General features: G+C 58.5%; 432 protein-coding genes, 8 tRNA genes, 1 other RNA gene and 3 pseudogenes (2 of these 444 cut by a window edge). 240 read left to right on the top strand and 204 right to left on the bottom strand.

Features of this window, described 5'->3' with window-relative positions:
• The 13 genes from AC2FF8_RS06760 to trpS all read right to left on the bottom strand — a co-directional run.
• On the bottom strand, nt 1–348 hold the start of the coding sequence (locus AC2FF8_RS06760) for a sulfite exporter TauE/SafE family protein (RefSeq protein WP_170346386.1). Its footprint begins 573 nt before the window's first position; the window shows 348 of its 921 coding nt (coding positions 1–348); the start codon lies at nt 346–348; its stop codon lies beyond the left edge, outside the window.
• A gap of 91 nt (nt 349–439) precedes the next feature.
• Entirely contained in the window at nt 440–1,363 is a 924-nt protein-coding gene (locus tag AC2FF8_RS06755) for a sulfite exporter TauE/SafE family protein (protein WP_425078928.1), read from the bottom strand.
• Nucleotides 1,364–1,453: 90 nt separating this feature from the next.
• Complete coding sequence (locus AC2FF8_RS06750; RefSeq protein ID WP_170346388.1) at nt 1,454–2,422, bottom strand: ABC transporter permease; 969 nt, start codon at nt 2,420–2,422, stop codon at nt 1,454–1,456.
• Complete coding sequence (locus AC2FF8_RS06745; protein ID WP_152456858.1) at nt 2,422–3,516, bottom strand: ABC transporter permease; 1,095 nt, start codon at nt 3,514–3,516, stop codon at nt 2,422–2,424. The genes AC2FF8_RS06750 and AC2FF8_RS06745 overlap by 1 nt, the downstream gene beginning before the upstream one ends.
• Nucleotide 3,517: 1 nt before the next feature.
• Nucleotides 3,518–5,047 (bottom strand): ABC transporter ATP-binding protein, encoded by a 1,530-nt coding sequence (locus AC2FF8_RS06740; RefSeq protein ID WP_496879240.1) that lies wholly within the window; start codon nt 5,045–5,047, stop codon nt 3,518–3,520.
• Between the two features lie 95 nt (nt 5,048–5,142).
• The gene (locus tag AC2FF8_RS06735) at nt 5,143–6,141 is read right to left on the bottom strand and encodes a BMP family lipoprotein (RefSeq protein WP_170346390.1); all 999 of its coding nucleotides are present in this window, start codon (nt 6,139–6,141) and stop codon (nt 5,143–5,145) included.
• A gap of 139 nt (nt 6,142–6,280) precedes the next feature.
• Nucleotides 6,281–6,715, bottom strand: a complete 435-nt coding sequence (locus AC2FF8_RS06730) for a GNAT family N-acetyltransferase (RefSeq protein WP_170346391.1) — start codon at nt 6,713–6,715, stop codon at nt 6,281–6,283.
• Nucleotides 6,712–7,302: a tRNA (adenosine(37)-N6)-threonylcarbamoyltransferase complex dimerization subunit type 1 TsaB gene (tsaB, locus tag AC2FF8_RS06725; RefSeq protein WP_170346392.1), complete on the bottom strand. Its 591-nt coding sequence runs from the start codon at nt 7,300–7,302 to the stop codon at nt 6,712–6,714. Before tsaB ends, AC2FF8_RS06730 begins: the two co-directional genes overlap by 4 nt.
• Complete coding sequence (locus AC2FF8_RS06720; RefSeq protein WP_170346393.1) at nt 7,292–7,855, bottom strand: NifU family protein; 564 nt, start codon at nt 7,853–7,855, stop codon at nt 7,292–7,294. Before AC2FF8_RS06720 ends, tsaB begins: the two co-directional genes overlap by 11 nt.
• Nucleotides 7,856–7,924: 69 nt before the next feature.
• Complete coding sequence (locus AC2FF8_RS06715) at nt 7,925–8,518, bottom strand: 2-hydroxychromene-2-carboxylate isomerase (protein WP_496879239.1); 594 nt, start codon at nt 8,516–8,518, stop codon at nt 7,925–7,927.
• Between the two features lie 9 nt (nt 8,519–8,527).
• On the bottom strand, nt 8,528–8,983 hold the full coding sequence (locus tag AC2FF8_RS06710) for a universal stress protein (RefSeq protein WP_171634880.1): 456 nt from the start codon (nt 8,981–8,983) through the stop codon (nt 8,528–8,530).
• Nucleotides 8,984–9,060: 77 nt separating this feature from the next.
• Nucleotides 9,061–9,924, bottom strand: a complete 864-nt coding sequence (locus tag AC2FF8_RS06705; RefSeq protein WP_171616791.1) for a branched-chain amino acid aminotransferase — start codon at nt 9,922–9,924, stop codon at nt 9,061–9,063.
• Nucleotides 9,925–9,983: 59 nt separating this feature from the next.
• On the bottom strand, nt 9,984–11,012 hold the full coding sequence (trpS, locus tag AC2FF8_RS06700) for a tryptophan--tRNA ligase (RefSeq protein WP_170346397.1): 1,029 nt from the start codon (nt 11,010–11,012) through the stop codon (nt 9,984–9,986).
• 86 nt (nt 11,013–11,098) lie between these two features.
• On the opposite strand from trpS, the gene AC2FF8_RS06695 reads away from it, so the two are divergent.
• Entirely contained in the window at nt 11,099–11,785 is a 687-nt protein-coding gene (locus tag AC2FF8_RS06695; protein ID WP_496879238.1) for a rhomboid family intramembrane serine protease, read from the top strand.
• On the opposite strand, the gene murJ is transcribed toward AC2FF8_RS06695, so the two are convergent.
• Genes murJ through AC2FF8_RS06680 form a run of 3 tightly spaced genes read right to left on the bottom strand, consistent with a single transcriptional unit; the run spans nt 11,786 to nt 17,263 of the window.
• Nucleotides 11,786–13,327 (bottom strand): murein biosynthesis integral membrane protein MurJ, encoded by a 1,542-nt coding sequence (gene murJ, locus AC2FF8_RS06690; protein WP_496879237.1) that lies wholly within the window; start codon nt 13,325–13,327, stop codon nt 11,786–11,788.
• Nucleotides 13,324–16,143 carry a [protein-PII] uridylyltransferase gene (locus AC2FF8_RS06685; protein ID WP_496879236.1) on the bottom strand — a complete coding sequence of 940 codons (2,820 nt, stop codon included), beginning with the start codon at nt 16,141–16,143 and terminating at the stop codon, nt 13,324–13,326. The genes murJ and AC2FF8_RS06685 overlap by 4 nt, the downstream gene beginning before the upstream one ends.
• Nucleotides 16,103–17,263, bottom strand: a complete 1,161-nt coding sequence (locus tag AC2FF8_RS06680; RefSeq protein ID WP_170346400.1) for a penicillin-binding protein activator — start codon at nt 17,261–17,263, stop codon at nt 16,103–16,105. The genes AC2FF8_RS06685 and AC2FF8_RS06680 overlap by 41 nt, the downstream gene beginning before the upstream one ends.
• A gap of 88 nt (nt 17,264–17,351) precedes the next feature.
• Between AC2FF8_RS06680 and rsmI the strand changes: the two genes are divergently transcribed.
• From rsmI to gshB, 3 genes are all read left to right on the top strand, one after another.
• On the top strand, nt 17,352–18,209 hold the full coding sequence (gene rsmI, locus AC2FF8_RS06675; protein WP_170346401.1) for a 16S rRNA (cytidine(1402)-2'-O)-methyltransferase: 858 nt from the start codon (nt 17,352–17,354) through the stop codon (nt 18,207–18,209).
• A gap of 1 nt (nt 18,210) precedes the next feature.
• Nucleotides 18,211–18,582 (top strand): YraN family protein, encoded by a 372-nt coding sequence (locus AC2FF8_RS06670; RefSeq protein WP_170346402.1) that lies wholly within the window; start codon nt 18,211–18,213, stop codon nt 18,580–18,582.
• Nucleotides 18,583–18,643: 61 nt separating this feature from the next.
• On the top strand, nt 18,644–19,576 hold the full coding sequence (gshB, locus tag AC2FF8_RS06665; protein ID WP_496879235.1) for a glutathione synthase: 933 nt from the start codon (nt 18,644–18,646) through the stop codon (nt 19,574–19,576).
• On the opposite strand, the gene AC2FF8_RS06660 is transcribed toward gshB, so the two are convergent.
• From AC2FF8_RS06660 to cobU, 4 genes are read right to left on the bottom strand one after another with little or no spacing between them, the layout of a single operon-like run.
• Nucleotides 19,573–21,087, bottom strand: a complete 1,515-nt coding sequence (locus AC2FF8_RS06660; protein WP_496879234.1) for a YifB family Mg chelatase-like AAA ATPase — start codon at nt 21,085–21,087, stop codon at nt 19,573–19,575. The two genes, gshB and AC2FF8_RS06660, sit on opposite strands and share 4 nt — an antisense overlap.
• Before the next feature lie 47 nt (nt 21,088–21,134).
• The gene (locus tag AC2FF8_RS06655; protein ID WP_496879233.1) at nt 21,135–22,016 is read right to left on the bottom strand and encodes a glutathione S-transferase; all 882 of its coding nucleotides are present in this window, start codon (nt 22,014–22,016) and stop codon (nt 21,135–21,137) included.
• A 58-nt stretch (nt 22,017–22,074) separates the two neighbouring features.
• Nucleotides 22,075–22,653, bottom strand: coding sequence for a histidine phosphatase family protein (locus AC2FF8_RS06650; protein WP_425078916.1), 579 nt, complete (start codon nt 22,651–22,653; stop codon nt 22,075–22,077).
• Nucleotides 22,650–23,171 (bottom strand): bifunctional adenosylcobinamide kinase/adenosylcobinamide-phosphate guanylyltransferase, encoded by a 522-nt coding sequence (cobU, locus tag AC2FF8_RS06645; RefSeq protein ID WP_425078915.1) that lies wholly within the window; start codon nt 23,169–23,171, stop codon nt 22,650–22,652. The genes AC2FF8_RS06650 and cobU overlap by 4 nt, the downstream gene beginning before the upstream one ends.
• Nucleotides 23,172–23,270: 99 nt before the next feature.
• On the opposite strand from cobU, the gene AC2FF8_RS06640 reads away from it, so the two are divergent.
• The 6 genes from AC2FF8_RS06640 to AC2FF8_RS06615 all read left to right on the top strand — a co-directional run bounded on the left by AC2FF8_RS06640 (nt 23,271) and on the right by AC2FF8_RS06615 (nt 29,841).
• Nucleotides 23,271–24,149, top strand: a complete 879-nt coding sequence (locus AC2FF8_RS06640; RefSeq protein ID WP_170346408.1) for an RNA polymerase factor sigma-32 — start codon at nt 23,271–23,273, stop codon at nt 24,147–24,149.
• The gene (locus tag AC2FF8_RS06635) at nt 24,146–24,970 is read left to right on the top strand and encodes a ChaN family lipoprotein (protein ID WP_496879232.1); all 825 of its coding nucleotides are present in this window, start codon (nt 24,146–24,148) and stop codon (nt 24,968–24,970) included. Before AC2FF8_RS06640 ends, AC2FF8_RS06635 begins: the two co-directional genes overlap by 4 nt.
• Before the next feature lie 63 nt (nt 24,971–25,033).
• Nucleotides 25,034–26,230 carry a bifunctional phosphopantothenoylcysteine decarboxylase/phosphopantothenate--cysteine ligase CoaBC gene (gene coaBC, locus AC2FF8_RS06630; protein ID WP_496879231.1) on the top strand — a complete coding sequence of 399 codons (1,197 nt, stop codon included), beginning with the start codon at nt 25,034–25,036 and terminating at the stop codon, nt 26,228–26,230.
• 15 nt (nt 26,231–26,245) lie between these two features.
• Nucleotides 26,246–26,701, top strand: a complete 456-nt coding sequence (dut, locus tag AC2FF8_RS06625; protein ID WP_171641698.1) for a dUTP diphosphatase — start codon at nt 26,246–26,248, stop codon at nt 26,699–26,701.
• The gene (locus tag AC2FF8_RS06620) at nt 26,701–27,750 is read left to right on the top strand and encodes a HesA/MoeB/ThiF family protein (RefSeq protein ID WP_496879230.1); all 1,050 of its coding nucleotides are present in this window, start codon (nt 26,701–26,703) and stop codon (nt 27,748–27,750) included. Before dut ends, AC2FF8_RS06620 begins: the two co-directional genes overlap by 1 nt.
• Nucleotides 27,751–27,825: 75 nt before the next feature.
• Entirely contained in the window at nt 27,826–29,841 is a 2,016-nt protein-coding gene (locus tag AC2FF8_RS06615) for a M3 family metallopeptidase (protein WP_496879229.1), read from the top strand.
• 2 nt (nt 29,842–29,843) lie between these two features.
• Here the strand turns inward: AC2FF8_RS06615 and AC2FF8_RS06610 are convergent, their stop codons facing one another.
• Genes AC2FF8_RS06610 through AC2FF8_RS06585 form a run of 6 tightly spaced genes read right to left on the bottom strand, consistent with a single transcriptional unit; the run spans nt 29,844 to nt 36,410 of the window.
• A complete protein-coding gene (locus AC2FF8_RS06610) occupies nt 29,844–30,776 on the bottom strand; it encodes a 2-hydroxyacid dehydrogenase (RefSeq protein WP_496879228.1) in 933 nt (310 codons plus the stop codon).
• A 15-nt stretch (nt 30,777–30,791) separates the two neighbouring features.
• Complete coding sequence (gene rodA / locus AC2FF8_RS06605) at nt 30,792–31,931, bottom strand: rod shape-determining protein RodA (RefSeq protein ID WP_170346415.1); 1,140 nt, start codon at nt 31,929–31,931, stop codon at nt 30,792–30,794.
• Nucleotides 31,928–33,877, bottom strand: coding sequence for a penicillin-binding protein 2 (gene mrdA / locus AC2FF8_RS06600; protein WP_496879227.1), 1,950 nt, complete (start codon nt 33,875–33,877; stop codon nt 31,928–31,930). Before mrdA ends, rodA begins: the two co-directional genes overlap by 4 nt.
• The gene (locus tag AC2FF8_RS06595) at nt 33,874–34,410 is read right to left on the bottom strand and encodes a rod shape-determining protein MreD (protein WP_496879226.1); all 537 of its coding nucleotides are present in this window, start codon (nt 34,408–34,410) and stop codon (nt 33,874–33,876) included. Before AC2FF8_RS06595 ends, mrdA begins: the two co-directional genes overlap by 4 nt.
• Nucleotides 34,403–35,305 (bottom strand): rod shape-determining protein MreC, encoded by a 903-nt coding sequence (mreC, locus tag AC2FF8_RS06590; protein ID WP_170346418.1) that lies wholly within the window; start codon nt 35,303–35,305, stop codon nt 34,403–34,405. The genes AC2FF8_RS06595 and mreC overlap by 8 nt, the downstream gene beginning before the upstream one ends.
• 58 nt (nt 35,306–35,363) lie before the next feature.
• Nucleotides 35,364–36,410 (bottom strand): rod shape-determining protein, encoded by a 1,047-nt coding sequence (locus AC2FF8_RS06585; protein ID WP_039523195.1) that lies wholly within the window; start codon nt 36,408–36,410, stop codon nt 35,364–35,366.
• Between the two features lie 155 nt (nt 36,411–36,565).
• Between AC2FF8_RS06585 and AC2FF8_RS06580 the strand changes: the two genes are divergently transcribed.
• A complete protein-coding gene (locus AC2FF8_RS06580) occupies nt 36,566–37,351 on the top strand; it encodes a 23S rRNA (adenine(2030)-N(6))-methyltransferase RlmJ (protein WP_496879225.1) in 786 nt (261 codons plus the stop codon).
• Nucleotides 37,352–37,529: 178 nt separating this feature from the next.
• Here AC2FF8_RS06580 and AC2FF8_RS06575 read toward each other — a convergent pair whose 3' ends face one another.
• The gene (locus tag AC2FF8_RS06575; RefSeq protein WP_425078907.1) at nt 37,530–39,098 is read right to left on the bottom strand and encodes a 2-isopropylmalate synthase; all 1,569 of its coding nucleotides are present in this window, start codon (nt 39,096–39,098) and stop codon (nt 37,530–37,532) included.
• Nucleotides 39,099–39,386: 288 nt separating this feature from the next.
• On the opposite strand from AC2FF8_RS06575, the gene AC2FF8_RS06570 reads away from it, so the two are divergent.
• The gene (locus tag AC2FF8_RS06570; protein ID WP_480683598.1) at nt 39,387–40,052 is read left to right on the top strand and encodes an SDR family NAD(P)-dependent oxidoreductase; all 666 of its coding nucleotides are present in this window, start codon (nt 39,387–39,389) and stop codon (nt 40,050–40,052) included.
• A 4-nt stretch (nt 40,053–40,056) separates the two neighbouring features.
• Here the strand turns inward: AC2FF8_RS06570 and AC2FF8_RS06565 are convergent, their stop codons facing one another.
• A complete protein-coding gene (locus AC2FF8_RS06565) occupies nt 40,057–41,538 on the bottom strand; it encodes an MORN repeat-containing protein (protein WP_496879224.1) in 1,482 nt (493 codons plus the stop codon).
• A 153-nt stretch (nt 41,539–41,691) separates the two neighbouring features.
• Here AC2FF8_RS06565 and AC2FF8_RS06560 point away from each other — a divergent pair, with 153 nt between their 5' ends.
• The 3 genes from AC2FF8_RS06560 (at nt 41,692) to AC2FF8_RS06550 (ending at nt 45,357) form a co-directional block, all read left to right on the top strand.
• A complete protein-coding gene (locus AC2FF8_RS06560; protein ID WP_170346423.1) occupies nt 41,692–43,350 on the top strand; it encodes an NAD+ synthase in 1,659 nt (552 codons plus the stop codon).
• A 313-nt stretch (nt 43,351–43,663) separates the two neighbouring features.
• Nucleotides 43,664–43,888: a hypothetical protein gene (locus tag AC2FF8_RS06555; protein ID WP_496879223.1), complete on the top strand. Its 225-nt coding sequence runs from the start codon at nt 43,664–43,666 to the stop codon at nt 43,886–43,888.
• Nucleotides 43,889–44,025: 137 nt separating this feature from the next.
• Nucleotides 44,026–45,357 (top strand): NAD(P)/FAD-dependent oxidoreductase, encoded by a 1,332-nt coding sequence (locus AC2FF8_RS06550; RefSeq protein ID WP_496879222.1) that lies wholly within the window; start codon nt 44,026–44,028, stop codon nt 45,355–45,357.
• A 4-nt stretch (nt 45,358–45,361) separates the two neighbouring features.
• Here the strand turns inward: AC2FF8_RS06550 and AC2FF8_RS06545 are convergent, their stop codons facing one another.
• On the bottom strand, nt 45,362–46,294 hold the full coding sequence (locus AC2FF8_RS06545; RefSeq protein WP_496879221.1) for an MBL fold metallo-hydrolase: 933 nt from the start codon (nt 46,292–46,294) through the stop codon (nt 45,362–45,364).
• 116 nt (nt 46,295–46,410) lie between these two features.
• On the opposite strand from AC2FF8_RS06545, the gene AC2FF8_RS06540 reads away from it, so the two are divergent.
• Nucleotides 46,411–46,845, top strand: a complete 435-nt coding sequence (locus tag AC2FF8_RS06540; protein ID WP_425078902.1) for a DUF1801 domain-containing protein — start codon at nt 46,411–46,413, stop codon at nt 46,843–46,845.
• Nucleotides 46,846–46,920: 75 nt separating this feature from the next.
• Entirely contained in the window at nt 46,921–48,246 is a 1,326-nt protein-coding gene (gene gltX, locus AC2FF8_RS06535) for a glutamate--tRNA ligase (protein ID WP_496879220.1), read from the top strand.
• A 53-nt stretch (nt 48,247–48,299) separates the two neighbouring features.
• On the opposite strand, the gene AC2FF8_RS06530 is transcribed toward gltX, so the two are convergent.
• Nucleotides 48,300–48,869, bottom strand: a complete 570-nt coding sequence (locus AC2FF8_RS06530) for a gamma-glutamylcyclotransferase family protein (protein WP_496879219.1) — start codon at nt 48,867–48,869, stop codon at nt 48,300–48,302.
• 93 nt (nt 48,870–48,962) lie between these two features.
• Here AC2FF8_RS06530 and AC2FF8_RS06525 point away from each other — a divergent pair, with 93 nt between their 5' ends.
• Entirely contained in the window at nt 48,963–49,409 is a 447-nt protein-coding gene (locus tag AC2FF8_RS06525; protein WP_170346430.1) for an RrF2 family transcriptional regulator, read from the top strand.
• Nucleotides 49,410–49,411: 2 nt separating this feature from the next.
• On the opposite strand, the gene AC2FF8_RS06520 is transcribed toward AC2FF8_RS06525, so the two are convergent.
• Together AC2FF8_RS06520 and AC2FF8_RS06515 are read right to left on the bottom strand one after the other, a co-directional pair.
• Complete coding sequence (locus tag AC2FF8_RS06520) at nt 49,412–51,940, bottom strand: ABC transporter permease (protein WP_496879218.1); 2,529 nt, start codon at nt 51,938–51,940, stop codon at nt 49,412–49,414.
• Nucleotides 51,937–52,632 (bottom strand): ABC transporter ATP-binding protein, encoded by a 696-nt coding sequence (locus tag AC2FF8_RS06515; RefSeq protein ID WP_170346432.1) that lies wholly within the window; start codon nt 52,630–52,632, stop codon nt 51,937–51,939. The genes AC2FF8_RS06520 and AC2FF8_RS06515 overlap by 4 nt, the downstream gene beginning before the upstream one ends.
• A 66-nt stretch (nt 52,633–52,698) precedes the next feature.
• Here AC2FF8_RS06515 and AC2FF8_RS06510 point away from each other — a divergent pair, with 66 nt between their 5' ends.
• Nucleotides 52,699–53,325, top strand: coding sequence for an arylesterase (locus AC2FF8_RS06510; protein WP_170346433.1), 627 nt, complete (start codon nt 52,699–52,701; stop codon nt 53,323–53,325).
• 18 nt (nt 53,326–53,343) lie between these two features.
• Here AC2FF8_RS06510 and AC2FF8_RS06505 read toward each other — a convergent pair whose 3' ends face one another.
• The 3 genes from AC2FF8_RS06505 to AC2FF8_RS06495 all read right to left on the bottom strand — a co-directional run bounded on the left by AC2FF8_RS06505 (nt 53,344) and on the right by AC2FF8_RS06495 (nt 55,755).
• Nucleotides 53,344–53,898, bottom strand: a complete 555-nt coding sequence (locus tag AC2FF8_RS06505; RefSeq protein WP_170346434.1) for a L,D-transpeptidase — start codon at nt 53,896–53,898, stop codon at nt 53,344–53,346.
• Nucleotides 53,899–54,063: 165 nt separating this feature from the next.
• Nucleotides 54,064–54,270 carry a cold-shock protein gene (locus tag AC2FF8_RS06500; RefSeq protein WP_170346435.1) on the bottom strand — a complete coding sequence of 69 codons (207 nt, stop codon included), beginning with the start codon at nt 54,268–54,270 and terminating at the stop codon, nt 54,064–54,066.
• Between the two features lie 450 nt (nt 54,271–54,720).
• Complete coding sequence (locus AC2FF8_RS06495) at nt 54,721–55,755, bottom strand: fatty acid desaturase (protein WP_496879217.1); 1,035 nt, start codon at nt 55,753–55,755, stop codon at nt 54,721–54,723.
• A gap of 309 nt (nt 55,756–56,064) precedes the next feature.
• On the opposite strand from AC2FF8_RS06495, the gene rplO reads away from it, so the two are divergent.
• The 17 genes from rplO (at nt 56,065) to AC2FF8_RS06410 (ending at nt 72,293) form a co-directional block, all read left to right on the top strand.
• On the top strand, nt 56,065–56,538 hold the full coding sequence (gene rplO, locus AC2FF8_RS06490) for a 50S ribosomal protein L15 (RefSeq protein ID WP_496879216.1): 474 nt from the start codon (nt 56,065–56,067) through the stop codon (nt 56,536–56,538).
• Between the two features lie 109 nt (nt 56,539–56,647).
• Nucleotides 56,648–58,012, top strand: a complete 1,365-nt coding sequence (gene secY, locus AC2FF8_RS06485) for a preprotein translocase subunit SecY (protein WP_210093297.1) — start codon at nt 56,648–56,650, stop codon at nt 58,010–58,012.
• Entirely contained in the window at nt 58,009–58,653 is a 645-nt protein-coding gene (locus tag AC2FF8_RS06480; RefSeq protein WP_425078896.1) for an adenylate kinase, read from the top strand. The genes secY and AC2FF8_RS06480 overlap by 4 nt, the downstream gene beginning before the upstream one ends.
• A 200-nt stretch (nt 58,654–58,853) precedes the next feature.
• Nucleotides 58,854–59,222: a 30S ribosomal protein S13 gene (gene rpsM / locus AC2FF8_RS06475; protein ID WP_170346440.1), complete on the top strand. Its 369-nt coding sequence runs from the start codon at nt 58,854–58,856 to the stop codon at nt 59,220–59,222.
• Between the two features lie 15 nt (nt 59,223–59,237).
• A complete protein-coding gene (gene rpsK / locus AC2FF8_RS06470; RefSeq protein ID WP_093965380.1) occupies nt 59,238–59,627 on the top strand; it encodes a 30S ribosomal protein S11 in 390 nt (129 codons plus the stop codon).
• Nucleotides 59,628–59,741: 114 nt separating this feature from the next.
• Complete coding sequence (locus AC2FF8_RS06465; protein WP_117870179.1) at nt 59,742–60,758, top strand: DNA-directed RNA polymerase subunit alpha; 1,017 nt, start codon at nt 59,742–59,744, stop codon at nt 60,756–60,758.
• 118 nt (nt 60,759–60,876) lie between these two features.
• Nucleotides 60,877–61,299, top strand: a complete 423-nt coding sequence (gene rplQ / locus AC2FF8_RS06460) for a 50S ribosomal protein L17 (protein ID WP_170476977.1) — start codon at nt 60,877–60,879, stop codon at nt 61,297–61,299.
• Between the two features lie 159 nt (nt 61,300–61,458).
• Nucleotides 61,459–62,844 carry a trypsin-like peptidase domain-containing protein gene (locus AC2FF8_RS06455; protein WP_496879215.1) on the top strand — a complete coding sequence of 462 codons (1,386 nt, stop codon included), beginning with the start codon at nt 61,459–61,461 and terminating at the stop codon, nt 62,842–62,844.
• 3 nt (nt 62,845–62,847) lie between these two features.
• Nucleotides 62,848–64,158, top strand: a complete 1,311-nt coding sequence (locus AC2FF8_RS06450; protein ID WP_496879214.1) for a replication-associated recombination protein A — start codon at nt 62,848–62,850, stop codon at nt 64,156–64,158.
• A 98-nt stretch (nt 64,159–64,256) separates the two neighbouring features.
• Nucleotides 64,257–65,063 carry a crotonase/enoyl-CoA hydratase family protein gene (locus AC2FF8_RS06445; RefSeq protein WP_425078893.1) on the top strand — a complete coding sequence of 269 codons (807 nt, stop codon included), beginning with the start codon at nt 64,257–64,259 and terminating at the stop codon, nt 65,061–65,063.
• Between the two features lie 120 nt (nt 65,064–65,183).
• A complete protein-coding gene (locus AC2FF8_RS06440; RefSeq protein WP_257599996.1) occupies nt 65,184–66,227 on the top strand; it encodes an RluA family pseudouridine synthase in 1,044 nt (347 codons plus the stop codon).
• Entirely contained in the window at nt 66,224–66,895 is a 672-nt protein-coding gene (locus AC2FF8_RS06435; RefSeq protein ID WP_170346446.1) for an HAD-IA family hydrolase, read from the top strand. The genes AC2FF8_RS06440 and AC2FF8_RS06435 overlap by 4 nt, the downstream gene beginning before the upstream one ends.
• A gap of 3 nt (nt 66,896–66,898) precedes the next feature.
• Nucleotides 66,899–67,606, top strand: a complete 708-nt coding sequence (locus AC2FF8_RS06430; protein ID WP_496879213.1) for an ATP12 family chaperone protein — start codon at nt 66,899–66,901, stop codon at nt 67,604–67,606.
• A 205-nt stretch (nt 67,607–67,811) separates the two neighbouring features.
• The gene (locus AC2FF8_RS06425) at nt 67,812–68,828 is read left to right on the top strand and encodes an amino acid ABC transporter substrate-binding protein (RefSeq protein ID WP_170346448.1); all 1,017 of its coding nucleotides are present in this window, start codon (nt 67,812–67,814) and stop codon (nt 68,826–68,828) included.
• A 126-nt stretch (nt 68,829–68,954) separates the two neighbouring features.
• Nucleotides 68,955–70,187 carry an amino acid ABC transporter permease gene (locus AC2FF8_RS06420; RefSeq protein WP_480683611.1) on the top strand — a complete coding sequence of 411 codons (1,233 nt, stop codon included), beginning with the start codon at nt 68,955–68,957 and terminating at the stop codon, nt 70,185–70,187.
• A gap of 3 nt (nt 70,188–70,190) precedes the next feature.
• Nucleotides 70,191–71,489, top strand: coding sequence for an amino acid ABC transporter permease (locus AC2FF8_RS06415; RefSeq protein WP_170346450.1), 1,299 nt, complete (start codon nt 70,191–70,193; stop codon nt 71,487–71,489).
• A gap of 12 nt (nt 71,490–71,501) precedes the next feature.
• A complete protein-coding gene (locus AC2FF8_RS06410) occupies nt 71,502–72,293 on the top strand; it encodes an amino acid ABC transporter ATP-binding protein (protein ID WP_170346451.1) in 792 nt (263 codons plus the stop codon).
• Between the two features lie 47 nt (nt 72,294–72,340).
• Here the strand turns inward: AC2FF8_RS06410 and AC2FF8_RS06405 are convergent, their stop codons facing one another.
• From AC2FF8_RS06405 to rpmH, 12 genes are all read right to left on the bottom strand, one after another.
• On the bottom strand, nt 72,341–72,838 hold the full coding sequence (locus tag AC2FF8_RS06405; protein ID WP_480683612.1) for a SixA phosphatase family protein: 498 nt from the start codon (nt 72,836–72,838) through the stop codon (nt 72,341–72,343).
• Nucleotides 72,835–73,521, bottom strand: coding sequence for a ferredoxin (locus tag AC2FF8_RS06400; protein WP_496879212.1), 687 nt, complete (start codon nt 73,519–73,521; stop codon nt 72,835–72,837). Before AC2FF8_RS06400 ends, AC2FF8_RS06405 begins: the two co-directional genes overlap by 4 nt.
• 22 nt (nt 73,522–73,543) lie before the next feature.
• Nucleotides 73,544–74,407 carry an acetylglutamate kinase gene (argB, locus tag AC2FF8_RS06395; protein ID WP_425078887.1) on the bottom strand — a complete coding sequence of 288 codons (864 nt, stop codon included), beginning with the start codon at nt 74,405–74,407 and terminating at the stop codon, nt 73,544–73,546.
• A gap of 60 nt (nt 74,408–74,467) precedes the next feature.
• Nucleotides 74,468–75,121: a ribosome biogenesis GTP-binding protein YihA/YsxC gene (gene yihA, locus AC2FF8_RS06390; protein ID WP_496879211.1), complete on the bottom strand. Its 654-nt coding sequence runs from the start codon at nt 75,119–75,121 to the stop codon at nt 74,468–74,470.
• Nucleotides 75,118–75,855 (bottom strand): MOSC domain-containing protein, encoded by a 738-nt coding sequence (locus AC2FF8_RS06385; protein ID WP_480683613.1) that lies wholly within the window; start codon nt 75,853–75,855, stop codon nt 75,118–75,120. The genes yihA and AC2FF8_RS06385 overlap by 4 nt, the downstream gene beginning before the upstream one ends.
• Nucleotides 75,852–77,681, bottom strand: a complete 1,830-nt coding sequence (yidC, locus tag AC2FF8_RS06380; protein ID WP_425078885.1) for a membrane protein insertase YidC — start codon at nt 77,679–77,681, stop codon at nt 75,852–75,854. The genes AC2FF8_RS06385 and yidC overlap by 4 nt, the downstream gene beginning before the upstream one ends.
• Before the next feature lie 126 nt (nt 77,682–77,807).
• The gene (locus AC2FF8_RS06375; protein WP_496879210.1) at nt 77,808–79,340 is read right to left on the bottom strand and encodes a putative bifunctional diguanylate cyclase/phosphodiesterase; all 1,533 of its coding nucleotides are present in this window, start codon (nt 79,338–79,340) and stop codon (nt 77,808–77,810) included.
• 61 nt (nt 79,341–79,401) lie between these two features.
• Nucleotides 79,402–80,295 (bottom strand): tRNA 2-thiocytidine(32) synthetase TtcA, encoded by an 894-nt coding sequence (ttcA, locus tag AC2FF8_RS06370; RefSeq protein ID WP_480683615.1) that lies wholly within the window; start codon nt 80,293–80,295, stop codon nt 79,402–79,404.
• A 43-nt stretch (nt 80,296–80,338) separates the two neighbouring features.
• Complete coding sequence (locus AC2FF8_RS06365) at nt 80,339–81,958, bottom strand: acyl-CoA dehydrogenase family protein (RefSeq protein WP_496879209.1); 1,620 nt, start codon at nt 81,956–81,958, stop codon at nt 80,339–80,341.
• Nucleotides 81,959–82,022: 64 nt separating this feature from the next.
• Nucleotides 82,023–82,268 carry a membrane protein insertion efficiency factor YidD gene (yidD, locus tag AC2FF8_RS06360; RefSeq protein ID WP_152456928.1) on the bottom strand — a complete coding sequence of 82 codons (246 nt, stop codon included), beginning with the start codon at nt 82,266–82,268 and terminating at the stop codon, nt 82,023–82,025.
• Nucleotides 82,265–82,690 carry a ribonuclease P protein component gene (gene rnpA / locus AC2FF8_RS06355; protein ID WP_425078881.1) on the bottom strand — a complete coding sequence of 142 codons (426 nt, stop codon included), beginning with the start codon at nt 82,688–82,690 and terminating at the stop codon, nt 82,265–82,267. The genes yidD and rnpA overlap by 4 nt, the downstream gene beginning before the upstream one ends.
• Before the next feature lie 25 nt (nt 82,691–82,715).
• Nucleotides 82,716–82,850, bottom strand: a complete 135-nt coding sequence (gene rpmH, locus AC2FF8_RS06350) for a 50S ribosomal protein L34 (protein ID WP_005980833.1) — start codon at nt 82,848–82,850, stop codon at nt 82,716–82,718.
• A 295-nt stretch (nt 82,851–83,145) separates the two neighbouring features.
• On the opposite strand from rpmH, the gene AC2FF8_RS06345 reads away from it, so the two are divergent.
• The 4 genes from AC2FF8_RS06345 (at nt 83,146) to AC2FF8_RS06330 (ending at nt 86,841) form a co-directional block, all read left to right on the top strand.
• A complete protein-coding gene (locus tag AC2FF8_RS06345) occupies nt 83,146–83,877 on the top strand; it encodes a TVP38/TMEM64 family protein (RefSeq protein WP_170346473.1) in 732 nt (243 codons plus the stop codon).
• Between the two features lie 3 nt (nt 83,878–83,880).
• Entirely contained in the window at nt 83,881–85,299 is a 1,419-nt protein-coding gene (locus AC2FF8_RS06340) for a dihydrolipoyl dehydrogenase family protein (protein WP_496879208.1), read from the top strand.
• Nucleotides 85,300–85,317: 18 nt separating this feature from the next.
• Entirely contained in the window at nt 85,318–86,700 is a 1,383-nt protein-coding gene (locus tag AC2FF8_RS06335; protein ID WP_496879207.1) for an ATP-binding protein, read from the top strand.
• A gap of 64 nt (nt 86,701–86,764) precedes the next feature.
• Nucleotides 86,765–86,841 (top strand) — tRNA-Arg (locus AC2FF8_RS06330).
• Nucleotides 86,842–87,257: 416 nt separating this feature from the next.
• Here the strand turns inward: AC2FF8_RS06330 and AC2FF8_RS06325 are convergent.
• A complete protein-coding gene (locus tag AC2FF8_RS06325; RefSeq protein WP_425078879.1) occupies nt 87,258–87,875 on the bottom strand; it encodes a TetR/AcrR family transcriptional regulator in 618 nt (205 codons plus the stop codon).
• Nucleotides 87,876–87,976: 101 nt separating this feature from the next.
• Between AC2FF8_RS06325 and AC2FF8_RS06320 the strand changes: the two genes are divergently transcribed.
• The 12 genes from AC2FF8_RS06320 (at nt 87,977) to AC2FF8_RS06265 (ending at nt 103,242) form a co-directional block, all read left to right on the top strand.
• Nucleotides 87,977–89,125 (top strand): efflux RND transporter periplasmic adaptor subunit, encoded by a 1,149-nt coding sequence (locus AC2FF8_RS06320; RefSeq protein WP_496879206.1) that lies wholly within the window; start codon nt 87,977–87,979, stop codon nt 89,123–89,125.
• 3 nt (nt 89,126–89,128) lie between these two features.
• Nucleotides 89,129–92,257, top strand: coding sequence for an efflux RND transporter permease subunit (locus AC2FF8_RS06315; RefSeq protein WP_496879205.1), 3,129 nt, complete (start codon nt 89,129–89,131; stop codon nt 92,255–92,257).
• Nucleotides 92,254–92,673 carry a DUF2141 domain-containing protein gene (locus tag AC2FF8_RS06310; RefSeq protein WP_480683640.1) on the top strand — a complete coding sequence of 140 codons (420 nt, stop codon included), beginning with the start codon at nt 92,254–92,256 and terminating at the stop codon, nt 92,671–92,673. Before AC2FF8_RS06315 ends, AC2FF8_RS06310 begins: the two co-directional genes overlap by 4 nt.
• Before the next feature lie 6 nt (nt 92,674–92,679).
• The gene (locus tag AC2FF8_RS06305; protein ID WP_496879204.1) at nt 92,680–93,528 is read left to right on the top strand and encodes an ABC transporter six-transmembrane domain-containing protein; all 849 of its coding nucleotides are present in this window, start codon (nt 92,680–92,682) and stop codon (nt 93,526–93,528) included.
• Between the two features lie 293 nt (nt 93,529–93,821).
• Nucleotides 93,822–94,199, top strand: a complete 378-nt coding sequence (locus AC2FF8_RS06300) for a SnoaL-like domain-containing protein (RefSeq protein WP_480683642.1) — start codon at nt 93,822–93,824, stop codon at nt 94,197–94,199.
• A gap of 187 nt (nt 94,200–94,386) precedes the next feature.
• Nucleotides 94,387–96,180 carry a PHA/PHB synthase family protein gene (locus AC2FF8_RS06295; protein WP_496879203.1) on the top strand — a complete coding sequence of 598 codons (1,794 nt, stop codon included), beginning with the start codon at nt 94,387–94,389 and terminating at the stop codon, nt 96,178–96,180.
• A gap of 272 nt (nt 96,181–96,452) precedes the next feature.
• A complete protein-coding gene (locus tag AC2FF8_RS06290) occupies nt 96,453–97,439 on the top strand; it encodes a zinc-dependent alcohol dehydrogenase family protein (protein WP_496879202.1) in 987 nt (328 codons plus the stop codon).
• Nucleotides 97,440–98,018: 579 nt separating this feature from the next.
• Nucleotides 98,019–99,365 carry a substrate-binding protein gene (locus tag AC2FF8_RS06285; protein WP_170345997.1) on the top strand — a complete coding sequence of 449 codons (1,347 nt, stop codon included), beginning with the start codon at nt 98,019–98,021 and terminating at the stop codon, nt 99,363–99,365.
• A 105-nt stretch (nt 99,366–99,470) separates the two neighbouring features.
• Nucleotides 99,471–100,502, top strand: a complete 1,032-nt coding sequence (locus AC2FF8_RS06280) for a branched-chain amino acid ABC transporter permease (RefSeq protein ID WP_496879201.1) — start codon at nt 99,471–99,473, stop codon at nt 100,500–100,502.
• A 3-nt stretch (nt 100,503–100,505) separates the two neighbouring features.
• Nucleotides 100,506–101,711: a branched-chain amino acid ABC transporter permease gene (locus tag AC2FF8_RS06275; RefSeq protein WP_170345999.1), complete on the top strand. Its 1,206-nt coding sequence runs from the start codon at nt 100,506–100,508 to the stop codon at nt 101,709–101,711.
• Nucleotides 101,712–101,721: 10 nt separating this feature from the next.
• Nucleotides 101,722–102,477 carry an ABC transporter ATP-binding protein gene (locus tag AC2FF8_RS06270; protein ID WP_170346000.1) on the top strand — a complete coding sequence of 252 codons (756 nt, stop codon included), beginning with the start codon at nt 101,722–101,724 and terminating at the stop codon, nt 102,475–102,477.
• A 9-nt stretch (nt 102,478–102,486) separates the two neighbouring features.
• Nucleotides 102,487–103,242 (top strand): ABC transporter ATP-binding protein, encoded by a 756-nt coding sequence (locus tag AC2FF8_RS06265; protein WP_170346001.1) that lies wholly within the window; start codon nt 102,487–102,489, stop codon nt 103,240–103,242.
• 298 nt (nt 103,243–103,540) lie between these two features.
• Here the strand turns inward: AC2FF8_RS06265 and AC2FF8_RS06260 are convergent, their stop codons facing one another.
• Genes AC2FF8_RS06260 through AC2FF8_RS06245 form a run of 4 tightly spaced genes read right to left on the bottom strand, consistent with a single transcriptional unit; the run spans nt 103,541 to nt 106,701 of the window.
• Nucleotides 103,541–104,338 carry an ABC transporter permease gene (locus tag AC2FF8_RS06260; protein WP_170346002.1) on the bottom strand — a complete coding sequence of 266 codons (798 nt, stop codon included), beginning with the start codon at nt 104,336–104,338 and terminating at the stop codon, nt 103,541–103,543.
• Nucleotides 104,335–105,087 carry an ABC transporter permease gene (locus AC2FF8_RS06255; RefSeq protein WP_117872369.1) on the bottom strand — a complete coding sequence of 251 codons (753 nt, stop codon included), beginning with the start codon at nt 105,085–105,087 and terminating at the stop codon, nt 104,335–104,337. Before AC2FF8_RS06255 ends, AC2FF8_RS06260 begins: the two co-directional genes overlap by 4 nt.
• A gap of 9 nt (nt 105,088–105,096) precedes the next feature.
• The gene (locus AC2FF8_RS06250) at nt 105,097–105,861 is read right to left on the bottom strand and encodes a transporter substrate-binding domain-containing protein (RefSeq protein ID WP_170346003.1); all 765 of its coding nucleotides are present in this window, start codon (nt 105,859–105,861) and stop codon (nt 105,097–105,099) included.
• A gap of 42 nt (nt 105,862–105,903) precedes the next feature.
• A complete protein-coding gene (locus AC2FF8_RS06245) occupies nt 105,904–106,701 on the bottom strand; it encodes an ABC transporter ATP-binding protein (RefSeq protein ID WP_496879200.1) in 798 nt (265 codons plus the stop codon).
• 77 nt (nt 106,702–106,778) lie between these two features.
• On the opposite strand from AC2FF8_RS06245, the gene AC2FF8_RS06240 reads away from it, so the two are divergent.
• The 4 genes from AC2FF8_RS06240 to AC2FF8_RS06225 are packed head-to-tail and all read left to right on the top strand — an operon-like array spanning nt 106,779 to nt 111,003.
• Nucleotides 106,779–107,435: a TetR/AcrR family transcriptional regulator gene (locus AC2FF8_RS06240; protein ID WP_174818450.1), complete on the top strand. Its 657-nt coding sequence runs from the start codon at nt 106,779–106,781 to the stop codon at nt 107,433–107,435.
• Nucleotides 107,432–108,616 carry a pyridoxal phosphate-dependent aminotransferase gene (locus AC2FF8_RS06235; protein WP_496879199.1) on the top strand — a complete coding sequence of 395 codons (1,185 nt, stop codon included), beginning with the start codon at nt 107,432–107,434 and terminating at the stop codon, nt 108,614–108,616. Before AC2FF8_RS06240 ends, AC2FF8_RS06235 begins: the two co-directional genes overlap by 4 nt.
• The gene (locus tag AC2FF8_RS06230; protein ID WP_496879198.1) at nt 108,613–110,217 is read left to right on the top strand and encodes a 5-guanidino-2-oxopentanoate decarboxylase; all 1,605 of its coding nucleotides are present in this window, start codon (nt 108,613–108,615) and stop codon (nt 110,215–110,217) included. Before AC2FF8_RS06235 ends, AC2FF8_RS06230 begins: the two co-directional genes overlap by 4 nt.
• A gap of 3 nt (nt 110,218–110,220) precedes the next feature.
• A complete protein-coding gene (locus tag AC2FF8_RS06225) occupies nt 110,221–111,003 on the top strand; it encodes a dimethylarginine dimethylaminohydrolase family protein (RefSeq protein ID WP_425078868.1) in 783 nt (260 codons plus the stop codon).
• Nucleotides 111,004–111,342: 339 nt separating this feature from the next.
• Here AC2FF8_RS06225 and AC2FF8_RS06220 read toward each other — a convergent pair whose 3' ends face one another.
• From AC2FF8_RS06220 to AC2FF8_RS06190, 7 genes are all read right to left on the bottom strand, one after another.
• Nucleotides 111,343–111,777: a c-type cytochrome gene (locus AC2FF8_RS06220; protein ID WP_480683647.1), complete on the bottom strand. Its 435-nt coding sequence runs from the start codon at nt 111,775–111,777 to the stop codon at nt 111,343–111,345.
• Between the two features lie 11 nt (nt 111,778–111,788).
• A complete protein-coding gene (locus tag AC2FF8_RS06215) occupies nt 111,789–112,655 on the bottom strand; it encodes a CopD family protein (protein WP_480683648.1) in 867 nt (288 codons plus the stop codon).
• 2 nt (nt 112,656–112,657) lie between these two features.
• Nucleotides 112,658–112,999, bottom strand: a complete 342-nt coding sequence (locus AC2FF8_RS06210; RefSeq protein WP_496879197.1) for a copper resistance CopC family protein — start codon at nt 112,997–112,999, stop codon at nt 112,658–112,660.
• 10 nt (nt 113,000–113,009) lie between these two features.
• Complete coding sequence (locus tag AC2FF8_RS06205; RefSeq protein WP_480683650.1) at nt 113,010–113,441, bottom strand: c-type cytochrome; 432 nt, start codon at nt 113,439–113,441, stop codon at nt 113,010–113,012.
• Between the two features lie 1,480 nt (nt 113,442–114,921).
• Nucleotides 114,922–115,482 carry a recombinase family protein gene (locus tag AC2FF8_RS06200; RefSeq protein ID WP_496879196.1) on the bottom strand — a complete coding sequence of 187 codons (561 nt, stop codon included), beginning with the start codon at nt 115,480–115,482 and terminating at the stop codon, nt 114,922–114,924.
• Nucleotides 115,483–115,809: 327 nt separating this feature from the next.
• Nucleotides 115,810–115,885, bottom strand: a tRNA-Ala gene (locus AC2FF8_RS06195).
• 143 nt (nt 115,886–116,028) lie between these two features.
• Complete coding sequence (locus AC2FF8_RS06190) at nt 116,029–116,355, bottom strand: TIGR02300 family protein (RefSeq protein WP_496871436.1); 327 nt, start codon at nt 116,353–116,355, stop codon at nt 116,029–116,031.
• Nucleotides 116,356–116,455: 100 nt separating this feature from the next.
• Here AC2FF8_RS06190 and AC2FF8_RS06185 point away from each other — a divergent pair, with 100 nt between their 5' ends.
• The 3 genes from AC2FF8_RS06185 to AC2FF8_RS06175 all read left to right on the top strand — a co-directional run bounded on the left by AC2FF8_RS06185 (nt 116,456) and on the right by AC2FF8_RS06175 (nt 119,073).
• Nucleotides 116,456–117,151, top strand: a complete 696-nt coding sequence (locus AC2FF8_RS06185; RefSeq protein WP_496879195.1) for a M48 family metallopeptidase — start codon at nt 116,456–116,458, stop codon at nt 117,149–117,151.
• Nucleotides 117,152–117,181: 30 nt separating this feature from the next.
• A complete protein-coding gene (locus AC2FF8_RS06180; protein WP_170346010.1) occupies nt 117,182–117,829 on the top strand; it encodes a GntR family transcriptional regulator in 648 nt (215 codons plus the stop codon).
• A gap of 113 nt (nt 117,830–117,942) precedes the next feature.
• Nucleotides 117,943–119,073 (top strand): lytic murein transglycosylase, encoded by a 1,131-nt coding sequence (locus AC2FF8_RS06175; RefSeq protein WP_496871440.1) that lies wholly within the window; start codon nt 117,943–117,945, stop codon nt 119,071–119,073.
• Between the two features lie 3 nt (nt 119,074–119,076).
• Here the strand turns inward: AC2FF8_RS06175 and AC2FF8_RS06170 are convergent, their stop codons facing one another.
• Entirely contained in the window at nt 119,077–120,039 is a 963-nt protein-coding gene (locus tag AC2FF8_RS06170; RefSeq protein WP_496879194.1) for an acetyl-CoA carboxylase carboxyltransferase subunit alpha, read from the bottom strand.
• Nucleotides 120,040–120,142: 103 nt separating this feature from the next.
• Between AC2FF8_RS06170 and AC2FF8_RS06165 the strand changes: the two genes are divergently transcribed.
• The gene (locus AC2FF8_RS06165) at nt 120,143–120,295 is read left to right on the top strand and encodes a hypothetical protein (protein WP_170346013.1); all 153 of its coding nucleotides are present in this window, start codon (nt 120,143–120,145) and stop codon (nt 120,293–120,295) included.
• 4 nt (nt 120,296–120,299) lie between these two features.
• Here AC2FF8_RS06165 and AC2FF8_RS06160 read toward each other — a convergent pair whose 3' ends face one another.
• Nucleotides 120,300–120,896: a LysE family translocator gene (locus tag AC2FF8_RS06160; RefSeq protein ID WP_257599314.1), complete on the bottom strand. Its 597-nt coding sequence runs from the start codon at nt 120,894–120,896 to the stop codon at nt 120,300–120,302.
• A 73-nt stretch (nt 120,897–120,969) separates the two neighbouring features.
• Here AC2FF8_RS06160 and AC2FF8_RS06155 point away from each other — a divergent pair, with 73 nt between their 5' ends.
• Entirely contained in the window at nt 120,970–121,422 is a 453-nt protein-coding gene (locus tag AC2FF8_RS06155; protein WP_496759560.1) for an Lrp/AsnC family transcriptional regulator, read from the top strand.
• Between the two features lie 119 nt (nt 121,423–121,541).
• Nucleotides 121,542–122,120 carry a PA14 domain-containing protein gene (locus AC2FF8_RS06150; protein WP_170346016.1) on the top strand — a complete coding sequence of 193 codons (579 nt, stop codon included), beginning with the start codon at nt 121,542–121,544 and terminating at the stop codon, nt 122,118–122,120.
• A 45-nt stretch (nt 122,121–122,165) separates the two neighbouring features.
• On the opposite strand, the gene AC2FF8_RS06145 is transcribed toward AC2FF8_RS06150, so the two are convergent.
• Nucleotides 122,166–123,128, bottom strand: coding sequence for an L-malyl-CoA/beta-methylmalyl-CoA lyase (locus tag AC2FF8_RS06145; RefSeq protein WP_496879193.1), 963 nt, complete (start codon nt 123,126–123,128; stop codon nt 122,166–122,168).
• A 294-nt stretch (nt 123,129–123,422) separates the two neighbouring features.
• Here AC2FF8_RS06145 and dgcN point away from each other — a divergent pair, with 294 nt between their 5' ends.
• The 3 genes from dgcN (at nt 123,423) to AC2FF8_RS06130 (ending at nt 126,336) form a co-directional block, all read left to right on the top strand.
• Nucleotides 123,423–124,424: an N-acetyltransferase DgcN gene (gene dgcN, locus AC2FF8_RS06140; protein WP_496879192.1), complete on the top strand. Its 1,002-nt coding sequence runs from the start codon at nt 123,423–123,425 to the stop codon at nt 124,422–124,424.
• Between the two features lie 75 nt (nt 124,425–124,499).
• A complete protein-coding gene (gene dgcA / locus AC2FF8_RS06135) occupies nt 124,500–125,465 on the top strand; it encodes an N-acetyl-D-Glu racemase DgcA (RefSeq protein ID WP_496879191.1) in 966 nt (321 codons plus the stop codon).
• Between the two features lie 10 nt (nt 125,466–125,475).
• Complete coding sequence (locus AC2FF8_RS06130) at nt 125,476–126,336, top strand: D-amino-acid transaminase (RefSeq protein ID WP_171363942.1); 861 nt, start codon at nt 125,476–125,478, stop codon at nt 126,334–126,336.
• Between the two features lie 144 nt (nt 126,337–126,480).
• On the opposite strand, the gene AC2FF8_RS06125 is transcribed toward AC2FF8_RS06130, so the two are convergent.
• Nucleotides 126,481–127,383, bottom strand: a complete 903-nt coding sequence (locus AC2FF8_RS06125; protein WP_170346021.1) for a LysR substrate-binding domain-containing protein — start codon at nt 127,381–127,383, stop codon at nt 126,481–126,483.
• Between the two features lie 172 nt (nt 127,384–127,555).
• Here AC2FF8_RS06125 and ugpB point away from each other — a divergent pair, with 172 nt between their 5' ends.
• The 7 genes from ugpB (at nt 127,556) to rpsD (ending at nt 134,279) form a co-directional block, all read left to right on the top strand.
• Nucleotides 127,556–128,866 (top strand): sn-glycerol-3-phosphate ABC transporter substrate-binding protein UgpB, encoded by a 1,311-nt coding sequence (ugpB, locus tag AC2FF8_RS06120; protein ID WP_496879190.1) that lies wholly within the window; start codon nt 127,556–127,558, stop codon nt 128,864–128,866.
• 61 nt (nt 128,867–128,927) lie between these two features.
• A complete protein-coding gene (gene ugpA / locus AC2FF8_RS06115; RefSeq protein WP_152459032.1) occupies nt 128,928–129,809 on the top strand; it encodes a sn-glycerol-3-phosphate ABC transporter permease UgpA in 882 nt (293 codons plus the stop codon).
• A 20-nt stretch (nt 129,810–129,829) separates the two neighbouring features.
• Nucleotides 129,830–130,666 (top strand): sn-glycerol-3-phosphate ABC transporter permease UgpE, encoded by an 837-nt coding sequence (gene ugpE / locus AC2FF8_RS06110; protein WP_152459916.1) that lies wholly within the window; start codon nt 129,830–129,832, stop codon nt 130,664–130,666.
• 3 nt (nt 130,667–130,669) lie between these two features.
• Nucleotides 130,670–131,725 carry a sn-glycerol-3-phosphate import ATP-binding protein UgpC gene (locus AC2FF8_RS06105; protein WP_257599309.1) on the top strand — a complete coding sequence of 352 codons (1,056 nt, stop codon included), beginning with the start codon at nt 130,670–130,672 and terminating at the stop codon, nt 131,723–131,725.
• Nucleotides 131,725–132,672: a glycerophosphodiester phosphodiesterase family protein gene (locus tag AC2FF8_RS06100; RefSeq protein WP_425078857.1), complete on the top strand. Its 948-nt coding sequence runs from the start codon at nt 131,725–131,727 to the stop codon at nt 132,670–132,672. Before AC2FF8_RS06105 ends, AC2FF8_RS06100 begins: the two co-directional genes overlap by 1 nt.
• A gap of 424 nt (nt 132,673–133,096) precedes the next feature.
• A complete protein-coding gene (locus tag AC2FF8_RS06095) occupies nt 133,097–133,417 on the top strand; it encodes a hypothetical protein (protein ID WP_496879189.1) in 321 nt (106 codons plus the stop codon).
• Between the two features lie 241 nt (nt 133,418–133,658).
• Nucleotides 133,659–134,279, top strand: coding sequence for a 30S ribosomal protein S4 (gene rpsD / locus AC2FF8_RS06090; protein WP_496871453.1), 621 nt, complete (start codon nt 133,659–133,661; stop codon nt 134,277–134,279).
• Between the two features lie 126 nt (nt 134,280–134,405).
• Here rpsD and AC2FF8_RS06085 read toward each other — a convergent pair whose 3' ends face one another.
• Nucleotides 134,406–134,867, bottom strand: a complete 462-nt coding sequence (locus tag AC2FF8_RS06085) for an Lrp/AsnC family transcriptional regulator (protein WP_496879188.1) — start codon at nt 134,865–134,867, stop codon at nt 134,406–134,408.
• A 102-nt stretch (nt 134,868–134,969) separates the two neighbouring features.
• Between AC2FF8_RS06085 and AC2FF8_RS06080 the strand changes: the two genes are divergently transcribed.
• From AC2FF8_RS06080 to AC2FF8_RS06065, 4 genes are all read left to right on the top strand, one after another.
• Nucleotides 134,970–136,385: an aminotransferase class V-fold PLP-dependent enzyme gene (locus AC2FF8_RS06080; protein ID WP_496879187.1), complete on the top strand. Its 1,416-nt coding sequence runs from the start codon at nt 134,970–134,972 to the stop codon at nt 136,383–136,385.
• Between the two features lie 64 nt (nt 136,386–136,449).
• Nucleotides 136,450–137,535, top strand: coding sequence for a histidinol-phosphate transaminase (gene hisC / locus AC2FF8_RS06075; RefSeq protein WP_496879186.1), 1,086 nt, complete (start codon nt 136,450–136,452; stop codon nt 137,533–137,535).
• The gene (locus AC2FF8_RS06070; protein WP_170346029.1) at nt 137,532–138,452 is read left to right on the top strand and encodes a prephenate/arogenate dehydrogenase family protein; all 921 of its coding nucleotides are present in this window, start codon (nt 137,532–137,534) and stop codon (nt 138,450–138,452) included. The genes hisC and AC2FF8_RS06070 overlap by 4 nt, the downstream gene beginning before the upstream one ends.
• A complete protein-coding gene (locus AC2FF8_RS06065; RefSeq protein ID WP_496879185.1) occupies nt 138,449–139,282 on the top strand; it encodes an extensin-like domain-containing protein in 834 nt (277 codons plus the stop codon). Before AC2FF8_RS06070 ends, AC2FF8_RS06065 begins: the two co-directional genes overlap by 4 nt.
• Here the strand turns inward: AC2FF8_RS06065 and AC2FF8_RS06060 are convergent.
• Nucleotides 139,279–140,277: a DUF2125 domain-containing protein gene (locus tag AC2FF8_RS06060; protein WP_496879184.1), complete on the bottom strand. Its 999-nt coding sequence runs from the start codon at nt 140,275–140,277 to the stop codon at nt 139,279–139,281. The two genes, AC2FF8_RS06065 and AC2FF8_RS06060, sit on opposite strands and share 4 nt — an antisense overlap.
• Before the next feature lie 67 nt (nt 140,278–140,344).
• On the opposite strand from AC2FF8_RS06060, the gene AC2FF8_RS06055 reads away from it, so the two are divergent.
• The 3 genes from AC2FF8_RS06055 to AC2FF8_RS06045 all read left to right on the top strand — a co-directional run bounded on the left by AC2FF8_RS06055 (nt 140,345) and on the right by AC2FF8_RS06045 (nt 143,869).
• Nucleotides 140,345–140,875, top strand: a complete 531-nt coding sequence (locus tag AC2FF8_RS06055) for a gamma-glutamylcyclotransferase (protein ID WP_170346032.1) — start codon at nt 140,345–140,347, stop codon at nt 140,873–140,875.
• A gap of 69 nt (nt 140,876–140,944) precedes the next feature.
• Nucleotides 140,945–142,123 (top strand): biopolymer transporter ExbB, encoded by a 1,179-nt coding sequence (locus tag AC2FF8_RS06050; RefSeq protein ID WP_170346033.1) that lies wholly within the window; start codon nt 140,945–140,947, stop codon nt 142,121–142,123.
• A gap of 3 nt (nt 142,124–142,126) precedes the next feature.
• Nucleotides 142,127–143,869: a peptidoglycan -binding protein gene (locus tag AC2FF8_RS06045; RefSeq protein ID WP_496879183.1), complete on the top strand. Its 1,743-nt coding sequence runs from the start codon at nt 142,127–142,129 to the stop codon at nt 143,867–143,869.
• Between the two features lie 49 nt (nt 143,870–143,918).
• Here AC2FF8_RS06045 and AC2FF8_RS06040 read toward each other — a convergent pair whose 3' ends face one another.
• The 3 genes from AC2FF8_RS06040 to gloB all read right to left on the bottom strand — a co-directional run bounded on the left by AC2FF8_RS06040 (nt 143,919) and on the right by gloB (nt 148,233).
• A complete protein-coding gene (locus AC2FF8_RS06040; protein WP_496879182.1) occupies nt 143,919–144,806 on the bottom strand; it encodes a YHYH protein in 888 nt (295 codons plus the stop codon).
• A gap of 160 nt (nt 144,807–144,966) precedes the next feature.
• Nucleotides 144,967–147,291, bottom strand: a complete 2,325-nt coding sequence (gene clpA / locus AC2FF8_RS06035; protein ID WP_425078847.1) for an ATP-dependent Clp protease ATP-binding subunit ClpA — start codon at nt 147,289–147,291, stop codon at nt 144,967–144,969.
• A 174-nt stretch (nt 147,292–147,465) separates the two neighbouring features.
• Entirely contained in the window at nt 147,466–148,233 is a 768-nt protein-coding gene (gloB, locus tag AC2FF8_RS06030; RefSeq protein ID WP_480683669.1) for a hydroxyacylglutathione hydrolase, read from the bottom strand.
• Nucleotides 148,234–148,294: 61 nt separating this feature from the next.
• On the opposite strand from gloB, the gene AC2FF8_RS06025 reads away from it, so the two are divergent.
• From AC2FF8_RS06025 to AC2FF8_RS05995, 7 genes are all read left to right on the top strand, one after another.
• Entirely contained in the window at nt 148,295–149,029 is a 735-nt protein-coding gene (locus AC2FF8_RS06025) for a class I SAM-dependent methyltransferase (RefSeq protein WP_152459015.1), read from the top strand.
• Between the two features lie 302 nt (nt 149,030–149,331).
• Nucleotides 149,332–149,892: a F0F1 ATP synthase subunit delta gene (locus tag AC2FF8_RS06020; protein WP_170346038.1), complete on the top strand. Its 561-nt coding sequence runs from the start codon at nt 149,332–149,334 to the stop codon at nt 149,890–149,892.
• A complete protein-coding gene (gene atpA, locus AC2FF8_RS06015; RefSeq protein ID WP_170346039.1) occupies nt 149,893–151,431 on the top strand; it encodes a F0F1 ATP synthase subunit alpha in 1,539 nt (512 codons plus the stop codon).
• Nucleotides 151,432–151,443: 12 nt separating this feature from the next.
• A complete protein-coding gene (locus tag AC2FF8_RS06010) occupies nt 151,444–152,322 on the top strand; it encodes a F0F1 ATP synthase subunit gamma (RefSeq protein WP_170346040.1) in 879 nt (292 codons plus the stop codon).
• Nucleotides 152,323–152,340: 18 nt separating this feature from the next.
• Nucleotides 152,341–153,765, top strand: coding sequence for a F0F1 ATP synthase subunit beta (atpD, locus tag AC2FF8_RS06005; RefSeq protein WP_170346041.1), 1,425 nt, complete (start codon nt 152,341–152,343; stop codon nt 153,763–153,765).
• Nucleotides 153,766–153,777: 12 nt separating this feature from the next.
• Nucleotides 153,778–154,188: a F0F1 ATP synthase subunit epsilon gene (locus tag AC2FF8_RS06000; protein WP_170346042.1), complete on the top strand. Its 411-nt coding sequence runs from the start codon at nt 153,778–153,780 to the stop codon at nt 154,186–154,188.
• A gap of 114 nt (nt 154,189–154,302) precedes the next feature.
• Nucleotides 154,303–154,653 (top strand): H-type lectin domain-containing protein, encoded by a 351-nt coding sequence (locus tag AC2FF8_RS05995; protein WP_496879181.1) that lies wholly within the window; start codon nt 154,303–154,305, stop codon nt 154,651–154,653.
• Nucleotides 154,654–154,698: 45 nt separating this feature from the next.
• On the opposite strand, the gene rpiB is transcribed toward AC2FF8_RS05995, so the two are convergent.
• Both rpiB and AC2FF8_RS05985 read right to left on the bottom strand, forming a co-directional pair.
• Nucleotides 154,699–155,148: a ribose 5-phosphate isomerase B gene (gene rpiB, locus AC2FF8_RS05990; protein WP_170346044.1), complete on the bottom strand. Its 450-nt coding sequence runs from the start codon at nt 155,146–155,148 to the stop codon at nt 154,699–154,701.
• A gap of 105 nt (nt 155,149–155,253) precedes the next feature.
• Complete coding sequence (locus AC2FF8_RS05985) at nt 155,254–156,273, bottom strand: ribose-phosphate pyrophosphokinase (protein WP_152459007.1); 1,020 nt, start codon at nt 156,271–156,273, stop codon at nt 155,254–155,256.
• A 107-nt stretch (nt 156,274–156,380) separates the two neighbouring features.
• Between AC2FF8_RS05985 and AC2FF8_RS05980 the strand changes: the two genes are divergently transcribed.
• Nucleotides 156,381–156,983: a 2-hydroxychromene-2-carboxylate isomerase gene (locus AC2FF8_RS05980; protein WP_425078844.1), complete on the top strand. Its 603-nt coding sequence runs from the start codon at nt 156,381–156,383 to the stop codon at nt 156,981–156,983.
• Nucleotides 156,980–157,813: an alpha/beta fold hydrolase gene (locus tag AC2FF8_RS05975; protein ID WP_496879180.1), complete on the top strand. Its 834-nt coding sequence runs from the start codon at nt 156,980–156,982 to the stop codon at nt 157,811–157,813. The genes AC2FF8_RS05980 and AC2FF8_RS05975 overlap by 4 nt, the downstream gene beginning before the upstream one ends.
• Here the strand turns inward: AC2FF8_RS05975 and AC2FF8_RS05970 are convergent.
• The 3 genes from AC2FF8_RS05970 to AC2FF8_RS05960 are packed head-to-tail and all read right to left on the bottom strand — an operon-like array spanning nt 157,800 to nt 160,236.
• Nucleotides 157,800–158,834 carry a threonine aldolase family protein gene (locus tag AC2FF8_RS05970; RefSeq protein WP_496879179.1) on the bottom strand — a complete coding sequence of 345 codons (1,035 nt, stop codon included), beginning with the start codon at nt 158,832–158,834 and terminating at the stop codon, nt 157,800–157,802. The two genes, AC2FF8_RS05975 and AC2FF8_RS05970, sit on opposite strands and share 14 nt — an antisense overlap.
• Complete coding sequence (locus AC2FF8_RS05965; protein ID WP_496879178.1) at nt 158,834–159,307, bottom strand: YcgN family cysteine cluster protein; 474 nt, start codon at nt 159,305–159,307, stop codon at nt 158,834–158,836. Before AC2FF8_RS05965 ends, AC2FF8_RS05970 begins: the two co-directional genes overlap by 1 nt.
• Complete coding sequence (locus AC2FF8_RS05960; RefSeq protein ID WP_496879177.1) at nt 159,304–160,236, bottom strand: bifunctional riboflavin kinase/FAD synthetase; 933 nt, start codon at nt 160,234–160,236, stop codon at nt 159,304–159,306. The genes AC2FF8_RS05965 and AC2FF8_RS05960 overlap by 4 nt, the downstream gene beginning before the upstream one ends.
• Before the next feature lie 258 nt (nt 160,237–160,494).
• Between AC2FF8_RS05960 and AC2FF8_RS05955 the strand changes: the two genes are divergently transcribed.
• Both AC2FF8_RS05955 and AC2FF8_RS05950 read left to right on the top strand, forming a co-directional pair.
• Nucleotides 160,495–161,076 (top strand): methylenetetrahydrofolate reductase C-terminal domain-containing protein, encoded by a 582-nt coding sequence (locus tag AC2FF8_RS05955; RefSeq protein WP_496879176.1) that lies wholly within the window; start codon nt 160,495–160,497, stop codon nt 161,074–161,076.
• A complete protein-coding gene (locus tag AC2FF8_RS05950; RefSeq protein WP_496879175.1) occupies nt 161,073–162,062 on the top strand; it encodes a methylenetetrahydrofolate reductase in 990 nt (329 codons plus the stop codon). The genes AC2FF8_RS05955 and AC2FF8_RS05950 overlap by 4 nt, the downstream gene beginning before the upstream one ends.
• Nucleotides 162,063–162,137: 75 nt before the next feature.
• Here the strand turns inward: AC2FF8_RS05950 and AC2FF8_RS05945 are convergent, their stop codons facing one another.
• Together AC2FF8_RS05945 and AC2FF8_RS05940 are read right to left on the bottom strand one after the other, a co-directional pair.
• Nucleotides 162,138–162,581, bottom strand: a complete 444-nt coding sequence (locus AC2FF8_RS05945) for a MaoC family dehydratase (RefSeq protein ID WP_117872517.1) — start codon at nt 162,579–162,581, stop codon at nt 162,138–162,140.
• Nucleotides 162,582–162,682: 101 nt separating this feature from the next.
• Entirely contained in the window at nt 162,683–163,558 is an 876-nt protein-coding gene (locus AC2FF8_RS05940; RefSeq protein WP_171168937.1) for a TIGR01459 family HAD-type hydrolase, read from the bottom strand.
• Between the two features lie 156 nt (nt 163,559–163,714).
• Between AC2FF8_RS05940 and AC2FF8_RS05935 the strand changes: the two genes are divergently transcribed.
• A complete protein-coding gene (locus AC2FF8_RS05935) occupies nt 163,715–164,503 on the top strand; it encodes a hypothetical protein (protein ID WP_496879174.1) in 789 nt (262 codons plus the stop codon).
• A 45-nt stretch (nt 164,504–164,548) separates the two neighbouring features.
• Here the strand turns inward: AC2FF8_RS05935 and AC2FF8_RS05930 are convergent, their stop codons facing one another.
• Both AC2FF8_RS05930 and AC2FF8_RS05925 read right to left on the bottom strand, forming a co-directional pair.
• The gene (locus AC2FF8_RS05930) at nt 164,549–165,469 is read right to left on the bottom strand and encodes a manganese-dependent inorganic pyrophosphatase (RefSeq protein WP_257599288.1); all 921 of its coding nucleotides are present in this window, start codon (nt 165,467–165,469) and stop codon (nt 164,549–164,551) included.
• Between the two features lie 110 nt (nt 165,470–165,579).
• Nucleotides 165,580–166,560, bottom strand: a complete 981-nt coding sequence (locus AC2FF8_RS05925) for a TraB/GumN family protein (protein ID WP_496879173.1) — start codon at nt 166,558–166,560, stop codon at nt 165,580–165,582.
• A gap of 110 nt (nt 166,561–166,670) precedes the next feature.
• On the opposite strand from AC2FF8_RS05925, the gene AC2FF8_RS05920 reads away from it, so the two are divergent.
• From AC2FF8_RS05920 to AC2FF8_RS05895, 6 genes are all read left to right on the top strand, one after another.
• The gene (locus AC2FF8_RS05920; protein WP_496879172.1) at nt 166,671–167,345 is read left to right on the top strand and encodes a DUF2161 domain-containing phosphodiesterase; all 675 of its coding nucleotides are present in this window, start codon (nt 166,671–166,673) and stop codon (nt 167,343–167,345) included.
• 151 nt (nt 167,346–167,496) lie between these two features.
• Nucleotides 167,497–167,784 carry a co-chaperone GroES gene (gene groES, locus AC2FF8_RS05915; protein WP_152458994.1) on the top strand — a complete coding sequence of 96 codons (288 nt, stop codon included), beginning with the start codon at nt 167,497–167,499 and terminating at the stop codon, nt 167,782–167,784.
• Between the two features lie 55 nt (nt 167,785–167,839).
• A complete protein-coding gene (gene groL / locus AC2FF8_RS05910; protein WP_170346057.1) occupies nt 167,840–169,483 on the top strand; it encodes a chaperonin GroEL in 1,644 nt (547 codons plus the stop codon).
• A gap of 243 nt (nt 169,484–169,726) precedes the next feature.
• The gene (locus AC2FF8_RS05905; RefSeq protein ID WP_496879171.1) at nt 169,727–170,569 is read left to right on the top strand and encodes a DMT family transporter; all 843 of its coding nucleotides are present in this window, start codon (nt 169,727–169,729) and stop codon (nt 170,567–170,569) included.
• 38 nt (nt 170,570–170,607) lie between these two features.
• Nucleotides 170,608–171,381 carry an alpha/beta fold hydrolase gene (locus tag AC2FF8_RS05900; RefSeq protein ID WP_496879170.1) on the top strand — a complete coding sequence of 258 codons (774 nt, stop codon included), beginning with the start codon at nt 170,608–170,610 and terminating at the stop codon, nt 171,379–171,381.
• Nucleotides 171,378–172,529 carry an alpha-D-ribose 1-methylphosphonate 5-triphosphate diphosphatase gene (locus AC2FF8_RS05895; RefSeq protein WP_496879169.1) on the top strand — a complete coding sequence of 384 codons (1,152 nt, stop codon included), beginning with the start codon at nt 171,378–171,380 and terminating at the stop codon, nt 172,527–172,529. The genes AC2FF8_RS05900 and AC2FF8_RS05895 overlap by 4 nt, the downstream gene beginning before the upstream one ends.
• A 66-nt stretch (nt 172,530–172,595) precedes the next feature.
• Here the strand turns inward: AC2FF8_RS05895 and AC2FF8_RS05890 are convergent, their stop codons facing one another.
• From AC2FF8_RS05890 to AC2FF8_RS05875, 4 genes are all read right to left on the bottom strand, one after another.
• On the bottom strand, nt 172,596–173,663 hold the full coding sequence (locus AC2FF8_RS05890) for a 5-(carboxyamino)imidazole ribonucleotide synthase (protein ID WP_496879168.1): 1,068 nt from the start codon (nt 173,661–173,663) through the stop codon (nt 172,596–172,598).
• Nucleotides 173,664–173,665: 2 nt separating this feature from the next.
• Entirely contained in the window at nt 173,666–174,421 is a 756-nt protein-coding gene (locus tag AC2FF8_RS05885) for an NAD(P)-binding domain-containing protein (RefSeq protein WP_496879167.1), read from the bottom strand.
• Nucleotides 174,418–174,903, bottom strand: a complete 486-nt coding sequence (purE, locus tag AC2FF8_RS05880) for a 5-(carboxyamino)imidazole ribonucleotide mutase (RefSeq protein ID WP_117872985.1) — start codon at nt 174,901–174,903, stop codon at nt 174,418–174,420. Before purE ends, AC2FF8_RS05885 begins: the two co-directional genes overlap by 4 nt.
• 76 nt (nt 174,904–174,979) lie before the next feature.
• On the bottom strand, nt 174,980–175,204 hold the full coding sequence (locus AC2FF8_RS05875) for a YdcH family protein (RefSeq protein ID WP_152458986.1): 225 nt from the start codon (nt 175,202–175,204) through the stop codon (nt 174,980–174,982).
• Between the two features lie 163 nt (nt 175,205–175,367).
• On the opposite strand from AC2FF8_RS05875, the gene AC2FF8_RS05870 reads away from it, so the two are divergent.
• From AC2FF8_RS05870 to AC2FF8_RS05860, 3 genes are all read left to right on the top strand, one after another.
• Entirely contained in the window at nt 175,368–175,781 is a 414-nt protein-coding gene (locus AC2FF8_RS05870) for an Hsp20 family protein (protein ID WP_058275530.1), read from the top strand.
• A gap of 5 nt (nt 175,782–175,786) precedes the next feature.
• Nucleotides 175,787–176,011, top strand: a complete 225-nt coding sequence (locus AC2FF8_RS05865) for a DUF1150 family protein (RefSeq protein ID WP_117872546.1) — start codon at nt 175,787–175,789, stop codon at nt 176,009–176,011.
• A gap of 84 nt (nt 176,012–176,095) precedes the next feature.
• Nucleotides 176,096–176,986: a PhzF family phenazine biosynthesis protein gene (locus AC2FF8_RS05860; protein ID WP_496879166.1), complete on the top strand. Its 891-nt coding sequence runs from the start codon at nt 176,096–176,098 to the stop codon at nt 176,984–176,986.
• A gap of 396 nt (nt 176,987–177,382) precedes the next feature.
• Here the strand turns inward: AC2FF8_RS05860 and AC2FF8_RS05855 are convergent, their stop codons facing one another.
• The 3 genes from AC2FF8_RS05855 to trxB form a co-directional block, all read right to left on the bottom strand.
• A complete protein-coding gene (locus AC2FF8_RS05855) occupies nt 177,383–179,101 on the bottom strand; it encodes a bifunctional sulfate adenylyltransferase/adenylylsulfate kinase (RefSeq protein ID WP_257599278.1) in 1,719 nt (572 codons plus the stop codon).
• 196 nt (nt 179,102–179,297) lie between these two features.
• A complete protein-coding gene (locus tag AC2FF8_RS05850) occupies nt 179,298–180,989 on the bottom strand; it encodes an adenylate/guanylate cyclase domain-containing protein (RefSeq protein ID WP_170346066.1) in 1,692 nt (563 codons plus the stop codon).
• Nucleotides 180,990–181,205: 216 nt separating this feature from the next.
• A complete protein-coding gene (gene trxB, locus AC2FF8_RS05845) occupies nt 181,206–182,147 on the bottom strand; it encodes a thioredoxin-disulfide reductase (protein WP_170346067.1) in 942 nt (313 codons plus the stop codon).
• A gap of 227 nt (nt 182,148–182,374) precedes the next feature.
• Here trxB and AC2FF8_RS05840 point away from each other — a divergent pair, with 227 nt between their 5' ends.
• Nucleotides 182,375–182,875, top strand: coding sequence for an Lrp/AsnC family transcriptional regulator (locus AC2FF8_RS05840; protein WP_152458979.1), 501 nt, complete (start codon nt 182,375–182,377; stop codon nt 182,873–182,875).
• A 119-nt stretch (nt 182,876–182,994) separates the two neighbouring features.
• On the opposite strand, the gene AC2FF8_RS05835 is transcribed toward AC2FF8_RS05840, so the two are convergent.
• The 5 genes from AC2FF8_RS05835 to lgt form a co-directional block, all read right to left on the bottom strand.
• Nucleotides 182,995–183,777 carry a Hint domain-containing protein gene (locus AC2FF8_RS05835; RefSeq protein WP_170346068.1) on the bottom strand — a complete coding sequence of 261 codons (783 nt, stop codon included), beginning with the start codon at nt 183,775–183,777 and terminating at the stop codon, nt 182,995–182,997.
• A 334-nt stretch (nt 183,778–184,111) separates the two neighbouring features.
• Nucleotides 184,112–184,240 carry a hypothetical protein gene (locus AC2FF8_RS05830; protein ID WP_256367481.1) on the bottom strand — a complete coding sequence of 43 codons (129 nt, stop codon included), beginning with the start codon at nt 184,238–184,240 and terminating at the stop codon, nt 184,112–184,114.
• 267 nt (nt 184,241–184,507) lie between these two features.
• Nucleotides 184,508–185,266 carry a peptidoglycan editing factor PgeF gene (gene pgeF / locus AC2FF8_RS05825; RefSeq protein WP_170346069.1) on the bottom strand — a complete coding sequence of 253 codons (759 nt, stop codon included), beginning with the start codon at nt 185,264–185,266 and terminating at the stop codon, nt 184,508–184,510.
• A complete protein-coding gene (locus AC2FF8_RS05820) occupies nt 185,263–186,330 on the bottom strand; it encodes a class I SAM-dependent methyltransferase (protein ID WP_496879165.1) in 1,068 nt (355 codons plus the stop codon). The genes pgeF and AC2FF8_RS05820 overlap by 4 nt, the downstream gene beginning before the upstream one ends.
• Nucleotides 186,327–187,214: a prolipoprotein diacylglyceryl transferase gene (gene lgt, locus AC2FF8_RS05815; protein ID WP_496879164.1), complete on the bottom strand. Its 888-nt coding sequence runs from the start codon at nt 187,212–187,214 to the stop codon at nt 186,327–186,329. The genes AC2FF8_RS05820 and lgt overlap by 4 nt, the downstream gene beginning before the upstream one ends.
• A gap of 97 nt (nt 187,215–187,311) precedes the next feature.
• Here lgt and AC2FF8_RS05810 point away from each other — a divergent pair, with 97 nt between their 5' ends.
• From AC2FF8_RS05810 to AC2FF8_RS05790, 5 genes are all read left to right on the top strand, one after another.
• A complete protein-coding gene (locus tag AC2FF8_RS05810) occupies nt 187,312–187,560 on the top strand; it encodes an accessory factor UbiK family protein (protein WP_496879163.1) in 249 nt (82 codons plus the stop codon).
• A 321-nt stretch (nt 187,561–187,881) separates the two neighbouring features.
• Nucleotides 187,882–188,382, top strand: coding sequence for a type III secretion system chaperone family protein (locus AC2FF8_RS05805; RefSeq protein WP_117867906.1), 501 nt, complete (start codon nt 187,882–187,884; stop codon nt 188,380–188,382).
• Between the two features lie 39 nt (nt 188,383–188,421).
• Nucleotides 188,422–189,237, top strand: a complete 816-nt coding sequence (gene proC / locus AC2FF8_RS05800) for a pyrroline-5-carboxylate reductase (RefSeq protein ID WP_496879162.1) — start codon at nt 188,422–188,424, stop codon at nt 189,235–189,237.
• Complete coding sequence (locus AC2FF8_RS05795; RefSeq protein WP_117867910.1) at nt 189,230–189,568, top strand: tRNA-binding protein; 339 nt, start codon at nt 189,230–189,232, stop codon at nt 189,566–189,568. Before proC ends, AC2FF8_RS05795 begins: the two co-directional genes overlap by 8 nt.
• Nucleotides 189,568–190,518, top strand: coding sequence for a 2-hydroxyacid dehydrogenase (locus AC2FF8_RS05790; RefSeq protein ID WP_496879161.1), 951 nt, complete (start codon nt 189,568–189,570; stop codon nt 190,516–190,518). The genes AC2FF8_RS05795 and AC2FF8_RS05790 overlap by 1 nt, the downstream gene beginning before the upstream one ends.
• Here AC2FF8_RS05790 and AC2FF8_RS05785 read toward each other — a convergent pair.
• Nucleotides 190,515–191,093, bottom strand: a complete 579-nt coding sequence (locus AC2FF8_RS05785) for a thymidine kinase (RefSeq protein ID WP_480683695.1) — start codon at nt 191,091–191,093, stop codon at nt 190,515–190,517. The genes AC2FF8_RS05790 and AC2FF8_RS05785 overlap by 4 nt on opposite strands.
• A 354-nt stretch (nt 191,094–191,447) precedes the next feature.
• Here AC2FF8_RS05785 and AC2FF8_RS05780 point away from each other — a divergent pair, with 354 nt between their 5' ends.
• Nucleotides 191,448–191,909, top strand: a complete 462-nt coding sequence (locus AC2FF8_RS05780; protein ID WP_496879160.1) for a hypothetical protein — start codon at nt 191,448–191,450, stop codon at nt 191,907–191,909.
• 167 nt (nt 191,910–192,076) lie between these two features.
• Entirely contained in the window at nt 192,077–193,879 is a 1,803-nt protein-coding gene (locus tag AC2FF8_RS05775) for a hypothetical protein (RefSeq protein WP_496879159.1), read from the top strand.
• Nucleotides 193,880–193,897: 18 nt separating this feature from the next.
• On the opposite strand, the gene AC2FF8_RS05770 is transcribed toward AC2FF8_RS05775, so the two are convergent.
• A complete protein-coding gene (locus AC2FF8_RS05770; RefSeq protein ID WP_496879158.1) occupies nt 193,898–195,022 on the bottom strand; it encodes a beta-ketoacyl-ACP synthase III in 1,125 nt (374 codons plus the stop codon).
• Nucleotides 195,023–195,181: 159 nt separating this feature from the next.
• Between AC2FF8_RS05770 and AC2FF8_RS05765 the strand changes: the two genes are divergently transcribed.
• From AC2FF8_RS05765 to AC2FF8_RS05750, 4 genes are all read left to right on the top strand, one after another.
• Nucleotides 195,182–195,649: a MarR family winged helix-turn-helix transcriptional regulator gene (locus AC2FF8_RS05765; RefSeq protein ID WP_170346078.1), complete on the top strand. Its 468-nt coding sequence runs from the start codon at nt 195,182–195,184 to the stop codon at nt 195,647–195,649.
• On the top strand, nt 195,646–196,683 hold the full coding sequence (locus AC2FF8_RS05760; RefSeq protein ID WP_257599267.1) for an efflux RND transporter periplasmic adaptor subunit: 1,038 nt from the start codon (nt 195,646–195,648) through the stop codon (nt 196,681–196,683). Before AC2FF8_RS05765 ends, AC2FF8_RS05760 begins: the two co-directional genes overlap by 4 nt.
• 11 nt (nt 196,684–196,694) lie before the next feature.
• On the top strand, nt 196,695–199,736 hold the full coding sequence (locus AC2FF8_RS05755; RefSeq protein WP_496879157.1) for an efflux RND transporter permease subunit: 3,042 nt from the start codon (nt 196,695–196,697) through the stop codon (nt 199,734–199,736).
• 248 nt (nt 199,737–199,984) lie between these two features.
• Nucleotides 199,985–200,845: a hypothetical protein gene (locus AC2FF8_RS05750; protein WP_496879156.1), complete on the top strand. Its 861-nt coding sequence runs from the start codon at nt 199,985–199,987 to the stop codon at nt 200,843–200,845.
• Nucleotides 200,846–200,898: 53 nt separating this feature from the next.
• Here the strand turns inward: AC2FF8_RS05750 and carB are convergent, their stop codons facing one another.
• Nucleotides 200,899–204,243 carry a carbamoyl-phosphate synthase large subunit gene (carB, locus tag AC2FF8_RS05745; RefSeq protein ID WP_496879155.1) on the bottom strand — a complete coding sequence of 1,115 codons (3,345 nt, stop codon included), beginning with the start codon at nt 204,241–204,243 and terminating at the stop codon, nt 200,899–200,901.
• Between the two features lie 190 nt (nt 204,244–204,433).
• On the opposite strand from carB, the gene AC2FF8_RS05740 reads away from it, so the two are divergent.
• The 4 genes from AC2FF8_RS05740 to aspS all read left to right on the top strand — a co-directional run bounded on the left by AC2FF8_RS05740 (nt 204,434) and on the right by aspS (nt 208,687).
• The gene (locus AC2FF8_RS05740) at nt 204,434–205,561 is read left to right on the top strand and encodes an aminodeoxychorismate synthase component I (RefSeq protein ID WP_496879154.1); all 1,128 of its coding nucleotides are present in this window, start codon (nt 204,434–204,436) and stop codon (nt 205,559–205,561) included.
• On the top strand, nt 205,516–206,163 hold the full coding sequence (locus AC2FF8_RS05735) for an aminotransferase class IV family protein (RefSeq protein ID WP_496879153.1): 648 nt from the start codon (nt 205,516–205,518) through the stop codon (nt 206,161–206,163). The genes AC2FF8_RS05740 and AC2FF8_RS05735 overlap by 46 nt, the downstream gene beginning before the upstream one ends.
• Nucleotides 206,160–206,831: a CPBP family intramembrane glutamic endopeptidase gene (locus AC2FF8_RS05730; RefSeq protein WP_496879152.1), complete on the top strand. Its 672-nt coding sequence runs from the start codon at nt 206,160–206,162 to the stop codon at nt 206,829–206,831. The genes AC2FF8_RS05735 and AC2FF8_RS05730 overlap by 4 nt, the downstream gene beginning before the upstream one ends.
• A gap of 77 nt (nt 206,832–206,908) precedes the next feature.
• A complete protein-coding gene (gene aspS, locus AC2FF8_RS05725) occupies nt 206,909–208,687 on the top strand; it encodes an aspartate--tRNA ligase (RefSeq protein WP_496879151.1) in 1,779 nt (592 codons plus the stop codon).
• A gap of 172 nt (nt 208,688–208,859) precedes the next feature.
• On the opposite strand, the gene AC2FF8_RS05720 is transcribed toward aspS, so the two are convergent.
• Nucleotides 208,860–209,579: a response regulator gene (locus AC2FF8_RS05720; RefSeq protein ID WP_496879150.1), complete on the bottom strand. Its 720-nt coding sequence runs from the start codon at nt 209,577–209,579 to the stop codon at nt 208,860–208,862.
• Nucleotides 209,580–209,715: 136 nt separating this feature from the next.
• On the opposite strand from AC2FF8_RS05720, the gene mce reads away from it, so the two are divergent.
• Both mce and AC2FF8_RS05710 read left to right on the top strand, forming a co-directional pair.
• On the top strand, nt 209,716–210,120 hold the full coding sequence (gene mce, locus AC2FF8_RS05715) for a methylmalonyl-CoA epimerase (RefSeq protein WP_170346086.1): 405 nt from the start codon (nt 209,716–209,718) through the stop codon (nt 210,118–210,120).
• Between the two features lie 23 nt (nt 210,121–210,143).
• Nucleotides 210,144–210,416: a DUF1467 family protein gene (locus AC2FF8_RS05710; protein ID WP_117867937.1), complete on the top strand. Its 273-nt coding sequence runs from the start codon at nt 210,144–210,146 to the stop codon at nt 210,414–210,416.
• Between the two features lie 6 nt (nt 210,417–210,422).
• Here the strand turns inward: AC2FF8_RS05710 and AC2FF8_RS05705 are convergent, their stop codons facing one another.
• Both AC2FF8_RS05705 and AC2FF8_RS05700 read right to left on the bottom strand, forming a co-directional pair.
• Complete coding sequence (locus tag AC2FF8_RS05705) at nt 210,423–211,121, bottom strand: EI24 domain-containing protein (protein WP_496879149.1); 699 nt, start codon at nt 211,119–211,121, stop codon at nt 210,423–210,425.
• Complete coding sequence (locus AC2FF8_RS05700; protein WP_496879148.1) at nt 211,118–211,696, bottom strand: nitroreductase family protein; 579 nt, start codon at nt 211,694–211,696, stop codon at nt 211,118–211,120. Before AC2FF8_RS05700 ends, AC2FF8_RS05705 begins: the two co-directional genes overlap by 4 nt.
• Nucleotides 211,697–211,831: 135 nt before the next feature.
• Here AC2FF8_RS05700 and AC2FF8_RS05695 point away from each other — a divergent pair, with 135 nt between their 5' ends.
• Nucleotides 211,832–212,107: a DUF167 domain-containing protein gene (locus AC2FF8_RS05695; RefSeq protein WP_496879147.1), complete on the top strand. Its 276-nt coding sequence runs from the start codon at nt 211,832–211,834 to the stop codon at nt 212,105–212,107.
• Here the strand turns inward: AC2FF8_RS05695 and AC2FF8_RS05690 are convergent.
• On the bottom strand, nt 212,095–212,343 hold the full coding sequence (locus tag AC2FF8_RS05690) for a DUF8831 family protein (RefSeq protein WP_170346090.1): 249 nt from the start codon (nt 212,341–212,343) through the stop codon (nt 212,095–212,097). The two genes, AC2FF8_RS05695 and AC2FF8_RS05690, sit on opposite strands and share 13 nt — an antisense overlap.
• A 120-nt stretch (nt 212,344–212,463) precedes the next feature.
• Between AC2FF8_RS05690 and AC2FF8_RS05685 the strand changes: the two genes are divergently transcribed.
• The 5 genes from AC2FF8_RS05685 (at nt 212,464) to AC2FF8_RS05665 (ending at nt 214,401) form a co-directional block, all read left to right on the top strand.
• Nucleotides 212,464–213,171: a M48 family metallopeptidase gene (locus tag AC2FF8_RS05685; protein ID WP_496879146.1), complete on the top strand. Its 708-nt coding sequence runs from the start codon at nt 212,464–212,466 to the stop codon at nt 213,169–213,171.
• Nucleotides 213,168–213,536: a YigZ family protein gene (locus AC2FF8_RS05680; protein ID WP_170346092.1), complete on the top strand. Its 369-nt coding sequence runs from the start codon at nt 213,168–213,170 to the stop codon at nt 213,534–213,536. Before AC2FF8_RS05685 ends, AC2FF8_RS05680 begins: the two co-directional genes overlap by 4 nt.
• Before the next feature lie 69 nt (nt 213,537–213,605).
• Entirely contained in the window at nt 213,606–213,857 is a 252-nt protein-coding gene (locus AC2FF8_RS05675) for a DUF6455 family protein (protein WP_117867945.1), read from the top strand.
• Nucleotides 213,858–213,871: 14 nt separating this feature from the next.
• Nucleotides 213,872–214,141, top strand: a complete 270-nt coding sequence (locus AC2FF8_RS05670) for a DUF6455 family protein (RefSeq protein WP_496879145.1) — start codon at nt 213,872–213,874, stop codon at nt 214,139–214,141.
• Nucleotides 214,141–214,401: a DUF6455 family protein gene (locus AC2FF8_RS05665; RefSeq protein WP_496879144.1), complete on the top strand. Its 261-nt coding sequence runs from the start codon at nt 214,141–214,143 to the stop codon at nt 214,399–214,401. Before AC2FF8_RS05670 ends, AC2FF8_RS05665 begins: the two co-directional genes overlap by 1 nt.
• On the opposite strand, the gene AC2FF8_RS05660 is transcribed toward AC2FF8_RS05665, so the two are convergent.
• Nucleotides 214,402–214,644, bottom strand: coding sequence for a CDGSH iron-sulfur domain-containing protein (locus tag AC2FF8_RS05660; protein WP_170346095.1), 243 nt, complete (start codon nt 214,642–214,644; stop codon nt 214,402–214,404).
• A gap of 230 nt (nt 214,645–214,874) precedes the next feature.
• Here AC2FF8_RS05660 and AC2FF8_RS05655 point away from each other — a divergent pair, with 230 nt between their 5' ends.
• Nucleotides 214,875–215,063, top strand: a complete 189-nt coding sequence (locus tag AC2FF8_RS05655; RefSeq protein ID WP_170346096.1) for a hypothetical protein — start codon at nt 214,875–214,877, stop codon at nt 215,061–215,063.
• Nucleotides 215,064–215,196: 133 nt separating this feature from the next.
• Here AC2FF8_RS05655 and AC2FF8_RS05650 read toward each other — a convergent pair whose 3' ends face one another.
• Nucleotides 215,197–215,556 (bottom strand): hypothetical protein, encoded by a 360-nt coding sequence (locus AC2FF8_RS05650; RefSeq protein WP_496879143.1) that lies wholly within the window; start codon nt 215,554–215,556, stop codon nt 215,197–215,199.
• 113 nt (nt 215,557–215,669) lie between these two features.
• On the bottom strand, nt 215,670–217,058 hold the full coding sequence (rimO, locus tag AC2FF8_RS05645) for a 30S ribosomal protein S12 methylthiotransferase RimO (RefSeq protein WP_496879142.1): 1,389 nt from the start codon (nt 217,056–217,058) through the stop codon (nt 215,670–215,672).
• Between the two features lie 94 nt (nt 217,059–217,152).
• Here rimO and AC2FF8_RS05640 point away from each other — a divergent pair, with 94 nt between their 5' ends.
• Nucleotides 217,153–219,108 carry an AsmA family protein gene (locus AC2FF8_RS05640; RefSeq protein WP_496879141.1) on the top strand — a complete coding sequence of 652 codons (1,956 nt, stop codon included), beginning with the start codon at nt 217,153–217,155 and terminating at the stop codon, nt 219,106–219,108.
• Between the two features lie 47 nt (nt 219,109–219,155).
• Here the strand turns inward: AC2FF8_RS05640 and AC2FF8_RS05635 are convergent, their stop codons facing one another.
• From AC2FF8_RS05635 to AC2FF8_RS05620, 4 genes are read right to left on the bottom strand one after another with little or no spacing between them, the layout of a single operon-like run.
• Complete coding sequence (locus AC2FF8_RS05635) at nt 219,156–220,652, bottom strand: phosphomannomutase/phosphoglucomutase (RefSeq protein ID WP_257599252.1); 1,497 nt, start codon at nt 220,650–220,652, stop codon at nt 219,156–219,158.
• 15 nt (nt 220,653–220,667) lie between these two features.
• Nucleotides 220,668–221,501, bottom strand: a complete 834-nt coding sequence (gene kdsA, locus AC2FF8_RS05630) for a 3-deoxy-8-phosphooctulonate synthase (RefSeq protein ID WP_257599251.1) — start codon at nt 221,499–221,501, stop codon at nt 220,668–220,670.
• A 5-nt stretch (nt 221,502–221,506) separates the two neighbouring features.
• Nucleotides 221,507–223,084 (bottom strand): KpsE/RkpR family capsule polysaccharide export protein, encoded by a 1,578-nt coding sequence (locus AC2FF8_RS05625; protein ID WP_170346102.1) that lies wholly within the window; start codon nt 223,082–223,084, stop codon nt 221,507–221,509.
• Nucleotides 223,062–223,721: an ABC transporter ATP-binding protein gene (locus tag AC2FF8_RS05620; RefSeq protein ID WP_170346103.1), complete on the bottom strand. Its 660-nt coding sequence runs from the start codon at nt 223,719–223,721 to the stop codon at nt 223,062–223,064. The genes AC2FF8_RS05625 and AC2FF8_RS05620 overlap by 23 nt, the downstream gene beginning before the upstream one ends.
• 245 nt (nt 223,722–223,966) lie before the next feature.
• Between AC2FF8_RS05620 and AC2FF8_RS05615 the strand changes: the two genes are divergently transcribed.
• Both AC2FF8_RS05615 and AC2FF8_RS05610 read left to right on the top strand, forming a co-directional pair.
• On the top strand, nt 223,967–224,578 hold the full coding sequence (locus tag AC2FF8_RS05615; RefSeq protein ID WP_496879140.1) for a uracil-DNA glycosylase family protein: 612 nt from the start codon (nt 223,967–223,969) through the stop codon (nt 224,576–224,578).
• Complete coding sequence (locus AC2FF8_RS05610) at nt 224,571–225,359, top strand: SseB family protein (RefSeq protein ID WP_496879139.1); 789 nt, start codon at nt 224,571–224,573, stop codon at nt 225,357–225,359. The genes AC2FF8_RS05615 and AC2FF8_RS05610 overlap by 8 nt, the downstream gene beginning before the upstream one ends.
• A 59-nt stretch (nt 225,360–225,418) precedes the next feature.
• Here the strand turns inward: AC2FF8_RS05610 and yghU are convergent, their stop codons facing one another.
• The gene (gene yghU, locus AC2FF8_RS05605; RefSeq protein WP_496879138.1) at nt 225,419–226,297 is read right to left on the bottom strand and encodes a glutathione-dependent disulfide-bond oxidoreductase; all 879 of its coding nucleotides are present in this window, start codon (nt 226,295–226,297) and stop codon (nt 225,419–225,421) included.
• A gap of 234 nt (nt 226,298–226,531) precedes the next feature.
• On the opposite strand from yghU, the gene AC2FF8_RS05600 reads away from it, so the two are divergent.
• The gene (locus AC2FF8_RS05600; RefSeq protein ID WP_170346106.1) at nt 226,532–227,050 is read left to right on the top strand and encodes a YHS domain-containing (seleno)protein; all 519 of its coding nucleotides are present in this window, start codon (nt 226,532–226,534) and stop codon (nt 227,048–227,050) included.
• Nucleotides 227,051–227,099: 49 nt separating this feature from the next.
• Here AC2FF8_RS05600 and AC2FF8_RS05595 read toward each other — a convergent pair whose 3' ends face one another.
• Both AC2FF8_RS05595 and metF read right to left on the bottom strand, forming a co-directional pair.
• Nucleotides 227,100–227,765 carry a J domain-containing protein gene (locus AC2FF8_RS05595; protein ID WP_425078808.1) on the bottom strand — a complete coding sequence of 222 codons (666 nt, stop codon included), beginning with the start codon at nt 227,763–227,765 and terminating at the stop codon, nt 227,100–227,102.
• 230 nt (nt 227,766–227,995) lie between these two features.
• Nucleotides 227,996–228,862 (bottom strand): methylenetetrahydrofolate reductase [NAD(P)H], encoded by an 867-nt coding sequence (gene metF, locus AC2FF8_RS05590; RefSeq protein WP_257599246.1) that lies wholly within the window; start codon nt 228,860–228,862, stop codon nt 227,996–227,998.
• A gap of 94 nt (nt 228,863–228,956) precedes the next feature.
• Between metF and AC2FF8_RS05585 the strand changes: the two genes are divergently transcribed.
• Both AC2FF8_RS05585 and AC2FF8_RS05580 read left to right on the top strand, forming a co-directional pair.
• A complete protein-coding gene (locus tag AC2FF8_RS05585; protein WP_496879137.1) occupies nt 228,957–229,862 on the top strand; it encodes a LysR family transcriptional regulator in 906 nt (301 codons plus the stop codon).
• Nucleotides 229,863–229,960: 98 nt separating this feature from the next.
• Nucleotides 229,961–230,746, top strand: coding sequence for an inositol monophosphatase family protein (locus AC2FF8_RS05580; protein ID WP_170346110.1), 786 nt, complete (start codon nt 229,961–229,963; stop codon nt 230,744–230,746).
• Between the two features lie 17 nt (nt 230,747–230,763).
• Here the strand turns inward: AC2FF8_RS05580 and AC2FF8_RS05575 are convergent, their stop codons facing one another.
• Both AC2FF8_RS05575 and putA read right to left on the bottom strand, forming a co-directional pair.
• Nucleotides 230,764–231,507, bottom strand: a complete 744-nt coding sequence (locus AC2FF8_RS05575; protein WP_170346111.1) for a rhomboid family intramembrane serine protease — start codon at nt 231,505–231,507, stop codon at nt 230,764–230,766.
• 42 nt (nt 231,508–231,549) lie between these two features.
• Nucleotides 231,550–234,948 (bottom strand): bifunctional proline dehydrogenase/L-glutamate gamma-semialdehyde dehydrogenase PutA, encoded by a 3,399-nt coding sequence (gene putA, locus AC2FF8_RS05570; protein WP_496879136.1) that lies wholly within the window; start codon nt 234,946–234,948, stop codon nt 231,550–231,552.
• Nucleotides 234,949–235,056: 108 nt separating this feature from the next.
• Between putA and AC2FF8_RS05565 the strand changes: the two genes are divergently transcribed.
• Nucleotides 235,057–235,539, top strand: a complete 483-nt coding sequence (locus tag AC2FF8_RS05565) for an Lrp/AsnC family transcriptional regulator (protein ID WP_170346113.1) — start codon at nt 235,057–235,059, stop codon at nt 235,537–235,539.
• Nucleotides 235,540–235,572: 33 nt separating this feature from the next.
• Nucleotides 235,573–236,136: a tetratricopeptide repeat protein gene (locus AC2FF8_RS05560; protein WP_496871552.1), complete on the top strand. Its 564-nt coding sequence runs from the start codon at nt 235,573–235,575 to the stop codon at nt 236,134–236,136.
• A gap of 113 nt (nt 236,137–236,249) precedes the next feature.
• On the opposite strand, the gene AC2FF8_RS05555 is transcribed toward AC2FF8_RS05560, so the two are convergent.
• The gene (locus AC2FF8_RS05555; RefSeq protein ID WP_170346115.1) at nt 236,250–237,023 is read right to left on the bottom strand and encodes a FadR/GntR family transcriptional regulator; all 774 of its coding nucleotides are present in this window, start codon (nt 237,021–237,023) and stop codon (nt 236,250–236,252) included.
• Between the two features lie 335 nt (nt 237,024–237,358).
• Between AC2FF8_RS05555 and AC2FF8_RS05550 the strand changes: the two genes are divergently transcribed.
• The 4 genes from AC2FF8_RS05550 to dld all read left to right on the top strand — a co-directional run bounded on the left by AC2FF8_RS05550 (nt 237,359) and on the right by dld (nt 243,454).
• The gene (locus tag AC2FF8_RS05550) at nt 237,359–238,408 is read left to right on the top strand and encodes a TRAP transporter substrate-binding protein (protein WP_170346116.1); all 1,050 of its coding nucleotides are present in this window, start codon (nt 237,359–237,361) and stop codon (nt 238,406–238,408) included.
• A gap of 120 nt (nt 238,409–238,528) precedes the next feature.
• On the top strand, nt 238,529–240,592 hold the full coding sequence (locus AC2FF8_RS05545; RefSeq protein ID WP_496879135.1) for a TRAP transporter large permease subunit: 2,064 nt from the start codon (nt 238,529–238,531) through the stop codon (nt 240,590–240,592).
• 13 nt (nt 240,593–240,605) lie between these two features.
• A complete protein-coding gene (locus AC2FF8_RS05540) occupies nt 240,606–241,757 on the top strand; it encodes an alpha-hydroxy acid oxidase (protein WP_496879134.1) in 1,152 nt (383 codons plus the stop codon).
• A gap of 17 nt (nt 241,758–241,774) precedes the next feature.
• Nucleotides 241,775–243,454, top strand: a complete 1,680-nt coding sequence (gene dld / locus AC2FF8_RS05535; RefSeq protein ID WP_496879133.1) for a D-lactate dehydrogenase — start codon at nt 241,775–241,777, stop codon at nt 243,452–243,454.
• A 727-nt stretch (nt 243,455–244,181) separates the two neighbouring features.
• On the opposite strand, the gene gph is transcribed toward dld, so the two are convergent.
• Nucleotides 244,182–244,841, bottom strand: a complete 660-nt coding sequence (gene gph, locus AC2FF8_RS05530) for a phosphoglycolate phosphatase (protein ID WP_496879132.1) — start codon at nt 244,839–244,841, stop codon at nt 244,182–244,184.
• A 206-nt stretch (nt 244,842–245,047) separates the two neighbouring features.
• On the opposite strand from gph, the gene hemP reads away from it, so the two are divergent.
• Both hemP and AC2FF8_RS05520 read left to right on the top strand, forming a co-directional pair.
• Complete coding sequence (hemP, locus tag AC2FF8_RS05525; RefSeq protein ID WP_496718822.1) at nt 245,048–245,215, top strand: hemin uptake protein HemP; 168 nt, start codon at nt 245,048–245,050, stop codon at nt 245,213–245,215.
• Nucleotides 245,212–245,688, top strand: coding sequence for a hypothetical protein (locus AC2FF8_RS05520; protein WP_257599238.1), 477 nt, complete (start codon nt 245,212–245,214; stop codon nt 245,686–245,688). Before hemP ends, AC2FF8_RS05520 begins: the two co-directional genes overlap by 4 nt.
• A 50-nt stretch (nt 245,689–245,738) precedes the next feature.
• Here the strand turns inward: AC2FF8_RS05520 and AC2FF8_RS05515 are convergent, their stop codons facing one another.
• The 8 genes from AC2FF8_RS05515 to AC2FF8_RS05480 all read right to left on the bottom strand — a co-directional run bounded on the left by AC2FF8_RS05515 (nt 245,739) and on the right by AC2FF8_RS05480 (nt 256,719).
• Nucleotides 245,739–248,804 (bottom strand): aminotransferase class III-fold pyridoxal phosphate-dependent enzyme, encoded by a 3,066-nt coding sequence (locus AC2FF8_RS05515; protein WP_496879131.1) that lies wholly within the window; start codon nt 248,802–248,804, stop codon nt 245,739–245,741.
• Nucleotides 248,805–248,906: 102 nt separating this feature from the next.
• Nucleotides 248,907–249,779 (bottom strand): NAD(P)-dependent oxidoreductase, encoded by an 873-nt coding sequence (locus AC2FF8_RS05510; RefSeq protein WP_480683728.1) that lies wholly within the window; start codon nt 249,777–249,779, stop codon nt 248,907–248,909.
• 101 nt (nt 249,780–249,880) lie between these two features.
• Nucleotides 249,881–250,270, bottom strand: coding sequence for a Cu(I)-responsive transcriptional regulator (gene cueR / locus AC2FF8_RS05505; protein WP_170346124.1), 390 nt, complete (start codon nt 250,268–250,270; stop codon nt 249,881–249,883).
• A complete protein-coding gene (locus AC2FF8_RS05500; RefSeq protein ID WP_496879130.1) occupies nt 250,267–252,735 on the bottom strand; it encodes a heavy metal translocating P-type ATPase in 2,469 nt (822 codons plus the stop codon). Before AC2FF8_RS05500 ends, cueR begins: the two co-directional genes overlap by 4 nt.
• Before the next feature lie 78 nt (nt 252,736–252,813).
• Complete coding sequence (locus AC2FF8_RS05495) at nt 252,814–253,578, bottom strand: SDR family NAD(P)-dependent oxidoreductase (RefSeq protein ID WP_496879129.1); 765 nt, start codon at nt 253,576–253,578, stop codon at nt 252,814–252,816.
• A complete protein-coding gene (locus AC2FF8_RS05490; protein ID WP_496879128.1) occupies nt 253,575–254,507 on the bottom strand; it encodes an SDR family oxidoreductase in 933 nt (310 codons plus the stop codon). The genes AC2FF8_RS05495 and AC2FF8_RS05490 overlap by 4 nt, the downstream gene beginning before the upstream one ends.
• Nucleotides 254,504–255,406: a bile acid:sodium symporter family protein gene (locus AC2FF8_RS05485; RefSeq protein ID WP_170346128.1), complete on the bottom strand. Its 903-nt coding sequence runs from the start codon at nt 255,404–255,406 to the stop codon at nt 254,504–254,506. Before AC2FF8_RS05485 ends, AC2FF8_RS05490 begins: the two co-directional genes overlap by 4 nt.
• Entirely contained in the window at nt 255,403–256,719 is a 1,317-nt protein-coding gene (locus tag AC2FF8_RS05480; protein ID WP_496879127.1) for a flavin-containing monooxygenase, read from the bottom strand. Before AC2FF8_RS05480 ends, AC2FF8_RS05485 begins: the two co-directional genes overlap by 4 nt.
• 65 nt (nt 256,720–256,784) lie before the next feature.
• On the opposite strand from AC2FF8_RS05480, the gene AC2FF8_RS05475 reads away from it, so the two are divergent.
• Both AC2FF8_RS05475 and AC2FF8_RS05470 read left to right on the top strand, forming a co-directional pair.
• Nucleotides 256,785–257,447 carry a TetR/AcrR family transcriptional regulator gene (locus tag AC2FF8_RS05475; protein ID WP_496879126.1) on the top strand — a complete coding sequence of 221 codons (663 nt, stop codon included), beginning with the start codon at nt 256,785–256,787 and terminating at the stop codon, nt 257,445–257,447.
• A 257-nt stretch (nt 257,448–257,704) separates the two neighbouring features.
• Nucleotides 257,705–258,400 (top strand): THxN family PEP-CTERM protein, encoded by a 696-nt coding sequence (locus AC2FF8_RS05470; RefSeq protein ID WP_217355942.1) that lies wholly within the window; start codon nt 257,705–257,707, stop codon nt 258,398–258,400.
• A gap of 384 nt (nt 258,401–258,784) precedes the next feature.
• On the opposite strand, the gene AC2FF8_RS05465 is transcribed toward AC2FF8_RS05470, so the two are convergent.
• Both AC2FF8_RS05465 and AC2FF8_RS05460 read right to left on the bottom strand, forming a co-directional pair.
• Nucleotides 258,785–259,405, bottom strand: coding sequence for a pyridoxamine 5'-phosphate oxidase family protein (locus AC2FF8_RS05465; RefSeq protein WP_425078794.1), 621 nt, complete (start codon nt 259,403–259,405; stop codon nt 258,785–258,787).
• Nucleotides 259,406–259,415: 10 nt separating this feature from the next.
• A complete protein-coding gene (locus AC2FF8_RS05460; RefSeq protein ID WP_170346132.1) occupies nt 259,416–259,880 on the bottom strand; it encodes a nuclear transport factor 2 family protein in 465 nt (154 codons plus the stop codon).
• A gap of 292 nt (nt 259,881–260,172) precedes the next feature.
• On the opposite strand from AC2FF8_RS05460, the gene AC2FF8_RS05455 reads away from it, so the two are divergent.
• From AC2FF8_RS05455 to AC2FF8_RS05445, 3 genes are all read left to right on the top strand, one after another.
• Complete coding sequence (locus tag AC2FF8_RS05455) at nt 260,173–260,736, top strand: TetR/AcrR family transcriptional regulator (protein WP_496879125.1); 564 nt, start codon at nt 260,173–260,175, stop codon at nt 260,734–260,736.
• Between the two features lie 141 nt (nt 260,737–260,877).
• The gene (locus AC2FF8_RS05450) at nt 260,878–262,035 is read left to right on the top strand and encodes an acyl-CoA dehydrogenase family protein (protein ID WP_425078793.1); all 1,158 of its coding nucleotides are present in this window, start codon (nt 260,878–260,880) and stop codon (nt 262,033–262,035) included.
• Between the two features lie 191 nt (nt 262,036–262,226).
• Nucleotides 262,227–263,498 carry an NAD(P)/FAD-dependent oxidoreductase gene (locus tag AC2FF8_RS05445; RefSeq protein WP_496879124.1) on the top strand — a complete coding sequence of 424 codons (1,272 nt, stop codon included), beginning with the start codon at nt 262,227–262,229 and terminating at the stop codon, nt 263,496–263,498.
• A 2-nt stretch (nt 263,499–263,500) separates the two neighbouring features.
• Here the strand turns inward: AC2FF8_RS05445 and AC2FF8_RS05440 are convergent, their stop codons facing one another.
• Nucleotides 263,501–264,202, bottom strand: coding sequence for an SDR family oxidoreductase (locus AC2FF8_RS05440; RefSeq protein WP_171168829.1), 702 nt, complete (start codon nt 264,200–264,202; stop codon nt 263,501–263,503).
• A 104-nt stretch (nt 264,203–264,306) separates the two neighbouring features.
• On the opposite strand from AC2FF8_RS05440, the gene AC2FF8_RS05435 reads away from it, so the two are divergent.
• Nucleotides 264,307–265,158 carry a LysR substrate-binding domain-containing protein gene (locus AC2FF8_RS05435; RefSeq protein WP_496879123.1) on the top strand — a complete coding sequence of 284 codons (852 nt, stop codon included), beginning with the start codon at nt 264,307–264,309 and terminating at the stop codon, nt 265,156–265,158.
• Here the strand turns inward: AC2FF8_RS05435 and AC2FF8_RS05430 are convergent.
• Entirely contained in the window at nt 265,149–266,051 is a 903-nt protein-coding gene (locus AC2FF8_RS05430; RefSeq protein ID WP_496879122.1) for a LysR family transcriptional regulator, read from the bottom strand. The two genes, AC2FF8_RS05435 and AC2FF8_RS05430, sit on opposite strands and share 10 nt — an antisense overlap.
• A 75-nt stretch (nt 266,052–266,126) precedes the next feature.
• Here AC2FF8_RS05430 and AC2FF8_RS05425 point away from each other — a divergent pair, with 75 nt between their 5' ends.
• From AC2FF8_RS05425 to AC2FF8_RS05405, 5 genes are all read left to right on the top strand, one after another.
• Nucleotides 266,127–269,339, top strand: a complete 3,213-nt coding sequence (locus AC2FF8_RS05425; protein ID WP_496879121.1) for a reductive dehalogenase — start codon at nt 266,127–266,129, stop codon at nt 269,337–269,339.
• Between the two features lie 125 nt (nt 269,340–269,464).
• The gene (locus tag AC2FF8_RS05420) at nt 269,465–270,331 is read left to right on the top strand and encodes an FAD binding domain-containing protein (protein ID WP_171615619.1); all 867 of its coding nucleotides are present in this window, start codon (nt 269,465–269,467) and stop codon (nt 270,329–270,331) included.
• Nucleotides 270,328–270,807 carry a (2Fe-2S)-binding protein gene (locus tag AC2FF8_RS05415; protein ID WP_117868038.1) on the top strand — a complete coding sequence of 160 codons (480 nt, stop codon included), beginning with the start codon at nt 270,328–270,330 and terminating at the stop codon, nt 270,805–270,807. Before AC2FF8_RS05420 ends, AC2FF8_RS05415 begins: the two co-directional genes overlap by 4 nt.
• Nucleotides 270,807–273,062 carry a xanthine dehydrogenase family protein molybdopterin-binding subunit gene (locus AC2FF8_RS05410; RefSeq protein ID WP_496879120.1) on the top strand — a complete coding sequence of 752 codons (2,256 nt, stop codon included), beginning with the start codon at nt 270,807–270,809 and terminating at the stop codon, nt 273,060–273,062. Before AC2FF8_RS05415 ends, AC2FF8_RS05410 begins: the two co-directional genes overlap by 1 nt.
• Nucleotides 273,055–273,300, top strand: coding sequence for a MoaD/ThiS family protein (locus AC2FF8_RS05405; protein WP_170346142.1), 246 nt, complete (start codon nt 273,055–273,057; stop codon nt 273,298–273,300). The genes AC2FF8_RS05410 and AC2FF8_RS05405 overlap by 8 nt, the downstream gene beginning before the upstream one ends.
• Here AC2FF8_RS05405 and AC2FF8_RS05400 read toward each other — a convergent pair.
• On the bottom strand, nt 273,297–274,001 hold the full coding sequence (locus AC2FF8_RS05400; RefSeq protein WP_170346143.1) for a lysophospholipid acyltransferase family protein: 705 nt from the start codon (nt 273,999–274,001) through the stop codon (nt 273,297–273,299). The genes AC2FF8_RS05405 and AC2FF8_RS05400 overlap by 4 nt on opposite strands.
• Before the next feature lie 141 nt (nt 274,002–274,142).
• On the opposite strand from AC2FF8_RS05400, the gene AC2FF8_RS05395 reads away from it, so the two are divergent.
• Nucleotides 274,143–274,218, top strand: a tRNA-Trp gene (locus AC2FF8_RS05395).
• A 427-nt stretch (nt 274,219–274,645) separates the two neighbouring features.
• Here the strand turns inward: AC2FF8_RS05395 and AC2FF8_RS05390 are convergent.
• On the bottom strand, nt 274,646–275,572 hold the full coding sequence (locus AC2FF8_RS05390; RefSeq protein ID WP_496879119.1) for an alpha/beta fold hydrolase: 927 nt from the start codon (nt 275,570–275,572) through the stop codon (nt 274,646–274,648).
• A 218-nt stretch (nt 275,573–275,790) separates the two neighbouring features.
• Between AC2FF8_RS05390 and lptF the strand changes: the two genes are divergently transcribed.
• Nucleotides 275,791–276,930 (top strand): LPS export ABC transporter permease LptF, encoded by a 1,140-nt coding sequence (lptF, locus tag AC2FF8_RS05385; RefSeq protein ID WP_257599218.1) that lies wholly within the window; start codon nt 275,791–275,793, stop codon nt 276,928–276,930.
• Between the two features lie 3 nt (nt 276,931–276,933).
• On the opposite strand, the gene AC2FF8_RS05380 is transcribed toward lptF, so the two are convergent.
• Nucleotides 276,934–277,767, bottom strand: a complete 834-nt coding sequence (locus AC2FF8_RS05380; RefSeq protein WP_170346146.1) for a LysR family transcriptional regulator — start codon at nt 277,765–277,767, stop codon at nt 276,934–276,936.
• A 101-nt stretch (nt 277,768–277,868) separates the two neighbouring features.
• Between AC2FF8_RS05380 and AC2FF8_RS05375 the strand changes: the two genes are divergently transcribed.
• Nucleotides 277,869–278,471: an HD domain-containing protein gene (locus AC2FF8_RS05375; RefSeq protein ID WP_171206203.1), complete on the top strand. Its 603-nt coding sequence runs from the start codon at nt 277,869–277,871 to the stop codon at nt 278,469–278,471.
• Between the two features lie 39 nt (nt 278,472–278,510).
• Here the strand turns inward: AC2FF8_RS05375 and speB are convergent, their stop codons facing one another.
• From speB to AC2FF8_RS05325, 10 genes are all read right to left on the bottom strand, one after another.
• The gene (speB, locus tag AC2FF8_RS05370) at nt 278,511–279,353 is read right to left on the bottom strand and encodes an agmatinase (protein ID WP_496879118.1); all 843 of its coding nucleotides are present in this window, start codon (nt 279,351–279,353) and stop codon (nt 278,511–278,513) included.
• The gene (nspC, locus tag AC2FF8_RS05365) at nt 279,350–280,519 is read right to left on the bottom strand and encodes a carboxynorspermidine decarboxylase (protein ID WP_496879117.1); all 1,170 of its coding nucleotides are present in this window, start codon (nt 280,517–280,519) and stop codon (nt 279,350–279,352) included. The genes speB and nspC overlap by 4 nt, the downstream gene beginning before the upstream one ends.
• A gap of 84 nt (nt 280,520–280,603) precedes the next feature.
• Nucleotides 280,604–281,815 (bottom strand): saccharopine dehydrogenase family protein, encoded by a 1,212-nt coding sequence (locus AC2FF8_RS05360; protein WP_496879116.1) that lies wholly within the window; start codon nt 281,813–281,815, stop codon nt 280,604–280,606.
• A gap of 24 nt (nt 281,816–281,839) precedes the next feature.
• Nucleotides 281,840–283,729 carry a biosynthetic arginine decarboxylase gene (gene speA, locus AC2FF8_RS05355; RefSeq protein WP_496879115.1) on the bottom strand — a complete coding sequence of 630 codons (1,890 nt, stop codon included), beginning with the start codon at nt 283,727–283,729 and terminating at the stop codon, nt 281,840–281,842.
• Between the two features lie 101 nt (nt 283,730–283,830).
• The gene (locus AC2FF8_RS05350) at nt 283,831–284,916 is read right to left on the bottom strand and encodes a DUF1513 domain-containing protein (protein ID WP_496879114.1); all 1,086 of its coding nucleotides are present in this window, start codon (nt 284,914–284,916) and stop codon (nt 283,831–283,833) included.
• Between the two features lie 3 nt (nt 284,917–284,919).
• Nucleotides 284,920–285,930 carry an imelysin family protein gene (locus tag AC2FF8_RS05345; RefSeq protein ID WP_496879113.1) on the bottom strand — a complete coding sequence of 337 codons (1,011 nt, stop codon included), beginning with the start codon at nt 285,928–285,930 and terminating at the stop codon, nt 284,920–284,922.
• A 3-nt stretch (nt 285,931–285,933) separates the two neighbouring features.
• The gene (locus AC2FF8_RS05340) at nt 285,934–287,481 is read right to left on the bottom strand and encodes a di-heme oxidoreductase family protein (RefSeq protein ID WP_496879112.1); all 1,548 of its coding nucleotides are present in this window, start codon (nt 287,479–287,481) and stop codon (nt 285,934–285,936) included.
• Entirely contained in the window at nt 287,441–287,926 is a 486-nt protein-coding gene (gene bfr / locus AC2FF8_RS05335) for a bacterioferritin (protein ID WP_170346155.1), read from the bottom strand. The genes AC2FF8_RS05340 and bfr overlap by 41 nt, the downstream gene beginning before the upstream one ends.
• The gene (locus tag AC2FF8_RS05330; RefSeq protein ID WP_170346156.1) at nt 287,874–288,167 is read right to left on the bottom strand and encodes a (2Fe-2S)-binding protein; all 294 of its coding nucleotides are present in this window, start codon (nt 288,165–288,167) and stop codon (nt 287,874–287,876) included. Before AC2FF8_RS05330 ends, bfr begins: the two co-directional genes overlap by 53 nt.
• 85 nt (nt 288,168–288,252) lie before the next feature.
• Complete coding sequence (locus AC2FF8_RS05325; RefSeq protein ID WP_496871606.1) at nt 288,253–289,524, bottom strand: imelysin family protein; 1,272 nt, start codon at nt 289,522–289,524, stop codon at nt 288,253–288,255.
• A 249-nt stretch (nt 289,525–289,773) separates the two neighbouring features.
• Here AC2FF8_RS05325 and AC2FF8_RS05320 point away from each other — a divergent pair, with 249 nt between their 5' ends.
• Nucleotides 289,774–290,331, top strand: a complete 558-nt coding sequence (locus AC2FF8_RS05320; RefSeq protein ID WP_170346158.1) for a ZrgA family zinc uptake protein — start codon at nt 289,774–289,776, stop codon at nt 290,329–290,331.
• 487 nt (nt 290,332–290,818) lie between these two features.
• On the opposite strand, the gene AC2FF8_RS05315 is transcribed toward AC2FF8_RS05320, so the two are convergent.
• Complete coding sequence (locus AC2FF8_RS05315) at nt 290,819–291,769, bottom strand: GlxA family transcriptional regulator (protein WP_425078774.1); 951 nt, start codon at nt 291,767–291,769, stop codon at nt 290,819–290,821.
• A 168-nt stretch (nt 291,770–291,937) separates the two neighbouring features.
• Between AC2FF8_RS05315 and AC2FF8_RS05310 the strand changes: the two genes are divergently transcribed.
• Genes AC2FF8_RS05310 through AC2FF8_RS05295 form a run of 4 tightly spaced genes read left to right on the top strand, consistent with a single transcriptional unit; the run spans nt 291,938 to nt 296,412 of the window.
• A complete protein-coding gene (locus tag AC2FF8_RS05310; RefSeq protein WP_425078773.1) occupies nt 291,938–292,648 on the top strand; it encodes a GntR family transcriptional regulator in 711 nt (236 codons plus the stop codon).
• Nucleotides 292,649–292,655: 7 nt separating this feature from the next.
• Nucleotides 292,656–293,573: a dihydrodipicolinate synthase family protein gene (locus AC2FF8_RS05305; RefSeq protein ID WP_496879111.1), complete on the top strand. Its 918-nt coding sequence runs from the start codon at nt 292,656–292,658 to the stop codon at nt 293,571–293,573.
• Between the two features lie 5 nt (nt 293,574–293,578).
• Complete coding sequence (locus AC2FF8_RS05300) at nt 293,579–295,075, top strand: aldehyde dehydrogenase (RefSeq protein WP_496879110.1); 1,497 nt, start codon at nt 293,579–293,581, stop codon at nt 295,073–295,075.
• Nucleotides 295,072–296,412 carry an NAD(P)/FAD-dependent oxidoreductase gene (locus AC2FF8_RS05295; RefSeq protein WP_496879109.1) on the top strand — a complete coding sequence of 447 codons (1,341 nt, stop codon included), beginning with the start codon at nt 295,072–295,074 and terminating at the stop codon, nt 296,410–296,412. The genes AC2FF8_RS05300 and AC2FF8_RS05295 overlap by 4 nt, the downstream gene beginning before the upstream one ends.
• A 10-nt stretch (nt 296,413–296,422) precedes the next feature.
• Here the strand turns inward: AC2FF8_RS05295 and AC2FF8_RS05290 are convergent, their stop codons facing one another.
• The 4 genes from AC2FF8_RS05290 to AC2FF8_RS05275 form a co-directional block, all read right to left on the bottom strand.
• Nucleotides 296,423–297,157: an SDR family NAD(P)-dependent oxidoreductase gene (locus AC2FF8_RS05290; RefSeq protein WP_496879108.1), complete on the bottom strand. Its 735-nt coding sequence runs from the start codon at nt 297,155–297,157 to the stop codon at nt 296,423–296,425.
• The gene (locus tag AC2FF8_RS05285; RefSeq protein ID WP_170346165.1) at nt 297,154–297,885 is read right to left on the bottom strand and encodes an SDR family NAD(P)-dependent oxidoreductase; all 732 of its coding nucleotides are present in this window, start codon (nt 297,883–297,885) and stop codon (nt 297,154–297,156) included. The genes AC2FF8_RS05290 and AC2FF8_RS05285 overlap by 4 nt, the downstream gene beginning before the upstream one ends.
• A complete protein-coding gene (locus AC2FF8_RS05280; protein ID WP_496879107.1) occupies nt 297,882–298,205 on the bottom strand; it encodes a hypothetical protein in 324 nt (107 codons plus the stop codon). The genes AC2FF8_RS05285 and AC2FF8_RS05280 overlap by 4 nt, the downstream gene beginning before the upstream one ends.
• Before the next feature lie 71 nt (nt 298,206–298,276).
• Nucleotides 298,277–299,824, bottom strand: coding sequence for a trimethylamine methyltransferase family protein (locus AC2FF8_RS05275; protein ID WP_496879106.1), 1,548 nt, complete (start codon nt 299,822–299,824; stop codon nt 298,277–298,279).
• Between the two features lie 226 nt (nt 299,825–300,050).
• On the opposite strand from AC2FF8_RS05275, the gene AC2FF8_RS05270 reads away from it, so the two are divergent.
• From AC2FF8_RS05270 to AC2FF8_RS05260, 3 genes are all read left to right on the top strand, one after another.
• On the top strand, nt 300,051–301,523 hold the full coding sequence (locus tag AC2FF8_RS05270; RefSeq protein ID WP_496879105.1) for a flavin-containing monooxygenase: 1,473 nt from the start codon (nt 300,051–300,053) through the stop codon (nt 301,521–301,523).
• A complete protein-coding gene (locus AC2FF8_RS05265; RefSeq protein ID WP_496879104.1) occupies nt 301,524–302,510 on the top strand; it encodes an alpha/beta fold hydrolase in 987 nt (328 codons plus the stop codon). It begins immediately after the preceding gene.
• A gap of 72 nt (nt 302,511–302,582) precedes the next feature.
• Nucleotides 302,583–302,659 (top strand) — tRNA-Met (locus AC2FF8_RS05260).
• 188 nt (nt 302,660–302,847) lie between these two features.
• Here AC2FF8_RS05260 and AC2FF8_RS05255 read toward each other — a convergent pair.
• Together AC2FF8_RS05255 and AC2FF8_RS05250 are read right to left on the bottom strand one after the other, a co-directional pair.
• Nucleotides 302,848–303,336: an invasion associated locus B family protein gene (locus AC2FF8_RS05255; RefSeq protein WP_480683769.1), complete on the bottom strand. Its 489-nt coding sequence runs from the start codon at nt 303,334–303,336 to the stop codon at nt 302,848–302,850.
• 290 nt (nt 303,337–303,626) lie between these two features.
• Nucleotides 303,627–303,701, bottom strand: a tRNA-Thr gene (locus AC2FF8_RS05250).
• An 83-nt stretch (nt 303,702–303,784) separates the two neighbouring features.
• Between AC2FF8_RS05250 and AC2FF8_RS05245 the strand changes: the two genes are divergently transcribed.
• From AC2FF8_RS05245 to AC2FF8_RS05170, 16 genes are all read left to right on the top strand, one after another.
• Nucleotides 303,785–303,940, top strand: coding sequence for a hypothetical protein (locus AC2FF8_RS05245; RefSeq protein WP_170346170.1), 156 nt, complete (start codon nt 303,785–303,787; stop codon nt 303,938–303,940).
• 6 nt (nt 303,941–303,946) lie between these two features.
• Nucleotides 303,947–305,215 carry a UDP-N-acetylglucosamine 1-carboxyvinyltransferase gene (gene murA, locus AC2FF8_RS05240; protein ID WP_170346171.1) on the top strand — a complete coding sequence of 423 codons (1,269 nt, stop codon included), beginning with the start codon at nt 303,947–303,949 and terminating at the stop codon, nt 305,213–305,215.
• Nucleotides 305,212–305,688: a DUF2948 family protein gene (locus AC2FF8_RS05235; RefSeq protein ID WP_496879103.1), complete on the top strand. Its 477-nt coding sequence runs from the start codon at nt 305,212–305,214 to the stop codon at nt 305,686–305,688. The genes murA and AC2FF8_RS05235 overlap by 4 nt, the downstream gene beginning before the upstream one ends.
• Nucleotides 305,689–306,210 carry a GNAT family N-acetyltransferase gene (locus AC2FF8_RS05230; protein ID WP_496879102.1) on the top strand — a complete coding sequence of 174 codons (522 nt, stop codon included), beginning with the start codon at nt 305,689–305,691 and terminating at the stop codon, nt 306,208–306,210. It begins immediately after the preceding gene.
• A gap of 61 nt (nt 306,211–306,271) precedes the next feature.
• Nucleotides 306,272–307,573 carry a histidinol dehydrogenase gene (gene hisD, locus AC2FF8_RS05225; RefSeq protein ID WP_496879101.1) on the top strand — a complete coding sequence of 434 codons (1,302 nt, stop codon included), beginning with the start codon at nt 306,272–306,274 and terminating at the stop codon, nt 307,571–307,573.
• Between the two features lie 98 nt (nt 307,574–307,671).
• Nucleotides 307,672–308,151 carry a UPF0262 family protein gene (locus AC2FF8_RS05220; RefSeq protein ID WP_170346175.1) on the top strand — a complete coding sequence of 160 codons (480 nt, stop codon included), beginning with the start codon at nt 307,672–307,674 and terminating at the stop codon, nt 308,149–308,151.
• Nucleotides 308,152–308,154: 3 nt separating this feature from the next.
• Nucleotides 308,155–308,607, top strand: a complete 453-nt coding sequence (locus AC2FF8_RS05215; RefSeq protein ID WP_170346176.1) for an arsenate-mycothiol transferase ArsC — start codon at nt 308,155–308,157, stop codon at nt 308,605–308,607.
• Nucleotides 308,608–308,609: 2 nt separating this feature from the next.
• Nucleotides 308,610–309,008, top strand: coding sequence for a ketosteroid isomerase-related protein (locus AC2FF8_RS05210; protein WP_480683776.1), 399 nt, complete (start codon nt 308,610–308,612; stop codon nt 309,006–309,008).
• Nucleotides 309,001–309,594: a GNAT family N-acetyltransferase gene (locus tag AC2FF8_RS05205; RefSeq protein WP_496879100.1), complete on the top strand. Its 594-nt coding sequence runs from the start codon at nt 309,001–309,003 to the stop codon at nt 309,592–309,594. Before AC2FF8_RS05210 ends, AC2FF8_RS05205 begins: the two co-directional genes overlap by 8 nt.
• A 63-nt stretch (nt 309,595–309,657) precedes the next feature.
• Nucleotides 309,658–309,927, top strand: a complete 270-nt coding sequence (locus tag AC2FF8_RS05200) for a DUF4242 domain-containing protein (protein ID WP_152458857.1) — start codon at nt 309,658–309,660, stop codon at nt 309,925–309,927.
• Nucleotides 309,928–309,994: 67 nt separating this feature from the next.
• Nucleotides 309,995–310,870, top strand: a complete 876-nt coding sequence (locus AC2FF8_RS05195) for a carbon-nitrogen hydrolase family protein (RefSeq protein ID WP_496879099.1) — start codon at nt 309,995–309,997, stop codon at nt 310,868–310,870.
• 91 nt (nt 310,871–310,961) lie between these two features.
• A complete protein-coding gene (gene infA / locus AC2FF8_RS05190; protein WP_005978431.1) occupies nt 310,962–311,180 on the top strand; it encodes a translation initiation factor IF-1 in 219 nt (72 codons plus the stop codon).
• 11 nt (nt 311,181–311,191) lie between these two features.
• Nucleotides 311,192–311,770, top strand: coding sequence for a Maf family protein (locus AC2FF8_RS05185; RefSeq protein ID WP_425078757.1), 579 nt, complete (start codon nt 311,192–311,194; stop codon nt 311,768–311,770).
• Nucleotides 311,767–312,789: a ribonuclease E/G gene (locus tag AC2FF8_RS05180; protein ID WP_496879098.1), complete on the top strand. Its 1,023-nt coding sequence runs from the start codon at nt 311,767–311,769 to the stop codon at nt 312,787–312,789. Before AC2FF8_RS05185 ends, AC2FF8_RS05180 begins: the two co-directional genes overlap by 4 nt.
• Nucleotides 312,786–312,968 (top strand): DNA gyrase inhibitor YacG, encoded by a 183-nt coding sequence (locus AC2FF8_RS05175; RefSeq protein ID WP_496879097.1) that lies wholly within the window; start codon nt 312,786–312,788, stop codon nt 312,966–312,968. Before AC2FF8_RS05180 ends, AC2FF8_RS05175 begins: the two co-directional genes overlap by 4 nt.
• Before the next feature lie 79 nt (nt 312,969–313,047).
• Nucleotides 313,048–313,122 (top strand) — tRNA-Phe (locus tag AC2FF8_RS05170).
• A gap of 196 nt (nt 313,123–313,318) precedes the next feature.
• Here the strand turns inward: AC2FF8_RS05170 and AC2FF8_RS05165 are convergent.
• From AC2FF8_RS05165 to AC2FF8_RS05145, 5 genes are all read right to left on the bottom strand, one after another.
• Nucleotides 313,319–313,612: a helix-turn-helix transcriptional regulator gene (locus AC2FF8_RS05165; RefSeq protein ID WP_496879096.1), complete on the bottom strand. Its 294-nt coding sequence runs from the start codon at nt 313,610–313,612 to the stop codon at nt 313,319–313,321.
• A complete protein-coding gene (locus tag AC2FF8_RS05160) occupies nt 313,609–315,399 on the bottom strand; it encodes an AAA family ATPase (protein ID WP_496879095.1) in 1,791 nt (596 codons plus the stop codon). Before AC2FF8_RS05160 ends, AC2FF8_RS05165 begins: the two co-directional genes overlap by 4 nt.
• A complete protein-coding gene (locus tag AC2FF8_RS05155; protein WP_496879094.1) occupies nt 315,302–315,883 on the bottom strand; it encodes a hypothetical protein in 582 nt (193 codons plus the stop codon). Before AC2FF8_RS05155 ends, AC2FF8_RS05160 begins: the two co-directional genes overlap by 98 nt.
• A gap of 60 nt (nt 315,884–315,943) precedes the next feature.
• Nucleotides 315,944–316,912 carry a hypothetical protein gene (locus AC2FF8_RS05150; RefSeq protein ID WP_496879093.1) on the bottom strand — a complete coding sequence of 323 codons (969 nt, stop codon included), beginning with the start codon at nt 316,910–316,912 and terminating at the stop codon, nt 315,944–315,946.
• A gap of 144 nt (nt 316,913–317,056) precedes the next feature.
• Nucleotides 317,057–317,527, bottom strand: coding sequence for a hypothetical protein (locus AC2FF8_RS05145; RefSeq protein ID WP_496879092.1), 471 nt, complete (start codon nt 317,525–317,527; stop codon nt 317,057–317,059).
• 678 nt (nt 317,528–318,205) lie between these two features.
• On the opposite strand from AC2FF8_RS05145, the gene AC2FF8_RS05140 reads away from it, so the two are divergent.
• The 9 genes from AC2FF8_RS05140 (at nt 318,206) to rpsU (ending at nt 330,478) form a co-directional block, all read left to right on the top strand.
• Nucleotides 318,206–318,790, top strand: a complete 585-nt coding sequence (locus AC2FF8_RS05140) for an ANTAR domain-containing response regulator (protein ID WP_085823052.1) — start codon at nt 318,206–318,208, stop codon at nt 318,788–318,790.
• Complete coding sequence (locus AC2FF8_RS05135; protein WP_496879091.1) at nt 318,787–319,956, top strand: ABC transporter substrate-binding protein; 1,170 nt, start codon at nt 318,787–318,789, stop codon at nt 319,954–319,956. Before AC2FF8_RS05140 ends, AC2FF8_RS05135 begins: the two co-directional genes overlap by 4 nt.
• Nucleotides 319,957–320,226: 270 nt before the next feature.
• Entirely contained in the window at nt 320,227–321,591 is a 1,365-nt protein-coding gene (locus AC2FF8_RS05130) for a CmpA/NrtA family ABC transporter substrate-binding protein (RefSeq protein ID WP_496879090.1), read from the top strand.
• A gap of 73 nt (nt 321,592–321,664) precedes the next feature.
• Entirely contained in the window at nt 321,665–322,747 is a 1,083-nt protein-coding gene (locus tag AC2FF8_RS05125; RefSeq protein ID WP_496879089.1) for an ABC transporter permease, read from the top strand.
• A 5-nt stretch (nt 322,748–322,752) separates the two neighbouring features.
• The gene (locus tag AC2FF8_RS05120; RefSeq protein ID WP_496879088.1) at nt 322,753–324,432 is read left to right on the top strand and encodes an ABC transporter ATP-binding protein; all 1,680 of its coding nucleotides are present in this window, start codon (nt 322,753–322,755) and stop codon (nt 324,430–324,432) included.
• Between the two features lie 4 nt (nt 324,433–324,436).
• Nucleotides 324,437–326,872, top strand: a complete 2,436-nt coding sequence (nirB, locus tag AC2FF8_RS05115; RefSeq protein WP_496879087.1) for a nitrite reductase large subunit NirB — start codon at nt 324,437–324,439, stop codon at nt 326,870–326,872.
• Nucleotides 326,869–327,201: a nitrite reductase small subunit NirD gene (nirD, locus tag AC2FF8_RS05110; protein ID WP_496879086.1), complete on the top strand. Its 333-nt coding sequence runs from the start codon at nt 326,869–326,871 to the stop codon at nt 327,199–327,201. Before nirB ends, nirD begins: the two co-directional genes overlap by 4 nt.
• Nucleotides 327,201–329,861 (top strand): molybdopterin-dependent oxidoreductase, encoded by a 2,661-nt coding sequence (locus tag AC2FF8_RS05105; RefSeq protein ID WP_496879085.1) that lies wholly within the window; start codon nt 327,201–327,203, stop codon nt 329,859–329,861. Before nirD ends, AC2FF8_RS05105 begins: the two co-directional genes overlap by 1 nt.
• A 416-nt stretch (nt 329,862–330,277) precedes the next feature.
• Nucleotides 330,278–330,478 carry a 30S ribosomal protein S21 gene (rpsU, locus tag AC2FF8_RS05100; RefSeq protein ID WP_114869331.1) on the top strand — a complete coding sequence of 67 codons (201 nt, stop codon included), beginning with the start codon at nt 330,278–330,280 and terminating at the stop codon, nt 330,476–330,478.
• Between the two features lie 206 nt (nt 330,479–330,684).
• On the opposite strand, the gene AC2FF8_RS05095 is transcribed toward rpsU, so the two are convergent.
• Both AC2FF8_RS05095 and AC2FF8_RS05090 read right to left on the bottom strand, forming a co-directional pair.
• On the bottom strand, nt 330,685–331,338 hold the full coding sequence (locus tag AC2FF8_RS05095) for a DUF2461 domain-containing protein (RefSeq protein ID WP_496868154.1): 654 nt from the start codon (nt 331,336–331,338) through the stop codon (nt 330,685–330,687).
• A gap of 313 nt (nt 331,339–331,651) precedes the next feature.
• Nucleotides 331,652–332,164: a MarR family winged helix-turn-helix transcriptional regulator gene (locus tag AC2FF8_RS05090; RefSeq protein WP_425078720.1), complete on the bottom strand. Its 513-nt coding sequence runs from the start codon at nt 332,162–332,164 to the stop codon at nt 331,652–331,654.
• Nucleotides 332,165–332,284: 120 nt separating this feature from the next.
• Here AC2FF8_RS05090 and AC2FF8_RS05085 point away from each other — a divergent pair, with 120 nt between their 5' ends.
• From AC2FF8_RS05085 to AC2FF8_RS05065, 5 genes are read left to right on the top strand one after another with little or no spacing between them, the layout of a single operon-like run.
• Nucleotides 332,285–333,544, top strand: coding sequence for a ferredoxin reductase family protein (locus AC2FF8_RS05085; protein WP_425078719.1), 1,260 nt, complete (start codon nt 332,285–332,287; stop codon nt 333,542–333,544).
• Between the two features lie 25 nt (nt 333,545–333,569).
• The gene (locus tag AC2FF8_RS05080) at nt 333,570–334,061 is read left to right on the top strand and encodes an enoyl-CoA hydratase (protein WP_425078718.1); all 492 of its coding nucleotides are present in this window, start codon (nt 333,570–333,572) and stop codon (nt 334,059–334,061) included.
• A gap of 59 nt (nt 334,062–334,120) precedes the next feature.
• Nucleotides 334,121–335,467, top strand: coding sequence for an efflux RND transporter periplasmic adaptor subunit (locus tag AC2FF8_RS05075; RefSeq protein ID WP_496879084.1), 1,347 nt, complete (start codon nt 334,121–334,123; stop codon nt 335,465–335,467).
• On the top strand, nt 335,464–338,583 hold the full coding sequence (locus AC2FF8_RS05070; protein ID WP_496879083.1) for an efflux RND transporter permease subunit: 3,120 nt from the start codon (nt 335,464–335,466) through the stop codon (nt 338,581–338,583). The genes AC2FF8_RS05075 and AC2FF8_RS05070 overlap by 4 nt, the downstream gene beginning before the upstream one ends.
• Before the next feature lie 15 nt (nt 338,584–338,598).
• Nucleotides 338,599–338,934 (top strand): ion channel, encoded by a 336-nt coding sequence (locus AC2FF8_RS05065; protein ID WP_496879082.1) that lies wholly within the window; start codon nt 338,599–338,601, stop codon nt 338,932–338,934.
• 65 nt (nt 338,935–338,999) lie between these two features.
• Here AC2FF8_RS05065 and AC2FF8_RS05060 read toward each other — a convergent pair whose 3' ends face one another.
• Nucleotides 339,000–340,316, bottom strand: coding sequence for a tetratricopeptide repeat protein (locus tag AC2FF8_RS05060; RefSeq protein ID WP_496879081.1), 1,317 nt, complete (start codon nt 340,314–340,316; stop codon nt 339,000–339,002).
• A 139-nt stretch (nt 340,317–340,455) separates the two neighbouring features.
• Between AC2FF8_RS05060 and AC2FF8_RS05055 the strand changes: the two genes are divergently transcribed.
• From AC2FF8_RS05055 to AC2FF8_RS05035, 5 genes are all read left to right on the top strand, one after another.
• Complete coding sequence (locus AC2FF8_RS05055; protein WP_425078713.1) at nt 340,456–340,719, top strand: hypothetical protein; 264 nt, start codon at nt 340,456–340,458, stop codon at nt 340,717–340,719.
• Between the two features lie 16 nt (nt 340,720–340,735).
• The gene (locus tag AC2FF8_RS05050; RefSeq protein ID WP_496879080.1) at nt 340,736–342,403 is read left to right on the top strand and encodes a sulfatase-like hydrolase/transferase; all 1,668 of its coding nucleotides are present in this window, start codon (nt 340,736–340,738) and stop codon (nt 342,401–342,403) included.
• Between the two features lie 96 nt (nt 342,404–342,499).
• The gene (locus AC2FF8_RS05045) at nt 342,500–343,231 is read left to right on the top strand and encodes a hypothetical protein (protein WP_425078711.1); all 732 of its coding nucleotides are present in this window, start codon (nt 342,500–342,502) and stop codon (nt 343,229–343,231) included.
• Nucleotides 343,232–343,350: 119 nt separating this feature from the next.
• On the top strand, nt 343,351–344,460 hold the full coding sequence (locus AC2FF8_RS05040; protein ID WP_496879079.1) for an HlyD family secretion protein: 1,110 nt from the start codon (nt 343,351–343,353) through the stop codon (nt 344,458–344,460).
• Between the two features lie 83 nt (nt 344,461–344,543).
• A complete protein-coding gene (locus AC2FF8_RS05035) occupies nt 344,544–345,200 on the top strand; it encodes a lipid-binding SYLF domain-containing protein (protein ID WP_425078709.1) in 657 nt (218 codons plus the stop codon).
• Nucleotides 345,201–345,742: 542 nt separating this feature from the next.
• Here AC2FF8_RS05035 and AC2FF8_RS05030 read toward each other — a convergent pair.
• On the bottom strand, nt 345,743–347,077 hold the full coding sequence (locus AC2FF8_RS05030) for a tetratricopeptide repeat protein (RefSeq protein ID WP_496879078.1): 1,335 nt from the start codon (nt 347,075–347,077) through the stop codon (nt 345,743–345,745).
• A gap of 99 nt (nt 347,078–347,176) precedes the next feature.
• Between AC2FF8_RS05030 and AC2FF8_RS05025 the strand changes: the two genes are divergently transcribed.
• The 5 genes from AC2FF8_RS05025 to AC2FF8_RS05005 all read left to right on the top strand — a co-directional run bounded on the left by AC2FF8_RS05025 (nt 347,177) and on the right by AC2FF8_RS05005 (nt 352,156).
• Entirely contained in the window at nt 347,177–347,395 is a 219-nt protein-coding gene (locus AC2FF8_RS05025; RefSeq protein ID WP_170346907.1) for a hypothetical protein, read from the top strand.
• A gap of 25 nt (nt 347,396–347,420) precedes the next feature.
• Entirely contained in the window at nt 347,421–348,887 is a 1,467-nt protein-coding gene (gene gntH, locus AC2FF8_RS05020; RefSeq protein WP_496879077.1) for a guanitoxin biosynthesis MBL fold metallo-hydrolase GntH, read from the top strand.
• 14 nt (nt 348,888–348,901) lie between these two features.
• Nucleotides 348,902–349,882, top strand: coding sequence for a CobW family GTP-binding protein (locus AC2FF8_RS05015; RefSeq protein WP_496879076.1), 981 nt, complete (start codon nt 348,902–348,904; stop codon nt 349,880–349,882).
• A gap of 165 nt (nt 349,883–350,047) precedes the next feature.
• The gene (locus AC2FF8_RS05010) at nt 350,048–350,845 is read left to right on the top strand and encodes a transporter family protein (protein ID WP_496879075.1); all 798 of its coding nucleotides are present in this window, start codon (nt 350,048–350,050) and stop codon (nt 350,843–350,845) included.
• Between the two features lie 384 nt (nt 350,846–351,229).
• Nucleotides 351,230–352,156 carry a DMT family transporter gene (locus tag AC2FF8_RS05005; RefSeq protein ID WP_496879074.1) on the top strand — a complete coding sequence of 309 codons (927 nt, stop codon included), beginning with the start codon at nt 351,230–351,232 and terminating at the stop codon, nt 352,154–352,156.
• A gap of 93 nt (nt 352,157–352,249) precedes the next feature.
• Here AC2FF8_RS05005 and AC2FF8_RS05000 read toward each other — a convergent pair whose 3' ends face one another.
• On the bottom strand, nt 352,250–354,748 hold the full coding sequence (locus tag AC2FF8_RS05000; protein ID WP_496879073.1) for a tetratricopeptide repeat protein: 2,499 nt from the start codon (nt 354,746–354,748) through the stop codon (nt 352,250–352,252).
• Nucleotides 354,749–355,010: 262 nt separating this feature from the next.
• Nucleotides 355,011–356,669 (bottom strand): acetolactate synthase large subunit, encoded by a 1,659-nt coding sequence (locus AC2FF8_RS04995; protein WP_496879072.1) that lies wholly within the window; start codon nt 356,667–356,669, stop codon nt 355,011–355,013.
• A gap of 361 nt (nt 356,670–357,030) precedes the next feature.
• Here AC2FF8_RS04995 and AC2FF8_RS04990 point away from each other — a divergent pair, with 361 nt between their 5' ends.
• Entirely contained in the window at nt 357,031–357,648 is a 618-nt protein-coding gene (locus tag AC2FF8_RS04990) for a GNAT family N-acetyltransferase (protein WP_425078707.1), read from the top strand.
• Between the two features lie 164 nt (nt 357,649–357,812).
• Here the strand turns inward: AC2FF8_RS04990 and AC2FF8_RS04985 are convergent, their stop codons facing one another.
• The 4 genes and pseudogenes from AC2FF8_RS04985 to AC2FF8_RS04970 form a co-directional block, all read right to left on the bottom strand.
• The gene (locus tag AC2FF8_RS04985) at nt 357,813–359,936 is read right to left on the bottom strand and encodes an ankyrin repeat domain-containing protein (protein WP_496879071.1); all 2,124 of its coding nucleotides are present in this window, start codon (nt 359,934–359,936) and stop codon (nt 357,813–357,815) included.
• Nucleotides 359,933–360,145 (bottom strand): hypothetical protein, encoded by a 213-nt coding sequence (locus AC2FF8_RS04980; protein WP_496879070.1) that lies wholly within the window; start codon nt 360,143–360,145, stop codon nt 359,933–359,935. Before AC2FF8_RS04980 ends, AC2FF8_RS04985 begins: the two co-directional genes overlap by 4 nt.
• 64 nt (nt 360,146–360,209) lie before the next feature.
• Nucleotides 360,210–360,347: a hypothetical protein gene (locus tag AC2FF8_RS04975; RefSeq protein WP_496879069.1), complete on the bottom strand. Its 138-nt coding sequence runs from the start codon at nt 360,345–360,347 to the stop codon at nt 360,210–360,212.
• Between the two features lie 218 nt (nt 360,348–360,565).
• Nucleotides 360,566–360,859, bottom strand: a pseudogene (locus AC2FF8_RS04970) (integrase core domain-containing protein); the annotation flags it as partial.
• Nucleotides 360,860–360,996: 137 nt separating this feature from the next.
• On the opposite strand from AC2FF8_RS04970, the pseudogene AC2FF8_RS04965 reads away from it, so the two are divergent.
• A pseudogene (locus AC2FF8_RS04965) lies at nt 360,997–361,611 on the top strand (IS110 family transposase); the annotation flags it as partial.
• A gap of 41 nt (nt 361,612–361,652) precedes the next feature.
• Here the strand turns inward: AC2FF8_RS04965 and AC2FF8_RS04960 are convergent.
• Together AC2FF8_RS04960 and AC2FF8_RS04955 are read right to left on the bottom strand one after the other, a co-directional pair.
• Nucleotides 361,653–365,093, bottom strand: a complete 3,441-nt coding sequence (locus tag AC2FF8_RS04960; protein ID WP_496879068.1) for a phospholipase D family protein — start codon at nt 365,091–365,093, stop codon at nt 361,653–361,655.
• 56 nt (nt 365,094–365,149) lie between these two features.
• Nucleotides 365,150–367,756, bottom strand: coding sequence for a DUF3427 domain-containing protein (locus AC2FF8_RS04955; RefSeq protein ID WP_496879067.1), 2,607 nt, complete (start codon nt 367,754–367,756; stop codon nt 365,150–365,152).
• A gap of 878 nt (nt 367,757–368,634) precedes the next feature.
• Here AC2FF8_RS04955 and AC2FF8_RS04950 point away from each other — a divergent pair.
• Genes AC2FF8_RS04950 through AC2FF8_RS04940 form a run of 3 tightly spaced genes read left to right on the top strand, consistent with a single transcriptional unit; the run spans nt 368,635 to nt 370,068 of the window.
• Entirely contained in the window at nt 368,635–368,940 is a 306-nt protein-coding gene (locus tag AC2FF8_RS04950; RefSeq protein ID WP_496879066.1) for a hypothetical protein, read from the top strand.
• Entirely contained in the window at nt 368,937–369,809 is an 873-nt protein-coding gene (locus tag AC2FF8_RS04945; RefSeq protein ID WP_496879065.1) for a hypothetical protein, read from the top strand. Before AC2FF8_RS04950 ends, AC2FF8_RS04945 begins: the two co-directional genes overlap by 4 nt.
• Entirely contained in the window at nt 369,769–370,068 is a 300-nt protein-coding gene (locus AC2FF8_RS04940) for a hypothetical protein (RefSeq protein ID WP_496879064.1), read from the top strand. Before AC2FF8_RS04945 ends, AC2FF8_RS04940 begins: the two co-directional genes overlap by 41 nt.
• A 301-nt stretch (nt 370,069–370,369) precedes the next feature.
• Here AC2FF8_RS04940 and AC2FF8_RS04935 read toward each other — a convergent pair whose 3' ends face one another.
• The gene (locus AC2FF8_RS04935) at nt 370,370–371,767 is read right to left on the bottom strand and encodes a tyrosine-type recombinase/integrase (RefSeq protein WP_496879063.1); all 1,398 of its coding nucleotides are present in this window, start codon (nt 371,765–371,767) and stop codon (nt 370,370–370,372) included.
• 502 nt (nt 371,768–372,269) lie between these two features.
• Between AC2FF8_RS04935 and AC2FF8_RS04930 the strand changes: the two genes are divergently transcribed.
• The 4 genes from AC2FF8_RS04930 (at nt 372,270) to AC2FF8_RS04915 (ending at nt 376,909) form a co-directional block, all read left to right on the top strand.
• Nucleotides 372,270–375,116 (top strand): P-loop NTPase, encoded by a 2,847-nt coding sequence (locus tag AC2FF8_RS04930; protein WP_496879062.1) that lies wholly within the window; start codon nt 372,270–372,272, stop codon nt 375,114–375,116.
• 299 nt (nt 375,117–375,415) lie between these two features.
• Nucleotides 375,416–375,598: a hypothetical protein gene (locus tag AC2FF8_RS04925; protein WP_480683805.1), complete on the top strand. Its 183-nt coding sequence runs from the start codon at nt 375,416–375,418 to the stop codon at nt 375,596–375,598.
• 27 nt (nt 375,599–375,625) lie between these two features.
• Nucleotides 375,626–375,937: a helix-turn-helix transcriptional regulator gene (locus AC2FF8_RS04920; protein WP_480683806.1), complete on the top strand. Its 312-nt coding sequence runs from the start codon at nt 375,626–375,628 to the stop codon at nt 375,935–375,937.
• A 3-nt stretch (nt 375,938–375,940) separates the two neighbouring features.
• Nucleotides 375,941–376,909: a reverse transcriptase family protein gene (locus AC2FF8_RS04915; RefSeq protein WP_480683807.1), complete on the top strand. Its 969-nt coding sequence runs from the start codon at nt 375,941–375,943 to the stop codon at nt 376,907–376,909.
• Between the two features lie 32 nt (nt 376,910–376,941).
• On the opposite strand, the gene AC2FF8_RS04910 is transcribed toward AC2FF8_RS04915, so the two are convergent.
• Nucleotides 376,942–378,633 carry a glycosyl hydrolase 108 family protein gene (locus tag AC2FF8_RS04910; RefSeq protein ID WP_496879061.1) on the bottom strand — a complete coding sequence of 564 codons (1,692 nt, stop codon included), beginning with the start codon at nt 378,631–378,633 and terminating at the stop codon, nt 376,942–376,944.
• Nucleotides 378,634–378,897: 264 nt separating this feature from the next.
• Here AC2FF8_RS04910 and AC2FF8_RS04905 point away from each other — a divergent pair, with 264 nt between their 5' ends.
• The 6 genes from AC2FF8_RS04905 (at nt 378,898) to AC2FF8_RS04880 (ending at nt 389,972) form a co-directional block, all read left to right on the top strand.
• Nucleotides 378,898–380,088 carry a helix-turn-helix transcriptional regulator gene (locus AC2FF8_RS04905; RefSeq protein ID WP_480683809.1) on the top strand — a complete coding sequence of 397 codons (1,191 nt, stop codon included), beginning with the start codon at nt 378,898–378,900 and terminating at the stop codon, nt 380,086–380,088.
• Nucleotides 380,085–380,456 carry a DUF1304 family protein gene (locus tag AC2FF8_RS04900; RefSeq protein WP_480683810.1) on the top strand — a complete coding sequence of 124 codons (372 nt, stop codon included), beginning with the start codon at nt 380,085–380,087 and terminating at the stop codon, nt 380,454–380,456. Before AC2FF8_RS04905 ends, AC2FF8_RS04900 begins: the two co-directional genes overlap by 4 nt.
• A gap of 252 nt (nt 380,457–380,708) precedes the next feature.
• On the top strand, nt 380,709–382,169 hold the full coding sequence (locus tag AC2FF8_RS04895; RefSeq protein ID WP_496879060.1) for a patatin-like phospholipase family protein: 1,461 nt from the start codon (nt 380,709–380,711) through the stop codon (nt 382,167–382,169).
• Nucleotides 382,170–385,511: a hypothetical protein gene (locus AC2FF8_RS04890; RefSeq protein ID WP_496879059.1), complete on the top strand. Its 3,342-nt coding sequence runs from the start codon at nt 382,170–382,172 to the stop codon at nt 385,509–385,511.
• A gap of 427 nt (nt 385,512–385,938) precedes the next feature.
• The gene (locus tag AC2FF8_RS04885) at nt 385,939–389,463 is read left to right on the top strand and encodes a CHAT domain-containing protein (RefSeq protein WP_496879058.1); all 3,525 of its coding nucleotides are present in this window, start codon (nt 385,939–385,941) and stop codon (nt 389,461–389,463) included.
• Nucleotides 389,463–389,972, top strand: a complete 510-nt coding sequence (locus tag AC2FF8_RS04880; RefSeq protein WP_496879057.1) for a hypothetical protein — start codon at nt 389,463–389,465, stop codon at nt 389,970–389,972. The genes AC2FF8_RS04885 and AC2FF8_RS04880 overlap by 1 nt, the downstream gene beginning before the upstream one ends.
• A gap of 600 nt (nt 389,973–390,572) precedes the next feature.
• On the opposite strand, the gene AC2FF8_RS04875 is transcribed toward AC2FF8_RS04880, so the two are convergent.
• From AC2FF8_RS04875 to AC2FF8_RS04825, 11 genes and pseudogenes are all read right to left on the bottom strand, one after another.
• Nucleotides 390,573–391,490, bottom strand: a complete 918-nt coding sequence (locus tag AC2FF8_RS04875) for a TerB family tellurite resistance protein (protein ID WP_496879056.1) — start codon at nt 391,488–391,490, stop codon at nt 390,573–390,575.
• On the bottom strand, nt 391,490–391,972 hold the full coding sequence (locus AC2FF8_RS04870; RefSeq protein WP_496879055.1) for a hypothetical protein: 483 nt from the start codon (nt 391,970–391,972) through the stop codon (nt 391,490–391,492). Before AC2FF8_RS04870 ends, AC2FF8_RS04875 begins: the two co-directional genes overlap by 1 nt.
• 190 nt (nt 391,973–392,162) lie before the next feature.
• Nucleotides 392,163–392,291: a hypothetical protein gene (locus tag AC2FF8_RS04865; protein ID WP_496879054.1), complete on the bottom strand. Its 129-nt coding sequence runs from the start codon at nt 392,289–392,291 to the stop codon at nt 392,163–392,165.
• Nucleotides 392,288–392,704, bottom strand: coding sequence for a site-specific integrase (locus AC2FF8_RS04860; RefSeq protein ID WP_496879053.1), 417 nt, complete (start codon nt 392,702–392,704; stop codon nt 392,288–392,290). Before AC2FF8_RS04860 ends, AC2FF8_RS04865 begins: the two co-directional genes overlap by 4 nt.
• Before the next feature lie 536 nt (nt 392,705–393,240).
• Nucleotides 393,241–393,597, bottom strand: a complete 357-nt coding sequence (locus tag AC2FF8_RS04855) for a DUF6538 domain-containing protein (RefSeq protein WP_496879052.1) — start codon at nt 393,595–393,597, stop codon at nt 393,241–393,243.
• Between the two features lie 154 nt (nt 393,598–393,751).
• A pseudogene (gene tnpC / locus AC2FF8_RS04850) lies at nt 393,752–394,692 on the bottom strand (IS66 family transposase); the annotation flags it as partial.
• A gap of 70 nt (nt 394,693–394,762) precedes the next feature.
• Nucleotides 394,763–395,110, bottom strand: coding sequence for an IS66 family insertion sequence element accessory protein TnpB (tnpB, locus tag AC2FF8_RS04845; RefSeq protein WP_496879051.1), 348 nt, complete (start codon nt 395,108–395,110; stop codon nt 394,763–394,765).
• Nucleotides 395,107–395,487, bottom strand: coding sequence for an IS66-like element accessory protein TnpA (gene tnpA, locus AC2FF8_RS04840; protein ID WP_496879050.1), 381 nt, complete (start codon nt 395,485–395,487; stop codon nt 395,107–395,109). The genes tnpB and tnpA overlap by 4 nt, the downstream gene beginning before the upstream one ends.
• A gap of 462 nt (nt 395,488–395,949) precedes the next feature.
• Nucleotides 395,950–396,024, bottom strand: a tRNA-Gln gene (locus AC2FF8_RS04835).
• Between the two features lie 90 nt (nt 396,025–396,114).
• Nucleotides 396,115–397,104, bottom strand: a complete 990-nt coding sequence (locus AC2FF8_RS04830) for an NADPH:quinone reductase (RefSeq protein WP_496879049.1) — start codon at nt 397,102–397,104, stop codon at nt 396,115–396,117.
• A gap of 96 nt (nt 397,105–397,200) precedes the next feature.
• The gene (locus tag AC2FF8_RS04825; RefSeq protein WP_170344704.1) at nt 397,201–397,662 is read right to left on the bottom strand and encodes an SH3 domain-containing protein; all 462 of its coding nucleotides are present in this window, start codon (nt 397,660–397,662) and stop codon (nt 397,201–397,203) included.
• A gap of 198 nt (nt 397,663–397,860) precedes the next feature.
• Here AC2FF8_RS04825 and AC2FF8_RS04820 point away from each other — a divergent pair, with 198 nt between their 5' ends.
• From AC2FF8_RS04820 to AC2FF8_RS04795, 6 genes are all read left to right on the top strand, one after another.
• Nucleotides 397,861–398,847, top strand: a complete 987-nt coding sequence (locus tag AC2FF8_RS04820; protein ID WP_170343576.1) for a 2-hydroxyacid dehydrogenase — start codon at nt 397,861–397,863, stop codon at nt 398,845–398,847.
• A 20-nt stretch (nt 398,848–398,867) separates the two neighbouring features.
• Nucleotides 398,868–399,257, top strand: a complete 390-nt coding sequence (locus AC2FF8_RS04815; protein WP_170343577.1) for a GFA family protein — start codon at nt 398,868–398,870, stop codon at nt 399,255–399,257.
• Between the two features lie 110 nt (nt 399,258–399,367).
• A complete protein-coding gene (gene ggt / locus AC2FF8_RS04810; protein WP_496879048.1) occupies nt 399,368–401,155 on the top strand; it encodes a gamma-glutamyltransferase in 1,788 nt (595 codons plus the stop codon).
• Nucleotides 401,156–401,248: 93 nt separating this feature from the next.
• Entirely contained in the window at nt 401,249–402,658 is a 1,410-nt protein-coding gene (locus AC2FF8_RS04805; protein WP_496871676.1) for an FAD-binding oxidoreductase, read from the top strand.
• 86 nt (nt 402,659–402,744) lie between these two features.
• Nucleotides 402,745–403,023 carry a hypothetical protein gene (locus AC2FF8_RS04800; RefSeq protein ID WP_170343580.1) on the top strand — a complete coding sequence of 93 codons (279 nt, stop codon included), beginning with the start codon at nt 402,745–402,747 and terminating at the stop codon, nt 403,021–403,023.
• A gap of 142 nt (nt 403,024–403,165) precedes the next feature.
• Nucleotides 403,166–405,673 (top strand): GcvT family protein, encoded by a 2,508-nt coding sequence (locus tag AC2FF8_RS04795; protein WP_496879047.1) that lies wholly within the window; start codon nt 403,166–403,168, stop codon nt 405,671–405,673.
• A gap of 42 nt (nt 405,674–405,715) precedes the next feature.
• Here the strand turns inward: AC2FF8_RS04795 and AC2FF8_RS04790 are convergent, their stop codons facing one another.
• The 3 genes from AC2FF8_RS04790 to AC2FF8_RS04780 all read right to left on the bottom strand — a co-directional run bounded on the left by AC2FF8_RS04790 (nt 405,716) and on the right by AC2FF8_RS04780 (nt 407,847).
• Nucleotides 405,716–406,051, bottom strand: coding sequence for a carboxymuconolactone decarboxylase family protein (locus tag AC2FF8_RS04790; RefSeq protein ID WP_170343582.1), 336 nt, complete (start codon nt 406,049–406,051; stop codon nt 405,716–405,718).
• A 72-nt stretch (nt 406,052–406,123) separates the two neighbouring features.
• Nucleotides 406,124–406,777, bottom strand: a complete 654-nt coding sequence (locus AC2FF8_RS04785; protein WP_496879046.1) for a DUF938 domain-containing protein — start codon at nt 406,775–406,777, stop codon at nt 406,124–406,126.
• Nucleotides 406,774–407,847, bottom strand: a complete 1,074-nt coding sequence (locus tag AC2FF8_RS04780) for an NAD(P)/FAD-dependent oxidoreductase (RefSeq protein WP_496879045.1) — start codon at nt 407,845–407,847, stop codon at nt 406,774–406,776. The genes AC2FF8_RS04785 and AC2FF8_RS04780 overlap by 4 nt, the downstream gene beginning before the upstream one ends.
• Before the next feature lie 162 nt (nt 407,848–408,009).
• Here AC2FF8_RS04780 and AC2FF8_RS04775 point away from each other — a divergent pair, with 162 nt between their 5' ends.
• Together AC2FF8_RS04775 and AC2FF8_RS04770 are read left to right on the top strand one after the other, a co-directional pair.
• The gene (locus tag AC2FF8_RS04775; protein ID WP_257599167.1) at nt 408,010–408,438 is read left to right on the top strand and encodes a hypothetical protein; all 429 of its coding nucleotides are present in this window, start codon (nt 408,010–408,012) and stop codon (nt 408,436–408,438) included.
• Complete coding sequence (locus AC2FF8_RS04770; protein ID WP_170343585.1) at nt 408,435–409,667, top strand: HlyD family secretion protein; 1,233 nt, start codon at nt 408,435–408,437, stop codon at nt 409,665–409,667. Before AC2FF8_RS04775 ends, AC2FF8_RS04770 begins: the two co-directional genes overlap by 4 nt.
• Nucleotides 409,668–409,727: 60 nt before the next feature.
• Here AC2FF8_RS04770 and AC2FF8_RS04765 read toward each other — a convergent pair whose 3' ends face one another.
• The 7 genes from AC2FF8_RS04765 to AC2FF8_RS04735 all read right to left on the bottom strand — a co-directional run bounded on the left by AC2FF8_RS04765 (nt 409,728) and on the right by AC2FF8_RS04735 (nt 417,604).
• A complete protein-coding gene (locus tag AC2FF8_RS04765; RefSeq protein ID WP_496879044.1) occupies nt 409,728–410,873 on the bottom strand; it encodes an iron-containing alcohol dehydrogenase in 1,146 nt (381 codons plus the stop codon).
• A gap of 67 nt (nt 410,874–410,940) precedes the next feature.
• Nucleotides 410,941–412,323 (bottom strand): aldehyde dehydrogenase family protein, encoded by a 1,383-nt coding sequence (locus AC2FF8_RS04760; RefSeq protein WP_496879043.1) that lies wholly within the window; start codon nt 412,321–412,323, stop codon nt 410,941–410,943.
• 94 nt (nt 412,324–412,417) lie between these two features.
• Nucleotides 412,418–413,770: a glutamine synthetase family protein gene (locus tag AC2FF8_RS04755; RefSeq protein WP_496879042.1), complete on the bottom strand. Its 1,353-nt coding sequence runs from the start codon at nt 413,768–413,770 to the stop codon at nt 412,418–412,420.
• Nucleotides 413,771–413,859: 89 nt separating this feature from the next.
• Nucleotides 413,860–414,891, bottom strand: a complete 1,032-nt coding sequence (locus tag AC2FF8_RS04750) for a TRAP transporter substrate-binding protein (RefSeq protein ID WP_170343589.1) — start codon at nt 414,889–414,891, stop codon at nt 413,860–413,862.
• Nucleotides 414,892–414,958: 67 nt separating this feature from the next.
• The gene (locus tag AC2FF8_RS04745) at nt 414,959–416,284 is read right to left on the bottom strand and encodes a TRAP transporter large permease (protein ID WP_496879041.1); all 1,326 of its coding nucleotides are present in this window, start codon (nt 416,282–416,284) and stop codon (nt 414,959–414,961) included.
• A complete protein-coding gene (locus AC2FF8_RS04740; protein ID WP_170343591.1) occupies nt 416,284–416,802 on the bottom strand; it encodes a TRAP transporter small permease subunit in 519 nt (172 codons plus the stop codon). Before AC2FF8_RS04740 ends, AC2FF8_RS04745 begins: the two co-directional genes overlap by 1 nt.
• A gap of 16 nt (nt 416,803–416,818) precedes the next feature.
• Nucleotides 416,819–417,604, bottom strand: a complete 786-nt coding sequence (locus AC2FF8_RS04735) for an N-formylglutamate amidohydrolase (protein WP_496879040.1) — start codon at nt 417,602–417,604, stop codon at nt 416,819–416,821.
• A 103-nt stretch (nt 417,605–417,707) separates the two neighbouring features.
• On the opposite strand from AC2FF8_RS04735, the gene AC2FF8_RS04730 reads away from it, so the two are divergent.
• The 6 genes from AC2FF8_RS04730 to AC2FF8_RS04705 all read left to right on the top strand — a co-directional run bounded on the left by AC2FF8_RS04730 (nt 417,708) and on the right by AC2FF8_RS04705 (nt 424,597).
• Nucleotides 417,708–418,580, top strand: a complete 873-nt coding sequence (locus tag AC2FF8_RS04730) for a MurR/RpiR family transcriptional regulator (protein WP_170343593.1) — start codon at nt 417,708–417,710, stop codon at nt 418,578–418,580.
• Between the two features lie 104 nt (nt 418,581–418,684).
• A tRNA-Gly gene (locus AC2FF8_RS04725) sits at nt 418,685–418,758 on the top strand.
• A 129-nt stretch (nt 418,759–418,887) separates the two neighbouring features.
• Nucleotides 418,888–420,708, top strand: a complete 1,821-nt coding sequence (locus AC2FF8_RS04720) for an ABC transporter transmembrane domain-containing protein (RefSeq protein WP_496879039.1) — start codon at nt 418,888–418,890, stop codon at nt 420,706–420,708.
• A 160-nt stretch (nt 420,709–420,868) separates the two neighbouring features.
• Nucleotides 420,869–422,758 (top strand): acyl-CoA synthetase, encoded by a 1,890-nt coding sequence (locus tag AC2FF8_RS04715; protein WP_496879038.1) that lies wholly within the window; start codon nt 420,869–420,871, stop codon nt 422,756–422,758.
• Between the two features lie 12 nt (nt 422,759–422,770).
• A complete protein-coding gene (locus AC2FF8_RS04710) occupies nt 422,771–423,694 on the top strand; it encodes an alpha/beta hydrolase (protein ID WP_496879037.1) in 924 nt (307 codons plus the stop codon).
• Nucleotides 423,695–423,793: 99 nt separating this feature from the next.
• Nucleotides 423,794–424,597, top strand: a complete 804-nt coding sequence (locus tag AC2FF8_RS04705) for a class I SAM-dependent methyltransferase (protein ID WP_496879036.1) — start codon at nt 423,794–423,796, stop codon at nt 424,595–424,597.
• Nucleotides 424,598–424,620: 23 nt separating this feature from the next.
• On the opposite strand, the gene AC2FF8_RS04700 is transcribed toward AC2FF8_RS04705, so the two are convergent.
• From AC2FF8_RS04700 to AC2FF8_RS04630, 15 genes are all read right to left on the bottom strand, one after another.
• The gene (locus AC2FF8_RS04700; RefSeq protein WP_257599156.1) at nt 424,621–425,457 is read right to left on the bottom strand and encodes an alkaline phosphatase family protein; all 837 of its coding nucleotides are present in this window, start codon (nt 425,455–425,457) and stop codon (nt 424,621–424,623) included.
• Nucleotides 425,458–425,610: 153 nt separating this feature from the next.
• Entirely contained in the window at nt 425,611–427,248 is a 1,638-nt protein-coding gene (locus AC2FF8_RS04695) for an ABC transporter ATP-binding protein (protein ID WP_496879035.1), read from the bottom strand.
• Nucleotides 427,245–428,060: an ABC transporter permease gene (locus AC2FF8_RS04690; RefSeq protein ID WP_425078677.1), complete on the bottom strand. Its 816-nt coding sequence runs from the start codon at nt 428,058–428,060 to the stop codon at nt 427,245–427,247. The genes AC2FF8_RS04695 and AC2FF8_RS04690 overlap by 4 nt, the downstream gene beginning before the upstream one ends.
• A complete protein-coding gene (locus AC2FF8_RS04685) occupies nt 428,057–429,013 on the bottom strand; it encodes an ABC transporter permease (protein WP_170343601.1) in 957 nt (318 codons plus the stop codon). The genes AC2FF8_RS04690 and AC2FF8_RS04685 overlap by 4 nt, the downstream gene beginning before the upstream one ends.
• A gap of 15 nt (nt 429,014–429,028) precedes the next feature.
• On the bottom strand, nt 429,029–430,615 hold the full coding sequence (locus AC2FF8_RS04680) for an ABC transporter substrate-binding protein (protein WP_257599155.1): 1,587 nt from the start codon (nt 430,613–430,615) through the stop codon (nt 429,029–429,031).
• Nucleotides 430,616–430,854: 239 nt separating this feature from the next.
• Nucleotides 430,855–431,958 carry a DUF4147 domain-containing protein gene (locus tag AC2FF8_RS04675; RefSeq protein ID WP_496879034.1) on the bottom strand — a complete coding sequence of 368 codons (1,104 nt, stop codon included), beginning with the start codon at nt 431,956–431,958 and terminating at the stop codon, nt 430,855–430,857.
• On the bottom strand, nt 431,958–432,395 hold the full coding sequence (gene dtd / locus AC2FF8_RS04670; RefSeq protein WP_496871708.1) for a D-aminoacyl-tRNA deacylase: 438 nt from the start codon (nt 432,393–432,395) through the stop codon (nt 431,958–431,960). The genes AC2FF8_RS04675 and dtd overlap by 1 nt, the downstream gene beginning before the upstream one ends.
• A gap of 42 nt (nt 432,396–432,437) precedes the next feature.
• On the bottom strand, nt 432,438–433,106 hold the full coding sequence (locus tag AC2FF8_RS04665; RefSeq protein ID WP_496879033.1) for a nitroreductase: 669 nt from the start codon (nt 433,104–433,106) through the stop codon (nt 432,438–432,440).
• A 65-nt stretch (nt 433,107–433,171) separates the two neighbouring features.
• Nucleotides 433,172–434,287 (bottom strand): TFIIB-type zinc finger domain-containing protein, encoded by a 1,116-nt coding sequence (locus AC2FF8_RS04660; protein WP_496879032.1) that lies wholly within the window; start codon nt 434,285–434,287, stop codon nt 433,172–433,174.
• 7 nt (nt 434,288–434,294) lie between these two features.
• The gene (locus AC2FF8_RS04655) at nt 434,295–434,612 is read right to left on the bottom strand and encodes a CPCC family cysteine-rich protein (RefSeq protein ID WP_496879031.1); all 318 of its coding nucleotides are present in this window, start codon (nt 434,610–434,612) and stop codon (nt 434,295–434,297) included.
• Between the two features lie 9 nt (nt 434,613–434,621).
• Nucleotides 434,622–435,770, bottom strand: a complete 1,149-nt coding sequence (locus AC2FF8_RS04650; RefSeq protein WP_170343608.1) for an SPFH domain-containing protein — start codon at nt 435,768–435,770, stop codon at nt 434,622–434,624.
• A 22-nt stretch (nt 435,771–435,792) separates the two neighbouring features.
• Entirely contained in the window at nt 435,793–436,713 is a 921-nt protein-coding gene (locus AC2FF8_RS04645) for a DUF2927 domain-containing protein (RefSeq protein WP_170343609.1), read from the bottom strand.
• Nucleotides 436,714–436,762: 49 nt separating this feature from the next.
• Complete coding sequence (locus AC2FF8_RS04640; RefSeq protein ID WP_496879030.1) at nt 436,763–437,953, bottom strand: toxic anion resistance protein; 1,191 nt, start codon at nt 437,951–437,953, stop codon at nt 436,763–436,765.
• 29 nt (nt 437,954–437,982) lie between these two features.
• Complete coding sequence (locus tag AC2FF8_RS04635) at nt 437,983–438,897, bottom strand: 5-bromo-4-chloroindolyl phosphate hydrolysis family protein (protein WP_496879029.1); 915 nt, start codon at nt 438,895–438,897, stop codon at nt 437,983–437,985.
• Between the two features lie 175 nt (nt 438,898–439,072).
• Nucleotides 439,073–439,951: a pseudouridine synthase gene (locus AC2FF8_RS04630; protein WP_496879028.1), complete on the bottom strand. Its 879-nt coding sequence runs from the start codon at nt 439,949–439,951 to the stop codon at nt 439,073–439,075.
• Between AC2FF8_RS04630 and AC2FF8_RS04625 the strand changes: the two genes are divergently transcribed.
• Entirely contained in the window at nt 439,950–440,414 is a 465-nt protein-coding gene (locus AC2FF8_RS04625) for a nucleoside deaminase (protein ID WP_170343613.1), read from the top strand. The genes AC2FF8_RS04630 and AC2FF8_RS04625 overlap by 2 nt on opposite strands.
• Before the next feature lie 15 nt (nt 440,415–440,429).
• On the opposite strand, the gene AC2FF8_RS04620 is transcribed toward AC2FF8_RS04625, so the two are convergent.
• Nucleotides 440,430–441,122 (bottom strand): metal-dependent hydrolase, encoded by a 693-nt coding sequence (locus tag AC2FF8_RS04620; protein WP_170343614.1) that lies wholly within the window; start codon nt 441,120–441,122, stop codon nt 440,430–440,432.
• A gap of 60 nt (nt 441,123–441,182) precedes the next feature.
• Between AC2FF8_RS04620 and AC2FF8_RS04615 the strand changes: the two genes are divergently transcribed.
• Entirely contained in the window at nt 441,183–441,854 is a 672-nt protein-coding gene (locus AC2FF8_RS04615; RefSeq protein WP_480683846.1) for a ceramidase domain-containing protein, read from the top strand.
• Nucleotides 441,855–441,925: 71 nt separating this feature from the next.
• On the opposite strand, the gene AC2FF8_RS04610 is transcribed toward AC2FF8_RS04615, so the two are convergent.
• Together AC2FF8_RS04610 and AC2FF8_RS04605 are read right to left on the bottom strand one after the other, a co-directional pair.
• Entirely contained in the window at nt 441,926–442,489 is a 564-nt protein-coding gene (locus tag AC2FF8_RS04610; protein WP_496879027.1) for a DUF4202 domain-containing protein, read from the bottom strand.
• A 156-nt stretch (nt 442,490–442,645) separates the two neighbouring features.
• Nucleotides 442,646–442,804, bottom strand: coding sequence for a hypothetical protein (locus AC2FF8_RS04605; protein ID WP_170343617.1), 159 nt, complete (start codon nt 442,802–442,804; stop codon nt 442,646–442,648).
• 228 nt (nt 442,805–443,032) lie between these two features.
• On the opposite strand from AC2FF8_RS04605, the gene gatC reads away from it, so the two are divergent.
• From gatC to rnpB, 5 genes are all read left to right on the top strand, one after another.
• The gene (gene gatC / locus AC2FF8_RS04600) at nt 443,033–443,320 is read left to right on the top strand and encodes an Asp-tRNA(Asn)/Glu-tRNA(Gln) amidotransferase subunit GatC (protein WP_117868236.1); all 288 of its coding nucleotides are present in this window, start codon (nt 443,033–443,035) and stop codon (nt 443,318–443,320) included.
• A gap of 3 nt (nt 443,321–443,323) precedes the next feature.
• Entirely contained in the window at nt 443,324–444,811 is a 1,488-nt protein-coding gene (gene gatA, locus AC2FF8_RS04595) for an Asp-tRNA(Asn)/Glu-tRNA(Gln) amidotransferase subunit GatA (RefSeq protein WP_257599144.1), read from the top strand.
• 38 nt (nt 444,812–444,849) lie between these two features.
• Nucleotides 444,850–445,554, top strand: a complete 705-nt coding sequence (locus AC2FF8_RS04590; RefSeq protein WP_496879026.1) for a hypothetical protein — start codon at nt 444,850–444,852, stop codon at nt 445,552–445,554.
• Complete coding sequence (locus AC2FF8_RS04585; protein WP_254439950.1) at nt 445,505–446,215, top strand: N-acetylmuramoyl-L-alanine amidase; 711 nt, start codon at nt 445,505–445,507, stop codon at nt 446,213–446,215. Before AC2FF8_RS04590 ends, AC2FF8_RS04585 begins: the two co-directional genes overlap by 50 nt.
• A gap of 122 nt (nt 446,216–446,337) precedes the next feature.
• Nucleotides 446,338–446,737, top strand: an RNA gene (gene rnpB, locus AC2FF8_RS04580) — RNase P RNA component class A.
• Nucleotides 446,738–446,743: 6 nt separating this feature from the next.
• Here the strand turns inward: rnpB and AC2FF8_RS04575 are convergent.
• The 3 genes from AC2FF8_RS04575 to AC2FF8_RS04565 all read right to left on the bottom strand — a co-directional run bounded on the left by AC2FF8_RS04575 (nt 446,744) and on the right by AC2FF8_RS04565 (nt 448,635).
• Complete coding sequence (locus AC2FF8_RS04575; protein WP_152458759.1) at nt 446,744–447,076, bottom strand: GYD domain-containing protein; 333 nt, start codon at nt 447,074–447,076, stop codon at nt 446,744–446,746.
• Nucleotides 447,077–447,143: 67 nt separating this feature from the next.
• The gene (locus AC2FF8_RS04570; RefSeq protein ID WP_496879025.1) at nt 447,144–447,986 is read right to left on the bottom strand and encodes a DUF2182 domain-containing protein; all 843 of its coding nucleotides are present in this window, start codon (nt 447,984–447,986) and stop codon (nt 447,144–447,146) included.
• Nucleotides 447,987–447,999: 13 nt separating this feature from the next.
• Complete coding sequence (locus tag AC2FF8_RS04565) at nt 448,000–448,635, bottom strand: DUF1326 domain-containing protein (protein ID WP_496879024.1); 636 nt, start codon at nt 448,633–448,635, stop codon at nt 448,000–448,002.
• Between the two features lie 267 nt (nt 448,636–448,902).
• Here AC2FF8_RS04565 and AC2FF8_RS04560 point away from each other — a divergent pair, with 267 nt between their 5' ends.
• The 3 genes from AC2FF8_RS04560 (at nt 448,903) to AC2FF8_RS04550 (ending at nt 450,620) form a co-directional block, all read left to right on the top strand.
• Nucleotides 448,903–449,610 (top strand): DUF533 domain-containing protein, encoded by a 708-nt coding sequence (locus AC2FF8_RS04560; protein WP_496871727.1) that lies wholly within the window; start codon nt 448,903–448,905, stop codon nt 449,608–449,610.
• Nucleotides 449,611–449,737: 127 nt separating this feature from the next.
• The gene (gene rpmG / locus AC2FF8_RS04555) at nt 449,738–449,905 is read left to right on the top strand and encodes a 50S ribosomal protein L33 (RefSeq protein WP_037309480.1); all 168 of its coding nucleotides are present in this window, start codon (nt 449,738–449,740) and stop codon (nt 449,903–449,905) included.
• A gap of 208 nt (nt 449,906–450,113) precedes the next feature.
• Nucleotides 450,114–450,620 carry a hypothetical protein gene (locus AC2FF8_RS04550; RefSeq protein WP_257599141.1) on the top strand — a complete coding sequence of 169 codons (507 nt, stop codon included), beginning with the start codon at nt 450,114–450,116 and terminating at the stop codon, nt 450,618–450,620.
• A 136-nt stretch (nt 450,621–450,756) separates the two neighbouring features.
• Here AC2FF8_RS04550 and AC2FF8_RS04545 read toward each other — a convergent pair whose 3' ends face one another.
• Nucleotides 450,757–451,489, bottom strand: partial view of a Bax inhibitor-1/YccA family protein gene (locus AC2FF8_RS04545; RefSeq protein WP_170343624.1) — the 3' portion only. It continues 47 nt past the right edge of the window; the window shows 733 of its 780 coding nt (coding positions 48–780); the start codon falls outside the window, past its right edge; its stop codon occupies nt 450,757–450,759.

Genomic DNA, 451,489 nt, shown 5'->3' with positions numbered 1-451,489 from the left:
GAGTGTCACCAGCAGATCGACCTGACCCAGGCTTTTGAGATAGTTGAAGACAACCACGCCCAAAGCAGCCCCGACAAGCCCGCCAACCAGCAATACCGTTCCCATCTTGAGGTCGACGGTCTTTCGTCGGAAATGTGCCAGAACTCCGGAAAAGGATGATGCGACGATCTGATTGGCTTCGGTTGCAACTGCCACCGCCGGCGGAATACCGATGAAAAACAGCAGCGGGGTCATCAAAAAGCCGCCACCGACACCGAACATGCCGGACAGGATGCCGACCATGCCGCCCAACCCCAACAAGAGGAAGGCGTTTACTGAGACTTCTGCGATGGGAAGGTAAATGTGCATGGTACTGTTACTTTGCGTATGGTCGTGGCTTGCCTGTTATAGGTTGAGAATTCAAGTGTGGTAATTGTCATGTGCCGTGGGTCAAACAACATCAAATCCCCCCGGGTTCCGCCAAAGAAAAGATCTCTTCTTGCGGTAAAAAAAGGTCAAACCCGATCTTTCCGGCGACACCCATGACTAGAAGCGCCAAAAGGATACGCAACTGTTCGGCTTTCAGACGTGCACCAATCTGCGTTCCCAATTGCGCACCCAAAACACCGCCCAGCAACAAGAACAGGGCGAGGACAATGTCGACACTGTAGTTGGTCGAGGCATGTATCATCGTTGTGAACCCGGCGACGAAGATGATCTGGAACAGGGATGTCCCGATGACCACCTTTGTCGGGATACCAAGAACATAGATCATTGCGGGCACCATGATGAACCCGCCGCCGACTCCCATGATTGCCGACAGAACACCAACGCCGAATCCGACCAGCGCCGGAGGTATGACCGAGATGTAAAGTCCAGATGCCGGGAACCGTTTCTTGAACGGCAGGGCATGAATCCAGGTTCGCTGGCGTCGCTTGGGGGCAGGTTCATTGCCTGACTGTCTGGCCTTTCGGATGGCTGCCAGGCTTTCGATGAACATCAGGGTTCCGATGGCGCCCAAAAACGCCACATAGCAAAGCTGTACCGCCAGATCGACCTGCCCGAGATGCTTGAGGAAATTGAAAACCACCATCCCAAGGGCCGCACCGAACAACCCTCCGGCCAGCAGAACGCTTCCCATTTTCAGGTCCACGGTCTTGCGTCTGAGATGAGCCAACAAACCCGAAATGGACGAGGCAACAACCTGATTGGCGGATGTTGCCACAGCAACCGCAGGGGGTATTCCGATAATGAACAGCAACGGGGTGATCAAAAACCCGCCTCCGACCCCGAACATACCGGACAAAATGCCGACGGCCCCGCCGATCCCCAATAGCAGGAATGGGCTGACGGAAACTTCTGCTATGGGAAGGTATACGTGCATACCCTCTTAGAACGGTTGCGGCATGCAAAATCAACTCTGCATGCCGCTCCGCAGCGAACAGGACTGAAACTCAGTTCGGAACTGGCCTTATCAGCGCTCTTTGACGTAGGGTTCTCCGCCCGCCCGCGGTGGAATGGCTTTGCCGACGAACCCGGCAAGAATCACCACCGTCAGGATATAGGGCAGGGCGTCCATCACCTGCACGGGAATCACGACGCCACCCAGGTCGATATTTTGGAACCGCAGCGCGATCGCTTGCAGCAGACCGAACAGCAAGCAGGCCCACATGGCATGCCACGGGCGCCACTTGGCAAAGATCAGCGCGGCCAAGGCGATAAAGCCACGACCGGCGGTCATTTCCTTGACAAACCCTGCCTGCAAGGCCGTGGCCAGATAGGCGCCTGCAATACCGCACAGCACACCGCAGATGGCGACAGCGGCGAACCGCAGGCCAATCACTGAAACACCGGCAGTGTCCACTGCGGCAGGGTTCTCACCCACCGCCCGCAGGCGCAGACCGAACCGGGTGCGATACAGAATCCACCAGGTGGCCGGAACCATCAGGAACGCGACATAAACCAGGATCGAGTGGCCCGAGAGCAGTTCGGAATAGATGGGGCCGATAATCGGCACACCGCTGAGGGACTCGGCGAATGGGAAGTTGATCGGTTCGAACCGGCCGCCGCCAAACAGCGATGGTGTCCGCCCACCCTGCTGAAACCAGCTTTGGGCGACCAGAACAGTCAGACCCGAGGCCAGAAAGTTGATGGCCACACCCGATATCAGTTGGTTGCCCCGGAAGGTGATGGATGCCAGCCCATGCAGACCCGACAGCAACAACGAGGACGCAATACCAGCCAGCAAGCCCAGCCAAACCGACCCAGTAACAGCAGCGATGGCAGCCGAAAAGAACGCTGCCATCAACATCTTGCCTTCGAGGCCGATGTCAAAGATCCCGGCCCGTTCTGAAAACAGACCGGCCAGACAGGCAAGCAGCAGCGGCGTAGACAGGCGAATGGTCGAATCCAGAACCTGAATGAGGGTTACGAAGATTTCCATCACTCAGCCCTCTTCCGCATACCCAGGAACAGTTTTTCAAGCGGCATTCGGACCATGTTGTCCAATGCGCCGGTGAACAGGATGACCAGGGCCTGAATGACCACGATCAGTTCCCGCGGGATCGAAGCCCACAGCGCAAGCTCGGCGCCCCCCTGGTACAGAAACCCGAACAAGAGCGCGGCCAGAAACACACCGAACGGATGTGAACGCCCCATCAGAGCCACGGCGATGCCAATGAAACCCGCGCCCTCAGTCGAGTTCATAACAAGTCGCTCGGCTTCGCCCATGACATTGTTGATGGCCATCAGCCCCGCCAGCCCGCCGGAAATCAGCATCGCAACAATCGTGATGCGCACAGGTGAAATACCGGCATAGACAGCGCCGGTCTCGGAATGGCCATAAGCCCGGATTTCATAACCCAGACGCGTGCGCCAGATCAGTGCCCAGACTACGACGCAGGCAAGCAACGCGATGAAGAAGGTGATGTTCGCTGGGGCGCCTCGGAAAACAACGTTCTCTGCGGTCGAGAACATTTCCTGGAAAGAGGGCAGATGCACGCTTTCAGAGAACCGCGCGGTGGCCGGGTCCTGCGACCCTTGGGGGCGCATGACATTGACCAGCATGTAATTCAGGAAAGCAGCGGCGATGAAGTTGAACATGATCGTGGTGATCACGATATGGCTGCCGCGTTTTGCTTGCAGATAGGCCGGAATGGCCGCCCAGAGCGCGCCGAACAGCATCGATGCCGCGCAGGCGGCAAGCAAGGCAATGCTCCAATGCGGCCAGTCGACATACAGACAGACCATGGCCACGCCCAGCCCGCCCAGCATCGCCTGGCCTTCGCCCCCGATGTTGAACATACGGGCATGGAAGGCGACGGCCACCGCAAGACCGGTAAACATGAAGTTCGTCGCGTAATAGAGCGTATAGCCCCAGCCATAGGTCGATCCCAGCGCACCGGTGACCATCAATTTTACGGCTTCGACAGGGTTTTCGCCGATGGCGAGGATGACCAGCGCCGAAAGGATTGCGGCCAGTATCAGACTGATCAGCGGGATCAGAATGACATCGGCCCATTTAGGCATTTTTTCCATGTTACGCGGCCTCTCCCGCAACACCGGCCATCAGAAGGCCCAGTTCTTTTTCATCTGTCTCATGGGGCAGGCGTTCTCCCATGATATGTCCGTCAAACATCACCGCGATCCGGTCCGAGAGCGAGAAGATTTCTTCCAGCTCGACCGATACCAGCAGGATTGCCTTGCCCTGATCACGCAGCGCAACAATCTGTTTGTGAATGAACTCGATGGCGCCGATGTCCACGCCCCGCGTGGGTTGCCCGACCAGCAGCAGGTCAGGGTTGCGTTCAATCTCGCGCGCGACAACGATTTTCTGCTGGTTGCCGCCCGAGAAACTCTTGGCTGCCAACCAGGGATTGGGCGGGCGGACGTCGAATTTCTGGATCTTGGCTTCGGTATCGGCGCGCAACGCCGCGTTGTCCATGAAGATACCGCGTTTGTAGGCCGGGTCGCGGTGATATCCGAAGGCCACGTTTTCCCAGGCGTGGAAGTCCATGATCAGGCCTTCGCGCTGCCGGTCTTCGGGCACGTGGGCGATATGTTGCGCGCGGCGGGCCTGACCATCTGATCCGGCCCCACTCAGTGCCAGCGGTTCGCCGTTCAGCTTGATCGTGCCCTGTCCGGGACGCATTCCGCCAAGAGCTTCCAGCAGTTCGGATTGACCATTGCCGGCCACGCCGGCGATGCCGACGATCTCACCTGCGCGCACGGTCAGGTCGATATTTTTGACCCGTTCAACGCCAGCCGAATCAAAAACGCTGAGATTTTCGATCTCGAGGATGGGTTTGCCGGGCGTCGCGGGCACCTTGTCGACCTGTAGCAGAACCTTGCGGCCGACCATCAGTTCGGCCAGCTCCTCGGGACTGGTCTCGGATGTTTTGACAGTCGCCGTCATTTGCCCGCGCCGCATAACCGATACCGTGTCGGTGTTTTCCATGATTTCGCGCAGTTTGTGGGTGATCACGATGACCGTCTTGCCCTCGGACCGCAGCCGGTCGAGGATGCGGAACAGCTGATCGGCCTCGGCAGGGGTCAACACGCCGGTCGGTTCGTCCAGAATCAGAATTTCGGCCTTGCGGTACAGCGCCTTCAGGATCTCGACCCGCTGCTGCATCCCCACGCCGATCTCGTCGATACGCTTGTCGGGATCGACGAACAGCTCGTACTCTTCCTCGAGCTCTTTCAGCTCTTTGCGGGCTTTTGCCAGTGATGGCGCCAGCAGCCCGCCATCCTCGGCGCCCAGTACAATGTTTTCCAGAACGGTGAAATTTTCCACCAGCTTGAAATGCTGGAACACCATCCCGATGCCCGAGGCGATGGCCGCCTGGCTGTCCGGGATGTCGGTCTTGGTCCCATTGATCCAGATCTCACCTTTGTCGGCTTTGTAAAAGCCGAAGAGAATGCTCATCAACGTGGATTTGCCTGCGCCGTTTTCACCGATGATCCCATGGATCGTACCGGGTGCAACGCTGATCGAGATGTCTTTGTTGGCCTGAACTGGCCCAAAGGCCTTGGATATCCCTTTGAGCTCAATGGCTGGGACGGTCATGTCTTGCCCTCAACTGCCGAGAAAGCCATCCGGCTGTCCGCTCGGATGGCGAAGTGGGTGGCGAGGCGGAAGGCACTCTCCCGCCCCGCACGTTATCAGAACTGCAGTGCCGGGCAGCTGTCGTTCTCGTAATAGCTTACAACTTCGATGTCGCCGTTGATGATCGCCTTGCGGGCTTCGTCGACAGCGTCGCTCATGCGAACCGAAACAAGCTCTTTGTTGTTTTCATCCATGGCAACGCCGACCCCATCTTCGGCCAGACCCATGATGAAAACGCCGGTTTCGACGTTTTCGCCTGCTTTCATCGCTTCATAAACAGCAACGTCCACACGCTTCAGCATCGAAGTCAGCACCTTGCCTGGGTGCAGGTGGTTCTGGTTGCTGTCCACACCAATCGACAGGATGCCTTCGTCAGCCGCAGTTTGCAGAACGCCAACGCCGGTTCCGCCGGCCGCGGCGTAAATCACATCAGCACCCTGGCTGATCTGTGCTTTCGTCAACTCCGAACCTTTTACAGGATCGTTCCAGGCGGCAGGAGTCGTACCAGTCATGTTGGCGACAACATTGATGTCCGGGTTCACGGCCTTCGCGCCCTGGGCATAGCCGCAGCCGAAGTGGCGAATCAACGGGATGTCCATGCCTCCGATGAAACCAACGGTGCCGGTTTTCGACGCCATGGCGGCCATCATGCCGACCAGGTAAGAACCTTCGTGCTCGGCAAAGCCGATCTGGCGGATGTTTGGAGCGTCCAGCCAAGTCACGTCAACCGCGACGAATTTGGTGTCGGGGTAATCACTTGCAACAGCGGCCAGGGCGTCAGCGATTCCGAACCCCATGGTGATGATCGGATTTGCACCGGATTCCGCGAAACGGCGCAGGGCCTGTTCGCGCTGCGGTTCTGCCTGAATTTCGATTTCCAGATACTTGCCGCCGGTTTCATTCGCCCAGCGCTGCGCGCCGTTATAGGCGGCCTCGTTGAAGGACTTGTCGAACTTGCCGCCCAGGTCAAAGATCACCGCCGGCTCGGCCAGAACCGCTCCGGCTGACATTGCGACCGCAGCGGCAGCACCCATCAAGGATTTCATCAGGGTCATTTCAGTCTCCCAATATTATTTTGTTGGCACAGGGTCAGATTAGCCCCGTTCACCCACTTTTAGCGAGCATAACTGTTGTGATGGCGGGTATTAAGGGGGTTTGCAACCACCATGGTCAACTGAATTCTGACCAAATGGTCTAAGAAACGGGCGATTGCCGTTGGGGCAGGCAGCATTCCATTACAAGTGCATCAGTTTTTTGGCCCGTTTCGCGCGCATAGTACGCCTTGCGCAGCCCGCACTGCCGATATCCGCATCGATTGTACAGGGAAATGGCCGCAATGTTGTCGGCCGCGACATCCAGAAAGGCACGCGTTGCCTGCAAAACGATTGCCTGATCATGCCATTCCTGCATGAGTCGAAGTGCCAGGCCCTGCCGTTGAAACGAAGGGTGGGTCGCAATTGTCAGCAACTCGGCTTCGCCCGCTATCACCTGAAACAAGGCAAAACACCGGGAATCTCCGGCCGCATGAGTAAAGCGGTTTTCGAGAAGGTCGGCGAATTCATCTTCTGTCCAGCCGCGCGATTGCGAAAACGCAGCGGCATGAGTCGATGCCATCTCGTGCGGTGTCATTCGTTCAGCAGCACAGGGGGTGTATCACGGGACGGAGCCGCGTCGGCAGGCCTGACGTACAAAGGTGCCGGCGGCAAACTGGTACGATCCCAGCGCCGCGCGGCCACAAGGGCGATGGATTGTGCCAGCAAGGCAGGGTCAGAGCAGGAATACAACGGCCCGCCAAGTTCCGCTTGGGCCCGGGGCAAGAGACACGGATCGGCACCGGGCATTTTCACATAAACCTGGTCGCGCGGGGCGGGGATCGCCGGTATCTGCCCTTCTTTCGCCAATTCATGCAGGGAATCGAAGCCGGATACCCCGACCGCAGGGATTTCGAGCCCAAGTGCAAGACCCCGCGCGGCTGAGACCGAAATGCGAATGCCGGTGAAGTTGCCGGGCCCTATCCCAACGCCGATTGCGTCCAGACCAGCCCAGTCACATCCGGCTTCAGCCAGAACGTCTTCCAACAGCGGAATCAATCGTTCGGCCTGTCCGCGTGACATCGCTTCGGCATGGGACGTCACGATCTTGCCATCGCGCAATAAAGCGGCCGCGCAATGCGCGGCCGATGTGTCAAACGCCAGAATCGTAGGGTTAGACGGCAACAGGGCGAACCTCGGTCACTTCCGGAATGTAATGGCGCAGAAGGTTTTCGATACCCATCTTCAGGGTCAATGTCGAAGACGGGCAACCTGCGCAGGCCCCCTGCATGTGCAGATAGACCACGCCGCGATCAAATCCGTGGAACGTGATGTCACCCCCGTCCTGAGCCACAGCAGGGCGCACACGGCTGTCCAGCAAATCCTTGATCTGGTTGACGATATCAGCGTCCTCACCAGAGTGCTCGGCATGGCCCGAGGCCCCGGCGGAATCTGCTCCCATAACGGGCTGGCCGGATTGATAATGTTCCATCACCGCGCCAAGAATGGCCGGTTTGATGTGGTCCCACTGTACGTCTTCCGTTTTGGTGACGGTGACAAAATCATTGCCGAAGAACACGCCAGCCACACCGTTGACTGCAAATATGCGCTTGGCCAGCGGGGATTTTTCGCCCGCTTCCGCAGTTGGGAAATCCGCTGTTCCAGCTTCCAGCACCGTTTGGCCGGGCAGGAATTTCAACGTGGCCGGATTGGGGGTGGATTCGGTCTGGATGAACATGAGGGCGCTCCGTCTGATGTGCTTCTGATATGCGCGCAGGCGCACGGGAAGTCAAGATTTGGAACGATTCTAAATTGTCGAGGCGTATTCGAGCGCGTCATCCAGACGGTCATCGCCCCAGAACAACTCTTCCCCGGCCAGAAAACTTGGTGCACCAAACAGGCCAAGCGCCTTGGCGCGGGCAGATTGTTCGAACAGGGCCTCTTTTATGTCCTTGTCCCCTGCGCGGTTCATCACGCTGCCGCGCAACCCTGCCTCGTCGAGGCAGGAGGTCAGTACGCTGTCCTCTGAGATATTCTGCCCGGCGCCGAATTCGGCGCTGTAGACAGCCCGAACAAACGCCGCCCGTTCCCGATGATCCTCGATGGCCAGAACCAGACGCGCTGTCCTGAGCGAATTCTGCGGAAACGGATCAGGCTTTGCGAAAGGAAGCCCGCGCGCCTTGCACAGGCGTTCCATATCGCGCCACATGTACCGCCCTTTGGCCGGATACAGGTTGAAAGGTGAGGTGCGCCATCCTTGATCCGCGAAAACCGGACCCAATAGGAACGGGTGCCATTCAATGGCGACGCCCTTGTCTTGCGCGGCTGCTTCGATCCGCATCGCGCTGAGGTAGGAATAGGTCGAGGCGAATTCGAACCAGAACTGTATCGTCTTCGCCATCGCCGCTCCTCAGGTAATTTCTTCCAGTTTCTCTTTGCTCAGATTGCCTGGAACGATCGTGATCGGAATCGGCAGGCTCCCCGAGTTCTTTGTCAGTTGAGTCACCAACGGACCGGGACCTTTCTTGTCGGTCCCCGCCCCAAGAACAAGAACGCCAATCTCGGGATCGGACTGAACATGTTCGATGATCTCTGGCACGGGATCACCTTCGCGAATGGCCAGTTCAGGTTCCACGTTCTGTTTGTCCCGCATCCATTTGGCAAACACTTCGAAATGCGCGTGGATACGTTCGCGGGCCTCTTCACGCATGGTTTCGGCCACCCCGATCCAGTGATTGAATTCGTCAGGCGGGATGACAGAAAGGACCGTCACACCACCTCCGGTATGGGCGGCCCGCATCGCGGCAAACCGCATCGCGTTCAGGCATTCGCGGCTGTCATCCAGAACGACTAGGAACTTACGCATGGGTATCCTCTTTAGGTTTCCGGGATCATGCCCGACCGATCGCGCGCTGGCAACTCGGGCAAGCCTGGGGCATTGCGCTAGCGTTCACTTGCAGCCCAATCCCAATAGAGCGCGCGGGCACGGCGAGCAACAGGACCCACCTGAAATTGCGTGTCCTCCAGCGCAGTTACCGGTGTGACCTTGCTCATGTTGCCGGACATGAAGACCTCGTCGGCCTCGTGGAAATCCTCGAAGCTCAGAACCGTTTCGTGGACCTTTACACCATCCGCGCGCAGGTTTTTGATATGCCGTGCTCGGGTAATGCCGGCCAGGAAAGTTCCGTTCGGGATCGGTGTAAAGACTTCGCCGTCCTTCACCATGAAGATGTTGGCCGTCGCCGTTTCCGCCACATGCCCCATCGCATCGGCCACCAGGGCGTTGGAAAAGCCTTTCGAGCGCGCCTCTTGCAGCATGCGGGCGTTGTTGGGGTAAAGGCACCCGGCCTTGGCGTTTACGACCGCGCTTTCCAGAACCGGGCGGCGGAAGCGCGTGGTCGACAGAGTGACCGACGCGGTTTCGGGGGCCATTGGGATTTCTTCCAGGCAGATTGCAAAACCTGTGCTGTTTTCCTGCGGAACTATGGCCGTGCTGTCACCATCGATACCCCAATACATCGGGCGGATGTAAACGGCTGTGTCCGGGCTGTAGGCCTGCAACCCTTCGCGTACCAACTCGACCATCTGTTCGGTCGTCATGGTCGGCGTCAGCATCAAGGCTTCGGCTGAGCGGTTCACCCGCGCGCAATGGGCCTCCAGATCCGGGGCCACCCCGTCAAAATACCGCGCGCCGTCAAAGACCGAAGATCCCAGCCAGGCGCCATGATCCGCCGCGCGCATGATGGGGGCGTCCCCCTCATGCCATTGGCCTTGAAAATAGGTCCGGATGTTCGTGCCGGTTGCCATGACGCCCTCCTTTGATTCAGGCAAACCCTAGGAGGGCGTCAGGCGAAGGTCCAGCGCAATCAGCGTGATCCAGCGCCGACCATGCCCACGATTTCGTAGGTCTTTTGCAGGATCGGAGCCGCGATTTCACGTGCGCGCTCGGCACCGCGGGCCAGAATCCGGTCGATCTCGGCCTGATCCCCCATCAGACGTGACATTTCGGTCGAAATCGGGGCCAGTTTCGCCACTGCCAGATCGGCCAGCATCGGTTTGAAGTCACCGAACTGCTTGCCGCCAACATCGGCCAGAACCTGCTCGATGCTTTGATCGCTCAGGGCCGCGTAGATATTGACCAGGTTACGCGCCTCGGGGCGGTCCTCCAGCCCTTCGGCTTCTGACGGCAGAGCATCGGGGTCGGTCTTGGCTTTGCGGATTTTCTTGGCAATCGCTTCGGCGTCATCCGTCAGGTTGATCCGGCTCATATCCGATGGATCGGATTTCGACATCTTCTTGGATCCGTCCCTCAGGCTCATGACCCGTGTGGCCGCACCTTCGATCACCGGCTCGGTGACGGGGAAGAAATCGACGCCGAAATCATTGTTGAACTTGATGGCGATGTCGCGGGTCAACTCAAGATGCTGTTTCTGGTCTTCCCCGACTGGCACGTGGGTTGCGTGATAGATCAGAATGTCGGCTGCCATCAGGGCAGGATAGGCAAACAAGCCAAGCGAAGCGTTCTGCTGGTTCTTGCCCGCCTTGTCCTTCCACTGGGTCATGCGCTGCATCCAACCCATACGCGCAACACAGTTGAATATCCAAGCCAGTTGCGCGTGTTCCGGCACTTGGCTTTGATTGAACAAAATCGATTTTTCGGGGTTTAGTCCAGAAGCGATGTAACCGGCACAAAGCTCCCGCGTTGCATGCTGCAACTCGATTGGATCTTGCCAGACCGTGATTGCATGAAGATCGACCATGCAATAGATGGTTTCAAACTCCTCGCTTTGCATTCTAACCCAGTTCCGAAGCGCACCGAGATAATTGCCGAGGTGCAGGTTGCCCGAAGGCTGTGCGCCGGAAAACACTCGCGGCGTGAAATGGGTCTCGGTCATCAAAGGGAACTCCCATCTGGAAAAACTAGCCTCCGTCGCTTACCCATGAGGCAAAGGGACGTCAACAGCCGCGAAAGGCCAGCCCAATGAGCAGCGATCATTACACACCGCCTGTGAACCCCCTGCCACCGGTCGTGGTGGCGCTGGTTCTGTTCATCATCGGCATTGAGCTTGTCTTCACGTTGGGCGCGCGGGGGCTGGTCGGGGGGCCAGCGGCAGTCGGCTGGCGCCTGGACGCGATACAGCATTATGCCTTCTCGGCGGATATTTTCGACTGGATGGTGCTGAACGGGCGTTGGCCGTTCGACCAAGTGATCCGGTTCGTGACCTATCCCTTTGTCTCCGCCAATTTCACGCAGGCGGTTTTTGTCTGCGTCTTTGTGTTGGCGATGGGCAAGATGGTCGGAGAGGTATTCGGGGGCTTTCCCATGCTGCTGATCTTCGTCGTCTCGGGGATTGGCGGTGCGTTGACCTATGCCGTTCTCCTTGATCCTCGCTATCCCCTGATCGGAGGGTTCCCACCTGTTTACGGGCTGATCGGAGCATTCACGTGGTTGTTGTGGCGCAAACTGTCGCTTGTGGGGGCAAATCAGGCAAGGGCGTTCCAACTGATCGCCGTTCTGATGGGCATACAGTTCCTGTTTGGTCTGATCTTCGGCGGCAACGCGGAATGGGTTGCTGATCTGGGCGGGTTTGCCACCGGCTTTGGCATGTCATTTCTGGTGGCGCCGGGGGCCTGGGCCCGAATTGTCGGGCGCATCCGCCGTGATTGATCAGGACCGGCGCAAGGCGCGTTTGAACTCTGACAGTTTGAACGCGCCCAGGACATGACCCAGGCAGAAATACGAAACGGCGGCGACCACGATCAGGGTCAAAAGCGCAAGATAGCGCCAGCCGGGAATGTCCAGCGTCCAACCATAAAAGTGGGTCGCTGCAAACAAGACCGCGCCCATCCCGACCGAGGCCAGAACGATCCGGCCCGCACGTGCCCTGAAACGGTCATCGAAACGCGCTTCTTCGCCCATGCGACGTGCGCCGATCGCCAAAAGAACAACCATGGCCCAGCCGGCAGTTGACGCGGCAATCGCAGGGGCGATCCAGCCCACCAGCGGAAACAGGCCAAACGCCAGTGCCGCGTTCACCACCATTGCGACCACCGCATATCGGAACGGGGAACGCGTATCCTCGCGTGCAAAGAAAAGTGGTTGCAGCAATTTTTGCAGCATGAATGCAGGCAGACCGATGCCATAGATCGCGACCGCCAGCGCTGTCGCAGCGGTATCCTCGGGGCTGAACTGTCCCCGTTCGAACAGCACCGAAACCAGCGGGTTCGGGATGATCAGGAACGCCACGGTCGAGGGCAGCGTCAACAGCAGCATGAATTCCCCGGCGCGGGAAAACGCGTTGCGGGCTCCTTCCTTGTCGTCGGCGCGCAGACGGCGGGACAGGTCGGGCAGCAGGACAATGCCAATGGCGATTCCGACCACACCCAAAGGCAGTTGATACAGGCGATCCGCGGCAAACAGCCAACTCACGGCTTTTTCAGTTTTGGACGCCACCAATTGCCCCACCACCAGATTGACCTGAGTAACACCCATGGCCAAGGCGGCCGGAACCGCGATGCGGACCATCCGGCGCATCTCGGGCGTCAGGTGGGGCAGGCCGGGGCGTATGCGGATACCGGCACGCTCGGTCGCTACCCAGACCAGTACCAGCTGCGCGACGCCGGCGACCGGAATGACCGAGATCAGCCATCGTATCACCTCACCGCCCGAGAAGGCCCCGGCGATCAGCGCGGTGCAGGCAAAGATGTTCAGCAAAACAGGTGCCGCTGCGGCCGCGGCGAACCTGCCGGTTGCGTTCAATACGCCCGAGAACAGGGCCGCCAAGGACATGAAAAGGATATACGGGAACACGACATAGCCATAGTCCACGGCCAGATCGAACCGTTCATCGCCATAAAACCCTTCGGCTGTCAGCCACACTAGGCCGGGCATGAAGACCATGGCCAGCCCGACCAGCGCCAGAACGGCCACGGCCAGCAGGTTGAACGCATCCTGCGCGAAGCCCTGTGGATTCTCATCCGCTTCCAGCCGTTTCGAGAACATGGGCACAAAGGCTGCGTTAAACGCGCCTTCGGCAAAAAATCGGCGGAACATGTTCGGCAGGCGAAAGGCCGCCACGAAAGCATCCATCACCGGCCCGGGGCCGATGAAGGCGGTCAGCAGAATTTCCCGCAGAAACCCCAGTATTCGACTGGCCAGCGTCCAGAAACCGACCGTGAACAGGCCCGAGACCAAGCGTATTTGCTTCATGACGCTGCACGCTCGGCGCCTTCGGTGATTGCCTTGCGCAGCTTGGCCTCGAGCCCACGTTGCTTGCTTTCCGAATGGTACTTCAAGCCGAACATATCCTTGACGTAAAACGTATCGACCACCTGTTCGCCATAGGTCGCGATCACCGCATTGGCGATGTAAACATTGGCTGCGGCGAGGGTGCGGGTCAGATCAAACAGCAGGCCCGGCCGGTCGCGGGTGTCCACTTCGATGATCGTGTAAATTTCAGAACCGTCATTGTCGAAGGTAATATGCGTCGGGACGTTGAAGGCACGCTCGCGTTTCTTGATCTTGTCGCGGGATTTCAACGCCTCCTTCGCAACGACTTCGCCGCGCAGTGTCTTGTGGATCATCTGCGTCAGACGTGGCAGGCGCGAGGCTTCAAACGGGTGCCCTTCGGCGTCCTGAATCCAGAAGGCATCGGTGACATAGCCGTCTTTGGTGGTATAGCTGCGCGCATCCACGACATTCGCGCCGACCAGGGCCAGCGCGCCGGCAATGCGGGCAAAGATACCGGGGTGATCGCCCATCGCAAAACAGGCTCGGGTTGCGTCGCGATCCTCGTCCGGTTGCAGGCGGATCTCCATCGCGCCGGGGTCGCCGCTTTGTTCCAGCGCACGCAGCATGTTCGCAAACTCGACATGTGTAGCCAGATTGAGACCCTGCCAATACGGGTCGTAGTGGCGCCCTGTCTCGGATTTGAGGTCGGCCTTGGACCAGGCTGCCAACTCGGCGCGCAGGGCTTTTTTTGCCTCGGCCCCGCGATTGGCGCGGTTGAGGTCCTCCATCCCGGTTTCCAGCGCGCGCTTGGTTTCAGCGTGAAGGGCACGCAGCAGCGTGGCTTTCCAGTTGTTCCAGGTATTCGGCCCCACGCCGCGAATGTCGCAGACGGTCAGAACGGTCAACAGGTCCAGTCGTTTGACTGTTTGGACTGCTTTGGCAAAATCACGCACTGTGCGGGGGTCTGAAATGTCACGTTTCTGTGCCATGTCGGACATGAGCAGATGATAGCGCACCAGCCATTCCACCGTCTCCGAATCCGCTTTGTTCAGACCCAATCGTGGCGCGACCTTGCGTGCGATCTGTGCCCCAAGGATCGAGTGATCCTCGGGTCGTCCTTTGGCGATATCATGCAGCAACAGGGCGACATACAGCACCTTGCGATTGACCCCACCTTGCAGAATCGACGATGCAAGAGGCAGGGATTCAATCAACTCTCCGCGTTCGATCTGGGCCAGGTTCACGATGCACTGGATGGTATGCTCGTCCACCGTATAGCTGTGGTACATGTTGAACTGCATCATTGCCACGATGGGCTCGAACTCGGGCAGGAAGGCGGACAGCACACCCAGTTCGTTCATCCGCCGCAAAGCCCGTTCCGGATTTCCGTGTTTCAGCATCAAGTCCAGAAAGATGCGCCGCGCCTCTTTGTCGTTGCGCATTTCGTCGTCGATCAGATGCAGATTTGCCGCCACCAGACGCATGGCATCCGGATGGATCAGCATTCCTGTTCGCAAGCCTTCTTCGAACAGGCGCAGAAGGTTCACTTTGTCGGACAGAAATTTGTCAGGGTCTGCTACGTCCAGACGGCCGTGAACAACCTTGTATCCGGCTTTGACCCGCCGGCGTCTGCGGAAAATGCGCTCCAGCAATGGCGCGCCTTTCACGTGCAGCGCCTCAAGCTTTGTCAGAAAAATCCGCGTCAACTCGCCCACACGTGTGGCTTCGCGGAAATAGCGTTGCATGAATACTTCGACCGCACGGCGACCGGCTCGATCCTCATAGCCCATGCGCGCTGCGACCTCGACCTGCATGTCAAAGGTCAGCTGTTCGGTGGCGCGGCCTGTCACCAGATGCAAATGCGAACGAACGGCCCAAAGAAATTCTTCGGCCTGAACGAAGGTCTTGAACTCTTCCGGGGTGAACAGACCCAAAGGCACAAGTTCGGCCACGTCCTGAACGCCATAGATGTACTTTGCAATCCAGTAGAGGGATTGGAGGTCGCGCAACCCCCCTTTGCCTTCTTTCACGTTGGGTTCGACCTTGTATCGTTCCCCTTGTTTCAGGTGCCGTTCATCGCGTTCATTCAGCTTGGCTTCGATGAATTCCCGTTCGGTTCCCTTGAACAGCTCGGTTTTCAGCCGTCGCTCAAGCTCGTCGGCCAGCGCCTTGTCGCCCGCCAGATAGCGTTGTTCAAGCATTGCGGTACGGATCGTGAAATCCTCGGTGCCCAGCCGAAGGCAGTCTTTGATCGTGCGCGAGGAATGCCCGACCTTGAGCCTGAGATCCCAAAGGATATAAAGCATCGATTCGATGACGCTCTCGGCCCAGGCGGTGATTTTGTAGGGGGTCAGAAACAGCAGATCGACATCGGAGGACGGCGCCATTTCACCGCGCCCGTACCCGCCAACGGCCAGAACAGCGATCTTTTCACCCTGAGTTGGTGTCGCAATCGGATGCAGGCGCGTGCTGGAGACCAGCATCGCGGTTCCGACCAGCTGGTCCGTCAGGTAGGTATAGGAACGGGTCAGCGCGCGCGCGTCGAACGGACGCTCGCTGAAGGCATCGGCAATGGCTTTGCGACCCGCTTTCTGAGCGTCGCGCAGAATGCGCACTGTTTCAGAGCGCATTTTGCTGTTGTCAGAGCAGGTCTCGAACACCTCGGCCAGCGCATCATTGACGCTGACGCTGTCAAAGATGTTTTCGGCAGGGCAAATCAGCGCGCCATCCGGCGCCATGGTCTCGCCCGATCGCTCAGAAACCGGCACCAGAGAAGCTTTGCGGGGCAGGGTCAATCACAACCACCTGTTTATTCTGAATCGTCGCTACGGCAAGGCCGCGTTCGTTGGTGCCGTTTGGACGCAGGCGGAAGATACCGCCAACGCCCTGGAAACCGGCATTCTGAGTTAAGGCAGCACCGGTCAGGGCATTGGACTTGCCCTGACTGACCAAGGCACCGATCGCCGCTATGCCGTCATAGGCCAGACCGCTGATCGGGTGAGGCGCTTCGCCATACGTCGCGTTGTACCGTTGACGATAGGCTTGTGCTTTGGATGGGTCGGGCAGGGCAAACCACCCCCCCTGCACGCCCGGCAGTTCCAGCGTCTGCGGTGGGATATCCCAACGGGTCAGGCCGATGAATTGTGTCGTCGCGGGTGAAACGCCGGCCTCAGGCAGCAATTGCGAGAAAAGCGGCAAGGCACCCGCAGTCGTGGCCGTCATGAAAATCGAGTCCGCCCCTGTCGAATCGACGGTGGCCTTGATGGTGGGAACCGAGTTGATGACACCCTGTTGCGACCGGTCATATCCGACGGTTCCGGCATTGTTGACGCGGCTGTTTGCCAGAGCATTGGCGATGGCAGATTGTCCCACTTGCCCCGCAGCATCATTGCTGTGCACGATAACCATGTTTGCTTTGCCTTGCCGACCTGCGAAACTGACCAGCCGGTTGGCGGTGTTTTCAAAGGTCGGCCCAAGCACGAATACGTTGCCACCCGCAATGCTGGTGTTGTTCGAGAACGAAAGAACATTGACGTTTTTGTTCAGCACCGCCAGTCCGGCAGCGTTTGCCGCCTGGGCGTAGACAGGGCCGACGATGATCTTGGCCCCTTCGGCAACGGCCTGCTGGGCCACCGCCGTCGCCGTGGTTGGGTTTCCTGCGGTATCGTAAACACGCAGGTCGATTTTGACGTTGGGCAGATCGGACATCGCCATACGGGCCGCGTTCTCAAGGCTCTGCGCCAGCGCGGCGTCGCCCGAGCGGGGAACCAGCAAAGCAACCGGAACAGGGTTCGACGTGTCAATCGAAGGGCCACCCCCAACGCCGCCGGGTTCACAAGCGGCCAGAAATGCTGCTGTCGTCAGGGCAATGGCGGCTTTCGCCAGCTTGCTTACGGGCTTGCAAACGGTAAACATCTAAATGAAAACTCCCTGATCCGGCGGCTGTGATTGCTTCTGTTCTGTTGCGCCGCGATAATAAACGTCACGCTGTGAGGGTCCAGCTTTGAATTTCCAAAAGATCAGATTGGCTGCGGGCCTGTATTTTGTTGCCACTCCGATCGGAGCCGCGCGCGATATTACGCTCAGGGCGCTGGATGTTCTGGCATCGGCTGATGTGATAGCGGCGGAGGACACCCGGAGCCTGCGGCGGTTGATGGAAATCCATGGCATCCCGCTGGAGGGTCGGCATATCCAGGCCTACCATGATCACAGCGGCGCCGGGGCGCGTGGCAGACTTATGGATGCCCTGGCACAGGGGCAATCGGTCGCCTATGCATCCGAGGCGGGTATGCCACTGATCGCTGATCCGGGATATGATCTGGGCAAGCAGGCGGCCGAAGCCGGGCATATGGTGACCTGTGCGCCCGGGGCATCCGCCGCCATAACAGCGCTGACCCTGGCGGGTCTGCCTACGGATTCATTCTTTTTCGCAGGTTTCTTGCCCAATGCATCGGGCGCACGCCGGACCCGGATTGAGGCGTTGAAAAACATACCAGGCACCTTGGTGTTCTATGAATCCCCGAAACGCGTCTCGGCCAGTCTTGCAGATCTTGCCGAATGCCTGGGGGCAGACCGTCAGGCGGCTTTGTGTCGTGAACTGACGAAAAAGTTCGAAGAAATCCGCCGTGGAAGCCTTGCCGATCTGGCAACTGATATTCAGGAAAAACCGGTGAAGGGCGAGATTGTTCTGCTGGTAGACCGCAGCCATTCGCAAAGTGTTAACGAAGCCGACGTAGAAGAGGCTTTGAAGCGAGCTTTGGAAACCCACTCGGTTCGGGACGCAGCGGATCTTGTTTCAGAAATGTATGATCTGCCGCGCCGTCCGATCTACCAGAAAGCTCTGAAACTGGGAAAGGGATGACATGGGGCGGCGTGCAATTCAGGGCTTGGTTTCCCATCAGGCGGGGCAGTCGGCTGAACTTCGGGTCGCCACGGACTACGAGCGCCGGGGCTTTGCAATTGCGCATCGCCGGTGGCGGGGCGCCGGTGGCGAAATCGATCTGATTGCGCGGGACGGTGACGGGCTTGTGTTCATCGAGGTCAAGAAAAGCTCCAGTTTCGAAAAGGCTGCGGCCCGGATCAGTCAAAGACAAATTGACCGAATCTGTGCTTCAGCCGCGCAATATCTGGAAAACGAACCGGGTGGACAGCTGACAGATGTCCGTTTTGACGCGGCACTGGTCGATGGCACTGGCGCGGTTCAAATCATCGAAAACGCCTTCGGTCACGCCTAAGCCCCATTGAACCCTCAGGCCTGCTGGGCCATGTATCTTGCGTGAAACTGAGGGACACGCCATGAAAATCGCCTTTCAAATGGACCCGATCGGGGCCGTGGACATCAACGCCGACAGCTCATTCCGTCTGGCGGAAGAGGCGCAGGCGCGCGGTCATTCGTTGTTTTTCTATGGGCCGGATCAACTGGCCTATCAGGAAGGTCGTATCACGGCGCGTGGCCATGACATGACCGTACAGCGGGTCGCCGGCGATCCGGCGGTTCTGAGCCCCGAACGTGAAGTTGACCTGGCGGATTTCGACGTGGTCTGGCTGCGTCAGGATCCACCCTTTGACATGCATTACATCACGTCGACCCATCTGCTGGACCGCCTGAAAGGGCAAACGCTGGTGGTCAACGACCCGTTCTGGGTTCGGAACTATCCTGAAAAGCTGCTGGTTCTGGATTTTCCCGACCTGACCCCGCCGACAACGATTGCCCGTGACATAAAAACGATCAAGGCGTTCAAGGAAAAGCACGGCGACATCATCCTCAAGCCGCTTTATGGCAATGGCGGCGCGGGCGTGTTCCGACTGGATGCCAATGACCGCAACCTGACCTCTCTGCACGAGCTGTTCACGGGGTTCTCGCGCGAGCCTCTGATCGTGCAGAAATTCCTGCCGGATGTCAGCAATGGCGACAAGCGGGTGATCCTGGTGGATGGCGAACCTGTCGGCGCGATCAACCGGGTGCCGGCCGCGGGCGAAACGCGCTCAAACATGCATGTGGGCGGTCGCCCGGAAAAGATCGGTATGTCACAGCGTGATCTGGAGATCTGCGCCGCCATCGGGCCGCTGCTGAAAGAAAAAGGTCAGATTTTTGTCGGGATCGACATCATTGGCGACTACCTGACCGAGATCAACGTGACCTCGCCCACCGGTATTCAAGAGCTGGAACGGTTCGACGGCGTGAACATCGCCGAGAAGATCTGGCAGTCGATTGAAGCCAAGGTCTAAGCCATGACCCGGGCGCTGATGCGAAAGCTCAGCGCCTCTGCCACATGTGGTCTGCGGATGTCGGCTGAACCGTCCAGGTCGGCGATCGTCCGCGCCACCCTCAGGATGCGGTGAAAGGCACGTGCCGATAACCCGAACTGATCGGCTGCTTTCAGCAACACCGCTTTTCCTTCGGCGTCAGGTGTTGCGATCTGTTCCAGAACCTTGCCTTCGGCGTCGGAATTCTGGCGCAGGTTTGGCATTCCCCGAAACCGCTCTGCCTGAAGGGCGCGGGCGTTTTCAACCCGCGCGGCAACTGTCGCCGAGCTGTCGCCGGATGGGGGCAGATCAAGATCGGTGAAGCCCACAGGCGGAACTTCGATCCGCAGGTCGAACCTGTCCATCAGGGGCCCCGAGATACGGTTCAGATAGTCCTCGCCGCAGCCGGGTGCGCGAGAGCAAGCTCGTGAGGGATCCGTCAGGTAGCCGCATTTGCATGGGTTCGCAGCGGCCACCAGCATGAAACGGCAGGGGTATTTCACATGGGCATTGGCCCGCGCCACCATGACTTCGCCGGATTCAATTGGCTGGCGCAGGGTTTCCAGAACCGTACGCGGAAATTCGGGGAACTCATCCATGAACAGCACGCCGTTATGCGCCAGTGAGATTTCACCGGGCTTGGCGCCTTTGCCGCCGCCGACAATGGCTGCCATCGACGCCGTATGATGCGGTTCCCGAAAAGGACGGGTGCGGTTGATGCCGCCTTCGTCCAGCAACCCGCACAGGGACTGGATCATCGAAGTTTCCAACGCTTCGACCGCCGTGAGCGGAGGCAAGATGCCCGGAAGCCGTGCAGCCAGCATGGATTTGCCCGATCCCGGCGTACCGATCATGATCAGATGGTGACGTCCGGCTGCCGCGATTTCCAGGGCGCGCTTGGCACGTTCCTGTCCCTTTACATCGCGCAGATCCCGCATGCTGGGCGTCAGATTCACCTCGCCGGGTTGTGCCGCTGGCAAAGGGCACTGTCCCGAGAAATGGCGGACGACATCGCCCAGGGAACCCGCGCCGATAACCTGAGTGGCGTCGACCCATGCCGCTTCGGCGCTGGAGGCTTTGGGACATAGCAACATGCGATCCTCGGACGCTGCCGTCATGGCCGCGGGCAGGGCGCCGACAACAGGCACCAAAGAGCCATCAAGCGACAACTCTCCCAGTGCAACCGTTCCTTCGGCGGCATCGGCCGGGATGATTTCGAGCGCAGACAACAGCGCGACCGCGATGGGCAGGTCGAAGTGGCTGCCTTCCTTGGGCAGATCCGCAGGAGACAGGTTGATCGTAATTCGTTTCGAGGGCAGGGCGATGGCCATCGCACTCAGCGCGCTGCGGACACGGTCGCGGGCTTCGGATACGGCCTTGTCGGGAAGGCCCACGATGGAAAAGGCCGGCAAGCCGGGCGATACGGCACATTGAACCTCGACCGGGCGGGCTTCGACCCCTTGAAAGGCAACAGTGTGGGCGCGGGCAACCATGGCAGTCCTGTTCTTGGTTAACAGAACGTTGCTGCCATGGTTGTGGTTTAAGAGTCGTTAACGGTTGCGCGCAAGGCAGCGAATTTGGGCCACGCGTCGGGATCTGCAACGGTTTTGTCGCGGCAGAACGGATTGCAGAAGCCCCAGCATTTGCCGTCCAACTCCAGAAACTCCACGACGGGTTTGCCGGAATACGGGCAAACTTGGTTGATTGACGGGCCGGAGACCGGCTTGGCGGTTGAAACCCCTCCGATCGGCCAGGGCTTGGACGGCAAGTCCTGACGATAGGGAAAAGGGTCGTATCTGACGGTCAGGCCCATTGCGCGCCATTGTCTGACGGCGGGGTCTGACAACAGGTCCAGGCAATAGGTTCGGTTGGCCCTTGAAACTGGCAGTCCATATCCGATGATCCGCGCTGCGACAGGTGTGTAAAACACGTCCGCCAGCGAATACGCGCCAAACAACGGGCCTTGTTCCGCACCGGACACTGTGCGCGCACGGTCCCAGAGTGTTTCGATACGCGCCAGATCTGCCAGTGTTTCATCCGATGGGTCGAAACCCTGCCAGACATGCAGCAATTGCATCGGGCATTCGCCTCGTAGGGCACCGAACCCTGCCACCATCTCGGCGCACAGCCAGCGGGCGGTTGCCCGGGCGGCGGGATCTGATGGCCACAACCCGGCATCAGGGTGGTGCTCGGCCAGGGTTTCAGCCATGGCCAGGCTTTCGCCGACCACAGTTCCTTCCGGCAGGCGCAGGGCGGGCACAAGTCGAGCCGGAGCCAGGGGAGCCATATCCTGTGTCATGGTGCCCGAATACAGGCCAATCATGTGGCTTCTATGGGGCAGGTTGAATTTCTCAAGCATCAGCCAGCCACGCATTGACCAGCTGGAGAAGAGGCGGTCGCCGATATACAAATCATATGTCATACGCAGACGATGCCGCAGGTCCACAGCCCGGTAAAACAGTGATTTGTGCGGGGTCTGTTCACGGAAGGTGATTGATTGTACCGACGGACCACCTACCTGCGTCGATCAGGATATCCGTCACCGACAGGTTGTCGACTCGGTGTGAAAAAGTCTGTTGTCCATCCAGATCAAGGGCGCGCTGTACCTGGGTGAGGATAACGCCGAAATGCGCAACGATGACCAGATCGCGGCCTGAATGTGCTGAAACAAGCGTGTCGATCACCGCGTCGACCCGATTGCGGACCTCGTTCCAGCTTTCACCTTGCGGCGGGCGGACATCGCCGGGGTTGTCCCAATAGGCAAAGGCCAGTTCCGGGTCTTCTGCTTCGATTTCGGCAAATCCGCGCAACTCCCAGCGACCAAAATGGATTTCCCGCAAGCCCGGGTGATGAGGAAGACGTTGACGTTGGCCTTGGATGGCCGTTGCCGTGTCAACTGCCCGTGACAGATCGGACGAGATCACAAGCGCCTCGGGCGGCAAATGGTCGTGCAGCCGGTTCAGTGCGGCTGTATCGCTCAGGTCAGCGGGCAGGTCGGACCAGCCGACCATGGTTTTCGCATGTGTCGGCCCGTGTCGGACAAGGTGAAGACGCGTCACGGCAATTGTCCTTTCAGAACCAAAGGCAACCCGGCGGTGATCTGCACCACCAGATCGGCCTGCGCTGCAAGCGCGATGTTCAGCCGCCCCTGGGCTTCGCGAAACCGCCGGGCCAGGGCGTTGTCCGGGACAATACCGTGGCCAACTTCGTTCGAGACCATCACGATTTGCGCCGGGCATGCGCGCAATGCTTCAAGCAGGGCGGTTTGTGCGGCTTCCAGATCGGTTTCGGCCAACAGGTGGTTGCTCAGCCACATGGTGGCGCAGTCAATCAGGCAAATCTGATCGGGCGACAACGTGGCCAGAACCGGCCCCGGATCGAAGGGCTCTTCAATCGTGGTCCAACCGTCGCCGCGTTGCGCGAGATGGCGCTCGACCTTCTGGCGCATCTCGTCATCAAACACTTGTGATGTCGCAAGATAAACTTGGCTTTTCCCCCGAGAAACAACGAGTTCTTCGGCGAAAACCGACTTGCCCGACGCGGCCCCGCCCAGAACCAAGGTTAAATCCGGCGACACAATACTTACCTATAGTTGATCCGATTGGTGCTGTTTTGCGTAAAGGTCATAGGTCGGCAAGGCAAGTCTGACCAGTACCTGCAAACAGGGGAGAGGTTTATGGCACTGGATAATGCGACGGACTTTTCGATGTCCCGGCAAGCAATGAAGGCCGAGTTGCTGGATGCGGAAACTGAACTGAAACTGGCTTATGCCTGGCGTGATGAGCGTGATGAAAAGGCGTTGCACCGTCTGATCACCGCCTACATGCGTCTGGCGATTTCGATGGCGGCCAAGTTCAAGCGCTATGGCGCGCCGATGAATGATCTCATTCAGGAAGCGGGCCTTGGCCTTATGAAGGCCGCGGACAAGTTCGATCCGGATCGCGGCGTGCGTTTTTCGACCTATGCCGTTTGGTGGATCAAGGCAAGCATTCAGGATTACGTGATGCGGAACTGGTCGATGGTTCGGACCGGGTCAACCTCATCTCAGAAATCGCTGTTCTTCAACATGCGCCGTGTTCAGGCCCGGCTGGAACGGGAAGCCGCCACCGAAGGTCAGGAACTGGACCGTCATCAGTTGCATCAGATGATCGCCACGGAAATCGGCGTGCCGCTGCGCGACGTTGAGATGATGGAAGGCCGCCTGTCCGGCTCTGATTTTTCGCTGAATGCGGTTCAGTCCGCTGATGAGGATGGGCGCGAGTGGATCGATGCCCTGGAAGATGACCGCGAACAGGCAGCCGAGGCCGTTGAGCACAGCCATGATACCGAACAATTGCGCAAGTGGTTGTTGACGGCGATGAGTGCCTTGAATGATCGCGAGCGTTTCATTGTGCGCGAGCGCAAGCTGCGAGACCCCGCTCGAACCCTGGAAAGCCTTGGAACAGAGCTGGGCCTGTCCAAAGAACGTGTGCGACAGCTTGAGGCCGCAGCCTTTGCGAAGATGCGCAAGAACCTTGAAGCCCAGTCGCGCGAGGTGCAACACTTCCTCGCATGAAACAGTTTGCGATTCTTGCGTGTGTTCTTGGTCTTACGGTTGCGACAACGCGACCGGGACTGGCAGAAAGACTTGTTCCTGCTGATGCTATGTCCGTGATGCGGGATGCTGATGTCGTGATATTGGGAGAAGTTCACGACAACCCGACGCATCATCTGGTGCAGGCCGAAGCTCTCGAGGCTGTTTCACCCTCGGCCGTCGTCTGGGAGATGGTCACCGAAGAGGGCGCGCAAAGGCTCGCGCAGAAAGCTGTGTCCAACCCAGAGGAGCTGAGCCGCATTCTGAAATGGGCTGAAAGTGGCTGGCCTCCGCTCAGCATGTATTATCCGGTGTTCGAGGCGTCAGGCGCGCCGGTTTACGGGGCCATGGTTCCGCGTGCTGCCGCGCGTGCCGCGATGGAACGCGGGGCCGCCACGGCGTTGGGTGCAGACGCGGCGCGTTATGGCCTGACGGTGCCTCTCTCGCCCGAGGAACAGGCCGCGCGCGAGGCCGACCAGTTGGCGGCGCATTGCGATGCGCTTCCGGCTGAAATTCTGCCCCAGATGGTTGCGATCCAGCGCCTGCGCGATGCTGTGCTGGCCCGTGCGGTTGTGCGTGCGATGGACGAAACCGGGGGTCCGGTTGCCGTGATCACCGGAAACGGTCATGCGCGAAAGGATCGGGGCATACCGACCTATCTTTCGCGCCTCAAGCCAGGTTGGAAAGTCGTGGCCGTCGGACAATCCGAAGATGGAGCGATCGAAGGAGAATTCGATATCGTGATTGACAGCCCTACAGCCGAGCGCGAAGACCCCTGTGCGGCCTTTCAGGTTCAGAATTAATCGCTGGAACTACCTGCGGGCCTTGCCTAATGTCGGGGCCGACCGGGACAGGAAGGGCTGAACATGCTGTCATCCAAACGCATTCTGCTGATTATCGGTGGCGGAATCGCGGCCTACAAGTCGCTGGACCTGATCCGCAGGTTGCGCGAGCGTGGCGCGGACGTAACCCCTGTATTGACGCGCGCCGCGGAAGAGTTCGTGACGCCGCTGTCCGTATCGGCTCTGGCAGGTGAAAAAGGCTTTCGCGATCTGTTTGACCTCACCGATGAGGCCGAGATGGGGCATATTCAACTGTCCCGCTCTGCGGATCTGATCGTTGTGGCCCCCGCAACGGCGGATCTGATGGGCAAGATGGCCGCAGGGCTGGCCAACGATCTGGCCTCGACCCTTCTGATGGCCACGGACACGCCCGTTCTGTGTGCGCCCGCGATGAATGTGCGGATGTGGACCCACCCGGCAACACAGCGAAACCTGAAGCAGTTGCAAGCGGATGGCGTGCGCTTTGTGGGCCCGAACGAAGGCGACATGGCCTGTGGTGAATACGGCCCGGGGCGCATGTCCGAGCCGATGGAAATTGTTGCGGCAGTTGAGGCTCAGTTGTCTGCGGGGCCTTTGGCGGGCAGGCGAGTGCTGGTGACGTCCGGCCCGACGCATGAACCGATAGATCCGGTCCGGTATATAGCCAACCGGTCGTCCGGGGCTCAGGGTGCGGCCGTGGCTCGGGCGCTGGCGGAATTGGGGGCCGAGGTGATCTTTGTGACCGGCCCCGCAGATGTGCCACCCCCGGCGGGCGTGCGGGTCGTACCTGTCGAAACCGCGCAACAGATGTCTGATGCGGTTGATGCGGCTCTGCCCGTCGATGCCGGAATATTCGCGGCTGCGGTCGCGGATTGGCGTGTCGCCAGCGCGTCGGACAAGAAGCTGAAGAAAAGCCGCGATGGCCTGCCGGTACTGGAATTCGCCGAAAACCCGGACATTCTGAAACGTGTTTCCAGGATGGAAGCGAACCGTCCGCCGTTGGTTGTCGGTTTTGCGGCCGAGACCGACAATGTGGTCGAACACGCCACAGCCAAGCGCCTGCGCAAAGGCTGCGACTGGATCGTCGCCAACGATGTAAGCCCTGCAACAGGCATTATGGGCGGGTCAGAAAATGCGGTCATCCTGATTTCGGACAACGGGGCCGAGGAATGGCCCCGCATGGGCAAAGACGAAGTTGCCCGGCGTCTGGCGGCGAAAATTGCGGACGCGTTGGCAGGCTGAAGGAAAGGCAAGGGCATGGTTGCAATCCGGGTGATCCGCGAAGACGGGGCAGACCCCGCCGTGGCGCTTCCCTCTTACGAAACCTCGGGGGCGGCCGGCGCGGACGTGCGTGCCAATCTGCCCGGCGGCGCGCCGATTACGCTGGACCCCGGTCAGCGGGCGCTGGTGCCGACCGGCCTGCGCATTGAAATCCCGCAAGGGTATGAGGTTCAGGTTCGGCCCCGCTCGGGCCTTGCGTTGAAGCATGGGATTACACTGCCCAACACACCGGGCACCATCGACAGCGACTATCGTGGGCCGTTGGGCGTGATCGTGATGAATGCGGGCCAGGAACGGTTCGAGATCGCCCACGGAGATCGTATCGCGCAGCTTGTGGTCGCGCCGGTGGTGCAGGCCAGGTTTGAACTGGCTCAGGCGCTGGGCGAAACCGATCGCGGGGCTGGCGGTTTCGGCTCGACCGGGCGCGGCTGATGCTGTTGGTTTTCATCCTGGCTGCGGGGCTTTGGGGTGTCGGTTATATCGCCGGCACGTCGAAAAAAGCGCGCATGGTTTCCGTGAGTGTGTTGCTGGCCGGCGTCATACTGTCCCATCTGATCTTGCCGGATGGGCACCCTCTTCGCGAAGCAACCGGCGGGTCTGCGGCGCTGTGGCTGATCCTTGTGGGTTTCGTGGCGCTGGCTTTGCTGTATGGCAGAGTACTCAAAGCCTTGCGCAACCGTGCAGTTTCATCTGCGGACCCGGAGCCCAATATGCCCTCGGACCGATTTACCGAGACCGAGCTGGACCGCTATGCCCGCCACATCGTTTTGCGTGAACTGGGTGGACCTGGTCAGAAAAAGCTAAAGAAAGCCCGCGTTCTGGTGATCGGCGCTGGTGGTCTGGGTGCCCCTGCGCTGCAATATCTGGCGGCAGCAGGCGTCGGCACGATTGGTATCATCGACGATGACGTCGTCGAGAATGCCAACCTGCAACGACAGGTCATTCACCGCGATGCGGATATTGAAATGCCCAAGGTCTTCTCGGCCCAGCAGGCGATGCAGGCGCAGAACCCGAACGTCGTTGTTCTGCCCTATCACCGCCGTTTGAGCGAGGAAATCGCCACCGATCTGTTTGCAGATTTCGATCTGATCCTTGACGGGACCGACAATTTCGAGACCCGGTATCTGGCCAACCGAACCGCCGTCGCGCTGGGCAAACCGCTGATATCGGGGGCTTTGTCACAGTGGGAAGGTCAACTGAGTGTGTTTGACCCGGCCAATGGCAGCCCCTGCTATCAGTGTATCTTCCCAGAGGCCCCGGCCCCCGGTCTGGCCCCTTCCTGTTCCGAGGCCGGTGTGATCGGCCCGCTGCCGGGCGTGGTTGGGTCGATGATGGCGGTCGAGGCGATCAAGGTAATAACGGGCGCCGGCATGGCGCTGCGCGGCGAGATGCTGATCTATGATGCGCTGTATGGCGAAAGCCGCAAGATTGTTCTGACCCGCCGGGACGATTGCCCTGTTTGTGGCATGGCAAACGATTAACCTTTCTTCATATGGGTAGGGTGTTCTGGAACACCCGGCCATGGCGACATAGCTATGGGATCAAAGGAGATCCGCATGACCAACCCGATCCTGTCCAATTGGACCACACCGTTTGAAATCGCCCCTTTTTCCGATATCTCGGATGATGATTTCTCGCCCGCACTGGAGCAGGCGATGAAAGAGCATAACGCCGAGATTGATGCGATAGCTGCAAATCCGGATACCCCCACATTCGCCAACACGATCGAGGCGCTCGAGGCCGCGGGCGGGCAACTGGACAAGGTCCTGTCGGTCTTCTTTACGATTGCGGGCGCAGACAGCAACCCAAAGCGGGAAGAACTGCAACGCGCGTTTTCCCCCAGGCTTTCAGCGCATTTTTCGGGCATTTCTTCAAACAAATCGCTGTTCAAGCGTGTTGCCGACCTATGGGCACGGCGCGATGATCTTGACCTGACCGAGGAGCAGGCGCGTGTTCTGATGTTGACCCACCGGGGCTTTGTGCGTGCCGGCGCGGCCTTGGAGGGGGACGAAGACGCCCGTATGCAAGAGATCAAGTCGCACCTCGCGTCGCTGGGCACGGCGTTTACCCAGAACCTGCTGGCGGATGAGCGGGACTGGTTCATGGATCTGACCGAAGAGGATCTGAACGGCCTGCCGGATTTCGTCGTGGACGCGGCACGTGCCGCGGGGCAGGAGAAGAAAGCCAAGGGACCAGTGGTCACCTTGTCACGGTCGCTGATCGTGCCATTCCTACAGTTTTCGCCCCGCCGGGACCTGCGCGAAAAAGCCTATCGTGCCTGGGCCGCGCGCGGTGCCAATGGGGGCGAGACCGACAACCGAGACATCGCGGCCGAGATCCTGGCCTTGCGCGAAGAGCGCGCCAAGCTTCTAGGCTATGACACGTTCGCCGACTACAAGCTGGAAACCGAGATGGCGCGCACGCCGGATCGGGTGCGTGAGCTGTTGATGCAGGTTTGGGAACCGGCCAAGTCCCGCGCCGACGCCGACGCGGAAGTTCTGACGCAGATGATGCAGGAAGACGGCATCAATGGCCCGCTGGAAGCCTGGGATTGGCGGTACTACGCTGAAAAGCGGCGCAAGGCGGAACACGATCTGGATGAGGCCGCGTTGAAACCCTATCTGCAACTGGATCGCATGATCGAGGCTTCGTTTGCCTGCGCCAACCGGCTTTTCGGGCTGGAATTCAAACCGTTGGACGTACCCCTCTATCACCCGGATTGCCGGGCTTGGGACGTTACCCGCGACGGGCAGCATATTGCCGTGTTTATCGGAGACTTATTTGCACGAGGGTCCAAGCGGTCAGGTGCCTGGTGCAGCGCGATGAGGGCACAGGCCAAATTCCCAAAGAAGCAGACACCGGTTGTCATCAATGTCTGCAACTTCGCCAAGGGGGATCCCGCCTTGCTTTCCTATGATGACGCGCGGACCCTGTTTCATGAATTCGGCCATGCCCTGCACCAGATGCTGTCCAACGTGACATATGAAAGCATCTCGGGCACGTCCGTGGCGCGCGATTTCGTGGAATTGCCCAGCCAGCTTTACGAACATTGGCTGGAAGTGCCAGAGGTCCTTGCCGAATTTGCGACCCATGCGGAAACGGGCGAGCCGATGCCGCAGGAAATGCTGCAAAAGGTGCTGAAGGCGGCCAATTTCGATCAGGGATTCCAGACGGTGGAATATGTCGCCTCGGCCCTTGTCGATCTGGCCTTCCACGATGGCGAGGCACCGGCAGATCCGATGGCGAAACAGTCGGAAGTTCTGGCCGGGTTGGGGATGCCGAAGGCCATTGGAATGCGCCATGCCACTCCGCATTTCGCGCATGTCTTCGCAGGCGACGGCTACAGCTCGGGGTACTACAGCTATATGTGGTCCGAAGTGATGGATGCCGACGCCTTTGCCGCCTTTGAAGAGGCGGGTGGTGCCTTTGATCCGGAACGCGCCAAGGCGTTGGAGGACAACATCCTGTCCACTGGCGGTTCGCGCGAGGCAGAAGACCTGTATCTGGCGTTCCGGGGAAGATTGCCGGGGGTTGACGCCCTGTTGAAAGGCCGCGGTCTGATCGCGGCCTGAAATCAGTAGCCCAATGTGCGATCCACCAGGTGCACGAAGGGCTCTCCGGCCTCGCCACGCCGGATGTTTTCGCAAATGACCTGCGCGGCTGTGACCGGGCGGGTCTCGGACGCGATATGAGGGGTCACGGTCACGTTCGGATGTGACCAATACGGGTGGTCGGGGGGCAGGGGCTCGATCCGGAACACATCCAGCGTCGCGTGACCGACCTGACCCGAGTTCAAGGCATCCAGCAGCGCTTCGTCATCAATCAGGGGCCCGCGACCCGGGTTGATGATCCGCGCGCCTTTGGGCAGCAGGGCCAGCGTTTCAGCATTCAACGCGTTTTCCGTGGCAGCGGTGTCAGGCAGCAGCAGAACCAGTATCTCGGCCCGGGAAAGCGCATCACGCAGCCCGTCAGGACCGTGCAGACAGGTTACGCCGGGGATGTCCTTGGCGGTGCGGCTCCAGCCAGTGACCGTGAAATTCAGCGAGGCCAGGGCGCGGGCCGCGGCTTCACCCAACGCGCCGAGGCCCAGAATGCACAGGTTGCGCTGCTGCGCCAAAGGTGGGGCATCCGGGGCCCAGACGCCATCCTGGATGGTGATGTGGCGATCCATTCCCAGATGATAGCGCAGCACATGGCCCACCACCCACTCGGTCATTCCCTGCGTCAGCCCGTGATCCACCATCCGTGCCAATGGGACGCTCAGCGTGTCATTGTCCGCGATCTTTTCGACACCGGCCCAAAGGCTCAGAACCGCCTTCAGGCGCGAAAAGGGCGAAAAATCCAGTAACCCGCCATTCGGAGCGTAGACAACGTAATCAACCTGATCCGGGTCAAATTCCGTACTGATCTCCGCCTCTACGCCAGCTTCTGCAAGGTATCGAGTGAGCAGCGGTTCATACACGGGCCACAGGGCAGGGCGCGCGGAAAACAGAACGTTTACGGGCATCGGGGGCCTTTCAGATCAGCGGGGACGATGGATATGTGCGCTTTGGACGATGCCGAACGCGGCCATCAGCACCAGCATGGCCGATCCGCCATAGCTGACCATTGGCAGTGGGACGCCCACGACCGGTGCCATGCCCATCACCATCGACATGTTGACGGCAAAGAACAAGAAGAAGTTCAGCGCGATGCCCAGAGTAACCAGAGAGGAGAACCGATCCTTGGTGGCCAGCGCGGTCGCCATGCAGAACACAAGGATCAGGGCGTAGAGAACCAAGAGCGTGATGCCCCCGACAAAGCCGAACTCCTCGGCGAGGGTGGTGAAGATGAAATCGGTGTGTTTCTCGGGCAGGAAGTTCAGCCGGGATTGTGTACCCTGCATGAAACCGCGCCCGTTCCAGCCCCCCGATCCAAGGGCGATCTTGGATTGCGTGATGTGATACCCGGCACCCAGAGGATCGGTAGAGGGGTCAAGAAACGTGTCGATCCGGCGGAACTGATAATCCTTGAGCAACTGCCATTCGGTCCCGCGACTGTTGAACACGGCGGCGATCAGGCCCACGACGGCGGCAATGACGGCTGCAAAGTAAGCCCAGTGGACACCTGCAAGAAACATCAGCCCGCCACCGGCGGCCAACAGCAGGATCGACGTGCCGAGATCCGGTTGCTTCAGAACAAGCAAGGTGGGCAGAACAATCAGGGCCACGGGGATGAAGACCCACAGAGGGCGGGACGTCTTGTGCGATGGAAGCCAATCGTAATACGCCGCCAGAACCATGACCAGGGCCACCTTCATGACCTCTGAGGGCTGAAGGCGCATGAACCCAAGGTCGATCCAGCGCTGTGCGCCCATGCCGATGGTGCCGAACAATTCCACGAATACCAGCAATGCGACCGACCCGAGATAGGCCAGAACGGACATGTTGCGCCAGAACCAGATCGGAACCAGAGCAATGATGAACATCGCGATCAGGCCAAGCCCGAACCTCTCCATCTGTGGCTCGGCCCAGGGTGTCCACGACCCGCCTGCGACTGAATACAGCATCAGGAACCCAGCGCTGGCGGTGCTGATCAGCAGCAGGGTCAGCGGCCAGTTCATGTACAGGAACTTCCGAAACCCCGACGGCGTGGATTTCACGGCATATTCTAGATAGCTCATGCGCGGTCCTTTCCGTCTGGACGCGCTTTGGGGCGACGGTCGCCCTCGAGCCGTTTTTGCTGTTCCTTGATGCGCTCGCGGTCGGCAACCGGATATGCCTCAAGCGGCGGAGTACCGTTGTAGAGCGCCTGAAGCATGATATCGCGGGCCACCGGTGCCGCCGCCTTGGACCCGCCGCCGCCATGTTCAACGACCACGGCAACCGCGTATTTCGGATTGTCATAGGGCGCGAAGCAGACGAACAACGCGTGGTCGCGACGTTCCCATGGCAGGTCTTCGTTGCGGATCACGCCGGCGGCACGTTCGGCCTTGGTGATGTTTCGAACCTGACTGGTGCCGGTTTTGCCGGCCATGCGGAACTCGTCCGCGATGATGCGGCTGCGATAGGCAGTCCCCCGCCGGTCGTTCGAGACCGAATACATTGCCTTGCGCACCTGTTCCAGATTGTAGGAGTTGATGTCCAGCGGTTCCCCCGCGCCCGAAGTCTGTTCGATACCGTCGATCGAACGCACAAGCCGCGGTGTAACAGATCGGCCGGTGGCGATACGAGCCGTCATTACGGCCAGTTGCAACGGTGAGGCCAGCATGAACCCTTGCCCGATGGACGCGTTGGCCGTGTCGCCCACCAGCCAATCCTGACCGTGTGTCCGCTGCTTCCATTCCTGATTGGGGGCAAGTCCAGCGGCAACCGCCGACATCGGAATATCGTGCTTGACACCCAGCCCCAATGTACGGGCCATCTCGGATATCTTGTCGATGCCCACCCGCAAGGCCACGTCGTAGTAATAGACGTCGCAGCTGCGTTTCAGCGACAGGTTCAGATCAACCGTGCCATGCCCGCCGCGCTTCCAGCAGTGGAACCGGCGGCTGCCGACCTTCAGGTGCCCGGGGCAATACACTGTGTTGCCGGGGCCTATCACGCCAGCCTCCAGCGCGGCCAATGCAGTGACCATCTTGAACGTCGACCCCGGGGGATAAGTGCCTTGCACGGACTTGTTGGCCAGGGGGCGATACTTGTCCTGCGTCAGCGCCCGATAATCAGCGACCGAGATACCGCGCACAAACAGATTTGGATCGAAACTGGGTGTAGAGCTGACGGCGCGCAGATCCCCGGTTTCGCAATCCAGAACAATGGCAGCCGCGCTTTCACCTGCCAGCCGCGCTTGCGCGTATTGTTGCAGGTCGGCATCGATCGTCAATTGCAGGTCCGCACCCGGCTGACCTTCCTGCCGGTCCAGTTCGCGCATGACGCGCCCGGTGGCGTTGACTTCGACACGCTTTGCGCCGGCTTTGCCACGCAAGGCAGTTTCCTGTTTGGCCTCCAACCCGACCTTGCCGATCTGGAACCGGGGAATCCGCAAAACCGGCTCGGGGTCTTCGAGCTTGCTGAGATCATAGTCGCTGACCGGGCCGACATAGCCGACGATATGGGCGAAATCCTCATAGCGTGGGTATTGTCGCGTCAGGCCGACCTCGGGCGTCACACCCGGCAGGGCCGGGGCATTGACCGCGACTTTCGAGATGTCTTCCCAAGTGACCTGATCCGCCAGAGTCACTGGCAGGAACGGCGCTGATCGGCGCATTTCGGTCCGGGCGCGCTCGATCTCATCATCGTTCAGCGGGATGAGTTCCGACAATTTGGCAATCACCTTGTCGACGTCACCTGCGTCTTCACGCACGATGACGATGCGATAGGATGGTGAGTTCTGACCGATGATCTGCCCGTTGCGGTCATAGATACGTCCACGGGTTGGCGGGATCAGTCGAATGTTGATGCGGTTTTCTTCGGCCAGCAGGCGATATTCGTCGGCCTGATCCACCTGCATGAAACGCATCCGTGCGGCCAGCCCGCCGATAAAAGCCGCCTGCAAACCGCCCAGCAGCAGCGCCCGGCGTGGCAGACGTTTATAGGCAAGGCCCGGCGACTTGGGTTTGCGTTGCTTCATGCCCTGCCTCCTACGGCTCCGGCATCCGCAGCAGACAGGCGGTGGACGCCAAATACGCTTTGGGTCAGCAGCACGATGACCGGGTAGAAGGCGATTGTCAGCACAAGTTGAACCACCACTGGCCACAAGGCGGCCTGCTGCACCGACAAGATCGACAGGACGACTCGGTTCATCAAAAACACCATGGCAATCACCACACCGACAGACATCCATTCTCCGACAAATCCGGTGTCCTTCATACCCGGGGCGGCAGCGCGCAGATAGGCTGCGCCGAACACCACCAGCGCGGCCAGAAGGCCGGGCGGGCGTTGCAGCAGCAGATCCGCCATCAGCATGACAAACGCGACCAACAGGGTGGGCACATAATCGGGGCGCCGCAACACCCAGGCAAAGGTCAGCGCAATCAGCACATCGGGAAAGGGCCAGCGATCCGGTTGCGCATCAAGCGGCAGCAAATGCAGGAACAGCACGACAAAAGCCAGCGCTGCGTAAAGGCCGCGCATGGCCCAGTTGTATGAGGCGGGCCTATCCATCACTTACCTCATCCGGTACAAGCGCTGTTTCGGGTCGCGTTGGTCCGACGATCCCACCCGGATCCTGAATTGGGGGGGGCGAATGGAAGCGCAGAACACGAAGAAACTCGAGCCGTTCAAAATCCGCCGAAAGGCGAACGCGCAGGCGGCCGCCCGGATCCGCGGCGATCTGGCCGATCAGCAGACCTGCCGGAAAAACGCCACCGTCGCCGGATGTGATCACCCGATCACCGGGACGGACCAGCTCTCGGTTTTCCAGGAACTCGACCACTGGGGCCGGGGTGTTATCTCCTTTGATCAGTGCGGTCTGGCCAGAAGGCTGGATCGTTGCCGGAATGGCGCTGGTCGCGTCCGTCACCAGGATCACCCGAGCCGTGTCCGGCCCGACTCCGGAAATGCGGCCAACCAGCCCGATCCCGTCCATCGTGGCCCATCCATCGACGATCCCGTCGCGCTCCCCCACATTCAACAGGACGGACTGCCGGAAGGGTGACCCGCTGTCGGCCATCACGACACCCGTGATGTATGTCAGGCGCGGGTCGAGGCGGACATTGTTCAGATCCAACAGCCGTGCATTTTCCTGCTCCAATTGCAGTGCGGCCTCTTTCCAGGCACGCATCAGGCGCAGTTCACTGCGCAACTCGCGGTTCTGCTCGCTCAGGCGCTGGTAGCTTTGGAAATCGCGCACAAGGTTCACAGCGGCAGTCACGGGCACCATGGCCCAATCCATCGACGGTACGACCGCGTCCACCACCTGCGCGCGGAACCGCTCGACGCGGGGGCTGTCGATCCGCCAGACCAGAAAGATGCCCAGCAAGCACAGGATGACGATCCCCAGCAACAAGCGGCGCAGAGGGGTCGTGTAGTCATCGCGCTGTGATCGGTCTTTTGCCACAGGTTACCTTCCCGTGCTGCTCGTGCCGAATTAAGCCTGTCCCTAGAAGGTGCGCGCCTTAGCTTTCGTAGTCAATCGCGTGGCGCAGCTGTTTTTCGTATTCTAGCGCCTTGCCCGTGCCCAAAGCCACACAATTCAGGCTTTCGTCCGCAATGGACACGGCCAGGCCGGTCTGTTCGCGCAGGGCAAGATCAAGATCGCCCAGCAATGCTCCACCTCCGGTCAGCATGACGCCCCGGTCCACGATATCGGCGGCCAGATCGGGCGGAGTGGTTTCCAGAGCGGTCATCACAGCCTCGCAGATCTGCTGAACAGGTTCCGACAGCGCCTCGGCGACCTGGGCCTGGCTGATCTCGATTTCCTTGGGAACGCCGTTCAACAGGTCACGACCCCGGATATGCATAGACTGGCCGCGGCCATCATCGGGCATCCGCGCCGTGCCGATTGTCGTCTTGATCCGCTCGGCGGTGGATTCACCGACCAGCAGGTTCTGCTGACGACGCAGGTACGAGATAATGGCTTCATCCATGCGGTCACCACCGACGCGGACCGAGCGGGCATAGACGATGTCACCCAGCGACAGAACCGCCACTTCGGTTGTACCACCACCGATGTCGACGACCATGTTGCCGGTCGGGTCGGTGATCGGCATGCCCGCGCCAATCGCGGCGGCGATCGGTTCGGCGATCAGGCCGGCGCGGCGGGCGCCAGCGGACAGAACCGACTGACGGATCGCACGCTTTTCAACGGGTGTCGCGCCATGGGGGACGCAGACGATGATCTTGGGCTTCGAGAAAGTCGAACGCTTGTGCACCTTGCGGATGAAGTGCTTGATCATTTCTTCGGCTGTATCGAAGTCAGCAATCACGCCTTCGCGCATGGGGCGGATGGCTTCGATCGAACCGGGCGTTCGCCCCAGCATCAGCTTGGCATCTTCGCCGACAGCCAGAACTTTCTTCACGCCGTCCTTGACGTGATAGGCTACGACCGAAGGTTCAGACAGGATGACACCGCGCCCCTTGACGTAAACCAGCGTGTTCGCCGTTCCAAGGTCGATGGCCATGTCCGCTGTGAACAGGCCGCCCAGATTGCCAAAGATCCCCATGTTTCCCCTGATCCTGTATGTCGGTTTTTCTACTGCCCGCGACTCGACGGTTCCGGGACGGATGACTTATAGGGTGCCATCACGCCCGGTAAAAGGGCTGATTCCGCGACAATCAGCACCTTTCCGCCTTATTGAATGGGACTTTAGAAGGCAAAATGCTCTCTTATCAACACATTTACCACGCCGGGAATCTGGCTGATGTCCAAAAGCACGCATTGCTGGCCTGGGTGCTGGATTATTTGACGCGCAAGGACAAGCCGCTCAGCTATATCGAAACGCATTCCGGACGGGGGCTGTACCAGTTGGACGCAGACGAATCCATGCGGACGGGCGAGGCAGCGGCAGGGATCGCGCGCGCGAAACGAGAAGGGTGGTTCGGACCCGGACATCCGATGGCGCGGGTTCTGGAAAACGTACAGGCCCGGCACGGTGACGCGGCCTATCCGGGGTCACCGATGATTGCAGCAAGTCTGTTGAGGGATCGGGACAGTCTGCATTTTGCAGAGCTGCACCCCCAGGAACATGCCGCGCTGTCTTTGGCGATGTCGCCGTTCGGGGCGAGGGTGTATCAGCAGGACGGGTTTGAACTGGCGCAATCCCTGCTGCCTCCGACGCCGCGACGGGGAATGTTGCTGATTGACCCAAGCTATGAGGTGAAGACTGATTACGATCGACTGCCCGGCGTGATTGCCAAACTGCACCGGAAATGGAATGTCGGGGTGGTCGCGCTGTGGTACCCTGTTCTGACGGACAAACGCCACGCCCGGATGATCGCGACGCTTGAAGCGCAAAACTTCCCCAAGGCCATTTGTCATGAGGTGACATTCCCACCGGTGCGCGAGGGGCATCGGATGGTGGGATCAGGGATGTTCATTCTGAACGCACCATTCGGCATCGAGGAAGAAATGACACGTCTGTCGCAGCTATTCGCAGGTCTCTGAAGTCAGCCAAAAGAAATGCAACCGATGCTCCCGCCCTGTTTGCCCGCATCAGAGATGCCGTCAAACATGTTGGGCCCGGCAGCGCGCCGCAGGCGCGCTGCCGGGCCCAAAGCTGCAAGGGTGCTCGGCGCAGCCGGGCAACCGCAGGTGCGGGAGCCCCTCGCCGCGCCAATTTGGATCAGGTCAGGTCTTTGTAGCTGATTTCGCGGGCATCGGCGCCCGGGCCGGTCTTTTCCCGGCGCACGATCAGGCGGTTCAGCGCGTGGATATAGGCTTTGGCCGAAGCCACGACGGTATCCGTGTTCGCTGATTGACCCGTGGCGATCATGCCATCTTCTTCCAGCCTGACCGAAACCGTGGCCTGCGCATCGGTGCCTTCGGTCACCGCATGAACCTGATACAGCTGCAAGCGGGCCGTGTTGGGGTAAATCGCACGGATTGCCTTGAAGGTCGCGTCTACCGGCCCGTCACCGTGTTCAGTTGCGATGACGTCCTTGCCGTCGACTTCCAGCTCGACCGTTGATTCCGCCTGCCCGCCGGTGCCGCAGGTGACTTTCATCGACACCAGTTGCAGATAGTCATCCGCCTCATCCAGGGTCATCAGTGCAATGAGATCGTCGTCGAACACTTCTTTCTTGCGATCCGCCAAATCCTTGAACCGCACGAAAATGTCTTTGAGTTGATTGTCGCCAACTTCAAAGCCCAGCGTTTCCAGTTTGTCGCGCAGAGCCGCACGTCCCGAGTGTTTGCCCAGAGGCAGGGATGTGCCCGACAGGCCGATATCCTCGGGGCGCATGATCTCGAAATTATCGCGGTTCTTGAGCATGCCGTCCTGATGGATGCCGCTTTCGTGGGCAAAAGCGTTCTTGCCGACGATGGCCTTGTTGAACTGCACGTTGAAGCCCGACACCGTAGCGACCCGGCGCGAGATATGCATGATCTTGGTCGTGTCGATCCCGGTGTGGAAAGGCATGATGTCATTGCGCGTGCGCATTGCCATCACGACCTCTTCCAGGGCGGTGTTGCCGGCGCGTTCGCCCAGGCCGTTGATGGTGCATTCGATCTGGCGCGCACCACCGATGACCGCCGCCAGCGAATTCGCGGTCGCCATGCCGAGGTCGTTATGACAATGGGTGGCAAAGATCACCTCATCTGCGCCCGGAACCGTTTCGATCAGGCGTTTGATCAGGTCCGCGGATTCCAGCGGCGCAGTATATCCCACGGTGTCGGGGATGTTGATGGTGGTCGCCCCGGCCTTGATCGCGATTTCGATGACGCGGCACAGGTAATCCCATTCGGTCCGGGTCGCGTCCATCGGCGACCACTGCACGTTTTCGCACAGGTTGCGCGCGTGGCTGACCGTTTCGTGGATTTTGTCAGCCATCTCGTCCTGTGTCAGGTTCGGAATGGCGCGGTGCAGCGGAGAGGTGCCGATGAAGGTGTGAATGCGGTTCTGTTCCGCGTGTCTGACCGCCTCCCAGCAGCGATCGATATCGGCGAAATTGGCGCGGGCCAGACCACAGATACGGGCGTTCTTGGCGTTCTTGGCGATCTCGGATACCGCTTTGAAGTCACCTTCGGATGCGATCGGAAAACCGGCTTCGATGATGTCGACGCCCATGTCATCCAGCAGCTCGGCAATCTCGAGCTTTTCGTCATGGGTCATGGTCGCGCCTGGGCTCTGCTCGCCGTCGCGCAAAGTGGTATCGAAGATCAAGACACGGTCTTGGTCGGTCACGTTGGTCATGGGAATCTCTTTCTTGTCTGTCCTAAAGCCTGTTGGCGCGCTGGCGTCCTCCTCTGAGCGGGCGCGCCGGATGGCACGCTCAGAGGCGGATTAGGATCAGTAGGCCACGCAGAACCGCGCCGCGAGGGGCGGCTTTGGCAAAAGGGATATCTGCGCAGTTGATCATGGGTTTGAGGTTATACAGACGCCGCCGGGAATGAAAAGAACCAATTTTCGACAAGTTGCGGCGTAGGGGGGTCGAAATTCCCGCCCCTTGATTGATCCGTCCATGCCGCTAGCTGGTCGCAGATGGATACTGCTTTGATCATTGGTGCGTCCGGCGGGATCGGTGCGGCCGTACGCGAGCAATTGGAGGCACAGGGTGTTGCGGTGACGTGCCTTTCGCGCTCTGTCGAGGGGTTCGATCTGATGGAACCGGACCAAGCGAGTCGGATGCTTGATCGCCTGTCAGGCCCGTTCGATCTTGTTCTTGTCGCTTCCGGGGCGCTGGAAATTTCAGGCAATGCGCCCGAAAAGACCATTCGGTCTGTTTCGGCAAGGGCAATGATGGACCAGTTTGCTCTGAATGCCGTTGGTCCGGCGCTGGTACTAAGCCGGGCCCATCAGTTGTTGCCGCGACAGCGGCGTTCGGTATTTGCTGTTTTGTCCGCGCGGGTCGGTTCAATAGGAGATAACCGGATGGGCGGCTGGATCAGCTACCGCGCGGCCAAAGCAGCGGTTAATCAGATCGTCCATACTTCGGCAATTGAATTGGCCCGGACACATAAACAGGCGATATGTGTTGCGCTGCATCCGGGTACGGTCAAGACAGAATTCACCCGGAAATACCTGGACCGGCATCCCGCCGTTGAACCCGTGGAAGCCGCGCGCAATCTGTTGTCCGTGATCGGCGGTTTAAGCCCGGCAGATACCGGTGGGTTCTTTGACTGGGCCGGAAAACCTGTTCCCTGGTGAGCGATCATTCGCCAGACGGATCTGGTTGTACCGCGTCTGAATCCGGGTCTGTCTGCTGTGCCGGAGTGTCTGCGCCGCCCTGTTGATCCGGGGTTTGATTCGGCAGCACACCGTTTTCCCAGATACCGGTTTCTTCTTGCCCGTTGGCGTAACGCATGGTCCCGCTGCCCTGCCTCTTGTTGTCGACAAAGTTGCCCTCATAGACGTCGCCGTTCGAGTAGGTCGCTATGCCTTCGCCGTTGATTTTGCCCTCGGACCAGTCGCCGACATACTTGAACCCGGCAGGGGTCACGATTTCTCCTTTGCCGTGACGTTTTCCGTTCATGAAATCTCCGGTGTAAACGGTGCCGTCAGAGTAGGTCGCCTTGCCTTTTCCCTGACGGACCCCGTTGACCCAATCCCCGTCATAGATCGAACCGTCCGCGCGGGTCATCACACCCTTGCCGTGGCTTTGCGCGTTTTTGAACTGACCCTTGTAGATCATGCCGGTGGCATAGGTCGCCGTACCCTGGCCTTCGATGACGCCCGCGATCCACTCACCCTCGTAGGTGGAGCCGTCGGGATAGGTGATGCGGCCGTTTCCTTCCGCCAGATCGGCCACGAAATCGCCCACATAGACCGAACCGTCGGGATAGGTCAGCTCTCCCAGTCCTTCTATCTGACCCTGGTTCCAGTCGCCGGTGTACACAAAGCCATCGGTTCCGGTGAACGTGCCCTTGCCATGGCGGCGATCATCGACAAAGTCACCCTCGTAGACGTCCCCTGACGCGTGAGTTACTTTGCCCTTGCCCTGGCGGCGCCCTTCCACAAGCGCGCCTTCATACACATCGCCATTGGCATAGGTCAGACGACCCGTCCCGGTGATCTGGTCCTGTGTCCATTCGCCCTCGTATATCATTCCGTCAGGCATCGTCTGGGTGCCTGTGCCATCGCGCAAGCCGGCATTGACATCGCCTTCGTAGACGCTGCCATCGGCATAGGTGATCGTGGCCTTGCCTTGCCGCTGGCCGTCCACCCAATCGCCATCGTAGACATATCCGTCGGGAAAGGTCAGTTTGCCCTTGCCGTGCCGCTGTGCGTTCCTGAATTCACCCTCATAGCGCGAGCCATTGGCAAATTCAGCGACGCCCGTGCCGTTGATGGATCCGTTGGACCACTCACCGTCATAGCTGCTGCCATTGGCATAGACGATCTTGCCGCGCCCTTCCGGCTGACCTTTGGCGAACGCGCCTTCGTAAACCGATCCATCCGGGTACTTGGTGACGCCCTGACCCTGAATTTCGCCTTCCACCCACTGGCCGGTGTATTCGAACCCGTTGGGCAGCCGATACGTACCCGTCCCGTGGCGCAGGCCATTCTCATAAGTGCCCTCGTAGACGCCGCCCACTTCGTCATCCTTGACGATAACCGTACCGTCCTGCGCAAAAGCGGTCGCAGCTGCCAGGCTCATGGCCACAGCCCCAATTGAGTTTCGGATCACGTTCATTTTGGTCCTGCCTGCCGGATCATCGTTGGTTGCATCCCTGTGCGCAAAACTAGGGTACCGTCGAGGGCAGGGCAACGGGTTTTGCCGCATTGGCCTTTTACTCGCGCGGTGATCTGCTAAATGGCAGTAGGACTGACGAGGCAAGAGGGCAGCATGGCCGACCGTTTCCGCATCACTCTGGCGCAACTGAACCCGACCGTAGGGGATATCGACGGCAATGCGGCCAAGGTCGTTGCCGCATGGGAACAGGGCAAGGCGGCGGGGGCCGATCTGGTGGCGTTCCCCGAGATGTTCATCACCGGCTACAACACGCAGGATCTGGTGCTGAAGCCGGTGTTTCATCGCGCGGCCATGGATGCGGTCGAGTCTCTGGCCGAGAAATGCGCCGAAGGGCCCGCGATTGCCCTGGGTGGTCCGTGGGTCGATGACGGAAAGCTGTACAACGCCTATCTGATCCTGAAGGGGGGGCGGATCACCAGCAAGGTTCTGAAGCACCACCTGCCGAATGAGACTGTTTTCGACGAAGTGCGCCTGTATGATGCGGGTCCTCTGGGCGGTCCGTATTCGGTTGGCAACTTCCGGATCGGCAGCCCCATCTGCGAGGATGGCTGGCACCCGGACGTCGCCGAAACGCTTGAGGAATCCGGGGCCGAGTTTCTACTGATTCCCAATGGATCGCCCTATTTCCGGAACAAATACGATGTACGTCTGAACCATATGGTCGCGCGCGTGGTCGAAACGGGCCTGCCGCTGATCTATTTGAACATGGTTGGCGGGCAGGATGATCAGGTCTTTGACGGCGCCAGCTTCGGTCTCAACCCGGGCGGAGAACTGGCCTTCCGGATGCCGGTATTCGACGAAGTGATTGCGCAGGTGGATCTTGAGCGCGGCGATGATGGCTGGCGCATTGTGCCGGCTGAGATCGTGCCCCAGCCGGATGTGTGGGAGCAGGACTATCGCGCGATGGTGCAGTCCCTGCGGGACTATATGGGCAAGACCGGTTTCAAAAAAGCAGTGCTGGGATTGTCCGGAGGGATCGATTCCGCGTTGGTGGCAACTATCACGGTGGACGCTATCGGGGCCGACAACGTTCGCTGTGTGATGTTGCCGTCGGAATATACCAGCCAAGCGTCATTGGACGATGCCGAGGCCGTCGCCAAGGCGCTGGGTGTGCACTATGACCATGTGCCGATTTCTGAAAGCCGGGCTGCCGTCACCAACACACTCGCTCCGCTGTTTGCGGGGTTGGACGAAGGGTTGACCGAGGAAAACATCCAGTCCCGCCTGCGCGGGCTTTTGCTGATGGCGATCTCGAACAAGTTTGGTGAAATGCTGTTGACCACCGGCAACAAGTCCGAGGTCGCTGTGGGTTATGCCACGATCTATGGCGACATGAATGGCGGCTACAACCCGATCAAGGATCTGTACAAGACCCGCGTGTTCGAAACCTGCCGCTGGCGCAACGCCAATCATCGAGACTGGATGATGGGGCCTGACGGAGAGGTCATTCGCCCGTCCGTCATCGACAAACCCCCCAGCGCCGAACTGCGCGAGGATCAGAAGGACAGCGACAGCCTGCCGGACTATCCGGTACTGGATGGGATACTTGATATTCTGGTCGATCAGGACGGATCCATCGCGGATTGCGTCGCCGCCGGATTTGACGAGGCAGATGCGAGAAGGGTCGAACATCTGATCTATATCAGCGAGTACAAGCGGTTCCAGTCCGCTCCGGGCACGCGCTTGAGCAAGCGGGCATTCTGGCTGGACCGGCGGTACCCGATCGTGAATCGCTGGCGCGAACGTCGCTGAAATCGAAGCCAGTTCTGCAAGATCGGAAACAGTGACGTTTCCTTTACGCGCTTTGTTCCCAGATCGGGGGGTGTTGCCTGTTAAATGGGGCAAAAAAGGCCACCCCAGACTTGTTTGGATGACATTTTTCTGACACATTTTTGCTTGGAAGTTGCCCAATGTGGGGCGGATGCGACGTATTGTTTGTTGAAGTTGCAAAGCTGATTTTGGTGAACGCGGCGTATCCGGGGTTGAATGTCTGAGTGAATGGTTTGGTGTTAAAATGTACGAGGATTATGAAAGATCGCTTCATGCGCCTTTGAAGTGGCGTACGATGGAATCTCCGCCGCAAGAATTGGACGAAGAAAAGCTGGATGCAGCAATTGCCGATCTGTTGAATGAGCAGCGGCAGTCGGAAGATCAGAGAGTGGCGATGTTGCGGCCAGAGTTTCCGCAATTGCTGCCACAGGAAGATGTGTCTGCACAAGCGGCACTGAAAGAAAAACGGTTGTCCGCGATCTTGCGCCAGAAATGGGCGGAACTGTCCGGCGCAGCGTAACCTTCGGCCCGCATTCATAACCTCAGGCGTCTGGGTCACAGATGCCAAAATTCGCGTGGTCGCGGTGACGGTTTGTATTGCCTATGCTTTGTCTCTTGGTCTCCATAACGGTCCAAGCGACAGAGTAAGGCCTATCGATGACCGCGCCCAAACCGACTCCTGTAGAACCTGATCTTGCCCTGCCCAAAACCGTTGATGTCGTGGTCATCGGCGGCGGAATCATCGGCGTTTCAAGCGCGTTGGAACTGGCCGAGCGGGGTGCCTCGGTTCTTTTGTGCGAAAAAGGGCAGATTGCCGCCGAACAGAGTTCTCGCAATTGGGGGTGGGTCCGTCTTGGGATGCGGGACCCAAGGGAAATTCCCCTGATGCAGGAATCGTTGCGCATCTGGCAAACGCTCGATGACCGGCTGGACCGCAAGACAGGTTTCACCCGATCCGGTATTCTTTTTGGTGCATCGGGCAAGCGGGATGCGGGGAACATGGAGCGTTGGCTGTACCACGTGGAGGGTTTGCAGACCGGCGCGCGGATGGTTTCGGGCGGTGAGCTGGCAGACCTTTTGCGCGGCAACCAAACGGGCTTTGAAACAGCGCTGTACATGCCGCAGGATGGTCGTGCCGAACCTCAATGGACAGCCCCCGCCATTGCCGAAGCTGCGCGGGCTCGGGGCGCGGTGATCATGACGAATTGCGCCGTGCGCAGCGTGGACGTTCAGGCTGGACGTATCGCCGGTGTCTTCACCGAACGCGGCAGAGTTGCCAGCGGGCGCGTCGTTCTGGCCGGGGGCGCGTGGTCGCGCCTGTTTGCAGGCAATGCGGGGATCGAACTGCCGCAGCTGAAAGTTCTGAATACGGTCCTGCGCACATCTCCCATCGCAGAGGGGCCTGAGGCGGCGTTGTGGTCGGATGATTTTGCGATCCGAAAGCGGGCCGATGGCGGTTACACAATTGCGTCCGGTCATGAGAATACCGTTGACATCGTGCCGGACAGTTTTCGATTGGCGATGCAGTTCCTGCCGGCATTTGTGCAGGAATGGAAATCTCTGCGCTTTCGCCTGTCCAAACGCTGGACGATCGAAGCAAAACAGGACCGGAGATGGCTGCCAACCGATGTGACACCATTCGAAAAGTGCCGGATCCTGGACCCTGAGCCGTCGCAAAAAACGTTGCGACGCGCCTGGGCCAGTGCATGCAAGGGATATCCCGCTGTACAAAAAAGCGAGATCGTACAAAGCTGGGCAGGTATGATCGATGTGACGCCGGATGCCATTCCAGTCATCTCGGGTGTGGATGACCTGCCGGGAATGTACATCGCCACCGGGTTTTCAGGCCATGGTTTTGGGATCGGCCCCGGGGCGGGGCGGCTGATGGCTGATCTGGTTTCAGAAACAGTGCCTTGCGTGGACCCGGCTGCCTTTCGCCTGTCGCGGTTCAGCGACGGTTCAAAAGTGCGACCGGATCCGGGGTACTGACAGCCTAACCCATCATCTGGTAGCTGACCGGGACAAAGCGGAAGCCTTCTCCGCGTGCCTCAACATAGCCTGCACCGGGGAAAGGCATGTGATAGCCGACCATGGGCACTTTGTCGGCAGCCAGCATGCCAAGGACATTGCGGCGCGCGGCAGTTGCTGCGGCCTTGTCCATGTCAAACCGGACTTCCCATTCGGGATGAGCGAAAGACCAGACATAATGGTTGGCCAGATCCGCCGTCAGCACCAGACGTTGCCCGTTGCTTTCCAGATGATAGACCGTGTGGCCTGGTGTATGGCCATAAGCGGCAACCGCGGTAATGCCCGAGGCGACCTCGCCCCCGTCTTCGACAAAGGTCATTTTCTCGGCCAGTGGTGTGACTTTTTCGGCGACCAGATCGCCCACGCGATTGCCTGCGTCCTGCGCAGCCCAGAAATCATATTCCGGAGAAGCCGTCACGTAGCGCGCATTGGCGAAGGTGGGCGCGCCTTCGGTCGTCATGCCACCGATATGGTCAGGGTGCATATGCGTTATCACGACCACATCGATCTGATCCGGGGTTACACCCGCATCTGCCAGCGCGGCCTGTATGCCACCTTGCCCCAGACCGGTATCAAACAGAACCAGCTCTGAGCCTGTGTTGACCAGCGAGGGGGTAAAGAAAAACTGTGCGACGTCTGCGGGAATGAAGTTCTCAGCCGAAACCTTGGCGAATTCTTCGTCCGACGCTCCGCCCCCAAAAATCTCTTTGGCTCCGTCGCGTGGAAAGCTGCCATCCAGCAGGGTCGTGACCGTGAAGTCGCCAACATGAAATGACTTGGCGATGGTCGAGTTTGCTTTGGTTTCCGGGCTTGCGGCCAGAACCGGTGCGGCTGCGGTTGCAAACGGCAAGGCGGCGGCAGTTCCCAAAGCGGCGCGGCGCGTGAGTTTCATTGTCATCTTCGTTCTCCCTGTCACGACTTCATTGTTGCAGTTAGGGCGTCGAGAGTCTCTTGCCAGTTTATACGCCATTCAGATGGGGTGCATGGATGAATATTACGTGTTAATTTTTGTTCATGGCGCGATCAGACAACAAGACAGTTCCGACGGATCAAAGCGTCGAGCATTTCCTGACAACGGTTCAACCTGCGCGCCGTGCCGAAGACGCGCACCAGCTTGACAAGCTGTTCCGCGCCACCACCGGGTTTGAACCGCTGATGTGGGGGCCGTCGATCGTCGGGTATGGCCGCTACCACTATCGCTATAAATCGGGTCGGGAAGGGGACTTTCTGGCAACCGGTTTTTCGCCGCGCAAATCAGCTTTGGTGATTTACATCATGCCGGGTTACGCAGATTTTGCGGATCTCATGGCCAGATTGGGAAAGCACAAACTGGGCAAGTCCTGTCTTTACGTCAACAAACTGGCGGATATCGATACGGGCGTTTTGGGCGAACTCATTCGCGCCGGATTGGACGACCTCGACAGGGTGTGGCCGGTGAAACCATTCTGAATCACCTGATGGATCAAGCGGCGGCTGGACAAAAACGCCCCCATGTGACAAGAGCCGCGCCAACAGGAGACACCCATGACAACCACCCGTTTCGCCCCGTCGCCCACCGGTTACATCCATGTGGGCAACCTGCGCACCGCCCTGATGAACTATCTGATTGCCCGCAAGGCAGGCGGTACGTTCATCCTGCGCATCGATGATACCGACCCCGAACGGTCGAAAGAAGAATATGTCGATGCCATCAAGCAGGACCTGGAATGGCTGGGTTTGCATTGGGACCGGGTCGAGCGTCAGTCGGACCGTCTGGATCGCTATGCCGAAGCGGCCGACAAGCTGCGCGCGATGGGTCGTTTGTACGAGGCATTCGAAACGCCGACCGAACTGGATCTGAAACGCAAGAAGCAACTGAACATGGGCAAGCCGCCGGTCTATGACCGCGCTGCGCTGAACCTGTCGGAGGCCGAAAAAGAAGCCTTGCGCGCCGAACGTGGCAACGGCGTCTGGCGCTTCAAGCTGGATCATGAACGTATCGAATGGAATGACGGCATTCTTGGCGACATCTCGATTGATGCGGCTTCGGTTTCCGATCCGGTTCTGATCCGTGGCGATGGTCAGGTTCTCTATACGATTGCGTCGGTTGTGGATGATACTGAAATGGGCGTAACTGATGTCGTACGGGGTTCGGACCATGTGACCAACACGGCGACGCAGATCCAGATCATCGAGGCGCTGGGCGGGCGTTGTCCGCGTTTTGCCCACCATTCTCTGCTGACTGGTCCGCAGGGTGAGGCATTGTCGAAACGGCTGGGCACGCTGGCTTTGCGCGATCTTCGCGAACAGGGTGTGCAACCGATGGCGTTGCTGAGCCTGATGGCGCGTCTGGGCTCGTCTGATCCGGTTGAGCTGCGCTCGGAAATGGCCGCGCTGATCGACGGATTCGATGTGAACCGGTTTGGTGCCGCGCCGACCAAGTTCGATGTACAGGACCTGTTCCCGCTGACCGCCAGGTATTTGCAATCGCTGCCGCTGTCCGATGTGGCCGGTGCCGTTGCGGATGCCGGTGTTCCCGATGAATTGGCAGAACCTTTCTGGGCCATGGCCCGTGAAAACATCACCACCCTGGCCGATCTCAAGGGCTGGTGGGAACTGTGCCGTGACGGGGCAGATCCCCTGATCGCCGATGAAGATCAGGAATTCATTGCCCAGGCGATGGCTTTGCTGCCCGAAGGTCCGTTCGACGGCGAGACCTGGAGCACCTGGACCAAAGCCGTGAAAGAGGCAACCGGTCGCAAGGGCAAAGGTCTGTTCATGCCGCTGCGCAAAGCGCTGACCGGCAAGGAGCGCGGCCCGGAAATGGCAGCGCTGATGCCGTTGCTACAGGTGATCCGCGCGCGCGGCTAACGTGGTGGCACATCAGAGTTCTGGGCCACGTCTTCGGCGTGGCCCTTTTTTGTTTACGCTGGTTGCACAAATCGAACCGACAAACTGGTCAGGCGGTCATCGACAAAATCACGTTCGACAGGTTTGAGTTGCTGGTGGCGTGGATAACGCGGTTCGGCGCGATCATTCAGGATCGGGGCATCCCATCCGGTTGTCGTCTCAAAGAATCGATCCGCGCCGTCCTCGCCGAATGCCCGCAAGTAACCTTGCACGACAACGTCGATATAGCTGAGCAGCAATGGATGGTGATTGCTGGGCTCGTTGTGCCGATCCTGAGGGACGGCGTAGACAGCTATTTCGACATCGTGCGTCAGGGGATGTGAAACCGACTGCGTTGCAGGAATTCGGTCATACGCCCATTCCCGTTCATCCAGCGCGGCCCAGTCATTTTTTGGAACATGCGCAATCATGCCTTCGATCTCTGACTCCGGATCGGGCACGGCAGTCAGAAACGCCACGGGTCGCAGATCGGTATGCCGCCAGGCCCGCCGCCAACCTTTCAGTCGCGCGGGGCGCGGATCGGGGAAATCATGCGTCGCGAGGTTCACAAGGCTGCCATAGCCAAAGAAATAGGGGTCGGCCATCCGAGAAGTGTCCTTTGGGTCGATTGATGTATGTCAAACCGCTTTTTTCCCGGACATGCAATAAGGTTGCATCTTGATTTTAGGGAGGCCCTCATGCGGATTACCAAACGGACGAATATCGCTGTGCGCCTGTTGATGTATTGCGCAGCTCACCCGGACAGGCTGGTGACGAAATCCGAAATCGCCGAAGTGTGCAACATTTCCGAAAACCATCTGGCGCAGGTGATCAATCAGTTGAGCCAGCTGAACTATCTGAGCACGCAGCGCGGTCGTAACGGTGGCATGTCGCTGGCGCGCCCCGCGGATCAGATCCGCATCGGTGCGGTGTTCCGGCATGTTGAAGGGGCTTTGCCTATTGCCGAGTGTTTCGCCGACGCTGACAACACGTGCCCGCTCACGGATGCCTGCCGGCTGAGGCTTGCGCTTCAGGACGCGGCAGAGGTGTTTTATGCGTCTCTGGACGATGTTACCCTGGATGCGCTGGTATGTGACAATGATCCGCTGCTGAGGCTCTTGCAGCCTGTGGCCTGCGTGCGCTGATTTCAATCGCTTGCGCGCAATATGCGCGCCGGACGCACCGAAAGTGGACGCAGGGCAAAAACCAGCCCGGCACATAACGTGACGCCTATCCCGGCCAGAACGATGCCGAAGGCCGATGACCAGATGACCGTGAACTCTGTGTCGAAGATGTAGGTGGCAACGGCCCAGCCGCCCAGGATACCAACGAACAGCGCGACGTAACCCGCGGCGGCCCCAAGCAGAACAGATCGCAGGCCAAAGCTGCGCAGGATATGGCCGCGGTCTGCACCCAGTGTCCTGAGGATTGCTGCTTCGTACCTGCGGGCAGGTTCGCCCGCCGCCGCTGCACCGATCAGCACCAGAAATCCGGTCAGCAGGGATACTCCCGCGCCATACGAGGTTGCTGCGGCGATGCCTGCCAGCAGGCCCGAGACGCGATCAATGGCGTCGCGCACCCGGATGGCCGTGATATTGGGGAACTGGCCGGCAAGATCCCGCAGGATGGCTGCCTCGGCCTGTTCGTCGGCATAGACCGTCGCGATAAAGCTGTGCGGCGCACCCGCCAGCGCAGAGGGGTTCATCGACATGACAAAGCCCATTCCCGCGGTAGAGAAATCCACCTCGCGCAGGGACGTCAGTTCTGCCGTGATGTCACGCCCCAGGATATTGACGGTCAGTTGGTCGCCCAGGTTCAGGCCCATCTCTTCGGCTTCTTCCGCGGCGAAACTGACCTGAGGCGCACCTGCGTAATCTTCGGCCCACCATTCCCCTGCGGTCAGGCGTGTGTTCGGCGGAGGTTGAACCGAATAGGTCACGCCGCGATCCCCTTCCAGAACCCAGTGATCTCCGGCCACGTCCCGAGCGGGCCGGCCGTTGATCTGCGTGATGATCCCGCGCAACATCGGCGCGCTTTCAATGCGGCTGACCGCGGGGTCGCTTTGCAGGCGTTCGGTGAAGCCGGGCATTTGATCTTTCTGGATGTCTACAAAGAAGTACGACGGCGCCACATCCGGCAGGTTGCCCGAAATGGCGTTGCGCAGGGTGCCGTCGATCTGCCCGACCGCTGCCAGCACCGACAGGCCCAGCCCCAGTGACAGAACCACAGACCCTGCGCCCTCGCGTGGGTCCGAGATGGCCGACAACGCCCATCTGACGGTGGGCCGCCCGCGGGCCAACGAAGCCCCAGCCCGGGCCAGTTTGCGAATGGCATAAGCGGCGAGGGCCAACAGCGCCAGTGCACCGACAAGCCCGCCACCGGTCCAGACAGTAAGCCGCGTCGAGCCGCTGAACCATGACGCCAGGGCGATCAGCAACAACAGTCCGACACCCGTTGCCACGACGTAAATCAGACGTGGAAAGGGGCGGGCCGAGCTTAACGCGTCGCGAAACAACGTCGCGGCGCGCACATCCTCGGTGCGGGCCAGAGGCCAGAGTGTGAACAGGAACGCTGTGAGCAGACCGTATATTGCTGCCTCGATCAACGGCTGTGGATATAGGGAAAACACTGCGGGAACCGGCAATTGGCTTTCCAGCAGCGGGGCCAGAACAAGCGGCGCCAACCCACCCAGCGTCAGGCCAATCACAATCCCGAAGACGGACAGAACGCCAATTTGAATCATGTAGGTTTGAAAAATGGTGGCGCGATCGGCCCCCAAGGTGCGCAGCGTCGCAACGGTTTCCGTCTTCTGCGTCAGATAAGCACGCACGGCGGCAGACACGCCGATGCCGCCGACGGCAAGCCCCGACAGCCCGACAAGGACAAGAAAGGCACTCAGGCGATTGACGAACTCGGATATCCCGGGGGCACCGTTGCGCGCGTCCGTCCAACGCATCCCGGTGCCTTCGAATGCTGCATCAGCTTTTGCGGATACATCCGAAAGATCTGCGTTCCGGGGCAGGATCATCCTGTACTTGGTCGAAAACAGCGTTCCGGGTTCCAGCAGACCGGACGCCTGCAACGCCTTGGTTCGAACCAGAGTGCGCGGCCCAAGGCCAAACCCATCCGCCGCACTGTCGGGCTCGTCCAGCAAGGCAGCCGTCAGGATGAACTCTTGCGTCCCAAGTGAAAACCGATCACCGACGGACAACCCAAGCCGGTCCATCAGCACAGGTTCCATCACCGCCCCGGGCAAGCCGGAACTGCCGTTCAGGGCGTCTTCCAGCGGGATCTCGGGTTCCAGCAGTACCGAGCCGACAAGTGGGTACGCGGCGTCGACCGACTTGACCTGAGTCAGCGCTCGTTCCGGACCTGTCGCGCCGGGCACGACGGCCATCGAGCGGAAATCGACAATCTCGGAAACGCCCGCAGACGTCTGTTGCATCCACGCGCGTTCGGCCGGGTCGGCAAATCGATAGGTGAACTCAAGCTCGGCATCGCCCCCCAGCAGCGAGGCTCCTTCCTGAGCCAGTCCCGTCTGGATGGCTGTACGGACCGAACCGACGGCCGCGATGGCCGCGACCCCCAACGCCAAACAGGCCAGAAAGATCCGAAAACCACTCAGGCCTCCGCGTAGCTCGCGGCGGGCGAGCCGCCCGGCCATCCGCAGGCTCATTCAGCGGCCTCCTGCCGGGTCTCTTCGGCGATCCTGCCGTCACGCAACCGAACGACCCGATCACATCTTTCGGCCAATGAATGGCTGTGTGTCACCAAAACCAGGGTTGCGTCGTATTTCCGACGCAGACCAAACAGCAGATCAACAATTGCGGCCCCGTTGGTTTCGTCCAGGTTCCCGGTCGGTTCATCAGCCAACAGGATTTTGGGGCGCGGCGCAGATGCTCGTGCCAGGGCAACACGCTGTTGTTCTCCGCCCGACAGTTGCGCCGGGTAGTGGTCGCGACGGTGCGATAGGCCCACGGCGTCCAGCTCTTGCTCGGCCCGGTCGAACGCATCCTTGTGCCCCGCCAGTTCCAGTGGGGTTGCTACGTTTTCAAGCGCCGTCATTGTCGGGATCAGGTGGAAGTTCTGAAACACCACCCCCATACTGTCGCGCCGAAACCGGGCCAGTGCGTCCTCATCCATGTCGGTCAGGTCCTGACCCAGCGCCACGATTTGACCACGCGTGGCCTGTTCCAACCCGCCCATCAACATCAGCAGCGAAGACTTGCCCGAACCCGAAGGCCCGATAAGCCCCAGCGTCTCGCCCTTGTTCACGGTCAACGTAATGTCATGCAGAATATCGACCCGCCCGGCATTGCCATCCAGTGACAAAGCGGCATTTTGGAGGGCGAGAACAGCAGTTGTCATGGGTCTACCCGAAAAAGGAGCGGTCTTTTGGGATATGGAGCGATCACCACGTTGCGCAAGGCTTTGATGGCAGGCCTTTTCACGTGGTGCGGTTTTGCGGCCACAGCCGAACAAGTGGTGATTGCGGCTTTGGGAGACTCGCTGACTCAGGGCTATGGGCTGGTGGAGGAGAACGGGTTTGTTCCGCAGCTTGACCGTTGGCTGCACGCGCAGGGGGCGGATGTCAGGGTAATCAACGCCGGGGTCTCGGGCGATACCACGGCGGGCGGGGCCGCGCGCGTGGATTGGACCCTGACCCCGGATGTGGACGGGATGATCGTGGCCTTGGGTGGGAACGATCTGTTGCGGGGGATCGATCCGGCCGTCTCAAAGGCCAATCTGCGCAAGATCCTGGACGTGGCGCGGGGCGCGAATGTACCGGTTCTGCTGATCGGCATGCAGGCGCCGGGCAACTATGGGGCCGATTACAAGCAAGCTTTTGACGGGATGTACCCTGACCTGGCACAGGAGTTCGATGTCCTCTTCGCCGCCAGTTTCTTTGAAGGGCTTGCGGCCGAGGGCGACCCCGGTGCGGTATCGCAGTTCATGCAGCCTGACGGAATACATCCAAACGCGGACGGGGTGGCAAAGATCGTTGAATCACTGGGGCCGTCCGTTCTGAAGCTGGTTGATCAGGCAGATCGAGCGGAATAGGCGCCCATCCATGCGCACTCAGACGACTGTAACGACAGTTCCGATCGGGACCCGATTGTACAAATCGATCACATGCTCGTTCAGCATTCGTATGCAACCGTTGGACACTGCGCGACCGATGGTTTGCGGCTGTGTCGTGCCGTGGATACGGAAATAGGTATCGACACCGTTCTGGAACAGATACAGCGCCCGCGCGCCCAGCGGGTTGTCTCCGCCACCGGGTTGGACATAGTCATTGTCCTTGAATTTTGCGTAAGCGACGGGATCACGTTCGATCATCTCATCGGTCGGACGCCAGGTCGGCCATTCCTTTTTCACATCAATGGTGGCTGTGCCGGTAAACTCCAGCCCCGCCTTGCCGACACCGCAGCCATAGCGGATCGCCTTGCGAGGTTCAGTGACAAAATAGAGATAGAACGACCGGGGCGCGACCAGCAGCTGACCTGGTACAAACTGTTTTTTGATGCGCACGAATTGCGGTGTCGGATCATACTCGACCGCCTTTTTGGCGCTGGCGATGCCCGGCAACATGCTGGCCGCCGTTCCGGCCAGAAAAATACGGCGTGTAAACATCGAAACCCTCGTCGAATGACCAATAAAACTGAAACCAATTTCATCATGATATGATATTTGGTCAATTCTAGGGCAGACATCACGTGGTCGTGATGTGTCCTGCCTGCCACCGGAAGGTCGCGGCGGGAAAGGGGCGAGGGGGGATCCCCTCACCCGATCTCAAGCTCAGGCCAGCTGGATGCTGTCGGCGCTTTCGCGGCCGTCACGGCCGGCACGCAGCTCGTACGTGACTTTCTGGTTGTCGGCCAGACCGGTCAGGCCCGAACGCTCGACAGCCGAGATGTGCACGAATACATCTTTGCCGCCCTCTTCCGGTGCGATGAAGCCGAAGCCTTTGGTGGTGTTAAACCATTTTACGGTGCCTGTAGGCATATCCGTGTCTCCTGTTTGAGTGCTGCCCACGGAGTTGCGGCAGCCTGGCGTCGTCGGTCTGTATCGATAGACTGACTGCCGATGAAGGAGACAGTAGGTCGAATAGATAAACGTAAGCTCTTTTCATATGGCATCGGGGTGGGGGTGTGACAAGAGATTTTGTTGGGTTTGTGCATGGGTATGAGCGATTTCCGCCGTGCCTACATGCCCGGGGGCCGCGTATTCTTTCAAGGTGCCGCAGCCTTGCCCAGAATCGACGAACAGGTTGAACGGCTGCATTTGGTCATCACAGAAACCGTGCAGAGTGGTGTTCATGTCGGCAGATGGTCACGCGCCCTTTTCGCAGCAATGCAGGTCGCGATGGATGGAGAGAATCCCGCGCCACACGCCCCTGTCGTCGGCGCAAGGGACACGCTGCGATATCAGGAAACAAGCTGGCAGGCATGCCCGTTACTTGTAAAGTGCGCGGGCCTCGGCGAAGGACAGCAGACGACGGTTCTTCTCGTCCCACAGGTGAAGCCGCGCATTGGCAAGGCTTTCCCGAATGGTCATCCGGTTGCTGTTCGCCAGTTCTTCATGATCGCGCAGCACTTCGGTCAGGCGGTAGAACGGAATGCGGCTGTAGAGGTGGTGTACATGGTGGATGCCGATATTGGCACTGAACCACTGCAACACCGAGGGCAGGATATAGTGTGAACTTCCGTGCAGCGCCGCTTCATGCAGTTGCCAGTCTGCATCGGCGTCCCAATGCGTGTTCTCGAACTGGTGTTGTACATAAAACAGCCACACTCCGGCCGTTGCGGCAATCAGTGTCGACGGCAGAAAGATCAGCAACATCGGCATCAGCCCGCCAAAATAGTAGATGGCCACCAGTGCAATCAGAATGGCAAGATTGGTCGCCATCGCGCTGACCCAGAACCTGACGCTGTCTGTCAGGCCCAGCGGAAGGCGGTTTTGAAACAAAAACAGATAGCCAGGGCCAAGTACGAACAAAGTGATCGGGTTCCGGTACACGCGATACCAGAACCTGTTCAGTGGTGTTTTGGCCCGATATTCGGCCACGGTCAGGGTATGGATATCGCCCATCCCGCGCTTGTCCAGGTTGCCTGAACTGTTGTGATGTGCGGAGTGCGTGCGGCGCCAGACATCATATGGGGTCAGTGTCAGAACACCGATGCCGCGCCCGATCCAGTCACTGACGGTCCGATTCTTGAAGAACGCGCCGTGCCCGCAATCATGCTGGATGGCAAACAAGCGCAGCAGAAAGGCCGCATTGAGGACGGAAAGCGCAAAGGCCAGCCAATAGCTGACCGACAGTGACATCCAGGACAAAGCCCACAGCGCGAAAAAGGGGATAATGCTTATGCCCAGCTCAAAAGAGCTGCGCATTTGGTCCGGTTCGCGATATCTGGCAAGCGTTGTTACCCAGTCACGTGCGGCGGTGGTCTCCGGCTTTGGCCGGAGTGAGGGAGAGGGTTCAGTCATACGCCTGCCAGTCAAGTGTTTGCAGGCCACCGGATAGACGACCACCCCGACATAGCAAGCGGTTTTTGTAAAAGTCGCTGCATTTTACGGTCACTTTTCGGTCAAGGGCCGGCAGAGGTGCCCTTTGCGTAACACTTGGCTCGGGTCCCCATGCAGGAACTTCAGGGCGCAGGGCAATCTACAGGCTTGTCAAGTGCGTTTATCGGGCCTATACGCCTGCGGTGGCTTTCCGCCACGAGAATCAAAACCAAGAAATGCCGTGTTTGGCCCATCACGCTTCGGGGTCATATCCGGCTTAGGAGAAGCGACATGAAACTGAACGAATTGCGCGACAATCCCGGCGCCAGCCCGAAACGCACCCGCGTTGGCCGTGGTCCGGGTTCCGGCAAAGGTAAAATGGGTGGCCGTGGTATCAAAGGCCAGAAATCCCGTTCGGGTGTGGCCATCAATGGCTATGAAGGCGGTCAGATGCCATTGTACCAGCGTCTTCCCAAGCGTGGCTTCAACAAGCCGAACCGCAAGGAATTCGCCGTTGTCAATCTGGGTCTGATCCAGAAATTCGTCGAAGCGGGCAAGCTGGACGCTTCGGCTGCGATCACCGAAGACGCTCTGGTTGCGTCCGGTCTGGTTCGCCGCAAGCTGGACGGTATCCGCGTTCTGGCCAAAGGCGAAATCAGCGCCAAGGTGAACCTGGAAGTGACCGGTGCTTCGAAATCTGCCGTCGAGGCAGTCGAGAAAGCGGGCGGTTCACTGAAGGTCACAAAAGTTGCTGCGGCAGAGTAATCGCTTGTGAGCGGGCAAAGACCCGCTTACATAGACCTCAGAGTTTTCCAAGACGCCGTCCGAGCCGGAAAACGGTTCCGGGCGGCGTTTGCATAAGAGAGACCGATTTATGGTATCAGCAGCAGAACAAATGGCAGCCAACACAAGCTGGGCTGCTCTGGGCAAGGCCACCGATCTGCGCAACCGCATCCTGTTCACGCTGGGTTTGCTGATCGTCTATCGTCTGGGCACATTCATTCCGGTGCCGGGGATCGACGGAGCAGCTTTGCGCGAATTCATGGAGCAGGCGGGGCAGGGCATCGGCGGCATGATTTCGATGTTCACCGGCGGGGCGCTGGGGCGGATGGGTATCTTTGCCCTCGGCATCATGCCCTACATCTCGGCCTCGATCATCGTTCAGCTGCTGACATCGATGGTTCCCGCGCTCGAGCAACTCAAGAAAGAGGGCGAGCAAGGGCGCAAGAAGATCAACCAATACACCCGGTTCGGCACCGTGGCTCTGGCCACCGTTCAGGCCTATGGCCTGGCCGTTTCGCTGGAATCGGGCGATCTGGCGACTGATCCGGGGCTCTATTTCCGGATGTCGACCATGATAACGCTGGTTGGCGGCACCATGTTCCTGATGTGGCTGGGTGAGCAGATCACCGCGCGCGGTATCGGCAACGGCATCTCTCTGATCATCTTTGTCGGCATCATTGCCGAGGTTCCGGCTGCTCTGGCGCAGTTCTTTGCAAGCGGCCGCAGCGGTGCAATCAGCCCTGCCGTCATCGTTGGCGTGATCGTCATGGTGATCGCGGTCATCACTTTCGTGGTGTTCATGGAACGTGCATTGCGCAAGATCCACATTCAGTATCCGCGCCGTCAGGCCGGTATGAAAATCTACGAAGGCGGCTCAAGCCACCTGCCGGTCAAGGTCAACCCCGCAGGTGTCATTCCGGCGATCTTCGCCAGCTCTCTGCTGCTGCTGCCGGTCACGATCTCGACCTTCTCGTCAGGTGCCGCGAACGGGCCCGTCATGTCTTGGCTGCTGGCCAATTTCGGCCCCGGACAGCCGCTTTACCTGCTGTTCTTTGCCTCGATGATCGTGTTTTTCGCCTATTTCTATACGTTCAACGTGTCGTTCAAACCGGACGATGTGGCGGACAACCTGAAAAAGCAGAACGGTTTCGTGCCCGGCATCCGCCCCGGCAAGAAAACCGCCGAGTATCTGGAATACGTGGTCAACCGCGTGCTGGTACTGGGTTCGGCCTATCTGGCAGCGGTCTGCCTGCTGCCCGAAATTCTGCGGGGCCAGTTTGCCATTCCGTTCTATTTCGGCGGCACCTCGGTTCTGATTATCGTCTCTGTGACCATGGACACGATCCAGCAGGTTCAGAGCCATCTGCTGGCGCATCAATATGAAGGGCTGATTGAAAAGTCCCAACTGCGTGGCAAAGGCAAGAAACGCGGCAGAAAGGGAGCTGCTCGTCGATGAACATCATTCTTCTGGGCCCCCCGGGGGCAGGCAAGGGAACGCAGGCGCGTCACCTGGTTGAAACCCGCGGTATGATCCAGCTGAGCACGGGTGACATGCTGCGCGAGGCGCGGACCAGCGGCACAGAGATGGGCAAGAAGGTTGCAGCGATCATGGACGCGGGCAAGCTTGTCACCGATGAGATCGTGATCGGCCTGATCGAAGAGAAACTGACCACCGAAAAGGGCGCCGGTTTCATCTTTGACGGCTTCCCGCGCACGCTGGCACAGGCCGACGCGCTGTCGGCTCTGCTGACCAAGCTGGGTCAGTCTCTGCACACCGTGATCGAGATGCGTGTGGATGATGATGCGCTGGTGGAACGGATTACCGCGCGGTCAACCTGCGGCGGATGTGGTGAGGTCTACAACGACAAGACCAAGCCGATCCCGGCTGATGGAAAGTGCACCAATTGCGGCAAGGAAAACGACTTCGTGCGTCGCGCTGACGACAACGAGGAAAGCCTTCGCACGCGTCTGATGGAATACTACAAGAAGACGTCGCCGCTGATTGGCTATTACTACGCCAAGGGTGATCTGCGCCCGGTGAACGGGCTGGCGGACATCAAGGAAGTCACGGCGTCGATCGAAGTCATTCTCGGCTGAGTTCAATATGGGCTTGACGGCACCGCCAAAAGCCCATATCGACCCCCATCCCTAAAGGGAATCAAGATCGCGTGAGGGATTCGTCGCTTGCGCCCCGACCACCTCGAATAATACTGGACCCTCTGGCGTCACTGCCACGGTCAGGTGTTGTGAAAAAAGGTTCCGGAGTTACGGAACCGCAACAAAAAGGAAAGTGACACGTGGCACGTATTGCCGGCGTAAACATCCCGACTGCAAAGCGGGTACCTATCGCCCTCACATATATCACCGGTATCGGAAACACTTCGGCCAACGCAATTTGCGAAGCCGTAGGCATTGACGCATCGCGTCGTGTCAACGAACTGTCCGACGCCGAAGTTCTGGCCATCCGCGAACACATCGATGCAAACTTCACCGTAGAAGGTGACCTGCGTCGTGAAGTTCAGATGAACGTCAAGCGCCTGATGGATCTGGGCTGCTATCGCGGTCTGCGCCATCGCCGCAACCTGCCGGTTCGCGGTCAGCGTACCCACACCAACGCTCGTACCCGCAAAGGCCCCGCAAAGGCCATCGCTGGTAAGAAGAAATAAGGGAGGGTCTGACCGATGGCACGTGACAAGACTCGCGTTAAGCGCAAAGAGCGCAAGAACATCGCATCGGGCGTTGCCCATGTGAATTCGACCTTCAACAACACCAAGATCCTGATTTCGGACGTGCAGGGCAACGCCATTGCATGGTCCTCTGCCGGGACCATGGGTTTCAAAGGGTCGCGTAAATCGACACCCTACGCCGCTCAGATGGCTGCCGAAGACGCAGGCAAGAAGGCGCAGGAACATGGCGTCAAGACGCTGGAAGTCGAAGTTCAGGGCCCCGGTTCGGGCCGTGAATCGGCACTGCGCGCGCTGGCTGCCGTGGGCTTCAACATCACGTCTATCCGCGACGTGACGCCGATTGCTCACAACGGCTGCCGCCCGCCGAAGCGTCGTCGCGTCTAAGCGATTTTGAATTGAGCTGGGGCTGTGTTTCTGCACGGCCCCAGCACGTCATTTTGAACCTCGGGCGTCTGCACCTTGTTGGTCATGGGGTGCGGACAGGAATGGAGGGATTACATGATCCACAAGAATTGGGCCGAATTGATCAAGCCGACCCAGCTGGAAGCCAAGCCGGGCAATGATCCTGCACGTCAGGCCACCCTGGTTGCCGAACCGCTGGAGCGTGGCTTTGGTCTGACCCTGGGCAACGCCCTGCGCCGCGTTCTGATGAGCTCGCTGCAAGGTGCGGCCATCACCAGCGTCCAGATCGACAACGTCCTGCACGAGTTTTCGAGCGTGGCAGGCGTTCGTGAAGACGTCACCGACATCATCCTGAACCTCAAGCAGGTTGCCCTGCGCATGGAGGTCGAAGGCCCCAAGCGCCTGTCGATCAATGCCAAAGGCCCCGCAGTTGTCACCGCTGGCGACATCAGCGAAAGCGCCGGTATCGAGGTTCTGAACCGTGATCACGTCATCTGCCACCTGGACGATGGCGCAGACCTGTTCATGGAACTGACCGTCAACACTGGCAAGGGCTATGTCTCGGCCGAGAAGAACAAGCCCGAAGACGCACCCATCGGCCTGATCCCGATCGACGCGATCTATTCGCCGGTCAAAAAGGTCGCCTATGACGTTCAGCCGACCCGTGAAGGTCAGGTTCTGGACTATGACAAACTGACCCTGAAGATCGAAACTGACGGTTCGATCACGCCGGAAGACGCGCTGGCCTTTGCCGCTCGTATCCTTCAGGATCAGCTGTCGATCTTCGTCAACTTCGACGAGCCGGAATCGGCAAGTCGTCAGGACGAGGACGATGGTCTGGAGTTCAACCCGCTGCTGCTGAAGAAGGTGGACGAGCTGGAACTGTCGGTCCGTTCGGCAAACTGCCTGAAGAACGACAACATCGTTTACATCGGCGACCTGATCCAGAAGACCGAAGCCGAGATGCTGCGCACCCCGAACTTCGGCCGCAAGTCGCTGAACGAGATCAAGGAAGTGCTGTCCGGCATGGGTCTGCACCTGGGCATGGATGTCGAGGACTGGCCGCCGGACAACATCGAAGATCTGGCGAAGAAATTCGAAGACGCGTTCTAAGCGCGTCTTCCCCAATGCCCGGGCTGCCGGGGACAAAATGGGCATATCCCCCCCAAGGAGAGCCGGTGACACGCATCGCCGGCCAGACAAAGCAAAACGCGAAAGAAGGAACTAGAAAATGCGTCACGCACGTGGTTACCGCCGCCTGAACCGTACTCATGAGCACCGCAAGGCGCTGTTTGCGAACATGGCCGGCTCGCTCATTGAACATGAGCAGATCAAAACAACTCTGCCCAAGGCAAAAGAACTGCGCCCGATCGTTGAAAAACTGATCACTCTGGGCAAGCGCGGCGACCTGCACGCCCGCCGTCAGGCCGCATCGCAGCTGAAAGAAGACAAGGACGTCGCCAAGCTGTTCGAAGTTCTGGGCCCCCGCTACGCCGAGCGTCAGGGCGGTTATGTCCGCATCCTGAAAGCTGGCTTCCGCTATGGCGACATGGCTCCGATGGCGATCATCGAATTCGTTGACCGCGATCTGGACGCCAAAGGCGCGGCCGACAAAGCCCGCGTCGCCGCCGAAGAGGCAGCAGACGAAGAGTAAGATCTGACCCAAGGTCAGGATCGAACCTCCGTTCGGGAAACCGGACGGAGGTTTTTTCGTTATGGCATGCCGCGCATGTTGCGGGCCATACCCGACCGCTGACTTGCAATTCAGATTTTGTGTCAGCATATCTGGGCCAATCACAAAAACGGAGCCACCATGATCCGCGTAATGCTGACCCTTGTTGCCTTGACCTGCGCGACGCAAGGAATGGCCGAAACGAAAGTTCCGCAGTCACAGGCCGAGATTTCGTTGGGATTTGCCCCGGTCGTAAAACAGGCTGCGCCGGCGGTTGTGAACATCTATGCCAAGATCGTCCGGCATGGCCGGGCTAGCCCGTTTTTCTCGGACCCGTTCTTTCAGGATTTCTTTGGCCGGGGATTTGGCGAACCCCGTCAGCGTGTACAAAACTCGCTGGGTTCCGGGGTTATTCTGTCTGACGATGGGTACGTTGTTTCCAACTATCACGTGGTCGGGTCCGCGACCGAGATCCGGGTTGTCACGACGGACCGGCGCGAGTTTTCGGCTGAGGTTGTGCTGGGTCACGAGGAAAGCGATATCGCGATCCTGCGGCTGAAAGAGGCCGAAGACCTGCCCTATCTGACCCTTCGCGATTCCGATCAGGTCGAGGTTGGAGAGCTGGCCCTGGCCATCGGAAACCCATTCGGGGTGGGGCAGACGGTGTCGTCCGGCATCATCTCGGGGCTGGCGCGCACGGGCACGGCAACCGGGAATGGCCGCGGGTATTTCATTCAGACAGATGCTGCAATCAACCCCGGCAACTCCGGTGGGGCGCTGATCGACGTGAATGGCCAACTTATCGGGATCAATACCTCGATTCTGACCCGATCGGGTGGATCAAATGGCATCGGCTTTGCCATCCCTGCCAATCTGGTGGCGCAATTCCTCAAGCAGGCGCAGCAGGGAAATGACAGTTTCGTCAGCCCGTGGGCGGGTATGTCGGGTCAACACATGAGCGCGGATATCGCGGAATCCCTCGGTCTGGCTATCCCGTTGGGCGTTGTGATCTCTGACCTGCATGAACTCAGCCCTTTGCGCGACGCAGGGTTCAGAGTGGGAGACGTGGTAACCCATGTGGACGGGGATGAGGTAAACTCGCCCGCCGAGATGAAGTTTCGGATGTCGGTCGCCGGGGTTGGTGGAACCTCGGTTCTGACCCGTTTGCGCGGTGCGCAAAGTGAAGATGTCGAGGTGGCCCTTATCAAAGCCCCCGATGTTCCGGCCGCCGAAGAAACGACGTTGAATGACAGAACCGTTCTTCCGGGCTTGGTGGTATCTCGGGTCAATCCTGTCGTGATCACCAAGATGGGTTTGTCGCTGTCGCAGATCGGTGTCGTCGTGGTGGATCCCGGCCCGTATGGTGGAAGGGCGGGTTTGCGAACCGGTGATATTCTTGAAAGCATCAATGCCGAAGAAATTCAGCGCCCACGGGACGTTGAGACCGCGCTGACCGACCCGGGCCGTTACGTGCAGATAGGTTTGCTGCGCGGGGGGCGGTCCGTTTCTTTGCGGTTCCGGTTGTGACCTTTGAGTGATCTGTTCGATACCGGGGCGGCTGAACCCGCCGCTTCTCCTCACCGGCCTCTGGCTGACCGGTTGCGGCCTCGAACCCTGGCCGAGGTGATCGGGCAGGAACAAGTGCTGGGCCCCGAGGCCCCGCTGGGTGTCATGCTGGCGGCAGGTAGTTTGTCCAGCCTGATCTTCTGGGGTCCACCCGGAGTTGGAAAGACGACGATTGCACGGCTGTTGGCGCAGGAAACCGATCTGCATTTCGTTCAGATCAGTGCGATCTTTACCGGTGTGCCGGATCTGAAGAAAGTTTTCGAGGCCGCGAAAATACGCCGCCAGAACGGGCAGGGCACCTTGTTGTTCGTGGACGAGATCCACCGTTTCAACAAGGCTCAGCAAGATGGGTTTCTGCCCCATATGGAAGACGGCACCATTCTGTTGGTCGGCGCAACGACCGAGAACCCGTCATTCGAGCTGAATGCCGCTGTGCTCAGCCGGTCGCAGGTGCTGGTGCTGGAACGGCTCAGCCTTGCCGATCTGGAGCGTCTGACCCAGCGGGCCGAAAAAGAGCTGAACCGTGCGTTGCCATTGACGCCTGCCGCACGCGATGCGTTGCAGGAGATGGCCGATGGCGACGGTCGGGCTTTGCTGAACCTGATCGAACAGGTTTCGGCGTGGAAGGTGGATGCGCCGCTGGGCCCTGATGCGCTGTCGACGCGATTGATGCGGCGGGCCGCAAAATACGACAAGTCCGGTGATGAGCATTACAACCTGATCTCGGCCCTGCACAAATCGGTGCGCGGCTCTGACCCGGATGCGGCTTTGTATTGGTTTGCGCGCATGCTGACCGGGGGCGAGGACCCAAGGTATCTTGCACGCAGGATCACACGCATGGCGGTCGAGGATATAGGCTTGGCCGATCCACAGGCGCAGGCCATTTGCTTGCAATCGTGGGAAACCTACGAACGACTGGGTTCCCCGGAAGGAGAGTTGGCGCTTGCTCAGGCGCTGGTCTATCTAGCGCTGGCGCCAAAATCCAACGGCGCCTATGTCGGCTACAAGGCGGCAATGCGATTGGCCAAGCAGTCGGGCAGCGAGCCACCGCCCAAGCATATCCTGAACGCGCCGACCTCTTTGATGAAGGATCAGGGTTACGGCGCGGGCTATGCCTATGACCATGATGCCGAGGACGGGTTTTCCGGTCAGGACTACTTCCCCGAGGCGATGAAACGCCCGGTTCTGTATCAGCCGGTCGAGCGCGGGTTCGAGCGTGAGCTGAAGAAACGCCTCGATTACTTTGCCAAGCTGCGGGTGCAGCGGAACGGCTAGTTACGCAGGGTCAGTCGTGGGCGTTCCGCGGCGTCACAGGCGACAGGATTGAAATTGGACGCTTCCCTTGGGTCAACGCATGCAGGGGAGGACTTGATATGTCGGTTTCAATCGAAAAATCCGAAGATGTCTGGACCGTCATTCACGACAGGCCGGATGCGCGGAACGCTGTTGATACGGAACATGCCGAAGCTTTGGCAGAGGCATTTCTGAGTTTTGAGGCCAGTTCGGCCAAGGCTGCGGTGTTTTGGGGCCAGGGTGGCAATTTCTGTGCAGGGTGGGATCTGAAACTTGCCGCATCGCTGGCCGATCCGGAACGGCGTGAGGCTTACTTTGATAAACTTGCTTTTCCTATCGGGTCAGCCCCCTCAACGCTTGGGCCGATGGGACCGTCGCGGCTGGAGCTTTCGAAACCCGTCATTGCTGCGGTTGAAGGCGCGGCAGTGGCCGGAGGAATGGAGCTTGCCTTGTGGTGCGATATACGGGTGATGGCGGAAACGGCTTACATGGGTGTTTTTTGCCGACGTTGGGGGATTACCCTGATGGATGGTGGCTCGGTCAGGTTGCCGCGTCTGGTGGGGCAGGGCAAGGCGTTGGAAATCGCTCTGACCGGTCGCAAGGTCGAAGCTGAAGAGTGTTACAGGATTGGGTTGGCGGAAAAGGTCGTCCCACAAGGCACAGCACGCAGTGCGGCTGAAGACATGGCTCATGTTATCGCCCGTTTCCCGCAAGAGGCCGTTCGGGCAGACCGCCGATCGATCATAGAAACGCGTGGAATGCCGGTACGTGACGCGCTCAAGGTCGAATGGGCCAACGGGTTGGACGCCATTCGCCGTGAAGGTACAGCTGGGGCTGCCCGTTTCCGGGATGGAGCAGGGCGGCACGGCGACTTCTCGAACATCTGAGAACCATAGCCAGATAGCTTGACTCTTGCCGCGTTGCGCGCGACAGACGCCCATGATTTCTGGGACACGGGTAAACACGCAATCCGGGCGGATCACGCGCGCGGAACAAGGGGTAATGGCATGAGTGGCGTACAGATGATTACAGTCGCTGAAGGGGATGGGGACCAGCGCGTGGATCGTTGGCTGCGCCGCCTGTTTCCGCATGTCAGCCAGGGCCGCATTGAAAAGATGTGCCGCAAGGGGGAATTGCGTGTTGACGGAAGCCGCGCCAAGGCCTCGACCCGGTTGGAGGCAGGGCAGGTGGTTCGCGTGCCGCCCCTTCCGGATGCCGATCACAAACCGGCCGAGGTCAAGCATCGTATCTCGGATGCGGATGCCAAGATGATCCAGTCCTGCGTGATCTACCGCGACGATCACATTCTGGCCCTGAACAAGCCGCATGGCCTGCCGGTGCAAGGCGGCAGCGGGCAGACCCGGCATGTTGACAGCCTGTCCGAAGCATTGCGGTTCGGCTATGACGAGAACCCTCGGCTGGTCCATAGATTGGACAAGGACACGTCAGGTGTTCTGCTGCTGGCCCGCACGCGGGAGGCCGCCAAGGGTCTGACGGCCGCCTTCCGTCATCGTGATACGCGCAAGATCTACTGGGCGCTGGTTGCCGGTGTTCCGACACCGTACCTGGGTGAGATCAAAACCGGCCTTGTCAAAGCGCCGGGTCATGGCAAGCACGGTGAGGGTGAAAAGATGATCCCCGTGCATATGAACGAAATTGACAGCACTCCGGGCGCGAAACGCGCGCATACGCATTACGCAACCCTCTATCGGGTTGCCAGCCGCGCTGCATGGGTGGCGATGGAGCCGATCACCGGACGGACGCACCAATTGCGGGCTCATATGGCCGCAATCGGGCACCCGATCATCGGCGACGGAAAATACGGCGGTTCGGGTCAGGAAAACCTTGGCGACGGATGGGGCGCGCAACTGGGCGGAGTCATAAGTAAAAAGCTGCATTTGCACGCACGGCGGCTGTCCTTCCTGCATCCGATGACGCGGAAACCGGTGACGGTGACGGCGCCCCTGCCCGAGCACATGAAACACAGCTGGGACACGTTCGGATGGAGCGAGGATCTGGCGGCTGACGACCCGTTTGAGAAGCTGCAATGAGCGCACCCTTGCGGCTGGTCCTGTTCGACGTCGACGGTACCCTTGTCGACAGTCAGGGCAGCATTGTTCACTCCATGACCACCAGCTTTCAGGCCGCTTCCGTGCCGGTTCCAACGCGAAAGGCGATCCTGTCCATTGTCGGCTTGTCGCTGCCCCATGCCATCGCCCGGCTGGCGCCGGAACAGCCTCTCTCGGTCCAGAACGATCTGGTCGACGGTTATAAAGAGGCCTATCACGCCCATCGTCTTGAATTGGGGGCTGCCAGTTCTCCGTTGTACCCCGGTGCGCGCGAGGTGATTGAAGCATTGCATGCCGTGCCCGAAGTGCTGCTTGGCGTGGCAACCGGCAAGTCGCAGCGCGGGTTGGACGCGCTGATCGAAGCCCACGGGCTGGAACCGTATTTCGTGACCCGGCAGGTCGCGGATCACCACCCTTCAAAGCCGCATCCGTCCATGGTGCAGACCGCATTGGCGGAAACCGGGGTCGAACCCGGCTGTGCAGTGATGATCGGCGACACGAGCTTTGACATGGATATGGCCGCGGCTGCCGGTGTTCGCGGCATCGGCGTAACCTGGGGCTATCATCACCGATCGGCTCTGACCGCAGCTTCTTGCATTATCGAAACCTTTGACCAGTTGCCCAATGCGCTGGCTGGGATGTGGGATTGAAAGATGAGTGACTGGAAACCGAAACGCTTCTGGAAGGACAGCGCCATTGTCGCGGTTGATGGCGGGTTTACCGTCGAACTGGATGGCCGCAGGGTCAAAACACCAGCCAAGGCAGACCTGATCCTGCCAACCCGCCTCATGGCCGAAGCGGTGGCAGGGGAATGGGACGCCCAGGAAAAAGAGGTTGATCCTGCCGCGATGCCTTTCACCCGTTCTGCAAATGCAGCGATTGACAAAGTCCGCATCCAGCACGGCGAAGTTGCCGACATGCTGGCCGATTATGGCGATTCTGATTTGTTGTGCTATCGCGCAACCCACCCGCAGGAGTTGCATGATCGTCAGAGCGCCGAATGGGATCCCGCCCTGGATTGGGCCGAGACCGCACTGTCCGCCCGTCTGGTTCCGGTTGCCGGGGTTCTGCATCAACCGCAGTCGGAATCCGCCCTGGCGACATTGCGATCTCGGGTGCACGGGCTGGATGCGTTCCAACTGGCCGCTTTTCACGATCTGGTCAGCCTGTCGGGGTCATTGATTCTTGGCTTTGCGGCCGCCATGAATTGGCGCAATCCGGACGAGATATGGCGCATTTCAAGATTGGATGAAACCTGGCAGATTGAACAATGGGGCCATGACGAAGAAGCCCATCAGGTTGCCGAGACCAAGAAAGCGGCATTCATGCATGCCAAACGCTTCTTTGACATATCGGTTTGATCCTAAATTCCGGTTTTTTGAGCAAATCTGTAAACAGCTTGGGGCCTGATCCATCGTTTTCGATGATCCGGCCCTTGACGTTTGTTTATGAATACGCCCAAACTCGGTGCCACTAAAGGGGAGACACCTTTGGGGTAACCTATCCGGCATCCACTTGCCGGGCAGAGCCGTCTCGGACGGGGCGGAAAATCAGGAAGAGGTAAAAATGAAAAAATCCGTATTCTTGGGCGCGGCAACGATTGCCGGTCTTGCTGCTGGCGCAGCCATGGCAGGGACCGTTGACGACGTTAAAGCACGCGGCAAGCTGAATTGTGGTGTGACCACCGGTCTGGTTGGTTTTGCTGCGCCCGACGCCAATGGCGAATGGCAGGGCTTTGATGTATCGCTGTGCCGCGCCGTTGCTGCTGCCGTTCTGGGCGACGCCAACGCCGTTGAATTCGTTCCGACCACCGGTAAGACACGTTTTACCGCTCTGGCTTCGGGCGAGATCGACATGCTGGCACGGAACACCACCTGGACCTTCAGCCGCGACGTCGACCTGAAGTTCGAATTCACCGGCGTGAACTATTATGACGGTCAGGGCTTCATGGTTCCCAAGGCGCTGGGCGTCAGCTCGGCCAAGGAACTGGACGGCGCCCGTGTCTGCATCCAGACCGGTACCACCACCGAGCTGAACCTGGCCGATTTCTTCCGTGCCAACAACATCAGCTACGAGCCGGTTCCGATCGAAACCAACGCCGAAGCGCAGCAGCAGTACCTGGCTGGTGCATGTGACGTTTACACCACCGACGCGTCGGGTCTGGCTGCAACTCGCGCCACCTTCGAAGCGCCGGACGAGCACATCCTGCTGCCCGAAATCATCTCGAAAGAGCCGCTGGGCCCGCTGGTCCGTCATGGCGACCACGAGTGGGGCGACGTCGTGCGCTGGACTCTGAACGCACTGATTTCGGCTGAAGAGCTGGGCGTGACATCGGCAAACATCGACGAACTGAGCGCCGGCACCGACAACCCGGAAATCAACCGCCTGCTGGGTACAGAAGGCACTCTGGGTGAAATGCTGGGTCTGGACGCCGACTGGGCTGCCAAAGCGATCAAAGCTGGCGGCAACTATGGTGAAATCTTCGCCAAGAACATCGGTGAAGAAACACCGATCGGCCTGGCGCGCGGCCTGAACGCACAGTGGACCGAAGGTGGTCTGCTGTACTCGCCGCCGTTCCGTTAAGGCATCAATGGAGGAGGGCGCAGGGCAACCTGCGCCCTTTTCTACAATAAATTGCTGCGGGCAGATGCAGAGCGGGGAAAACCTCGCCGATATTTAACAGCTCGCAAGCCACGGGGATCCCAAAATATGTCGACTATGACTGACCCACCGAAAGCTGATTTTCGGTTGTCTATGCTCATAAACGATACCCGCTATCGCTCTCTTACATTTCAGGTGATTGCGGCCATCGTCATTGCGCTTTCGATCTGGTATCTGGGCAACAACCTGATCCAGAACCTCAGGGCCGCAGGGCTCAATATTTCCTATTCTTTCCTCGGCGATTCCGCCGGGTATGACATCAACCAGCGTCTTGTAGAATATGACAGTCAGTCATCACATGCACGCGCGGCACTTGTCGGTTTGCTGAACACATTGCTCGTGGCCTTTCTGGCCTGTATCACTGCAACTGTTTTCGGTGTGATCGCGGGTGTTCTGAGACTGTCGAACAACTGGCTCGTATCGAAGCTGATGGCAGTATATGTCGAGATCTTCCGGAACATACCGGTGCTGATCTGGATCATCATCATCTTCACGATCATGACGGCCGTGCTGCCGCCGCCAAGCGAGTTCCGTGGGGAAAACCCGACGTCATCGATGCTGTTTGGGTCTTTTGCCTTTACCAACCGGGGCATCTATTTCCCGCGTCCTGAATTCGCCAATGGCCTGTTTGCATCGGCAGCCCTGAACTGGTTGCTGGTCATCGCCGTCCTGATCGGATCGTGGTTCGTCAGCGGCGAAGTCGAAAAGCGCGCAACCAAGAAGCAGGAAGAAACCGGCGAGCGTCCCGCGACGCTGTTGCCGAAACTGGCAATCTGGCTGGTGCCTTTTGTGCTGTTGATGATCATCATGGGCTTGACCTGGGATGTCCCCGAGCTGAAGCGCTTTAACTTCAGCGGCGGACTGAATGCCGGCGGTCCTCTGATTGCACTGTGGTTCGCCCTGTCGATCTATACCGGTGCCTTTATCGCGGAAAACGTGCGTGCGGGTATTCAGGCGATCAGCAAAGGTCAGACCGAGGCTGCCGCCGCACTGGGCCTGCGTCAGGGACGGATCATGAAACTGGTCATCCTGCCCCAGGCATTGCGGGTCATCATCCCGCCGCTGATCTCGCAGTATCTGAACATCACCAAGAACTCGTCTCTTGCGATTGCCGTGGGCTATGCGGATATCACCGCGACACTGGGTGGTATCACCCTGAATCAGACCGGCCGGGCGATTGAATGCGTTCTGCTGCTGATGTTGTTCTACCTCACGGCCTCGCTGCTGATTTCGACCGGGATGAACATCTACAACGCTTCCGTCAAGCTGAAGGAGCGCTGAGCCATGAGTGATCAAGCAACAAACCCGATCGCCTTCGTGGCCGAAGGCACCATCCCGCCCTCACCGCCGCCGGCGAATGAGACCGGCGTCATCAAATGGCTGCGCGAGAATCTGTTTTCCGGGGTCGTCAATTCGATCCTGACAGTTCTGTCGCTGATCCTGATCTACATTCTTCTCAAGAATACCCTGCCATGGATTCTGAACGGAGTGTGGAATGCCAACTCGCTGGCGGAATGCCGCGAAATTCTGGGGGACAAGACCGGAGCCTGTTTCGCGGTTCTGACGGAACGCTGGCCGCAGCTGATCTATGGGTTCAAATACCCCGTCGATGCCTATTGGCGGCCGAACCTGGCCTTTGTGCTGATGCTGGTGGCGATTGCGCCGGTGCTGTTCTTTGACCTGCCCCGCAAGATGCTGTTGTTCACGGCGGTCTATCCCTTCCTGGCTTTCTGGCTGATCTGGGGTGGCACGATCCTTGTGCCTCTGGTTGCACTTGTTGGCTGCATAGCCGCCGGTGGTGTCTTCCAGAAGCTGGGCAACAACAGCTTCGCCGCCGGGTTCTTCGGAGCAATCGTGACCGCACTGGTCATCTGGAACGTCGGAGGGGCCCTGATCCCGGAAGGTGCATCAGAAAACGCGTGGCTGTCGGCCGTTCCCAGCCGTGACCTGGGTGGCTTCATGCTGAACATGATGCTGGGCGTGACCTGTGTGTCGCTGTCGGTACCACTCGGGATCGCATTGGCCTTGGGGCGACAGTCGAATATGCCGCTGATCAAGTGGGTCTGTGTCATCTTCATCGAGTTCATCCGCGGCGTGCCTCTGATCACGCTGCTGTTCGTGGCTTCGGTGATGCTGGCCTATTTCTTCCCGCCTGACAGCACGGTCGACCTGTTCCTGCGCGTTGTGATCATGATCACCATGTTCTCGTCCGCCTATATCGCCGAGGTGATCCGCGGCGGTCTGGCAGCACTTCCGCGCGGGCAGTACGAGGCCGCAGACAGTCTTGGGCTGGATTATCCGCAGGCGATGCGGCTTATCATCCTGCCACAGGCGCTGAAGATCTCGATCCCCGGGATCGTGAACGTGGCCGTGGGCCTGTTCAAGGATACGACACTGGTTTCGGTCATTTCGATGTTCGATCTGGTGGGCATGATCCGTGGTCCCATCCTGGCGTCGACCGAATGGAACGGCGTCTACTGGGAGCTTCTGGGCTTTGCCGCGCTTCTGTTCTTCGTCGTCTGTTACGGCATCTCTCAATATTCTCAGTGGCTCGAGCGTCGCCTTGCCACAGATCATCGTTAAGGAGTTCAACACATGTCTGAACTTGCAATCGACCGCGAAATCGACCGCTCCAAGATGCAGGTGAGCGACGAGGTCGCCATCGAAATCAACCAAATGAACAAGTGGTACGGGTCCTTCCACGTGCTGCGCGACATCAATCTGACCGTCAATCAGGGCGAGCGGATCGTGATCGCGGGCCCGTCGGGATCGGGTAAATCCACGCTGATCCGCTGTCTGAACGCGCTGGAAGAACACCAGCAGGGCACGATCGTGGTGGACGGGATCGAGCTGTCGAATGACCTGAAGAACATCGACAAGATCCGCTCCGAGGTTGGGATGGTGTTCCAGCACTTCAACCTGTTCCCGCATCTGACCATTCTGGAAAACTGTACGCTGGCCCCGATCTGGGTGCGCAAGACGCCCAAGAAAGAGGCCGAAGAGCGCGCGATGCACTTCCTGGAAAAGGTGAAAATTCCCGAACAGGCCGACAAGTATCCCGGTCAGCTTTCGGGTGGTCAGCAGCAGCGTGTGGCGATTGCCCGCTCGCTCTGCATGATGCCGCGGATCATGTTGTTCGATGAACCGACATCGGCGCTGGACCCCGAGATGATCAAAGAGGTGCTCGACACCATGATCGAACTGGCCGAGGAAGGCATGACCATGCTGTGCGTGACCCACGAGATGGGTTTTGCCCGTCAGGTCGCCAACCGCGTGATCTTCATGGATGCCGGGCAGATCGTGGAACAGAACGAACCAGAAGAGTTCTTCAACAACCCGCAAAGCGAGCGGACCAAACTGTTCCTGAGCCAGATTCTGGGTCACTGACCCTCACAAGGGCGGAAAGAGCGAAGGCGGGGTATTGCCCCGCCTTTTTATTCGATCAACTCGCGTGGGATGGTGAACCCCAGCACTGTTCCGGTTTGCCATCGAACCTCGGCCCAGCTGTTGATGTCGAATGACATGACCGTTGTTGCACAGGTTGGATAATCGAAAAAGCGAGCATGACTTGGCGGTTGTCGCACCAGACGGTTGGCGAAATCGGCGATCCCGGGATTGTGACCCAGCATCAATACAGCCGGTTCCGTAGCGCCCGAAAGCTCTCGCAGCATGACCTTTGAATCAGCGTGGTAGAGGGCGCTGAGAAAACTGATTTTTTTGGCCTGCAAACCCATGCGATCCCATGTCTCGCGGGTGCGGGTTGATGTGGAGCTGAGAACCTCATCCGGTAGCCATCCGTGGTGACGCAACCAAGCAGCGATGGCCGGGGCTGACTTTCGTCCACGCTTGTTCAGCGGGCGGTCATGATCGCCAAGACCCGGGCTATCCCAGCTGGATTTCGCATGACGTGTCAGGATCAGAATTCGGGTCATGACGGATGAAAGGCTTTCATGTGATGGGCCGATTGTTCGGGGTCGCGCCCCGCGCCCGCGCTCAGGGGGCAGGCAAGGCGGGCCAGACATCCACCAGACATGCAGGTCTGACCTTCAGCGGTGCCAAGATGGTCGTGGCATGCAGCGACGTCATAGAAATCCTGCGCGTTCAGCGCGCTGACCGGACAGGTCGTCGTGCAAGGCGCGGCGCAGGTTTCGCAAGGCGACACGCCGGCAGGGGCTGGGATGGCGAACTCTTCGGCAAAATGCAGTGCGCCCCGATAGGAAATCATCATGCCAACGGTATCATGCACCAATGCCCCGACCGGGCTGCTGAACGTCCGTCCAGATTTGAGCGCCCAGTCGATGAATGGCGTGTACGGGGGGCCGCCAAACGGAAAATACGCCCGGGCGCCGAGCGCCTCGGCCATCTGACTGACCACCCTTTTCGACCATCGGTCAACGGGGTCGGCCTGGTGCCATTCTGGTGAGGCTTTCAGTGCGGGCCAGAAGTCCGGCCCGGCCCCCAACAGGATCAGCGTACCGGTGTCGAGGTCTTGGGCTGCAACGTGGCGAGGATGCAGTGCGCCCATGACCAACAAACCAGCATGACGGGCGGCGTTTTCAACCTGTTCATAAGGCGTCGCGTCACGATCAGAGGAAGGCTGTGCAAGATGTGTCATGTCTCCTCCTCTTGTGCGGGGGTCAGTCCGGGCGTATCAGTGACCCGGCCCCGTGTTCGGTGAACAGCTCCAGCAGCACGGCATTCGGTGCACGCCCGTCAAGTATGACGACGGCCCGCACGCCGCTGTGCAGGGCGTCCAGCGCGGTTTCCGTCTTGGGTATCATACCGCCTGCAATGGTGCCTTCGCGGGTCATTTCCCTGATCTGACCGGCCTTGAGTTCGGTCACGACATCACCCGCCGCGTTCTTGACACCGGAAACATCCGTCAGCAGCAACAGACGGTCTGCCTTGAGCGCAGATGCGATTGCCCCGGCTGCCGTGTCACCATTGACGTTGAATGTCTCACCGTCGCGGCCTGCACCAAGCGGCGCAATGACCGGGATTACGTCATGGGAAAACAGATCGTGCAGGATCTTCGGATTCATCTCGGCCGGAGTGCCGACAAAGCCCAGCGACGCATCTGTCTGATCGCAGACCATCAGGCTTGCGTCCTTGCCAGACAAGCCCACGGCCGAGCCCCCCTGATCATTAATCGCCTGTACGATGCGTTTGTTCACGAGGCCGGACAGAACCATTTCGACCACTTCAACCGTGGCCTTGTCGGTCACTCGCTTGCCGTTCACGAAATCGGATTGAATGTTCAGCTTGCCCAGCATTGCATTGATCATCGGGCCACCGCCGTGGACGACCACCGGGTTCACACCGACCTGGCGCATCAGAACCACGTCCCGGGCAAAGCTTTCCATCGCCTCGTCGCTGCCCATGGCGTGCCCGCCAAGTTTGATGACGACAATGGCTCCATCATAGCGCTGCAAATAGGGCAGGGCGCTGTTGAGTGTGGCTGCGGTGGCGATCCAGTCCCGGTTCATATCTCGTGTCTTCATAGCTAAAGTCCTTCTGGAAAACCGTGTTAGGACCTTTGCCCCACGCTGCCAAGGGCGAAGCTATTCCAGATGCGCAATGATGGACCGCAGGGTCGCGATGCCATCACCCTTTTCAGAAGACGTGAGCACAATCTCCGGAAAAGCTGCGGGATGTTTGGACAACGCAGCCCGGGTTTGTTCCAACACCTTCTCGCGTTCGTTGGCTTTGACCTTGTCTGCCTTGGTCAGTACGCATTGAAACGTCACGGCGCTGGTGTCCAGCAACTTCATGATTTCGTCATCGACCGGTTTTACCCCGTGGCGCGAGTCTATCAGGACAAAGGCACGGCGCAGTGTCTGGCGCCCGCTGAGATATTGTTTCAGCAGCTTCTGCCACTTCTCGACCACTTTCACCGGGGCGTTTGCATAGCCATAGCCCGGCAGGTCCACGAGATAGAGTTCCGGGCCTTGGGTGAAAAAGTTGATCTCTTGCGTGCGGCCGGGTGTGTTGGATGCGCGGGCCAGACCCTTCGTGCCGGTCAAGGCATTGATCAGGCTGGACTTGCCCACGTTCGAACGCCCCGCAAAACAGACTTCCAACCGGTCCGGGGCAGGCAAGCCGTTCATGGCGACAACGCCTTTGACGAACTCGGACGGGCTTGCAAACAGTTTGCGGCCTCGTTCCAGGGCGAATTCATCCGGGTCTTCGGCCAGGGGGAAGGGAAGCGTGGTCATAGCACCTGCACCTCATCGTTGACGCGGATTTCGCCGCCCTGAAGGACCTCGGCGTAAACGCCGAAATCCTGATGATCCCAGCTGTTCAGGGCGCGCAGCGTGTCTGCGTCCCTCTCACCGGTTTCGGGATTGGCAGTGGTGGCCATACACCGCGTGATCCGTTCGCGTACCCGAAGCACGGCCTCGCCTATGCGCACGTCACGGCCCAGCCAGTCAAACTCATCCCACAACGGCAGACCTTCGAACCAGATATTGCCGCGCCACCGAACAATGGACAGAGTCTGGCCCAGCTTCTGTTCGACTGCGCGATGCGATGCCATGTTGCACAGGCTGATCGACGGAAAATCGCTGTCGGTCATGCCGCGCCCGGGAACCCGAATAATCCGGGCTGATGCAGCGCGATCCGCAGGCATAAGTGGCTTTACCCAGTCCAGAAAGACTTCCTGTTCCGTATCAGGTTCAAAAGTCAATTCCGGTCGCTGCGGGTGGCGCAGTGTAACCCTTTCGCCCTGCAATTCGGCCGAAATGGCCATCAACTGAGGCGCTTTTGAACCGCGGCTGAAATTGAAACAGGGGGCCCATTCAGAACCATCGGTTTTGGCGGCCTCATGAGCGACCGCCCAAACGCGATCCCCGGGCATGGTCTGCCCGGGGATGAGTGTGACTTGGCTCAGGGCTTCACGCCCGTGGCTTTTGATCGGGTGGCGCCAAAGGCCTGAAACCGTTCCGCTCATTTGTTGTCCGTATTTGGCGTCCGCTTGAAACCGGACTTGATGTTTCCGAACACGTCCGGCTTGTAGCCCTGGCTGCGCATGATCAGATATTGCTGTGTGAACGTGATCGTGTTGTTCGCGATCCAGTATACGACCAGGCCACTGGCGAAACCACCCAGCATGAACATGAAGACCCAAGGCATCCAGGCAAAGATCATTGCCTGCGTCGGATCGGTTGGTGCCGGGTTCAGTTTCTGCTGCAACCACATCGAAATACCCAGCAGCAGCGGCAGAATGCCGATGAAGATCAACGCCATCAGGCTGTCAGGCTGCGGGCCGGCCCAAGGCAGCAAGCCAAAGAGATTCATGATCGAAGTCGGATCCGGCGCGCTCAGGTCCTGGAACGGGCCGAACCAAGGGGCCTGACGCAGTTCGATCGTCACGAAAATAACCTTGTACAGCGAGAAGAAGATTGGAATCTGCAACAGAATGGGCAGACAACCCGCGGCAGGGTTTACCTTTTCCTTTTTGTACAGCTCCATCATGCCCTGCTGCATCTTCTGACGGTCGTCGCCGGCGGCTTCTTTCAGGGCTTCCATCTGCGGCTGCAATTCCTTCATCTTCGCCATCGAGACGTAGGATTTGAAGGCCAGCGGGAACAGGATAGCCTTGATGATCAGCGTCAGTCCGATGATCGACCAGCCCATGTTTCCGATCAGGGCATTGATGTTGTGCAGCAGCCAGAAGATCGGCTTGGTCAGGAAGTAGAACCACCCCCAGTCGATGCTGTCGATGAACTTCTGAACACCTTCCGCCTGATACTCTCGGATGGTTTCCCATTCCTTGGCGCCGGCGAAAAGCCTGGTTGTGACCTCTTCCGTGGCGCCGGGCGCGACTGTAAGGGTCGGCAGAACCGTTTCCGTCTGGTAAATCTTGCGACGTGAATCGTATTTGGCAGCGGCCTTGAACGCTGAACCCTCGGCCGGGATCAGGGTGGTCATCCAGTAGTGATCCGTGAACCCGACCCAGCCGCCTTCTTTGACCTGAAAGACCTCGGCCTGCGCGCGTTCATTGGGGTCGATATCGAAATCGCGCACATCACCATAGTCGATCTCATCCAGAACGCCGTCAGCCATGACCATGACGCCTTCGTGCAGAATGAAGAAGTTCTTCAGGCCGGGCAGGTCACCGTCTTCGCCCATGCCGTGGCGTGCCAGAATGCCGTAGGGGGCCATGCCGACCTCGGCGTCCGTGGTGTTCTCGACCGACTGGGTGACCGAGAACATGTAGTTTTCATCCACGGCAATGGTGCGGCGGAAGGTGAGGCCGTTTCCATTGTCCCAGGCCAGCGTGATCGGAGTATCAACACCCAGAGTTTCGCCCTGCTCAAGCGTCCAAAGAGTGTTCGGGCCGGGAACGTCCGTGACCGACAGGCCCGCGCCGGGGGCCCAGCCGTAAAGGGCATAATATGCAGAGTCACTTCCAACCGGGGACAGAAGTTCGACGATCGGAGAATCCTCGTCCAGTGAAACCTTGTAATCCTTCAGCGACAGCTCATCAATTCGGCCACCGGCAAGCGACAGGCTACCCGTCAGGCGGGGCGTGTCGATGCTGACGCGGGGCGCTTCGGTTTCGGCTTCGGCTTCGGTAGCGGTTGCAGTTGCTTCGCCGACCGTACCGGTGTCGGCGGCGCTGGGCGTCTGAACCTCATTCCCTTCGATGCTGGCGATTTCAGCCTGTTCCGTGGTTGGCGTCGGTTCCGGTGGAGGGAACAGCACGAACCAGACCAGGATCACGAGAAAGCTGAGCGCGGTTGCGAGGATGAGATTCTTGTTCTGATCGTCCATCTGGGACAGCCACCTTGAGCAGTGAAAGACACCCGCAGGGTTCAACAGAGTGCAGGCCCAAAGGTCAAGCGGAATCGCTCGTCATTTCGTCACGGATTGGTCTTCTGTGGTGCAGTTTCCGGTTCTTCAGCCGGTTTGCCGCCCGATTTTGGGCATTCCGTCGATCTTGTTGCGATGAGACGTGATCCAGCCCTCGGTTTTTTCGAAAGGCATGGGCTTGCCAATGCCAAACCCCTGAACATGGTCACATCCCAATTGCGCCATCAAGGCGTGTTCCCCGGGCGTCTCGACCCCTTCAGCAAGCGTTTCCAGATTCAGCCGTTCTGCCATGGTCAGAATTGCGCTGGCCAACTGCTGCTGGCTTGGGTCCTGGTCCGCCTTTGTCACGAAAGAGCGGTCGATTTTGATCCGGGACACGTTGAACCGCTTGATTGACGCGATCGAGGCATGCCCGGTGCCGAAATCGTCCAGATCGATACAGCACCCCATTGCGGCCAAGCCCGTGACATTGCGGGTGATTACGTCATCCGGCCCTCTGGAAAACACGGTCTCCAATATTTCGACCGCCAATCTGTCCGGCGTCAGGTCGAATTGATCCAATTCCCATTTCAGGCGGTCGATCAGCCCCGGGTCGCGCAATTCGTCCGACGAGAAATTGATGCCGATGCGTGGTACAGTCAGACCGGCGCGATCCCATTCGCGCATTGCGCAAAAGGCGTGATGCCGCATCGCCTGTCCCAGTTTGCCCATCAACTCTGCCTGTTCGGCAAAGGGTAGAAAGACATTGGGGCCCAGCACTCCTTTTTTCGGGTGTTCCCAGCGGGCCAGAGCCTCGAACCCGGACACGCGGCCGGTATCCGTCGAGATCTGCGGTTGAAACCATGGTCGAATCTCACCGTTTTCTAGCGCCGCATCAAATTCCTTGCGCAGATTGGTTCTGACCTGAGCCCGGCGACGTGTTTCTGACGAAAAGGCACGAATCGTTGAGGGCCCGTTTTGCTGTGCTTCTTGCAGCGCGTTGTTTGCAGCATTGTACCAGTCTGTCGCGGTGCCGTCGGGGACATTGCTGCTGAGGCAGAAACCGATGGAGCAGGACATGTAAACTCCGGTTCCGTTCAGCATTATGGGGTCTTCGACTGCGGATTGCATTCGTCCCGACATCTGAATGCAGGTTTCCAGATCAAGCTGTTGCGCCGGGTGCAGAACAACCATCATCTTGTTTCCATCGATTCGGGTTGCGGAATCATTGGCGCGGATCATGGATATGACACGAGAGCAGAATTGCTGTGCCACATGGTTCGCTGCTGCTTGGCCATGCAGATCGAGCATTTGGAGATAGTCGTCCAGGATCACAGCGAAACAGGCTGATGTTTCACCCCTGCGACGGCTATCCGAGAGCACCTCTGCCAGAACGGTTTCGAACCGGTCATTCGGCAGCAGACCGCCCTGTTGCCGTTTCCTGTTTGCCGGGTTGGGGGTCATTGCCTCTATGCCGGCAATCATCAGGGGCAAACCCAGGGCCACTGCGATCAACGCGGGTTCACCGCCAAGCCAGAACGCCCCCAGGCTTGTTGCCGGAACAAAGGCAAGAACGGCTGGTCCGTATGCCACGTTTCTCAAAGCTTCAATAATACGGTCGATGAAAGGATGATTCCGCATCGGGTCCTGACCTTGGGCATGAATTGTATGCCGAGCCTAGGAAACCAGTCTGAGTCAGTCGTTAACGCAGCAGCGGTATTTCTTCCAAATTTTCCGTTTTTTCGCCAGAGTTTACGGAAAGGTTAATAAAATCAAAGAGTTTCGCATCCAGAAGGTGCGACGGGCGCGCATTTGTTAACGCGCGGAACATAACCTGACGCCGACCTGGGCTGTTCTTTTCCCACTGATCGAGAATCTGTTTGACCTGCTGCCGTTGCAGCCCGTCCTGACTGCCGCACAAATCGCAGGGGATGATCGGATACTGCATTGCCTTGGCGAATTTTTCGCAATCAGCTTCGGCGACGTGGGCAAGTGGGCGGAAGACAAAAAGATCGCCCTCTTCATTCACCAGTTTCGGTGGCATGGTGGCCAGACGGCCTCCGTGGAAGAGGTTCATGAAAAACGTCTCGAGAATATCGTCGCGGTGATGACCCAGCACGACGGCGGAACAGCCTTCTTCCCGGGCAATGCGATACAGGTTGCCGCGGCGCAGCCGCGAACACAGGGCGCAATAGGTTCGGCCCTGCGGAACCTTGTCCATCACTACAGAGTAAGTGTCCTGATACTCGATCCTGTGTGGCACACCCATGCGGTCCAGAAACTCTGGCAGGACCGTGGCCGGAAATCCGGGTTGCCCCTGATCCAGATTGCAAGCCAGAAGATCGACAGGCAGCAATCCGCGCCATTTGAGTTCGTAGAGGACGGCCAGCAGCGTATAACTGTCCTTGCCGCCCGAAAGGCAGACAAGCCAGCGTGGCGGTTTGCCGTCCTTGTCGTGGGCGGACGGGTCCACCATCCCGTATTGCTCGATCGCTTCGCGGGTCTGGCGCACGATGCGTTTGCGCAGTTTCTTGAACTCGGTGGTCGAGGGCGCGCCGGCAAAGAGCGGGTGGATATCATCTGCATCATCAAACATGCGCAGCCCCTACAGCAGATGGCGCAACCGGGCAAGTGGCGGGTCAGCCAAGCCGCGCCAGCAGGGCGTCGGTATCCAACCCGGCCACTGAACCGGGAATGCGGCCGCCATCGCCGGAAAGACGTGTGGCAACAAAGCCGTCAGCCACAGCGCCCGGCGCGTGACGCAGCAGTTGCGAGGCCGTCAGCAGCAGTGCCGTGCGTTCGGCGTACCAGCGCACTTCGGCCTCGGGCGGCAGACCGGGCCAGCGGCTGCGATGCGCGGTCAGAGCTGTGTCATACCTTCTGTCCGTGCCTCTCACCGTATCCAACTCGGCTTCCAGAACCTCGGCAGCCAGCGGCTCACGGGCCAGAGTGCGCAGGATATCGAGGCAGATCACGTTGCCTGACCCCTCCCAGATGCTGTTCAGGGGCGCTTCACGATAGATCAGGGGCAGGGGCGTGTCTTCGACATACCCCATGCCGCCCAGTATTTCCATCGCTTCGACGACGACGACCGGGCAGCGCTTGTTGTTCAGGAACTTGGCCAATGCGACGCTGATCCGGGCGAAGGCCTTGTCTTCGGGTGTTTGACCGTCAAATGCTTGCGCGACACGCATTCCCAGGGTCACTGCGCCTTCCCAGTCCAGAACAAGGTCGGACAGGACCGCTCTCATCAGCGGTTGATCGATCAATCGGCGCTGAAATGCGTTGCGATGGGTCACCCAATGATGTGCTTCGCTGAGCGCGGCACGCATCAACCCGGCCGGCGCCATGGCTGTATCGAGCCGCGTGTGATGCACCATTTCCAGTATGGTGCGCACGCCCGCGCCTTCTTCGCCCAACTGATATGCCAGCGCGTCATGATATTCGATTTCCGAGGATGCGTTGGATTTGTTGCCCAGCTTGTCCTTCAGACGCATCAGATGGATCGCATTGCGCTCGCCCTCCAACCAGCGGGGCACCAGAAAGCAGGTCAACCCACCGGGCGCCTGCGCCAGTGTCAGGAACCCATCCGACATTGGCGCGGAACAGAACCACTTGTGCCCGCGCAAGCGCCAGTGATCCCCGTCGCGTGCGGCAACGGTCGTGTTGGCACGTATGTCCGAGCCGCCCTGTTTCTCGGTCATGGCCATCCCCAGCGTCGCGCTGGTCTTTTGACCGATCGGTTCCTCCGAAGGATCATAGTGCCGGGCCATGAGTTTTGGCTGCCAGAGTGAGGCAATGTGTTCATTGGCGGCCAGTGCAGGGATTGCTGCATAGGTCATGGTCATCGGACAGCAATGCCCGGGTTCGACCTGCCCGGCCAAGTAAACCATCGCCGCATGGGTCGCATGTCCGCCGGGCTGTCCATCCCAGGCCAGTGCGGCATAGCCGGCCGATTGGCTGATCTGCATCATCTGATGATAGGCCGGGTGAAAGCGCACCTCGTCCAGGCGCCTGCCGCCGGGATCGAACAGACGCAACTCTGGCGGATGCCGGTTGGCGTCCCGTCCCAGCTCCCGGGTTTCTTCGGTTCCGAGCGTCTTGCCATATGCCGCCAGTTCCAAAGCGCGCGCGCCCGCTGTCTTTGCTGCGTCTTGCAGGACCGGATCGGACAGCCAAAGATCGGTGTCGCCGCGCACGGGCGGTTGGTTCAGGACATCGTGGGTCGGCAGGGTGTCACGCGCTGGGGATTTCATCATGACCTCGGGTTGGACTGGTCCAACTGTTCAGGCGCTGCGTATACCGGTCAAGTCTGACGGGGGGTCAGGACGAAGGGTCGTTATGCTTGTCATCGGGCACCGGATCATATCCGTCGCCGCCCCAGGGGTGGCAGCGGCAAATCCGGTGAGCAGCCAGGTAAGAGCCTTTGACTGCCCCGTGTTTTTCCAGCGCCTCAAGCGCATAGGCGGAACACGTGGGTTGGTAGCGACAGTTGAAACCGACCCATGGGCTGAAGATCAGCCGATACGCCCGAACAGGCAGGGCGACGATATGGGACAGGAAGGTCATTTTTCGGCCGCATGCACCTTGCGGAGCGCATAGCGCAGGTCGTCCAACAGTGCGTCATAGGGGCGGTTGGCGGTGACTTCGGCACGGCCGATCAACACGTAATCCCACCCGTCGCGGCCGGCTTCGGGCAACACGGCCCGTGCGGCTTCGCGCAGACGGCGCTTTGCGCGGTTGCGGGCCACGGCATTGCCCACTTTCTTCGAGCAGGTGAATCCCACGCGAACCCCGTTGCCCTCGCCGGGGGCACGCTTGCGGGCCTGTACCATCATCGAGGACGTGCCTTGTCGGCGGGCACGCGCGGCTTTCAGAAAGTCGGACCGTTTCCTGAGAACGGTCAGGGGGGCAGGCGCACAAACGGACGCCGCCGGGGGCGTATTCCCGGGGTGGTTCCTACCAACCTCAGGGGCCTCCGGCGGCGTCATGTTCATAACCTGATCGGTGAGCGGTTTACGCGCTCAGCGATTTGCGGCCGCGTGCGCGACGTGCATTCAGGATCTTGCGGCCGGCCTTTGTGGCCATGCGCGCGCGGAAACCGTGGCGGCGTTTGCGAACCAGGTTCGAAGGCTGATAGGTGCGTTTCATCGCTCCGTCTCCAATCTATGCGGTCGGGTGCGGCGCGGATTCGCCTGCCCGTGGTGTTCGAAGCCCGTCCTCTACTGCCAAGCGGTGAGTAAGTCAAACCCCAACAGCCAGGTTTTCGCGGCTTTTGCAACAATTCTGTAACCGGCAACGGCAAAAGGTTTCAAAATGCCCGTTTATCACCGAAATCCCTCACATTCGGTGCCACAAAGATCAAGGCCCCGTGATCCCCCTGTTGCTGGCCCGCCAAGCAGCGCATCTTGGGCACAAGATGAAGCAGAATGAACCGGAAAACCTGATGTCCGACACAAGCCATGCGCCGCGCAACGGTTTCGCGCGCCACATTCCGTTGCTTGTAATCCTGAGCGTTGCCGTTGTCGGCTTTTTCACACTTGGGGATTACCTGACTTTCGAGACATTGCGGGACAATCGCGAGGCGCTTCTGGCGTGGCGGGACGGTCACTATTGGATCATGGCTGCCGCTTTTGTGGCCATTTACATCGCCATAGTGGCCTTTTCCCTGCCGGGTGCTGCGGTGGCTTCGATGACGGGCGGCTTTCTTTTCGGTCTTTTTGCGGGAACCGTTTTCAATGTCGTGTCTGCCACCATCGGCGCGTCGGCGATCTTTCTGGCGGCGCGCTGGGGCTTGGGCGAAGCCCTGACGTCGCGGCTGGAATCTTCAGAGGGGACGGTCAAGAGGCTGAAAGACGGTCTGCGGGAAAACGAAATCTCGGTGTTGTTTCTGCTGCGTCTGGTGCCGGTCGTGCCGTTCTTTGTTGCCAATCTCGTGCCGGCTTTGGTCGGTGTAAAGTTCCGTAATTTCCTTTTGACGACCGCGCTGGGCATCATCCCCGGAGGTATCGTGTACACGTGGATCGGAGTCGGTTTGGGTGGTGTGTTCGACCGCGGGGAAACGCCTGATGTTTCATTGCTGTGGGAACCGTTCGTGATCGGGCCGATTATCGGGTTGTGTGTATTGGCCGCCTTGCCCATCGTTTTCAAAGCACTGCGCGCGAAAAGGGGCACCTGAGCCATGAAAGAGCTGAAAACCGATCTCCTGGTCATTGGTGCCGGGTCCGGAGGATTGTCTGTCGCCGCAGGTGCCAGCCAGATGGGCGCGGATGTTGTCCTGCTGGAAGGTCACAAGATGGGCGGAGACTGTCTGAACTTCGGCTGCGTCCCGTCGAAGGCCCTGATTGCCAGCGGCAAGGTGGCCTATGGTCAGGCGCATTCCGCACTTTTTGGCGTCGCGAACACCAGCCCACAGGTCGACTATGCCGCCGTAAAGGATCATGTTCATGATGTGATCGCTCAGATCGAACCGATGGACAGCCAGAAGCGGTTCGAAGGCTTTGGCGTGAAGGTCATTCGCGAATACGGCGCGTTCATATCCCCAGAAAAGGTGCAGGCCGGGGATCATGTCATCTCTGCGCGTCGCATCGTCATTGCGACCGGTTCGTCGCCGCTGGTGCCGCCGATTCCGGGGTTGGACACGGTGCCCTATTATACGAACGAAACCATCTTTGACTTGAAAGAGCGGCCAGATCACCTGCTGATCATCGGGGGCGGCCCGATCGGGATGGAGATGGCGCAGGCCCATATACGCCTCGGCAGCAAGGTGACGGTTGTCGAAGGGCTCAAAGCCTTGGGCAAAGACGACCCCGAGGCGGCGTCCGTGGTGCTGGATACCCTGCGCAGTGAAGGTGTGGATATCCGGGAAAACGCCATGGTCGCGCAGGTTCGCGGAACAGAAGGTGCTGTGGAAGTCGTTGCCGAAAACGGTGATATTCATCGTGGCTCCCACCTTTTGATCGCTGCCGGACGCAAAGCCAATATTGAGCGTCTGAACTTGGACGTGGCCGGAATTGAGCGCACGAGAACCGGCCTCAGGACGGATGACGCGCTGCGCACGACCAATCGCCGCGTCTATGCGATCGGAGATGTGGCAGGTGGCCTGCAATTCACCCATGTTGCCGGGTATCATGCGGGCGTCATCATTCGGTCGGCCCTGTTCGGTCTGCCGTCGAGGGCGAAAACGGCACATATCCCTTGGGCCACCTATACGGACCCGGAGCTGGCCCAAGCCGGACTGACCGAAGTTCAGGCGCGCAAAGCGCATGGCGAAAAACTCGAAATCGCCCGCTTTGACTATCACCACAATGACCGGGCGATTGCCGAGCGTAAAACCGAAGGTTTCGTCAAGGTCATGGTCGTGAAAGGCCGACCTGTCGGCGCCACAATCGTCGGGCATCAGGCAGGCGAGTTGATCAACTTGTGGTCGTTGGCTTTGGCCAATAACCTGAAGATGGGGCAGATCGCCGCCATGGTTTCACCCTATCCGACGATCGGAGAGCTTAACAAACGTGTGGCGGGTGCCTATTTCTCGCCAAGGCTGTTTGAGAATCAGACAGTTAAACGAGTTGTCAGGTTCGTCCAGCGCTGGATTCCCTGACCTGAGGAGGGGCGCAAATTGAACTCGCTGTCGGGCCGATTTCTGATCCTGACGACGGTCTTCGTCATGTTGGCCGAAGTCCTGATCTTTGTCCCGTCGATCGCCCGGTTCCGCGAGGATTTTCTGCTGAACAGGCTCGAACGTGCGCAGATCGCCTCGCTGGCTTTGCTGGCGGACGATATGCTGGCGGAAGATCTTGAGGCGGAACTGCTGGCAAACGCAGGCGTCTATAACGTCGTATTGCGACGGGATGAGGTTCGGCAGCTGATGTTGTCGTCGCCTATTCCGGGCCCAGTCGCCGACACGTTCGATTTGCGGGATGCAAGCCCCTGGGTTCTGATCCGGGATGCGATCAGCCGTTTTTTCAAGCCCGAAAACGAAGTCATCCGGGTCATCGGAGAACCGGTCAAGGGGGCAGGCCTTCTGATCGAAGTCACCACGGACAGCATGCCCTTGCGAACGGCGATGGTTGACTATGGGTTGCGTATTCTCGGTCTGTCCTTCGTCATTTCCATCATCACGGCGTTTTTTCTGTTTCTCGCCGTGCGCGTCGTACTTGTGCGCCCCATCAAAAGTGTTGTCGGCTACATGCAGCGCTATGCCAGTGCGCCAGAGGACGCGCGTGGCGTAATCACACCGAATTCGAAGGTAACGGAGCTGCGCGAGGCCGAGGAGGCGCTGAAGATGCTGCAAACGGACCTGACCCAGGCGCTCAAACAGCGCGAAAGGCTGGCGCAGCTGGGGGGGGCCGTTGCCAAAGTCAGCCATGACTTGCGCAATATCCTGACGTCGGCGCAGCTGTTTACCGACCGGATCGAGGCCAGCGATGATCCGCTGGTGCGGCGGATGGCACCGAAACTGGTGAATTCCATCACCCGGGCTGTGTCCCTTTGTGAAAGCACATTGGCCTTTGGCCGCGCGGAAGAGCCCGCGCCCACCCTGACTATGGTTCCGATCCGTGCAATCGCGGCGGATGTCGCGGCCAGCGAACAACTCGCCGTCGCCGATGGTTGCGTCGAGATCGTGAACGAAGTGCCGGACGCGCTTGTGGCCCGCGCCGATCCCGAACAATTGTACCGCGTCATCATGAACCTCGTGCGCAACGCAAGACAGGCTCTGGTTGCTTCCGGAAAACCTGGCCGGGTTACCATTGCCGGGTGTGAATACGACGACACGTGGTGCATCGAAATCCGCGATACGGGGCCGGGCCTTCCCCCCAAAGCACGCGAAAACCTGTTCACGCCTTTCCAGGGGGGTGTCCGAAAGGGCGGCTCTGGTCTGGGGCTGGCAATCTCGCAGGAGCTGGTGCGCGGCCATGGCGGGGATCTGATCTTGAAAGAGACGGGCCCCGAGGGAACTGTCTTTGAAATCAGCCTTCCGCGTGGGGACATGACTTTTTGATTTTTTTTTGAAGAATCGGCTTGCACGTCTCGGGCGGCAGGTCTAAACAGCGCCTCACCAACGCGGACCGATAGCTCAGCTGGATAGAGTACTTGACTACGAATCAAGGGGTCGGGGGTTCGAATCCTCCTCGGTCCGCCACTGGTTTCCTTGTAAGGCGACACATAGTTCTGCCACTGACGACAGAACCTTGCCGTTTTCGCCTCACTTCCTTCGTCCAGCACCCAGACTGATTTCGTTGAACCCGATCTCCTTTTGGGAAAACGGCGTTTTTTTCAGTCAGACACCGAAGGCGCCTGTTTCTGCTGAACTGCCACGTTGGGAAGGCCGGAAGGGGCGAGGCAATGCTCTTCGACGGGGCGTTTGGCTTGTCCAAATCCCTCTGGCCCCACAACAATTGTGGCGGTTGGGTCTGCACAGGTCATTTCTGCGCCAGAAACACGTTGTTTTCCGAAAAGATGGGCGGAAAGCTGAGCTCAGCTATCCGCACGAATGCCACAGTACGGCTTTCGGTTCGCAGGCTTTCATCAGCTTCTAGTAAACGCGCGACACAGGCTTCATTGACGCGCCAGCAACGAGCTCAGAATGAAATCCTCCATGCTTCCAGCGATTTTGCTCATGGGCGTTTCCGACAGTACGCTGCGATACGCGCTTCCTTCCAGAACCTCTATCACCAATTGCGACGCCTGTAGTGGATCCGGAACAGCGCGCAGGTCTCCTGCGTCAACTCCGCGTCTCACAACTTCTTCAAGCGCCTCGGTCAGTCTTGCTCGGTTTTCGACAAACAGTCGCGCGATATCCGGTTGACGAATGGCTTCGCTCGAAATTTCCAAGGTGAGGATGACGTTTTCCGGCGCAGCCAGATAGTTGGCATAGGCCTTGATGAACTTCTTCAACACTTTGGGTGCGGGTGCATTTGAATTCAGGACTTTCAGAAACGGCTCCAGCTCGCGGCGTTCAAGCATCGCGATTTCCACAAGCACGTCATGCTTGCCGCGAAAATGGTTGTAGAGGTTTCCAAGGCTGACGCCGGCCCGCGCTGCGATGTCGCGGACGCCGGTCTGATGATAGCCGCGCTCGAGAAAACACATAACAGCGGCCTCCAGAATCTGGTTGCGGCGCTTGGCCGTTGCCTTTTCCCGGGCTGAACCTGGTTTCTTGGTGTTTTCGGTCATTTTTGCTTTTTCATATTGAACGAACGATCGTTCATAGTATACAACATCCAATCGTGCCCCGCAAGGCGCAATGGATCAGGCGGATCAGGAAAAACAGGACAATGACAGACAAAACTTCGGAAGCTCAGCAAAGGCCAATTCGGCGATGGCTCTGGATTGGATTGTCCCTGGTGCTGTTTGTGGCGATCGTCATCCTGTTGTTTGACACGGAGGATACAATTGATGTTCAGGCAACGAACATCTCGCCTCTGCCACCGACCGTCTCTGTCGTAACCGTTGTTCCGGAAACCGTGCAGGCGCGTGTTTCTGCATTTGCCGAAGTTCGGCCTCGTTGGGATGCCGAGCTGCGATCTGCTGTGTCCGGGCGCATCACCGAAGTGCATGCCGGCGCTTTGGCCGGGACACAGGTGGAACGGGGCGACCCTTTGTTTTCAATAGAAAATGCCCCTTATCAAAGCGCCGTTGCAGCCGCTGAGATGGAGCTTGAGCGAGCGGAACTTGCACTGTTGCGCGCGCAGAACAACGTAACCGTCGCGAAACGGCAGTTCGATCGGGATGGGGTGGAACCGCCAAACGAACTGGCCGTGAACCTGCCGCAATTGCGCGTTGCCGAAAAAACCGTTGCAGCGGCGCAGGCGCGCCTGAATGCGGCGAGAAATGATCTGAAGGACGCCGAAGTCGTTGCTCCGTTTTCAGGCTTTGTCACTCGTCGCTTTGCCAGCCTTGGCCAGACGGTCAACCCGGGCGATCCCCTGATACACCTGTCGGACAACCGACAATTCGAACTGGTTGCCGGGTTCAGCCAAGCGGATTGGGCGCTGTTCGATCATCCGATCTCTGGCGTTACTGCTGAACTGACGCATCGCTCGGGCGAAAGCCTGGGGCAGGCACGCGTCCGGCGTGGTGGCGGGTTTCTGGATCAGGACACACGACAGGTGCGCGTCTTCTTGGACGTCGCAAACCCCGGTGACGGTATACTCGCCGGAGACTTTCTGAAGGTGCACATTCCCGGACGGCAAATTGCCGACACCGTGACCCTGCCGGAAAGCGCCCTGACGCGTGCGGGGTACATTTGGCTTGTGGATGAAAACGACCACCTTCAGAGGTTCAGCCCGAACATCCTGTTCCGCAGCGAAGGTGCTTTCACGATACGGGCCCCCGAAGGGAGCGGCCCATGGCGCGTGGCCAAGACACCTCTGGCCTCGTTTCTGCCGGGTCAGCGTGTCACGCCGCTGTCGGATGGGGGTTGAGCCATGCACGCGCTGACATCCTGGTTTATCCGCAATCCTGTCGCCGCCAATCTGATGATGGCGCTGATCCTCTTTCTTGGGGTGCAAACGCTGCTGAGTATTCGGATCGAGGGCTTCCCTCGCATTCCTGCGGAAAGCGTTACGATTTCGATCGAGTTCCCGGACGCCACTGCCGAACAGGTCGATGAATTGGTGACCCGGAAAGTTGAGCAGGCGCTGGAAGGGCTGGAGGGCGTGCGCAGTGTGACTTCACGATCCCAAAACGACCTGAGTGTCGTGACCGTCCGCCGCGCGGGTGGCCAGAAACTGCAAGCCGTTCTGGATCGGGTCCGCATTCGGGTCGATGGGTTGACCGATCTGCCCGATACTGCGCGCCGCCCTGTGATCGAAGCGTCGGGTTTCGATTTTCCGGCGCTGTATCTGAACCTTTACGGCGAAACGGACCCGGCCACATTGCAGAGCCTGGCGCAGCGCCTGAAGGAAGAGCTGCTGGCGCAACCGGAATTGTCCCGGCTGCAAATCTGGGGTCTGATCCCGCGGGAACTGCGCATCGAAATCGATCCTGCACTGCTGCGCCACTATGGCCTGACCGTGGCGGATGTGACCCGCGCAATCGAGGAAAACTCGGTGACATTTCAGGCAGGCCGTTTGCGGACCGCGGGCGGCACGATCTATCTGCGGGCCGATGATCGCGCCAAATACGCTCCCGAATACGCGGCCCTGCCGATCATTGAACGTGACGACGGGTCTTTTGTGCCCTTGGGTGATATCGCCAAGATCGAAGACGGGTTTCTGGACGGCGAGTATCTGTTTCGGCTGAACGGCAAGCCAACCGTCGGGATGGAAGTTCTGGTCGGGCAGAAAGAGAACCTGCTGACGATCAGTGATGTCGTGCGCAGCACGGTGGATGAGTTCAGCCGCCAATTGCCGTCGCAGGTTCAGGTCGGGGTCTGGGGCGACAGCGCCGGCTATATCTCGGACCGGCTGGCGCTGTTGCGGTCCAACGGGGTGCAGGGGCTGATCCTTGTGACTTTGATGCTGTCGGTGTTTCTGAACGTGCGCTTGGCCTTCTGGGTCGCCATGGGCATTCCGGTTTCGGTCATGGGGGCCATGGCCGTTTCGGGTTCAAAATGGGTGGACTATTCACTGAACGATGTCACCACCTTTGGTCTGATCATCGCCCTGGGCATTCTGGTCGATGATGCGGTAGTGGTCGGAGAAAGCGTTTTCGAGGAACGCCGAAAGGGCAAGGACCCGATCCAGGACACCGAACGCGGCGTGCACCGCGTGGCGGTCGCAACGGTCTTCGGCGTGCTGACGACAATCGCGGCGTTCTTCCCGATGCTGCTGATCGACAACCCGTTGGGCAAGGTGCTGGCCGGGTTCGCGGGGATCGTGATCCTGACGCTGATCTTTTCGCTCATCGAAAGCAAGTTCATCCTGCCCGCCCATCTGGCGCAGATTTCGATGGGGCAAGAGCGCAGGTACCTGCTGACCCGCCTCTGGGGCCGCGTACAGGATACCGCGCAGGGCGGATTGGACTGGGTGCGGGATTGCATCTATCAGCCCTTGCTTGTCGCCGCGGTGCGGCAGCGCTATGCCGTACTGATCCTGTTCGTCGCCGCCGCGACGCTGGGGCTTGGGCTGATGTACAAGGGCAAGATCAGAACGGTGTTCTTTCCCGAAGTGCCCGGTCAAATCATCACGATGAACCTGGAAATGGACGCCCGCGCGCCCTTTGCGCTGACCCGCGCGAACGTGGACCGGATTGAAACTGTGTTGAACGATCTGAACGCCGAGCTTGCCGAGGGCGCGGGCATGGCCACGCCGCCCGTTCAGACGGTGTTCAGCATCATCGACGGCGCAGGAAACGCGCAAATATATGCCGAGATGATCCCAGTGGTCGAACGACCGGATGTTCCGATCCTTTCCGTGGTTCGCGATTGGCGCGACCGGGTCGGAGCGGTCGAAGGCGCCACCGAACTGGAGTTCACCGGGTCGGAAACACTCGCCGGAGGGTTCCGCATCCGGTTGGCGTCCAAAGACGAAGACCTGCTGCAACAGGCCAGTGCCGAAATGAAAGACTTCCTGTCGAACATCGATGGCGTGGCGAATGTTCGGGATGGGTTGGCGGGCGGCCAGCCCGAACTGAAACTCCGCCTGCGCCCGGACGCGCGGCACCTTGGCTTCAACGCCGAGGCCCTGGCCAAACAAATCGGCTATGGGTTCGGCGGGGCCGAAGTGACCAAGGTCCGGCGCGACGGGTCCGAAATCCGCGTGGTCGTGCAGAACGCGCGGGAAAACCGCGATACGCTCGCCGATCTGATGCAGACCCAGTTGCGCAGCGCATCCGGTGCCTGGGTGCCGCTTGAGACGGTTGCCGAAATCCAGGGCACCTACACCTCTGGCACCGTCGATCGCCGCGATGGCAAGCGCATGAACAACGTGGCCGCGTCCATCGACCGTGACCGTGTTGCCCCCGAAGAGGTTGGTCAGGCGGTGTTCGAACAGCTGGTTCCGAAACTCCGCGAAAAGTACCCGAGCGTCACAGTTCTGCCCGCCGGCGAACTGGAAGAGATGGCCGACATCAGCGGTGGCTTGAAACGTGCGCTGCTGCTGGCCGCCGTTTTGATCTATGTGTTGATGGCCGTGCCGTTGAGAAGCTATTGGCAACCTTTCGTCATTCTGGCCATCGTGCCCTTTGGTTTCATCGCGGCTGCGGTCGGGCACCTGATCATGGATGTGTCGCTGTCGCTGTTTTCGTTCTTCGGCATGCTGGCGCTGACCGGCGTGATCGTGAACGACAGCCTGGTCATGATCACCCGATACAATCAGGCGCGCGAGGAAGGCCAGCCCGTGAACCTGGCGCTGACAAGCGCTGGTATCGGACGTTTCAAGGCGATCTTTCTGACCACCGCAACGACGGTGATCGGCCTGCTGCCCTTGCTGACGGAAACCTCGGAACAGGCGCAGTATCTGATCCCTGCCGCCATCTCTCTGGCTTTTGGCGAACTGTTCGGCACCGCCCTCATGCTGCTGCTGGTGCCCGTGCTGATCGCCATTGCCGAAGATGTTCTTGTCGTCTTCAAGCCAGTCCCGCCGCACCCTTCCGGAGAAAGGACACAGTCATGACACGTAGCATTCTGGCCCCCGCAATTGCCCTGATGGCGCTTGCAGCGCCTGCCGCCTCTGATGGTCTGAACGTGACCGTGGAAGGTATCCGCAATGCCAAGGGAAACATTGTGATCCTTGTTTTCGACGACGCGCGCGCCTTTGACGGTTTGGATGTCCAGAGCGCGATTGACTACGCCCAGGTTCCGTCCCGCAAAGGCAGCGTCAGCCATGAGTTTCCCGACCTGACCGCGGGCCCCTATGCGGTGCTGCTGTTTCACGACGAAAACAAGGACGAAGACCTGAACATGACCGAGACGAAGCTTTTGGAGGGGCTGGGTTCAACCGGCGCCCCGAACCCTCAGGACATGCCTGATTTCAAGGCCGCCTCGGTCTGGCCAGGCGATGTCCGCGTTCGTGTCCACTATGATCCGTGATGCCGCATGTTGAGGGATAGAAAACTGACGATCGGCGCGTTGCTGAGCGTGTTTCGGTGGCGTGTCGGGATCACCTGGTTTCTGATACTGTCGGAAACTGTGTTGTCCGTGTTGATCCCGCTGTTTATCGGCTTTGCCATAGATGGATTGCTAAGCGGACAGTTTCAGCCCTTTGTGCATTTGGGTGCTCTTATGGTCACCCTCACGCTGATCGGCGTGATCCGGCGGATATACGATACGCGTGTCTACGGAACGATCCGCGTCGAGCTGGGCAAGGCGCTTGCTGCGCGTTTTTCAAACCTGCCGATTTCTTCGCTGAACGCCCGGATCGGAATGGGGCGCGAACTGGCCGACTTTCTGGAAGAGATCCTGCCTTCGGCAATTTCAGGGATCATGCAGTTCGTCGTCTCAGCAGTGTTGCTGTTTTACTTCTCACCGGTGCTGGCTCTGTCAGCCTGTGGGGTGCTTGTTGGAATGATATGCATCTACGCCCTGTTTCATTCGACGTTCTGGCGATGGAACCCTGCGCTGAATGAGCAGATGGAACATCAGGTCAGCGTTCTGGAACGGCGCCGCAACCGCCCGGTGCTTGTCCACCTGACGAAACTGCGTCGTTTCGAAGTGAAGCTCTCGGATACCGAAGCCTTCCTGTACGGTGTGATCTTCGTTCTGCTGATAGGTCTGATCCTGTTCAACCTGTGGTTCGCGACGCAGAACCTGGATGCGACACCTGGAATGATTTTTTCGATTGTCAGCTATTCATGGGAGTTTTCTGAAGCCGCACTTGCTTTGCCGATCACGTTCCAATCCTGGTCCCGGCTGTCCGAAATCACAGTCCGATTGCAGAGAGGTTGATCCGATTTGCATGAAGCCCATCAGCACCCATGGAACAGATTGTATTGATTGTGTAGCGGAGGATTTCAGGCTCATCATAACCGTCAAGGAGTGAAGATGCGCCAAGACCCGCAGGGACACATCTTGCCCGACAATTGACGGCGACTTGCTGCGTCCAAATCTGCAAGGCACTGTTCTGCCTGTTCCGAAGCAAGCCATGTGGCCAATCTTTGCAGGGTCGTCTCATTTTGATCTTTGTCAAGGTTGAACGCGGCCCGCCGAGATACAGTCACCAACGTATCAGGAGGTCTTGCATGGAAAGACTAGTCGAAATTGGGCGGGCGTTTGTTCAGGCGATGCGTGATCGCAATGGCTTGGCAAGCGTTGACGAGATGTACGCGGAAAACGCTCAGTCCATAGAGGCGGTTGTGCCTCCGGTACGGCAATTTCGGATCACAAAGGGCCGCGACGCCATCAAGGCAAAACGGGAAGACTGGCTGAAAACACATGATATCCTGACACTTACGGCGGACGGTCCTTTTGTTCATCCGCCCAATCGCTTTGGGGTGCGTTTCAATGCCGAGGTCGTGCAGAAAGACACCGGACAAAGGATGAACCTTAGCGAGATTGCCATTTATTCCGTTGAGGATGGCAAGATTGTACTGGAAGAGTTCTTTATGTTGCCAAAATAGCGAACGGTTCCTGGTAACACGGGATCCCAAGCGCTCGCGGCCATTTCAGGACGCCTCGCCTGGTCCGGTGTGCAAACAGGTACGTCCAATCAGAAAACGGGCGGTTGACTGGTCGCCTCGGGGCCTGGTGGGCACATAGGCTTAGGTTTGCAGCGTTTTAGCACTCTGCCCGGATCGGAGAACCCAGATGACCAAACTCTCACCTGACAAGCTGTCTGCCGAGGCCGGGGTTTGCGCGGCAGATACCGGCAAGAATGCCCCGCCACACCCCTATGAGAAACTTGACCGCGCAACGCGCGCGGCCCTTGCCCGTGCCACAGCCGGTGTTTCCCCGCATTCGATAATGGCCACCTGGATGGATTGGGCCCTGCACCTGGGTCGTTCCCCCGGACGCCAGCTTGAACTGACAGAGCGTGCAGCACGCGATACGGCCAAACTCTGGGTCTATGCCAGCGAGATGGCGACCGGTGCGAGGGCCGCTCCACCTTTTCAGCCACGCAAGCAGGATCACCGTTTCAATGCGCCCGGCTGGCAAAAGGCGCCATTTTCCCTTTGGCAGCAGGCTTTTCTGAGCGCACAGGATTGGTGGCAGGCCGCAACGGACGAAATGCCGGGCATCGCCCCCCGTGACGCCGAACGGGCGCAATTTCAGGTTCGCCAGGCACTTGATCTTGTCTCTCCTTCGAACTTCCCGTGGTCGAACCCGGAAATCATCAATCGCACGTTCCAGACCGGCGGTCGCAATTTGATGGAGGGCGCCGCCCACTTTCTTGAGGATGTTGCCCATACCATAACGCAACAGCACGAACCTGCCCCTCAGGGTTATGAAATCGGTAAAGACATTGCCGCCACTCCCGGCAGGGTCGTTTATCGCAACGCGCTGTTCGAGCTGATTCAATACACACCGCGCACCAAGCGCGTGCAGGCGGAACCGATCCTTTTCGTGCCTGCTTGGATCATGAAATACTATGTGCTCGACCTTTCTCCGGAAAATTCCATGGTGCGGTATCTGGTCGAGCAGGGCTTTACCGTTTTCATGATTTCCTGGGTCAATCCCACGGCTGATCAGGCTGATCTCAGCCTTGAGGATTATCGCCTGAACGGTGTCATAGCCGCGATCGAGGCCATCGAGAAAACCGTTCCGGGTAAAAAGATCCACGCCAATGGTTATTGCCTGGGGGGCACACTTCTGGCGATTGCAGCTGCGGTGATGCAACGCGATGGTGATGACCGGCTTGCAAGCGTTACGCTGATGGCGGCGCAGGTTGATTTTGCCGAAGCCGGTGAGCTTTTGCTGTTTATCGATGACAGTCAGGTCGCTTTTGTCGAAGATCTGATGTGGTTGCAGGGCTATCTTGACCGCCCTCAGATGACGCGAACTTTCACGACAATCCGCGCCGAAGATCTGATCTATGCCCGGGCTGTGCGCCGCTATTTTCTGGGTGAAGACGACCTGCCTACGGATCTGACCGTCTGGAACAATGACACGACCCGGATGCCGGCGCGAATGCATTCCGAATATTTGCGCGGTCTGTTCCTGGAAAACCGGCTGAGCGCTGGGCGCTTTTCCGTCGAAGGGCGGGTCGTCGCGCTCAAGGACATTCGCGTTCCCATGTTTGTGGTCGGAACGGAATCCGACCACATTGCTCCGTGGCGATCAGTGTACAAAATCCGGCTGTTTACCGACGGAGACCTCACCTTCGTGCTGACCAACGGCGGTCATAATGGCGGTATCCTGAGCGAACCGGGGCACAAGCACCGCCACTATCGGTTGGGCCACAGGCCGGCGGACGCGCTGTATACCTCGCCGGATGAGTGGTTTGAGTCGGCCAAGGAAAAGCAAGGTTCCTGGTGGCCTGCGATGGTGGATTGGATCAAAGACCGTTCATCGGGCGAAACTGCGCCGCCGCCGATGGGCGGAAAACGAAGAGGGGCCGAAAACCTGCCCAAAGCGCCGGGCAGCTACATTCATCAGACCTGAAACCGGTGGCGAAGGTCTGACCCCTCATTGCCTGGTCAATCACACTTGGACACCCGAACAAGTCCTTCGGGTGCAACCGAGGTTTTGGTCGCTCGGTTGGATCCGGGACTTTGCGATGGATCAAGCCTTGCTGCGGCGCAGTTGTGTTATCGTGCAGGTCGTCGGAACCCTGTGCCAAATTTGCGGCTTTGTCGAAGGCCGAGCCCGCAATTTGCAACGAAAAGAGGCAATACACAGATGACCACGGGCGGACATATCTGGAGAGTTGGACCATGACACGCGCAATGGTTTTGAACGAGGTCGGCCGTGCGCTGAGACTGGAAGACATCGAACTTCCGGCGCCGGGCGATCATGATATCCAGATCCAGATCGAGGCTTGTGGTGTTTGTCGCACGGATCTGCACATCGTCGATGGTGACCTCGAACATCCTGAACTTCCACTGGTTCCGGGCCACGAAATCGTGGGACGGGTCCTGCGAAAGGGAGATGCTGTAACAGGGCTGGAAACCGGTCAGCGCGTGGGCGTGCCGTGGCTTGGGTCCACTTGTGGTCGATGTCCTTATTGCCACCGCGCGCAGGAAAACCTGTGTGACGCGCCGGTGTTCACGGGATACACGCGAAACGGAGGGTTTGCCGAAGCCTGCCTTGCGGATGCACGGTATGTCTTTGCCCTGCCAGAGGTTGCCGATCCGGTTGCACTGGCACCGTTGTTATGTGCCGGGCTTATCGGATTTCGCTGTCTGCGAATGGCGCAGGATGCCAGGAGTATCGGCTTTTATGGATTCGGAGCCGCCGCGCATATCCTTGCACAACTGGCCGTCTGGCAGGGCCGGAAAGTATATGCGCTGACCCGGCCCGGGGATATCGAGGCGCAGAAGTTTGCGCGTGATCTTGGCGCGGTTTGGTCTGGTGGGTCCGACGAACGACCACCGGTGGAACTGGATGCTGCAATCATATTCGCACCTGTCGGTGCCCTTGTGCCCAAAGCCCTGCAAGCTGTCCGCAAGGGCGGCCGGGTGGTTTGCGGCGGAATTCACATGAGCGACATTCCATCCTTTCCCTACAGCGATCTTTGGGGGGAACGTCAAATCCTGTCTGTCGCAAACCTGACGCGTCAGGATGGTGAGGAGTTTTTTGCAATGGCCCAAGCCGCAGGTATCCAGACACGGACACAAAGATATTCACTGAAGGACGCAAACACAGCCCTCGCGGATCTGAGCGCCGGGCGATTGCAAGGGGCAGCGGTTTTGGTTCCCTGACCAAAGGTCGGTCGCGCCGCGCGCCGGCTCGGCAAGTCACAGCTGACGTCAGTGTCCGAAATCCGTGGGGTGGCTCGGGCAAACGGATCCTGATCGTGGAATGGACGAAACACCGGAACATGAAAGACTGCTCATTGCGCTGGGATGCCGCCCACCCGCGCCGGACACAATCATACCGGCCGCCCCGTGGACGATCTTGCGCCAACAACAATCAAACTGGACCGTCAGATGAGGGAGGGGCAGAGAGCTTGTTTCCATTCAACGTGTTGAAAAGGCTGGCTTTGCATGGGAAATCGTCTTTTGGCGCAGCAGTGAACGAACATTGCTGTCATGTCTGGCAATTGCGTCGTCTATATTTACATTTAAATATATGAAAAATATATATTTAAATTATTCAATGCCAGAGAGTTTTTCAAATGATTTTGAATTTCGTCAAGACGTTTACAAAATTTTGTTTCAAATCCAGTAATTTGTTGTGAAATTTTCCACCGCGTTTCCATTATTGAAATGCACATAAGTGCGCTTTCGTCTGCTGGAAGAGGAGCCAGACGACGAGAGAAAGGGAAATGGGAGGAATTAATGACCAACAAATCTGTCACACGCCGCGGCGTGTTGAAGTCTGGTGCCGTTGCAGGCACCGGTCTGGCCCTGCCTACGATCTTCACGGCTTCGTCGGCTGCCGCTTACACCAACGAACCAACCGGAGGGTCCGTGACCCTGGGCTTCAACGTTCCCCAAACCGGGCCGTATGCGGAAGAGGGAAATGACGAGCTGCTGGCGCAACAGCTGGCGGTGGAACACCTGAACGGAGAGGGCGACGGCGGTTGCCTGAACACCTTCACGTCGAAGGCGCTGAAGGGCAATGGCATCCTCGGCAAGAAGGTCGAGTTCGTCACAGGTGACACCCAGACCAAGTCGGACGCCGCGCGTGCATCTGCAAAGTCGATGATCGAAAAAGACGGTGCGATCATGATCAACGGCGGGTCGTCCTCGGGCGTGGCCGTTGCGGTTCAGGGCCTGTGTCAAGAAGCAGGTGTGATCTTTATGGCAGGTCTGACCCACGCCAACGACACCACCGGCAAGGACAAGAAGGCCAATGGTTTCCGCCATTTCTTCAACGCCTACATGTCGGGCGCTGCGCTTGCGCCGGTGCTGGCCGCCGAGATGGGCAACGACCGCCGCGCCTATCACCTGACGGCTGACTACAACTGGGGCTGGACCCAGGAAGAGTCGATCGTCGCCTCGACCGAAGCCCTGGGATGGGAAACGGTCAACACCGTCAAAACGCCACTCGCGTCAACAGACTTCTCGTCCTACATCACTCCGGTTCTGAACTCGGGCGCGGACGTTCTGGTTCTGAACCACTATGGCGGCAACATGGTGAACTCGCTGACCAACGCGATTCAGTTCGGCCTGCTCGACAAGGTCGCCAACGGCAAGGACTTCAAGATCGTCGTGCCGCTGTATTCGGAACTGATGGCCGCCGGTGCGGGCGAGAACATCAAGGGCGTGCTGGGTTCGATGAACTGGAACTGGCAGTTGCAGGATGAAGGCACCAAGGCTTTCGTGAAGTCCTTCGGCGAGAAATACGGCAAGCCGCCGTCCAACTCGGCCCAGACCTGCTATGCACAGGTTCTGCTTTATGCGGATGCTTGCGAGCGTGCCGGTACATTCAACCCATGCGGTGTTGCGGAAGCGCTGGAAGACTTCGAGTTCGACGGCCTGGGCAACGGCCCGACCTGGTATCGCGGCGCGGATCACCAGTGCTTCAAGGATGTGCTGGTCGTGCGTGGCAACATGAACCCGACCAACGCCTATGACACTCTGGAGATCGTCGAGATCACGCCACGCGCGCAGGTCGAATACGATCCGGAGCATCCGATGTTCGCCGGTGGCGCATTGGGTGAGTGCAACCCGGGCGCATAAAGCCTCGTATCAAAGTCTGGCTGCCAAAATGGTGGCCAGACATCTACAGCAGGGTTGATCCTGTTGTGCCACTCAATTCACACTGACCAACCCTGAGGTGGGCCAATGGACGCCATCCTATTGCAAATTCTGAACGGTCTGGACAAAGGGTCGGCTTATGCGCTGATTGCGCTGGGGCTGACGCTTATTTTCGGGACGCTCGGCGTTGTGAACTTTGCCCACGGGGCCCTGTTCATGATCGGCGCGTTCTGTGCCGTCACTTTGCAAAAGCTCATGAACCTGAGCTTTGTAACCATCGACGAGACCCAAACCGACTTTCTTGGCAACCCGCTGAAAGTGGAAACACCTTATGTCCAAGCATGGTTCGGCCCGGAGTTCGGGGCGACGATCATCGACTGGTCCGTTCCATTGGCAATCCTGTTTGCGATCCCGATCATGCTGGCGGTTGGCTATGTGATGGAACGCGGGCTTATCAAGCATTTCTACAAACGCCCCCACGCAGACCAGATCCTTGTCACGTTCGGCCTGGCGATCGTGTTGCAGGAAATCGTAAAGTATTTCTTTGGTGCCAACCCCATCCAGACCCCGCCGCCCGACGCGCTGAGTGGCTCTATCGACCTTGGCACAATGATCGGGTTTGATCCCAACGCGATCATCTACCCGATCTGGCGCCTGGTTTATTTCGGCTTTGCGGTCGCCATAATCGGTGCCGTCTTCTCATTCCTGCAATTCACCACCTTCGGCATGGTTGTGCGCGCCGGCATGGCGGATCGCGAAACTGTGGGCTTGCTGGGGATCAACATCGACCGGCGCTTTACGATCATGTTCGGTATTGCTGCCGCGGTGGCCGGTTTGGCGGGCGTCATGTACGGGCCGCTCAACCCGCCCAACTATCACATGGGGATGGATTTTCTGGTCCTCAGTTTCGTTGTGGTTGTCGTTGGCGGCATGGGGTCTCTTCCCGGTGCCGTGCTGGCTGGCTTTCTGCTGGGCATTCTCGAAAGCTTCGCCTCTACGACCTGGGCCACGACGACGATCCCGGGCATCAACCAAATCATCATCTACCTTGTTGCCATTATTGTGCTGCTCACACGCCCGCGCGGTTTGATGGGACGCAAAGGCGTGATGGAGGAATAATCGATGTTGGGACTGAACAAAAAAGACACCAGCCTGCTGATCATCGTCGGCATCCTTACGATGCTGGCGCCCTTCATCCTGAATCCGTTCCCCGAAGGCAGCGCCATGGCGCAATTCAACGCGGGCTATCCGGACCTGATGCAACGTTTCGTGATCTTTGGCATCTTTGCCATCGGCTTCAACATCCTGTTCGGCCTTACCGGATACCTGTCATTCGGACACGCGGCCTTTCTGGGCGTTGGATCCTATTCCGCCGTATGGATGTTCAAGCTGCTGAGCTACAACATCATCCCGGCTATCGCACTCAGCGTTGTGGTCGCCGGAGTGTTCTCTTTGCTGATCGGGTTTGTCAGCCTGCGCCGGTCGGGCATCTATTTTTCGATCCTCACGCTGGCTTTCGCGCAGATGAGCTTTGCGTTGGCTTATTCGGTGTTGTCCAACCCCAAGTTCAACCTGACGAACGGGGAAACGGGATTGCAGGTTTACGCGGATGATCCACAGATCCTGCAAGGGGCGAACTCGCCGGATCTGCCGCATCTGTTCGGCCTGCCGATGCGCGCGACCTACACGATGGACGTGGGCGCGTGGAGCTTTGACTTCAACGCGGGATACTATCTGTGCGCGGTGATTATGATGGTGGTCTTCTATCTGGCGATCCGAATCTTCCGTTCACCTTTCGGGATGATGCTGCGGGCGGTGAAGTCGAACCAGCAGCGGATGAACTATACCGGCCTGAATTCGAAACCGTACACGCTGGCGGCATTTGTCATCTCGGGCATGTATGCCGGCCTGGCTGGTGGGCTGATGGCCGCAATGGACCCGCTGGCAGGTGCCGAACGGATGCAGTGGACCGCATCGGGCGAGGTCGTTCTGATGACGATCCTGGGCGGCACGGGAACCTTGATCGGTCCGGTGCTGGGTGCAGGCTTCATCAAGTATTTCGAAAACATCTTCTCGAAGATCAACGACAACGTGTTGCACAGCTGGTTTGCATTCCTGCCTGACGGGCTGGAGGACGCGGTGGTATTCGTGATCCATCCGTTCATCGGCAAGGGCTGGCATCTGACACTGGGCATTCTTTTCATGCTTGTCGTTATCTACCTGCCGGGTGGTCTTGTCGAAGGTGGTCAGCGTTTGCTGAACCGGCTCAAGCGCAAGAAATCAAAATCCGACGACGCGACGTCGGGTAAAACGGAACCGGCGGAATAAGGGGCGAGCCATGGCAATTCTAAGAGTCAAAGACGTCAGCAAGCGCTTCGGCGGCCTCAAGGCACTCACGGATGTGAATCTCAGCGTCGAGGAGAATTCGGTTCACGCAATCATCGGGCCCAATGGGGCGGGCAAATCGACCTTGCTGAATTGTCTGGTCGGCAAGCTCATGCCAGACACCGGGTCCGTGTTGTTCGACAACGCCTCGGTCTTGGGGCTTGAGCCCTTCCAGATCAACCAGATGGGCATAAGCCGCGTGTTTCAGACACCAGAGATTTTTGGTGAATTGACGGTGATGGAGAACATGCTGATTCCGATCTTCGCCATGCGGGATGGGGCGTTCCGGATGCATGCTTATGAAACCATCGCCAACGAAAAGGCTGTTGTCGAACAGGCCGAAGCGATGCTGGAAGAGATGAACATGGCCGACAAGCGTGAGATGCACGCGGCCTCGCTGTCGCGGGGCGACAAGCGACGGCTCGAGATCGGCATGTGCCTCAGCCAGAATCCGCGGCTGTTGCTGCTGGATGAACCGACGGCGGGGATGGCGAGGGCGGATACCAACAACACGATCGACCTGCTGAAACAGATCAAGGATGAACGCGATATCACCATCGCGATCATCGAGCATGACATGCATGTCGTCTTCAGCCTTGCCGAACGCATCACTGTTCTGGCCCAGGGCACGCCTTTGGTTGAAGATACTCCTGAAAACATCCGCGGAAACCCAAAGGTTCGCGAGGCCTATCTGGGCGAGGCTGCGTAAGGAAAAGCTATGAACGAGAAACCTGACTTTTCGAAAAACGCCAATCTGGCCAGCACCGCCCCTGCGTTTCTTTCCGTTTGGGACATGCACTCCTACTATGGAGAAAGCTACATCGTGCAGGGCGTCAGCTTCAACGTACATGAAGGCGAGATTCTTGCCCTTCTTGGACGCAACGGCGCGGGCAAGACCTCGACGCTGCGTTCGATCGCGAGAGTTGGAGATCCAGAAGTCAGACATGGCGAAATCTGGTTGGACCACAAGCCGCTGCACAACATGACAAGCTATGAAGCGGCGGCAGTGGGCCTTGGTCTTGTACCGGAAGACAGACGCATCATTCCCGGCCTGACAGTCGAAGAAAACCTGCAACTTGCACAGATTGCGCCTCCGATCGGATGGTCCCTTGAACGGCTTTACGAGCTGTTTCCGCGTCTCGGAGAGCGCAGGAAGCAGGAAGGGATTACACTGTCGGGTGGCGAACAGCAGATGCTGTCGATCGCCAGGGCTCTTGCCAGGGACATCAAAGTGCTGCTTTTGGATGAACCCTATGAAGGTTTGGCGCCTGTCATTGTCGACGAAATCGAAAAAACCCTCATACACGTCAAGCAGCAGGGTATGACAACGATCATCGTTGAACAGAACGCCGTGCGCGCTTTGGAGCTGGCGGACCGCGCGATCATCCTTGATACCGGGACCATCGTGTTCGACGGAACGGCAAAAGAAGTGCTTGAGGACACCAGTCTTCGTGAGGAATATCTGGCGATCTGAGCGTTGTTCTGATTGGCAAACAGAGCCAATGGGCACGATCAGTTCGTGACATCCGCCACTGCGCCGACCAGACGATTGCGGCGCGGTGTTCCAGGTCGTTGTGCAATGGATAAGAAGGCCAGGCACCAGTCCCGGGTTGCCGGTACCTACGTCGCAAGGGCTGCAAGCCGAACCTTCCCCAAGCCATTCCGGGCACCCGTCTTGACCGTGTGCCCATGGTTTCAATCGGTCTGAAAACGCGCCGACGAAACCTGTGTCCGGAGCGGGGCCGTGGGTCTCGCTTCACTTCCGGCTGGTATTATCCGGCAGACCCATTGCGGCTTCCGGTTCCCAGCACCTTCACTTCCAGCCAGTGGAACATCAGGGCAATAATACCAGCAACGAGAATGTAGAATACGGCCAGCAGGATGAGCGGCTCGTAGATGATGAACGTGTCGGACCGCACCCGGGATGACACGGCATAGATATCAACCACCGTAATCGTGGCAACCAAGGGCGTCGCCTTCAACTGGAGAATGGTTTCACCGCCTAGGGTCGGCAGGACATTGCGAATTGCCTGCGGCAACCAGATGCGGCGGAACATCGTCAGCCTTGGCATGCCAAACGCCTTTGCCGCCTCCAGCTGACCTTTGGCGACGCCTTTGAAGGCTCCGCGCATCACCTCACCTTCATAGCCGGCATAAGAAAGCGTTAAAGCCAGCACCGCATAAGGCCAGGCCTGACGCAGATACGGCCAAAGCTCGGACGATCGTATCCATGGGAATTGAGGGAACAATGAGCCGAGGCCATAATACAGCAACCAAAGCTGCAAAAGCAGAGGTGTGCCCCGAATGATGGTGCAAAACGCCTTGGCCGGGGCCGCAAGGTACCAGGGCCCAACGGCCTGGGCCAACCCGAGTGGTACGGCCAGCAGAAATCCGAGAACGACGGTGACAACAAGCAGCCAGAGCGTGGTCCAGATCCCCTGCAAGGCAAGCGGGGCGTATTTTGGCAACCAGTCCCATCGCAAAGACATGGCACACCAGATCACGATCCCGGCAAAGATCAGCATCATCACGATCCGATGGGGTTGCATCAAGGACCTGAGGTCGATCATCTGCCACCTCCTTTCAGAGAAGGTTGACCGCGACGCGCCCATTTCTCGATCCGCGCGAAGATACCACCCGAAAAGAGAGTGACCATGAGGTAGAGAAAACCCGCTGCCAGAAAGAAGGTAAAATAGGCCCGGGTGCTGCTGGCGGCCTGCCGGGTTTCCAGTGTCAGTTCGTTGAACCCCACGACCGCGAGCAGTGCAGTGTCCTTGGTGGCAATCAGCCACAAGTTGGCCAGACCGGGTACAGCAAAACCCATCATGGCGGGGATCGTGACACGCCGCATGGTCATGAATGCGGGCATCCCGTAGGATTTGGCCGCCTCGATCTGTCCGGGTGGAACCGCCTGAATGGCTCCGCGCAGAATCTCGGTTGCGTATGCGCCCTGAACAACGCCGAGAACCCAAATGCCCGCGGCGACGCCATTGACCTCGACCCGGCCTCCACCCATTGCAGCGGAGATTTTGTTGATGATGTCAGATCCCACGTAATACAGGATCAGGATCAGGACCAGTTCCGGCACGGCCCGGATCACGGTCGTGTAAATGGCAAGAAGATCGCGCGTGACCTTCCCACCGTATAGTTTGCCATAGGCTCCGAACAATCCGATCACGAGGCCGAGCGCATATGCACCAAAAGCGATCTGCAATGAGTGGGACAATCCGCGCAGCAGATTGCCCCCCCAACCCGGTGGCGACAGCGACAGTAGCTCTGCGCTCTGCGCCAATCCAAGCGATTCCAACAGTCCGGTCACAGCAGCCGCTTAGTAGATGCTGGCCGAGAAATAGTTCGAGGTGATCTTCTCGTGCGTTCCATCGGCGAGAATTGCCGCGATGCCCTTGTTCAGCGCTGCAAGCAGGTCATCATCGCCCTTGCGAACACCGGCGCCAACGCCTCGCCCCAGGATAGCCGGATCATCTGCGACGGCGCCTTTGATTTCACAGCATGCCCCGGCATCCGAGTTCACGAAGTCCGCCATGGCAATACTGTCGGCCTGTGTGGCGTCAATACGGCCTGCGAACAGGTCCTGGTTGGCCTCATCCTGAGTCTGATAAACTTTCAGCTCGGAATCCTTGAAGTATTCCTGTGCATAAGCCTGATGGATGGTCGAAGCCTGAACGCCGACAACCTTACCGGCCAGCGACTCGGGGGTCGCTTCGATATCCATCGATTTGTCCGCGACGATGACGGCAGGTGTGTTGTAGTAAGGATCGCTGAAATCAATGGTTTTCAGCCGCTCCTCGGTGATCGACATTGATGCCATGATGGCGTCGATCTGCTGTCCGGTCAGCGACGGGATGATACCGTCCCAGGCCACCGGTGTGATGACACAGTCAAGCTCCGCGGCGGCGCAGACCGCATTGATGACATCGATCTCCCAACCGACCCAGTTGCCTGAGCTGTCCAGCGACGCGAAGGGCGGATAAGGTTCGGCCGCGATGCCGATCTTGACCTCTTCGGCGCTGGCGACACCAGCCGAAAGGACAGCGGCGGCAAGGCCGGACGCGAGCAGTTTCTTGATGTTCATTTTGATACTCCCTTTTGGTTCATTATGTGTTGTTTTTCCGGATCAGGCGACCGAGCTGAGGAACTGCTTCAAGCGTTCTGATTTCGGGTTGCCGAAGACCTCGGCAGGTGGGCCCTGCTCTTCGATACGGCCCTCGAAGAGATAGACAACGTGGTCTGCGACTTCGCGTGCAAATTTCATTTCATGGGTGACAAGCAGCATTGTGCGCCCTTCGGCGGCAAGATCGCGGATCACGGTCAGAACCTCGCCAACAAGCTCGGGATCAAGCGCCGACGTGGGCTCATCGAAAAGCATCACCGAAGGATCGACCGCAAGCGCCCGGGCGATGGCGGCGCGCTGTTGCTGACCACCCGAAAGATAGGCCGGATAGGTGTCGGCCTTGTCGCCGAGGCCCACCCTCTTCAGCAGTTCATGCGCCCGCGCGATCGCCTCTGCCTTCGGCACCTTGAGGACATGCACGGGCACTTCGATCACGTTTTCCAAAAGCGTACGGTGTGTCCACAGATTGAACTGCTGGAAGACCATGGCCAGCCGTGTGCGGATACGTTCGATCTGACGGCGGTTGGAAGGGCTGCCATCCACGTGCATTTCAACCAGTTCGCCGCCAATGTTGATCTTTCCTGAACTCGGCGTTTCCAGAAAGTTGATGCAGCGCAGCATGGTGGATTTTCCAGAGCCTGACCCCCCGATAATGGCAACAACATCCCCCTTGTTTGCGGTCAGGGATACGCCTTTCAAAACCTCCAGCGTGCCAAAGGATTTGTGCAGATCCTCAACCTTGATCGCCTCGTCGGGCGTGGTTGCTTCGGGTGCGGGTGAAACTGCTTTGGCTGTGTCCATATCCAAGAATCTTCTGATTTCAGCTTGCAGTAAGCCCCGAATCTCGCAATTATGCAAGTGTATAATAACTCCATGCCATGGATGACACTGACGTGCAGGACGACAGCCGCAAATTCAAACGTGAGTCTGCCGAGTTTCGCCGCGAGGCGCTGATTCTGGCGACTTTGGATCTGATCGCCGAGATGGGCGTTCGGGGCGCCACAGTGCGTGAGATCGCAGCCCGCGCGAACGTGACCCAAGGGCTGATCCGGCACTATTTCTCATCCAAGGAAGACCTGGTTCAGGCGGCGTATGAGCACCACATGAATACGCTGACAGACCAGACAGCTGCTTCTTCAGGAAAGGGAAGCGCGGTTTCTCGGCTGACCAACTTCGTCGACGCGTCACTGCGACCGCCAATCGTCGATCCAAGCGCTGTGGCCTTGTGGGCAGGGTTCCTGAACAAGGTGCAGCATGACCCGAAAATGCAGCGCATTCACCAGCAAACCTACAACTATTTCCGGGATCACCTCGAGAAGCTGATCGTTGCTGCGCTGCAAGAAACTGGGCGTTCGGTTGATGCGTCAGAGGCAATGCAACTGGCCATCGCCTGCAACGCGGTGATCGACGGCCTGTGGCTTGAAGGGGGCGCGCTTCCGGATGCTTTTTCCGAAGGCCAACTGGCGCAGATCGGTTTGGATTCCGTCAGCGCCATCGTCGGGATTCCATTGACCAAAGAAGTGGAGCAGTCATGAAGACCACATCCGTGACAGAACGGTTGGCGGGCTTGGGGGGCGCCAAATGGGGCGTGCACCTGAAAGCGCGCGACCTTATCAAGGCCGGAGCGGATATCGTCGAAATGACGATAGGAGAACCGGACGTGCCCGTGCCGGACGCATTGGTCGAAGCCACCGTAACCTCATTGCGGGCGCAACGGACAGGGTATTCCAATGGGCGCGGAGAAGCCGGACTGCTAGACGCGCTGGCTGCGCGCTACTCTGCCTCGCGTGGGCGGGCATTCGGACCTGAGAATTTTCTGTGCTTTCCCGGGACGCAGACCGCCCTGTTTGCAGCCATGGCCGGGGTCGCAGAGTCGGGCGACGAAGTGCTGGTCGGCGATCCGATGTACGCGACCTATGAAGGTGTCGTTCGCGCATCTGGGGCCGAGAGGGTGCCCGTACCGCTGCGGCCCGAGAAAGGGTTTCGCATGCAGGCCGCAGATATCGCGGCCCGCATCACTCCGCGCAGCCGTGCCATTCTTCTGACTACGCCGCATAACCCGACGGGCGCGATCCTGACCGCCGCGGACATTGCCGAGATCGGGCAGCTGGCGATTGCGCATGACTTGTGGATCATCTCGGACGAGGTTTATGAAGAATTGATCTTTGACGGTGCCCGATTTGTTTCTCCATTGGCGGATCCGGAACTTGCGGATCGTGTCATTGGCGTATCATCCATTTCGAAATCTCATGCCGCTCCGGGGTTCCGCAGTGGCTGGTGTGTCGGGCCCGCCGCGTTCTGCGAAGCGCTGCTGCCCTATTCCGAGACCATGCTTTTTGGCAATCAGCCTTTCATCGCGGACATGACCGAAAAAGCGATCTGCGACGGGTCCGAGGTTGCCCCCGGCATGGCCGCCCGCTTTTCTGGCCGCGCGACCCTGCTGGCCGATCGTCTTGAAGCGGAAACGGATCTGAAAGTTCACCGGCCCGAGGCGGGAATGTTCGCACTCATCAATGTCTCTGCCACCGGGCTGGATGGCGAAGCCTTTGCCTGGGACCTGCTACAGGCCGGGGTGGCCGTCATGCCGGGGTCCGCCTTTGGGGACAGCCTGAAGGACTGGGTGCGGGTCGCCCTGACGATCAGTGACACGGACTTTGGAACTGCGGTTTCCCGTATCATCGATCACGCCAACAGCAAATCACGTGAGGTCGCATGAGCGGTATGACAATTGGCGAAGCTCTGGTTGCCAAGCTTTGCCAAAGGGATGTGACCTGCGTCTTTGGAATACCAGGCGTTCACACGGTGGAACTGTACCGAGGGCTTGCCGCTTCTGGCATACGACATGTTACGCCCAGACACGAACAGGGAGCGGGTTTCATGGCCGATGGCTATGCGCGTGTGGCGGGCAAGCCGGGTGTTGCCTTTGTGATCACCGGCCCCGGATTGACCAATACGCTGACGCCGATGGCGCAGGCGCGGGCCGATTCAATACCGATGCTGGTGGTGTCCGGGGTCAACAAAACCGGATCGCTTGGCAAGGGTTTGGGGCATCTGCACGAATTGCCAGACCAAATGGGGCTGGCGAAAACGGTTGCGTTGGTGTCCGAACAGGTCACCGGCCCCGGCGCTCTGGACCCGGTCTTGGCGCGTGTTTTTCACAACTTCACCAACGGTCGCCCCGGGCCGGTACATATAGAGGTCCCGCTGGATATCGCAGCGGCGGAATATCAGGAAACAGCAGTCGAGACGCCTGACCCTGATCCTCCGGTCAACTCGGCTTTGATCAGGCAGGCCTCAGGGCAACTGACTGACGCAAAGAAAGTCGTCATTCTGGCGGGCGGCGGGGCGAAACGTGCCGAGGCGGGATTGCAAGCACTGGCCGAAGCCCTGGATGCCCCTGTTGTGCAAACCGTCAATGCGCGCGGCCTGATGCACGGGCACGCTCTGACCGTTCCGGCCAGCCCCAGCCTGAAGGCGGTGCGCGCATTGCTGGAAAGCGCCGATTGCGTTCTGGCCTTGGGAACCGAGCTTGGGCCAACCGATTATGACATGTATGCCACCGGTCAGGTTGCGAAACTGTCCGGCCTGATACGGGTTGAACGGTGCAGCGATCAGCTTTCACGGCATGAGGCAACGATTGCCATTCAAGGCGACGTCGACCTGGTTGTGCCAGCACTGTATGAGGCCCTGCCGCAGAGGGCACGGCAAAGCGACGGTGCGGAACGTGCCAGATCAACGCGCGACGCGGCCTGGCAGGAGATCGGCCCGGATTATCGCAAACAGGTGGAGATACTGAATGCGATGCGCTCTGCGTCTCCGAATGCTCTGATGGTCGGGGATTCCACCCAGCCCATTTATGCCGGCAATCTTTACTATGACCACGACCGGACAGGTGGCTGGTTCAATGCGGCAACGGGGTATGGTGCGCTCGGCTATGGCATACCCGCCGCCATCGGCGCGTCGATTGCCGATCCAACGGCGCGGGTAATATGCATCGTCGGCGATGGCGGAGCGCAGTTTTCAATGCCGGAAGCAATGGCCGCAGTAGACGAAAACCTGCCGGTCACGTTCGTGATCTGGAACAATCACGGGTACCGGGAAATCGCCACATCGATGCAGGATGCAGGTGTGACGGTCGTTGGATGTGACCCCACACCCCCCGATTTTGCAGCGACAGCCAGATCCTTTGGCATTCCACACACCAGGGTTCCCGATAACCCTCAGGCCGTCGCACAAGCGTTACGCGAAACGGCGGCCCTGGACGGGCCCGCGATGATCGAAGTCACCGCTCCGAAATTCGAACCTCAGAGAGATTGAAACATGTCAGACCCAACTTTTGAGTTTTCCCGCGCGATCACCCGCCGCCCGGCACCGACCATAGCTGATGGATTGCGCGCAGAAGATATCGGAAACCCGGATTTCGATGGGATGATGGCCGCGCATGGGGCATATGTGGCAGCACTGAAAAGCACCGGGGCCGAGGTGATCGAGCTTGATCCCCTGGATGCGTTCCCTGACGCGCAGTTTGTCGAAGATACGGCGCTGTGCCTGCCGCAGGGTGCTGTGCTGATGCGGCCGGGCGCGCCTTCGCGTATGGGGGAAGTGGCCGAGATCGCTCCGGCTCTGCGTGCCTGCTATGATACGGTAACACAGATCAAAGGTCCCGGCCATATCGAGGGCGGAGACATCCTTGTAACCGGTCGCGAAATCCTTGTGGGCCGGTCAGACCGCACCGACGCGGAAGGTGTCGAGGAACTGGCGAAAATCACCTCTGAATGGGGTTACAAACTGCGGGAAGTGTTCACGCCCGAGGGCGTTTTGCACTTCAAAACGGATTGTTCGCTGATGGATGCCGAGACAATCCTTGCGACCCGGCGATTGGACGCTTCGGGCTGCTTTGAAGGCTACCGGGTGCTGCATGTTGCAGACGGTGAAGAGGCAGCGGCCAACGCGATCCGGTTCAACAATCTGGTGCTGATGGCCGCTGGCTTCCCTCGCACCGCAGAGATGCTGGATCGCGAAGGCTATGAGGTCATTGAAATTGACAATACCGATTGTGCAAAGCTTGATGGTGGCATGTCCTGTCTGTCATTGAGATTCTGAGGGTCAGCTGCCGGATTCAGACCCCAGTGAATTCGGCAGGTTGGCGTCTTGATGGTTCGAAAGACGAGCGGTGAACAAGCTTGGTCTCTTCCGGTTACGCATGCAGCTTCAGTTTGTGTCACACCTGTGTGTCACACCGCTCTAATGCTTGCTATCTGGTTGTTCTGTTAGGTTTTGGTGGAGCCTAGGGGAAACGCCACAGAACGCCTAATGCACTGATAGTAAACACTATTGTAGTGTGTTGGTTTGCAGTGTGTCTCACCATAGTGTCACACATAGAAGTGCACAACCTGCTACGTTGAACTGTGTACATCCAAACACACACCAGACTACTGTCTTCTACTGGTGCGGAAGGTTGCGGCTGGCCTGCATTTGCTGAACATCGTCGGGCCAAGTGGAACGTATGTAGGCCAGCACGTCCCATATGTCTTCGTCAGTTAGGGTGCTTTCAAAGCCGGGCATGCCACTATTGAAGTCTTGGATGCCGCGTGCCGCCAATGCGTCTGCTCCACCTAGTTTGCTATACTCAAACAGTAGCTGGTTATCATGGTGCCATGTGTGCCCTGTCACGTCATGTGGTGGTGCAGGTAACACTCCGTCATCGTCGGGTGTTTGCCAGTTGGGTTGGCCTTCCAGATTAACTCCATGACATGAGGCACAGTGCTCTGCGTAGTGTTCTTGCCCATTCGCAAGGTCTCTGTCTAACAACTCATGGTCTGCAGCGACGCTAGTACCAATACTGCATAGAGCGAGTGCACACAGGTGTTTGTTCATCTCTACCTACCTTAACTCGGAAGTGTTAGTACGCTGGTGAGTGTCGCCGTTGTCGCCAAAACCACTAATACGACTATTGCCTCGACCTCGATAGATCGAGCGAGGTGTCGCGCTGCTTTAGCCTCTCCACTTTGCATGGACGGAACAAATCGGAGCTTGTTCGCTGCGGCGAGGATCAACAACAGCCCCACAAGGAACACTTTGAACAACAGTGCCTGCCCGTAGCCAGTGAACAAGAGCCCTTGGAGATTGCCGATAAGTAACCAAGCCATCCATAGGCCAGCACCGATCAAAGCCGGTACAACCAACGCGGCAGTTTGCCCAAACCTATTACCAAGTTCAGCAGCATCTGTCAGGTGTTCAGGCATGAGAGCCATACTCCGCAGCGGGCTAAAGATGCCCACCCAGAAGGCTACACATAGCAGATGCAACAGGAGCAAGAGTTGGACGCCAAAACTCTCTAGTTCGGGCACGTGCCCGATCTGTGCAAAGGACCACAAAGCCACTGTGCCACCCAACAATGCGATCCATAGACCAAACCGAGGAACAGACAGTCCCACAAGGATCATCACTGCGCCGATAAGGCGGTAGACAAGGACGTCGCCCACGGATGTCTGCCAAAGTAGACCAAGCATCTCTGGATCGACCATGCCGTCAATTCCGCCTGTTAAGGCGGCTCCACGAAGCATGAAGCCAACTACCGTTGCGGCGAGAGCAAGGCACGCTAAGGCCCTAGCTTGGCGCTTCATCACTCGGTGAATCGGTGCGACAAAGCCGGAATAGAGGCAGCTAACAATCATTAGCCCGGTGGAGCCCGCAAAGCCGATGTAGAGCCCCAGCTTTGCGAAGACTGCGGCAATACCCCAAATGTCTGGCATGCTCATTCCACGGTAAAGGAAAACTCGCCCTGCATCGCATGGCCATCTTCACCTAAGCCTCGCCATTCAATGACATAGGTGCCCGTTCCATTGCTCGGCAGTGGGATCGTGAATTTCTGACCAAAACTTGTCTGGTCGCCCAAATCTAGGCTTACTGCCGAGTGTTCTTCATGGGCTATCTCTATCAGTGTCAGTCGGATGTCCTCAGAGAAGTTGAGGCCGATTTCAACGGGCACAGTAGTTATTGTGGCTCCGTCGGCAGGGGTTGTTTCATCGACCTTGGAATGCGCCAGTACGCCGCTGGGAAGGGCAGACATGAGTGCGAGCGTTATGATCTTTTTCATGGTCTTGTCCTCAATTGATCCCGTTGGCACGTTGAATTTCACGAATGTACGCGATCACCATGGCAACGTCACCTCGCGTCAGACCTTCCACGGGCGGCATGTCGCCAAACTGCCAATGGTGGCTTCTTACACCTTGTGAAACCGCCCTCTGAAAGGCTTCATCAGCGTGGTGGCTGGGTTCGTATATTTTGTGGATCAGAGGCGGTCCTGCGCCTTCTACACCGACCGCATTGACGCCGTGGCAGGAGGCGCAGGAGACCTCAAAGACACGCTGGCCGATTGCGGCATTACCCTCGATGGGCGGCATCTGAATTGCGACCATAGCATCGCCTTCAAGTGGTTCCTGTGGTGCGGCCTCTTCGATTGAACCGGGTCGAAGAGTTATGAAAGCGGCGACGGCAGCGACGGTGCATACGCCGACTAGTAAGTATCTTTTTTTCATGGGTTGGTCCTGACATTCTGGAAGCTGGTAACGCTGCGACACATCGCGAACAGCCGCACGTGCCGTTCGCTTACGTCCGCAAGGATTTACGCTGCTTCAAAGGTCAGGGGGCCTGTAAGGGCTGTCTGGTTCATTCAGCTTGGCTTGGGCTCTACTCTGGAACTCGGGGTCAATATCCAGTTGATCCTGCTCGGCTTCACGGTTCTGGGACAGCAATACAACTGCTTGACAGAAAGCGGGGTTACATTCCTCGGTTCCTGAACTGTCCGGGTCATGGTGGGTGGTTGAGGTTGTGATATCGCCACTGCTCATTGCTTCGACAGTGTGTTTTGCCGATTGCATTTGGCCTTCACAGTGGTGGCCGATGCAGCCAATTGATAGGGCCTGAGCAATGGTGCCCAACCCGGTCAGGATGACCAGAACGCTGACTAGCAGAACACGGGAGTATCGCCTTATGACCATGGTTCGGGACGCTAATGCAGAGGAAGACACATTACAACGTTGGTACACTAGGTATTTTGTAGCGACCAGTTATGCCTTGGGTCCAAGGCGGATGTTCAAGACGTGATTTAGGCCATTTTCCACTGGAAAAACCTCTCACTCACACCAGTATCCACCATAACGTGCAGTGTGTTTGCGGACTTCTCTGCGTTTGTTTTGAACTAAACAATTAACAAGGCCCGATCCTGTGGAAGTATTGATACTGCTTATCATTGTAGGGGTAGTAGTGCTGTTCGTGGTACGCAGCAAACGCCAGCCCGACAAAAGCACTAAGCCGACCTACCAACCAACTTCGGACTTGAAGCCGAGATTGGATGCATCCAGCCTCCAAGTGGTTCAGCAGCCGTCACGTTTCGATGCTGGCAGTGCAGTACCAAAGCCTACAAGTTTTCATGCTGGCAGGCCGGAAGACATCTAAAACAGATAGATAAGCAATTTGCTATCTATTATATATACCAAGTATATCAATTTGGTGGTTTACCATGGCTAGCTATACAGGTGATTTGCACTATGGTGCTATGTATAGATATTGATCTACTATACTAGGTATATACAGTCAGTGTGCATACTCTGTGTATCACACAACTAGATACACTATGTATATACGTATATTTATATATATGGAATACTATCCAGCTATTAGCTAAGGTGTATAGTATCAGTATATACATCCGGTAAGCATGCTATGAATATCAACTATGATAGTGATCTATGGTCACATACTATGTTCATACATCAGGTATACCATTCAGGATTGGTACAATCTGGTATTCAAACCAATACATAACCGTGCAGCGGCAGACAGATGACGGGATTTCGTCACCTATCCGGTTTTATGTATTCAATTGAGGGAGGGCTAAGTCGGTCTCAGCAAATATGCACACAGATTGCAAAGAAGATAGATAACCCGGCACGAGCGTACATCTGTTCAGGGACAGATTTCACCTCTCCTTTCCGCCAACAAATGGGGTAGCAGCGGTCAGCGTTGACCTGCATTGAGTATCCGGTATACCGATGCACGGCTGATTTCGAGGTCTTTAGCGATCTTGGTAGCGCCGACGCCTTTACCTGCCAGAGCAAGCACCTCGTCAGACTTTGCCAATGCGGTTGGCTTGCGCCCTTTGTACTTTCCGGCAGCTTTGGCCTTGGCAATTCCTTCACGCTGACGTTCCAGCATGATCTCGCGCTCAAACTCGGCAACACTTCCCAGCAGGTTCAACATCAGCTTCCCTTGGGCCGTGGCAGTGTCGAGACTTAGGCCCAAAATCGTCAGGTGCGCCCCAGCGGCGTCAAGCTGGCTGCGGACTTCCATCAGGTGGGTCATAGAGCGCGCCAGACGATCCAGCTTGGTGACTACTAGGTGATCACCCTCACGAATGAAGTTCAGCGCCTCTGTGAGCTTCTCACGCGCTCTGACGTCCACTGAGGATACCTGTTCGGTGAATACCTTGTCACACCCGGACCGTTCCAGTTCCCGCAACTGAGCATCAAGCCCCGCCGTTTGATCCAAAGTGGAAGTTCTTGCATAGCCAACAAGCATGATCTGTTCCGTCTCGCAAAATCTTAAATATTGAGATACATATCGTCTCAAAAGGCGAAGTCAATATCTATGAGACACAATTTGCGTGTGTGCCAGTTGTGTCGCTGGGGCAGCCTCTTTTGGGCATCTTGTACGCAATGATACCCGAAGGGTCTTGCGTGTGGTGTTTGGTCTGGTGTGGGGTTTCGGTGTCGTGTCAGGAAGGGGCCAACGGAAGTAATATATGCCATGTCGGGACAGTAAGAGATACGCATGCAGCTTCATTTTGTGTCACACCTGTGTGTCACACCACTCTAATGCTTGCTATCTAGTTGATCTGTTAGGTTTTGGTGGAGCCTAGGGGAGTCGAACCCCTGACCTCTTGCATGCCATGCAAGCGCTCTCCCAACTGAGCTAAGGCCCCATCTAGGTACCGCTGATGCGGTGGACGGACGTTTAGGAGACAGTGACGACGAGTGCAAGTCCAAAAATGGAATCGAACGCGAATTTCCGCACCAAGCTGTACGTGGAACGAAAAAGGCGACCCTGTGGTCGCCTTTGACGTGATCAGTTTTCGTCTTCCGAAGACATGTCGGTGATATCATCCAGCGAAACGTCATCACTGGTGTCATCATCGTCATCCAGCAGATCGTCATCCAGTTCGACGTCGACAGAGTCGTCGTCATCCAGTACCAGCTCCTCTTCCGACGCGTTTTCACGCGCCTTGACCGAGGCGGCATCTTCTGCATCCGCCGCGATCATGCGGCTTTTGGATGTTTCAAGCTCCACGATCTCGCCAGTGTAGGGGCTGATGATCGGGTCCTTGTTCAGGTCGTAGAATCGCTTACCGGTGGTCGGGCAAACGCGCTTTACGCCCCATTCTTCCTTGGGCATGTCAAATCCCCTTGATATCAGGTGAGTCGTCTAAATGATTCAGCTCACCTGCCACAGGCAGAGGGCACTGTCAAAGTCTTTGCGCAAGAGAGGTCGCGATATGAGAGAGCACGCATTGCCAGGGACGCCGCCGGTGCCGCTGAGGCTGCGCAAATCCGCCCGGGCGCGGCGCATCAGTTTGCGAATTTCTCAACTGGATGGCCGGGTTACGCTGACCTATCCGGTCGGAGTGCCTGAATCCGAGGCGCTGAGTTTCGCGCGTACCAAGGAAGAGTGGATTCGCCAGCATTTGCAGGACAGGCCGGAAACGGCCGTGGTGCAGTTCGGGCAGAAGATACCGATTGAAGGCATTGTCCGGCGAATCGTGCCGGCGAAGGGTCGGCGTGTTCAGTTACTGGCGGACGAGGTCGCAGTGCCGGAAGGGTCCGAGGCGCGCAGATTGGCCCGGTTTCTGAAGGAATTGGCGCGGGACCGTCTGATCGGCGCGTGCGATGATTACGCGGCAATGCTGGGGCGGTCGTACAGCACGCTCAGCCTGCGCGACACGCGGTCACGCTGGGGATCATGCAGTTCGCACGGTGGATTGATGTTCTCGTGGCGGCTCATTCTCGCGCCGTCCGAGGTGCTGCATTATGTGGCCGCACACGAGGTGGCGCATCTTGCCCAGATGAACCACTCGCCCGCGTTCTGGGAACAGGTGGAACGCATTTTCGGCCCCTATCAGCAACCCCGACGCTGGTTGCGCGACAATGGGGCAGAGTTGCATCGATACAGGTTTGACGCAAAGCCGAGTTGACCTTGCGCTGTTTTGTGATCACATAAGCGGATGCTGAGCACACGCCCGTCTGACACCCAAACTGCCACTCATGACCGGGTGTACCGCGCCCTGAGATCTCGAATCATGCATGGCGAGATGGCGCCGGGTCAGGCGCTGACCTTGCGTGGCATCGGCAAGGAATTCGGCGTCTCGATGACCCCGGCGCGAGAGGCCGTGCGCCGTCTGGCCGCCGAGGGGGCTTTGTTTCTGTCCAATTCCGGCCGGGTCTCGACACCTGAATTGACCAACGACCGGATCGAAGAATTGGCGGCCTTGCGCGCGTTGCTGGAAGTCGAGCTGGCCAGCCGGGCTCTGCCCCGGGCGCATATTGCGCTGATCGACCGGTTGCAGACCATCAACATGACCGTTGCCGAGATGGTGACCAAGCGGGACGCGGTTGGGTACATCCGTTCAAATCTGGAGTTTCACCGCACCCTGTACCTGCGGGCTCAGGCGCCCGCGATGCTGGCCATTGCCGAAACGGTCTGGCTGCAACTCGGGCCGACGATGAGGGCGCTTTACGGGCGTCTCAGGCGCACTGAACCACCGCATTATCACAAGCTGATCATTGCTGCTCTCAAGGCAGGGGACGAACCGGGCTTGCGCTTGGCGGTCCGCTCGGACGTGACGCAGGGACTGCGTTTGCTGGTGAGCTGAGCGGCATCCCGCCGACCTTTCTGCGCACAAGATAGAGGGTTTCACTGTTCTGGCCTGTTCAGCCCGACTGGGTTACTCTTGAGGCAAATCACAAACAAGAGCAGACCACAGCCATGATCACTCGCCGGACTTTTTCCATTTGCCTTGGATCTACATTGTTGGCCGCCTGCACGGGTGGCGGCGCGCCATCCAGCGCGCCTGCGTCGCGTATGCGGTCCGTTCCCAATGCAGGGTGGGATGCCTGGGTCGCCGGGTTCAAGGGCAGGGCGGCATCGCAGGGAATTTCACAATCCACAATTGACCGCGCTTTTCAGGGGGCAGGGTACCTTCCCGATGTGATCGAGCGCGACCGCAATCAGGTAGAGTTCAAGCGTTCGCTCGAGGATTATCTGGCCATTGCCGCCTCGGACGAGCGGATCAGCACCGGCCAGAAGATGCTGCGGCAATACAACGGGACGCTGTCGCAGATCGAGGCGCAGTACGGGGTAGACAAGGAAATCGTCGTTGCAGTGTGGGGGCTGGAAAGCCGCTATGGGGCGCGTCGCGGCGATGTGCCCGTTGTGTCAGCTCTGTCGACACTGGCTTATGATGGGCGGCGTGGTCAGTTCTTTGAAAGCCAGTTGATCGCGGCGCTGAAGATCCTTCAGAATGGCGACACCACGCCTGACAAGATGACCGGCAGCTGGGCCGGTGCGATGGGGCATACGCAGTTCATTCCAACCTCCTACCTGGCCTATGCGGTGGATTTCACCGGCGACGGGCGGCGGGATATCTGGTCGGATGATCCGACGGATTCGCTGGCTTCGACCGCTGCTTACCTGTCGCGCGCAGGCTGGGTGCGGGGGCAGCCCTGGGGGGGCGAGGTCGGAACGGTTTCCGGTACTCCGGTGGCCGTGCTGCAACCGCAGGTGCCCGGACCGCGCATTGCCGTCTTCCGCAATTTTCAGGTCATCAAGCGCTATAACAATTCGGACAGTTACGCGATCGGGGTCGGTCATCTGGCGGACAGAATCGCCGGCGGCGCTCCGTTTCAGGCCTCGTTCGGGCCAGATGCAAACGGTCTGACATTGGACGACCGCAAGGAATTGCAACGGCGGCTGACATCCCAAGGGTATGATACGAAAGGCGCGGACGGGGTGATCGGCAAAAACACAACGTCAGCCATCAGCGCGTATCAAAGCGCCAATGGCCTTGCGGTCACCGGAGAGCCCTCGGTTGCCTTGTTGCGCAGGTTGGGTGGCTGACGGTTACGCCGCCAACCCCTTTGAGCCGATATCGAGGAATTTTTGACGGCGGTCCTGAATCAGGGTCGCCGCATCTTTGCCGTCCAGTTCCGCCAACATATCGGTGAGAGCCGCGCGTACAGCTTCGACAGCGGCCGGACGATCGCGATGCGCGCCGCCCTTGGGTTCAGGGATGATCCGGTCGCAAACGCCAAGCTTGTGAAGGTCCTGAGCGGTCAGACGCAGCGCTTCGGCCGCTTCACGCATCTTTTCTGCATCTTTCCACAGGATCGATGCGCAACCTTCCGGCGAGATCACCGAATAGACCGAGTGTTCCAGCATCGCCACGCGGTTGGCGGTGGCAAAGGCCACGGCCCCGCCCGAGCCGCCTTCGCCGATGATGACCGACACCAGCGGCACACCGATCTTCAGGCACATCTGGGTCGACCGGGCAATCGCTTCGGACTGACCACGTTCCTCGGCGCCCTTGCCGGGATAGGCGCCGGCAGTATCGATCAGGGTGATCACCGGCAGGCCAAACCGACCGGCCATCTCCATCAGGCGGACCGCCTTGCGATAACCTTCGGGCCGGGCCATGCCGAAATTTCGTTCGATCCGCGATTTGGTGTCGCTGCCTTTTTCATGGCCGATCACCATGACCGGTTGATCGTTGAAACGTGCAAGCCCGCCGATCACGGCCAGATCATCGGCAAAATTGCGATCTCCGGCCAAAGGGGTGAATTCGGTGAACAGGGCATCGACGTAATCGCTGCAATGCGGGCGTTCCGGGTGTCGGGCGACCTGGCATTTCCGCCATGGGGTCAGGTCGGCGTAAAGCTCATCCAGAAGCTTGGCGGCTTTGGCGTCCAACGCGGAGGCTTCTTCGGTTACGTCCATCTCTTCGTTGGTGCGGGCCAGCGCACGCAGCTCTTCAGCCTTGCCTTCAATTTCAGCCAGCGGTTTTTCGAAATCCAGATACTGGGTCATGACGCCTCTCAACGCGAAAGTTCCCTGCTATATGGCCTGATGGTGCTCCGGATGCAACTCGGCAAGATCCGAGTGGTGAAGATGTTCGATTTCAGATGGGTGAATGGAAAAACGGATACTGAAGGCCGCCGCCAAGAAGGACCCCGCGCTGCGCGTTCTGACCTGCACCCACGACAGTCTAACGCGGCGTCTGACCCTGTACCCACCCGACACCGCGCCCGAGGATGTGCTGGCCGAAACTTGCCTGCTGTCGTAGCGGGTCAACCGGGCCAGAGAACGGGATAGAGCGAGGCCACAAGCAGCACCGCCATTGTCCAGTTGAACACAATCAATCGGCGCGGGTTCGTCAGCACCCGCGACATTTGCTGTCCAAGAAAGGTCCATGTGCTCACCGATGGCAGGTTGACCGCCCCGAAAACCAGCGCAACGAGGGCAATTGCGTGCAGGGTCTGACTGGGTGTGTAAGCGGTCGTGGCGGTCAGGGCCATGGCCCAGGCTTTGGGGTTCACCCACTGAAAGGCAGCGGCCTGTAGAAACGTCATGGGAGTCCCCGCTGCCAAAGCGCCCCCGGCCGGTGCGGCATGTGCGATCTTCCATGCCAGATAAAGCAGATAGATCACCGACACGACCTTCAGCACTGAATAACTGACCGGATATCGGTCAAAGACCTGAACCAGCCCGGCCCCGACCAGCAGCACCATGAGCGTGAAGCCAAGGCCAATGCCCAGCATATGCGGGATGGAACGCCGAAAGCCGAAATTCGCACCCGATGCCATCAGCATCAGATTGTTCGGCCCGGGCGTAATGGATGTCACGAAGGCAAAGGCGATGAGGGCCAGAAGGATGTCGTAGGTCATACTGCGAAGTATCGTCCGACCGGCAGCAAATGAAATTGCTTTTTCGTGCGTGTTTCGGCTATTTCTGCAACTTGTGATGAAGAATGATCAGATAAATCGCCAGATATTGCACGAACTGACCCGTGATGGGCGCATCAGCAATCTGGAACTGGCCGAACGGGTCGGGCTGTCGCCTTCCGCCTGCCTGCGTCGTGTTCAAGAGCTTGAGAAGGCCGGCGTGATCACCGGCTATCGTGCGGTTCTGAACCCGGCGGCGATGGGTGTCGGCTTTGTCGCCTATATCGGGGTCGGTCTTGGCGAACACACGAAAGCGGCGCAAGAGGGGTTCGAGCGGGCCCTGCAACAAGCCCCCGAAGTGGTCGAATGTCACAACATCACCGGTACGATCGAATACCTGCTGCGCGTCGAATGCGCCGATCTGCCGTCCTACAAGACCTTCCATACCGAGGTGCTGGGAACGTTGCCGCATGTCACGTCGATCACGTCCTATGTGGTCATGGGGTCGCCCAAGGATCTGCGTGCGTAGCCTCTGCAATTGTGAAGCCACACTCTCTTGCAGCGCAAATTTTCAGAGCCTAGTGTCACTGTAATGACGTTGCCAGGGGATATGCCCAGCCAAAACGGCACGCAAACAGGGAGATTAGGATGAAACTCGTTCGAACAGTGGCGACCGCAGTTGCCATGTCGGTCATTGCCGGGGCCGCTTTGTCTGCCCCGCTGAAACTGCAACCTGCCAATCCACAGCCTTCTCCGAAGGCAGGGTTGAATGTCAAATACATTGGTACAGGAAATCAGCACAAGAAGATCCGGGATCTTAGTCAGGCAAAAAGCATGCTGTCTAAGGCGAAGCCCGGAAAGCCGTTGCGTGGGTTGGATTACAGGGACACAAGCAAGGGTGAGGACGTCATGACGTTCGACGAGGCCTACAACGTTGCCGCCGAGGTCACAGGGTATATGCGGTTTGACTCACCGGGCGTTTACGAGCTGGAAACGTGGTCGAATGACGGGATAGAAGCTTGGGTTGGCGGCCAGCAGATTGGCCTTGTCAAGGGTATTCAGGGCTGTGAAGCCAATCAACGCACCGAAGTGGAGGTGCCCAAGGCGGGCTGGTATCCATTGAAGATCGTCTATTTCCAGAAACTGGGAACCTCTTGCCTGATGATGAAGTCAGGAAAGAAGGGGGAACGCTTCACATGGACGCCCAATGACGTTTTTGGCCGTTGAGGAATTCACAAAAGGGCGCTCCATCGAGCGCCCTTTTTTTGGGGCTTAGCTGCCCGCCGCAATCAGTTCGGCCTGTGCCACGATGACTTCGGCCTGCTTGATTGAGGCGATGTCGACAAGGCGGCCTTTATAGACGGTTGCGCCCTCACCGTTGGCTTTGGCCTGTTCCATCGCGGCCAGGATTTCGCGGGCCTCGGAAACGGCCTCATCCGACGGGGTAAAGACCTGATTGGCCAGTGCAATCTGCTTGGGATGTATCGCCCATTTGCCGACCATGCCCAGCGTGGCCGAGCGCTTCGCCTGAGCGATGTACCCTTCATCATCGCTGAAATCCCCGAATGGCCCATCCACTGGCAGCACCCCGTGGGTGCGGCAGGCCGCAACGATGGCGGCTTGGGCCCAGTGCCACGGATCGGACCAGTGTTTTTCACCCTCGCGCAGCATGTAATAGTTTTCCTGAGTGCCGCCGATGCCCGTGGTCTGCATTCCCATCGAGGCCGCAAAATCTGCGGCCCCAAGGCTCATGGCCTGCAAACGGGGTGAGGAGGCTGCGATCTCTTCCACATGCGCGATGCCGGCAGCGGATTCGATAATGACCTCGAAGCTGATCGGTTTGGTCCGGCCCTTGGCGCGTTCAATGGCGGTGACAAGGGCATCCACGGCATAGACATCCGATGCGCAGCCGACTTTGGGGATCATGATCTGGTCCAGACGGTCGCCTGCCTGCTCCAACACGTCGACAACGTCACGATACCAATAGGGGGTATCCAATCCGTTGATGCGAACGGATATGTATTTGTTGCCCCAGTCAACAGTGTTCAGGGCTTCGATGACATTGGCGCGGGCGATGTCCTTGTCCGAAGGCGCAACCGAATCCTCGAGGTCAAGGTTGATCACATCCGCAGCAGAAGCTGCCATTTTCGGGAACAGTTTGGTATTCGATCCCGGACCAAACAGTTGGCAGCGATTGGGTCGTGCAGGCGCGGCGGGTTGGATGCGAAAGCTCATCTGGACCTCGTATGGGTAATGAAATTGCGATTTTCTCGCCCAATGAGGTATTAAATTGCGCAACCTGGCGCAAGGAGATTGTGCATCTGCGGCAATGCGGTTGCAGAAAGCTGCATTCCAACAGCTGAGAAGTGGTGATTAAAGTTTAATCATTTTGAAAACTTCGAATTATTTTGCGCTTTCTGGGTCAATGGTGCAAGAACATCGCGCACTTGTCGTGTTTGGCGGATCAAAACGCGAAACGCTCGTTTAAGCGCTTCTCTAGCTTAGGCCGGAATCAAAGGAGTGACCGCAATGATCGAGACACCGTACCTGCTGTTTTTGGGCGATGCGCCCGACCAATTGGCGGCCAAAGTGGCTGTGGGCATCAAGGACTGGCGCCCGGAAAACGCCGTCGGCCAATATCGTATGGACGGCTGCAAGGCTGATCTGGGTCTGAAGGATATGACCCTGACCGAGGCGAAAGCGGCCGGCGCAAAAACGCTGGTTATAGGTGTGGCCAACCGTGGCGGCGTCATCAGCCAGGAATGGAAAAAGGTTCTGGTCATGGCGCTTGAGGAAGGGTTTGACCTGGCCTCTGGCCTGCACAACCTGTTGCGCGACGAGCCCGATCTGGTGGCGGTGGCCGAAGCGACGGGTCGAAAGCTGCACGATGTGCGTGTACCTGAGGTCGATTACCCGATTGCCAACGGGATCAAGCGCAAGGGCAAGCGTTGTCTGGCCGTGGGCACCGATTGTTCGGTCGGCAAGATGTACACCGCAATGGCGATGGATGCGGAAATGCGCAAGCGTGGTATGAAGTCGACCTTCCGCGCGACTGGTCAAACGGGCATTCTGATCACCGGCGATGGCGTGCCGCTGGACGCCGTAGTTGCGGATTTCATGGCCGGCTCGATCGAATGGCTGACACCTGACAATGATGACGATCACTGGGACCTGATCGAAGGCCAGGGATCGCTGTTCCATGTATCCTATTCCGGTGTGACCATGGCGCTGATCCACGGCGGCCAGCCTGACGCGCTGATCCTGAGCCATGAACCGACCCGCGAGCACATGCGTGGTCTGCCGACCTATCAGCTGCCGACGCTCGAAACCCTGCGTGACACCGCGCTGGCCCTGGCCAAAGTGGCGAACCCGGATTGTCAGGTCGTCGGCGTTTCGGTCAACACGCAGCACATGTCCGAAGAGGACGCGACAGCATATCTGGCCAGGATCGAAACGGACATGGGGCTGCCGGCGACCGATCCGTTCCGGTTCGGCTCGGGCAAGTTGGTGGACGCGCTGGCCGCGATGTGATCCAACCGGTCCGCCGGTGGCGGGCCGGTTCCGCCGCTGGCGGGAGTATTTGGAAAAAGATGAAGGAGCGGGCCTGTGCAGATAGAGGTCTCTCGCGATGTGTTTCAGTTGGCGCAGGTGTTCACCATCTCGCGCGGGTCTCGGACCGAAGCAAAGGTGCTGACGGTGCGGGTGTCGGACGGAACGCATCAGGGCTGGGGCGAGTGCGTTCCTTATGCGCGTTATGACGAAACGCTCGAGTCGGTCGAGGCCGAGATCGCCGGTCTGCCTGCTGAGTTCAGCCGTCGGTCGCTGATGGATCTGCTGCCTGCCGGTGCCGCCCGGAACGCCTTGGATTGTGCTTTGTGGGATCTGGAAAGCAAGCGCGCGGGTAAGCGCGCTTGGGATTTGGCTGGCCTGCCGGTGCCCGGACCTGAGATCACGGCCTACACTTTGTCGCTGGACACGCCCGAGGCGATGCAGGCCCAGGCGGCCGAAAACGCGCATCGCCCGCTTCTGAAGATCAAGCTGGGCACGCCAGATGACATGCCGCGGCTTGAGGCGGTGCGCGCCGGTGCGCCGAACGCCAAGATCATCGTGGATGCGAACGAAGGCTGGTCGGCCGAGGTTTACGCCGACCTCGCCCCGCATCTGGTACGTCTGGGCGTGGCGCTGGTCGAGCAACCGTTGCCGGCCGGTGACGACGACGCTTTGATTGGAATGGACCGCCCGGTGCCCGTCTGCGCCGACGAGTCCTGCCATGATCGCGCCAGCCTGCCCGGGCTGATGGGCAAATACGATGTCATCAACATCAAACTCGACAAGACCGGTGGCCTGACCGAAGCGCTTGAGCTGCGCAAAGCCGCAATCGCGGAAGGGTATGACATCATGGTCGGCTGCATGGTTGGCAGCTCGCTTGCCATGGCGCCTGCGACACTGGTGGCGCAGGGTGCGATGGTGACGGACCTTGACGGCCCGCTTCTGTTGGCCGAAGACCGCGACACCCCGCTGATTTTTGACGACGCCGGAGTTCACCCGCCCGAAGCGGCGCTCTGGGGCTGAGGAGACAAACATGACCCGAACCGTTTATGTAAATGGCGAATACCTGCCCGAGACCGAGGCCAAGGTATCCATCTTTGACCGTGGCTTCCTGTTTGCTGATGCGGTTTACGAAGTGACCAGTGTACTGGATGGCAAGCTGATTGATTTCGAAGGTCACGCAGTACGCCTGAAGCGGTCTCTGGACGAGCTGGAGATGGCCGAGCCCTGCACCAAGGAAGAGCTGCTGGAAATCCATCGCAAGCTGGTTGATCTGAACGGTATCGAAGAGGGCCTGGTCTACCTTCAGGTCTCGCGCGGCAGTGACGGTGACCGGGATTTTGTCTTCCCTTCGGCCGATACCAAACCCAGCCTCGTTCTGTTCACCCAGAACAAGCCCGGGCTGGCTGACAGTCCGGCGGCACGGAAAGGTGCCAAGATCATCTCGATCGAGGACATCCGTTGGGGTCGCCGCGACATCAAGACCGTGCAGCTGCTTTACCCTTCGATGGGCAAGATGATGGCCAAGAAAGCGGGGTGCGATGATGCATGGCTGGTCGAGGACGGCTTTGTAACCGAAGGCACCAGCAACAACGCCTATTTCGTCAAGAACGGCAAGATCGTGACCCGCCCGCTGTCCAACGACATCCTGCACGGGATCACCCGCAAGGCCGTGCTGCGCCTGGCGGCCGAAGCGCAGATGGAAGTTGAAGAACGCCTGTTTACCATCGACGAAGCCAAAGAGGCTGACGAGGCGTTCACAACCTCGGCCAGTGCTTTCGTGATGCCCGTGGTGGAAATCGACGGAGTCGCGCTGGGTGATGGTACACCCGGGCCGATAGCCAAACGCCTTCGTGAAATTTACCTGGATGAAAGCCGAAAGGCCGCGATCTGAAGAAACACCACGTCGGACGGCGTTGCGGTAAACTGCTGCGGCGCCGTGCCAACATCAGTCGGATCCGGGGCAGGACAGGGAGAGTCGCCTTCGATCCCGCCGAGCATGAGCAGATCACATGCGACTTTCCGCCGAAAGGCCGTGTTACCCGACTTTGAAAGGGTCCAGGCTTTCCTGAAACTGTTCGATGAATTCCAGCGTTACCAATGACGGTTGCTTCAAAATTGGACGCACCAACGAGAGGGTATGCGTCAAAAACGGCTTGAACGGCCGATAACTCAACCCCCTCGACGTATACTGGACAGCATCCAGTTCGCTTACGACCGAGACACCGGCACCTTCCAGCGCCAATTCGCATGCTGCCGTGAACTGCCTGACCTCGATATGCGAGTTCAATTCGACATTGGCATGTTGAAATACTTTCGAAAGCCGCCCGAAAAAGTCGCTGTCGCGTCGGGTGTGGATGATTTTGCTATGTGCGAGATCCGCCGGGGTAACTTCGGAAAGGCCTTCCAACTCGTGCCCGGTGGGGAACACGCATACCGTGCGAACGTCGATGTCCCTGCTTTCTACCGCCGGATGACCGTGAAAGCTGTCAGTGATACCGAAATCATACTGCTCGCCGATCATCCATTCCAGAATGCGTTCAGGTCTGTCAGGTTCGATCGTCAGGGTGACGCCGGGCCGATCTTTCAGAAAACCGGCGACGACTTTGGGCAAATGGCTGGTGGCAAATCCCGGCAGGCAAGCGACACGGATGTGCCCTGCTTTGCGTTGTGTGATATCCTGGCTGACATCAGAGATTTGCCGCATCAATTCGAGAACGCGCTCGACGCTGGGCAAGAGGTAACGAACCTCCTGCGTTGGCACCAATCGGCCCTCGCGGCGGTCAAAAAGCTGAAACCCAAGCGATTTCTCAAGATCGGACAGCAATCTGCTGACAGCTGGTTGGGTTACGCCCAGATCAGCCGCGGCGGCCGTGACAGACCCTTTGGTGGTCACGGCCATCAGGGCCTCCAACTGCCGAACTCTCAGAATTTGACTCATTGCCGATCCCGATCTGTTGCGCCGTTTCATAACACTATGTTATTTTTTCACCAAGTAGATAGGCCTTGAATTATATTTTTGTAACGTTAACGTCGTGAAATCGTCATGTGTGCCGTTTACGCGTTGCGGTCGGTAATCAACGAAGCATCAACCCTGATGCATGGGAGGAATCATGAAAAAGAATCTGCTTGGCGCTCTTGCCATCACCACGGCCTTGTCCCCCTTGGCGGCAATGGCGCAGACCGAAGTCCAGTTCTGGCATGCCTTCACCGGTCGCCTTGGGGAACTTGTCAAAGGACAGGTTGAAGAATTCAACGCCAGTCAGGATGAGTTCGTCGTGGTCGAAAGCCACAAGGGCAACTACTCGGAAACCCTGAATGCCGGGATTGCTGCCTTCCGGGCCGGTGAGCAGCCGCATATCCTGATGGTGTTCGAAGTCGGCACGGCGACAATGATGTCAGCCAAAGGGGCGATCAAGCCGGTCTATGAAGTGATGGCCGAAAGCGGCGCGTCTTTTGATCCCGACGCGTATATTGGCGCCGTCAAAGGCTACTACACAACCACTGACGGAGAGATGCTGTCGCTTCCCTTCAACTCCTCGACGCCGGTCCTGTGGGTCAACCGCGATGCCATGCAAGCGGCGGGCGTTGATCCGGACACGGATCTGTCCACTTGGGAAAATGTCGGCGAAGTCCTTGAGCAGCTGAAGGCGGGTGGCGAGGATTGCCCGCTGGTGACGGCATGGCAAAGCTGGATTCACCTTGAAAACCTGTCAGCCTATCACGACGTTCCCTTTGCCTCACGTGACAACGGATTTGCCGGTCTGGATACCGAACTGATGCTGAACGGTCCGGTGCAGGTTGCACATCTGACCGCAATGGGTGACTGGGCCAAGGACGGCAAGTTCATCTATACCGGTCGCAGAAACGAAGGCGGTGCGAACTTCCGGTCAGGCGAGTGTGCATTGTTCACCGAAAGTTCGGCCGGATACGCCGGCATCAAGGCCGAGGCCGAGTTCGATTTTGACGTGCGTCCGCTGCCCTATTGGGAATCCGTCACCAGTGAACCGCAAAACACCATCATCGGTGGCGCGTCTCTTTGGGTAATGGAGGGTCATGAGCCCGAAGAGTACAAAGGCGTCGGAGAGTTCCTGAGCTTCCTGTCATCACCTAACGTACAAGCGGCCTGGCACCAGAACACCGGTTATCTTCCAATCACCACAGAGGCGGGTGAGGTTACGCGTGCCGCTGGTTTCTATGACGAAAACCCGGGCACCGACGTCGCAGTGATCCAGATGACCGCGAAAGAGCCGACCGCAAATTCGAAAGGCTTGCGCCTGGGATCGTTCGACCAGATTCGCGGCATCATCGACGAAGAGCTCGAGGCGATCTGGTCCGGTGAGAAAACGGCTCAGGAAGCGATGGACAGCGCGAAGGAACGCGGTGATGCGTTGCTGCGCCGGTTCGAATCCGCCAATCAATAAGTCGTAACGTCATGCGGGCCTTTTCAGGGCCCGCATTTTCTTTCTTCGGTGGGTTTTCAGGATGGAAAAACGCGTCACCTTTCGCGGCTGGCTGTTGCCATTGGCGTTGATCGCCCCTCAGGTCATCATTTCCGCTGTTTTCTTTTTCTACCCCGCCGGTCAGGCCATATGGCAGTCGCTGTTCATACCTGACCCGTTCGGGCTGTCGTCCCAGTTCGTGGGGCTCGGCAACTTTGAATTCCTGCTGAGTGACAAGTTTTATCGCGCCTCTTTCGTGACAACGGCGGTGTTTTCCACGCTGGTCACGTTGTGCTCGATGATCCCTGCCTTGTTTCTTGCGGTCATTGCGGATCGATTGATCAAAGGGTCCGGGGTCTATCGGACGTTGCTGATCTGGCCCTACGCTGTTGCCCCGGCGGTTGCGGGCGTTCTGTGGCTGTTCATGTTCAACACGCGCGTCGGCGTCGTGTCGTGGTACCTCGGCCAGCTTGGGTATGACTGGAACCACGTTCTGAACGGCACCGAAGCCATGGGGCTGGTGGTCGTTGCCTCTGCCTGGGGGCGCATAAGCTATAACTTCCTGTTCTTTTTCGCTGCCCTGCAATCCGTTCCAAGATCCGTGATCGAGGCGGCGGCGATTGACGGCGCGCATTTCTGGCGCCGGTTCTTCACGATCGTGCTGCCGTTGCTGTCGCCGACGGCGTTCTTCTTGCTGGTGGTGAACGTTGTTTATGCCTTTTTCGAAACCTTTGGTGTGATCCACACAATCACCGGTGGCGGGCCGCAACAGTCGACCACAATCCTTGTCTACAAGGTTTTCTCGGATGGGTTTGTGGGGCAGGACCTCGGCTCGTCTTCGGCGCAATCGGTCATCTTGCTGATCGTCGTGGGCCTGTTGACGGTCATCCAGTTCAAATACGTGGAAAAGAGGGTGCATTACTGATGGCAGCCCAACAACACGGAATGGTCGAAAAACGCGGCGCGGGCATCTGGTTGTCCCATGCTTTGATGATCCTCGGTGTCCTGATCATATTCTTCCCGATATGGCTTGCCTTCGTGGCTTCGACCGTGACCCAGGCCGAGATCGTCTCACCGCCGATGCCAGTCGTGCCCGGCGATCAGTTCTGGGTGAACTACAAGGCGGCGCTTTTCTCGGGGGTAAATGTGCCCGTGGCCACGATGCTGTTCAACAGTCTGGTGATGGCAATCGGAATTGCAGTCGGCAAAATCATCATCTCTCTGCTGTCGGCTTTCGCGATCGTCTATTTCCGCTTTCCCGGACGAACGACGTTCTTCTGGCTGATCTTCCTGACCCTGATGCTGCCGGTCGAAGTCCGCATCGTTCCGACGTTCGAAGTTGTCGCCGGGTTCGGTATGCTCAACAGCTATTACGGGCTGATCTTTCCCCTGATCGCCTCGGCAACGGCAACCTTCCTGTTCCGTCAGTTCTTTTTGACCATACCCGATGAACTGGCCGAGGCCGCCCGGGTCGACGGCGCGCGACCGATGCGGTTCTTCATCGATATCGTGGTGCCGATGAGCCGGACCAACATCGCCGCACTGTTCGTGATCCTGTTCATCTATGGCTGGAACCAGTACCTTTGGCCGCTGCTGATCACGACCGATCCCGAGATGAATACCATCGTGATGGGTATCAAACAGATGTTTCCGTCCGGTGACGACTTTGCGCATTGGCCGACGATCATGGCGACGTCCATTCTGGCGATGATCCCGCCGGTCATCGTGGTGGTGTCGATGCAAAAGCTCTTTGTCCGTGGCCTTGTCGATAGCGAGAAGTAAGAAATGGCAACAGTTACCTTAGAGAATGTCAAAAAGAGCTTTGGCCCGACGGATGTGATCCACGGTGTCGATGTCGATATTGCCGATGGAGAGTTCATCGTGATCGTCGGCCCGTCGGGCTGCGGTAAATCTACGCTGTTGCGGATGGTGGCGGGGCTGGAAACGATCACGTCCGGCGAAATCCGGATCGGCGGTGAACGCGCCAATGACAAAGAGCCCATGGATCGCGACATCGCCATGGTGTTCCAGAACTACGCGCTTTATCCGCACATGTCCGTGCGTCAGAACATGGGATATGGCCTGAGGATCGCCGGGTTGCCCAAGGCTCAGATCGATCAAAAGGTGACCCAGGCGGCGAAGCTGTTGCAGCTTGAACCTTTGCTGGATCGCAAACCCAGGCAGTTGTCCGGCGGTCAGCGCCAAAGGGTTGCGATGGGCCGGGCCATTGTCCGCGAGCCCGCTGTATTCCTGTTTGATGAGCCGCTCTCGAACCTCGACGCCAAGCTTCGTGTTCAGATGCGTCTGGAAATACGCGAACTTCAGGAGAAACTTGGGATCACGGCGCTTTACGTCACGCATGATCAGGTCGAAGCAATGACGATGGCGGACAGGATGATCGTGATGAATGGCGGCATCGCCGAGCAGATCGGCACGCCGCTGGAAGTCTATGAAACCCCGCAAACGCTGTTCGCCGCGCAGTTCATCGGCAGCCCGGCGATGAACATTTTTGAAGCACGGCGCGAAAACGGGGCGATCAAGATCGGAGAAATCGAAGTCGGACCCTCCGGGGGCGCAGACAGCGCCGTGAAGCTTGGCATAAGACCAGAGCACCTGTTGTTGGATGACAATGGCCCGCTTGAAGCCGCGATTCAGATGGCTGAACCGCTTGGGGCCAACACGTTGCTGCACGGTCACCTGTCGGGCTCTGAAAGCACGATCACCGCAAGCCTTCCCGGTGTCCACCCGATCGAAGGACGCCATCCTGTTATGCGGTTCTCGGTGGCACCGGAGAACATGCATTTGTTTGACCACGCGACAGGCAGAAGGCTGGAAAGCTGATGGCGTTTCAGCAGGTTGAGGCCTTTCGCGGCGGCGAAAACCTGATCCGGGTTGTGGGGCATCGGGGGGCACGGGGCGTGTTGCCTGAAAACAGCATGGTCGGCTTCGACTTTTCACTTTCCATCGGCGTCCCGCTTCTTGAGTTTGACGTTGTCCTGACGGCCGATGATGTGCCGGTCATTACGCACAATCATCGCCTGCATTCGGCCAGTTTCCGCGATAGCAATGGCGTGTTCCTGACCGGGGAAGAGCCGAAAGTATCCTCGCTGACTTACGAACAGATCCGACAATTCGATATCGGGCGTCTGGACGGGCAATCCGCCTATGGCCAACGCTTCCCGGATCAGGCGCAAATGGACGACGTCCATGTGCCAAAGTTGTTGGATCTGCTCGATTTGGTCGATGACCCGAAACACAGTGATGCCCATCTGATGCTCGAGCTGAAGTCGGACCCCGACCTGGCCCATGATGCGCTTTACCGAGAGAACTTTGTCCGGAGAGTACTTCGGGACGTTCGCGGCAAGGGTTTGTCTTCGCGCGCGGTGCTGCACAGTTTCGATTGGAATCTGTTGGCGGAATGTCAGAGGCAAGCTTCGGATATGCCTTCATCCTACCTGACGCAACTTCCGGAAAATGCCGACGATGTTGGCGAGGATTCCTCAAAATCCGTTTGTCCCGACTTTCGTGGTCGTCGCGACGAAATACCAGACTTGGTAAAGCAGGCCGGTGGTTCGCTTTGGTGCCCGTATTTTGCGGATGTAACGCCCGAAAACGTCACGCGCGCAAAAGAACTGGGCCTGTGCGTCGTCGTGTGGACCGTCAATGAACATGAAGATATCGGCAGGATGATCGATCTGGGCGTGGATGCAATCGTATCCGACTATCCTGGGCGGGTTCAAAGACAACTGTCGGAGTCAGGCTTCGGTTGGCGCGCAGGGCACCGGTGATCCCGGCGTCCCCGGGGCGACGTGGGTGAATTTCTTCTGCCAATTTGAAATTGCCTCAAACAAAGGCCCTTCAGCCCCGTTGACGCTCAGGACACGCGTGTTTTTGGGGCATTGGTTTCGGCCATCGCTGGTCACAACCGTCATCGACGGGCCGTCACCCCTAACGGGTGGCGGCAATATTAAGTCACATTAACAACATTCTTGTGATTGCTACAGTTCTGTCTCTTTTCCGCCGGAATTTGTGCTGATAAGGAGAAAATTGAGTGTTGGGGTGCTGGTAAGTGCGAGTGGGCGGATGAGAGCCGGAACAAACGGTCAAATAGCTATTTCCTGGTGTCAGACGGAAATTGACGGGCTTGAAGATGCGCCCCTTTCCTGCATGGCGGTCGGAGCTGCATGGTCATGGCGTGGACAAGCAATCGTCATGAGTGAGACTGCCGAGCAAAGCATCGGAAAAATCGGAAATGTGGGGGCCGTTGCGACCCACGTGAACAGCCAGTTTCCAATTGTCCGTGAGATTTCGGGCGATGTGACCGGAACCCTTGCCCTTACCAACGGTGCGCAGACATTCACTGCCAGGATTGTTGGCGATGGCAACGATACGTCGCGGACTCTCGTGTTCGAAGGCGCTTGCCCGCCACGGGATGAAGAGTTCTGGATTGTCGAAGTGACCGAGCTTGCGATGATCCCGAGCCCGGCCGCGAAAGGCGGCGCGACGGTCGTTTCTTTCCCGACCTCAAACTAAGATTTCAAGGCGCCGCCAGACAGTTTCGGCGCGATGCCCGGTCCGCTGGCTGTCTGCCCCGATCGTTTTTTCTGAACTTTGCGGAATGCTGTGTTGACTCCGCCGGCATCGCGGATATAAGCGCGGCTTCATTGGTGTTGGTGGCCCCCGCAAGGGGATGCCTGTCATGGGGGAGACCTCAAGAGGACAACGCCCTTCATAGTGGCCCGTCAGGGCTTCGACCTAACGAAGGAGATCAGCCGTGACCAAACGCACGTCTGCCAAGTACAAAATCGACCGCCGGATGGGCGAAAACATCTGGGGTCGTCCGAAATCCCCGGTCAACCGTCGTGAATACGGCCCCGGCCAGCATGGCCAGCGCCGCAAGGGCAAACTGTCGGACTTCGGTCTGCAACTGCGCGCCAAGCAGAAGCTGAAAGGCTACTACGGCGACCTGACCGAGAAGCAGTTCCGCCGCATCTACGCCGAAGCCGAGCGTGTGAAGGGCGACACCGGTGAGAACCTGGTCGGCCTGCTGGAGCGCCGTCTGGACGCTGTGGTTTACCGCGCCAAGTTCGTCGCAACCGTCTTTGCCGCGCGCCAGTTCGTGAACCACGGCCACGTCAAAGTGAACGGCAAGCGGGTCAACATCCCGTCCTACCGCGTCAAAGAAGGCGACGTGATCGAGGTGCGCGACAAGTCCAAGCAACTGGCTGTTGTCCTGGAAGCCGCCGCGCTGGCCGAGCGCGACGTTCCTGACTACATCGACGCCGACCACTCGAAAATGACCGCGACTTTCGTGCGCACTCCGTCGCTGGGCGATGTGCCGTACCCGGTCATGATGGAACCGAACCTGGTTGTCGAATTCTACGCGAAGAACTGATCTTCGCAGCAACCGAATTCCGAAAGGCCGCGCTTTTTGCGCGGTCTTTTTTGTTTGATGAGGACGCTGCCGCCATCGCGACAGCCCGCGCTTTCCCTGAGGGTTGTTGGCCAGATGACGTGCGGGTCAGATCGGCAGGGGTCTGCCTTCGGCGATCGCTTCCATCGCGAAATACGAGGTCACGCTGTCCAACTCGACCTTCTCGATCAATCGTTGATAGACCTTGTCATATGACGACATGTCCTGCGTTACGACTTTCAGCTGATAGTCGTAATCGCCTCCGATCCGATGAAAATCCACGACTTCCGGGATCGTCAGAACATGGCTCCGAAACGCCTGAAGCCACTCGGCGGAGTGGTGTCGTGTGCGGAGCATGACAAAGACGACAAGGCTCAACCCCAGTTCCTCTCGCGCGATGCGGGCCGTGGACCCGATCAGGACGCCGTTTTCGTTCAGGGCCTTCAAGCGCCGCCAGCAAGCGTTTTGCGAAAGTCCTACACGATCCGCCAATTCCCGCTGCGACAGGGTGGCGTCCTTTTGCAGTTCTTTCAGAATGCGCGTGTCAATTTGATCTATTTTTGATGTCATAACTGATCATATGACACAAAATTATAAAAATCCACGCAAAGATAGGTGAAGTTTTCGCGGTTCAAAAATATCACATTGGTAGGGCAGTAAGGAGCCAATGCAATGACCCTGTCCAAATTTCGTGCGGAACTCTGTTCCACCACTCACAATTCAAATCTGCGCGATGGTCTGATCGGCGAGAATGTTCTGATCCCGGGTCTGCTTGGAGACGTGCCGCTTGTCTATGCGGATTACGTCGCTTCGGGTCGCGCGTTGCGGCAGGTCGAGGATTTTGTGGCGCAGGATGTTTTGCCGTTTTACGCAAACAGTCACACCGAGGCCTCCTACTGCGGATCCTACATGACACGTCTGCGCCGCGCAGCGCGGGCGGAAATAGCCCGCATTGTTGGTGCTCGGGAAGAGGACGCGGTGATCTTTACCGGGTCTGGCGCCACTGCGGGGCTCAATCGGCTGGTCAGCCTGCTAGGGGTGGCAGAGGCTGACCAGCCGATTGTCTTGATCGGCCCGTATGAGCATCATTCGAATATTCTGCCGTGGCGCGAAAGCAAAGCACGTGTCGTCGAAATCCCCGAAGCCGAAGGCGGTGGTGTGGACCTGCATGCGCTGAAAACCGCGCTCGAGGCCCATGCGGATGCCGATTTGGTGGTCGGATCGTTTTCTGCCGCGTCCAACGTAACAGGTATTATCACCGATCCCGATCCGGTCACACGGATGCTGAAGGCGTATGGTGCTTTGGCCGTTTGGGACTATGCCGGTGGCGGGCCCTACCTGCCGATGGACATGGGACCCGAAGATGCCCGCAAGGATGCGATCGTGGTTTCGCCGCACAAGTTTCCCGGTGGCCCGGGCGCGTCAGGTGTTTTGGTTGTGAACCAAACTGCCGTGAAACGGACCTGTCCCAGCTGGCCGGGTGGTGGAACCGTCAGCTTCGTATCACCGTGGCGGCATGACTACAGTGCCGATCTGTCCACCCGCGAAGAGGCCGGGACACCCAACGTGATCGGAGACATTCGTGCGGCGCTGGCCTTCATCGTCAAGGATGTCGTCGGAACGGACGAAATCGCCCGGCGCGAGGCGCAGTACAATCAAATGGCGCTGGACGGGTGGAAGAACAACCCGAACCTGACCCTGCTTGGGGTCGAGAGCGCGCATCGGCTGCCGATCTTTTCCTTCCTGGTGCGCGACAATGCGGGTCGGCCCGTGCATCAGCAGCTGTTCACCCGGATGCTCAGCGATATCTACGGCATTCAGGCGCGGGGCGGCTGTGCCTGTGCCGGACCCTATGCCCACCGCTTGCTGGGGATCGATCAGGCAACGTCCGAGGCGCTGCACGCTGCCTTGTCCGCAGGGGAAGAAATGAAAAAACCCGGCTGGGTGCGCCTGAATTTCTCATATCTGATGAGTGAGGAAACGGTTCAGTTCATCATCGACAGCGTCAATGACCTGTCGCACCGGACCGAAGAATTCACGCCTTACTACAACGCTGACCCGGCAACAGCGCGCTTCAAGGCCGCATGAGGGAATTGCCGCTTTTCTCAACCCTTTGAGACAGGTATGAGAGGCCCATTGAACGGAGCCTCTCATGACCAAGATCACCCCACAACCCGGCATTATGGACATCGCGCTGTATCAGGGCGGCCAGTCGCATGTGGCGGGAGTGGAGCATGTGATCAAGCTGAGCTCGAACGAGAACCCCTTTGGACCCAGCCCCAGGGCCATAGAGGCGGTGCGCGACAGCGCGGCCACTCTGCATCGTTATCCCAGCACCGACCACGCGAGCCTGCGCGCGGCCATCGGCGCACGCCATGGGCTGGACCCGGCGCGGATCATCTGCGGTGTCGGCAGCGACGAGGTATTGCAGTTCGTCGCTCAGGCCTATGCGGGGCCGGGGGACGAGGTGATCTATACCGAGCACGGGTTTTCCATGTACCCGATCATCGCCCGCATGGCCGGTGCGACGCCGGTCATGGTGGCCGAGCGTGACCGCAAGGTGGATGTGGATGCCATTCTTGCCGCGGTGACGGGGCAGACGCGGATCGTGTTTGTCACCAATCCCGGCAATCCAACCTCGACCATGATCTCGAACGACGAACTGGAACGTCTGGCGCTGGGTCTGCCCGATACTTGCCTGATGGTTCTGGACGGCGCTTATGCGGAATTTGTCGATGGGTTCGATGGCGGGGCGTCGCTGGTTGACGCCCATGAGAATGTAATCATGACGCGCACCTTCTCAAAAGTGTACGGGCTGGGCGGTATGCGTGTCGGATGGGGCTATGCGCACCGCCCGATCATCGACGTGCTGAACCGGGTGCGCCAGCCGTTCAACCTGTCGCTGACCGCATTGGCGGCGGCCGAAGCTGCGGTAAACGATGTGGAATTCCTGACCTTCTGTCAGGCCGAAAACGCGCGGCTTCGCGTGTGGCTGGCCGATCAATTGGCCAAGACAGGCGTGCCGTCGGACCCGTCCTGCACCAACTTCATCCTTGCACGTTTTGGCGATCAGGCCGAAGCCGAGGCCTGCGACGACTACCTGAAAACGCAGGGTTTGATTGTCCGCCGGGTTGCAGGCTACAACCTGCCGAACGCCTTGCGGATCACCGTGGGCGACGAAGAAGCCTGCCGCCGTGTGGTTGCGGCGATCACTGCATTCAAAGAGGGCGCAGCATGAGCCAGATTTACGACCGCGTTGCGCTGATCGGGCTGGGCCTGATTGCTTCGTCCATGTTCTGGGCGATGAAACGTGCAGGGCTGGCCGGGGAAGTGACGGGTTATGCCCGGTCCGAGGAAACCCGAGAAACGGCACGCAGGATTGGATTGTGCGACCGTGTTTGCGACACGGCACGCGATGCGGTCGAAGGTGCCGATCTTGTCGTCCTGTGTGTGCCTGTAGGGGCTATGGGCGCAGTTGCAAAAGAGATTGCACCCGTGCTGAAACCCGGCGCCACCGTTTCGGATGTGGGTTCGGTCAAGCGGGACGTCATTCGGGCGGTGCAACCGCACATCCCCGACGGCGTGCACTTCATACCCGCGCACCCCTTGGCTGGGACCGAGCATTCCGGCCCTGAATCCGGGTTTGCCGAGCTGTTTGACAATCGCTGGTGTCTGTTGGTCCCGGTCGAGGGTTCGGATCCGGATGCCATTGCCCGCCTGCGCGCGCTTTGGGAGGGCATGGGATCGAATGTCGATGAGATGGATGCGGATCACCATGATCTGGTCCTTGCCGTGACGTCCCATGCGCCGCACCTGATCGCCTACACGATGGTCGGCGTGGCCGACGATCTGCGACGGGTGACCGACAGCGAGGTCATCAAGTATTCGGCTGCCGGTTTCCGGGACTTCACCCGGATTGCCGCGTCCGACCCGACCATGTGGCGGGATGTGTTCCTGTCCAACAAGGATGCGACGCTGGAAATCCTGGGCCGGTTCACCGAAGAGCTTTTTGCCCTGCAACGCGCCATCCGTACCGGGGACGGTGATCATCTATTTGACTACTTCACCCGCACCCGTGCTATTCGTCGCGGCATTATCGATGCCGGGCAGGATACGGATGCACCGGACTTTGGGCGGGGAAAGGCAAGTTCATGAGACTGCGCTGGGGGCATATTCTGATCGGGGTCGTGGCTTTGGGTGCCGGGCCAGTTCAGGCGGCGCCCCTTGACCAGTCTTTGGTGCCTCTCATGCGTCCCTCGCTTGTTCAGCAGGCTGTCAGCACGCCTGCCCCCTCTGACACTGCCAACCTGCGTCCGGTTTCGCGCCCGGTTTCCCCGCAAGTCACCGCCGCGGCGGCGCGCCCGTCGGAACTGCCACTTCTGGGGCCGGACACGTCCTTGATGCCTTATTTGCGACCCGAGTCCGTCGAACAGCAGGTGTTGTTCAAAAGGCGCAAGCTGCGCAAAGGGTCTGTTTGCGGGGATATTGCCATTCAGGGCAAGCCTGTTGGCCGCGTGGGCAGCAAGAATTCAGCCTGCGGTGTCAAGGACGCGGTGCAGATCACCTCGGTTTCAGGTGTGACGCTCAGCCGTCCCTCGACTATGGATTGTGGCACCGCCATTGCGTTGAACAAGTGGGTCGACAAGACCGTCAAACCCACCTTCAAACGCCGCGGGCCCGTTGTCGAATTGCAAATCGCCGCCCATTATGCCTGCCGAACCCGCAACAACCGCAAAGGCGCGCGGATATCCGAACATGGCAAGGGTCGTGCGATCGATATCTCAGGTTTCAAAATGGCCGACGGTGAGGTGGTGACCGTCCTGAACGGGTGGCGCAAGAACCCGTCTCAGAAACAGCTCAAGAAAATCTGGCGCGGGGCGTGCGGTCCGTTCGGCACCGTGCTGGGGCCAAATTCAGATCGTTATCACAAGGATCATTTCCACCTTGATACGGCCCGCTACCGCAGCGGACCTTACTGCCGTTAACGCAGGATCAGGCGCGGGGCGGGGCCCAAAGGCAATGGCCCGAGCGCCACGAAACCATCGCGAAAATTCAGTTGCAGATCCAGCGCGTTGGGGTTGCCGCCCAGCCCTGCCAGAAAGTTCAGCCCTCGGGTGACGGGATCTACGGCCTGATCGGGCAGGGCGCCCGCCGCGTTCGCCATGGCGATCATGTCGCGCCAGTTTTCGGCTTTGACGGCGATCTCTCCGGTCGGAATACCCTGGGCGTCCACGTCCAGATCGCCGGTCGCGAACAGGCGCAACTCACCCCATTTGATTTCGACCAGACGCAGGTCGATGGCCACGGGCTGCGGACGGCCGTCTTCGAGGGCGGACCGGCTCCAAACCTTGTCGAAGGTGGTGACCATCTCCAGTTCCAGCGTTTCAAAGCTTTGTGGCAAGGAACTTGCGGAATGCATCACAGCCCGCAGCCTTTCCCCCGGTGTGAACCCATCCGCGCGGGCGGTGATGGCATAGGCTTCCGAAACTGTCGTTTGTTCCATGATCAGGCTTAGCGTGTCACCCGAGGCCAGCGTGGTGGAGCTTTCCGTCACCGACCAGGCCCCGGCCGTCAAAGCCATTTTTTCCAGCACGAGCGAGACGCCCGGCTGCAATTGCAGCTCGGCAAGCAATTCGTCAGCCACAATTGTTGATGTCTGGTCGAAGTATGACAGGCGTTGCGGTGTGTCAGCGAAGCGCAATACCTGACGACCGGGCCAGATGGCCGGGCTTTTGAATTCGATCCAGTCCGCGCTCCACGCCGTGCCATTTACCGGATCCGCCAGTGCCGGATTGTTCAGACGGGTCATGTGGTGGGTTGGATACCCGGCCGTTGCGACATCCGAGAAATCCGCCTGCCAGCCGCGTGCCTCCTGCTGGTCGAACCAGCCAGTGATCGCAGAGCGCAGGCCATACCCGGCCACGAACCAATACGCGCTCCACGCAAGGGTAACAAAAATCAACACTCGTATCAGACGCATCCGAAATGGCCCTTTTTCCCGCCTTGGAATTGATGTTTATAGGCCGAAACAGGCAAGGACCAGTGCAATGACGATGTGGGTATTCGGATATGGATCACTGCTGTGGAATCCGGGCTTTCCGGTGGCACGCAGTGAACGCGCGACGTTGCACGGGTTTGCCCGGTCCTTTTGCATGAGTTCGATCCACCACCGCGGGACAGAGGAAAAACCGGGCCTGGTGCTGGCACTGGACGAACAGGCGAACGCAAGTTGCACCGGTTTGGCCCTTGCGGTCGAGGCGGGGCACGAAGACCGCACGCTGCACGAGCTGCGCGAGCGCGAGTTGATTTCCTCGGCCTATGTCGAACGTATGTTGGACGTGCATCTGGAAAGCGGAGGCGTCGTAAATGCCGTGACCTATGTGATCGATGCCGACCACGTCCAGTATTGCGGCGGGATGCCGTTGGAGGAACAGGCCCGGATCATCGCACATGCGGTCGGCGGGCGTGGGCCGAATGACGAATACCTCTATAATACTGCCGAACATCTGGCCGAGATCGGCCTGCGTGATCACGATCTTGAGTGGTTGGCGCAACGGGTCCGCGATATCACCGCATAAACTCTTGGCGTCACGCGCGGAATCCCGCTAGATTCGACGCAAAGCAGGCAAAAATCGGGAACCACGCGCATGGCGCAGGCACATCAGGGCGCGAGACCCCATTTCTCGCATCCAATTCGACAAATTCTGTTGATGTTGATGGCGATCGGCCTGTCCGGGCTGGGGGTGTTTCTGGCGCTTCCATACGTTTTGCCGGTTTTTTATGCCAATCCGTATCTGAATGGCTTCATCCTGATTGTGTTCTTTATCGGCGTCTTCGCCTGTTTTTATCAGGTTACGCAGCTGATCGGGTCCGTGCGCTGGATCGAGGCCTTTGTCGGTGGTGTTGTTCGCGAAGATGCGCGCACACCACAGTTGCTGGCGCCTTTGGCATCGCTGCTGCGCGAGCGAGGCGCGCGCTCACAGATCAGCTCCACCTCTACCCGGTCCATTCTGGATTCCGTGGCCGAGCGTGTCGAAGAAGAACGGGAAATCACGCGTTATATAACCAACGTTCTGATCTATCTGGGTCTGCTGGGTACATTCTTCGGCCTGGCGACAACCGTTCCAGCCATTGTCGACACAATCCGCAGCCTGAACCCGCAGGAAGGCGAAGAGGGGCTGGCCGTCTTCAATCGTCTGATGACGGGGCTCGAGGCGCAGTTGCAGGGGATGGGTGTTGCGTTCGGGTCGTCTCTGCTGGGTCTGGCGGGATCGCTGATTGTTGGTCTGCTCGAAGTGTTTGCCGGGCACGGGCAGAACCGCTTCTATCGCGAGCTCGAAGAATGGCTGTCCTCGATCACCCGCGTTGGATTTGCCAGCGGCGAAGAGGGCGGGGCAGAGATCGCCGTACTGACACCTGTGCTGGATGCCATGTCCGAACAGATGGATGCATTGCAGGATCTGTTCGCCGCTCAGGAAAGTGAGCGGGCTGAGGTTTCGGCCAAGCTGGGGCAACTGGTCGATGTGATTGCCGAGATGAACAATCGTCAGGCCAATACCGAAAGCGTCACGTCTGCTCTGGAGCGTGTCGCGCTGGGGCAGGATGCGTTGCTTGACCACATGCGCGAACACGGTGCAGGCGATGGCATCGATGCCGAAAGCCGGATGCGCCTGCGCTCGATGGATGTGCAACTGCTGCGCATTCTCGAAGAGATTTCGGCGGGTCGGCAGGAAAGCATGAACGAATTCCGCAAGGATATCGAACTGCTGGTCAAGGCCCTGACTCTGCCGCGGGGTGCGGTGCGCACCACGCCGGAAGGAGAGTAGCCCATGGCGCTGTCCCGCCGCACCGGTCAACGCTTTCAGGGCTCGGTCTGGCCCGGATTCGTGGACGCGATGACGGGGCTGTTGATGGTGCTGACTTTCGTTCTGACCATCTTCATGGTGATTCAGTTCGTGTTGCGAGAAACCATCTCGGGGCAGGAAGACGAACTGACGACATTGGCAGACGAAGTTGCAGCGCTTGCGGGCGCGCTGGGGTTGGAAGAGCGTGAAAACAGTCGCTTGCAGGCAAGGCTGGGTGCGTTGAACACGACACTGTCGCAGGCCGAAGACGATCTGGCGCAAGCGCAGTCACTGATCGCTTCGCTGAGTACCGAACGCGACCGTCAGGCCGCCGCGCTGGATCAGGCGCAGACCCGTATCACGAATTTCGAAGCACAGGTTGCGGCGCTGCTTGCCGAACAGGAACAGGCTTTGGGCGACATTGCCGCGCTTGAGACCGAGCGCGCGCAATTGCTGACGGAACAAGAGGCGCTGAACCTTGCCCTTGCACAAAGTCGCGACGAAATCGATGCACAGACCGAAGCGGCCCGTTTGGCAGCCGCCCGCCGCGAGGCGCTGGAAGCAATGGTTGCGGATCTCGAGCAAAGCGGCAAGGAACGCGCGGCGGAAATCACGGCCCTTGAACAGCAACTGAGCGATGAGGAAGCCTCCCGTCTGGCCGAAGCTGCTGCTGCTGAGGCATTGCGAAACCGACTTCAGGATGCAGATGCCGAGCTGACGGCCATGACGCTCGCGTTGGAGGCACAACGCAAGGAGGCCGAAGACACGCTGACCCTTCTGGCCGCCGCGCAAGCCGCGCGGGCTGAGCTTGAGCGGCAATTCGGCGACGTGAGCCCTGAGGAATTGCGCGCCCAGCTTGAAGCCGCCCTGGAGGCGCAAACGCAAGCGCAGGCGGATGCTGATGAGCAACGCACTCTGGCCGAACAAAGGCAGGCCTTGCTGGCGCTGGCCGAGTCGACCTTGTCGGAGGAGAAAGAAATCTCTGCCGAGGCCCAGCGTGAGGCGGCCCTGCTGAACCAGCAGATTGCCGCCTTGCGCGGGCAGTTGGGGTCATTGCAGGCCCTGCTGGACGATTTCGAAGAGCGCAACGAGGCCGCCGAGATCCAAATCCAGACTTTGGGGCAGGACCTGAATGCCGCGCTGGCCCGTGCCGCTTCGGAAGAACGCCGCCGCCGCCTGCTGGAAGAAGCCGAACGTCTGCGTCTCGAGGCCGAGGCCGAAGCCCTGGCCGGTCAGAATGAGGAACTGGCAGCGCAGGCGGAAGATCTGCAACGCTATCGTTCGGAGTTTTTCGGACGTCTTCGGGATGTCCTTGGCGATCAGGAAGGCGTGCGGATTGAAGGCGACCGCTTTGTCTTTTCGTCCGAGGTTTTGTTTCCGACAGGATCAGCCGTGCTGTCCGCGGAAGGGCGGCAGGAGGTTGCGAAAGTTGCCGACATCCTGCGCAGTGTCGCCGCCGAAATTCCGCCCGGCCTGAACTGGGTGATCCGGGTCGACGGCCATACCGACAACGTTCCGCTGGCCGGTTCGGGCCGATACCGGGACAACTGGGAACTCAGCCAGGGTCGCGCGTTGTCTGTTGTGCGCTATATGGTCGACGCGTTGGGCATTCCACCCAACCGTCTGTCTGCGAACGGTTTTGGAGAGTTCCAGCCCGTCAACCCGGCTGACACGCCCGAGGCGCGGGCACAGAACCGCCGGATCGAGCTGAAACTCACGGAAAGATAGCAAGACCCTTACTCTTGGCTGCGCAATCCGCGTGACGGGGCCAAACCGATTACCGTCTGCCGAAGCGAAAGCTCTGATCTGGTGTGCCCATGAAGCATCGGGGCACCACCGGGTAATCCTCGGTCAGAAAATACGCATAGGTTCCTGACGGGTATTCTGCTGAAACGGTAAAGGCGCCGTTGCATTGGTCCAACTTGCCGTGACCCTGAATAAAAACGTAATCCTCGTTGAAGGTGCCGTCATGCCGCCCGTCCGGTGCATTGCCACCGGGGCGGCGACCGGATTTCAGACGATAGGACGACGACATTTCAGTCACTTTGCCCGCAACAACACCAGTCACAGCATAGATGGGGAAGCCATCTGCGGCGTAGCCGATCAACGGTGAGTGCTCGGACGGTGACCATCCCAGACGTTTGACCAACCCTGTCGGTACACCGTGATAGTGATACTTTCCGTTCGGCTGTACATGGGCATAGTTGGCATCCAGCCCTAAAGAAATGCCACCTCCCAACGCATCGTAGGACCACCCGGAGCGGGGGTCGCCATGCCAGAACTCGGCCGCCAGCGGGTCAAACACAACCCCATTGAGCGACACGCCAAAGTTCCACCCCATTTGCAGCGGCGTGACTGCGCCTTCGGCTGCGGGCTGTGCAGGCAATTTCAACCTGACCTTCTGCTGTTCGATCTGGTGCGGATTGCCTCGGTTTGGAAACAGGCCAACCAGATGATCAGGAATGCCATTGCCCGTCACTTTGATTTTTCCGCCTTTCTCTTTCACCGAGGCGCTGTTTTCTCCGGGGTTTTCGGTTGCGGGCACCAACCTCAGCGGTTCTGCGGTCGTTTCGTCGTGATAGCGAAACCTGTGCTGTGCGGTTGCCACCGCGGCCGCGGCAGAAAGGGCAAAGGCGGCGCCCCAGAGGATTGAAATTTTGCTCACGTGCCGATCCCTGTTTTGTGTTCATCATTGAAGATGACACGCAGCAGAAGCCTGGTTCCGTCGCATTTCATGCTGCCGACAGAGAAAAATCATGCTGCCGACAGAGAAAAAGCCCGGCGATGGTGATCGCCGGGCTTTGAAGGAATTGTCTGTTCTCCGGTCAGTCCGCCGTCAATAGAGGTGGCTTGTCTCCTGAAATGCGCCGTTGGTCCGGCCCAAGAATTTCAAGATCCAGTTCGCCCTTCTTGACCGAGACACGAACCACACCGCCCTTGGCCAGTTTGCCGAAAAGCAACTCCTCGGCCAGAGGCTTCTTGATATGTTCCTGAATGACACGTCCCAGCGGGCGTGCACCCATCTTGTCGTCATATCCCTTGTCGGCTAGCCACTCGGCAGCTTTGGGCGTCAGATCGATGCTCACGCCGCGATCCAGCAGTTGCGCCTCAAGCTGTAGGACGAATTTCTCGACCACCTGCAAAATGACCTCTTTCGGCAGCGGTGCGAAGGAGATCACGGCGTCCAGACGGTTGCGGAATTCCGGTGTGAACATGCGCTCGATCGCGGCCGTGTCTTCGCCTTCGCGCCGATCGCGCCCGAAACCGATGGCGGCTTTGGCCTGCTCTTGCGCGCCGGCGTTCGACGTCATGATCAGAACCACATTGCGGAAGTTCACCGTGCGACCGTTGTGATCGGTCAGCTCGCCATGGTCCATCACCTGCAACAGGATGTTGAACACGTCCGGATGCGCTTTTTCGATTTCGTCCAGCAGCAACACGCAATGCGGATGCTGGTCAACACCGTCGGTCAGCAAACCACCCTGATCGAACCCGACATAGCCCGGAGGGGCACCGATCAGGCGGCTGACCGCGTGCTTCTCCATGTATTCCGACATGTCGAACCGCAAAAGCTCCACACCCAGCGTATCCGCCAGCTGTTTCGCCACCTCGGTTTTCCCGACCCCGGTAGGACCAGCGAACAGGTAGTTGCCGATGGGTTTCTCAGGTTCGCGCAGACCGGCACGGGCCAGTTTGATCGCGCTGGACAGCGCCTCGATGGCCAGATCCTGACCAAACACCACCCGTTTCAGCGAGGCTTCGAGGTCTTTCAGCACCAACGCATCATCCTTGGTGACGTTCTTGGGCGGGATACGCGCGATCTTGGCGACAACCGCCTCGATTTCTTTGACGCCAATGGTTTTGCGCCGCTTGCTTTCCGCGACCAGATGCTGCGCCGCGCCGGCCTCGTCGATCACGTCGATGGCCTTGTCGGGCAGTTTGCGGTCGTTGATATAGCGGGCCGACAGCTCCACCGCCGTCTTGATGGCATCGGCGGTGTATTTGATGTCATGATGCTCTTCGAAATAGGGCTTTAGCCCGCGCAAGATCTTGACGCTGTCTTCCACCGAAGGTTCGTTCACGTCGATCTTCTGGAACCGGCGGCTCAGCGCACGGTCCTTTTCGAAGTGTTGACGGAACTCCTTGTAGGTGGTCGAGCCCATGGTGCGCAGCTTGCCGCCCTGAAGCGCAGGCTTCAGCAGGTTCGAGGCATCCATAGCCCCGCCCGAGGTCGCCCCGGCACCGATCACGGTATGAATCTCGTCGATGAACAACACCGCGTCCGGGTGATCCTCCAACTCGGTCACAACCGCTTTCAGACGTTCTTCGAAATCACCGCGATAGCGGGTTCCGGCCAGCAGCGCGCCCATGTCCAGCGAATAGATCGTGGTGTTGGCCAGCACGTCGGGGGCCTCGCCACCGACGATCTTGTGCGCAAGGCCTTCTGCGATGGCGGTCTTACCCACACCCGGATCCCCCACCAGCAGCGGGTTGTTCTTGCGGCGGCGGCACAGCACCTGGATGCAGCGTTCCACCTCGTCCGAGCGTCCGATCAGCGGATCGACATCGCCAGCTCGAGCCTTGGCGTTCAGATCCACGCAGTATTTTCCAAGCGCGCTTTCTTTCTGTTCGGCTTCACCGGATGTGGTCTGGGCGTCTTCTTCCACCTGATCCGCACCGGATACCGAGCGGCTTTCGCCATAGGCCGGATCTTTGGCGACACCATGCGCGATGAAATTGACCGCGTCGTAACGGGTCATGTCCTGCTCTTGCAGAAAATAGGCGGCATTGCTTTCGCGTTCGGCGAATATGGCAACCAGTACGTTGGCGCCGGTCACTTCGGTCCGGCCCGAGCTTTGAACGTGGATCGCCGCGCGCTGAATGACGCGCTGGAACGCTGCGGTGGGTACGGCTTCGGATCCGTCGATATCGGTGACCAGATTCGAAAGGTCCTCGTCGATGAACTCCACCAAAGTGCTGCGCAACTCCTCCAGATCGACACTGCACGCTTTCATGACGCGCACGGCATCGGGTTCTTCCAGAAGGGCCAGCAGCAAATGCTCCAGCGTTGCGAATTCATGGCGCCGTTCATTCGCAGCCGCCAAGGCCGCGTGGATGGCTTGTTCCAATGTGCTCGAGAATGAAGGCACGCGGGTGCTCCTCTGTCTTGGGTCAGAAAGGGGCGGGCTTTCGGCCGGAACCCCATCCCAACCATGTCCTCATACTATTAGAGTTTGGTTGATCGTGGCGCGGCTTCAAGGGTTTTCTTTCACTTGACAGTCACATTTGTTGTGACCGTGGCCGTGAAGAGGGGGAAATAGGCATCAGAACCTGTCTTTTCTAGCCCGGATTTCGGCAAAAACGGCCTTGGGGTCAGCGCCGACCATACCCAATTTCGCCTGAATCGCCGGATCGGCGGCCCTCAGGAACGGATTTGTGGCCTTTTCAAGGGCCAGAATGGAAGGAACAGTGGCTTTCCCGGCGGCACGCGCGCGGTCGATATCCGCCATGCGATCTTTCAAGGCTTGGTTTTCGGGATCGACAGTAATCGCGAATTTGGCGTTGGATTGTGTATATTCATGCCCTGAACAGACCAAAGTGTCGTCCGGCAGGGCGGCCAGCTTGCTCAGAGAGGCCCACATTTGTGCGGGCGTGCCCTCGAACAGGCGTCCACAACCCAGCGCCATCAGGCTGTCGGCGGTGAACACGGCAGAACTCTGCGGCATGTAGAAAGCGATATGGCCATCCGTATGCCCGGAAACGTCCAGAACCTGAACCGGTTCGCCGCCTATCTCGAAACTGTCCCCCTCGGTGACCTGCTGATCCAGCGGCGGCAGGCGATTTGCGTCAGCAGCGGCCCCGATGACCTTAGCCGGCTGTTTGGCCAATATTTCCGCCAGCCCGTCCACGTGATCCCAGTGATGATGGGTCAACAGAACATGTGACAGTGACCACCCCCTGTCATCCAGCGCTTTCAGGATCGGTCCGGCCTCGGGTGCGTCGATCAGGGCGGTCTGGCCAGTGACGGCGTCATGCGCCAGAAAGGCGTAATTGTCGCTCAGGCAAGGGATTGTAACGATTTCAAGAGGCATGGCTTTTTGCCCTTTCATTGCTAGACTGCGCCCAGCTAAGCCGATTGACCGGATGTCCGCAATGCATCTTGATGTACAGGATCTGAGGAACTTCTATTACCGCAGCACACTGGGGCGTGCGGCGCAGGCGGCTATTCGCGGGCGTCTGATCGAGCTTTGGCCCGAAGCAAAGGGCCAGACAGTGGCGGGATTCGGTTTCGCGGTCCCTTTGCTGCGCCCCTACCTGTCGGATGCGCGCCGGGTCATCGGGTTGATGCCGGGACCACAGGGCGTGATGCCCTGGCCGGCAGGTATGCCCAACGTTTCGGTCCTGACCGAAGAAACCCTCTGGCCGATCGAGACCGGCCACGTGGACAAGCTTGTGGTGATGCATGGGCTGGAAACGTCGGAAAGGCCAAACCAGTTGCTTGACGAATGCTGGCGCGTGCTGGGTCCCGGTGGCCGGGCCGTATTCATCGTACCCAACCGGGCGGGCCTGTGGTCACGGTCGGACAAGACCCCGTTCGGGTTCGGACGTCCGTACTCTGCAACTCAGTTGGAAAACCAGCTCAAGGCGCATCACTTTCTGCCCGAGGTGCATTGCTCGGCCTTGTACATGCCTCCGTCATTCCGGCGTTTCTGGTTGAAATCCGGCAATCTGATCGAAAAGACCGGCCAGCGGATTCCGACGGTGATGGCGGGTGGGGTGCTGATGGTCGAAGTCAGCAAACATATCCGCCCGCCAAGCGGCAGCGTGACCAAGGATGCGGTCAAAAAGCCGATCAAGGCGCTTGACGGCTTGCTGAAGCCCGCCTGACAAACCCGGGCAATTCCATGTGAAAAACAGAGGAAAAAAAGTCACAGGAATCGCAAAAACCTGCATATTCGTAACATTTTTCAACTGGGCCAATGTGTTCAAACCGTCGCACTTGCCGTAAGTTCATGAAAAATAACAATTTGTGGATAATTCTGTTACCGCTATAGCGTATTGCTTGGTTGGTTCGGCTCTGCTACATCCCCGGTGATTTTGATCCCCGCCCTTCAAGGACGGGGTTTCTTCACGCCCCCGGGGTAGCTGCCGCACGCGAATTCGGGGCCCAAAATATCGGAAGGGTGGACGTGTCCGAACCAGCTTCGATTTCCACTGGCATCGCCGAGCGCTATGCCACCGCGATCTTCGAGATCGCAAAAGAGAACAACGACCTTGCAGGTCTGGAATCCGGCATCAATGATCTGGCAGCAGCGCTGGACGACAGTGCAGAGCTGCGCGACCTGATCGCCTCGCCGCTGGTGTCCCGCGCTGAACAGGAAGGCGCGATCACTGCGATCGCAGACAAGATGGGTCTGAACCCCATCCTGCGCAACACACTGGGTCTGATGGCGCAGAAGCGCCGCCTGTTCGTCTTGCCGCAACTGCTGAAGGTTCTGCGCGACATGCTGGCCGAAGAGCGCGGCGAAGTGACCGCCGAGGTCGCCTCGGCCAAGGCGCTGACCAAGACCCAGATGGAAAAACTGTCCAAGACACTGTCCGAGCGCGTGGGCAAGACGGTGACAATCAATGCGACCGTGGATGAAAGCCTCATCGGCGGTCTTGTCGTTAAAGTGGGCTCGAAAATGATCGACAGTTCGATCCGTTCGAAGCTGAACTCCCTACAGAATGCAATGAAAGAGGTCGGATAAATGGGAATCCAAGCTGCAGAGATTTCTGCAATCCTGAAGGACCAGATCAAGAATTTTGGTCAGGAAGCCGAAGTGGCCGAGATCGGTCGCGTGCTGAGCGTCGGTGACGGGATTGCCCGTGTATACGGTCTGGACAATGTGCAAGCCGGTGAGATGGTCGAATTTCCCGGCGGCATCATGGGCATGGCGCTGAACCTGGAAAGCGACAACGTCGGTGTCGTTATCTTCGGTTCCGACCGTGACATCAAAGAAGGTGACACCGTCAAGCGCACCAACTCGATCGTGGACGTTCCGATCGGCGACGAGCTGCTGGGCCGCGTTGTGGACGGTCTGGGCAACCCGCTGGACGGCAAAGGCCCGATCAACGCAACCAAGCGTGGCGTTGCAGACGTAAAAGCCCCCGGCATCATCCCTCGTAAATCGGTTCACGAGCCGATGGCAACCGGCCTGAAATCGGTTGACGCGATGATCCCGATCGGCCGTGGCCAGCGTGAGCTGATCATTGGTGACCGTCAGACCGGTAAAACCGCCGTTGCTCTGGACACCATCCTGAACCAGAAAAGCTATAACGACGCAGCCGGCGACGACGAGTCGAAGAAACTGTACTGCGTTTACGTAGCGATCGGTCAAAAGCGTTCGACCGTTGCGCAGCTGGTGAAGAAACTGGAAGAATCCGGCGCCATCGAATACTCGATCGTCGTTGCCGCGACCGCTTCGGACCCGGCACCGATGCAGTTCCTGGCACCCTACGCCGCGACTGCGATGGCGGAATACTTCCGTGACAACGGCCGCCATGCGCTGATCATCTATGATGACCTGTCGAAGCAGGCTGTTTCGTATCGTCAGATGTCGCTGCTGCTGCGCCGCCCGCCGGGCCGTGAAGCGTACCCGGGTGACGTTTTCTACCTCCACTCGCGTCTGCTGGAACGTTCGGCGAAGCTGAACGAAGATTTCGGCGCGGGCTCGCTGACCGCTCTGCCGGTCATCGAAACCCAGGGTGGTGACGTTTCGGCCTTTATTCCGACCAACGTGATCTCGATCACCGACGGCCAGATCTTCCTGGAAACCGAACTGTTCTATCAGGGCATCCGTCCTGCCGTGAACACCGGTCTGTCGGTTTCGCGTGTGGGTTCGTCGGCTCAGACCAACGCGATGAAATCGGTTGCCGGTCCGGTCAAGCTGGAGCTGGCTCAGTACCGCGAAATGGCTGCCTTTGCGCAGTTTGGTTCCGACCTCGACGCCGCCACCCAGCAACTGCTGAACCGTGGTGCACGCCTGACCGAGCTGATGAAGCAGCCGCAGTATTCGCCGCTGACCAACGCGGAAATCGTCTGCGTGATCTTCGCCGGCACCAACGGCTATCTCGACAAGATCGACGTTTCGGATGTGGGCCGCTACGAGGCCGGCCTGCTGGCGCATCTGCGCGGCAAGCATGCTGACCTGCTTCAGTGGATCACCGACGAAGATCCCAAGATCAAGGGTGACGCGGCAGACAAGCTTAAGGCAGCGATCGACGAATACGCCGCGACCTTCGCTTGATAGGAGGTTCTGATGCCTAGTCTGAAGGACCTTAAAAACAGGATCGAGTCGGTCAAATCGACCCGCAAGATCACCAAGGCCATGCAGATGGTCGCGGCCGCGAAACTGCGCCGCGCCCAGGAATCTGCCGAAGCCTCGCGCCCCTATGCCGAACGGTTCAATGCCGTGATGGCGGGGCTGGCGGCTTCGGTCGGGGGCAGCGACAGCGCCCCCAAGCTGCTCCGGGGTACGGGCAGTGATGATGTCCATCTGCTGGTTGTCATGACAGCTGAACGCGGCCTGTGTGGCGGCTTCAACGCGAACATCGCCAAGCTGGCCCGCGCCAAGGCGGAAGAGCTGCGCCTGAAGGGCAAGACGGTCAAGGTTCTGACCGTCGGCAAGAAAGGCCGCGACGCGCTCAAGCGTGATTTGGGCGATCTGTTCGTTGGACATGTGGACCTGAGCGAGGTCAAGCGTCTGGGCTATGCCAACGCGCAGGACATCGCGAAGGACATCCTGTCACGCTTCGACGGGGGTGAGTTCGACGTTGCCACGATCTTCTACTCGAAGTTCGTCAACGTCGTGACCCAGATCCCGACGGCACAGCAAATCATCCCCGCCTCGTTCGAGGACGAAGCGGCGGGTGACGACAGCGGTGCCATCTTCGACTACGAGCCCAGCGAAGAAGCCATTCTGGCCGACCTGCTGCCCAAGGGGGTTGCGACTGCGATCTTCTCGGCTCTGCTCGAAAACGGGGCGTCTGAACAGGGTGCACGGATGTCCGCGATGGACAACGCGACACGCAACGCGGGTGAAATGATCGACAAGCTGACGATCCAGTTCAACCGCTCGCGTCAGGCCGTGATCACCAACGAGCTGATTGAAATTATTTCCGGCGCCGAAGCGCTGTAAGAAAACCGGAGACGAAACATGGCGAATGCAAAAGGCAAAGTCACACAGATCATCGGGGCCGTCGTCGACGTGCACTTCGAAGATCAGCTGCCTGAAATTCTGAACGCGCTGGAAACCACCAACAACGGCAAGCGCCTGGTGTTGGAAGTTGCTCAGCACCTGGGTGAAAACACTGTCCGCACCATCGCGATGGACGCGACCGAAGGTCTGGTCCGCGGCGAGGCCGTGACCGACACCGGCGCACCGATCTCGGTGCCGGTCGGCAACGCCACCCTGGGCCGCATCCTGAACGTGGTCGGCGAACCGATCGACGAAAAAGGCCCGGTCGAAGCATCCGAAACCCGCGCCATCCACCAGCCCGCGCCCGAGTTCGACGAACAGTCGACCGAGTCGGAAATCCTGGTCACCGGCATCAAGGTGGTTGACCTGCTGGCGCCCTACGCCAAAGGCGGCAAGATCGGCCTGTTCGGCGGCGCCGGTGTGGGCAAGACCGTTCTGATCATGGAACTGATCAACAACATCGCAAAAGTGCACTCGGGCTTCTCGGTGTTCGCGGGCGTTGGTGAACGGACCCGTGAAGGGAACGACCTGTACCACGAGATGATCGAATCGAACGTCATCAAGCCCGACAATCTGTCGGAAAGCCAGGTGGCCCTGGTGTACGGCCAGATGAACGAACCTCCGGGTGCGCGTGCACGTGTTGCTCTGACCGGTCTGACCCTGGCCGAACAGTTCCGCGACCAGTCCGGTACCGACGTTCTGTTCTTCGTCGACAACATCTTCCGCTTCACGCAGGCGGGTTCCGAGGTGTCGGCTCTGCTGGGTCGTATTCCTTCGGCGGTGGGCTACCAGCCGACGCTGGCCACCGACATGGGCGCCTTGCAGGAACGGATCACCTCGACCAAGTCGGGCTCGATTACTTCGGTTCAGGCGATTTACGTGCCTGCGGACGACCTGACCGACCCTGCGCCGGCAACCTCGTTCGCGCACCTCGACGCGACCACCGTTCTCAACCGCGCGATCTCGGAAAAGGGTATCTATCCGGCCGTTGACCCGCTCGACTCGACCTCGCGTCTGCTCGACCCGGCCATCGTTGGTGAAGAGCACTACAAGGTTGCGACCGACGTTCAGCAGATCCTCCAGCGCTACAAGTCGTTGCAGGACATCATCGCCATCCTCGGCATGGACGAACTGTCGGAAGAGGACAAACTGACCGTGGCCCGTGCCCGTAAGATCGAACGCTTCCTGTCGCAGCCGTTCGACGTGGCCGAGGTCTTCACCGGTTCGCCCGGCGTTCAGGTTCCTCTGGATGTCACCATCTCGTCGTTCAAGGCCGTTGTGGCCGGCGAATACGATCACCTGCCCGAAGCGGCCTTCCTGATGGTAGGCGGTATCGACGACGTGATCGCCAAAGCGGAAAAGATGGCCGCAGAAGCCGCCTAAGGAGTGTCCCTGATGGCAAACACGATGCAATTCGACCTCGTCAGCCCCGAGCGGAGCCTTGCTTCGCTCAGCGCGACGGCGGTCCAGATTCCCGGCGCGGACGGGGACATGACGGCAATGCCCGATCATGCCCCCACCATCACCACGCTGCGCCCCGGTCTGCTGAAGGTTGAGGCACCCGAAGGGTCCAGCGAATACCTGGTCACCGGCGGGTTTGCCCAGATCAACGGCGACAGCCTGTCGGTTCTGGCCGAAAAGGCCATCCCGGTGGATGAAGTGACCCGCGCGCATCTGGACGAGCTGATCGAAGACGCCCGCGCCTCGCATGAGGCAGCCAAGGGTGGCGATGATCAGACCATCGTCGACGATGCAGCCAAGCTGCTGGCCGACATGGAAGCGCTTGGAACACATATGAGCCTGTAACGGGCCCACCAGTGAAAAAATTGAGCGGCCTCGCAGATGCGGGGCCGTTTTTTTGTCGTGCTTTTGCCGAAATGCCGGGGTAAGTTACGGGAATTCAAGAATAATGATGATATGATGAAAAAGTTCCTAACCCATCCGATTGGAATTGCGCAGGGCGAGAATGTCCTGTTTTCGGAATTTGCCGAAGGCGGCGAAATGTGGACCGGGCAGGGGCCGCGCGAACGCCGAACCCCCATTCGGTTCAAAGAAGCATTTCGAACCCCGCCCGTGGTGCAGATCGGGATCTCTCTGTGGGATGTGGACACGTCCTCGGCGCTACGTGCCGAAGTTCAGGCCGAACATATCACAACCGTAGGATTCGACGCAGTATTCCGGACCTGGTCCGACACGCGGATTGCCCGCATCCGCGCAAGCTGGACTGCGATAGGAGAGGTGGCACACCCGGACGACTGGAGTATTTCCTGATCCGGGGGTGCCCTTTTTTTCGGGCGTTTGAACGACAGATTGGGCTCAGTCGTCCTGCGCTTCGATCATGTCCACGCGCGTGGCGTGGCGGCCGCCTTCGAATTCGGCACCCAGAAATGCGTCAACGATGTCCAGCGCCAGACCTTCACCGACAACCCGCGCGCCAATCGACAGCATGTTGGCATTGTTGTGCTGACGGATCATGCGGGCCGAGAATGTGTCTGAACAAACGCCGCAGCGGATGCCGGGCACTTTGTTCGCAGCCATCATGATACCCTGCCCGGTGCCGCAGAGGACAATACCCAAGCTGCAATCGCCCGAGGCAACGACCTGCGCCGCGGCTTTGCCGTGCTTGGGGTAATGGGTGCTTTCCGGGGTTGTCGGGCCGATATCAACCACGTCCCAACCTTGTTGCGCGATGTGTTTGGCCACGGACAGGCGCAGCTCGATTGCCGCGTGATCGCTGGAAAGAACAATACGTTTGTTGGCAGTCATGGGGGTGTTTCCACTTGTGTCGCCGATCGCGCCCCATGGTCAGATATCTGCGCAATCGGTATTTCGGAAATCAGGCGGCGACATGTTCGGTCGCCCCCCTGTTGCTCAATCCATCTGATACATGGATTCGTAGATCGGGGTCAGCGTTTTGTCTTCGAACAGCGAAGACACACTGGTTCCGTTCCAGATGTTCAGGATCGCCTGGGTGAAGATTGGCGCAGTGGGAACGATGCGGATATTCTTTGCCTTCAATATCTCTTTCGTCGGCTGGATCGTATCGGTCAGCACCAGTGACTTCATGACCGAGTTCGTCACCCGCTCGACCGCCGGGCCGCTCATGACGCCGTGCGTGATGTAGGAGTGAACTTCCTTGGCGCCATTGTCCAACAGGACCTGCGCGGCCTTGCAAAGCGTTCCGGCGGTGTCACACATATCGTCGACGATCAGGCAGATCTTGTCCTTCACATCCCCGATAACGGTCATTTCCGCGACTTCCCCTGCTTTCTCGCGACGCTTGTCAACGATCGACAAGGGGGCATTGATGCGCTTGGCCAGTTCACGTGCGCGGGCCACACCGCCGACGTCGGGTGAAACCACCATGATTTCATCCAGATTGTCCTTGAACTGGTTTTTGACATCCAGCGCAAAGATCGGCGAGGCGTAGAGGTTGTCGACGGGCATATCGAAAAAGCCCTGAATCTGCGCGGCATGAAGATCCATCGTCAGAATCCGCTCGATCCCTGCACCGGTCAGCATATTGGCCACCAGCTTGGCGCTGATGGGCGTGCGGGCCTTGGTGCGGCGATCCTGGCGGGCATAGCCGAAATACGGGATCACGGCGGTGATCCGCTGTGCCGACGAACGGCGCAGCGCGTCGGCGATGATCAGCAGCTCCATCAGGTTGTCATTGGCCGGGTTCGAGGTCGGCTGGATGATGAACATATCCTCGCCGCGTACGTTTTCGAACACTTCGACGAAGATCTCGCCATCATTGAAACGTTCAACGCGCGCATCGACCAATCCCTGGTCAACGCCGCGATACAGGCTCATGCGGCGTGCGATGGTTTCGGCAAGTGGAAGGTTGGCGTTCCCAGCGATAAGCTTGGGTTCGTGAAGTGTCGGCATCGGCTGAGGTCCCCGGGCAGCAATGGCAATGTGACAGATTCGTGATGTTGACACCGCTTAGCATGGCCTTACCGTCCCGCAAAGGTAACGCAGCGGAGAAAGTGAACATGACCCGGATTGACTACTATTTTGCGACAATTTCGCCCTATAGCTACCTGGCTGGAAACCGGCTGGAAGAGATTGCGGCGAAACGTGGAGCATCGATCAGCTACAAACCGCTGGACATCATGGCACTGTTCGCACGCACCGGGGGTACGCCGCCAAAAGACCGTCATATCTCGCGCATCGAATACCGCGCTCAGGAATTGCTGCGCCAATCGAAGAAACTGGGGATGGAGTTCAACCTGCAACCGGCGCACTGGCCGACCAACATGGCACCGTCTTCTTATGCGATCATCGCCGCGATCAGGGATGGTTCGGGCGACGTGGGCAAGTTGTGCCAGTTGATCCTGCGCGCCTGCTGGGCCGAAGAAAAAGACGTCGCTCAGGATGATGTGATCCGGGACTGCCTGGCAAATGCCGGGTTTGACCCGGAACTGGCCAACAGTGGACTGCTGGTTGGGGCCGAGACCTATGCCGCCAATCTGGAAGAAGCCGTGGATCGCGGCGTGTTCGGCGCGCCGTTCTACATCACGCCGGACGGTCAAAGGTTCTGGGGGCAGGATCGCCTGGATGATCTGGATCGGCATCTGTCCGAGATGAAAGGATGACAACCCCGACGGCGATGCAATCCGTCTTCGTCAGACGATTGGGCGACGGAGGGCGCAAAGTGCTTGCCCTTCATTGCACCATTGCGCATTCCGGCGCGTGGTCTGGCCTGTCCAAGGCATTGGATGGCAGCGTGTGTCTTGTTGCACCTGATATGCTGTCTCATGGGCGCAGTCCGGATTGGGACGGTCAAAGCGATTTCTTTGACGCTGTGACAGGTCTGGCGGCGGTCGAGTTGACCAAGCCCATGGATCTGGTGGGCCATTCCTTTGGGGCGATCGTTGCGCTCAGACTGGCCATCGAGCATCCGGACCTTGTTCGAAGCTTGACCCTGATCGAGCCCGTGTTCTTTGCTGTGGCAAAACAGGACGCGCCCCATTTGTACTATCAGCACCGGCGAGAGTCACAACCGATTGAAGCAGCGTTCCAAGCAGGCGACGAAGCGCTGGCCGCGCGGTTGTTCAACCGGATGTGGAGCACCGGTATCGGCCCAAAATGGCCGGACCTGCCAGAGCGGACGCGCGCCGGAATGGTGCGTGGGATTCATGTTGTTCCTGCGTCTTACCCCGTTCTGTACGATGACCGCGCCGGGTTGCTTGACCCCGACAGATGCAAGCGCGTATCGATGCCAACCCTGTTGCTGAGCGGATCAAAGACCCATCCGACGATCCCCGCAATCTGTGATGGATTGCAGCGTCGTCTACCGAACGCACGCCATGAGGTCGTTCAAGGTGCGGGGCACATGCTGCCCATTTCGCACCCCCGTGAAACCAGCGCGCTGCTTCGGAAGCTCTGGAAAGCTGGCCGCGGAACGGGTGTTACAACAGGCTGAGAAACTGATCGATCTCGGCTGTCCCGATCGACCAGTCGCAGACCAGTCGGCATGCAAGGCTTTCATCGTCATCATCACCTTCCAGCTCGGCCCCCCAGAGGTGGTAGATCGCCCCGGCCTCATGCAGCTGTTTGTGCTTCGCGCGTGAAAAAGCGGCAAAGATCATATTGGCCTGTGGTTCGTGCAGGAACTCGGCCCCTTTTGCACGCAGGCCGTCGGCCAGCCGGGCACAGTTTGCGTTGGCCTGACGCGCTAGCTTCAGCCACAGATCATCCTCAAGATAAGCCGCCATCTGAGCGGACAGGTAGCGATGCTTGGAAAACAGATGCGCCCCGCGCTTGCGCCGCAGCTCGAATTCCCAGGCTTTGCTCTCGTCGAAGAATACTACCGCTTCAACGCCCATCAGCCCGTTTTTCGTGCCGCCAAAGCTGACCGCGTCCACCCCGGCTTTCCATGTCATGTCAGCCGGAGAACAATTCAGGGCCACCAGAGCATTGCTGAACCGGGCCCCATCCAGATGGACCGGCAAGCCATATTCCTTTGCGACCCCACACAGCGCCTGCAATTCCTCCAGCGAATAGACCGATCCGCGCTCGGTGACCTGGGTGATCGACACTGGCCCGCGCTGCGGCCCGTGTACCCCGCGGGTTTCTTCGCCCAGGATGGACCCGCGCAACGCGTCCGGTGACATCTTGTCGCCGCCGGGAACAAGGGTCAGCTTGGCCCCGGTGTAAAACTCGGGCGCGTTGCACTCGTCTTCATGGATATGGGCAACCGGAGAACAGAAGATCGTTTCCCAGGGGTTGGACAACGTGGCAAGGGCCAGCGAATTTGCCGCTGTCCCCGTTGCGACGAGATAGACGGCAGCCCCCGGCGCTTCAAAGATGCTGCGAATGCGGTCCCGTACCTCGTTCATCATCGTGTCGGCGCCATAGGCCATCTGATAGCCCTGATTGGCCTCGGCCAGTTTGGCCATGACCTGAGGGTGAACCGGCCCGGAATTGTCAGATGCGAAATACATCAGCTAGGCTCCTCGATAATGTAGTCTTCCCACTCTTCCATGGGGGTTTCGAACTCGGACACCGTGCGCCCCTGAACTGAAACGCCTGCGGCATGCACGCTGTCCGGCGTACCAGATATCAAAGGGTGCCAGTCGTAAAGCGTTTTGCCTTCCCACAGCAGCCGATACGCGCAGGTTTGCGGCAACCAATAGGCGTGTTCGTCAATACTGTCGGGTGTCATGACGATGCATTCAGGCACGAATTGATGCCGGATGTCGTATTGCGTGCAGCGGCAGCTTTCATCGTCCAGCAGACGGCAGGCGACACAGGTCAGGGCAACTTCGCCCGAGTCTTCATCTTCCAGCTTGTTGAGGCAACACTTGCCACAGCCGTCACACAGGGCCTCCCACTCGCGCTGGTTCATCTTGCGCAGGGGTTTGCGCTCCCAGAACCGGGCGGGCAGGCCGGTGCGTTCAATCGGATCAGCGCTCATAGGGCGGCCAGAATGCCCCGGGCCTGCTCACAATCGGCATTCATCTGCGCGATCAGACCATCCAGCCCGTCAAATGTCATTTCAGGGCGCAGGAATTCGATCAGCCCCACTGACAAGGTCGCCCCGTACAGGTCGCCGGAAAAGTCGAACAGGAAGGTTTCAATGTTTGGCACTTCGCCATGGAACATCGGGCGCACCCCAACCGAGGCCGCACCGTGATAACTGCCCTGATGCGGGCCATCCAGCACGTCGACCAATACCGCGTAGACGCCGAATTTCGGCGGGTGGAGCCCTTCGATGGACATGTTCGCGGTTGGAAAACCCAGTTCCCGCCCGCGCTGCTCGCCGCCGATCACCTCGCCTTCGATCCTGTGCCAATGGCCCAGCATCGCGGCGGCATCCCTTGGGCGACCCTCGCTCAACGCGGTGCGGATGGCGGTTGACGAGACCACGTTTTCCGACCGCTGCATCAACGGGGCAATCGTCACGCCAAATCCCATCTCTTGCCCGAACCGAACCAGATCGTCCGCCGTCCCACTGCGGCCCTTGCCAAAACAGAAATCGGCCCCGACCACGACATGGGACAGGCCTAGCCCGTCACAAATCACGTTGCGCGCGAATTCATCGGGGGAAAGCCCGGCCAGCGCCGCGTTGAACGGCAGCTCGTACAGTTTCTTCACACCCAGCTTTTCAAGCCGGTGCGCCCGCGCATTGCCGCGCATCAGGCGGAACGGAGGAGAATCCGGCGCAAAGTACTCACGTGGATGCGGCTCGAAGGTCATGACACCCAGTGGCGCATCCGGGGCCGCGTCGCGGGCCAGTTCGATGACCGACTGATGCCCCAGATGGACGCCATCAAAATTCCCGATCGCAACGCTGGCGCCGCGATCTTCTGGCTCGACAAACTGGAAATCCCGGATGATCTGCATAGGCGATTGCGTAGCGTTGCGTTGCCATTTGTTCAAGCGGCAGTTTGAATTCAAGGCATGCGTCCTTGCGAAACAAACCAAAACCCTTCGTCAGACCTGATTGCACACAGGGCATCCCCGGAATGCCGTGCGACATGCGGCCAACTGCTTGATCCCAAAAAAATACTGGGTGTAGACTGGGTTTCCGGCCCTCGGACCACGCTGGGGGCGGACGATGGCCCGGCCAGGTTCAAATGAACCCAGCACAGGAGGCAGACCATGTATCGATTGCGACTGTTCGCGATTCGCAACGCCCGTGCGTTCGAGTGGATCTACAAATGTGTCGAACGGGGCATGGTCGCGATGGATCCGGTCTTTGCAAAGATCGGCTACAACCGCGTTGAACGCCCCATCGCGTTGGTCGAAAAAGGCGTCAAAAGCCTTTTGTTTGATTGCAAGATGTGCGGGCAATGCGTTTTGTCTTCGACGGGTATGTCCTGCCCGATGAACTGCCCCAAGCAACTGCGCAACGGCCCATGCGGCGGTGTACGTCCCGGTGAGTTCTGCGAGGTCAAACCCGACATGAAATGTGTCTGGGCCTTGGCCTGGAACGGGGCCAGCCGTATGCAACACGGGGGCGACAAGATAAAAGAGGTCCTTCCGCCGGTGGAACACATGTTGAAGGGGTCATCATCCTGGTTGCGGGTCAGCCGCGAGATTGCAGCACAGGAACGCGAGGCCCGTGACGCTGCACGCGAAACGCTTGCGCAGGCGTTCCCGGAGGCGCGCGAAAATGAACCCTCTGCGGCACCTCTGGCTGCTGAACCCCCCAATGCGGTGAACCGGGAGCTGAAGAAATGAACGACGCCCATCGCAGCGAGGTCGAGCCGATCGGCTATGTGCCTGTTCCCGAAGGTTATGTCTCGCACAGTCGACTGGAAAGAGTTCTGCGCTCGGGTCGTTTTGCCGTGACCGCGGAACTGAACCCGCCAGACAGTGCTGACCCCGAAGATGTGTTTCAGGCGGCACAGCCGCTGGGCGAAGTGGCGGATGCGATCAATGCAACCGATGCGTCTGGTGCCAACTGTCACATGTCCTCGTTAGGGATCTGTGCGTTGTTGACCCGCGCGGGGTATTCTCCGGTCTATCAGATTTCCTGCCGAGACCGGAACCGGATCGCCATTCAGGGGGATGTTCTGGGGGCTGCGGCGCTGGGCGTCAGCAACGTATTGTGCCTGACGGGCGACGGTGTCGGGGTTGGGGATCAACCGGGGGCAAAACCGGTGTTCGACTTCGATTCCCTGACCTTGCTGCGGACGATCCGAACGATGCGCGATCAGGGAAAGTTACTTTCAGGCCGCAAGATCACGCGTCCCCCTCAACTGTTTTTGGGTGCGGCGGAAAACCCCTGCATACCGCCCTATGACTGGCGCCCGGAACGTCTTGCAAAGAAGGTTGAAGCGGGGGCCGAGTTTATTCAGACCAATTACATCTACGACATTCCGCTTTTTGAAAAGTTCATGGATCGGGTGCGCGATGCCGGCCTGGACGAAAAAGTGTTCATCATTGCTGGCGTGGGTCCCATCGCTTCGGCACGCGCGGCACGCTGGATGCGCAGCAATGTGCCCGGAATTCACATCCCGGATCATGTCATCGAGCGGATGGAAAAGGCCGAAAAGCCCGCTGAAGAGGGCAAGAAGATCTGTATCGAACTGATCCAGCAGATCCGGGACATCGCCGGTGTTTCCGGGGTTCACGTGATGGCCTACAGGCGTGAACACGTGGTGTCTGAAATCATACTGGAATCAGGTGCGCTGAAGGGACGAAAACGAACCCGTTCTTCCTGACGACCTTGCGTCCAGTTGAGTGTCCAAACAAAAAAGGCGCCGGTCGGGCGCCTTTTGCAAGACTGTGTTTGCGGGTCAGTCGAACTTGCGCGACGGGGCAAGCACCATGGCTTCGCCGATCAGGACCTTCTTGCCCTCGACCGAACAATGGCAGTCCAGCTTGACGCGGCGCTTGGCGAAATCGATGTCGATCACTTTCACCTCGGCATAGACCATGTCACCCGGGCGCACAGGCGCCAGGAACTTCAGTGACTGACCCATGTAGACGGTACCGTGGCCCGGCAGTTGTTCACCGATCACGGCCGAGATCAGACCCGCCGTCAGCATTCCGTGGGCAATACGGCCTTCGAAGATCGTATCGCGGGCATAGTCGTCGTCCAGATGCACCGGATTCCGGTCGGTCGAGACCTGCGCGAACATTTCGATGTCTTCATCCGTCACCACTTTGCGCAGGTGGCGGGACATGCCCATTTCGATGTCTTCGATACAGATCGTTCCGCGCGGAAGATTGTCCAACATGTTGCCCTCACTCGAAATCGGCCGTGAAAGAAAAAACCATCATTTGGCCAAGGTTGGCAACTTTATTACTTCGCAGTTGCAGAAAATCAAGTCTTTTCTTGCTACCTCAAGCGCCCGATCGTGTAGGTTGGATTGATCTTTTCCCTTTCAATATAGGCGGTTAGGGATTCGTGATGCGGATGATGCGACGTTTTTGTCTCGGCCGCAGCCAGCCCGCCCGAGATGAACAGAGAATCAATGCCCTCTCCCATGCCGCCCAGAATGTCCGTATGGGGGCCGTCGCCGATCACCAGAATGTCGCTGTCGGGGATATCGTGCCCCAGTTCCTGCAACCGGCGTCGGGCCAGGTCATAGATCGGGGGATGCGGTTTGCCGAAATACAGGCTTTCACCGCCCATTTCGGTGTACAGCCTGGCCAAAGCACCGGCACACCATTCGCGCACCTCTCCGCGGTCGACAACAATGTCAGGGTTCGCACAAAGCAGTTTCATCCCCATCTGCTTGGCGTACAGGAAATCCGGCCGGTTCACATCCGGGTCGGCCATCGGATCGAACGGGCCGCAGCAGACGATACCCTCGGCTTCCTTCAGCGGCACACGCTCGATATGGATGGGATGATCCAGCAGTTTCAGCGGTTCGAAAAAGCCCGCATCACGCTGCCACTCGCCCATGAAGTAAACCTTGTGCCCCACAGCACCCCGGAACATCGCCGAGCGCGCGGAATCCCCGCTGGTGGCGATGGTGTCATACGCGTCGGCGGGGACGTTGAATTGCACGAGTTGCTCTGCCACCCCGGCGCGAGGTTTGGGAGAGTTCGTGACCAAAACCACCAGTCCACCCTTGGCACGATAGGCCTTCAGCGCTTCGACGGCCTCGGGGTAGGCCGTGATGCCGTTGTGAACACAGCCCCAAAGGTCGACGAACAATGCCTTGTAACGGTCCGAGATCTCGGAAAGCGAGGAAACGATCTGGGTCATGGGGGCCTCTGGGTCTGATATCGCGTTGGCGACAGCTATGCCAAAGCACGGGCCAAATGACCATCCCGCACCCTTCGCCTGCGGTCCTGTAATTCGTCGAAAAAGGGTTCTGTGGTATAGTAATGCGAATGTTTTAAAGAATTTGCGGAGCGTGACATGGGGGATAATACCAAAACCCACAGTACGACCGATGTGCTTTTCCGATGGTTCCAAATCGTTGCCATCACGCTTGCCGGGCTATGGGCAGTTTTTCAATTTGGTCTGTTCGAGGTCAAAAAGAACTACGTGCTCGAAGTGAACGTTTCAGCAGATGTTGGTAAGCCCGTGGGTGAAGGGATTGTGCCGGTCAAGATTACAACGTCAGCCCGCAATTCCGGGCAAAAGGGTGTGAACCTTATTTTTGCCAAGGCAATCTTTGCCGAAGAGGATGTCATTCCCAAGAGGCCAGACGATCGTTTTGACATTCGAGACTGGAGTACGCTGACATACAGGCCATACAAATATATGAGGGATATTGGCGAAAGGGTTTTTGCTTTTGCAACAGCCTATGAGATTTTCACGCCGTACTATTATCTCGAAAGGAATGAAACTCAGTGGAGCGAAATTCTGTTCCTTGCGAATACAGCCAGAGCAAACTTCTTCACGTATCAAATTTTCTATTATGCCGCCGAAAGATGCAGGGGTATCTACCCGTTCGAGACGTGTTTTGAGTTCCGGGCTGACACCTTTGAGCCCCAACAAGGAGAACCATGCCCCGGTGATCTCTTGTGGGTGGGTGTGACCAATCTGTGTATTCAATATTTCCGCAAAGTCCTGAATAGCGACTCCACGGATTGGGAAGAGATCACCGAGGATGACTTGTTCAAAGATCACAAAATGATCTTCTATCGCCGCGACGGAAATCTGTACCTTTGGTCGGAAGAATCTGAGGCGGTCGAACACTAAAAAGGGCGCCGCTGGGGCGCCCTATGAATTCGATTTGTACGGAAATCAGACCTTGAGGTTCGGAATGATCTGCTTTTTGCGGCTCATGATACCGGGCAGAACGACGGCGTCCCCGTCCACGGTAACACCAAAGCTTTTCTCGGCCACGGCTTTGACCAGATCATTGGGGACCAGCAGGGTGGCCTCTTCGTTCAGGATATCAACCACGAACAGCAGCACCTGATCGACGCCGTCTTCCTTGGCAACTTCCACCATCGAGTCCGCCAGGCTGGCCTTGCGGTCCAGAACGACGCCGGGGGCGGTGGTTTCCAGAACCGAGACCCGGAATTTGGTGCCGTCGACCTCGTATTCCTTGCTGTCCATGCGGATCAACTCGGCGTCCGAGAAGGACGAGACATCCGATTTCGCCGCAAACATGTCGGCTGCATATGCCGAAATGTCCAGCTCGAGCTCGGCCGCCAGACGTTCTGCAACCTCGCGGTCATGCGCCGTGGTGGTAGGAGAGCGGAACTCCAGAGTATCCGACAGAATGCAGGTAAGCGCGGCGCCTTTGATGGCGTCGGGCATCTTGGCCGCATCTTCGCCCATCAGATCGACCATGATGGTGGCGGTGCAGGCCAGGGGGCGCACTGTGATGTCGATCGGGCCTTTGGTTTCCAGGCCACCGACCAGCTTGTGATGATCGATGATGGCGCGGATGTCGGCGTCGTTGATGTTGGCCGGCAGTTCGGCGGGGTTGTTGGTGTCGACGATAACTACCGGGGTTTCCGCGGGCAGGTCCTCAAGGATCCGCGGCTTGGGCAGGTCCCAGTTTTCCAGCATGAATGTTGCTTCGGTGTTGGGTTCACCCAGCAGTACGGGTTCGGTCTGCTCACCCTTGACCTCGTTCAGGTACCACGACCACAGGATCGGCGAACCTGTGGAATCTGTGTCGGGGGATTTGTGGCCAAATACTAGCGTCGTCATGTCAGAGTCCTGCGGAATGAGAATTTGCGCGCCTTATAGGGCGGGTAAATGCCGTTGTCACGCCGCAGACCACCGTCTGCGACGCTTGGTCTGAAAACCGCCGGGCCCGTTCAGAATGCGGCGCGTGTCAGAACGTATCCGGCTTCTTCCAGCTGGTTCAGCAGGCCATAATCATCACTCAGGTGCCCCGCGCCGACCGCAATCACAACTGTCTGATCCCTGATGTCCAGCATCTGCGCCATCCAGTTGGCGTTTCGCTGCACCAGCATCTGCTGCTCGAAATTGCGCCATTCCGCGTCAAAGGCCTCGGGGCTCAGGCCCGACTGCTCCAGCCCCTGTAGGCGGGCAAGCTGTATGATCTCGGCGTGCTTTTCTTCCAGATACGCGTTGGCCATGGTGGCCAACTGGTCCGCATTGCCCTGCATCGCCCCGGACAGGCGCACAAGCGACTCGACCTGTTTTTCCAGCGGGTGACTGTCGAACATGGCCATCAGGTCTTCGATTCGTTCCAGCGAGTGCTGCGGGATACCTTGTTCGACGGCCAGATCGTTCAGGCGGGCGTCCATTCCATAAGTCGCATTCGGGTCCTCGATCATGCAGGGCGGAATGCTCAGCATCATGGTCAGGAACCACGGGCGCATCTTCGCAGCCATCCAGCCGGGGATGCCGCGCTGGGCCAGGGCTGCGGACAGCGCATCCCAGTCGTCTTCCGCCATCAGGTCGATCAACGTAGGGCCCGAGGTAATCATCACTGCACTCAGGTCGCTGGCCATGGTCTTTTCGAAGGCGTCCATGTCGTCCTGGGTGACTTCGAAATAAAAGGCGTCCGCTTTGCTGAGTTCGGGCGACAGGCGGTCAATTACGCCTTCCATGCGCGGATCGTAACTGTGCAGCGTGCCGATGATGTGCAAAACCGTGCCGCCCTTGCGTGCAATCCAGTGATTGCCTTCGGGATAAGCGATCTGGGCCACTGCACTTTGCAATTTGGTCCGGGTTTCCTCGGGCAGTTGCGGTCGCAGGTCCACCCCCTCGCACGCGGCCTGAGCCGAGATCGGAAACAGAAGGAACGCAAGAAAAGTGAGCAAACGCATGGAGCCAGCCTGAATGGTGTCAAGAAGTTGAACCCAGACTTAGCCACGCCACCTGCCGATGTTCAAGCCGCCCGTCTGGTATTCCCCGACAATCTGCGTAGCATGGCCACATGAACCGCGAGCAGGATCTCTATCCCCCGGTCAAGGCGCTGCTGGAGCGGCAGGGATACGCCGTCAAGGGCGAAGTCGGCGCAGCCGACATCGTTGCGGTGCGCGATGGGGATGCGCCGGTGATTGTCGAACTGAAACTGCGTTTCACGCTGGCCCTGTTTCATCAGGCGATCACCCGGCTGAAACTCACCGATCTGGTCTATATCGCAGTCAGCAAACCCACGGGCCGAACGGCCCGGCGGGCGCTGAAAGATAATCTGGCACTGTGTCGAAGGCTTGGCCTGGGCCTGATCACCGTGCGGGCTGATGGCACGGTCGAGGTTCAGTGCGATCCCGGCCCCTATGCGCCCCGCAAGAACAAAGCCAGGGCCGCACGGTTGCTGCGGGAATTCGACCGGCTGGAAGGTGACCCGAACGCCGGGGGCGCGACGCGCCATGGTATCGTGACGGCGTATCGGCAGGATGCACTGAAATGTGCGGCCTTTTTGGCCGAGAATGGCCCGACCAAGGGATCAGACGTCGCCAAGTCGGTCGGCGTCCCGGTTGCCACCCGGCTTATGCGGGAAAATCACTATGGGTGGTTCGAGAAGGTTGAAAAAGGCATCTACGGGCTTACGTCAGCCGGAGCGGAAGGCTTGAAACACTGGGCCTATAGCTGGGAACAGGCTGACTGATCCATCTTGCAAAAAATCTCTCACAACTTGTTGACTCGGAGTTTCAGACTCCCTAGCTATGCGTCGTTATCACTCACACACCCCGAGTGCTAACGCCTCGCCATCCGGTGAGGGGAGGATAGATAAACTTTGAGCCCAAGGAGCTGCAAAGATGGCATTGAAACCGCTTCATGACCGTGTGCTGGTTCGCCGCGTAGAGAGCGAAGAGAAAACCGCAGGCGGCCTGATCATCCCTGACAGCGCAAAAGAAAAGCCAAGCGAAGGCGAAGTCGTCGCAACCGGCGAAGGCGCGCGCAAGGACAGCGGCGAACTGATCGCAATGGCTGTCAAAGCTGGGGACAAGATCCTGTTCGGCAAATGGTCGGGCACCGAGGTCAACGTCAACGGCGAAGAGCTGCTGATGATGAAAGAAAGCGACATCATGGGGATCATCGAGTAAGCCCGCGCGCTTTCTCTGATCTTCATTTCAAACTTATTTCTCAAGGAGAAACGACATGGCTGCAAAGGACGTCAAATTCGACACCGATGCCCGCAACCGTATGCTGAAGGGTGTGAACATCCTGGCCGACGCGGTTAAAGTGACCCTGGGCCCCAAAGGCCGCAACGTGGTTCTGGACAAATCCTTCGGCGCGCCGCGCATCACCAAGGACGGTGTTTCGGTGGCCAAGGAAATCGAACTGGAAGACAAGTTCGAAAACATGGGCGCGCAGATGGTGAAAGAAGTCGCCAGCCGCACCAATGACGAAGCCGGCGACGGCACCACCACCGCAACCGTTCTGGCACAGGCGATCGTAAAAGAAGGCCTGAAGCAGGTTGCAGCGGGTCTGAACCCGATGGACCTGAAGCGCGGCATCGACCTGGCAACCGCCAAGGTTGTTGAAGGCATCAAAGAAGCCTCGCGCGAAGTCAAAGACTCGGCAGAAGTTGCTCAGGTTGGCACCATCTCGGCCAACGGCGAAGCCGAAATCGGCCAGCAGATCGCAGACGCGATGCAGAAGGTCGGCAACGAAGGCGTCATCACCGTCGAAGAAAACAAAGGTCTGGAAACCGAGACCGACGTTGTCGAAGGTATGCAGTTCGACCGTGGCTACCTGTCGCCTTACTTCGTCACCAACGCAGACAAGATGATCGCAGAGCTCGACGACTGCATGATCCTGCTGCACGAAAAGAAACTGTCCTCGTTGCAGCCGATGGTCCCGCTGCTGGAACAGGTGATCCAGTCGCAGAAACCGCTGCTAATCATTGCCGAGGATGTTGAAGGCGAAGCGCTGGCAACTCTGGTTGTCAACAAGCTGCGCGGCGGCCTGAAAATCGCTGCCGTCAAAGCACCTGGCTTCGGTGATCGCCGCAAGGCCATGTTGCAGGACATCGCAATCCTGACCGGCGGTCAGGTCATCTCCGAAGATCTGGGCATGAAGCTCGAGTCCGTCACCATGGACATGCTGGGCACCGCCAAGAAGATCGAAATCACCAAAGACGAAACCACCATCGTTGACGGTGCTGGCGAGAAGGCCGAGATCGAAGCACGTGTTGCCCAGATCCGTACTCAGATCGAAGAAACCACCAGCGACTACGACCGTGAGAAGCTGCAAGAGCGCGTTGCCAAACTGGCAGGCGGTGTTGCCGTGATCCGCGTCGGCGGCATGACCGAAGTTGAAGTGAAAGAGCGCAAGGACCGTGTGGACGATGCTCTGAACGCAACACGCGCTGCCGTTCAGGAAGGCGTTGTTGTGGGCGGTGGTGTTGCTCTGGTTCAGGCCGGTAAAGCACTGGAAGCTCTGAAAGGTGCAAACGCCGATCAGGACGCAGGTATCAACATCGTTCGCAAGGCTATCGAAGCGCCGCTGCGCCAGATCGCCGAGAACGCAGGTGTCGACGGTGCGGTTGTCGCTGGCAAAGTTCGCGAAAGCGACGACGCGGCCTTCGGTTTCAACGCTCAGACCGAAGAATACGGCGACATGTTCTCGTTCGGCGTGATCGACCCGGCCAAAGTGGTTCGGACCGCCCTGGAAGACGCTGCATCGGTTGCTGGCCTGCTGGTCACTACCGAAGCAATGGTTGCCGACAAGCCGGCCAAAGAAGGCGCGGCACCTGGCGGTGGCATGCCCGACATGGGCGGCATGGGCGGCATGATGTAAGCACGTCGAATTCGCCTCTGGCGAATTCTGACGACCCGACAGGCGCTTGGCGGCATGACCAAGCTGCCGAAAGGGAAGCCCTGAAGCTTAAGAATGGGGTCGCCTTCGGGCGGCCCCGTTTTGTATTGACCGTTCTGTTTTGTCAGCGGGTTGCGACGCAGCTTCGACAAGCGCTGTTGGTCTGTCTTGCGACCTTCGGGAAAGTGAGTGTGCAAACTCGGCCCAAACGGCTATGCGGATGGCATGAGATTGTTTTTGCTCACCGCCCTGACCATGTGCGCCTTCGCGGCGAATTCCATTCTGAACCGGTTGGCCATCGACAGCGGAGCCAGCGATCCGACCGGATTTGCCATCCTGCGGGTTTTGGCGGGGGCCGTGGTGCTGGCCGCTCTTGTGCTGGCACGCGGGGGGCGCCTTCCGCTGCGCAATCGAAGGCGGATTATTGGTGCGGGATCGTTGACGCTCTACATGATCGGGTTTTCGATCGCCTACCTGACGCTGGATGCCGGATTGGGTGCATTGATCCTGTTTGGCACGGTGCAAATTACGATGTTTTCGATCGGCGCACTGACGGGCGCGACTCCTACCGCCCGGCAGGTGGCGGGGGCAGGTGTTGCGCTTGCCGGTCTGGCCTATGTGCTGTGGCCGACTTGCACCGTTCAGGTCGACCTGAACGGCGCGGCTTTGATGGCCGCCGCCGGTATTGGTTGGGCCCTTTACTCGATAGCGGGCCGATCAGAGAAAAACCCGCTGGAGGGGACGGCCGCCAATTTCATTGTCGCCTTGCCACTGACTGCCGTGGCGATGCTGGCCACCGGCGGCGTCTGGCAGATGAATGGGGTGGGGTATCTGCTGGCCGTCCTGTCCGGTGCGGTAACATCCGGGCTTGGCTATGCTTTGTGGTATCGTGTTTTGCCTCAACTGGCCCCGTCCGTGGCGGCTGTCGTTCAGCTCAGCGTACCGGTGATCGCAATTCTCGGCGGTGTCGCCTTTCTGGGCGAGATTGCCAGAGCACGGCTGATCATCGGCGCCACGCTAGTTTTGGGCGGTATCGCGCTGGCCGTGCTGCGACGTCACCGGGGCTAGGGCTTTTATCGAGGGCCGATAGGCTTTATCTGGCGGTTATGAAACTTCTGATTGCCTTGCTCTTCTGCCTCGTTCCAGCCGCAGCCAGTGCGAAATGCGTGATCCTTCTGCACGGTCTTGCGCGCACCGAGGCCTCGTTTACCGTGATGGAGCAGCTGTTCAAGGCGCATGACTATACTGTTGTGCGCCACGGGTATCCATCGACTGAAATCGGTATTCCGGAACTGGCAGAGCAAACCATCCCCGACGCGCTTGCAGCCTGTGGCGATGACAAAGCCAATGTCGTTGCGCATTCCATGGGCGGTATCCTGCTGCGCTATTGGCTCAAGGACCATCGGCCCGAGAACCTGGGTCGTGTCGTCATGCTCGGCCCGCCCAATCAGGGCAGCCAACTGGTCGATGAACTGAGCGCATGGGAAGTGTTCGGGTATCTGAACGGCCCGGCGGGCCTGCAATTGGGCACCGGTCCCGAAGGCATTCCGCGCCGCCTGCCGCCAGTGGATTTTGAACTGGGGGTGATCGCGGGTGAGAATTCGCTCAACCCGCTGTTTTCATCGCTGATCGACGGGCCGGATGACGGCAAGGTTTCGGTTGAAACCACCAAGGTCGAAGGGATGGCCGATCACATTGTTCTGCCTGTGACCCACACCTTCATGATGAACAACCCGCTGGTTATGGCACAGGCGCTGCATTTCATCGAATTCGGCCGGTTCGATCGGCAGATCACCTGGCTGGACGGCGTGATGGAGATAATCGACGAGATCTGCATCGGGCAGGATTGCTCGGAACCTGACTCGGAGCCCACACGATGACCTCTCTGAATCTGGTTTTGACCGGCGCAGAGGTTCTGTTGCCGGAGGAGGGTCTTTCGCGCTGCGATCTCTCGATAGCAGAGGGCGTCATTCAGCAAGATCGGACCGGGCGCAGGGTTGACCTGAGCGGTTATCTTGTCCTGCCCGGTATCGTCGATCTGCACGGGGACGGGTTCGAACGCCACATCGCCCCTCGGCGCGGCGCGATGAAGCAGATGAACGAAGGCATTCTGGCAGCCGAAGCCGAACTGGCCGCCAATGGCATCACCACCGCCGTTCTGGCCCAGTTCTACAGTTGGGAAGGTGGCGTGCGCGGCCCCGAGTTTGCCGCGCAGGTGTTTCGGGCCATCGCTGCGGTCAAGGACAGCACCGTCACCGATCTGATCCCGCAATTGCGTTTCGAAACCAACATGTTAGGGGATTACGAGGGTCTGGCCCGTCGCATCGCCGAATGGCAGGTGCCTTATGTGGTGTTCAATGATCACCTGCCGCATGATCGTTTGGCGCAGGGCAAAAAGCCACCGCGCCTGACCGGGCAGGCGTTGAAGGCCGGACGCAATCCGGATGCGCATTTTGAGATGCTGCTCAATATGCATGCCCGCAGGAACGACGTGCCTGCCGCCGTCGAAGCACTCAGCGCCGAACTTGTGTCAATGGGGGTGCGCTTGGGCAGCCATGATGACGCGACCGCCGAGACAAGGGCATGGTGGCGCGACCAAGGCGTACGCATTGCCGAATTCCCCGAAACGCTTGAAGCCGCCGAGGCCGCGCGTTCCGCCGGGGATCACGTTATCCTTGGCTCTCCCAACGTTGTGCGGGGCGGGTCGCACAAGGGGAATGCCAGCGCCGTCGAACTGATCGCCATGGGGCTTTGTGATGCGTTGGCCTCGGATTACCACTATCCCAGCCCGCGCCGCGCGGCGCTGATGCTGGCCAGAACCGGTCTGCTGGATCTGGCCGATGCCTGGGCGCTGGTCTCATCCGGCCCCGCGCGGGTGCTGGACATGCAGGACAGGGGCACGCTCGCGCCGGGAAGACGCGCGGATCTGGTCATCCTGGATGCGGATACCCATCGCGTTGCGGCCACCCTGGCTGGTGGGCGCGTCAGTTACATGTCAGGCGACATCGCCGCCCGGTTTTTCGGGTAGACCCGCAAAACCTTCATCTTTTCCCAAATACTCTCGCCGAAGGCGTCGCGCGCAGGCGCGACACCCTCAACGTTTGATGCGGTTGAAATGCCCCATCTTGCGCCCGGCCTTTACCTCGGCCTTGCCGTAGAGATGCAGCGCCACGTCCCGCTCACGGGCCAGTTCTGGTACGCGGTCCATGTCGTTGCCGATCAGGTTCTCCATCACCACATCGGAATGGCGCTGTCCGTCCCCCAAAGGCCAGCCTGCCACGGCGCGGATATGCTGTTCGAACTGGTCGACAGCACAGCCGTTCTGCGTCCAGTGGCCCGAATTGTGAACCCGCGGAGCGATCTCATTCACGATCAAGCCACCGGGCGTCACGAACAGCTCGACCCCCATCACGCCGACATATTCGAGTGCGTTCAGGATGTTCGCCGCCAGCAGGATTGCGTCTGTGCGCTGGGCGGGGGACAGGCGGGCAGGGACGGTGGTGGTGCGCAGGATGCCATCGCGGTGCACATTCTCACCCGGATCGAAACAGGCAACCTGACCGTCCAGACCACGGGCCGCGATGATCGACACCTCGTGCGAGAAATCCACGAACCCTTCCAGAATGGCTGGTGCACCGGCCATATCGGCCAGAGCGGCCTCGGCATCCTCAGGCTTGCGCAGCCGGGCCTGTCCCTTGCCGTCATAGCCGAAGCGACGGGTTTTCAGGATGGCGGGCGTCCCGATCTGTTCGATCGCCGCATTCAGGCTGTTCAGGTCGGCAATATCCGCAAACGGGGCCGTCTTCAGACCCAGCTCTTGCAGAAATGTCTTCTCGGTCAACCTGTCCTGGCTGACCCGCAATGCCTCGCGCCCGGGGCGGATCGGACGGTGCGCTTCCAGAATGTCCAGTGCTTCGGTCGGGATGTTCTCGAACTCATAAGTGATGACATCGACGGCACCGGCAAAGGCTTTCAGCGCTTCTGCATCATCATAAGCCGCAGTGGTGACGCGATCCGCAACCTGCCCCGCCGGCGGGTTCGCACCCGGTTCGTAGATATGGCTGACAAAACCCAGCCTGGCGGCTGCCACGGACAGCATCCGGCCCAGCTGACCGCCCCCCAGAATCCCGATCACTGCACCTTGGGCGAGCATTTCCGCCATCTTCAACTCTCCAAACGTTTGCCAATAGCGCCAAGCGCGGAACGCAGCGCCTCATGCGCGCGCCCGTCCTTCAGGGCGTCCGTCATTTGCAGGCTCAGCGTGCCCTCTGTCGCCAGGGCGTCACGCTCCTGCGCCAACCGGCCGGCTGTGCCTTTTCTCATCGAGGCCAGAAAGCCCGCCATCAACTGTGTTGTATAGAACTCGGCTCCGTCCGTATCTCCGGTTGCGTCACCCAGCCATTCGGCACCCGTTGCCATCAGGTCCAGAATGCCGGGAACCATGGCACAAATGGCGAAATGCGCATTCAGCGCGGCTTCATCCGCAACCTTGACCACGGGGTTCTCGGGCTCAAACAGATCCGCCAGAAGGCGGTCATTGCCAAACGCCGCCATCGGGCAGCCGCCGGTTTCCAGAAAGCCCAGCGGGATGGTCTGCACGAAATCCGACGCAGGGGCGCAAAGCGCGGCAAGTTGCTCGGCGGGCACCGACGCCATGACCGACACGACCTGCTGATCGGCACGAAAGATCAGCGGGTCCAGAACGTCGGCCGCAATATGCGGGCGCAGGCACAGAAACACGATGTCCGAGGTGTCAATCACGGTCTGAGGCTTGGCGATGGTCGCGCCCAGTTCCGCTTTCAAGGCAGAAGAAACCTTGGCGTTGCGCTCGGTCACGCTGATCTGGTGCCCCTTGGCGGCCATCAGCCGCGCGATCGGCGCGGCGATATGGCCGGTGCCGATAAAGCCGATCCGGCTCATCCCTGCGGTTCCTGGGGGATCGATGCTGACAACGCGTCACGCCAGTTGTCCAGCCGTTCCGCCAAAGCATCATCCTGCAATGCAAGAATGCCCGCCGCCATCAGGCCGGCATTGGCCCCGCCGGCGGACCCGATCGCCATGGTCGCCACCGGAAATCCCTTGGGCATCTGCACGATGGAATACAGCGAATCCACGCCCGACAAGGCGCGGGTCTGCACCGGTACGCCAATCACAGGCACCCGCGTTTTCGACGCCATCATGCCCGGAAGATGCGCCGCCCCGCCCGCACCTGCAATGATCACCTGCAACCCGCGCGAAACTGCGGTTTTGCCATAGTCCCACAGCCGGTCCGGCGTGCGGTGGGCCGATACGATGCGCGCTTCGTAGGCGACGCCCAGTTCGTCCAGAATATCCGCGGCTTCCTTCATCGTGGGCCAGTCCGACTGGCTGCCCATGATGATCCCCACTTTCACATCGCTCATCCGCATACGTCCCCGCGCTCAGAAAGAGCGCGCACTATAGCCAAATCCGGTTGGCTGGCAATGCGGTACAGGGCGTTCAGGCGATGATATCGGGGGTCAGGCGGTCTTCGATCAGGCGGATGATGTCTTTCAGGCGCAGTTTCTCTTTTTTCAGGCGCCGCAAGGTCAGTTGATCGGCCGTTCCTTTGTCATGCAATGCCTGAATCGCCTCATCCAGATCGCGGTGCTGCCGGCGGAAGACCTCAAGCTCAACGCGCAATACTTCATCTGTTTTCATCGAAAGATCGGTAGGCGCGTTCATTGGCGACTCGAGTTGGTTGTGGTGCTTGGCCAACAAGATAGTGTGTCAGACGTTATCGCGCCAGACCTTGTGGACATCCTGGTTTCTTCCCATATTCTATTGCAGGCGGTTGCCAGAACGGGGCCGCACACCACGTCGCTTTGACAATGAAGGACGAAAATACGTGTCGAAACTTACTCTTGGCTCATACCCGCATCTTTTGGGGTTCGAGCAGTTGGAACGCCTTCTGGAACGGTCTGCAAAGGCCGGAAATGAAGGGTACCCGCCCTACAACATCGAACAGACTTCGGATTTCTCCTACCGCATCACTCTTGCGGTGGCCGGGTTTGCCGAAGAGGATCTGTCGATCACGATTGAAGATCGCCAGTTGGTGATCCGGGGCCGTCAGCGCGACGACAGCGAGGGGCGCATATTCCTGCATCGCGGCATTGCGGCGCGTCAGTTCCAGCGCATGTTCGTGCTGGCCGACGGTGTCGAAGTGGGCGAGGCGATCATGGAAAACGGGCTGCTGCATGTGGATCTGACCCGCGCCGTGCCGGAAACCGTGGTTCAGACGATCAACATACGGAAGGGGTAAGAGCAATGAATACACCGATTGAAATCAACACCGAAGGCAACCGTATTGTCTATGTCAAAACGGTTGAAGTATCTGAATTGCCTCGGGAAGTTCGTGAACAGGCAGGCGATCTGGATCAGCTTTACGCCGTCCACGATTCCGACGGGCAGCAACTGGCGCTGGTCGCAGACCGCAAGCTGGCCTTTGTGCTGGCGCGCGAACATGATCTGTCTCCGGTGGCCGTTCACTAGGCGGTCGAAATCTCTGCTGAAACGAAGTGGCATTTTCTTTTCATGCGGTGATCTTGCCGCACATGCACAGGCAGGAGCGGCACCATGGGCTGGTTTGACTTTGACTGGGTGGACGCCTTCAGTGATCGCGCCTTCGGCGGCAACGGATGTGCCGTCGTCCACGAAGGTGCGCGCCTGACGCAACAGGTCTGCATGGCCTATGTGCGCGAAACCTCTCTGGTCGAATGCACCTTTACCGGCCCGTCCGAGGTGGCTGACATCCGCGTCCGCTATTTTCTGGCCAGCCGCGAAATCCCTTTCGCGGGGCATCCGACTATCGCCACCGTCGCGGCGATGCGATCCCGCGGCATGATCTCGGGCGATAGTCTGACGCTGGAAACCGGTGCGGGTCTGGTCTCGATCCGGTTGCAGGATGAGCAGATCGAAATGACTCAGGTCGCACCGCAATTCGGAGCGCATGTGCCTGCGGAACTGGTGGCGAAGGCGATCAGCCTGCCACAGGAAGCCATCATTTCGCCGCCTCAGATGGTTTCAACCGGCTTGCCGTTCTGCATCACCGTTCTGCGGGATCATACGGCATTGCGGGCCGCTCAACTGGTTGAAGGCCCATTGCGCAAAGTGGCTGAAACCGCGGGGTATTCCGGCTCGGATATGGCCGAGCCGTTTCTTGTCACGCTGCAAGGGGCAACCGATGAGGGGGATACGTTTTCGCGCCTTCTCATGGCACCGCCCAGCCCGCCCGAAGATCCGTTTACCGGGTCTGCCACCGGTGCGATGGCCGCCTATTTGTGGAAACACGGGTTGATGAAAAAGGAAAGCTTCATCGCCGAGCAGGGTCACGATATGGGGCGCCCCGGGAAAGCCACCGTCACGCGTGTCGGCCCGCCTGATGCGATGACAGGCATCAAGGTTTCCGGTCAGGGGCATATCCTGATGCGCGGGCAGGTTGACCTGCCGGAAGCGCCGATAAAATGAGCGGGCGTTGACCGAGGGCTGCCCCCGACATTCTGGCCGGAGGCGGCAGGTTACATCCAGCACAGCCGCAATCTGGGCTCACGCCTCGGTTGGGTCGGGTTTGCCGACAAAACAGAATCCAGCATAAGTTCAAAGGTCGCCGACCTCGGATGCGACGCACAGGACGAAGCGGTGTCCTTGATCCGGAAAGGACTGAAGGCAGAGGTGCTCCGACAAGCTCAGGTCGGATCCAAACCAGAAGCTGACAATGGCCGGAGATCTGTTCGCTATCTCAGTTTCACACCCGCCTTGAGGTCCTGAACAGCATCAGGACCAGCGGCTATCGTCATTTGAAAGCCAAAAAAACGGCCCCCGGAATCTCCGGAGGCCGCCCAATGCAATCAGATGAGACCGCAATCAGTTTGCTGCGATCAGGCCCATGCTTTCCAGTTTCAGCAGCACCTGATGGGCGCAATTGTCGACCTCGACATTCTCGGTTTCGACCCGCAGTTCCGGGTTTTCCGGAACATCGTAAGGGTCCGAAATTCCGGTGAATTCCTTGATCTTGCCCTCGCGCGCCAACTTGTAAAGGCCCTTGCGGTCGCGGCGTTCGCATTCCTCGATGCTGGTGGCCACATGCACCTCGCAGAAGGCACCGAACTGTTCGATCTCTTCCCGAACCGCGCGGCGTGTCGTGGCATAGGGCGCGATCGGGGCGCAGATGGCGATGCCGCCGTTCTTGGTGATCTCGGAGGCCACATACCCGATGCGGCGGATGTTCAGGTCGCGGTGCTCTTTCGAGAAGCCCAGTTCCGAACTGAGGTTTTTGCGCACGATGTCGCCATCCAGCAGCGTCACCGGGCGGTCGCCCATCTCCATCAGCTTGACCATCAGCGCGTTGGCGATGGTCGACTTGCCCGAGCCCGAAAAGCCGGTGAAGAAGACGGTGAAACCCTGCTTGGAGCGCGGCGGGAAGCGGCGGCGCAGTTCCTCGACCACTTCGGGGAACGAGAACCACTCGGGGATTTCCAGCCCTTCACGCAGGCGGCGGCGCAGTTCGGTGCCCGAGATGTTCAGGATCGTGACGTTGTCCTTGTCGAGAATCTCGTCATTCGGTTCGTACTGGGCGCGTTCCTGCACATAGACCATGTGCTTGAAATCCACCATTTCAACGCCGATTTCGTCCTGGAACTGTCGGAACAGATCCTGCGCGTCATAGGGGCCGTAGAAATCCTCACCTTTGCTGTTCTTGCCGGGGCCCGCGTGGTCGCGGCCAACGATGAAGTGGGTGCAGCCGTGGTTGGCGCGGATCAGGCCGTGCCAGACGGCCTCGCGCGGGCCAGCCATGCGCATGGCCAGGTTCAGCAGGCTCATCGAGGTGGTCGAGGCGGGGTACTTGTCCAGCACCGCCTCATAACAGCGCACACGGGTAAAGTGATCGACGTCGCCCGGTTTGGTCATGCCCACGACCGGGTGGATCAGCAGGTTGGCCTGTGCCTCTTTGGCGGCGCGGAAGGTCAGCTCCTGATGCGCGCGGTGCAGTGGATTGCGGGTCTGGAAGGCCACGATGCGGCGCCAGCCCAGTTTGCGGAAATAGGCGCGCAATTCATTCGGCGTGTCGCGGCGGCCACGGAAATCGTAATGCACGGGCTGTTGGATTCCGACCACCGGTCCGCCCAGATAGACCTTGCCGGCCACGTTGTGCAGATAGTTCACCGCCGGGTGAGCGTCGTCATCGGCGCCAAAGACCTTCTCGGCCTCGCGCGCCTTGTCCGGGGTCCAGCGGTCGGTCACGGTCATGGTGCCCAGGATCACGCCTTCCTGATCGCGCAGAGCGATGTCCTGCCCAAGTTCGATACGATCCGCGAAGTCTTCGCTGACATCCAAAGTGATGGGCATTGGCCAAAGCGTTCCATCGGCCAGACGCATATTCTCGACCACATTGTCGTAATCTGCTTCGCTCAGAAATCCCTTGAGCGGGTTGAAGCCACCATTCATCAGCAGTTCCAGGTCGCAGATCTGACGCGGGCTCAGATCCCAGCTGGTCAGATCGGCAGCTTCCACCTTCAGCTTCTGCGCCGAATCGTATGACACATACAGTTCGGAGATCGGGGCCAGATTGCTTAACATCGTCATCGGAATACTCTTGTAGCAGTGTTGATTTGCCAGTGGATATCGGGCGGTTTCGAGGCGTTTGCACCGGCTGACAGGCGAAGTCCACAGGCGTCAATGTAACAAAGGAGGATATGCGCCGAATACTTTTGAATTGGAAGAAATTTCTAATTCACAAGTCAAATCGATGATCTGATCCTTGCAATCAGAGGTTATTCGTTCAAGCGGAGTATTTCTGTTCCTGTTTTGTGACGTTGTGCTCAAGTATGGACGCGCGGGTGACAGGCAGGGCGGGAATCGGTTCAGACACGCCGCGCAACTGGAACAACCTGATTTCGTCCTGTGGTATGACGACATCTGCGGCCTTCAGCAACGCTTCCGAGACCAGCAATTCGACCTTCAGCGCCTTGGTTTCGCTTTCAAGGCGACTGGCGACATTGACGGTGTCGCCGATTATGGTTTTCGACGCATGCCCCGCCGCGCCGATCTCACCCACCACCAGATCCCCAAGATGCAGACCCATCCCGATGCGAATGCCGGGGCTGCCTTCGGCCTCGAGCTGTGCGTTGAATTCATCGAGGGCGTGGCTGATGTCGATGGCGGCTTTCAATCCGGCACGGGCGGACGCCGCTGCATTCGGCTTTTCAAAAACGGCCAGCAGCCCGTCTCCCATGTATTTGTCCACGACACCGCCTTCCTTGGTGATGGCAGGCACGACGGCGTCGAAAAACCGGTTCAGCAGGAACACGATGTCATAAGGCAATTGGCCGGTCGTGCGCGCGGTAAAGCCGCGCATGTCAAGAAACAGAACAGCCAACTGGCGTTCCTGACCCTGACTGGCATGTCCGCGTATGCGTCCGCCATCTGGCCTGAAGACCCGAAAAACGGTGGTGGGTTCTGTCGGGCGTATCTGGCAGGCCAGTCGCGTCTGTGACGATGCACCCACAGCAGCAAGGCTGCGCGCTTCGACGTCGCCGGGCGGCGGCAGGGCGTCGTTGCCATCCTCCACGATGACACGGCAAGTGGTGCAGCGCCCCTTTCCGCCGCACAGGGCCGCATGCGGGACGCCGTTTACCTGCGAAATCTCAAGCAGGGTCATGCCTTTTTCTGCGACAACTTCAGGCCCTTTGGCGTAACGCACGCGCACCGAATGCCTGCGTCGCCACAGTTTGCGCCCGATGTAAACCAGACCCGTTGCACCAAGGGCCAGCCAGAACACCATAAGGCCATAGTCTTTTACACTGAACAGGGTCTGGAAGGTCTCGGGCGACGGCCAGTTGTAGTGCTCGATATATTGCTCGCGCAGGAATTCATCAGCGAAGTCGGCCCATATGCGACGCCCCTCGGTCAGCAGGCCGGCCAACGCGAAAAAAGGCACGAAAACCGCAACACCGATCAGATAGGGCGCGACCCGCGACCACCACCGGGTCAGCCGCAGCCACATATGCAAGCCGATGCAGCCGTGTATCCAAACGATCAGCAACAAGGCGCTTTGCATCCATACGGCGATACTGGGCCACATCAGAATGATGATGTATCCCATCTCGTCGTTGACGTCATAGACCTCGTGCGCGACCCGCGTGTGAACGATGTGCGAGATCAGTTGCAGCGGAATCAGCAAGCCCAGTCCGACCTGCAAGGCCGTGCTGAAGGGCATCCGCAGGGTTCTGCGTTGTGCGATCGACGTCAGGGCCAGACCTGCATGCGTGAAAAGAGCAGCATAGAAAAGCACGCTGATGACATTGTGGCGGGTGATGGCCTTCCGACCGTCCTGCATCCCGTGCAGGTAATCCGTGTGAAACAGGCCCAAGCCAATGTTTATGAAATGGAAGAATGCGAAAACAAACAACACAAGACCACTGACGATCCTGAGTCGGGTTGACCACCCGCCGCGCCAAAGAGCGTTGTTCAAATGCTCACCTGCTTTTCGCTTTTCCCTCAGCAATCCTGATACGCCGCTGGCTGGGGGTCAAGGGATTGGCAGGCGGCGTCGGCTGCTGATCAGAGATTGCACCGCAACTTGTGCTGTGCGGTGCCCCCTTAAACCCCGGGGGCACTGTCCTGAAAAAGGCTGACGGCCTGCGGTTCTGAAAATGCCGGGTCAGCCCCGGAGTATTCAGAACGCGCGTTATTCGTTTTCCGCCAGGAACCGTTCGGCATCCAGTGCCGCCATGCAGCCCATACCGGCGCTTGTGACCGCCTGACGATAGACGTGATCGGTCAGATCGCCCGCCGCGAACACGCCCGGAACCGAGGTTTCCGTGCTGCCCGGTTTGGTGACGACATAGCCACCCATATGCGTTTCAAGCGTGTCTTTGACCAGCTCGTTCGCGGGCGCGTGGCCGATGGCAACAAACACGCCTTTACAGGGGATTTCTGTGATCTCTCCGGTTTTGACATGCTTGACGCGAACTCCCTCGACGCCCAGTGGCGCATCGGTGCCGATCACTTCTTCCAGCTGGTGGAACCACAGCGGTTCGATTTTGTCGTTCTTCATCAGCCGGTCTTGCAGGATCTTTTCCGCGCGCAGCTCATCGCGGCGATGGATCAGAGTCACCTTGCTGGCGAAGTTGGTCAGGAACAGGGCCTCTTCCACGGCCGTGTTGCCGCCGCCGATCACCACGATTTCCTGTCCGCGATAGAAGAACCCGTCGCAGGTGGCGCAGGCTGAAACGCCAAAGCCCTTGAATTTCTCTTCCGACGGCAGGCCCAGCCACTTGGCGCGCGCGCCGGTCGCCAGAATGACGGCGTCCGCCGTGTATGTGGTGCCGCTGTCGCCCTTGGCGGTGAAGGGGCGCTGGCTGAGATCCAGATCGTTGATGATGTCACCGATCACTTCGCAACCCATGGCCTTGGCGTGATCCTGCATCCGGACCATCAGGTCGGGGCCCTGTACCTCGGTGTCGCCGGGCCAGTTCTCGACCTCGGTCGTTGTCGTCAATTGGCCGCCGGGCTCGATACCCTGTACTAGAATGGGTTCCAGCATGGCGCGGCTTGCGTAAACGCCCGCAGTGTATCCTGCGGGCCCCGATCCGATGATCAGAACCTTGGTGTGTCGTGTGTCGGCCATGGTATCCCCGCTCGAATTGCCTGAATTGGGCTTTTGGCCCGTCGCCCCGATATAGCGACCGACAGACCCGGCTTAAAGCCCCTTACTGTTTATGGCCTCGCATGCGACCCTGCGTAGGGTGCGGGGAAAATGAGGGATTTGAAAACAAAGAAAATTGCGCATGTGCGAAACATTATTGCGTGCGCGTGGGGGGCTGATATAAGAACCGCAAAAATCAGGAGCATTTGATGGTCACGACTCGGTTGGATGATATCGACCGCAAGATTCTGGCGGAATTGCAGGCAGACGGTCGGATGACCAATGTCGAACTTGCAAAACGGGTCGGAATCTCGGCGCCGCCCTGTCTGCGCCGGGTGCGCACACTGGAGGAATCCGGCTATATCACCGGTTACCACGCCGAGGTGAACTCCCGCGAGCTGGGATTCGAAGTGCAGGTGTTCGCCATGGTCGGGCTCGACAGTCAGGCCGAGACCGAACTGCGCGCGTTCGAAGAGCGCTGCCGCGAATGGCCACTGGTTCGGGAATGTCACATGCTGAACGGCGAGGTGGACTTTATCCTGAAATGCGTCGCACCTGATCTCAGCAGTTTTCAGCAGTTCCTGACCGGTGAACTGCTGACCACGCCAAACGTGGCCAGCGTCAAGACATCGCTTGTTATCCGCGGCGCAAAAGACGAACCAGGCGTGCCGTTCGACGTTCTGGAAGAACGAATGAACCGGACGGCGTAACCCCCAGACGTTTTGCAGGTGCGGTGTTTGGTGGCAGCATGGCAGCCACCGCCAAGGATAGAATCCAACTTAGTACCAGCTGCATGATGCCCCCCATAATGCAGTAATCGCTATCGCACTCAGGCTGTCATCGCGTCGATTTCCCCGTCTCCGGCGCGCGGCATCAGCAGCGGACCAAAATCGTTGAGCGATTCGATATGCGCGAACAGGTTCAGATAAACCGACCGCAACGAGTGGCTGATCATCCGGACCGCGTTCACACCTGGGTGATACGTTTCGAACTGTAAACCATCTACCCGAATAACGGAATGCCGTTTTAGGCAAATGTGAAACAGTTCAACTGGCGTCGGCGGCATTGTTTCAATCACGCCCGTTCCATCCTGGAATTCGGACACAGGGGTCAGAATCGGGCCATTCCCATGCAGATGCCGCAAATGCGTCGGCGTGCCCACGATCCGCGCCGCAGGCCCGGCGATTACACCCGACATCGGCTTTTGCATCCCGAATGTATCCGCCGTGATGCGCGTAAGCGGCCGCGTGCGGCCCCGCGAATCCGGACGTCCGGGGATCAGAGTGACAGATCCCTTCCACAGCACGGTTTCGGACGCGCCATCCTGGGTCAGGACCGTATCTCCCGGCATCAGGTCTTCGATGGCCATCGGCCCATGTTCCGTTTCAACCAGCGATCCGCGCGTGAAGGCGCAAAATGCGTCTTCGAACATCGGCAGGGCAGGCGCGATGTGTCTGGTCTGAACCACGTTTCCGTTTTTCAACAGGCTGCTGACTTCATACCGGCGCAGCTGGGCCTTTGGTTTCGCAACCGGCCGCGGTGCTTCCCGCAGCATGGCTGTCGTTTCGATCGCATTTCTGGCCGCACGGGCCAGTGAACTAGGAATAGTCATAAATATTCCGTCCCCTCAAATTGTCCGGTCAGGCGCGGCGTATCCCCGTACAGACCAACCTGGCGAACTGGTTCTTTGTCTTGAAACAAATGGATGACACATGGGCGGCGGCCGGTCGGACCCCGCATTGCGACAAAATCTCGCTTTCCAATGGTCAACACACTGACCCCCCAGACAAACTCGTACTTCACGGGCGAAAATTGCCCGCACACACACAACTCCTGAATTCGCCTCGACCCCCTCAGATCGTGACGCACCACACATCGGGCAGGAGCATGCCCGAAGCGCGTTCACCCCATCGAGACCGGCAGCTTGGCCTCAGGGTGCTTCTGCCTCAGCGTCGTGCCGCGATGCGACTGGCGACCCTGACAGAATGGCTTGATACCCGCTTCCACGGCATTTCCAGCTTCTGGCTCCGCGTGGCGGCAACCATGGCTTTGAGAAAGCGAGACTTGGTTTTCATGTTCTGGTCCTGCTCTGAACGGGTTTGTTTCCCGCATCCGTTATGAACCTTTTGTCACGCATGTTTGCGGCATGGATAAGGCTTATCCGGGATGTTTTGCAGACAAGAAATTTATGGTCGGTCCATCCTTTCACTCAACACGCCAGCGTCCGAAACAGGGACGTCAGAAGACCATCTGATAGCTGGCAAAACTCGTTACGATTCTGAGTCCGATAAACACAACAAATGTGGCGGAAAAGTGGCGACGTGCCTAAATCTGGGCCAAAATCACAATCTTATGACCGAGATCAGTCGCCCGTAATCGGCCTCGTTTGCGTGTGTTGTGCGGCGGTAGGAATAGAACCGGTCCGGGTCGGAATATGTGCAGTGCCGGGTCCATTCCGCCTGCCCGACACCGGCCTGCCGCAATCGGTGCAAACCAAAGGCGGGCAGGTCGAATTGCAACCGGTCATCCTGTCCGTTTGCAAAGAACCGGCTGTTCTCCGGAGAATCGGCGATAAATGCGTCCAGAAACTCGGGGCCTACCTCATACGCGCGTTGGGAAATGCTGGGGCCGATGACGGCGTTGATATTCCGGCGCGTCGCGCCAAGTGCTTCCATGGCGTCCAGAGTCGCCTCCAGCACGCCGTCAAGCGCGCCGCGCCAGCCCGCATGGGCGGCTCCGATCACATTGGCCGCGGGATCGGCAAACAGAACCGGTTGGCAATCTGCCGTCAGAATCGTCAGCGCCAGACCGGGTGTCGCCGTGACGACCGCGTCCGCGCGCGGTTTTTCACCTTCCAGGGGCTGTTCAACCGTCAGAACTGTTGGGGAATGAACTTGATGCACGCCGATCATCGCCTCGGGCGCAACACCCATCGCGTCGGCAACCCGCCGGCGGTTCAGCGCGACAATTTCGGTTTGATCTGACGATCCATAACCGCAATTCAACCCGTCGAAGATACCGGAAGAAGCCCCGCCGCGACGGGTGAAGAACCCGTGACGAAATGGGGAAAGCAAGTCCGAAGTCAGTATTTCCAGTGTCATGGCTCCAATCCCGGCGGTGGCGCAGCATAGGCCGGATACAGGCCCATCACCTTGAACAGATTTCCCATTTCGTCCGGGTGCGTCAACCGGCGATGCGCTGCAATCAGGGCGTCCAACTCGGAACCGCTCAGCGTCCGGGACAAAGCCTGTGCCCGGGCGGTTATGCCGAGCCGTTCCAGAAACACGCCCTGCGGAGTCAGGCGTGTATGCCTGGCTCCACAGGCGCGGGTCGCAACGGCCAGAGGCTCAAAATCCACATGTGCCGTCAGGTCGGCCTGGCCGGGTGACGCCAGCGGATCGGCGGGCTCGTGGTTTTGCAGGGCTTGCAGCGTATCGCCCAAGGAATGCCAGTCGCCATAATCGATGATCAGCGCGGCACCTCCATGGCTGGCGATCCGACCGGCAATCACGGTCAGAATGGGGATCGCTGCCGCACACAGCTCGACCAGATCACCATCCCTGGTGTCCGAAAGCCTGTCAGTCAGCGCCACTTGCGGCCCGTTGGGGCCCCGCCCAAACAGCAATTCGCCGTCGCGTTCGCCGACCAAGCGTTCGCTCCAGCCGTCGCCGTCGCGCAGGAACTGCCGGACAGGCAGCGCGTCGAAGAACTCGTTCGCCACCAGCAGCAGTGGCTGGTCCGGCAACTCTGCGACGCTGTCGGCCCAGTTCGGTGTGTAATCCTTCAGGGTGTCCGCCTGCACCTGCTTCAGGGCAGGCGAGGCCTCGACCAGCACAATCCGGGCAGCATCGTGAAATCCCTGCACGGTTCGGGTGGCACGCAATATATCACTCATCAGAGTGCCGCGCCCGGGCCCCAATTCGCACAGGGTGAATGGCGCGGGACGGCCCTGATCCATCCAGCATTGCGCTAGGCACAGCCCGATCAGTTCTCCAAACATCTGGCTGATTTCCGGTGCCGTGGTGAAATCCCCGGCAGCCCCCAGCGGATCACGCGTCGTGTAATAGCCCAGCGTGGGATGCAGAAGACATTCGGCCATGTAGTCGGCCACGCTCATCGGTCCATCCTGTCGGATGCGGGCGATCAGGTGATCGGTCAGGCTCATTTTGCCCGCCCTGCGCGCAGGACAAACCACAGGCCAAGCGCGATCATGGGCAGCGACAGGATCTGCCCCATGGTCAGACCATATCCGCCCACATGCCATGCAAGCCCCAGCGGATTGCCGGGCGACACGAACTGCGCATCGGGCTGGCGGAAGAATTCAACAATAAAGCGCGATGCGCCGTAACCCGCCAGAAACGTGCCCATGACAAAGCCCGGTTTGTGAAACGCGCCGTGTCGATAGACCAGCCACAGCAACAGCGCGCCCAGCAACACACCTTCCAGCGCCGCTTCGTACAACTGCGAGGGGTGTCGGGCACACATTCCCGCAACCACGCCGGGGCAGTCCTGTGCGGCAAAACCGGGAAAGATGACGGCCCATGGCAGCTCGCTCGGGCGGCCCCACAGCTCGGCATTGACGAAATTGGCCAGCCGTCCCAGCAGCAGGCCGGGTGGCACGGTGTAAGCAACCAGATCGCCCAGTGACAGGGCCGGGATCCGATGGCGCCGGGCAAACAGGTACGAGGCCAGGATCACGCCCAGCAGCCCCCCATGAAACGCCATGCCGCCTTGCCAGACCTTCAAGATCTCAAACGGGTGCGACAGGTAATAGCCGGGTTGGTAAAACAGCACGAAACCCAGCCGCCCGCCCAGGATCACGCCCAGAATGATCCAGGTGACCAGATCTTCCAGTTGGTCCGGTTTCATCGGTGGACCGTCGGCTGGCCACAGGGCAGGGCGGCGCAACGCCACGACCGCCAGCCGCCACGCAATCAGGATGCCCGCGATATAGGCCAGCGCATACCACCTCAACGCGAACTCCATCCCGAACAGCGAGATCGAGAACAGTTCGGGCGACAGATCGGGGAAATTCAGAACAGCCTGCATGTGCGTCTCATTGCCCGGGGTTTGCGGGGCAAGTCAACCTTGAGCCTGCGGCAATCTTTCCCCATATAGAGTTCAACCGCGATACCGGAGTAAAGATATGCAAACCCGCAACAAGATCCTGGACGACGTGTCCCAACTGATGACAAACGCCATGGGTGTCGCGCAGGGCGCGCGGGAAGAGGCCGAGAACGCGATGAAGTCGATGATCGACCGCTGGCTTGCCGACCGCGATTTCGTCACCCGCGAAGAATTCGATGCCGTCCGCGCCATGGCCCAGAAAGCGCGCGAAGAAAACGCCGCACTCGAAGCCCGCATTGCCGCGCTTGAGGCAAGACAGGACAAGTGACGCCCCGGGCGTTCCCTGTTTTCACAATTTTGGGCAAACTCTGTCGCCGCGCAATCCAGCCGGGATTGTGCGGTGCCGTGCATTCTGACGCATCACGGGATTAAATCAAGACAAAGCTGACCCGACATCCAATATTTTGATCCCCGTTGCCTTCTGTCCACAACTTATTGCTGTTATCCCCAACAAATAGGGTTGCCAGAACCAACGCTACATCGCACCATATTTAGTACAGGCCTATGGGGGAAGCCCGGTTTGTAGAGCAGGCAACTAGCGCTGGGGCGCTGCCAGCCCCAAAATGCTAGAGATTAGTGAGGTGGCATTATGGCCCTTTCCGAGCAGTATCTCGAAGAAGACATTCATCCGATCGACATTGTTGAACATCTGGCCGAACATCACGACTGGGATTTTGACCGCATTGGGGACGATCAGATCGCCATGGCCGTCGAAGGCCAGTGGCGGACGTATTCGATCACACTCGCCTGGTCCAACTATGACGAAACGCTGCGGATGGTGTGCTCGTTCGAAATGGAACCGCCGGCCGAGCGGGAAATGCAGCTCTATGAGCTGCTCAACAAGATGAATGATCAGTGCTGGGCAGGTGCCTTTACCTATTGGGCGAACCAGAAGCTGATGGTGTACCGGTATGGGCTGGTCCTTGCAGGCGGGCAGACAGCCAGCGCCGAACAGATCGACACGATGATCACCGCCGCCGTCATGAGCGCAGAGCGGTACTATCCGGCGATCCAACTGGTCACCTGGGGCAATCGAGGACCAGAAGAAGCCATGCAAGTGGCCATTGCAGAGGCCTACGGCCGGGCGTAAAGCTTTGCCCCGAACCGACATGTAACGCGGGAGGGGCAAATGGACATGACGCGTGTGGCCGAACAGGGGCTTGTGCTTCTGGGGTGCGGAAAGATGGGGTCCGCAATGCTGGCGGGATGGCTGGAACACGGCCTCCCGCCAGCGTCCGTTTGGGTGATCGATCCGCACCCATCCGACTGGTTGAAAGCGCAGGGCGTCAACATCAACACACCCCTGCCCGAAGCCCCCGCCGTGGTGTTGGTCGCGGTCAAGCCGCAGATGATGGGCGAGGCATTGCCCGCCATTCAGGCGCTGGGCGGTGGCAGCACGCTGTTTGTTTCGGTCGCGGCGGGCACCTCGATTGCCACCTTCGAATCCGTTCTGGGCAGCGATTCGCCGATCATTCGCGCCATGCCCAACACCCCCGCCGCCATCCGTCAGGGCATCACCGCGCTGATCGGGAATTCAAACGCATCCCCTGATGATCTGACGCTTGCGGAAAACCTGCTGTCGGCGGTGGGTGAGACGGTTCTGTTGACGGATGAGGCGCAGATGGATGCGGTCACCGGCCTCAGCGGATCCGGTCCTGCCTATGTGTTCCATCTGATTGAAACGCTTGCCAAAGCCGGCGAGGCGCAGGGTCTACCGCATGACCTTGCGATGAAACTGGCCAAATCCACGGTGGCCGGGGCCGGAGCGCTGGCCAAGGCCGCTGATGAGGATCCGTCTCAACTGCGGATCAACGTAACCTCGCCGAACGGCACGACCCAGGCCGCGCTTGAGGTGCTGATGCATGAAGAACGCGGTTTCCCTGACTTGCTGCACCGTGCCGTCAAGGCCGCAACCGACCGATCCAAGGAGCTGTCACGTGAGTGAGATTTCTTTCGACGATTTTCTCAAGGTCGATATCCGCGTGGGTGAGGTGATCCGCGCCGAACCTTATCCCGAAGCCCGCAAACCCGCGATCAAGATGTGGATCGATTTCGGTGATGAGATCGGTGAACGCAAGACGTCGGCCCAGATCACCGCGCATTATGATCCATCGACTCTGGTGGGCAAACAGGTCATGGCCGTGGTCAATTTCCCCCCTCGCCAGATCGGCAGGTTCATGTCCGAGGTTCTGGTGCTGGGTCTGCCCGATGAAAACGGCGAGATTGTTCTGATCGGCCCCGACGGCCGAGTTCCGACAGGCGGGCGGATGCACTGATGAAATTGCTGATCACGCGCCCGATGACGCCGGCAGTCGAGGCCCGCGCCCGCGCCGCGTTCGACGTAGAGATTCGCAAAGATACGGCGCCCATGTCGCGACAGGAAATGCTGTCGGCTCTGACGGATTTCGACGTGGTCGTGCCCACGCTGGGCGATCAGTTTTCGGCTCGGATTTTTACGGATGCAGGCGCGCCTCGGTGCAAGCTCCTGGCCAATTTCGGCGTCGGCTACAACCACATCGATGTCGAGGCGGCGCGCGCAGCAGGCGTCGAAGTGACCAACACGCCCGGCGCAGTCACCGACGCCACGGCGGATATCGCCATGACCCTGCTGTTGAGCACGGCCCGGCGTGCGGGCGAAGGCGAACGGCTGGTCCGCGCAGGCCAATGGCAGGGTTGGCATCCCACGCAGATGCTGGGCCATCATGTCACGGGCAAACGCGTCGGTATCGTCGGGATGGGCCGTATCGGGCAGGCCATCGCGCGCCGGTGCCATTTCGGTTTCGAAATGCAGGTGGCCTATCAATCCCGAAGCGCCAAGCAACTGGACTTTCCGGCCGAGTTCACACCTGACCTTGAAACACTCGCCGCGTTGGTCGATTTCCTTGTGCTCGCCGTTCCCGGCGGTGCAGAAACCCGACACCTGATCGATGCGCAGGTTCTTGAGACGATGAAACCTTCGGCCATTCTGGTCAATATCGCGCGGGGCGAGGTCGTGGACGAAGCGGCCCTGATAGCGGCGCTGCAATCGGGTCAGATTGCCGGGGCCGGGCTGGATGTCTACGAGTTCGAACCCGAAGTACCCCGGACCCTTTGTGAAATGGAAAACGTCACCCTGCTGCCCCATCTGGGCACGGCCACCGAAGAGGTGCGCAGCAGCATGGGACACATGGCCCTGGATAACGTGGCGGCCTTTGTGGCGGGCGAGGCGTTGCCCAACCCGGTCTAGTCGCCCACCGCCTCGCGCCAGTGTTTGCGGCAAAGCGAAACATAGGTCTCGTTGCCACCGATCTGCACTTGGGCACCTTCGGTGATGGCCTTGCCGTTTTCGTCCTGACGTATCACCATCGTGGCCTTGCGCCCGCATTTGCAAATGGTGCGGACTTCACGCATCTCATCGGCCAGCGCCAGCAGCGCCGCTGATCCCGGAAACAGCTTGCCCTGAAAATCCACCCGCAGCCCGTAGGCCAGCACCGGTACGTCCAGATCGTCGACGGCGCGCGCCAATTGCCAGACCTGCGCTTCGGACAGGAACTGGGCCTCGTCGATGAACACGCAGGTTACGGGACCTTCGTTCAGACGATTTCGGATCATCGCAAAGACGTCGTCGCCGGGCGTGAAGGTATCGGCCTTCTCCGAGATGCCGATGCGCGATGCGATCCGTCCGGCACCCGCCCTTCCGTCAATGGCTGCGGTCATCAGGTAGGTCTGCATCCCGCGCTCGCGATAGTTGTGCGAGGCTTGCAGCAACACGGTCGATTTCCCCGCGTTCATGGTTGAATAGTTGAAATACAGCTTTGCCATGACGCGGGTCTAAAACGCTTGGGGAAAAGGAACAAGATATCAATCGTTTTGATGGAGCGACGTCGCCGTTGCGTTCGCAGAGGCCGAGCTACGCTCTAGGGGATGGAACCCCCACATCTGCAACAGCGACGCCGTCGGCCAACATGTGGCCAAAACGCAGCAAGGTTTAACAATATCACCCTGCAATCACTCATTACCGGCTTGAACTGCCGCCACTCACTCACAAAATCCCCCGCATATCTGAGGGATAGCCAATGTATGACATTTCAATTATGACTTGGTTATGGGAAATTTACCCACGCTTTCCCCCGTTTGGACATCGGGCAGGCGTTTGCAGGTAACAAAGGTAAAACAATGGCAGATATCGGGGCCTATCTGAAAAAACACACAGAAGCGCTGGTCAAAGATGTTGGAATCGAAGCGGCGTGTGAAATTACAGGGAAATCCAAGGCCACTTTGGGACGATACTATTCCGACAATGCTGAACACGAGGACAGGTTCATGCCTGTGGACGCGGTGGCCCGCCTTGAAAACGCGGCGACATATCCGCATGTGACGTCGGCTTTGGCGGATCTGAAGAACATCACCTTGTCCTATAGCGACCGCAACACAGCCACACCCCGCACCGGTGGCGTCAATTCGGATGTCATAGCGCTCAGCCAGCGGTTTGCAATGCTGATGACCGAATATCAGGCCGCAATCGAAGACGGAATCATCACGGTCAACGAAGCCAAGCGGCTGCTGAAAGAAACCAGCTTGCTGCAACAGGTTCTGATCGAGATGAAGCTGCATCTGGAAGAAGAAAGCGTCAGCTAGACGGGATCCGGGAGCCGTTGCGCCCATGACTGGCCACATTCCGCCTGTGCAGCCCAACCGTTTTCATGCGCGAGAAGGCAGAAACGCTGACTGTGTTTTTTGCCTCAATTCAGTCACGTCTGTCCTTTAAGGTCCGTCGCGGGCAAGAGCGTCAAGGGCAGAGAACCATGCAGAATTCGCAGGGAACATACAGTCTTTTCGCAGACCGTGTGGTTCTGCGATTTTTTGTATGCGCCTATGCGGCCCTTCTGGTTCTTATGGCCCTGAGTGGTCATCAGGAAGGCTCTGATGACGTAATGCGCTGGGTGGTCGTGCAGGATCTGTTGCAGGGGCAGGGCTGGTTCGACAGCCATCAGTATCGGCTGGGCCCCGAGGGCGGTACGTTGATGCATTGGTCCCGACTGATCGACGCACCGATTGCCTTGCTCTACGGAACATTCGGGTTGGTTTTGCCGCCCGATATGGCCCTTCAGGTGACGGCATTCGTCTGGCCCTCACTGTTGGCGGGTCTGACCTTGTGGGCCTTTGCCGTGACGGGAAACGTTTTGGGCGCGCGGGAAGGCGCTGTTTCGGCGCTGGTTGTGGGTGTGTTGGCGCTCGAACACTCGCGGAAGTTCGACTATTTTTCGTTTGATCACCACAATGCTCAGATTCTTCTGTTCGCCACGGCCCTGATGTTGTTCGCATTGCGCAGGGAAAAACCATATGCCGGATGGTTGTTGGGTGCCTGCCTGGCGCTTTCGGTATCGATAGGCACCGAATCGATATTGCAGATCGCACTCGTCGCCGTGTTTTTCGCCATTGACTGGATCGTCAACGGCGACCCGGCCCGCCGCCCGACCATGGCGTTTGGCATCGGGTTGGTCCTGACACTTGTACTGACCAGCCTCGCAACAACGGGACACCAGGCCTTTCTGTTTCCAAGCTGTGACGCCCTGACACTCAGTGTGGCGTTGCCGGCGAGCGTTGCCGCGGCAGGGCTTTGCATTGCGGCCTGGATCGGGTCTGGCTGGTCGCTTTGGGGCCGCATCGGCGCATGTGTTGCGGTCGGAGTGGTGACATTGGCCTGCGCTTACGGTTTCGCCCCGCATTGTCTCAGCAATCCGATCGAAGCCCTGCCTCAGGACATGCGCGACTACTGGCTGAGCCAGGTGGCGGAAGCCCAGAAGATCAACGTCATTCTGCAACTGCACCGGGGCGAAGCGCTGGCCCTGATCGCAATGTCGATCCTGTGCATGGCAGCCGCCCTGATCTTTGCAGTCAGATCCCCGTTCAAACTGGAATACGCCCTGTTTCTGGCCCTGATCGTGACCGGCCTGGTGGTGTTCCTCTATCAGTCCAGAATGATGACATTCCTGGGTGTTTCGCTGGTGGCCGTCCAGGCGCAGATCCTGCGTGTCCTGTACACCTCTTATGCAAGCAGTCGCCGCGCGTTGTCAGGGCTTGCGATGGTTGCTTTCATCCTCTGCATCTCGCCGAAAACCGGGGCCAGTATCGATGAGCAACTGGGGCGCTTTGCCGGGCCGCCCCTTGCCGCATCCGCGAAGCCAGCCCGACAGTCACAGCAAAACTCGGGCGCATCCTGCAAAACGCCCCAAGCCTATGCGGCCCTGCGTGATCTTCCAGCCGGAAGAGTTCTTGTTGATTTCGACTTTGCCGCAAACGTTCTGCGCCATACCGACCATTCCGTTCTGGCGGGCAATTACCATCGGAATCAGGCTGGAATTCTGGCACAGATCGAACTGTTCCGCTCGGACGCTTCTCAGATCGGATCACGTCTGACCGAGCTGGATGTGGATTACGTCATGCTCTGCACGTCCGCGCCGCGTGCCGAATTCTGGTCCTGGGCCTCACAGGGTCGTGGTTTGCAATCGCACTTGGTTGCAGGTGAAATCCCTGGCTACCTCACGCGGGTACAAACTACGGAAGATGCGGCATTCCAGGTCTTCAAAGTGACTGCGGCACGCTAGGCCGGACAAAACCGGCCATCAGGCGTGGCGTTTCACGATCACCGACCCAACGGAATACCCGGCGCCGAAGGAACAGATCAGGCCAAGATCCCCTGCCTGCAAGTCGTCGGAATACTTCGAAAACGCGATGATCGACCCCGCAGATGACGTGTTGGCATAATCCTGAAGGATGTTTGGTTGCTCGCCCGGTTCGGGTTCGCGGCCCAGAACCTTCTTGCCGATGAAGTCATTCATCGTCTTGTTGGCCTGATGCAGCCACAGGCGTTTCAGATCAGAGTTCCCAACTCCTTCGGCATTCATGTGGTCGCTGATATGTTTGCTGACCATCGGCAGTACCTCTTTGAATACTTTCCGACCGTTCTGCGTGAACTGCATGTCACGCCGGTCGGTCAGCCCGTCAGGGCGCGAGCGGCGCAGAAAGCCGTTGTTGTTGCGAATATTGTTGGAAAACGCCGTGGCGCAACGAGTCGACAAGATCTCGAAATGCGGGCCTTTGGCGTCTTCGATCCGTTCGATCAGCGTCGCTGTCGCCACATCGCCAAAGATGAAATGACAATCGCGGTCGCGCCACTCCAGATGGCCCGAGCAGATTTCGGGGTTCACCACCAACGCCGCACGCACCGACCCCGACCGCACCATATCCGCCGCAGCCTGAATGCCGAACGTGGCCGACGAACAGGCGACGTTCATGTCAAAGCCGAACCCGTCGATCCCCAGTTCCTGCTGAATTTCGATCGCAATTGCCGGATAGGCGCGCTCGTGGTTCGAGGCCGCGCAGATCACCAGATCAACATCTGCCGCCGTGCGCCCCGCCTGTGCCAGCGCCTTGTTGCAGGCGTCCACCGCCATTTCGGTCATGATGCCGGGTTCATCATCGCTGCGCTGCCGCAGCAGTGGATGCATCACGTCCGGGTCCAGCACACCGCTCTTGTCCATCACGTAACGGTTCTCGATCCCCGATGCCTTGACGATGAACTCCTCGGATGAATGCTGCATCGGCTCCATCTGTCCGACGGCGATGGCTTCGGCATTCTTGGCGTTCTGCTTGTCGGCATAAGCGTTGAATGCCTCGACAAGCTCGGCATTGGTGATGACGTTCTGAGGCGTGAAGACACCGGTACCGGTGATGGCGGGGGTATACATGGCGAGCCCTGAATGTTTCGGATTTGCCCAAAATGCAGTCACGGTGTGATTTGATCAAGGTATGTTGACCTAAGGGAATGCGCGCAACGCGGCAGTTTCATATCTTGAATAGTTCAGAAACTGAAGTATATGACGCCCCAACGCGCGCGGAGATCCCCCATGCCCGACGATATCAGTACCAGACTTGGCCGCCTCAGCCCCGAGATTCAGGCGATTATGGGGGTGTATGCCCTGTACTGGAAACTGGAAGAGACGTTTGATTGCATCGAGACCGACCTGAGCCACCCCGAATGCCACATGCTGATCAAGCTGGATCAGCCGAAACGCATGGGGGTCCTGGCTGCGGATATGCTGAGCGTACCGTCCACAATCACCGCCACCGCGGATTCGCTGGAAAAAGCAGGCTATCTGACGCGCGAGCGTGACCCCGAAGACCGCCGCGCCTGGTTGCTGGTGCTGACCGAGCAGGGTGAAGAAGCCCGCAACATGCTGGTGGCCGAGGCCGGGGACCTGTTTCACAGGGCCTCGGGCCTGAACGACGAAGAAACAGCCGAATTCGCGCGACTGGCGCGCAAAATCCGTGACAACGTTTTGAAAACGGGAATTCCCGAGGGACTGAAGAAATGAAACTCCTGAGCTCTCTGGGCCTTGCACTGGCCGTTCTGGCAACTCCGATTGCCGCTCAAGATACTCCGAAACCGGTCAAGCTGATGCAGGTGCGCGAAACGGCGCCCGGCTTCACCCGCCAGTTTTTCGGCCGTGTTGCGGCACGGCAGACGGTCGATCTTGCCTTTCAGGTCGCGGGTCAGATCGTCGAGATGCCGGTCAACGAAGGGTTTGTCATCCCCAAAGGCGGCCTGATCGCGCGACTGGATCAGGAGCCATTCGAACTGCGGCTTGAGCGGGCGCAGCTGCAAAAGGAACAGGCCGACCGAACCGTCGCGCGCCTGTCGCGTTTGCGTGGCACCACGGCCAGCCAGGTGGCGGTCGATGACGCAGAGACCGAAGCGCAACTGGCCGCGATCGCTCTGCGCGACGCGGAATACGAACTGGAACACGCAACACTGACCGCACCATTTGACGCGCTGGTCTCCAGCCGCGCGGTCGAAGCTTTCACCACCGTATCGGCAGGCACGCCCATCGTCCGCATTCACGACATGTCCGAATTGCGCATCGAGGTCGACGTTCCCGAGATCCTGTTCCAACGCTCGGGCCAGAATGACGACATCACCATCACCGCCAAGTTCCCGGTAAGTGATGAAGTCTTCCCGTTGGAAATTCGTGAATTTGACGCTGAAACCTCCAGCGTCGGGCAGACCTTCCGCATCCAGTTCGGCCTGACCCCGCCCGAGGGGTTGCAAATTCTTCCCGGCTCGTCCGTCACCGTCAACGTAAAGGTTCAGGATGAACGCACAGGCATCGTTGTGCCAGCGACGGCCGTTGTTGCTGATGCATCAGGCGAGCTGAGCGTCATGGTATTCTCGCCGGTTGGTGCGGATGAAGGCACGGTCCGCCGCGTTCCGGTGACGATTGAGCCCACGCAGACGGGCGATGTTCGGGTGTTGACGGGCTTGTCCGACGGTGACGAAGTTGTTGTGGCTGGCGGCGCCGTGCTGACAGACGGTCAGCCCGTGCGCCGGTTCACCGGCTTCGCGAACTGAGGGGCTGACAGATGAACATCGCGCGCGCCTCGATTGATCGACCGCTTTACACATGGCTGATCATCCTTATCGCTCTGTTTGGGGGCATCTGGGGGTTCACGTCGCTTGGTCGCTTGGAAGACCCGGCATTCACCATCAAGAACGCGGTCATCGCCACGCAGTATCCCGGTGCCACGGCGGAACAGGTGGCGCTGGAAGTGTCCGAGCCCCTTGAATCCGCGATCCAGCAGATGGGCGAGGTGGATGTCATCACCTCGGTCAACCAACCCGGACAATCCTTGATCGAAGTAGAGATCAAGTCGACCTACGACGGCACCGAACTGCCCGATATCTGGACCCGCCTGCGGGCCAAGGTGCGTGATGCCGCCCGGGGGCTTCCGTCGGGTGTCAGCCAACCTTACGTGAATGACGGGTTCGGTGATGTGTTCGGCCTGTTCTATGCGGTGACCGCCGAAGGGTTCTCGGACGCCGAAAAGCATGAACTGGCAACGTTTTTGCGTCGGGAACTGCTGACCGTGGACGGCGTTGCCGATGTCGAGGTTCAGGGCCTGCCGGACGAGGCGATTTTTGTCGAACCCGACCTGGCGATATCGGTGAACCAGAACGTCCCGCTGCAAGCGATCAACGAAGCCATAGCCAATGCGAATTCGGTGAATTCCTCGGGGTCTTTGCGGTCAGAAGATACCCGCACCACCATTCTGACGGCCGAGGGTTCGGACAGTGTCTCGGCCATTGCGGGCCTGTCTGTCGGCTCGCAAGGGCAGGTGATCAACCTGTTCGACATGTCCGACGTCTATCGCGCGCGTCAGAACGATCCAGACATCATGATCCGCTTTAACGGGACCGAAGCCTTTACCCTCGGCATCGCCGGTCTGGCGACGGAAAACATCGTCGAGGTCGGCAAACGGGCTGACGCCAAGTTCGCCGAGCTGGATGCGAACATCCCCTTCGGTGTCGATATTCTGCCGATCTATCAGCAGCATGTGGTGGTCGAGCAGGCCTCGAACGACTTCCTTGTCAATCTGGCCATGTCAGTGGCCATCGTGGTCGCCGTGCTGGGTATCTTCATGGGGTGGCGCGCGGCCATCGTCGTTGGTTCGACCCTGTTGCTGACCGTGGTTGGCACGCTTCTGTTCATGGCGCTGTTCTCGATCGAGATGGAACGGATTTCCCTGGGTGCGCTGATCATTGCCATGGGTATGCTTGTGGACAATGCCATCGTGGTGGCCGAAGGGATGCAGATCGCGATGCTGCGTGGAAAACCTTCGCGGGATGCGGCTGAAGATGTGGCTTCAAAAACCCAGATCCCCCTGCTTGGGGCCACCGTGATCGGCATCATGGCCTTTGCCGGGATCGGGCTCAGCCCGGATGCGACGGGCGAGTTTCTGTTTTCTCTGTTTGCGGTGATCGGCATTTCGCTGCTGCTCAGCTGGATATTGGCCATCACGGTCACGCCCTTGCTTGGGCATTACTTCTTCAAGCAGGGCAAGGAAGGTGAGATCGACGCCTACGGGGGCATCCTGTTCCGCGCATATGGCGCGATCCTGCGTTTTGCGCTGCGCTTCCGGTGGCTGGTTGTTGCGGGTCTCATCGGCGTAACCGCAGCGTGTTATGCCGGGTTCGGGCTGATGAAACAGCAGTTCTTCCCCAACTCGAACACGCCTTTGTTCTTTGTGCATTACAAGCTGCCTCAGGGCACGCCGATTGCCCGCACGGCACAGGATATGGCGGTGTTCGAAGATTGGCTGACCCAACGCGATGACGTGGTTTCAGTCACGACCTTCGTCGGTCAGGGGGCAACCCGGTTCATGCTGACCTATTCGGCGGAAAAACCGAACCCGAGCTATGGTCACATGATCATCCGCACGGAAAGTCTGGAGGATATCCCGGCCTTGCAGGCGGATCTGGAAGCGTTCGGGTCCGTCCAGTTCCCCGAAGGAGAGTTCGGAACCAAGCGTCTGGTCTTTGGCCCCGGCGGCGGCGATCCGATCCAGGCCCGGTTCTCGGGCAGCGATCCGGTGGTTCTGCGCCAGCTTGCGGACCAGGCCGTGCAGCGCATGTCGGCGGCGTCACCCAATGCGCTGCTTGTCCATCATGACTGGCGCGAACAGGAACTGGCGGTGCAACCGATCTATGCCACGGAACGGGCGCAGACCGCGGGTGTCACGCGCGAGGATATTGCGGCCACGCTGCAATTTTCGACCGACGGCATCACCGGCGGCGTGTTCCGCGAACGGGATCGTTTGATTCCGATCATCCTGCGCCGACCGGCTGATGGAGATTACTCGATTGTCGATCAGGTGGTGTACTCGGATCAGTCCGGGAAATTTGTACCAATCGAACAGATGGTCGATGGATTCGAGTACAAATCCCTCAATACGCTGGTTCACCGTCGCGACCGTGTTCTGACCATCACCGTCGGCGCGGACATCCCGCCCGACCTGACGGCTGCGCAGGTGCATGCCGAAGTGCGGGACGCCATCGAGGCAATCGAACTGCCACCGGGCTACAAGATGGAGTGGGGTGGCGAGTTCGAAAACTCGCGCGACGCGCAGGAAAGTCTGGGCAAGCAACTACCGCTGAGCCTGCTGATCATGGTGCTGATCTCGGTTCTGCTGTTCAACGCGATCCGTCAGCCGATCATCATCTGGCTGCTGGTTCCGATGTCGGTCAACGGCGTGGTCATCGGCCTGCTGGGAACAGGTTTGCCCTTTACCTTTACGGCCCTTCTGGGTCTGCTCAGCCTGTCGGGCATGCTGATCAAGAACGGCATCGTTCTGGTCGAAGAGATTGACCTTGTTCGCGCCACGGGCAAACCCCTGCGCGAGTCCATCGTCGAAGCCTCCGTCTCACGTTTGCGTCCTGTTATGCTGGCGGCCATCACGACCATTCTGGGTATGGCACCGCTGCTGACGGACGCGTTCTTCGTCTCGATGGCGGTGACGATCATGGGCGGGCTGGCTTTTGCGACCGTCCTGACAATGGTCGCCGCGCCGGTGTTCTACCTGCTCTTCTTTGCGCGGGATGAAAAACGCGAACTTGCAACGGTGTGATCCCTTTTCAAGAGTGCAATGGAATCCCAGCTAAAACACACCGATCCTTGTGTGCCAGTTTAATCGTACCGAACCATTCAAAGTGACTCAGATCAGAAGGCGTCGGGAGGGTCGTAGAATGGTCGCCTGAGGGGCGGCCTTCATGGAACTCGTTGCTTGACGATGGTCGCCGCTCATCGAGAAACGCAAGGCTTGCCAGGCTCTTCTTCATTTGCTTCAGTGTGTTAGGAATTTGCACGAGGAATTCAATGGATAACAAAATTGGCGTGGCGGGCGTCGCTGGGGGGTTGGTCGGTATAGGGACCTTGTTATACACATACATTGATGGGGAACGAGCCAACGCGCGTGAACAGGATTTGGGATTTAGCCAGTTTGCTGCAAAAATTTCTCGTCTCGAGGCAGATCTTGAACAAATAGACGAAGAACTCACTTTAAAGGATCAGGAGATTTCTTCGTTGCGCGACGCGTTGAGCGCCATCGGCGAACGAGCACCGGTTGATCTTACGTTGCTGGAAAAACGCCTTAGCGATCTTGAGGAACAGCCTTTCGGGCAAGGACAAGCCGCTTCTGTAGAGGCTGTGGCAGCTTTTTTAGTACAGAACCACTTGGATGAGCTGCGCGGACCACAGGGACCGGCAGGTCCGCAAGGCCCGATGGGTCCAAAGGGGGAAGCCGGGGCTGCTGGTAGCTCGGCTGCACTGAATCCGCGCGCTCCTATCGAAGTCACTGGCGACTTTTCGACAGATTTTGAACCGCAGTATTTCGGGTCGACTAAAGCGAACCTCGTGGGATGTGCAGGAAAGGGCGTGCGGGTTTCCTGCACCATGCTTTTGGAACCGGAAGATGCCGCGTCATATCACTTTCAGGCCAGAGGAGACAAAATTCGCCTGGCATTGCCGACGGCGGAATGGGTCCAGGCGAAAGAATTCAAAGTTGGTTCACAAAAAAACTGGGTTGTCGGGGGCAATTTGTCCGCGGGTATCCCCCAGCGTGTAGATATCGCTTTCGACCTGCCGAGCGGTGGGCACAAAGGATTTCTGGCATTGGAAGTTTTTGAAGGTCAAAGCAGATCAACCGCCGTTTGGAAAGACATCCCTTTGACAGAATGATGAGGAAGCTCTGGAGCATATCCAGAGCTTCTTAACGCTGATAGCCACGGCGCTTATCCCTGTAGCGACTTCACCTCGACATCCTCTTCGGCCTGCGCCTTGATCGCCAGCGCGGCAGCGTGGCTTGCAGCGGCGGTGGTGTAGTATGGGATCTTGTCATAAAGCGCGATGGACCGGATGGCCTTGCTATCCTCGACCGCCTGCGCGCCTTCGGTGGTATTCATCAAAAGCTGCACCTGACCGTCTTTCAGCATGTCGACGACGTCCGGGCGGCCCTCATAGACCTTGTTGACCACGTCGCATGGAACACCCTGTTCCGCCAGCCAGCATTGCGTGCCGCGGGTGGCGACCAGCGTGAAGCCTTGTTCGACCAGAACCTGTGCGGCCTCGAGCATCGCCGCGCCCTTGTCGGCATCCTTGATCGAAATAAAGGCCCGGCCCGAGGTCGGCAGGACCATGCCCGCGCCCATCTGCGCCTTGAGGAAAGCGCGCGGGAAATCGCGGTCCCAGCCCATGACCTCGCCGGTCGAGCGCATTTCCGGACCCAGGATGGTATCGACGCCCGGGAAACGGGCGAAGGGCAGAACCGCCTCTTTCACCGAGAACCATGGCATATCAGGGTCGGCCAGCGTCATCTGATCGGCGATCTTGGTGTCGTCCACGGTCTTGTATGGCGGGCGCTGCGGAAAACTTGCCAGCTTTTCGCCCGCCATGACGCGCGCGGCGATGGACGCAATCGCACTGTCGGTGGCCTTTGCCACGAACGGCACGGTGCGCGAGGCGCGTGGGTTCACCTCGATCAGGTAGATCTCGTCATCCTTGATCGCGAACTGCACATTCATCAGGCCGACAACGTTCAAGGCCTTGGCCAGCTTGAACGTCTGATCCTTGATCTGCGCGATGATCTCTTTCGACAGCGAATAGGGCGGCAGCGAACAGGCCGAGTCGCCCGAATGCACGCCGGCCTCTTCGATATGCTGCATGATACCGGCCACATGCACGTCGGTGCCATCGCACAGCGCGTCCACGTCCAGCTCGACCGCGCCGGCCAGATAGCTGTCCAGCAGAACGGGGCTGTCGCCCGAGACCACCACGGCTTCGTTGATGTAGCGTCGCAACTGATCCATATCGCGCACGATCTCCATCGCGCGGCCACCCAGAACGTAGGAGGGGCGGATCACCAGCGGAAAGCCGATCTCTTCTGCAATCTCCAGCGCCTGAGCGTCGGTCGAGGCGATGCCGTTCTTGGGCTGTTTCAGCCCCAGCTCGTTGACCAGCGCCTGAAAACGTTCGCGGTCTTCGGCCAGGTCGATCGCGTCGGGCGTGGTGCCCAGGATCGGGATGCCCTCGGCCTCGAGCGCGTTGGCCAGTTTCAGCGGTGTCTGTCCACCGAACTGAACGATCACACCGTGAAGCGTGCCGTTTTCCTGTTCCTTCGTCAGGATTTCCATGACGTGTTCAAAGGTCAGCGGCTCGAAATACAAGCGATCCGAGGTGTCATAATCGGTCGAAACCGTCTCGGGGTTGCAGTTGATCATGATGGTTTCATACCCCGCTTCGGTCAGCGCGAAGCAGGCGTGGCAGCAGCAATAGTCGAACTCGATGCCCTGACCGATGCGGTTTGGGCCGCCGCCAAGAATGACGACCTTTTTGCGGTCGCTCGGGCGCGCCTCGCATTCGACCTCGCCCATCATGGGCGCTTCGTAGGTTGAATACATGTAAGGCGTCTGCGCCTCGAACTCGGCCGCGCAGGTGTCGATGCGTTTGAACACCGCTGAAACGCCCAGATTGCGGCGCGCACGGCGAACGTTGTCTTCGTCACGGCCCGTCAGCTTGCCCAGACGCGCGTCGGTAAAGCCCAGCATTTTCAGCTTGCGGATACCGTCCTCGGTGACGGGCAGGCCGTCTTTGCGTACCTGACGTTCGGCCTCGATGATCTCGCGGATGCGGGCCAGGAACCACGGGTCGAACTTGGTGACACCGAATATCTCGTCATCGGTCAGGCCATGGCGCATCGCCTGCGCAATGGTGCGCAGACGGTCCGGTGTCTGCTGGCTGATCGCCTTGATCACGGCGGCCTTGTCATCGGCTTCGTCCCACAGGCCCACGTTCAGGCCGGGGATTTCGACCTCATCAAAGCCGGTCAGGCCCGATTCCATCGACGCCAGCGCCTTTTGCATCGATTCGTGGATCGTGCGGCCGATCGACATCGCCTCGCCCACCGACTTCATCGCGGTGGTCAGGTAGGGTTCTGAACCGGGGAATTTCTCGAACGCGAATTTCGGAATCTTGGTGACGACATAATCGATGGTCGGCTCGAAGGATGCAGGCGTGACCTTGGTGATATCGTTGTCCAGCTCGTCCAGCGTGTAACCAACGGCCAGCTTGGCTGCGATCTTGGCAATCGGGAAACCGGTCGCTTTCGAGGCCAATGCAGAAGACCGGGACACGCGCGGGTTCATCTCGATCACGACCATCCGGCCATCATCGGGGTTGATCGCCCATTGCACGTTCGAACCACCGGTTTCGACGCCGATCTCGCGCAGAACGGCAATCGATCCGTTGCGCATGATCTGGTATTCCTTGTCGGTCAGCGTCAGGGCAGGGGCCACGGTGATCGAGTCACCTGTGTGCACGCCCATCGGATCGACGTTTTCGATGGAACAGACGATGATGGCGTTGTCAGCGGTGTCGCGCACCACCTCCATCTCGTATTCCTTCCAACCCAGCAGGCTTTCATCGACAAGGATCTGATTGACCGGCGAGGCATCCATGCCCGAGCGGCAGAAATGGATGTAATCCTCGCGGTTATAGGCCACACCGCCACCGGTGCCGCCCAGCGTAAAGGCGGGGCGGATGATGGCGGGCAGGCCGATTTCTTCCAGCTCATCAAGCGCCATCTGCACACCGGCATCCAGATCGGTGGTTCCGTCCTCGCGCTTGGGTGCGGTTACGATGGTCGCTTTCGGGTTTTCCAGCCCCAGCCGATCCATCGCCTCGCGGAACAGCTTGCGGTCCTCGGCCATTTCGATGGCCTCGCGCTTGGCGCCGATCATCTCGACGCCGAATTTCTCCAGCACGCCCATCTCTTCCAGTGCCAGCGAGGTGTTCAGGCCGGTCTGCCCGCCCATGGTCGGCAACAGGGCGTCGGGGCGTTCTTTTTCGATGATCTTGGCGACAACCTCGGGTGTGATCGGCTCGATATAGGTGGCGTCGGCCAAGCCGGGGTCGGTCATGATCGTCGCCGGGTTCGAGTTCACCAGAATAACCCGGTAACCTTCCTCGCGCAGGGCCTTGCAAGCCTGGGCGCCGGAATAGTCGAATTCACAGGCCTGACCGATAACAATGGGGCCCGCCCCAATGATCATGATCGACTGGATGTCGGTTCTTCTCGGCATGGCCTTGTTCCTTCGATTGTCCGCGAGGCATTTCAGCGAGTCGGGGCACCGCCCCAGCGCCCAAATTGTCCTGCGTTATAGGGACCGCGCGAAAAGGTGCAAGAGGTATCGGAAACAGGGGCGAAATTGCCGCTTTCCCCTCTTTCACTTGGCAGAGTATTCTCTATATGGCCCCTCACGGCAAATGAGGATGCAAGTGCGTATTCGTTTCGATCAGGGACCGGCTGGGCGAGGAGCCCGGTTTCAGCGTCCGTCTCAGGTGATCCGCGCGGATGTGGCGGAGGACGTGCCCCAGGCTCTGGCGGCGCTGGATGAGGCGCGCGCAGACGGTGCCTGGCTGGCAGGGTATGCCAGCTACGAACTGGGCTATGCGCTTGAACCCCGGCTCAACGGTCTTTTGCCGGAAGACCGCCGCCTGCCTTTGTTGTGCTTTGGGGTTTACGATGCGCCGGATCGGGTCGCCCTTCCGTCGCCTGCGGGTGAGGTGGGCGCATTCCGGCCCCGCTGGGATGAAGCGCGGTATGGCAAGGCCTTCAGGGCCGTGCATGACGCCATCGGTGCCGGTGACATCTATCAGGCCAACCTGACCTTTCCGATTGACCTGACCGTCTCGGGCAACAGCGAAACGCTCTATGCCGCGCTGGCGGCGGGGCAGCCAGTGGGCCACGGAGCACTGGTGCAGCAGGATGGGCTGCCCGATCTGCTCAGCCGCTCGCCGGAATTGTTTTTCCGAACGGATGAGGGTGGACGGATCGAAACCCGACCGATGAAGGGCACGCAACCGCGCAGTGAAGACCCGGATGAGGACGCGCGCCGCCGGGCTTTTCTGAGTGCGGACGAAAAGAACCGGGCCGAGAACCTGATGATTGTTGACCTGCTGCGCAACGACATCAGCCGTGTCGCGCTGCCCGGATCGGTTCATGTGCCCGAGCTGTTCCGGGTGGAAACCTATGCAACCGTTCATCAGATGGTCTCGCTGGTCCGGGCGCAGCTGCACAAATGCGTTGGGCTGGGTGAGATACTGACAGCACTGTTTCCCTGCGGGTCGATCACCGGAGCCCCCAAGATCCGCGCAATGGAAATTCTGGCGGAACTGGAGCCATGGGCGCGCGACATCTATTGCGGGACGATTGGTTGGGCCGCGCCGGATGGCCGGTCCGAGTTCAACGTGGCCATCCGCACCTTGATGCTTGAGGATGATCAGGCCACTCTGAACGTAGGCGGCGGTGTCGTTTGGGACAGCACCGCCCCGTCAGAGTATGAGGAGGCGTTATGGAAAGCCCGCTTCGCCCGCCAGCTGAACCTGATTTCAGCCTGATCGAGACACTGGCCTTCCGGCCGGATCAGGGCTTTGTCAGGCTGGACCGCCATCTTGCAAGAATGGCCCGCACTGCGCGGGTGTTCGAGATTCCTTTCAATCCGGATGAAGCGACCGCCCGGCTGAAAAGCGCCGCGTGTGACACCCCGCTGCGTTGCCGCCTTACGCTGGATGTGTCGGGCTCGATCGATCTGACAACCGGCGACCTGGTGGACAATCCCGGGATCTGGCGCGTCGCTCTGTCAGATCAGCGTCTGGCTTCGAATGACCTTTGGTTGCGTCACAAGACCACGCGCCGTGCGCTCTATGATTCCGCGCGCGCAGCGCTGCCCGAGGGGGTGGACGAGCTGTTGTTTCTGAATGAACTGGATGAGCTTTGTGAAGGCACCATCACGAACCTGTTTCTGGAAATGCCCGATGGTCGGGTTCTGACGCCCGCTTTGTCCTGTGGGCTCTTGCCGGGGATACTGCGCGAAGAACTGCTGGAAAACAAAGCGGTTGCCGAAGCCGTGCTGACCTTGACCGACCTGAAAAATGCGCAAACTGTGCGGATCGGAAATTCACTGCGCGGACTGATCGAGGTGGAGCTGATAGACAGGTGACAAAAAACAGCACGATGGTCGAACCGCCGGTTGCATTGCGACGGCTGCGGCTGGAATTTGGCATGTTCTATATCGGCTTCCCGTTGCTGATCGCTGTTCTCTTTCCACCGAACTGGATGTTTCCGGCCCTGTTTGCACTGACCGGGCTTGGTATCGTGCTGCTGCACCGGACGCCTGGGTTTCAATGGGCCGAGCTTCGTTACGGCTGGGCCAACTGGACCCTGCGCGAGTTGGCTCTGTTCTCTGCCATCGTTTCTGCCTTTTGCGTTGGGCTGATTCAGATCACGCGCCCGGAAGCCGCGTTCTTCCTGCTGACGCACCGCCCCGAAATGCTGGCGCTCATCTGGGTCGGCTACCCACTGTTGTCAGCGCTGCCACAAGAACTGCTGTTCCGCCCTTTGTTCTTTCGCCGCTATCACGCGATCCTGCCGGATGGGCGTGCGGCCTATCTGCTGAACGCGGCCATATTCTCGTTCGCACACCTTATGTACTGGAGCTGGATCGTCGCCCTGATGACATTTGTCGGCGGGCTACTGTTCACCTGGGCCTACCGTCAGCGCGGGTCATTCTTCTATGCGGTACTGCTGCACGCGATTGCCGGCAATATCATCTTTGCGGTGGGGCTGGGTGTCTATTTCTACTCAGGCAATGTGCAAAGGCCGTTTTGAAAGGGCGACCCGCCTTGACTTTCCGGGTCTGACAGGGTGTATCGGCGCGACGAATTCTGCGCCCGAAGGGATATTCCATGCACGCCTATCGCAGCCACACCTGCGCCGCCTTGACCGCCGCCAATGTTGGAGAAACCGTTCGCCTGTCCGGTTGGGTGCATCGGGTTCGAGATCATGGGGGCGTGCTGTTCATCGACCTGCGCGACCATTTCGGCGTAACCCAGGTCCTGTGCGACGGCGACAGCGCCGCCTTTGCCGAGCTTGAAAAAGTGCGGTCCGAATGGTGCATCCGCATCGATGGCACCGTCAAAGCCCGTGACCCGGACCTGGTGAACCCGAAACTGCCCACCGGCGAGATCGAAGTTTATGTACGCGAGCTGGAAGTTCTGGGGGCCGCCGACGAATTGCCGCTGATGGTCTTCGGCGATCAGGAATACCCCGAGGAAACCCGCCTGCGCTATCGTTATCTGGACCTGCGCCGCGAGGCGATGCAGCGGAACATGACCCTGCGCTCGGACGTGGTTGCGTCCATGCGCAAACGTATGTGGGATCAGGGCTTTCGCGAATACCAGACGCCGATCATCACCGCCTCGTCGCCCGAAGGCGCGCGCGACTTTCTGGTGCCTTCGCGCCTGCATCCGGGCAAATTCTATGCGTTGCCGCAAGCCCCGCAGCAGTTCAAGCAGCTGATCATGGTGTCGGGCTTCGACAAGTATTTCCAGATCGCGCCCTGCTTTCGCGACGAAGACCCGCGCGCCGACCGCTCGCCCACCGATTTCTACCAGCTGGACCTCGAGATGTCCTTTGTCGAACAGCAGGACGTGTTCGACGTCATTCAACCCGTTCTGACCGGCGTGTTCGAAGAATTTGGCGGCGGGCGCAAGGTTGATCAGGACTGGCCGCAAATTTCCTACAAGGACGCGGCGCTGTGGTATGGCACCGACAAGCCAGATCTGCGGAACCCCATCAAGATGCAGGTGGTTTCCGAGCATTTCCGCGGTTCCGGTTTCGCGATCTTCGCGAAGCTGCTTGAACAGGAAGGCACCGAGATTCGGGCGATCCCCGCGCCAGGCGGCGGCAGCCGAAAGTTCTGCGACCGCATGAACGCCTTTGCCCAGAAAGAGGGTCTGCCGGGGATGGGCTATATCTTCTGGCGCGATCAGGGTGAGGGGATGGAGGCTGCGGGACCGCTGGCCAAGAACATCGGCCCCGAACGCACCGAGGCAATCCGTCAGCAACTGGGTCTGGGCGTTGGCGATGCAGCGTTCTTCCTGGGCGGCAAGCCAAAAGCCTTTGAAAAGGTTGCCGGTAAGGCGCGTGACGTGATCGGTGAGGAATTGAATCTGACCGAAAAAGACCGTTTTGCCTTTGCCTGGATCGTGGACTTCCCGATCTATGAACAGGACGAAGAAACCGGCGCCATCGACTTTGAACACAACCCTTTCTCGATGCCGCAGGGCGGTATGGAGGCGTTGCAGGGCAACCCGCTGGATGTGCGCGGCTACCAGTATGATCTGGCGTGTAACGGGTACGAGCTGGTTTCAGGCGCGATCCGGAACCACAAGCCGGAAATCATGCTGGAGGCCTTTGAACTGGCAGGCTATGGCGAGGATGAAGTAAAATCCCGCTTTGGTGCCCTGTTCAATGCCTTCCACTACGGCGCCCCGCCACACGGTGGATGTGCGGCTGGTATCGACCGGATCGTGATGCTGTTGGCAGATGAGGCCAATATCCGCGAAGTCATGATGTTCCCGATGAACCAGCGTGCCGAAGACTTGATGATGGACGCACCTTCGGATCCGACCTCGGATCAGTTGATGGAATTGGGTCTTCGCATTATCCCTCAGGACCAGTAAAAAAATCCGCCCGCTTGTCGCGGGCGGTTTTTTTCACGCAGGCTGCGTGTGTCAGTCCAGTGGGTTTTTCAGATTGTCTCGATTGACGCGTATGGAACGCGCGGCATGCCGTGTTTGGCGGTACAGCCAGATGCACAGAAGGGTCGCAGTGATGAAATAGGCTGTCACCATTTCAAATCGCCTCTCGCTGTTCCAGTCGGTTCTGCACCATCCCGGCAATCTGCGCTGCCTGCGCCATGATCGGCGTCCCGTTTGCGCGTGACAATGCCAGCTTTCGCGCGGCTTCCGCCAGGGGCCTGTCATTTGCCTCGCGCGCGACGCCGTGCAGGAACTGAGCGGCGTAGTCCAAGGCACGATGATCGTTGGGACCTGCGAGCACATCGGCGATATGGGCCATGTCGTCCTGATAGGCCAGAGGGTCCGGGCGGATGATTTCATCGCGCACGGCATGAAGCCCGCTGGGCCGCCGATCCTCCGGCAGGCGTTCCAGAATGGATTTCTGAAAATGAGACATTGATTTTAGCGGCTTGGACAAAAACCCATCCGCGCCGGCCGCAAGAGCCATGTCTTCGCTGCCGTCATCGCCCGACAGGCCCATGATGACACTGATACGGGGCGTGGCCTCGGCCAATTCGGCGATCAGGTCGGCACCGGATCCGTCCGGCAGGCCCATATCGACCAGAATGACCGAAGGCCGATAGATCTGTAGATGCCTTCGGGCCGATTTCAGGCAATCCGCACGGCGAATGCGCGCGCCGCTGTGCAGGCACATCAGGCGGATGGCATCGCAAGCGTACCGGCTGTCTTCGACAACCAGTATGGTCTGACCCAGCAAGGGTCGAGTCGCGGTGGGCGCGGCGGTTGTGGTGGCAAGTAGGCCCGAATCGTCCATGGCAGCTCTCCTATGCAGCAGATGCTTCACGCTAGGAACTTCTGGCTAACACGACGTTAACGCGCGATTTGGCGCACTTGTCCTTTGGCGGGGCAGCCCCCATAACCCATGCAACGCAGGACAGCAGGAGTGAGACATGATTGGACGTCTGAACCACGTCGCCATCGCCGTACCGGATCTTGAGGCGGCGTCCGAGCAATACCGCAACGCGCTGGGCGCCAAAGTCGGCGCGCCGCAGGACGAGCCGGATCACGGTGTCACGGTCGTGTTCATCGAACTGCCCAACACCAAGATCGAACTTCTGTATCCGCTGGGTGATGACAGCCCGATCAACGGGTTTTTGGAAAAGAACCCGGCCGGCGGTATCCACCATGTATGTTACGAGGTCGAGGATATCATCGCGGCCCGTGATCATCTGAAAGCAACCGGAGCCCGCGTTCTGGGATCAGGTGAGCCCAAGATCGGTGCGCATGGAAAACCGGTTCTGTTTCTGCACCCCAAGGATTTCAACGGCTGCCTGGTCGAGCTGGAGCAGGTATAACCCCCAGCCCCGGAGGGCCCGAAATGACCATTACTGCCGCGCTGGTGTTGTTCGCCGTCATCTGGTTCATGACGTTGTTGGTGGTGCTGCCCATTCGCATCAAAACCCAGGGCGATCTGGGTGACATCGTTCCCGGCACGCATGCGGGCGCGCCGGAAGTGCATCACATGAAAAGAAAGATGTGGATCACCACCGGTATCTCTGTGGTTCTGTGGGCGATCATCGCCGGGATCATCCTGTCGGGCGTGATCTCGGTGCGGGATTTCGACTGGCTGAACCAACTGGAGCCAAGATAATCCCCGTCAGGCCTTTTGGCCCGACACGGCGTGATAGATATGGGTGAACGTGGCTGCCCCGATGATCGGGATCACCAGGTTCACCAGCGGCACTGAAAGCGGAATAGCCATCAAGGTGCCCGCCACCCAGATCGTTGTCGAGTGTTTGGACCGCAGCTTGCGTGCCCCGTCGCGCCCGATTCTTCGCATCGCAGCCAGGGTGAAATATTCCCTCCCCAGCAAGAACCCGTTCATCGCCCAAAAGATGAAAGGCGCAAGCGGGGTGAAAATTGCGTACAGGATCAGCGCCAGCAGGTTTGCCACAATCAGAACACCAAGAAAGCTGAGACCGTCCATTACCGCCTCTGAGACCGGGATACGCCGAGCGGGCGGCAACGCCGGAAAATGTTTGTCCTCAACCGCCTGTGCCACCTCGTCCAGAAAGATCGAGGTGATGGCCGATGCGACCGGCACCATCAGAAAAACGGGCAGGATCAGGACGAGCACGATACCGGAATAGTTCAGAACGTCGTTCAGCCACGGGACAGCCCCCACGAACGGCAATGAGATTTCGCTGCCCGACAACCAGTTGATCAACCAGATTGCGCCTGCACAGGCGAGAACCAGCAGCAGAATGGTCAGGCCCACGCCGCGCAGCAAAACGGCACGGAACTTGGGATCTCCGGTCTGGCCAAGTGCGCTGAAAAAGGCGTTCAGGATGATCATTCCGAAACCCACTCTGTCAACGCGGCCACATCGGGCCGGGGGCGTTCCGGCGGGGTCGCGCCCTCGGTGGCGATATGAATCAACCCGGCCACGCGTTCATTTTCGGCCAGCCCGAAAGCATCGACACAGAACGCGCGATCATGTGTTTGCCAGCCCGACAGCCAATTGGCGCCCCAGCCCGCAGCCAGCGCGGCATTCAGCAGCGCCAGACAGACCGCGCCAGCAGAGTAGGATTGTTCGATCGCTGGGATCTTTTCGAATTGCTTGCGAACCTCGATGACCGCGACGGCCAGATGCCCCATATCGAACTGGCTGCGCGCCTTGGCGATGTCTTCCGGGCTTTTGTTCAGCCTTTTCCCGCAGGCCTCGGTCAGGGTCGCCAGACGTGGCATCGCGCCCTTTTCCAGAACGATGAATCGCCAGGGCTCCAGTTTGCCGTGATCGGGGCTGCGGGCGGCGGCCGTCAGCAATGGCAGCAACTCCTCCCGGGTTGGGGCCGGAGCAACCAGTGTCTTGGCCGGCCGGGACCGGCGCGACTGCAAAAACTCCAGAGCGGCGGGGTTTTTCAGGGACATATGTTAACTTCCTTTACATCACGACTCTGTATCTTGGTCGGTATCCTGTCCGTTTCAAGGGCACGCCAATGGATTGCGTGGATCAATTTCATTACGACGAGCTTCGTGCAAGACTTTGAGAAAGAAGAGGAGACAATGGCGAAATCCAAGCTGCGTGATCTGCCGGATCTCAGCGCGATGGCGCAGGCCGGGGCCGTGTTCCAATTGAAGGTGACGCCCAAGGCGACCCGCGATCGGGTGAGCGTCGAAGACGGGCAGATCAAGGTATTCGTTACGGCCCCGCCGGAAAGCGGCAAGGCCAACAGGGCCGTGCAGTTGCTGCTTGCAGAATGTCTTGGCGTCGCGCCCTCGACCCTGACGCTGAAGCAGGGGCAATCCGCACGGATCAAGCTGTTTGCCTATGACCCCTGAGGCCCGGTTTCGCGAATTTGATAAACACCTTCGGGCAGATCCAGCGCGGCCGCCAGATCCCGCACCTGCTCGGGTGACAAAGTGATCTTCTGTATTTGATCGGTGCGGGGATCAAGTTGTTCCAGCGTGACGCATTCCGCGAAATTGTTGATCACCACATCTTCCTGCAAAGGTTGTTCACCTTCGTCCACAAGCGTAATGACCGTCGAGTCGAATTCATGCTCAATCGTAAACATGAGGCCAGAGTGCAAGCCGCCGAGGCGCAATGCAAGCCGTTCGTTGAACCGGCAGTGTGGTTTCGCCGGCACGGGCGTACTATGTTGAAATCACGGCCATTCGGTCTCAAAGGATATGACATGCGCATTTGGTTTGTTTTATTGCTGTCCCTGCTGCTTGCGGCGTGTGGAGAGGGGGCCTTGCGCGTCCAGCCCGCCGAGGAATGGCTGGGGGATGAGCCAGAGGCAGAACCGATGGTGCAGACCTTTCGCGAGGTCAGCCGGGCGATCGGGGCAGAAGCCCGCAGACAGTGTCTGAAACAGACGACCGGGCAGAATTGCGACTTTCGGATTCTTGTCGACCTGAACCCTCGGGCTTCGGTCAATGCATTCCAGACGCTGGATGAAAACAAGCAGCCGGTGATCATATTCACCCGCTCGATGATCGAATCCACCAAGAACGCGGATGAACTGGCGTTTGTCATGGGGCATGAAGCAGCCCACCACGTGTTGGGGCACATCGCCAGGCAGAGTGAAATCGCCAGCGCCAGCGCGGCCGAGTTCGGGCGGGTGGCAGAGTTGCGCGGCGGGGACGCCGCCGCCATTGAAGAGGCGCAAAAGCTGGGCGCGCAGGTCGGCGTTCAGGCTTATGTGAAAGACTTTGAGCTGGAGGCAGACCAGTTGGGAACCATCATCACCTATAACGCGGGATACAATCCGTTGGTTGGGGCAAAATTCTTTGATCGGATCCCGGATCCCGGTGACAGGTTTTTGGGAACCCACCCGCCGAATGCTCAACGCGTTCAGATCGTGCTGGAGACAGCAGAGCAACTGGGTCTGTCCCAATGACCGCGCTTACGTGTCTGGGTGTCGTCCTGACGGATCGCGGCTCGAAATACGCGGTTTCAGGCGCGCAGGTCACGACGCGGGCTGAAATCGACGCCGTTCTGGAGGATTTGAAATCCGACAAGAGCTATGCCAAGGCCACCCATAACACCTGGGCTGCGGCTTTGCCGACCGGCGCGTTGAAGGCCGATGACGGGGAAAGCGGCGCGGGTATGGTGATCCTTCGGATGATCGAACGCGCCGGGTTGAAAAACCACGTAATTGTCGTGACGCGCTGGTATGGCGGCAAGAAACTGGGCGGGGATCGCTTTCGCCGTGTTCAGGATGCCACGCGGGCCTATCTGGATCACATCGGCATCCAATCTTGACCTGAGTCAATGTTTGCCCTCGCGGATGCGCTACCCTTTGGACACAGCGTGAAAGCGAGAGGAAACAGCATGCCTACCCAAGAGACCCTGCGGCTGCATGCCGGATTGGTGGACGATATGGCCAGAATGCTGGACATTGATCTTGAGGAAGCCGCCATTGATGGCTCCGTTTCCGTGGACCAGATATCTGACGCTGTTTTGCGCTGTACCGACTGCCCGAACCCGGATCACTGCAAGAGTTTGCTGAACAATCCCGGTTCTGCTCGGCGTACGCCCGAATACTGCCGAAACCAGGAATTGCTCGACAATCTCCTGCCTTGACATACGGGTGTGCCATGACACGTCTGGGCGAAATCATGACCCATCTGCGTTTGGTGTTGCGCATGGGGCAGGCAACCGGAGCCAATTTGGCCGCGGCCTATCGGAGCGGTCATCTGAAACAGGAAGAATGGGCTGAAATCGTGCAGCAGTGCCGCGGCTGTTCCTGGGCCAAGGACTGCCCGGAATGGTTGGAACGGCGCGAACAGGTTGAACAGGCACCGTCGACATGCCCGAATCGCACGTTTTTTGCCGCTCTCAAAGCCAAGCAGAAGGAGCACGCTTGATGTCTCAGGTCGCGTTGGGGGAAATCGAAAAGCATTTCTGGCTTACACGCTCGGTTTCGCGCTGTATGGGCATTTCCATGACCGAAGTGATGGCCGAAGGACGCCTTTCGCCGGAACAATACGCCGAGCTTGTCACGCGGTGCCGCGTTGCCGGATGTGATGTGCAATGCGAGTATTGGCTTGCCCGGCAACAGGGCACAGCGGCCACGGCCCCGGATTTTTGCCCGAATGCCGAGGTATTGAATGGGTTGAAAACCTGATCAAAGCCCGTTGTGCGTTCCGTCGCACAAAGGCGGTTTCGAACTGTGTTTGCACCCACAGAAGAAAACCTTCTTACTGTCTTCCGCTGTATATTTCACAGGCTCAAATCCGGTGCCTTTGTGCGAGCCGTCGCAAAACGGCTGGCGGCCGGATTTTCCGCACGCACACCAGAAATAGGTTTTTCCCTGAACGACCTCGACCGGAAAGGGCGATTTCCGGGCAATGATGGGTGCGTTTGACATGTGGCTTCTCCGTCTTTTGGCTGAATGTGCTGAAACAGTTTAGGGCGTCGCAGTCAGAAGGATAGGTTTGACGCCGCAAGGAACGTCATTGCGCCATTGGATTGGCATGGATTCGCTGTGACTCACGAAGTCGTGATCGATTCAGTTGCCAGATAGTCGTTCAACCCGTATTCTGAACCCGGCCCCGAAAAGCTGGGCAATATCAGAAAAGTAATAAAGGATTGACGGACATGAAACTGAAACTCGCCGCCGTTGGCGCATTTGCACTGATCCTGACTGCCTGTGCGCAGCAGGAAGAACCGACACCTGTTTACGTTCAGCCCAGCTATGACAAAGCCGGCACGCCCAGCTGCCCGGGTGGCTATGAACTTGCCACAACCGAAGCAGGCCAGACGGTCTGTAATCCGGTTACTCAGTAAGCCATTCGCAGGCGGCCCGGACGCGGACCGCCTGCACCCTTTCGGGAACGACCGCCGCCATTCGTGGCGGTTTTTTCTTGCCTGCTTTTTTGCGGCTGTCGGCAAGTGCTTTGTCGCGGTGTGCGACCCCTGTTTAGTGCCTTTTGAAGCCGTAGGAATGCTTGAATTTGAATGATTTGTATTTGTGACGCTTGACCGCCCCATAGGGGATATGCCCGAGGACACGCCATTTGGGGGCGGTGTATCGATAAACCGTGGTCGGTTTTTTGATATGCGCCTTGGGGTGCTTGGCGTGTGACTTGGCTTTCGGGGCCACGTAATACCGGTTTATCTTGTGACGGCCGTTTTTGTGAAAGCTCAGATTTTTGCCGCCGACCACAATAAATCCGGCAGAGCCGACCTGTGTGGGCTGGGCGTAACCGGGGGTGGCCACGAAATGCGCAGCGATCAGGAATATCACACCCTTCCGGCCAAGCTTGAAGATATGAGACATGAAAACCCCCGTGATTGGCTTTCAGTCCAAGATCGGGTCTGACCGCGTGTTCGGCCAGTAAACTCGGTTCACGCTTTGCCCATATGCCGTGTGCTCGACCGCGGTGTCAGACCTTAGACGGGCTTACCCCACAAATCGTATTCTCCGGCCTCGTCCACTTCGACCGTGACGATGTCACCGGGCCTGAGGTTTTTGAACCCTTCATCGATGAACAGGTTGCCGTCGATCTCGGGCGCGTCTGCCTTGGTGCGGCAGGTGGCGGCCTCGTCGTCGACCTCGTCCACGATCACCTCAAGCGTCTGTCCGACCTTCGCCTGCAACTTGGCCTCCGAGATCGCTTGAGCCTTTTCCATGAAGCGATCCCAGCGCTCCTGCTTGATTTCGGCCGGGACGTGATCGGGCAGGTCGTTCGAGCGCGCGCCATCCACGTTTTCATACTGAAAACACCCGACACGATCCAGTTGTGCCTCGTCCATCCAGTCCAGCAGGGTCTGGAATTCGGCTTCGGTCTCGCCCGGATAGCCGACGATAAAGGTCGATCGCAGGGTGATACCCGGGCAGATCGCGCGCCAGGCCTTGATTTCATCCAGCGTTCTGGCCGACGCGGCCGGGCGTGCCATGCGTTTCAGAACGTCCGGGTGGGCGTGTTGAAACGGGATATCCAGATAAGGCAGCACGTTGCACCCGGCATCCGCCATCAGCGGAATCAGGTCCCGCACATGCGGATAGGGATACACATAGTGCAGCCGCACCCAGGCATCCAACTGCCCCAGTTCACGCGCCAGATCGGTGATATGGCTGCGTACTTCACCGTCTTTCCAAGGGTTCACATCGTATTTGCGGTCCAGCCCATAGGCCGAGGTGTCCTGCGAAATCACCAGCAATTCACGCACGCCATTGTCGACCAGCTTTTCCGCCTCGCGCAGAACCGCATGCGCGGGGCGGCTGGCCAGCTTTCCGCGCATGTCGGGGATGATGCAGAACTTGCACTTGTGGTTGCAGCCCTCGGAAATTTTCAGATAGCTGTAGTGGCGCGGCGTCAACTGAACGCTGCTGGCGGGTAACAGGTCCACGAACGGATCAGGATCGGGGGGCACAGCGGCATGCACCGCATCCAGCACCTGCTCGTATTGGTGCGGGCCGGTGACAGCCATGATGCGGGGGTGATGCTCGCGAATGTAATCCGGTTCTGCGCCCAGACAGCCGGTTACGATGACCTTGCCGTTTTCCACCAGCGCCTCTCCGATCGCGTCCAGCGATTCCGCCTTGGCGCTGTCAAGGAACCCGCAGGTGTTCACAATGACGGCATCGGCCCCGGCATAATCTGGCGAAATGCCGTATCCTTCGGCACGCAGCCGGGTCAGAATGCGTTCACTGTCGACCAACGCCTTTGGGCAGCCCAAGGACACCATACCGATGGTCGGCTGGTTTGATTGGGGCGTCTCGGTGATCCGGGCAGCAGGCGCCAGGTCGGGGCGGAGGTTTGGCGGGTTCGTCGTCATGCGCGGCATATAGTGGGGAAAGCTTCCCCTTGCAAATGTGACGTGTGATTTGAATGATCACGGCAATGACAAGCCAAAAGGCGGAGAGCAGACTATGAAATGGCTGATGCGCATCCTGTTTATTGTTGTGGCCGTGGTCGCGTTGATCATCGGCGCGCTGTTGCTGATGCCGGGGGAGAAGCTTGCCGCGATTCTGGCCGAGCAGGTCAAGGCCCAGACCGGGAGGGATCTGACACTGACCGGCGATGTGCGCATATCCTTCTGGCCGGTGGTCGGGATGGAGACCGGGCCGGTGCGTTTCGGCAACGCAAGCTGGGCCGGACCGGAGCCGATGCTTAGTGGGGAAAGCCTGGCCGTCGGGGTGGACGCTGCCGGGCTGTTGAACGGGGATCTGCGGATCAAACGTGTTTTTGCAGACAATCCCGTGTTGCGGTTGGAACGATCCGATGGGCGCGGCAATTGGGAATTGAGCACCCCAACAACAGCGACAACTGCGGCCACGACCGGGGGCACCACGCCCGCTGAGCCCTCGGGGCAGGTCACGCTGGATCAACTGGAGCTGACAAATGCACGGCTGATTTACGTGGAAAATGGCGTCACGCAGATGGACTTCTCGGGCGTGACACTATCTGCAAGCTGGCCCGAGGTGATGGCCCCGTTGGTGATGCAGGCCGCCATGCCAGTGCCCGGAGGTGCGGTTCAGGTTGATCTGAAAATCCCGGATTTACCGGCTTTTGCGGCCGGGTCAGTGACTGATCTGGAACTGGCTTTGACGGCTCCGGGCGGCGAGATCGGATTTGAAGGACGCGTCAATCTTACGGGTGAAATGGATGGAACCATCAAGGTCGTGACGCGGGACACTGAAAGAATGCTTGCCGCCTTCGGTCAGGCTGGCACATCTGTACCGCCCGGATTGGGCAAAATCGCCGACATTTCAGCGAATATGACGTATACGCAGGACGGGCGGATTTCCATGCGGAACATGGTTGCGCAATTGGATGACAACCGGTTCGTGGGTGAGGCGGATATCACCATCTCGGACCCGCCGCGTATCGTGGCCCGTCTGGATGCCGGTGATCTGGATCTGTCGCGGATTTCCGAAACGGGTTCTGCCCCAAGCGGCACGTCTCAGGCAAACGCTCCTGCACCTGAGGGGTGGTCGAAGGACCCTATCGACGCGTCCGCTCTGGCCTTGGCGAACGGTAAGATTCGCCTGACGGCCAACTCGATCGCCGTGCCCGGAATGACGTTCGGCAAAAGTGACCTGACCCTGTCGCTGGATCGGTCGCGGGCCGTTCTGGACATGCACCCGGCCACGCTGTTTTCGGGGCAACTGAAGGGTCAGGTGGTTGCCAACAACCGCAACGGCCTGTCTGTCGGCGGCAACGTGACCGCCACCGGGATCGATCTGGAACAGGCACTGACCACGATGGCCGGGGTCAAACGCCTGTCGGGAACCGCCGCGGGAGCATTTGAGTTTCTGGGCGTTGGTCAGTCCGAGGATCAGATCATGCGGTCCCTCAGCGGCAAGGGAAACCTGGATGTCGGTCCCGGAGTGATTTCCGGGCTCGATCTGGACCGGTTGATGGGGCAGGGCACCGGATCAGGCGGAACCACCGTGTTCAACAGCCTGACGGCCAGTTTCACCATCGATCAGGGCGTGTTGACGAACAGTGATCTGCTCATGTCACTGAAGAACTTCCGAGCAGATGGCACCGGCACCGTGGATCTGGGGGCTCGCAACATCGACTATCTGTTCACGCCCGTGGCGTTGCGTGCCAATTCCGGGCAGGGGATATCGGTTCCCGTTCACATCAAAGGCCCCTGGAGCGACCCGTCGATCAAGCCGGACCTGACCAAGGTGATCGAGGCGGCCGCGGATGTGAAGGTCAAGGAACTGGAAGACGACGCCAAGCAGAAGGTTTTTGATAAGGTCGGCAACGAATTGGATACGACGATCACCGACAGTGATCAGATCGAAGACGCCATCAAGAACAAGCTTGAAGAAGAGGCCAAGAAAGGTCTGCTCAAATTATTCGGCGGCGACTGAGCAACCATCGTGCTTGGGGCATCGGGATATGCCCCAAGCAGTTGTGTTCAGATGGTTTGGTCGTAATCGCCGACACCGGGCTCGGTTCGGATGACGGCATCAATGTCCGCGAAGATGGCGCGCATCTCAGCCTCGCTTTCGCTGCTTTCACAGACAACGACCAGATTGGGGGTATTGGACGAAGCCCGCACCAGACCCCAGCTGCCGTTGTCCAGAATCACACGTGCGCCGTTCACCGTGACCACTTCCTTGATTGCGCGGCCAGCGAGTGTTTCGCCCGCATCTCCCTTGGCGACCAACTTGTCGACCAGCCGCTGAAGGATATCATATTTCTCGGTATCAGCGGCGTGGGGTGACATCGTGGGTGTGGACCAGGTCTTGGGCAGGGCCTTGCGCAGGTCCGACATGCTCTGATCCGGGTTGCGGTCCATCAGCTTGCAGATTTCGACTGCGACACGCATCCCGCAGTCGTATCCACGCCCGATCGGTTCGGCCAAAAAGTAGTGGCCTGATTTTTCGAACCCGGCCAGTGCACCGATTTCCTTGACCCGACGCTTCATGTGGCTGTGGCCGGTCTTCCAGTAATCGGCTTTGACACCCAGGGCCTGCAACTCGGGATCGCTGGCGAACAGACCGGTGGATTTCACATCCGCGACAAATGTCGATCCGGGGTGAAGCTTGGCCAGATCACGCGCCATGATGACGCCAACCTTGTCGGCAAAGATCTCCTCGCCCTCGTCATCGACGACGCCGCAGCGGTCTCCGTCACCGTCAAACCCCAGCGCCAGATCGGCACCGCTGGATTTCACGGTGGCGGCCATGTCGTGCAGCATCTCCATGGCTTCTGGGTTCGGGTTGTAGTTGGGGAACGTATAGTCCAGACGGTTATGGCTGGGTACGACCTCAACCCCGATCCGCTCGAAAATCTCGGGCGCAAAGGCCGAAGCCGTGCCGTTGCCCGTTGCGCAGACCACTTTGAGCGGGCGGGACATTTTGAAATCGCCGACCAGGTCGTCGATATAGGCCTCTTTGACGCCATCGACGAACTCGTAAGAGCCGCCTTCGCGCGTGACGCTTTCGCCGTTCAGTACGATGTCACGCAGTTCCGACATCTCATCCGGGCCATGGGTCAGCGGACGCTCAAAACCCATTTTGACCCCGGTCCAGCCGTTGGGATTGTGGCTGGCGGTGACCATCGCCACCGCCGGCACATCCAGATGGAACTGTGCGAAGTATGCCATGGGGCTGAGCGCAGGGCCGATGTCTTTGACACGGATACCAGCCTGTATCAGGCCCAGCATCAGGGCATTTTTGATCGCCAATGAATAATCGCGATAATCGTTGCCGACAGCAATTACAGGCTCGATCCCGCGCCTGTGCATCTGCGTGCCAAGCCCCAGCCCAAGCGCGGTCATGCCGGGCAGGTTGATCTCTTCGGGATATTTCCAGCGGGCGTCGTATTCACGGAACCCGGTGGGCGTGATCATCGCGTCGCGCAGAAAGTTCCAGCTGTTGGGCGTTACCTCGGTGAGGGGTTTGGTCATAACAAGTCTCAATCGTTAAATCTGTATCGGATTCGCTTTGGCAAGCGCATCAAATCGCATCAATGTGTCAACAAGTTGGGGCATCTGGTCGAGGGGGATCATATTTGGCCCGTCCGATGGGGCCGAGTCCGGGTCCTGATGGGTTTCGATGAACACGGCCCCAACACCCAGAGAAACCGCGGCGCGGGCCATTACCGGTGCAAATTCGCGCTGCCCGCCCGAAGACCCGCCCTTGCCTCCGGGTTGCTGCACGGAATGGGTGGCGTCCATCACCACCGGATACCCGGTTTTCGCCATTTGGGGCAGCGCGCGCATGTCGGCGACAAGCGTGTTGTAGCCAAATGAGGTGCCACGCTCGGTCAGCAGGATATTCTGATTTCCGGTGCTTTCGATTTTATCGACGATGTTGGTCATTTCCCAAGGTGCAAGGAATTGCCCCTTTTTCACATTGACCGCTTTGCCGGTGTTGCCTGCCGCCAGCAGCATGTCGGTCTGACGGCACAGGAATGCCGGAATTTGCAGAACGTCCACCGCCTCGGCGGCGATGGCGCATTGCGCTTCGGTATGAACATCGGTCAGAACCGGGATGCCCATCGTCTTGCGGATGTCGCTTAGCACCTTCAGCCCCGCATCGATGCCCATGCCACGCTTGCCCGACAGGGATGTCCGGTTCGCCTTGTCATAAGACGCCTTGAAGACGTATTGCGCCCCGGCGGCGTCGCAGGCTTCTTTCATCTTGCCCGCAATCATCTGCGCGTGGTCTGCGGTTTCAAGCTGACATGGCCCAGCTATGATGGTCAGCGGAAGGTCGTTGCCGACTGTCAAGTCGGAGATTTTAACATGTTTCATGAGTTTTATGAGGATACCTGTTCACGAAGGACCGACGCGGTAAGCGAGATCATCAGGTAGATACCAGCAAACAACAGGAATGCCAAAATCGTATTTTCGAACTTGCGCGGATAGCTGGGTTCCTGACTGGGAACCGGGTTGACCGACACGGTCAGATAGCGCACCTGCCGGTTGGCTTCGGACCGGGTCGCTTCCATTTGCTGCATTGCCGTTTGCAGCATCATGTCACGCGCCGCCAGGTCCGCCTGCGCGATCTGGATGCGCACGCTCAACCGCGCCAGCGAGTTTTCGCCGTCCGAGGCATCCTGCATCTCGGCATTCAGTTCTTTGAGAACCTTTTCCAGACGGGCGATATCTGCCTTGACGCCATCAACCTTTGCCTTGTTCGGGCGCAGGTTGTCCTGAAGCGCGGCGAGCTCAAGCTCTTTGTCCTGAACCAGTATTTCGATTTCGTTGATGCGGGCACGCAGGCTGGCAATGACGTTTTCGGGGTCAAGAACCGCGCCCTGAAGCTGAAGCTCGATCAACTCTTCCTGAGCCTGCCTGCGCGCTTCCTGCGCCGCTTCGAAGCTTTGCAGTGCGTCGCGCATCTGGTCTTCGCGTTTTTTCCCGGACAAGGCGTTCACCCTGTCTTCTGCGTAAGAGATCAGGCGCTCGGAAAACTCGGTCGATGTCTGCGCGTCGGGGGCGGCAACCTCCATCCGAATGACCCCTTCGGTCGGGTCATAGCCGATGGTGATCATGCGTTTGAACAGCTTATAGGCGTCTTCAAGCGAGGCGTCTGGCGCCAGTCTTTGAATCGGGTCGATCCATTCCTGCTTGAAGACATCGGAAAACCCGGCATCCCGATCCAGCAACAGCAAAGCTTCTTTCGATTCCAAAAAAGACTGAACCGAGATCGAGTCCTGCGTGGTGGCGAATTGCGTGCCGGCGAGCAGACCGCCGACACTGCCCGGTCCACCATCAGCTTGCAGGATCAGGAATTCGGAATCGCTGGCATACATCGGCGTGGCGATGCGGTAGAAATAGAAGCCGACAATGAAGGTCGGCAGGAACACAAAGGCCGCCAGACGCGCAAACAGTCCAAACAGTTTACGCTTGCGACGGCGTGCGATGTCTTTTTGGATTTGGCTGATTTCATAATTGCGCCGCTCAGCCGGGCTGAGCTCGGGCCCGGGCAGGTTCGTTTTCTCGGCGCCCATGGGCTGCGGCAGTTGAACGTTGATCCTGTCCTTGGGTTTGTCACCCCCGTTCGATGGTTTTGCGGCAGCAAGGTCCAGCAGATTGGTGCGCTGGAAGGGGTCGATGCCCTTTTTGCGCAGCAACCGCACCGCGTCATAATCCGACGTCGCGGCCAGACCGTGTTTCTGCGCCAGACGTCGTGCGATACGCAATTGACGGCCCGTCAGGCCTTCGCGCTTGATGTCATCCAGCTGCGTCCCGGGCTGTGCTTCGCCGGCGGCCGCAGGGCCTTGCGTCGCGTTGCGAATACGCGAGATGGCGTCCGATCGCGCCTCGGCCGAGCTTTCCGTCTGACGTCCGCGGCGCCAATTGTATTTTCTAACCTTGGGTTTCGTAGTCATACAGCTGCTTCGCCTCTTCCAAGGAGTCAAATATATACAATTGCCCGTCCAGAAGTACGGCCGCTTTCTGGGCGAATTTCTCCAACACGGACGGGCTGTGCGATACGATCACCAAAGTCGTCGTGCGCAATCTTTCCTTCAGGATCGCCCCAGCCTTTTCGTTGAATTCGACATCTGTTGTCGCCGGCATCCCTTCGTCGATGAGATACATGTCAAAGTCCAGCGCCAGCATCAAAGAAAAGGTGAAGCGCGCCCTCATCCCAGAGGAGTAAGTGGCAAGGGGCTGGTCGAAATATTCGCCCAGACCGCAGAGCCATTTGCAATAGGCCTCGATGTAATCGGGGTCCATACCGTAGATCTTGGCGATGTAGCGCGCGTTCTCAAGCGCTGACAGTTTTCCCGACACGCCACCGGTGAACCCCATGGGGAAGGAAACCCGGCATTCGCGGCGGACCACGCCCTCGTCGGGTTTTTCCAGACCGGCCATCATGTTGATCAGCGTGGTTTTTCCGGTTCCGTTCGGGGCCAGAACGCCCAGTGAGGTGCCCAGTTCGACCCGAAACGAGACCCGATCCAGAATCACCTTGCGGCGCGTTCCGGTCCAGAAGGATTTGCTGACGTTGTCGAATTCTAGCATTCGCGGTCTGCTGCTCGTTTTGGTCGTTTGTCGCACTTGCGGGCGGCCAGAAAAGGTATTTTTACCGGCCCATGTTGGCTACATTATGTCGAATTATGAAACAAATGATCAATGCGTCCCGGTTGCGCGCATGAATGCGTCCCGGTTGCGCGCATGAATGTCTGGTCGGGTGCAGCAAGGGATTCCATTCACTTGGTGCTGCGTTCGGTCGTTATTATCTGTTTTGGCAGCCAACAACAGACTGGATGGACAGGGACCGTCACGATCAGATGAACGCGTTACGTCAGGAAATCCGCGCTTGCCGCTTGTGTGCCGACAGGTTCGCGCAAACAGAAACCGCACACGAGCCGCGCCCGGTGGTCTGGTTCCGCCCCGGAACGCCAATCCTTGTCGCGGGGCAGGCACCGGGCGCCCGTGTGCACGAGTCGGGGCGGCCCTTCACCGACCCGTCCGGCGACAGGCTGCGGCACTGGCTGGGGATTGATGAGTCGGTTTTTTACGACCGCGACCGTGTTTCGATCGTGCCGATGGCGTTCTGCTTTCCGGGGTATGATGCGCGCAATGCTGATCTTCCTCCACCTGCGATGTGCCGCAAGACCTGGCATGACCGAGTGATGCAGGACCTGGGGCGTGTGCCGCTGACCGTGCTGGTCGGAGGTCACGCGCACAAGTTTCATCTTGGCGCGCGCGGGTCGGTGACGGACACCGTTCGCAACTGGCGGGACCATGCGCCGCGGGTCTTTGCCTTGCCTCACCCGTCCTGGCGCAATACGGCATGGTTGAAGAAAAACCCGTGGTTCGAGGCCGAACTGCTGCCTGTTTTGCGTGCACGGGTCCAAGAGGTGCTGAATGACTGACTCCACGGCGTTGGACACCGCGCATGCCGCGATGCAGGCGGACCCGACAAGTGATGCCGCCCGTCTGCGTTTCTTTGAACGGCTTGCGGATAGCGAGCTGTTTCTGATGCTGACCGAAGAAGCGCGGGACCAGAATATCTCGCCCGAAGTGTTCGATGTGGCTGACGGGCGCTTTGTTCTTGCCTTTGATCGTGAGGACCGGCTGGCGCAGTTTGCCGGGCGGCCCGTGCCGTATGTGGCGCTGTCGGGGCGGGTGCTTTCGGGGATGCTGCCGGGACAGGGCATCGGGCTTGGTCTGAACCTTGAGACGGCGCCATCTTCCATGCTGATTCCGGTGGAAGCACTGGAATGGTTGGCTGAAACGTTGCAGCACAGCCCGCAAGAGGTCGAGGAAGAGCTTGCCGAGTTTTTGCCGCCCGCTGGCCTGCCGCAGAACCTGCTGACCGCGCTGGATGCAAAACTGGCGACGGCAGGCGGACTTGCCAGCGCGGCTTATCTGGTTGCCACCAAGTCCAAATCGGGCGCGCAGGGCCATCTGTTGGGATTTGTCGATGCGATCGAGGGGGCCGAGCCCGCTTTGGCCAAGGCCGCGTCCGAGGCGCTGACCTTTTCCGGGATCGAGGCAGGCGCGATGGATGTCGGGTTTTTCACCGCAAGCGAGGCCGCCGCCGCGCTGTTGGCCAAGGTGGGCCTTCGGTTTGATCTGCCCCAGCCGCAAGTTGCCGATACGGTCCGTGAAGCCCCCGGCAGCAACCCGGACAACCCACCCATTCTGAAATAACCATCCAAACGCAAACACGCGGCGCAAGCTGCACCGCGTGTTGTTGCATTGGGGTTTGTTTATTCCGCTGCCGCTTCCAACTTGTCCTGCGTGCGGGTTTCGAAGTCGGTGGCGTCGTGGCGTTCGTGAAGCTGCGTGTGCGGCTCGCCAAAGGTGCGGTTGACCATGCGGCCGCGCTGAACCGCAGGGCGCGCGTCGATCGCCTTGGCCCATCGCATGACGTTCTTGTAGGACTTCACGTCCAGGAACTCTGCCGCGCTGTAAAGGCGGCCCAGAACCAACTGACCATACCAGGGCCAAATCGCCATGTCGGCGATCGAATAGTTTTCGCCCGCGATGAAGGTTTTTTCCGCCAGTTCACGATCCAGAACATCCAGTTGGCGCTTGGTCTCCATGGCGAAACGGTTGATCGGGTATTCCCATTTCTCGGGTGCATAGGCGTAGAAATGCCCGAACCCACCGCCCAGATACGGCGCGCTGCCCATCTGCCAGAACACCCAGTTCATCACCTCGGTCCGCTCGGGGCCGGAAGCCGGCAGAAACGCGCCGAACTTTTCGGCCAGATGGAACAGGATCGAGGCGCTTTCAAAAACCCGAACAGGTTTGTCGCCCGACCGATCCCAAAGCGCGGGGATTTTCGAGTTCGGGTTGACCTCGACAAAGCCCGAGCTGAATTGATCGCCTTCTCCGATGTTGATCAGCCAGGCGTTGTATTCAGCGCCTTCATGACCAAGTGCCAGCAGCTCTTCCAGCATCACCGTGACCTTCACGCCATTGGGTGTCGCGAGCGAGTACAGCTGAAGAGGATGCTGTCCGACCGGCAGGTCCTTGTCATGGGTCGCTCCGGCGATCGGCCGGTTGATGTTGGCGAATTGTCCGCCACTTTTACTGTCCCAGGTCCAGACCGCTGGAGGGGTATACGAGGATTGGTCGCTCATCACTTGCCTTTCTTGCCTATGTCAGGGCTGCCATACAGCTAATATTGCAAACCGCCGAGTCCAACCCCACCCAACTGGCGCATTCTGTAACAATCCGCCGCCAAACTCTCACGTTTTCTCGTGCCGGGTCACAGCGGCGTTAGGGGGACTACGCACCGCACGGGAATCGCATATTGTCCATTCAGACCTGCCCAAGGCATCACGGATTTAGTTGACCCGAAAAGGATGGACGACATGAAACGCTTTGCATTGACACTCGCTGCGGCCATAGCGCTGGCGGTTCCGGCTTTTGCCGGCCCTCAATATATTGACGGCACAGGTTTTGCTGTTTCGGGTTACGATGTCGTTGCCTATCGCAGCCTGGATCAGGTGCCGGTGGGCCAGCCGCAGCCCGAGGGTGTGCGCGGAAATGCCAACATCACCGCCGAGTACAACGGTGCGACCTGGGCTTTTGCGACCGAGGAAAACCGCGACAAATTCCTGGAAAACCCGGCATACTACGCGCCGCAATATGATGGGCACTGCGCCTATGGCGTGTCGCGCGGTGGCAAGGTTCCGGCAAACCCGAACCTGTGGCGGATCGTGGATGACAAGCTGTATCTCAACATCACCGATGTGGTTGTCGGATTTTTCGAGGAAGACATTCCCGGCAATATCAATCTTGCCGAAGGAAACTGGCCCGGTATCGAACCAAGCGACGCCTCGACCAACGTGATTCCGAAATTCACGTCAGAAGGCCCGGTTTCGAACTGATCCGGCGCCACAAGATCAATGCCCGGCTGGCTCAGCCGGGCTCAGGCCCTTACCCCGCAAGCCAGAACTGATCCCGAATATCCTGATCAGCGTCAAACCTGATCCGCACACTCTTGGCCCCCGGAAACTTCCGTTCGCGGATCGTATCGGGGATGATGACTTCTCCGGCACCGGTATCTTTTGACTGAAAGCTCAGAATTTCAGCCTCGGTGTGGCGTGCGCTGGTCAGGACGGTCGTCGGCAAGGCCACGCGATTTGCCCCATGATGCACGGGCGTGGTGACAAAATAGGTCAGATGCCGCCCGTAACACCCGACCGCGTCAGGAACGTGATCCGAGACGCATGCATCAGATGTGTCCTGAACATCCGCTTCATCGTGCATTTTCGGCAACCTCTGGTCGGGATTCAGCATCGCCTTGCAGGCAGCGATATCTTCCAGCGGAAGTTCGATGATGCGCTTTTTCAAACGGGGTCGGCGCGGTTGCGGAGGGCCGGAACTGGCACCACCTTTTGTAACCAACCCTTCCTTGCGCAGATAATCATAGGCCGCCTTGGCGCGCGAAAAACCGGAACTGTCCCCATCCTTGTGATCGGGATGTGAATGGAAGGCGATCTGCCTCCAGGCGTCCCTGATCTCTTGGGAACCGGCGCAGGGGCTTAACCCCAGATCCGCCAACGCATCCGCGCGCGCCCGCACTTTATCGACAGGTTCCATACTCAAAACACTCATTACAAACTACACTTTTCCAGTGTCGCCAGCGTCATGGTTTTGTCAAATTTCAGGGATGATTTGCGGGGCTGGTGACAACAATCGCGGTGTTGAGATTCAATTGTCCCTCAAAGGCACCGTTTTAGGGGTGGTGCTGGTAAACAGTACACATCTTCCGAAACGACAAACGCCCGGGTGTAAACGTAACCCGTGCGAATCATTGGATTTTTTGCAAATCAGGCGACGTTTTCCAGTTCAACGCGTGGTGTAATGCCCAGTGCAAAGCAGACATCGCGCGTCAGTTCGGGACGGTTGAGCGTATAGAAATGCAGCTTGTCCACGCCGCCTTCGATCAGGTCCGAACACAGTTCAGTGCAGATCGCCGTGGCCAACAGATCCTCGCGCTCGTCGCGCACCGCTTTTTCAAAGGCCTGTTCGACCCAAACCGGAATATGCGTGCCACAGCGCTTGGCGAAATTGCGGGCACCCGACCAGTTCTCGATCGGCAGGATGCCCGGAACGATCGGTTTGTCGATACCGGCCTTGGCGCAAGCATCGCGGAACCGGAAAAAGGTCTCGGCTTCGAAGAAGAACTGTGTCAGCGCTTCGTCTGCGCCTGCGTCCAGCTTGGCCTTCAACCAGTCCACATCCGCAGCCATGTCTGCGGCCTCGGGGTGGGTGTCAGGATAGGCCCCGACACGGATGCTGAACATTTCGGTTTCGGCCAGTGCCTCGATCAGTTCGACAGAACTGGAAAACCCGTCGGGGTGCGGTACAAACTTGTCCTGACCCTTTGGCGGATCGCCGCGCAGGGCGACGATGTCCTGCACGCCGGCGCGTGCAAAGGCGTCTGCGATCTCCAGCGTTTCCTGCCGCGAAGCATCGACGCAGGTCAGATGAGCGGCCACGTTCAGGCCCGATGACTTGTGCAGGGTTGAAACCGCGTCGCGTGTCAGTTCACGGGTCGTGCCGCCAGCGCCGTAGGTGACGGAAACAAAGCGGGGATCCAAAGGGGCCAATGTCTGGACCGTGTCCCAAAGGCGGAAAGAGGCTTCCAGAGTTTTGGGCGGAAAGAACTCGAAGGAAATTTCAGGGTTGGACATTGTGGCCTCACTGGATCAACTGAGCCCCTTGTGCCATGGCGAGCATTGTGAAACAAACTCATATTACTCAACAACAACATGAATACTGTTTGAAATGCATATTGAATTCCGGCACCTGCGCACCATCAAGGCGATCCATGAATGCGGCGGGCTGGCCCGTGCTGCGGATCAGCTGAATATCACCCAGTCCGCATTAAGTCATCAAATCAAAGGGTTGGAAGATCAGGCGGGGGTTGAACTGTTTCTGCGCCGCTCAAAGCCAATGAAACTGTCAGCCGCCGGATTCCGCCTGTTGCGGCTGGCCGAACAAATCCTTCCTCAGGTCGAGGCCGCGCAGAGCGAGTTTTCATCGCTGCGGGACGGGCGAACGGGGCGGATGCATATAGCCATCGAATGCCATGCCTGTTTCGAATGGCTGTTTCCTGTTCTTGAAGCCTTCAGGAAATCCTGGGGCGATGTGGATGTCGATATCCGCCCCGGCCTAGCCTTCGACGCGCTTCCGGCCTTGCAGAAGGAAGAGGTCGATCTGGTGGTCTCGTCCGATCCCGAAGACCTTCCGGGTGTCGAGTTTGTCGAACTTTTCGACTATAACGCGGTGTTTGTGGCCGCTTCGACCCATCCCCTGGCCAAGAAAGACTATATCGAGGCCGAGGATTTTCGCGGCCAGACCCTGATCACCTATCCGGTGGAACGCACGCGTCTGGATGTGTTCAGCCAGTTGTTGATCCCGGCGCGGGTTGAACCTGCCACGATCCGGCAGGTGGAACTGACTGCCGTCATTCTGCTGCTGGTCGCATCGAACCGGGGCATTTCAGTGCTGCCGGATTGGGTCGTGCGCGAGGTCAAATACAACTCGGACTACGTCACCCGACCGCTGACGAAAGAGGGCATTACACGGCGTCTCTATGCCGCGGTCCGGTCGGAAGATCTGGAGAAACCCTTTGTGCAAGAACTGGTGAAACTGGCCCGGGAAGAAGCGCGAAAGCTGCAATCCCAGTAACGGCGTTTCCGGCGGGTCTGTTATGCGCATCATTCCTCTTGGCAAGGGCGCGTTGCGGCAGTATACGCGCGGTTTGACCGGACAGGAGCCTTTTGACAATGGTTGGCAGCGCAAATCTCAACATCATGATCAAGGCCGCGCGCAAGGCGGGGCGTTCTTTGGTCAAGGATTTCCGTGAAGTCGAAAATCTGCAGGTGTCGATGAAAGGCGCCGGTGATTTCGTCTCGAAGGCTGACATCGCCGCCGAAGCCATCCTGAAAGAAGAGCTTCTGGGCGCACGGCCGACCTATGGCTGGCTGGCCGAAGAGGGCGGTGTCATTGACGGCGAAGACCCAACCCGCCGCTGGATCGTCGATCCACTGGACGGCACCACCAATTTCCTGCACGGCCTGCCGCATTGGGCGATTTCCATAGCGTTGGAACACAAGGGCAAGATCGTTGCCGGCGTGATTTATGACGCCGCCAAGGACGAGATGTTCTTTGCGGAAAAGGGTGAGGGCGCCTGGATGAACGACATGCGTATTCGCGTGTCGGGCCGTCATCGCATGATTGAATCGGTCTTCGCGACCGGTCTGCCTTTTGGTGGCCGTTCGGACCTGCCAGCAACCCTTCAGGATCTGGCGCGCCTGATGCCCGCCTGCGCCGGTGTCCGTCGTTGGGGTGCTGCCGCGCTCGACATGGCATATGTGGCCGCCGGCCGGTACGAGGGCTTTTGGGAACGCCGCCTGAATGCGTGGGATCTGGCCGCTGGCGTGATCATCGTCAAAGAGGCCGGCGGTTTCGTGCAGGCGCTGAACCCTGAAGGCAACGTGCTGGAAGATGGTGAAGTGATCTGTTCTAACGAACCGATCTTCGATCAGTTCGCCAAGGTGATCCGGGGCTAGGCGCCCGTTTACCGGCCTTAACGGCGCGGAACGCGCGGAATGCGGGATTGCGACAGCTTGTACTTCGCCTCCGGGTGGGGCGGGTGCCCATGGGTGCGGTTCCAGAACTGAATTCCTCCGCGTCTCAGCCACAGCGGTATGCACAGGATCAGGCCAACGGCAAACCCCCCGGTATGGGCCCAATAGGCGATGCCGCCTTCGTCCGGGTTGCTCGTGACGCTGCCAAAGAACTGTATCGCCAGCCAGACGCCCAGCATGATGAAGGCGGGAATGGTAAAGACCCTGAAATAGACGACCAGGATCAGCAGGACATCTACCCGTGCTTTCGGGAACAGCAGCAGATACCCGCCCATAACGCCAGCAATCGCGCCCGAGGCCCCAACCGTGGGGACTTGGGACTCGGGCCCGGTGATGATGTGAATCAGGCCCGCGCCAATTCCGGCTGCCAGATAGAACAGCAGGAAAGGCAGATGGCCCATCTCGTCTTCCAGATTGTCACCGAAGATCCACAGAAACAGCATGTTCCCGGCCAGATGCATCCACCCCCCGTGCAGGAACATGGATGTCACGAGGGTTTCCAGCCCGAACCCGTCGCTGACCCGTGCCGGAATTATGGCGTAGTCGAAAAACAGCCTGCCGATCCGCGGCCCGTCACCCAAAATCCCCACATAGCTGAGGAAAATCAGGATATTGGCCGCCAGCAAGGCATAGACAACATAAGGTGTGCGCCCCGAAGGGTTATGGTCACGGATCGGAAACATGATGTGACGCTGGGCTTTTGTGTGCCCAGCGTCAAGGCAAGCTTATGCCGCACCTCCCAACAACGCGGCGTTTCCGCCTGCTGCGGTCGTATCGACACAGACATGACGTTCACCCAGAACACGCGCGCGGTCGGGATTGCCGGGGATCAGCGGTAGGATCGGACCGTCGCGGCGGGCCAGATGCTGTTCGATTTGACGGCCGGTTTCGTCGTCTCCCCACCAAATCACGCCTGAGATGCCGGTCAGGTTCTCCAGCCGGTGCAGGTCAAGCATTCCGGTCGTCTGAATGGCGGTGCCACCCAACGCAGATACAGCATCGGCCTGCGCACGCGCTGCGGCCTCTCCGGGCCCCATGCACAGAAGGGGCGGACGCGGATACTCGCTCAGGCGGTTCGATTCACCGGTCGGGCCGGGCAGGGATCGGGTTGTGACCGGCGCAGGTTGACCTTGTGCGGCAGGCAGATCAGCCACGGCGCCCCAGGTATCCGCCGTGCTTTGACGGTCGGGTGCGCAGAACCGGATCATGTAGTTTGGCCCGCCCGCCTTGGGGCCGGTGCCTGACAATCCTTCGCCCCCGAAGGGCTGAGACCCGACGATTGCGCCGATCTGGTTGCGGTTCACATAGATGTTGCCCGCATGGATAGCCTCGGTCACATGCTGCACGCGGTCGTCGATGCGGGTGTGCAGTCCGAAGGTCAGGCCGTATCCGGTGGCATTGATATCGTCGATGATTTTGTCGATCTCTTGCGACTTGAATCGGGCGACGTGCAGCACTGGGCCGAACACCTCGCGTTCCAGCGCGGCGATGCCGGGGATCTCGATCAGTGTCGGTGCAACAAAGATGCCATCGGGCGGCAACGGAAGTTCTTTCAGAACCCGTCCTTCGTTGCGCGCCTTGGTCACATGTTCGGCGATGCTCCGACGGGCCTGCTCGTCGATCACCGGTCCGCAATCCGTCGACACAAGCCAAGGGTCGCCGACCGACAGCGCATCCATCGCCCCTTTGAGCATGGCCAGAACGTCGTCGGCGATGTCTTCCTGCAAATACAGGCAGCGCAGGGCGGAACAGCGCTGGCCCGCCGACTGAAAGGCGCTTTCGATGATCGATTCCACGGCCTGTTCGGGCAGGGCCGTGCTGTCGACGATCATTGCGTTCAGACCGCCGGTTTCCGCGATCAGAGGCGTGCCGGGACGCATGGATCCGGCCATCGCCGCACGGATTTTCAGCGCGGTGGCCGTAGACCCGGTGAAGGCCACACCCGAGACACGCGGATCCGATGTCAGCGCCGCGCCCACGGCAGGCCCACCCGGCAACAGTTGCAGCACGTCGCGTGGCACCCCTGCCTCGTGCATAAGCTGAATGGCACGATGTGCGATCAGGGGCGTCTGGGGCGCAGGCTTGGCCAGAACCGCGTTTCCGGTGGCCAGTGCAGCAGAGATCTGCCCAGAGAAAATCGCCAGCGGGAAGTTCCACGGGCTGATACAGGTGAAAATCCCCGCGGGTTCGGCTTCGGGGATGTTGGCTGCATAATAGCGCAGGAAATCCACCGCCTCGCGCAGTTCGGCCACCGCATCGGGCAGCGACTTCCCGGCCTCACGCGCCAGCAGCGCGAACAACTCGCCATAATGCGCTTCATAAAGATCGGCTGCGGCATTGAGGACACGGGCGCGTTCGGCAGCGGGGGCGTCCCAGGGGTTGGCCGAAGCCAATGCCATCTCCACGTCCGCGGCACTCGCTGCGGCCACCGCGCCGGGTTTGTCCTGAGGTTGCGCCGGGTTGATCACTGGCTCGTCCGCTTCAGGCTTGGCCTCGCCGGCCAGCAAGGGTTGCGCATACCAGTGATGGGCGCGGAACTGATCCCGTGCCGCATCAATCTTATCCAGCGTTGGAGTGTGATGCAGGTCAAAACCCTTGGAGTTCGGTCTTTCAGGCTGGAACAGGTCCGGCCCGGTCGGCAGTGCGGGCGGAGGAGTCCGGAGCGCAACAAACGGATCGGCTGCGACCTCTTCCGGCGGCACATCTTCGTCCACAATCTGGTTGACGAAGGATGAGTTTGCGCCGTTCTCCAGCAAGCGTCGAACCAGATAAGCCAGCAAGTCGCGATGCGCCCCGACCGGTGCATAGACGCGGCACCGGGTGTTCTGCTTGTCCATCACGATCTGATGCAGGGTCTCGCCCATGCCGTGCAGGCGCTGGAACTCGAACGGTTGATCTTCGGCCATGTGAAGGATGGCGCTGACCGTGTGGGCGTTGTGCGTGGCAAATTGCGGGTAGATCCGGTCGGTCATGCCCAGCAGTTTGCGTGCATTGGCGATATAGGAGACGTCGGTCGCGGCCTTGTGCGTGAAGACCGGAAAGCCATCCACCCCTTCGACCTGCGCGCGTTTGATCTCGGTATCCCAATAGGCACCTTTGACCAATCGCACCATAATCTGGCGATCATGACGTTCGGCCATGCCATACAGCGTATCCAGTACCAGACCTGCACGCGGGCCATAGGCCTGAACCACGATGCCAAACCCGTGCCATCCGGCAAGGGCCGGGTCGGACATCACCGCCTCGATCACCTGCAACGACAACGACAGACGATCCGCCTCTTCTGCATCGACGTTCAGGCCCATTCCGGCCGCCTTGGCCAGCAGGGCCAGCGCCCGCAGCCGCGGCACCAGCTCGTCCATCACACGCTGTTCCTGTGCCAGCTCATAACGGGGATGCAGGGCGGACAGTTTTACCGAAATGCCCGGGTTGGCGCGGATATCGTCATGGGTGCAGGCCTCGGCAATGGCCGAGATGGCGCGGGAATAGGACAGGTGATAGCGCGCCGCGTCCGCTTCGGTCCGGGCCGCTTCGCCCAGCATGTCGTAGGAATAGGTATAGCCTTTTTCCTCCATCCCGCGCGCACGCTCCATGGCGGACTGAATGGTTTCCCCCAGAACGAACTGTCGCCCCATCTCTTTCATCGCGCGCGCGACGGCCGTGCGGATCACCGGCTCGCCCAGCCGCTTGATTGCACCGCGCAGCGCCCCGACCGGAGACGCCTTGCCTTCGTCCAGTACCTTTCCCGTCAGCATCAGCGCCCAGGTCGAGGCGTTCACCAGCGAGGAAGAGGATTGCCCCAGATGCTTGCCCCAATCGGATGGTGCGATCTTGTCTTCGATCAGCGCATCGATTGTGTCGGCATCCGGCACGCGCAACAACGCCTCGGCCAGACACATCAGGGCGATACCTTCGTCGGTGGACAGGCCATATTCGGCCAGAAACACCTCCATCAACCCCGGAGAAGTGCTGGACCGGATGTCGCGCACAAGCTGCGCAGCGGCGGTGCCGATGGCGCTGCGATCCGTGTCTGTCAGGTTCGCCTGAGAGATCAGTGTATCAAGAACTGCCGACTGATCGGCGTAGGTTGAGCTATCGATGAGGGTGCGCAGGCTGTGTGACATATGTCCTCCGGTCTTTTTGATAATATAATGCGGAAAATTCAGGACAACGGCCCGAATATTGGCTATTGGAAGTCCTGTGTTCTGAAGATTCGGCAAAAGACAGCGCAAATGAGCTTTCCTGATCTGGATCGGTTCGACCGGTCGATTCTAAAAATTCTGGCCGAGGATGGTCGTATCTCGGTGGCTGATCTTGCGCGCGAGATCGGGCTGTCGAAATCTCCGACGCAAGCGCGGCTCAAACGGCTTGAGGCAAGCGGAGTAATCCAGGGGTATCGGGCGATGCTGGATCCGATCCGGTTGGGCCTGGATCACGTCGCGTTTGTCGAGGTGCGTTTGACCGATACCCGCGAAAAGGCTCTGGCCGAGTTCAACGCAGCCGTCCGCAAAACCGCCGAGGTCGAGCAGGCGCATATGATCGCGTCCAATTTTGACTATCTTCTGAAAGTGCGCACCGCCACCATGTCGGAATACCGCCGTGTATTGGCCGAGAAGATCTCGTCTCTGCCGCATGTCGCCAATACCTCAACTTTTGTTGCGATGGAGGCCGTGAAGGAAACCGGTATGCTGGGCGGTTTTGAACATCAGTCTTGACCCGGCAGAATTTTGGCCCACCCTTGTTGCGTGATGCGAACCTGTGCTGCAACGTTTTTCCTGATCGCGTTTTCATGCTCGGCCATGGCCGAGACATGCCCCACGGCTCCGGATCATTCCGAAGGGGTGAATGCGCTGATCAAGCAGGTCCAAAAGGCGGAATCGCAAAGCGACGCCCGGGTCATCTCGAATCAAATGTGGGAACTCTGGACGGACGCGCCGGATGCCCGGTCGCAGACTCTGCTGGACCGGGGAATGGCGCGACGAGAGGCGTGGGACTTGTCGGGCGCGTTGGACGATTTCAACCAGCTTGTCGAATATTGCCCGGATTACGCCGAAGGCTACAATCAGCGGGCTTTCGTAAACTACCTGAGGCAGGATTTTGAAGCGGCGCTGCGCGATCTGAATGTCACGATCGAAATGTCGCCCAACCACATCGGCGCGCTCAGCGGACGCGCGTTGTCTTTACTGGGTTTGAAACGTCTTGAAGACGCGCGCACAGCATTGTCCGAAGCGCTGGAACTCAACCCGTGGCTGTCCGAGCGGGCGTTGTTGGAACCCGGCGGCCTTCTGGAACCGCCCGGAGAGGATATCTGACAGCCGGCTCGGGTAAGTTTTGAAACCGGTCGAAAACCGCCAAACAGGAGAGTTTCACGATCACCACGGGGACTGGGCCCCGCAATCAGAAGGGCAAATGGGTGACAAAGCCGTCAGCGCGACAGTATCCGGCGCTTTTCGGCCATGGCTTCGCGTCGCCGCTGTTCAATCCCGAGTTTGAAGGACTCTTCGACAAAGTCGATGTGATCCGTTGCCGCTTTTTCGGCCCGCTCCTCATCACCTTCGATCACAGCGCGGCCGAGTTCGAGATGTTGCTGCAACAGCTTTTCGCCGGTCCCATCGATCGTGCGCAGGAAGTCGCGATTGTAGAAAACGCCCTTGCGGGTGAGTTCGTAGATCGACGCCATCATGTGGATCAGGGTCGCGTTCTGGCTGGCATCAACAATCGCTGAATGCAGCGCAAAGTCCGCCTCTTGCGAAGCCTTGGCGTCCTGCTCCTGCCAGGCGCGCTCGTTTTCATCAAGGATCTCTGAAATCCGTTCCTTGTCTGCCTTGGTTGCACGACGGGCGGCAAGCCGGGCCGCGAAACCTTCCTGTTCGCGGCGATACTCCAGATAGTCGAAAAAAGCCGGCTCATGGCGTTCGTACAAAGCAAGAAGCGCGGGCATCATGGCTTGTCCGGTCAGGGCCGCGACGAATGTCCCTTCACCGTGTTGCGTTGTGACCAGCCCGCGTTCTTCCAGCACCTGAAGGGCCTCGCGCAGCTTTGGTCGCGACACGCGCAGCATCTCGGCCAAATCGCGCTCGGACGGCAGTTTCCGGCCCTGTTTCAGGATGCCCGACGCGATCAGGTCCTCGATTTGTGAAACCACCGCATCAGCCAGCGATTCGTGTCCGACCGGTTCAAAAATCGCCGTGGTGTTCATGAGATGCTGCCCCGTGTGATGCTAAAATAACCAGAATAACTGGTAAATAAAGATAACCATATCCGTTCTAAATTCAAGCGCGGGGATGTTCTTTCCGGACGTGGATTACATGTTTGTTTGCGAAGGGTTTTTTAGGAAAGTATAGGATTTTCATGTGGTCGCATCAGGGTTTTTCCGGGTTTGTCGGATGCAGGTTTCCCATTTCCGCTCATTGCCAGAGGTAAATAAAGTTATTGACTGGTTTAATCTGGTAAAGTTAGTTTACCACCGGAGCGGCGCTGGAAGAGCCTGCGCCACTGATCGGAGAAAACCCGACCAACCCTGGAGGAGATTTCATGAAGAAGACCCTGACGAGCCTGGCCGTGGCCGCCAGCCTGCTGGCGGCACCCGCGGTTGCGGCGGACAAGCTGCTGCTGAAAACACCGATTGCCTTTTCGACCGAACTGCCGGGCCTGGGTTCGCCTATTCCACGTGTGGCTGATCAGCTGGAACTGATGTCCGGCGGCACGCTGAAGATGAAGGTGTACGAGCCGGGAAAACTGGTTCCGCCCTTCGAAATTCTGGACGCCGTGTCCACCGGCAAGATCAACTCGGGCTACACTACGGCTGGTTACTGGGCCGGGAAAATCCCGGCTGCGCCGTTGTTCTCGGCTGTGCCGTTCGGCCCCGAGGCGGGCGAATACATGGCTTGGCTGTATTATGGCAACGGCATGACCCTGTATCAGGAGATGTATGATCAGGCCGGTTTCAACGTCAAAGTTCTGCCTTGCGCCATCATCGCGCCGGAAACCTCGGGCTGGTTCGCCTCCGAGATCAACTCGCCCGAAGACCTGAACGGGCTGAAGATGCGTTTCTTCGGTCTGGGCGGCAAGGTGATGCAGAAACTGGGTGTGGCAACCTCGCTGCTGCCAGGTGGTGAGATCTTCCCCGCATTGGAAAAAGGTGCGATTGACGCGACCGAGTTTTCGATGCCTGCGATCGACGCGCGCCTGGGCTTCCACAAGCTGGTCAAATTCAACTATTTCCCCGGCTGGCATCAGCAGGCGACCGTATTTGAACTGCTGATCAACAAGGACGTCTGGAACGAAGCCAGCGATCAGCACAAGGCAATCATCGAAAACGCCTGCAAGGCTTCGATGGCAGACAGCTTTGCCGAAGGCGAAGCCATCCAGCACGCGGCCTTGATCGACAACGTTGAAAACAACGGCGTTACCATCAAGCAGTGGTCGCCCGAGATGCTGGATACCTTCCGCGCAACCTGGGAAGAGGTTGCCGCTGAAGAGGCCGCCAATGATGCCTTCTTTGCACAGGTTCTGGCCGACATGAACGAATTCCGTGACGGCTATAACCTCTGGAAGACAAACGCCTTCCTCCCACGTCAGTAATCTCTCCCTCACTGACGTTGCCGGGGCGGCCCGATCCGCCGCTCCGGCCCCTGCTTTTCGATCTTCGGACTTTCTAACCTTTCACTACCCGTATTCCGGGTTGCTGAGCGAGGAATGACCATGACCACCCAAAACAACCCCAACGATCCGGTCGAAGCCTATGAAGGCATCCTGGAACACCCCGAATCCGACCGCCAGAAAATCGCCGTCGCGATCGACGCCGGGGTCAAGGCTGTGGGTCATGTCGTCATGTGGGCCAATGTCCTGCTGATGGGCGCGATCTTCGCACAGGTCTCGTTGCGTTACCTGTTCAGCCAGAACTACCCGAAACTGGATGAGATCCAGTGGCATTTTTATGGAATCGTCACGATGATCGGCATCTCGTATGCCTTGATCACCGACAGCCATGTGCGGGTGGATGTCCTGCATATGCAGCTTTCGCGCCGCGCGCAGCGGATCATCGAGGTGATCGGCATCCTGACCCTGCTGACCCCGTTCATCTATCTGATGGTCGATCAGGGCTATGACTATTTCTACGAAAGCTTCCGCGTCAACGAACGCTCGGACAGCCCCACGGGCCTGCCTGCGCGTTGGGCCTTCAAGGCTGTCATTCCGATCAGCTTTGTCCTGCTGGCGCTGGCCGCGTTGGCACGGTTGATCCATGACGGGCACGCGTTGATGTACGGACCGGCCTCGGAGCGCGAGGGCGCACCGCTGCGCCGTATCCTGCTGGTGCTCGCGGTCTTTGCTGCCGTCTGTGTGGGCCTGACCTTCCTGGTCGAAACGACCGAGGAAAAGCTGGTCATCGCGATGTTCCTGACCTTCATCGCGCTGCTGTTTACTGGCTACCCGGTGGCTTGGGTTCTGGCCGGTGTCGGTGTCGCCTATTGCGGTCTGGCCTATCTGTTCGACAACGATCTGATGCTGTGGACAGGTCTGGAAAGCACATTTACCGGGCTTGATTACCTGACCCTTGGGGCGGTGGTGAACCGGGTCTACGCGACCATGTCCAACGCGGTTCTGGTTGCCCTGCCGATGTTCATCTTCATGGGTCTGATGCTGGACGAATCCGGTGTGGCCGAGCGTCTGATGTCCTCGATGCAGCGCCTGTTCGGAACGGTGCGCGGAGGTCTGGCCATCACCGTGACCCTGATCGGGATCATTCTGGCGGCCTCGACCGGCATCATCGGTGCCTCGGTTGTTCTGCTGGGCGTGCTGTCGTTGCCGTCGATGATGCAGCAGAAATACCAGCCGACGCTGGCGGCGGGCGTGGTTTCGGCTTCGGGGACGCTGGGCATTCTGATCCCGCCCTCGATCATGCTGGTGATCATGGCCGACCAGATGGCCCTGTCTGTCGGTGACCTGTTCATGGCTGCCGTTTTCCCGGGCGTGATCATAGGCGCCCTGTACCTGACCTACATCTTCATCCTCGCGCTGGTGAAACGCGACGCGGCCCCCGTGCCCGAAGGCGCGAAAGCCCCCGATTGGGCCGCCGTCAAGGACGTTCTTATCGCCGTCATCCCGACGCTGATGCTGATCCTTGCGGTACTGGGTTCGATCTTCGCCGGTCTGACCACGCCGACCGAGGCCTCGGGCATCGGCGCGCTGGGTGCCACCTTGCTGGCTTTGGGCTATCGCAAGCTGACCTTCCAGAAGCTCTGGAACGTGCTGGTTTCGACCTTCAACACCACCGCCTACATCTTTGCGATCTTCCTCGGCGCGACCGTGTTCTCTTATGTCCTGCGGGAACTGGGTGGGGACGAGCTGATCGAACATGTGGTGCAATCCACCGGTTTTGGAGCGAACGGCACCATCCTTTTCATCCTGTTCATCGTTTTCCTGCTGGGATTTGTGCTGGACTGGATCGAGATCACGTTGATCGTGCTGCCCCTGATGCGCCCCATCGTGAACGGTCTGGGCATCGACATCCCCGGCTTCGGCGTTCTTGATGAACCGGCACTGGTTTGGTTCGTGATCCTTGTCGCTGTGACACTGCAAACCAGCTTTCTGACGCCGCCCGTTGGCTTTGCCTTGTTCTATCTCAAAGGCGTTTGCCCGCCAGAGATCAAGCTGACCCACATCTACAAGGGCATCATCCCATTTGTCCTGCTGCAATTGACCGGATTGGCGCTGGTCTTCCTGTGGCCGACCCTCGCCACCTGGTTGCCCTCGGTCGCCTACTAAGGAGCTTATCGCCATGCGTCTGAGCCAATGTCATAATTTCCACGACTTCCGGCGGCTGGCCAAGCAGCGGCTGCCGGGGCCGATCTTCAATTACATCGACGGCGGCGCGGATGATGAGGTGACGTATCGGGAAAACACCAAGGCGTTCGACCGATGCGATCTGTTGCCTTCGGTCCTGCGCGGGGTTTCGGACGTGGACATGTCCGTCACGGTGATGGGGCAGAAACTGGACATGCCGGTCTATTGCTCGCCCACCGCGTTGCAGCGCCTGTTCCACCATCAGGGTGAACGCGCCGTCGCGGCAGCGGCAGAGAAATACGGTACCATGTTCGGAGTTTCCTCTCTGGGAACCGTCTCGCTGGAGGAACTGCGCCAGAAACACAAGAACCCGCAGGTCTATCAATTCTACTTCCACAAGGATCGCGGATTGAATGCCGCGATGATGCAGCGCGCCAAAGAGGCGGGTGTCGAGGTCATGATGCTGACCGTCGACAGCATCACCGGTGGCAACCGCGAGCGTGACCTGCGCACGGGGTTCTCAATCCCGTTCCGGTTGACGCTGGGCGGCATGATCCAATTTGCGATCAAGCCGACGTGGGGCATCAACTATGTCACCCATGAAAAGTTCCGGCTGCCTCAGCTGGAAGAACATGTGGATATGGGCGGTGGGGCCAGCTCGATCGGCGGGTATTTCACCGATATGCTCGATCCGTCGATGAACTGGGATGACGTGGAGCAGATGGTGCGCGACTGGGATGGTCAGTTCTGCCTGAAGGGGATCATGACCGTCGGTGACGCGAAACGCGCGGCAGAGATCGGGTGTACCGGCATCATTCTGTCGAACCACGGTGGCCGCCAACTGGATGGCTCGCGCACACCGTTTGACCAACTGGCCGAGATTGTCGATGCCGTTGGCGACAAGCTGGACGTGATGATGGACAGCGGCATTCAGCGTGGCACCCATGTGCTCAAGGCGCTTTCGATCGGGGCCAAAGCCGTGGGTGTCGGGCGGCACTACCTTTATCCTTTGGCTGCCGCAGGGCAGGCGGGTGTCGAACGGGCCCTTGGGTTGATGCGTGCCGAGATCGAGCGCGACATGAAACTGATGGGTGTCACCAGTGTTGGCCAGCTCAGCCGCGAGAATATTCGTTTCCGCAATCCCTAACCCAAACAGGGGCCGATATGACCAATGACGCGTTGATCAAACATTTCCGCTCCATCGTCGGTGCGCGTCACGTGCTGGTCGGAGCGCGCGCGACAGAGCGTTTTCGGCGCGGTTTCCGCTCGGGCGAGGGCGAGGCGCTGTGCGTCGTTCAGCCGGGGACCCTGCTGGAGCAATGGAAAATCCTGCAAGCCTGCGTCGCAGCCGACAAGATCGTCATCATGCAGGCGGCCAATACTGGCCTGACCGAAGGGTCTACGCCGTCCGGCACCTATGACCGTGACGTGGTTCTGATCAACACGCGCCGAATGGATACTCTGGTGCCCTTGAACGACGCAGAGCAGGTCGTCAGCTTTCCGGGCGCCACGCTTTTTGCGCTGGAAAAACTGTTGGCCCCTTTTGGACGCGAGCCGCATTCGGTGATCGGTTCGTCCTGCATCGGCGCGTCGATCGTGGGTGGGGTATGCAACAATTCCGGCGGTTCTCTGGTAGAGCGCGGTCCGGTTTACACGGAACTTTCCGTCTATGCGCAAGTCACCGAACAGGGTGAATTGGAACTGGTCAACCACCTCGGCATCGATCTGGGCAACACGCCGGAAGAGATCCTTGCCAACCTCGATGCAGGGAAATTTGAACGCAATCCCGGGGCAACCAACAAACGCGCATCGGCCAGCGACTACGCACAGATCGTGCGGGACGTGAATGCGGAAACGCCTGCGCGGTTCAATGCGGACAAGGCCAGGCTTTTCGAATCTTCGGGCTCGGCCGGGAAGCTGGCCGTTTTTGCCGTACGCCTTGACACCTTTCCCAAGAACGAAGTCGAAAAGGTGTTCTATGTGGGCACCAACAATCCCGACGATCTGGCAGACCTGCGGCGCTACATTTTGTCAGAGTTCAAATCGCTGCCGGTTTCGGCCGAATACATGCAGCGCGAAGCGTTCGACATTGCAGCACGCTATGGCAAGGACACGGTCGTGATGATCGACAAGCTTGGCACGGACCGTCTGCCGATGTTCTTTGCGATGAAAGGCGCCGTGGATGCCCGCCTGCGGCGCATTCCGTTTTTGCGAAATTTCACTGATCGTTTCATGCAGGCAGCAATAGCTTTGTGGCCACGTGTCCTGCCTAAACGGATGATGGATTTTCGCGACAAGTACGAGCATCACCTTATCCTGAAAATGAAGGATGAAGGTGTGTCCGAGGCCGCCGAGTGGCTGCCGCGATTTCTGAGGGACCGCGATGGCGGATTTTTCGAATGTGATCCGCGCGAGGCCAAGATTGCAGGCCTCCATCGTTTTGCGGCGGCTGGCGCGGCGGTGCGTTACATGGCGATCCATTCGGACGACGTCGCAGACATCATCGCACTGGACGTCGCACTGCGCCGCAACGATCAGGACTGGCTGGAGAAGCTGCCGCCTGAGATCGAAGACCAGTTGGTTCACAAACTCTATTACGGGCACTTCATGTGCCACGTGATGCATCAGGATTACATAGTCAAAAAAGGGGCCGACCCAAAAGCGCTCAAGGCCGCAATGTTGAAACTGTTTGACGAACGCGGCGCGGAATACCCTGCTGAACATAACGTGGGGCACCTTTACGAGGCCAAGCCCGACCTGGCGGCACATTACAAATGCTGTGACCCGACCAACTCGTTCAATCCGGGTATCGGCAAAATGTCCAAGGCTAAGAATTATCAATAACCGGTTTTCCGGCGCGGCGGGGTGCTGTGAAAACGGCCGACAGATACGTCGGGTTCTGATGAGAAGGGTGTTGGTACCCGACTGCCTGATTTCCTGAGCGCACCCCCGCAAGCATCTGCCGCGCAGAAGGCTGCCAAAACCGAATGGGCGTCGCTTGTCAGCCGTAGGGAAGATTCGGACAGCGCAGTCGGAATCGGCAAGGAATTCCGCGTTGAGGCGCGGAATTCAGCCGCGATTGGTGCAGATCGTTTGGTTTTGAGTGTCAAACACACGTGTTTGTCAGGCCGTTAAAGATCTGAACCGGCGGGTTCGGACGGTCCATTGGCTGAGCACCTTTCTGTTCAGGTAAATTCGGGGTTGCATGATTTCTGACGGGTTTTCCTAGGGTTACCCTTGATCTGCAATCGATGTGCAGATCAACCCTCCGAAGCTGCGGGCCAGAAGCCCGTTTTGCATGCGAAAAATTGCAGATGAAGAGAGCCGGGAAATCGCCAATTTTCCCTTATTTTTCACGTTTTTTGGAGAACTACGGGAAACCCCCAATTTCGCGCCGCGACAAACAGGGGTAAACATGACCTACCGTACTTACCACACACACACACGGTATTAACTTTCCCCGATGAGGGGCTGGTCACACCCCCTCGGCCGGCCCCTCTTAACTTTTGGGGTCAGTGGCAATGCGGATCGTTGCCAATGTCGAAGGGTGTGATGATCTTCCCGAGCGGTGTCAGCTTTTGATCAAACCGGCGACGAGCGCGGGCAAGTCTTGCGATGCGCAATAGGCCACGGTGTGTGGAATCTCCGCGACCGGCGTCTTCCGATACCCTTCGGTAAACAGCAAAAACGGGATTTTCGCCCGAGCGGCCGTTTCCGCGTCAACTTCGCTGTCGCCGACGAACAAAAGTGGGCCAGAAGCCTGAAGCGCATCGAAGCTTGCGAACAGATGGTTGGGGTCCGGTTTTCGCGTCGAAAGGCTGTCGCCACCAATAACAACGTCGAAGAATTGCGACAGGTTCAGCGCCTCAAGCACATGCCGTGCGGGCGCTTCTGGTTTGTTGGTGCAGATACCCAAAGCGCACCCCATCTGTCGCAAGGCAACCAGCGCTTCGGGGATGCCTGGGTAAGGAACAGTCGTTTCGCTTGCAGCGGCATTGTAATGCTTCAGGGTCAGTTGCGTCAGTTCCGCATGGCGGTCCAGCGGCAGGCCGCAATGCAGGATCACGCGTTCAACCAGTTTGGGCAAACCGTTGCCGACGAATCCTTTGATGATGTCCGTCGGCAAAGGATCATGCCCAACGTCGTTCAGCGTGCGGTTGGCCGCCGCCGCCAGATCGCCCAGGCTGTCCACCAGCGTTCCGTCCAGATCGAATACAACTGCTGCGGTCATGTTTGCTTGCCCTTCTTCGTACGACCCAAGACCTAACCCGCCCTGTTCCGGGGGGCAATCGCCTGTTTCAAAACGACGCTTGACAAACCTTACTAAAATAATCAGATTAAGCGACACGAACAGAAAGCCAGCCCTTTCGGGGTCAGCCAGATCACATGAAACGCGATAGATATGGCACCATGCCGAAACGCTCTGGAGATGTCCCGATGAACGTACAGAACCCGACCCCAACCCAAGGTTACGCTGTCTCGATGCTTCCCGCGCACAAGGCCGAGGATCTGACCAAGGGCGGAAACCTGGCCCAAATAGAACTGGGAGATCAGCTCTATACCCTGCGCATCACCCGCGCAGGCAAACTGATCCTGACGAAATGAGCGCGCCTTTCAAGCGCGGCGGCGCAGCGGTGGGCCGCCTTGCCGATCTCGATCCCATCGAAGCGGGCGCCGTGATGTATCTGCGGATGTGGAGCGACGGTGAGGGCGGGCGCGCCGACGCTGCCAGCGATTTCCAAGTCGCGCTGGGCGCGGAATGCGGGCGTGCGGCAATGCTGACCCTGGATCGCTTGTGTTCGCTATGCGCCACCCATGGCCGCCGTCCTTTGATCCGGCATGGTCTTGGATGTGCATGCCTTGGCGCGGATGAGAATTGCTTTGCCCAGATGATCGCGGCAGCGTCCGAAGGGGCGCGTGAAGACGCGATGATGCTGGCGTCCTTGATCGTGCGTCCGGATTTTGCCCCCGCCTTGGCATCCCTGTCGGAAGAACTGGGACTGACTCTCAGACGTATGACGGCTGGTTTCGAAATGCCGATCACCGGCCACCAGACCCCCTCGGCCGTGCTCCACTGACCCTGAGTGTTGAACGGCCAAACCCCGGCGATGCGCCGGGGTTTTTTCGTTCAGCAGCACCCGCATCCGGCATGGTGATGGTCATGATCGCACACAAGGGCAGGGGTGAAGTCACCCACTTCGGACAACACATCCCGCAGCGCCCACAGGATCATGTCAACATCCTCGGCTTCGATGGTCAGGGGCGGGCGAATCTTCAGGATGTTGTCCTTGGGTCCCTCGCTGCCGATCAGGATGCGATGATCGCGCATCCGGTTTTTGACATAGCTGCAAATCTCGGTACCTTCGCTTCCGTCGGGGTTGATCAGTTCCACGCCGAGAAACAGCCCCATACCCCGCACGTCGCCAACGCAACCAAAGTCGGTTTCGATCTGGCGCAGCCCCGCCATCAGCCGATCCCCCATCAGGCGGGCATTGTCCTGCAAGCCTTCGTCGTCAACGATATCCAGCACCTCTTTGCCGATCCGGCAGGACAGGGTCGAGCCGCCAAAGGTCGAAAAGAACTCAATCCCGTTGTTGAAGCTGTCCGCGATCTCTGTGGTCGTCACCAGCACGCCCAGCGGGTGCCCGTTGCCGATTGGCTTGCCCATCACCACGATATCCGGAACCGCGCCCTGGTGTTCGAAGCCAAAATAGTATTCGCCCAGTCGTCCCAGACCTGTCTGCACCTCATCGGCGATGCAAACGCCGCCGGCAGCACGGATTTTTTCGTAAACCGCAGGCAGATAGCCCTTGGGCGGAATGATCTGTCCGCCGACGGACGGGAAGGTTTCCGCGATGAAACCGGCCACGCCCTGTCTCCGGTCCCGAAGGGCCGCAATCGCCGGATCGACAAGATCAGCAAATCTTTGCGCCCGGTCCGCATCATCTCGCTTGAATGACCCGCGATAGTCATCCGCAACCTCGACCAGTTCAACCCAGTCGGCTTTCCCGATGCCGCCCGGTTTGTTGAACTTGTAGGCCGAGATCGCCACCGCAGCGTTCGTGTTGCCGTGATAGCCGTGATCCGGCGTCACGATCCCCTTCGCGCCGGTATGGGCGCGGGCCAGCCGCAGGGCCAGTTCGTTGGCCTCGGTTCCCGAGTTGACGAAAAAGCAGACCTGTAGGTGATCCGGCAGCTTGGACAGGATCTTATCGGCAAACTCCACCTGTGCCGGATGCAGATAGCGGGTGTTCGAGTTCATGCGCCTTAGCTGATCCGCAGCCACGGCCTGAATGCGCGGATGCGCGTGCCCCACATGCGGGACGTTGTTGTAGGCGTCCAGATAGGGGCGTCCCCATTCGTCGAACAGGTGATGCTTCCAGCCGCGCACCAGCATGACCGGATCGTCATAGGTCAGGGACAGGTTGCCCCCGAAATGCGCCCGCCGTTTGTTCAGGATTTCCGCTTTGTCCGTAGGGTGATAGAACACCTTGTCATCCGGCAGGTTCAGCAACGCCGCCGGGTTCGGGCAGACCGCGTGCCACAGCTCCATCTCGTCCGGATCGCCGACGCCGGGCCAGTCCGCTTCCATGCCATCAGTGGTGAGCGCCAGTTGGAAATGCACATGCGGAGCCCATCCGCCATTCTGGCTGGCATCTCCCAACCTGGCAAACGCGGCTCCCTGTGCCACCGGGTCCCCTGGTTTCAGCCGGTCGCAGCATTCCGGGTCCAGATGGCCATAGAGCGTATAGAACGGGTCGCCTTCGGGCGTTTCGTGATGCAGGATGATCACGCCGCCGTAATCAAGGTGCTGGTCGCGGTTCTCGACCACTTCGACCCGCCCGCTCATCGGTGCATGCAGAACCGTCCCGGCACGCGCAAACACATCCACCGCCAAATGCACCGTCCGCCTGTCTGAGGCTTTCCAGGGGCCCTTGCGGAACCCCGGCTCGGCATAGATCAGGCGGGGCTCGTTATAGTAACCCAGCCACAACCCCTCACCATATTCCTCGCCAACCCGCGCAGCCTCGGCCAAAGGCATGTGGAACGGGTCTTGGGGCCAGACGCAGTTTTCGACCGAAAGCGAGCCCATGGGCACGTCGCTCAGATCCTGGCCGAACATGTCGGCAAAATGTCCCCGGTGTTCCTGAAGATAGGCGTGGATGCGTTCAGCCCCATCGACAACCGGCAAGCCGCAAGCCGCCCGCAACCGCGCCGACATCAGCCCGCCATTGACGGATGCGTTCTCAAGGAACCGCCAGGCAGGCGCCTGAGAGATCGTCACATAGGGATCATCCGGATTCTCGGCCGCCATCAGGGTCGAGTTGACGACCGACACGGCAAGCCGCATCCTCAGCAACGGCCAGATCAGGTCAACCTCATCCGCCCGCAGCCGGTTGGCCGCGTGATAGCCCTTTACCAGAGCAGCCAGTGCCCGTTCCGGCTTGGGGTGATCCAGCACGACATAAGCGCCGGCAATCGCCAGATCGCAGATGCGCGGCGCGGCGCACATGTCACCCAGATCGATCAGGCCCGAAATCCGCCGCCGCTCGCTCAGTTCCCCTTCGACCAGAATGTTGTAGTCATTGGCGTCATTGTGGATAGCCTGTTTCGGCAGGTCCGCAAGGACATCCGCGATTGCAGCGAACCCCTCACAGATTTCCGTCAGCAGTGCCCGTCGCGCGGGGTCAGGGATCGCGTTTAACTTGTCAGCAATCCAGCCCGCCTGCATCAGATCCCATTTGAAACCGGCCCGGTGCAGTCCCGCATGCTCAAACCCTTCCAGGGCCCGGTCGGTCGCCCCCAATACGCGCCCCAGTTTCAGGATCAGCTCTTCGGATTTTGGTGCGGCCTTCGCGTAACATTGCCCCGGCAGGCACTCCAACAGCCAAACCAGCCTGCGCTGCCCTTCAGAATCGGCGATCTCGGGCAGCGTTGCGCCGGCCAAATCGGGGAACACCTTGGGAAACGGCAACCCCGGTGCCTCTGAAGAGATATGCGCCAGCGCCTTGATCTGAAGATCAACCAGATCGGCATCGCATCCGGCCCGCATGGCTTTCAGCACATAATCCTGACCATTGGTGGCCTGCACCAGAAAGTTCAGGTCATATTCACCATCCAACCGCGTCAAACGGGCGTCCAGCCCCCAGAGCTGCCGCAGCGCGGCCGTCCAAAAAGCATTCAAATCGTCCATCCCGTCTCCGCCCCGATCGCGCCGGAGCCCTCTTCATCTGGCCAAAAATATCCTCGGGGGGAATCGCGCCTTGGCGCGATGGGGGGCAGACAGCCCCCCGCCTTACCCCATGGCCCGCAGGCGCTTGATCAACGACGAGGTGTCCCAGCGGCCACCACCCAGTTTCTGTACATCCTTGTAAAACTGATCGACCAGAGCGGTGACGGGCAGGGACGCGCCGGTTTCATCGGCGGTATCCAGACAGATACCCAGATCCTTGCGCATCCAGTCGACGGCAAAGCCATGTTCAAACTGATCATCCAGCATGGTCTCATACCGGTTTGCCATCTGCCAGCTCCCCGCCGCGCCCTGGCTGATCACCTCGACCACCGCGCGTCCGTCCAGCCCAGCCTTCTCGGCAAAGTGCAACGCTTCGCTGAGACCCTGAACCAACCCAGCGATGGCGATCTGGTTGCACATCTTGGTCATCTGGCCCGCGCCGCTGTCCCCGATCCGGCGGCAGATCTTTGCATAGACCTGCATCACCGGTTCAGCCGCATCATAGGCCGCCTGATCTCCGCCGCACATGATTGACAGAACACCGTTTTCAGCGCCTGCCTGACCGCCCGAGATCGGCGCGTCCACAAAGGCTATACCCCGTGATTGGCCGGCAGCGTACAATTCCCGCGTGACCTTTGCAGACACCGTCGTGTGGTCGACGAAAACAGCCCCGCTGGACATGCCGTGAAATGCGCCATCGCCGCCGGTGCAAACCATGCGCAGATCGTCGTCATTGCCGACGCAGGCCATCACAAACTCGGCCCCTTCAGCCGCGTCTTTCGGGGTGGCCGCCATCGACCCGCCATGCTGCTTTACCCAGGCTTCGGCCTTGGCGGCCGTGCGGTTGTAGACAGTAACGTCATGACCCGCGGCCTGAAGATGCCCAGCCATGGGATAGCCCATGACGCCCAGACCAAGGAACGCGACTTTTGCCATTTTGTGATCCTCTCCGCTGTTCGGTCGGCTTCAGCGGTGGATGCCTGGCCGAAATGTTTGGCGAAGACAAAGCAAAGCTGCGCCCAAAGGGCAACCCCAAGTCAGCCTTTCCCGCCCAGATCCCGCAGGATCGGGCAATCAGGCCGGTCATCCCCGGCGCAGGCGTCGATCAGGTGGCTCAGCGTCTCGCGCATCGCGTTCAGGTCGGCGATCTTGGCTTCGATCTGCGCCAGATGATCCCGCGCGACCTGTTTCACATCTGCGCTGGCGCGGGTTTCATCCTCGTAAAGCGCCAGCAATGTCCGGCAATCCTCGATGGTGAACCCAAGCGCCCGGGCGCGGCCCAGAAAGTTCAGCTTGTGCACGTCCTGATCGCGAAACCGGCGATAGCCGTTGTCATCGCGCAGCGGTTTGATGAGGTTGATATCTTCATAATACCGGATTGTCTTGGCAGGCAGGCCGGTGCGGGCGGACACATCTCCGATATTCATGCATGCACCTCCTTGGCGGGCGGGATCGGGGTTTCCGGTACGCTGGCTCGGACGCGACGCAGGCGCAGCGCGTTCGAGACGACAAAGACACTGGACAGCGCCATCGCGCCAGCCGCCAATGCCGGAGACAACAGATGGCCGCCGAACGGGTAAAGGGCGCCAGCAGCGACGGGGATCAGCAGGACGTTGTAACCAAACGCCCATCCCAGGTTCTGGCGAATGTTCCGCATTGTCCGGCGGCTGATCTCGGTCGCATTTGCAACCCCGCGCAGATCACCGGACATCAGGACGACATCGGCCGTTTCGATGGCTACATCCGTGCCCGTCCCGATGGCGATGCCGATATCAGCCGTTGCCAGCGCCGGGGCGTCGTTTATGCCGTCGCCGACGAAAGCCAGCGTTCCGAACTGGTCCCGCAAGGCGGTGACCGCATCCACCTTGCCGTCGGGCAGCACTTCGGCGGTGACGTGATCGATCCCCAGCCGATCAGCCAGAGCCTGCGCGGTGCGCGCGTTGTCTCCGGTGACCATGGCCACGGTCAGACCCATTTGGTGAAGCCGCTCCAGCGCTTCTTCGGTGCCGGGTTTGACCGGGTCGGACACCGACAACGTGGCCGCGGCCTGTCCATCCATTGCGACGAACAATGGTGTTGCCCCTTCGGCGGCGCGGGCCTCTGCCTCGCTTGCCAGGGGTCCAAGGTCGATTCCGCGTTGTTGCATAAGCCGGTGCGACCCGATCAACACGTTCCGGCCTTCAACCAGCCCCTGCATGCCAAGCCCGGTAATCGACAGGACGTCCGTCGCCTCTGGCAGCGTCGCAGGCCCGGCCCGGGTGATCGCCGAAGCTATCGGGTGTTCCGACCGCGCCTCGAGGGCGGCGGCCAGCCGCACAACCTCATCCCTGTCAAATCCATTCGCCGTCAAAACACTGACCAGTTCCGGACGGCCCAGTGTCAGGGTCCCGGTCTTGTCCAGCGCGATGACGCGTGCCTGCTGAAGCTGTTGCAGGGCATCGCCCTTGCGGAACAGAACCCCCAGTTCGGCCGCTCGCCCGGTGCCGACCATGATCGAGGTCGGCGTGGCCAGCCCCATGGCACAAGGGCAGGCTATGATCAGCACCGAAACACCAGCGACAAGCGCCAGCGGCAGGGCCGGTCTTGGGCCGAAAATCAGCCAGGCTGCGACGGTGATCATGGCGACCAGGATGACCGCCGGGACAAAGCGATATGTAATCCGATCGACCAGGCCCTGGATCGGCAGCTTGGCCCCCTGCGCCTGCTGCACCATGCGGATGACCTGCGCCAGCACGGTGTCACCCCCGACGCGCGTCGCACGAACCCGCAAGGCGCCGGTGCCATTCACGGTTCCCCCGACAACCGCTGCACCGGCTGATTTGCCAACCGGTATCGGCTCGCCCGTGATCATGCTTTCATCCACGTACGAGGTGCCCTCGAGCACTTCGGCATCCACCGGCACACGTTCGCCCGGGCGGATGTGCAGGATGTCGCCCACCGCAATCTCGGCGATAGGACGGTCTTCCATCCGGCCATCGACTTCGATCCGCGCGCTTTTGGGCTGAAGGCCCGCCAGTTTACGGATCGCGGCCCCGGTTTTGCCCTTGGCGCGCGCCTCCATCAGCCGGCCCAGAAGGATCAGAACGACAATCACGGCCGCCGCCTCGTAGTAGACGTTGGCAGTTCCGATCGGTAATGCACCGGGGGCGAATGTGGCCACGACCGAATACAGATAGGCCGCCCCGGTTCCCAGCGCGACCAGCGCGTTCATATCCGGCGTGCCCCGCAGCAACGACGGGATGCCCTTGCGATAGAACACGCGACCGGGCCCCAGCAGCAGGGCCGATGTCAGGGCGAACTGAATCAACTGGCTGTTCTGCGCGCCGATGGTGGCGTGAACCCAGTGATGGAAAGCGGGAATCATGTGCCCGCCCATCTCAAGAACGAACACAGGCATGGCGAGTACGGCGGCCAATATAGTGGTCCGGGTCAAACTTTGAATTTCGGCATCTTCGCGGTTTTCAGGTTTCAAAGCGCCTTGTAGCCGCGCCGGGTATCCGGTGCCGGTGACCACCTGCGCCAGCGCCTCTGGCGTTGTTGCCCCGGCAGCGTAAGTCACCGCGGCAGTTTGAGTCGCCAGATTGACCTGTGCTTCGATCACACCGGGGCTGGCCGTCAGCGCGCGCTCGATCTTGGCCACGCACGAGGCGCAGTTCATGCCTTCAATGCTCAGATCCACCCTGCTGGTCTCGGCCGGATACCCTGCCGCGTCCAGGGCTTTGGTCAGCGCCGAAACTGGCCCGTCAAAAGCCACCTGTGCGGACTTGGTTGCAAAGTTGACCGAGGCCGTTTCAACCCCGGGCACATCACGCAGCGCCCCTTCGACGCGGCCCACACAGGATGCGCATCCCATGCCCGTGATTTTCAGCTCTGTCAGTGCCTTTTGCGCCATGCGACTCGCCCCTGAAATTTCCTTGCTCACCAGATGGGGGTTCCAGTGACGGGAAGGTCAAGGGCCTGGGGCAGTTTTTTAGTGCCCCGCGCCGCGCATGTTGCGCTCCATCATGCGCTGATACAGGCGTGGCGAAAGGCGGTTGAGCCACCAGGACAGGCGCGCCACGCGGCCAACCGGGATCATGGGCAGCGATTTGTCCAGCCCGCGCAGGATCGTTTCAGCGGCGGCCTCGGGGCTCATCTCGTCCATCCCGTCCTTCGCCGATCCGGGCCGGGCTGTGCCATCCGCTTGCTCTTGCGCATTGCCGGGGTTGGTTGCCACAAAGGACGGCGCAGCGATCTGGACCTGAACGCCATGAGGGGCTTCTTCCGAGCGCAGCGATTTGAAGAACCCTTCCAACGCGTGTTTCGAGGCAGCATAGGCCGTCCGATGGTAAAGCGGAGCAAACCCGGCCACCGATGAGATGGCCAGATGTGTCCCCTTTGACGCCCGAACCGGGTGCAAAAACGCGCGGGCCATTTCGACGGCCGCAAAATAGTTGATGTCAAACAGTGTTCGGTGACTGGCCGCGTCTGACTTTTCAAAGCCCCGGATTTGCGTGACACCGGCGTTGTAGATGACCAGATCTATACTGTCGCAGGTCGTGATCGCCCTTTGGCACGCGCTGGCAAGCTGCGCGGGGTCCGTCAGATCACACGCGATTGGAAGCTGGTTCGACCCGGCGTCCAGACCTGAAACATCGAGATCCAGCAGCACCACCCGCCACCCGCGACTTTGCAGAGCCCGGCTGAGGGCCCGCCCCAAACCGCCCGCCCCGCCGGATATGACAGCCGTCTTCATAGCCCCGCCTGCTTTTGCCAGAGCGCGAATACCTGGGCGCTGGTTTTTTCGGGTGTGTAACCAAAGTCGGATTTCAGGGCAGTGTTGTCCAGAACCGGTCGATATTGCAGAAATCGCACCTGTTCCGGCCCATAACGGGACAGACCCAGCGGACGCGCAGCGGCCAAAGCCGATTTCAGCGCCCAAGCGGGCAGGCGCAGAACCGGTTTCCTCATGGCGCGGGCCAGATCGGTCACACCCATCGCGCCGTCCCCGGCGACATTGTAAACGCCAACCGGCCCGTCGGTTGCCGCGCGCTGAAGGATGCGTGCCAGATCATGCGTCCAAATGAACACAAACGGGCTTTCGCTGCCGACTACGGCCAGCAGGCGGGGTTTGTGAAACAGGGCGGTGATCTGGTTTTCGGACCCGGCCCCCAGAACCGTACCCACGCGCAGCACGACCTGTTCCAGATCGGGGGCGGCTCTGCGAACCTCGGCCAGCATCTCTTCGACCTGCCTTTTGTGATCGGAATACGGGAACTCGGGGTTGCCGCGCAGCGGATCATCCTCGCGCAGGGGCACGGGGTTGTCCGCGTGATAGCCGTAGGCCGCACCCGAGGATGTGACGACCAACCGGCGCACCCCGTTGGCAAGGGCTGCGTTCACCACCTTGCGGGTGCCCTCGACATCAACGGCATATGCCGCCGCCCGCTCCATTTTGGGCGGAGGCGTCACGATGGAGGCCAGATGCACAATGACTTCAGGCTTTACGTTGCAGATCACGCGCGCGGGGGCGTCGGTTGTCACATCCATGGGCAGATAGTGGACGTTTTCCGGCATGCTGTCGCGGCGTTTGATATCCGTGGCAAAAACCTCGTGCCCCTGGAGTTCGGGCAGCAGCGCCTGCCCGACCAACCCGGCGGCACCTGTGATCAGGATACGGGTCATCGCGCGGCCTCGGTTCGGGCCATGACCGACGCCAGGGCAATCCCCGAGATCGCGTGCCAGATGCCCCAGAACGCGGCCACGACAGCCATGCCGCCCAGCCCATGAAAGAAGGCAAAGATCAGCACCAGCCCAAGGCCGGAATTCTGAATGCCGGTTTCGATGGTGATGGCGCGGCGATCGAAGGGGGACAGCCGGGTCAGAGTGGCCACAACCCAACCGCCCCCCAGCGCCAGGGCGTTGTGAAGGACCACAAGCCCGGCAACAGCCCCGGCAAAACTGAGGAAGAACCCCCAGTTTGCGGCCAGGGCAAGTACGATGAAGGCCGCAAAGATACCCATCGACAGGTATTGCAGCGGCGCACGCAACCGTGCGGTCAGGGCCGGGCGGCGCTGGTTCAGAGCAATGCCCAGGACCAGAGGCAAGATCAGCATCAGCCCGACAAGGATTGCGATTTGCACCGGGTCAATCTGTGTCTGTTGCAGAATCGCGCGTGTCGGAGGATACAGCCCGCCCCAAAGCGCAATGTTGAAGGGCGTCATGAAAATCGCGCCGATGGTGGCAAAGGCGGTCATCGACACTGACAGCGCCGCATTGCCACCGGCGCGGTGGGTAATGAAGTTCGAAATATTGCCCCCCGGACAGGCGGCGACAAGGATCAGCCCAAGCGCGATCGACGGGCGCGGCTCCGTCATCCACACCAAAGCAAAGGTCAGAGCGGGCAAAACGATGAATTGGGATACCAGCCCGACAAGTACCGGCTTGGGCGCGCGCCTGAGACGATCAAAATCCCTTGGTGCCAGATCGATCGCAATCGAGAACATCACGATCGCCAATATCGCGTTCAACAGCGTCAGAGAGGCCGGGCTGAAATTCAGCGTGATTTCGTCGATACCACTCATACGGCGGCTTTCCGCAGCCGTTCGATCCACCCGGTGACAGCCTTTCTGTAAGTGGCCTTGTCCACGTAGTAAGCCATTCGCGGCAGATCGATATAGCTCATGCCTCCGGTGGCGCGCGTATAGTCTTTTTGCTTTTCGGTTTTCAGATCGGCCGCCACCGGGCAACCCTTCTGAAGACCTTTGATATAGCGCGCCACCATTTCGGCCTGCTCGTGCCTGCCTTGCCAGCCCAGACCCGTGGCCTCGACCATGCCCAGCACAAAAAGATCGTCCCGTTCGGGGTGCAGCGCGTTCAGGTACAGATGGGGGGCATCGCCCCGCCAGTTCAGCAGGCCCCGGTCGATGAACGGATAGTGCAGCTTGTATCCGGTTGCCGCGAGGATCATGTCGTAGTCTTCGCTGGAGCCATCCTTGAAATGAACAGTGTGACCCTCCAGCCGGTCGATATCGGGACGAATGCGCAGATCGCCATGGCCCGCGTGATACAGGACCAGCGAATTCACCACCGGATGGCTTTCGTAAAGCAGGTAATCGGGCTTGGGAAAGCCGTATTTCTGCGGATCACCGACAAACCAGCTGAGGATCAGGCTGTCCACCTTGCGCTTCAGCCACATGGGCAGGCGGATCTTGCCGCCCATCGTGTCGGCCGGTTTGCCGAAGACGTATTTGGGCACGAAGTAATAGCCGCGGCGCATGGACAGATCGCAGCGTTCTGCGTGATGGATTGCGTCAACCGCAATGTCACAGCCGGAATTGCCCGCGCCCACGACCAACACGCGCTTGCCGTCGAACTGGCTGGGGTACCGGTATTGCGAAGCATGGATCAACTCGCCGTCAAACGTGCCGGGAAAGCTGGGCATATTCGGTTCCGACAGGGTGCCGTTTGCAATCAGAACCCCTGCGAATTCAGCCTGATGCTCGCCTTCGGCGTCCCGCCATGCAACACGCCAACCGTCGCCGGATTTGCCCAGCGGAGTGATCCGGGTGACTTCTGCATTGAACTTGTAACTCTCACGCAGGCCGAAACGATCGGCAAAGGCCCGGAAATAGTCGCGCATCGCCCGGTGCGAGGGGTACTCGGCCACCGCCTCGTCCATCGGGAAATCCTCGAACTCGGTCATGCGTTTGGAAGAGATCAGATGCGCCGATTCATACATGGTTGATCTGGGGGCATCGATATCCCACAGACCGCCCACATCCGAATGCAATTCGAACCCCTGAAAGGCGATGCCCTGTTCCTTCAGCACCTTGGCTGCGGCCAAACCCATCGGCCCCGCCCCGATCAGGGCGAATGCGTTGCGCGTCTGTGTCATGAACCCTCCCGAAGTTTGCGATGCTTAACTTGAACGAACGACCAAAATAAGGCAAGATGAAATTCATGAGTCCAAAAAACATCGAAAAACCAAGGCAAAGAGCACCGTCCAAGCGATCGCTTGAAACCAAGGCGCGGATCATGGATGCGGCAGAAACCGTCTTTGCTGAACGGGGATTCGAAGGTGCGTCGATCCGGGACATCGCGGCATTGGCGGGGGTTCAGATTGGTCTTGTGCACCATCATGGTGGTGGCAAGGAGGAGTTGTTTTACCGAACGGTCGCGCGGCGCGCGGACGCGCTGGCGCAGCTTCGGATCGACGCATTGAACAGGGCCAGGGCTGTTGCTCCGCTGACGCTGCACAGCATTCTGGACAGCTTTATCCGACCCTATGTGGACCTGGCTGAAACGGGTGGGCCCGGATGGATGGCGTATGGGCGGTTGGTGGCCCACGTATCGGTTGACCCCAGGTGGCGCGATATCGCCGCAGAGTGTTTCGACCCCACCGCCCAGTTGTTCATCACCGAGATCGCCACGCTTTACCCGGATGTCGATCCAGCCGTTTTGGCAAGTGGCCAGGTTTATTCGGTCTCGGCGATGCTGGCCCATCTCAACAGTGGATGGCGGGTCGAAGCCCTGTCGCAGGGCGGTGACCTGTCCGGCATGGAACGTCTGGTGGACTTTTGCGCCGCCGGTATCGAAGCAATGGTACGATCCGGTCGTGAATGAACCCTCACGCGACGCCGGTTGTGCGTTCAATCGTTGAGGTGGTGCCCTGTATCTACATCTACATACCTGTTTCCAAAAACCGGACAATTAGCGCAGGTAGAACGATTGTGTCCTCTTTGACGCTCTTTGAGGCGTCATTCGCCTTGATTGAGGTGAAAACGTGGCGTCAATGTGGCGCGTGATCTGTAAATATGATTCTGTTGTGCTACTCTTTTACAGAGTGGTTTGTAACGAGTATCAGTTCGTAAGGTGGGCACATGACATTCATACGAAACATAGCTGCTGTCGCTGTTGCAGGCGTGATGGCTGCAAGCGGTGCGTCGGCGCTGACTATTTCCAGCATCTCGCCCTCTTGGCAAAACGTAAATCCAACGCCCGGCGTTACTGAAAGCACCTCTGGTTCAACGATCTCTCTTCGGTGGGGAAATGGCAGCAGCTCAAGTGGCTACGATTTCACGCCGACTGGCACGCCGATTTCAGGTCTGTTGCCTGATACGGCATTTGCTCTGGGACAGTTCTCGCATCTGAATTTCCCGATCACGGGAACAACGCTGAGCTCGGTCGACCTTCTTGTCGACATACTGATCAGCGGTGGCCCTCTGGTGTCTTCGTCGTTTGCGCTGACGCATAACGAAACATTGAATCGTCCAAGCAACTGTCCGGCGGATTCCACCCCTTGCGATGACATCGTGACCATTACCAATACTTTGGGCTCACAGAACTTCAGCTTTGGTGGGCAGAATTACGTGTTTTCAGTCCTGGGTTTCTCTCAGAACGGTGGCGGCACCATTTCAAACGGCTTCAGCACAACGGAAAACATGCAAAACGTCGCGACCCTGTACGGCCAATACACGATTGCCCCTGTGCCATTGCCCGCCGCTGGCTGGCTGCTTCTTGGCGGCATCAGTGGCTTGTTCGCAATGGGCCGCCGGAAAAAGCGCAGCACGGCCTGACCTGGCTTTTCGTGCTCTCACCATTCGTGTGGTGAAAGCAGACCTGGAACCGGGTCGCGTTTGGGCCAGGATGTTCAGTCTTTCAGAGCATGCGCCCCGTGGGCCCGAGTTGATGGCTTTGGCTTGAAAAGATTTGCGCTTGCCGGGCACCTGTCGCAATGCCGCCCGGGCATCACTCTTGCTGCAAATGTTCGAATAAAATCTTGCTGAATACCGATGGCGGTGACGTTCGCACGGCACTGGGCGAGGCGAAAAAACCGAACATGATGATCAGTATGATCAGGGCAGTACCGGCAAGACAAGCCGCCGAGAGGTGAAAGACCGAGCGAACCATTGCGACACTCCCTTCTCTTGATATCCGAAAATTCTGTGAGGGCTGAAACGTCAACCTGACTTTGCCAATTGTTGTTTCAGTCTTTGGTTTTCCGCCTGCAACTCTGCCAACTGCTGCCCCAGCCTGTTCAGATGAGGACGCAACTCTGCTTCGGTGAAGCGCGGTGTGATATGACTTGGGCAGTTCCAGTCCAGCGCCTCGACGCGGATGATCACGGCCCGTTCGGCCGGTGCCTCGGCCTCTTCCGGGTAAAGAGTGGCGGCCGCTGCTTCGCCTTCCGTGAATGCGACGCGCCCAAGGATCTTGAGACGGCGTCGGTTGGCGTAATCCATCAGGATCATCGCGATGCGATCGTTGCCGTCCAGATTCCCGCGCGAGATATACTGTTTGTTGCCCGAAAAATCCGCATATCCGATGGTCTGGGGCCCCAGCACTTTCAGAAACCCTGCCGGCCCGCCCCGATACTGCACATAGGGCCAGCCGGTCTCGGACACGGTGGATTGATAGAACCCGTCCCGTGCCTGAATGAACTCTTTCTCGGGGTCTCCGATCAGATGGCCTTGCTGGGGACCACCTTCAATGAACTTGGTATAGGTTCTGGCCGATCCCATCCTCTCCTGATGGGCGCGGACAGCGGGAGTGAACGTCAGTTCGGCAAAAGCGCGGGGCATGATTGTCCTTTCAAAGACCCAGTTCGGTCAATCCGGGGTGGTTTTCAGGGCGTTCGCCCAGGGGCCAATGGAACAGCCGGTCGCCTTCGGCAATGGGAAGATCGTTGAGCGAGGCATGGCGATGTGACATGCGCCCGTCATCGGCGAATTGCCAATTCTCATTCCCATAGGATCTGAACCACTGACCGCTGTCGTCGCGCCATTCATAGGCATAGCGCACGGCGATGCGATTTCCGGCAAAGGCCCACAGTTCCTTGATCAGGCGGTACTCCAGCTCTTTCCGCCATTTGCGGGTCAGAAAGGCGTGGATGTCGGTATGGCCGGACAGGAATTCAGCCCGATTCCGCCATTGACTGTCGTCGGTGTAGGCAGGCGTCACGCGGTCGGCGTCACGACTGTTCCAGGCATTTTCCGCCATGCGCACTTTTTGAGTGGCGGTTTCGGCGGTGAACGGGGGCAGAGGGGGTCTGGACATTTTGCAAAGGCTTTCAGGTGAGTGAGGCGGCAAGAATAGCCATGGTCAGAAGGAAGGGGACGTACTGAGGTGGAAAAATGCTGGCGCGACGTTTCATCGGTCAAATCCCATGGTGTACAGATCGGTTAACTTACGAATAAGGTGTACTGATCTGTAAACCTTTGCAAGTAAAAATTTCACGATGAGACTGGGCGTCTGGCAAAACCATTCCAAAACAATGCTTTGGCCTGGGGTCATTGTACTTCACGCTCCATGGTAATATGTACAGAACGGTACACCATGGAGCCGAATCATGCGCCCAAACAAACGGGATGAGTTGGTCAGCAAGGCCCTGAAGGTCTTTTACCGCGACGGGTTTCACGCAACCGGCATGGACAAGCTGGTTGTGGAAACGGGCGTGTCCAAGACGTCGATGTACAAGCATTTCCGCACCAAGGAAGACCTGATTGTCGCCGCGCTGCGCCTGCGGGATGAGAGCTTTCGCAACTGGTTCTTTCAACGCATCGACGAGATGGCGGAAACACCGGCCGAGCAGATCCTCGTCAGCTTCGATGCCCTGAAAGAGTGGTTCGAAGAGGACGGGTTCCGGGGCTGCATGTTCATCAAGGCCGGGGCCGAGTATCAGGACAAGGATCACCCGATCCATGTACAGGCCGCCGAACACAAACAGCTTTTGCTGGAACACTTCACGGCCATAGCCCAGCAGGCCGGCGCGCATGATCCTCGGAAGCTCGCGAGTCAGATCGTGTTGTTGCAAGAAGGAGCCATCGTATCCGCGGTCCTGCTCAAGAACTGCGATCCGGCGGAAGACGCCAAGGATGCGGCCAAGCACCTGTTGGCCAAAGCACTGGCTTAACCCCGCCGGTCAAAAGGAATTCTCTGACATTGCAGGCTGAGGAACGTTGCGTTGTTCCTCAAAGGGACGCCGCGTCACAAGGATTGGCGTGAATCGAACACGGCGCTAGCCTTTTCGGAAAGACCGATTGGAGGGCGTTCAATGTCACTTTTCACTTCGACTGCGGCATGGGTCACTGATGAACACCGCATGTTCGCGGATATGGCGGGTCGGTTCATGGATGACGAATTGTCGCCCAATATCGAAACCTGGGTTGAAAACGGCGTTGTGGATCGCGATTTCTGGCGCAAGGCCGGCGAAACCGGCCTGATGGCGGGTGCGATCCCCGAAGAATATGGCGGTGTCGGCGGCGGCATGGGCTTTGACGCCATCACGGCCTATGAACAGGGCGCGCGGGGTGATGCGGGTTGGGGCTATGGCATCCAGTCGATCGTGACCCACTATCTCACCGCTTATGGCAGCGAAGATCAGAAGCGGAAGTGGTTGCCCAAACTGGCGTCGGGTGAATTGGTCGGCGCGCTGGCAATGACCGAACCCAGTACCGGTTCGGACGTACAGGCGGTGCGGACGACTGCCGAGAAGGACGGCAACTCCTACCGGTTGAACGGGTCCAAAATCTTCATCACGAACGGACAGACTGCGGATTTGATCATCGTGGCCGCCAAGACCGACAAGTCCGCCGGCGCACGCGGCGTTTCGTTGATCGTGGTGGAAACCGACGGGTGTGAAGGTTTTCGCCGGGGGCGGAACCTCAAGAAACTGGGCATGAAGGGCAATGACACTGCCGAGTTGTTTTTCGAAGATGTCAAAGTGCCGATGACAAACCTGTTGGGCCCCGAGGAAGGGCAGGGTTTCTATCAGCTGATGAAACAGCTGCCGTGGGAACGACTGAATATCGCGATCATGGCGCTGGGCGCGATCGATTTCGCCATCGCCGAAACAGTGAAATACGTGCAGGAACGCAAAGCCTTTGGGCAGCGGGTGATGGATTTTCAGAATACCCGGTTCAAACTGGCGGAATGCAAGACCAAGGCCGAGGTTCTGCGCAGCTTCATCAATGATTGTATCGGGAAGCTGGAAGCAGGCGAACTGGACGCGGCCACGGCCTCGATGGCCAAATACTGGGGATCCGAGGTGCAGAATGAGATCATGCATGAATGCCTGCAACTGTTCGGCGGCTACGGGTTCATGATGGAATACCCGATTGCGCGTCTTTATGCGGATGCCAGGGTGCAGATGATCTATGGCGGCACCAACGAGGTCATGAAAGAGCTGATCGCGCGATCGCTCGACGTCTGAGCCCACCACGGGGCCTCTCCCGCCCGTCGTCGTCATTCCTGACGGAATGACTCCTCCGGTTGGGCCCGGCAGGCCCGGGCAAAGCCCGTTCCTGCCGGGCCTTTTTCGTTGTCGCAGCACGGGTCAAAAGGCCGCTTGCAAAGGGAGGGGCATCGGGATGATGATCCGCCGACAAGACTCAGAGGCCCGACGTGAACGATCCCGAACAATCACTTTGGCAGACCACCTGCACCGAGACAGTCCCCGCACCGCCCCTGACCGCTGACGCAGCGGTTGATCTGGCTGTCATCGGAGGTGGCTATACCGGCTGTTCAGCGGCCTTGACCGCAGCCCGCGCCGGCGCGTCGGTCTGCCTGCTCGAGGCGCAGGAGATCGGGTTTGGCGGTTCGGGGCGTAATGTCGGTCTGGTCAATGCGGGGCTGTGGTTGCCGCCGGACGACATCCGCACGCATCTCGGTACTGAAACGGGGAACCGTTTGATCGACTTGCTGGCCAAGGCGCCGTCGGATGTGTTTGCCTTGATCGATGAATATGGCATTGCGTGTGAGCCCGTGCGCAACGGAACCCTGCATTGCGCTCATTCCGCGTCGGGTTTGAAGGACCTGCAAACGCGTCATGCGCAGTTGAGCGAAGCCGGAGCGCCGGTTGAGCTGTTGTCGGCGGACCAGGCCGGTGAACGCACCGGTAGCCAGGCCTTTCACGGTGCTTTGTTCGATCCACGGGCGGGAACCATCCAGCCTTTGGCCTATGCGGTGGGTTTGGTGCGCGCGGCGTCACAGGCCGGGGCACGGGTATATACCCACAGCCCCGTGCAGACCATGGCATATGAGGCTGGGCACTGGGTTCTGATGACACCGGGCGGGACGGTTCGGGCAAGATCGGTCATTCAGGCGACGAATGCCTATCATCTTGCGCTGCCGGAGACCGCGACTGCCTATGTGCCGGTCTACTATTTCCAGTACGCCACGGCCCCGCTGACCGACAACTTGCGCGCCAGTATCCTGCCAAGGAAAGAAGGGTGCTGGGATACCGGGCTGATCATGACGTCATTCCGGCTGGATCAGGCCGGGCGGATGATCATTGGCGGCATGGGAGATCTGGGACATGCCGGTCGGGTTGCACATTCCGGTTGGGTCCGGCGCAAGCTGGCCGAGCTCTATCCGCAATTGGCCGACCAGCCGTTTGAACACGGGTGGCACGGGCGGATCGCAATGACATCGGATAATCTTCCGAAGATCACGCAGATCGGCCCCAACGCTTTGGCCGCACACGGGTATTCCGGTCGCGGCATCGGCCCGGGCACGGTGTTCGGTCGCATGATGGCCGAGAGTCTTCTGGCGGATGATCCCTCGCTTCTGCCGGTTCCTGTCGTATCGGAACACCGCGAAAACTGGACGCGCTTGCGCCGCGCCTTTTTCGAATCCGGCGCGGCGCTGACGCATCTGATAAGGGCGCGGGTCTGAGTTCAGACAGACCGGGTGATACCGCCGTCCACCCGGATATTCTGTCCGGTGATGTAACCGCCGCCTTCCGAGGCAAGCAGAGCGACGACCGAGGCGATCTCGTCATAGCTGCGCCCATAGCGCCCCATTGGAATGCGGCTGCGGAATTCTTCCTTCTCGGGCAGGCTGTCAATGAAGCCCGGAAGGACGTTGTTCATGCGGATATTCTCGGCGGCATACTTGTCCGCGTACAGCTTGGTGAAGGCGGCCAGCCCGGCCCGGAACACGCCCGAGGTCGGGAAAACCGGATCCGGCTCGAACGCGGCAAAGGTCGAGATGTTGATGATCGAGCCACCGCCCTGCGCCTGCATGATCGGGGTCACAAGCCGTGTGGGGCGCACCGCGTTCAGGAAATAGACATCCATGCCGGTGTGCCAATCCTCATCCGTCAGTTCAAGGATCGGAGCGCGGGGGCCGTGACCGGCGGAATTGACCAGAACGTCAACGCGCCCCCAATGGGCCATGGCGGCATCGACAAGCTTCTGCAAATCCTCGGTGGACTGGTTCGAGCCGGTAATGCCAACACCGCCCAACTCTTTTGCCAAGGCTTCTCCCTTGCCCGAGGAAGACAGAATGCCAACCTTGAACCCGTCCGCCGCCAGCCTCCGGGCGGAATCCGCACCCATGCCACTGCCGCCCGCTGTAATAAGTGCTACCTTTTCCATCTGACATCTCCGTTTTTCAGTTGAACCCAGGATGGCGGTCAGAGAGCGGTTTGACCAATCAGTTCTGCTGGCCTTATGCTGTAGAAAATCTACAGGACAACACGATGGCCGCCCTTCCACCCCTGAACGCTTTACGTGCTTTCGAAGCTTCTGCCCGTCATTTGAACTTTCGACTGGCCGCCGAGGAACTTGGCGTTACACAAGGTGCCGTCGCGCAGCAGGTGCGCGGGCTTGAAGCACGATTGGACGAGGTTCTGTTCGATCGCCTGCCGCGTGGGTTGCGACTGACCGAATCCGGGCGGCGGTTTCACGCGCCGCTGCGTCGTGCCTTCAGGTTGATCGAAGAGGCCGTCGATGACCTGTCTCCGGACCGCCGGGTCACGTTGTCGGTCACGCCCAGCTTTGCCTCGAAATGGTTGGTGCCGCGTTTGTCGGGCTTCACGGACCTGTATCCGGACATCTCGGTTCAGGTGGATGCGCGCGAGCGTCTGGCGGATTTCAGTTCGGATGGCGTCGATCTGGCTGTCAGGCAGGGTCGAGCGCCGTTTGCGGCGGAACTGGAAGCGGTGCCCTTGTTCTCGACCGAATTCATCCCGGTATGCAGCCCTGCGATGGCGAGGGAAGTCAGCACCCCTTCTGACTTGATGAAGCAGGTATTGCTGAACGATACCCACGGATTGTGGCCCTTGTTTCTTGAACGGGTGGGGGTAAGCGGAAAGCCCAGAATGATGAGCTTCAGCCAGACCAGTCTTGCGATCGACGCGGCAGTTTCGGGGCAGGGTATAGCACTGGCCAATGCGCCTCTCGTCGCGCCCGAGGTGACCTCGGGCCGTCTTGTTCAGCCGCTTGCGGATGTCCTGGTTGAAGATCTGGGGTTCTATGTGGTTGCACCCCGCAAGCCACGCCAGCCGCAACTGGTCGAGATCATGCGAGACTGGCTGTTGTCTCAGGTTTGAAGGGATGCGGCGATTGCCTCGATCCGGGCCCGCAACCAGCGATGTGCCGGGTCATTGGCCGACCTCTGGTGCCAGACCATGTAGATCGACACTGGCGCGCATTCGAACGGCAGTGGCGCGCAATCCAGCATGGCCAGCGGGCCCTGTTTCATCAGCGCCGTGTCGGTCGAGATCAGGTCGCTGCCCTGTATGAAGGCCGGGATGGCGTTGAAATGCGGCAGGGTCACCACCGCTGGCCTGATCTGGCTTTGATCAACGCCACGCATGACGGCGCGGGCGTTGCGGCCATCGGCAAAGCGAACCTCGACATGATCGCAGTTGCAATAGGCGTCCCAACTGTCCGGGGGCGTGCGCTGTGTGGCGTCATAGAACAGCATCAGCGGGCTGGTCATCAGGCGTTTCTGAAAGATGTCCGGCCCGTCCGGCGGCAACGGGGTCAGCATCAACTGGCATCTGTCACTGCGCAGCAGCTCGGGGTCGGGCACGCCTGAAGGAATGAATTCCAGCCGCAGACCTGCGCCTTCGGCACGTGTTTCTCGAAGCAGCTGCGGAAAGATCAACTCGCGCGGCATGTCATTGGTGGCGATGCGGATCCTGATCTGTTCAGACTGCGGGTCAAACGGCCGCCCTTCGGTCAGCGCCCGCATTCCGTCCAGCACCTTTTGCGCGGGCTCCTTCAGGGACAAGGCGCGCTCGGTCGGGGTCAGGCCCTGACCGGACCGGACAAACAACGGGTCGCCCAGCACCAGCCGGAGCTTGGCCAGCGTGTGGCTGATGGCCGATTGCGTAACGCCCAGCCGATCCGCAGCTTTCGAGACCGAGTTTTCCTCGAGTATGGTCAGAAAGATGCGCAGAACCTTGCCGTCTAGATCAGTAAAATCGATTTTCTTCATATCTCTTATGATTATGCATGAATGGTTTCGCTGTCCATGACGGGGTAGGGGATGGGTGGCAACAGGAGGCGCATAATGGGAATCCGCTTTTTCTCGGACAAGAACCGGCCCGTTCACATGGGGCGATACCCGTTGGAGCGTTTGACCCGACAAGATACCATGCCGGATTTGTCGCGCGTGCCCTTGATGGGCGAACTGAGTTTCCACCGGCCGGAACGGCCCGACAGCATCGTCAACGCCATGGGCGAATTTCAGGCGATGCTGGACGCGATTCGCGACGGGTTGGTGAACCCGATTGCATCCGAGATCCCATCAGATCCGCAGGAACGCGCCAACCATCTGAAGGCATTTGGGTATTTCAACGATGCGTCGATGATGGGCTGCGGGCCGTTGCCGTCAGATGCGCTGTTGGACGAACCACGCCGCAACCCCGATATCGACCGGCTTGCCCATGCGCTGCGCACGCGCCAGACCAAGACGCTGGCCTCTGGGATCGATCTCATCATGGCCGATCTGAAAGACAGTATGGAGGCCGCGCCCAAGCCGATTGACGACCATCGTCACGCCATCGTCTTTCTGTATGAACATAACCGCGATCCGGACCCTTCCGAACCCGGTACGGACTGGATCATCGACGCGCAGGATCATCGCGCCTGCCTGCTGGCAACCGAGAATGCCGTGGTCATCGCCAACTATATCCGACTGCTGGGTTTTGACGCCCGCGCGCACAGCGTGATGTCGTCCGAAGTCGATCTGGGCAAGCTGGCCGTGGCCGCCGGTCTGGCCTCGGTCGAGGGCGGCAAGCTGGTTGCGCCGTGGCTGGGCACCAGGTTTGGCCTTGCAGCCGTGACGACCGAGATGCCCGTCGCGCATGACCGGCCGCTCAGGCCCATGGCGCAACAGCCGTGGTTTCGGACCCAAGGCCCGGCATGGTGGCTGGGCACGGGATTTGCCAAGAACGCCCTCAACCGTGACTCATATGCCAAACGACGCTATGTGGACGGGGCCCATCCGTTCGAAAAACTCAAACGGGTCGAGGCTCCGACAACCTATATCGACGAAGAGAATGTTGCCCGCGTTCCCAAGCGCGCCGACATGTTCGCCCGCGCCCAGTTCGGCGACATGGGCAAGTCATTGCAGGACGCCGCGAAAGGCGGGTACTACGTGCGCAAAGCCGCGCCCAGTTTTGCCCAGCGTCGCGCGCTGGGTGCATTCGTTCTGTTGCAGGACGGTGAAAGCGCTGACCTGCGCAAGTCAACCGATGCCCGACGCAATGCGGCAAACATCAAGGCGGCGACCTATTTCCTTGGGGTCGATGCAGTGGGCCTCAGCCGCTGCCCGGAATGGGCGTGGTATTCTCATGACGCCACCGGCGAAGAAATCGTGCCGCCTCATGATCAGGCCATCAGCATGATCATCGATCAGGGCTATGAAACGATGGAAGGTGCCAGTGGTGACGACTGGATCAGTGTCGCCCAATCCATGCGCGCCTACCTGCGCTTTTCGCTGCTGGGCGGAGTGATCGCCCAGCAGATCCGCAACCTCGGTTACAAGGCCAAGGCGCATACGGTGATGGATGGCGAGGTGCTGCAACCGCCGCTGTTGTTGCTGTCCGGTCTGGGCGAGGTCAGCCGGATCGGAGAAGTTATCCTGAACCCCTATCTGGGCCCGCGCCTGAAATCAGGCGTGGTGACGACCGACATGCCGATGGCGCATGACAAACCCATCGATTTCGGCCTGCAAACCTTTTGTGAATCCTGCAACAAATGCGCCCGCGAATGTCCCTCGGGCGCGATCACCGCCGGACCGAAGCTGATGTTCAACGGTTATGAAATCTGGAAGTCCGACAGCCAGAAATGCGCCACTTACCGTGTAACGACGCCGGGCGGTGCGATGTGCGGACGGTGCATGAAGACCTGCCCGTGGAACCTCGAAGGCATCTTCAAGGAACGTCCCTTCCGCTGGGCTGCGATGAACATCCCCTCGGCCGCGCCCGCACTGGCCAGGCTGGACGATGCGGTCGGCAATGGCGGGCTGAACGATATCAAGAAATGGTGGTGGGATATCGAGTTGCAGCCCGACGGCGCCTATCGCCCCACGACGCACCCGTTGAACCGGCGCGATCTGCAAAAGGATCTGGACCTGAAATATGAGGATCAGACCCTGGCCGTCTATCCCGCCTATCTGGCTCCGCACCCCTGGCCCTATCCCTTTGCAATGGACCGAGAGGCCGGGATTGCAGCCTATGAGGCCATGGTGACGGCCGATGAATACAAGGCCCGCAAGGCAAGCGGGGACATGTCGATCATCCATCGCTATCAGATCGCCGGTGATGCGCCTGTGATGCGGGTCGCCGTGACCAAGGTCGAAAAGATGACGGCGGATGTCACGAAATACGAATTCACATCGCTGGACGGTGCGCCCCTGCCGGGATGGACAGCGGGCGCACATCTGGACGTCCTGGTCGCACCGGAATTCCTGCGGCAATATTCCATGTCCGGCGACCCGTCGGATCGTGCGACCTATCAGATCGGAGTGCTGCGCGAGGATGACGGGCGTGGCGGGTCCGCGCTGCTGCATCGCATCTTCACCGAGGGGCGAAAGGTTTTCGTGTCCAAACCGATCAACCACTTTGAATTGGATGAAACGGCAACCAGAACATTCCTCATGGGCGGCGGTATCGGCATTACCCCGATTATCGCCTTTGCCCATCGCCTCCATGCGCTGGGCCGCGAGTTCGAATTGCACTATTCGGCCAGCACACGGGGCGGGGCGGGGTATCTGGATGATCTGGCCGCCATGCCCTGGGCGGACCGCGTTCATTACCATTTCTCGGATGAAGGCACCCGCGCCGATCTGAATGTGATTCTGTCCGGTTATCGGGATGGATGGCATGTCTATACCTGCGGGCCGGATCGTTACATGAACGGCGTGATTCAGGCGGCCGAGCAGCAAGGCTTTCCCGAAGAGGCGCGCCATCTGGAATATTTCTCGGTCCCTGAAACGCCTGAATATGAAAACCACGCGTTTGAGCTCAAGCTCGCGCGTTCGGGCCGGACACTGCCCGTGCCCGCAGACAAGGACGCGGCGCAAGTTCTGAACGAAGCCGGTTTTCATGTGGATGTGAAATGCGCTGACGGCATCTGCGGCGTCTGTAAATGCGGTGTCATTGCGGGCGAGGTCGAGCATCGGGATTTCGTTTTGTCCCGCAAACAGCGCGAAGGCGCCATGATCCTGTGCCAAAGCCGCGCGGCGGAACCTGATGGGGTGATCGAAATCGATCTCTGAACCCTGTCCAAAAGCGACATTTGGAAGTTGAATTTTGGTCGCTCGGCCCATGGACGCCGAACGAGGTGTGAATTAACGTCGCCGCGAACCCAGATATTCCTGATCAACAGGTACGAGGTAGCTTCATGGATTATCACAGCCCCGCCAGCTTTGCCGAAGCTTCGGCTCTGGCCGCGAATGCGACGGGCATCACACGTTTTCTGGCGGGCGGTACGGATGTACTGGTGCAGCTGCGCTCGGAACTGGTGACGCCCGATACGCTGATCGACATCAAGAAGATCGATGGCGTGCGTGACATCACCCGCAACGACGACGGCAGCTGGACGATCGGCGTGGCCGTCACGGGCGCCGAGATGAGCGAGCACCCCGACCTTGGCCGCGACTGGCCCGGTGTCGTCGAGGCGATGGACCTGATCGGTTCAACTCAGGTTCAGGGCCGCGCGACGCTGGCGGGCAACCTGTGCAATGGCTCACCTGCGGCTGATTCCGTGCCCGCCATGGTGGCGGCTGGCGTGACCGTCACCGTAACCGGCCCCGATGGCACGCGTGACGTTGCGGTTGAGGACATCCCGACCGGGCCCGGCAAGACCTCGCTGGCGAAAGGCGAACTGATCTCGGCCATCAACATTCCGGCCCGAGGCAAGAATGGGGGCGACGCCTATCTGCGGTTCATCCCCCGTACCGAAATGGACATTGCGGTCGTGGGCGTTGGCGTGAACCTCCGTCTGGATGGTGACGTCATCACCGAGGCGCGCGTGTCGCTGGGTGCCGTGGCACCGACCGTTCTGTTGGTTGAAGACTGTGCCAACGCGATTATCGGCAGCACTTTGGAAGATGCCGCCCTTGACGCATTGGCCGCGGCCGCGTCGGCCGCCTGCAATCCGATCGACGACAAACGAGGCACGATCGCATTCCGCACCGAAGTCGCTGGCGTTCTGGCCAAGCGTGCCGCGAAGATCGCCTATGCCCGCGCGAAGGGAGAAAACGCATGAGCAAGCTCCACGTATCCACCACCGTAAACGGGGACGCCGTTGAATACCTCTGTGACCCGCGCGAAACCCTGCTGGACTGTCTGCGCGACAAGCTGAACCTGACCGGCGCCAAAGAGGGCTGCGGCACCGGTGATTGCGGCGCGTGTTCGGTCACCGTCGATGGCCGCCTTGTGTGCTCGTGCCTGATGCTGGGTGTCGAGGCCGAAGGCAAGCAGATCGAGACCGTCGAAGGGATTGCGGATGGTGACGTCCTGCACCCGTTGCAGAAGAAGATGATCGAATACGCCGCGCTTCAATGCGGCATCTGTACTCCGGGCATTCTGGTGGCGGCGAAGTCCCTGTTGGAGAAGAACCCCAATCCGACCGAGGAAGAAACGCGTTATTGGCTGGCGGGCAACCTGTGCCGCTGCACCGGTTATGACAAGATCATTCGCGCCGTGATGGATACGGCGGCTGAGATGCGGGAGGCGTCATAATGGCTCTGGACGATCGCAAAATTGATTTCACTTTCGTTGGCACCCGACCCGACCGCCCCGATGGTCTGGACAAGGTGACAGGGCGCGCCAAGTTCGGTGCGGATATCTCGGCCCCCGGCATGTTGCACGGCGCGATTTTGCGCTCACCCCACGCCCATGCCCGGATCGTCAGGATTGATACCTCGAAAGCCGAGGCATCGAAGGACGTCAAAGCCGTCGTGACCCGTGCCGATTTCGCCGATGTCCCGTTCAAGCCCGGGCTTGAAGGCGAATTCTGGAACGTGCTGGAAAACGTCATGGCGGGGGAAAAGGCGCTCTATGACGGGCACGCGGTTGCTGCGGTCGCGGCCACATCTGCCTTGGCGGCACGGGATGCGCTGAAACTCATCGAAGTCGAATACGAGGTGCTGCCGCACGTCACCGACGTGGACAAAGCGATGGCCCCGGACGCGCCGGTGATCCGGGAAGGTGCGGCGGACTATTCGGTGCCGGAAGGGATGCACCCGAACGTCGTGCGCTATCACGAAAGCGGTCACGGTGACGTCGAGGCGGGCTTTGCCGAGGCCGATCTGGTTATCGAAGACAGCTTTGTCACCGAGGCGACCCATCAAGGCTATATCGAGCCGCATGCCTGCTTGGGCATGCTGGGCAATGACGGCAAGGGCGAGTTGTGGTGCACAACCCAGGGCCACTGGATCGCGCAAAAGACCTGTGCGGCGCTGCTGGGAATCGAAACCTCTCAGCTGCGCGTCACGGCGTCTGAAATCGGCGGCGGTTTTGGCGGCAAGACCACGGTCTTCATCGAACCCGTCGCGCTGGCACTCAGCCGCAAGGCCAACCGTCCGGTCAAGATCGTGATGACCAGATCCGAGGTTTTCCGTGCCACCGGGCCGACCTCTTCGGCGTCAATGGACGTGAAGATCGGCATGAAGAAAGACGGCACGATCACGGCGGCGCAGGGTGTCTTCCGCCTGCAAGGCGGGGCCTTCCCCGGCGCCCCGGGCGACATGACGGCCATGTGTGCCTTTGCGCCCTACAACCTGACCAACGTCAAGCAGATCGGTTACGATGTGATGTCGAACCGCCCGAAACAGGCCGCCTACCGCGCGCCGGGCGCACCCATGGGCGCCTTCGCCGTTGAATCCGTCATTGACGAGCTCTGCAACAAGCTGGGCCTCGATCCTATTGATGTGCGCCTGAAAAACGCCGCGCATGAAGGCACGAAGGCCAGCTATGGCCCGACCTACGAGCGCATCGGTCTGGTCGAAACCCTTGAGGCCGCCAAAGCGCATCCCCATTACTCGGCCCCGCTGAAGCCGGGTCAGGGGCGCGGGGTTTCCTGCGGCTTCTGGTTCAACCACGGCGGCGAGACCAGCGTTTCACTGGCACTTTCCGAGGATGGCTCAGCACAGTTGATGGTCGGAACGCCCGACATCGGCGGGTCGCGCGCATCCATGGCCCTGATGGCGGCCGAGGTTCTGGGCATTCCGTATGAAAATATCCGCGTGACCATCGCCGACACGGCGACGCTGGGCTACAACGACGTGAGCCATGGTTCGCGTGTGACCTACGCGTCGGGCCTCGCCACGATCAAGGCCGCAAGACACGCGGTCGAGAAACTGTGCGAACGTGCGGCGGCCAAGTGGGGCATCCCGGTCGATGCGGTCAAATGGGAAGACGGCTGCGCGGTGCCCTCGGGGCCCAATGCAGGGGATTTCGACCCGATGCCTCTGGCGGACATCACGGCGGATATGGGATCGACCGGAGGCCCGATTTCGGGCCATTTCGAAGCAACCCCCGAAGGCGCGGGCGTATCCTTTGGCACCCATATCGTCGATGCCGAGGTCGATCCGGAAACCGGCAAGACATCGATCACCCGCTACACGGTCATTCAGGATGCCGGCAAGGCGATCCATCCGACCTATGTGGAAGGGCAGTTTCAGGGTGGCGCCGCGCAGGGCATCGGCTGGGCACTGAACGAGGAATACATCTATGGCGAGGATGGTCGGTTGCAGAACTCGATCTTCCTTGATTACCGGATTCCCGTCGCCAGTGACCTGCCGATGATCGATACGGTGATCGTCGAAGTGCCCAACCCCGGCCACCCGTTCGGGGTGCGCGGCGTGGGCGAGACGGGCATCGTGCCGCCCCTGGCCGCCATCGCCAACGCGGTGTCCAATGCGGCGGGTGTTCGGATGACGCAACTGCCGATGTCTCCGCCGCGCATTCTGGCGGCCCTGAAGGAAAATGGTTGAGGTCCACCTCTGGTCCGGCCTCCGGTCACTGACCGGGGGCCAGCAAGTGGTTGAGGTCGAGGCCAAGACCACCGGAGAGCTTTTGCGGGCTTTGGTCCGGGCCCACCCGCAGTTGCAGGCCCCCATTGATGCGGGGGTCTCCATCGCGGTCGACGGGCGCGTCATTGCCACCGGGCTTACCGAACCGATCCCCGAAGGCAGCGAAGTCTATCTGATGCAACGTCTCAGGGGCGGTTAGGCGTCAGGCGACCAGGGCTCGCGCCCGACCATCCGGTCAGCTTCTGCCGTGATGTCGTTCATGTGCTGCTCAAGGCTCAGGCGCAGGGTCTCGATTTCCTCTTCGCTTGCCTTGCGGGGCACTGTTTCAGTCCATTCCCGGCACAGAAAAACGCCCTCATTGCGCCAGGGGCGGGGCATCAGAAGGTGATCCCAGGTTCCCGCTTCGCGACCATGTTTTGTTGAATAGGTGATGCCGAATACGCGCTTGCCCGAGGTCCGCGCCCATACCAACGGAACCGTCGACAGAACCCGCTCTGGCCCGCGCGGGCCGTCTGCCGCGATCCCAATTGAGATACCCTGCTTCATCTTGCCCAGAACCTGGCGTGACAAGGCGACGTGGCGTGTCTTGCTGGCCATGGCGATCGTATCCATGCCAAACAGCTTTTGGACCCGGCCCACCATGCTGCCCGCCCGGGCAGAGGAGGTGATCGAACAGATGCGCCCCTTGTCCAGCGGGAAGAAATATGGCGACTGCGCCAGCCGTTGATGCCAGAGCACAACGATGACCGGCTCACCTTGTTCGACCAGATGATCCAGTTCTTCGTATCCGATGCGTTGCCAACGTGTGTTGCGGTTGACCAATCGGATGTAAGCGGCGATCCGGCGGGCCACCCAGTTCAGCACGGCTTCGCTGTCTGCGATCTTCTTGCGGAGGTTCACACGGGGTTCCTTTTGCTGACCGGACCTTGTCTTAGCGCACTGCACATTTTGCGCAACTTGTTTGTCGGCTCAGATAGTGGTGTGGAATCCGAAAAAGCCTCTTGAGTCCGCCGCGCGGCTGTCATATCTGGGGCGCACCACAGGGGTATAGCTCAGTTGGTAGAGCGACGGTCTCCAAAACCGTAGGTCGCGGGTTCGAACCCTGCTGCCCCTGCCATCCGCATCAAAACACCAATCGGCGATCGCGCCTGGCGCGTTTCCAGCGCGCGCGGCTTACGACTATGGCCGGGGCGAACCGGCAATCAGGACGCATACAGGCATTGTGAGCCGCCGTGCAACCAAACCCCATATGCCATCTAAAAATACCGGCCCAGAGTGTGAACAGCGTCACTGACGGATGTTGGAAAGTCTGTTTGTCTGAGGATGTCAAAGAGTTGGCGTTCAGGTTCGGTTCAGAACGCAGGTTTTCAGTTTCTCCCTTATGAGTAGGGCGCGCTTGTGGTTGAGCGCGCCCTTTCCGTTTCTGGTCAGCAACGCATAGTGACGCTGCCAGAACGTGCAGAGAATCTGCCCAAAGCCGCTACTTGAGCAAAACCCGCGAAAACGGGCTTTGCACCAAAGAAAGGCGTTGGGCGGCCGGTCAGTCAGGCCAGCAGCGCCAGATCCCCGATATTTGTCTTGTGTCGGGTCGGCATCGTTTTTGCCGGATGGCCGTCGATCGTCAGGGCGAGGTCCTCAAAAAACCCGCCGCTGTCGAACCACCAGCGATGCGATTTCATCATCTTGCGCTGTGCTTTGGGGACGTCGCGTTGATATTGGTGGTCACAGAAAATATCCCAATGCCCTTTCGAGGTCAGCTTCGGCATCCCGACACGGCCCGCCCGCGGCCGCCCTCCGTTTACAATCCCGCCGGCCAGGGCCAGCACCTTGTCTTTCCGGCTGTAGTAATTGGTGAACCGCTTGCACCGTTTTTTCAGGACCAGATCGGCCCATGCGCCTTTTTCCAGCCACTCTGAATCGATGTCCGCTGACGCGAACATGACCTGATCCGCCGACCATATCTTGTTGCCTGGCCCAGCCGAATCCCCGAAGTCCGAGAAAGCGCGAAGTATGACCAGCGCCCCCATGGAATGCGCGATCAGATGCACCTTGGGGCGCGGGGACATCCCCAACAGTGGCAAGATCCCATCCCCCACCAGATGCGGCGCCACCGCCTTGGCATCGGACCGGTCCGAGTCATAGGTATGCACCGATCCGTCGCTGGGCCAGTCAAAGGCAACGACCGCGCCCTGATATCCGTTGCCCCTTAGGTTGGTTTCTATTTTCCCCAGCCGGTCCAGCATGTCCTTCTGGCTGGTGTTGAACCCGTGAACATAGATCAGGACGGCCGAATCCCCGCCCTCCTGACGCACGAGATCCAGCCATTTGGCTTTTTTGACGATACTGCCCTTTCGGATTTTTCCACCCGGGCTTTGCTGGGTGATGTTGACATATCTCGTCTTTGCGGCGGGCTTGAGGGTAAATTTCTTCTTGTGTGCGTTATAGGTGCGGCGGGAAAAAAACAGTGCCATTTTTCAAACTCCATTTCAATCAATCCATAAAATGTGCCATGAGCCGCTGTTTTCACAAAGCGTATTCTCCGGGCCCTTTTGATGCCAAAACAGGGATGTGCGGTGAAACCGGTATGCGCGAAGGTTGCACACAGGGGCATCCTGACGTCCAATGCCTGTTTCCTCTGTCGGCTTAATGCCCTAGTGTCCGCTGCAAACGAACACACGCACGAGGCCCCATGTCGCGTTTTGATGGATATTTCCTGCGGCAATTGCTGATTCTGTTTGGCTTTTTCACCCTGGTGCTGGTCGGTGTGTTCTGGATCACCAGGTCCGTCAGCCTGTTTGACAGGGTCATCAGCGGCGGGCAGTCGGCGATGGTCTTTCTGGAATTCACCGCGCTGACTTTGCCGACCCTGATCCGTACGGTCATGCCCATGGCGGTGTTTGCCGCCGCCGTCTATGCCACAAATCGCTTGAGCCGCGAAAGTGAACTGACGGTTATGCTGGCCACCGGATCCAGCCCTTGGCGGCTTGCCCGGGCGGTGCTGCTGTTTGGTGTGATTACCGGGGTGATGATGGCGATCATCAGCGTGTTCCTGCGCCCGGCCTCGGTGGAACAGCTGGAAATCCGGCAGGCTGAAGTGGCCGGAGATGTGACGGCTCAACTGCTGAACGAAGGCGAGTTTCTGCACCCTGCCGAAGGCGTCACGGTTTACATAGGCGGGATTGATCTGGACGGCACACTCCACGAAGTGTTCGTGTCTGACCGCCGCGATCCTGAAAACGCGGTCAGCTATTCAAGCGTAACCGCCTATCTGGTCAACAATGATGCCGGCATCCACCTTGTGATGGTTGATGGGGTTGCATTGCGCCTGAACAAGGAAGGCAAGGTGTTGTCATCGACCCTGTTTCAGGACGCCTCCTACGACATCTCGGAACTGACGAATACAAATCCGATGGCCCGGCGCAGTCTCGAAGCCATTCCAACGGCGGACCTGATCCGCAACCGGGATGAGGTTTCAGCCACGGAAGGGTTCAGCCAAGGCAAACTGATCGAAGAGCTGCACCAGCGGTTCTCGTGGATCGCGATTTGCATCGCCGTGGCGCTGGCCGGGTATTCAACCCTGATGCTGGGCAGCTTTTCCCGGTTTGGATTGTGGCCGCAGATATTGGGCGCCTTCACCATTCTTGTGCTGCTTGAAGGTGTGCGCGGGTTTGTTTCCCCGGTGGTGATCGATGACCCGGAACTTTGGTTTCTGCTTTACCTTCCCGCAATCATGGGGGTGCTGATCTCGGGCCTCTTCCTGCTTGTTGCTGGTCGGCCGTTGATGCGAAAACGGCAGCGCGCGCCCCAGATCATGCCGACACCGGCCTGAGTTCTAGCTGCGAAGATCCACCAAACAGCTGTGGATGTCGTCGAATTCCTCGCGATCACCGCGGGTGACCAGATACATGGGCAAGGGCAAGCTGATACTGTCCTCGACCCGCTCCAGAGCACCCGAGGCCAGATGTTCGGAAATGACGTAATCGGGGAAGTAACCGTTTCCGCCCCGTTGCAGAACATATCGCAGCGCCATCATGCAATTGCCAAGAAATACGGTCTGACCTGACGCCCGTCGCGCCGCCGATCTTACATGATCCTGATAGACTTCGCCCAGTTCGAGGTTGACGAAGATCAGGTCATCGTCCGTGCCGTCAGCCTTTGGCGTCCGGACCAGGGACAAGAGCTCGGGTTCAAGCGCGTACCACGTGACGCGCCGGTCGGATGGCTTTTCATGTGTGATCGCCGCGTCCAGCACATGGGTTGCCACCGCTTCGACCATGTTCAGGTCGTGGTCGTAGTTCAGCGTCAACAGCAATTTGCCAAAGCGCTGTTCAAACCGAACCGCCAGGTCCACCAGCAACGGATCCCAGATGCTGAGCTGGCCGCCCAACCGCAGCGCCGGGCGGTTCTGTGCCTGTACCGGCAGGTCGCGCGATGCAAAGCCCCAAAGGGACAGCATCTGTTCCGCATAGGGTTTGAACTGCCGGCCGAACTCGGTCAGCGCCGTTCCTCCGGCACCGCGCGTGAACAGCGCCCTGCCGGTTTCCTCCTCGATCAGGCGAATGCGCGCGCTGACGGCGGTCTGCGTCACATTCAACTTGCGGGCGGCGGCATGAAAGCCACCGGCTTCGGCCACGCAGAGAAAAGTTTCCAGAGCTTTGAATTGCATGTCGAAAGTATTTTTTGATCGCAGTGATAAAATCAATTCATTTTTTTGAAGGCTGGTTTCGAACTAGGCTTTCGCTCAGGACACATGCCAAAGGATCAGCCATGCTGGACAAAAGCCACAAACCCACCTGGACCAGTTTCGAGAATGCCACCAAGGCCGACTGGGACGCTGTGATGGCGTATGAAGAGGCTTATAATGCGGCCCTGCCTGACCGCATCCTCGATGCCATCCGCTCGTTGGACGAAGAATGGACGCCCTATCCGGTCAACCGCTATCAGCACAGCCTGCAAGCCGCGACACGTGCTTACGAGGACGGTGCGGATGAAGAACTGGTGGTGGCTGCGCTGATTCACGATACCGGCGATATCCTGTCGCCCTACAATCACGGAGAGCTGTCGGCGGCGATGATGAAGCCTTACGTCAGCGAGAAGACCTATTGGATTCTCAAGCATCATTGCGTGTTTCAGGGGTACTACTACAACCACCACCTGGGTGGCGACCGCAACGCGCGCGACAAGTACCGCGACAGTCCTTATTGGGAAGAGTGTCGCTATTTCTGCCATGAATACGATCAGAAGGCGTTCGACCCGAATTATCCGACCAAGCCGCTGGAGTTCTTCGAACCCATGTTGCGCCGCGTCCTGAACAGGGGCGAAGGCCATATGGAGTTGAACGAAACCGTCGATGACGGCAAAACCGACTAAGTACCGGATCAGGCGGGCCAGCCCGGCCCGCCTGCCTGTTCAGCAGCTCGCCATCAGGCGATAGACGATCTGCGCCGCGGTGAAATCCCACGCCGCGTTGCCGTCGGGGGCCAGTTCGACCACGTCGAAACCAACGCAGCGGCGGCCCTTCAGGGCGTGTTCGACGAGGCGAAGCGCCTGATAATATCCCAGCCCACCCGGAACAGGCGTGCCTGTCGCGGGCATCTGCGCCGGGTCCAGCCCATCAACGTCAAAGCTGACATAGACCAGTTCGGGGAAATCCTCGGGCAGGTCGACGGCATGGATGTTGCCGGTGACCAACTCTTCGGCATCCACGTGGAAGACGCGGTTCCTCAGACGGCTTTTTGCTTCCTCGGTGGAAAAGGCGCGCACGCCGAACTGGGCCAGTGGGATACCTTCCTCGGCCAGCAGATGCATGACCGAAGCATGAGAGTGTTTTTCCCCCTGATATGCGTTGCGCAGGTCGGCATGGGCGTCGATCTGCACGATACCGACGGGCTGTTCCAATGCGCGGGCCACACCCATGACCGCGCCATAGCTGAGCGAGTGTTCTCCGCCCAGCGTGACCGGCACCTTGCCGGCGCGGACGGCGGCCTCGGTGCGCTGGGCCAGACGCTCCATGACGTCCGGCAGCGGGCCGTCGCAGTCCAGCGGGGGCTCGGTGAAGATGCCTTCGACGCAGGGTTCCGCGTGGCCCGTGATGCGTTCGAGCTCGTTGCTGGCTTCGATGATCGCGGCGGGTCCGTCTGCCGTGCCCGAACCGTAGGAGACCGTGCGTTCCAGAGGCACCGGGATGACACGGAACCGGGCGTCTTCGCTGCGTTCGGCCTCGGTCAGTTCGCTGTCGAGGAAAATGCTCATGAAAGCCTCTCTTTGAAGTCGTCGTAGCCGAATTCCCTGATGATCTTAAGCTCGTCGGTTTCGCTGTTCCACAGGGCGATCGTGGGTAGGGGAACGCCGTTGAAGGTGTTGGTCTTGACCATCGAGTAATGCGCCTGATCGAGGAAGGCAAAACGCTGCCCGATCCGCAACGGCTCGGCCCAGATGTAGTCGCCGATCACGTCGCCCGCCAGGCAGGATGGACCGCCCAGACGATAGGTGTGGCCGGTTTCGGCCTCGTCCATCAGGGCGGGACGATAGGGGGCCTCGATCACGTCGGGCATGTGGCAGGTGGCCGAGATGTCGGTGATGGCAAGGTCCATGCCATTGTGGGGCAGGTCGAGGATTTCGCCCACCAGGATGCCCGCGTCGAGCGCCACGGCCTCGCCGGGTTCCAGATAGACATCGACGCCGTATTGGGCGCGGATGGCCTTGATGAAGTCCACCAGCCCGTCGCGGTCATAGTCGCTGCGGGTGATGTGGTGGCCGCCGCCGAAATTCAGCCATTTCAGGCCGTTCAGGAAGGGGGCGAGTTTCGGTTCAACCGCGGCCCAGGTGCGCGCCAGAGGTTCGAAGCCCTGTTCGCACAGCGTGTGCATGTGCAGCCCGTCCACGCCCTTCAGCGCCTTGGCGTCCAGTTGGCTGACCGGGGTTCCGAGGCGCGAACAGGGCGCGCAGGGATCATACTTCGCGACTTCGCCTTCGGAATGTTCGGGGTTGATGCGCAGCCCCACCTGCCGCCCGGCGGCCTGAGCCTTGTCCAAGAAGCGATCTTTCTGCGCCGGGCTGTTGAAGATGATGTGATCCGACAGGGCGAGGATTTCGTCAATGTCGGAATCCTTGTAGCCCGCGCAAAAGGTTGCGACCTCGCCGCCATATTCCTCACGGCCCAGCCGGGCCTCGTAGATGCCGCTGGCGCAGGTGCCGCCCAGGTACTGGCGCACCAGCGGTGCCAGCGCGAACATCGAGAATGCCTTGAGCGCGGACAGGATATGTGCGCCTGACCGCTCGCCGATATCGGACAGAACCGCCAGATTTCGCTCCACCGCCTTTTCGTCGACGACGAAACAGGGTGACGGGACGCGTGTCAGGTCGAAGTGGCGGAAGGCTCCGGCGTCTCCGGCCTGTGTGGTCATCATGTCGGACATGTCGGGCGTCTCCGATTGTGGAGAGGCCGGGGGCGCTGCCCCCGGACCCCCGGAGTATTTGGTAAAAGATGAAGTCTGAAAGGATTAGAATTCGACCGGGCCGTCGAGTTCGTGGACCTGCCAGGGAAGGCCGTGGGTGTTCAGCATGTCCATGAAGTTGTCCGGGTCGAGCTGCTCCATGTTCCACACGCCCGGTTCGCGCCAGTTGCCTTTCAGCACCTGTGCCGCGCCGATCATGGCCGGGACGCCGGTGGTGTAGCTGACGGCCTGGCTGCCGACCTCGCGGTAGCATTCCTCGTGATCGCAGATGTTGTAGATGTAGTAGGTCTTCTCGCCCGAGCCGTCCTTGGCTTGGCCGGTGGCGATGTCACCGATGCAGGCCTTGCCCTTGGTTTCGGCACCCAGATCGCCGGGGTCGGGCAGCAGGGTTTTCAGGAACTGGATCGGGATGATCTCGACCCCGTTGTGCACCACCGGGTCGATGCGGGTCATGCCGACGTTTTCCAACACTTTGGCGTGGGTGATATAGGCGTCGCCGAAGGTCATCCAGAACCGGGCGCGCTCGATCTCGGGGAAATGGGTCGAGAGCGATTCCAGTTCCTCGTGATACATCAGGTACATGTTCTTGGGGCCGATGGCGGGGAAGTCGAATTCGACCTTGTGGGTCATCGCGGGGGAGTGTTTCCATTCGCCGTTCTCCCAGTGGCGCACCTCGGCCAGGACTTCGCGCAGGTTGATTTCCGGGTTGAAATTGGTGGCAAATTCCTGATCGTTCTGGCCGCCGTTGGCGTCCAGAACGTCGATCTGGCGGATGGTGTCCAGCTTGTGTTTCTTGAGCCACTTGGCAAAGACGGATGTAACGCCCGGATCGAAGCCCGAGCCGAGGATGGCGGTCAGGCCGGCCTGTTTGAACCTGTCCTGATAGGCCCATTGCCAGTGATATTCGAACTTGGCTTCGTCCTCGGGCTCATAGTTGGCGGTGTCGAGGTAGTGGCAGCCGGCCTCGAGGCAGGCATCCATCAACACCAGGTCCTGATAGGGCAGGGCCAGGTTCACCAGGATCTCGGCACCTGTTTCCTTGATCAGCTTGACCGTGTCTTCGACCTTGTAGGCGTCAAGCTCAGCCGTCTTGATGTCGACGCCGGTGCGTTCCTTGACCGATTTGGCGATGGCGTCGCATTTCGACTTGGTGCGGCTGGCCAATGTGATTTCGGTGAAGATGTCCGAATTCATCGCCATCTTGTGCACGGCGGCGTGGGATACGCCGCCCGCGCCGACAACCAGTGTTTTTCCCATGGGGTAGTCTCCTCTCACAGGGGGTTATTCGTAATAGGTGTAGCCGTTGATCGAGTCGCGATAGGCGCTCATCAGGGTTTTGCGGTCCTTGGCTTTCAGAGTACCGGTCGATATCGCCTCGTCCACCATTTTGCGGAAGGCGGCGACGCAGTCGGCCGGGTCGAATTCGACATAGGACAGCACCTGACTGATCGTATCGCCCTCTTGTTCGTGCAGCAGATCAAAACCACCGTCAGCGCGCAGGTCGATGGTGACGACGTTGGTGTCGCCGAACAGGTTGTGCAGATCGCCCAGCGTTTCCTGATAAGCGCCGACGAAAAAGACGCCCATGAAGTATTCATCCTGTTCCGGCAGGGAATGCACCGGCAAGCTGGGCGAGACGCCATCAGCCAGGATGAACCGGTCGATCTTGCCGTCGCTGTCGCAGGTGATGTCGGACAGAACCGCGCGGCGGTCGGGTGTCTGGTTCAGGCCCTGCAAGGGCACGATCGGATGCAGCTGGTCGATCGCCCAGACGTCGGGCAGGGACTGGAACAGAGAAAAATTGCAGTGGTAGATATCGGCCACTTTCTCGAGCTGGTCGTCCACGTCGGTTTCCAGATCGTCACTGGCCGCCAGTGACTTGAGGCGGGCCATCAGCGACAGATAGATCCGTTCGGCGCGGGCCATCTGGCGCAGGTCTACATACCCACGGCGGAACAGGGCGCGCAATTCGTTGCGGTAGAAATTGGCGTCGTTCCAGCATTCCTGAAGACGGTCTTTGCTGAGATAGCCGTGCACCGCGGCAAGGTCCGAAACCATGTGATGATCGTCGGCTTCAACCTCGGGGCCGTTGGGCGCATCGTACAATGTGCTTTCCAACACGTTGAACACCAGCATCGACGATGTCGCCACCACAGCGCGACCGCTTTCGGTGACCAGCGTCGGGTGGTCGATTTCGGCCTCATCCATCGCGTAGGCCACGGTTTCCACCACGTTGGCGCAATATTCCTCGACCGTGTAGTTGATCGAGTTTTCAGCCGCCTTCTTTTCACCGGTGTAATCCACGCCCATGCCACCGCCGAGGTCCAGATGGGTCAGTGGCACGCCTTCGCGGGTCAGTTCGGTGTAATAACGGCATGCCTCGCCCACCGCGCGGCGTACGTCGTTGACGTCCTGTACCTGCGATCCCAGATGCGAGTGCTGCAACTTCAGGCAATGCAGAAGGCCCGCATCGCGCAGCTTGTCCACAGTGGCCACCAGTTGATCGGTGTTCATGCCAAAGGCGGACCGGTCACCCGAGCTTTCTTCCCATTTGCCGCTGATCTGGTTGGTCAGTTTCACCCGCACACCAATCAGCGGTTCGATCCCCAGTTCCTTGTAGACCTCGATGACCGTGTCTGCCTCTTTCGGGCTTTCCAGAACGATCACCGTGTTGAAGCCGATTTTGCGGGAAAGGGTGGCCAGTTGGATAAACTCGGCGTCCTTGACGCCGTTGCAGACGATCAACGCCTCGCTGGCCAGACGATGCGCCAGCGCGATCACCAATTCGGGTTTGGACCCGGCCTCGAGCCCATAGTTGTATTTCTTGCCGAATTCGACGATCCGGTCGACGACCTGGGCCTGCTGGTTCACCTTGATCGGGAACACACCGCGATAGCTGCCCCTGTAGCCCACGCGGGCGATAGCATCCCGGAAGCTTTCGTTCAGATGCGCGATCTCGTGTTCCAGATAGGAAGAGACGCGCAGAACCATCGGGGCCTTGATGCCGCGGTCATCCAGATCGCTGAGAATACCGGGCAGGCTGATCGCATCAACCTCGGGAGCCAGGGGGTTGCGCAGACCGATCTCGCCCTGCTCCGTCACCTCGATGAGGCCTTTGCCCCATTTCTCAACCCCGTAGATGGAATGCGGTGCGTCCGGCGTCTGTTTCAATCAAGTCGGTCCTTAACGTAGGGGTGCCAGTTTCGCGACCGCCAATACGGCAGCTGTTTGATTCTTCCAAGTGTAAACTATGTGACGGAAAAATCCGAATTTCATGCCGGTGGGTTGATCGGGACCAGATGATTGTCCCACTGGCACTTCGCGCGGGTCCGGATCACGGGGTGCGCAGTGGTCAACGCGCCGAACACACCGGTTCCGGTGGTGAAAACCAAGCCGTTCGGGCCGGATCCAAGCCCGCAGACATCCTCAAGCTCGAACGCATCCCTGAATGTGCCACTGGCCACGTCGAACCGATGCAGCGCATTGCCGCGCGGACAGGTGATGGCAACGGTTGCGCCATCCGCCGAAAACGCGATGCTGCCCGCATAACCCTGTAGCGTGCCTTGGTCCTGCTCTGGGGCGGACAGAAGGTGCGGGGTTTCCCCCTGACGGTGCAGGCCCAGCAAGGGCGGATGTTCGGCCTTGCTGCCCTGCCACTGCATCGCAAAGCCCACCAGCCCGTCGCGACGGACCGCCAGATGGCGGATCGAGTTCTTGTGAAGCGCAAGCGTCAGCGACACCTGTTCCTGAACCAGGCCCGACAGGGAAAGGTAGGTCAGATTGGGCTCCATCGTCGGCAGGTTCAGCTTCGTGCGCCCGGTTTCGGGATGGGTTTCGATCCCGCCATTGGCAATCACAAGCGTTTTTCCACCCGGCATCAGCCGCATGTCATGCGGACCAACGCCACCGGACGAAAACTCGCCCAACCGCGCAAAGGTTTCTGCGTCCCAGACGCCTATGATACCTTTTCCGGCCTCGTAATCGTTTTCAGTGGTGAAGAAATGCGCGCCATCCGCAGAAAAGGTGCCGTGACCATAGAAATGCCGACCTTCCGGCGCTGTCAGCTGCGCGGTCTGCGCGCCTGATGCGCAATCGACCACGACGGCAAAAGTACCGGGTCGGCGCGCAAAGGCCACGGCCTGTGCTTTGACAGGATGCGCCGCCGCCGCATGCCCGCGCGCGGGCAGGGGCACGGAAAACAGGAGTGCTCCCAGTGCATCCAGTCCGGCCAGTCGATACGAACCATCCGGAAACAGCCCCGCTGCCAGAAAATCCGGCCTGCCCACCGAGGCCCATCCACGAACCGGAGTCAGAGAGGTTGCAGCAAGCCCTGCAAGGAAGCGGCGACGCGATGTCATTTTTCAGTCCCCGTCCAGCGAATTGAAGCCAGCGCTGATGCCCAGTGTCGGGCCAAGTTCGGATGAAGCAATGGCGCGGATGTCATGGATGGACTGTTGCAGGGCCTCGATACGGAACCGGGCCTGCGGATCCGCAACGCCAGCCAGCGCCGGGTCTTCGATGGCCTGGGCATTCTCGATCGCGCGCGCAAAGGCGGCATCCAGATCGGCGGCAATTTCGGGGTGATCAAAAGCCAACCGTGCCGCAAGATCACGAAGGGCCATCAGCGAAAGCTCGACATGGCGCAAGGATCGCTCCGATCGCCACGCTTCGGCGCGGTTGGGGCGCGGGCGATCGAACGTGCCCAGCGGGCGACCAAGCCGTGTGTCGGCCGTGAATTCAAGACCCGTGGACAAAGCCTTGAAAAGCTCCTGCATGGCTTCGTCCTGCGTTCGGTAGCGGCTGCTCTCGCCGGGTCGGGTCAGGCTGGGGGCATAGCTTTGCCAGTCCTCGGCCATCGCCCGGGCATTGGCATCAATATCCGCCGCGATCGCCTGGATCAGCGCGCAGCGGTAGTCCGCATCGCCCTGCTCTGCAAAGGCGGGATCGAACAGCATCCGTTCGAGCGCAAAGAATCCGCGCCCCGCTATGGAGGTCTCGGCATAGGTATTCGGGCTTTGCACGGCGTCATCCTCGGTTGCGATATGCTGGGACAGGGCCTTTGAGGTGAACCCTTTCGTATCGGGCCAGAACGCCATGGCAAACGCACGATCGTCGACCTCGGTCGGACCGAACCGCAGATGGCTGGCGGAAATCCAGCCGTCGAAGGCCGCGTCATAAGCCGCGCGCAGCGCCGGTGAGGTCGGATCGCAATCCACCCGGGATGCACTGACCAGAGCCCCGGTTGTTTCCGGCAGTTTGCCGACCCGGGGCAGAATATGTGTCTCGGTCACGTCCATCAGGATCGGCGCGCGATCCTGCGCCTGCGCGGCAAGCGGCATCATCAACGCGACAACAAGAGTAAGAATATGCATAGGTCAGAGGCTCTCCAGAAAACGGATCAGGGCGTCGCGGTCAGCTTTCGGCATCGACACAACTGCATCGCGGGCGGCCTGGGCTTCGCCCCCGTGCCACAGGATCGCCTCGAGCAGATTGCGGGCCCGCCCGTCATGCAGAAACTGCGTGTGGCCCGAGACGCGTTCGGTCAGACCTATGCCCCACAGCGGCGGCGTCCGCCATTCGCGCCCCGTCGCGCGGGCCTCGGGGCGGTGATCCGCCAAACCTTCGCCCATGTCATGCAGCAGCAGGTCGGTATAGGGCCAGATCAGCTGAAAGCTGTGCTCGGGCCGATCTTCCAGCCGGTGGGTGACATGGGCCGGAGTATGACACGATGCGCAGCCGGTCGTGTGAAACACCTCTTTGCCGCGCAACACCTTGGGGTCGTCGACATCACGGCGACCGGGCACACCCAGATTGCGGCTGTAGAAATCCACCAGGTCCATGCCCTGCTGATCGATCTCGAACTCGCGCGTATCGGTGTCGCCATGCGGGGCCTCGACGCAGTTCACCTGCAAATCCGTGCAGTCCCCCTGAGGTGCCGGGTAAAGCGGGCTTGAAATGCCGATATCCCCGGCAAAGGCCGCGGCAGATTGCTCCATGACTGTCGGCATGCCTGCCTTGTGCCCGAACCGTCCCATCATGGGCGCACCGTATTCAACAGACCAGACGATGTTCGGACGGCCCGAGATGCCGTCCCCATCCACGTCATCAGGGTCAGCCTTGGCCAGCAGGTCTTCGACCGGGATCGCCTCCAGCAGCCCAAGCCCGATCATCTGCGGTGCGACCCGCGGGCTCAGCATCGCATCGGGGTGCAGCGGGCCATAGCCCAGATCAGCGGCCCGATAGGTTGGGCGGCGCAGAGCGGCGGTTTCACCGTCAGAAAGCGCGATGCGGATTTCCTCATACGAGATATCCAGCCGATATTCCGCCGGATGTCCCGCAAGTGCAAAATCCTGCATCTGCCCGCCATAGTTGGGTTCGGGCAGGGTGGCGATGTAGTCTTCGATCCCTCCATGCCCGTCTTCCGGCGCACCGGGGATCGAGACCCGGAGGAACATCGAGACCGCGTTGTCATCAAGTCCGTTGGGTGTGTGCCCCCGCCCATCCTTGATGTGGCAACGCTGGCAGGATCGTGCGTTGTACAGCGGCCCCAACCCGTCAGAGGCCAACGTGGAAGATGGTGACGAAACCCAGATTTTCTTGAACAACCCGTTGCCGACCTTGAAATCCAGCTCCTGTTCGAAGCTCAGGTTGCCCGAGGGTTGCGAGAACGCATCCGCGTCGTTGCGGACCCGGACAGTCGCCGCCCCGGCAGAGAGTTCTTCGAACGGCTGCGACACGCCATAATCCTGCGGGGGCGCAGTCGCGGCGGCAATGCGGGCGCGTTCCTCATCGGTGCGGGGGGTGACATTCAGATGCAGGTCCCGCAGCTCGGCTGACAGGGAAGGGGTGGCCGCCAGGGCGACCACCGACAAGGCAAGAAGGCTATTCGCCTTCGTCCATTTTCGATGCGTTGAGTTGCGCATAATTGGCTTCGCCGATCCTTTCATACAGGTCGAGCTGCGTTTCGAGGAAGTCGATATGTCCCTCTTCATCGGACATCAACTGTTCGAACAGCGACATGGAGACAAAGTCGCCGGCCTCCCGACAATATTCGCGCGCTTCCTTGTACAGAGCCCTTGCGTCGATCTCGGCCGCCAGGTCGCATTCCAGCGTTTCCTTCGGCGTCTGCCCGATCCGCAGCGGGTCCAGCTTCTGAAGGTTGGGGTGGCCTTCCAAAAAGATGATCCGTTCGATCAGCTTGTCCGCGTGGCCCATCTCTTCGATGCTTTCCTCGCGGCTTTTCTTGGCCATATGGCCAAGGCCCCAGTCTTCTTGCAGGCGGTAATGCAGCCAGTATTGGCTGACGGCCGTCAGCTCATGCCGCAGAGACTTGTTCAGATATTCGATGACCTTCGGATCGCCCTTCATCAGCTTTCTCCTGTGTTGCTCCGGCACGCAATGTGCGGAGTTGCATCGGTACGCCCAGATTACCGCTGGCCCGCATTGTGTCTAGGAACAGCGGCATGCACCCGCCACAATCCGCCGATTTGCCAAGGGCATGGTAGATCTTGCCGGGGGTGATGATGGTCTGCGGATCCGCCGTGCGCATCCAGTCGATGGCCGCACGGATGTCGTGATCGGATATGTTGGTGCAGTGGCAGACAATCATTGGTCTTGGCTCGTTTCGCCGCCTCTACAGGCGATCAGAAAAGGTTGCACGGGCCGGAAAGAAACCCTCTCCGGCCCGCTTGGGTTTAGTGAAAGACGGCGTCCGGGTTATCCAGGCTGTCTGACCCTTCAAACGCAACCCCGTCCAGTTCCAGCGCAGTTACGATGCGTTCGATGGTCTTGGTCTGATCGATCAGACCGTTGACGCCGCCCATGATCAGGGCCTCACCGCCCTTGTTGCCGCGCTCAAGCATCTGGTCATAGGCAAATCCTGCCTCGGCTGTTGTCTTGATCTTGCCCAGGGCCTGCATGGTGGCGGCCAGTTTCGCTTTCATCTCGGTATCCAGCGCCGGATCGGTGGCGATGACCAGATCGGCCAGAGATGCGCCCGAAACCGGGGTGCCATCTATGCGGGTATAGCTGCCCAGATAGACGTTCTGGATGCCCAACCCGTCATAGTAATGGCTGTTGTGGGTGTTGTCCGAGAAGCAGTCATGTTCTTCTTCGGGATCGTTCAGCATCAGGCCAAGGCGCATCCGTTCACCGGCTTGCTCACCATAGGAGAGAGAGCCCATGCCGGTCAGGATCGCGCTGACACCTTCTGCTTCGTTCTCCATCAAGGCTGCGCGCGCCGCTCCGCCGTCTTTCCACTGATCCGCCATCCAGGCCAAGTCGCTGACCAGCAGTTCGGTCGCAGCGCTCAGGTATTGCGCACGACGGTCGCAATGGCCGCCGGTACAGTCCTCGCCCTGCGCATAATCGGTGGCCGGGCGGTTGCCGGCGCCAGCGCCATGGCCGTTCATGTCCTGGCCCCACAGAAGGAACTCGATGGCGTGATAGCCGGTTGCCACATTCGCCTCGATACCATCGGCTTCGTGCAAGGTGTCGCTCAGCAGTTCGGGGGTGATTTCGCTGGCATCAATGGTCTCGCCCGACAGTTGGAAGCTGGGGTTGGCGATGACATTCAGCACGGCAAACTCGTTTTCGTCCGTCGCGCCGCCATAGGCCGCGTCAACATAGTCGATCAGACCTTCGTCCAAGGGCCAGGCGTTCACCTTGCCTTCCCAGTCATCAACGATGGCATTGCCGAAGCGATAGACTTCCGTTTGCTGATAGGGAACACGGGCAGCAACCCAGGCCGCGCGCGCCGCGTTCAGCGTTGCGTCCGACGGATCGGCGATCAGTGCGTTGACCGCATCCTGCAATTTTCTGGCTGAAATCAGGCTGTCCTCAAATTTGGCTTCCGCAATATTGGCATAGGTGTTCAGTACATCCGCCTTGGTGGGGGCATCACCCGAGATCGCGGCGGTTGCCATGCAGAACGTCAGGGCGCTGGCAGTGGTGAATAACTTGGTCATAGGAGTTCGGTGCTTTCCTGTCAGAACTGTCGGATCGTGCGGGAATGCCCCGCGGGTTTCGCGAAGAAATAACTGAGTTATTTAGTCGGCAATGTCAACCTGAGTTTTATTGTCAGATATAGGCGGGGGCTGTTGAACCCAACAAGCCTCCCCATATCTGGCGGGCTCCGATCCGAGGGATAGCATTGCGTGGCAGGTGATTCGCGTTAAAATCACTGGTGTGATTCTGTTTAAGGCGGTTGTTGGTTAATGAAGTGCTCTGTTCTGGCCTTGTCTCTCTTTCCGGCAGCTCTTGCTGCTCAGGCGACGCAGATCACGTCCACCCATCACCATGGGTCCGGTCAATTGGAAATCGTGCTCACGGACACGGGATTTTCGCTGTCGCTCAGGGTTCCAAGCATTGACATCATCGGGTTCGAGACCCCGGTAGCCAGTGATGACGAGCGCACGCGTGTCGCCATCGCGATTTCCGAACTGTCCAAGCCGCTGGACCTGTTTGTCGTCCCGCCCGAGGCCGTGTGCTTTACTGCATCTGCAAACGTGATCCTGACGCATGATGTCCCGGGGCAGCAGGACACCGCGGGCGAGGGGGGCACGTCATCCACGGCGGGAGAACATTCGGAATTTCAGGCTGACTACGTTGTTCAATGTCAGGATATGGATGCGCTGAACGCGATAGAATTTGCGTATTTCCAGCGGTTCAGCGGGACAAGGAAGCTGAACCTTCGCGTCGGAGCAGGCGCGGAGAACAGCACCCATGAAATCACGCGCGCCGCGCCCAGGCTGGATATGACGCAAATCCGTTAGAGATGGCGCTTGAGCGCCTGTTGGGCGGTGTCAGGCAAGCAGCCGAAGCTGTCGAGCCAAGATTGCCCCGTCCATCCCTGGGGCACCGGGCAGAAAACGAACACCTCAGATCGAAGCAGATTGTTTCCCAGTGCGGTCCCTGAATGCGGCAATGAGTGAAACCCATGAATTATAGTTTGTTTGCAAGATGTCATGATCCTTGAGGCTGCCGGATTCCGCTGAATCACAAATCTCCAATTGAGGCAAAGATTAACGAATAAGGGCACAAGAATCGCATGGATGACAAGTTCTCGCAAAACTTATGCCAATATCCAAATCTATTGGTACATCATCCTGTCGATCTGTTGACTAGTCCGGTTTTAATGAGGGGGTATCTCGGCAGGGTTAGGGGGATGCCCGTTCAGGCCCGTTTTGGGCCGGTGAATCGCGGCATCCCCTGCCGTATAGGTCAGGGCAAATCCACCGCCAGACCCACCGCCAGACAATGTCAGTCGATCTTGTTGCGCTGCGCGTGCGGGGTAACGCCAAAGCTTGACCGGTAGACGCGCGAAAAATGGCCCGGGTTTTCAAAGCCGCAGGCCACGGCAACCTCGGTGACGGATGCTTCGGTCTGAAGCAACAGTTTCTGGGCGCGCTCCAGCCGCATTTCCATGAAGTATTTCTTGGGCGACGTGTTGAGGTATTTGCCAAACAACCGCTCAAGCTGTCGGGTTGAAATGCCAAGCTCTTCTGCAATGAACGAAGGCGAAACCGGGGTTTCGATACTGTCCTGCATGATGGTGATCGCCTTTGCCAGGTGCGCATTACGCATTCCGTTGCGTGATTGCAGGGAAACCCGTTGTTTGGCCGTGGCATTGCGTACCGCGTTATAAACCATCTGATCCGCCACATCGATGGCCAGTTCCTCGCCGTGGTCGCGTTCGATCAGGTGCAGCATCAGATCCGCCGTTGCGGTCCCGCCAGATGCGGTAATGTGCTTTTCGTCGGCCACGAACACGCTGCGCACCAGATTGACCTCGGGAAAGGCCTCCATGAACGCGTCGTGGTACTCCCAGTGGATCGCCGCCTGCATTCCGTCGAGAAAACCAGCCTCGGCCAGCACCCACGCCCCCGAGCACAGGGCGCCGATTTTCGTGCCACGCGCACGTTCGCGGCGCAGGGTTGCAAGCAGAGGGCGGGTGACGTGGTCACGCATGTGAATGCCCGACAGGACAAACAGCTGATCACATTTGGCCAGACCCTGAAGACCGGAATGCACCAGCGTGACTGATCCGTTCGAGCACACGGCCTGCTCGCCATGTTCGGACACAAAGGACCAGCGGTACAGTTCTTCGCCACTCACCAGATTGGCGATCCGCAACGGTTCGACCGCGCAGGAAAACGCAAGATGCGAGAACTCCTCGACAAGGATGAACGTGATGTGCCGCGTCTGAGGCATGAGCAGTACCGTTTGCAAGCTGGGACAACGCCCGAAACCTGAGTCTATTTCGCCAGCTTCCATGCTGCACGAATTCTTTTTGTATACAAGTTGTATTTAAGTGGAATACAAAACTGTGACCGCACGCGATTCGACCGCGGACGCCGAACAGAAGGATGGGGCCAAAGCATGAAAGACGAAGCCAAATCTCGCAAAAGCGCGCTGAGAGAGCACCTGAAAGTGTCCATCCTGACGCTGCGCCTGCGCCCGGGCGCCGATCTGGACGAGGCGCATCTGTCGGATGAATTCGGCTTGTCGCGCACGCCGCTGCGCGAGGTGTTTCGTCAGTTGGCTGGCGAAGGTTATCTGGACTTGCGGACAAACCGCAGCGCCCGGGTTTCCGAGATGTCCTATACCACCCTGCGCGACTTCTTCCTTGCCGCGCCCATGGTATACGGAGCAATCCTGCGTTTGGCGGCTTTGAATGCGACGAACGCCCAGATTGATGATTTGAAAGAGGCCCAGCAGGCGTTCAAGGCGGCCCTTCGGTCCGGGTCCGGCGAGGACCGTGCCTTGGCAAACAACCGCTTTCATGACGTGACGGGCGAAATGTCCGGCAATGTCTACCTGCTGCCTTCGTTCAACCGGCTGCTGATCGATCACGCCCGGATCGGTATGACGTTTTATCGGCCGCAGACTGGCGAAATGTCGGAAAACCTGTCGCTGGCCAGCCAGCAGCATGACGCGATCATCGCAGCCATCGAGGCGCGCGATGAAGCGACGGCGGCGCAGCTGGCGGAAGATCACTGGAATCTGTCACGCGATCAGATCGAGATGTTCGTGATGCCTGACGCGCTGGATGTCCCTATGGGCGTCCCGCCTCTTTCGAAACCTGCATGAGGACGGAATGAACCCGATTTTCAAGTTTGAGGGGATCTATACCCCCGTGGTCACGCCCTATCACGACGATGGCAGCGTGAATTGGGACGCCTTGTCCGACGTGATCGAATACCTGATCGAGAATGGTGTGCATGGCCTGATCTCGGGTGGTTCGACCGGCGAGAACTATGCGCAGACTGTGGAAGAACGGCTGGAACTGGCCCGGTTCACGCAGAAGCAGTTGAAGGGCCGGTTGCCATTGGTGGTTGGCACAGGCGCGATGCTGACGCCGGATTCTATTGCTCTGGCTTCGGACGCACGTAAGATCGGCGCCGATGCGATCCTGCTGGCCAGCCCGCCATATTCGGTGCCGACTGATAGGGAAAACGCGCTGAATGCGCTGGCCATCGACAAGGCCGCCGATCTGCCTGTGATGCTGTACAACTACCCGCACCGCACCGGTACGATGATGGGCGAAGAGTTCCTTGACCGTGTGGGCCGCAGCCGGAATTTCTGCGGCATCAAGGAAAGCTCGGGCGATATCAACCGGGTGCATTTGCTGGCCCGCGACTATCCACATATCCAGCTTGGTTGCGGCATGGATGATCAGGCGCTCGAGTTCTTTGCCTGGGGCGCGCCGTTCTGGGTGTGCGGCGGGTCGAACTTCCTGCCTGCCGAACATGTGGCTCTGTATCAGGCCTGCGTGGTCGAAGGCAATTTCGCAAAGGGTCGCCGGATCATGTCCGCGATGATGCCGCTGATGCGGGTGCTGGAGCAGGGTGGCAAGTTCATCCAGACCATCAAGCATGGCGTTACCATGAACGGGATTGATGCCGGCGCCATGCGGCCTCCGTTGAAGGGCCTGAACAAGGACGACAAACGCGCGCTGGAACAGGTCACGCGCGTGCTGAAAAAGACAATCGCCGACATCGTGGCCGAGGGGTAAGAGACATGGATCTGCTGACACAGGACGAATACAAATCCATCGCCGCAGGCCTGACCCTGCCGACCGGGGCGTTCATCGACGGCGCATTCCGCCCGGCGATCTCGGGCGAGACGTTTGCAACCGTAAACCCGGCCACCGGCGACAAGCTTGCCGATATCGCGTCCTGCGGCGCAGCGGATGTGGATTTTGCGGTCGAAAAGGCGCGTGAGGCCTTCGACGATGGCCGCTGGTCGAAACTGCACCCGTCCGAGCGCAAGGACGTGCTGATCCGGTTGGCCAAGCTGATGACCCGCAATGCCCGCGAACTGGCGGTGATGGAAAGCCTCGACAGTGGCAAGACCATCTATGACTGCGAAACCGTGGACGTGCCCGAGACCATCCATTGTCTGAAATGGCATGCCGAAGCGATCGACAAGATCTACGATCAGGTCTCACCCGCCAGCGACGACCATATCGCCATGGTCGTGCGAGAGCCCATCGGCGTGGTGGGGCTGGTTCTGCCGTGGAACTTCCCCCTGCTGATGCTGGCGTGGAAGATTGGGCCTGCCTTGGCGGCGGGGTGTTCAGTGGTTGTAAAGCCCGCGGCTGAAACCACGCTGACCGCGCTGCGTATGGCCGAACTGGCGATGGAGGCTGGCCTTCCCCGTGGCGTGCTGAACATCGTACCGGGTGGCGGTGCCGACGTGGGCGAACCCATCGGGCGGCACATGGATATCGACATGGTGTCCTTCACCGGCTCGACCGTCACCGGCAAGCGGTTCCTGACCTATTCGGCGGAAAGCAATGCCAAGGAAGTGGTGCTTGAGATGGGCGGCAAGAACCCTGCCATCGTCATGGACGACGCCGAAAACCTCGACCGGGTGGCGGCGCATGTGGTGAATGGTGCGTTCTGGAACATGGGCGAGAACTGTTCGGCCTCGTCGCGCCTGATCGTGCATAAAGACGTGAAGGCCGAACTGCTGGACCGCATCGCGCATCACGCCAAACAGTGGAACACCGGCGACCCGCTGGACCCTGAAACCCGCATGGGCGCGCTGGTCAGCGAAGGGCATTACAACAAGGTCTGCGGATATCTCGATCAGGCTGAAAAGGTGGTGATCGGCGGCAAGGCGGACAAGGGATTTGTCGAAGCCACCGTCGTCGAAGTGCCGGGCAATGACACCCTGCTGGCCCGAGAGGAGATCTTTGGCCCGGTCCTGTCGGTGATCGAAGTGTCGGGCTTTGACGAGGCCATCAAGATCGCCAATGACACGGACTATGGCTTGTGTGCCTCGATCTTCACCGCCAACGCCAAGCGGGCCATTCGCGGTGCGCGGGCCATCCGGGCAGGGACTGTTACGGTAAACAGTTTCGGCGAAGGCGACATCACCACGCCGTTTGGCGGCTACAAGCAATCGGGCTTTGGCGGGCGCGACAATTCGATCCATGCGCATGATCAGTACACCCAGCTGAAAACCATCTGGATCGATCTTGCCGACGACTCCGACGAGGCGGTGGATTGACGCGGTACGAGGCCAAAAGACTGCCCCGGCAGACGGGCCCGGCAGGATGGAATGCCATCCTGCCGCCCCAGGATCCTCTGCCGGTGCTCGAACAGGATCTGATCGCCGACATCACCATTGTCGGCGGAGGGTTTGCCGGGCTGACGGCGGCGCGGCGATTGCACCAGCTGGACCCCTCGCTGAAGATCGCCTTGTTGGAAGCGGGTCGGTTTGCGGATGGTTCGGCGGGGCGGAACTCGGGGTTCATGATCGACCTGCCGCATGATCTGGCCTCGGACAACTACGCAGGCGACGGGCTGGAAGCGGACCGCGCCGCCATTGCCCTGAACCGCAAGGCCATCGCCTTCGCGACCGAGATCGCCGCCGATTGCGACCTTCCGCAAGAGATGTTCGACCCTTGCGGCAAATATAATGCAGCCGCCACACGGGCAGGAGACGCCCATAACCGCGCCTTTGCCGGGCATCTGACCAAACTGGGTGAGCCGCATACGCTGTATGACCAAAAGCAGATGCAAGAGATCACGGGCAGCCCGCATTATGTTTCGGGGCTGTTTGCGCCGGGGACGGTGATGATCCAGCCGGCGGCCTATGTACGGGCTCTGTCGGGTCAACTGGCAAGACAGATTGACGTATTCGAGAACTCGCCAGTCACCAGCTTTGCAAAGCAGGGCGCAGGCTGGGTGGTCAACACCGCCAAGGCCAAAGTCAGCACCGGGCGGATCATCCTGGCCAACAATGGCCATCTTGAAAGCTTCGGGTTCTACCAACGGCAATTGATGCATATCTGCCTCTACGCCTCGATCACGGCCCCGCTGACCGAGGCGCAGATCAAGACACTGGGCGGACAACCGCGCTGGTCGGTGACACCGGCGGATCCGATGGGCACCTCGGTCCGGCGCATTTCGGGCAGCTACGGGGATCGCATTCTGATCCGCACCGGATCCAGTTTTCACCCGACGATCGAAACCAGCCGGATGCGGTTGCGCAATGCCGGCTGGGTGCATGACCGCAAGTTCCGGGAACGCTTTCCGCATCTGTCGGATGTGCGGATGGAGCATCGCTGGGCCGGGATGCTGTGCCTCAGCCGCAACGGATCCGCGGCATTCGGCGAATTGGAGGATGGCGTGTTCTCGGCCTGCTGCCAGAACGGCCTGGGCATCGCCCGTGGCACCCTGCAAGGCATGGGCATCGCGGAACTGGCGCTGCAAGGCGGATCAGAGATCGCGGATCACTTTCTGGCGCAGCCGGACCTTCCGCGATTGCCGCCCGAGCCCTTCGCTTCGCTTGGGGCGAACAGCTATCTGATCTGGAAAGAATGGCGGTCCGGCAAGGAATGATGCGCGGGCGTCAGGGCAAGCTCAGCTTGGCCATGCGCCCACCGTCTATCGTAAAGACCTGCCCGGTGATGAAACCCGCATCCCCGGAGGCCAGAAACGCGACGAGCGCGGCAACTTCTTCAGGCCGCCCCGTTCGGGCCACCGGGTGGATCTTGGCAATGTCGCGACGGAATGCGGACGGGTCGGGCATGGATTCGATGAAATCCTCGTTCAACTCGGTATCGATCCAACCGGGCGCGACGGCGTTGCAGCGGATACCCTCGGCCCCGTGATCGACGGCAACGGCGCGGGTCAGGCCGTGCAACCCCGCCTTTGATGCGCAATAGGCGGCGTGACCGGGATTGCTGCCCAAGCCTTCGATGGATCCGGTGTTGACGATAGTGCCCCTGGTGTCGCGCAGATACGGCAGCGCGGCTTTGATCATCAGGAACGGGGTGGTCAGGTTCACCGTCAGGGTGCGGTGCCAGTCCTCAAGGCTCATCCCCTCGACCGAGGCTTCCTGCATCATGCCGGCGTTGTTGACCAGCACGTCCAAACGCCCGGCCAGGGTAGTCACTTCGCCGACCACCTGCGCGGCGCTGTCGGGAAGGGTAAAATCCGCAACGATGCCGTGGAATTCCGTGTCCTCGCCACGTTGGGCGGTGAAGACCCGCGCACCTTCGTCCTGCAAACGTCGGGCGATGGCCCGGCCAATGCCGCTGCGCCCACCGGTGACCAGAGCCACCTTTCCGTCGAACCGCTTCATGAAACCGGTTTCCCTCCGTTGACTTCGATCAGCGCGCCGCAAACATAACGCGACGCGTCCGAGACCAGAAACATCATCACATCGGCGATGTCCTCGGGCTCGGCGATCCGGCCCAGCGGCACGGTCCGGCCCAGTTCGGCCACGGCCGTATCGGGGTCAAAGCCCCGCTTTTCAAAGCCCGAACGCAGCATCGGGGTATTCACCTCATTCGGGCATACCGCGTTGATGCGGATGCCCTGATGGGCATGATCCATGCCCATGCATTGGGTCAGGGACGCGATGGCCGCCTTGGTCATGCAATAGACCGCATGATTGGGGCCGGGGCGCAGCCCCCAGCAGGACGCGGTGTTGACGATGGCCCCGCCGCCAGCTTCCGCCATGATCGGAATTGCAGCGCGGCAAATGCGGAAAGGGGCTTCGACATTGACACCCAATGACAGAGACCAATCCGCATCGGACGTATCCGTGACCGACCCGCGCGTGATGACGCCCGCATTGTTGATCACGATGTCAAGCCCGCCCAATGCGGAGGCGGCTTCGCCGGGCAGTTGGTCGGCATAATCAGAATCAAGCAGATCGCCGGGCAGATGCGCCTCGGCCTCGATGCCATCCACAGATCGGTCTGCAACGGCGACCCGTGCCCCCGCATTGCGCAGCCGTTGAACGATTGACGCCCCGATGCCACCAGCCGCACCAGTGACCAGAGCCGATTTTCCATTCAGGTTCATGAAGTCACCCATTGTTGGAACCATGCGACAGGTGTTCCGAGCAGGCTTTCATCAGGAACCACGCCAAGCCCCGGCCCGGTTGGCGGCGCGATATGCCCGCCCTTGATCCGGGTGCCGTTTTCGGGATCGCAGTTGCCTTCGATATACGGTGCAGCCAGCCAGACGCCTTCCACCAGGTCGGGCCGAACGGTTGCGCCGTTACATGCGACGGTTTTGACCAGCGTGGTATCCAGCGCCCGGACCTTGGCACTGGCCTTGGTGTCGGGTTCGTTTTTGACCGGCAGGTCGTGGCTGTTGATATGCAGTTCGGCGATCTTCATCTTGTGTACTTGTCCTGACCGGAAAAAAGGACCCACCCGGATGACGGGCGGGCCAGTAAGCGGAGTGTGGATCAGTATGTCTGGTTCAACTCATCCGCCGCCGGGATCTCCCTCTCGCGGCGGGCGATATAGTCCAGAAGGGCCTCGTTCCTGGCTTCGTCCAGTTTGGGTTCTTGATATTCGGCCAGCAACTTCCGCGCATGTTTCAGGGCGCGTTCGGTGATTTCAACTTCACCTTCGGCGACCCATTGTTCGATCGAGTTGTTGTCGAACAGTTCCGGCATGAAGAACGCGGTCTGGAAGTTGTCCTGCGTGTGCGGATGACCCAGATAATGCCCGCCGGGCCCCACATCGGGAACCGCAGCCAGGGCCTCATCGAAATCGTGCCATTTCGGCCCTTCGGCCATGCGGTAAGCCATCGCGCACTGTTCGGCGTCGACGATGAACTTGGCGACCGAACAATGCATGCCCGCCTCGTTCCATCCTGCCGAATGCCAGATATAATTGGCCCCGGCGTGAATGACCGCGCTGAGCGTCGTTGCGGATTCGTACCCGGCCTGTGCATCAAAGGTCTTGGCCCCGCCCAGCGTGTTCGAGGTGCGCCACGGAACATCGTAAAAGCGCGCCATCTGGCCGATCATGAAGTTCATCAGGCTGATCTCGGGCGTGCCGGCCATGGGTGCTCCGGATTTCATCGAAACGGTCGACAGGTAATGCCCCCAGATCGCAGGGCAGCCCTTGCGGATCACCTGCGTATAGGCCAGCGCCGAGAGCGCCTCGGCGGTCAGCTGCGCCACGGTCGCGGGCACCGATGCCGGGGTGTTCGCACCACCCAGAACAAAGGGCGAGCACAAAACCGGCTGATTGCGGCGGCAGAAGGCCCGCATTGCACCCAGCATGGTTTCGTCCCACACCAGCGGGCTGTTGCCGTTGCAATTGCCGGTGGTGACCGGATGATCGTCAATGAAACCTTCGCCGAACAGGATATCGCACATATCCATCACATCCTCGGCATTCCTGGGCGAGGTGGTCATACCCATGAAGGTCTTGTCCGAGTATTTCATCGACGAATAGGTGATGCGCAGGTGCCGCTGGCTGATCGGGTGATCGTAGGGCTCGACAATGTGATGGGCCGAGCTGTGCAGCGCCGGCATCATGTGCGACAGCTTGTGGAACATCGCCAGATCATCCAGCGTCGGGTTGCGGCGTACATCGTCCAGATCGCGCAGGAATGGCGCGCCGGTCATCGGCACGAAGATCGCGTGCTTGCCCCCCAGCGCCAGGTTCTTTTGCGGATCGCGCGCATGATAGGTGAACTGCGCCGGAATGGTCGAGACCAGCTCGCGCACCATATTGCGGTCCAGATAGACCAGTTCGCCGTCAACCTTGGCCCCGGCGTTTTTCCAGTCTTCCAGCGCGACGGGGTCGCGGAACTGAACGCCGACATTTTCCAGAATGTCCATCGCCGCATTGTCGATGCGCTCAACCTGGGTTGCGTCCATGACCTCGCACAGCGGGATGCCTCGGGTCAGGCCCGGCAGCATGTCAAAATTCGGAGCGGAGCGTATGGCACGGCGGGCAGAACGTCCGCCGGAACGCGTGGCAGTGCGAGTGGGCAAGGGGCAATCCTCCAATTTTGAAACAAACTGACGGATTCGCGGCGCACCCACCTCTCTGATTGCGATATGTGCTTGCAAGAAGCGACACGGGTCATTCCAAATAATTATGCCCCTGCATAACGAAAAGACGCGGGGTCATTCTTGCCTGTGTGACCTACTTCACAGCCAAGCAAGTGCATACATCTGCAACAGGTAAACGCAGGGTTGATTCAGAAGGCACTCACTCATGCACCACAATACAGAGATGCTGATCGTCGGCGCCGGGTTTGCCGGGCTGACGATGGCGCTTGAGGCACGCAAGCGCGGCATCAAGGATATCGCGATTTTGGAAAAGGCCGATGATATCGGGGGGACATGGCGCGAAAACACCTATCCCGGTGTCGCCTGTGATGTGCCGTCGCATCTGTATTCCATGGCGACCCACCTAAATCCGCATTGGAGCCGCGCATATGCCGGTGGCGCGGAAATTCAGGCATATCTGCAAAATGTCGCGCGGCAGGAAGGGTTGTATGACCTGTGCCATTTCGGGCAGGAGCTGAAATCGGCCAGGTGGGATGGAACGCGCTGGCAAGTTGAAACGATGGATGGCCAGCACTGGTCGGCGCGGTTTCTGGTCTCGGCCATTGGTGCACTTCATCATCCCAGCATCCCTGATATCCCCGGCGCCGACAGGTTTCCGGGCCCCAGTTTCCACTCGGCCGAATGGAATCACGATGTCGATCTGTCCGGCAAGAGCGTGGCGGTCGTCGGTACCGGGGCGTCCGCCGTTCAGTTTGTACCCGAGATCGCCAAGATTGCTGGCCACGTCACGATCTTTCAGCGCAGTGCGCCTTACGTGATGCCGCGCCCGGACGGTCCGATTGCGCCCTGGGTGCGCAGCCTTTACGCCCGGTTTCCCATTTTGCCGCGCATTCGGCGCAAACTGATATTCATGATCTTCGAATTTCGCCACCGCGTGTTTCGCGGCGAGGAACGCGCGGTGAATTTTGCCTTGAAAATGTGGCGAAAGGCACTGGAGAGCGCCATCACCGATCCGGCCGAACAACGGATTCTGACCCCCGACTACCGGATCGGCTGCAAACGTATCCTGAGTTCGAACGATTGGTACCCGACCCTGGCCCGCGACAATGTCAGCGTTGTTCCGAAGGGCGTCGCCCGAATCGAAGGTGACACGGTCATCGCGGCGGATGGCACCCGGACCAGGGCGGATGTCTTGATCTGGGGCACTGGGTTTCACGTTACCGACGTGGTCGAGCGTCTGGACATTACCGGTACGGACGGGCTGACGCTGCGCTCTGCCTGGTCGGATGGCATGTGCGCGCATCTGGGTACCGCAGTTGCGGGTTTTCCCAATTTCTTCCTGCTTCTGGGGCCGCATACTGGGCTGGGGCACAACTCGGTCGTGCTGATGATCGAAGCCCAGGTTGGCCATATCGGCCGAGTCCTGAGCGAGATGCAGCGCGAAGGGCTGTCCGCGATCACTCCTGACGCCGCCAAACAAGCGGCGTTCATACGGGAAATGCACGACCGCCATGCAGAGGGCGTGTGGCAGGCCGGGGGCTGTACATCCTGGTACATGGATGCGGAAGGCCGCAACACGACCTTGTGGCCCGGCACCGTTGCCGAGTTTCAGAAACGCATGGCACAATCGGGGTTGGAACAATACAGACCCGCCGCCCTTGGCAATGGAGAAAGCTGAATGACAACCGTTCTGATCACAATCGCCGTCCTTGTCGCGGTTCTGTTTTTCATGAACCTGTGGACCCGGAAGATTACCCGCCGCGGTCTTGAAACCGTGCCACAGCTGGGTCAGATCACACCCGTTCGCGGCGGCAGCATCCACTATGTGGAAAAGGGAAACCCCGAGACGCAGACCATCGTCATGATCCACGGCCTGGCCGGGCAGTTGCAGCACTTTACCTATGCGCTGGTGGATCTTCTGGCCGACGATTACCACGTCATCGCACTGGATCGGCCGGGATGCGGGTATTCAACGCGCGATACGGCCGAGCTGGCGCAATTGCCCCACCAGGCTGGCATGATTGCCGAGTTTCTGGACAAAAAAGGCGTGGACCGCGCTGTTCTGGTCGGCCATTCACTGGGGGGCGCGGTTTCACTGGCGATGGCACTGGACCATCCGGCCCGGGTCGCCGGTCTGGCGCTGCTGGCACCGCTGACGCACAAACTGCCCGAAACCCCGGCGATCTTCAAACCGCTCGAGATCCGCTCCGAATGGCTGCGCAGTCTGATCGGCAACACGGTCGCCGTTCCTCTGGCGTCCAAAACCGCGCCGCACACGCTGAGCGCAGCGTTTGACCCGGAAACCCCGCCGGACGACTTTCTGGACCGGGCAGGCGGCGCGCTTGGCCTGCGGCCTTCCGCCTTTGTCACGGCCTCTCAGGACGTTGCCGGCGTCGATGCAAGTATCAATGCGCAGGTCGCGCGCTATCCGAAACTGACTGTCCCCGGGGGCATCTTGTATGGTCGTCAGGACGCGATACTGTCACCGCCGCTGCACGGGCCGACAATGACCGAGTTCGGGCTGAGTTACGAAGAGCTGGACGGGTTCGGCCACATGATTCCGATCACAGAGCCCGAAATCTGTGCCGCCTTCATCCGCAGGATGACCGAAGCGACCACATCCCCCCGGACATCCTTGCAGGACAGGCCATCAGAGCAGGCGTGAAAGAAATCTTCGGGTTGGTTGATTTCCCTCTTGACCCTCCCGGGCCCCTCGCTTACATCGCCTCTCACTCACGGCGGAGTAGCTCAGTTGGTTAGAGCAGCGGAATCATAATCCGCGTGTCGGGGGTTCAAGTCCCTCCTCCGCTACCACCCACCTGAAGTAAAGCAATGGATTGCAAACAGGAATGACGTCCTGTGCGGAGCTTGCCGGCATCTTTTCCACTGCTTGGCAGTCCACAACCAAATCGAGGCCAACGCCCGGATAACAGCGTCACGGTTTGAATCGACCTGTACGCAGGTACCTTTCCAGGTCGCTGGCCGGTTTCAGCAACTTGTTGTCAATTGGAGGGGTAGCCGCGTTTCCGAACCTCTTCGATGGCCGCAGAAAACCCATAAAGTGAGAACGTGAAACTGCGTTTGACGGCTGGAGAAGCCGCAAAGTAATACTCCACCTTTCCGAATTCTGCGTTCAACAATTCTTTCGTCAGCCCGACGTTGACTTGGCAATATTGCGGAGCGCAAAACTGATATGCGTACTTTCGACTGAACCTGCCATCAAGTGTCACAACCACTCCATTTTTCAAGTCCGTTGTTGTAGGCAAATGCAAAACGAGCCCGGCTACAACCTCGTTGTTGTCCATCGGGATACCAATTATGTTCGCGATGTTCTTGCCGTGGTACTTGATGCCTTGGATCGCCGAACACTCTGACTTGGACGCGTCGCAGTAGATGTCCCAAACACCTGCTTTGGCAACTTTCTTCGACCGTGCTTCCGCCTGGCTGGCGGTATGGAAAATGGATGCGGCAATAAGAAAAATCTTCAGCATCGAAGCCCTCAAAAACGGATTAACTGGTCTCTTTCAGTAACGCTGGGGTTGTGTTTCTGCCAGCTTTTAGTGGGGAAAGATGCCCGGGGCCATAAACCTCGATAAAGTCTGACGGAAAAAACTGAAATCGGGTTGAGCTTTGTCGACGGTGGAGATTGGGTTTTTGCTCGCCACACATTTTTGGGCTGACACGGCGTCCAAAGCCCGGGCGTTTGGCCGTCGAGGAAAAGAGGACAAAAGCGGGGGATAAAAACTACGCGATTCAGAAACATCATCTAAATCGGAGATCATGGTGCTGCTGGAGAGAATTGAACTCTCGACCTCTCCCTTACCAAGGGAGTGCTCTACCTCTGAGCTACAGCAGCGCTGTGGGCGGGTGATTAGACTCAAACGAAACGCGGCGCAAGGGTGTCTGGACGGTTTTTTTCGCCTCCTGTAGAGAAAGATCATGACGGATAAAAATTCACCCAAAAAACAAGGCAAATCCGGGGATGCGCGCGAAGAGCGGCTGAAAGCGGCGCTGAAGGCCAATATGGCGCGGCGCAAGGCGCAGGCCAAGGCGCGGGCGGCCTCCGGGGACAAGGCCGACAAGGACGAGGGATAAGAGCAGATGGATTCGATTCTGGTGACGGGCAACGGCCCGCTGAACGGTCAGATACCGATTGCGGGGGCCAAGAACGCGTGTCTGACGCTGATGCCCGCGACCTTGCTGAGCGAAGAACCGCTGACGCTGACCAACGCACCGCGTCTCAGCGACATCAAGACCATGACGGCTCTGCTGCAATCGCTGGGGGCCGAGGTGTCGTCGCTGCAAGATGGTCAGGTGATCGCGATGTCGAGCCATAACCTGACCAGCCAAACGGCGGATTATGACATCGTGCGCAAGATGCGTGCCTCGAATCTGGTGTTGGGACCTTTGCTTGCGCGATTTGGACAAGCGGTCGTTTCTCTGCCCGGTGGCTGCGCGATCGGAGCCCGTCCGATGGACCTGCACGTGGAAGGGCTCGAGGCGCTGGGCGCCGAGATCGAGCTGAAAGACGGCTATCTGCACGCCAGGGCTCCGGGAGGGCTGAAAGGCGCGGTGCATGAGATGCGGTTTGCCTCGGTCGGGGCCACCGAAAACATCGTCATGGCGGCGACGCTGGCCAAGGGCACCACGGTTCTGAAGAACGCCGCGCGCGAGCCCGAGATCGTCGATCTGGTCGAATGCCTGCGCAAGATGGGTGCGCAGATTTCGGGCGAGGGCAGCTCGACCATCGAAATTCAGGGCGTCGACCGGCTGCACGGTGCCACCCATCAGGTTGTCACCGACCGGATCGAACTGGGCACCTATATGCTGGCCCCGGCGATTTGCGGCGGCGAGGTCGAACTGCTGGGCGGGCGCATGTCACTGGTTGAATCCTTTGCGGCCAAGCTCGACGCGGCGGGGGTCAGTGTCGCCGAAACCCAAAACGGCTTGAAAGTGGCCCGCAAGAACGGCCGGGTTCAGGCCGTGGATGTGGTGACCGAACCTTTCCCGGGGTTCCCGACCGACCTTCAGGCGCAGATGATGGCGCTGATGTGCACCGCCGAAGGAACCTCGGTCTTGGAAGAGCGAATTTTCGAAAACCGTTTCATGCATGCCCCGGAACTTGTGCGCATGGGCGCGAATATCGAAGTGCACGGCGGCACCGCCACCGTCACGGGTGTCGAAGCCCTGAAAGGCGCCCCGGTGATGGCGACGGATCTGCGGGCTTCGGTGTCGCTGATCCTTGCCGGATTGGCGGCAGAAGGTGAGACAACGGTAAGCCGGGTCTATCATTTGGACCGCGGATATGAGCATGTAGTGCGCAAGCTGGAAGGCGTGGGCGCAAAAATCGAACGGATCAAGGGCGAATGACGGACGCAAGTTTTGAAGACGGGCGCGAAGCCCCGCTGAATCTGGGGGCCGAGGATGCAGAAGACCTGAAGGTGATCTCGACCCTTGCCCAGGACGCGGTTTTTCCCGTGACCGAGATGAAATGGCAACCGTCGAAGCGCCGCTTCGGCTTGTTGCTGAACCGCTTTCGCTGGGAAGACAAGGATGCCGCCGCCCGCCGTGACCGCCCGTTTGAACGGGTGCAGTCGGTTCTGGTCTTCGATTCCGTTCTGTCCGTGGCCAGTCAGGGCATTGATCGCGGCGAGAAGGACATGGTCATGTCCCTGCTGTCCGTCGAATTCGAACCCGGCGAGGATGGCGCGGGCCAGGTCTTGCTGACACTGGCGGGTGATGGCGCGATCCGCCTGACGGTCGAGGCGTTGGAAGCCACGCTCAAAGACGTCACGCGCCCGTATCAGGCCCCATCCGGTCGGGCCCCGCACCACCCTGAATAGATGCAGAACAAGCGTGGCATTCCTCAGGCGTTTTTGAAGGTGCCCGAAGGCATCGCATTGCGCCCGGCCACGGTGTTCGATGTGTTTGACGTAAGCCGGGTGCTGATCCGGTCGATCACGCAGCTTTGCGTGGCCGATCACAACAATGATCCCGACCATCTGAAGCAGTGGACCGCAAACAAAGACCCGGCGACCATCCGGGGCTGGTTCAAGCCGGGATCCCAGATCTGGCTGGCCGAGCGTGAAGGTCAGGTGGCTGCGGTCGGAGGATTGATCGAAACCGGCAAGATCACCTTGCTCTACGTTGACCCGGATCACGTCGGCAGCGGGGTGGGGGCCGCATTGCTCAGCAGGCTGGAGCGGCAACTGGCCGCGTGCGGCTGTTCCGAGGCGCGTCTTGATAGCACCCGGACCGCGCGCGAATTCTATCTGCGCCACGGCTGGCAGGTCACCGGGCAATGCAGTGACCGTCAGGACCTGTCCTGCTTTGCCATGCGCAAATCGCTGCACCCCCAGGGCTGAGGGTTGAGGCCGCGCCCTGTGGGCGATATGTCCCGTGGCGCAACGCCCGGAGTGCCAGACCATGCCCGTTTTCCTCGACGCCACATCGCCCGATTTCGAAGCCGCCTTCCAAACCCTGCTGTCCGCCAAGCGCGAGGACAGTCCGGATGTGGACGCGGTCGTGGCGCAGATCATCGACGATGTGCGCAAACGGGGCGACGCGGCGGTCATCGAACTAACCGCGAAATTCGACCGGCTGGAGCTGACACCCGAAACGCTGGCCTTCAGCGCGCAGGAGATCGCAGACGCGGTGGCGCAGGTCGGGGCCGAAGACCGCGCCGCGCTGGAGCTGGCCGCCGGCCGGATCCGGGCCTATCACGAAAAGCAGATGCCCAGCGATCACAGCTGGACGGATGAGGCCGGGGCCACCTTGGGCTGGCGCTGGTCTGCGGTCTCTGCTGCGGGGTTGTATGTGCCCGGCGGGCTGGCCTCTTACCCGTCCTCGGTTTTGATGAATGCCATTCCGGCCAAGGTGGCGGGCGTGGAACGGCTGACCATCGTGGTGCCCACGCCGGACGGGCAGGTGAACCCGCTGGTGCTGCTGGCGGCACAATTGTCGGGCGTGGACGAAGTGTATCGCATCGGCGGCGCGCAGGCCGTGGCGGCGCTGGCCTATGGTACCGACACCATCGCATCGGTCGACAAGATCACCGGCCCGGGCAATGCTTTTGTGGCAGCGGCCAAGCGGCGCGTCTTTGGCAAGGTCGGCATCGACATGATTGCGGGCCCCTCGGAAATCCTGGTCATCGCCGACAAGGACAATGACCCCGACTGGATCGCGCTGGACCTGCTCAGCCAGGCCGAACATGATGAAAGCGCACAGTCGATCCTGATCACGGATGATGCCGCTTTTGGCCACAGCGTTGCCAAGGCTGTCGAAAAGCGCCTCGAAACCCTGCAACGCCGCGCCATCGCCGGGGCCAGCTGGCGCGACTTTGGCGCCATCATCACCGTGCGCGATCTGGACGAGGCCGCGGCGCTTTCCAACCGTATCGCCCCGGAGCATCTGGAGCTTTGCGTCGCGGACCCGGTGGCGCTGAGCGAAAAGACCATCCACGCCGGGGCCATCTTTCTGGGCCAGTACACCCCCGAAGCCATCGGTGATTATGTCGGCGGCCCCAACCACGTGCTTCCAACCGCCCGGTCCGCCCGGTTCTCGTCCGGGCTCAGCGTGATGGATTTCCTCAAACGCACCACGCTCAGCCAGATGACCCCGGAAGCCCTGCGCGCCATCGGGCCCGCCGCTGAACAGCTGGCGCAATCGGAAAGCCTCGAGGCGCACGGCCTTTCGGTCACGGCGCGCCTGAACCGCCTGAATGGCTGAAATGACGCAAAGACCGGGCATGTATGGCGCTTCTCTGCGTTGCCGACGGAATGCCGTTGTTATAGGTCTGTGCTGACACAAGGATAGTTGCCGTAAAGATGACCCGTATTTCGCATATCGAACTGGATGACCGAAACCTGCCGCCTCCGACCCCCGAGATCGAGCAGGAACGCAAGGTTGCCATCTATGATCTGCTGGAAGACAACAGCTTTGCGCTGCCCAAACGGGATGACCGCGTCATTCCTGATGGGCCTTACCACGTGCAGCTTTCGATCCGCGACAAACGGCTGGTCTTTGATGTCGCGACGGAAGAGGATGAAAAAGCCGCCGAATTTCACCTGTCGCTCGGCCCGTTCCGACAGGTGGTCAAGGATTACTTCCAGATCTGCGAAAGCTATTTCGACGCGGTCAAATCGCTGCCTCCCAGCCAGATCGAGACCATCGACATGGCCCGCCGCGGCATCCACAACGAAGGCAGCCGCGTTCTACAGGAACGGCTGGAGGGAAAAGCAGAAGTGGATACCGATACGGCCCGACGCCTGTTCACGCTGATCTGCGTGCTGCATTTCGGGGGCTGACGGGTGAAGCCTCTGCCGCAGTCGGTCCTGTTCTGTTGCGACCACAACTCGGTTCGATCTCCGATGGCCGAGGGGCTGATGAAGAAGTTTTACGGCACGGGCACCTATGTCCAGTCCGCAGGCGTGCACAACGATCTTGAAATCGACGGGTTCTGCATCGCGGCCTGCCAGGAGGTGGGTGTAGAGCTGTCCCGTCATCGCTCGCGGTCCTTTGACGAGATGCAGGAATGGGGCGACGATCTCAGCTCGTTCGATCTGGTCGTGGCGCTTTCGCCCGCCAGTCAGCGCCGGGCGCTGGAACTGACCCGGGTTTTTCACCTCGATGTCGATTATTGGCCAATAATGGACCCTACCGGGTTGGGCGAGACCCGCGAAGAAAAGCTACATCACTACCGACAGACCCGCGATCAGATCATCAAACATCTGAAAGACCGCTGGGGCGAACCTACGGAGTGACCATGAACCAGACCGTCAAAACCTATTTCGAAGCCTTCAATGCCGGTGACGTGGATGCCATGCTGGCTTGCCTGTCCGATGACGTGGCCCATCACGTGAACGAAGGCCAGATCCGCATCGGCAAGGAGAAGTTCGCCGCGTTCTGCGCGCATATGAACCGCTGCTACAAAGAGACCCTGACCGACATTGTCGTGTTCGAAGCCGAAGGCGGCACCCGCGCGGCGGCTGAGTTTATTGTCAACGGAACCTATTTGGAAACCGATGACGGCCTTCCGGATGCGCATGGCCAGACCTACCGCCTGCCTGCCGGGTCTTTTTTCGACCTGAAGGATGGCAAGATCACCCGCGTCACCACTTTCTACAACCTGGCAGACTGGACCAAACAGGTCTCGAATGGCTGAGGTCACTGCCGTCCGCCCCCTGATCGGAGAGGCGTTGGAAGCCGCCCTGGATGACGTTGCCCAGCTGCGCATCAAGGTGTTTCATGCCTGGCCGTATCTTTACGATGGCGACCTGGGATATGAACGGAACTACCTGCAATCCTACCGCGACAGCGACAAGGCCATCGTGGTGGGCGCATTCGACAACGACCGCCTGATCGGCGCGTCAACCGGCGCCCCTCTGATCGACCACGCCGGAGATTTCGCGGCGGCTTTCGAGGGCACCGGGCTTGATCTGAACGACATCTTCTATTGCGCCGAGTCGGTGCTGCTGCCCGACTATCGCGGGCAAGGTGTCGGCCATAAATTCTTCGACGCCCGCGAAGCCCACGCCCGCGCGCTGGGCTTCACAAAATGCGCCTTTTGCGGTGTACAACGCCCCGCAGATCACCCGATGCGGCCCGACAAGTACCGCCCGCTGGATTCTTTCTGGCGCGCGCGAGGATACACGCCTTTGCCCGGCGCGATCGCGCAGTTTTCGTGGAAAGATATTGGCGACGAAGGCGAATCGAAAAAACCTCTTCAGTTCTGGATCCGTGACCTCTGAACGCCAAACGCAGAAAAAATTCCCGAATCATGGTAGTGTTGGGTTTTCTGTGGGGGAAGTGCCATGAAACGCTATGTTATCGAACGCGATCTTCCGGGTGTAGGTTCCATGTCCGGTGACGAACTGTGCGGCGCGTCTGCGAAGTCGAACGAAGCGCTGGCGCAAATACCCGGCGTGCAGTGGGAGCATTCCTATGTTGCCGGTGACAAGACCTTTTGCATCTATCTGGCCGAGAGCGAGGACGCGATCCACAAGCACGCCGAGCTCAGCGGGTTCCCGGCCAACACGATCACCGAAGTGACCACCATCATCGATCCAACGACCGCAGGGTAATTGGGCTGTACTCCGGTCCGCGTCCGCGACTAAGGTCATGCGAATTTGACCGCACGGGGACGCTGCCATGAAAGTCGCAACCGCCGCCTACAACCTCGACTGGCTGGATAGCTGGGCGCAGTACGAAGACAAGCTTGAGGGGTGGGTGTCCCAGGCCGCAGGGCAGGGGGCCGAATTGCTGGTCTTTCCCGAATACGGCGCGATGGAGCTTTCGACCCTGGACGGGGCCGAGGTTGCAGGTGATCTGGAGCGTTCGATCCGGGCCGTATCCGACCGGATGGAGGATGTACAAAACCTGCACACCCGCCTCGCCAGGACGTACAAAACCTACATTCTGGGCGCATCCGCGCCGGTTGTGGATGGTCCCGGTCGTCCGGTGAACCGCGCCGCCTTCTATGCGCCGGATGGCAGTTCTGACCATCAGGACAAACAGATCATGACCCGGTTCGAGCGCGAGGATTGGGACATCGCCCCGGGGGGTCCGCTCAAGCTGTTCGACACCGCGCTGGGCAAGATCGGTGTGTTGATCTGTTACGACAGCGAGTTTCCGTTGCTGGGCCGCGCGCTGAGCGAGGCAGACCTGATCCTTGCGCCATCCTGTACCGAAGCGCTTTCGGGTTACTGGCGTGTGCGGATCGGCGCGATGTCAAGAGCTTTGGAAAATCAATGTGTTACGGTTATGGCCTCGCTGGTTGGAAGCAACGCGTGGTCCAAGGCGGTGGATATGAACACCGGGACCGGAGGCGTCTTTGGTCCGCCCGACAAAGGGTTCCCGGCCACCGGTGTGCTGGCCGAAGGCACGCTGAATCAACCCGGCTGGACCTATGCGGATGTCGACCTGTCAGCCATCGCCGAGGTCCGCGCAGACGGTCACGTGCTGAACCGAACCCATTGGGAGGAACAGGTCGCCCGAGTCGAATCGGTCACAATATCCGCTCTTTAGGTGATTCCGCCCTTGAAATAAGGCGGAAATAGGCTCATTTAAGCGCACACCCCCGCAGATTCTGCGGGTGCAACGTAATGATGGAGACAACATGGCCAAGGAAGATACGCTCGAATTTCCCGGTGTCGTGAAGGAACTCCTGCCTAATGCGACGTTTCGGGTCGAGCTGGAAAACGGCCATGAGATCATCGCACATACGGCAGGCAAGATGCGCAAGAACCGCATCCGTGTTCTGGCCGGCGACAAGGTTCAGGTCGAGATGACCCCATATGATCTGACCAAGGGTCGGATCAACTACCGCTTCAAGTAACGCCTGCCGCAATGGCGTTCATTCTCGGATCGGGCAGCCCAAGACGGCTGGACCTGCTGGCCCAGCTTGGCGTGCAGCCCGATGCCATTTGCCCTCCTGACATTGATGAAACGCCCTTGAAGGGCGAGCTTCCGGTTCCGTATTGTCACCGCATCACGCGCCAAAAAGTGCAGGCTGTTCAGGCGGATAGAGACGACGTTACCCTCTGCGCAGATACCACCGTGGCCTTGGGGCGCCGGATTCTGGGAAAGCCCGAGGATGTGGGGCAGGCGGCGGAATTTCTGCATGCTCTGTCCGGTCGCCGTCACCGCGTGATCACCTCGGTTGCGGTCCGGCGCGGAGATCGTGTGCTGCAACGTGATGTTGTCTCGCAGGTCAAGGTCAAACGCCTGTCGGACGTCGAGATCAACGCCTATCTGGCGACCGGAGACTGGCGCGGCAAGGCAGGCGCCTATGCCATTCAGGGTCCCGCAGGGGCTTTCATTCCATGGATTTCTGGGTCGTTTACCGGCATCGTCGGCCTGCCCCTGTCCGAGACCGCAGCCTTGCTGCAAGGCATCGGCTATCCACTGTATCGTGAGGCATCATGAAAGGTCGCACCATTGTTCTGGACCATATCCAAGGCCGCGAAGCGGCTGCGCTGATGGTCGACGGCAAGCTGGATGACTTCTTGATCGCCGCGGACGCCCCCGCGCCCGGCACCATCTACCGCGCCCGCGCTGACCGCCCGGTCAAGGGGCAGGGCGGAATGTTCCTGACCACGCCAGATGGCCCTGCGTTCTTGCGACAAGTCAAGGGCTTGGGTCCCGGCGCCCTGTTGTTGGTACAGGTCAGCGGGTTTGCTGAGCCCGGCAAAGCCATCCCGGTGAGCCATCGCATCCTCTTCAAAAGCCGCTATGCGATTGTCACGCCGGACGCTCCGGGCCTGAACATTTCGCGCAGTATCAAGGACGAGGACATACGCGATCAACTGCTTGAAATCGCCCATGAACAGATGGGTGACAGCGCCTATGGTCTGATCCTCCGCTCCTGTTGTGCAGGAGCAGATGCCGAGGATATCTCGGAAGACATCTCGGCCATGTTGGTGCAGGCCGATCAGGTGATGAGTGACGACGGGTCCGAGCCGGAACTGCTCAGCGAAGGTGACAGCCCTCATATCCTTGCCTGGCGCGACTGGACGGACCCGGCCGAAGTCGTGACCCAGGCGGGCGGGTTCGAAACCCACGGCGTTCTGGATGCACTGGACATGGTGCGTGGAGCGTCCGAGCCTTTGCCGGGCGGAGGGCATCTTTATATCGAACCCACACGCGCATTGGTCGCCGTGGATGTGAACACCGGAGCGGACACCTCGCTGGCGGCGGGCACCAAGGCCAATTTTGCCTGCGCCAAGATGCTGCCCCGTGCTTTGCGCGTACGTGGGCTGGCCGGGCAGATTACGCTGGACCTGGCTCCAATGCCAAAGAAGAATCGCCGCGGGTTTGAATCCGCTTTGCGTGCCGCGTTCAGATCAGACCCGGACGAGACGATTCTTGCAGGCTGGACCCCGCTGGGCCATTTTGAGTTGCAGCGAAAACGTGGTCGTGTTCCCGTGATGGAGATCCTGAAATGAGCTGCCCGATTTGCGGTGCGGAGACCGAAAAAAAGTTTCGTCCGTTTTGTTCCAGGCGGTGTGCGGACATTGATTTGGCCAAGTGGCTGAACGGGTCCTACTCGGTTCCCTCGCAGCGCGAAGAGGACCTCGAAGCCGAGGATGACACGCAGGACTTCACGCCAAAGCGACCACATTGAAAAAATGTGAAAAAGCCTCTGGACACCGCTTGTAGCAAGTCATAGAAGGCCCCCACCCAACGACGAACGTCGTTCCCGTGCCCGGGTAGCTCAGGGGTAGAGCAGTGGATTGAAAATCCTCGTGTCGGTGGTTCGATTCCGCCCCCGGGCACCACTTCAAGCCAATGAAATAAAACAGAAATTCGCCACTTTGGGCGCTGCGCATTCTTGCTGAGAATGGTCGAATCCCGGTCTGGGGCAACACTGGGGCAACAAATCCGCGCGATGCCCTGGTGGGCAACACACGGGCAGACCCGCCTCGCCGAGACCTGGATCTGCCGTGCAATACCCGGTGTCATCGGAATCGCCGCTCACCGGTTCGCGATGCACTGCCGGATGTAGTCCTCGATCTCGACCGCGAGGAACCGCGACCCGACAGGGTCCATCCTGATCTTCTTGGGGAAGCCCGGCCGTTCGCGGCACCAGCGGTCGATCGTGGTCCGGTCGCGCCGGAAGATTTCCGCCACTTCTTCGACGGTGAGCAGTTTGAGTTTCGGGTCGATAGCCATTCGCAATCTCGCTTTGCTGTTGTCTGTGGCAACGAAAAATGTCGCGGGGTGCCGGTAGGCAATGGTGCGCGCGGGGTTATCCACATAAGAGTTCATCCCGAACTTTCCGGCAGCTCCGGGTCGTGGATCGCGGGTTCGGGTCGGACCGGCTTGGCGATTGTCGGATGCAACCCTTCCAACACCTCGCGGCACCGCTCCTTCGATAGCTCTCTCTCGGCCATCAACACCTCTGCGACGGCATTCAGCCGATCCCGGTTCTGCCGAAGGATGCCCTGCGCCTGTTCGAGGCAAGCGCTGAGGGCATCCTGCACGGCGCGATCGACGGCATCGCCGGGCCGCATGATCGCTCCGCTGGCCGGGAGGTGGGTCAGGTGATCGCCCATACCCCATTCGAAGAGCATGCGGCGGGCGAGGTCGGTGGCGCGGGCGAGGTCCGAATCCGGGCCGTTGCCCGCCCCGCTGGAGGCCTCACCGAAGACCAGTTGTTCGGCGGCGTAGCCCGCCAGCAGGGTGGTCAGGCGAGCCCGCGCGCTCTGGCGGGTCTCGATGCGCGGGCGCGGGTATTCGACCGAGCCGCCATCCACGGTGAGCACGGCGCGCTCGGGCAGGCCCAGCCCGCAGGTGGCACCCACGACCATGTGGCCCGCTTCGTGGATCGCGGCCCGCCACAGGAAATCCGTATCCGGCGGCGGGGTGATGCGGCGGGCGGCGGTTTCCAGGTGGCGCTGCTGCAGGGGGAGGCCGTCCGCCCGCGCCAGGCCGCGCGCGTTCCGGACAAGTGCTGTGACCTGCGCACCGGAAAAGCCCAGCAGTTGATCGGCAAGCGGGGAGAGGTTGAGGCCATCCGCCGCGTCCCCGAGGGCCAGGCGCAAAATCCGGACAAGGGCGGTGCGATCGGGGTTGGTGATCTCGAGCTTCAGGTCGAAGCGCCCGGGCCGGATGACGGCCGGGTCCACCATGTCCGGGAAATTGGTCGCGCCCAGAACCACCACACCCGGTGTGTTGTTGAGCCGTGAGAGATGCTCCAGGAGGCCGTTGACCACGCCGACGATGTAATCCGACCGGCGATGCGCTGCGTTGCGATGGGTGAAAGAGTCGAGTTCGTCGAGGAAGAACACCGACGGCACCGCCCGGATCGCCGCCTCGACCTTCTCGGACAGGGCGCGCAGCATGTCGCCCTGGTGGCCGTGCTTCTGGCAGTCCGAATAGCTCGTCGCCACCAGAGGCCCGCCGATCGACCCGGCGATGGCCGCGGCCAGGAGCGTCTTGCCATTGCCCGGCGGGCCGAACAGCAGGACCGAGGAACTGACCTCGTCCCAGGTCAATTGTCCGGACATCCAGGCCCGGACATCGGCAACCAGCCGGTCGATTGGGGCCTGCACCTCGGCGTTCAGCACCACGTCGGCCAGGGTGATCCCCGCAGGCTGCCGCATCCGCGCGGTGGCGTCGGCCAGGGCATCGGCAACGGCCAGCGTTGTGGCTTCGCAAAAGGCGCCTTCGATGACCGGCAGCGGCAGAGCGGCCAGCGCGCCGTCCTCGGGCAGTCGGTCGCGCAGAGCGTCCTCGGCGACGCGGCCGGTGGCGGAATGCGTCGCGCGCAGGATCTCGATGCAGATCTCGCGCGACGGCGGCGGCAGGGTGAAGACGCGCCGGCAGAGCGCCCGCTCGATCTCGGACATGGAACCGGTGTCGGGGAGGAAGCAGATGGTCTTGCGCCCCTGCCGGACGGAAGAGGCGATGATCCTGCGGTAGTCTGCCTGCCGCTGGAGCGCGCGGTCCCGGCTGTCACCCGCGACCGTGCCGGGGACCGGCGTGTCGATGCCGCGCCAGCGGGCACCGCCCGGAGCGTCGAGTTCCGCCAACCAGCCCAGGATCGAATCCATCTGCGCCCACATCAGCCGTCGATCCTCCGGACCGGGCGCGAGGATTACTGCCAGCGCCCGGTCCCCGGTCCCGGGTGACGGCGGCCACGTCCTCGGCGCTGTCGAACAGCGCGGCAAAGCGCGCCGCGGCCACCATCGCGTCGATCGGGGGGTCGAACAGGCGGTTGGTATCGCCGGTGCCGTCCGCCTCGGCCCAGGGGTCGCGGCCCTCGGCGATCGCGCGTGCGATTTCGCGGGCGCGCATCCCATGCACTGCGGGCGTGGCGCCATAGGGCTCATCCATGCGCAGCTGCGGCGGCAGAGACCGCACGTCGGGGCGGGCCGGGGTGGTGCCCGGCGCGTCGTCGTCAGGTTCGGCGGCCGATTGGAGATCGGCGGTCAGATCGCGGTGCCACAGGGCGATGCGGCGCAGCAGCGGGCGCAGGAGCGACAGGGCATGGGGCGAGAGCGCGCCGGCGGGCGCGGGGCGTGGGGTCTGGGGCATCAAGAGAACTCCGGACAAAAATAGAGAGTGGGGGCCGCAGATTGGCGGCCCCGGACCGGATCAGGCGGCGGCGTTGTCCGGAGACCCGGAGGCGCTGGGGTCCCAACCCGCCGCGACCGCCTCCAACAGCGCCTGGATGTAGGACCGGGCGTGATGGTGATAGATCTCACTGGTCGTCCGGATCGGACCCCGGAACAGCGCGGGCGGCACGATCAGGTCGGGGCGATGCGCTTGGATATGGGCGTGCAGGGCTTTCTCGATGCAGATGGCGCGATGTCCGAACTCGATGGAAATGGCGCGCAGCAGCTTGCCCTTCGTCTGTCCGGGATCCCGCTGCACTTGGCGCAGGCGGAAGGCGGGGTTCGAGCTGAACCCCAGCTTGATCACTGGCAGATCGGGCAGGGTGAAAGACAGGAGGTAGATCTGGCTCGGCTTCGACGCCCAGCTCTCGCCGCAGCCCGCGCAATCGACGTCACCGTTGCGCATGTTGGCCGCCGCCACGTCCTGCCGGTGCCCGCAGGCATGCACGTAACGGCGATAGCCGGGGTTGTCGCGCCGCGCTTTGCCGATCAGCTGCCAGTCCTGCGCCTCGGCCTCGGCGGCGTGGCGTTCTTCGGTGCAGGTCTCGCAGCTCAGCCCGTGCCCGCCGGCGGCGGCCCGTTCGACCCGGTGATGCTGGCGGCGGCCGGTATGGCCGCAGGCGAATTCATAGAGGCCATAGTGCCGGTCACCTTCGGGGTCCGGCCCGATCAGGCAGGCGCCCATCTTCCGGGCGGCCTTGGCGCGGCGGGCGGCGATGCAATGCGGGCATTCGGGCGCGTGATCCCGAACGACATTGATGCGCTTGAGAGTGGGCTGGCCGCAGGTCTGGCAGCCGAGGACGACGTGCAGGCGATCCACGGCGCGGCCGATCAGCGAGAAGCCTTTACGCTCGGCGGCGGCGGTCCAGTGACGTTTGACGGGGCCGACGAAGACAGGGCGGAATTCCCCGTCGATGGGGAAAGGATACAGGGTGGCGCTGGTGGGCATGGAAAAAAAACTCCGGACAGAATCCACCCGGGGGCCCGCAGGGCTGCGGGCAGGTGGAGAGGAAAAGAAAGGGAGTGAGACAGGCCGGCGGGGCCTGTCCGGGAAACCCGGACAGGAGAAGAGGTGAAGGCCGGTCGGGAGAACTCAGGCGGCGCGGGGCAGACCCATGAGGGCCAGATTGCCGCGCCAGGCTTCGACCAAGGCCTGCGCCTCCATCAGCAGCGCATGGAGGTCGGGGGCGGTGGTCTTATGCGCCCGGGCCAGATCAAAGAGCGCACCGGACAACTGGATCAGGTCGGACTGGGTCGACATTCCGTCTTCCACTGCCGGCAGCATCTGCGCGGCGGCAGCCCGCAGGTCGGGATGCGCGGCGCGCATATCTCGGACAGCCCGCAGCCCGGCGTTGACCAGCGACCAGGCACTGGCGGCGGTGTCGCCCAGTTCCATGCCCTTGTCCGAGTTCAGATCGGCGCGGGTCTCGTACACCAGCCAATCCGCGCGCAGGGCGACGAACAGCTGGTCGAGCGCGGCGCGGAAGGAAAGTTTGTCCGAAGAAATGATTGCGTTCAGCGGTTCAGCCGCAGGGCGCGGCGTGCTAAAGGGCGTGTCAGCCATGATGATCTCCTAGCGATCGTTGTGGTCAGCGTGGGCGATGGAGTTGCCGCTCCGTCGTCCACGTGCTTAATATGATATCACGAAATCAATCTGTCAATAGGTGATATCATGAAATCTCGCGGGCGCCCGAAAGCCGATACGCAACCCGTCATGGTGCGGCTTCACAGCGACCTCATAACCCTGCTCGATGACGCCCGCAGGCGCGAGGAAGACATACCTACCCGACCGGAGATGATCCGCCGCATCCTCGACGCATGGACCAGGGGGGAGGTGTATCAGGGAGGGCAGGAGGGGTAAGATCGGAAAAATTCGCCGGAGCCATTTCACGGCCACAATAGACACCACACGCTGTCACATCGGGCGGGAAGCAGTCATTCGCTGCGATTGCGGAACCACGTGGTTCTTGCCGTCAAAGCAGACCTTCGATTTCGCATCGTCGATGAAATTGCATTTCGACCACCCAGATCCAGAGATTGGCCAAAATGAAAATCCAAAGAGCCGATCATTTGCGCCACGCCAGCGCTGATGCAAGATTTCTTTGATGGCATGTAGAAAAAATGTGCAGTCATTCCGCTGTATTTAAAAATCTGATGATAAAATAGGCAAGCTGGCAGCTTGATGAAACACTTAGTGGCCTTGGAATTGCGATCGATGAAGCTTGGGCTCACTTGGGTGTCTATGAAACAACACCTTACTGTCGTTGTCGTCGAGCAGAATCAAGAACGTGCTTTTGCAATTGTGGATGCCTTGAAAGAGTCTGGAGACGTAGACGTTTCTGTAATCGGCAATGTCTCTGGGCTGGCACGTAAAATCGCAATGCATAGCCCAGACATTGTTCTGATCGACATAGACAATCCATCGCGGGATATGCTGGAAGAGTTGACCGTTGCCTCCGGTCCTATGGAGAGACCGGTGGCCATGTTCGTCTCGGGCGCTGCGGGCGGATTGGCGAAAGCCGCCGTTGAGGCAGGGGTGTCGGCCTATGTAGTCGATGGTTTGCAAGCCGAGCGCATCAAGCCTGTGATCGATACCGCCATCGCCCGGTTTCACGTGCTGCGTCAGATGCGGACCGAACTGGCCGAAACCCGCCGTGCGCTGGAAGAGCGAAAAGTAATTGACCGCGCCAAGGGGTTGTTGATGAAAGCCAAGGGCGTGTCGGAAGACGAAGCCTATGCCCTGCTCCGCAAAACTGCGATGAACCAGAACCGCCGCGTCGCCGATGTGGCCGAGGCCTTGGTCACGGCTTCGGGGTTGTTGTCATGAGAACCGTAAATCTGCCTGTCGCCTATATGCCGCTGGTCGACGCGGCACCGTTGATCGTCGCGCGCGAGATGGGGTTTGACCATGCAGAAGGTATTTCGCTCGATCTGCGCCCGGCCCCGTCATGGTCATCTCTGCGCGATATGCTGGCCTTTGGGCACGTGGACGCGGCGCATCTGCTGTCACCTGTGCCCGTTGCGATGGCCTTGGGTTTGGGCGGTATCGCGACGCGGCTGTCCGCCGTGTCTGTTTTGTCAATGAATGGCACCGTCATTGGCGTTGGCACGCAATTGGCCGGACGGCTGTCTGATCAGGGATATGGGTTCGACTTCGCGAATGCCGCTGAGGCCGGGGCGGCATTGGCAAAAGCCGCCGGAGAAGTACTTGTCTTCGGCGTTCCATTCCCTTTTTCGATGCATGTTGAACTGCTGCGCTATTGGGTTGCGGGAACCGAACTGGCTTCGAAGCAGGTCGAAATCCGCACTGTCCCGCCACCACTCATGGCGCAGGCGCTTGCAGGTGGCGAGATCGATGCCTTCTGCGTGGGCGAGCCCTGGGGTTCATTCGCCGTGGATGACAATGTTGGCGCGTTGCTGCTGCCCGGTAAGGCGATCTGGACCTGCGCACCTGAAAAGGTGTTGGCGGTTAGAAATGACTGGGCCGAAACCGAGCCGCATTTGCTGGGCAGCCTCATGCGGGCCGTTTGGCGCGCAGGACGTTGGCTGTCAAACACGGACAGCAGAACAACCGCGTCCGAGATGCTATCGCGCAAAACCTACCTCAACGTTTCACCCGAACTAATCGACCGCGCATTGATGGGCGAATTCACGGTCTCGGCGCGCGGCGAGCAACGCTATGTGGATGGGTTTGTCGAGTTCTTTGACGGCGCTGCCACTTTCCCATGGCGCAGTCAGGCCAAGTGGATCGCGCACCAGCTGGCACAACGGAACGGGATCGATGTTAGCACAGCCGAACGCCAGGCCGCCCGTGTCTTTCGCAGCGATCTCTATCGCCGTGAATTGCAGGGGCTGGAGGTCGAAACACCCGGCGCATCCGAGAAACTTGAAGGCGCTTTGCCCGAGTCGACGGCGGTTGCCTCTGCCAATGGCAGCCTGATTCTGTCTCGGAACCTGTTTTTCGACCGACGCATTTTCGAGCCTACGGGGTAAGTTTGCACAATAATTTTGCAGCGCAGCATTCGTTTTTGCTGCATCGCAGAATTTTCAAGGTGAGAACGCCGAAAATTGATGACGTCCCGCTGCGAGGCTGACTTAATCGGGTCATCGGAAGGCAACGACGCCCACCGACGGAATTCGCCCATAATCCAGGGCACCTTACAAGAGCAAAGCCGCTCGACCATCCGCCACCTCCTCCCGGCGGACTGTGTCGGCGGCTTTTTTGTTTGCCCAAGGGGTTGGGCTGAACCGAAAGGGATCGAGATGAAAAAGCTACTTTTAGGCCTCGCCGCAACGACGGCGCTGGTGTCTCCGGCACTAGCCGAACTGGAACTGGAAAAAGACGAGCTGACCTTTGGCTTTATCAAACTGACCGATATGGCGCCGCTGGCTGTCGCCTATGAGAATGGGTACTTTCTGGATGAAGGCCTGTTCGTGACACTGGAAGCACAAGCCAATTGGAAAGTGCTATTGGATGGCGTAATCGACGGGCAGTTGGATGGGGCGCACATGCTGGCCGGACAGCCTTTGGCCGCGACCATCGGATACGGAACCGAAGCGCACATCGTCACGCCCTTCTCAATGGATCTGAACGGAAACGGCATCACGGTTTCCAACGAGATTTGGGAAGAGATGAAGCCGAACATCCCTGTCATGGAGGATGGCCGTCCCCAACACCCGATCAGCGCCGAAGCACTGGCACCGGTTGTTGAGAAGTACAAATCCGAAGGCAAGCCCTTTAACATGGGCATGGTTTTCCCGGTTTCGACCCACAATTACGAACTGCGCTATTGGCTGGCCGCTGGTGGGCTGCATCCGGGATTCTACAGCCCGGACAACGTGACCGGTCAGATCGGTGCGGATGTGTTCTTGTCGGTAACACCGCCGCCGCAAATGCCTGCCACGTTGGAGGCCGGAACGATCTATGGTTACTGCGTGGGTGAGCCATGGAACCAGCAGGCCGTCTTCAAAGGAATTGGTGTACCGGTTGTTACCGATTACGAGCTGTGGAAGAACAACCCCGAGAAGGTCTTTGGCATCACAGCCGAGTTTGCTGAAGAATATCCAAACACAACGCTGGCTGTAACCAAGGCGCTGATCCGCGCCGCACAATGGCTGGATGAAAACGACAACGCCAACCGACCCGAAGCGGTCGAAATCCTCAGCCGCGCGGAATATGTTGGCGCGGATTATGACGTCATCGCCAACTCGATGACCGGCACGTTTGAATACGAGAAAGGCGACAAGCGCGAGGTTCCCGATTTCAACGTGTTCTTCCGCTATAACGCGACCTATCCGTTCTATTCGGACGCTGTCTGGTACCTGACCCAAATGCGCCGCTGGGGCCAGATCGCAGACGCGAAGCCGGACAGCTGGTATGACGAGGTGGCCAAGTCGGTCTACAAGCCCGAAATCTACCTCGAGGCCGCGCGTCTGCTGGTCGACGAAGGTCTGGCGGACGAGGCCGATTTCCCCTGGGACAGTGACGGCTACAAGGCACCGACGCCTGCCGAGGATATCATTGACGGTATCGCCTATGACGGCCGCACCCCCAACGCGTACCTCGAAAGCATGTCCATTGGCCTGAAGGGCGAGCAGAAGATCGTCGGTTCAGACGTTCAAGGCTAATTCCTCAGCTCCACGTCCGGCCAAGGTCGGGCGTGGGCTTCACAAGTGCCCCGCCATCGCAAGGACACATCAGATGACGACCGTCGATCCCGAATTCAACGCAGACGCCGCCCGCCAGGAGCGTCGCGCCCGCCTTTTCACCCGCATCAATGCAGCCGATAAATGGTTCCAGGTGTTGGGCCTCAGCTGGGCCACGCCTGTTCTGAAGGCCGCCGCAGGGGACAATCCTCGCGCACAGATGGCCGAGATCTGGCGCTTGCTGATCGTGCCGTTGTTGTCGATCTTCGCCTTTCTGCTGCTGTGGGGCACGCTGGCGCCAAAGGTGCAGACCTCGCTGGGCGCGGTCCCCGGGCCGGCGCAGGTTTGGGCGGAGATGGTCAGCCTGAATGAGGACGCCAAAGCCAAAGCGGCGAAACGCGCCAAGTTCGAGGCGATGGTCGAGATGCGCAATCAAAAGTTCATTGATGCCGGCCAGCCGGAGAAGGTGAAAGACGTCGCTTTCACCGGGGCTCCGACCTACTACCAGCAGATCTGGACCTCGATCAAAACTGTGTTCTTCGGTTTTCTGATCGCCACTGCCCTTGCAGTCCCGCTGGGCATCGCGGCAGGCCTGTCGCCAACGGCAAATGCGGCGCTGAACCCGCTGATCCAGATTTTCAAACCGGTCTCGCCACTGGCGTGGCTGCCGATTGTGACCATGATCGTCTCGGCCGTTTACGTCACCAATGACGGCTGGTTCGCGAAATCCTTCCTGATCTCGGCCATCACCGTAACTTTGTGTTCGCTGTGGCCCACATTGATCAACACGGCGCTGGGTGTGGCGTCGATCGACAAGGATCTGGTGAACGTCTCCAAGGTTCTGAAAATGAACACCTATACCAAGATCACCAAGCTGGTATTGCCTTCGGCCTTGCCGCTGATCTTCACCGGTCTGCGCCTGTCGCTGGGCGTTGGCTGGATGGTTCTGATCGCCGCGGAAATGCTGGCGCAGAACCCTGGTCTGGGCAAGTTTGTCTGGGATGAGTTCCAGAACGGTTCCTCCAGTTCGCTGGCCAAGATCATGGTTGCGGTCTTTACCATCGGAATCATCGGTTTCCTGCTGGACCGTGTGATGTACGCGCTGCAATCCCTCTTCACCTTCACGAATAACCGGTGAGTGCGATGAGCATTCTTAGCTTCAAAAACGCCTCCAAATCCTTTGGCGAAGGCACCGCGCGCGCGGATGTGCTGAAAGGCATCGATCTGGACGTGCAAGAGGGCGAGTTTCTGGTGATCCTCGGATTCTCGGGCACCGGTAAGACGACCCTGATCAACCTTATGGCCGGGCTTGATAGTCCGACCAGCGGAGAGGTCACGTTCAAAGGCGCCCCGATCAAGGGCCCTGGCCCGGAGCGCGGGGTGATCTTTCAAAACTACTCGCTGATGCCGTGGCTCACGGTCAGCGGCAATGTCGGGCTGGCGGTTGATACGGTCTTTCCCGGCCTCAACAGGGGGGAGAAGGCCGAGAAGGTTGCGCATTACGTGCAGATGGTGGGCCTCAGCCATGCCGCGACACGCCGCCCGGCGGAGCTATCTGGTGGGATGCGCCAGCGGGTCAACGTGGCGAGGGCGCTGTCGATGAACCCAGAGGTTCTGCTGTTGGATGAGCCTCTTTCGGCGCTCGACGCCTTGACCCGCGCCAATCTGGCGGATGAGATCGAACACATCTGGGAGGCCGACAAGAAGACCTGCGTGCTGATTACCAATGACGTGGATGAAGCAATCATTCTGGCAGACCGGATCATCGCCCTGAACCCCGATGGCTCGCTGGGGCAGGAGTTCCGCGTGTCGATTCCGCGACCGCGCGAACGCGGTGCTATGAACAACGATGAAACCTTCAAACGCCTGCGCGCGGACGTCACCAAGTACCTGATGGATGTGGGGATCGAAGCTAAAGTAGAAGGTTCGCGCATTCTGCCCGATGTCACGCCGATCCATGGCGTACCCACAGCGGTGGCTGAAGCGCAGAAGGGCCTGATTGAAAACCGGTTCCTCGACTTCTCGCAACTGCACAAGGTCTATCCAACACCCAAAGGCCCGTTGACTGTGGTCGAAGATTTTGACCTGAAGATCGATAAGGGCGAATTCATCTCGCTGATCGGCCATTCCGGCTGCGGCAAATCAACAGTTCTAACCATGGCCGCCGGGTTGAACGACATCTCGAAAGGCGCGATCAAGCTGGATGGCCGCCATGTCGAAGGTGCAGATCCCGAACGTGCTGTGGTGTTTCAGTCGCCCAACCTGTTCCCCTGGCTCACCGCCAAGGAGAACGTCGCGATCGGGGTCGACAAAGTCTATCCCAAGGCCAGCATGTCCGAGCGGCAGGATGTCGTTGAATACTATCTGGAACGGGTCGGTCTGGCCGATGCGATGGACAAATCCGCCTCGGACCTGTCGAACGGCATGAAACAGCGCGTCGGTATCGCGCGCGCCTTTGCCCTGTCACCCAAACTGCTGCTGCTGGATGAGCCCTTCGGGATGCTCGACAGCCTGACGCGCTGGGAGTTGCAGGAAGTCCTGATGGAGGTCTGGTCCCGCACCAAAGTGACCGCGATTTGCGTGACCCATGACGTGGATGAGGCGATCCTGCTGGCTGACCGGGTCGTGATGATGACCAACGGCCCGCAAGCGACCATCGGTAAGATCACCAAGGTTGATCTGCCGCGCCCAAGAACCCGTAAGGCTCTGTTGGAGCATCCGGATTATTACGCCTACCGGCAGGAAGTTCTCGATTTCCTAGAAGAATACGAACACGGCGCCAAGCCGAAATCGCCCACCCCAAAGGCGATTGCAGCGGAGTGAAACCATGAAACAAAGACTTGTTGTCATCGGCGCAGGGATGGCCTCGGGTCGGGTGCTGGAACACCTGACTGACACCGCGCCGGATGCGTTCGACATCACCCTGTTCAACGCCGAACCGCGTGGGAACTACAACCGCATCATGCTCAGCCCGGTTCTGTCGGGTGAGAAAACCTATGACGAGATCGTCACCCATGACGACGCCTGGTACACCGAGCGCGGCATCGCCTGCCGGTTTGGTGAGACGGTCGAAAAGATCGACCGCGAGATGAAGGTGGTCGAGGGCGCGAATGGGCATGTGCCCTATGACAAGCTGGTCATCGCGACGGGGTCGAACCCGTTCATCATTCCTTTGCCGGGGCATGATCTGGATGGTGTGATCGCTTATCGCGATCTGGAAGACACGCAACAGATGATGGGCATGGGGTCGGGAAACCAAGTCGTCGTAATTGGTGGCGGTTTGCTGGGGCTCGAGGCCGCTGCGGGGATGGCCGCGCATGGTGTTGACGTCACCGTCGTCCACATAATGGGCCACCTGATGGAGCGTCAGTTGGACGAGGCCGCAGGCTACCTGCTGAAGAAATCGTTGGAAGACAAAGGCATCAAGATCTGCCTGCAGGCGAATTCCAAGGAAGTTTTGGGGCAAGATGGCAAGGTTCGCGCATTGCTGCTGGATGACGGGACCGAACTGCCCTGTGACCTGCTGGTTATGGCGGTGGGTATCCGCCCCAACACGGCGCTGGCGCAAGCGGCCGGGCTGGCCACCGGTCGCGGCATCTATGTGGATGATCAGATGTTGACCTCGGACCCGGATGTCTATGCCGTGGGTGAATGCGTCGAACATGGCGGAGAGATCTTTGGCCTTGTCGCTCCGCTCTACGATCAAGCGAAAGTGGCGGCGCGTGCTCTGTTGGAAGAAGACGCCGCATTCGCGCAGAAAACCCTCTCGACCAAACTGAAAGTCACCGGCTGTGATCTATTCAGTGCTGGCGACTTCGCTGACGGTCCGGGGCGTGAAGACATTGTGTTCCGCGACCCCTCGCGCGGGGTCTATAAACGCCTCGTGATTGAAGAAGATCGGCTGATCGGAGCCGTTATGTATGGCGACACCGCCGATGGCAGCTGGTTCTTTGGCCTGATCAAGGACGGCACCAGCATCGAAGCCATGCGCGAGACGCTGATCTTCGGCCCGGCCTATCAGGGGGGCGACACCGCGGACCCTCTCTCAGCCGTTGCAGCATTGCCGCCTGAGGCGGAGATTTGCGGCTGCAACGGCGTATGCAAGGGAGACATCATTGAGGCGATCAATGCAGGGGCCAATGATTTGGGCGCGGTGCGTGCAAGCACCAAGGCCAGCGCCTCCTGTGGAACATGCACCGGGCTTGTGGAACAGGTATTGCAGGTCACTTTGGGCGACGACTTCCAAATGCCTGCCGCGCAACCGATTTGCGGTTGCACCGATCTGACGCACGAAGATGTGCGTCGTTTGATCAAGGGGCAGGAATTGAAAAGCCAGGCCGCTGTCTGGCACGAACTCAGCTGGAGCACGCCCAACGGCTGCCATGTGTGCCGCCCGGCGATCAACTATTACCTGCTGGCGGATTGGCCGCTGGAATACCAAGACGACCCGCAAAGCCGCTTTGTCAATGAACGCAAACACGCGAACATCCAAAAGGACGGTACATTCAGCGTCGTACCCCGCATGTGGGGGGGGATCACGACACCGGAAGAGCTGCGCGCCATTGCCAATGCTGCCGACAAGTACGACGTGCCAACTGTCAAAGTCACCGGTGGCCAGCGCATCGACCTGCTGGGCGTAAAGGGTGAGGACTTGCCTGCGATCTGGTCGGACCTGAACAAGGCCGGCCTTGTCTCGGGCCACGCTTATTCCAAGGGTCTGCGCACGGTCAAAACCTGTGTCGGCACGGATCATTGCCGGTTTGGCACACAAGACAGCACCGGGCTGGGGATCAAGCTGGAGAAAATCCTGTGGGGGTCGTGGACGCCGCACAAGCTGAAGCTGGCCGTATCCGGGTGCCCGCGCAACTGCGCCGAGGCGACGTGCAAGGATATCGGCGTCGTCTGCGTGGATTCGGGCTTTCAGATCAGCATCGGCGGCGCCGCCGGTATGGATGTGAAAGAGACCGAACTGTTGTGTCAGGTCCCCACCGAGGACGAAGCAATCGAGGTCGTGATGGCCGTCACCCAAGCCTACCGCGAGGGCGGCAAGTATCTGGATCGCCTGTATAAATGGTTGGGCAAGGTCGGCATGGACTGGGTCAAAGCTCAGGTCGTGGACGACGTTGAAAACCGCGCTTCCTTGGTCGCCCGGTTCGAACTGTCGCAAAGCATATTCCGCAAAGACCCGTGGGCCGAACACGTCAAAGAAAAAGCGCAGACCTACGCGCCGATTGCAGATTTCACACTGGAGGCCGCGGAATGAGCTGGATCGACATCGGACATATCGACGAGGTGCCTTTGCGCGGGGCGCGTCTGGTGAAAACCCATATCGGCTGTATCGCCGTCTTCCGTACCGCCGAGACGGAAGTATACGCTGCGACCAACAGCTGTCCGCATAAAGGCGGCCCATTGTCCGAGGGCATCGTGCATGGCCAGTCGGTCACTTGTCCGCTGCATAACTGGGTCTTTGACCTGAACACGGGCGAAGCTCAGGGTGCGGATGATGGTCGCATCACCACCTATCCGGTGCGCCTTGAAGAGGGCCGTATCCTGTTGGAAGACAACGCGGTTACCCGGCGGAGCGCGGCCTGATGGACGGAAGTGGTCTGCCCGAAGTTCGCTCGACCTGCGCTTATTGTGGCGTCGGCTGCGGTGTACTTCTGCGACCCGATGGGGTCGGAGGGCTGACAGTGCGGGGCGACCCGGATCATCCAGCGAACCATGGTTGGTTGTGCTCGAAAGGGTTGGCATTGGGTGAAACCGTGGGGTTGGAACACCGGTTGCTGTCTCCTCGTGCCTTTGGCCAGGACACCAGCTGGGATAACGCGTTGCAACTGGTCGCAGACCGGTTCTCTGCCGCGATAGCTGAACACGGGCCGGACAGCGTGGCGTTTTACGTCTCGGGGCAGTTGCTGACCGAGGATTACTATGTCGCCAACAAGCTGATGAAGGGCTTTATGGGCTCGGCGAATATCGACACCAACTCTCGGCTTTGTATGGCCTCGACCGTGGCCGGACACAAACGCGCTTTTGGTACCGATACGGTGCCTGGAACCTATGAGGACCTGGATCAGGCTGACCTGGTTGTGCTGGTCGGCTCGAACCTGGCTTGGTGCCATCCTGTTCTCTATCAACGCGTCATAGCTGCGCGTCAGGCGCGCGGCACGAAGATTGTGGTTATTGACCCACGTCGAACAGCCAGCTGCGATCAAGCCGATCTCCATCTGGCGCTTCAACCGGGCAGTGACGTCGCATTGTTCAATCGCTTGTTGGCCAGAATTCACCAAACGGGGCATGTGTCAGCGGATTTTCTGGATCGCAGCGTTGGGTTCAATGAGGCGATTGATCTGGCACAGCTTGACGATCCTGATGAGACTGGGCTGAGCCCTGATGAGATTGAAGCGTTCTGCGATTTGTGGATCGGGACTGAGCGCGTTGTTACGATCTTTAGCCAGGGTGTGAACCAGTCTTCCAGCGGAACCGACAAGGTCAACGCGATCCTGAACTGCCATTTGGCCACCGGGCGGATCGGACGTGCGGGAATGGGTCCGTTTTCAGTCACCGGTCAGCCAAACGCCATGGGTGGTCGAGAGGTTGGCGGCTTGGCCAACATGCTCGCCTGCCATTTGGATATCGAGAACAAAGCCCACAATGCAGCCGTCCGGGATTTCTGGAAGGCACCCAACATGCCACAGAAGCAGGGGCTCAAAGCGGTTGACCTGTTTCGCGCTGTCGAAAGCGGCCAGATCAAAGCACTTTGGGTCATCCACACCAATCCGGCGGCCACTATGCCGGATGCAGGCCGTGTGAAGGCGGCTATAAAAAACTGTCCATTCACAGTTGTCAGCGACCTGACTGCCAGGACAGACACCGCGCGGCTCGCAGACATATTGCTGCCAGCAGCGGGTTGGGGTGAAAAAAACGGTACAGTGACCAATTCAGACCGCACCATTAGCAGACAACGCGCCGTTTTGATGCCTCCGGGACAAGCGCGCGCGGATTGGGATATCTTGGCCGAAGTGGGCCGCCGCATGGGCTGGACGGAGGCTTTCAGCTATGAGACCCCAGTACAGATATTTCGAGAATACGCTAAGATGACTTCGCTCGCCGTATCATTTGGCAAGGATCTGGATATCACAAGTTTTTCGGACCTTGATGACGAAGACTATGAAGCGCTAAGCCCAACACGGTGGCCGACGACACCCAGTAGATCAGATGGCCGTTTTTTCGGCGATGGGCAGTTTTTTCATCCTGATGGTAAAGCACGTTTTGTGCCTGTTACCCATCGTCCACCTAAGGCGACGACTTCTGAACAATTTCCGTTTCTTTTGAACACGGGACGAAACAGGGACCAGTGGCACACCATGACAAGGTCCGGGTTGTCGCCGCGCCTGTCAGCCCATCTTGCCGAGCCTTATGTTGACGTTAACCCCAAAGACGTTGATCGATTGGGCCTTAGTGCCGCAGATTTGGTCGAACTCAACAGCTCAGTTGGAAGCGGCATGTTTCGACTTCGCGTCACAGAATCTGTGGCACCAGGCCAAGTGTTTGCGCCAATTCACTGGACATGTGAAACGGCCCCATCCGCTTGTGTGGATGTACTTGTTCCAAGTGTTTCTGATCCGATCTCAGGACAGCCGGAAAGTAAGTCAACTGCGGTATCCGTACGGCGTATGCATGCCGCGTGGTACGGTTTCGCGGTAACGGTCGACGCCGCATCCCCTAGCTCAGAGTACTGGGCATCTGCCAAAACAACCAACGGCTACAGAATGGAGTTGGCGGGGAAACAGATCGTAGACGATTGGGAAAGCACCGCCCGCGATTGGTTTGGGTTACCGGATGCTGAAGCCACCGTGGTCGAAGACCCAAAGCGCGGCTCGTACAGAATAGCGCTGACAGACGGGCAGCGCGTATTGGCAGCGCTCTTCGTCTCGCGCCAACCTATCACGCTGATGCGAGATTATTTGGCAAGCTTTCCCGAGGTGACGCCTCAGCAGATTTTGTCTGGTCGTTCTTCTGCGTCATCAGAAGATTGCGGACCAATCGTCTGTTCCTGTTTCGAAGTCGGGCTCAAAACTATCATCCATGCCATTCATGACCAGCATTTGATCAGTGTGGACGATATCGGAAATGCGCTTCAGGCTGGAACGAATTGCGGGTCTTGCCGGCCAGAGTTGGCTGACTTGCTCACCGAGCATTCGAAATCAATCCGCAACAAGCAGAAGAACTGCCCGCAAGAACAACCAGCGTAGACTCAGGGTTGCTTTGAACGGGACTGCGGTCAGCTTTGATTGGTTTCCAAAGCCAGTGCGGGTTCTATTCAATCTTTAGAACAGATCAAATTGGGCCTTCCTAACCGGTTCGAACAACTTGGTCAGACGATGGCTTCGCCCTGTGCTCAAGACCTACACTCGCGCCCCAGTTTCGCGTTTGCGGCGAATGCCTCCTCTGACACGCCGCACATCGGCTAAGGCAACCGAAGCCGAACGGCAGGTTAGGGCCGTGTGCGAATTCAATGTCATCTAGCCTAAATGGCCGATGCTGTGAGCATGACGATTACTTCCGGCCCCACCTGCAACCGGTATGCTGTACAATCTAGGACAAGATTGCTATTTGGTCTATTCCTGCAATATTGCAAACTTCAGACCAGAAAGGTGGTATAAACCACATGCAGGTTAGTGTACGCGACAACAATGTTGATCAGGCCCTTCGGGTTCTTAAGAAAAAACTCCAGAGGGAAGGCGTTTTCCGTGAAATGAAGCTCAAGCAACATTTCGAGAAGCCATCTGAGAAAAACGCGCGCCAGAAAGCTGAAGCGATCCGCCGCGCCAGAAAGCTGGCACGTAAGAAGTTGGAACGCGAAGGATGATGTAATCATTCCTCGACGCTGAAAAACAGCCCCCGTTGTCCGATGGCAGCGGGGGTATTACGTTTCAATGGGCTATTTGACATGAGAGCGCTACAAATTAGCTTCCTGCGGCACGCGTTTTGCATAGCCGAGAACGCAGACTGTGTTCACGGATGAAGCGCCATCCCACGAAAACACCCCACTCGCATAATTCTCTCTGCGCAGAGTCAGTCGAAGTAGTGCACCAGCGGGCGGGCGGCGCGGAAGATCTCAATCAGCAGATCGATTACCTCGTCGTCAAGCAGCAGAGCGTCTGGCAGATCTTTGCGGCATCCCAGGCCAGCCATTTTCAGATAGGGCGCGGCGGGGTCGTTACTTGCAAAGCCTTCCGACACAGTACCCAACGCCTTTCGCGTGACAATTCCGTCCGGGAAAATCTTCTTAAACTCAGGGTCGTCCAAGATGGCTGTCAGGCCGCTCGGATCATTGATCAAACGCGTCTGCATTCGGACGAGCGCGTCCTTGGAGGGTTTGAAAAGTGCACCTCCTGCGTAGCAATTTTCTGGCTCGATGTGGAGATAGTATCCGAAGCTTTCTTCGGGATCACCAGCATTGGCAAAAACATCCACGTTCGAGCGGTATAGAGCACGCCCGATGCGGTCTCGTGGTTCCTGAAAGAATTTGGTGAAGCTTCGCTTCGGTTTGATCCCCGCCTCAGCCACGAAAGGATCAAAGCGATCAGCATAGTCGTGCAGTGTCATTGCGATACCAGCGAAATTGCGCAAGGCGTCATCGCGTTCTTCGCGATGCTCGTCCATCCAGGCTTTGCGGTTGTTCATTCCGAGATCCGCAAGGAACGCAAATGTTTCTGGCTCTACCACGGGCGCAACTCCTGTTTCGCAGTTGCCAAGAGGCTTGACTGCGTTCCCATTGCATCCTTGTAAGGCTAATTCAGAGTAACCGCCATGGATTGTAACTCAGCGCCTGAGAGATACCACCGATGATGGAAAGGACAGCCACCACTTACGTGTTGTCTGTAACGTTCGGTCCCGAACAACGAAAATGCTGCGTCAACGATGAACGTCCGGTTTGGGGGAGTTGAGCCACAGCTAGGGACAGGGCCATCAATGTCGGCACTGGGCCGTCCTCGTAGCTTCCTAATTTCATTGGCAACATCAACGTTAGCTGGAGCGTCTAAACCTTCAGTGCCACTTTCTTCAACAAATCGACAACTTGATTGCGTTCTTCCTTAGAGAGCATTCCAAGCGTCTCTTCATTGACCTGTCGTACGACGTTCGGAAGTTGTGTCGCTTTCTCACGCCCCGCGTCCGTCAGGAAAATCAGAAACGATCGCCTGCTGTTCGGATCGGGCCTGCGCTCGGCATAGCCGGCTTCGACCAATGCGTCGATATTGCGACTGGTGAAGTACTCAGGAAAATTGAGCTTTTCCCCCAAGGTACGCTGGTTGATCCCGTCCTCGTCTGCAAGCAGCATGAGGTTGGCAAAGACCTTCACATCGACGTCCACATCTTTAAGCGCTCGCTTCATCTTGGCATCGATGTCGCGGGCCAAGGTCTGGATCAGAAACCCAAAACTGTTCTCTCTGATATGCTTGGTGCTTTTCATTTGCGTCATCAGGAATGAACTCCTGATCATGGCCTTAACCCCTAATCTTGCAGCCTGCAAGTGTTGCAGAAACTTTTGCATTTACAATTCTTGTAAGTGCAAGTATTGCGAATACAAGTCAAGACATACCCTGAGTCGCACCGTGTCAGCGTTTTGAAGGGCGATCCTTGGCGTATCGAATGACATTTAGGAGTGAACGTAATGCTGAAGCGGCAAGGTGTGTTGGCGATCGCAGGTCTGATCGCAATATTTTCCGTACTTCACGTAGTATTTGCGCCAGATACGCACGATCCAAGAGCAACCGGAACAACGCTGCTTGGTGGAATTGCGTTTCTGCTGATGACCTGTTCGATCGTATTGTCCACCCGCGCACCGGTGCTGGAAGATTGGTTTGGCGGGCTGGATCGCATGTATCAAACACACAGGGTCATCGGCGTGCTTGCTGCATTGTTTGCGCTCGTGCATTTCTTTGGAGTGCCAAAGGAACTTCCTGCCGGAATTGATCCAGCCCAAAACCCGTTGGTGCCATCCGCGCCTCTTGGCATGTTGGGGCTGATCTTCCTTGTGATCGGGTTGTTCATCGCGCTGAACCGGAAAATCCGGTATTCGCTTTGGCGCCCGACACATAAGATCATGGCGCTTGTTTACATCCTGATCGTTGGACATTTTTTCACAGCACCGCAGGTTTTCGTTGTGCAGTTCAGCCCGTCCGGCTTCCTTCTGCTGGCAGCGGCAGGGCTCGGCATTGTGAGTTTGGTCTACTCGATATTCGGGATGAACAAGCGCACGGCGGTTCCATACACAATTGAGGCCGTCAACACGCTTGAGCGAGCCACAGAAGTTGTCCTGAAGCCAACCGGACCGCATCTCGATTTCAAGCCCGGCCAGTTCGCCTTTGTTGAGATCGCTGGTAAGGGGTGGAGCGAACCGCATCCCTTTACCATTTCAAGCGCGCCCAGTGACGGCCACCTGAAGTTCACAATGAAGGTCTTGGGGGACTGGACTCGCAAAGTTCGGGAAGAGTTGCAGCCCGGCGGCCATGTCAACGTGCGGGGCCCCTATGGACGTTTTGATGCCACCGGTGCTGGTGACAAACAAATCTGGCTGGCGGGCGGTATCGGGCTGACGCCCTTTCTCTCGAAAATCCGCGCGATGCAGCCGGGTGACAAGCGTCAAATCCACTTGGTCTATGCAGCGCGCGAGGCGCAAGACGCCATCTTTCTTGATGAGCTCAAGGAGCGGGCCGCGCAATTGGGGAATGTGACCTTGGTGCCATTGTTCTCGGACGAAGGAAACTTTGCACGGGTTGAAATGATGAAGCAGAAACTGCCCAATCCGCTGAAAAGCTACGACTATTTCATGTGCGGTCCAAAGCCAATGATCGAAGGCCTCATGAAAGACCTCAAGGCCGAAGGTGTTCCGCGCCGCAAGATACACACCGAAGCGTTCGAATTCCGTTAAGCCTCTGGATTCAGGCCTAAACACCATGAAAAAGCTTCTCTCGTTCATCGCCGAAATCGGCACAATTATGTATGTGGGCGGTATCCTGTCCCACATCGTGATCGGAGCCATCAATTCACATCCGACACCGGAAACAGCCGCATTCATCTATGACTACAAACTGCAAAGCGCTTACATCCTGATCCTGCCAGGTCTTGGGCTGAAGATCCTGATTGATCTGATCCTGTTCTTCAGGTTTGGCGAGCGCGCGTGGTGGATGCGGATCAAGTTAGCAATGACGGCGTTCCTGACGATCAACGCTTTCGTCTTCCTTGTACCGATGATGCCGGATCTGTTGGCGCTGGCCAAAGCTTCGATCCCTGATGGTACACTGAGCCAGGCATTTCTGGACCTTGAGCACACCGAAAAGCTGGTCGGTATGTCGAACGTAATCCCGTTGGTGACGGAAATGATCATGGGCGCATTCAAGCCCCGAATTTCCAGATCAGAGCGGTCGCAATCAGCGAAAGCCACATGAAGCCAGTTCTGTCCGCATCGCAAATTCACTCATTCCACAGAGAATATGAGGAATAGTCCATGAACCTTCGCCCCCTGTTGTTTCTCCCTCCTCTAGCAATCGGCGTCGGCGGGTTCATGTGGCTGTCCGGTCCAGACGAAACGGAAGTCATCCCGCCGGCGGAAACGGTGACCGTTGTGCGCGCGATGACTTTAACCCCATCAATGGCGATTCCGACCGCATCAGGTTTTGGCCGGGTGGCCGCCGAGGACAGCTGGCAGGCGATTTCGCAGGTGGACGGGCGCGCGGAGTTTCTTGCGCCTGGTTTAGAGGTCGGGTCGGTCATCGCCCAAGGTACCGAGATCATCCGCGTTGACCCACGCGATTACGAAATTGCGTTGGCCCGCGCCACGGCAACTCGTAACAGCGCGCAAGCAGCATTGGATGAGCTGGAGGCCACCGAGGCGAACACACTGTCGACAATTCAGCTGGAAACCCGGATTCAAGAGGTTCGCAAGGCGGAGCTGGATCGCCAGCAGGAACTGTTGGATCGCGGCAGTGCGGCTCAGGCGACGGTTGATACTGCTGTCAGGGAACTGCTGGCCCAGGAAAAGATGGTCCTCAATTTGGAAAACTCGTTGCGCTTGCTCCCAGCACAACGAGCTTCGCTGCGGGCGACGATCGACACCCGCGTTGTCGAGATCGAAGAAGCCGAGCGAGCACTGGCCAACACGTCCATCAAAACCCCACTCACGGGACGTGTCGTAGCCAGTTCGGTGTCACCGGGGCAATTTGTTCGCTTCGGTGACACCCTTGCGACCATTGAAAGCACGGCTGCCTCAGAAGTGACTGCCGAGTTCCAGACCCGGGTATTGGGCAATCTATTCACGACGCTTGAAGGTGTTCAACCCATAGAGAGGATGCAGGGCATGGATGTGTCCGATGCATTTGACGTGCTCAAGAGGTTCAACCTCCAGGCTGAGGTGCGTATGTCCGTGGCAGGCGACATCTACACTTGGCCTGCTGAACTTATCCGGTTCGATGGCAGCGCTGATCCGACAACAGGGACAGTTGGCCTTGTTGTGCGTATCGAAAACCAGAGCCTGCTGGACCCAAACAGACGTGGGCCACCGTTAACAAATGGAATGTTTGTCGAAGCTCGCCTGTCCGCGCCCGAGCCGATCGAGGCGCTGCGCGTTCCGCGCGCTGCTATTCGTGCAGACGAAGACACCAAGTTTGTCTACATTGTCGATGACCAGTCCCGGCTAGCACGCCGCAATGTCGAAATCGGATCGGTTCAGGACGACGAAGCTATCATCACCGGAGGTTTGGCCGCACAGGATCAAATCGTGCTGTCTGATCCGCGCCCAGCGGTTATCGGATTGCTCCTTGACCCCATTGAGACAGCCTCGGGTCAAGGATCATGATTTCTTACTTCACGCGCCACCCAGTTGCCGCCAATCTAATTCTCGTCGCTGTCTGCCTGATCGGTATATCCACTCTGCTCGAGATGGAGCGCGAGAGCTTTCCGGAGTTCACGGCGTCCGAAGTTTCGGTTTCGGTCGAGTTTCCTGGGGCCTCCGCCAGCGACGTGGACGAACAGATTTGTCTGGTGCTGGACGATGCCCTGGGGGCAGTGAATAACCTTGAAGACTTTGAATGCCTGTCCGTCGAAAACCTGGCCACGGCGACGCTGACCATGGCCGAAAACGGCGACATCGGGCAGTTCTACAACGATATCTCGTCCGATGTCTCAAGCATCAATGACCTGCCCAATGAGGCCGAGTTGCCGTCCGTGAGTATTCTGGGTCAAACCGAAGTGATTGCTTCTGTTGCGGTCTCGGGCGTGGAAAGTCATGACGGGTTGATCGGATATGCAGACGCCTTTGCGGAAGAACTGGCCAACCTGCCTATGATCGCAACCGCAGAAGTCACCGGGATATCCGAAGCCGAGTTTCGTATTTCCTTCGACCAACTTGCTCTGCGTCGGTTCGGGTTGAGCCCGAAAGATGTAGCCGACGCGGTCGAAGCACGCAGTCTGCGGGCACCATTGGGAACAGTCGCCACGACCGGTCGCGAAATCACATTGCGCTATTTCGATGCGCGCCGGTCTGCGGTTGATCTTGAAAACCTCGTTCTGGTTGAAACGCCCGAAGGCGGCATCGTACGGCTAACGGACGTGGCAGACGTAACTCTGACTGAAGCGTCGCCCGAACAGCAATCCTTTATCGACGGAGACCGTGCGGCGATCATTCAGGTCAGCAAACGCAAGGCTGACGATGCGATCAAGGCTTTTGCTCAGGTCGCCGACAAGATTGAGCAGGAAGAGGCCCGCTTTCCGGATCCGTTCAGCATCACGGTGGTCAACAATCTGACAGAGACTGTGGAAACCCAGATCAATCTGGTGCTTGGAAACGCGGTTCAGAGTCTGATCCTTGTGGTTCTGGTGATGTGTTTTTTTTTCTCGTTCTCCGAGGCAATCTGGATTTCTTTCTCCCTGCCGTTTTCGTTTCTGGGAGGCATATTCCTGATGGGCCTCGTGGGGGTGACCATCAACACAATCTCATTGATCGGATTATTGATGGCGATTGGTCTGATCATGGACGACAGCATCGTCATCGCCGACAATATCTCTAAATGGCGCCAGAAGCTTGGCCCCAAAGAAGCTGCCATCAAAGGCGCCACCGAGGTCATGCCGGGCGTCCTGTCTTCGTTTTTGACAACGGCCTGCGTTTTTGGTCCGCTGATGTTTTTGTCTGGCGAAACCGGCAAGGTTCTTCAGGTCATCCCAATCGTGTTGTTGCTGACCATGATCACCAGCCTGATCGAGGCTTTTCTGATCCTGCCTCATCACATGAGTCACACGCATGCCGACGCAGCCAAAAACGCGAAACGGTTTGTTCCACGCTTGTTGGATCGTGCGCGGGACGGGTTTTTCATCCCAGTAGCCTCAGTACTGCTTCGGTGGCGCTACGCTACGCTTGGGTCGGTTTTTGCCATCCTTATTCTCAGCATCGGCATGCTGGCCTCGGGTCTGGTCAAAGTTGTCGGTTTTCCGGAAACCGAAGGAGACACGATTGAAGCTCGTATCGCCCTGACGTCCGGGTTGCCAATCCAGCGCACTCAGGACGCCGTAGCCCAAATCATTGCGGGGCTGAAGCGCGTGGATGCAGGGCTGACACCAAATACCGAGGGAAGTCAGCCACTGGTTGAACGTATCCTTGTCCAATACTCGGTCAATCAGGACGTCAAAGACAACGGTGCCTACACGGCGACGGTCACAGCGGATTTGCTTGAAAGCGATCTGCGCAACGTGGCGGCAAATGATGTCCTGACCATGTGGAAGCAGGCGTCGGGGCCGTTGCCAGATATTGTTCAAAGCAATTTCACCCAGATTGCGGCTGGCCCCGGAGGGGACGATCTGGATGTTGAACTTGCATCGCACGACCTCGAGCAATTGGAAGCTGCGAGTGACGAATTGCTGAAGACATTGATCGCGCGTGACGATGTGACCGAAGCCTATCAGGACTTTTCCAAGGGTCGGTCGGAAATTCGACTGTCCCTGACGGAGTTCGGCTATGTCATCGGTCTGACACCTCAAGCCGTCAGCACCCAACTGCGTGCAGCGTTTTCGGGTACTGAGACTGATAGTTTTCGTCAGCAACTTTCGGATGTCAGCATTCGGGTTGAATTGGGGGACACGGTGCCAACCCTTGCCGATCTGGAACAATTCCCGATTGCGGTGGCCGGTGGCGAGCAGGTGGCTCTATCAAGCATCGCCGATATCGAGCTGACACAGGCCTATGCGCAAATCACGCGTAAGAATGGTCAGGCAATCTCACGCATTATTGGCAAAATCGACCGGCGGGCCACGACTTCGACCGTAATTTCGGGGCTGATAACCGATCAGCTTGGCCCGGAGTTGCAACAGAAATACCCGGATGTCACGATCGGGATTGGTGGCGCGACTGAAGAGCAGCAAAAGACACAGGCCTCAATCTCCAGCGCATTGCTGACTGGTCTGGTCGGCGTCTACTTGATCCTCGCGTTCCAGTTTCACAGCTACACTCTGCCGTTCATGATCATGCTCAGCATTCCGTTTGCGCTGATCGGTACCATCCTTGGGCATTTTGCGCTGGGAATAGATATCTCGATGCCCAGCTTCATTGGTTTCGCCTCATTGGCCGGGATCGTTGTGAACAATGCCATTTTGTTTCTGACTTTCTTTGAAGATGAAATCGAAGTCGGCGATTATCTGACGGCAGCTATTGAAGCAGTCAGGCACAGGTTCCGGCCGGTTGTTCTTTCTTTTGCGACAACGTTTGCCGGTTTGATGCCGATGCTCTTTGAAACCAGCCCTCAGGCCCAGGTTCTTGTTCCGTTGGTTGCAGCTGTTGCGTTTGGTCTTTTGGCATCCACTTTGCTGGTTATCTTCGTGTTCCCAACCGTGCTCGGAATCTATTTCGATTTCGTGGACGTCAATAAATGGCGGGCCAGCAGACAAGAACAGGATGAGCGCAAACCGGCAGCGGTTTCTGCCTGATAGGCAAAACGCAGTATGGTTCGCAACTTTCTGTTCAACTACCTTGCCCTATTTCGCGCACTGGTGAGCGCTTTGACTGATGGCCGGTCTTTGCATTTGCTCGCCATGTCGGCATCTTTGGTGTTCTTCAGCACAAGCTTCTACGTTTTGGTCGAAGGTTGGAGCATTCTGGATGCGGCCTATTTCTCTGTCATCACCATGTCGACCGTTGGATATGGGGATATCGCGCCAATCACGGCAGTGGGCAAGGTTTTCACCATGATCTTCACTGTCGCCGGGATCGGGATTTTTGTTGCCACGATAACGACGGTCGCCTCGATTTTTGTGGGGAACTTCAAAGTCCGAAAATAGCCAGAACTTGCTGGAGGATTGTTAAGATCTATGGAAATCCTCTGTTCAAACGAATTGCCGACGCATCATGGATTCCACCCAGCCTGGCGCAATTGGTTCATCAAGTTCTCAGCGTCTTCAGGGTTGCGAAACAGCCGAAACATGAACTCTTCTATGCGGCTGTCTGGCCAGGCTTTCTTGTATTCCTGTGCACGTTTTTGCGCCTCTGCCGTTTTCCCGGACGCCTGTAGTGAAGCAATCAGATGCGCTGTGTTAATCTCGCTGACGGGTTCGCCAGAGGCTGCTGCCTCCATCAGGTGATCAATCGAATCCTCGTAGTTCCCCAGATAATAACTTGCGTTGCCTAGAACATTTCGCCACGGGAACCGCGATCCTTGGCGGTTTTCATGAATTTTTGGATCTGAACTCGCGACGGCTCTTTCAAAGTCTCCCGAGAAGAACGCAATGATCGCGTCAAATTCTAGAACGATTAGATCATTCGGATCCAATTCCACCGCGCGAACCGAGAACCTATTTGCTTCGTCAAACTCCCTCTCGAATAGCAAAAGCGTTGCCATGGCCGACTGGCTCCATGCCTCTGACGGTGCCAAACGCATCGCTTCTTCGGCATAGTGCCGGGCTTGTGCCAGCATCTGCTCGCGATCCGGCCCTTCGGGAGCCAATCCTCCGAAGAACGTAGCCGCCTGTGCCGCTCCGGCGTAACCACCGAAGTAATCTGGTTTTAGCTCGATCGCTTTTTCGAAAAGTGTCAGTGCAGCCAGTAGTCGAGCTGGTTGAGTGGCAGGAAACAGCAACGATCGCGCATCTTCCGCAATATTGCGGGCCTGCAACGCAGCAGGGGATGCTTCGAATAAAACCGCGCGCTCGACTTGCTCGCGCTGGTCTGGATCGAAATTGGACAGCTGGGTTTTTTTGTCTGTCCGCAAACCAAAGAAGACGGCCGCAAATCCCACGAAAAGAACAACGATCGCGCCAACGACCATTCCAATCTGAGGCCCAGACGACGCTTCGGTCTGGGAATTTGCTGGTGGTGCGTTGGTTTCGAAATGAGGCGCGTAGCCACCCTTAGCGACGTGGATGCGAAGTGAATCCTGTGCACCTTCCTTCAGATAATACGCATCCAGTCTGCGCCTCAGGCGGCCAGCGTCGACGCGCACGACATTTGCCGTAGCGATGTCTTTTTCGGATCGGCGTCCGTAAACGTCTTGAGCAATCCGTTTCCCAAGAATTTTGTCGCCTCGACCTTCGATGCTCTCGACCACAATGTAACGCAGAAATTCCTTCAGGCGGTCTGCACCAGCGAATACTTCGCTGGACAAGACACGACCTAACGCATCCCGAACATCTTCTTCACTTGGAAGCCCTGAGGAAACGTCCTGCATCGTAAATTATGCGCCTCCGGTTTTCGAAGTCAATTCCGCGACTTACGTCAGCATGTAACGGTTACATGCCGTTAAAACATATATCTATTCGAATATTGAGTTTAGGCAAGTTCCATGCGGCATCAACCGGAGGCCAGCGATGGAGATAGAAGAGCTTTGGACAGAAGGATTGTCAGAATGCTTCACCGAAGATTTTGACAGCGTTTGTGCACTTTTCCTGAGCGACCAGAGCTTTGCTGAGATGTGCCGGGATTTTGTAGAAATTACCAAACTGAGCGAGTTGGTGGATGCACAGGATCCGCATGTGCACGAGTGCCTGTCAGGACTGAAAGACGAAATGCTCTCTCACTTTGCCAACTCGGATGTTCAACGACGTCCCCAGATACGGTTGAAAACGAATTGAGATCAACGGAGAGACTATGAAACTGACCAAACTCACAATTGTTCCCTTGGTGCTCGCAGCGCATCCGCTGCTGGCGCAGGAGGAGCCGATCATCCACGATTCAGAATACTACATTCTGCTCTCAGAGCATGGTGACCAATGGGCCGAAGATGACGCTGCCGTGGACGCTCGGCTGGCGGAATTTCGTGAAAAGAACGGCGGCAAACCCCCAAACATTATCAATATTCTGATCGATGATCTGGGTTTTGGTGACATGGGAATTCCCGAGCTTAACGCGCTCCGTGGCTATGAGACACCCAACATCAACGATTTCTCGGATGAAGCGTTGCGCATGGTGCGCATGTATACCGAACCGTCTTGTACGCCGACGCGGGTCGCTCAGATGACGGGACGTCTGCCGGTTCGGATGGGTATGGGCGACACCGCAGTCGATATCGCTGGTTTCGGATTGCCGGGCAACGAAGTCATCTTGCCAGAAGTGCTTAAAAAAGCGGGTTATGCCACAAGCCATATCGGCAAATGGCATATGGGCGACATCCCAGAAAGCTGGGCCATGAACAACGGGTTCGACTATGCCCAGATGGCTGTACACCAACAGGGTCAGCTGACTATTTTTAATGACGATGCCATCCGTGAAGGTGTGTCTGTCGCCAACAACGACTATTTACCGAGCTATACGATCGACAGTTACTTCCGACCTGATGCCTCGGCAATGATGACCACCATCGAAGGCGAATCTGGCGGGCCGATCCGAGAAATCCGTATGGAACCCGGCGAGCGTTGGAATGCCCAGAAATACGTCGAGATGAACCAAGCCTTCCAAGACAAGGCGATGGAAGAACTCGCTCGTCTCGCAAAGGGCGAAGAGCCCTTCTTCCTGCAGTACTGGCCGCTTCTGCCACTCGACAACACGCGCGCCGGTCGCGACGGCCCCCAATCGCCGAATGGGGGGCTGTATGCAGACCGGATGCAGTTGGTAGATGAATGGCTGGGGGCCATGTTCGTTTCCATGGAGGAGCTGGGTGTTGCGGACAACACCATAGTCGTCGTCATGGGTGATAATGGGCACTTCACCAAATACTCACCACAATCGGGCTACACACCGATGATCTTCCGCGGTGGTAAGGCCGACACAACCGAAGGCGGCGTACGAACGGACGCGTTTATTCGCTGGCCCGGCATGATCGAAGCGGATGGCTTACTCAACAGTATTGTGCATGTCTCGGATATGTACACGACATTGGCGCGCTTCGCTGGTGCGGATCAGTTCATCCCGCGCGACCGTTTGGTGGATGGGGTCGATCAATCTGCGGCGCTTCTCTTTAGCGATGAGCAAAAAGCGCGTCGGGATCACGTCATCATCTATGCCGATGATAAGCCGAAAGCGATCGTCAAGGACCAACTCAAGCTGAAGCTGCCGCCTCCTGGCGAAAACCCGATCGTGGCCAAGTTCTACAACCTCTATCACGACACACGCGAAGAATACTCGGTGTCGACAGAAGTTGGCGCATGGGGTGGGCAGGAGTTCGTACGTATTCTGGCGCGGCATCAGGCGCGTAAGCAGAGCTACCCGGATACACCACCTGCCTTCGGAATGCCCTATGAGGGGGTAGAGAACATCCGGCCTGAAACACAAGCTGCTGTAGACGCATTTGTCGTCCGCCGTGAGGCTCCGAACCAATAAACAGGTGCGGTGGCCCAACCCATCGGCCGCCGCATCCAACTCGAACCTGCGATACCAATATACATCAGCACTTGATCTGAGAAATGGAGCTACGCCTTGAAGATGACTACGAAAACAACTGCTTTGGCGTCAGCGCTTGCCTTTTCGGGGACCGCGGCGTTCGCCGAGCAAGGTACATGGGATTTCCGGGCGTTTATCTACCTTTGGGCACCCGAGTTAAGCGGAACAACTGTCACCGGACAGGATATGACCCTGAGTTTTTCGGATTTGGTGGAAAATCTGGATTTTGGCTTAATGGGAGCGCTGGAAGCCAACAAAGGTCCGATATCCATCTTGGGTGACTTTCAATATCTTGATCTGAGCTCAGATCAGAACGCAGCTGTTGGTCCCGGCATTCCCGCAACGGCTGATGCTAGTGTTACCGGGTTCGTGTTTTCGGGGTCTGCGGGATATGATTTCAAGCACACCCAGCCAGGTCAGCTCGTCGGATATGGTGGGTTTCGCTACCTCGATCTGGATACGACGGCGAATCTAGCTGTTGGCGCCGGATCGCAGAGGGTTTCAGGTTCTATCTCGAACCTTGACGCAGTTTTCGGTGTGCGCGGTGTGCAGCCGCTGGCCGACAAGTGGGCGCTCTCCTTCATTGCTGATGTGGGCACGGGTGACAGCGACCTGACATGGCAGGCTGGAGTGACTTTCGATTACCAGATCAACAATTGGTATCTGAGCTTTGGCTACCGCCACCTTGCTTGGGATATTGGCAACTCCGATGTCGTAAGCGATTTGTCGTTCTCGGGTCCGATTGTTGGTGCGAAGATTTCATTCTGAGAACTCGAGCAGGGAAAACTGTTCTGTGAGTTTCGTGAAAGGAAACGGCGATACAAGTTGCCTATTTTCGTGAAACATTCCGGCGCCGAGATCGTCGGTTACCCAAAGGGGCATGAGATATGCTTATTGTTTTGGCGCTGTATTTCGGTTTGGTTTGGCTTGTGTTTTCCAGGCTTCGACTTCTGCCTTGGAACACCGCCTCCAAGACGGTTGTCTATGGTGGAGCAGTCGTGATCGCTCTTGTCGTGATCGGCGCTTTGAACCACACCACGCCAAGCGGCACTGCGTCCGTCCAGGGTGCTGTAATCAGCATTGCTCCTAATGTTTCCGGTCCGGTGACCGAAGTCACCGTTCAGCCCAACCAGCCTGTGTCAAAGGGCGATGTGCTGTTCCGGATCGATGATACGGAGCAAGCCGCTGAAGTTGCGAGGCTTGAAGCTACATTGTCTTCAGCACAAGCCTCAGCGGATCAACTTAGACACGATCTCGAAGCGGCAGAGGCTGATATCGCCTCGCTCGAAGCGCAACTGGAATTCGGTATCGCACGCCGTGATGACATCATACGCCTTGCGGACCGGGGAGCATCATCGGAGTTCAAACTGCAGGAGGCGGTTTCAACGATTGAACAGCTTGAGGCTGGTTTGCGAGCGGCCAATGCGCGCAAGGCAAGCCTTGAACGGCGCATTGCGGCACAGGTTGATGGTGTCGATGTTGGTGTCGTCGAAGTTGAAAACATGTTGGCGCAAGCACGTTGGTCATTGGAACAAACCGTCGTTCGCGCCCCTGCAGATGGCTTGGTGACGGGCCTGTCTCTGCGCCCGGGCAACCGCGTTACGACATTACAAGGTGCAGTTAATTTCGTAGTACCAGGCGACCGGGTTCTGGTTGCAACTCTTCCCTTGAGTAGTCTGCAGAACGTATCGGTGGGCGATAAAATCCGCATCGCAATGCGCAGCGCACCGGGGCAGGAGTTCGAAACAACCATACGGGATATCCCACCAGCAACCAGCGAAGGTGCGTTGGACACCCGAAACGGTCTGCCTTCACTGGGCGAGCTTGCCGGGTCCTCCGCGTATATCGTGATAGCCGACATTCCGGCTGAACTGGATGAAAAGACAACCAAACTAGGTGCGTCTGGTACAGCACTGGTGATTACTGAGGAGGCAGGGGCAATCTCAGCTTTGGCGGAGATCCTGTTCTGGATCACAAAGAAGTTGAATTACCTTTGACACGAATTGGCCGAGTCTTTGGCGGCAAACGGTCCTTGCAGTGTGCCCTTGATGCTTTGGTATTACTATATGAGGAGGATTAGATGCTACGTACTGATTTATTTGTCGGAATTACGATTGCTGTTTTTGCGAGCCTCTCAACAGAGCATACTGCACATGCACAGAATCTACTGGACAAAGTTACGGAGGGCGTCTCGGGCGCAGCCAAAAAGGTTGGAGAAGCCGCAGGATCAGCCGGTGAAGCTGTCCTCGACGCTGCTGGAAACCCGACTGCATCTGAGATCAACAGTGGTGTAGATGCAGCACTTGAACAGCTCTATGCGAGCTCACCTGAAGCCAAAGCGCTATCAGAGAAATCGATTGCGATCCTTGTTTTTCCAACGATTACCAAGGGTGGTCTGATGGTTGGCGGTCAATTTGGTGAAGGAGCAATGCGAGAAAATGGCGAAACTACCGGATATTACAGCATTGCAGGCGCTTCATACGGGTTTCAGGCAGGGATACAGCATTTTTCATATGCGATGTTTTTCCTGGATGATGCGGCGCTGGAGTACTTTCGCAACAATGATGGTTGGGAAGCAGGCACGGGCCCGACTCTGGTTGGCGGCGATCACGGTTGGTCTGCATCGATGGGAACAAACGATCTGCAAGGAGACATCGTGCCAATCGTGTTCGGGCAAGAAGGTCTAATGGCTGGAACAAGCCTACAGGGGACAAAGATCACCAGAATTGATAAGTAAATGAACCCCAATGAGCGTTGTTTTGCTCTGTTACAATTGATTTGCTGAGCGACGCAGGGCAAGTGGAAAAAAAATGTGACTTGTGCCAGAAATAAGCTGCGATGGAGCGCTTGTTTTAATTGGATTGCAATTATCCACGGCGGACCGAAAGCTTGCCTTGCGCCGCCGAAGATGTGCTCGGTCATCACCAGATCTTGCGTTCGCAGCGAATAGCCGCAAAGCGGGCTGCGACTGCAGCATGCGGCAGTTGTACCGGGAGTCCGCTCCGGGCCGTCCATGTGCGGGCAGTACGATCCGCCGAGAGAACATGCTGCGATCGAACTAATGGCGGCGAAGAGCCCACTTTGACCGATGCTGCGCGATGCCCCAATTGCAGCGATGCGCAGAAAGCGGGCTTTGCAAATCTGCAAAGCCCATCCTCAATCGACAGACGGCGTGGTCCGACTCTATCACCGATTTTATAAACGCCGTGTGATTTCAAAGCGGAATTATCTGAATAGATTTTGACGCTCGTTTCTAGGCAATAGGCGCGATACGTTTCGTCAGTATCTACTCAGCGTCTCCAGTATTATGTTCCGCGTATTGACGTCGTTGTGGAAAATCCTGCCGGCGAGAAACTCGGACGGAAACTCAGGCCATGTCCTGCGCATTTCAGCGACGAGCCGTCGTGCTTCTTCTGAATTTCCCAACTGATCATACGCAACGGCTTGGAATAAGAGCGAAGGCGCACTGACTGGCGCTCCGGCAGCTGGCGCTCCCTGAAAGGCTTCAACAACACTTTCGTAGTTCCCGAGCATTAGTTGTGAAACGCCCCAGATGTTTCTCGCACCAAACCTACCAGATCCTGATTTGGGTCTCTCCGGGTTGCTAACCTCGGCAGCAAGTTCCGGGGCGTTAGCCAAGATGGCGGTCATACCTGCAACGTCGAGAATATGGCCATCCTTCGGCGCCAGTTCGACGGACATTCTAGCGTATTTCAATGCCTCGTTTGGCTGGTTTTTGACAGCCAGCACCCAACCATTTGCGCCGTTTGCCCACGCATCAGAGGGGGACAACTCAAGTGCTTTTCCAGACATTTCCGAGGCTTGATTGAAGAGATCATCCCTTTGTGCTTCATCCGGCGACAACACTGCCAGGATCGCCAAGACCTGCGCTGATCCGGCATAGCCGTCGGACAGAGCCGGGTCGAGTTCCCTAGCGTGCTGGAACATTCCCAGCGCTATTTGCTGACGCTTGACATCAAAAACGGGGAAAAACATGCCGCGGGCTTGATCCGCAAGGTTGACCGCCTGGAGTCGTGTCAATGATTGTTCACCAAGCGCCACACGTTCTGCTTGTTCGATGGATCGAGTTGTTGGCACAACCTCCCTGCTATCCTGGCTCATCCAGATGCCAAGTACAGCGACCAATGCAAGAACACCCAGTCCTGCATGCAGCAGTTGCCGCGAACGCCAACGGCCAACTGGATTGTCGCTCTTCAGTTCACTTGATGTGCGGTCTTCGATTGTAGGTTCGAATGAAAACCGCGGCTTGTATCCGCCGGGGTCAACAAAAATGCGAACTCCATTGCCGTCCCAGTGATCTTCGTAGAACTGATGCAAAAGACGACGCAGCCGCCTTGCCTCAACGCGAACCAGGTTTTGACCACCAGTACCATCTATGCGCCGCCCATAGACCTCAACAGCGATAGCTTTGCCTCTGATCTGAGTGCTTCGACCAGATAGAGATTCCTCGACTATATAGGTGAGAAATTGCGTGAGTCGTGGTGAAGCTTGAAACCCGTCGCTTGATACGATTCGACTCAGAGCTTCCCGGATGAGTTCCGGAGAAGGCTGTCCAACATGTTGATTTATTGTTAAATCGTTGGATTTGTTCAATGTCAACTCACCCCCAACTCACGGTGACTCACTTGGCCTTTGCGGTCAACCGCACTCATCTTGATTTGAGAATAGATAGTGGGTGTCGGGACTTTTCCAGTGACGGTCGACCTGATTGAAGAAATTCCAGAACTTTCTGATGTGCTGTCGGGGCGTATCGGAACGGATGCGCTACTCGGCGAGGTCATCGAAGACCTGAAGAAAGCATCTGCGTTTTCGAAAGACGCATCGATCTCGGCCTCAGAGCGCGCCGAATGGGCCCACATCAAATCTGAACTCATCAACGAGCTTCGCCGGATGTTGAAGCGCAACCTTTGAGATACTTCCAACTGAGGACCAATCCATGACCAAGGAAGACAATAGAAAAGACCAGGACGACAAACAGGTTCGGGCATCAGATCAAATTGAAGACCCGTCGCGGCGGAGTGTTCTTAAGGGCTTGGCAACTGGAGCGGCTGCGACAGGGGCAACTGGGTTTGCAGCAGGAAGTGCCGAGGCCCACGAAGGAGACGGTCCACTGGGAGAAACACTCAAGAACCCATATGGTGGTCGACCCGCAGGCGGCATCTCTTTGCCAGAGTACTTCCGTCCTACGAAGTACATGACTGGTTCAAATGCGAACTATTTTCCGCTTAGTGAGGAGTTGGGGCCAGATGAGATGCGCATCTCATTCTGCGGCTCAACACCATATCCGCCGCGCGAAGATCAGGCGGGTACTTGTATCATGGTGGAGTTGGGGAATGGAAAACGGTTCTTCTTCGACTTTGGGTCCGGTTGTGTCCGCAACATCATTGCGATGCAAGTGCCTGGGCAGTTGATCAACGATATCTTCATCTCTCATTTGCATGTCGATCACTACGCCGACATTCCTTATATCTATCCGTTCCGGGCTTGGTCTGGAGGGTATACACCATTGCGCATCCATGGTCCCTCTGGTCGGACACCCGAACTTGGCACAGCTGGAATGGTCAAAGGCATGCAACAGATGCTCAAATGGCATCTGGAGGCCTTTGATGTGTTCCCGATTGGGGACGGCTATGAGATCGAGGTCAACGAGTTCGATTTCCGCCAAGAAGGTGGCATCGTTTATGACCAAGACGGTGTGACTGTCCGGTCCTGGCCGCGCAGTCATGCCAAGGACGGCGCAGTTGGTTATCGGCTCGATTGGAACGGTCTGAGCTTTGTATGGACCGGCGATGGACGCCCGGATGAGCTTTCACGGAAATACGGCGAAGGCGTTGATGTCTTTGTAACCGAAATGTCGGGACAGGATATTGGTCAGTTGATGACTTACAAATACGGTATCCCACAGGATCTCTTTAATTACACTATCGATACGCATCACACCTCCCACTATGCCGTGGGTAAGCTCTTTGCTGACACAAGGCCGCGTTTGGGAATGGTGACACACTATACCCAGGACGAAGACATTGACGCTGAAATGCTGGCTGGTATTCGCGCCCACTACGACGGTCTGTTCCAATGGGGTCTCGATGTAGCCGTTGTGAACGTGACCAAGGATGCAATCTGGTACAGGAAAGCTGCATTGCCCGGAAAATCCGGTACTGTGCCACCATTTCGTGAACTGGCTGCGGCAGCCGAGGCCGGGCGTATTGAGCTTCCGGATGAAATCACATTACCGAATCCGAGGCTCACCCGAGCAGATCAGCAAGACCAGAAGTACCGTGATATGGAGATCGATCCACGCGAATACTACCCAACTGACGTTTTCCGAGCACCCGGCGGGGACTGGCCGCAGGACTTTACCATCAAAGTTTCGGATGTAATCGGCTCGCGTGATGAAGACTGAGAGGAGATCGAACAATGATTGAATTTGGTTCGACTTCTGCGATCCCCGTAACGATCCTTACCGGCTTTCTTGGAGCCGGTAAGACTACACTTTTGAACCGGATCCTAACAGGCAATCACGGGTTGCGGGTTGCGGTTCTTGTAAATGACTTTGGATCCATAAACGTCGATGCAGACTTGGTGGTCGGCCTCGAAGATGACGTCATGAGCCTCGCGAATGGGTGCGTTTGCTGCTCGATACGAGATGACTTGATCGAAACGGTGGAAGCCGTTCTCGCCCGGCCCGAGAAACCGGAATACATCGTCCTTGAAGCAAGTGGAGTGTCGGATCCGTCATCGATTGCGATGACATTTACCGATCAGAAGTTTCGGGACATGATCCGCTTGGACAGCCTTATGTGTCTGGTCGATGCGGAACAGCTTTTTGCTGCGCCGGAACAAATGGAACTGAAGCTCCGTCAAATCGCGTTCTCAGATATGGTTATTTTGAACAAAGTCGATCTTGTCGACAGGGCCGCTGTTCAAAGGGTGCACGATTGGCTCGGGTCTCGCTTCCGTCGCTATCGTTTGGTCGAAGCTGTCAATGCGGACGTCCCACTGGATATACTTCTTTCAGTCGGTCGCTTTGCCGCCGAACAGCTACAAACAGAAATACCCGATCATCATGAACATGGCCCCGACTGCGGTTGCCGCCACGCTGATCATTCAGACAGCTTTTCAACAACTATGATGAAAGCTGAACACCCCATAAGCCTAACCTCTCTCCGCAGCGCCATTCGGAAGCTTCCCGGTGATGTCTATCGTCTCAAGGGTTTTGTCTTCAGTGAGGAGGATCCGGATCATCGCATTCTCGTTCAGGTCGTTGGAAAACGTATGGACATCGCACGGGATGGAACATGGGGTGACCGCAAACCCGAAACAAGGCTTGTCGCGATAGGCGCACCGGGGGCCCTCTCCGAGGATGTGCTTTCGGATACGCTTATGGAGACAGTCTGAAAGCCATGTTCGATCAAGTATTTTGGCTATAAGTCAACCGTGCTGGATAATTTCATCCAGTTCGGTGGCGGCGGACTGTGAGTGGGCCATTGACGTCATTGCCAACCTGGCGATCTCAAGTGCAAGCCACCCATGAGAAAACGGCCAGCTAAGAGGAGACCGCCTATGAACCTCAGGTTGCTACGCTGCTCCATACTTGCCGGGATTGGTGCCCTTTCTGGTACTGCGTGGGCAGAGTCCCAGGAAGAAGAACTAGCAAAGCAACTTGCTAACCCCGTGGCCGCTCTCATTAGTGTACCATTCCAGCTGAATTATGATCAGAATTTGGGTGCCGACAGAAATGGTTCGCATTGGATATTATACGTACAACCGGTTGTTCCCTTTGATCTTACGGATGATTGGAACCTCATATCCCGAACAATTCTTCCAATTGCCTCCATAGATGGTGGCCTGCCGGGTTCTGGATCCGAGACTGGGCTAGGAGATACTGTTCAAAGCTTATTCCTTTCGCCCAAAAAACCAAGTGCAGGCGGTTGGATCTGGGGGGCTGGCCCCGTTTTTCTGCTGCCAACGTCGACAGATAACAGCTTAGGTCTCGGAGAGTGGGGTGCTGGAGTTACCGGCGTGGCACTCAAACAGCAGGGTCAGTGGACATATGGTGGCCTGACAAATCACATCTGGGACATTGATGGTGATACCGACATCAACCAGACGTTCTTACAGCCATTTATTTCCTACACAAATTCGAACGCGTGGACGTTCACATTAAACACTGAGTCCACCTACAACTGGGAAACCGATCAATGGTCTGTGCCAATCAACGGTGTTGTCACCAAAGTTACCCAACTCGGGGATCAACTTATCAGCGTAGGCGGAGGAGTACGCTACTGGGCCGACGGCCCAGATAGTGGACCTGACGGTTGGGGCGTAAGACTTGTAGCTACCTTGCTATTTCCCAAATAGTTGAGCCCTTCCTGAGAGAATACCGCTTACCGGATGCAGGCATTGCGCTGATGAAAGCGAACGGCGGTTTGCTCCGCATCTCGGAGGATGTAGTGCTCGTAATGAAGGTCCGGTTTGGGCTGACCGCGGTGCTTTGGAGCAAAAATGCGGTTGGCTGCAAAGTCCGCAATTCGCGAGTTCAGGTAGCCTTTGATTTTGCTCTCGCAGCGAACGGCAGGTTCGACGGGCCGCGCCGCAGCATGGAGACTGTGGGGTGAAGGTCCGGTTAGGGCCGCTTTCCCAGTTTCGAGGTCGAAGCAGTACAAGTTTTCTAAGGTAGTTTTTACACAAACGCCGCATCGATTGAAGCTTTGTTTCAAAAGCCGGTCATGCTCTGATGCAACCATGAAAATGAACAAAACAGCACTGGCTTACGGGGCATTGTTGCTTGCAATGCTGATCAGCGCCGGGAACCTTTTGTTCGGCAATCTGGCAGTCAACGAAGTTCATCCGGTTGTATTGACATTTTGGCGCTGCCTGATTGCGGCAATATTTGTTTTACCACTTGTTCTGAAGAGACGGAGCAACCCATTCCAGCATTTTCAGGGCAGTTGGCTCCGTACTACAATCCTTGCTTGCATTGGCGTGGTGGCTACGCCCTGGTTTGTATATACAGCGCTCCAATCCAATGATCTGATAGATCTTGGTGCCGGATATACCAGTGTGCCTTTGCTCACGATCTTGTTTTCGGCGTTGTTGCTTAACGAACGATTGCGAGCAGTTCAGTATCTGGGTGTCGCCATCGCACTCTTTGGAGCGCTGGTTTTTGCATTTCGTGGTGATTTGGAAAATCTAATCAATTTCAACCCGCATCTCGCCTTCCTTTTGATGATAGCCTCCAATGCCTGCCGAGGTCTGTATTTGGTTCTTCTCAAGAAATGGCACATGCATCCTAAGCCCGACGAAGGTTTGTTCGTGATTTTCGTTGTTGGCATTGTCGTTCTGCTGCCATTCGTTGTGATACATGAAGCTGGCACATTTCGACCAATAGACTACTCTTGGCAGGTCTGGGGCTCGATCCTGTTCATCGGAGTTGGTATGGGTGCTATCTATCTGCACCTGCTCAATTTCGGCACAAACGAAGTTGGTGCTTCGACAGCCTCCCTATTTGCATATCTCGTGCCGATACTCGTTGCGGTCGAAGCCGTGGCGCTAAAGGGCGTGGATCTCCAGATCTATCAAGGTTTCGGCGGTGTGCTCATTGTTGGTGGCGTTTTGATCGCAACCCGTTTGCACCATCGACCAACCGCTGCGGATCATCCGCCTCATTGATACTTGCGCTGCTAACGGCACGGCGTCTGGTCTCATTTTGGGCAAAGCGAATTGAATGCTATGCCTCACGGCCCGATCCGCAGAAGGTGAAGCTCAATCCGGCAAACCAGCTTCCCGGAGATCTCCGACAAATCTGTCAAGATCGCTTTTTTGCAGGTTTTCGAAGGCCAAACGGACGCGCGAACAGGTCATGTCGGGGCGTTTTTCTTTGCTCTGACGGACTATTCGTCTCGCTTCTTCTATGGCGTTCTGCCGTATCAGTATTACCGCCAACACATAACGGCCGAATGGATCAACCGATTTTCCCTCCAATGCTGTTCTCGCACAAGTTTCGGCCTGATCAAAACTGTCGAGAACATAAAGGCAGAAAGCTTTGGCCAACAGTTTCACCTTGAAATATGGACCTGATGGGCCAAACCGGGTTGCTGTCTCGAAATGGGATAACGCAAGCTCCGCCTGCCCATTTGCCAGATGTGTATACCCAAGAACCAAATGCGCGTTTGCGGCACTTGGGTTGAGACTGACGGCAAGTTGTGCCTCTGCAATCGCGGTATCGTGTTTGTTATACTGAGTGTAGGCACGGGCAAGAGTGGCATGCGCGAAACTGCTTTGCTCATCCAGGGCCACGGCGCGCTCGGCGTGATAGAGCGCGCGTTCCTTCGCCTCTTCCCGATCACCGACCTGGGCGAAGAACAGTTTCCGAAGCTCGGCGTTTGCCATCACTGCGTGCGCGAGTGCATAGTCCGGTGCGATATCGTTGGTTCTTGTTAGGATATCTATTGCTTTCTTGGTATCTTCATCTGTGAATTTGAAAAGATGCCACAGTGCTTTTTGAACCCTGTCCCAAACGTTGATTTCACCACGTTTCAACCGGGCTTGTTCGCGCAAGTCAAACCGCAACTCCCAATCTATGTGCCCGACAACGGCTGACGCGATTTCCTCCTGGAGGGAAAATACATCTTCCGTTTTGTGGTCCAGGCGATCAGCCCAAAGATTATGCCCAGTTGATGTGTCTACTAGATGGGCGGTCACACGAACGCGCTGATCGTCATAGCGTACGCTGCCCTCTACCAAATAGTGCGCCCCGAGACGTTGTGCGATCTCTTCGCCGGCCAAAGAAGCATCTTTGAGGATCTTGGTGGAAGTAGGAGAGACCACCGATAGCCAATCCACTTTTGCCAGTTCGGTCACAAGTTCATGGTTAATGCCAGCCACAAACCCATTGGCGCCGCTTTGTCCACTGAGGCAATCGAAAGGCAGCACTGCGACTACTGGCTTTTGTGGTGTTGGAAGCTGTGTGACCATCCGGTCAAACAAACGGTCTTTTTCGGCTGGCGGCTCTGTAATTGGCGCAAGCGTTTCGGTTTCCGTTCGATAGCCGGACAAAGTTCCTTGCGTTGTCGGAAAGCGGAAAACTGGTCCATGCTTGGGCCACTCAACATTGTTGAGCGTCATGTAGTCTTTGAGGTTGTGAGCTGCGTACAAGAATGCGTGGCTGCGAGCACCGACGCTGAGTTGTTTATGTGCGAAATTCAGGCCCACTGCGACACGGGCCAGCAAGTATTGGCTTTCCATAAAGCTGAGCCGATGGCTTTCGTGGCGCTCAACCCAACTCATCGCCCCTCGTCGCAGAGTTCTGACAAACTCGACGATGCCCACGTCATCCTGCCAAAGCCCCAATGTGTGGTGTTTTGAATGAAAGAGGCCAAGGTCATCAAGGACGGCATCCCATTGAGCAGGGCTACAGTTTCCGCGCCGCGCCAGCAGGTATGCCAACTCGAAATACGCATGATCGTAAAACAAAAACTGGTTGTCTTCGTATAGCGCCAAATCGATCAGAAAATAATCAGGATCGCGGCTTTGGTGCGCTCGAACCAGTACATTGTACCCATGGAGGTCCCCATGCACTCGACCTTGTGCCGCTCTTAGACTCAATCGGCCTGGCAGTTTCTCGTCGCAGGCAAAAGCCAGCGGGTTTGGGTACCAGTGCCCTTCAAACATCAGACAACGTTCGTTCGGGTCATGACCGCAAACATCCGAAAGAAAGTGATGCAGCCGACCTGGCTCAGGGTTCAGTCTGTAGCCGAGCCATCCGGAAAGCAGTTCCCCGGGCGACTGCAATCCGGGCGCCATTTCATAATCGACGTTCCAGTCATCAAGCAGGCTTCTCGACAGCCGCTCAAGAACGTTCAAGGCTAGCTCATAGCCACAATCGTTCCAGGGAAGCGAATACTCAAGTCCTTGCGCCACGACCGTGGAAAGGATCGCGATCTTGCCTTCGTGTTCCAAAGAATGAACGATGCGTGCCAGATGCTTTGATCCAAACGCAGGAACCGCCTCGAACGCCTCCAGGTGCCTTTGGCTTTCGGCCTTTTCTTTCCACTCCGGATCAGGAAGGGCATCGAATTTGAGAATGGCCTGACCGCTGAATGCATCGCATGTAATGTCGACAATGTACACAAGGGCACCGGACTTACCAGCGCTTAGCTGTCGGTGAAAATAAACTTCACCCTTCACTGACCAACTGTCAGTTATCAGCGGCAGAAGCTTAAGGTACGCTTCAGGCCATGAGAGATCATCGATGGCGGGCATTAACGACACTCCGCAGAAGTGCGGCCAAAGACAGTGCAAATCTGTAAGGCGGCACCGTTACGTGACATGATACACAAGCAATAGCGTGAACCAAGGCGTTTAAGTCGACCGGTCAGAGCTTTCTGCGCGACGGCTTGGGCCTGCCAATAGAGCCCGAAGCACGGCAACAAGCTTGAAGGTCCGCTTTACGAGAAAAAATCGATGAGCTTTTGAACGCGATCAATGACTGCAATGGGCCGTCCGTTTCAAAAAGATTTTGTGCTCAAGATGCTGGCGGGCACATAACTTCAATCAAGGAAGGGCCGTCACGTGATAGCCCTGCGGAAAGGGCTTTTACAAAGCTATCGGTGTCTTCAATTCGTGTTCCGGGAACACCATGCCCTTTAGCGAGCGCAACCCAGTCAAGCGTTGGGTTTTCAACATCAAACATTGCCTCCGCATTCTTGCCAAAACTCTCAACACCGACATTTGCCAGCTCATCCCGAAGGATTTGATAGCCGCGGTTGGCAAATACAATCACCGTAACGTCCAGGCTTTCCCGTGCCATCGTCCACAAAGATTGCAACGTGTACATGGCGGATCCATCGCCTGTGAGAGCAATTACTTTTCTGTCTGGACATGCAATTGCTGCGCCAGTTGCGCACGGTAGGCAAAGCCCTATTGCCCCACCGGTTCCCCCAAGCAAGTCATGTGGTCGCGCGGTTGCAATCGGAGGAATGACGTGAAACCCGGACGTCACGGATTCATTGCAAACGATAGCATTCTCGGGAATGAGGGCCGCTAACGTCTGGCCGACTTTTGCTAAGGTGAGACCTCCGGTCGGGATCGGAGGCAGGTCGAGAGCGTATGTGTTCAGCTGTGTCTTGCTCGAAACACCAGCCGCGTCTGCCAGTGATTGAAGAGTCCAGGCAATATCATCCGTCGGAGCGCATAGGCTTGAAACCGTGCAACCGGCGGGCTCGGGTGTGCTCGGTTTCCCGGGGTATGCAAAGAAGGCAACGGGTTGGTCGGCGCCGATCAAAGTGATTGACGAGGTCTGTTCAAGCTGAGCGATCTTGGGTTCAATTGGATACACAAGTTGATCCAATTTGACTGCCCCGGCCCCCTTCGAGATTCGAGGGATTAGAGTATCCGCCAACAGGCGGCACCCGGTTTTGACGGAAATTTTTCCAGCCAGTGCACGAAGTGGACCAAAAAGCGCGGACCCACCTATCATCAAAGCCGCGTTTGCAGTCATCAGACGCATGGCTGCGGCCTCGATGTTTTCCAAGGACGGACGATGAAGTGGTTGGGCTAGAACGCTATTCGCCGCGAGGCCAGTCGCTGTATCCCAAGCAGTATCGGCGGGAAGAACAAGAGTGGCGATCTGGCCGTTTTGAGATCGGGCGGCCTGGATGGCTGCGGCCCCGTCCGATGCGACGCTTGTCGCCTGATCAGAAACGCGTGTCCAATGGCTTATGGCCCGACTTAGCCCAGTGATGTCGCCTCTGAGCGGGCTTTCATAGCGCAGGTGATGTGTTGCATGATCTCCCACCACATTCACGATGCCGGATCCAGATTTTCGGGCGTTGTGTAGATTGGCAAATGCGTTGCCTAGCCCCGGTGCAAGATGCAGCAGAGTGCCGGCGACGTCCCGTTTCATGCGGTAGTAGCCATCAGCGGCGCCCGTCGTTCCACCTTCGAACAGGCACAGAAGACAGTTCATCTCGGGATGTCTATCAAGAGCCGCGACAAAGTGCATTTCAGACGTGCCTGGATTGGCGAAAACCGTATCCAGTCCGTTGTGAAGAAAGGTTTTGACTAACGATTCTGCGCCGTTCATTCGATCACCGCCAACTCTGATTTCAACGAACTTTATGGGAGAGACTATCCAACAGTAACTGAAAAAGCTTGCGATGATGTGCAGGCCGTCAATCGTCATCGATGCCCTCGCACCGTAAGACTTGCCATGTTGAACAACGCGAGATCGCGATGGTTTCGATCAGTTCAAGTCGAACTCGGGTCGCCCAGAAATGCTTGGGATTTAGCGGCCGCTGCAGACCGACGATACGCCCTTTGTTCCAGGTTGGGCGAAGCGCGCGAACGGCAGGTAAGTTTGGGTTTCCATGACTGATCCTCCGATCCGCCATCCCTTCCCACAACGACAACCTGACATTGACGAGAGACAACATCACATGATGCTGCGTCGCCTCAGAGGACTGCTGGGAGCTCGACGCAGTCATCCATCGTTGCTTGAGCAGGACAATAAATTGCGCATTTGACAACAAGTATTTGCGGCCCACATGCTGAAACGTGAAAATCGAGGTGGAACGATCAAAGGTATTTTCATGTTTAGATCATCAACCCGAAGTGAAGCAGAAAGCTTGTTAAGCGGACTTGCTCTTGGATTTTCTGCCGACCCATTCATGCGTTGGCTGTATCCTGAACCTGCCGATTTCCTTACCCACTTCCCGCGAGTAATGGACTTCTTTGGAGGGCGTGCATTTGAACAGGGCAGCGCGTTTCGAAACGATGATTTCACCGCTGGCGCACTTTGGCTTCCACCAAGCATTCACCCTGACGAAGAACGGCTTGTCGCCTGTTTTGAGCAGACGGTCTCACCAGAAAAGCATGATGCGTTGTTCGAAACCTTCGAGCAGATGGACAATTATCATCCCGATGAGGACTGCTGGCATTTAGCTTTTATTGCGGTCGATCCAATTCGCCAAGGAAAAGGGTTGGGGTCCGCGTTGCTTGAATGCTGCCTCAAACGTTGTGACGAAGATGGAAGACCTGCTTACTTAGAGTCGACAAACCCTGCAAATCTATCGCTGTATAAGCGCTATGGTTTCCAAGAGATGGGTCTAATAAAAGCCGACCAAGCCCCGCCCCTTTTTCCGATGTTTCGAGCCGCCCAATAGCGATAGATCAAACGGCTGCATTGTCCGCAATCTGTGAGTTTGACAGGCCTCTTATTTCGCCGCTGCAGCGAATGGCAGCAAAGAGGGCTGCGACCGCAGCAATTCGGTTGGCTGCTGGATGTCGTCTCTGGGCCGTTCTTATTCTGTGACGCCTATGCATTCTCTCAAGGCGAGTTTGACGCTGATTCGCTCAGATTTTCAGTAAAGTACTGCCTATCCCCGTCAGAAACCGACCAGAACAGCCACTTGGCAAGCAGGTCATTTCCTCCGAGAACTAAGAGTGAATATGCGGTCATGCCATTCGAGAGCTTGGTGCGAATATTCGCTCCGTGTTTTAGGAGAGATTCAATACTCCAGACGTGGCCCAGGCGGGCCGCCCAAAGAAGCGGCGTCCATTTCTGATCTCCCCATACTGCATTGATATCTGCGCCCGAAGTTACCAAGGCGCTGACAATCTCCCGGCCACACATTTCGTCATATTCGGAATGTTGTGTGAGCCCTTCTATGAAAGCCGGGTCCCAAATCCTCCAAGCTTCAGTGCTTATCTGTTTCGAGCTGAATGGCGAATACGACTCTCGTTGATTTGCCGGGATGAGGCGCATCGCTTTTTCCATCATTTTTGGATGCGAAAGCGCTTCTAACAGCATGTGAGGCGGCGTGAACAGGGAAATTGCCGCGCAAATGAGTGGCGACCCGTTAAATCCTGATGAGTTTGGGTCAGCTCCGAGACGCAAGAGCACTCTTACCCAATCCGGTCGTTTGCGCCAGATTGCCCAAAAAAGCGCAGTTTCCCCATCTTGGTTCGCAGAATTGACAAGCTCATTCGACGCCAACGGTAAGAGCAGTTCCACGCACGACTGGTTGCCCCTCCTCATAGCGGCCAGAAGTGCCGAGTTTCCATCTTTGCTGGTCCGATTGAGATCGGCTCCTGCTGCAAGAAGCTCAGCTACAGCGTCCGATCGTCCTAAGTCTGCGAAAATAACCAACTGAGGAGCGCGGCCGATAGGCGATGCTGGGAAAACATGCTCAGGGTCCGCTATCTTGGGACGCTTCTTAAGCCATTCTTTTCGGATTTCCTCATCTGTTTTTGGGTTGTTCGGTAATGGCTGGGCTTCTGGAAAAGGAAACAAGAACCGCTTTTCGAGCGCCTCTCGGGGCGCTGGTATGTCAATGGCAATACCAAGTGAGTCAGCAATTTTTCTCCACTTATTCAGAACCCTTTTTTTGCCGAGGAGTGACCCGACCAACAGCAGGTCCATTAGCGGTTTCTTTAGGAGCGGCCCATCCCGACCGACGAAACGCGTGCAGGCCTCTTCCAGAACAACCAAGGCTTCGTCGAGCTGTCCCATTTGTATGTGGTAGTGCGCAAACACGTAACCGAGACCATCAAGCCTAGGGTCACCTTTGAGCTCTTGGTTCAATTTTTCGATCAGTGCTTTAGCTTGGGCTGCGTCTCCCTCCTCCTTTATCCGATACCGCTTCAAAAGTTCGTCAAGGACGTCAATCAAATCCTGGGTTTCCTTTCGGAAAGTGTGGAGTTGGGAGTATTTTTTCACGCACAGCGCATCCAACTCTTCTTGTATCAGACTCGGATCCACAGTGTGGATCGGTCGATGATTTCGCGGATCGACACAATCAAAGTGGCAATAATCCTGATAGGCGTTGGCGAGCAATAGGCTGTAGCCGAAATCGAAGTCACCGTGTTTGGTGATGTCCAGAATGGTGCCCACGTCCATTCCATTTCCGCCCAGCCAGCGGCGAATGCTTTTCTCCCAATTCTCTTCGCCTCTGGCGAGACCAGGTTTGCCGTCAAAGTCACGGGCAACTTTGGCGATCGACTTGTCCTTTGTGTACGCGTCCCAAAGAACTTTAATGGCTTGATCCGGCTTACCAAAAATTTGTTCAATACTGACACCAAACTTGAATGCAGGGCGAGCAAGTTGGTGGGTAAAAATTGTGATGCCGATCTGGTCAAAGACCCGACGGACCGCATGAGGAGGCAGACTGTTTGCCGAGATCATGAGGCAATAGTCGCAGTATGATCGAAGCCCTTGCTCTACTTGAGCAATCATTTCTCGCTTTCGTTTGCTTGCGACAAACAGATCGTCCAATTGCGACCTTATTAGGTCCAGCGAGGTGTCAACGGGCAATGGGTCCTTTTTCATTCGATCAAGGCGTTTTTTCAGATCGTGCTGATAATGCCCGTGCACGACCGAAAAGTGGCGGACGAGAAACTCAACAATTTCCCCAATATGTGGAAAAGCAGGTGGGGCAGATTGGGTAGTCATTGTAAACTCTCGGAACGATGGATCAACTTGCGCAGCTGCGCGCGCAAATTGTAGAATGCTCGGTAGTCGCTTGGTGAGGTAGGGACAATTAAAACTCCACCTTTTGGAAGAAGAAGTTTGCCGTGTTTACCTTTTTGGAAAAAGTGTGCGCCAAGCTGGACTTCCCTCTTTATCCTTTTCTGTATTTCCTTGTTCTTGGAATAGATCACCAGGAACCTCATCTCTGAAACGTGGCGGGGGCTTTGCCCCGCCGTTTTCTCCATTGAATGGACGCTATTTCTTGGGTTTAGCGGCCGAAGATTGCGCACGCGCCGCAAAGCTGCCTTTGCTGACTTTGCCACCATTGGATTTAGCGGTGGCAGATTGAATGCGTGCAGCAGCTTTCTGAGTCATTGGAGTCTGTTTGGACATGTCGATTTCCTTTCCTGTTTGACAGGGTAGGAATGACACGATCCTTCCGTGGCGAACTACGGACAATTTGGGGACAAGGATTCTGAACAGGATTGTTTTGATCGCGTGGGGATACCAGCGCGACATACACACAGCCGCGCCTTTTATCGGAGCGTTCTGGCGATCTGACTTTCTCAAAAGCGCTTGATGTGCCCCTACGGGGTGGTCCGGCTCGATTGTTAGTGCATCGTGGGCCTTCGGTCCATCGGGACGATGCTTTCTGGCGCCGGTGGACGGTAGCCCAGTGCGCTGTGTGGCCTGACGGTATTGTACTGGACACGCCATTGCTCGATCAGGATTTTGGCTTCCTTTAGGCTGCAGAATAGCTCGCCATTGAGCCGTTCATCGCGGAACCAGGCGTTGAAGCTTTCGCAGTAGCCGTTTCCCCAATGTGATCCCGGCTCGATGTAGGCGGTCTTGACACCCACGGCCGCGATCCAGTCCTGCACCTTCTGCGCAACAAATTCCGGCCCGTAGCACGTTGGGAAGCAGCGCTGCTGAGAGGTTATGGCCACGCGCCCAGCTCCCGAATAGCGCAGCAGGTGGCCATAACCGGGTCTCAGGTCTCAACAGTGGTTTTGCACAAACCACACCGCTGAGGAGACCGGCTATGACCGCCACCCATTCTACCGCGCCGACCTTGCTGGTCGCCTTCGACATTTCCAAGCACCGGCACGAGGTGTTGATTGGCGTACCCGGCAAGAAGCGCCGCCGTCGATTGACGATCACGAACACGCTGGAGGATTTTCAGCGCCTGGCTGCCACTTTCGCCAGCTACGAACTGCCGGTGCGGATCGGGTTCGAGGCGACCGGCAATTATCACCGCCCGCTGGCCCATCATCTCGGCCAGGCCGGTTTCGAGCTGAAGCTGGTTTCCTCCGCCGGATTGGTACGGACGCGCGAGGCTCTGCACAACAGCTGGGACAAGAACGACCCCAAGGACGCCCAGGTGAACCTGCATATGCTGGAGATCGGCGCCGTGCAGTTCTTCCACTATCCGCTGGTGACGGGCACCGCGGATATTCAGGAGCTGTCCAAGACCCACGAGATTGTTTCACGCTCGAAGACCGAACTGTGGCACCGCATCTTGACGCCCTACCTGCCGCTGTACTTTCCCGAGGCGGAACGCTTTCACCGCAGCTCCCGGAGCGACTGGTTTCTGGCTTTTCTCGAGAAGTATGCGACGCCGCACATGATCTTGACCATGAGCAGGGAAGCTTTCATCGCCATGGTAGCAGCGCGTTGGTAGGAAGGCAGTTCATCCCATTAGCTCAGCTTGCCCTCAAAAATGACCGAAACACGACCGAGGACATCAATCGGTTGTCCTTCTGACATCTCTCTGCATTTCTCGAGAAGATCCAGCATTTTGGTTCGAACAGCCGTTTGAATATCGCTAGGTTGCGATTGGAATTCTCGGAAAATCGCATCGATGCCAAGATAGTCGGGAATCTCGGTCCCTGATGCGGTTCTTTGGCTGACTGCTTCTTTGGCTTGGATCCAGAAAACATCGAGCTCATGTGCCCACGCTTCCGCGAGCTTTTCAATTGTCGGCAACGTCAAAGAGCCAAATAGCGATTGGCCGGCGTCATCAATTTCCTGTCCGGTTAAAAAACTCGCAAGTGAAGCAAGGAGCGAAACAGTCCGTGCTGGACGGATGTCCCAGTGGCAGAGATGAGAAAGGGTATTGGTAAGACGATCGAATGTTTTAGATACCTCTTGCAGCCCGGGGCGATCCACATGTTTTCCTAAACGGTGTGTTTCAGAATATGCTCCGGAAAGAAGCCGGGCCGCCTCTATTTGGTCGCCGATGATTTCTGCACGCCCCGCAATATCCCGTACGGCAATCAGGCGAGGCGGTAATACGGTCGGATCTGTTGGGCTGCCAGTGCGACCACCGAGAAACAAGATGGTAACCGGTTCCTTCGAAGACAGAAGGCAAAGGTCCGCGCCCCAAAGACCGCGAGGTTTAGCTTTATTCACACGTTCCAGAACCTCCTCCGGCACCTTGCGTCGCAGTGTTTCTATTTGATCGAAGTAGTTGTTGGGCCGAAGGATTCGCGGTTTCCTGACCTGCTTAAGAACTAGGTCTGTAAGGTCACCAGCCGAGAATTCGACCAATTCAGAGGGGAGATCCTCTGCGCCGACCCCCGACAAGAGAGCGATGCTGGCTACACGGGCTCGTGCCTTGCGATCGGAGGACAGCACCAAGCCTGGAAGATCAAAGGTGTAGTAGTGAATGCGGGAATGCGGGCTGTCGATTCTATCTATCCGCCCCAATCCTTGGATGAGGCTTTTTATGTCAGATGTGACGCCGATGATCCCCAGGGCTGACGCGAGCTGAAGATTGATCCCCTCAGCCATTTGGAAGGTCAGGAACATGGCTCTTGGCTTCATGGGGTCGACTTTCTTTCCGTCGATCCCAAAGTATTCCTGCGCTTCCGAACCTGATCTGATGTGGTGCAGCTTTTTGCTGGTTTTGATCCGCGCGCCAGGTGCCACAACAAAAACCTCAGGGCCGCGGCCGCGCTGGCCGGCGAGCAGCTTTGCATAGACCTCCAGCACCCCGACCCGTTCAGCAAGAAAGATTGCGTGACCATGAGTTCGGAGTATTTCACGCATGATATCCGCACGGGTGTCATCAATGGTGTTGAGGCAGGGGTGGTTCAACAGCCGACTGATGCGATCGCAAACGGGTGTTGTGCTTTCTTCGGCATCGATATCAATTTCCTCTGGGAGTGCGCCGTCCGGAATAGCGATGCCGCGAGCGTTCTGTTGTTCCGCCCGTTGAAGGTTCTCGCCTATTGAGGCCGGGCCGCGGCGGTCGGCCTCACTATCGCGCTCACGCGCCCATTCCTCGCGCGCGAAGGTCACGGAGGCGCGAAGCAATGCGAGGAAGTTTCGAATGTGGATTCGTGATTTGTCATGGAATTTTATTTCCGTCTGAGCGGCGCGCTGCGGGTCTGCGGATACGAGGGTCACACCGGTTGTGATGGACTCGGCCAACGTCTTTATTCGATCAATAATTTGCCGCTGCTGATCGTCCAGCACTGCATCTTTTCGATGGCTTCGGATCGTCGGATAAACAAACGCACCCTGCTCTCTTTGAGAGCTCTCTCCGATGCAGTGACGCTGACGCCGAACGACGTAGGGCGCAAGGGCGTCCGCCAAGCCTTCCTGAAGCGCACTGATATGTAAGCCGCCGGACCCCAATTCGCGTTCAATCTTTTTGACCTCATCCTTCAGCGCATCAACGCTGTCAAAAAGGTCTTCCTGAAGGCTCTGATCTTCAATCCGGCTGTTCATCTTTTCGAGGTCGCGGACAAGCTCACCGCGTTTGCGAACCTTCTCCATATGCGCATTGATTTGATCCGTGATTGCCGGCGGCACAAAGATCGAGGCCCGTTTCTCATGGAAGGCCAGCAAACCGTCGAGCCCTTGGTTGCCCATCAGTGTGGCAGACAGACAGGCCGTCCAGATGGCCGGGCTTCGTTCGAAGACGAGTGAGCGTGCAGAGGGAGCAAGATACCGGGAACTCAACCGGTGACTTTCGTCAACGATCATTGATGCGGATGACCGGACCGCAAGATTGATTTCTTCCAGCTCTGTTTCTTCGTTCCCGCGGCGCGATAGATGGCTATGTTTGATTGGTTTGAAGTTGGCGGGCGAATTCTTGGTCCAGTTGTTGAGCACGCTTGCTGGTATTAGGGCAATGGACCCCAAGCGCTGTTGATCAGCACGCTCACCCCAGGAAAAGACTGTATGGCCATGGCTGACCGGCAATACGGTCGCCAGGTGCTTCCCGATGTCAGTTTTACCTGCCCCAGTCGGGGCTTCAACGAATACAAAACCGTGTTCGTATACGGTTCCCGCGGCTTCGTAGACAAGATCAGCCTGAAACGGTTGGGGTGGGCGTCCTGCGCTGGTGTTGCCGGCAACGCGCCACGGAACGAAGTTTGTCGCTTCGAGAACCGTTCGGGCCACGGCCTCTTCCGGAGTAACAAGGCGGATAAGCGAGCGCAGGATTTCCAGTGCGGTTTCTGTCCAGTCACGCCCCATCTCCCAGTATTGTTCGGCAGTCGCGCGGCGTGCATTTGCAAGCTCAGACCAGGCGCTGGCATCGTCCATGAATTCTAGATTGCGCCGCAAACCGTTGATCGAAAAATTTGCGCTTCCGGAAAGTGCATGTTTTTCACCGACGAACAGCTTCGCGTGAAGCATAGGGGGCTGGCGGCCGAGTTTGGTTTTGGCAAATTCTGGATCGAACACGCGGAACTGGATGATGCCACGCTCAATTGCATCCACGGCAAGAATTGCGCGCAGGTCGGCCAAATCAACAACCGAGAAACCACGCGCCCCGAGGAAGTACTGGCGAGCCTCTTCAGCTACAGAACGGCCAATCCCTCCGAGCGCCTGCCGCGCCTCGGTGTTGGAGCCAAAAACAATACGAATGCTGCCCTCTGGCCGTTTACTAAGGTCACGCACGGTCTCGAGTAGGATCGTCAGGGAGGACAAAAAATCCTGGTATCCGGTCACAATTAGGCAGCGAGGTTCCTCAAGAACAGTTTGAACCAACTCGTGGACAGGGCGTCGCGCATTGTCTCCCCAGAACACTATTTCGGGTGCAGGAGTGGCTTCCGGTGTGCTCTCATCTCGGTCGGAACTGGTGGTCCGAGAAAAGAAACGTGAAATCAGACCTTGCCGCTCCATTTATTTATTTCCCGGTCATTGCAAAATTTCGTTACTTCAATGTCCAGCACACAGGATCATTCTTTTGTGGGAATGCCAAGCTCTGCCCAAAGCTCTTGGGGAACCGGTTCGTCTAAGTCCCATTGCACCTCGATCGGCGTCTCGCCTGCCCAGCCTGCGAACTTCGGTTGCCCGCAATAGATGAATGGGTTGACCTTCCCATTCACCTTGTTTCCGCGGCGGATGAACAAGTGCACCTCATGCCCCTCGGTGCCATTGATGATGCGACCATGCTTGCTGTCTTGCTTCGTCTGGTTCTGGCTGAACCATTTCAGACGGGATGGGCCAAGAAACGCATTCTCGTAGGTCAGATCCTGCGTGGAAACATTGGCCAGAAGAATCATGGTCTTCTTCTTTGGCAATGCCTTCATCCCGGTGCGCCATAGGTTCTGTTTGTATTCCTCGCCGAAGAACTCGGCGATATCGGGTACTAAGTAGCGGTGCCAGAGCTCCAGGGATTTGGGTTTTCCGACAAAGGTTGCGGAGGCCTCGGCGGCCTCACGGACAATTGGGGTTTCTGCCAGGCGCCACTCGACCAACTCGCGCACCAGTGGCTCCAGTTTTCCAGAAGCATCGGGTCGGGCCAACCCGAACCCTTCGGTGGTTTGGGCAATGTAAGGGTCGAGTGCGAGTTCGGAATGTCCCTCACTGGGTTGTCTGCCGGCAACGATGTCGCGCAATCCAACCAAGGCGGCATTGGAATAGCGATTGGGGCGTTCCAGGTCACGCAACAGGCGGCCGTGGGTGGAAAACGGCCGTTCTGGCAATTCGTCGCCCATATCGCGAACGAAATCGAACCACCCGCCATGGCCGGATGCTCGTGGGTCAAAGCCGTTGCGGAAAACTTCGACGGCGGTTGGCCGGACACCGTTTCGGTCGCGGAAATCGGCATAGAACGCCTCGAGCTCTGCCGCGCCCTCCTTGGGTCGCAGAAGGCCTTGTAGGATGTCTATCACTTCAAGTTCGTAAGTGACTTCGCAGCCCGGTGGCAGGTGGAATTCGCCAGCTTGCAGGGCCTCAAGCTTTGTCGAGATCGAGCGGTCGCCCGCGCCAGCCCGCAAGAGCGTGGCGACCTTGGTCAAAAAGCTTCGATGGTTCCCGATATAGTCGATGACCTGCAGCACTTTGCCTTCAACCCGGCGCAAGCCGCGACCCAACTGCTGAAGCCAGATGATCGCGCTTTCGGTGGGGCGGAGCATGAGGACTGTGCCGATTTCGGGCACGTCGACACCTTCGTTGAACATGTCGACAGCAAACAGGATGTCGATCTCGCCGCGGCCGAGCGCAGCCAGGGAGCTTGCGCGTGGTGCGGAGCTTGCGCCGGAGTGGACAGCCACGGCCCTCAGCCCTGCTTCGCGAAAATAGTTCGCCATATAGTCGGCGTGCCGCATCGAACAGCAGAAGCCGATCGCTGGGCCGATGGCGCGCTTTTGGTATTGGTCCAACGCGTTCCTAGCTCGGGCTTCGGTTGCCAGGGCCGCATCCAAAGCGGTTGGGTCGAACTGACCGGATCGCCACGGAATCTGCGCATAGTCCACATCATCAGGCACACCAAAATAGTGAAACGGCGACAGGCGTCCTGCCTCGATCCCGCGAAACAGGTCACACTCGTAGACGAGGTTCTCGCCGCAAAGGCCCAGCAGGTCTGCGCCATCAGTCCGGTCCGGGGTGGCCGTGAGGCCAAGGAGGAACCCGGGCGTGAAATGCTCGATCAACTTCTGGTAGGTTCGAGCGGCGGCGTGGTGAAATTCATCGACCACGATGTAGTCAAAGTGATCCCGGTCGAATTGGCGCAGATGGCCAATGCGGCCGAGGGTTTGGACAGACGCAAAGAGGATATCGGCGTCGGCTTCTTTTGCGGTGCCCGTATAGCGCCCTAGTTTAGCGTCGGGCCGCACCTTTCGAAACGCTGCCATTGCTTGGGTCAAAATTTCGTCGCGATGGGCGACGAACAGAACGCGGTCGGCCCCCGCCCGGATGGTGTCGAAGGCCGCAAGCCAAGTCTTTCCCAACCCTGTCGCCAATACGACGAGTCCCGCGCGATGTCCGTTGGTGCGGCTTTGCGCGAGGGCGGCCAAAGCCTCTTGCTGAATCGCGTGCGGCTCCGGAGGAGGGCCTTCTTCTGCCACAACGCGCGCTGTGAATTCCGGCATGGGCCGAGCTCTGCGGCGCTTGGTGTATGCATCGATCCAGTCCGCGGTTAGCGGCTTCACCTCTGGGCGGGCGAGAAGATCTTCAAACGCTACCGCGACGCTGTCAGCGGCCTCCTCGGAATGCAGGTTCCATTCCACGCCGTCGGTGAGCGCCGATTGCGAGAGGTTGGAACTTCCGACAATGGCTGCCCCGCGCGCGTCAGAGGCCCGGAACAACCACGCCTTAGGGTGGAAGCTCAGGCCCTGTGTCTCAAAGACGAAAACCTCGGCGCCATCGAGGTCCAGCAGTCGGGCCAGGGCGGTCGGGTCGGTCGTGTCCAGATAGTCACCCACAACGATCCGAAGCCTACCTCCGCGCATTAGCAGTTCGCGGAACCAGGGTTCAAGAAGGGCCACGCCGCTGTCCATCGCAAATGCAACCGCGAGGTCTACCGATTGCGCCGTGTCGAGGCGCTCGGCCAGCAAAGGCAAGAGGGGATCTTGGCCGCCAGTCGTAAGGCGAGCGCCGGATGTCTCGCGCAAGTGGAAATGACCGTGCTCCGAGGATGCCAAGAAGCCTGAGGCTCCCTTTCCGAGCGCCATGCCCACCTGGGCGAGCATGCTGGTTTGCTCGGGGGCGGTCAGATCCTCCCATGCCTGCACATGCCGAGGGGCTGGGATCAACCCGGCCAAACGGTGCATGCAGATTGGGCAGGTGAGGCGCGGGTCAGTCACACTCGTCTCAGTTGTTTTCCTTTTGCGGAAACATTTCTAGAGATTGACGGGATTATGTCCAGGCGTCGGGTTGCTGTTTAAGCAAATTCCCGAGACGAACCAACTTGTGATACTTCGCGCCGATGGGCGGACCGACTGAATATTGCTTCTTTGGAAGTGCAACCTTGAGCCCAACGGCCACTCCAGAAGGCTGGGATTTTTCCACCTCAAGTTCTGGAAAAACGCGTGCTCGCTTTTTTGATGTGACCCGCCACGTGCTCGACGTAACAGGCGCTGAATTTACGTTTGTGTTTCGATCGACGGGTTTGTCATGAAACGGAGAAAAAGCCCGACGCGTCCAACCCATCGAAAGTCGTTCATATAGTGCTCCTGAGTTCCCTGATCTAAAGAACCTATGGGGTGACGTCATTTTTCTGCCGGGTCTGTGAAAAACAAATTCCGGAAAAGCCGAAAATTTCTGAAGCCGAGAATGGCTACAATTTTTTTGCAACCTCTCTGAACCTGCAATTTTCCAAAGAATACTTGGCTGAAACCGCGTTTTCGACGTCGGATTATGTATTCCCGTCTTGACCAAAATTTTTCGGGAAACACGGCGCGAACGGTAAATTTGGCATTACTCAACCAAGGAGCAGAGTATGCCGAAAAAGACTATCGCCAGCACCGTCCGCCTCTCGAAGAAGGAAGCTCGTCAGATCGACGCCCGCGCAGCACAGCACGGTATTGCGACGCGCTCGAAAGACGTGATCCATGCCGCGCTCAACTACGGCGAAACGGTCGAAGACGACGTCGCCGCCGAGATCGCCCGTATGAGCTACGCGCTCCACAAGATCCATCGCGCCCAGAACGGGCGCGTTCACCTGCTCAAGAAGCGGGACGTTGCCGATCTGCAGAGACTGTCACGCGCGGCCCTGACCGCCGTCATCGAAAGGCAGGCGCGGTGAGGCGGCACACCACGTTTCACAGCCTGGCCGGCACGATCCTACCGTACCTTTCGAAGGACGGGGTGGTGCTGGACGGGTCGATGCCCGTTCGGACATGGAGGCAGGCGGTCGATTTCCTGCGCCCTTTCGATGCCCCGCATGGACAGGGCCTCGTTCATTTCACGCTGTCCATGCCCCATGGAACATCGCTGTCAGAAAGCCAATGGCTGGTCGTCGCACGGCATGTTCTCAGGTCCAGCGGCCTGCCTCCGGACCAGGTGCCTTGGCTCCTCTGGGGCAGAGAAGAGACATCCTGTGACCACGTCCACATCGTCAGCGCATGTCAGACTTTCATGGGGCGGCCGCTCGACGTCGCGACCTCTGTGCGCGCAACCGACCGGCTAGAGCGCGATCTCCGCCAGCGCTTGGGGCTGCCGGACCTTCCTTGGCGGTCGGATCCCAGCCTGACGCTCACCCCGGAACTCACCCAAAGGTCAGCCCGCAAAAATAAAGCCGCATGGAGTTTTGCATCAGACCTGAACGCAGCAATGAAATCTGCGCGGCCCAGCACTGTCGAAAGTCTGAACGATGCGCTGGAAATGCATGGGTCTCCGTGGCGCGTCCAACTAGCCCCCGACCGATCCGACCGGCTTGTTCCGACCAACATCGTTACGGGACGGTCGGTGAACCCCAAGGATGCTGGCGCGGCCTTTTCCTCGCGCTTCATCTTGAAACGTTTTCGCCTAGCAGCCCATCTGCGGGTGGTGGGGGTCGTCCTGCTGTTTGTGGACATCGCCCACCGCCTGCGCGCCATTCCCCACCCAATCGGCCAACCGAAGGAAACACACAATGAACGAGATGATCTCGGATCACGACCTCACCCACCTTAAGCTGGACAAGACGCGGGAGGATGTCCGCCGCCTGCACCCGCTTCTGCAACTCCTGGACCCCGAGCAGGAGGACGTGAAAACGGAATTCGCCGAAAGGCTGATTGGTCTTCTTCTCGACGTGGAGAGCCAGCTGGCGGAGCAGACTACGGCGTTCCGGACCTTGGCTACGGCGATGGAAGCGTTGCAGCGCCGCATCGACGCGTTGGAGGAAAAGCTGGATTATCTGCTTGGCGAAATCGAACCCGAGTCGGATGGCTAGCTGCGTTGTAACGCGCGGCGAAACAGGTCGGCGTGCAAATCCGACACCGGTTTGTTGCCAAGGGGTCTGCCGTCATGCTGATCGGACCCGAGGGAGACCGCGCAGTCCTCGATATGGTAGATGTCAGCATCATCGAAGATGGCGGTCCGACAGAGGCGCGGTGGAGTACTTTTCTCGCGGCCTTCTCTGATAAGGCCGGGAATTTACCTCGCATCGTTGCCGAGGATATACTGCTCGAAGTCGTATCGCGCGCGCCAAGTGGGGAACCCGACGACCAACCCACCGCTCCTCCAGAGATTTCTTAGGTTTTGATCCCGAATGAACCCTGTGCTTGACCGACATAGAAGTTGTCATTGTCCCTGGCCCGCGCCTCAATCGCGTCAAGAACAGTCGCAAGCTGATCCAGCGCAATTTTGCGCGGATCCTCGACGTCTCTGAGAATCTTCGTCGCGATGACATAGTGTTCCACCGCCCCAGACAGGCCGTGCCGCTTCGTGCGGTTCGAGTGCCCAAGGATGTCCGCGATCAGGTCGATGGGTGCCCCCAAGGCCGCGAGGATCGTCGCTGAAGTACGGCGAAGATCATGGCGCGTCCAACCGCTGGTCCCACTCGCTCTTTTGATCGCCTCGGTGCCCCGGTTCCAGTTCACTTCCACTTGTCCGTGGGAGTTTGGAAACACCAGATCGTCCGGGTCGGCCGTATCCGCACCCGGGAGCGATTTCAGAAGGCACATGGCCGCGTCGGAGAGGGGGACGCGCTGTCTGCGGCTTTCGGCGGCTGAGCGTTTGTCGATCGGGATCTTCGTCCAGATGCCTGATCGAAAATCGACGTCGCGCCATCGCATTTCCGCAACCTCCCGAAGCCGCGCGAGGGTCAGCAGAATGAACCGATGTGCAGCCGGGCGCAGATGGTCCTCGGCTGCGAGCCTGCCTCTCAAGGCTTTCGGGGCGGGGTATGTCATCAACGGCAGAACCAAGGCCAGTTCATCTTCTGTGAGGACCCTTTCGCGACCTCCGGTGATCGAGGGGTCCGAGATCGCAGGGTCGTGCGTGAGCTTGATGTCGACCACGTCCAAGGCCGGGTTTCGGCCAGCCCCGATCTTGCCGAAGCGCTTCCGATGGGCGGCCCAATCCAGAACGACCGACAGGTATGACCGCGCGCGGGACACGCTGCCGTTCGCGGACAGCTTGCCTCTCTGTTTCGGGCGGTAGTTGGCCATAACTTCGGCAAAGTCTTCAGCGGTGAGCGTGGTCACGTTCTTGTCGAGGAGGGGCGCAAACACCCGTTGGACCGAACTCTGCGCCTCCGGCAGGCGCCCATCTGCCCGTGGGCGCCACACCTTTGTCGTGACGCTCCCTACGACCTGATATTCTTGGATCAGCTCGGCCAGTGTCGGCGCGCTCGACCGCTCCGCTTTGCGGGTGCGCTTTTCCGCCGCGAAGTTCTTCCCTTCTCGCAGAAGCCGCCGGGCCTCCTGCGCCGCGTCCCGAGCTTGACGCAAGGTTGTGGCCGGGTACTCTCCAAGTGTGAAGGTCTGCACCGTGCCGAACGCGTCGCGGGCTTTGAGTGCGAAACTCTTTTTGCCCGTCTTGGAGACGCGCAGCTTCAGCCCCGGGCACTGGGTGTCTGAGAATTCGGTGCGCGTGTCCACGGTGACTGTGCGCACAAAAACATCGGTCAGAGCTTTCCTGTTCGACATCGTCCGGTTCTTTCTTGGGCAACACTGGGGCAACAAATCCGCCACGCTGGGCTGCTTTTTCGTACTTCACAGTGCACGTATGTCGCGAAAATCAATATTGCAAATATTTATAAAAAATAATGACTTATGGTGATTTAGGTGATTCAACTCGACGCATCCGGATGCGCGCGAAAATTGCATGACCGGGATTGAAAATCCTCGTGTCGGTGGTTCGATTCCGCCCCCGGGCACCACTTTTAAATAACAATATTAAATGTTTATGCGCCACTAGGTAGCTCGATTTTGTGGCCGCTAGCCCTGTGGGTATCATTTGGGTAGCATCGCACAAATGCGGTTCTCGCCAATTTGGCTTAAGGGGCGATTGGGCCGGGAACTTACACAGCCGAAGGCGTCGCTTGGTTTGAAAGTACGCTGACGCGGCCTGGGCGAGAAACCGAGCGCTCGTTTCCCCAAGTGTCAGTTTTCGGTTAATCGCTGACTGCTTCTGTGCCAATGTCACGCTATGACACCAGAAATCCACGATATTTCAGCGTTGAAGCTGAAGCTGAAACGCACAACTGGCAAACCAGCGAGCTTCCTCGTTGGCGCGCCGTTCTCATGGGAAAACGGTACCGGCGTTCCGCCCGTCTCTGGTTTCATAGAGGTCATTCGCAAACGCGTTGCTGCCGAAGGCGCGGACTTCTCGAAGGAACTCGAAGCGCGTCTTGCGGGTGCTGATGGTGCGGGCCAATACCAAGCGGCCATGAGCTTTGTTTTCAGCGTCCTTGATGCTGACGTTGTAACGGAGATCGTTCAAACAGCAGTCTTGTCGGCACGCAAGACAGGGACACCGAGCCTCGACCCGCATAACGGTTCTGATGGTGCACCCAACGAATGGAATATCACGCAAGGGCAGCGTGGGCTTGCCCACTTGATCAAGCTCGACCCAAATCGGTTTTCAGGCCCTGTGTTTACCACGAATTTCGATCCGATGATCGGGCTTGCGCTTCACGCGCAGGGCATTCGCTATCAACCATACACCATTCCGCTGGAAGGTTCGTTGAACGCACCGATCAGCGTAGCTCGTGATGACGTCAGCATTTTCCACCTTCACGGCTATTGGCGGGACTCCCCGACGCTGCACAGCCCGCAACAGCTAGAGGCCAAGCGGACGCAACTCCAAGCCTCCTTAGAAAAGCATCTACACCAGACCAACCTTGTGGTCATGGCATACAGTGGCTGGGACGATATATTCACGTCCGCGCTCGCCAATTGCCTCAGCTCTGACACGTTCAGTGGAACGGTTACGTGGTGCTTCTACGGCAGCAGCCCAGCAGAAATCAGAGAACAGAACGCGGCGCTCTTCGAGAAGTTCAAAGGCGGCATCCAACAAGAGCGGATTACGTTCTTCCACAGCGTCAACTGCCACACCTTCTTCGATGACCTGATCGCCGATCTGGGTTTCGATCCTGTGACACGGTCAGCAATTGAGACCTCACCTCTGGCCGGGTGGGAAGTGGTGACGAAGGAACGGCTTGATGCCTTTGATCCCTTGACGGGCGAGGAAGCTGTTCGGTTTTTTGACGGGGCCGTCCCAACGCTACGGCATGCAATCAGTCCCCTGATCCCAAGGCTTAGCCACGTAGCGACAGTTGTTGACAGGATCGACCAAGGGCTGGTCAGCATTGCAGGCTGCACCCTGCAACTGGTTCGCGCGGCGGGTGGCGAAGGCAAATCGACCGCCTTGTTGCAGGCAGCGGTTGCTGCGGCACGGGAACGCGACTGTGTGGTGCTGCATCGACCTTTACCCGATGCGGGCCTGAACCCGGATGTGGTGGCTTCACTAGATCCCGATCATCACTGGGTGCTTGTTGCCGATGATGCTGAGGGTTTGATCGATGAACTATGGCAATGTGCGGTTCGCCTTCATGAGGCCGGCCGGCGCAATATTACCTTCTTGCTGGCTGCGCGTGACACCGACTGGCTTGCCGAGAAGGGTGATCAAAAGGGTTGGAACGGGCGGCTGAGCCGTCTTGATGACATCGTGCTCGGCGGCATCGCGGAAGACGACGCAGAACGTGTCGTTGATGCATGGAGCGAACAGGGGGATGCCGGACTACGGGGCCTGATGTCCGAGAAGTCACGGGATGAGCGCATCAAGAAGCTCGTTGCGGCGACGCGGGCGCAAGACGTCAAAGGCGGAGACGGCAGTTTCTTCGGAGGTTTGCTCGACATTCGGTTCTCCGGATCAGCGCTGATTGACCATGTCGTTACGCTAATGGAGCCCTTGCGCCACCGGGATATAGAAGGCGGAGCGGGCAATCTCTACGATGCCTTGCTCTACGTTGCGAATTGTCACGCGGTAGGAATGCCGGGGCTCGACAAGCGAGTATTGGCTTCAATCTGCGACATTCCGGTCCATCGCGTATCGACTCTGATTGCTGGTGCCCTTGGGCGCGAAATTGGCGCAGCCGAGACCCGAATGCACATCTTGACGCGGCATAAGAAGGTCGCCGATGCCGTGGTCGTTGCCTCTGATACCCGCTTTCATACTGATCTGATCGGTGTCTGGGAGCGGCTTGTGTCTGAGACCGCTCGGCTCGGAAATGACGGACAGGTCAGTCGGGAATGTCATGGTCCTATCGTTCACGCAGGCTCCCACCTAAAACAGGATTTGCCTCTTGGTTTGTCCGAGCGTCGCCGCGGTTTCATCGGGATCGCTGCTGCCGAAGTGGCAATGGAAGCTCGACCAGATAGGGCTGATCAGATCGTTGACTGTGCCCGGGCTTTACGATTCGCGGCACAGGGCGTGGAAAGGGAGGAAGCACGTAGTCTGCGACAGGAGGCCTGCGATCTTTTCAAGAACAGTCTTGGATTGCTGAACAAGGCCGTCGACAAGGCAGAAAAGTTCCGTGGATACTTCTTCGAATGGGGAACTTGCGCGGGAAACCTCGGTGATAGGCAAGGGCAAATAATGAGTGTCTGGCTTGATTGTTTTTCCCTCTGTGACCGCATTCCCATGAAGGTCGACTGCGAACAAGCCAAGCTCTCTTGTGCCGGCCTCGGCGTGGCATTCGCTTATCTCGTCGGAAGCGATCCAATCGGCGTCTTTGCGAAGGGTCGCCGCGCGGTAACAGAAATAGGATGGCGGACAAACCCGGACCCCACAACCGCGAGCTATTTTGAGCACCATCAACATGAACTGGACGAACTTGGCACACCGAAACCCGCCGACCTCGACGAGGCCTTGTTATGGTTGGCGGCAGCCGCGGCAGCCGCGCATGAGGAGCTGCAAGACCAAACCTTGCAGAAGCTCGAACCGACCGGACGCCTGACCTTCAAAAAGCTGCGCTTAGCCATCGAAAGGTAGTTGTTCGCCAACTGCGAACAAACCTTGCAATCTGGCGAACGACCCTCTTTATCTTGCCTGCGACCGGGAAGGCACCACGCATATGCGGCGTCACTTGACGCTTGGAGGCGCAGGTCTCTTCCTCTTATTGGCGCACCGGCGACGTTTCCCGGCAGCGGGCGTCGGCGGCGAGGCCCGGTAAGGATCGCCCCGCGTGAGCGGGCGATCACGGTGGCTTAGAGGTGTTTCGCCTGAGCCTGTTTCAGAGAGCGTGACGCCAGACAATCCCGTCTGGTGCTCTGAGACGAAAGGACTCAGTCATGTCGCAAGACACAGATGATCCCCCGGTCGCCGGGCGAAACTCTCTCGTGAAACCCTCGGCGCGCTCGAAGTGGAGCCGCAGGGGACGCAGGATGCGGCGCATTCTGCTGACGGTCTGGAAAGTGGTCGCGATGATCGTTGCCGCAATCCGCTCTGTCCGTTGGTTGTTCGAGAACCTCTAAGCTACCCTTGTGCCGCTGGTGGAGATGATGCTGAACGAAGCGCTAAGACTTGTCCGGGTCTATCACGACATGACCAAAGCCGATCTCGCTCGCGAGCTTGGTTTTTCGCGGTCGTTCGTTACGGAGTTGGAGGCCGGTAAGAAGAAGGTCACGATTGAGACACTGCAACGATATTCGGACTACTTCGAGATCCCTGTGTCGTCGTTGATGTTGTTCGCCGAGCGGACCGAAGACTCCGATTTTTCTGATCGGGCGCGGAATTTCGTAGCGCACAAAGCACTGAAGATGCTCGACTGGATGGCCACGATTTCCGGATCAGATCAGAAGAAGGACGCCTGATCCATGCGCCGATATCCCCTCGCTCAATCGCCACTCTACAAGATCACATCGCCACGGCGTCTGGCTGAGGTTCTTGGTCTCGATGTGGCAGAGCTTGAAGATTTGGCGAACCGGCTGGACAACTACAAGCGCTTCAAGGTGGGAAAGACGAAGAAACGGGACGTGCAGGAGCCAAAAGACCGGCTGCGCGCGATCCACAAGCGAGTTTCCCGGTGGCTGGCGCGGATCGAAACCCCCGACTATTTGCATTCGGCAACCAAAGGCCGATCCTACATAACCAATGCCAAAGCACATCGCGCAGATACCAACCTCATCAAGGTCGATATCCGGTCGTTCTTCCAGAACGTTACGACTCACGCCGTCTACCTGTTTTTCGTGGACTTCATGCGGTGCCGAAGTGATGTCGCTATGCTCATGGCGAAGGCACTGACCGTCGACGGACATTTGCCAACTGGAAGCCCGGTAAGTCCCATCCTTTCGTACTTTGCCCATAAACGTATGTTCGACGAGATCGCTAATCTGGCGACCGAAAACGCGCTCACGTTCACGGTCTATGTGGATGACATGTACCTCAGCGGCGAAAGTGCATCACGCGCCACCCTCTTTAAGGTGCGTGGCATCATCGCCAAAGCTGGGTTGAAATCGCACAAATGCCGGTTCTTTCCGGCAGGCAAACCACGCGTGGTCATTGGCGTCGCCCTAACGGAGAGAGGAGTAAACCTTCCGCATCGGCGCCATCTGAAAATCAGGGACGGGTTTGCGGCAATTGAAATGCTGCCGCCCGGCAAAAGCAAAGATGCGGCTGGGGCTGCGCTAATCAGCCGAATGCACGAAGCGGCGCAATTGGACGACTCTTGGAAAGATCGCGCCCGGAACGGACGCATTCACCTGCTCAAGAAGCGGGACGTTGCCGATCTACAGAAACTGTCACGCGCAGCCCTGAGTGCCGCCATCGAAAGGGCCGTTCGGTGACCCCAGGAAACTAGGGGCACCTCACGTTGCGGTCATGTACTTTGCTTTAGATCCACAAATTTTTTGTCAATTTTCCCGAGAAAACCCCAACTCGTTAGCAGCGAAAACAAAGTGAGCATGGTGGTCTTGTCGCCATCGGCAAACAGTTGTTGCAATTGCGGTTGAGAGGAACTTAAGCCGAGTTGCGGAAGAACGGCTGTGACGACAAGGCCGACGATGCCAATAATGGACTTCTTGCCGTCTAACAACTTGCCAATCATCGGTCCAAGTGCATTGTTGACAGGTGTTAGTTCTTCGAGAGGCGCAACCGGCTGAGACGTTGCATTTTCATCCGACGGCGCGTCGATCTTTTCGTTCAGTATCGCATTTAGCAAACTGAGATTTTCATCTCTTTCGTCGGTTTTGTTTGCGAGTCTCTTGTTCAGAATTCCTAAGGCCAATGCCTTAACGGCTGCGGATTTTCCACCAGTCAATGCCATCAATGCAACTCTCAGTACATCGTCGACGTCAATGTCCAAGTCTCTTTCTTTAACTTTCATGATTTTGATAGGACGTTTGCCCTCTCCCTCTGGCAAAGCATTCAAAAAGACACGCAACTTGTTGACACGATTTATCCAACCGGCCCCAAAGATGACAAAATCCTCAAGACCGCGCAGGCGTTGTTCGTATAGCTCGAGGTATTTCTCGGAAAGCACGGACGGGTCGGTCTGATTGATCGCGCTCAACGTGATCCGGCCAATTATCCCATCTTCTTCCAACGAAGTGCCGTCAACCTTCATGCCAAGTTCATTGAAGGCGCGTTGTGCAGTTCTTTGGGCCACCTTTGGTCCCGAGTGAACTGCCATATTGTAGACGACCATTGCAACGCGGTCGTGCAATTTATCGCACTTACACTTGATGTAGTAATTTGTATAAAGGATTTCTTCGGCCTCTTTCTGGCTCATGGTGGCAACGTCTTCTTCCGTTACGTTCGTACCACGCCATTCCGCCAGAGTTGTCTTTGTAATGCCAAAATTTGTGGCGCCACCTTTGTCGTGCTGATTATTTACGAACCCGCCTTCCGCATCTTTGATGAATTTGTGGAGCTTTTGGAAACGGAGATCTCTTTCAGCCGAATTCATCGAAGTATGCACCGGTGCCGATGACTCGGCCTCCATGGATGCCATCAACTCCGTGTCGATTGCGGGTGCGCCCAGATTTATTGAAGGTCGCGGCGGAGGGGCAGGGAGCCCACTCCAGTTGTCGATCAATTCGTTGAGGCGATCGGCCCAGGCCTCGTCTCCGCCATCCGGATAAGCCCCCTGGTACAAGTCGCGAGACTTTGTTCCTTGAAGTTGAATATGTGGTTTCTCGATGAGCTTACCTTTGGAGTTGTAGATCGGCGTCATTCCATTTTCTTTTGCGATCACATGCATCCGGTCCCACCAAGCCCCTTTGTGGCCTGTGGTATCCCAACTCCACTTACCGTTCTCCCTTAGGACGAAGTCGACGGCGAGCCCGTATTGGTGTATCGAATGCCATGGTCCAACCCAGGTTACCTTGGCGCCTGGCTTCGTTCTTCCTTGCGCATAAAGATCTGCTTGGCGCTCTGGTGTTCGAAATGCTTCGAAAACCTCGAATGGAATATCCTCCTTCTGTAGTTGAGCCTGTATGGCCCTGACGTGTTCCCTAATTGCAGGATGTAGATTTGAGATGTCGTTTTCTCGCTTTCGGGAGTTTCCCATAGCCTAATTCCTTCCTTAAAAAATAATTGGCGAAAACCATCTGCCACAGACTCCCAGTTCGGAAAGAGCTGTATAGTCATAGAAATGTTATGCATCTGCAAGTGTACACTCTAGCACACTTGGTGTAATTTTGCAGGGTTAGATACTTTTTTACGAACTGATTCTATGTCCGATCCAGCAAAAGGCATCACCCAAATGGGCTATGCTGATATTCGCTTTAGAAGTTAAGATGGTCCGATATATTTGAAAAAAGGGAAACTTATTGTGACCCAAGAAATTCGAGATCTTACGCTTGAAATTTATGATGCAATTGCCGACCCATTGGCATGGACCGGTGTCTTGGACCAGCTGGTGGAACGGATCGGAGCACAGGGAAGCATAATATTTGAATGGTCTCAAGGCGATGGGAATATGTCTCTGACCGCGCCGTTTCATTCTGGCTTTTATACAAATGCCGCACTGAATACCTATCTTGTAAAGTGCCAACACCTTGAAGCCAAGGATCAGGAAATTTTACGGGAAAAAACCCGAAGTCACGACGAAATTGAAATCCTTGATGACACTCTTCTTGCGCCGTCTGTTAAAGAACTAAAAAGCCAAGAACACGTTCAAAAACTAATGCGTCTTGGAATATTCCACCGCGCGGCCGGAATATTGAATAAGGACAATCCATGGATATCCCTGTTTTCAGTGCAATTAGCCGCCAACAGGAAACCGCTGGACGAAGTAGAGAGAAAATACTTATCCCAACTCCTGCCCCACATCGCGAAAGCTCTCGACCTCAGCCTTCCGATGAGACAATTGCAGGAACGTTACCAAGGTGTACTTTCTGCCATCGACTGCTTGAACATCGGCGTTTGTGTTCTGGATCGTAGAGGTATGATTGTGGCGCGAAATCAAGAATTCCAGCGACAACAGGAGACTTATCGTACATTCCGAATTAGTCCGGACGGAAAATTGACCATCACGGATCGTCTGGGGCAAAAGATTTTAGAAAGCCTAATGTCCGATCTTCATCAACACGGCAAGTTCGGCGCGCGACCACGCAAGGAAAGCATAGTGAGCCACTTGCTGGAGCCCCTTTGCATCGAGCTTTCACCGCTCCGTAAATCTGGTGAAATCGGAACCAGGGTATTTGACGGTTTTATACTCTGTAGTACCGATACAGGGCTTCCTGTTTCGTGCAATACGCGGCTGGTTCAGCAGGCATTTGGTCTGACATCAGCAGAAACCTCACTAGTCGACGCAATAGGTCAAGGTTTGACCAACCCCGAAATAGCAGACCGACGTGGTCGTTCTGTAGCAACAGTAAACGCACAAACCAAATCCATTCTTCTCAAGTCAAATTGTTCGAATAGAACTCAGTTCGTTCGTGCAATGATGCGATTTGGGGCAAGTTTTCTTTCGACAGACAGTGATTCGAAGAAACCCACCAAACCCAAGAGGATGATATGAATTACTTCTATTGGATGGCAATGGCCGCCGTCATTGGTGGGCATTTTTTCTTTGCTTACTTACAGTGGTTTCGTTGGCCATATATCTGCAAGAAGCTCACCAATTTTTCTGAAGAAGAGATTAAGGGTACAGCATTTTTGGGTCGTAGTTTTTCGTCTTATAACGCATCGATAGCTGTGGGGCTGTGTTTGAGCTTCTGGGTACCGGTCCCGTATCAAGTTTTCACTCAAAGTGCGGTCCTGTTGCTGATTTCGATTACAGCTGCTGTTGGCGCTTTGGGAACTCGTGGGAATACTATCCTGATAGTGCGATTTATGCCTGCTTCGGTCGCTTTTGTGGTCTCGTTTAGCTTGATTGATGGTGGATGACTGCGGTCATACGACTCACTTGGGCAGAGATTGTAAAGCAGAGCCGTACATGAACAGATTTTTACGCGAGATTTGGAATGCGTAAAAGATCTGAGACGGCCGGAATGTTTCGTCTTCGGGTTTGATCACCGGTGAAAAGAGGTGATCATGCAGGTTCGCTAGGCAGTTTGTTTTTGCCAATCCTTCTAGGCAAAGGAAAAACAACATCACTCGAACAGAAGCGCAATTGTACAGATTTTTTTGTGAGTTAACATGCATCTTCTTAGGGAACCCGAAGTCCGTAGACTTCTCATCGACATTAAATCCGAGTTTGAGTTGCAGGCTCCGGCTGGACCAGAGGAGTCCCGCCATGATAAATTACCCGGAATCGATCGGTTTTTCTGGCTGCGAGCAAGTAAGAACGAGTCCGAAAATGATGGCCACAGAATTGGTTCCGTTTTTTCCGAACGTCAACCGAATGTCGAAGGATCTTTTCGACTTTGCAATCTGATCTTGCAGGGTGGAGGTGCGCTAGGTTTGGCGCATGCCGGATTTGTCGCCGGGTTAGAAGCGGCGGGGATACGCTTTGTCGGATTGGCCGGAACCTCGGCCGGCTCGATCATCGCCATGGGCATTGCAGCGATACGCGGAGGCGACCTGACCCGTGCAACCGCAGAACGGCTGGCGGCCCTTTCCGAAACAGTCCCAATGGATCATTTCATCGACGGTCCGCGACCAATCCGAAAATTTATCAAACAAGCGCTCAAGCAACCTAAGATCTACCAATTTCGCAGCTGGTTCGGTTTGTTCGCCGCCGTTCGCAGACTGCGTGACAGCCGAGGTTTGAACCCGGGGCGAGCGTTTGAGTACTGGATGCAGTCCGTTTTGGACGATCTCGGCTTCAAGTCCATAGAGGACATGTACTTGGCCCTCGGCCAGATTTGGAACGACCTCGAGGATTTGCGCAACGAAGAACTCGAATTGAAAGGTCAAGGCGAAAAAAAAGCTGTTTTGAAACCCACGACCACAGGGCTGGAACATCCCGGGATCGAACTGCTTCAATTGATTGCCACGGCGATGCCGGTCGGTCTGAAGATGCACTTTCCGAAGGACCTGAGCCTGCTAAGTGATGAGTACAGCAAAATTTCTCCTGCGCGGCTTGTACGAACGTCGATGTCAATCCCTGCGTTTTTCGACCCCGTGGTTATGCGACCTGATCGAAAGACCTGGCCCGCGTTCGCCGAAGACACGCTCCGAGGCTTGTTTTCCGAGGATCAGATCCAGAGGTTCAAGGAACTCGAAAAGTTCGTTTTTCTCGATGGCGGTTTAACTTCAAACCTTCCCAGTGACTCGTTTCGCAAATTGATGCCGGACGTTCCGACCGTCGTCGTGCCATTGGTCAGCAGTGGAGAGAAACAAAACGTCTCGCAGCGCAGGAGGCTGTCCGATCTGGTCGGTGATGCTATCGCCTGCGCAACAGCAGTTCGGTTGCAGCGTGACCGCGAAATCTGGATTCAAAACGCTGCGCTTCGGGCACAGTTTGAGACTCGGCAAGACCCCAAGATCGACGCGGACTTCGCGATGCGCAAGTACCCCGTAGGAATCGCGCCGATTGATCCTGGCAAGGCCAATTGGCTCAACTTTGTCATGTCGGGTCCCGAGAAGACAGAGCTTTATTTGGCGGGCCTCAAGCGCGCCGAAGCGTTTCTGAAAGAACTTAACAAGACGGAGTAGATGCACGAAAAGGGGGAATTCATTATGCTACATGGTGATTTTGAAAAATATATTGGTACGCTGGAAGAAGAAATAAAGTCTCAGGATACCAAGTCAGACGCAGGCAGTTCTGAGCAGCAGGCAATAGCCGTCAAGAAGATCCTCGAAGGTCTATTGCCGGATATCGAAGCTTTCGACCGTGAGTATGAAGCGCGTAAGAGCGCCACCGATGAGGTTGATGAGCATCGCGCGAAGATAGAAACCGTGCGACGGCACATGCAAGCCAGCTCTGACAAACTCGCACGACTGAGACGAGACGAGCGACAATTCGAAGAAATCGTTAACGAAAACAGGGAGAAGCTGGAATCTGCGCCGGAAGCCGAGCGCGGTGAGCTTACCGAATTGCTGGAAAGGGCTCAGGCCGATTTGAGCAATTGCCGGCAGATCATCAACGATCTTGAAACAGCGATCAGCGAGGCTGGGATTGATCGAGCCGAGGCTCAAGGACAACTGGACGAGGCCGAGACACGCTTGCAGGTGCAGGAACAACGCTGGGAGGCCGTTTATGAGAGAGTTATTGGCGAAATCCAGGACTTGTTGAATTCACTGAACGTGCTGTCCAAAGAGATCATCCTAGGCATATTTCCGAGCGATGGTGCACGGTTTCTCGTTGAGAACAAATCCAAAATCCCACTGCAAAAGCCGGATGAATTGCTTGAAAAGATTAGGGATTTGAAAAGAGCACCCGAAAATGCAGCGCGCAACGACGCCGATCTGTTCTTTCGCCTGAATTGCAAGTCATTGGAGGAAGAACTGCAATCACTGGTGGACCTCCTGACGGCAAAGCGAGTTGCGGAAGAAATGGATGGTCCGACTTACGTGAATCTCCTGCGGCAGAACTACGACCGGATCAGCCAGAAAGCCGAAATGGACGTAAAGGTTCTGGCAGAGGAACAAAAAAAGGCCGAATGCGCCCAAAAACGTTTACAGAATCTTGAGTGTTTCTTAGCTGCGCTGAGCCAGACCTTTTCCGGACACAAAAAGCGGATGAAGACCGAAGAGAGTGCAAGCCTAGCCAGCGGTTTAGAGCCAGAAAGAATTGCAGACCTGTGCAAAAAGGGCGCATCCTTTTGCGAGAAGCTTGGTGATTTTCTCAAGCAAAGCGACGGCAACCTCAAAAACCTGCAAAACGACTTGTGCAGCGCCCCAAATCGAGATGCCGCTGAACAGCAGTCACGCCTCGTTTCGCAAGCGATCGAACGCAGGCCTCTTCTTAGGCCACACCCTTTCATTGTGGCGGCAGTTTTCACGATACTTGTGAAAGGAATTCTAGCGCGCAACAACGCAGAATTGCTGCATGACAATTCAATTACAATCCTGGTTGCAAGCTTTGTCGCAAGTTGGGCCTTTTCGATCTGGTTGGGCTTTTCAGCGCGCAAGAAAAAGATGGAAGCACTGCGTACGCATACGGCGCGTCAAATTCGACACATCATCATGCCACGCAGGTCTGATCCGCAGATAACGAACTTACTCTTCAAAATCGTGAAACGGCTAGTTTCATGGATCAAGAGATCGGTGGCGAAATTGCGTCAAATGATTCTGGGCAGACGCTTGCTAGACGAAGCTGTGAAGTTCCCTTCAATAGAATACGGAGCGAAATCTGCGGGCAACAAGGACCAATCTGTATTTCAGTGGAGAAATGAGAACTTCCGGCGAACTGCAAAAACTTTTGCATTCAACTGCGCCATCTTGGCGTTTCCAGCAGCGGTTTTGTTCGGATGGGATCGTTTTATCGGCAATACAGTTTCGGGTGGCGAGGAGCACCGCGTGTTCGTGGCCCGCTTACCTGAGGCACCTCCATGTGTTTTGGCAAGGGGCCGTCTGGTTTTTGCGACGAAAGCCGACTACTTCGTCCGTGAAGTGGCACCATCCACGGCACATTGGACGGGATGGGTGTTGCAGATATTCCCTGAAATCGGCGCGCAAGTCGTACCTCGGGATCTGGTAATCCGCGTTATCCCCCCTGAACACACGGATGATGATCACGGCTTGCTGGATTGCACGGCAACAGATCCCAATCACAATACCCTGCGCGTCCATCACGCGGGCAAGGCGCTTGATGCTTTGGGCGAAAAAGAAGTGCGCCAAGAGATACTCTCGGGCCTTCAGAAAATTGCTGAAAGTCTGAGCGGGGCACCAACAGCCGTATGGTCCCCCGAGACAGATCCCGAGATTGCAGAGGCGCGCAACGAGATGGAAGAGTTGCTGGCCGTGACCGACCCATCCGAATTCGATGGCCCGCGTTTCGCTGCTGCCTTTGTTCGCATACGGCAGTCTTTGGCGGAAAAGCTTGTGATTGCCGAAAAACTGTCGATAGCGGATACTATGCGCCTGACATGGCCAAGGGCAGGCTCGTTCACTCCGTCGACCAAGTTCCCGAACCCGTTGCAGGTGGACCTGCTCGATCAGGACGAGCTTGAGGCGCTAACTGAGCTGGTGGCCAGGATCGCAACGTCAAACGAGAAACTGGCGCAGCTTATCGAGCAGGAAATACCACTGGGAAACAGCCCGGCAGCGGTTGTCCTGCCCATCCTGCACGAGCTGCAAGAAAATACGCCCTCCTCGGATGTTCAACCCAGCACTTGGATCACCAACCTTCTCGTGCCCAATGGTGCACCCGCTGGAAAAAGCTGGCCGGATACTTTGATTTTGCCCTTCTTCAACAACGAAGTGAAATTCAGTGAAAACGACAAAGCGACTTATGGCAAACGGCCTCTGCAAATGGCCTTTGTCTTTGGCGCCCGTCAAATCAACTTCGACGACCCGGCGCTGGGAAACTCAGATGAAGGCACGTATTTTGGCCGCATCGCGGAACACCTGGAGCAATGCCTGAAACGCTCCGACGATCCTGCCTTGGACGGTGCCAGTGCAGAACTGACCTTGGACATAATCGGGCTGGCCAGCCGCACCTGGAAAGACGTGCGCGCCGATTCTTCCAAAGAGCAACTGAACCTCGCCTTGGCCGAAGGCCGCAGGGCTGCCACCCTGTCCAAGTTGGCCAAGCAGATTCCCGACAAAGAGGCTCAGAACCGAATTCACATCATGATCAGTGACAGCCCGACTGACACCCTGAGCCTTGCCCAGATCTCGGACCTGTTGGCCGGCAAAGAAGAGGAATGGCATGAAAGGCTCTCTGAATTCGATCGTTTCTCCAAGCAGGAAGAGCTTGCGGAAGCGCGCTCATACTTCATTACGACATCAGCGTCAAAAGGCGAGGCTGGGCTGCCTCTCGAAGAGCTCTTTGCGCGCTCCGTTGTCGTGAAGGTCGAACGTGTGAGAGGCGGACCATGTGCGAAAACTTGACAGACCAGAGTCAGGCGACCTGCCGCACGTGTCCGTCGTCTGAGCCGAATTTGACAAGATAAACTTGAACGGCTTCTAACACCTGACAGGCGACGTTGATCGTTTTCCTATCTGCAGGTTCAAAACTGATCCTTGGTCTGTTCGATGATGGACTGGACAGACAGTACATCAAATAAAGTTTGGATATAATTCTTAGTGTTTCAAAGGCTGCGAAATCGTACCAACTGATACTAGCTTAACACCTTTACCGATAGCATGTAGAAGTCTACCTTTGTCTCAATTTGTTTCATTTTGAATTAGGAACTCTGTTATGCATCGGAAGTGTGAAAATCCGAGCGGCGAGTGTGATCACGTATTTGAGTTCTCTGACTTCGGTCCCCAAATCAAGATGGCGACCTTCCCAGAAAACCCGGTCGGAACTGCCTTGATGTTCGTCGAAAAAGAGAACGTTACTAGCTGCCCAGTTTGTGGCTACGATAACGAAATTATTGACGGAGCCGCGATAGGTACCGATAGCGCCCTCCATGTGATTTCGCCGTTACCAGAAGGCGAACTGATTGAAAAGATTAGACATACCAACCTTCTCTCGGGCGGCAGAAAGCTGATCTGTTCAGCAGAAAAGCGGCAATTTCGGCGAGAATTCATCACGAGGGAAATGGTTCCACGACTTGAAGTATTCAAAGATATATTTTTGGCTTTGCAGGATGACAGTATCAACGTTTTTCAGGCGGTCTTGTCTCACTATCACGATATTGACGACGAGTTTTTTGCTTCCCTGATCATCGTTGCTTCAGGTGCGGTCGAAATTAAGTCTAGCGTAGCAGATGACATTGAGAATGCGCCTGTCTTTCAGCCCGCGCCCGAGAACGACGAGCGTTTGTCTAAAGAAGAGTTCGCACGTAGGCTGGATTACCTGCGCGGCCTTTTGGGGCGGCTGGCTTATGCGTATTCCGTGACTTCACTCTTAAATGGGGTACAAGAATCCGGTGACATAAACTGGGGAGTTTCTAGGGTACTTGATGCGTTGCCAGTCGGCTTCCTTCGTTATCCCGAAACATCTGAACATCTGTTGCAGGCTTACCGAGAGTTGGTTTCCCAAGTCACTGAGGATGGTGATGGTTGGATCACAACTAAGTACATTTTCGTTTCAGCCGCAGCTCTGTGCTATTTGGCATCACACGATCCTTTTCCGGATCAGGAGGAATACAGCGACTTTACGGCATTTTTTGAATTCATGAGGGAATCAAATGGTTCTAACGAGCGCCAATTGATCGCTCCGGAAGTTGTTCGAAGAATGATCGATAGGTCCACGTTTGCGCGCGCGGTCACAGATTTCGGGAGGTCCAGTTCGGACAACGAGAGCGACATAACCTCTAAGGTCGAGAAAGCGATGATGGCAAACCGCGTAGTCCAGAGGATATATCCGAGGGAAGCGGCGATTACGCAACCTACCATTCAACTAACCAACCTCAAGCGGGATCAAGTTGCACCGCTGATGCTGGATTTATTCAATCACATTATGCAGCAAGATGACCTTGATGTGCTTGAAGGCATGCGTTTCCTGATCAGAAATATGTTGGTTTCAACTTCGTCAGAGTGGCACGAAATCGTATTTCACACTGCGTTTCAAATTGTTCTTAAAGGCGAAGACCGGGACAGGTTTGCTTTGGCATGCCCCCTTATTCAGGCTCTCAATTCGTATGGTTGGTACCAAACAGGGATGGAGTTTTCTGATGAAATCACAAAAAGCTTTGACGACTGGAGCTATCCGAAAGAACAAACCTTGGGGTTTCCCTTTGAATCCTATTTCCATTGCGAAATAGGAAATTGTCATCGATATGCGGGCAGCTATCAAGACGCTTTGGAACATTACGAAACTGCGATTAGGAAGGAAGGCGAAGGAATCTCTCCCGGTGATGTATTGGTGCTGATGAGAAACAGTGCAATTGTCCTAAGGAGTATGGGTAGAACTTCAGAAGCAGCGGAGATATTTGAGAAAATTCTTCCCTTGGCCAACAGTGACGAAGCGATTGGCATTGAGACGAGCTACGTCATTTGTCTGATCCTTGAAGGACGTCAAGAAGAAGCCACTAAGAGGTTATTGTCGTCGGAAAAACTTCTGCGTGGTCGTTCCATTAGCGGAGTTGATGAGCGCAGCCTATCGCTGATGATAGCTGAGGCCTATTACTCAAAGGGAAAGCTGCAGCAAGCGCTTGAAATCTATGATGCACACGCTGCCTTGGACCTCAACAAAGTTCCAGTTGGGTTCACGGCCTATCCGACGGCTCGAAGCCTAGAAATTCAAAAAAAGTTGGGCAAAAAAGTATCAAGGGATCAGATCGACAACGTATTATTGTTGATCAGTGAGAGCCTTCGAAGAGGAGATTTTTCTGCAGGTCTGTCCGAAGCGAAAGCTGGATTAATTGTTCTCGGTTCAAATTTGCTGTCCTCAGACTCGCGTCCAGAGGAGGCTGAAGCCTTCATAGACGAGTTCGGCCAAGTTGGGGGCGATAGTTGGAGAGTTCAGGCGAACAAGTTAAGGCTTCTAGTGTCGCGCAAACATTCAGCGGCAGAGTTGAATGATGCAATATTGAATACGTTGCAGTCTTTGGACGACCATGTCGAGAAGACAGACCCAGACGGTGATCCACTTTCTCTTTTTAGTCACTTCCAAACTGATATTTCGATAGTTGCGGACATCGCGAGTTGGGCACGGTCCAACAACGCAATCTCACCAAGCTTGACAAGGGCTGCGGTAGATTTTCAAGCATCGCCGGTCATAGCGCGTCGAATAAATTCGCGACTAGGAGAAAACGCGTCCCTGTTTGCAGCGACAGACGAAAATACCAAGAAATTACTCTCTGATGCAGAAACGGCCATTTTTCAGTTCTTTGCGACGCCCGGCGAAGGCAAATTGATGGCATACGTGAGCTACACAGTCGGAACAGGGCTAGTTTCCACCCTGCTAGAATTCTCGATTACTGCTAGTCGGACCAAACGGTTGGGAAGTATGATCAGTTTTCACATCAATCGTCTTCCCACCACCAGTAGTACGCTTTGCTTGGACAGAATGGCTCAAGTCCTGGGGGAGTTGGAGAGTTTTAGAAAGACAATTCCGAGTGCATTGTGGGAGTACAAAAACTTCCGCATCATATGTGGCCCTGCAGCCCCGACTTTCTTAAGCTTAGCGCTCGGTGAACACAACAGCGTGTCGATTGCGCCAAGCCTGTCCAGTGCTCTGAGCTTAGATGAGCGATCACGGGGCTTTCCTCGTGAATTGAGGTTGGCAGATTTTTCTGTGTGGCGAGCAGGAGACCGAGATGACATCGTCGCAAAACAAATTTCGGTTGGAGAGGCACTGGAACGGACCTCTTCTTCCGAGCCGAATGTGAAGGCCTATGTGCACAAGATTGGGCGAGAGGCGTCTGCTTCAGATCTTGCACAGTGTTTACAGGCGTCGGACGTCTGCCGAATAACAGCTCATGGCTATTTGGACGCTCAGTCTGGGTATTTTAATCTTCTCGTCTCTTCGAAAGGAGGTCTCCCGCCATCTGCCGTAGCAATGATGGGGGACAAGGCGAGAAAGAACTATTCTTTTGAGTTCTCGGGAAGTACAACTTTGTCCTCCTCGGCTTCAATCGTGGTTACCTCTTCTTGTGAAGGAGGATCCGTTTTGACAGCTCTCGGATGGGAACGGTTAGGTTTGGAACGTTCCCTGTTCTTGTCTGGAACAAACTGCCTTGTAGCCCCCTTGTGGGAGATGCCGAGCATCGCTGGAATGGAACTCACCTCAGAAATCGTGAGACGCATTGTACAAGAAGAGACAAAGTCAGTTCAGGATGTAGTGTTTGACGTTACACGGGACGCGGAACGGGATGGAGTTTCTGCCATTGCGTGCAGGGCAATGAGAGTGTTTGGTTCCAGCCATAACTTGAAGCGAAGGAACCAGTGATGAGTGATTCTAACGAAATTGAAAATTTGAGTGATGCGCAAGTTTTGGAGGTGTCGAGATCAGTTTTGCCTGATCTCTTGGACGTTGCTGACGAGATTCATGCTGAGGAAAAAGTTATTGCCGAGCTCGGAATCCCTGAAGACGAGCTTATCAACTTTCGAGCCAGTATGAAGCAATCTGCCGAGGGTTTTTCCGACGATACGGTTGGACTGTTGAGAGCAATCTTACTGGGTCTTTGGGAGACTGAATACCGTGCTGGTATTGAAACCGCTATTCAAGACAGTTCGAAACGTCAGACGATTGCAGGAGTTGAATTGCTGGTGCTAGGGGCGCTTTTTGGGGCGCTGTACATTGTCATTGCTAAGGAAGGAAAAATCGAAGAAATCGAAACCACCACGACGGAAAAAAAACCAGACGGTGCCATTGTCGTTACGGTCAAGACGGAAAAGAAATACCTTAATCCTTTGAACCCTTTGAGCGGAATCATCGGAAAACTCATCGGAAAATGACCTCGATTGATCGCTGGAGGGCCACTTCATATTAGTGCTTATGGGTCAACTTCACATAGGTATCTATAAACTGAAGAAGGAACATGAACGGTGGGTTTCAGCGATGTTCGCGACATTCGTGACATGTGCAGCATCACGCTCTTTGGGCTCGAAACTGTTCAAACGAACCGAACCACCTCTAACTAACGACTAACGACTAACGACTAACAGGAGATCTAGGTGGTTCTTAGAAGAACGCGGATTGAGGAAGATGGAACTGAAACACAGTTTACGGAGCACGCTTACGAAGGTCGGTTCCCATATCGTGCCGAGATTCAATTTTCGAGGATAGACGAAATCCGGGAACTTCATCGCCTAGGGCGTGTTATCGGCGTTCGTCTGTCAAACAACCCTCAGCCCGGAAGAGAGCCGCAAAGAAATATAGTTGGAGTAGCTGACATTGAAGGCCTCTAAGGCACCGCGAAAATGTCACAAACTGCGCCAACTGCAGTCTTTAAATTAAGTATCTCCAACCAGAATGGAAACAGCCTAAAGATTGAGGCTGACCGTGCATAACTTCTGAAACTTTCGGGCCTTCTAACGCTCAATCCTCTGGGACTGCTAGTGCTCGCTTTCTTTATCTGTGTCGGCTTGCTCATCCTCACTGACTATTCGCCTCAGTGGGTTTAAGCTTGCTAACTGCGACGGTACCGAGCCGATGACACCGCCGACTGACGCTGCTGCCGAACCAATGGCGTTGCCCACTGGTGCAACGGTTCTTGATACGGAGAACTTTCCTTCGTCCGAAAATACCTTTGAAATCCGCTCCAAGGCCATTTCTTCTCGCTCATCCAGGACGCCGTCCGCTTCCGCGACAGCTTGCAGGAAAGTCATAATGTCTGAATACATATGCTGGAAACTGCAATCCGGGTTGTCTCTAGTGAACGCGCCAAGTGTTTGCGCCGTCGCTTTGATGTTATATTCATCTAGTCGAAGTTTCACGAACTCGAAACCACGCTCGGCAAATTGCTCCGAATAACCCCACTCTTCTACGAAATAGCGCCTAATGGCTGCTTCTTCTGTTTCATCGACTTTTTCGTCAACTTGGGCAACCTTCATGGCAAGCGGGGCCAACAGGTCGAAAATACCTAGCCCCAAGACGTCCAGAGGCGTGTTGATGAAAGTGGGAATTACGGTCGTCTTTTTGTTATCAGATTTCAGATAACGGGTTATTCCGAGCCAAGCGCCGCCCGAGATGACGCTCGCCGCAGCGATCCAGCCGACTGGTGTCGCCGCGGTTGCAGTGCCAATTCCAATGGCGGCAAGCAAACTAGGGGCAGCAAAGAATTTCTGAGCGATCATAGCAGAACTCGCGACTTGAGCTCCCGTCGCGGCAATTCCTGCGACATCCCAAGCTTCAAATAGAGCTTTTTTCATGCGAATGGACGTATAGGCGTTCTCGCCAATCCCCAGCTTTGCCTTGAACCGCATATCGTCGTGAACAACATCAACGACAACATCAAACCAACCGTGTTCCATTAGCTGATCCCGGCTTTTAGAGCGTTAAACTCGGCCAATGATGCCATTACTCGTCTCTCGACTGCTTTGTTCGAAAAATCCATGACTGCGCCTGCGGACATTCCAAAGAGAACTAGTATCGGAGTTACTATTGGGCCTAGCACCCATCCAATCACTGGAATTGAACTAACTAGAGTTCCTGCAATCGCTCCAAAAACAACTCCGAAGCTTGTATTCGGATAGGCTTTGATGATTTCGAGAACCGTCTCAAGAATCTTTTGGCCGATTTTGATGACTGTCTCTCCCACTCGGATTACCTTCGTGGCGACCTGAAACAAAAGCGCCTTCGCATCAGCCGAGACCGCCAAATTGTCGATCTTTGCCTTCAGCTCTCCAGACGATAAGCCCAATGATGCCAATGACTGCAACTTTTCGACGGAAACATCAGATATTTCCTGAAAGACCGCCTCGCCGGTATCGTCGACTATCCCACTAACCTTCATCACAAACCTCTTAACTCAAATACGTAAACAGCTAAAATATTGGTATTTTCCATCTCATTCTCGCCGCGTAATTTCGAAGCGGCAAGAAAAAAATATCAAAGTGATCCCGCGGCAACCCGTTGAGGGCCGCCGAGGGATAGGTTTACGAGGGTGGTCGCCGTTGGACGACATAGTCAGCCAGCCACTGCCATTAGGCTTCGGCATCACGGAACCCCTGAGCACGCGCTGCGAGGTTTTCCGCTGCCCTACGGGTACAACCACCATCGTATTCGGCAATAGCAGCACGCTCCTCGAAGGCGTCAATGTCTGGGAAGGTCATACCGGAAGTCTTATCTGGTCAACGATCGACCGGCGCTGCTCGTCACTGATGCCCGCTGAGTAGATGCCGTAGGTGATCCCGTTCTCCGACCGGGCCGACTTGTGCCCGACCAGAGAGGCCGTGAAGTGCTCAGGAACGCCCGTTCTCTCGCACTGGGTGATGAACCACTTACGGGTCGAATGAAACACCAGACCCGGTCGCTCCAGACCCAACCGCCGTCGCAGTCGTGCAAATCCCTTGGTGACATGCGCCACGGTCAGATCAGGGAACATAGGGCCAGACGACGGTAACTGCCGGAAGGTCTCATCCAGCACCGGGTGAACCGGAACAAGTCTCTCCGCCGCGTCCGTCTTCAGCAGCCGCAGTCGGTTCGGTCGAACATGCACGAACGCCCCGAGATTGCCCTTGGCCACGAGGTCTTCCCGGAGCAGCCCGACCGCTTCCCCCGCTCGCATTCCTGACAGTAGACAGGTCAACAACACGGTATGAAGCTCAGGGTCACGAGCGCTCAGAAGTCTGGAGACTTCATCGTCAGTCGGGACGGCATAGGGTTGAGGCCGGACTTTGCGATCGAAGAGAACAGTTCGGAAGGGGTTAACCTCCAGATGCCCCTCGTAGACCACCCAGTCGAGGAAGTGATTGACCTGCGACCAGATCCGACGCTGGGTTCTGGCTGTTATCGTCGCGGTCCCCCCACGAGAAGAGTACGCGACTAACTGTTCCAGGGGCAGCCCTCGGGTTCTTTCCGACTTGCCAATCATCGGAGACAGTTGGGCTATCGCTGACAGGAAGTCTCGTCCTTCTGCCCGCGTCAGACTGCACACTGACTGGTCACCATATCGGCTCGTGAACAACCCGACGGAGTATCGGACCGATTTGAACCCGCTGGGTCGCAGTTCATCACTACGCCGGGAGAGATAGGCGCGGCTCAGGTCACGAACCGGCACCTTTACCTTCGCAACGGGTCGGGTGAAGGCAGGTTGCTCCAGATTGCATCCAGAGTCCCCCAGAGTGGCCCGGAGACGGACGAGAGACGTTTCCGGTTGGCTGAGAACCAATCAGGAACGTCAGCGGTGCTCTCCGGGACAGACAGGGCTTCCTCTGCCTTGCCCCGAAACTGTTCCACCAGCGTTTCGAACCGGGCATTGACTTCAGCGGCACGAACGCGGGCGGTGTTACGGTCTCCGGTCTTGAGGCTCTGCTTCAGCGCCTGAGCGCCCAGCGCGAGAGCCACGTCAACGGGATAGTTGCGTCTATAAAGCCACGTGTGACCCTTCAGATAGGCATAGCGAATGTGAGCAGACATGGGTCTCCTCCTTTCAGGTTTGGAATGTGGGATTGGTTCAGTGGGTTGAGACGAGTCGTACGATCATCTCGAGGGCCGGTTCACCGTAGGTTCCAGCCAGAGGGCCGGTGACGGCATGGCCGGTCACGCAGTCTTCGAACACCTCTTCCACTCGGAACCCCTTGTAGCCTGCGAGGTGACTGACGGGATGTTCACCCTTGCGATCAATCGTGAACTGATACCAGGCACATGGCGGTGATTGTCCTGCCCACGGCCTCTCGTCACGCACATATGTCCAGATCCGCGCTGTTTTGGTCTTCTTATGACCCGGCGCTTGCATTTTGACCGGCGTATCGTCGGCAAAGAGCGCATCGCTGCGCCGGACGATCCGCCCGATCTCATCCATTGCCCGGCAGGCGATCACACAGTGATCTGCCGAGAGGGGGCAAGCGGCTCCAGAAGTGCGGTTGATCTTCCAACCCAATCCGCCATCGTCGAGCGGTCCAAATCGATCCCCTCGCAGGCGTAGATCTGGCTTTGGCGATAGAGCGGCAAGTGATCAGCGTATTTGCTGCCCAGAACATGTGCCAGAAGACCGGGCCCAGGCCGCCCACGCTCGATGGCGCGCGACGGCAAAGGGGATTGAACAATCGCCTCACAGCAGGCGCAGGCTTTGTGGGGCCGGACGATACGGTTCACGACGAAGCATCCCGGCACATACTCAAGCTCCTCGGTGACATCTTCGCCGAGCGTCTTCAGCTTGCCGCCGCAGTGGGTGCAGTCCTCGCCAGGCGAAAGCACTTCTTCATGCCGGTCCAGATGATCAGGCAGTGGCTTGCGGCTGTGCTGGCGCTGAGGCTTGTCTTCAGCGGATGGCGTCTCAGGTTGCGTCTGATCAGATGCGGCCCCGGCAATCGCCTCATCTTCTTCGAAGGTCAAATTGAGCTGACCCAGGCTCTCGGAGCGGACACCAAACCGATGACGGTTCTGGCCCGCCAGCTGGTGCTTCAGCTTCTCGATCACTAGGGCTTGCGACTTGACCTCGTCCGCCAGCAGACGGTTCACTGCCCGCAGTTCTTCCGGGTCATCTGGTGTGATATCGAGGTCCTTCAGCATCGCTGATCCTATACCGGATCGGGGGCAAAACGTGAATCCCGAAAGTGCTCAAGACATTGTATTTGTTGAGTTACCCGACCCGCAAGGGACGCCATGTCTTTTGAGGCATCCGCCAGTCAATCCCTTCCAGCAGCATCGACAACTGTGCTGGCGTGACGCTGATCTTGCCGTCCTTCGCAGAGGGCCAAACAAACCGACCCTTCTCCAACCGCTTGCTGAACAAGCACGCGCCCTGCGCATCCCACCAGATAATCTTCAACAGATCGCCACGTCTTCCACGGAAAACGAACAGGTGGCCGGAGTAAGGGTCAAGTTCCAGAACCTTCTCCGCCTGCGCGGCCAAGGTGTTAAAACCCCGCCGCATGTCCGTGACACCCGCCGCCAGCCAGACGCGCGTATTGCTGGGAACCGGGATCAAACCGCCAGACCTTGCACTAAACTGACCACAGCTGCCAGCGCCGTCGGCCCTTCAACCAGGATGCGCCGTCCGTCCGACAAAGTGATGTCCACTCGGCTGGCCGACAGAGAGGCAGATGGGGACGGCATTGGCACGTCGATGGGCCGAGGTTCGCAGGTAACATCAGCCTCGATCTCAATCGGCAAAAACATCGCTTCTTGAGCGGACGCATCAGCCTCTGGCGCAAACCGCGGATCCTTTAGCCATTTGAAAATAAGGTTCGCATTGACCGCATAGCGACGCGCCACCTGCGCAACCGACATCCCCGGCGTTGTCGCCTGCGCACAAATCTCGCGCTTCTCTTCATCAGCCCAAAACCGTTTCTTCCGCCTGCTCATAGAGTACCTCACAGTGTCCACCATCGATAGTGGACACTTAGCCCCCGATAGCGGCAAGCGTTAGGTCGGGTTCAACGGACGCTTACCTTGGTCGATGATTACATGGAAATGCGTTATCTCCCCCGCTGCCCTGTCTATCGGGCCCGTCAGCGTATCTTCAGCGAGAGGATAGCGTATCTGGATTCTCTTGGGGGATGAGGAAACTGGGGTGATCGGGAGGGGGAGAGGTTTGAGTTTCTCTTCTCCTCTTTATCCCGCGTTTTCCATTACTTATCCCTATGCCGACTATACTCAGCCATAACCGCTATCGGCCTCTCCCTCTGTTTGGGGGAGGTCACCGCTGACGTGCAGACAGAAAGACAGACTAGCAAGACATGTGTGATCTGAGCGGGGGCATAAACGGGGGCATTTCTTGGAGGGTTTGGCTCCAAGTGCCTACTGTTCAACCATGTCCTGATGAGATGGCTGGGGTGGTAGGATTCGAACCTACGATACACGGTACCAAAAACCGCTGCCTTACCACTTGGCTACACCCCAACGGTGAGCGGCTATCTACGATTGTTGCTGGCGGGGATCAAGAGCGTTTTGTCAAAAAAACTCAGGTTGAACCGATTTTTTTCAGGGCGGTCATTTGGTGTCGATCAACACGGCTCCGGTCCGGTTTCCGTCCTGCACCATTGCATGAGCAGACGCGCATTCCTCAAGTGCAAAAACCTTTTGAACAGGGCAGGTCAAAGCGCCATCCGCCAAGGCCTTGTGAAGGGTCTTCACGGCAGTGGCACGAAGATCCGGCGGAAGAAGATAAATCAAAATGGTCTCAAGCGTCATGGCTTTGAACATCATCGGTCCGAACGGAAACATGGGGGTCATGTCCTGCGCGGACCCATAGGCGTTGATGCGACCGTTCTCGGCGATGACCGCGGCGTTTGTTTGAATACTCCGGCCGAATTCGACGTCGATGATTCGGCCGATTGTCTTTCCTTCATTTGCATCGAGAATTTCGGTGGAAAGATCCTCGCTGGCGTAATCAACCACGATATCTGCGCCGGCTTCCCTGACCCGGTCAAAGTTGCGAGGGCTGGCGGTCGCAATCACGCGCGCGCCCGCCCATTTGGCAAGCTGAACGGCCAGAAAGCCGACGGTGCCCGCGCCACCGTGTATCAAGATCGTATGCCCATCGGGGCGGCCGCCTGAAAACACCGCATGGCAGGCGGTGAGACCGGGGATGCCCAGAATCGCGCCGGTCTGCAACGACACTGCATCCGGCAGAGCCACGGCCTGCGCATCGGGAAGGGTGATGTGGCTGGCGGCGGTGCCGAAGGGGCGTTGCCATTGCCCGTTCCAGATCCACACGCGCTGACCGATCCGAGATGCGGATACGCCATCGCCAACGGCCGAGATTACACCAGCGCCGTCACTGTGCGGGATGATCAGGGGGAACGGCGGCTCTGTCACGCCCGGTCTGGTCCCGGCGCGGGCTTTGACGTCGGAAGGGTTCACCCCGGAAAAGGACAGCTCAACCGTGACCTCACCCGGACCCGGCGGGACCAGAGGGAGGTCCTGTATCCGCAGGACATCGGCCGGGTCTCCGAAGGTGGAATATGTAACTGCGCGCATGATAGCCTCCGTTTTGGTCGAGTTTCACAGCATATCGGCGGGAAACTCAAACACCTTGTCGCGGGTCCGAAACGCGGGGGAAGGTCAGCCTTGTGTCTATTCGCGAACCTCGGACGGGTCGACGCCCCAAAGGTTCGATTTCAATGTCCAGCCTCGATATCCGCCGGCAGAGATTTGGCACCAGTCCAGCGAACAGGTTCCCAGTCGGGCCACGACCCCGGATTCGAAATGCGCATTCACGGGCGAGGTCGGATCGGGGCGGGCATAGACAGGCAACATTTCGGCTTCAACCAGCACTGTCCGAACACCCGACAACAGGGCGTAGTGAACCCAGCCTCCAGCGCCGTCGCGGTCCTGAACCCGTCGCCAGTTGCCGTATTCGGCAGTGACCTGAAGCGGCATTCCGCGCCGTTTGAACACCCAGTCGATTCGATGCGTCAAAGAAGGTCCGCGTCTTACGTTGCCTTCTGCCGCTTTCATCGAGACATAACGGGGCAGGGGGAGGTTGGTGACCGGTCCACGTTTCACGTCGGCAAACGCAGCCCATGCGCCGAACATGATCAGAAATACGGATAGTGTCGCCAGACAACGGCGATTTACCGGTCGAATACCACTCACTGACTGCCTGCTCTTATGCCTGTTGATCCGGTTCCGAAAAAAGGTCGACTCAATGTCAAAGGGGTTCTTGTGCCCCGCCTTTTCCTGCGCCACGATGCCATGGCGCGCGTCCGTTTGCAAAGCAGTGGGAGGGCCGAGGTGCCAAGAGAACGTTTGAGTGTTGTCGTTACGCGACGGTTGCCCGAAGCGGTCGAAACACGTTTGAGCGAGTTGTTTGATGTGCGCTTGCGCGAAGATGACACTCCGATGACGCGCGAGGAACTGGTGGCCGCAGTGCAAGACGCCGATGTGCTGGTGCCTACGGTAACTGATGCGATTGATGGCGGTCTGCTGGGCCAGGCGGGCGAACGGCTGAAGCTCATTGCCAATTACGGTGCCGGTGTCGACAATATCGACGTGTCCACCGCGCGTCAGCGTGGAATTCTGGTGTCGAACACGCCGGGGGTGCTGACCGATGACACCGCCGACATGACGATGGCCCTGATCCTGGCCGTTACCAGACGCATTCCCGAAGGTCTGAGCGTGATGCAGCAGGGAGATTGGTCCGGCTGGGCGCCCACCGCGTTTCTGGGAGGTCGTATCGGAGGTCGTCGTCTGGGCATTCTGGGCATGGGCCGGATCGGGCAGGCGGTGGCGCGACGTGCGAAAGCGTTTGGAATGCAGGTCCACTATCACAACCGCCGCAGGCTGCACCCCGAGACCGAGCAGGAGCTGGAGGCAACCTATTGGGAAAGCCTGGATCAGATGGTCGCGCGGATGGATGTGATCTCGGTCAATTGCCCTTCAACGCCGTCGACCTTCCATCTTATGAACGCACGTCGTCTGAAACTGATGAAACCCTCGGCAGTGATCGTAAATACGTCACGTGGCGAAGTCGTGGATGAAAACGCCCTGACCCGGATGATCCGCGCAGGTGAAATTGCGGGGGCGGGGCTGGATGTCTACGAAAAGGGCACTGACGTGAACCCGCGTCTGCGGCAGCTGCCCAATGTGGTTTTGTTGCCTCATATGGGATCGGCAACGCTGGAGGGCCGGGTGGAGATGGGCGAGAAGGTCATCATCAACATCAAGACTTTCGAAGACGGCCACCGCCCGCCGGATCAGGTCGTGCCGGCGATGCTGTAGCGCTCTGGAAAGGAGCAGGAATGGACGTCTATGAAGGAGGGTGCCGTTGTGGAAATTTGCGCATCAGGGCTTCGGGTCGTCCTCTGCGGGTCGGAATCTGTCACTGTCTGGACTGCCGCAAGCATCATGGCGCTTTGTTCTATGCAGCGGCCGTTTTCCCGGATGACAGAATTGAGGTTTCCGGCGAAGCGCGCGGTTATGCTGACAGGTTCTTCTGCCCGGGCTGCGGCTCTCCGGTCTTTGCGCGCAGCGGAGTTGAAGTTGAAGTGCATCTTGGGTGCCTTGATGCGCCAGACCAGTTGACGCCAACATATGAAAGCTGGGTCTCCCGGCGTGAAGCGTGGTTGCCCGAGTTCCGCGGTATGACCCGTTATGATCGGGATCGATTGGTAGACGACGCAAAGGCCTAACGCGTGCTGCGGACGTCCGCCGTGTGTGGATGGCGTGCAGCTTGGACTTGTTCACAGCGTGTTTGGCGCGCGGTTTTGAAAATCAGGGATGTATTGGAGGATTTGATCAGATGAGACGTGTTTCAGTTCTACTGTTTTCTGCATTTTGTTTTGCAGCTCCGGGGTTCGCTCAGGAAGCGGCCGATGCCGTTGCGCCGGAAACGGCCACGGAAGGGCAGGTACAGGCCATGACCGACGAGGTCATCGCGGCGCTCGAGGCCAAGCTGGATGGCGTTCCGGTCACGTCCCAGAACTGGATGGTCGCCGCGGCCAACCCGCTGGCCGTGGAAGCCGGCGCCAGAGTATTGCGCGCAGGTGGGTCTGCCGCAGACGCCATGGTTGCGGTGCAGGTCGTGCTGGGCCTGGTCGAGCCTCAATCCTCGGGCTTGGGCGGCGGTGCGTTTCTGGTCTGGTACGATGCAGCGACCGGTCAGATCACAACTCTGGACGGGCGTGAAACGGCGCCGCTGGCGGCCACGCCGACCTTGTTTCAGGACGAAAATGGTGAACCGCTGAAATTCTTCGATGCGGTTGTCGGTGGGCTGTCCGTGGGGACGCCGGGCACACCTGCCTTGCTGGAAGAGGCGCATCGCCGCTGGGGGCGTTCCTCGTGGCCCGGATTGTTTGCCGATGGAATAAGGTTGGCGGATGAAGGCTTTCTGGTGTCCCCGCGCCTGGCCAGCCTTGTCGAAAAAGATGCCGAGCGTTTGTCGCGCTTTCCGGAAACGGCCGCGTATTTTCTGCCGGGGGGCGCACCGCTGCAACAGGGGCAGCGCCTGATGAACCCGGCTTATGCCGAAACACTGCGTGTGCTGGCCAGTGACGGGGCGGCTGGATTCTACGGCGGTGAGATTGCCGCGGATATCGTACGCACGGTTCGCAACGCTTCGGGCAATCCCGGTGTTCTGTCCGGTGCGGATCTTGCGCTGTATCAGGTGATCGAGCGCGAGCCGGTTTGCGCAGAATACCGCGCCTATGAAGTCTGCGGCATGGGCCCGCCGTCGTCGGGTGCACTGACCGTGGGGCAAATTCTGGGGATGCTGAACAGCCATGATCTGGCGGCCATGGGGCCGGAAAGCGCCGAGGCCTGGCGACTGATCGGAGACGCTTCGCGCCTCGCCTTTGCGGACCGGGGCCGCTACATGGCCGACAGCGATTTCGTACCGATGCCGACCAAGGGGCTGGTTGATCCGGCCTACCTGTCGCAACGTGCTGAATTGCTGAACACTGAAGGCGCGCTGGCAGAGGTCGGACCGGGGCAACCGGAATTCGATCACGCGCTGAACTGGGCGGATGACGTGTCGCTGGAATTGCCCTCGACCTCGCATATCTCGATCGTCGACGGCTATGGCAACGTGCTGTCGATGACCACGACCATCGAGAACGGCTTTGGTTCACGCCTGACGACAAACGGGTTCCTTCTGAACAACGAAATGACGGATTTTTCGTTCAAGACCCACAGTAACGGCGTGCCGATCGCCAACCGGCTGGAGCCCGGAAAACGCCCGCGTTCCTCCATGAGCCCAACCATCGTGATGCAGGATGGCACACCGGTTTTGGCCATTGGTTCTCCGGGCGGCAGTCGGATCATCGGCTATGTGGCCAAATCGATCATCGCCTGGGCCGACTGGGGCATGGATGTGCAACAAGCCGTGTCGCTGCCGCATCTCGTCAATCGTTTCGGGACGTATGATGTCGAGGCCGGGACCTCTGCCGAAGGCTTTTCCGACGGGCTGACTCAGTTTGGGTTCGAGGTAAACCCGCGTGACCTGACATCTGGTCTTCACGCCATCGAAATCGGCGAAGGGCTGAGCGGTGGCGCTGACCCCCGTCGCGAAGGTATCGCGCTGGGCGAATAGACCCTCGGTATTTGTGGGGATTGCCCGCACTTGGTGGGCCAATTAGTCATACACTGAAAGGCCCGCGATGTGCTGCGGCAAGGGAGGATGACGATGGTGCAGGCGACCGCTTTGCCTCGGAATGAAACAGGTATCGAAACCGCCATAGGCGTTCTGAAACAACGCTTTGGCGACAGGCTGCAAACGGGTGCCGCAATCCGGGAACAGCACGGGCACACCACGACCTGGATCGAAAACCAGAGCCCGGATGCTGTGGTTTTCCCGCATACATCGCAGGAGGTTTCGGAAATCGTCAAAACCTGTGCCGCGCACAGGGTGCCGGTGATCCCATTCGGCACTGGAACGTCGCTGGAAGGGCATGTGAATGCGCCAGCGGGGGGGATCTCGGTCGATCTGATGCAGATGGACAAGGTGCTGGCTGTCCACGCCGAAGATCTGGATTGCGTCGTGCAGCCCGGCGTCACGCGAGAGGCGCTGAACACCCATTTGCGGGATCAGGGGTTGTTCTTTCCGATTGACCCGGGGGCGAATGCCTCGCTGGGCGGTATGGCCGCGACCCGCGCGTCAGGCACCAATGCGGTGCGATACGGAACGATGCGGGACAACGTTCTCAGCCTCGAGGCGGTCATGCCGGACGGCCAGATCATCCGTACCGGTCACAGGGCCAAGAAATCATCGGCCGGGTATGATCTGGCACGCCTTCTGATCGGGGCAGAAGGCACCTTGGGGATCATCACCGAGCTGACTCTGCGGTTGCAGGGTATCCCCGAAGCGATCAGCTCGGCCAGGTGTTCTTTTCCATCGGTCGATGCAGCGTGTCGGGCTGTGATGATGACCATTCAGTACGGCATTCCGGTCGCCCGAATAGAGTTGCTGGATGAAATGTCGGTTCAGGCGGCAAACGCCTATTCCGGGCTATGCCTGCCGGAAACGCCATTGTTGCTGCTTGAATTCCATGGCTCTGAAAGCGGTGCAGCGGAACAGGCTGAAACCTTTGGTCAGATCGCTGAGGAGTTCGGCGGCACTGACTTTGCTGCGACCTCGACCACCGAAGAACGGAACAAGCTTTGGCAGGCCCGGCATGATATGTATTGGGCGTGCCTGCAACTGCGCCCCGGCGCGCGCGGTATTTCAACGGATGTCTGCGTGCCGATCTCGCGTCTGGCGGAATGTGTGACCAGCACCCAACAGAAGGCATCCGATCTTGGTTTGCTCGCGCCAATGGTCGGGCATGTGGGGGATGGGAACTTCCACTCGCTTCTATTGATCGACATGGAAAATACCGAAGAAGTTGCCAAAGCCGAAGAGTTTGTCGGCTGGTTGAATGATCTGGCAATTTCAATGGAAGGCACCTGTACAGGTGAACACGGAATCGGTCAGGGCAAAATGCCTTACCTCATCAAGGAGCTGGGTGCTGCCACGCAGTATATGGCGGCGATCAAGGCCGCTCTGGACCCCGAAAATATCATGAATCCCGGCAAGGTTTTGGCGGGCCAATCCTAGCGGTTTTCGCGTTCTGGCCCGCATTGCGCCTTCAAATCGTCCACATGTTCTGGTTTCACATCCTCGATTGAGAACAGGTGGTCGACATGAGCGCAAAATATCTGGCAGGGTTTGCAGCAGTCTGTGGAGTTGTCGTTGCTGGGCTGGATTATTATCAGCAGGCCAAGGCATCCGAGACCGGGCTGGGCCTCAAAGGTTATGTTGCCTCGGTATCCGCGCGTGTCGGCATTTCGGACAGTCGGCTTGATGCAAAGGCTCAACCTGTACAGCCAGAGGAACCTGCGGCGAAGACACCGGCAGAGGAGACTAAGAAACTCGTCTGCACCACGATCGGGACAAGCAAGCGGTGTCGCTCCAGCGGTTGAGATCACGGGTTTCATGACCGATCTGCGGCCCGCATTCGATGATCGGGTCGTTTTTTTCATATCACTGGTCGGATGAATGTCGCGCGATCCCCTTCAAGTGCGCCATATGGTGTCAACTGATTTCAAGGGGAGACGCCCGGTTATGAAAACCCAAGTCAAAGCACTGGTCGTTGGCGGCGGCGCCGTTGGGACCTCGATTGCCTATCATCTGGCCAAAGCGGGCTGGGATGATGTGATGTTGATCGAACGGGACGAGCTGACGTCCGGGTCCACGTGGCACGCGGCTGGTCTGCTGCCATTGTTCAACATGTCCTATGCGACAACTCACATCCACAAGTATTCGGTCGATTTCTACAAGACGCTGGAAGAAGAAACCGGACTGAATGCGGGTTTTGCCGTCGTCGGCAACCTGCGCATGGCACAGACGCAGGAGCGCATGGACGAGTACATGCTCTACGCGTCCACCGCCGAAACCTGCGATGTTGCCTATGAGTGGCTGACGCCCGAGCAGATCAAGGAGCGTTGGCCGCTGATCGAGACATCGGATCTGAAAGGCGCGATCTACCACACCGAGGACGGCTACATTAACCCGGCGGACGTGACGCAGGCGATGGCCAAGGGGGCCCGTCAGCGTGGTGTCGAGATCGTGCGCAAGATGCAGGCGGATGCCTTCCACTGGAACGGAACCCATTGGGAAGTCACTTGCACCAAGATGGTGGAAAAAGGCGGCAATCTTGTCGAAAGCGATGAGAAGGTCGTGATCACTGCCGAGCATGTTGTCACTGCATCGGGCAACCACGCACAGCGCACCGCCAAGATGCTGGGCATCAAGATGCCGGCGATCCCGGTCGAGCATACGTTCATCGTCATGGACAAAGACCCGGAGTTGGTCAAATGGCGTGAAGCGGGCAACCCCGAACACCCCGTCGTGCGCGACGCGGACAATGAATCCTATGCCCGTGAAGAACGCGGCGGCTGGATTCTGGGCATCTATGAGCATGGCGCCCCCGCACGGTTTGAACACGGTGTGCCGGACAGCTTCCGCGCGGATCTGTTCCCGCTGGATCTGGACCGGATTGCGGATCAGTACATGGCCATGGCCGAGCGTGTGCCGTCCTGTGCTGAATCCGGCCTGAAAGACGATTTCAACGGCCCGATCTGTTATACGCCTGACGGCAACCCGCTGGTTGGGCCTGCGCCGGGCCTGCGCAATATGTGGCTGGCCGAAGGTTTCAGCTTTGGCATTACCGCAGCAGGCGGCACCGGCTATTATCTGGCGCAGATGATGGTCGATGGCGAAGCCGAGATCGATATGGCCTCGCTGGACCCCAAACGCTATTCCAGCAATTGGATGACCACCGAGTTCGCGGCGCGCAAGAACGAAGAGTGCTATGAGCACGTCTACATCCTGCACCACCCCGACGAAGAGCGTGAAGCCTGCCGCCCGCTGCGGACCGTTCCGGCATACGACCGTCAGAAAGCACGCGGTGCACAATTCGGCTGGGTCAACGGCTGGGAACGTCCGAACTATTTCGGCCCTGTCGATGCGCCCGAGAACTTCGACAAGGAAAGCCGGTCGTTCCGTCGTGGCGGCTGGTGGCAATATGCCGTCGAAGAAGCCAAGGCGATCCGCAAAGGCGTTGGCCTGATCGACGCATCGGCCTTCACCAAGCATGTCATCAAAGGCCCCGGTGCCACCCAGTTCCTGGATTGGTTCACCTGCAACAAGCTGCCCAAGGTCGGTCGCATCAACCTGACCTACGCGCTGACCTCGCACGGCACCACTCGTACCGAATACACCATCGTCCGCAATGGCGAGAACAACTATTACCTCGTCTCTGCCGGAGCCTGGACGGAGTACGACGCCGATTACCTGCGCAAGGCGGCCGAGGACAAGATGGAGGAGTTCGGTTACATCGAGATCCAGGACGTAACCACCCAGTGGGGCGTCTTCGCCATCGCCGGACCCAAGTCGCGTGACGTTCTGAAAGAGGTCATCAGGGACGCCGATCCGGAAACCGCCCTTTCCAACAAGCGCTTCCCGTGGCTGTCGGCCCGTCAGATCGAACTGGGCATGTGCCCGGTCAACGCGATCCGCGTGGCCTATACCGGTGAGTTGGGCTGGGAACTGCACCATCCGATCGAGATGCAGAACTATCTGTTCGACCTGCTGGAAAAGGCCGGCGAGAAGCACGATATGAAGCTGGTTGGTGCCCGCGCCCAGAACTGGCTGCGTCAGGAGAAATCCTATCGTGCCTTCGGCACCGAACTGGGCCGCGACGCCACCCCGCTGGAGGCCGACCTGCCGCGCTTTGTCGACTTGTCGAAAGACTTCTACGGCAAGGCCAAGCTGGAAGAGACCGGCGTGCGCGTGAAGTGCTGTACCCTGCTGATCGACGGCCCGGAGGATGCCGACCCATGGGGCCGCGAAGCACTGTACACACCGGAAGGCGAGCGTGTGGGTCGATTGACCTCGGGCGGGTATTCCGTGGCCTTCGAGAAGTCCATCGGCATGGGTTATGTAAAGCCCGAGCTGGCAGTCGAAGGCACAAAGCTGAAGGTCAAGATGCAGGACAAGCTGTGGGATGCGGTCGTGACCTGCGACAGCCCCTACGACCCGAAAAACGAAACCATCCGCAAGGACGGTTGATCGAAGAAAGGCCCCGGAAACCTTCGGGGCCTTTTCTTTTTGTCATGCTGAGAGTTCGTCGAAGCATTCCAGCGCCTTGGCCGCGTACATCATGGCTGGGCCGCCACCCATCTGGATCGCCATGGCCAACACGTCGGACACTTCTTCCCGTGTCGCACCTGCCTTGATCAAAGCTTCGGTATGCAGGGTGATGCAGGGTTCGCAGCGCAGGCTGATCGACATGCCCAACGCAATGAGTTCCTTCGTCTTGTAGTCGAGCGTCCCGCCCTCTTTGACGGCTTTGCCAAGCGCTCCGAATGCGCGCGTGGTATCGGGGATGGATCCGTTCAGGTTTCGCAAACTCTTTCGTGTCGCCGAGAGTTTTTCTTGCCATGCCATTGCTGAGTGCCCTTCTTCATATTTTTCAACTGGAATATGAAGCGGGGTGCAGCTGTTTGACTTTGATCTCGATCAGACGTCAGGGCGCTCGGCAATGAATGCAAGATTGTTGGCAGGCATTTCGACCGGTGCCAACGCGTGCAGGCCAACGTTTTTGAACAGGTCCAGAATGTCCTCGTCGTTTTTGTAGCCGATTTCCGGGTCTTGCTGGATCAAAGCCTCATGAAAGCGGACATCCCCGTCACTGGTGAGTAGGCCCGAGCGTTTGAACGGGCCGTACAAAATGAACCGCCCCTTTGGTGACAGGGATTGGGCGACTTCCGAAACGAGGGTTCTGGTTTCCTGCCAACTGATCAAGTGAATCAAGTTTATCAGAACGATCAGATCCTGGCCGTTAAACCGCCTGTGCCAGCCTGATATCGTTGCATCCAGTTCTGCGACCGGCGTGACATTTGGCAGGTTGCGGGTATAGGCGTCGATACTTACGCGCCGCTCTGGGTCAACTTCCGAAGGCTGCCACGTCAGCCCGGGCAGCGCTTCGGCGAAGGTCCTGACATGCTGACCAGTTCCGCTTGCGATTTCCAATGCCTGGCCCCGGGACGGGCCCCATTCTTGCAGCAGTGCACACAGGGCGTCCGTGTTCCGGGATGCTGCCGGGGCCACCAGCTTGCCATCTTCAGACGCATTGGCGACGCTTGCAGAAGAGGGGAGGCTGCGTTTGATCATCGTTTCAGCCTGTCAGGGGTCAACATGCCTACTATGTCAGGTTCCAGTTCGGGTGTGTTTCCGACAACAAGATCGCACAGCAGTTGCGAGGCCGCCGGTGAGGTTTGAAAACCATACCCGCCCTGACCGCCACACCAGACAAACGAAGGGTCCAGTGGGTCGCGCCCAAGCACCAAGGTCCCATCCGGGGCAAAACTGCGCAAACCTGCCCAATTCGTTTCAACCCTTGTGACCGGCACGGTCATCAGCTCTTCATACCGCGCCAGCCCCTCTGCCAGCACCATATCATCTGCATAGGCATCCTGCGGCGGAACCGGATCGGCTTCGGAGGGTGAGACCAGAAGCTTGCCCGCATCCGGTTTGGCGTACCATGTCTCGCCAGCGCCCAGCATCATCGGCCAGACAGAAACGTCATGCCCTCCGGGGGCGGGCAGACGCGCCATTGACCGACGACGGGGTATGATGCCGATACCGGGCAGCCCTGCAAGCTGCGCAACCTCATCCACCCAGGCACCGGCTGCGTTGACCAGAATGCGGGCTTCAAAGATCTCATTGGCCTCGACCACCCAGTGCTTTTCTTTTCGAATGCCGGTGACTTTGCTTTTCGTCGAAACCGTTCCTCCGTTTTGCCGGATGATCCGGGCGAAATCCTGCAACAGGCGATCTGTATCGATGTCAAAGGCCGCTTCGCTGATGGCTGCAAACCCGACCTTGTCCGGGTTCAGGATCGGAACGCGCGATATCGCCTGATCCATCGGTATCCTCACCATGTTCAGATCGGCGCGATCGGCCTCAAAAATGTCAGGCTGGTCAATTGCTCCGACCAGCATCAATCCGCGCGGTGTCAGGTAACCGCCATTCTGCGTATGAAGAAAGGCAGCCCCCGCTTTGTTCAGGGCGACGACCGAGGGAGGCCCATAGCTTTCTTCGAACAACGCCGCCGACCGGCCCGAAGCGTGATAGCCCAGGGCGTCTTCGGCTTCGAGAACCACCACAGTTCCGTGTTGCGACAGGCGCGCACCGGCGCTCAGCCCGGCGATTCCGCCGCCGATGACTAGGAAATCAATCATAACTTGCGATCCGTTCGAAACGGATATGCAATGGGTTTCTTGAACTCCATGCTGACCCTAATGCTCCTTATTCGCCACGCGTTTGGGTTTTCAGACTATAAGCAGCCTTGAAATCGTGCTTCAACCCGGTCAAAGAAGTATCAAAATAAACAGGAGGGTAAGGTGACCGCAGCAGACCTTCATCCAATGGCCACGGGGCATATTCCCGGATACGTTGTCGCAGCTGACGGAAGCGATTACCTTTTCTCCGCCATGGTCGTTTTTTTCGTCGTTCTGGTGGTGTTGATCGGTGTCGGATACCTGACACTTCATTCGGTTCCTGAAAAAATGGCCCACGAAAACAATCACCCGCAATTCCAGTTGGTGGGTATTCTGGCGCTGCTGGCACTGTTCACACATAATGGGCTTTTCTGGATTGCCGCCATTCTGGTCGCGGGGTTCCAGTTTCCGGATTTTGCCACCCCGCTTAGAAATATTGCCGATGCCATTCGTTCTCTTGGTCCGTCTCCTGTTCCGCAGACAGTGCCTGAAACAACGGTACCGGCATCGCCGGAGTCCGAAGCCAGCGATACGCAGGAGCACACCACATGATCGAGACCATGCTCTGTGCCCTGGTAACTGTGCTGCCCGACTATCTGTTCCGCCGGTTCGTTCAGGGTAAGCGGATCGGTCACGAGATTACCTTGTTTACCATGTGGTACGAATTGCGGTGGGGGTTGACCACCTGTGCCATTCTGGCGCTGACCGTGATCACCACGCTATTCTATTTTCATCCGGCCAGTAAAACCGCGGCATCCTATTTCCGAACAGTGACCATTCTGCCGCAATTGGGTGGCCGTGTTTCCGAGGTTTTCGTCAAGAACAACGAACTGGTAACCGCTGGGCAACCGATTTTCCGGATCGAGGATTTCAGTCAGACTGCACAGGTTCAGGCGGCAAATGCGCAGATTGCACAGGTGCAGGCCTCACTTAAGGTTGCGGAAACCGATTTGGCCGAGGCCGAAGCTGGAATTGCAGGTGCCAAGGCAGCGCTTGCGCAGTCTCTGGAGGATCTTGAGCGCAACACAACCCTGCGTGACGAAGGGTCAAGCGCGGTGAGGCTGGCCGAGATTGAGAGGCTGGAAAACCTTGTTGCCCAGCGAGAGGCCCAGGTTCTTGCAGCGGAATCCAAACGTGCTGCGGTTGAGCAGCAGATTGAAGAACTGATCCCCGCGCAGCTGGCAAGTGCCATTGCGCAACTGGATGCTGCGCAGACCGAATTGGACAAAACCGTAATCATAGCGGGCGTCACGGGGCGGGTCGAACAGTTCGGCCTTCAGGTCGGTGATTACGTAAGCCCGCTGTTGCGCCCTGCTGGTGTTCTAGTGCCATCGCACACCGGACATGACCGCTTTCAGGCCGCTTTCAGCCAGCTGTCTGCCCAGGTGATCAAGCCGGGCATGATTGGCGAATTGGGCTGCATGACAAAGCCATTCACCGTGATCCCCACCGTGGTGGTCGAGGTGCAGGATGTCATTCCTTCCGGCCAGATCCGTCCATCGGATGAATTGCGGGATGTGCAGACCAACAATAATCCGGGCTCGATTCTGGTTTATATGGAGCCGCTGTACAAAGGTATGGCCGATGACATTCCACCGGGCAGCAATTGTCTGGCCAATGTCTACACAGACAATCACGAGCGGTTGGAGCACGAAGATCTGGGCTTTTGGGAGGCGGCCTTCCTGCACGTGGTCGACACGATCGGCGTGGTGCATGCAGCGGGTCTGCGCCTGCGTTTGATCCTGATGCCGGTGAACACTCTGGTTTTGACCGGGCATTGATCTGATCTTGGCAATCCGAACGCGAAGGGCCCGGCAAGTTTCGCCGGGCCCTTTGGTTTCTTACAGCGCTGCTTTGAACAGCTGAGTCAGGTTGTCTTTCGTCAACTCAATCGGATTTCCACCGCATGAAGGATCGATGATCGCGCCTTCGACAAGCTCTGGTATTGAAGCTTCGGTCACACCTAGGTCGGACAGAGTGCGGGGGATGCCAAGGCTGTCGTTGAAATCCTGCACGAAGGCGCAAAAACCATCGAAGCCGCCGTCGATGCCCAGATATGCCGCAGCTTGTTGGAACCGGTCTGCAATGGCGGGGGCGTTGAAGTTCAGCACGGCGGGCATGCAGACCGCGTTTGTGGTGCCGTGATGGGTGTTGAATACCGCGCCAATTGGATGGCTCATCGCGTGGATCGCGCCAAGACCCTTCTGGAAAGCCGTTGCACCCATGGCAGCGGCGCTCATCATCTGGGCGCGGGCCTCGATATCGGTGCCGTCAGCATAAGCGCGCGGCAAGTACTCCTTCACCAGCCGCATCCCTTCCAGCGCGATGCCCTGGCTCATCGGGTGATAATGCGGGCTCGAGAAGGCTTCGACGCAATGCGCAAAGGCGTCCAGGCCTGTTCCTGCCGTGATGAACCTGGGCATTCCGACGGTCAGCTCCGGGTCGCAAATCACCACGGTCGGCAGAACCTTGGGATGAAAGATGATCTTCTTGGCATGAGTCTCGGAATTGGTGATGACGCTCGCGCGGCCCACTTCCGATCCTGTCCCTGCGGTGGTCGGAACGGCAATGATTGGCGCGATAACGTCGGCGTCGGCTCGCGTCCACCAGTCGCCGATATCCTCGAAATCCCAAACCGGGCGCGTCTGACCGGCCATGAAGGCGACCATCTTGCCCAGATCCAGCCCCGAGCCGCCGCCAAAGGCGATCACCCCATCATGGCCACCTGCGTTATAGGCCGCAACGCCGGCTTCCAGGTTCTTCTCATTCGGGTTGGGGTCCACATCGCTGAACACCCCGCGGCCCAAACCGGCGGCCTCCATGATATCCAGTGTCGCGCTGGTGATGGGCAGATCGGCCAGCCCCTTGTCCGTGACCAGCAAGGGTTTCTTCATTCCGGCGGCGGCGCAGGCTTCGGGCAATTCCCTGATGCGCCCGGCTCCGAATTTGATGGCGGTCGGATAGGACCAGTTTCCAACAAGTGTCATGTCAGGTTTCCTTTGCAAAAAAAGGCCTGCTTCGGCGAGGGGGTGGGTCCGAAGCAGGCCGTCGTCCTTAGCCCGTTACCTTTTTGAGGTGGTAGGATTTGGGACGTGTCAGGTTGTGATATCCAATCACGGACAGACCGCCGCCACGCCCGGTATTCTTGCAGCCCGTCCAGCACAGGCCAGGGTCCAGATAGTCGGCGCGGTTCATGAACACAGTGCCCGTTTCAATCCGGTCACCCACCCGCACCGCACGATCCACATCCCGGGTCCACAGGCTGGCGGTCAGGCCAAACTCACTGTCATTCATCAATGCGATGGCCTCTTCGTCGGATGACACTTTCATGATGCCCACCACTGGCCCAAAGCTTTCGTCCCGCATCACGCGCATGTCATGGGTGACATTGGTCAGGATTTGCGGTGTCAGATACGCGCCGCCATCGTCTTCTGCGAAGGTGTCGATATGCGCGACCGCGCCGGATGCAACCGCCTCGGCGATCTGGGCTCGCACCTCATCGGCAAACCGCACATTGGCCATCGGGCCAATCGTTGTCTCGGCGTCCAGCGGGTTGCCCAGCTTGTAGCCCTGCACGATGCCCACTGCCTTGGCGACAAAGTCGTCATAGAGGCTTTCGTGGACATAGATCCGCTCGATCCCGCAACAGCACTGGCCCGAGTTGAACATGGCCCCGTCGATCAGCGTCTCGACCGCCGCATCCAGATCGGCGTCGTCCATGACATAGCCGGGGTCCTTGCCCCCCAGTTCAGTGCCGACGCCGGTAAACGTGCCGGCCGCGGCACGTTCCATCGCCTGACCGCCGCCGACTGATCCGGTGAAGTTCACGAAATCAAATGCATTGCCCGCGATCAGATCGTTGGTCACGTCATGGCTCAGGAACACATTCTGGAACACGTCCTCGGGCACTCCTGCCGAATGGAACGCCTTTGCCATGCGCTCGCCCACCAGCAAGGTCTGTGTCGCGTGTTTCAGGACGACCGTGTTGCCCGCGATAAGCGCCGGTGCGACCGTGTTGATCGCCGTCATGTAAGGATAGTTCCAGGGTGCCACCACAAAGACCACCCCATGCGGGATGCGCTTGATATAACGCTTGAACGTCGCATCCTCGCCCACGGCGATATCTGCCAGAGACGTCTCTGCAATCTTCGCCATGTGGCTTGCGCGTTCGTTGAATCCACCGAATTCACCACCATAACGCACCGGGCGACCCATCATATGGGCCAGTTCGGGCACGATCTCATCGTTCATGGCGCCAACGGCGGCCACGCCAGCCATCACAAGATCAATCCGCTCCTGCAACGGACGGGCCGCCCAGTCCGCCTGAGCAGCCCGAGCGTGGGCCGCGGCCCCGAAAGCGGCCTCTCGCGACAACACTTCACGTTCGGCAAAAACCGATCCGTCGATCGGCGAGACACATTTCAACATCTGCCCCATTTTCACTCCATTTCCGAAAGAAACAGGAACCCTGCTTCATCTGGCCAAAAATATCCCGGGGGTCTGGGGGCAGAGCCCCCAGCACGACCCGACTTCACGCCCGCTCGAACCCGCGGGCGATTTCCCAATCCGTGACCACGCGTTCGAATTCCTCGATCTCGACTTCCGCGGCACGGGTATAGTGGTCGACGACGTCATCTCCCATGGCCGCCCGCAACATGCTCGAACCATGCAGCGCATCCCGCGCCGCACGAAGGTTGCCCGGGATCATGGCAGTCTCACCCTGATAAACGTCGCCCTTGGTCGGCGGTTGCAGATCCAGCCCTTCCTCGATGCCCGCGATCCCTGCCGCCAGCATGCCGGCCATCGCCAGATAGGGGTTCATATCTGAGCCCGGAATCCGGCACTCGACACGTACGGCCTTGGTGCCGTCACCGCATAGGCGGAACCCGGCAGTGCGGTTGTCCACGGACCAGATGATCCGCGTTGGCGCGAAGGTACCTTTCATGAAGCGTTTGTAACTGTTGATGTAGGGCGCCATGAAATAGGTATAATCAGGGGCATATTTCAGCAAACCGGCCATATAGCTTTTCATCAGCGCCGACATGCCCAGATCATCCCCAGCGTCATAGAAGGCAGGCTGTCCATCCGCCCACAGTGACTGGTGCACATGGGACGAACTGCCCACCTTATCGTGATGCCATTTCGGCAGGAAGGTCGCCGCATGACCATGTTGCCACGCGATCTCTTTCACAGCGTTCTTGGCGATCGAGTGATACTCGGCTGTTTCCATCGCGGGTGCGTATTTGATGTTAAGCTCTTCCTGTCCGGTCTCGGCCTCACCTTTGGAGTTCTCAACCGGAATACCCGCATCCCACAGATGGTTGCGGATCGGGCGCATCACATGTTCTTCCTTGGTGGTCTGAAGGATGTGATAGTCTTCGTTATAGCCCGAGATCGGCTCCAGATCGCGGAACCCTTCCTTGCGGATCTGGTCAAAGCTTTTCTCGAACAGGAAAAACTCAAGCTCGGTCGCCGTCATGGCGTCATAGCCCATGGCTTTCAAACGGTTTACCTGCTTTTTCAGGATTGAACGCGGCGCGTGCGGCACTTCCTCATGGGTGTGATGATCCAGCACATCACACATCACCATCGCCGTGCCCTCAAGCCACGGCACCGGGCGCAGGGTGCTGAGGTCCGGCTTCATGACATAATCGCCATAGCCCCGTTCCCAACTGGTCGAGGCATAGCCATCAGGTGTTGCCATCTCCAGATCGGTGGCCAGCAGGTAGTTGCAGCAATGTGTCTCTTCCCATGCGCCAGCCACGAAATGGCCCGCGTGAAAGCGTTTGCCCATCAACCGGCCCTGCATGTCCACCATGCAGACCAAAACCGTATCAACCGAACCTTCGGATACCTGCGTTTTCAGATGTTCGAACGTGAGCATGTGCCACCTTTGTCTTTGCCGAAATCCATCATCGGCCATTCGTCCTGTTTGACCCGCCCCATGCAAGGGGCGGGTCGCCTGGCCAATTCTTAGCCGTAGCGGTACGGCCGTCCAGCCTTGAGCATGTCGGCGTTGTACTGTTTGAAGATTTCAACAACCTTCGCCTTGGTTTCAGATTCGGCTGCGATCTCATCCCAGAAGGCAACGGCCGCGGCTTCGACGGTTGCCCATTCTTCGTCCGGGATCGACGTCAGCTGCATCTTGTCTCCGTTGACGCGCAGGCTGGCTTCGCCGCCCCAGTACCACCACTGACGATAATAGTGTGACTGATCGGTGCAAACGCGGAACAGGGTCTGCAAATCTTCGGGCAGCTCGTTCCAGCGATCCATGTTGGCAAAGAACGAACCGGCCCAGGCGCCCGAGATGTTGTTGGTCAGGAAGTAATTGGTCACATCCGCCCAGCCGACAGTGTAGTCTTCGGTGATGCCGGACCACGCGATGCCGTCCAGCTCGCCGGTCTGCACCGCGACTTCGATGTCTTCCCAGGGCAGGGTGACCGGCACAACGCCGAACTGAGACAGGAAGCGGCCCGCGGTCGGGAAGGTGAACACACGTTTGCCCTGAAGGTCCGCCAGGCTGTTGATCGGGTCCTTCGTTGCAAAGTGGCACGGATCCCAGGCACCGGCCGAGATGTGTTTCACACCGACTTTCGAGTATTCCTCGTCCCAGATCTCGTTCAGCCCGTACTGGTTGAACAGAACCGGCACGTCCAGCGAATAGCGCGAGGCAAAGGGGAAATAGCCGCCGAACACGGTGACCTCGGTGGGTGACGCCATCGAGTCATCATCCGACTGAACGGCATCAATCGTGCCGCGCTGCATGGCGCGGAACAACTCGCCCGTTGGAACCAGCTGGTCGGCATAGAACAGCTCTATCTGCATCCGGTCACCGGCGATCGTGTTGAACATCTTGATGGCCGGGTCGATCACGTGTTCGGCCAGCGCCGGGCCGGCATAGGTCTGCATCCGCCATCTGATGGTCGATTGCGCCAGTGCAGGCGTCGCCAGAGCAGCGGCGGGAGCGGCCGCAGCACCTTTCAGAAATGTACGTCTGTTCGTCATTCTCTCTCTCCGTTGGTCAGTTTCGATTGTGCGGGGATTGCCCGCGAAGCCCCGGTTTGATCCGGGATCATTTGTTGTAGATGTATTCAGGCAGCCACAGCGCGATCTGCGGGAATGTCATGATGATCGCCAGCGCCAGCGTCATCACCATCACGAAGGGCAGGATTGACCCGTAGATGTCGCGCAGCGAAATCTCTGGCGGCGCCATCGCACGCATCAGGAACAGGTTGTAACCGAAGGGCGGTGTCATATAGGCGATCTGGGTCGTGATCGTGTACAGAACCCCATACCAGATCAGGTCGAATCCCATTGCCCCCACGAGTGGCACGTACAAAGGCGCGACGATCACCAGCATGGCCGTGTCGTCCAGAAACGTGCCCATCAGAATAAAGCTGAGCTGCATCAAGATCAGGATCACCCACGGGTTCAGGCCCAGCCGTTCGGTAAACAGGTTCTCGATTGCCCGAACGGCACCCAACCCGTCGAATACAGCGCCAAAGGCAAGCGCAGCCAGGATGATCCACATGAACATACAGGTGATGCCCAGCGTTGACCGCACAGACGTCTCGAAAACCTCACGTGTCATGCGTCCCTTGAGGATGGCTGCGGCGAACGCGGTCAAGGCACCGATGGCCGAGCTTTCGACCAGTGAGGTCCAGCCGTTGACGAAGGGCACCATCATCGCGGCGAAAATACCCAAAGGCAGAAGGCCCGCGCGCAGCAGGCGCATTTTCTCTGCCATTGATACGTCGCGTTCCGCTGCTGACAGAGCAGGCCCCAAGGCCGGGTTGATGCGGCAGCGGATCACGATATACAGGATGAACATTGCAGCCATCATCAGTCCGGGAAGCAGCCCGGCAAGCCACAGCTGCCCAACCGGCTGGCGCGCGATCATCGCGTAAAGCACCAGCACGACGGAGGGTGGTACGAGGATACCCAGTGATGACCCGGCTTGTATCACCCCGGTCACCATCTTCTTGTCATAGCCGCGTTTCAGCAGTTCCGGCAGCGCAATGGTCGCTCCGATGGCCATGCCCGCGACACTCAGCCCGTTCATGGCCGAGATCAGCACCATAAGGCCAATCGTGCCAATCGCGAGCCCACCGTTCAGACCGCCCATCCAGACATGGAACATCTTGTACAGATCGTCTGCGATCTTGGACTCGGCCAGCACGTACCCCATGAAAATGAACATCGGAAGCGTCAGCAGCGGATACCATTTCATCAGTTTCATGGCGGCCGAAAAGCCAATGTCATAGCCGCCGCGATCTCCCCACAGGAACAGGGCGGCCATCACGGCAACAAAACCAATCGCGCCAAAAACGCGCTGCCCGGTCATCAGCATCAGCATCATGGTCGAAAACATCAGGATGGCGATCAACTCGTAAGACATCAGATCACCTCGCGCGGGATGTCATCGCCCCTGAGGCGCAGAATATCTTTGAACAGTTCCGAGATTGCCTGAAGCAGCATCAGGAACAGACCCACGACCATGATGACCTTGATTGGCCACAGATAGGGACGCCACGCGGTCGGGCTGCGTTCACCATATTGCAGCGAATAGCTCAGCGAGTCGTATCCGCCGTAGATCATCACGCCCAGGTAGATGATCAGGAAAAGGACGGTGATCGCATCCGTCCACGCTCGACGGCGGTCGGACCATTCGCCGTACAGCAGGTCCATGCGGACGTTGGACCCCATCTGGATCGAATAAGGGCCGCCCAGAATGTAGTAGGCGACCATTGCGAACTGGGCCATCTCCAGTGTCCATAGCGATGGCAGAAAGAACGTTTTCGAGATCGAGGACCAGAGCAGGATGCCCATCATGACGAATATTCCGTACATGACAACGCGCCCGATCCAGCGGTTCGTGCGGTCAATGACCGCCACATATCCCCGCATGAAATTCATCTCGATACCTCTGTTTTCATGGTTTCGCCTCTGCGTGCGATATGTCTTTGATGACCGAATGCAGAATTGGCGTCAGCAATCCCGCAATGCGATTCACGCCTTCTGCGGTGTCGATCAGATCGTTTCGGACTTCGATCATGACATTTGGAAGCCCGCGCCGGACCGCGTGTTCGCGCAACGTGTGCGTGACGCCATCCGTGGCCGAGTAGGGCTCATTCAGAGCCACGCGTAGTCCTGAGCCTTCCGCGTGGCTCAGCATCAGCTGTGCGGCGCGGTCGTCTGCGTCATGAAGAATTCCCAGCTCTACCGTTCGGGGGGTTCCCTTGTAGACAGGCGTGAAGCTGTGGATCGTGATGACAACCGGAGGTTCGGGCCGTTCGTCCAAAGTGGACGAAACCAGCGTTTTGAAAGGTTCATAGACATCGCGTACCCGCTGGGCGCGCTGGGCATCTGTCAGGTTCATGTTTCCGGGAACGGAAAACACTTCGCTGACCTGCGGCATGGCATCTTCGCGTTCGGGCGGTCGGTTGCAGTCATAAACCAGCCGGCTGACGCGCGAGTGGACCAGCGGCGCATCCAAAGCGCCCATCAGCTCCACCGACAGGTCCAGCGCGCCGATGTCCCAGGCCGCATGAGAGCTGGCCGCCGCCTCATCCAGCCCCAATCCATCCAGCGCGGCAGGAATAAACCGGCTTGCATGTTCGCATATCAGCACAGCAGGCGCGCGACCGTGCGCATTGAGCACGCGGGCTGCCGGGGCTTCCGCCGGCAAAAGCAATGATGACTCGGTCTCGTGACGCATAGGTAGCATTTGTTACAGCAACTTCTCACCTGTCAAGAAAATTTCTGTAGACAAAATTTCAAACGAACATATTCTGTAACAAATTCAAGAAACGAGGGCGCCGATGGCCACCGTTGCCAAACTTGTCAAACAGCGGATTCAGGATGAACTGGACGATCTGACACGGTCTGAACGTCAGTTGGCCTCGGTCCTGTTGCAGGATTATCCGATGGCCGGTTTGCAATCGATCACCAAGCTGGCCGCCGCGGCGCAGGTTTCGACCCCGACCGTCATTCGCATGGCGCGCAAGCTTGGATTTGACGGGTTCCCCGACTTGCAGGATGCGCTGCGTGAAGAAGTGGCGGCGCAGATCAAGAAGCCGATCTCGAAACGGGACGCCTGGGTTGTGGATGATGAGGCGGAACATCCGACAACGCGCTTTGCCCAGGCGGTATGGACCAACATGCGCCACACGCTGGAACGTCTGGACAAAGAGATGTTCGATACCGTCGCGCATCTTTTGGCCGAGACAGAGCGCCATCTTTACGTCGTTGGCGGCCGCATCACCCGGTCAAACGCGGATTACCTGTTCAATCACATGCAGATCATCCGTCCCAATGTGACGATGCTGGGCAATTCGGCGAATGTCTGGCCGCAATACCTGCTGGATATGGATGAATCATCCGTTCTGGTGATTTTCGACATCCGCCGTTACGAGGCGCATCTGGAGAAGCTGGCACAGGTTGCCTCGGGCCGGGGCGTCACCGTTGTGCTGTTTACGGATCAATGGGGGTCACCGATCGGAAAGACCGCCAATTATTCTTTCCACGCATTGGTCGAGGCACCATCCAGTTGGGATTCGACCATTGCCTTGCAGTTGATCTCGGAAACGCTGATTGCAGAAGTGCAGGAGGCACGATGGGAAGAAAGCAAGGAACGGATCGAAGAACTGGAGCGGTTCTTTTCCTCGACCCGGATATTTCGCAATCAGGACTGACGGGCCGGTGTCGGGCCGGGCTGTATCGGAAAAATTGCGCCACTAAATTTGCCACTTCCGGCTTGACGATCCCGAAAGCATGACTTAACCAGCGCAGACCATTTGCGGGTATAGCTTAATGGTAAAGCCCCTGCCTTCCAAGCAGGCTATGTCGGTTCGATTCCGTCTACCCGCTCCACTCCTTCCCTGAAATTCTGCGTCAAATGGCCCTTTCGACCTGCCGATTGTGGTTGTGATGCTTGACCATACTTGACTGTACCTCCAAGAAAGCGGTCACTCAGTACCGATCAGGACACAAGGGCCAGACATGGCAAGACAAGCCGCCAGCAAGCCAACGCATACCGCCGCGCCCGGAGCCTCCGAGGAACGCGCGCGTTCAAAGAAGATTGGGGTTCTGGCCTCGCTTTGGCCGTTCATGAAACCCTACAAGTTCCTGATGATCGGCGCGACGCTGGCGTTGATTCTGACGGCGAGCATGACCCTGACGCTGCCACTGGCAGTACGGCGCGTCGTCGACAATTTCCGCATTCAGGATGGAGAGCTTCTGGATTGGTATTTTCTGGCCGCGCTCGGCATTGCCGCTGTTCTGGCCGTGGGCACCGGTATCAGATACGCGCTTGTGACCCGTCTGGGCGAACGGGTGGTGGCCGATATCCGCAAGGCGGTGTTTGATCGGGTCATCGGCATGAGCCCGGAATTCTACGAACGCATCATGACCGGAGAGGTGCTAAGCCGGATCACCACCGATACGACGCTGATCCAATCGGTCCTCGGCTCGTCAGTGTCCATTGCCCTGAGAAACATACTGTTGTTCGTCGGCGGGCTGGTTCTGATGCTGCTGACATCCGCCAAGCTGACCGGGCTGGTATTGTTGCTGATCCCGGTGGTCATCGTGCCTATCCTCGTACTTGGCCGCCGCCTGCGCGTGATCAGCCGCGAGAATCAGGACTGGATCGCGGCCTCGTCCGGCAACGCCGGTGAGGCATTGAGCGCGGTGCAGACCGTTCAGGCTTTTTCTCATGAACAGGCCAGCCGCCAGCAGTTCAGTGAGATGACCGAGACATCCTACCGCGTGTCGCTGCGCCGCATACAGACCCGCGCGGTTCTGACGGTGATCGTGATCTTCCTGGTCTTCTCGGGTATCGTGGGTGTTCTGTGGATGGGTGCCAACGACGTGCGAAATGGCGTGATGACCGAAGGCGTTCTGATCCAGTTCGTCATCTATTCGATCATCATGGCGGGCTCGGTCGCGGCCCTGTCCGAAATCTGGAGCGAACTTCAGCGCGCCGCAGGTGCCACCGAACGTCTGGTCGAGCTGCTTCATGCAGAAGATACCGTCACCGACCCCGCCAATCCCACAGCGCTGCCCAAAGACGTTCAGGGTGAAATCCGGTTTGAAGACGTCAGCTTCCGCTATCCGGCGCGCCCCGATACGATTGCACTGGATCATCTCTCGCTTTTGGTGAAACCCGGCGAGACGGTCGCATTCGTCGGGCCATCGGGGGCGGGAAAAACAACCGTGATCCAACTGATCCAGCGCTTCTATGATCCAAACTCGGGCCGCGTGACGTTGGACGGTCTTGATCTGCGCGACCTCGACCGGTCAGACTTTCGCCGCCACATGGCTTTGGTGCCCCAGGACCCTGTGATCTTTGCTGCATCCGCGCGTGAAAACATCCGCTTTGGCCGTCTGGACGCCTCGGATGCAGAAGTCGAGGCCGCCGCCCGGGCCGCTGCCGCGCATGACTTTATCGCGGCCCTGCCCGAAGGATATGACAGCTTTGTCGGCGAACGCGGTGTCATGCTGTCCGGCGGGCAGAAGCAGCGTATTGCCATTGCCCGTGCAATCCTGCGCGACGCGCCGGTTCTGCTGCTGGACGAGGCGACTTCGGCGCTGGATGCGGAAAGTGAACGCGCAGTGCAGGGCGCGGTGGACAAGATGCGTGCCGGGCGCACGACCCTGATCGTCGCGCACAGATTGGCAACCGTAAAGAAAGCCGACCGCATCGTTGTGCTGGAGGAAGGCCGCATCGTGGCACAAGGCCGCCACGAGGATCTGGTGTCTCAGGACGGGCTGTATGCACGCCTTGCACGGTTGCAGTTCACCGATGGTGTCGCCGCAGAATAAGAGTGACGCTCCGGCACTTGCACATTCGCCGTAGCGTCATTCTACATTTTACTCCCTTTGAAGGCTAAGGCCTCGCTTGCGCGAGGTTCGTTTTGCTTCCATCTTGGTTGCGCATAACAAGCCCGCGCAAAACGCGGGAGAATAATACGGGAGGAACCACATGGCCTTTGTGGGTTTGGAAGACAAGAAGCGCATGGAACAGGAAATGCCGTGGGAGGATCGGGATTTGCCCGTCACCTTCCATCAGCTTTTGTCGCGCACCGCAGGGAAGTTCCCCAACCACAAAGCCATGAGCTTCCAACTGTTCTCGGGCCCGAAGGACAAGGCCGAAACGCTGACCTGGTCGCAACTTCTGGGCCAGGTCAACCAGGCGGCGAACCTGTTCCGCTCGCTGGGTGTGGGTGAAAAAGACGTGGTCGCCTATGTGCTGCCCAACTGCAACGAGACACTGGTCACGATGATGGGCGGTGCGGTTGCGGGGATCGTGAACCCGATCAACCCCCTGCTTGAACCGGAACAGATCGCAGCGATCCTACGCGAGACCGGCGCCAAGGTCGTGGTGACGCTGAAATCCTTCCCGAAAACAGATGTCGCGCAGAAGGTCGAAGAGGCGGTGCGCCACGCACCCAAGGTCAATACCATTCTGGAAATTGATCTGAACCGGTATCTGACCCCACCCAAATCATGGCTGGTGCCGTTCCTGCGCCCCAAGATGGGCGACAAGGAAAAGCTGGCCCATGCGGATTACAAGAACTTCCACACGGAACTGGCCAAGCAGCAGACGACGCTGACGTTTGAAGACAGCAAGGAAGATCGTGTCGCCTGTTATTTTCATACCGGCGGTACCACGGGTATGCCGAAGGTGGCGCAGCACAAGTATTCCGGCCTGATCTACAACGGCTGGTTGGGAAGCACGCTTCTGTTTGACGAAAACGACGTCATCATGTGCCCGCTGCCCATGTTCCACGTTTTCGCGGTGCATGTGATTGTGATGGCGGCCGTATCCTCCGGTGCCCATGTGGTTTTCCCGACGCCACAGGGATATCGCGGCGACGGGGTGTTCGACAATTTCTGGAAGCTGATCGAGCGTTGGAAGGTGAGCTTCATCATCACCGTGCCAACTGCGATTTCAGCCAAGATGCAGCGCCCGGTCGATGCCGATATCTCAAGCGTAAAAACGGCCTTCTCGGGTTCGGCCCCGTTGCCGGTGGAGCTGTTCCGCCGGTTTGAAGAAGCGACCGGCGTCACCATTGTCGAAGGGTATGGTCTGACAGAGGCCACGTGTCTGGTCTCGTGCAACCCGGTAGATGGTGAGAAAAAGATCGGATCCATCGGTATTCCCTTCCCCTATACAGACGTCAAGATCTTGCAGGATGGGCCAGATGGACCGACCGAGTGCGACACTGATCAAATCGGTGAGATCTGCATCTCGAACCCGGGTGTCTATTCGGGCAATACCTATACCGAGGCCGACAAGAACGTTAACCTGTATCACTTCGACAAGTACCTGCGCACGGGCGATCTGGGGCGCTTCGACGAAGATGGGTATCTGTGGATCACCGGTCGCGCGAAGGACCTGATCATTCGTGGCGGTCACAACATCGACCCTGCCGAGATCGAAGAGGCTTTGCTGGGCCATGACGCCGTTGCTTTTGCCGGTGCCATCGGCCAGCCGGACGCGCATTCCGGTGAAGTTCCCTGCGCCTTTGTCGAACTGGTCGAGGGCGCGTCGGTCACAGAAAAAGAGCTGATGGATTACTGCAAGATTCACGTGCATGAACGCGCGGCGCAACCCAAGCACATGACCATTCTGGATGAGCTGCCCAAAACGGCGGTTGGCAAGGTGTTCAAGCCTAATCTTCGGAAACAGGCCATCACTCGTATCTACAACGGCGCACTTGAGGATGCAGGATTGGCGGCGCGGGTTGTTTCTGTCATCGATGACAAGAAGCGCGGCCTTGTCGCGCAGCTTGACGCGAACGGATCTTCGGAAGACGATGTTGCAAAAGTGCTGGGGGTATACACCCGGCCATGGGAGTGGTCTGAATAAGCCGGAGGGACAATGGACTATGAACGCCTGATCGACGAAGAAACCTGGGCGTTCATACGTCGCACGGCAGAAAGCTATCCCGATGACGCGGTCGATCTGTCGATCGAGGATCAGCGCCGTGTCTATGACACCATGTGTCAGGACTTTCGCCAACCACGCCCAACTGGGGTGGAAACAGAAGACCGGACCGCTGATGGTGTTCCGGTCCGAATTTACTCTGCCGGGCAACCAACCCGAACCGTCATCTATTTTCATGGTGGCGGTTTCGTTGTTGGTGGTCTGGAAAGTCACGACGATGTTTGCGCTGAATTATGCGCCCAAACCGGGTACCGGGTCGTCGCCGTCGATTACCGGCTGTGTCCTGAACATGTGCACCCGGCACAGTTTGATGACTGTTGGGCGGCAGCGAACTGGGCCGCAACCAAATTCGGAGACCCATTGATTTTGGCCGGTGACAGCGCCGGTGGAAATCTGGCTGCTGCGGTATCCCACTACGCGCGCGGGCGTTTGGACGGAATCCTGGGGCAGGTGCTGATCTATCCGGGCCTCGGTGGGGACCGCACCCGGGGGTCCTACCAGGAACATGCCCAGGCCCCCTTGCTGACGTTGGATGAAATCAAGTTTTATGAAACCGTCCGATGCGCGGGCGATCCGCCCCAGGGCGATCCGACCTATGCGCCGTTGCAGGACAGTGACTTTTCAAACCTGCCGCCGACCGTGGTTGTAACGGCTGATTGCGATCCGCTGCGTGACGACGGGCAGGTTTATTGCAGTCGGATCAATGCGGCGGGCGGGCAGGCCCACTGGATCAATGAATTCGGTCTTGTGCACGGGTATCTGCGCGCGAGAACCTCGGTGAAACGTGCGGCTGACAGTTTTGAACGTATTTCGGTTGCGATAGAAGCGCTGGGGCAGGGGATCTGGTCCTACGACTGATGCAGTGATTTGAAGGCTCTGGTCCTTTTTGGGGCCTGTATGCCGAAAAGCGGCTGGCTGTGGTAAGCTCACTCAAATTCTCCGAGGAGATCTTACCTTATGACCGACCCCTTCCAGAACGTTGATGCCGCCGGGCCTGAATTCATCAAGTTGTTTGCGGATTCAATGGACCAACGGCAAGCGGACCCGGCCATGGAACGGATCGTTGCCGCCTATCTGGGTCATCTGAACGTCACGGATGCATCAACGGTTGTCGAGGTTGGGGCCGGTGCAGGCGCCGTCACACGTCGCATCGCATCACACTGCCACCCGGCGAACGTCATAGGTTTTGAACCTTCGAAAGGGTTTGTCTCGGAAGCCAACGATCGGGCTAAAGAGTATTCGAACCTGACGTTTAAAGTGGCGGACGGTGCCGCGCTGCCTTTGGAAGATGAAACCGTCGATGCGGTTATCATGCACACGGTGCTCACGCATGTAGAAGACCCCGAATCTCTGATTGCCGAGGCTTTCAGAGTGCTGAAGCCTGATGGTCTGTTGATTGTGTGTGACGCTGATTTTTCCAAAGCGACGTTCAGCTCTTTTCCGAATGATCCACTGGATATCTGCGCAAAAGAGTTCGTCCGCGAGTTTGTGACCGATCCATTTGTCGTCGCAAAACTCAGGTCAATGATTTCCGATGCCGGACTATCCGTGAAACACTTTGACGTGCAAAGCAGAGTTGTCTCGACACCCGAGCAGATGTTGCCTTGGGTCGACCTGACCACCAAGCAAATGTACGAGCGAGGTGATATCGGAAAAGAACTGGCAGCGGGGCTTGTGGCCGAGCACGAAAGACGTGCTCGAAACGGGTCGCTTTACGGATACCAGGTATTTGCGACAGTGGTGGCGGCGAAGGCCGCATAAGCGGCCCCGAAGCCGCATGGCCATTACCGCAGAAACGGTTCCGCCTTCATTGTCTCTGCAATGGGGGCACCCATTCGGCTCAGGATGGTCGGGGCCAATTGCAACTGGCTTATGACGGTCTCGGCGTCTGGCCCTTCTGCGTCACCGAAATAGTACAGCGCCGTTTCCTGTTGCAGCGGGCCGCGCCCACCGTGGTGGCCGCGCTCGTCCTGGCCATGATCCGCGGTGACGATCACTTCATATCCCAACTGGCGCCAGCGGGGGATGAAAGGCGCAAGCATTTCGTCGGCAACAAAGCAGGCGTGATCCATTTCTTCACAATCGTGGAAAAAACGGTGGCCCATGCTGTCCAGCGTGCAGGTGTGCAGAATGCCATAGTCCAGCCCGAAACGCAGGCACAGATTGGTCAGAGTGGCATACAGATCGACATCGGATGGCGTCATCTGGTTGGCTTTGCCATAGCCGGTCATGCTGTGAAAACGACCATGGTTGATCGTCGCGCTTTCGGGCTCGTCGTATTCGATGTCGCGGACGTAATCGAAGGGATGACGGTTGAAGAACTGCGACCAATAGCTGTGTGTCACCGCCCCGGTCACACCACCGGCTTCACGCACCTGACTGAACACGTCCTTGTGGCTCAGCCGGAAGACGTTTCCATTCCCGGTGCAGCCATGCTCTTGCGGTGTCACGCCCGTGTGGATTGACGCATAGCAACTGGCCGATGTCGAAGGCAGCACGGCACGCAGTTTCCAAAGCCGTGCTTCACCACTGTCGACCCAGCCTTCGAGATTGCCGAACAGGCGGCGAAAATTGCGATAGGGGACACCGTCCAGAATGATGAGGAGAAGCTTGCGGTCCATGTCGAGGCCCTTTGAGAGACATTGCGTTCCGGCGACCCTAAGAGATTCGACGTCTATCGGCTGCCACTTTGCGCCCCCAATAGCAAAATCCCGACACCTGTCTTCAAACAAGGTGCCGGGATTCAAACCTTCATCGAAATGTCACGAACCGGATCAGTTACCGGCGCTTTCCATCTTGCGATGGGCGACGACCTCTTCCAGCCAGCCCAGGTGCATTTCAGGCACCGAACTGAGCAGCAGGTCGGTATAATCGTCGAAGGGCGGGCTCAGCACCTGACTCTTCGAGCCATAACGGGCCACGCGACCCTGATACATCACCGCGATGCTGTCGCTGATCGCGCGGACCGTCGCCAGATCGTGGGTGATGAACAGATAGGCCACATCCTCGATCTTTTGCAGGTCCAGCAGCAGCTTGAGGATGCCGTCCGCCACCAGCGGATCCAGTGCCGAAGTGACCTCGTCACAGATGATCATCTTTGGCTTGGCTGCCAGTGACCGGGCGATACAGACACGCTGTTTCTGACCTCCGGACAGTTCCGCAGGATAGCGGTCGATGAATTTTTCGCCCAGCTCGATCTCATCCAACAACTCGATGATCCGTTTACGTTTCTCAGCGCCGCGCATGTTGAAATAGAACTCCAACGGGCGGCCGATGATGGTGCCGACGGTCTGGCGTGGGTTCATTGCCACGTCTGCCATCTGATAGATCATCTGCAACTCGCGCAGATCCTCGCGAGACCGCCCCGCAAGGTCCGGCGACAGCGTGCGACCGGCAAAACGGATCTCGCCATCGCGCGGCGGCAACAGGCCGGTGATCACCCGGGCCAGCGTGGATTTGCCCGAGCCGGATTCGCCCACGACCGCCAGTGTCTGCCCCGGATGAAGCTCGACATTGACGTTGTGCAGCACGTCGAAGTTCAGCCCCTTATAGCGCGCGGTGATCCCGTCAACGGTAAGCAGCGGTTCCGGTGTGGGCTGCTTTTCTTCGTGCTCGATCGAACGCACCGAGACCAAAGCCTGCGTATATTCTTCCTGCGGGTTGTTGATGATCTGGTCGGTGCTGCCGTATTCGACTGTGTCACCCATCCGCAAAACCATGATATCGTCGCTGACCTGCGCAACGACCGCCAGATCATGCGTGATGTACAAAGCAGCAACGCCGGTATCGCGTATGGCATCCTTGATTGCCATCAGAACATCGATCTGGGTGGTCACATCAAGCGCCGTGGTCGGTTCGTCGAACACCACCAGATCGGGTTCAGGACACAGTGCCAGCGCAGTCATGCAACGCTGCAACTGACCGCCCGAGACCTGATGCGGATAGCGGCTGCCGATGTTGTCAGGATCGGGCAAGCCGAGCTTTGCGAACAGTTCGCGCGCGCGGCCTTCAGCTTCTTTGCGAGAAAACTTCTTGTGCTCGACAGCCGCTTCGACAACCTGATCCATGATCCTCTTGGCTGGGTTGAACGACGCGGCAGCGGATTGCGAGACATAGGCAACCTCGCCCCCGCGCAGATTCCGAATATCGCTATGCGATGATTTCAGGATGTCGCGCCCGTTGACCCAGACCTCGCCGCCGGTGATTTCGACGCCACCCCGGCCATAGGCCATCGAGGCAAGACCGATGGTGGATTTCCCTGCGCCGGATTCACCGATCAGACCCAGTACCTTGCCGCGCTCCAGGTCAAAGCTGACCCTGTGCACGATTTCGATGTCATGGGGTTTCTCACCCGGTGGGTAAACGGTCGCGCCGATCTTGAGGTCACGGACCTTGAGAAGGGTATCACTCATCCCCGACCTCCTTTCAGCGATGTGGTTCGGTTCAGGATCCAGTCAGCCACAAGGTTGACCGAGATTGCGAGCGTCGCGATGGCCACGGCGGGGTACAGGGCCGCGCCAATGCCATAGACGATGCCGTCCTTGTTTTCCTTCACGATGCCACCCCAGTCGGCCAGCGGCGGTTGAACGCCGAGACCCAGGAAGGACAGGGTAGAGATGAACAGCACCATGAAAATGAACCGCAGGCCGAACTCGGCCACCAGCGGTGACAATGCGTTCGGCAGGATTTCCCGGAAGATGATCCACATCCGCCCCTCACCACGCAGTTTCGCGGCTTCGACATAATCCATCACGTTGATGTCCACGGCGACGGACCGCGACAGGCGATAGGGGCGTGTCGCATCCAGAAGACCCATGACAAGGATCAGGATCGGAACGGTGACCGGAACGATGGCCAGAATGACCAGCGCAAGGATCAGCGTAGGGATGGACATGATCAGATCGACCGTCCGGCTGAGCGCCTGATCCGCCCAACCGCCCAGAACGGCGGCCAGAAGACCAAGCGATGTACCGGTCAAGAAGCTGAGCAATGTCGCGGCGGCGGCAATGAAGATCGTCGTGCGCCCGCCATAGATCATGCGGGTCAGCAGGTCACGGCCGATGTTGTCGGTGCCCAGCAGGTGCTCGGCGCTGGCCGGTTCCCATACATCGCCGACCACTTCCGCCATCCCGTAAGGCGCGATCAACGGGGCTGCGATTGCCACGAAGAAATAGGCGCCGGTGAACATGAGGCCAATCAGAGCCGAAATAGGAATGTTCTTCATTTCGGATGCCTCAGTCTTGGGTTTGCAAGGATCGAGACGATATCCGCGACCATGTTCAGGCCGATGTACACAGCCGCGAACACCACGCCGCAGGCCAGAACGACCGGCACGTCACGTTTGGTCACGGCGTCCACAAGGTACTGCCCCATGCCGGGATAGACGAACACGACTTCGACCACGACGACGCCAACAACGAGGTAGGCGAGGTTCAGCATGACAACGTTCACGATGGGTGAGATTGCGTTGGGAAAGGCATGTCGCGCGATGACCTGAAACGTGCTCAGGCCCTTGAGTTCGGCCGTTTCGATATAGGCTGATTGCATGAGGTTCAGAATTGCAGCGCGGGTCATCCGCATCATCTGCGCCAGGACCACCAATGTCAGAACGAAGGCAGGCAGCGCAATCGCGTTCAGCTTTTGCCAGAACGACATCGAGTCGTTGATCATCGCAAGCGAGGAAAACCATCCCAGTTTGACCGAGATGTAGTAGATCACGACGTAGCCGATCAGGAACTCGGGGATAGAAACCGTTGTCAGCGTGACGGCGGAAATCAGTTTGTCGGGCCAGCGATTGCGGTACCGGACGGCCAGTAGCCCAAGGAAAATCGCAAGCGGGACGGATACGATTGCCGCAACACAAGCCAGGAACAACGTGTTCCCGAGGCGTTTTCCGATGCTCTCGGCAATATCAAGCTTGTTGGTCAGCGATTGGCCAAGGTCGCCCTGAACGATGCCGCCCAGCCATTCAAAATAACGGGTCAGGGCCGGGCGATCCAGGCCCATTTCTTCGCGAAGGTTGGCCAAGGCCTCGGGGGTTGCGGACTGCCCCAGGACGGCTTGCGCGGCGTCTCCGGGAAGAGCTTCGGTCAGGCCAAAAATCAAGGCCGAAGCGCCGAACAGCAATAGAATTCCCAGCGCGAGGCGCTGGGAAACCAGTTTTATGATAGGATGCATTGTCCGATGCCCGTATCAGACGAACCACATTTTGCGGGACATGTTGCCGTTCATCATCTCCTGCGTCGGGTCGCTTTCCCAACCATCCAGCTGGTTGCTGACACCTTCGACAAAATCATTGAACATCGGGCAGATCAGGCCGCCTTCATCACGGACCATGCGGCCCATCTGGCTGTAGATCTTCTTGCGTTTTTCGGCATCCAGTTCTGCACGAGCCGCGAACAGCAGGTCGTCAAATGCCTGAACTTTGAACCGTGTGTCATTCCAGTCCGCCGTCGACAGATACGCGGTCGAATACATCTGGTCCTGCACCGGACGACCGCCCCAGTAAGAGGCACAGAAGGGCTGCACGTTCCAAACCTCAGACCAGTAGCCATCATTCGGCTCGCGCTTGATTTCCAGCGGAATTCCGGCCTGGGTCGCTGTCTGTTGGAACAGGGCTGCGGCATCCACGGCACCCGGGAAGGCACCGTCTGCAACACGAAGGATAATCGGCGAACCGTCATGACCGGACTTCTTGTAGTGCTCGGCGGCTTTTTCCACGCTGAACTCGCGCTGTTCGATGGTCTCATCAAACAGAGGATAGGCTGCGTTGATCGGCATGTCATTCCCGATCGAGCCATAGCCGCGCAGAACCTTGTCTACGAGTTCGGTACGATTGATGGCATATTTCAGGGCCGTGCGCAGTTCGTTGTTGTCGAACGGTGCGGTATCGCAGTGCATGATAAAGACATAGTGGCCACGGCCAGCGGTCGAATGCACGGTCAGATTGGGTGCGCGCCCCAGCAGGTCCGCGACCTTTGGTTCAACACGGTTGATGGCGTGGACCTGACCCGATTGCAGTGCAGCGGTACGCGCGGTCGCGTCATTGATAACCACGACTTCAACACTGTCGAAGTTGCCAAAATCAGAGTTCCAGTGGTTCTCGTACTTTGTGAACAAGTGGCGCACACCGGGTTCGTCCACTTCCACCTTGTACGGTCCGGTTCCGATACCTGCCCCTGGATTGTCCATGCCGCCATCGGGCTGAATGATCAGGTGGTAGTCGGCCATCAGATACGGAAGGTCCGCGTTCGGCTCGGACAGCGTAACCTGGAAGTTGTCGCCGTCGGCTTTCATTGACTCGATGCCCTTCATGATGCCCAGAGCACCAGACTTGGAGTCTTCGTTCGAGTGGCGCTGCATGGTCTTCAGCACGTCCTCGCTGGTCATGGTCTTGCCGTTGTGGAATTCGACACCCTGACGCAGTTTGAAGGTCCAGACCTTGGCGTCCGCGCTGCCTTCGACGCTTTCCGCCAGGCGCGGTTCGATGGACCCATCGGGGGCAACTTCTACAAGCTGGTCGCCGAATTGCTTGCCGTTCTGGAACGGAACCGAGCTGGCATAGGTCGCTGGATCCAGCGAGTTCGTGGATTCGCCACCCTGAAGGCCAAATTTCAGGTCACCGCCCTTTTTCGGGCCTGCCGCGCGTGCTGCGTCCGCGAACATCGTGCTGGCCACGGCAGCCGAAACGCCCAGAGCCGCAGCTTTCCCCATGAATTCGCGGCGAGTCATCTTCCCGGCTGTGACCTGACCGGCCATATACGTGATTTGTTCGTTCATATGAGTGTTCTCCCTATTGAGTGGTTCCTGCCCCTTGGGGGGGCTTTTTGTTGACGCATGAGTCAACGTTGGCTTATTTCCGCGGACCGGGCAAGGTTATTTCTTTTAAATACCGAAGGCCGAAGCCCTCTCTTTCTTGTCCGGTGTGCGGCAATTGCTGAGTGGGTGCTCAGGTGCATTCTGCATTTCCGGGTAGTTTCCGGTCGATTGCGGGCCAAAGCAGCATGATAAGCGTCAAATCATCCACGTATCGCGACAACCAGGTCCATGACATTGGTGCCGGTTGGCCCTGTTGTCAGCAAAGCATTGGCTTTTTCCAGGAAAGACCCGCTGTCGGCTTTTAGAAGTGCAAGATCTGCGCCATCACCCCAGGTTGCGCCTGTTATGATTCCACCCGCCGCATTTGTCGGACCGTCCGTGCCGTCGGTGCCGCCCACGATCACCGCAAGATCCGTCTGGCCTGAAATCTCTTTGGCCAAGGCAAGCGCAAGGGCCTGATTTCTGCCGCCACGCCCCGGGTGATCAGGCAAAACCACGGTCGGTTCTCCGCCAAAGATCATCACGCCCTTTTCCATTCCTCGCAGCATGGGCCCAAGACGCGCCGCGACTTTCAAATAGTCGTCGTGCAGGGCCTCATCATTGGTCAAAACCCTCAGTCCCATTTTTTCCGCTGCTTTGGCAGCGGCATTGCGTGCATGCGCGTTCGAAGCAACGATCCGGGTGGTGGCCGCAAAGGAATGGTTGTCGGGCAATGCTCCGATTCCCGAGCCGATGACGTTCAGATCGTCTCCGGGTACGTCCGAGATCGCCAGAACAGTGGCGCGGTCTCCGGCGAAATGGGACAGCAGACCGCCGCCCTTGATACGCGACAGCTTGCGACGCTCGGCATTCATCGCGCGGATATCCAGCCCTTTCGACAGCAGTTCGCGGTTCAATGCCCCGAGGTCATCAAGCGATGTTCCGGGAGGCAGGTCCTCGGCCAGGGATGACGCGCCGCCCGAGACCAGCAGCAGCACATGTGATCCGGGCCCCATCTGTTCCATGGCGAGGCGCAGTGCCCGCCCGCCCGCAAGACTGCGGTCGTCCGGAACGGGGTGCGACGCCTCGATCACCTCGACCCCACCCGGCAGGTCGCGGCCATGGTCGTCTTTGGTGACCACAAGCGTTGGAATGGTGCCGAAATGTTCCAGCGCAGCCCGCGCCATGGCTGCGGCGGGTTTGCCCACGGCCAGAATACGGTCGGGTTTCGGGACATCAGGCAAGGCGGCCAGGGTGGCCTCGTACCCGCCGACGGCCTCAACACCGGCCTGCCACAACGTGACGGCTTGCTTCTCAATATCCATCAATTCTCCACCCAGATCGTGACCGGCCCGTCATTTACAAGTTCCACCGCCATGTCCGCACCGAACTGGCCGGTTTCCACCGCGACGCCCTGCGCGGCAAGGTGCTCGGCGAAGACCTTGTACAACTGCTCTCCCAGCTCGGGCGGGGCTGCGTTTGAAAATCCGGGGCGATTGCCGCTGGAAGTGTCCGCCGCCAATGTAAACTGGCTGACCACCAGAGCAGAGCCTTGAACATCCAGAAGCGAGCGGTTCATCTTGCCGGCGTCGTCCTTGAAAATCCGCAGTTTTGCAGTTTTCTCGGCCAGTTTTTCTGCCTGTGCCTTGCTGTCGCCCTGCATGGCGCAGACCAGAATCATGAGCCCAGGGCCGGTTGTGCCGATGACGGTGCCTTCGACCGACACTTTGGCCTGTGTCACCCTTTGCAGCAATGCGCGCACTTGGTTCCTCCCCCGAGATGTTGAGCCTGCCTGAGCGACGGTTTAGCCGCGCCAGTCCACAAAGTCACCCAATGCCGCACGTTCCGTACGGAAGCTGTTTGCAGGATGATCCGTATCCGAATAGCCAAAGGAAATTGCGCACAGGATCAAACGATCATCGGGGATCTGAAAATACTGATGCAAAAAAGGGCTGTATGCGGCCAATGCCGCTTGTGGGATGGTTGCCACGCCCAAAGCCTGAGCAGCGAGCGCGAAAGCCGTGACAAAGCCGCCGCAATCCATTGCACCATAAGGTCCAAGCTCTGCCGGGCTTGAGATGATGGCACAATGTGGTGCGCCAAACAGGGCAAAGTTCTGCATCATTTGCTGCGCCGACCCTTCGCGGTCCCCCCGTTCTACGCCAACCGCGCTGTAGAGTGCCCAGCCGCACGTCCGGCGGCGGTCTTGATACACGCCGGAGTAGGAAACGGGAAAAGGAAGATCGGGGGCCGGTGTGCCGTTTTCCGCCTCGTTTGACATCGCGTCGCGGAACCTGTCGGTTTCGTCTCCGCTAGTGATGACCAGTTGCCAAGGTTGCGCGTTGCACCAGCTTGGCACCCGGGACGCGCTGGTCACGATCTGCGCGATCTGGTCTTGCGGTACCGGGTCCGGAAGAAAGGCGCGGCAGGAATGACGTTTGTCCAGCAAGGCATTCAATTCAGCAATCGACACGTGGACCTCTTCTCAACGTTGCAGGCCTGAGGATGACGGTGCGGTGTAAATTGTACAAGAGGCTGTTATTGCTGTCCTGTTGCCATCAAATATCCGACACCTGCGGCAACCAGCAGGCCAAGTACAACGGCGATCGTGATCTTTGTTGCCGACCAGGGGCGCTCTCCCTGAACCCGACCGGTCCGGCCGTTCACCACGAAACGATAGGTCTGGCCGCGATACTTATAGGCCGCCAACCAGACCGGCAGCAGGATATGTTTGAATGTGACATCGCGCACATCAGTGTCCACCGCATGGATACGTTGCCTGTCGCCCCCAATATCAAAACGTACATCCCGCTCGATCACGCGGGCCATATGTGCGCGGGCCTCGGCATATCCCTCTTTCAGTTCAACCGTATAGGCCTCGGCCCGAAAACCGGCGAGGTATTCTGGCTGGTAGGGTTCCAGAGCCGGGAGATCCCAAGGCTCCAGAGCATCCGTGTAAGCCTTGGGAAGAGACCTTGAAGCCAATACCAGCACGTCGTCAAAGAACCGGGCCACCCGGCCGGACTTGGGCGTCCAGCGGACCTTGGGCACCTGTTGTTGCACCCGTTTGCCATCCCGCATGACGGTGCGGGTTTCATAGTAGACCGTGCCGCGCTCTCCGCGATAGGCCGATTTCGTGTCGGCATCAAAGGTCCAGTAGGGCACATAGATACCCTGCATCCTGCGGCCCTTGCGGGCATAGTCCTTGAGCCCGTTCGGCGCGAACCACAGCCGCCCCAGCCAATCGCTCATCGCCCTGAGGGCCGAGCGTTCATCCAGAGCAAAAGGCAGAACACCCTTCGGTTTGATATGCCGGTTCACCCCGGTGTCCGTCACGACCGGGGTGGCGCAGAACGGGCATTCCGCAGCATGGGTGTTGGGGTCGAATTCAACCTGCGCCGCACAGTTCGGGCAGGACAGAACCCGCGTCTCTTCGATTTCACTGTCAGGCAAGCGGTCGGCGATGGCCGCGTCGAAATCCAGCTCGCGCAGGCTGGCGCCGCCCCAGGGGCCAGCCCCGATCGGTTCGGAATGGCCGCAGTGATCGCAGGTCAGCGTGCCGGATTTCGGGTCGAACCGATAGTCCGCGCCGCACTGGTCACACGGAAAACGGTGTTCCGCAAAATCAGGTGATGGGGCAGGGGCATGAGTCATGAGGCGCTCAGTCCTTGAGAGGGAAGTAGAGATAGTCCGCGCGGTCTTCCTCGGGCAGGACATGCGGCAGCATTTCGGCTTCGCAGGCCCCGATCGTCCTGAAATTTTTTCGCCCCTCGGCCAGCGTCAGGCCGTGATTGGCCGCCGAGGGCTCGCGTGGGTTCGTGTAATAATGGATGTCCTCGTCCTCCCAGAAACAGATCGGGCAGATCAGGTACTTTCCGCGTTCCGAAAGGGTGACATAGTCGCAGCAAGGGCAGACGAAATGCGGGTCGGGACGCGTTCTGCGCCTGCCCTTTTTCGAGCGTTTTCCAAGGCCGGCCACGCGGTGCCCTCATGCGCCGGGCGGGGGCGGCGGCAGAATGGTGAACAGTTGCGCCAGTTCCTGCACCTCGCCCGCCTTCTTCCAGCCGTCCTGACCGGGCGTCCACACGTAGGTGTCGCGCGTGATCTCGCCGTCGCTGGCCATGCGGCCCATCTTGGCCTTCGAGAACGGGCCGCTGGTCTGTCCGTCCACCGCGATGTGCCACACATGCTCGACCGGCGGCGGGGGCGGCGGGGCGACATGCGCAGACGGTTGCGGGGCAGCGGGCGCGGGCGCGCCCCACGGGCCTGACGGCCGACCCGCTGCCATGTTCGACATCTGGTTCGCCATCGCCATGCCCATTCCCATACCAAGGCCAGCGCCCATGCCGCCACCGCCGTTTGGGTTGCTGGCGGCCGCCGTCATCGCCTCGGCTGCGGAATACTGCGTAAACTTGCCCAGATCCCCCGCCAGCCCCATCGAGGTACGCTTGTCCAGCGCCGCCTCGACTGCCGGCGGCAGTGAGATGTTTTCGATGTAGAATTCAGGCATCTCCAGCCCGTATCCGTCCAGCACGGGTGAGACCTCGGCCGCGATCAGCTTGCCCAGATCGGCGGTGTTGGCGGCCATGTCCAGAACCGGAATGCCCGAGCCTGCAATGACCCGGCTGAATTCCTGCACGATGATGTTGCGGATCTGAAAGCTGATCTCGTCCATGGTGAATTCACCATCGGTGCCCACGATCTCGATCAGGAACTTGGCCGGGTCTTTCACACGTACCGTATAAGTGCCATAGGCGCGGATCCGGGTCGGGCCGAATTCCGGGTCGCGCAGCATGATCGGGTTCTTGGTGCCCCATTTCAGGTCGTTGAACCGGGTGGTGTTGACGAAATAGATCTCGGACTTGAAGGGCGACTGGAACCCGTGATCCCAATGTTGCAGCGTCGTCATGATCGGCATGTTGTTGGTTTCGAGCATATAAAGGCCCGGCGTGAACACGTCGGCCAGTTGGCCTTCGTGTACGAATACCGCCGCCTGACCTTCGCGCACGGTCAGCTTGGCGCCATACTTGATCTCGTGGCCTTCGCGTTCGAACCGCCAGACCATCGTGTCACGGGTGTCGTCCACCCAATGAATGACATCAATGAATTCTCCGGTCAGAAAATCGAAAATTCCCATCTGGGTTCTCCTGTCATCGGGGTCAGAGCGGCTGCCCCATCAATTCATGTGCGATTATTCGTACAATGGGTCGTGCTTCATCAACGTCTATGCCGGGCTGCAATCGCGGGTCATACAACATCGTCAGCAGCTTTTCGTCGTGGCTGGTCAGCAGGGCAAATTCGTCATCATCGTTGAAAATCGAAGGTCGCGCTGCCGGGCTGTCATTGGACAGGCCAAGACCCTGAGCAATTTCTTCGTGAATGCAGCTTTGGCGGCCCAGATCCGTCAATTCGGCCCGGATAAGGGAAACGGCACGTACGTATCTGTGTGGTGATGAGGTCGTAGCCGACGCAAACACCAGACAGTCGAAATTGGCGCGTGGATTGGCCACCAGATTCAGCGAATCCTGACTGATATTCGGGATCAGCTGTTTCAGGCGGGATACGACATAGGCGCTGTCATCCTTGCCTGCAAAAAAGACATGGAAATTGGCGTTGCGGGAGACGACGGAAACCGGATGATCGGTCAATCTGGCCAGACGGGTGGCAAAGGACCGAACCTGATCTGCATCTTGCTGCCGTGCAGAAGGAAGCACGGAGGGGCCGAACTCGGTCTGTATCCGGACAGAGCCGGACCATCGGCTGAGTTGCCCGTCCGTCTGACGCGAGCCAGCCGCGACGCTTTGCGTCGGATATTCGCTGTAGAACGCGATCGCTTCGAAATTCCGCGCCAGATCGTCGGCATCATAGGGGGTGTCGGGGCCGCCCCCATCGGTGCGTAAAAGCCCCCGCACCAGCAGGTCCCGTTCAACCCGTCGATAAAAGCGCGCCAGATCCTGACTTGCGGCAGATGGCGGCACATAAGCATTGGCTGCCTCGGGTGCGGGTGTCGGGCGAGGTTGTGGAACAACGGATGACGTCAGGGTCTCGTCGCAATTGGCCAAGGCCAAGAGCGATACCATCCCCAAGGTTCCTTTCAAGTAACCGAAGGCCCGCACGCCGATCCCGCCCTTAACCGGGTACCGCCGTACCGGCAGTGTCGCCAGTTCCGTCGCGCCGTGCCTTGGCAGACGCCAAAGTGTCGCGCAGTTCCTTTTCCATCTTCTGCAACTCGGCTTCGGCTGCGGCGCGTTTGGCCTTGCCTTCGTCCGCAATCGCAAGGCTTTCGTTGATGGTGCCAATCAGGTCGGCATTGGCCTGCTTGACTGCTTCGATGTCGAACACACCGCGCTCCATTTCTTCGCGGATTATCTTGTTCGATTCACGCAGGTTGGCTGCGTTCGAGGTCAAAAGCTCGTTGGTCAGGTCATTGGCATCCCGCACCGCGGCGGCGGCTTCGGCGCTGCGCTGAATCGTAACCGCCTGGGCCAGTTGCGTTTCCCAAAGCGGGACGGTGTTCACCAGTGTCGAGTTGATCTTGGTGACCAGCGATTTGTCGTTTTCCTGAACCAAGCGGATCGACGGCAGGGACTGCATCGTGACCTGTCGTGTCAGTTTCAGGTCATGAACCCGGCGTTCGAGGTCATCGCGTGCCGCGCGCATGTCACGCAGTTCCTGCGCCTTCATGACTTGCTGGTCTTCCGGAGCGGCCTGAACTTCGGCCTCCTTTTCAGGGATGTCGTGGCTGTCCAGCTCGGTCAGTTTCTCTTCGCCCGCCGCGATGTACAGCGCCAGTTCATCATAGAAATCCAAGGTCTTTTCATACAGCAGGTCCAAAGACTTGATATCCTTGAGCAGCGTATGCTCATGCCCCAGTAGATCGTCGGTTATGCGGTCTATCTGGTCCTGAACCTCTTCGTACTGGGCGGTGAATTTCGCAAATGGTGCAGCCCTGCCCAACAGTTTTTCCCACCAGCTGCGCTCGCGGCGCACGTCTAGTTCACTGACCGAGAACCCGCGGATCGTGGTTACGATGTTGCGCAGGCTGTCACCGGCCGGGCCGACATCCTTGTTGCGCACATCCGCAAGCATGGCCTGGCTGATCTCCTGCAACTCGGCCTGCGCGGACGAGCCGAACGCGACGATAGAATTGGTGTTGTCCATGTCGATTTCATTCATCCGCTTGCGGATTTCGGCGCTGACGGGTTCGTCGGCTTCCTCCAGCGACACGACCTCGGCCTGTGGTTCGGGCAGGGCAACTGCGGTGACTTCCTGTACCAGAGTTTCGGCCTGTACCGCCTTTTTCTTGATCTCATCGGACATGGGGATGTTCCTCGCTCAAATATGGCCGGTCAGTCCAGCCGGACGCCTTCGCGCTGCAATCTTTCACGCAGCACGTCGATTTCGACCGTCAGATCACTGCGGTCATCCAATAACATTTTCCGCGTACGCGCGGCAAAATTCTGTTCCAGATCGTCCAGCAGGGCGGAATAGTCGGCCAGTGCCTGCGCGTCGCGGGTGCGCGCGTAGATATCGGCAAATTTGACAGTCGCATCACGCGCGCCCTGTAGATAAACGGTCAGGTATTTTCTGGCACCAGCCAGATCGCGGGGGTCTTCCTCGACCGTGCGGAACAGGTCACGTGCGGTGTCCTGAAATCGCTCGACCCGGGCTTCGACGCGTCGGTCGCCCGCGCGTTTTATGGCATCCGTCATTTCCGACAAATGTTTCTCGGCATCATCGACCACGCGGGCCACGCGGTCTTGCTGAAAGGTGTCGACCCCCTCCATGCCCTTGTTCTTCATCGGATCAAGGCCGAATGAGACAGAATGCAGAACGGTCGCTGCCACGCCAAACAGCGCGGGGGCCAACAGGCTGACCTGCGCGGCTGCTTCAGCGTCCAGAAACTCGGATCTGTAAGACGCAAGGCCTGCGCCAAGGCCCGTGAGAACACTGGCAAATATCTTGCGCGGAAAAGCGGGCCGTCGGGCGGTTTTGCGGGCGTTGTACGCGGCCTCGGCCCTCAGACCTTCCCGCAGCAAGAATGCGGCCGCCGTCAGGAAACCAGCTGCGACCAGCCCCATGGTCATGCCAATCGCGCCGTCGTTCAGGGACAGAAATACCAGAGGAATGGCGGGCACAAACAGAATATTCGCACGTGCGCCAGCGGGCTCGACCCGTGCGCCGTCAAACTGACCCCTCGGCAGTGGGGTGTTTTCCGATTCATCGCCGTTCGGGCTGTATTTGCCGCCAAACCGTTTTGCCATGGCTTACAGACCCCCGAGCAAGCCAGTGCAGACGCCGAACAACAGTACCAGCAGTGCCGCGTAGGCCAGTTTTTGCACTCCGCTTCCGGACATCACGCCCCCCAAATAGCAGCTTTCACTGAAAATTTAGGGGATACGTGGGCTTAGCGCTAGGGGGAAGGTTGCCGAACCCGCATCACTTGCGGGGATTCTTGCCGATCCGAGACCGTTTTCTTTGTGGCCGTGACGGGCGTTTGGGCGCGTTGTCGGGTTTGTCCTCGGCGTCCAGACCCAGCTGGTCGCGCATGACCCGGCGACGGACTTCTTCGACCTCGCCCTGTTTCAGGGTCCCCAGCTGGAAGGGGCCATAGGACACGCGCAACAGTCGGTTCACGGTTAAGCCGATATCTTCCATCGCGCGGCGGATTTCGCGGTTCTTGCCTTCGCGCAGGCCGATCGTCAGCCAGGCATTTGCGCCCTGTTGGCGATCCAGCGACACGGTCATTGGCTGAAACCGCTCTCCCTCGATCACCAGCCCCTTGCGCAGCGGTTCGAAATCCTCGTCCTTCGGGCGACCGTTCACCCGCACGCGGTACTTCCGCAACCAGCCGGTCGAGGGCAGTTCCAGCTTGCGCTTGATGCCGCCATCGTTGGTCAACAGCAGCAATCCTTCGGAATTCAGGTCCAGCCGACCGACGCTCATCACCCGTGGCATGTCGTCGGGCAGCTTGTCGAAAATTGTCTCTCGTCCTTTTTCGTCGCTGGTCGTCGTCACCAACCCGGCGGGCTTGTGATACAGCCAGAGACGCGACGGTTCCGGTTCCGAGACCGGCTTGCCGTCGACTGCGATCTTGTCTTTCGCCGTCACGTTCAGGGCGGGGCTGTCGATGGTCTTGCCATTCACTGCCACGCGGCCTGCTTCGATCATGCGTTCCGCCTCGCGCCGCGACGCTATGCCAGCGCGGGCCAGGACTTTGGCGATCCGATCGCCGGGGGGTGGGGTCTTGTTCATGTCAGGGCCATACCGCATCCCGCGCGCTTGCGAAAGGCGGGTTTCTGATGCAGTCAGGGGCATGGTGTTCAAATCGCATATGCAACAGGCCCTGTCCGAGGCGCGAGCGGCAGCCGACAGGGGGGAGGTGCCCGTGGGGGCTGTTGTCGTTGGTCCGGACGGAACGGTCGTGGCCGCGGCCGGAAACCGGACGCGCGAGTTGAATGATCCCACGGCCCATGCGGAAATCATGGCCTTGCGAGCAGCCTGTGCGCAGGCGGGCTCTGAACGGCTGCCGGATCACGATCTCTATGTCACGCTGGAGCCTTGCGCGATGTGCGCCGCAGCCTTGGCGGCCGCGCGCATCCGGCGGATCTATTACGGTGCGGCAGACCCCAAATCCGGGGGCGTGGCGCATGGCGCGCGCGTGTTTTCACATGCACAGGCGCATCACGTGCCCGAGGTCTATGACGGGATTGCAGGCGAAGAGGCTGCCGCGCTTTTGAAGGCCTTCTTCGAAGCGCGCCGCAAAGACGCGCCGGGCTGACGCGCTGCGCTGTCGTCAGACGGTGATGGCTTTCATAACCTCAGGTTCGATCACATCGACCCCCGGCAATCCGTCGATCAATGCCCGTGCGGATTGTTCCAGAATGGGGAACGTCCTGTAGTGGCATGGGATGACCGTCTTGAAGTCGAAGTACCGTTTCGCGGCATAGGCGGCGGCTTTCATATCCATGGTGAAATGCCCGCCGGCTGAAAGGATGCCGATATCGGGCTTGTAGTAATCCCCCATCCAATCCATGTCCGCCATGATGTCGGTATCGCCCGAAACATAGAGCATACGCCCCTCGGCCGCGATCATGAAGCCGACCTCACTGCCGCCGGTGCGCAGACCATCTGGTGTTGAAAAAGTCGAACTGTGAGAGGCCGGAACCATTGTCACCTTGACGCCGTTCAGATCGACGGTGCCGCCTTTGTTGAAACCGATGGTCTCGATGCCTTCCGCTTCGCTCCAGTATCCCATCAGGTCATACTGTCCGACAACGGGGATTTTCAGGTGTTTGGCCAGCGGCAGAATGTCAACCACATGGTCGAAATGCGTGTGGGTCAGAAGGATATGAGACGCACCATCCAGCGCTGCATCATGCTGATCTTCCGGCAAGACCGGGTTGCCGGTCAGCCACGGGTCGATCAACAGAACCTGCCCCTGAGTTTCAATGCGAAAACTGCCATGGCCCAGCCAGATAATGTTCATTCCGGTTTTCCTCCCATAAGGTCTCTTGGCAGCAGCCTAGCATCGGCTATGTAAAATTCCATGGACTGGATTCGAGAAATTGATGGCTATTGTGAACGCGTGTCGCCGGACTATTGGGCCGAGCCGATCAATGCGATCACGAACGCTGCTTTTCTGATAGCCGCATGGATCATGTGGCGGCGCGTGCGCGATCAGGACATGCCGCTGGCCAAGGGTCTGGTCGTGATTTTGGCCATGATCGGGATCGGAAGCTATCTGTTTCACACCCATGCCCGGGTTTGGGCGGCCTTGGCGGATGTGGCGCCGATCCTGCTGTTCATATTGGTCTATATATATGCGGTGAACCGCGACATCTGTCGGATGTCGTCTGGATTGGCGATCTGCGGTACGCTTCTGTTTCTTCCGTATGCGGCGGCCGTTGCACCATTGTTCCAACTTGTGCCGGGGATTGGTGGGTCGGCGGCTTATGCGCCGGTCCCTTTGTTGATCCTGATCTACGCGTTCCTGCTGCGGGGCAATGATCCGAACTTGGCCAGAGGGATGACGCTTGGGGCTCTGATCCTGATTCTATCGATCACTTTCCGGGCGGTCGATCTGCCAATTTGCAGGCAATGGCCGATGGGGACGCATTTCATGTGGCATATCCTGAATGCCATCATGCTGGGTTGGATGATCGAAGTGTATCGCGCGGCTCTTGTCAGGGGCCGTTTTGGCAAAGGCCCGGCGTCTTGAGGCGCGGAGGGATCGCGTGTGTCCTCCGAGCTTCGTGAAAAGGAGGTCAACGAAACCGCCCTGGTCCGATCCTAGTTCTGAAAGGCTGCCGCCAGATGGTCGGGCAGATCGAATTCGCTCAACACCCGAGCGCGGCCTTCGGGCGACATCTTGCGAGCCGTTTTTTCAACGATGCTCTGGATTTTCTCGGCCGAGTGTTTCGCGGCAAAGGGCTGGAAATACCATTTCAGGAATACAAAGCAGATCACGTCTTCCAGCGCCTGCACCTCTGCGTCGCGCTTGATGCCCTTTTTGCGCAACATGCGCCCTGCGGCCTCGACCTGTTCCGCGTCATAACCTTCACGGGTCATCAATCCCATGACCACATCGGCATGGTGTTCGCCCTGCGCCTTGCGCCATGACAGGTATCCAGCCCGGCCTTCGGGATATTCACTGCGGGCAAGTCTCCAACGTTCCACATGCTGCCCGCGCGCGGCGATCTGAAGGGCGTCAGAAGCGTCCGGAAACAGGCGGTCCAACTCGGCACTCATGCGTTCGCCATACAGCAGTGCCGCAGGGCGGCCATCGTCTTGGTTGGGGTCATTTGCATTGGCTGCGTCGATTGCGTCCAGAACCGCTTGTTTTTGCGCGCTCATCATCTGCTCCACTGGCTTGCCTGAACTACGAAACCTCGGCGCAGTTCTGTTCTGTATTCGACGTCATGCTAACGGCTTGCCCTGGGATGTGCATCCTCGAAAATGAAAAACGGCCGGGTCAGAGAGGGGATATCTGACCCGGCCGGGACCTGCGCTTTACTTGGCAGGTTTAACCTGATCCTGCGTGACCGGTTCCGCGATAGGGGACGGGAAGGTCAACGTGCGTGTCAGGTTGCTTGTGTCGATACCCAAAGCCATGGCCGGTGCGGCCAAAATCGTGGCGGACAAGACTGCGGCTGTTATCAGGGGTTTCATGTTTTTTCTCCGGTTTGCGTTATGTCGCATAAATAAAATGAACAGTACAGTTCAGTTTTCAAGATCGATAATGAACTATTCGGTTTACTTTTTTGCATACCGGCCATTCAGTTTTGAATGGCCGCAGAAGTGGAGGGAATTCCAAACTTGCACCTGCCCATGGCACCCCGGTCTTGCGACTGTCGCTACAGACGGGTAAACGCCCCCTAACGTAGATGAGGGAAGCCGATGTCGATTGACCAAAGCACCGCCGCCAAAGTGGCCAAACTGGCCCGGATCAAGGTCGAGGATGACGCGCTGCCGGCGCTGGCATCCGAGTTCAACACCATCCTGGGGTTCATCGAACAGCTGAACGAAGTGGATGTGGAAGGTGTCGAGCCGATGGTCTCGGTCACACCCATGCGCCTCAAGCGTCGTCAGGACGAAGTCACCGATGGCAATCAGCAGGACAAGATTCTGGCCAACGCCCCCGACGCCCGCGAAGGGTTCTTCGCAGTCCCCAAAGTGGTGGAGTAAGACATGAGCGATCTGAACAAAATGGGCCTGGCCGAGGCCCGCGACGCATTGCGAGCCGGCGACGTCACTTCTGTTGAGCTGACAGACGCCTGCCTGAAAGCCATTGATGAAGCAGATGCGCTGAACGCATTCGTCCACAAGACGCCTGAGATCGCGATGGAACGCGCCAAGGCGGCGGATGAACGGATCAAAGGTGGCGACGCTCCGTCAATGTGTGGCCTGCCGATCGGCATCAAGGACCTGTTCTGCACCAAGGGCGTGCCGTCGCAAGCCGCGTCGGGCATTCTTGAAGGATTCAAGCCGGAATACGAATCCACTGTTTCACAGCAACTGGCTGACGCAGGTGCCGTTATGCTGGGCAAGCTGAACATGGACGAATTCGCCATGGGGTCGTCCAACGAAACATCGGTCTATGGCAATGCCGTCAGCCCTTGGCGTCGTGGCAACGATGATACGCAGCTGACGCCGGGTGGCTCGTCCGGCGGGTCGGCGGCGGCCGTTGCTGCCGATCTGTGCCTTGCGGCAACGGGCACCGATACCGGCGGTTCCATCCGCCAGCCCGCGGCTTTTGTCGGCATCACCGGCATCAAGCCGACTTATGGTCGCTGCTCTCGTTGGGGCATTGTTGCCTTTGCATCCTCGCTGGATCAGGCCGGGCCGATGACCAAGAATGTCCGCGACGCCGCGATCATGCTGGAAACCATGTGCGGTCATGACGCCAAGGATTCGACCAGTGCGGACCTGGCGGTCCCGAATTTCGAAGCGATGCTGACCGGAGACATCAAGGGCAAGAAGATCGGTATCCCCAAGGAATACCGCATGGACGGCATGCCCGCCGAGATCGAAAAGCTCTGGGCCGACGGTGCCGCGATGCTGAAGGATGCGGGGGCCGAGATCGTCGATATCTCGCTGCCGCACACCAAGTATGCGCTGCCTGCCTACTATGTGATCGCCCCGGCCGAGGCGTCTTCGAACCTCGCCCGCTATGACGGTGTCCGTTATGGGCATCGTGCGCAGTTGGCGCAGGGGGATGGCATCACCGAGATGTATGAAAAGACCCGCGCCGAGGGCTTTGGTCACGAAGTGCAGCGCCGGGTCATGGTCGGCACCTATGTTCTGTCGGCTGGTTTCTACGACGCCTATTACAACCGTGCCCGCAAGGTGCGCACGCTGATCAAGAAAGACTTCGAAGACGTGTTCGCGGCCGGGGTCGACGCCATCCTGACCCCGGCAACCCCATCGGCAGCCTTCGGTCTGGGCGAAATGACCGAAGCAGATCCAGTTCAAATGTATTTGAACGACGTCTTTACAGTGACCGTGAACCTGGCCGGTTTGCCTGGTATCTCGGTCCCCGCAGGGCTGGACACACAAGGCCTTCCGCTGGGATTGCAACTGATCGGGCGTCCTTGGGAAGAAGGCGATCTGCTCAACACCGCCTATGCGCTGGAAAATGCGGCCGGTTTTGTGGCCAAGCCCGGGAAATGGTGGTAAGCCTCGGGCAACTGAAGCATTAGACACGGAGCCAAACAATGCGCGTTTTGCTTTTGGTGCCCGCTCTGACATTGGCAGCTGCATGCACGGATGTCGCGCCGCTGACCAGCACAGGTTTCAACACGCCTGAATACCAGGCGCAGCGCGAGGCTCAATTGGCAGGTCAGGGTGCGGTCGGCAACCCTCTGCTGGCTCCGGTCGATGTGTCACAACAACCGCTGGGCGCCCCTGGTGCGGCGACTGTTGCGACGGGTGAAAACGCGGATATCGCCAACCAGGCCGCGGCGGCATTGGCCAGCACATCTGGCCAAGACCCAGCCGCTGCTACGGCGGTTCCGGTGGCGAACACTGGCGCGATTTCGGATGAACAGGATTTTTCTGCCGTCTCCGAACGCCGCAGCATCGAATCCGACGCCGCCCGGATCGAGCAGAACCGCCAGACCTACGAAATCGTGGCCCCTACGGCAGTGCCCGAGCGTACGGCGAGCGGCCAGACAAACATCGTGCAATACGCGCTGAGCACGTCCAATCCCGTCGGCACCCAACTCTACAGCCGCTCGGGCTTCAACCTTCAGGCCAAGGCTCAGAGGAACTGCGCGCAATTCCCATCCCCCGATCAGGCTCAGATCGAGTTTCTGTCCAATGGCGGCCCCCAGCGTGATCGCAAAGGTCTGGACCCGGATGGGGACGGCTATGCATGTGGCTGGGACCCAAGCCCGTTCCGCAGTGCCGTCAGCAACTGACGCCCTGAGCCCGATCTGGCATCCGTCGCCAAATTTCGGCGAACGCCGGGGTGGTCTGACGCCGTCTTTGATCGTGATTCACTACACGGCAATGGACAGCGCGCAGGCGGCTCTGGATCGTCTGTGCGACCCAAAGGCCGAGGTCTCGGCCCACTACCTGATCGGCAATGATGGCACGCTGTGGCAGATGGTGCGTGAAGAGCACCGCGCTTGGCACGCGGGTGCCGGAGAATGGCACGGTCAGACCGACATAAACTCTCGTTCCATTGGCATCGAGTTGGACAACACCGGCAAGCATCCGTTCCCGGAACCCCAGATGCACCGGCTGGAACAGCTGTTGCGCCAGATAATGCACCGTTGGGCCATCTTGCCAAACGGTGTTATCGGCCATTCGGACATGGCGCCCGGGCGCAAATTTGACCCCGGTCCGCGATTTGACTGGTCGCGGCTCGAGCGCAATTTGCTGGCCGCGCCCCGCGGAAATGCCGCTGGTCTGCCAACTGCATCAGAGGGCCAGTTCCGAAATCTGGCTCAAGCCGCCGGTTTCAGCGCTGATGTAGACAATGAAACTCTGTTGCATGCCGTCCGTCTTCGATACCGCCCATGGGGCAGGGGGCCATTGCAGCAAGCCGACCTCGCCCCGTTGATCCGGCACTCCTGATCCGCACTTCATCTGGCCGAAAATATCCCGGGGTTGAATTGGCCGCAGGCCAAGAAGGGGCTGGCCCCTTAACCCCTTTCCACTCTTGACGATGCTGGGCGCAGAGCCTACCCAGCCCAAGCGCGGAGGGCCGGATGGCCGCTGGGGTCGCAAGGCCCGAGAGGAAAGTCCGGACTCCACAAGACAACGGTGCCGGGTAACGCCCGGGCGGGGTAACCCGACGGAAAGCGCCACAGAAATCAGACCGCCTGCGACTTCGGTCAAGGGTAAGGGTGAAACGGTGGGGTAAGAGCCCACCGCGCCGCTGGCAACAGCGGCGGCACGGCAAGCCCCACCGGGAGCAATGCCAAATAGGGTCCCCGCGCGGGCCGGTCGGCGCAAGCCGATACCGCCGCTAAGCGCGTCTTGGCCGAGAGGGACCGGGTTGGCAGCTTGAGCCGTGCAGCAATGCACGGCCTAGAGGAATGGTCATCGAAGGGGGCAACCCCGGAACAAGATCCGGCTTACAGGTCCTCCGCGCGTATCCTCCTATCCTCCGGGCGGCGTGTAGGAGCCGGTCAGCGCCGCCGCCTTTTCGGTTATCGACGTGAACTCGTCCGCAGTCCAGGCGCGAACGGTTTCGATGTTCGTCACTGCACCCGATGCGGCGACGGCCATGCCAACGGCCACGGCGTCTGTGCCATCAGGGGCTTCGCTGATCACGACCACGTCGTTGCTGCCGGTTGTCATGTAGAAGGACAGCAACCTGCCACCTACTTTTTCCAGCAGAGCCTTCACCGGACCGGTGCGGTTCTCGGGCTTTTGCAACATGCCTTTGACACCGGCTTGCGAGTAAGATGCGTAAGTAATGAAAATGGGCATGGATACCTCCTGTTACATCAAATCGTTTTTGGGTCTTCAAGTCAGCCGACCCCGGGGCCGTCGAAAATCAGGTGCCAGAAAACAACGGCGCCGTGATGAACCAAAGGCCAGCGCCGATCAGCGCAGAACCTGTCACCGGCACAAGCCACCGGGCCCCGGGCAGGAGTTTTTCCAGCGCGACATAGGCGGCAATTCCGACAATCCAGTAGAGATTCATGATCCCACCGACGAACAGCAGCAACATCAGTGCCCAGCAGCATCCCAGACAATACGTGCCGTGCAGGATACCGGTTCGGAATGCACCGAATGTTCCGGGCCGGTTGTGATCGGCCAGGAAACGTGCGGGGCTTTGACAGTGGCGCAGGCATGCGTTTTTCAAACCTGAAAACTGATAGGCGCCAGCCGCCAGCAGAATACTTCCTGCGAAGACGCCCGAGCTGATCGTCATCATCCGCCCGTCGGACAGCCCGACATGTTCCAACCCCCATTGCAATGCGGTTGCAATCAGGCTGAGCGCCCCCCAGGCCACCAGATAGCCGGATAAAAACCACAGGCTGAACGCAACCGTCCGATGCTTTTCGGGCCCTGTCCGCTTGACCGCGATGAACAGAAGAACGGCAGGCGCAGCGCTCGGGGTCATCATGGCGATCATCATGACCCACCACATCAGAAAGATCAGCAAAGCATAGCTTGCGCTCCACGCTGCTGCCGGGCCCATTTGCATGGGGTCTCCGACCGGGCCGGCCATCCGGGTCATCTCGACCGCGGACATGTTCATCCCGACGCCGGCTATCGTGTACCAGGTTGCACCGAGGATGATCAGAAGGACGCTTCCCAGAACAATCGCGTTGTCCTGTCTCAGCAACCGCTCAACCGTCCGGCCCCGGGGCGATGCGTTCTGTTTGGCCATGGGGGTTCTCTGCCTAAGCGCCCAAGACGCCATGGCCCGAGATGTTCAGATGCGCCAGATGAGCGTGCGTCGCGTCAAAGGTCAGGCTGATCTGACCGCCTGTTGTCGTCGCACTGCCCGATGCCGCCTCGGCATGGCGGTATTCAAAGCCATTCGGCAATTGTATCGACGCGCGGTGAGGTGCGCCCGAGACGATATGAGGGATCGGATTGACCACGACATCGAAAACCCCGGCAACCTTGGCGTATCCGCTGCGCTCTTCGCGGTTCCAATCCAGCTCGATCGGAACAAACAGCGTTTCATGTTTCAAAGGCGCCATGGCGCTGAAGACATACCAGAACGTAGCCATTTCATCCGTGTCCAGACCGGTCATGATCGCTTGCAACGCGGCCCGCTGGTCAGCCTTTGCGCTTTCATCAATGATCAGCTGCATCTGACCGTTGCCCTCATGAATTGGTCCCGGCCAATGATAGACCCCTGCCGCCCGAAGCCCGCCCAGATCAATGTCACCGTAGTGACCGCTTTGAATGTCGAAAACGACAACCGCCTCGCAGTTTCCATGAGACGGAAGTACGCTGAACTGACACGGGCAACCGAAATTGCAATTGCAATTGGCCAGTTCTTCGGCCTGAATAGCCCATTCTGTCATGATAGCCCCCAAGAAAAGTCGCGTGGAACAACTCTGCTCGTTGCAGGTTGCCCCCATTCACGCTGCCTCGGCCTTCGAGCCTGAATTCGGCTTCTTGGATGGGCGAACTTATCACGAATTCGTGATATGCACAAACATGATGCCGGATAACACGCCTTCTTCAGGTGTTATGGTGCACGTCAGTCGCGCTGGGGTTGAGCGCAGTATTCGGGATTGCATTCGGCTGTTAGGCTTTTGGAACCAATTTGAAGATATGGGAGGTTGATTATGAGCTTTATGAAAACGCTGGCGTCCGTTGCCATTGGTTTTGCTGCGGCCAAGGGCATGGAAAAATATCAGAAGATGGGCGGCATGGCTGGGCTGCAAGACAAGATGCAAGGCGCCGGCGGTGGTTTCGGCGTGGATCAGCTGGGCAAAATGGCAGAACAGTTTGGTCTGCCCGGTGGCGCGTCAGGCTTGCAGGACATGATGAGCAAGATGGGCATCGGCGGCAGCACAGCCGGGGCCGCCGGATTGGGTGGATTGTTGAATGCCATGCAGGGTGCCGCCAAGACGGCCAATCAACACACGGGTGACATGATGGAAACCGTGTTCGGCGGCACGCCCGCGGGTGCGGCGATGGAAGAACAGGCGAAGCTGATGCTTCGGGCGATGATCCAAGCTGCCAAGGCGGATGGCGAGCTGGATGAGCAGGAAAAGGAAATCATTCTGGGTGAATTGGGCGATGACGTCAGCGAGGAAGAGCGCGCATTCGTGCAAGAGCAGCTGAACGCACCGATTGACGTCATGGGATTGGCGGCTGATTCTGGTGCGCCGCTCAAGACGCAGATCTATGCGACATCCCTGGCCGCGATCCGTCTGGACAACGCGCGCGAGGCGTCCTATCTGCGGCAGTTGTCCACCGCGTTGGGCCTTTCGGACGCGGAAAGAGACCAGATTCACACCTATATGGGTGCGCCAACCCTGCCCGGGTGATCCTGCACCAGATTCCTGAGCCGGTATCATCTGATTGGCCTTGACATGGCCGGTGCAGCGCGTAAAAGCGCACGCTCATAGGAATTCAACCGAAAGGCCCCTGCCTTTTCGGACGCAGGAGATAACCATGGCGAAGCCGACGACAATCAAGATCCGTCTGAACTCGACCGCGGGCACGGGCCACTTCTACGTGACCAAGAAGAACGCGCGCACCATGACCGAGAAAATGACCATTCGTAAATACGACCCGGTCGTTCGCAAGCATGTCGAGTACAAGGAAGGCAAGATCAAGTAATCTGCCATTCCATTTGGAAATTCCGAAAAAGGGCTCTGGTGCACAGAGCCCTTTTTCAGTTCCGGTTTCCTGATTTCGGTGGGTGGCAGGCCTGGGCAGTCCGTTGCAGTGGCGCATCAGCGTTTGGGACAATCGCATCCCCTGCGGCTTGCTTTTTGTGGGAACCTGCAAGTACGCTTCAGCAAACCGCCACAAAATGTTGACCGCCATGAAAAAAATCTTGTTATCCACAATTGCCGTTCTAACCCTAGCGGCCTGTGAAGACCCGTTTAACCGCGAAGGTGTCGGGTTTACTGGAATCGATGGCGAACCACGCACGATTTCGGACGTACCCGGAGCCGTAGCCTTTCTGCCAGATGCGACCAACGTTCCGGCAGAACTGGCGGAACTGCGGACAGTCACGCTTTTGAGTGATGAGGTGGATCCTTCCAAGGTCGCATCGGTTGCAATCGACAACGGCGGCCAGACGCCGGACACTGCGGTGCAATTGCAAGGGAGCGACACGAACCTGTTCCTCAGCACTGTCAGTGTGAACGGCACTTTGTTTGGTGTGCTGCGCACGCATTCCAACAGTGTGAAAGTCGACAATTCGATCGGTGTGGGCTTTGCGGAAGAAACAGAGCGTTTCACCGGCTGTCTGCCGGCTGGCGGTGTTTTCCGCAAAGGAACATCCGAGAAGAGTTCGGGCTTTGCCATTCCGCTGAACTGTAGCTGAACACATAAACGCTTCGGAAACAGAAAGCCCCGCCTTGTCAGGCGGGGCTTTTCATTTCCGGGTAAAAGAAGTCCGGCGCGCAAAGAAAAGGGCCGGTCAATGACCGGCCCCAAACCAATTCAGGTGTCAACAAAGGCTATTCCTGCTGGCCCATGAACATCAGCAGGAACTGGAACATGTTCAGGAACGAGATGTACAGGCTCAGCGCGCCGTCAAAGGCCGCTTTGTCCAGCCATTCCTGATCGCCATGCGCAGCATGGGCGACGTATGTGTTCTTGATGTCCTGCGTGTAGAACGCGGTCAGACCGGCAAAGATCAGGATGCCAATGGCCGAGATGGCCAGCATCATCACGCCGGATTGCAGAAACAGGTTGATGATCATTGCAACCAGCAGACCAATCACACCCATCATGAAGAAGGTGCCCATTCCGCTGAGGTTCCGCTTTGTGGTATAGCCATAAAGGCTGAGGCCAGCAAAGGCGATTGCCGTCACCAGGAAGGTCTGGGTAATCGAGTAGGGCGTGAAGATCATGAAGATCGAGCTCATCGAGATGCCCATTACCGCGGCAAAGACGAAGAAGCCAAGCTGAACTGTCGCGGCTGAGCCGCGGCGCATCAGGGCACCCCAGCCAAATAGGATAAAGGCCAGCGGCGCAAACATGACCACCCATTTCAGCGGCGACAGGAACAGCGCGCCACCCAGGCTGGTCAGATAGCGATCTGCGCCGATCTGTGCGACCGCGTTGCTTGGATCGCTGGTTACTGCCAGACCGGCAATAGCCCATGCCGCCAGTGCAGTGATCAGCATGCCGACGGACATTGTGCCGTAGACTTTGTTCATGTGGGCGCGCAGGCCCTGATCAATCTCG

The sequence above is a fragment of the Ruegeria sp. YTSA144 genome (assembly GCF_059610125.1).
This window is presented reverse-complemented; position numbering and strand designations above follow the sequence as displayed.

What these genes read in the sequence shown, in the direction of transcription:
- AC2FF8_RS06755 (WP_425078928.1), bottom strand. Translation starts at nt 1,363, where the DNA reads ATGCACGTATACCTTCCCATAGCAGAAGTTTCCGTCAGCCCATTCCTG.
- AC2FF8_RS06750 (WP_170346388.1), bottom strand. Translation starts at nt 2,422, where the DNA reads ATGGAAATCTTCGTAACCCTCATTCAGGTTCTGGATTCGACCATTCGC.
- AC2FF8_RS06745 (WP_152456858.1), bottom strand. Translation starts at nt 3,516, where the DNA reads ATGGAAAAAATGCCTAAATGGGCCGATGTCATTCTGATCCCGCTGATC.
- AC2FF8_RS06740 (WP_496879240.1), bottom strand. Translation starts at nt 5,047, where the DNA reads ATGACCGTCCCAGCCATTGAGCTCAAAGGGATATCCAAGGCCTTTGGG.
- AC2FF8_RS06735 (WP_170346390.1), bottom strand. Translation starts at nt 6,141, where the DNA reads ATGACCCTGATGAAATCCTTGATGGGTGCTGCCGCTGCGGTCGCAATG.
- AC2FF8_RS06730 (WP_170346391.1), bottom strand. Translation starts at nt 6,715, where the DNA reads ATGACACCGCACGAGATGGCATCGACTCATGCCGCTGCGTTTTCGCAA.
- AC2FF8_RS06720 (WP_170346393.1), bottom strand. Translation starts at nt 7,855, where the DNA reads ATGTTCATCCAGACCGAATCCACCCCCAATCCGGCCACGTTGAAATTC.
- AC2FF8_RS06715 (WP_496879239.1), bottom strand. Translation starts at nt 8,518, where the DNA reads ATGGCGAAGACGATACAGTTCTGGTTCGAATTCGCCTCGACCTATTCC.
- AC2FF8_RS06710 (WP_171634880.1), bottom strand. Translation starts at nt 8,983, where the DNA reads ATGCGTAAGTTCCTAGTCGTTCTGGATGACAGCCGCGAATGCCTGAAC.
- AC2FF8_RS06705 (WP_171616791.1), bottom strand. Translation starts at nt 9,924, where the DNA reads ATGGCAACCGGCACGAACATCCGGACCTATTTTCAAGGCCAATGGCAT.
- trpS (WP_170346397.1), bottom strand. Translation starts at nt 11,012, where the DNA reads ATGACCGAGACCCATTTCACGCCGCGAGTGTTTTCCGGCGCACAGCCT.
- AC2FF8_RS06695 (WP_496879238.1), top strand. Translation starts at nt 11,099, where the DNA reads ATGAGCAGCGATCATTACACACCGCCTGTGAACCCCCTGCCACCGGTC.
- murJ (WP_496879237.1), bottom strand. Translation starts at nt 13,327, where the DNA reads ATGAAGCAAATACGCTTGGTCTCGGGCCTGTTCACGGTCGGTTTCTGG.
- AC2FF8_RS06680 (WP_170346400.1), bottom strand. Translation starts at nt 17,263, where the DNA reads ATGTTTACCGTTTGCAAGCCCGTAAGCAAGCTGGCGAAAGCCGCCATT.
- AC2FF8_RS06670 (WP_170346402.1), top strand. Translation starts at nt 18,211, where the DNA reads ATGGGGCGGCGTGCAATTCAGGGCTTGGTTTCCCATCAGGCGGGGCAG.
- gshB (WP_496879235.1), top strand. Translation starts at nt 18,644, where the DNA reads ATGAAAATCGCCTTTCAAATGGACCCGATCGGGGCCGTGGACATCAAC.
- AC2FF8_RS06660 (WP_496879234.1), bottom strand. Translation starts at nt 21,087, where the DNA reads ATGGTTGCCCGCGCCCACACTGTTGCCTTTCAAGGGGTCGAAGCCCGC.
- AC2FF8_RS06655 (WP_496879233.1), bottom strand. Translation starts at nt 22,016, where the DNA reads ATGACATATGATTTGTATATCGGCGACCGCCTCTTCTCCAGCTGGTCA.
- AC2FF8_RS06640 (WP_170346408.1), top strand. Translation starts at nt 23,271, where the DNA reads ATGGCACTGGATAATGCGACGGACTTTTCGATGTCCCGGCAAGCAATG.
- AC2FF8_RS06635 (WP_496879232.1), top strand. Translation starts at nt 24,146, where the DNA reads ATGAAACAGTTTGCGATTCTTGCGTGTGTTCTTGGTCTTACGGTTGCG.
- coaBC (WP_496879231.1), top strand. Translation starts at nt 25,034, where the DNA reads ATGCTGTCATCCAAACGCATTCTGCTGATTATCGGTGGCGGAATCGCG.
- dut (WP_171641698.1), top strand. Translation starts at nt 26,246, where the DNA reads ATGGTTGCAATCCGGGTGATCCGCGAAGACGGGGCAGACCCCGCCGTG.
- AC2FF8_RS06620 (WP_496879230.1), top strand. Translation starts at nt 26,701, where the DNA reads ATGCTGTTGGTTTTCATCCTGGCTGCGGGGCTTTGGGGTGTCGGTTAT.
- AC2FF8_RS06615 (WP_496879229.1), top strand. Translation starts at nt 27,826, where the DNA reads ATGACCAACCCGATCCTGTCCAATTGGACCACACCGTTTGAAATCGCC.
- AC2FF8_RS06610 (WP_496879228.1), bottom strand. Translation starts at nt 30,776, where the DNA reads ATGCCCGTAAACGTTCTGTTTTCCGCGCGCCCTGCCCTGTGGCCCGTG.
- rodA (WP_170346415.1), bottom strand. Translation starts at nt 31,931, where the DNA reads ATGAGCTATCTAGAATATGCCGTGAAATCCACGCCGTCGGGGTTTCGG.
- mrdA (WP_496879227.1), bottom strand. Translation starts at nt 33,877, where the DNA reads ATGAAGCAACGCAAACCCAAGTCGCCGGGCCTTGCCTATAAACGTCTG.
- AC2FF8_RS06595 (WP_496879226.1), bottom strand. Translation starts at nt 34,410, where the DNA reads ATGGATAGGCCCGCCTCATACAACTGGGCCATGCGCGGCCTTTACGCA.
- AC2FF8_RS06585 (WP_039523195.1), bottom strand. Translation starts at nt 36,410, where the DNA reads ATGGGGATCTTTGGCAATCTGGGCGGCCTGTTCACAGCGGACATGGCC.
- AC2FF8_RS06580 (WP_496879225.1), top strand. Translation starts at nt 36,566, where the DNA reads ATGCTCTCTTATCAACACATTTACCACGCCGGGAATCTGGCTGATGTC.
- AC2FF8_RS06575 (WP_425078907.1), bottom strand. Translation starts at nt 39,098, where the DNA reads ATGACCAACGTGACCGACCAAGACCGTGTCTTGATCTTCGATACCACT.
- AC2FF8_RS06570 (WP_480683598.1), top strand. Translation starts at nt 39,387, where the DNA reads ATGGATACTGCTTTGATCATTGGTGCGTCCGGCGGGATCGGTGCGGCC.
- AC2FF8_RS06565 (WP_496879224.1), bottom strand. Translation starts at nt 41,538, where the DNA reads ATGAACGTGATCCGAAACTCAATTGGGGCTGTGGCCATGAGCCTGGCA.
- AC2FF8_RS06560 (WP_170346423.1), top strand. Translation starts at nt 41,692, where the DNA reads ATGGCCGACCGTTTCCGCATCACTCTGGCGCAACTGAACCCGACCGTA.
- AC2FF8_RS06555 (WP_496879223.1), top strand. Translation starts at nt 43,664, where the DNA reads ATGGAATCTCCGCCGCAAGAATTGGACGAAGAAAAGCTGGATGCAGCA.
- AC2FF8_RS06550 (WP_496879222.1), top strand. Translation starts at nt 44,026, where the DNA reads ATGACCGCGCCCAAACCGACTCCTGTAGAACCTGATCTTGCCCTGCCC.
- AC2FF8_RS06545 (WP_496879221.1), bottom strand. Translation starts at nt 46,294, where the DNA reads ATGACAATGAAACTCACGCGCCGCGCCGCTTTGGGAACTGCCGCCGCC.
- AC2FF8_RS06540 (WP_425078902.1), top strand. Translation starts at nt 46,411, where the DNA reads ATGGCGCGATCAGACAACAAGACAGTTCCGACGGATCAAAGCGTCGAG.
- gltX (WP_496879220.1), top strand. Translation starts at nt 46,921, where the DNA reads ATGACAACCACCCGTTTCGCCCCGTCGCCCACCGGTTACATCCATGTG.
- AC2FF8_RS06530 (WP_496879219.1), bottom strand. Translation starts at nt 48,869, where the DNA reads ATGGCCGACCCCTATTTCTTTGGCTATGGCAGCCTTGTGAACCTCGCG.
- AC2FF8_RS06525 (WP_170346430.1), top strand. Translation starts at nt 48,963, where the DNA reads ATGCGGATTACCAAACGGACGAATATCGCTGTGCGCCTGTTGATGTAT.
- AC2FF8_RS06520 (WP_496879218.1), bottom strand. Translation starts at nt 51,940, where the DNA reads ATGAGCCTGCGGATGGCCGGGCGGCTCGCCCGCCGCGAGCTACGCGGA.
- AC2FF8_RS06515 (WP_170346432.1), bottom strand. Translation starts at nt 52,632, where the DNA reads ATGACAACTGCTGTTCTCGCCCTCCAAAATGCCGCTTTGTCACTGGAT.
- AC2FF8_RS06510 (WP_170346433.1), top strand. Translation starts at nt 52,699, where the DNA reads ATGGCAGGCCTTTTCACGTGGTGCGGTTTTGCGGCCACAGCCGAACAA.
- AC2FF8_RS06505 (WP_170346434.1), bottom strand. Translation starts at nt 53,898, where the DNA reads ATGTTTACACGCCGTATTTTTCTGGCCGGAACGGCGGCCAGCATGTTG.
- AC2FF8_RS06500 (WP_170346435.1), bottom strand. Translation starts at nt 54,270, where the DNA reads ATGCCTACAGGCACCGTAAAATGGTTTAACACCACCAAAGGCTTCGGC.
- AC2FF8_RS06495 (WP_496879217.1), bottom strand. Translation starts at nt 55,755, where the DNA reads ATGACTGAACCCTCTCCCTCACTCCGGCCAAAGCCGGAGACCACCGCC.
- rplO (WP_496879216.1), top strand. Translation starts at nt 56,065, where the DNA reads ATGAAACTGAACGAATTGCGCGACAATCCCGGCGCCAGCCCGAAACGC.
- secY (WP_210093297.1), top strand. Translation starts at nt 56,648, where the DNA reads ATGGTATCAGCAGCAGAACAAATGGCAGCCAACACAAGCTGGGCTGCT.
- AC2FF8_RS06480 (WP_425078896.1), top strand. Translation starts at nt 58,009, where the DNA reads ATGAACATCATTCTTCTGGGCCCCCCGGGGGCAGGCAAGGGAACGCAG.
- rpsK (WP_093965380.1), top strand. Translation starts at nt 59,238, where the DNA reads ATGGCACGTGACAAGACTCGCGTTAAGCGCAAAGAGCGCAAGAACATC.
- AC2FF8_RS06465 (WP_117870179.1), top strand. Translation starts at nt 59,742, where the DNA reads ATGATCCACAAGAATTGGGCCGAATTGATCAAGCCGACCCAGCTGGAA.
- rplQ (WP_170476977.1), top strand. Translation starts at nt 60,877, where the DNA reads ATGCGTCACGCACGTGGTTACCGCCGCCTGAACCGTACTCATGAGCAC.
- AC2FF8_RS06455 (WP_496879215.1), top strand. Translation starts at nt 61,459, where the DNA reads ATGATCCGCGTAATGCTGACCCTTGTTGCCTTGACCTGCGCGACGCAA.
- AC2FF8_RS06445 (WP_425078893.1), top strand. Translation starts at nt 64,257, where the DNA reads ATGTCGGTTTCAATCGAAAAATCCGAAGATGTCTGGACCGTCATTCAC.
- AC2FF8_RS06440 (WP_257599996.1), top strand. Translation starts at nt 65,184, where the DNA reads ATGAGTGGCGTACAGATGATTACAGTCGCTGAAGGGGATGGGGACCAG.
- AC2FF8_RS06435 (WP_170346446.1), top strand. Translation starts at nt 66,224, where the DNA reads ATGAGCGCACCCTTGCGGCTGGTCCTGTTCGACGTCGACGGTACCCTT.
- AC2FF8_RS06430 (WP_496879213.1), top strand. Translation starts at nt 66,899, where the DNA reads ATGAGTGACTGGAAACCGAAACGCTTCTGGAAGGACAGCGCCATTGTC.
- AC2FF8_RS06425 (WP_170346448.1), top strand. Translation starts at nt 67,812, where the DNA reads ATGAAAAAATCCGTATTCTTGGGCGCGGCAACGATTGCCGGTCTTGCT.
- AC2FF8_RS06420 (WP_480683611.1), top strand. Translation starts at nt 68,955, where the DNA reads ATGTCGACTATGACTGACCCACCGAAAGCTGATTTTCGGTTGTCTATG.
- AC2FF8_RS06415 (WP_170346450.1), top strand. Translation starts at nt 70,191, where the DNA reads ATGAGTGATCAAGCAACAAACCCGATCGCCTTCGTGGCCGAAGGCACC.
- AC2FF8_RS06410 (WP_170346451.1), top strand. Translation starts at nt 71,502, where the DNA reads ATGTCTGAACTTGCAATCGACCGCGAAATCGACCGCTCCAAGATGCAG.
- AC2FF8_RS06405 (WP_480683612.1), bottom strand. Translation starts at nt 72,838, where the DNA reads ATGACCCGAATTCTGATCCTGACACGTCATGCGAAATCCAGCTGGGAT.
- AC2FF8_RS06400 (WP_496879212.1), bottom strand. Translation starts at nt 73,521, where the DNA reads ATGACACATCTTGCACAGCCTTCCTCTGATCGTGACGCGACGCCTTAT.
- argB (WP_425078887.1), bottom strand. Translation starts at nt 74,407, where the DNA reads ATGAAGACACGAGATATGAACCGGGACTGGATCGCCACCGCAGCCACA.
- yihA (WP_496879211.1), bottom strand. Translation starts at nt 75,121, where the DNA reads ATGACCACGCTTCCCTTCCCCCTGGCCGAAGACCCGGATGAATTCGCC.
- AC2FF8_RS06385 (WP_480683613.1), bottom strand. Translation starts at nt 75,855, where the DNA reads ATGAGCGGAACGGTTTCAGGCCTTTGGCGCCACCCGATCAAAAGCCAC.
- yidC (WP_425078885.1), bottom strand. Translation starts at nt 77,681, where the DNA reads ATGGACGATCAGAACAAGAATCTCATCCTCGCAACCGCGCTCAGCTTT.
- AC2FF8_RS06375 (WP_496879210.1), bottom strand. Translation starts at nt 79,340, where the DNA reads ATGCGGAATCATCCTTTCATCGACCGTATTATTGAAGCTTTGAGAAAC.
- ttcA (WP_480683615.1), bottom strand. Translation starts at nt 80,295, where the DNA reads ATGTTTGATGATGCAGATGATATCCACCCGCTCTTTGCCGGCGCGCCC.
- AC2FF8_RS06365 (WP_496879209.1), bottom strand. Translation starts at nt 81,958, where the DNA reads ATGATGAAATCCCCAGCGCGTGACACCCTGCCGACCCACGATGTCCTG.
- yidD (WP_152456928.1), bottom strand. Translation starts at nt 82,268, where the DNA reads ATGACCTTCCTGTCCCATATCGTCGCCCTGCCTGTTCGGGCGTATCGG.
- rnpA (WP_425078881.1), bottom strand. Translation starts at nt 82,690, where the DNA reads ATGACGCCGCCGGAGGCCCCTGAGGTTGGTAGGAACCACCCCGGGAAT.
- rpmH (WP_005980833.1), bottom strand. Translation starts at nt 82,850, where the DNA reads ATGAAACGCACCTATCAGCCTTCGAACCTGGTTCGCAAACGCCGCCAC.
- AC2FF8_RS06345 (WP_170346473.1), top strand. Translation starts at nt 83,146, where the DNA reads ATGTCCGACACAAGCCATGCGCCGCGCAACGGTTTCGCGCGCCACATT.
- AC2FF8_RS06340 (WP_496879208.1), top strand. Translation starts at nt 83,881, where the DNA reads ATGAAAGAGCTGAAAACCGATCTCCTGGTCATTGGTGCCGGGTCCGGA.
- AC2FF8_RS06325 (WP_425078879.1), bottom strand. Translation starts at nt 87,875, where the DNA reads ATGACCGAAAACACCAAGAAACCAGGTTCAGCCCGGGAAAAGGCAACG.
- AC2FF8_RS06320 (WP_496879206.1), top strand. Translation starts at nt 87,977, where the DNA reads ATGACAGACAAAACTTCGGAAGCTCAGCAAAGGCCAATTCGGCGATGG.
- AC2FF8_RS06315 (WP_496879205.1), top strand. Translation starts at nt 89,129, where the DNA reads ATGCACGCGCTGACATCCTGGTTTATCCGCAATCCTGTCGCCGCCAAT.
- AC2FF8_RS06310 (WP_480683640.1), top strand. Translation starts at nt 92,254, where the DNA reads ATGACACGTAGCATTCTGGCCCCCGCAATTGCCCTGATGGCGCTTGCA.
- AC2FF8_RS06305 (WP_496879204.1), top strand. Translation starts at nt 92,680, where the DNA reads ATGTTGAGGGATAGAAAACTGACGATCGGCGCGTTGCTGAGCGTGTTT.
- AC2FF8_RS06300 (WP_480683642.1), top strand. Translation starts at nt 93,822, where the DNA reads ATGGAAAGACTAGTCGAAATTGGGCGGGCGTTTGTTCAGGCGATGCGT.
- AC2FF8_RS06295 (WP_496879203.1), top strand. Translation starts at nt 94,387, where the DNA reads ATGACCAAACTCTCACCTGACAAGCTGTCTGCCGAGGCCGGGGTTTGC.
- AC2FF8_RS06290 (WP_496879202.1), top strand. Translation starts at nt 96,453, where the DNA reads ATGACACGCGCAATGGTTTTGAACGAGGTCGGCCGTGCGCTGAGACTG.
- AC2FF8_RS06285 (WP_170345997.1), top strand. Translation starts at nt 98,019, where the DNA reads ATGACCAACAAATCTGTCACACGCCGCGGCGTGTTGAAGTCTGGTGCC.
- AC2FF8_RS06280 (WP_496879201.1), top strand. Translation starts at nt 99,471, where the DNA reads ATGGACGCCATCCTATTGCAAATTCTGAACGGTCTGGACAAAGGGTCG.
- AC2FF8_RS06275 (WP_170345999.1), top strand. Translation starts at nt 100,506, where the DNA reads ATGTTGGGACTGAACAAAAAAGACACCAGCCTGCTGATCATCGTCGGC.
- AC2FF8_RS06270 (WP_170346000.1), top strand. Translation starts at nt 101,722, where the DNA reads ATGGCAATTCTAAGAGTCAAAGACGTCAGCAAGCGCTTCGGCGGCCTC.
- AC2FF8_RS06265 (WP_170346001.1), top strand. Translation starts at nt 102,487, where the DNA reads ATGAACGAGAAACCTGACTTTTCGAAAAACGCCAATCTGGCCAGCACC.
- AC2FF8_RS06260 (WP_170346002.1), bottom strand. Translation starts at nt 104,338, where the DNA reads ATGATCGACCTCAGGTCCTTGATGCAACCCCATCGGATCGTGATGATG.
- AC2FF8_RS06250 (WP_170346003.1), bottom strand. Translation starts at nt 105,861, where the DNA reads ATGAACATCAAGAAACTGCTCGCGTCCGGCCTTGCCGCCGCTGTCCTT.
- AC2FF8_RS06245 (WP_496879200.1), bottom strand. Translation starts at nt 106,701, where the DNA reads ATGGACACAGCCAAAGCAGTTTCACCCGCACCCGAAGCAACCACGCCC.
- AC2FF8_RS06240 (WP_174818450.1), top strand. Translation starts at nt 106,779, where the DNA reads ATGGATGACACTGACGTGCAGGACGACAGCCGCAAATTCAAACGTGAG.
- AC2FF8_RS06235 (WP_496879199.1), top strand. Translation starts at nt 107,432, where the DNA reads ATGAAGACCACATCCGTGACAGAACGGTTGGCGGGCTTGGGGGGCGCC.
- AC2FF8_RS06230 (WP_496879198.1), top strand. Translation starts at nt 108,613, where the DNA reads ATGAGCGGTATGACAATTGGCGAAGCTCTGGTTGCCAAGCTTTGCCAA.
- AC2FF8_RS06225 (WP_425078868.1), top strand. Translation starts at nt 110,221, where the DNA reads ATGTCAGACCCAACTTTTGAGTTTTCCCGCGCGATCACCCGCCGCCCG.
- AC2FF8_RS06220 (WP_480683647.1), bottom strand. Translation starts at nt 111,777, where the DNA reads ATGAACAAACACCTGTGTGCACTCGCTCTATGCAGTATTGGTACTAGC.
- AC2FF8_RS06215 (WP_480683648.1), bottom strand. Translation starts at nt 112,655, where the DNA reads ATGCCAGACATTTGGGGTATTGCCGCAGTCTTCGCAAAGCTGGGGCTC.
- AC2FF8_RS06210 (WP_496879197.1), bottom strand. Translation starts at nt 112,999, where the DNA reads ATGAAAAAGATCATAACGCTCGCACTCATGTCTGCCCTTCCCAGCGGC.
- AC2FF8_RS06205 (WP_480683650.1), bottom strand. Translation starts at nt 113,441, where the DNA reads ATGAAAAAAAGATACTTACTAGTCGGCGTATGCACCGTCGCTGCCGTC.
- AC2FF8_RS06200 (WP_496879196.1), bottom strand. Translation starts at nt 115,482, where the DNA reads ATGCTTGTTGGCTATGCAAGAACTTCCACTTTGGATCAAACGGCGGGG.
- AC2FF8_RS06190 (WP_496871436.1), bottom strand. Translation starts at nt 116,355, where the DNA reads ATGCCCAAGGAAGAATGGGGCGTAAAGCGCGTTTGCCCGACCACCGGT.
- AC2FF8_RS06185 (WP_496879195.1), top strand. Translation starts at nt 116,456, where the DNA reads ATGAGAGAGCACGCATTGCCAGGGACGCCGCCGGTGCCGCTGAGGCTG.
- AC2FF8_RS06180 (WP_170346010.1), top strand. Translation starts at nt 117,182, where the DNA reads ATGCTGAGCACACGCCCGTCTGACACCCAAACTGCCACTCATGACCGG.
- AC2FF8_RS06175 (WP_496871440.1), top strand. Translation starts at nt 117,943, where the DNA reads ATGATCACTCGCCGGACTTTTTCCATTTGCCTTGGATCTACATTGTTG.
- AC2FF8_RS06170 (WP_496879194.1), bottom strand. Translation starts at nt 120,039, where the DNA reads ATGACCCAGTATCTGGATTTCGAAAAACCGCTGGCTGAAATTGAAGGC.
- AC2FF8_RS06165 (WP_170346013.1), top strand. Translation starts at nt 120,143, where the DNA reads ATGGAAAAACGGATACTGAAGGCCGCCGCCAAGAAGGACCCCGCGCTG.
- AC2FF8_RS06160 (WP_257599314.1), bottom strand. Translation starts at nt 120,896, where the DNA reads ATGACCTACGACATCCTTCTGGCCCTCATCGCCTTTGCCTTCGTGACA.
- AC2FF8_RS06150 (WP_170346016.1), top strand. Translation starts at nt 121,542, where the DNA reads ATGAAACTCGTTCGAACAGTGGCGACCGCAGTTGCCATGTCGGTCATT.
- AC2FF8_RS06145 (WP_496879193.1), bottom strand. Translation starts at nt 123,128, where the DNA reads ATGAGCTTTCGCATCCAACCCGCCGCGCCTGCACGACCCAATCGCTGC.
- dgcN (WP_496879192.1), top strand. Translation starts at nt 123,423, where the DNA reads ATGATCGAGACACCGTACCTGCTGTTTTTGGGCGATGCGCCCGACCAA.
- AC2FF8_RS06130 (WP_171363942.1), top strand. Translation starts at nt 125,476, where the DNA reads ATGACCCGAACCGTTTATGTAAATGGCGAATACCTGCCCGAGACCGAG.
- AC2FF8_RS06125 (WP_170346021.1), bottom strand. Translation starts at nt 127,383, where the DNA reads ATGAGTCAAATTCTGAGAGTTCGGCAGTTGGAGGCCCTGATGGCCGTG.
- ugpB (WP_496879190.1), top strand. Translation starts at nt 127,556, where the DNA reads ATGAAAAAGAATCTGCTTGGCGCTCTTGCCATCACCACGGCCTTGTCC.
- ugpA (WP_152459032.1), top strand. Translation starts at nt 128,928, where the DNA reads ATGGAAAAACGCGTCACCTTTCGCGGCTGGCTGTTGCCATTGGCGTTG.
- ugpE (WP_152459916.1), top strand. Translation starts at nt 129,830, where the DNA reads ATGGTCGAAAAACGCGGCGCGGGCATCTGGTTGTCCCATGCTTTGATG.
- AC2FF8_RS06105 (WP_257599309.1), top strand. Translation starts at nt 130,670, where the DNA reads ATGGCAACAGTTACCTTAGAGAATGTCAAAAAGAGCTTTGGCCCGACG.
- AC2FF8_RS06100 (WP_425078857.1), top strand. Translation starts at nt 131,725, where the DNA reads ATGGCGTTTCAGCAGGTTGAGGCCTTTCGCGGCGGCGAAAACCTGATC.
- AC2FF8_RS06095 (WP_496879189.1), top strand. Translation starts at nt 133,097, where the DNA reads ATGAGTGAGACTGCCGAGCAAAGCATCGGAAAAATCGGAAATGTGGGG.
- AC2FF8_RS06085 (WP_496879188.1), bottom strand. Translation starts at nt 134,867, where the DNA reads ATGACATCAAAAATAGATCAAATTGACACGCGCATTCTGAAAGAACTG.
- AC2FF8_RS06080 (WP_496879187.1), top strand. Translation starts at nt 134,970, where the DNA reads ATGACCCTGTCCAAATTTCGTGCGGAACTCTGTTCCACCACTCACAAT.
- hisC (WP_496879186.1), top strand. Translation starts at nt 136,450, where the DNA reads ATGACCAAGATCACCCCACAACCCGGCATTATGGACATCGCGCTGTAT.
- AC2FF8_RS06070 (WP_170346029.1), top strand. Translation starts at nt 137,532, where the DNA reads ATGAGCCAGATTTACGACCGCGTTGCGCTGATCGGGCTGGGCCTGATT.
- AC2FF8_RS06065 (WP_496879185.1), top strand. Translation starts at nt 138,449, where the DNA reads ATGAGACTGCGCTGGGGGCATATTCTGATCGGGGTCGTGGCTTTGGGT.
- AC2FF8_RS06060 (WP_496879184.1), bottom strand. Translation starts at nt 140,277, where the DNA reads ATGCGTCTGATACGAGTGTTGATTTTTGTTACCCTTGCGTGGAGCGCG.
- AC2FF8_RS06055 (WP_170346032.1), top strand. Translation starts at nt 140,345, where the DNA reads ATGACGATGTGGGTATTCGGATATGGATCACTGCTGTGGAATCCGGGC.
- AC2FF8_RS06050 (WP_170346033.1), top strand. Translation starts at nt 140,945, where the DNA reads ATGGCGCAGGCACATCAGGGCGCGAGACCCCATTTCTCGCATCCAATT.
- AC2FF8_RS06045 (WP_496879183.1), top strand. Translation starts at nt 142,127, where the DNA reads ATGGCGCTGTCCCGCCGCACCGGTCAACGCTTTCAGGGCTCGGTCTGG.
- gloB (WP_480683669.1), bottom strand. Translation starts at nt 148,233, where the DNA reads ATGCCTCTTGAAATCGTTACAATCCCTTGCCTGAGCGACAATTACGCC.
- AC2FF8_RS06025 (WP_152459015.1), top strand. Translation starts at nt 148,295, where the DNA reads ATGCATCTTGATGTACAGGATCTGAGGAACTTCTATTACCGCAGCACA.
- atpA (WP_170346039.1), top strand. Translation starts at nt 149,893, where the DNA reads ATGGGAATCCAAGCTGCAGAGATTTCTGCAATCCTGAAGGACCAGATC.
- AC2FF8_RS06010 (WP_170346040.1), top strand. Translation starts at nt 151,444, where the DNA reads ATGCCTAGTCTGAAGGACCTTAAAAACAGGATCGAGTCGGTCAAATCG.
- atpD (WP_170346041.1), top strand. Translation starts at nt 152,341, where the DNA reads ATGGCGAATGCAAAAGGCAAAGTCACACAGATCATCGGGGCCGTCGTC.
- AC2FF8_RS06000 (WP_170346042.1), top strand. Translation starts at nt 153,778, where the DNA reads ATGGCAAACACGATGCAATTCGACCTCGTCAGCCCCGAGCGGAGCCTT.
- AC2FF8_RS05995 (WP_496879181.1), top strand. Translation starts at nt 154,303, where the DNA reads ATGAAAAAGTTCCTAACCCATCCGATTGGAATTGCGCAGGGCGAGAAT.
- rpiB (WP_170346044.1), bottom strand. Translation starts at nt 155,148, where the DNA reads ATGACTGCCAACAAACGTATTGTTCTTTCCAGCGATCACGCGGCAATC.
- AC2FF8_RS05985 (WP_152459007.1), bottom strand. Translation starts at nt 156,273, where the DNA reads ATGCCGACACTTCACGAACCCAAGCTTATCGCTGGGAACGCCAACCTT.
- AC2FF8_RS05980 (WP_425078844.1), top strand. Translation starts at nt 156,381, where the DNA reads ATGACCCGGATTGACTACTATTTTGCGACAATTTCGCCCTATAGCTAC.
- AC2FF8_RS05975 (WP_496879180.1), top strand. Translation starts at nt 156,980, where the DNA reads ATGACAACCCCGACGGCGATGCAATCCGTCTTCGTCAGACGATTGGGC.
- AC2FF8_RS05970 (WP_496879179.1), bottom strand. Translation starts at nt 158,834, where the DNA reads ATGTATTTCGCATCTGACAATTCCGGGCCGGTTCACCCTCAGGTCATG.
- AC2FF8_RS05965 (WP_496879178.1), bottom strand. Translation starts at nt 159,307, where the DNA reads ATGAGCGCTGATCCGATTGAACGCACCGGCCTGCCCGCCCGGTTCTGG.
- AC2FF8_RS05960 (WP_496879177.1), bottom strand. Translation starts at nt 160,236, where the DNA reads ATGCAGATCATCCGGGATTTCCAGTTTGTCGAGCCAGAAGATCGCGGC.
- AC2FF8_RS05955 (WP_496879176.1), top strand. Translation starts at nt 160,495, where the DNA reads ATGTATCGATTGCGACTGTTCGCGATTCGCAACGCCCGTGCGTTCGAG.
- AC2FF8_RS05950 (WP_496879175.1), top strand. Translation starts at nt 161,073, where the DNA reads ATGAACGACGCCCATCGCAGCGAGGTCGAGCCGATCGGCTATGTGCCT.
- AC2FF8_RS05945 (WP_117872517.1), bottom strand. Translation starts at nt 162,581, where the DNA reads ATGTTGGACAATCTTCCGCGCGGAACGATCTGTATCGAAGACATCGAA.
- AC2FF8_RS05940 (WP_171168937.1), bottom strand. Translation starts at nt 163,558, where the DNA reads ATGACCCAGATCGTTTCCTCGCTTTCCGAGATCTCGGACCGTTACAAG.
- AC2FF8_RS05935 (WP_496879174.1), top strand. Translation starts at nt 163,715, where the DNA reads ATGGGGGATAATACCAAAACCCACAGTACGACCGATGTGCTTTTCCGA.
- AC2FF8_RS05930 (WP_257599288.1), bottom strand. Translation starts at nt 165,469, where the DNA reads ATGACGACGCTAGTATTTGGCCACAAATCCCCCGACACAGATTCCACA.
- AC2FF8_RS05925 (WP_496879173.1), bottom strand. Translation starts at nt 166,560, where the DNA reads ATGCGTTTGCTCACTTTTCTTGCGTTCCTTCTGTTTCCGATCTCGGCT.
- AC2FF8_RS05920 (WP_496879172.1), top strand. Translation starts at nt 166,671, where the DNA reads ATGAACCGCGAGCAGGATCTCTATCCCCCGGTCAAGGCGCTGCTGGAG.
- groES (WP_152458994.1), top strand. Translation starts at nt 167,497, where the DNA reads ATGGCATTGAAACCGCTTCATGACCGTGTGCTGGTTCGCCGCGTAGAG.
- groL (WP_170346057.1), top strand. Translation starts at nt 167,840, where the DNA reads ATGGCTGCAAAGGACGTCAAATTCGACACCGATGCCCGCAACCGTATG.
- AC2FF8_RS05905 (WP_496879171.1), top strand. Translation starts at nt 169,727, where the DNA reads ATGAGATTGTTTTTGCTCACCGCCCTGACCATGTGCGCCTTCGCGGCG.
- AC2FF8_RS05900 (WP_496879170.1), top strand. Translation starts at nt 170,608, where the DNA reads ATGAAACTTCTGATTGCCTTGCTCTTCTGCCTCGTTCCAGCCGCAGCC.
- AC2FF8_RS05895 (WP_496879169.1), top strand. Translation starts at nt 171,378, where the DNA reads ATGACCTCTCTGAATCTGGTTTTGACCGGCGCAGAGGTTCTGTTGCCG.
- AC2FF8_RS05890 (WP_496879168.1), bottom strand. Translation starts at nt 173,663, where the DNA reads ATGGCGGAAATGCTCGCCCAAGGTGCAGTGATCGGGATTCTGGGGGGC.
- AC2FF8_RS05885 (WP_496879167.1), bottom strand. Translation starts at nt 174,421, where the DNA reads ATGAGCCGGATCGGCTTTATCGGCACCGGCCATATCGCCGCGCCGATC.
- purE (WP_117872985.1), bottom strand. Translation starts at nt 174,903, where the DNA reads ATGAGCGATGTGAAAGTGGGGATCATCATGGGCAGCCAGTCGGACTGG.
- AC2FF8_RS05875 (WP_152458986.1), bottom strand. Translation starts at nt 175,204, where the DNA reads ATGAACGCGCCTACCGATCTTTCGATGAAAACAGATGAAGTATTGCGC.
- AC2FF8_RS05865 (WP_117872546.1), top strand. Translation starts at nt 175,787, where the DNA reads ATGAATACACCGATTGAAATCAACACCGAAGGCAACCGTATTGTCTAT.
- AC2FF8_RS05860 (WP_496879166.1), top strand. Translation starts at nt 176,096, where the DNA reads ATGGGCTGGTTTGACTTTGACTGGGTGGACGCCTTCAGTGATCGCGCC.
- AC2FF8_RS05855 (WP_257599278.1), bottom strand. Translation starts at nt 179,101, where the DNA reads ATGACGATGTTAAGCAATCTGGCCCCGATCTCCGAACTGTATGTGTCA.
- trxB (WP_170346067.1), bottom strand. Translation starts at nt 182,147, where the DNA reads ATGGCCGACACACGACACACCAAGGTTCTGATCATCGGATCGGGGCCC.
- AC2FF8_RS05840 (WP_152458979.1), top strand. Translation starts at nt 182,375, where the DNA reads ATGGTCACGACTCGGTTGGATGATATCGACCGCAAGATTCTGGCGGAA.
- AC2FF8_RS05835 (WP_170346068.1), bottom strand. Translation starts at nt 183,777, where the DNA reads ATGACTATTCCTAGTTCACTGGCCCGTGCGGCCAGAAATGCGATCGAA.
- AC2FF8_RS05830 (WP_256367481.1), bottom strand. Translation starts at nt 184,240, where the DNA reads ATGAAAACCAAGTCTCGCTTTCTCAAAGCCATGGTTGCCGCCACGCGG.
- pgeF (WP_170346069.1), bottom strand. Translation starts at nt 185,266, where the DNA reads ATGACACTGGAAATACTGACTTCGGACTTGCTTTCCCCATTTCGTCAC.
- AC2FF8_RS05820 (WP_496879165.1), bottom strand. Translation starts at nt 186,330, where the DNA reads ATGAGCCTGACCGATCACCTGATCGCCCGCATCCGACAGGATGGACCG.
- lgt (WP_496879164.1), bottom strand. Translation starts at nt 187,214, where the DNA reads ATGCAGGCTGTTCTGAATTTCCCCGATCTGTCGCCCGAACTGTTCTCG.
- AC2FF8_RS05810 (WP_496879163.1), top strand. Translation starts at nt 187,312, where the DNA reads ATGCAAACCCGCAACAAGATCCTGGACGACGTGTCCCAACTGATGACA.
- AC2FF8_RS05805 (WP_117867906.1), top strand. Translation starts at nt 187,882, where the DNA reads ATGGCCCTTTCCGAGCAGTATCTCGAAGAAGACATTCATCCGATCGAC.
- proC (WP_496879162.1), top strand. Translation starts at nt 188,422, where the DNA reads ATGGACATGACGCGTGTGGCCGAACAGGGGCTTGTGCTTCTGGGGTGC.
- AC2FF8_RS05790 (WP_496879161.1), top strand. Translation starts at nt 189,568, where the DNA reads ATGAAATTGCTGATCACGCGCCCGATGACGCCGGCAGTCGAGGCCCGC.
- AC2FF8_RS05785 (WP_480683695.1), bottom strand. Translation starts at nt 191,093, where the DNA reads ATGGCAAAGCTGTATTTCAACTATTCAACCATGAACGCGGGGAAATCG.
- AC2FF8_RS05780 (WP_496879160.1), top strand. Translation starts at nt 191,448, where the DNA reads ATGGCAGATATCGGGGCCTATCTGAAAAAACACACAGAAGCGCTGGTC.
- AC2FF8_RS05775 (WP_496879159.1), top strand. Translation starts at nt 192,077, where the DNA reads ATGCAGAATTCGCAGGGAACATACAGTCTTTTCGCAGACCGTGTGGTT.
- AC2FF8_RS05770 (WP_496879158.1), bottom strand. Translation starts at nt 195,022, where the DNA reads ATGTATACCCCCGCCATCACCGGTACCGGTGTCTTCACGCCTCAGAAC.
- AC2FF8_RS05765 (WP_170346078.1), top strand. Translation starts at nt 195,182, where the DNA reads ATGCCCGACGATATCAGTACCAGACTTGGCCGCCTCAGCCCCGAGATT.
- AC2FF8_RS05760 (WP_257599267.1), top strand. Translation starts at nt 195,646, where the DNA reads ATGAAACTCCTGAGCTCTCTGGGCCTTGCACTGGCCGTTCTGGCAACT.
- AC2FF8_RS05755 (WP_496879157.1), top strand. Translation starts at nt 196,695, where the DNA reads ATGAACATCGCGCGCGCCTCGATTGATCGACCGCTTTACACATGGCTG.
- AC2FF8_RS05750 (WP_496879156.1), top strand. Translation starts at nt 199,985, where the DNA reads ATGGATAACAAAATTGGCGTGGCGGGCGTCGCTGGGGGGTTGGTCGGT.
- carB (WP_496879155.1), bottom strand. Translation starts at nt 204,243, where the DNA reads ATGCCGAGAAGAACCGACATCCAGTCGATCATGATCATTGGGGCGGGC.
- AC2FF8_RS05740 (WP_496879154.1), top strand. Translation starts at nt 204,434, where the DNA reads ATGCAAGTGCGTATTCGTTTCGATCAGGGACCGGCTGGGCGAGGAGCC.
- AC2FF8_RS05735 (WP_496879153.1), top strand. Translation starts at nt 205,516, where the DNA reads ATGGAAAGCCCGCTTCGCCCGCCAGCTGAACCTGATTTCAGCCTGATC.
- aspS (WP_496879151.1), top strand. Translation starts at nt 206,909, where the DNA reads ATGCACGCCTATCGCAGCCACACCTGCGCCGCCTTGACCGCCGCCAAT.
- AC2FF8_RS05720 (WP_496879150.1), bottom strand. Translation starts at nt 209,579, where the DNA reads ATGGACGATTCGGGCCTACTTGCCACCACAACCGCCGCGCCCACCGCG.
- mce (WP_170346086.1), top strand. Translation starts at nt 209,716, where the DNA reads ATGATTGGACGTCTGAACCACGTCGCCATCGCCGTACCGGATCTTGAG.
- AC2FF8_RS05710 (WP_117867937.1), top strand. Translation starts at nt 210,144, where the DNA reads ATGACCATTACTGCCGCGCTGGTGTTGTTCGCCGTCATCTGGTTCATG.
- AC2FF8_RS05705 (WP_496879149.1), bottom strand. Translation starts at nt 211,121, where the DNA reads ATGATCATCCTGAACGCCTTTTTCAGCGCACTTGGCCAGACCGGAGAT.
- AC2FF8_RS05700 (WP_496879148.1), bottom strand. Translation starts at nt 211,696, where the DNA reads ATGTCCCTGAAAAACCCCGCCGCTCTGGAGTTTTTGCAGTCGCGCCGG.
- AC2FF8_RS05695 (WP_496879147.1), top strand. Translation starts at nt 211,832, where the DNA reads ATGGCGAAATCCAAGCTGCGTGATCTGCCGGATCTCAGCGCGATGGCG.
- AC2FF8_RS05690 (WP_170346090.1), bottom strand. Translation starts at nt 212,343, where the DNA reads ATGTTTACGATTGAGCATGAATTCGACTCGACGGTCATTACGCTTGTG.
- AC2FF8_RS05685 (WP_496879146.1), top strand. Translation starts at nt 212,464, where the DNA reads ATGCGCATTTGGTTTGTTTTATTGCTGTCCCTGCTGCTTGCGGCGTGT.
- AC2FF8_RS05680 (WP_170346092.1), top strand. Translation starts at nt 213,168, where the DNA reads ATGACCGCGCTTACGTGTCTGGGTGTCGTCCTGACGGATCGCGGCTCG.
- AC2FF8_RS05675 (WP_117867945.1), top strand. Translation starts at nt 213,606, where the DNA reads ATGCCTACCCAAGAGACCCTGCGGCTGCATGCCGGATTGGTGGACGAT.
- AC2FF8_RS05670 (WP_496879145.1), top strand. Translation starts at nt 213,872, where the DNA reads ATGACACGTCTGGGCGAAATCATGACCCATCTGCGTTTGGTGTTGCGC.
- AC2FF8_RS05665 (WP_496879144.1), top strand. Translation starts at nt 214,141, where the DNA reads ATGTCTCAGGTCGCGTTGGGGGAAATCGAAAAGCATTTCTGGCTTACA.
- AC2FF8_RS05660 (WP_170346095.1), bottom strand. Translation starts at nt 214,644, where the DNA reads ATGTCAAACGCACCCATCATTGCCCGGAAATCGCCCTTTCCGGTCGAG.
- AC2FF8_RS05655 (WP_170346096.1), top strand. Translation starts at nt 214,875, where the DNA reads ATGAAACTGAAACTCGCCGCCGTTGGCGCATTTGCACTGATCCTGACT.
- AC2FF8_RS05650 (WP_496879143.1), bottom strand. Translation starts at nt 215,556, where the DNA reads ATGTCTCATATCTTCAAGCTTGGCCGGAAGGGTGTGATATTCCTGATC.
- rimO (WP_496879142.1), bottom strand. Translation starts at nt 217,058, where the DNA reads ATGACGACGAACCCGCCAAACCTCCGCCCCGACCTGGCGCCTGCTGCC.
- AC2FF8_RS05640 (WP_496879141.1), top strand. Translation starts at nt 217,153, where the DNA reads ATGAAATGGCTGATGCGCATCCTGTTTATTGTTGTGGCCGTGGTCGCG.
- AC2FF8_RS05635 (WP_257599252.1), bottom strand. Translation starts at nt 220,652, where the DNA reads ATGACCAAACCCCTCACCGAGGTAACGCCCAACAGCTGGAACTTTCTG.
- kdsA (WP_257599251.1), bottom strand. Translation starts at nt 221,501, where the DNA reads ATGAAACATGTTAAAATCTCCGACTTGACAGTCGGCAACGACCTTCCG.
- AC2FF8_RS05625 (WP_170346102.1), bottom strand. Translation starts at nt 223,084, where the DNA reads ATGACTACGAAACCCAAGGTTAGAAAATACAATTGGCGCCGCGGACGT.
- AC2FF8_RS05620 (WP_170346103.1), bottom strand. Translation starts at nt 223,721, where the DNA reads ATGCTAGAATTCGACAACGTCAGCAAATCCTTCTGGACCGGAACGCGC.
- AC2FF8_RS05615 (WP_496879140.1), top strand. Translation starts at nt 223,967, where the DNA reads ATGGACAGGGACCGTCACGATCAGATGAACGCGTTACGTCAGGAAATC.
- AC2FF8_RS05610 (WP_496879139.1), top strand. Translation starts at nt 224,571, where the DNA reads ATGACTGACTCCACGGCGTTGGACACCGCGCATGCCGCGATGCAGGCG.
- yghU (WP_496879138.1), bottom strand. Translation starts at nt 226,297, where the DNA reads ATGAGCGACCAATCCTCGTATACCCCTCCAGCGGTCTGGACCTGGGAC.
- AC2FF8_RS05600 (WP_170346106.1), top strand. Translation starts at nt 226,532, where the DNA reads ATGAAACGCTTTGCATTGACACTCGCTGCGGCCATAGCGCTGGCGGTT.
- AC2FF8_RS05595 (WP_425078808.1), bottom strand. Translation starts at nt 227,765, where the DNA reads ATGGAACCTGTCGATAAAGTGCGGGCGCGCGCGGATGCGTTGGCGGAT.
- metF (WP_257599246.1), bottom strand. Translation starts at nt 228,862, where the DNA reads ATGTCCAACCCTGAAATTTCCTTCGAGTTCTTTCCGCCCAAAACTCTG.
- AC2FF8_RS05585 (WP_496879137.1), top strand. Translation starts at nt 228,957, where the DNA reads ATGCATATTGAATTCCGGCACCTGCGCACCATCAAGGCGATCCATGAA.
- AC2FF8_RS05580 (WP_170346110.1), top strand. Translation starts at nt 229,961, where the DNA reads ATGGTTGGCAGCGCAAATCTCAACATCATGATCAAGGCCGCGCGCAAG.
- AC2FF8_RS05575 (WP_170346111.1), bottom strand. Translation starts at nt 231,507, where the DNA reads ATGTTTCCGATCCGTGACCATAACCCTTCGGGGCGCACACCTTATGTT.
- putA (WP_496879136.1), bottom strand. Translation starts at nt 234,948, where the DNA reads ATGTCACACAGCCTGCGCACCCTCATCGATAGCTCAACCTACGCCGAT.
- AC2FF8_RS05565 (WP_170346113.1), top strand. Translation starts at nt 235,057, where the DNA reads ATGAGCTTTCCTGATCTGGATCGGTTCGACCGGTCGATTCTAAAAATT.
- AC2FF8_RS05560 (WP_496871552.1), top strand. Translation starts at nt 235,573, where the DNA reads ATGCGAACCTGTGCTGCAACGTTTTTCCTGATCGCGTTTTCATGCTCG.
- AC2FF8_RS05555 (WP_170346115.1), bottom strand. Translation starts at nt 237,023, where the DNA reads ATGAACACCACGGCGATTTTTGAACCGGTCGGACACGAATCGCTGGCT.
- AC2FF8_RS05550 (WP_170346116.1), top strand. Translation starts at nt 237,359, where the DNA reads ATGAAGAAGACCCTGACGAGCCTGGCCGTGGCCGCCAGCCTGCTGGCG.
- AC2FF8_RS05545 (WP_496879135.1), top strand. Translation starts at nt 238,529, where the DNA reads ATGACCACCCAAAACAACCCCAACGATCCGGTCGAAGCCTATGAAGGC.
- AC2FF8_RS05540 (WP_496879134.1), top strand. Translation starts at nt 240,606, where the DNA reads ATGCGTCTGAGCCAATGTCATAATTTCCACGACTTCCGGCGGCTGGCC.
- dld (WP_496879133.1), top strand. Translation starts at nt 241,775, where the DNA reads ATGACCAATGACGCGTTGATCAAACATTTCCGCTCCATCGTCGGTGCG.
- gph (WP_496879132.1), bottom strand. Translation starts at nt 244,841, where the DNA reads ATGACCGCAGCAGTTGTATTCGATCTGGACGGAACGCTGGTGGACAGC.
- hemP (WP_496718822.1), top strand. Translation starts at nt 245,048, where the DNA reads ATGAACGTACAGAACCCGACCCCAACCCAAGGTTACGCTGTCTCGATG.
- AC2FF8_RS05520 (WP_257599238.1), top strand. Translation starts at nt 245,212, where the DNA reads ATGAGCGCGCCTTTCAAGCGCGGCGGCGCAGCGGTGGGCCGCCTTGCC.
- AC2FF8_RS05515 (WP_496879131.1), bottom strand. Translation starts at nt 248,804, where the DNA reads ATGGACGATTTGAATGCTTTTTGGACGGCCGCGCTGCGGCAGCTCTGG.
- AC2FF8_RS05510 (WP_480683728.1), bottom strand. Translation starts at nt 249,779, where the DNA reads ATGGCAAAAGTCGCGTTCCTTGGTCTGGGCGTCATGGGCTATCCCATG.
- cueR (WP_170346124.1), bottom strand. Translation starts at nt 250,270, where the DNA reads ATGAATATCGGAGATGTGTCCGCCCGCACCGGCCTGCCTGCCAAGACA.
- AC2FF8_RS05500 (WP_496879130.1), bottom strand. Translation starts at nt 252,735, where the DNA reads ATGGCGCAAAAGGCACTGACAGAGCTGAAAATCACGGGCATGGGATGC.
- AC2FF8_RS05495 (WP_496879129.1), bottom strand. Translation starts at nt 253,578, where the DNA reads ATGAAGACGGCTGTCATATCCGGCGGGGCGGGCGGTTTGGGGCGGGCC.
- AC2FF8_RS05490 (WP_496879128.1), bottom strand. Translation starts at nt 254,507, where the DNA reads ATGACCCGTATCCTGATCACAGGTGCCGCCGGGTTGGTCGGGCAGGCG.
- AC2FF8_RS05485 (WP_170346128.1), bottom strand. Translation starts at nt 255,406, where the DNA reads ATGAGTGGTATCGACGAAATCACGCTGAATTTCAGCCCGGCCTCTCTG.
- AC2FF8_RS05480 (WP_496879127.1), bottom strand. Translation starts at nt 256,719, where the DNA reads ATGACACAGACGCGCAACGCATTCGCCCTGATCGGGGCGGGGCCGATG.
- AC2FF8_RS05475 (WP_496879126.1), top strand. Translation starts at nt 256,785, where the DNA reads ATGAGTCCAAAAAACATCGAAAAACCAAGGCAAAGAGCACCGTCCAAG.
- AC2FF8_RS05470 (WP_217355942.1), top strand. Translation starts at nt 257,705, where the DNA reads ATGACATTCATACGAAACATAGCTGCTGTCGCTGTTGCAGGCGTGATG.
- AC2FF8_RS05465 (WP_425078794.1), bottom strand. Translation starts at nt 259,405, where the DNA reads ATGCCCCGCGCTTTTGCCGAACTGACGTTCACTCCCGCTGTCCGCGCC.
- AC2FF8_RS05460 (WP_170346132.1), bottom strand. Translation starts at nt 259,880, where the DNA reads ATGTCCAGACCCCCTCTGCCCCCGTTCACCGCCGAAACCGCCACTCAA.
- AC2FF8_RS05455 (WP_496879125.1), top strand. Translation starts at nt 260,173, where the DNA reads ATGCGCCCAAACAAACGGGATGAGTTGGTCAGCAAGGCCCTGAAGGTC.
- AC2FF8_RS05450 (WP_425078793.1), top strand. Translation starts at nt 260,878, where the DNA reads ATGTCACTTTTCACTTCGACTGCGGCATGGGTCACTGATGAACACCGC.
- AC2FF8_RS05440 (WP_171168829.1), bottom strand. Translation starts at nt 264,202, where the DNA reads ATGGAAAAGGTAGCACTTATTACAGCGGGCGGCAGTGGCATGGGTGCG.
- AC2FF8_RS05435 (WP_496879123.1), top strand. Translation starts at nt 264,307, where the DNA reads ATGGCCGCCCTTCCACCCCTGAACGCTTTACGTGCTTTCGAAGCTTCT.
- AC2FF8_RS05430 (WP_496879122.1), bottom strand. Translation starts at nt 266,051, where the DNA reads ATGAAGAAAATCGATTTTACTGATCTAGACGGCAAGGTTCTGCGCATC.
- AC2FF8_RS05425 (WP_496879121.1), top strand. Translation starts at nt 266,127, where the DNA reads ATGGGAATCCGCTTTTTCTCGGACAAGAACCGGCCCGTTCACATGGGG.
- AC2FF8_RS05420 (WP_171615619.1), top strand. Translation starts at nt 269,465, where the DNA reads ATGGATTATCACAGCCCCGCCAGCTTTGCCGAAGCTTCGGCTCTGGCC.
- AC2FF8_RS05415 (WP_117868038.1), top strand. Translation starts at nt 270,328, where the DNA reads ATGAGCAAGCTCCACGTATCCACCACCGTAAACGGGGACGCCGTTGAA.
- AC2FF8_RS05410 (WP_496879120.1), top strand. Translation starts at nt 270,807, where the DNA reads ATGGCTCTGGACGATCGCAAAATTGATTTCACTTTCGTTGGCACCCGA.
- AC2FF8_RS05405 (WP_170346142.1), top strand. Translation starts at nt 273,055, where the DNA reads ATGGTTGAGGTCCACCTCTGGTCCGGCCTCCGGTCACTGACCGGGGGC.
- AC2FF8_RS05390 (WP_496879119.1), bottom strand. Translation starts at nt 275,572, where the DNA reads ATGGCACTGTTTTTTTCCCGCCGCACCTATAACGCACACAAGAAGAAA.
- lptF (WP_257599218.1), top strand. Translation starts at nt 275,791, where the DNA reads ATGTCGCGTTTTGATGGATATTTCCTGCGGCAATTGCTGATTCTGTTT.
- AC2FF8_RS05380 (WP_170346146.1), bottom strand. Translation starts at nt 277,767, where the DNA reads ATGCAATTCAAAGCTCTGGAAACTTTTCTCTGCGTGGCCGAAGCCGGT.
- AC2FF8_RS05375 (WP_171206203.1), top strand. Translation starts at nt 277,869, where the DNA reads ATGCTGGACAAAAGCCACAAACCCACCTGGACCAGTTTCGAGAATGCC.
- speB (WP_496879118.1), bottom strand. Translation starts at nt 279,353, where the DNA reads ATGAGCATTTTCCTCGACAGCGAACTGACCGAGGCCGAACGCAGCGAA.
- nspC (WP_496879117.1), bottom strand. Translation starts at nt 280,519, where the DNA reads ATGTCCGACATGATGACCACACAGGCCGGAGACGCCGGAGCCTTCCGC.
- AC2FF8_RS05360 (WP_496879116.1), bottom strand. Translation starts at nt 281,815, where the DNA reads ATGGGAAAAACACTGGTTGTCGGCGCGGGCGGCGTATCCCACGCCGCC.
- AC2FF8_RS05350 (WP_496879114.1), bottom strand. Translation starts at nt 284,916, where the DNA reads ATGACATCGCGTCGCCGCTTCCTTGCAGGGCTTGCTGCAACCTCTCTG.
- AC2FF8_RS05345 (WP_496879113.1), bottom strand. Translation starts at nt 285,930, where the DNA reads ATGCATATTCTTACTCTTGTTGTCGCGTTGATGATGCCGCTTGCCGCG.
- AC2FF8_RS05340 (WP_496879112.1), bottom strand. Translation starts at nt 287,481, where the DNA reads ATGCGCAACTCAACGCATCGAAAATGGACGAAGGCGAATAGCCTTCTT.
- bfr (WP_170346155.1), bottom strand. Translation starts at nt 287,926, where the DNA reads ATGAAGGGCGATCCGAAGGTCATCGAATATCTGAACAAGTCTCTGCGG.
- AC2FF8_RS05330 (WP_170346156.1), bottom strand. Translation starts at nt 288,167, where the DNA reads ATGATTGTCTGCCACTGCACCAACATATCCGATCACGACATCCGTGCG.
- AC2FF8_RS05325 (WP_496871606.1), bottom strand. Translation starts at nt 289,524, where the DNA reads ATGACCAAGTTATTCACCACTGCCAGCGCCCTGACGTTCTGCATGGCA.
- AC2FF8_RS05320 (WP_170346158.1), top strand. Translation starts at nt 289,774, where the DNA reads ATGAAGTGCTCTGTTCTGGCCTTGTCTCTCTTTCCGGCAGCTCTTGCT.
- AC2FF8_RS05315 (WP_425078774.1), bottom strand. Translation starts at nt 291,769, where the DNA reads ATGCCTCAGACGCGGCACATCACGTTCATCCTTGTCGAGGAGTTCTCG.
- AC2FF8_RS05310 (WP_425078773.1), top strand. Translation starts at nt 291,938, where the DNA reads ATGAAAGACGAAGCCAAATCTCGCAAAAGCGCGCTGAGAGAGCACCTG.
- AC2FF8_RS05305 (WP_496879111.1), top strand. Translation starts at nt 292,656, where the DNA reads ATGAACCCGATTTTCAAGTTTGAGGGGATCTATACCCCCGTGGTCACG.
- AC2FF8_RS05300 (WP_496879110.1), top strand. Translation starts at nt 293,579, where the DNA reads ATGGATCTGCTGACACAGGACGAATACAAATCCATCGCCGCAGGCCTG.
- AC2FF8_RS05290 (WP_496879108.1), bottom strand. Translation starts at nt 297,157, where the DNA reads ATGAAGCGGTTCGACGGAAAGGTGGCTCTGGTCACCGGTGGGCGCAGC.
- AC2FF8_RS05285 (WP_170346165.1), bottom strand. Translation starts at nt 297,885, where the DNA reads ATGAACCTGAATGGAAAATCGGCTCTGGTCACTGGTGCGGCTGGTGGC.
- AC2FF8_RS05280 (WP_496879107.1), bottom strand. Translation starts at nt 298,205, where the DNA reads ATGAAGATCGCCGAACTGCATATCAACAGCCACGACCTGCCGGTCAAA.
- AC2FF8_RS05270 (WP_496879105.1), top strand. Translation starts at nt 300,051, where the DNA reads ATGCACCACAATACAGAGATGCTGATCGTCGGCGCCGGGTTTGCCGGG.
- AC2FF8_RS05265 (WP_496879104.1), top strand. Translation starts at nt 301,524, where the DNA reads ATGACAACCGTTCTGATCACAATCGCCGTCCTTGTCGCGGTTCTGTTT.
- AC2FF8_RS05255 (WP_480683769.1), bottom strand. Translation starts at nt 303,336, where the DNA reads ATGCTGAAGATTTTTCTTATTGCCGCATCCATTTTCCATACCGCCAGC.
- AC2FF8_RS05245 (WP_170346170.1), top strand. Translation starts at nt 303,785, where the DNA reads ATGACGGATAAAAATTCACCCAAAAAACAAGGCAAATCCGGGGATGCG.
- murA (WP_170346171.1), top strand. Translation starts at nt 303,947, where the DNA reads ATGGATTCGATTCTGGTGACGGGCAACGGCCCGCTGAACGGTCAGATA.
- AC2FF8_RS05235 (WP_496879103.1), top strand. Translation starts at nt 305,212, where the DNA reads ATGACGGACGCAAGTTTTGAAGACGGGCGCGAAGCCCCGCTGAATCTG.
- AC2FF8_RS05230 (WP_496879102.1), top strand. Translation starts at nt 305,689, where the DNA reads ATGCAGAACAAGCGTGGCATTCCTCAGGCGTTTTTGAAGGTGCCCGAA.
- hisD (WP_496879101.1), top strand. Translation starts at nt 306,272, where the DNA reads ATGCCCGTTTTCCTCGACGCCACATCGCCCGATTTCGAAGCCGCCTTC.
- AC2FF8_RS05220 (WP_170346175.1), top strand. Translation starts at nt 307,672, where the DNA reads ATGACCCGTATTTCGCATATCGAACTGGATGACCGAAACCTGCCGCCT.
- AC2FF8_RS05210 (WP_480683776.1), top strand. Translation starts at nt 308,610, where the DNA reads ATGAACCAGACCGTCAAAACCTATTTCGAAGCCTTCAATGCCGGTGAC.
- AC2FF8_RS05205 (WP_496879100.1), top strand. Translation starts at nt 309,001, where the DNA reads ATGGCTGAGGTCACTGCCGTCCGCCCCCTGATCGGAGAGGCGTTGGAA.
- AC2FF8_RS05200 (WP_152458857.1), top strand. Translation starts at nt 309,658, where the DNA reads ATGAAACGCTATGTTATCGAACGCGATCTTCCGGGTGTAGGTTCCATG.
- AC2FF8_RS05195 (WP_496879099.1), top strand. Translation starts at nt 309,995, where the DNA reads ATGAAAGTCGCAACCGCCGCCTACAACCTCGACTGGCTGGATAGCTGG.
- infA (WP_005978431.1), top strand. Translation starts at nt 310,962, where the DNA reads ATGGCCAAGGAAGATACGCTCGAATTTCCCGGTGTCGTGAAGGAACTC.
- AC2FF8_RS05185 (WP_425078757.1), top strand. Translation starts at nt 311,192, where the DNA reads ATGGCGTTCATTCTCGGATCGGGCAGCCCAAGACGGCTGGACCTGCTG.
- AC2FF8_RS05180 (WP_496879098.1), top strand. Translation starts at nt 311,767, where the DNA reads ATGAAAGGTCGCACCATTGTTCTGGACCATATCCAAGGCCGCGAAGCG.
- AC2FF8_RS05175 (WP_496879097.1), top strand. Translation starts at nt 312,786, where the DNA reads ATGAGCTGCCCGATTTGCGGTGCGGAGACCGAAAAAAAGTTTCGTCCG.
- AC2FF8_RS05165 (WP_496879096.1), bottom strand. Translation starts at nt 313,612, where the DNA reads ATGAACTCTTATGTGGATAACCCCGCGCGCACCATTGCCTACCGGCAC.
- AC2FF8_RS05160 (WP_496879095.1), bottom strand. Translation starts at nt 315,399, where the DNA reads ATGGATTCGATCCTGGGCTGGTTGGCGGAACTCGACGCTCCGGGCGGT.
- AC2FF8_RS05155 (WP_496879094.1), bottom strand. Translation starts at nt 315,883, where the DNA reads ATGCCCCAGACCCCACGCCCCGCGCCCGCCGGCGCGCTCTCGCCCCAT.
- AC2FF8_RS05150 (WP_496879093.1), bottom strand. Translation starts at nt 316,912, where the DNA reads ATGCCCACCAGCGCCACCCTGTATCCTTTCCCCATCGACGGGGAATTC.
- AC2FF8_RS05145 (WP_496879092.1), bottom strand. Translation starts at nt 317,527, where the DNA reads ATGGCTGACACGCCCTTTAGCACGCCGCGCCCTGCGGCTGAACCGCTG.
- AC2FF8_RS05140 (WP_085823052.1), top strand. Translation starts at nt 318,206, where the DNA reads ATGAAACAACACCTTACTGTCGTTGTCGTCGAGCAGAATCAAGAACGT.
- AC2FF8_RS05135 (WP_496879091.1), top strand. Translation starts at nt 318,787, where the DNA reads ATGAGAACCGTAAATCTGCCTGTCGCCTATATGCCGCTGGTCGACGCG.
- AC2FF8_RS05130 (WP_496879090.1), top strand. Translation starts at nt 320,227, where the DNA reads ATGAAAAAGCTACTTTTAGGCCTCGCCGCAACGACGGCGCTGGTGTCT.
- AC2FF8_RS05125 (WP_496879089.1), top strand. Translation starts at nt 321,665, where the DNA reads ATGACGACCGTCGATCCCGAATTCAACGCAGACGCCGCCCGCCAGGAG.
- AC2FF8_RS05120 (WP_496879088.1), top strand. Translation starts at nt 322,753, where the DNA reads ATGAGCATTCTTAGCTTCAAAAACGCCTCCAAATCCTTTGGCGAAGGC.
- nirB (WP_496879087.1), top strand. Translation starts at nt 324,437, where the DNA reads ATGAAACAAAGACTTGTTGTCATCGGCGCAGGGATGGCCTCGGGTCGG.
- nirD (WP_496879086.1), top strand. Translation starts at nt 326,869, where the DNA reads ATGAGCTGGATCGACATCGGACATATCGACGAGGTGCCTTTGCGCGGG.
- AC2FF8_RS05105 (WP_496879085.1), top strand. Translation starts at nt 327,201, where the DNA reads ATGGACGGAAGTGGTCTGCCCGAAGTTCGCTCGACCTGCGCTTATTGT.
- rpsU (WP_114869331.1), top strand. Translation starts at nt 330,278, where the DNA reads ATGCAGGTTAGTGTACGCGACAACAATGTTGATCAGGCCCTTCGGGTT.
- AC2FF8_RS05090 (WP_425078720.1), bottom strand. Translation starts at nt 332,164, where the DNA reads ATGCAAAAGTTTCTGCAACACTTGCAGGCTGCAAGATTAGGGGTTAAG.
- AC2FF8_RS05085 (WP_425078719.1), top strand. Translation starts at nt 332,285, where the DNA reads ATGCTGAAGCGGCAAGGTGTGTTGGCGATCGCAGGTCTGATCGCAATA.
- AC2FF8_RS05080 (WP_425078718.1), top strand. Translation starts at nt 333,570, where the DNA reads ATGAAAAAGCTTCTCTCGTTCATCGCCGAAATCGGCACAATTATGTAT.
- AC2FF8_RS05075 (WP_496879084.1), top strand. Translation starts at nt 334,121, where the DNA reads ATGAACCTTCGCCCCCTGTTGTTTCTCCCTCCTCTAGCAATCGGCGTC.
- AC2FF8_RS05070 (WP_496879083.1), top strand. Translation starts at nt 335,464, where the DNA reads ATGATTTCTTACTTCACGCGCCACCCAGTTGCCGCCAATCTAATTCTC.
- AC2FF8_RS05065 (WP_496879082.1), top strand. Translation starts at nt 338,599, where the DNA reads ATGGTTCGCAACTTTCTGTTCAACTACCTTGCCCTATTTCGCGCACTG.
- AC2FF8_RS05060 (WP_496879081.1), bottom strand. Translation starts at nt 340,316, where the DNA reads ATGCAGGACGTTTCCTCAGGGCTTCCAAGTGAAGAAGATGTTCGGGAT.
- AC2FF8_RS05055 (WP_425078713.1), top strand. Translation starts at nt 340,456, where the DNA reads ATGGAGATAGAAGAGCTTTGGACAGAAGGATTGTCAGAATGCTTCACC.
- AC2FF8_RS05050 (WP_496879080.1), top strand. Translation starts at nt 340,736, where the DNA reads ATGAAACTGACCAAACTCACAATTGTTCCCTTGGTGCTCGCAGCGCAT.
- AC2FF8_RS05040 (WP_496879079.1), top strand. Translation starts at nt 343,351, where the DNA reads ATGCTTATTGTTTTGGCGCTGTATTTCGGTTTGGTTTGGCTTGTGTTT.
- AC2FF8_RS05035 (WP_425078709.1), top strand. Translation starts at nt 344,544, where the DNA reads ATGCTACGTACTGATTTATTTGTCGGAATTACGATTGCTGTTTTTGCG.
- gntH (WP_496879077.1), top strand. Translation starts at nt 347,421, where the DNA reads ATGACCAAGGAAGACAATAGAAAAGACCAGGACGACAAACAGGTTCGG.
- AC2FF8_RS05015 (WP_496879076.1), top strand. Translation starts at nt 348,902, where the DNA reads ATGATTGAATTTGGTTCGACTTCTGCGATCCCCGTAACGATCCTTACC.
- AC2FF8_RS05010 (WP_496879075.1), top strand. Translation starts at nt 350,048, where the DNA reads ATGAACCTCAGGTTGCTACGCTGCTCCATACTTGCCGGGATTGGTGCC.
- AC2FF8_RS05005 (WP_496879074.1), top strand. Translation starts at nt 351,230, where the DNA reads ATGAAAATGAACAAAACAGCACTGGCTTACGGGGCATTGTTGCTTGCA.
- AC2FF8_RS05000 (WP_496879073.1), bottom strand. Translation starts at nt 354,748, where the DNA reads ATGCCCGCCATCGATGATCTCTCATGGCCTGAAGCGTACCTTAAGCTT.
- AC2FF8_RS04995 (WP_496879072.1), bottom strand. Translation starts at nt 356,669, where the DNA reads ATGACGATTGACGGCCTGCACATCATCGCAAGCTTTTTCAGTTACTGT.
- AC2FF8_RS04990 (WP_425078707.1), top strand. Translation starts at nt 357,031, where the DNA reads ATGCTGAAACGTGAAAATCGAGGTGGAACGATCAAAGGTATTTTCATG.
- AC2FF8_RS04985 (WP_496879071.1), bottom strand. Translation starts at nt 359,936, where the DNA reads ATGACTACCCAATCTGCCCCACCTGCTTTTCCACATATTGGGGAAATT.
- AC2FF8_RS04975 (WP_496879069.1), bottom strand. Translation starts at nt 360,347, where the DNA reads ATGTCCAAACAGACTCCAATGACTCAGAAAGCTGCTGCACGCATTCAA.
- AC2FF8_RS04960 (WP_496879068.1), bottom strand. Translation starts at nt 365,093, where the DNA reads ATGGAGCGGCAAGGTCTGATTTCACGTTTCTTTTCTCGGACCACCAGT.
- AC2FF8_RS04950 (WP_496879066.1), top strand. Translation starts at nt 368,635, where the DNA reads ATGCCGAAAAAGACTATCGCCAGCACCGTCCGCCTCTCGAAGAAGGAA.
- AC2FF8_RS04940 (WP_496879064.1), top strand. Translation starts at nt 369,769, where the DNA reads ATGAACGAGATGATCTCGGATCACGACCTCACCCACCTTAAGCTGGAC.
- AC2FF8_RS04935 (WP_496879063.1), bottom strand. Translation starts at nt 371,767, where the DNA reads ATGTCGAACAGGAAAGCTCTGACCGATGTTTTTGTGCGCACAGTCACC.
- AC2FF8_RS04930 (WP_496879062.1), top strand. Translation starts at nt 372,270, where the DNA reads ATGACACCAGAAATCCACGATATTTCAGCGTTGAAGCTGAAGCTGAAA.
- AC2FF8_RS04925 (WP_480683805.1), top strand. Translation starts at nt 375,416, where the DNA reads ATGTCGCAAGACACAGATGATCCCCCGGTCGCCGGGCGAAACTCTCTC.
- AC2FF8_RS04920 (WP_480683806.1), top strand. Translation starts at nt 375,626, where the DNA reads ATGCTGAACGAAGCGCTAAGACTTGTCCGGGTCTATCACGACATGACC.
- AC2FF8_RS04915 (WP_480683807.1), top strand. Translation starts at nt 375,941, where the DNA reads ATGCGCCGATATCCCCTCGCTCAATCGCCACTCTACAAGATCACATCG.
- AC2FF8_RS04910 (WP_496879061.1), bottom strand. Translation starts at nt 378,633, where the DNA reads ATGGGAAACTCCCGAAAGCGAGAAAACGACATCTCAAATCTACATCCT.
- AC2FF8_RS04900 (WP_480683810.1), top strand. Translation starts at nt 380,085, where the DNA reads ATGAATTACTTCTATTGGATGGCAATGGCCGCCGTCATTGGTGGGCAT.
- AC2FF8_RS04895 (WP_496879060.1), top strand. Translation starts at nt 380,709, where the DNA reads ATGCATCTTCTTAGGGAACCCGAAGTCCGTAGACTTCTCATCGACATT.
- AC2FF8_RS04890 (WP_496879059.1), top strand. Translation starts at nt 382,170, where the DNA reads ATGCACGAAAAGGGGGAATTCATTATGCTACATGGTGATTTTGAAAAA.
- AC2FF8_RS04885 (WP_496879058.1), top strand. Translation starts at nt 385,939, where the DNA reads ATGTTCGTCGAAAAAGAGAACGTTACTAGCTGCCCAGTTTGTGGCTAC.
- AC2FF8_RS04880 (WP_496879057.1), top strand. Translation starts at nt 389,463, where the DNA reads ATGAGTGATTCTAACGAAATTGAAAATTTGAGTGATGCGCAAGTTTTG.
- AC2FF8_RS04875 (WP_496879056.1), bottom strand. Translation starts at nt 391,490, where the DNA reads ATGGAACACGGTTGGTTTGATGTTGTCGTTGATGTTGTTCACGACGAT.
- AC2FF8_RS04870 (WP_496879055.1), bottom strand. Translation starts at nt 391,972, where the DNA reads ATGAAGGTTAGTGGGATAGTCGACGATACCGGCGAGGCGGTCTTTCAG.
- AC2FF8_RS04865 (WP_496879054.1), bottom strand. Translation starts at nt 392,291, where the DNA reads ATGACCTTCCCAGACATTGACGCCTTCGAGGAGCGTGCTGCTATTGCC.
- AC2FF8_RS04855 (WP_496879052.1), bottom strand. Translation starts at nt 393,597, where the DNA reads ATGTCTGCTCACATTCGCTATGCCTATCTGAAGGGTCACACGTGGCTT.
- tnpA (WP_496879050.1), bottom strand. Translation starts at nt 395,487, where the DNA reads ATGAGCAGGCGGAAGAAACGGTTTTGGGCTGATGAAGAGAAGCGCGAG.
- AC2FF8_RS04830 (WP_496879049.1), bottom strand. Translation starts at nt 397,104, where the DNA reads ATGCGCGCAGTTACATATTCCACCTTCGGAGACCCGGCCGATGTCCTG.
- AC2FF8_RS04825 (WP_170344704.1), bottom strand. Translation starts at nt 397,662, where the DNA reads ATGTTCGGCGCATGGGCTGCGTTTGCCGACGTGAAACGTGGACCGGTC.
- AC2FF8_RS04815 (WP_170343577.1), top strand. Translation starts at nt 398,868, where the DNA reads ATGGACGTCTATGAAGGAGGGTGCCGTTGTGGAAATTTGCGCATCAGG.
- ggt (WP_496879048.1), top strand. Translation starts at nt 399,368, where the DNA reads ATGAGACGTGTTTCAGTTCTACTGTTTTCTGCATTTTGTTTTGCAGCT.
- AC2FF8_RS04805 (WP_496871676.1), top strand. Translation starts at nt 401,249, where the DNA reads ATGGTGCAGGCGACCGCTTTGCCTCGGAATGAAACAGGTATCGAAACC.
- AC2FF8_RS04800 (WP_170343580.1), top strand. Translation starts at nt 402,745, where the DNA reads ATGAGCGCAAAATATCTGGCAGGGTTTGCAGCAGTCTGTGGAGTTGTC.
- AC2FF8_RS04795 (WP_496879047.1), top strand. Translation starts at nt 403,166, where the DNA reads ATGAAAACCCAAGTCAAAGCACTGGTCGTTGGCGGCGGCGCCGTTGGG.
- AC2FF8_RS04790 (WP_170343582.1), bottom strand. Translation starts at nt 406,051, where the DNA reads ATGGCATGGCAAGAAAAACTCTCGGCGACACGAAAGAGTTTGCGAAAC.
- AC2FF8_RS04785 (WP_496879046.1), bottom strand. Translation starts at nt 406,777, where the DNA reads ATGATCAAACGCAGCCTCCCCTCTTCTGCAAGCGTCGCCAATGCGTCT.
- AC2FF8_RS04780 (WP_496879045.1), bottom strand. Translation starts at nt 407,847, where the DNA reads ATGATTGATTTCCTAGTCATCGGCGGCGGAATCGCCGGGCTGAGCGCC.
- AC2FF8_RS04770 (WP_170343585.1), top strand. Translation starts at nt 408,435, where the DNA reads ATGATCGAGACCATGCTCTGTGCCCTGGTAACTGTGCTGCCCGACTAT.
- AC2FF8_RS04765 (WP_496879044.1), bottom strand. Translation starts at nt 410,873, where the DNA reads ATGACACTTGTTGGAAACTGGTCCTATCCGACCGCCATCAAATTCGGA.
- AC2FF8_RS04760 (WP_496879043.1), bottom strand. Translation starts at nt 412,323, where the DNA reads ATGGGGCAGATGTTGAAATGTGTCTCGCCGATCGACGGATCGGTTTTT.
- AC2FF8_RS04755 (WP_496879042.1), bottom strand. Translation starts at nt 413,770, where the DNA reads ATGCTCACGTTCGAACATCTGAAAACGCAGGTATCCGAAGGTTCGGTT.
- AC2FF8_RS04750 (WP_170343589.1), bottom strand. Translation starts at nt 414,891, where the DNA reads ATGACGAACAGACGTACATTTCTGAAAGGTGCTGCGGCCGCTCCCGCC.
- AC2FF8_RS04745 (WP_496879041.1), bottom strand. Translation starts at nt 416,284, where the DNA reads ATGTCTTACGAGTTGATCGCCATCCTGATGTTTTCGACCATGATGCTG.
- AC2FF8_RS04740 (WP_170343591.1), bottom strand. Translation starts at nt 416,802, where the DNA reads ATGAATTTCATGCGGGGATATGTGGCGGTCATTGACCGCACGAACCGC.
- AC2FF8_RS04735 (WP_496879040.1), bottom strand. Translation starts at nt 417,604, where the DNA reads ATGCGTCACGAGACCGAGTCATCATTGCTTTTGCCGGCGGAAGCCCCG.
- AC2FF8_RS04730 (WP_170343593.1), top strand. Translation starts at nt 417,708, where the DNA reads ATGGCCACCGTTGCCAAACTTGTCAAACAGCGGATTCAGGATGAACTG.
- AC2FF8_RS04720 (WP_496879039.1), top strand. Translation starts at nt 418,888, where the DNA reads ATGGCAAGACAAGCCGCCAGCAAGCCAACGCATACCGCCGCGCCCGGA.
- AC2FF8_RS04715 (WP_496879038.1), top strand. Translation starts at nt 420,869, where the DNA reads ATGGCCTTTGTGGGTTTGGAAGACAAGAAGCGCATGGAACAGGAAATG.
- AC2FF8_RS04710 (WP_496879037.1), top strand. Translation starts at nt 422,771, where the DNA reads ATGGACTATGAACGCCTGATCGACGAAGAAACCTGGGCGTTCATACGT.
- AC2FF8_RS04705 (WP_496879036.1), top strand. Translation starts at nt 423,794, where the DNA reads ATGACCGACCCCTTCCAGAACGTTGATGCCGCCGGGCCTGAATTCATC.
- AC2FF8_RS04700 (WP_257599156.1), bottom strand. Translation starts at nt 425,457, where the DNA reads ATGGACCGCAAGCTTCTCCTCATCATTCTGGACGGTGTCCCCTATCGC.
- AC2FF8_RS04695 (WP_496879035.1), bottom strand. Translation starts at nt 427,248, where the DNA reads ATGAGTGATACCCTTCTCAAGGTCCGTGACCTCAAGATCGGCGCGACC.
- AC2FF8_RS04690 (WP_425078677.1), bottom strand. Translation starts at nt 428,060, where the DNA reads ATGAAGAACATTCCTATTTCGGCTCTGATTGGCCTCATGTTCACCGGC.
- AC2FF8_RS04685 (WP_170343601.1), bottom strand. Translation starts at nt 429,013, where the DNA reads ATGCATCCTATCATAAAACTGGTTTCCCAGCGCCTCGCGCTGGGAATT.
- AC2FF8_RS04680 (WP_257599155.1), bottom strand. Translation starts at nt 430,615, where the DNA reads ATGAACGAACAAATCACGTATATGGCCGGTCAGGTCACAGCCGGGAAG.
- AC2FF8_RS04675 (WP_496879034.1), bottom strand. Translation starts at nt 431,958, where the DNA reads ATGGATATTGAGAAGCAAGCCGTCACGTTGTGGCAGGCCGGTGTTGAG.
- AC2FF8_RS04660 (WP_496879032.1), bottom strand. Translation starts at nt 434,287, where the DNA reads ATGACTCATGCCCCTGCCCCATCACCTGATTTTGCGGAACACCGTTTT.
- AC2FF8_RS04650 (WP_170343608.1), bottom strand. Translation starts at nt 435,770, where the DNA reads ATGGGAATTTTCGATTTTCTGACCGGAGAATTCATTGATGTCATTCAT.
- AC2FF8_RS04645 (WP_170343609.1), bottom strand. Translation starts at nt 436,713, where the DNA reads ATGGTATCGCTCTTGGCCTTGGCCAATTGCGACGAGACCCTGACGTCA.
- AC2FF8_RS04640 (WP_496879030.1), bottom strand. Translation starts at nt 437,953, where the DNA reads ATGTCCGATGAGATCAAGAAAAAGGCGGTACAGGCCGAAACTCTGGTA.
- AC2FF8_RS04635 (WP_496879029.1), bottom strand. Translation starts at nt 438,897, where the DNA reads ATGGCAAAACGGTTTGGCGGCAAATACAGCCCGAACGGCGATGAATCG.
- AC2FF8_RS04625 (WP_170343613.1), top strand. Translation starts at nt 439,950, where the DNA reads ATGGTGTTCAAATCGCATATGCAACAGGCCCTGTCCGAGGCGCGAGCG.
- AC2FF8_RS04630 (WP_496879028.1), bottom strand. Translation starts at nt 439,951, where the DNA reads ATGCCCCTGACTGCATCAGAAACCCGCCTTTCGCAAGCGCGCGGGATG.
- AC2FF8_RS04620 (WP_170343614.1), bottom strand. Translation starts at nt 441,122, where the DNA reads ATGAACATTATCTGGCTGGGCCATGGCAGTTTTCGCATTGAAACTCAG.
- AC2FF8_RS04615 (WP_480683846.1), top strand. Translation starts at nt 441,183, where the DNA reads ATGGACTGGATTCGAGAAATTGATGGCTATTGTGAACGCGTGTCGCCG.
- AC2FF8_RS04610 (WP_496879027.1), bottom strand. Translation starts at nt 442,489, where the DNA reads ATGAGCGCGCAAAAACAAGCGGTTCTGGACGCAATCGACGCAGCCAAT.
- AC2FF8_RS04605 (WP_170343617.1), bottom strand. Translation starts at nt 442,804, where the DNA reads ATGAAACCCCTGATAACAGCCGCAGTCTTGTCCGCCACGATTTTGGCC.
- gatC (WP_117868236.1), top strand. Translation starts at nt 443,033, where the DNA reads ATGTCGATTGACCAAAGCACCGCCGCCAAAGTGGCCAAACTGGCCCGG.
- gatA (WP_257599144.1), top strand. Translation starts at nt 443,324, where the DNA reads ATGAGCGATCTGAACAAAATGGGCCTGGCCGAGGCCCGCGACGCATTG.
- AC2FF8_RS04590 (WP_496879026.1), top strand. Translation starts at nt 444,850, where the DNA reads ATGCGCGTTTTGCTTTTGGTGCCCGCTCTGACATTGGCAGCTGCATGC.
- AC2FF8_RS04585 (WP_254439950.1), top strand. Translation starts at nt 445,505, where the DNA reads ATGCATGTGGCTGGGACCCAAGCCCGTTCCGCAGTGCCGTCAGCAACT.
- AC2FF8_RS04575 (WP_152458759.1), bottom strand. Translation starts at nt 447,076, where the DNA reads ATGCCCATTTTCATTACTTACGCATCTTACTCGCAAGCCGGTGTCAAA.
- AC2FF8_RS04570 (WP_496879025.1), bottom strand. Translation starts at nt 447,986, where the DNA reads ATGGCCAAACAGAACGCATCGCCCCGGGGCCGGACGGTTGAGCGGTTG.
- AC2FF8_RS04565 (WP_496879024.1), bottom strand. Translation starts at nt 448,635, where the DNA reads ATGACAGAATGGGCTATTCAGGCCGAAGAACTGGCCAATTGCAATTGC.
- AC2FF8_RS04560 (WP_496871727.1), top strand. Translation starts at nt 448,903, where the DNA reads ATGAGCTTTATGAAAACGCTGGCGTCCGTTGCCATTGGTTTTGCTGCG.
- rpmG (WP_037309480.1), top strand. Translation starts at nt 449,738, where the DNA reads ATGGCGAAGCCGACGACAATCAAGATCCGTCTGAACTCGACCGCGGGC.
- AC2FF8_RS04550 (WP_257599141.1), top strand. Translation starts at nt 450,114, where the DNA reads ATGAAAAAAATCTTGTTATCCACAATTGCCGTTCTAACCCTAGCGGCC.